The organism is Mesorhizobium sp. M0037 (genome assembly GCF_040323635.1).
Taxonomy (GTDB): Bacteria; Pseudomonadota; Alphaproteobacteria; order Rhizobiales; family Rhizobiaceae; genus Mesorhizobium.
In genome coordinates, this window is the sequence record NZ_JAMYVB010000002.1 from 1 (window position 1) to 458,093 (window position 458,093).

The 458,093-nt window shown below is 62.1% G+C and carries 426 protein-coding genes, 2 tRNA genes and 3 pseudogenes (1 of these 431 running past the window's edge); 246 read left to right on the forward strand and 185 right to left on the reverse strand.

The genetic code is table 11. The features are described from left to right. Positions 1-245: 245 nt before the first annotated feature. Positions 246-1,220, reverse strand: a complete 975-nt coding sequence (locus tag NKJ78_RS04325; RefSeq protein ID WP_023739723.1) for a D-alanyl-D-alanine carboxypeptidase family protein — start codon at positions 1,218-1,220, stop codon at positions 246-248. Positions 1,221-1,457: 237 nt separating this feature from the next. Here NKJ78_RS04325 and NKJ78_RS04330 point away from each other — a divergent pair, with 237 nt between their 5' ends. The 4 genes from NKJ78_RS04330 (at position 1,458) to NKJ78_RS04345 (ending at position 5,942) form a co-directional block, all read left to right on the forward strand. Then, positions 1,458-3,269 carry a methyl-accepting chemotaxis protein gene (locus NKJ78_RS04330; protein ID WP_023739722.1) on the forward strand — a complete coding sequence of 604 codons (1,812 nt, stop codon included), beginning with the start codon at positions 1,458-1,460 and terminating at the stop codon, positions 3,267-3,269. A gap of 234 nt (positions 3,270-3,503) precedes the next feature. Further along, the gene (locus tag NKJ78_RS04335) at positions 3,504-4,595 is read left to right on the forward strand and encodes a hypothetical protein (RefSeq protein ID WP_023739721.1); all 1,092 of its coding nucleotides are present in this window, start codon (positions 3,504-3,506) and stop codon (positions 4,593-4,595) included. Between the two features lie 269 nt (positions 4,596-4,864). Further along, the gene (locus NKJ78_RS04340; RefSeq protein WP_023671222.1) at positions 4,865-5,485 is read left to right on the forward strand and encodes a nucleoside triphosphate hydrolase; all 621 of its coding nucleotides are present in this window, start codon (positions 4,865-4,867) and stop codon (positions 5,483-5,485) included. 85 nt (positions 5,486-5,570) lie between these two features. After that, positions 5,571-5,942, forward strand: coding sequence for a hypothetical protein (locus NKJ78_RS04345; RefSeq protein ID WP_023683605.1), 372 nt, complete (start codon positions 5,571-5,573; stop codon positions 5,940-5,942). Between the two features lie 25 nt (positions 5,943-5,967). Here the strand turns inward: NKJ78_RS04345 and NKJ78_RS04350 are convergent, their stop codons facing one another. From NKJ78_RS04350 to NKJ78_RS04360, 3 genes are all read right to left on the reverse strand, one after another. Further along, positions 5,968-6,672: a glutathione S-transferase family protein gene (locus NKJ78_RS04350; protein WP_023671224.1), complete on the reverse strand. Its 705-nt coding sequence runs from the start codon at positions 6,670-6,672 to the stop codon at positions 5,968-5,970. A 152-nt stretch (positions 6,673-6,824) separates the two neighbouring features. Next, entirely contained in the window at positions 6,825-8,033 is a 1,209-nt protein-coding gene (locus tag NKJ78_RS04355; RefSeq protein ID WP_023671225.1) for a beta-ketoacyl-[acyl-carrier-protein] synthase family protein, read from the reverse strand. Positions 8,034-8,038: 5 nt separating this feature from the next. Beyond that, complete coding sequence (locus NKJ78_RS04360) at positions 8,039-8,293, reverse strand: acyl carrier protein (RefSeq protein WP_023671226.1); 255 nt, start codon at positions 8,291-8,293, stop codon at positions 8,039-8,041. A 235-nt stretch (positions 8,294-8,528) separates the two neighbouring features. On the opposite strand from NKJ78_RS04360, the gene NKJ78_RS04365 reads away from it, so the two are divergent. Genes NKJ78_RS04365 through NKJ78_RS04385 form a run of 5 tightly spaced genes read left to right on the forward strand, consistent with a single transcriptional unit; the run spans position 8,529 to position 10,885 of the window. Beyond that, entirely contained in the window at positions 8,529-9,350 is an 822-nt protein-coding gene (locus NKJ78_RS04365; RefSeq protein ID WP_352460764.1) for an urease accessory protein UreD, read from the forward strand. Positions 9,351-9,380: 30 nt separating this feature from the next. After that, positions 9,381-9,683, forward strand: a complete 303-nt coding sequence (locus NKJ78_RS04370; RefSeq protein WP_023671228.1) for an urease subunit gamma — start codon at positions 9,381-9,383, stop codon at positions 9,681-9,683. A 10-nt stretch (positions 9,684-9,693) separates the two neighbouring features. Continuing rightward, the gene (locus tag NKJ78_RS04375) at positions 9,694-9,948 is read left to right on the forward strand and encodes a DUF1272 domain-containing protein (RefSeq protein WP_023671229.1); all 255 of its coding nucleotides are present in this window, start codon (positions 9,694-9,696) and stop codon (positions 9,946-9,948) included. A 29-nt stretch (positions 9,949-9,977) separates the two neighbouring features. After that, a complete protein-coding gene (locus NKJ78_RS04380; RefSeq protein WP_023689154.1) occupies positions 9,978-10,571 on the forward strand; it encodes a HupE/UreJ family protein in 594 nt (197 codons plus the stop codon). An 8-nt stretch (positions 10,572-10,579) separates the two neighbouring features. After that, complete coding sequence (locus tag NKJ78_RS04385) at positions 10,580-10,885, forward strand: urease subunit beta (RefSeq protein WP_023729012.1); 306 nt, start codon at positions 10,580-10,582, stop codon at positions 10,883-10,885. 26 nt (positions 10,886-10,911) lie between these two features. Here the strand turns inward: NKJ78_RS04385 and NKJ78_RS04390 are convergent, their stop codons facing one another. Beyond that, positions 10,912-11,400: a hypothetical protein gene (locus NKJ78_RS04390; RefSeq protein WP_352460765.1), complete on the reverse strand. Its 489-nt coding sequence runs from the start codon at positions 11,398-11,400 to the stop codon at positions 10,912-10,914. A 123-nt stretch (positions 11,401-11,523) separates the two neighbouring features. Further along, positions 11,524-11,886, reverse strand: a complete 363-nt coding sequence (locus NKJ78_RS04395) for a hypothetical protein (protein ID WP_023671233.1) — start codon at positions 11,884-11,886, stop codon at positions 11,524-11,526. A gap of 180 nt (positions 11,887-12,066) precedes the next feature. On the opposite strand from NKJ78_RS04395, the gene ureC reads away from it, so the two are divergent. The 8 genes from ureC (at position 12,067) to NKJ78_RS04435 (ending at position 18,308) form a co-directional block, all read left to right on the forward strand. After that, positions 12,067-13,779: an urease subunit alpha gene (gene ureC, locus NKJ78_RS04400; RefSeq protein ID WP_031195771.1), complete on the forward strand. Its 1,713-nt coding sequence runs from the start codon at positions 12,067-12,069 to the stop codon at positions 13,777-13,779. Between the two features lie 92 nt (positions 13,780-13,871). Then, positions 13,872-14,465 (forward strand): hypothetical protein, encoded by a 594-nt coding sequence (locus NKJ78_RS04405; RefSeq protein ID WP_352460766.1) that lies wholly within the window; start codon positions 13,872-13,874, stop codon positions 14,463-14,465. 42 nt (positions 14,466-14,507) lie between these two features. Further along, on the forward strand, positions 14,508-15,113 hold the full coding sequence (locus NKJ78_RS04410; protein ID WP_352460767.1) for a glutathione S-transferase family protein: 606 nt from the start codon (positions 14,508-14,510) through the stop codon (positions 15,111-15,113). Continuing rightward, positions 15,110-15,712 carry an urease accessory protein UreE gene (gene ureE / locus NKJ78_RS04415; protein ID WP_352460768.1) on the forward strand — a complete coding sequence of 201 codons (603 nt, stop codon included), beginning with the start codon at positions 15,110-15,112 and terminating at the stop codon, positions 15,710-15,712. Before NKJ78_RS04410 ends, ureE begins: the two co-directional genes overlap by 4 nt. Further along, entirely contained in the window at positions 15,705-16,391 is a 687-nt protein-coding gene (locus NKJ78_RS04420) for an urease accessory protein UreF (protein WP_352460769.1), read from the forward strand. Before ureE ends, NKJ78_RS04420 begins: the two co-directional genes overlap by 8 nt. Then, positions 16,388-16,828 (forward strand): DUF3995 domain-containing protein, encoded by a 441-nt coding sequence (locus NKJ78_RS04425; protein WP_352460770.1) that lies wholly within the window; start codon positions 16,388-16,390, stop codon positions 16,826-16,828. The genes NKJ78_RS04420 and NKJ78_RS04425 overlap by 4 nt, the downstream gene beginning before the upstream one ends. 13 nt (positions 16,829-16,841) lie before the next feature. Next, the gene (gene ureG / locus NKJ78_RS04430; RefSeq protein WP_023671240.1) at positions 16,842-17,474 is read left to right on the forward strand and encodes an urease accessory protein UreG; all 633 of its coding nucleotides are present in this window, start codon (positions 16,842-16,844) and stop codon (positions 17,472-17,474) included. Positions 17,475-17,540: 66 nt separating this feature from the next. After that, positions 17,541-18,308: a class II aldolase and adducin N-terminal domain-containing protein gene (locus NKJ78_RS04435; protein WP_352460771.1), complete on the forward strand. Its 768-nt coding sequence runs from the start codon at positions 17,541-17,543 to the stop codon at positions 18,306-18,308. Between the two features lie 360 nt (positions 18,309-18,668). Here the strand turns inward: NKJ78_RS04435 and NKJ78_RS04440 are convergent, their stop codons facing one another. Continuing rightward, a complete protein-coding gene (locus NKJ78_RS04440) occupies positions 18,669-19,301 on the reverse strand; it encodes an HAD family hydrolase (RefSeq protein WP_023671242.1) in 633 nt (210 codons plus the stop codon). A 220-nt stretch (positions 19,302-19,521) separates the two neighbouring features. On the opposite strand from NKJ78_RS04440, the gene NKJ78_RS04445 reads away from it, so the two are divergent. Further along, the gene (locus NKJ78_RS04445) at positions 19,522-20,481 is read left to right on the forward strand and encodes a sugar-binding transcriptional regulator (protein ID WP_023671243.1); all 960 of its coding nucleotides are present in this window, start codon (positions 19,522-19,524) and stop codon (positions 20,479-20,481) included. Positions 20,482-20,516: 35 nt separating this feature from the next. On the opposite strand, the gene NKJ78_RS04450 is transcribed toward NKJ78_RS04445, so the two are convergent. Then, positions 20,517-20,702 (reverse strand): hypothetical protein, encoded by a 186-nt coding sequence (locus tag NKJ78_RS04450; RefSeq protein ID WP_023700462.1) that lies wholly within the window; start codon positions 20,700-20,702, stop codon positions 20,517-20,519. Between the two features lie 110 nt (positions 20,703-20,812). Here NKJ78_RS04450 and NKJ78_RS04455 point away from each other — a divergent pair, with 110 nt between their 5' ends. The 10 genes from NKJ78_RS04455 to NKJ78_RS04500 all read left to right on the forward strand — a co-directional run bounded on the left by NKJ78_RS04455 (position 20,813) and on the right by NKJ78_RS04500 (position 31,296). Further along, on the forward strand, positions 20,813-21,721 hold the full coding sequence (locus NKJ78_RS04455; RefSeq protein ID WP_023671245.1) for a LysR substrate-binding domain-containing protein: 909 nt from the start codon (positions 20,813-20,815) through the stop codon (positions 21,719-21,721). 172 nt (positions 21,722-21,893) lie between these two features. Then, a complete protein-coding gene (locus NKJ78_RS04460) occupies positions 21,894-22,175 on the forward strand; it encodes a hypothetical protein (RefSeq protein ID WP_023683593.1) in 282 nt (93 codons plus the stop codon). Positions 22,176-22,417: 242 nt separating this feature from the next. Next, complete coding sequence (locus NKJ78_RS04465) at positions 22,418-23,728, forward strand: ABC transporter substrate-binding protein (RefSeq protein WP_023746514.1); 1,311 nt, start codon at positions 22,418-22,420, stop codon at positions 23,726-23,728. Between the two features lie 122 nt (positions 23,729-23,850). After that, positions 23,851-24,723: a carbohydrate ABC transporter permease gene (locus NKJ78_RS04470; RefSeq protein ID WP_023711367.1), complete on the forward strand. Its 873-nt coding sequence runs from the start codon at positions 23,851-23,853 to the stop codon at positions 24,721-24,723. A gap of 11 nt (positions 24,724-24,734) precedes the next feature. Next, positions 24,735-25,559 carry a carbohydrate ABC transporter permease gene (locus tag NKJ78_RS04475; RefSeq protein WP_023671250.1) on the forward strand — a complete coding sequence of 275 codons (825 nt, stop codon included), beginning with the start codon at positions 24,735-24,737 and terminating at the stop codon, positions 25,557-25,559. A 50-nt stretch (positions 25,560-25,609) separates the two neighbouring features. Then, positions 25,610-26,614 carry an ABC transporter ATP-binding protein gene (locus tag NKJ78_RS04480; protein ID WP_023689168.1) on the forward strand — a complete coding sequence of 335 codons (1,005 nt, stop codon included), beginning with the start codon at positions 25,610-25,612 and terminating at the stop codon, positions 26,612-26,614. After that, complete coding sequence (locus NKJ78_RS04485; RefSeq protein WP_023729778.1) at positions 26,611-27,381, forward strand: L-iditol 2-dehydrogenase; 771 nt, start codon at positions 26,611-26,613, stop codon at positions 27,379-27,381. The genes NKJ78_RS04480 and NKJ78_RS04485 overlap by 4 nt, the downstream gene beginning before the upstream one ends. A gap of 45 nt (positions 27,382-27,426) precedes the next feature. Continuing rightward, positions 27,427-28,905 (forward strand): mannitol dehydrogenase family protein, encoded by a 1,479-nt coding sequence (locus NKJ78_RS04490; protein ID WP_352460772.1) that lies wholly within the window; start codon positions 27,427-27,429, stop codon positions 28,903-28,905. A gap of 11 nt (positions 28,906-28,916) precedes the next feature. After that, on the forward strand, positions 28,917-29,576 hold the full coding sequence (locus tag NKJ78_RS04495) for an HAD family hydrolase (RefSeq protein ID WP_023689170.1): 660 nt from the start codon (positions 28,917-28,919) through the stop codon (positions 29,574-29,576). Between the two features lie 133 nt (positions 29,577-29,709). Next, positions 29,710-31,296 carry an FGGY-family carbohydrate kinase gene (locus NKJ78_RS04500; protein ID WP_352460773.1) on the forward strand — a complete coding sequence of 529 codons (1,587 nt, stop codon included), beginning with the start codon at positions 29,710-29,712 and terminating at the stop codon, positions 31,294-31,296. A gap of 54 nt (positions 31,297-31,350) precedes the next feature. On the opposite strand, the gene NKJ78_RS04505 is transcribed toward NKJ78_RS04500, so the two are convergent. The 7 genes from NKJ78_RS04505 to NKJ78_RS04535 form a co-directional block, all read right to left on the reverse strand. Further along, a complete protein-coding gene (locus tag NKJ78_RS04505) occupies positions 31,351-32,445 on the reverse strand; it encodes an ABC transporter ATP-binding protein (RefSeq protein WP_352460774.1) in 1,095 nt (364 codons plus the stop codon). A 2-nt stretch (positions 32,446-32,447) separates the two neighbouring features. Next, positions 32,448-33,494, reverse strand: coding sequence for an NAD(P)-dependent alcohol dehydrogenase (locus tag NKJ78_RS04510; RefSeq protein ID WP_352460775.1), 1,047 nt, complete (start codon positions 33,492-33,494; stop codon positions 32,448-32,450). A gap of 15 nt (positions 33,495-33,509) precedes the next feature. After that, the gene (locus tag NKJ78_RS04515; protein WP_023671259.1) at positions 33,510-34,322 is read right to left on the reverse strand and encodes a carbohydrate ABC transporter permease; all 813 of its coding nucleotides are present in this window, start codon (positions 34,320-34,322) and stop codon (positions 33,510-33,512) included. Between the two features lie 11 nt (positions 34,323-34,333). Next, a complete protein-coding gene (locus tag NKJ78_RS04520) occupies positions 34,334-35,200 on the reverse strand; it encodes a carbohydrate ABC transporter permease (RefSeq protein WP_352460776.1) in 867 nt (288 codons plus the stop codon). Positions 35,201-35,296: 96 nt separating this feature from the next. Beyond that, positions 35,297-36,568, reverse strand: a complete 1,272-nt coding sequence (locus NKJ78_RS04525; RefSeq protein ID WP_352562376.1) for an ABC transporter substrate-binding protein — start codon at positions 36,566-36,568, stop codon at positions 35,297-35,299. Positions 36,569-36,797: 229 nt separating this feature from the next. Beyond that, on the reverse strand, positions 36,798-37,715 hold the full coding sequence (locus NKJ78_RS04530) for an AraC family transcriptional regulator (protein ID WP_023671262.1): 918 nt from the start codon (positions 37,713-37,715) through the stop codon (positions 36,798-36,800). A 94-nt stretch (positions 37,716-37,809) separates the two neighbouring features. Then, a complete protein-coding gene (locus NKJ78_RS04535) occupies positions 37,810-38,619 on the reverse strand; it encodes a helix-turn-helix transcriptional regulator (protein ID WP_352460777.1) in 810 nt (269 codons plus the stop codon). Between the two features lie 113 nt (positions 38,620-38,732). Here NKJ78_RS04535 and NKJ78_RS04540 point away from each other — a divergent pair, with 113 nt between their 5' ends. The 8 genes from NKJ78_RS04540 (at position 38,733) to NKJ78_RS04575 (ending at position 49,779) form a co-directional block, all read left to right on the forward strand. Continuing rightward, positions 38,733-39,869, forward strand: coding sequence for an ABC transporter ATP-binding protein (locus NKJ78_RS04540; RefSeq protein WP_352562377.1), 1,137 nt, complete (start codon positions 38,733-38,735; stop codon positions 39,867-39,869). Next, positions 39,850-41,013 carry an ABC transporter substrate-binding protein gene (locus NKJ78_RS04545; protein WP_352460778.1) on the forward strand — a complete coding sequence of 388 codons (1,164 nt, stop codon included), beginning with the start codon at positions 39,850-39,852 and terminating at the stop codon, positions 41,011-41,013. Before NKJ78_RS04540 ends, NKJ78_RS04545 begins: the two co-directional genes overlap by 20 nt. A 34-nt stretch (positions 41,014-41,047) precedes the next feature. After that, positions 41,048-41,938: an ABC transporter permease gene (locus NKJ78_RS04550; RefSeq protein ID WP_196813865.1), complete on the forward strand. Its 891-nt coding sequence runs from the start codon at positions 41,048-41,050 to the stop codon at positions 41,936-41,938. Next, positions 41,938-42,750, forward strand: coding sequence for an ABC transporter permease (locus NKJ78_RS04555; protein ID WP_023671267.1), 813 nt, complete (start codon positions 41,938-41,940; stop codon positions 42,748-42,750). Before NKJ78_RS04550 ends, NKJ78_RS04555 begins: the two co-directional genes overlap by 1 nt. Positions 42,751-42,778: 28 nt before the next feature. Then, positions 42,779-43,540, forward strand: a complete 762-nt coding sequence (locus tag NKJ78_RS04560; protein WP_352562378.1) for an SDR family NAD(P)-dependent oxidoreductase — start codon at positions 42,779-42,781, stop codon at positions 43,538-43,540. Positions 43,541-43,727: 187 nt separating this feature from the next. After that, positions 43,728-45,131 (forward strand): MATE family efflux transporter, encoded by a 1,404-nt coding sequence (locus tag NKJ78_RS04565; protein ID WP_352460780.1) that lies wholly within the window; start codon positions 43,728-43,730, stop codon positions 45,129-45,131. A gap of 535 nt (positions 45,132-45,666) precedes the next feature. Then, positions 45,667-49,044, forward strand: coding sequence for an Eco57I restriction-modification methylase domain-containing protein (locus tag NKJ78_RS04570; protein ID WP_352562379.1), 3,378 nt, complete (start codon positions 45,667-45,669; stop codon positions 49,042-49,044). Positions 49,045-49,050: 6 nt separating this feature from the next. Beyond that, on the forward strand, positions 49,051-49,779 hold the full coding sequence (locus tag NKJ78_RS04575) for a hypothetical protein (protein ID WP_050589744.1): 729 nt from the start codon (positions 49,051-49,053) through the stop codon (positions 49,777-49,779). Positions 49,780-49,959: 180 nt separating this feature from the next. On the opposite strand, the gene NKJ78_RS04580 is transcribed toward NKJ78_RS04575, so the two are convergent. From NKJ78_RS04580 to speB, 8 genes are all read right to left on the reverse strand, one after another. Beyond that, the gene (locus NKJ78_RS04580) at positions 49,960-50,763 is read right to left on the reverse strand and encodes an ABC transporter permease (RefSeq protein WP_023671272.1); all 804 of its coding nucleotides are present in this window, start codon (positions 50,761-50,763) and stop codon (positions 49,960-49,962) included. Next, positions 50,760-51,614, reverse strand: a complete 855-nt coding sequence (locus NKJ78_RS04585; protein ID WP_023671273.1) for an ABC transporter permease — start codon at positions 51,612-51,614, stop codon at positions 50,760-50,762. The genes NKJ78_RS04580 and NKJ78_RS04585 overlap by 4 nt, the downstream gene beginning before the upstream one ends. Continuing rightward, positions 51,611-52,648: an ABC transporter ATP-binding protein gene (locus tag NKJ78_RS04590; RefSeq protein WP_023671274.1), complete on the reverse strand. Its 1,038-nt coding sequence runs from the start codon at positions 52,646-52,648 to the stop codon at positions 51,611-51,613. Before NKJ78_RS04590 ends, NKJ78_RS04585 begins: the two co-directional genes overlap by 4 nt. 184 nt (positions 52,649-52,832) lie before the next feature. Then, positions 52,833-53,921 carry an ABC transporter substrate-binding protein gene (locus tag NKJ78_RS04595; protein ID WP_023671275.1) on the reverse strand — a complete coding sequence of 363 codons (1,089 nt, stop codon included), beginning with the start codon at positions 53,919-53,921 and terminating at the stop codon, positions 52,833-52,835. A gap of 68 nt (positions 53,922-53,989) precedes the next feature. Continuing rightward, a complete protein-coding gene (locus NKJ78_RS04600) occupies positions 53,990-54,637 on the reverse strand; it encodes an amino acid ABC transporter permease (protein ID WP_023711356.1) in 648 nt (215 codons plus the stop codon). Further along, positions 54,634-55,290, reverse strand: coding sequence for an amino acid ABC transporter permease (locus NKJ78_RS04605; RefSeq protein ID WP_023683571.1), 657 nt, complete (start codon positions 55,288-55,290; stop codon positions 54,634-54,636). Before NKJ78_RS04605 ends, NKJ78_RS04600 begins: the two co-directional genes overlap by 4 nt. 6 nt (positions 55,291-55,296) lie before the next feature. Then, a complete protein-coding gene (locus NKJ78_RS04610; protein WP_352460783.1) occupies positions 55,297-56,091 on the reverse strand; it encodes a transporter substrate-binding domain-containing protein in 795 nt (264 codons plus the stop codon). Between the two features lie 83 nt (positions 56,092-56,174). Further along, positions 56,175-57,236, reverse strand: a complete 1,062-nt coding sequence (speB, locus tag NKJ78_RS04615) for an agmatinase (RefSeq protein WP_023714542.1) — start codon at positions 57,234-57,236, stop codon at positions 56,175-56,177. Positions 57,237-57,448: 212 nt separating this feature from the next. On the opposite strand from speB, the gene gcvA reads away from it, so the two are divergent. The 8 genes from gcvA (at position 57,449) to NKJ78_RS04655 (ending at position 66,453) form a co-directional block, all read left to right on the forward strand. Continuing rightward, the gene (gcvA, locus tag NKJ78_RS04620) at positions 57,449-58,417 is read left to right on the forward strand and encodes a transcriptional regulator GcvA (protein ID WP_023671280.1); all 969 of its coding nucleotides are present in this window, start codon (positions 57,449-57,451) and stop codon (positions 58,415-58,417) included. Positions 58,418-58,586: 169 nt separating this feature from the next. Further along, entirely contained in the window at positions 58,587-59,891 is a 1,305-nt protein-coding gene (gene pncB, locus NKJ78_RS04625) for a nicotinate phosphoribosyltransferase (protein WP_023683568.1), read from the forward strand. A 191-nt stretch (positions 59,892-60,082) separates the two neighbouring features. Continuing rightward, positions 60,083-61,525 (forward strand): hypothetical protein, encoded by a 1,443-nt coding sequence (locus tag NKJ78_RS04630; protein WP_352460785.1) that lies wholly within the window; start codon positions 60,083-60,085, stop codon positions 61,523-61,525. Positions 61,526-61,677: 152 nt separating this feature from the next. Beyond that, positions 61,678-62,982 (forward strand): ABC transporter substrate-binding protein, encoded by a 1,305-nt coding sequence (locus tag NKJ78_RS04635; protein ID WP_023683566.1) that lies wholly within the window; start codon positions 61,678-61,680, stop codon positions 62,980-62,982. Positions 62,983-63,141: 159 nt separating this feature from the next. Further along, positions 63,142-64,023: a branched-chain amino acid ABC transporter permease gene (locus NKJ78_RS04640; RefSeq protein WP_023671284.1), complete on the forward strand. Its 882-nt coding sequence runs from the start codon at positions 63,142-63,144 to the stop codon at positions 64,021-64,023. Beyond that, positions 64,020-64,982 (forward strand): branched-chain amino acid ABC transporter permease, encoded by a 963-nt coding sequence (locus NKJ78_RS04645; RefSeq protein WP_023689192.1) that lies wholly within the window; start codon positions 64,020-64,022, stop codon positions 64,980-64,982. The genes NKJ78_RS04640 and NKJ78_RS04645 overlap by 4 nt, the downstream gene beginning before the upstream one ends. Further along, positions 64,979-65,704 carry an ABC transporter ATP-binding protein gene (locus NKJ78_RS04650; protein WP_023739692.1) on the forward strand — a complete coding sequence of 242 codons (726 nt, stop codon included), beginning with the start codon at positions 64,979-64,981 and terminating at the stop codon, positions 65,702-65,704. Before NKJ78_RS04645 ends, NKJ78_RS04650 begins: the two co-directional genes overlap by 4 nt. Continuing rightward, complete coding sequence (locus NKJ78_RS04655) at positions 65,701-66,453, forward strand: ABC transporter ATP-binding protein (protein ID WP_023739691.1); 753 nt, start codon at positions 65,701-65,703, stop codon at positions 66,451-66,453. The genes NKJ78_RS04650 and NKJ78_RS04655 overlap by 4 nt, the downstream gene beginning before the upstream one ends. On the opposite strand, the gene NKJ78_RS04660 is transcribed toward NKJ78_RS04655, so the two are convergent. Continuing rightward, positions 66,454-67,821 (reverse strand): sodium:proton antiporter, encoded by a 1,368-nt coding sequence (locus tag NKJ78_RS04660; RefSeq protein ID WP_352460363.1) that lies wholly within the window; start codon positions 67,819-67,821, stop codon positions 66,454-66,456. Positions 67,822-67,906: 85 nt separating this feature from the next. After that, on the reverse strand, positions 67,907-68,521 hold the full coding sequence (gene pncA, locus NKJ78_RS04665) for a bifunctional nicotinamidase/pyrazinamidase (RefSeq protein WP_023714546.1): 615 nt from the start codon (positions 68,519-68,521) through the stop codon (positions 67,907-67,909). Between the two features lie 281 nt (positions 68,522-68,802). Between pncA and NKJ78_RS04670 the strand changes: the two genes are divergently transcribed. The 6 genes from NKJ78_RS04670 to NKJ78_RS04695 are packed head-to-tail and all read left to right on the forward strand — an operon-like array spanning position 68,803 to position 76,080. Beyond that, positions 68,803-69,666, forward strand: coding sequence for an FAD binding domain-containing protein (locus tag NKJ78_RS04670; RefSeq protein ID WP_352460362.1), 864 nt, complete (start codon positions 68,803-68,805; stop codon positions 69,664-69,666). 11 nt (positions 69,667-69,677) lie between these two features. Next, on the forward strand, positions 69,678-72,623 hold the full coding sequence (locus NKJ78_RS04675) for a molybdopterin-dependent oxidoreductase (protein WP_352562380.1): 2,946 nt from the start codon (positions 69,678-69,680) through the stop codon (positions 72,621-72,623). Further along, positions 72,620-74,161: a 6-hydroxynicotinate reductase gene (locus NKJ78_RS04680; RefSeq protein WP_352460360.1), complete on the forward strand. Its 1,542-nt coding sequence runs from the start codon at positions 72,620-72,622 to the stop codon at positions 74,159-74,161. Before NKJ78_RS04675 ends, NKJ78_RS04680 begins: the two co-directional genes overlap by 4 nt. Beyond that, positions 74,161-75,045, forward strand: a complete 885-nt coding sequence (locus NKJ78_RS04685; RefSeq protein WP_023714548.1) for a UPF0280 family protein — start codon at positions 74,161-74,163, stop codon at positions 75,043-75,045. Before NKJ78_RS04680 ends, NKJ78_RS04685 begins: the two co-directional genes overlap by 1 nt. Next, complete coding sequence (locus NKJ78_RS04690; protein WP_286440592.1) at positions 75,038-75,622, forward strand: amino acid synthesis family protein; 585 nt, start codon at positions 75,038-75,040, stop codon at positions 75,620-75,622. The genes NKJ78_RS04685 and NKJ78_RS04690 overlap by 8 nt, the downstream gene beginning before the upstream one ends. Further along, positions 75,619-76,080 (forward strand): MarR family winged helix-turn-helix transcriptional regulator, encoded by a 462-nt coding sequence (locus NKJ78_RS04695; protein ID WP_023671294.1) that lies wholly within the window; start codon positions 75,619-75,621, stop codon positions 76,078-76,080. The genes NKJ78_RS04690 and NKJ78_RS04695 overlap by 4 nt, the downstream gene beginning before the upstream one ends. A gap of 1 nt (position 76,081) precedes the next feature. On the opposite strand, the gene NKJ78_RS04700 is transcribed toward NKJ78_RS04695, so the two are convergent. Both NKJ78_RS04700 and NKJ78_RS04705 read right to left on the reverse strand, forming a co-directional pair. Further along, positions 76,082-77,197, reverse strand: a complete 1,116-nt coding sequence (locus NKJ78_RS04700; protein ID WP_352460359.1) for an aminomethyl transferase family protein — start codon at positions 77,195-77,197, stop codon at positions 76,082-76,084. 70 nt (positions 77,198-77,267) lie between these two features. Then, the gene (locus NKJ78_RS04705) at positions 77,268-78,038 is read right to left on the reverse strand and encodes an ABC transporter substrate-binding protein (RefSeq protein WP_352460358.1); all 771 of its coding nucleotides are present in this window, start codon (positions 78,036-78,038) and stop codon (positions 77,268-77,270) included. A gap of 254 nt (positions 78,039-78,292) precedes the next feature. On the opposite strand from NKJ78_RS04705, the gene NKJ78_RS04710 reads away from it, so the two are divergent. Then, on the forward strand, positions 78,293-79,183 hold the full coding sequence (locus tag NKJ78_RS04710; RefSeq protein WP_023736891.1) for an SGNH/GDSL hydrolase family protein: 891 nt from the start codon (positions 78,293-78,295) through the stop codon (positions 79,181-79,183). Positions 79,184-79,205: 22 nt separating this feature from the next. Here the strand turns inward: NKJ78_RS04710 and NKJ78_RS04715 are convergent, their stop codons facing one another. Continuing rightward, on the reverse strand, positions 79,206-80,888 hold the full coding sequence (locus tag NKJ78_RS04715; RefSeq protein ID WP_352562381.1) for a hydantoinase B/oxoprolinase family protein: 1,683 nt from the start codon (positions 80,886-80,888) through the stop codon (positions 79,206-79,208). A 1-nt stretch (position 80,889) separates the two neighbouring features. After that, the gene (locus tag NKJ78_RS04720) at positions 80,890-82,974 is read right to left on the reverse strand and encodes a hydantoinase/oxoprolinase family protein (RefSeq protein WP_352460357.1); all 2,085 of its coding nucleotides are present in this window, start codon (positions 82,972-82,974) and stop codon (positions 80,890-80,892) included. A gap of 220 nt (positions 82,975-83,194) precedes the next feature. On the opposite strand from NKJ78_RS04720, the gene NKJ78_RS04725 reads away from it, so the two are divergent. The 5 genes from NKJ78_RS04725 (at position 83,195) to NKJ78_RS04745 (ending at position 89,905) form a co-directional block, all read left to right on the forward strand. After that, complete coding sequence (locus NKJ78_RS04725) at positions 83,195-84,022, forward strand: ferredoxin--NADP reductase (RefSeq protein ID WP_023700427.1); 828 nt, start codon at positions 83,195-83,197, stop codon at positions 84,020-84,022. A gap of 218 nt (positions 84,023-84,240) precedes the next feature. After that, positions 84,241-85,290: a deoxyribose-phosphate aldolase gene (gene deoC, locus NKJ78_RS04730; protein WP_023703681.1), complete on the forward strand. Its 1,050-nt coding sequence runs from the start codon at positions 84,241-84,243 to the stop codon at positions 85,288-85,290. Between the two features lie 226 nt (positions 85,291-85,516). Beyond that, on the forward strand, positions 85,517-87,889 hold the full coding sequence (locus NKJ78_RS04735) for an aldehyde dehydrogenase family protein (RefSeq protein WP_023806230.1): 2,373 nt from the start codon (positions 85,517-85,519) through the stop codon (positions 87,887-87,889). A gap of 292 nt (positions 87,890-88,181) precedes the next feature. Beyond that, positions 88,182-88,913, forward strand: a complete 732-nt coding sequence (locus NKJ78_RS04740) for an SDR family oxidoreductase (RefSeq protein ID WP_023695912.1) — start codon at positions 88,182-88,184, stop codon at positions 88,911-88,913. A 146-nt stretch (positions 88,914-89,059) separates the two neighbouring features. Continuing rightward, positions 89,060-89,905, forward strand: a complete 846-nt coding sequence (locus tag NKJ78_RS04745; protein ID WP_023752475.1) for a fumarylacetoacetate hydrolase family protein — start codon at positions 89,060-89,062, stop codon at positions 89,903-89,905. Between the two features lie 81 nt (positions 89,906-89,986). Here NKJ78_RS04745 and NKJ78_RS04750 read toward each other — a convergent pair whose 3' ends face one another. Continuing rightward, positions 89,987-91,006: an LLM class flavin-dependent oxidoreductase gene (locus NKJ78_RS04750; RefSeq protein WP_023745836.1), complete on the reverse strand. Its 1,020-nt coding sequence runs from the start codon at positions 91,004-91,006 to the stop codon at positions 89,987-89,989. Positions 91,007-91,088: 82 nt separating this feature from the next. Beyond that, entirely contained in the window at positions 91,089-91,286 is a 198-nt protein-coding gene (locus NKJ78_RS04755) for a hypothetical protein (RefSeq protein ID WP_155923261.1), read from the reverse strand. A 60-nt stretch (positions 91,287-91,346) separates the two neighbouring features. Between NKJ78_RS04755 and msuE (NKJ78_RS04760) the strand changes: the two genes are divergently transcribed. Genes msuE (NKJ78_RS04760) through NKJ78_RS04780 form a run of 5 tightly spaced genes read left to right on the forward strand, consistent with a single transcriptional unit; the run spans position 91,347 to position 96,040 of the window. Next, complete coding sequence (gene msuE / locus NKJ78_RS04760; RefSeq protein ID WP_023683545.1) at positions 91,347-91,904, forward strand: FMN reductase; 558 nt, start codon at positions 91,347-91,349, stop codon at positions 91,902-91,904. 58 nt (positions 91,905-91,962) lie between these two features. Further along, on the forward strand, positions 91,963-93,339 hold the full coding sequence (locus tag NKJ78_RS04765; protein WP_023683544.1) for an LLM class flavin-dependent oxidoreductase: 1,377 nt from the start codon (positions 91,963-91,965) through the stop codon (positions 93,337-93,339). A gap of 24 nt (positions 93,340-93,363) precedes the next feature. Next, the gene (locus tag NKJ78_RS04770) at positions 93,364-94,212 is read left to right on the forward strand and encodes an ABC transporter permease (protein WP_023683543.1); all 849 of its coding nucleotides are present in this window, start codon (positions 93,364-93,366) and stop codon (positions 94,210-94,212) included. Positions 94,213-94,252: 40 nt separating this feature from the next. Next, positions 94,253-95,251, forward strand: coding sequence for an ABC transporter substrate-binding protein (locus tag NKJ78_RS04775; protein WP_352460356.1), 999 nt, complete (start codon positions 94,253-94,255; stop codon positions 95,249-95,251). 24 nt (positions 95,252-95,275) lie between these two features. Beyond that, a complete protein-coding gene (locus NKJ78_RS04780) occupies positions 95,276-96,040 on the forward strand; it encodes an ABC transporter ATP-binding protein (RefSeq protein ID WP_023671311.1) in 765 nt (254 codons plus the stop codon). A 49-nt stretch (positions 96,041-96,089) separates the two neighbouring features. Here the strand turns inward: NKJ78_RS04780 and NKJ78_RS04785 are convergent, their stop codons facing one another. The 3 genes from NKJ78_RS04785 to NKJ78_RS04795 all read right to left on the reverse strand — a co-directional run bounded on the left by NKJ78_RS04785 (position 96,090) and on the right by NKJ78_RS04795 (position 97,223). Further along, a complete protein-coding gene (locus tag NKJ78_RS04785; protein ID WP_023693130.1) occupies positions 96,090-96,479 on the reverse strand; it encodes a hypothetical protein in 390 nt (129 codons plus the stop codon). A 102-nt stretch (positions 96,480-96,581) separates the two neighbouring features. After that, a tRNA-Ala gene (locus NKJ78_RS04790) sits at positions 96,582-96,657 on the reverse strand. Between the two features lie 173 nt (positions 96,658-96,830). Then, positions 96,831-97,223, reverse strand: a complete 393-nt coding sequence (locus NKJ78_RS04795) for a TIGR02300 family protein (RefSeq protein WP_023683538.1) — start codon at positions 97,221-97,223, stop codon at positions 96,831-96,833. A gap of 206 nt (positions 97,224-97,429) precedes the next feature. On the opposite strand from NKJ78_RS04795, the gene aroA reads away from it, so the two are divergent. The 4 genes from aroA (at position 97,430) to NKJ78_RS04815 (ending at position 102,640) form a co-directional block, all read left to right on the forward strand. Further along, the gene (gene aroA / locus NKJ78_RS04800; RefSeq protein WP_023703673.1) at positions 97,430-98,788 is read left to right on the forward strand and encodes a 3-phosphoshikimate 1-carboxyvinyltransferase; all 1,359 of its coding nucleotides are present in this window, start codon (positions 97,430-97,432) and stop codon (positions 98,786-98,788) included. Positions 98,789-99,028: 240 nt separating this feature from the next. Further along, entirely contained in the window at positions 99,029-99,673 is a 645-nt protein-coding gene (cmk, locus tag NKJ78_RS04805; RefSeq protein ID WP_352460355.1) for a (d)CMP kinase, read from the forward strand. A gap of 205 nt (positions 99,674-99,878) precedes the next feature. Next, positions 99,879-101,576: a 30S ribosomal protein S1 gene (gene rpsA / locus NKJ78_RS04810; protein ID WP_023703671.1), complete on the forward strand. Its 1,698-nt coding sequence runs from the start codon at positions 99,879-99,881 to the stop codon at positions 101,574-101,576. A 242-nt stretch (positions 101,577-101,818) separates the two neighbouring features. Next, a complete protein-coding gene (locus NKJ78_RS04815) occupies positions 101,819-102,640 on the forward strand; it encodes an MOSC domain-containing protein (protein WP_023822063.1) in 822 nt (273 codons plus the stop codon). A 135-nt stretch (positions 102,641-102,775) separates the two neighbouring features. Here the strand turns inward: NKJ78_RS04815 and NKJ78_RS04820 are convergent, their stop codons facing one another. The 4 genes from NKJ78_RS04820 to NKJ78_RS04835 all read right to left on the reverse strand — a co-directional run bounded on the left by NKJ78_RS04820 (position 102,776) and on the right by NKJ78_RS04835 (position 106,759). Next, positions 102,776-103,483 (reverse strand): SDR family NAD(P)-dependent oxidoreductase, encoded by a 708-nt coding sequence (locus NKJ78_RS04820; RefSeq protein WP_023693135.1) that lies wholly within the window; start codon positions 103,481-103,483, stop codon positions 102,776-102,778. Between the two features lie 188 nt (positions 103,484-103,671). Next, a complete protein-coding gene (locus NKJ78_RS04825) occupies positions 103,672-105,252 on the reverse strand; it encodes a 5-guanidino-2-oxopentanoate decarboxylase (RefSeq protein ID WP_352460354.1) in 1,581 nt (526 codons plus the stop codon). After that, positions 105,249-105,917, reverse strand: coding sequence for a TetR family transcriptional regulator C-terminal domain-containing protein (locus tag NKJ78_RS04830; protein WP_023823892.1), 669 nt, complete (start codon positions 105,915-105,917; stop codon positions 105,249-105,251). The genes NKJ78_RS04825 and NKJ78_RS04830 overlap by 4 nt, the downstream gene beginning before the upstream one ends. Continuing rightward, entirely contained in the window at positions 105,887-106,759 is an 873-nt protein-coding gene (locus NKJ78_RS04835) for a dimethylarginine dimethylaminohydrolase family protein (RefSeq protein WP_023823891.1), read from the reverse strand. Before NKJ78_RS04835 ends, NKJ78_RS04830 begins: the two co-directional genes overlap by 31 nt. Here NKJ78_RS04835 and NKJ78_RS04840 point away from each other — a divergent pair. The 8 genes from NKJ78_RS04840 (at position 106,686) to NKJ78_RS04875 (ending at position 113,285) form a co-directional block, all read left to right on the forward strand. Next, entirely contained in the window at positions 106,686-106,841 is a 156-nt protein-coding gene (locus NKJ78_RS04840; RefSeq protein WP_196813600.1) for a hypothetical protein, read from the forward strand. The two genes, NKJ78_RS04835 and NKJ78_RS04840, sit on opposite strands and share 74 nt — an antisense overlap. Positions 106,842-106,985: 144 nt before the next feature. After that, positions 106,986-107,801 (forward strand): ABC transporter ATP-binding protein, encoded by an 816-nt coding sequence (locus tag NKJ78_RS04845; RefSeq protein WP_023693139.1) that lies wholly within the window; start codon positions 106,986-106,988, stop codon positions 107,799-107,801. A 54-nt stretch (positions 107,802-107,855) separates the two neighbouring features. After that, entirely contained in the window at positions 107,856-108,656 is an 801-nt protein-coding gene (locus NKJ78_RS04850) for a transporter substrate-binding domain-containing protein (RefSeq protein WP_023671323.1), read from the forward strand. 139 nt (positions 108,657-108,795) lie between these two features. Beyond that, the gene (locus NKJ78_RS04855; protein ID WP_196813869.1) at positions 108,796-109,509 is read left to right on the forward strand and encodes an ABC transporter permease; all 714 of its coding nucleotides are present in this window, start codon (positions 108,796-108,798) and stop codon (positions 109,507-109,509) included. Then, complete coding sequence (locus NKJ78_RS04860) at positions 109,509-110,318, forward strand: ABC transporter permease (protein WP_023714559.1); 810 nt, start codon at positions 109,509-109,511, stop codon at positions 110,316-110,318. The genes NKJ78_RS04855 and NKJ78_RS04860 overlap by 1 nt, the downstream gene beginning before the upstream one ends. Before the next feature lie 111 nt (positions 110,319-110,429). Next, on the forward strand, positions 110,430-111,431 hold the full coding sequence (locus tag NKJ78_RS04865; RefSeq protein ID WP_352460353.1) for an Ldh family oxidoreductase: 1,002 nt from the start codon (positions 110,430-110,432) through the stop codon (positions 111,429-111,431). 316 nt (positions 111,432-111,747) lie between these two features. Then, entirely contained in the window at positions 111,748-112,200 is a 453-nt protein-coding gene (locus NKJ78_RS04870) for a DoxX family protein (protein WP_023755780.1), read from the forward strand. Between the two features lie 104 nt (positions 112,201-112,304). Next, positions 112,305-113,285 carry a complex I NDUFA9 subunit family protein gene (locus NKJ78_RS04875; protein ID WP_023732640.1) on the forward strand — a complete coding sequence of 327 codons (981 nt, stop codon included), beginning with the start codon at positions 112,305-112,307 and terminating at the stop codon, positions 113,283-113,285. Between the two features lie 15 nt (positions 113,286-113,300). Here the strand turns inward: NKJ78_RS04875 and NKJ78_RS04880 are convergent, their stop codons facing one another. Continuing rightward, complete coding sequence (locus NKJ78_RS04880) at positions 113,301-114,671, reverse strand: cytochrome P450 (protein ID WP_023736883.1); 1,371 nt, start codon at positions 114,669-114,671, stop codon at positions 113,301-113,303. A gap of 216 nt (positions 114,672-114,887) precedes the next feature. Between NKJ78_RS04880 and NKJ78_RS04885 the strand changes: the two genes are divergently transcribed. From NKJ78_RS04885 to gyrB, 3 genes are all read left to right on the forward strand, one after another. Further along, positions 114,888-115,457: an NADPH-dependent FMN reductase gene (locus NKJ78_RS04885; protein ID WP_023745825.1), complete on the forward strand. Its 570-nt coding sequence runs from the start codon at positions 114,888-114,890 to the stop codon at positions 115,455-115,457. Between the two features lie 76 nt (positions 115,458-115,533). Then, on the forward strand, positions 115,534-118,164 hold the full coding sequence (locus NKJ78_RS04890; protein ID WP_352460352.1) for a caspase family protein: 2,631 nt from the start codon (positions 115,534-115,536) through the stop codon (positions 118,162-118,164). Between the two features lie 145 nt (positions 118,165-118,309). Further along, a complete protein-coding gene (gene gyrB / locus NKJ78_RS04895; protein WP_352460351.1) occupies positions 118,310-120,781 on the forward strand; it encodes a DNA topoisomerase (ATP-hydrolyzing) subunit B in 2,472 nt (823 codons plus the stop codon). Positions 120,782-120,915: 134 nt separating this feature from the next. Here gyrB and NKJ78_RS04900 read toward each other — a convergent pair whose 3' ends face one another. Both NKJ78_RS04900 and NKJ78_RS04905 read right to left on the reverse strand, forming a co-directional pair. Further along, positions 120,916-122,010, reverse strand: a complete 1,095-nt coding sequence (locus NKJ78_RS04900; protein WP_352460350.1) for a hypothetical protein — start codon at positions 122,008-122,010, stop codon at positions 120,916-120,918. Between the two features lie 189 nt (positions 122,011-122,199). Continuing rightward, positions 122,200-122,361, reverse strand: a complete 162-nt coding sequence (locus tag NKJ78_RS04905) for a hypothetical protein (RefSeq protein WP_352460349.1) — start codon at positions 122,359-122,361, stop codon at positions 122,200-122,202. A 331-nt stretch (positions 122,362-122,692) separates the two neighbouring features. On the opposite strand from NKJ78_RS04905, the gene NKJ78_RS04910 reads away from it, so the two are divergent. Further along, positions 122,693-123,610 carry a hypothetical protein gene (locus NKJ78_RS04910; RefSeq protein ID WP_023739661.1) on the forward strand — a complete coding sequence of 306 codons (918 nt, stop codon included), beginning with the start codon at positions 122,693-122,695 and terminating at the stop codon, positions 123,608-123,610. Between the two features lie 92 nt (positions 123,611-123,702). On the opposite strand, the gene NKJ78_RS04915 is transcribed toward NKJ78_RS04910, so the two are convergent. The 10 genes from NKJ78_RS04915 to NKJ78_RS04960 all read right to left on the reverse strand — a co-directional run bounded on the left by NKJ78_RS04915 (position 123,703) and on the right by NKJ78_RS04960 (position 135,718). After that, on the reverse strand, positions 123,703-125,100 hold the full coding sequence (locus tag NKJ78_RS04915) for an NAD(P)(+) transhydrogenase (Re/Si-specific) subunit beta (protein WP_023671337.1): 1,398 nt from the start codon (positions 125,098-125,100) through the stop codon (positions 123,703-123,705). Between the two features lie 6 nt (positions 125,101-125,106). Further along, complete coding sequence (locus NKJ78_RS04920) at positions 125,107-125,532, reverse strand: proton-translocating transhydrogenase family protein (protein ID WP_032885960.1); 426 nt, start codon at positions 125,530-125,532, stop codon at positions 125,107-125,109. Then, positions 125,532-126,809 carry a Re/Si-specific NAD(P)(+) transhydrogenase subunit alpha gene (locus tag NKJ78_RS04925; RefSeq protein WP_023739660.1) on the reverse strand — a complete coding sequence of 426 codons (1,278 nt, stop codon included), beginning with the start codon at positions 126,807-126,809 and terminating at the stop codon, positions 125,532-125,534. Before NKJ78_RS04925 ends, NKJ78_RS04920 begins: the two co-directional genes overlap by 1 nt. Positions 126,810-126,910: 101 nt before the next feature. Then, positions 126,911-127,135: an aa3-type cytochrome c oxidase subunit IV gene (locus NKJ78_RS04930; RefSeq protein WP_023671340.1), complete on the reverse strand. Its 225-nt coding sequence runs from the start codon at positions 127,133-127,135 to the stop codon at positions 126,911-126,913. A gap of 165 nt (positions 127,136-127,300) precedes the next feature. Then, entirely contained in the window at positions 127,301-127,450 is a 150-nt protein-coding gene (locus tag NKJ78_RS04935; protein WP_023671341.1) for a DUF3096 domain-containing protein, read from the reverse strand. 99 nt (positions 127,451-127,549) lie between these two features. Further along, on the reverse strand, positions 127,550-128,320 hold the full coding sequence (locus NKJ78_RS04940; RefSeq protein WP_023683521.1) for an N-acyl amino acid synthase FeeM domain-containing protein: 771 nt from the start codon (positions 128,318-128,320) through the stop codon (positions 127,550-127,552). Positions 128,321-128,487: 167 nt separating this feature from the next. Beyond that, complete coding sequence (locus tag NKJ78_RS04945) at positions 128,488-130,803, reverse strand: putative bifunctional diguanylate cyclase/phosphodiesterase (RefSeq protein WP_023739659.1); 2,316 nt, start codon at positions 130,801-130,803, stop codon at positions 128,488-128,490. Positions 130,804-130,894: 91 nt separating this feature from the next. Then, the gene (locus NKJ78_RS04950; protein ID WP_023739658.1) at positions 130,895-134,365 is read right to left on the reverse strand and encodes an indolepyruvate ferredoxin oxidoreductase family protein; all 3,471 of its coding nucleotides are present in this window, start codon (positions 134,363-134,365) and stop codon (positions 130,895-130,897) included. Between the two features lie 221 nt (positions 134,366-134,586). Next, positions 134,587-135,117, reverse strand: coding sequence for a hypothetical protein (locus tag NKJ78_RS04955; RefSeq protein WP_023729725.1), 531 nt, complete (start codon positions 135,115-135,117; stop codon positions 134,587-134,589). Beyond that, positions 135,110-135,718, reverse strand: a complete 609-nt coding sequence (locus tag NKJ78_RS04960; protein WP_023739657.1) for a CGNR zinc finger domain-containing protein — start codon at positions 135,716-135,718, stop codon at positions 135,110-135,112. The genes NKJ78_RS04955 and NKJ78_RS04960 overlap by 8 nt, the downstream gene beginning before the upstream one ends. 89 nt (positions 135,719-135,807) lie before the next feature. Here NKJ78_RS04960 and NKJ78_RS04965 point away from each other — a divergent pair, with 89 nt between their 5' ends. The 4 genes from NKJ78_RS04965 to NKJ78_RS04980 all read left to right on the forward strand — a co-directional run bounded on the left by NKJ78_RS04965 (position 135,808) and on the right by NKJ78_RS04980 (position 140,353). Next, positions 135,808-136,713 carry a branched-chain amino acid ABC transporter permease gene (locus tag NKJ78_RS04965; RefSeq protein WP_023671347.1) on the forward strand — a complete coding sequence of 302 codons (906 nt, stop codon included), beginning with the start codon at positions 135,808-135,810 and terminating at the stop codon, positions 136,711-136,713. A gap of 197 nt (positions 136,714-136,910) precedes the next feature. Next, the gene (locus NKJ78_RS04970; RefSeq protein WP_023683517.1) at positions 136,911-137,516 is read left to right on the forward strand and encodes a TRAP transporter small permease subunit; all 606 of its coding nucleotides are present in this window, start codon (positions 136,911-136,913) and stop codon (positions 137,514-137,516) included. Then, a complete protein-coding gene (locus tag NKJ78_RS04975; RefSeq protein ID WP_352460348.1) occupies positions 137,513-139,291 on the forward strand; it encodes a TRAP transporter large permease in 1,779 nt (592 codons plus the stop codon). The genes NKJ78_RS04970 and NKJ78_RS04975 overlap by 4 nt, the downstream gene beginning before the upstream one ends. Positions 139,292-139,324: 33 nt before the next feature. Continuing rightward, positions 139,325-140,353: a zinc-dependent alcohol dehydrogenase family protein gene (locus tag NKJ78_RS04980; protein WP_023739655.1), complete on the forward strand. Its 1,029-nt coding sequence runs from the start codon at positions 139,325-139,327 to the stop codon at positions 140,351-140,353. 251 nt (positions 140,354-140,604) lie between these two features. On the opposite strand, the gene NKJ78_RS04985 is transcribed toward NKJ78_RS04980, so the two are convergent. After that, complete coding sequence (locus NKJ78_RS04985; protein WP_023725935.1) at positions 140,605-141,714, reverse strand: TRAP transporter substrate-binding protein; 1,110 nt, start codon at positions 141,712-141,714, stop codon at positions 140,605-140,607. 295 nt (positions 141,715-142,009) lie between these two features. On the opposite strand from NKJ78_RS04985, the gene NKJ78_RS04990 reads away from it, so the two are divergent. Then, on the forward strand, positions 142,010-142,783 hold the full coding sequence (locus NKJ78_RS04990; RefSeq protein ID WP_023739654.1) for a gamma-glutamyl-gamma-aminobutyrate hydrolase family protein: 774 nt from the start codon (positions 142,010-142,012) through the stop codon (positions 142,781-142,783). Between the two features lie 10 nt (positions 142,784-142,793). Here the strand turns inward: NKJ78_RS04990 and NKJ78_RS04995 are convergent, their stop codons facing one another. The 5 genes from NKJ78_RS04995 to NKJ78_RS05015 form a co-directional block, all read right to left on the reverse strand. Beyond that, complete coding sequence (locus tag NKJ78_RS04995) at positions 142,794-143,204, reverse strand: hypothetical protein (protein ID WP_352562382.1); 411 nt, start codon at positions 143,202-143,204, stop codon at positions 142,794-142,796. 82 nt (positions 143,205-143,286) lie between these two features. Beyond that, positions 143,287-144,267 (reverse strand): 2-hydroxyacid dehydrogenase, encoded by a 981-nt coding sequence (locus tag NKJ78_RS05000; RefSeq protein WP_023739652.1) that lies wholly within the window; start codon positions 144,265-144,267, stop codon positions 143,287-143,289. Next, complete coding sequence (locus NKJ78_RS05005; protein WP_023671355.1) at positions 144,264-145,286, reverse strand: LacI family DNA-binding transcriptional regulator; 1,023 nt, start codon at positions 145,284-145,286, stop codon at positions 144,264-144,266. The genes NKJ78_RS05000 and NKJ78_RS05005 overlap by 4 nt, the downstream gene beginning before the upstream one ends. A 64-nt stretch (positions 145,287-145,350) precedes the next feature. Beyond that, positions 145,351-146,235 (reverse strand): DMT family transporter, encoded by an 885-nt coding sequence (locus tag NKJ78_RS05010; protein WP_032923956.1) that lies wholly within the window; start codon positions 146,233-146,235, stop codon positions 145,351-145,353. Between the two features lie 193 nt (positions 146,236-146,428). Next, positions 146,429-147,370, reverse strand: a complete 942-nt coding sequence (locus NKJ78_RS05015) for a LysR family transcriptional regulator (RefSeq protein ID WP_352562383.1) — start codon at positions 147,368-147,370, stop codon at positions 146,429-146,431. Positions 147,371-147,498: 128 nt separating this feature from the next. Between NKJ78_RS05015 and NKJ78_RS05020 the strand changes: the two genes are divergently transcribed. After that, positions 147,499-148,287: an alpha/beta fold hydrolase gene (locus NKJ78_RS05020; RefSeq protein ID WP_023739649.1), complete on the forward strand. Its 789-nt coding sequence runs from the start codon at positions 147,499-147,501 to the stop codon at positions 148,285-148,287. Here the strand turns inward: NKJ78_RS05020 and NKJ78_RS05025 are convergent. Continuing rightward, positions 148,284-148,691, reverse strand: coding sequence for a DUF2000 family protein (locus NKJ78_RS05025; protein ID WP_023711334.1), 408 nt, complete (start codon positions 148,689-148,691; stop codon positions 148,284-148,286). The genes NKJ78_RS05020 and NKJ78_RS05025 overlap by 4 nt on opposite strands. Positions 148,692-148,737: 46 nt before the next feature. On the opposite strand from NKJ78_RS05025, the gene NKJ78_RS05030 reads away from it, so the two are divergent. Beyond that, positions 148,738-149,601: an AraC family transcriptional regulator gene (locus tag NKJ78_RS05030; RefSeq protein WP_352562384.1), complete on the forward strand. Its 864-nt coding sequence runs from the start codon at positions 148,738-148,740 to the stop codon at positions 149,599-149,601. Positions 149,602-149,611: 10 nt separating this feature from the next. On the opposite strand, the gene NKJ78_RS05035 is transcribed toward NKJ78_RS05030, so the two are convergent. Then, the gene (locus NKJ78_RS05035; RefSeq protein ID WP_023671361.1) at positions 149,612-150,082 is read right to left on the reverse strand and encodes a MarR family winged helix-turn-helix transcriptional regulator; all 471 of its coding nucleotides are present in this window, start codon (positions 150,080-150,082) and stop codon (positions 149,612-149,614) included. Between the two features lie 421 nt (positions 150,083-150,503). On the opposite strand from NKJ78_RS05035, the gene NKJ78_RS05040 reads away from it, so the two are divergent. Both NKJ78_RS05040 and NKJ78_RS05045 read left to right on the forward strand, forming a co-directional pair. After that, complete coding sequence (locus tag NKJ78_RS05040; RefSeq protein ID WP_352460346.1) at positions 150,504-151,559, forward strand: CobW family GTP-binding protein; 1,056 nt, start codon at positions 150,504-150,506, stop codon at positions 151,557-151,559. 126 nt (positions 151,560-151,685) lie between these two features. Further along, the gene (locus tag NKJ78_RS05045) at positions 151,686-152,660 is read left to right on the forward strand and encodes a WD40 repeat domain-containing protein (RefSeq protein ID WP_352460345.1); all 975 of its coding nucleotides are present in this window, start codon (positions 151,686-151,688) and stop codon (positions 152,658-152,660) included. 1 nt (position 152,661) lies between these two features. Here NKJ78_RS05045 and NKJ78_RS05050 read toward each other — a convergent pair whose 3' ends face one another. Continuing rightward, the gene (locus NKJ78_RS05050) at positions 152,662-153,114 is read right to left on the reverse strand and encodes a hypothetical protein (protein WP_352460344.1); all 453 of its coding nucleotides are present in this window, start codon (positions 153,112-153,114) and stop codon (positions 152,662-152,664) included. Between the two features lie 155 nt (positions 153,115-153,269). Here NKJ78_RS05050 and NKJ78_RS05055 point away from each other — a divergent pair, with 155 nt between their 5' ends. The 4 genes from NKJ78_RS05055 (at position 153,270) to NKJ78_RS05070 (ending at position 158,899) form a co-directional block, all read left to right on the forward strand. Further along, positions 153,270-154,652, forward strand: a complete 1,383-nt coding sequence (locus NKJ78_RS05055; RefSeq protein ID WP_352460343.1) for an aspartate aminotransferase family protein — start codon at positions 153,270-153,272, stop codon at positions 154,650-154,652. A 35-nt stretch (positions 154,653-154,687) separates the two neighbouring features. Continuing rightward, positions 154,688-156,073, forward strand: coding sequence for a glutamine synthetase family protein (locus NKJ78_RS05060; RefSeq protein ID WP_352460342.1), 1,386 nt, complete (start codon positions 154,688-154,690; stop codon positions 156,071-156,073). 118 nt (positions 156,074-156,191) lie between these two features. Next, complete coding sequence (locus NKJ78_RS05065) at positions 156,192-157,427, forward strand: putative DNA modification/repair radical SAM protein (RefSeq protein ID WP_352460341.1); 1,236 nt, start codon at positions 156,192-156,194, stop codon at positions 157,425-157,427. A 2-nt stretch (positions 157,428-157,429) separates the two neighbouring features. Next, entirely contained in the window at positions 157,430-158,899 is a 1,470-nt protein-coding gene (locus NKJ78_RS05070) for a UdgX family uracil-DNA binding protein (RefSeq protein WP_352460340.1), read from the forward strand. Positions 158,900-159,049: 150 nt separating this feature from the next. On the opposite strand, the gene NKJ78_RS05075 is transcribed toward NKJ78_RS05070, so the two are convergent. The 4 genes from NKJ78_RS05075 to NKJ78_RS05090 form a co-directional block, all read right to left on the reverse strand. Continuing rightward, positions 159,050-160,330, reverse strand: a complete 1,281-nt coding sequence (locus NKJ78_RS05075; RefSeq protein ID WP_352562385.1) for a glycerate kinase type-2 family protein — start codon at positions 160,328-160,330, stop codon at positions 159,050-159,052. 175 nt (positions 160,331-160,505) lie between these two features. Continuing rightward, positions 160,506-161,012, reverse strand: a complete 507-nt coding sequence (locus NKJ78_RS05080) for a heme-degrading domain-containing protein (protein WP_352562386.1) — start codon at positions 161,010-161,012, stop codon at positions 160,506-160,508. A 310-nt stretch (positions 161,013-161,322) separates the two neighbouring features. Continuing rightward, on the reverse strand, positions 161,323-162,639 hold the full coding sequence (gene guaD, locus NKJ78_RS05085) for a guanine deaminase (protein ID WP_352460337.1): 1,317 nt from the start codon (positions 162,637-162,639) through the stop codon (positions 161,323-161,325). 2 nt (positions 162,640-162,641) lie between these two features. Next, positions 162,642-163,859 (reverse strand): urate hydroxylase PuuD, encoded by a 1,218-nt coding sequence (locus NKJ78_RS05090; RefSeq protein ID WP_023695954.1) that lies wholly within the window; start codon positions 163,857-163,859, stop codon positions 162,642-162,644. A gap of 135 nt (positions 163,860-163,994) precedes the next feature. On the opposite strand from NKJ78_RS05090, the gene NKJ78_RS05095 reads away from it, so the two are divergent. The 3 genes from NKJ78_RS05095 to NKJ78_RS05105 all read left to right on the forward strand — a co-directional run bounded on the left by NKJ78_RS05095 (position 163,995) and on the right by NKJ78_RS05105 (position 167,220). Further along, positions 163,995-164,915: a LysR family transcriptional regulator gene (locus NKJ78_RS05095; RefSeq protein WP_023671373.1), complete on the forward strand. Its 921-nt coding sequence runs from the start codon at positions 163,995-163,997 to the stop codon at positions 164,913-164,915. A gap of 107 nt (positions 164,916-165,022) precedes the next feature. After that, complete coding sequence (locus NKJ78_RS05100; protein WP_023739645.1) at positions 165,023-165,964, forward strand: LLM class flavin-dependent oxidoreductase; 942 nt, start codon at positions 165,023-165,025, stop codon at positions 165,962-165,964. Continuing rightward, complete coding sequence (locus NKJ78_RS05105) at positions 165,961-167,220, forward strand: LLM class flavin-dependent oxidoreductase (protein WP_023823874.1); 1,260 nt, start codon at positions 165,961-165,963, stop codon at positions 167,218-167,220. The genes NKJ78_RS05100 and NKJ78_RS05105 overlap by 4 nt, the downstream gene beginning before the upstream one ends. On the opposite strand, the gene xdhC is transcribed toward NKJ78_RS05105, so the two are convergent. The 4 genes from xdhC to NKJ78_RS05125 form a co-directional block, all read right to left on the reverse strand. After that, entirely contained in the window at positions 167,217-167,852 is a 636-nt protein-coding gene (gene xdhC / locus NKJ78_RS05110) for a xanthine dehydrogenase accessory protein XdhC (protein ID WP_352460336.1), read from the reverse strand. The genes NKJ78_RS05105 and xdhC overlap by 4 nt on opposite strands. Positions 167,853-168,160: 308 nt before the next feature. Then, positions 168,161-168,811 carry a dihydrofolate reductase family protein gene (locus NKJ78_RS05115; protein ID WP_352562401.1) on the reverse strand — a complete coding sequence of 217 codons (651 nt, stop codon included), beginning with the start codon at positions 168,809-168,811 and terminating at the stop codon, positions 168,161-168,163. A 117-nt stretch (positions 168,812-168,928) separates the two neighbouring features. Further along, positions 168,929-169,786, reverse strand: coding sequence for a protein-L-isoaspartate O-methyltransferase family protein (locus NKJ78_RS05120; protein ID WP_023815021.1), 858 nt, complete (start codon positions 169,784-169,786; stop codon positions 168,929-168,931). A 53-nt stretch (positions 169,787-169,839) separates the two neighbouring features. Beyond that, the gene (locus NKJ78_RS05125; RefSeq protein WP_023672432.1) at positions 169,840-171,198 is read right to left on the reverse strand and encodes an Nramp family divalent metal transporter; all 1,359 of its coding nucleotides are present in this window, start codon (positions 171,196-171,198) and stop codon (positions 169,840-169,842) included. A gap of 257 nt (positions 171,199-171,455) precedes the next feature. Here NKJ78_RS05125 and mntR point away from each other — a divergent pair, with 257 nt between their 5' ends. Further along, positions 171,456-171,911 carry a manganese-binding transcriptional regulator MntR gene (mntR, locus tag NKJ78_RS05130; protein WP_023672433.1) on the forward strand — a complete coding sequence of 152 codons (456 nt, stop codon included), beginning with the start codon at positions 171,456-171,458 and terminating at the stop codon, positions 171,909-171,911. Between the two features lie 91 nt (positions 171,912-172,002). Continuing rightward, positions 172,003-172,191, forward strand: a complete 189-nt coding sequence (locus NKJ78_RS05135) for a hypothetical protein (RefSeq protein WP_352459465.1) — start codon at positions 172,003-172,005, stop codon at positions 172,189-172,191. Between the two features lie 18 nt (positions 172,192-172,209). Here NKJ78_RS05135 and NKJ78_RS05140 read toward each other — a convergent pair whose 3' ends face one another. Beyond that, on the reverse strand, positions 172,210-174,276 hold the full coding sequence (locus NKJ78_RS05140; RefSeq protein ID WP_352459466.1) for a hypothetical protein: 2,067 nt from the start codon (positions 174,274-174,276) through the stop codon (positions 172,210-172,212). A gap of 186 nt (positions 174,277-174,462) precedes the next feature. On the opposite strand from NKJ78_RS05140, the gene ypfJ reads away from it, so the two are divergent. The 3 genes from ypfJ to NKJ78_RS05155 all read left to right on the forward strand — a co-directional run bounded on the left by ypfJ (position 174,463) and on the right by NKJ78_RS05155 (position 177,757). Next, positions 174,463-175,398: a KPN_02809 family neutral zinc metallopeptidase gene (gene ypfJ, locus NKJ78_RS05145; RefSeq protein ID WP_352459467.1), complete on the forward strand. Its 936-nt coding sequence runs from the start codon at positions 174,463-174,465 to the stop codon at positions 175,396-175,398. Positions 175,399-175,574: 176 nt separating this feature from the next. Beyond that, positions 175,575-176,840 (forward strand): TCR/Tet family MFS transporter, encoded by a 1,266-nt coding sequence (locus tag NKJ78_RS05150; RefSeq protein ID WP_023683790.1) that lies wholly within the window; start codon positions 175,575-175,577, stop codon positions 176,838-176,840. Continuing rightward, positions 176,837-177,757 carry an aldo/keto reductase gene (locus NKJ78_RS05155; RefSeq protein WP_352459468.1) on the forward strand — a complete coding sequence of 307 codons (921 nt, stop codon included), beginning with the start codon at positions 176,837-176,839 and terminating at the stop codon, positions 177,755-177,757. The genes NKJ78_RS05150 and NKJ78_RS05155 overlap by 4 nt, the downstream gene beginning before the upstream one ends. 261 nt (positions 177,758-178,018) lie before the next feature. Here NKJ78_RS05155 and carA read toward each other — a convergent pair whose 3' ends face one another. Then, a complete protein-coding gene (gene carA / locus NKJ78_RS05160) occupies positions 178,019-179,236 on the reverse strand; it encodes a glutamine-hydrolyzing carbamoyl-phosphate synthase small subunit (RefSeq protein ID WP_081731488.1) in 1,218 nt (405 codons plus the stop codon). A gap of 260 nt (positions 179,237-179,496) precedes the next feature. Here carA and NKJ78_RS05165 point away from each other — a divergent pair, with 260 nt between their 5' ends. Further along, entirely contained in the window at positions 179,497-179,946 is a 450-nt protein-coding gene (locus tag NKJ78_RS05165; protein ID WP_352459469.1) for a GatB/YqeY domain-containing protein, read from the forward strand. 110 nt (positions 179,947-180,056) lie between these two features. Beyond that, on the forward strand, positions 180,057-180,614 hold the full coding sequence (locus NKJ78_RS05170) for a GNAT family N-acetyltransferase (protein ID WP_352446384.1): 558 nt from the start codon (positions 180,057-180,059) through the stop codon (positions 180,612-180,614). 7 nt (positions 180,615-180,621) lie between these two features. Here NKJ78_RS05170 and NKJ78_RS05175 read toward each other — a convergent pair whose 3' ends face one another. Both NKJ78_RS05175 and NKJ78_RS05180 read right to left on the reverse strand, forming a co-directional pair. After that, the gene (locus NKJ78_RS05175) at positions 180,622-181,803 is read right to left on the reverse strand and encodes an MFS transporter (RefSeq protein WP_023754529.1); all 1,182 of its coding nucleotides are present in this window, start codon (positions 181,801-181,803) and stop codon (positions 180,622-180,624) included. Between the two features lie 95 nt (positions 181,804-181,898). Continuing rightward, positions 181,899-183,563 (reverse strand): Na/Pi cotransporter family protein, encoded by a 1,665-nt coding sequence (locus tag NKJ78_RS05180; RefSeq protein ID WP_352459470.1) that lies wholly within the window; start codon positions 183,561-183,563, stop codon positions 181,899-181,901. A 387-nt stretch (positions 183,564-183,950) separates the two neighbouring features. Between NKJ78_RS05180 and NKJ78_RS05185 the strand changes: the two genes are divergently transcribed. From NKJ78_RS05185 to NKJ78_RS05205, 5 genes are all read left to right on the forward strand, one after another. Beyond that, on the forward strand, positions 183,951-184,319 hold the full coding sequence (locus NKJ78_RS05185) for an RcnB family protein (protein ID WP_023731620.1): 369 nt from the start codon (positions 183,951-183,953) through the stop codon (positions 184,317-184,319). Positions 184,320-184,490: 171 nt separating this feature from the next. Beyond that, positions 184,491-186,431: a DNA primase gene (gene dnaG, locus NKJ78_RS05190; protein WP_023683795.1), complete on the forward strand. Its 1,941-nt coding sequence runs from the start codon at positions 184,491-184,493 to the stop codon at positions 186,429-186,431. A gap of 412 nt (positions 186,432-186,843) precedes the next feature. After that, positions 186,844-188,868: an RNA polymerase sigma factor RpoD gene (gene rpoD, locus NKJ78_RS05195; RefSeq protein ID WP_023672446.1), complete on the forward strand. Its 2,025-nt coding sequence runs from the start codon at positions 186,844-186,846 to the stop codon at positions 188,866-188,868. Between the two features lie 190 nt (positions 188,869-189,058). After that, positions 189,059-189,352 (forward strand): GYD domain-containing protein, encoded by a 294-nt coding sequence (locus NKJ78_RS05200; protein WP_023672447.1) that lies wholly within the window; start codon positions 189,059-189,061, stop codon positions 189,350-189,352. A 69-nt stretch (positions 189,353-189,421) separates the two neighbouring features. Further along, positions 189,422-189,802, forward strand: coding sequence for a thiol-disulfide oxidoreductase DCC family protein (locus NKJ78_RS05205; RefSeq protein WP_023683796.1), 381 nt, complete (start codon positions 189,422-189,424; stop codon positions 189,800-189,802). Between the two features lie 45 nt (positions 189,803-189,847). On the opposite strand, the gene NKJ78_RS05210 is transcribed toward NKJ78_RS05205, so the two are convergent. Further along, the gene (locus NKJ78_RS05210; RefSeq protein WP_023683797.1) at positions 189,848-190,105 is read right to left on the reverse strand and encodes a DUF2798 domain-containing protein; all 258 of its coding nucleotides are present in this window, start codon (positions 190,103-190,105) and stop codon (positions 189,848-189,850) included. Between the two features lie 272 nt (positions 190,106-190,377). Here NKJ78_RS05210 and NKJ78_RS05215 point away from each other — a divergent pair, with 272 nt between their 5' ends. Both NKJ78_RS05215 and NKJ78_RS05220 read left to right on the forward strand, forming a co-directional pair. Further along, complete coding sequence (locus tag NKJ78_RS05215) at positions 190,378-191,055, forward strand: PadR family transcriptional regulator (protein WP_023689755.1); 678 nt, start codon at positions 190,378-190,380, stop codon at positions 191,053-191,055. Positions 191,056-191,156: 101 nt separating this feature from the next. Further along, complete coding sequence (locus tag NKJ78_RS05220; protein WP_352459473.1) at positions 191,157-191,453, forward strand: HlyU family transcriptional regulator; 297 nt, start codon at positions 191,157-191,159, stop codon at positions 191,451-191,453. A gap of 71 nt (positions 191,454-191,524) precedes the next feature. Here NKJ78_RS05220 and NKJ78_RS05225 read toward each other — a convergent pair whose 3' ends face one another. The 3 genes from NKJ78_RS05225 to NKJ78_RS05235 all read right to left on the reverse strand — a co-directional run bounded on the left by NKJ78_RS05225 (position 191,525) and on the right by NKJ78_RS05235 (position 195,165). Beyond that, the gene (locus NKJ78_RS05225; protein WP_352459474.1) at positions 191,525-192,559 is read right to left on the reverse strand and encodes a hypothetical protein; all 1,035 of its coding nucleotides are present in this window, start codon (positions 192,557-192,559) and stop codon (positions 191,525-191,527) included. Beyond that, on the reverse strand, positions 192,549-194,255 hold the full coding sequence (locus NKJ78_RS05230; RefSeq protein WP_352459475.1) for an Hsp70 family protein: 1,707 nt from the start codon (positions 194,253-194,255) through the stop codon (positions 192,549-192,551). The genes NKJ78_RS05225 and NKJ78_RS05230 overlap by 11 nt, the downstream gene beginning before the upstream one ends. Positions 194,256-194,529: 274 nt before the next feature. Further along, positions 194,530-195,165: an FMN-dependent NADH-azoreductase gene (locus tag NKJ78_RS05235; protein WP_023740183.1), complete on the reverse strand. Its 636-nt coding sequence runs from the start codon at positions 195,163-195,165 to the stop codon at positions 194,530-194,532. 109 nt (positions 195,166-195,274) lie between these two features. On the opposite strand from NKJ78_RS05235, the gene NKJ78_RS05240 reads away from it, so the two are divergent. Next, positions 195,275-196,231 (forward strand): LysR family transcriptional regulator, encoded by a 957-nt coding sequence (locus tag NKJ78_RS05240; RefSeq protein ID WP_023683802.1) that lies wholly within the window; start codon positions 195,275-195,277, stop codon positions 196,229-196,231. On the opposite strand, the gene NKJ78_RS05245 is transcribed toward NKJ78_RS05240, so the two are convergent. Next, positions 196,164-196,790 carry a TetR/AcrR family transcriptional regulator gene (locus NKJ78_RS05245; protein WP_023740182.1) on the reverse strand — a complete coding sequence of 209 codons (627 nt, stop codon included), beginning with the start codon at positions 196,788-196,790 and terminating at the stop codon, positions 196,164-196,166. The genes NKJ78_RS05240 and NKJ78_RS05245 overlap by 68 nt on opposite strands. Positions 196,791-196,856: 66 nt before the next feature. Between NKJ78_RS05245 and NKJ78_RS05250 the strand changes: the two genes are divergently transcribed. Beyond that, a complete protein-coding gene (locus NKJ78_RS05250; protein ID WP_023705831.1) occupies positions 196,857-197,282 on the forward strand; it encodes a VOC family protein in 426 nt (141 codons plus the stop codon). A gap of 94 nt (positions 197,283-197,376) precedes the next feature. Continuing rightward, positions 197,377-198,288 carry an arginase family protein gene (locus tag NKJ78_RS05255; RefSeq protein ID WP_352459476.1) on the forward strand — a complete coding sequence of 304 codons (912 nt, stop codon included), beginning with the start codon at positions 197,377-197,379 and terminating at the stop codon, positions 198,286-198,288. A gap of 4 nt (positions 198,289-198,292) precedes the next feature. Here the strand turns inward: NKJ78_RS05255 and NKJ78_RS05260 are convergent, their stop codons facing one another. Beyond that, the gene (locus tag NKJ78_RS05260; RefSeq protein ID WP_023705829.1) at positions 198,293-199,243 is read right to left on the reverse strand and encodes a S1C family serine protease; all 951 of its coding nucleotides are present in this window, start codon (positions 199,241-199,243) and stop codon (positions 198,293-198,295) included. A gap of 169 nt (positions 199,244-199,412) precedes the next feature. On the opposite strand from NKJ78_RS05260, the gene NKJ78_RS05265 reads away from it, so the two are divergent. From NKJ78_RS05265 to NKJ78_RS05275, 3 genes are all read left to right on the forward strand, one after another. Continuing rightward, positions 199,413-200,285 (forward strand): S1C family serine protease, encoded by an 873-nt coding sequence (locus NKJ78_RS05265; RefSeq protein WP_023740180.1) that lies wholly within the window; start codon positions 199,413-199,415, stop codon positions 200,283-200,285. Positions 200,286-200,293: 8 nt separating this feature from the next. Beyond that, positions 200,294-201,001 (forward strand): helix-turn-helix transcriptional regulator, encoded by a 708-nt coding sequence (locus NKJ78_RS05270; protein WP_155924148.1) that lies wholly within the window; start codon positions 200,294-200,296, stop codon positions 200,999-201,001. Between the two features lie 119 nt (positions 201,002-201,120). Next, positions 201,121-201,987 carry an SDR family oxidoreductase gene (locus NKJ78_RS05275; protein ID WP_023740179.1) on the forward strand — a complete coding sequence of 289 codons (867 nt, stop codon included), beginning with the start codon at positions 201,121-201,123 and terminating at the stop codon, positions 201,985-201,987. Between the two features lie 130 nt (positions 201,988-202,117). On the opposite strand, the gene NKJ78_RS05280 is transcribed toward NKJ78_RS05275, so the two are convergent. Continuing rightward, a complete protein-coding gene (locus NKJ78_RS05280) occupies positions 202,118-202,633 on the reverse strand; it encodes a TIGR00645 family protein (RefSeq protein WP_023672463.1) in 516 nt (171 codons plus the stop codon). A gap of 326 nt (positions 202,634-202,959) precedes the next feature. Beyond that, positions 202,960-205,140, reverse strand: coding sequence for an OmpA family protein (locus NKJ78_RS05285; protein ID WP_023740177.1), 2,181 nt, complete (start codon positions 205,138-205,140; stop codon positions 202,960-202,962). A gap of 202 nt (positions 205,141-205,342) precedes the next feature. Here NKJ78_RS05285 and NKJ78_RS05290 point away from each other — a divergent pair, with 202 nt between their 5' ends. Then, positions 205,343-205,789, forward strand: a complete 447-nt coding sequence (locus NKJ78_RS05290) for a YcgN family cysteine cluster protein (protein WP_023672465.1) — start codon at positions 205,343-205,345, stop codon at positions 205,787-205,789. Positions 205,790-206,009: 220 nt separating this feature from the next. Beyond that, complete coding sequence (locus NKJ78_RS05295) at positions 206,010-206,354, forward strand: hypothetical protein (RefSeq protein WP_023713887.1); 345 nt, start codon at positions 206,010-206,012, stop codon at positions 206,352-206,354. A gap of 258 nt (positions 206,355-206,612) precedes the next feature. Here the strand turns inward: NKJ78_RS05295 and NKJ78_RS05300 are convergent, their stop codons facing one another. Next, positions 206,613-207,323 (reverse strand): SIMPL domain-containing protein, encoded by a 711-nt coding sequence (locus NKJ78_RS05300; RefSeq protein WP_023705824.1) that lies wholly within the window; start codon positions 207,321-207,323, stop codon positions 206,613-206,615. 134 nt (positions 207,324-207,457) lie between these two features. Between NKJ78_RS05300 and NKJ78_RS05305 the strand changes: the two genes are divergently transcribed. Beyond that, positions 207,458-207,533: transfer RNA gene (locus NKJ78_RS05305), tRNA-Ile, on the forward strand. Positions 207,534-207,598: 65 nt separating this feature from the next. On the opposite strand, the pseudogene NKJ78_RS05310 reads toward NKJ78_RS05305, so the two are convergent. After that, positions 207,599-207,954: pseudogene (locus NKJ78_RS05310) on the reverse strand (tyrosine-type recombinase/integrase); the annotation flags it as partial. 1,346 nt (positions 207,955-209,300) lie between these two features. Between NKJ78_RS05310 and NKJ78_RS05315 the strand changes: the two are divergent. The 22 genes and pseudogenes from NKJ78_RS05315 to NKJ78_RS05420 all read left to right on the forward strand — a co-directional run bounded on the left by NKJ78_RS05315 (position 209,301) and on the right by NKJ78_RS05420 (position 231,479). Then, complete coding sequence (locus NKJ78_RS05315; RefSeq protein WP_023672469.1) at positions 209,301-209,918, forward strand: cupin domain-containing protein; 618 nt, start codon at positions 209,301-209,303, stop codon at positions 209,916-209,918. Positions 209,919-210,059: 141 nt separating this feature from the next. After that, entirely contained in the window at positions 210,060-211,001 is a 942-nt protein-coding gene (locus NKJ78_RS05320) for an ABC transporter substrate-binding protein (protein ID WP_023739627.1), read from the forward strand. A 95-nt stretch (positions 211,002-211,096) separates the two neighbouring features. Continuing rightward, entirely contained in the window at positions 211,097-211,897 is an 801-nt protein-coding gene (locus NKJ78_RS05325; RefSeq protein WP_502896817.1) for an ATP-binding cassette domain-containing protein, read from the forward strand. Further along, positions 211,894-212,904 (forward strand): ABC transporter permease, encoded by a 1,011-nt coding sequence (locus NKJ78_RS05330; RefSeq protein ID WP_352459478.1) that lies wholly within the window; start codon positions 211,894-211,896, stop codon positions 212,902-212,904. Before NKJ78_RS05325 ends, NKJ78_RS05330 begins: the two co-directional genes overlap by 4 nt. Before the next feature lies 1 nt (position 212,905). Further along, complete coding sequence (locus NKJ78_RS05335) at positions 212,906-214,015, forward strand: phosphotriesterase family protein (RefSeq protein ID WP_352459479.1); 1,110 nt, start codon at positions 212,906-212,908, stop codon at positions 214,013-214,015. Between the two features lie 9 nt (positions 214,016-214,024). Beyond that, entirely contained in the window at positions 214,025-214,795 is a 771-nt protein-coding gene (locus tag NKJ78_RS05340) for a glutamine amidotransferase (RefSeq protein WP_352459480.1), read from the forward strand. Between the two features lie 2 nt (positions 214,796-214,797). After that, positions 214,798-215,709, forward strand: a complete 912-nt coding sequence (locus NKJ78_RS05345) for a ribokinase (RefSeq protein WP_352459481.1) — start codon at positions 214,798-214,800, stop codon at positions 215,707-215,709. Then, positions 215,706-216,554: a BtpA/SgcQ family protein gene (locus NKJ78_RS05350; RefSeq protein WP_352459482.1), complete on the forward strand. Its 849-nt coding sequence runs from the start codon at positions 215,706-215,708 to the stop codon at positions 216,552-216,554. Before NKJ78_RS05345 ends, NKJ78_RS05350 begins: the two co-directional genes overlap by 4 nt. Continuing rightward, positions 216,551-217,788 (forward strand): annotated as a pseudogene (locus NKJ78_RS05355) (Zn-dependent hydrolase). The gene NKJ78_RS05350 and the pseudogene NKJ78_RS05355 overlap by 4 nt, the downstream one beginning before the upstream one ends. Positions 217,789-218,011: 223 nt before the next feature. Beyond that, the gene (locus tag NKJ78_RS05360; protein ID WP_352459483.1) at positions 218,012-218,374 is read left to right on the forward strand and encodes a hypothetical protein; all 363 of its coding nucleotides are present in this window, start codon (positions 218,012-218,014) and stop codon (positions 218,372-218,374) included. A gap of 207 nt (positions 218,375-218,581) precedes the next feature. Further along, entirely contained in the window at positions 218,582-219,151 is a 570-nt protein-coding gene (gene msuE / locus NKJ78_RS05365) for an FMN reductase (protein ID WP_352459484.1), read from the forward strand. Positions 219,152-219,175: 24 nt separating this feature from the next. After that, positions 219,176-220,276: a dimethylsulfone monooxygenase SfnG gene (gene sfnG, locus NKJ78_RS05370; RefSeq protein WP_023701791.1), complete on the forward strand. Its 1,101-nt coding sequence runs from the start codon at positions 219,176-219,178 to the stop codon at positions 220,274-220,276. Between the two features lie 51 nt (positions 220,277-220,327). Next, positions 220,328-221,230 (forward strand): ABC transporter ATP-binding protein, encoded by a 903-nt coding sequence (locus NKJ78_RS05375; RefSeq protein WP_352459485.1) that lies wholly within the window; start codon positions 220,328-220,330, stop codon positions 221,228-221,230. Continuing rightward, entirely contained in the window at positions 221,230-222,126 is an 897-nt protein-coding gene (locus tag NKJ78_RS05380) for a branched-chain amino acid ABC transporter permease (protein WP_023727744.1), read from the forward strand. The genes NKJ78_RS05375 and NKJ78_RS05380 overlap by 1 nt, the downstream gene beginning before the upstream one ends. Positions 222,127-222,129: 3 nt before the next feature. Beyond that, positions 222,130-223,179: a branched-chain amino acid ABC transporter permease gene (locus NKJ78_RS05385; RefSeq protein ID WP_352459486.1), complete on the forward strand. Its 1,050-nt coding sequence runs from the start codon at positions 222,130-222,132 to the stop codon at positions 223,177-223,179. A 50-nt stretch (positions 223,180-223,229) separates the two neighbouring features. Further along, complete coding sequence (locus tag NKJ78_RS05390; RefSeq protein WP_023739616.1) at positions 223,230-224,561, forward strand: ABC transporter substrate-binding protein; 1,332 nt, start codon at positions 223,230-223,232, stop codon at positions 224,559-224,561. Between the two features lie 65 nt (positions 224,562-224,626). Then, positions 224,627-225,418, forward strand: coding sequence for an ABC transporter ATP-binding protein (locus NKJ78_RS05395; RefSeq protein ID WP_023739615.1), 792 nt, complete (start codon positions 224,627-224,629; stop codon positions 225,416-225,418). Continuing rightward, positions 225,415-226,662, forward strand: coding sequence for an SfnB family sulfur acquisition oxidoreductase (locus NKJ78_RS05400; RefSeq protein WP_023739614.1), 1,248 nt, complete (start codon positions 225,415-225,417; stop codon positions 226,660-226,662). Before NKJ78_RS05395 ends, NKJ78_RS05400 begins: the two co-directional genes overlap by 4 nt. Positions 226,663-226,695: 33 nt before the next feature. After that, positions 226,696-227,871, forward strand: a complete 1,176-nt coding sequence (gene ssuD, locus NKJ78_RS05405) for an FMNH2-dependent alkanesulfonate monooxygenase (RefSeq protein WP_023686773.1) — start codon at positions 226,696-226,698, stop codon at positions 227,869-227,871. After that, positions 227,868-229,298: an FAD/NAD(P)-binding protein gene (locus NKJ78_RS05410; RefSeq protein ID WP_023739613.1), complete on the forward strand. Its 1,431-nt coding sequence runs from the start codon at positions 227,868-227,870 to the stop codon at positions 229,296-229,298. The genes ssuD and NKJ78_RS05410 overlap by 4 nt, the downstream gene beginning before the upstream one ends. Before the next feature lie 27 nt (positions 229,299-229,325). After that, the gene (locus tag NKJ78_RS05415; protein ID WP_050593150.1) at positions 229,326-229,832 is read left to right on the forward strand and encodes a flavin reductase family protein; all 507 of its coding nucleotides are present in this window, start codon (positions 229,326-229,328) and stop codon (positions 229,830-229,832) included. A 1,461-nt stretch (positions 229,833-231,293) separates the two neighbouring features. Further along, positions 231,294-231,479 (forward strand): hypothetical protein, encoded by a 186-nt coding sequence (locus NKJ78_RS05420; RefSeq protein ID WP_023681021.1) that lies wholly within the window; start codon positions 231,294-231,296, stop codon positions 231,477-231,479. Positions 231,480-231,651: 172 nt separating this feature from the next. On the opposite strand, the gene NKJ78_RS05425 is transcribed toward NKJ78_RS05420, so the two are convergent. Next, positions 231,652-231,855 (reverse strand): hypothetical protein, encoded by a 204-nt coding sequence (locus tag NKJ78_RS05425; RefSeq protein ID WP_155921622.1) that lies wholly within the window; start codon positions 231,853-231,855, stop codon positions 231,652-231,654. 371 nt (positions 231,856-232,226) lie between these two features. After that, entirely contained in the window at positions 232,227-232,598 is a 372-nt protein-coding gene (locus tag NKJ78_RS05430; protein WP_023670881.1) for a response regulator, read from the reverse strand. A 508-nt stretch (positions 232,599-233,106) separates the two neighbouring features. On the opposite strand from NKJ78_RS05430, the gene NKJ78_RS05435 reads away from it, so the two are divergent. Then, positions 233,107-233,799 (forward strand): N5-glutamine methyltransferase family protein, encoded by a 693-nt coding sequence (locus NKJ78_RS05435; protein ID WP_023681023.1) that lies wholly within the window; start codon positions 233,107-233,109, stop codon positions 233,797-233,799. 54 nt (positions 233,800-233,853) lie between these two features. On the opposite strand, the gene NKJ78_RS05440 is transcribed toward NKJ78_RS05435, so the two are convergent. From NKJ78_RS05440 to NKJ78_RS05460, 5 genes are read right to left on the reverse strand one after another with little or no spacing between them, the layout of a single operon-like run. Continuing rightward, positions 233,854-234,120, reverse strand: a complete 267-nt coding sequence (locus NKJ78_RS05440; RefSeq protein WP_023670883.1) for an acyl carrier protein — start codon at positions 234,118-234,120, stop codon at positions 233,854-233,856. Between the two features lie 52 nt (positions 234,121-234,172). Continuing rightward, the gene (locus tag NKJ78_RS05445; RefSeq protein ID WP_031253256.1) at positions 234,173-235,729 is read right to left on the reverse strand and encodes a class I adenylate-forming enzyme family protein; all 1,557 of its coding nucleotides are present in this window, start codon (positions 235,727-235,729) and stop codon (positions 234,173-234,175) included. Beyond that, complete coding sequence (asnB, locus tag NKJ78_RS05450; protein ID WP_023739610.1) at positions 235,719-237,746, reverse strand: asparagine synthase (glutamine-hydrolyzing); 2,028 nt, start codon at positions 237,744-237,746, stop codon at positions 235,719-235,721. Before asnB (NKJ78_RS05450) ends, NKJ78_RS05445 begins: the two co-directional genes overlap by 11 nt. A 6-nt stretch (positions 237,747-237,752) precedes the next feature. Beyond that, positions 237,753-238,733, reverse strand: coding sequence for an NAD(+) synthase (gene nadE / locus NKJ78_RS05455; protein WP_280790896.1), 981 nt, complete (start codon positions 238,731-238,733; stop codon positions 237,753-237,755). Next, the gene (locus NKJ78_RS05460) at positions 238,730-241,480 is read right to left on the reverse strand and encodes a non-ribosomal peptide synthetase (RefSeq protein WP_023739608.1); all 2,751 of its coding nucleotides are present in this window, start codon (positions 241,478-241,480) and stop codon (positions 238,730-238,732) included. Before NKJ78_RS05460 ends, nadE begins: the two co-directional genes overlap by 4 nt. A 340-nt stretch (positions 241,481-241,820) precedes the next feature. Here NKJ78_RS05460 and NKJ78_RS05465 point away from each other — a divergent pair, with 340 nt between their 5' ends. Beyond that, positions 241,821-242,546, forward strand: a complete 726-nt coding sequence (locus tag NKJ78_RS05465) for an AAA family ATPase (RefSeq protein ID WP_023739607.1) — start codon at positions 241,821-241,823, stop codon at positions 242,544-242,546. An 80-nt stretch (positions 242,547-242,626) separates the two neighbouring features. On the opposite strand, the gene NKJ78_RS05470 is transcribed toward NKJ78_RS05465, so the two are convergent. Beyond that, a complete protein-coding gene (locus NKJ78_RS05470) occupies positions 242,627-242,839 on the reverse strand; it encodes a DUF768 domain-containing protein (protein ID WP_023733260.1) in 213 nt (70 codons plus the stop codon). Positions 242,840-242,927: 88 nt separating this feature from the next. Next, positions 242,928-244,406 (reverse strand): M10 family metallopeptidase C-terminal domain-containing protein, encoded by a 1,479-nt coding sequence (locus NKJ78_RS05475; protein WP_023739606.1) that lies wholly within the window; start codon positions 244,404-244,406, stop codon positions 242,928-242,930. A gap of 1,000 nt (positions 244,407-245,406) precedes the next feature. Between NKJ78_RS05475 and NKJ78_RS05480 the strand changes: the two genes are divergently transcribed. From NKJ78_RS05480 to NKJ78_RS05505, 6 genes are all read left to right on the forward strand, one after another. Further along, complete coding sequence (locus tag NKJ78_RS05480) at positions 245,407-246,633, forward strand: glycosyltransferase family 4 protein (RefSeq protein ID WP_023689774.1); 1,227 nt, start codon at positions 245,407-245,409, stop codon at positions 246,631-246,633. After that, entirely contained in the window at positions 246,630-247,889 is a 1,260-nt protein-coding gene (locus tag NKJ78_RS05485; protein ID WP_023681031.1) for an O-antigen ligase family protein, read from the forward strand. The genes NKJ78_RS05480 and NKJ78_RS05485 overlap by 4 nt, the downstream gene beginning before the upstream one ends. Position 247,890: 1 nt before the next feature. Continuing rightward, complete coding sequence (gene asnB / locus NKJ78_RS05490) at positions 247,891-249,888, forward strand: asparagine synthase (glutamine-hydrolyzing) (protein WP_352459487.1); 1,998 nt, start codon at positions 247,891-247,893, stop codon at positions 249,886-249,888. Between the two features lies 1 nt (position 249,889). Continuing rightward, positions 249,890-252,091 (forward strand): GumC family protein, encoded by a 2,202-nt coding sequence (locus NKJ78_RS05495; RefSeq protein WP_352459488.1) that lies wholly within the window; start codon positions 249,890-249,892, stop codon positions 252,089-252,091. Between the two features lie 69 nt (positions 252,092-252,160). Further along, complete coding sequence (locus NKJ78_RS05500) at positions 252,161-254,329, forward strand: polysaccharide biosynthesis C-terminal domain-containing protein (RefSeq protein WP_031194976.1); 2,169 nt, start codon at positions 252,161-252,163, stop codon at positions 254,327-254,329. Positions 254,330-254,544: 215 nt separating this feature from the next. After that, complete coding sequence (locus tag NKJ78_RS05505; protein ID WP_023739601.1) at positions 254,545-255,750, forward strand: acyltransferase family protein; 1,206 nt, start codon at positions 254,545-254,547, stop codon at positions 255,748-255,750. 49 nt (positions 255,751-255,799) lie between these two features. Here NKJ78_RS05505 and NKJ78_RS05510 read toward each other — a convergent pair whose 3' ends face one another. Both NKJ78_RS05510 and NKJ78_RS05515 read right to left on the reverse strand, forming a co-directional pair. After that, positions 255,800-256,936, reverse strand: a complete 1,137-nt coding sequence (locus NKJ78_RS05510) for an NAD-dependent epimerase/dehydratase family protein (protein WP_352459490.1) — start codon at positions 256,934-256,936, stop codon at positions 255,800-255,802. A gap of 159 nt (positions 256,937-257,095) precedes the next feature. Next, positions 257,096-257,773, reverse strand: a complete 678-nt coding sequence (locus NKJ78_RS05515; protein WP_023689781.1) for a helix-turn-helix transcriptional regulator — start codon at positions 257,771-257,773, stop codon at positions 257,096-257,098. A 254-nt stretch (positions 257,774-258,027) separates the two neighbouring features. On the opposite strand from NKJ78_RS05515, the gene NKJ78_RS05520 reads away from it, so the two are divergent. Beyond that, on the forward strand, positions 258,028-259,746 hold the full coding sequence (locus NKJ78_RS05520; RefSeq protein ID WP_023689782.1) for a sensor histidine kinase: 1,719 nt from the start codon (positions 258,028-258,030) through the stop codon (positions 259,744-259,746). Positions 259,747-259,842: 96 nt separating this feature from the next. Here NKJ78_RS05520 and NKJ78_RS05525 read toward each other — a convergent pair whose 3' ends face one another. Then, positions 259,843-260,520 carry a LuxR C-terminal-related transcriptional regulator gene (locus NKJ78_RS05525; protein WP_023681040.1) on the reverse strand — a complete coding sequence of 226 codons (678 nt, stop codon included), beginning with the start codon at positions 260,518-260,520 and terminating at the stop codon, positions 259,843-259,845. 633 nt (positions 260,521-261,153) lie between these two features. Between NKJ78_RS05525 and NKJ78_RS05530 the strand changes: the two genes are divergently transcribed. The 9 genes from NKJ78_RS05530 (at position 261,154) to NKJ78_RS05570 (ending at position 271,720) form a co-directional block, all read left to right on the forward strand. Continuing rightward, a complete protein-coding gene (locus NKJ78_RS05530) occupies positions 261,154-261,882 on the forward strand; it encodes a nucleotidyltransferase family protein (RefSeq protein ID WP_023681041.1) in 729 nt (242 codons plus the stop codon). A gap of 49 nt (positions 261,883-261,931) precedes the next feature. Beyond that, positions 261,932-263,083: a DegT/DnrJ/EryC1/StrS family aminotransferase gene (locus NKJ78_RS05535; protein WP_352459491.1), complete on the forward strand. Its 1,152-nt coding sequence runs from the start codon at positions 261,932-261,934 to the stop codon at positions 263,081-263,083. Continuing rightward, positions 263,080-263,754 carry a sugar transferase gene (locus tag NKJ78_RS05540; protein WP_023681043.1) on the forward strand — a complete coding sequence of 225 codons (675 nt, stop codon included), beginning with the start codon at positions 263,080-263,082 and terminating at the stop codon, positions 263,752-263,754. Before NKJ78_RS05535 ends, NKJ78_RS05540 begins: the two co-directional genes overlap by 4 nt. A gap of 44 nt (positions 263,755-263,798) precedes the next feature. Next, positions 263,799-264,803 (forward strand): SDR family NAD(P)-dependent oxidoreductase, encoded by a 1,005-nt coding sequence (locus NKJ78_RS05545; RefSeq protein ID WP_352562387.1) that lies wholly within the window; start codon positions 263,799-263,801, stop codon positions 264,801-264,803. Beyond that, positions 264,800-266,077 carry a hypothetical protein gene (locus tag NKJ78_RS05550; RefSeq protein WP_352459493.1) on the forward strand — a complete coding sequence of 426 codons (1,278 nt, stop codon included), beginning with the start codon at positions 264,800-264,802 and terminating at the stop codon, positions 266,075-266,077. Before NKJ78_RS05545 ends, NKJ78_RS05550 begins: the two co-directional genes overlap by 4 nt. After that, positions 266,064-267,323 (forward strand): polysaccharide biosynthesis/export family protein, encoded by a 1,260-nt coding sequence (locus NKJ78_RS05555; RefSeq protein WP_352459494.1) that lies wholly within the window; start codon positions 266,064-266,066, stop codon positions 267,321-267,323. Before NKJ78_RS05550 ends, NKJ78_RS05555 begins: the two co-directional genes overlap by 14 nt. Before the next feature lie 72 nt (positions 267,324-267,395). After that, complete coding sequence (locus tag NKJ78_RS05560) at positions 267,396-268,310, forward strand: class I SAM-dependent methyltransferase (RefSeq protein ID WP_023749118.1); 915 nt, start codon at positions 267,396-267,398, stop codon at positions 268,308-268,310. Positions 268,311-268,643: 333 nt separating this feature from the next. After that, positions 268,644-270,356 (forward strand): type I secretion system permease/ATPase, encoded by a 1,713-nt coding sequence (locus tag NKJ78_RS05565; protein ID WP_023739595.1) that lies wholly within the window; start codon positions 268,644-268,646, stop codon positions 270,354-270,356. A gap of 26 nt (positions 270,357-270,382) precedes the next feature. Then, on the forward strand, positions 270,383-271,720 hold the full coding sequence (locus NKJ78_RS05570) for an HlyD family type I secretion periplasmic adaptor subunit (protein ID WP_031253261.1): 1,338 nt from the start codon (positions 270,383-270,385) through the stop codon (positions 271,718-271,720). A gap of 171 nt (positions 271,721-271,891) precedes the next feature. On the opposite strand, the gene NKJ78_RS05575 is transcribed toward NKJ78_RS05570, so the two are convergent. After that, the gene (locus tag NKJ78_RS05575) at positions 271,892-273,322 is read right to left on the reverse strand and encodes a coiled-coil domain-containing protein (RefSeq protein WP_023697139.1); all 1,431 of its coding nucleotides are present in this window, start codon (positions 273,320-273,322) and stop codon (positions 271,892-271,894) included. A gap of 782 nt (positions 273,323-274,104) precedes the next feature. On the opposite strand from NKJ78_RS05575, the gene NKJ78_RS05580 reads away from it, so the two are divergent. Then, positions 274,105-274,332, forward strand: a complete 228-nt coding sequence (locus NKJ78_RS05580; protein ID WP_084014362.1) for an aminotransferase class I/II-fold pyridoxal phosphate-dependent enzyme — start codon at positions 274,105-274,107, stop codon at positions 274,330-274,332. Between the two features lie 1,075 nt (positions 274,333-275,407). On the opposite strand, the gene NKJ78_RS05585 is transcribed toward NKJ78_RS05580, so the two are convergent. Continuing rightward, positions 275,408-275,920 (reverse strand): response regulator, encoded by a 513-nt coding sequence (locus NKJ78_RS05585; protein WP_352459495.1) that lies wholly within the window; start codon positions 275,918-275,920, stop codon positions 275,408-275,410. Positions 275,921-276,016: 96 nt separating this feature from the next. Here NKJ78_RS05585 and NKJ78_RS05590 point away from each other — a divergent pair, with 96 nt between their 5' ends. From NKJ78_RS05590 to NKJ78_RS05630, 9 genes are all read left to right on the forward strand, one after another. Then, complete coding sequence (locus tag NKJ78_RS05590; RefSeq protein ID WP_050596043.1) at positions 276,017-276,397, forward strand: ATP-dependent DNA ligase; 381 nt, start codon at positions 276,017-276,019, stop codon at positions 276,395-276,397. A 68-nt stretch (positions 276,398-276,465) separates the two neighbouring features. Then, positions 276,466-276,615 carry a hypothetical protein gene (locus NKJ78_RS05595; RefSeq protein ID WP_245260474.1) on the forward strand — a complete coding sequence of 50 codons (150 nt, stop codon included), beginning with the start codon at positions 276,466-276,468 and terminating at the stop codon, positions 276,613-276,615. 1,503 nt (positions 276,616-278,118) lie between these two features. Continuing rightward, positions 278,119-278,262, forward strand: coding sequence for a hypothetical protein (locus NKJ78_RS05600; protein WP_156942341.1), 144 nt, complete (start codon positions 278,119-278,121; stop codon positions 278,260-278,262). 1,531 nt (positions 278,263-279,793) lie between these two features. Next, positions 279,794-280,510, forward strand: a complete 717-nt coding sequence (locus NKJ78_RS05605; RefSeq protein WP_023739588.1) for a pentapeptide repeat-containing protein — start codon at positions 279,794-279,796, stop codon at positions 280,508-280,510. Between the two features lie 144 nt (positions 280,511-280,654). After that, positions 280,655-280,810: a hypothetical protein gene (locus NKJ78_RS05610; protein ID WP_023739587.1), complete on the forward strand. Its 156-nt coding sequence runs from the start codon at positions 280,655-280,657 to the stop codon at positions 280,808-280,810. A 202-nt stretch (positions 280,811-281,012) separates the two neighbouring features. Beyond that, on the forward strand, positions 281,013-282,200 hold the full coding sequence (locus tag NKJ78_RS05615; RefSeq protein ID WP_352536736.1) for a magnesium transporter: 1,188 nt from the start codon (positions 281,013-281,015) through the stop codon (positions 282,198-282,200). A 458-nt stretch (positions 282,201-282,658) separates the two neighbouring features. After that, entirely contained in the window at positions 282,659-283,951 is a 1,293-nt protein-coding gene (locus tag NKJ78_RS05620) for a tetratricopeptide repeat protein (RefSeq protein WP_352562388.1), read from the forward strand. Positions 283,952-283,962: 11 nt separating this feature from the next. Next, on the forward strand, positions 283,963-284,772 hold the full coding sequence (locus tag NKJ78_RS05625; RefSeq protein WP_023667958.1) for a FecR family protein: 810 nt from the start codon (positions 283,963-283,965) through the stop codon (positions 284,770-284,772). A gap of 15 nt (positions 284,773-284,787) precedes the next feature. Next, a complete protein-coding gene (locus NKJ78_RS05630; RefSeq protein WP_352459497.1) occupies positions 284,788-286,833 on the forward strand; it encodes a CHASE2 domain-containing protein in 2,046 nt (681 codons plus the stop codon). Between the two features lie 88 nt (positions 286,834-286,921). Here NKJ78_RS05630 and NKJ78_RS05635 read toward each other — a convergent pair whose 3' ends face one another. The 4 genes from NKJ78_RS05635 to NKJ78_RS05650 form a co-directional block, all read right to left on the reverse strand. Next, complete coding sequence (locus tag NKJ78_RS05635) at positions 286,922-287,896, reverse strand: L,D-transpeptidase family protein (RefSeq protein ID WP_352459498.1); 975 nt, start codon at positions 287,894-287,896, stop codon at positions 286,922-286,924. 314 nt (positions 287,897-288,210) lie between these two features. Continuing rightward, positions 288,211-288,465: a hypothetical protein gene (locus NKJ78_RS05640; protein WP_352459499.1), complete on the reverse strand. Its 255-nt coding sequence runs from the start codon at positions 288,463-288,465 to the stop codon at positions 288,211-288,213. Between the two features lie 224 nt (positions 288,466-288,689). After that, positions 288,690-288,893: a hypothetical protein gene (locus NKJ78_RS05645; RefSeq protein ID WP_023667962.1), complete on the reverse strand. Its 204-nt coding sequence runs from the start codon at positions 288,891-288,893 to the stop codon at positions 288,690-288,692. Positions 288,894-289,182: 289 nt separating this feature from the next. Then, entirely contained in the window at positions 289,183-290,094 is a 912-nt protein-coding gene (locus tag NKJ78_RS05650) for a LysR family transcriptional regulator (protein ID WP_352459500.1), read from the reverse strand. A 176-nt stretch (positions 290,095-290,270) separates the two neighbouring features. On the opposite strand from NKJ78_RS05650, the gene NKJ78_RS05655 reads away from it, so the two are divergent. The 5 genes from NKJ78_RS05655 to NKJ78_RS05675 all read left to right on the forward strand — a co-directional run bounded on the left by NKJ78_RS05655 (position 290,271) and on the right by NKJ78_RS05675 (position 296,203). Beyond that, entirely contained in the window at positions 290,271-291,473 is a 1,203-nt protein-coding gene (locus tag NKJ78_RS05655) for an MFS transporter (protein ID WP_352459501.1), read from the forward strand. 297 nt (positions 291,474-291,770) lie between these two features. Next, a complete protein-coding gene (locus tag NKJ78_RS05660; RefSeq protein WP_352459502.1) occupies positions 291,771-292,598 on the forward strand; it encodes a transporter substrate-binding domain-containing protein in 828 nt (275 codons plus the stop codon). A gap of 144 nt (positions 292,599-292,742) precedes the next feature. Further along, positions 292,743-294,023, forward strand: a complete 1,281-nt coding sequence (locus NKJ78_RS05665) for an NAD(P)/FAD-dependent oxidoreductase (protein ID WP_352459503.1) — start codon at positions 292,743-292,745, stop codon at positions 294,021-294,023. 19 nt (positions 294,024-294,042) lie between these two features. Next, positions 294,043-295,014, forward strand: coding sequence for an amino acid ABC transporter permease (locus NKJ78_RS05670; protein ID WP_352459504.1), 972 nt, complete (start codon positions 294,043-294,045; stop codon positions 295,012-295,014). Positions 295,015-295,639: 625 nt separating this feature from the next. Continuing rightward, positions 295,640-296,203 carry a sigma-70 family RNA polymerase sigma factor gene (locus NKJ78_RS05675; protein ID WP_023667968.1) on the forward strand — a complete coding sequence of 188 codons (564 nt, stop codon included), beginning with the start codon at positions 295,640-295,642 and terminating at the stop codon, positions 296,201-296,203. Here NKJ78_RS05675 and NKJ78_RS05680 read toward each other — a convergent pair whose 3' ends face one another. The 11 genes from NKJ78_RS05680 to NKJ78_RS05730 form a co-directional block, all read right to left on the reverse strand. Further along, the gene (locus NKJ78_RS05680) at positions 296,204-296,380 is read right to left on the reverse strand and encodes a hypothetical protein (RefSeq protein ID WP_023739583.1); all 177 of its coding nucleotides are present in this window, start codon (positions 296,378-296,380) and stop codon (positions 296,204-296,206) included. 142 nt (positions 296,381-296,522) lie between these two features. Then, positions 296,523-296,741, reverse strand: a complete 219-nt coding sequence (locus tag NKJ78_RS05685; RefSeq protein WP_023739582.1) for a hypothetical protein — start codon at positions 296,739-296,741, stop codon at positions 296,523-296,525. A gap of 73 nt (positions 296,742-296,814) precedes the next feature. Continuing rightward, positions 296,815-297,777 (reverse strand): class I SAM-dependent methyltransferase, encoded by a 963-nt coding sequence (locus NKJ78_RS05690; RefSeq protein ID WP_245264377.1) that lies wholly within the window; start codon positions 297,775-297,777, stop codon positions 296,815-296,817. Next, the gene (locus NKJ78_RS05695; protein ID WP_245260473.1) at positions 297,722-298,702 is read right to left on the reverse strand and encodes a GNAT family N-acetyltransferase; all 981 of its coding nucleotides are present in this window, start codon (positions 298,700-298,702) and stop codon (positions 297,722-297,724) included. The genes NKJ78_RS05690 and NKJ78_RS05695 overlap by 56 nt, the downstream gene beginning before the upstream one ends. Positions 298,703-298,710: 8 nt before the next feature. Further along, positions 298,711-299,868 carry a glycosyltransferase gene (locus NKJ78_RS05700; RefSeq protein ID WP_352562389.1) on the reverse strand — a complete coding sequence of 386 codons (1,158 nt, stop codon included), beginning with the start codon at positions 299,866-299,868 and terminating at the stop codon, positions 298,711-298,713. Positions 299,869-299,875: 7 nt separating this feature from the next. Next, positions 299,876-300,808 (reverse strand): glycoside hydrolase 5 family protein, encoded by a 933-nt coding sequence (locus NKJ78_RS05705; RefSeq protein ID WP_023739578.1) that lies wholly within the window; start codon positions 300,806-300,808, stop codon positions 299,876-299,878. Then, a complete protein-coding gene (locus tag NKJ78_RS05710) occupies positions 300,801-301,562 on the reverse strand; it encodes a TIGR04290 family methyltransferase (protein WP_023733222.1) in 762 nt (253 codons plus the stop codon). The genes NKJ78_RS05705 and NKJ78_RS05710 overlap by 8 nt, the downstream gene beginning before the upstream one ends. Positions 301,563-301,565: 3 nt before the next feature. Continuing rightward, entirely contained in the window at positions 301,566-302,369 is an 804-nt protein-coding gene (locus NKJ78_RS05715; RefSeq protein WP_023739577.1) for a sugar phosphate nucleotidyltransferase, read from the reverse strand. Beyond that, positions 302,369-303,469 (reverse strand): CgeB family protein, encoded by a 1,101-nt coding sequence (locus NKJ78_RS05720; protein WP_023699986.1) that lies wholly within the window; start codon positions 303,467-303,469, stop codon positions 302,369-302,371. The genes NKJ78_RS05715 and NKJ78_RS05720 overlap by 1 nt, the downstream gene beginning before the upstream one ends. A 14-nt stretch (positions 303,470-303,483) precedes the next feature. Next, positions 303,484-304,080 (reverse strand): histidine phosphatase family protein, encoded by a 597-nt coding sequence (locus tag NKJ78_RS05725; protein WP_023667978.1) that lies wholly within the window; start codon positions 304,078-304,080, stop codon positions 303,484-303,486. Then, positions 304,077-305,180 (reverse strand): inositol-3-phosphate synthase, encoded by a 1,104-nt coding sequence (locus NKJ78_RS05730; protein ID WP_023739576.1) that lies wholly within the window; start codon positions 305,178-305,180, stop codon positions 304,077-304,079. The genes NKJ78_RS05725 and NKJ78_RS05730 overlap by 4 nt, the downstream gene beginning before the upstream one ends. Positions 305,181-305,194: 14 nt before the next feature. On the opposite strand from NKJ78_RS05730, the gene NKJ78_RS05735 reads away from it, so the two are divergent. Then, positions 305,195-307,078, forward strand: coding sequence for a hypothetical protein (locus tag NKJ78_RS05735; RefSeq protein ID WP_245260472.1), 1,884 nt, complete (start codon positions 305,195-305,197; stop codon positions 307,076-307,078). 8 nt (positions 307,079-307,086) lie between these two features. On the opposite strand, the gene NKJ78_RS05740 is transcribed toward NKJ78_RS05735, so the two are convergent. The 9 genes from NKJ78_RS05740 to NKJ78_RS05780 all read right to left on the reverse strand — a co-directional run bounded on the left by NKJ78_RS05740 (position 307,087) and on the right by NKJ78_RS05780 (position 316,305). Beyond that, complete coding sequence (locus NKJ78_RS05740; protein WP_023667982.1) at positions 307,087-307,272, reverse strand: hypothetical protein; 186 nt, start codon at positions 307,270-307,272, stop codon at positions 307,087-307,089. A 94-nt stretch (positions 307,273-307,366) separates the two neighbouring features. After that, positions 307,367-308,407 (reverse strand): UDP-glucuronic acid decarboxylase family protein, encoded by a 1,041-nt coding sequence (locus NKJ78_RS05745; RefSeq protein WP_023681096.1) that lies wholly within the window; start codon positions 308,405-308,407, stop codon positions 307,367-307,369. A 23-nt stretch (positions 308,408-308,430) separates the two neighbouring features. Further along, entirely contained in the window at positions 308,431-309,534 is a 1,104-nt protein-coding gene (locus NKJ78_RS05750) for a CgeB family protein (RefSeq protein WP_023725529.1), read from the reverse strand. Beyond that, entirely contained in the window at positions 309,531-310,625 is a 1,095-nt protein-coding gene (locus NKJ78_RS05755; protein WP_023667985.1) for a CgeB family protein, read from the reverse strand. Before NKJ78_RS05755 ends, NKJ78_RS05750 begins: the two co-directional genes overlap by 4 nt. After that, positions 310,622-311,752, reverse strand: a complete 1,131-nt coding sequence (locus NKJ78_RS05760) for a CgeB family protein (RefSeq protein ID WP_023739574.1) — start codon at positions 311,750-311,752, stop codon at positions 310,622-310,624. Before NKJ78_RS05760 ends, NKJ78_RS05755 begins: the two co-directional genes overlap by 4 nt. A gap of 2 nt (positions 311,753-311,754) precedes the next feature. Then, positions 311,755-312,855, reverse strand: coding sequence for a glycosyltransferase family 4 protein (locus NKJ78_RS05765; RefSeq protein ID WP_023681099.1), 1,101 nt, complete (start codon positions 312,853-312,855; stop codon positions 311,755-311,757). Continuing rightward, positions 312,840-314,132, reverse strand: coding sequence for a TIGR04295 family B12-binding domain-containing radical SAM protein (locus NKJ78_RS05770; protein WP_023739573.1), 1,293 nt, complete (start codon positions 314,130-314,132; stop codon positions 312,840-312,842). The genes NKJ78_RS05765 and NKJ78_RS05770 overlap by 16 nt, the downstream gene beginning before the upstream one ends. Continuing rightward, a complete protein-coding gene (locus NKJ78_RS05775) occupies positions 314,129-315,202 on the reverse strand; it encodes a GDP-mannose 4,6-dehydratase (RefSeq protein WP_352459508.1) in 1,074 nt (357 codons plus the stop codon). Before NKJ78_RS05775 ends, NKJ78_RS05770 begins: the two co-directional genes overlap by 4 nt. Next, positions 315,199-316,305, reverse strand: a complete 1,107-nt coding sequence (locus NKJ78_RS05780; protein ID WP_023681102.1) for an NAD-dependent epimerase/dehydratase family protein — start codon at positions 316,303-316,305, stop codon at positions 315,199-315,201. The genes NKJ78_RS05775 and NKJ78_RS05780 overlap by 4 nt, the downstream gene beginning before the upstream one ends. A gap of 217 nt (positions 316,306-316,522) precedes the next feature. Here NKJ78_RS05780 and NKJ78_RS05785 point away from each other — a divergent pair, with 217 nt between their 5' ends. Next, entirely contained in the window at positions 316,523-316,798 is a 276-nt protein-coding gene (locus NKJ78_RS05785; protein WP_023667991.1) for a hypothetical protein, read from the forward strand. A gap of 212 nt (positions 316,799-317,010) precedes the next feature. Here NKJ78_RS05785 and NKJ78_RS05790 read toward each other — a convergent pair whose 3' ends face one another. The 4 genes from NKJ78_RS05790 to NKJ78_RS05805 all read right to left on the reverse strand — a co-directional run bounded on the left by NKJ78_RS05790 (position 317,011) and on the right by NKJ78_RS05805 (position 320,338). Further along, on the reverse strand, positions 317,011-317,337 hold the full coding sequence (locus NKJ78_RS05790) for a low affinity iron permease family protein (RefSeq protein WP_023739572.1): 327 nt from the start codon (positions 317,335-317,337) through the stop codon (positions 317,011-317,013). 110 nt (positions 317,338-317,447) lie between these two features. Continuing rightward, entirely contained in the window at positions 317,448-317,930 is a 483-nt protein-coding gene (locus NKJ78_RS05795) for a DUF2269 family protein (protein WP_023681104.1), read from the reverse strand. Further along, the gene (locus NKJ78_RS05800; RefSeq protein WP_023739571.1) at positions 317,930-319,216 is read right to left on the reverse strand and encodes an SDR family oxidoreductase; all 1,287 of its coding nucleotides are present in this window, start codon (positions 319,214-319,216) and stop codon (positions 317,930-317,932) included. The genes NKJ78_RS05795 and NKJ78_RS05800 overlap by 1 nt, the downstream gene beginning before the upstream one ends. Positions 319,217-319,381: 165 nt before the next feature. Beyond that, complete coding sequence (locus tag NKJ78_RS05805) at positions 319,382-320,338, reverse strand: NAD(P)/FAD-dependent oxidoreductase (protein ID WP_031253265.1); 957 nt, start codon at positions 320,336-320,338, stop codon at positions 319,382-319,384. 188 nt (positions 320,339-320,526) lie between these two features. On the opposite strand from NKJ78_RS05805, the gene NKJ78_RS05810 reads away from it, so the two are divergent. The 8 genes from NKJ78_RS05810 to NKJ78_RS05845 all read left to right on the forward strand — a co-directional run bounded on the left by NKJ78_RS05810 (position 320,527) and on the right by NKJ78_RS05845 (position 327,156). Continuing rightward, positions 320,527-320,868, forward strand: a complete 342-nt coding sequence (locus NKJ78_RS05810; protein WP_023667997.1) for a DUF768 domain-containing protein — start codon at positions 320,527-320,529, stop codon at positions 320,866-320,868. 157 nt (positions 320,869-321,025) lie between these two features. Then, positions 321,026-322,060, forward strand: a complete 1,035-nt coding sequence (locus NKJ78_RS05815) for an ABC transporter substrate-binding protein (protein WP_031253266.1) — start codon at positions 321,026-321,028, stop codon at positions 322,058-322,060. Further along, entirely contained in the window at positions 321,954-322,838 is an 885-nt protein-coding gene (locus NKJ78_RS05820; protein ID WP_352562390.1) for an ABC transporter permease, read from the forward strand. Before NKJ78_RS05815 ends, NKJ78_RS05820 begins: the two co-directional genes overlap by 107 nt. Continuing rightward, positions 322,838-323,509 carry an ABC transporter ATP-binding protein gene (locus NKJ78_RS05825; RefSeq protein WP_023714661.1) on the forward strand — a complete coding sequence of 224 codons (672 nt, stop codon included), beginning with the start codon at positions 322,838-322,840 and terminating at the stop codon, positions 323,507-323,509. The genes NKJ78_RS05820 and NKJ78_RS05825 overlap by 1 nt, the downstream gene beginning before the upstream one ends. Further along, a complete protein-coding gene (locus NKJ78_RS05830; protein ID WP_352459509.1) occupies positions 323,506-324,681 on the forward strand; it encodes a lanthanide ABC transporter ABC transporter substrate-binding protein PedA1 in 1,176 nt (391 codons plus the stop codon). Before NKJ78_RS05825 ends, NKJ78_RS05830 begins: the two co-directional genes overlap by 4 nt. Continuing rightward, positions 324,669-325,631, forward strand: a complete 963-nt coding sequence (locus tag NKJ78_RS05835; RefSeq protein ID WP_352459510.1) for a PQQ-dependent catabolism-associated beta-propeller protein — start codon at positions 324,669-324,671, stop codon at positions 325,629-325,631. The genes NKJ78_RS05830 and NKJ78_RS05835 overlap by 13 nt, the downstream gene beginning before the upstream one ends. Beyond that, entirely contained in the window at positions 325,628-326,353 is a 726-nt protein-coding gene (locus NKJ78_RS05840; RefSeq protein WP_023681111.1) for a lanthanide ABC transporter ATP-binding protein PedB/LutE, read from the forward strand. Before NKJ78_RS05835 ends, NKJ78_RS05840 begins: the two co-directional genes overlap by 4 nt. Beyond that, complete coding sequence (locus tag NKJ78_RS05845) at positions 326,350-327,156, forward strand: lanthanide ABC transporter permease protein PedC (RefSeq protein ID WP_352459511.1); 807 nt, start codon at positions 326,350-326,352, stop codon at positions 327,154-327,156. Before NKJ78_RS05840 ends, NKJ78_RS05845 begins: the two co-directional genes overlap by 4 nt. Before the next feature lies 1 nt (position 327,157). Here NKJ78_RS05845 and NKJ78_RS05850 read toward each other — a convergent pair whose 3' ends face one another. From NKJ78_RS05850 to NKJ78_RS05910, 13 genes are all read right to left on the reverse strand, one after another. After that, positions 327,158-327,574 carry a c-type cytochrome gene (locus NKJ78_RS05850; RefSeq protein WP_023681113.1) on the reverse strand — a complete coding sequence of 139 codons (417 nt, stop codon included), beginning with the start codon at positions 327,572-327,574 and terminating at the stop codon, positions 327,158-327,160. Next, positions 327,555-328,433, reverse strand: a complete 879-nt coding sequence (locus NKJ78_RS05855; protein ID WP_352459512.1) for a cytochrome c oxidase assembly protein — start codon at positions 328,431-328,433, stop codon at positions 327,555-327,557. The genes NKJ78_RS05850 and NKJ78_RS05855 overlap by 20 nt, the downstream gene beginning before the upstream one ends. Further along, a complete protein-coding gene (locus NKJ78_RS05860; RefSeq protein ID WP_023681115.1) occupies positions 328,430-328,771 on the reverse strand; it encodes a hypothetical protein in 342 nt (113 codons plus the stop codon). The genes NKJ78_RS05855 and NKJ78_RS05860 overlap by 4 nt, the downstream gene beginning before the upstream one ends. Beyond that, on the reverse strand, positions 328,771-329,376 hold the full coding sequence (locus NKJ78_RS05865; RefSeq protein WP_023681116.1) for a cytochrome c oxidase subunit 3: 606 nt from the start codon (positions 329,374-329,376) through the stop codon (positions 328,771-328,773). Before NKJ78_RS05865 ends, NKJ78_RS05860 begins: the two co-directional genes overlap by 1 nt. Continuing rightward, on the reverse strand, positions 329,373-331,343 hold the full coding sequence (gene ctaD / locus NKJ78_RS05870; RefSeq protein ID WP_352459513.1) for a cytochrome c oxidase subunit I: 1,971 nt from the start codon (positions 331,341-331,343) through the stop codon (positions 329,373-329,375). Before ctaD ends, NKJ78_RS05865 begins: the two co-directional genes overlap by 4 nt. Further along, positions 331,340-332,353, reverse strand: a complete 1,014-nt coding sequence (coxB, locus tag NKJ78_RS05875; RefSeq protein ID WP_352459514.1) for a cytochrome c oxidase subunit II — start codon at positions 332,351-332,353, stop codon at positions 331,340-331,342. Before coxB ends, ctaD begins: the two co-directional genes overlap by 4 nt. Beyond that, the gene (locus tag NKJ78_RS05880; protein ID WP_023668011.1) at positions 332,350-332,883 is read right to left on the reverse strand and encodes a c-type cytochrome; all 534 of its coding nucleotides are present in this window, start codon (positions 332,881-332,883) and stop codon (positions 332,350-332,352) included. Before NKJ78_RS05880 ends, coxB begins: the two co-directional genes overlap by 4 nt. Further along, on the reverse strand, positions 332,880-333,671 hold the full coding sequence (locus NKJ78_RS05885; RefSeq protein WP_023815901.1) for a substrate-binding domain-containing protein: 792 nt from the start codon (positions 333,669-333,671) through the stop codon (positions 332,880-332,882). Before NKJ78_RS05885 ends, NKJ78_RS05880 begins: the two co-directional genes overlap by 4 nt. Positions 333,672-333,729: 58 nt before the next feature. Next, positions 333,730-335,607: a methanol/ethanol family PQQ-dependent dehydrogenase gene (locus tag NKJ78_RS05890; RefSeq protein ID WP_023691428.1), complete on the reverse strand. Its 1,878-nt coding sequence runs from the start codon at positions 335,605-335,607 to the stop codon at positions 333,730-333,732. Next, positions 335,604-336,386 carry a heme-binding protein gene (locus NKJ78_RS05895; protein ID WP_023712209.1) on the reverse strand — a complete coding sequence of 261 codons (783 nt, stop codon included), beginning with the start codon at positions 336,384-336,386 and terminating at the stop codon, positions 335,604-335,606. Before NKJ78_RS05895 ends, NKJ78_RS05890 begins: the two co-directional genes overlap by 4 nt. A 273-nt stretch (positions 336,387-336,659) precedes the next feature. Beyond that, a complete protein-coding gene (locus NKJ78_RS05900) occupies positions 336,660-337,709 on the reverse strand; it encodes a chemotaxis protein CheB (RefSeq protein ID WP_023700011.1) in 1,050 nt (349 codons plus the stop codon). A gap of 141 nt (positions 337,710-337,850) precedes the next feature. Then, positions 337,851-338,819: a manganese catalase family protein gene (locus NKJ78_RS05905; RefSeq protein WP_352459515.1), complete on the reverse strand. Its 969-nt coding sequence runs from the start codon at positions 338,817-338,819 to the stop codon at positions 337,851-337,853. Between the two features lie 366 nt (positions 338,820-339,185). Then, positions 339,186-342,338: a GAF domain-containing protein gene (locus NKJ78_RS05910; protein WP_352459516.1), complete on the reverse strand. Its 3,153-nt coding sequence runs from the start codon at positions 342,336-342,338 to the stop codon at positions 339,186-339,188. 215 nt (positions 342,339-342,553) lie between these two features. On the opposite strand from NKJ78_RS05910, the gene NKJ78_RS05915 reads away from it, so the two are divergent. The 4 genes from NKJ78_RS05915 (at position 342,554) to NKJ78_RS05930 (ending at position 345,181) form a co-directional block, all read left to right on the forward strand. Further along, positions 342,554-342,808, forward strand: a complete 255-nt coding sequence (locus NKJ78_RS05915) for a hypothetical protein (RefSeq protein WP_023668018.1) — start codon at positions 342,554-342,556, stop codon at positions 342,806-342,808. A gap of 128 nt (positions 342,809-342,936) precedes the next feature. Continuing rightward, positions 342,937-343,995, forward strand: coding sequence for an alpha/beta fold hydrolase (locus NKJ78_RS05920; RefSeq protein WP_352459517.1), 1,059 nt, complete (start codon positions 342,937-342,939; stop codon positions 343,993-343,995). Positions 343,996-344,015: 20 nt separating this feature from the next. Beyond that, positions 344,016-344,546, forward strand: a complete 531-nt coding sequence (locus NKJ78_RS05925; RefSeq protein ID WP_023829142.1) for a DUF1003 domain-containing protein — start codon at positions 344,016-344,018, stop codon at positions 344,544-344,546. A gap of 242 nt (positions 344,547-344,788) precedes the next feature. Beyond that, a complete protein-coding gene (locus tag NKJ78_RS05930; RefSeq protein WP_352459518.1) occupies positions 344,789-345,181 on the forward strand; it encodes a response regulator in 393 nt (130 codons plus the stop codon). A gap of 168 nt (positions 345,182-345,349) precedes the next feature. Here the strand turns inward: NKJ78_RS05930 and NKJ78_RS05935 are convergent, their stop codons facing one another. The 3 genes from NKJ78_RS05935 to NKJ78_RS05945 all read right to left on the reverse strand — a co-directional run bounded on the left by NKJ78_RS05935 (position 345,350) and on the right by NKJ78_RS05945 (position 346,825). Continuing rightward, positions 345,350-345,526: a hypothetical protein gene (locus tag NKJ78_RS05935; RefSeq protein ID WP_023725512.1), complete on the reverse strand. Its 177-nt coding sequence runs from the start codon at positions 345,524-345,526 to the stop codon at positions 345,350-345,352. A 203-nt stretch (positions 345,527-345,729) separates the two neighbouring features. Beyond that, positions 345,730-345,966: a DUF6894 family protein gene (locus tag NKJ78_RS05940; RefSeq protein WP_023725511.1), complete on the reverse strand. Its 237-nt coding sequence runs from the start codon at positions 345,964-345,966 to the stop codon at positions 345,730-345,732. A gap of 19 nt (positions 345,967-345,985) precedes the next feature. Next, positions 345,986-346,825 carry a Crp/Fnr family transcriptional regulator gene (locus tag NKJ78_RS05945; protein ID WP_352459519.1) on the reverse strand — a complete coding sequence of 280 codons (840 nt, stop codon included), beginning with the start codon at positions 346,823-346,825 and terminating at the stop codon, positions 345,986-345,988. A 310-nt stretch (positions 346,826-347,135) separates the two neighbouring features. Between NKJ78_RS05945 and NKJ78_RS05950 the strand changes: the two genes are divergently transcribed. Beyond that, entirely contained in the window at positions 347,136-350,465 is a 3,330-nt protein-coding gene (locus NKJ78_RS05950; RefSeq protein WP_352459520.1) for a DEAD/DEAH box helicase, read from the forward strand. Positions 350,466-350,596: 131 nt separating this feature from the next. On the opposite strand, the gene NKJ78_RS05955 is transcribed toward NKJ78_RS05950, so the two are convergent. After that, entirely contained in the window at positions 350,597-351,439 is an 843-nt protein-coding gene (locus NKJ78_RS05955; protein ID WP_023752166.1) for an SDR family oxidoreductase, read from the reverse strand. 100 nt (positions 351,440-351,539) lie between these two features. Next, positions 351,540-351,923: a DUF1330 domain-containing protein gene (locus NKJ78_RS05960; RefSeq protein WP_023748057.1), complete on the reverse strand. Its 384-nt coding sequence runs from the start codon at positions 351,921-351,923 to the stop codon at positions 351,540-351,542. Positions 351,924-352,074: 151 nt separating this feature from the next. On the opposite strand from NKJ78_RS05960, the gene NKJ78_RS05965 reads away from it, so the two are divergent. Next, positions 352,075-352,965: a LysR family transcriptional regulator gene (locus NKJ78_RS05965; protein ID WP_023752165.1), complete on the forward strand. Its 891-nt coding sequence runs from the start codon at positions 352,075-352,077 to the stop codon at positions 352,963-352,965. Between the two features lie 217 nt (positions 352,966-353,182). Here the strand turns inward: NKJ78_RS05965 and cyoD are convergent, their stop codons facing one another. From cyoD to NKJ78_RS05990, 5 genes are all read right to left on the reverse strand, one after another. After that, a complete protein-coding gene (gene cyoD / locus NKJ78_RS05970) occupies positions 353,183-353,593 on the reverse strand; it encodes a cytochrome o ubiquinol oxidase subunit IV (protein WP_023687822.1) in 411 nt (136 codons plus the stop codon). Next, complete coding sequence (locus NKJ78_RS05975; protein ID WP_023681134.1) at positions 353,590-354,276, reverse strand: cytochrome (ubi)quinol oxidase subunit III; 687 nt, start codon at positions 354,274-354,276, stop codon at positions 353,590-353,592. The genes cyoD and NKJ78_RS05975 overlap by 4 nt, the downstream gene beginning before the upstream one ends. After that, positions 354,273-356,273: a cytochrome o ubiquinol oxidase subunit I gene (cyoB, locus tag NKJ78_RS05980; RefSeq protein WP_352459582.1), complete on the reverse strand. Its 2,001-nt coding sequence runs from the start codon at positions 356,271-356,273 to the stop codon at positions 354,273-354,275. The genes NKJ78_RS05975 and cyoB overlap by 4 nt, the downstream gene beginning before the upstream one ends. 2 nt (positions 356,274-356,275) lie before the next feature. After that, positions 356,276-357,241 (reverse strand): ubiquinol oxidase subunit II, encoded by a 966-nt coding sequence (gene cyoA, locus NKJ78_RS05985; RefSeq protein ID WP_084627195.1) that lies wholly within the window; start codon positions 357,239-357,241, stop codon positions 356,276-356,278. Between the two features lie 197 nt (positions 357,242-357,438). Continuing rightward, a complete protein-coding gene (locus NKJ78_RS05990) occupies positions 357,439-358,329 on the reverse strand; it encodes an MBL fold metallo-hydrolase (RefSeq protein ID WP_023668030.1) in 891 nt (296 codons plus the stop codon). A gap of 299 nt (positions 358,330-358,628) precedes the next feature. On the opposite strand from NKJ78_RS05990, the gene NKJ78_RS05995 reads away from it, so the two are divergent. Next, entirely contained in the window at positions 358,629-359,786 is a 1,158-nt protein-coding gene (locus NKJ78_RS05995; protein ID WP_023691420.1) for a hypothetical protein, read from the forward strand. A gap of 69 nt (positions 359,787-359,855) precedes the next feature. Here NKJ78_RS05995 and NKJ78_RS06000 read toward each other — a convergent pair whose 3' ends face one another. Genes NKJ78_RS06000 through NKJ78_RS06010 form a run of 3 tightly spaced genes read right to left on the reverse strand, consistent with a single transcriptional unit; the run spans position 359,856 to position 362,742 of the window. Then, positions 359,856-360,377 (reverse strand): ferritin-like domain-containing protein, encoded by a 522-nt coding sequence (locus tag NKJ78_RS06000; RefSeq protein ID WP_023687824.1) that lies wholly within the window; start codon positions 360,375-360,377, stop codon positions 359,856-359,858. A gap of 47 nt (positions 360,378-360,424) precedes the next feature. Further along, positions 360,425-361,567, reverse strand: a complete 1,143-nt coding sequence (gene glf / locus NKJ78_RS06005; protein WP_352459521.1) for a UDP-galactopyranose mutase — start codon at positions 361,565-361,567, stop codon at positions 360,425-360,427. 2 nt (positions 361,568-361,569) lie between these two features. Next, complete coding sequence (locus NKJ78_RS06010) at positions 361,570-362,742, reverse strand: glycosyltransferase family protein (protein WP_023748062.1); 1,173 nt, start codon at positions 362,740-362,742, stop codon at positions 361,570-361,572. A 353-nt stretch (positions 362,743-363,095) separates the two neighbouring features. Here NKJ78_RS06010 and NKJ78_RS06015 point away from each other — a divergent pair, with 353 nt between their 5' ends. Further along, the gene (locus NKJ78_RS06015; protein ID WP_023700021.1) at positions 363,096-364,013 is read left to right on the forward strand and encodes a glycoside hydrolase family protein; all 918 of its coding nucleotides are present in this window, start codon (positions 363,096-363,098) and stop codon (positions 364,011-364,013) included. A gap of 173 nt (positions 364,014-364,186) precedes the next feature. Here the strand turns inward: NKJ78_RS06015 and NKJ78_RS06020 are convergent, their stop codons facing one another. Next, on the reverse strand, positions 364,187-364,366 hold the full coding sequence (locus NKJ78_RS06020) for a hypothetical protein (protein WP_023748063.1): 180 nt from the start codon (positions 364,364-364,366) through the stop codon (positions 364,187-364,189). 137 nt (positions 364,367-364,503) lie between these two features. Here NKJ78_RS06020 and NKJ78_RS06025 point away from each other — a divergent pair, with 137 nt between their 5' ends. Then, complete coding sequence (locus tag NKJ78_RS06025; RefSeq protein WP_023729504.1) at positions 364,504-365,013, forward strand: pyridoxamine 5'-phosphate oxidase family protein; 510 nt, start codon at positions 364,504-364,506, stop codon at positions 365,011-365,013. Positions 365,014-365,053: 40 nt separating this feature from the next. After that, the gene (locus NKJ78_RS06030) at positions 365,054-365,653 is read left to right on the forward strand and encodes a cupin domain-containing protein (RefSeq protein ID WP_352459523.1); all 600 of its coding nucleotides are present in this window, start codon (positions 365,054-365,056) and stop codon (positions 365,651-365,653) included. Between the two features lies 1 nt (position 365,654). Here NKJ78_RS06030 and NKJ78_RS06035 read toward each other — a convergent pair whose 3' ends face one another. The 5 genes from NKJ78_RS06035 to NKJ78_RS06055 form a co-directional block, all read right to left on the reverse strand. Beyond that, positions 365,655-365,951 carry a SemiSWEET family sugar transporter gene (locus NKJ78_RS06035; protein ID WP_023681146.1) on the reverse strand — a complete coding sequence of 99 codons (297 nt, stop codon included), beginning with the start codon at positions 365,949-365,951 and terminating at the stop codon, positions 365,655-365,657. Positions 365,952-365,966: 15 nt separating this feature from the next. Next, positions 365,967-366,536: a hypothetical protein gene (locus tag NKJ78_RS06040; RefSeq protein WP_352459524.1), complete on the reverse strand. Its 570-nt coding sequence runs from the start codon at positions 366,534-366,536 to the stop codon at positions 365,967-365,969. A gap of 117 nt (positions 366,537-366,653) precedes the next feature. Next, positions 366,654-367,430, reverse strand: coding sequence for an exodeoxyribonuclease III (xth, locus tag NKJ78_RS06045; RefSeq protein WP_352562391.1), 777 nt, complete (start codon positions 367,428-367,430; stop codon positions 366,654-366,656). A 68-nt stretch (positions 367,431-367,498) separates the two neighbouring features. Next, positions 367,499-367,711 (reverse strand): hypothetical protein, encoded by a 213-nt coding sequence (locus NKJ78_RS06050; protein WP_245259911.1) that lies wholly within the window; start codon positions 367,709-367,711, stop codon positions 367,499-367,501. Between the two features lie 215 nt (positions 367,712-367,926). Next, positions 367,927-368,454, reverse strand: coding sequence for a YciE/YciF ferroxidase family protein (locus tag NKJ78_RS06055; protein ID WP_352459528.1), 528 nt, complete (start codon positions 368,452-368,454; stop codon positions 367,927-367,929). Between the two features lie 422 nt (positions 368,455-368,876). Between NKJ78_RS06055 and NKJ78_RS06060 the strand changes: the two genes are divergently transcribed. After that, positions 368,877-370,277, forward strand: coding sequence for a phospholipase D family protein (locus NKJ78_RS06060; RefSeq protein WP_352459529.1), 1,401 nt, complete (start codon positions 368,877-368,879; stop codon positions 370,275-370,277). Positions 370,278-370,368: 91 nt separating this feature from the next. On the opposite strand, the gene NKJ78_RS06065 is transcribed toward NKJ78_RS06060, so the two are convergent. Further along, entirely contained in the window at positions 370,369-370,665 is a 297-nt protein-coding gene (locus NKJ78_RS06065; protein WP_023668045.1) for a hypothetical protein, read from the reverse strand. Between the two features lie 73 nt (positions 370,666-370,738). After that, positions 370,739-371,905, reverse strand: coding sequence for a YihY/virulence factor BrkB family protein (locus NKJ78_RS06070; RefSeq protein ID WP_502900854.1), 1,167 nt, complete (start codon positions 371,903-371,905; stop codon positions 370,739-370,741). Between the two features lie 19 nt (positions 371,906-371,924). Here NKJ78_RS06070 and NKJ78_RS06075 point away from each other — a divergent pair, with 19 nt between their 5' ends. The 3 genes from NKJ78_RS06075 to ligD all read left to right on the forward strand — a co-directional run bounded on the left by NKJ78_RS06075 (position 371,925) and on the right by ligD (position 375,244). Further along, on the forward strand, positions 371,925-372,149 hold the full coding sequence (locus NKJ78_RS06075) for a hypothetical protein (RefSeq protein ID WP_155921617.1): 225 nt from the start codon (positions 371,925-371,927) through the stop codon (positions 372,147-372,149). Next, positions 372,146-372,439: a hypothetical protein gene (locus tag NKJ78_RS06080; protein ID WP_023687836.1), complete on the forward strand. Its 294-nt coding sequence runs from the start codon at positions 372,146-372,148 to the stop codon at positions 372,437-372,439. The genes NKJ78_RS06075 and NKJ78_RS06080 overlap by 4 nt, the downstream gene beginning before the upstream one ends. A 162-nt stretch (positions 372,440-372,601) precedes the next feature. Then, positions 372,602-375,244: a DNA ligase D gene (ligD, locus tag NKJ78_RS06085; protein ID WP_352562392.1), complete on the forward strand. Its 2,643-nt coding sequence runs from the start codon at positions 372,602-372,604 to the stop codon at positions 375,242-375,244. A gap of 55 nt (positions 375,245-375,299) precedes the next feature. On the opposite strand, the gene NKJ78_RS06090 is transcribed toward ligD, so the two are convergent. Continuing rightward, positions 375,300-375,770 carry a GFA family protein gene (locus NKJ78_RS06090; RefSeq protein ID WP_050588111.1) on the reverse strand — a complete coding sequence of 157 codons (471 nt, stop codon included), beginning with the start codon at positions 375,768-375,770 and terminating at the stop codon, positions 375,300-375,302. Between the two features lie 192 nt (positions 375,771-375,962). On the opposite strand from NKJ78_RS06090, the gene NKJ78_RS06095 reads away from it, so the two are divergent. The 4 genes from NKJ78_RS06095 (at position 375,963) to NKJ78_RS06110 (ending at position 378,973) form a co-directional block, all read left to right on the forward strand. Then, a complete protein-coding gene (locus NKJ78_RS06095) occupies positions 375,963-376,187 on the forward strand; it encodes a hypothetical protein (RefSeq protein WP_023681156.1) in 225 nt (74 codons plus the stop codon). Positions 376,188-376,473: 286 nt separating this feature from the next. Further along, positions 376,474-377,961, forward strand: a complete 1,488-nt coding sequence (locus tag NKJ78_RS06100) for an alpha,alpha-trehalose-phosphate synthase (UDP-forming) (RefSeq protein WP_245271883.1) — start codon at positions 376,474-376,476, stop codon at positions 377,959-377,961. Positions 377,962-378,205: 244 nt separating this feature from the next. Next, positions 378,206-378,370 carry a hypothetical protein gene (locus NKJ78_RS06105; RefSeq protein ID WP_023681158.1) on the forward strand — a complete coding sequence of 55 codons (165 nt, stop codon included), beginning with the start codon at positions 378,206-378,208 and terminating at the stop codon, positions 378,368-378,370. A 339-nt stretch (positions 378,371-378,709) separates the two neighbouring features. Next, entirely contained in the window at positions 378,710-378,973 is a 264-nt protein-coding gene (locus NKJ78_RS06110) for a hypothetical protein (protein WP_352562393.1), read from the forward strand. A 225-nt stretch (positions 378,974-379,198) separates the two neighbouring features. Here NKJ78_RS06110 and NKJ78_RS06115 read toward each other — a convergent pair whose 3' ends face one another. Together NKJ78_RS06115 and NKJ78_RS06120 are read right to left on the reverse strand one after the other, a co-directional pair. Continuing rightward, positions 379,199-379,489, reverse strand: coding sequence for a hypothetical protein (locus NKJ78_RS06115; protein WP_031197822.1), 291 nt, complete (start codon positions 379,487-379,489; stop codon positions 379,199-379,201). 2 nt (positions 379,490-379,491) lie between these two features. Beyond that, the gene (locus NKJ78_RS06120) at positions 379,492-380,046 is read right to left on the reverse strand and encodes a response regulator (RefSeq protein ID WP_050588792.1); all 555 of its coding nucleotides are present in this window, start codon (positions 380,044-380,046) and stop codon (positions 379,492-379,494) included. A 158-nt stretch (positions 380,047-380,204) separates the two neighbouring features. On the opposite strand from NKJ78_RS06120, the gene NKJ78_RS06125 reads away from it, so the two are divergent. Together NKJ78_RS06125 and NKJ78_RS06130 are read left to right on the forward strand one after the other, a co-directional pair. Continuing rightward, the gene (locus tag NKJ78_RS06125; RefSeq protein ID WP_023687842.1) at positions 380,205-383,312 is read left to right on the forward strand and encodes a CheR family methyltransferase; all 3,108 of its coding nucleotides are present in this window, start codon (positions 380,205-380,207) and stop codon (positions 383,310-383,312) included. Further along, complete coding sequence (locus NKJ78_RS06130) at positions 383,309-383,725, forward strand: response regulator (protein ID WP_023696326.1); 417 nt, start codon at positions 383,309-383,311, stop codon at positions 383,723-383,725. The genes NKJ78_RS06125 and NKJ78_RS06130 overlap by 4 nt, the downstream gene beginning before the upstream one ends. 191 nt (positions 383,726-383,916) lie before the next feature. Here the strand turns inward: NKJ78_RS06130 and NKJ78_RS06135 are convergent, their stop codons facing one another. The 3 genes and pseudogenes from NKJ78_RS06135 to NKJ78_RS06145 all read right to left on the reverse strand — a co-directional run bounded on the left by NKJ78_RS06135 (position 383,917) and on the right by NKJ78_RS06145 (position 386,057). Then, positions 383,917-384,162, reverse strand: a complete 246-nt coding sequence (locus tag NKJ78_RS06135) for a hypothetical protein (protein ID WP_023687844.1) — start codon at positions 384,160-384,162, stop codon at positions 383,917-383,919. A 90-nt stretch (positions 384,163-384,252) separates the two neighbouring features. Next, a pseudogene (locus NKJ78_RS06140) lies at positions 384,253-384,655 on the reverse strand (SDR family NAD(P)-dependent oxidoreductase); the annotation flags it as partial. A gap of 604 nt (positions 384,656-385,259) precedes the next feature. Beyond that, a complete protein-coding gene (locus NKJ78_RS06145) occupies positions 385,260-386,057 on the reverse strand; it encodes an SDR family NAD(P)-dependent oxidoreductase (protein ID WP_502896816.1) in 798 nt (265 codons plus the stop codon). A gap of 513 nt (positions 386,058-386,570) precedes the next feature. On the opposite strand from NKJ78_RS06145, the gene NKJ78_RS06150 reads away from it, so the two are divergent. The 4 genes from NKJ78_RS06150 to NKJ78_RS06165 are packed head-to-tail and all read left to right on the forward strand — an operon-like array spanning position 386,571 to position 388,943. Beyond that, complete coding sequence (locus tag NKJ78_RS06150; RefSeq protein ID WP_352459532.1) at positions 386,571-387,032, forward strand: hypothetical protein; 462 nt, start codon at positions 386,571-386,573, stop codon at positions 387,030-387,032. Next, positions 387,029-388,249: an NRAMP family divalent metal transporter gene (locus tag NKJ78_RS06155; RefSeq protein WP_352459533.1), complete on the forward strand. Its 1,221-nt coding sequence runs from the start codon at positions 387,029-387,031 to the stop codon at positions 388,247-388,249. The genes NKJ78_RS06150 and NKJ78_RS06155 overlap by 4 nt, the downstream gene beginning before the upstream one ends. Next, a complete protein-coding gene (locus NKJ78_RS06160) occupies positions 388,246-388,608 on the forward strand; it encodes a hypothetical protein (RefSeq protein WP_352562394.1) in 363 nt (120 codons plus the stop codon). Before NKJ78_RS06155 ends, NKJ78_RS06160 begins: the two co-directional genes overlap by 4 nt. Before the next feature lie 2 nt (positions 388,609-388,610). Continuing rightward, positions 388,611-388,943 (forward strand): hypothetical protein, encoded by a 333-nt coding sequence (locus tag NKJ78_RS06165; protein ID WP_023681169.1) that lies wholly within the window; start codon positions 388,611-388,613, stop codon positions 388,941-388,943. A gap of 79 nt (positions 388,944-389,022) precedes the next feature. Here NKJ78_RS06165 and NKJ78_RS06170 read toward each other — a convergent pair whose 3' ends face one another. Continuing rightward, a complete protein-coding gene (locus NKJ78_RS06170) occupies positions 389,023-389,598 on the reverse strand; it encodes a GNAT family N-acetyltransferase (RefSeq protein ID WP_352459534.1) in 576 nt (191 codons plus the stop codon). 202 nt (positions 389,599-389,800) lie between these two features. Between NKJ78_RS06170 and NKJ78_RS06175 the strand changes: the two genes are divergently transcribed. The 5 genes from NKJ78_RS06175 to NKJ78_RS06195 all read left to right on the forward strand — a co-directional run bounded on the left by NKJ78_RS06175 (position 389,801) and on the right by NKJ78_RS06195 (position 393,637). After that, positions 389,801-390,121 carry a hypothetical protein gene (locus tag NKJ78_RS06175; RefSeq protein WP_031193045.1) on the forward strand — a complete coding sequence of 107 codons (321 nt, stop codon included), beginning with the start codon at positions 389,801-389,803 and terminating at the stop codon, positions 390,119-390,121. Positions 390,122-390,794: 673 nt separating this feature from the next. Further along, positions 390,795-391,163 (forward strand): DUF427 domain-containing protein, encoded by a 369-nt coding sequence (locus tag NKJ78_RS06180; RefSeq protein WP_502903270.1) that lies wholly within the window; start codon positions 390,795-390,797, stop codon positions 391,161-391,163. A gap of 40 nt (positions 391,164-391,203) precedes the next feature. After that, entirely contained in the window at positions 391,204-391,623 is a 420-nt protein-coding gene (locus tag NKJ78_RS06185) for an HD domain-containing protein (protein ID WP_352459536.1), read from the forward strand. A gap of 332 nt (positions 391,624-391,955) precedes the next feature. Then, complete coding sequence (locus tag NKJ78_RS06190; RefSeq protein WP_023668075.1) at positions 391,956-392,462, forward strand: YciE/YciF ferroxidase family protein; 507 nt, start codon at positions 391,956-391,958, stop codon at positions 392,460-392,462. A 128-nt stretch (positions 392,463-392,590) separates the two neighbouring features. Next, a complete protein-coding gene (locus NKJ78_RS06195) occupies positions 392,591-393,637 on the forward strand; it encodes an ATP-dependent DNA ligase (RefSeq protein ID WP_023714624.1) in 1,047 nt (348 codons plus the stop codon). Positions 393,638-394,280: 643 nt separating this feature from the next. Here NKJ78_RS06195 and ku read toward each other — a convergent pair. Next, positions 394,281-395,402, reverse strand: a complete 1,122-nt coding sequence (gene ku, locus NKJ78_RS06200; protein WP_352562395.1) for a non-homologous end joining protein Ku — start codon at positions 395,400-395,402, stop codon at positions 394,281-394,283. Between ku and NKJ78_RS06205 the strand changes: the two genes are divergently transcribed. The 6 genes from NKJ78_RS06205 to NKJ78_RS06230 all read left to right on the forward strand — a co-directional run bounded on the left by NKJ78_RS06205 (position 395,401) and on the right by NKJ78_RS06230 (position 405,400). Next, positions 395,401-395,805: a DUF6894 family protein gene (locus NKJ78_RS06205; RefSeq protein WP_023733183.1), complete on the forward strand. Its 405-nt coding sequence runs from the start codon at positions 395,401-395,403 to the stop codon at positions 395,803-395,805. The two genes, ku and NKJ78_RS06205, sit on opposite strands and share 2 nt — an antisense overlap. Before the next feature lie 23 nt (positions 395,806-395,828). Next, complete coding sequence (locus NKJ78_RS06210; protein ID WP_352459537.1) at positions 395,829-396,449, forward strand: cysteine hydrolase family protein; 621 nt, start codon at positions 395,829-395,831, stop codon at positions 396,447-396,449. A 296-nt stretch (positions 396,450-396,745) separates the two neighbouring features. Beyond that, positions 396,746-397,021: a hypothetical protein gene (locus NKJ78_RS06215; RefSeq protein WP_023725485.1), complete on the forward strand. Its 276-nt coding sequence runs from the start codon at positions 396,746-396,748 to the stop codon at positions 397,019-397,021. Then, positions 397,022-397,222, forward strand: a complete 201-nt coding sequence (locus tag NKJ78_RS06220) for a response regulator (protein ID WP_050593148.1) — start codon at positions 397,022-397,024, stop codon at positions 397,220-397,222. It abuts the gene before it with no gap. A gap of 380 nt (positions 397,223-397,602) precedes the next feature. Beyond that, on the forward strand, positions 397,603-403,314 hold the full coding sequence (locus NKJ78_RS06225) for a HAMP domain-containing protein (RefSeq protein ID WP_352562402.1): 5,712 nt from the start codon (positions 397,603-397,605) through the stop codon (positions 403,312-403,314). Between the two features lie 49 nt (positions 403,315-403,363). Continuing rightward, the gene (locus NKJ78_RS06230) at positions 403,364-405,400 is read left to right on the forward strand and encodes a PAS domain-containing hybrid sensor histidine kinase/response regulator (protein WP_245260461.1); all 2,037 of its coding nucleotides are present in this window, start codon (positions 403,364-403,366) and stop codon (positions 405,398-405,400) included. A gap of 84 nt (positions 405,401-405,484) precedes the next feature. On the opposite strand, the gene NKJ78_RS06235 is transcribed toward NKJ78_RS06230, so the two are convergent. The 7 genes from NKJ78_RS06235 to NKJ78_RS06265 all read right to left on the reverse strand — a co-directional run bounded on the left by NKJ78_RS06235 (position 405,485) and on the right by NKJ78_RS06265 (position 411,116). Further along, positions 405,485-405,913, reverse strand: a complete 429-nt coding sequence (locus NKJ78_RS06235) for a GFA family protein (RefSeq protein WP_084014358.1) — start codon at positions 405,911-405,913, stop codon at positions 405,485-405,487. Continuing rightward, positions 405,906-406,082 carry a PCC domain-containing protein gene (locus tag NKJ78_RS06240; RefSeq protein WP_023739530.1) on the reverse strand — a complete coding sequence of 59 codons (177 nt, stop codon included), beginning with the start codon at positions 406,080-406,082 and terminating at the stop codon, positions 405,906-405,908. The genes NKJ78_RS06235 and NKJ78_RS06240 overlap by 8 nt, the downstream gene beginning before the upstream one ends. 26 nt (positions 406,083-406,108) lie before the next feature. Next, entirely contained in the window at positions 406,109-406,426 is a 318-nt protein-coding gene (locus NKJ78_RS06245) for a hypothetical protein (protein WP_023687854.1), read from the reverse strand. 269 nt (positions 406,427-406,695) lie between these two features. Further along, positions 406,696-407,667, reverse strand: a complete 972-nt coding sequence (locus tag NKJ78_RS06250; RefSeq protein WP_023687856.1) for an SDR family oxidoreductase — start codon at positions 407,665-407,667, stop codon at positions 406,696-406,698. A gap of 183 nt (positions 407,668-407,850) precedes the next feature. Beyond that, positions 407,851-408,492, reverse strand: a complete 642-nt coding sequence (locus NKJ78_RS06255) for a hypothetical protein (RefSeq protein WP_023702102.1) — start codon at positions 408,490-408,492, stop codon at positions 407,851-407,853. A 455-nt stretch (positions 408,493-408,947) separates the two neighbouring features. Beyond that, positions 408,948-409,928 (reverse strand): cell division protein FtsZ, encoded by a 981-nt coding sequence (gene ftsZ / locus NKJ78_RS06260; RefSeq protein WP_031193049.1) that lies wholly within the window; start codon positions 409,926-409,928, stop codon positions 408,948-408,950. 318 nt (positions 409,929-410,246) lie between these two features. Then, positions 410,247-411,116 (reverse strand): LysR family transcriptional regulator, encoded by an 870-nt coding sequence (locus tag NKJ78_RS06265; RefSeq protein ID WP_023748088.1) that lies wholly within the window; start codon positions 411,114-411,116, stop codon positions 410,247-410,249. Between the two features lie 235 nt (positions 411,117-411,351). On the opposite strand from NKJ78_RS06265, the gene NKJ78_RS06270 reads away from it, so the two are divergent. Together NKJ78_RS06270 and NKJ78_RS06275 are read left to right on the forward strand one after the other, a co-directional pair. After that, on the forward strand, positions 411,352-411,507 hold the full coding sequence (locus NKJ78_RS06270; RefSeq protein WP_023739527.1) for a YjiS-like domain-containing protein: 156 nt from the start codon (positions 411,352-411,354) through the stop codon (positions 411,505-411,507). Positions 411,508-411,647: 140 nt separating this feature from the next. Beyond that, on the forward strand, positions 411,648-412,718 hold the full coding sequence (locus NKJ78_RS06275) for a DUF930 domain-containing protein (protein WP_023739526.1): 1,071 nt from the start codon (positions 411,648-411,650) through the stop codon (positions 412,716-412,718). 87 nt (positions 412,719-412,805) lie between these two features. Here the strand turns inward: NKJ78_RS06275 and NKJ78_RS06280 are convergent, their stop codons facing one another. The 6 genes from NKJ78_RS06280 to NKJ78_RS06305 form a co-directional block, all read right to left on the reverse strand. After that, the gene (locus tag NKJ78_RS06280; RefSeq protein ID WP_023739525.1) at positions 412,806-413,549 is read right to left on the reverse strand and encodes a ribonuclease activity regulator RraA; all 744 of its coding nucleotides are present in this window, start codon (positions 413,547-413,549) and stop codon (positions 412,806-412,808) included. Positions 413,550-413,572: 23 nt separating this feature from the next. Next, positions 413,573-414,736 (reverse strand): mandelate racemase/muconate lactonizing enzyme family protein, encoded by a 1,164-nt coding sequence (locus NKJ78_RS06285; protein ID WP_352562396.1) that lies wholly within the window; start codon positions 414,734-414,736, stop codon positions 413,573-413,575. Between the two features lie 31 nt (positions 414,737-414,767). Then, a complete protein-coding gene (locus NKJ78_RS06290; RefSeq protein WP_023739523.1) occupies positions 414,768-415,865 on the reverse strand; it encodes an ABC transporter ATP-binding protein in 1,098 nt (365 codons plus the stop codon). A gap of 124 nt (positions 415,866-415,989) precedes the next feature. Continuing rightward, positions 415,990-416,880 carry a carbohydrate ABC transporter permease gene (locus NKJ78_RS06295; RefSeq protein ID WP_352459540.1) on the reverse strand — a complete coding sequence of 297 codons (891 nt, stop codon included), beginning with the start codon at positions 416,878-416,880 and terminating at the stop codon, positions 415,990-415,992. Further along, positions 416,877-417,836: a carbohydrate ABC transporter permease gene (locus NKJ78_RS06300; RefSeq protein WP_023830842.1), complete on the reverse strand. Its 960-nt coding sequence runs from the start codon at positions 417,834-417,836 to the stop codon at positions 416,877-416,879. Before NKJ78_RS06300 ends, NKJ78_RS06295 begins: the two co-directional genes overlap by 4 nt. A gap of 81 nt (positions 417,837-417,917) precedes the next feature. Beyond that, entirely contained in the window at positions 417,918-419,396 is a 1,479-nt protein-coding gene (locus NKJ78_RS06305) for an ABC transporter substrate-binding protein (RefSeq protein ID WP_023696294.1), read from the reverse strand. Between the two features lie 205 nt (positions 419,397-419,601). Here NKJ78_RS06305 and NKJ78_RS06310 point away from each other — a divergent pair, with 205 nt between their 5' ends. From NKJ78_RS06310 to NKJ78_RS06330, 5 genes are read left to right on the forward strand one after another with little or no spacing between them, the layout of a single operon-like run. Continuing rightward, complete coding sequence (locus tag NKJ78_RS06310; RefSeq protein WP_352459541.1) at positions 419,602-420,312, forward strand: GntR family transcriptional regulator; 711 nt, start codon at positions 419,602-419,604, stop codon at positions 420,310-420,312. A gap of 54 nt (positions 420,313-420,366) precedes the next feature. Next, a complete protein-coding gene (locus tag NKJ78_RS06315) occupies positions 420,367-421,533 on the forward strand; it encodes a mandelate racemase/muconate lactonizing enzyme family protein (RefSeq protein WP_352459542.1) in 1,167 nt (388 codons plus the stop codon). A 55-nt stretch (positions 421,534-421,588) separates the two neighbouring features. Next, on the forward strand, positions 421,589-422,947 hold the full coding sequence (locus NKJ78_RS06320; RefSeq protein WP_023830840.1) for a mandelate racemase/muconate lactonizing enzyme family protein: 1,359 nt from the start codon (positions 421,589-421,591) through the stop codon (positions 422,945-422,947). A gap of 45 nt (positions 422,948-422,992) precedes the next feature. Then, positions 422,993-423,319, forward strand: coding sequence for an NIPSNAP family protein (locus tag NKJ78_RS06325; RefSeq protein WP_352459544.1), 327 nt, complete (start codon positions 422,993-422,995; stop codon positions 423,317-423,319). A gap of 8 nt (positions 423,320-423,327) precedes the next feature. Then, positions 423,328-424,530 carry a mandelate racemase/muconate lactonizing enzyme family protein gene (locus NKJ78_RS06330; RefSeq protein WP_352459545.1) on the forward strand — a complete coding sequence of 401 codons (1,203 nt, stop codon included), beginning with the start codon at positions 423,328-423,330 and terminating at the stop codon, positions 424,528-424,530. A 74-nt stretch (positions 424,531-424,604) separates the two neighbouring features. On the opposite strand, the gene NKJ78_RS06335 is transcribed toward NKJ78_RS06330, so the two are convergent. Beyond that, on the reverse strand, positions 424,605-425,243 hold the full coding sequence (locus NKJ78_RS06335) for a MarR family winged helix-turn-helix transcriptional regulator (RefSeq protein WP_023739519.1): 639 nt from the start codon (positions 425,241-425,243) through the stop codon (positions 424,605-424,607). Between the two features lie 117 nt (positions 425,244-425,360). Here NKJ78_RS06335 and NKJ78_RS06340 point away from each other — a divergent pair, with 117 nt between their 5' ends. Beyond that, positions 425,361-426,890, forward strand: a complete 1,530-nt coding sequence (locus NKJ78_RS06340; protein WP_031253278.1) for an MDR family MFS transporter — start codon at positions 425,361-425,363, stop codon at positions 426,888-426,890. Between the two features lie 69 nt (positions 426,891-426,959). Continuing rightward, positions 426,960-427,796: an amidohydrolase family protein gene (locus NKJ78_RS06345; protein WP_352562397.1), complete on the forward strand. Its 837-nt coding sequence runs from the start codon at positions 426,960-426,962 to the stop codon at positions 427,794-427,796. 49 nt (positions 427,797-427,845) lie between these two features. On the opposite strand, the gene NKJ78_RS06350 is transcribed toward NKJ78_RS06345, so the two are convergent. Further along, positions 427,846-428,631 carry an SDR family NAD(P)-dependent oxidoreductase gene (locus tag NKJ78_RS06350; protein WP_023739517.1) on the reverse strand — a complete coding sequence of 262 codons (786 nt, stop codon included), beginning with the start codon at positions 428,629-428,631 and terminating at the stop codon, positions 427,846-427,848. 83 nt (positions 428,632-428,714) lie between these two features. Here NKJ78_RS06350 and uxuA point away from each other — a divergent pair, with 83 nt between their 5' ends. The 5 genes from uxuA to NKJ78_RS06375 all read left to right on the forward strand — a co-directional run bounded on the left by uxuA (position 428,715) and on the right by NKJ78_RS06375 (position 436,055). Then, entirely contained in the window at positions 428,715-429,899 is a 1,185-nt protein-coding gene (gene uxuA / locus NKJ78_RS06355; RefSeq protein WP_023739516.1) for a mannonate dehydratase, read from the forward strand. Positions 429,900-430,102: 203 nt separating this feature from the next. Further along, positions 430,103-431,392: a D-arabinono-1,4-lactone oxidase gene (locus NKJ78_RS06360; RefSeq protein WP_023739515.1), complete on the forward strand. Its 1,290-nt coding sequence runs from the start codon at positions 430,103-430,105 to the stop codon at positions 431,390-431,392. Continuing rightward, on the forward strand, positions 431,389-432,561 hold the full coding sequence (locus NKJ78_RS06365) for an alanine racemase (RefSeq protein ID WP_031253280.1): 1,173 nt from the start codon (positions 431,389-431,391) through the stop codon (positions 432,559-432,561). The genes NKJ78_RS06360 and NKJ78_RS06365 overlap by 4 nt, the downstream gene beginning before the upstream one ends. 79 nt (positions 432,562-432,640) lie before the next feature. Then, entirely contained in the window at positions 432,641-434,353 is a 1,713-nt protein-coding gene (locus NKJ78_RS06370) for an aldehyde dehydrogenase family protein (RefSeq protein WP_023739513.1), read from the forward strand. Positions 434,354-434,402: 49 nt separating this feature from the next. Continuing rightward, positions 434,403-436,055 (forward strand): FAD-binding dehydrogenase, encoded by a 1,653-nt coding sequence (locus NKJ78_RS06375; RefSeq protein ID WP_023739512.1) that lies wholly within the window; start codon positions 434,403-434,405, stop codon positions 436,053-436,055. A 237-nt stretch (positions 436,056-436,292) separates the two neighbouring features. Here NKJ78_RS06375 and dgoD read toward each other — a convergent pair whose 3' ends face one another. Both dgoD and NKJ78_RS06385 read right to left on the reverse strand, forming a co-directional pair. Continuing rightward, the gene (dgoD, locus tag NKJ78_RS06380) at positions 436,293-437,441 is read right to left on the reverse strand and encodes a galactonate dehydratase (protein WP_023739511.1); all 1,149 of its coding nucleotides are present in this window, start codon (positions 437,439-437,441) and stop codon (positions 436,293-436,295) included. Positions 437,442-437,448: 7 nt separating this feature from the next. After that, positions 437,449-438,138 (reverse strand): FadR/GntR family transcriptional regulator, encoded by a 690-nt coding sequence (locus NKJ78_RS06385; protein WP_245260479.1) that lies wholly within the window; start codon positions 438,136-438,138, stop codon positions 437,449-437,451. 245 nt (positions 438,139-438,383) lie between these two features. On the opposite strand from NKJ78_RS06385, the gene NKJ78_RS06390 reads away from it, so the two are divergent. The 4 genes from NKJ78_RS06390 to NKJ78_RS06405 all read left to right on the forward strand — a co-directional run bounded on the left by NKJ78_RS06390 (position 438,384) and on the right by NKJ78_RS06405 (position 442,722). Beyond that, on the forward strand, positions 438,384-439,373 hold the full coding sequence (locus tag NKJ78_RS06390) for an arabinose ABC transporter substrate-binding protein (RefSeq protein WP_023739509.1): 990 nt from the start codon (positions 438,384-438,386) through the stop codon (positions 439,371-439,373). 70 nt (positions 439,374-439,443) lie between these two features. Beyond that, complete coding sequence (gene araG, locus NKJ78_RS06395) at positions 439,444-440,955, forward strand: L-arabinose ABC transporter ATP-binding protein AraG (protein WP_023712137.1); 1,512 nt, start codon at positions 439,444-439,446, stop codon at positions 440,953-440,955. Between the two features lie 11 nt (positions 440,956-440,966). Further along, positions 440,967-441,917: an L-arabinose ABC transporter permease AraH gene (gene araH, locus NKJ78_RS06400; RefSeq protein ID WP_023729461.1), complete on the forward strand. Its 951-nt coding sequence runs from the start codon at positions 440,967-440,969 to the stop codon at positions 441,915-441,917. A 25-nt stretch (positions 441,918-441,942) separates the two neighbouring features. Continuing rightward, positions 441,943-442,722 carry an SDR family oxidoreductase gene (locus NKJ78_RS06405; RefSeq protein ID WP_023739508.1) on the forward strand — a complete coding sequence of 260 codons (780 nt, stop codon included), beginning with the start codon at positions 441,943-441,945 and terminating at the stop codon, positions 442,720-442,722. A 62-nt stretch (positions 442,723-442,784) separates the two neighbouring features. Here NKJ78_RS06405 and NKJ78_RS06410 read toward each other — a convergent pair whose 3' ends face one another. Next, on the reverse strand, positions 442,785-443,732 hold the full coding sequence (locus tag NKJ78_RS06410) for a GlxA family transcriptional regulator (protein WP_023739507.1): 948 nt from the start codon (positions 443,730-443,732) through the stop codon (positions 442,785-442,787). A gap of 86 nt (positions 443,733-443,818) precedes the next feature. On the opposite strand from NKJ78_RS06410, the gene NKJ78_RS06415 reads away from it, so the two are divergent. From NKJ78_RS06415 to NKJ78_RS06445, 7 genes are all read left to right on the forward strand, one after another. Then, positions 443,819-444,526 carry a DJ-1/PfpI family protein gene (locus NKJ78_RS06415; protein WP_352562398.1) on the forward strand — a complete coding sequence of 236 codons (708 nt, stop codon included), beginning with the start codon at positions 443,819-443,821 and terminating at the stop codon, positions 444,524-444,526. 121 nt (positions 444,527-444,647) lie between these two features. Continuing rightward, positions 444,648-445,382 carry a FadR/GntR family transcriptional regulator gene (locus NKJ78_RS06420; RefSeq protein ID WP_023668124.1) on the forward strand — a complete coding sequence of 245 codons (735 nt, stop codon included), beginning with the start codon at positions 444,648-444,650 and terminating at the stop codon, positions 445,380-445,382. Further along, a complete protein-coding gene (locus tag NKJ78_RS06425) occupies positions 445,379-446,575 on the forward strand; it encodes a PLP-dependent transferase (RefSeq protein WP_023712132.1) in 1,197 nt (398 codons plus the stop codon). Before NKJ78_RS06420 ends, NKJ78_RS06425 begins: the two co-directional genes overlap by 4 nt. 26 nt (positions 446,576-446,601) lie before the next feature. Next, positions 446,602-447,879 carry an ABC transporter substrate-binding protein gene (locus tag NKJ78_RS06430; RefSeq protein WP_023685297.1) on the forward strand — a complete coding sequence of 426 codons (1,278 nt, stop codon included), beginning with the start codon at positions 446,602-446,604 and terminating at the stop codon, positions 447,877-447,879. 231 nt (positions 447,880-448,110) lie between these two features. Continuing rightward, on the forward strand, positions 448,111-449,034 hold the full coding sequence (locus NKJ78_RS06435) for a carbohydrate ABC transporter permease (RefSeq protein ID WP_023685296.1): 924 nt from the start codon (positions 448,111-448,113) through the stop codon (positions 449,032-449,034). After that, a complete protein-coding gene (locus NKJ78_RS06440) occupies positions 449,034-449,882 on the forward strand; it encodes a carbohydrate ABC transporter permease (RefSeq protein WP_023668128.1) in 849 nt (282 codons plus the stop codon). The genes NKJ78_RS06435 and NKJ78_RS06440 overlap by 1 nt, the downstream gene beginning before the upstream one ends. Before the next feature lie 3 nt (positions 449,883-449,885). Further along, a complete protein-coding gene (locus NKJ78_RS06445; protein ID WP_023739504.1) occupies positions 449,886-450,953 on the forward strand; it encodes an ABC transporter ATP-binding protein in 1,068 nt (355 codons plus the stop codon). 2 nt (positions 450,954-450,955) lie between these two features. Here the strand turns inward: NKJ78_RS06445 and NKJ78_RS06450 are convergent, their stop codons facing one another. Next, on the reverse strand, positions 450,956-451,798 hold the full coding sequence (locus tag NKJ78_RS06450) for an AraC family ligand binding domain-containing protein (protein ID WP_084014369.1): 843 nt from the start codon (positions 451,796-451,798) through the stop codon (positions 450,956-450,958). Between the two features lie 246 nt (positions 451,799-452,044). Between NKJ78_RS06450 and NKJ78_RS06455 the strand changes: the two genes are divergently transcribed. From NKJ78_RS06455 to NKJ78_RS06475, 5 genes are all read left to right on the forward strand, one after another. Then, on the forward strand, positions 452,045-453,511 hold the full coding sequence (locus NKJ78_RS06455) for an alpha-glucosidase/alpha-galactosidase (RefSeq protein ID WP_023739501.1): 1,467 nt from the start codon (positions 452,045-452,047) through the stop codon (positions 453,509-453,511). Positions 453,512-453,675: 164 nt separating this feature from the next. Further along, positions 453,676-455,769, forward strand: coding sequence for an ABC transporter substrate-binding protein (locus tag NKJ78_RS06460; protein WP_352459547.1), 2,094 nt, complete (start codon positions 453,676-453,678; stop codon positions 455,767-455,769). A gap of 97 nt (positions 455,770-455,866) precedes the next feature. Then, positions 455,867-456,874, forward strand: coding sequence for an ABC transporter permease (locus NKJ78_RS06465; protein ID WP_023696253.1), 1,008 nt, complete (start codon positions 455,867-455,869; stop codon positions 456,872-456,874). After that, a complete protein-coding gene (locus tag NKJ78_RS06470; protein ID WP_352459548.1) occupies positions 456,875-458,011 on the forward strand; it encodes an ABC transporter permease in 1,137 nt (378 codons plus the stop codon). Between the two features lie 10 nt (positions 458,012-458,021). Continuing rightward, a protein-coding gene (locus NKJ78_RS06475) for an ABC transporter ATP-binding protein (RefSeq protein WP_023741777.1) crosses the window boundary here: on the forward strand, positions 458,022-458,093 show its 5' end (the start). Its footprint extends 1,596 nt past the window's final position; the window shows 72 of its 1,668 coding nt (coding positions 1-72); it begins with the start codon at positions 458,022-458,024; the stop codon falls past the right edge of the window.

A 458,093-nucleotide genomic window follows, 5' to 3' on the forward strand; every position in this document is an offset into this window, starting at 1 on the left:
GAACTGACCGCTCGGCTTTGTCGTCATCGCAAAATCCCCGTTTCAAAAACAGGGAATCACATCCACCCAATTTTGCAACAGTCCCTCAAGGGGGGAGATCAGATGTTGCCATGGCTTCGCCAAACACGAAAAAGAGGCGAGACGCCGAAGCTGCTAATCTCCCCACTTGAGGGGGAGATGGCCGGCAGGCCAGAGGGGGTGCTGTCCCGCCGGCGTTTCAGAGTTCCTCCACCCAACGACGGGTTCTATTGCGGCGGTAAACCAGGCAACTGCGACCCCTGCGCCGGCAAACCAGGCGGCGGCAGGCCGGGAAGCGGCGACGCTGCCGGCTGGTCTCCCGCAAACATCAGCCGCGTCTTCGTATCGGCCAGCATCGGCGAAAGACTGCGCTGGATCAGCGCTTCGACATGGTCGTTGCGCTGGCGTGCGCTGTCGGCGCCCATCACCACGACGATCAGATGCCGGCCGTCGGCATTGTAGGACGTGACGATATTGTAGCCGGATGCCCTGATATAGCCGGTCTTGATGCCGTCGACGCCGCGCACCCGGCCGAGCATGTCGTTGTGGCCGCGCACCAGCCGGCCGCGGAACATGAAGTCGCTTTCGGAGAAATAGTGGAACTGCTGCGGGAAGCGGGCGCGCAGCGCCATGCCGAGCGTCGCCATGTCGCGCGCCGATGTGTGCTGGCCATCGTCGGGCAGGCCCGATGCGTTGCGGAAGACGGTGCTGCTCATGCCGATCTGGCGCGCCTTCGAGGTCATCATGGCGGCGAACTGGTTCTCCGAGCCGCCGAGATATTCGCCCACCGCCACCGCCACGTCATTGGCCGACTTGACCACGATCGCCCGGATCGCCGAATCGACATCGATGCTCTCGCCGCGCTTGAAGCGCAATTTGGTCGGCGGCTGCCGGGCGGCATTCTCCGAGACCGGGATCTGCGTTTCCTTCGAGACGCGGCCGGACTCCAGCGCCTCGAACAGCAGGTAGAGCGTCATCATCTTGGTCAGCGACGCCGGATAGCGTTGCGCCCTCGAACTGACTTCGAACAGCGTCTTGCCACTGCCGGCATCGACGACGATGGCCGCATATTTCTCCTGCGGCGCCGGCACCGCGAGCACGCTGTCGGGCGGTGCGGTGGTGCTGCAGCCGGCCACGAAGACAAGCAGCAGCAGGGCTGCGAGAAATTTTTGGACGAGGGAGGGTAGATGGAAGTTTGGCAAGGCAAGTCCGGCGTTGCTGAGAGGGCCGGAACCTAGCCTAACCCATTGTGTTCGTCCATTTGGTTAACGGCGGAGCTGCCAATCTCCCCCCTTGCGGGGGAGATTAGCTGTGACTTCGGTCTTCGCTACTCACCAACTCCGTAATCCCCCGCCCCGAAATCGCCTGCTTCCTGTCCTGTTTTGCCTGCGGGGTCGCGCTGCTGCTATAGAGGCGGCAATTGCTTGGGGGACTTGACAATGACCGGTGACATCGGCGCGGCTGCGCCATCTCTTATGAGGACTTCGCTCAGCCGCACCGGCAAATGGGCCGGCAGCGTCGCTTTCATCGGCGGCGCTGCTTCCGACATCCTCAATCCGCTGGCGCCGTTCGCCGCCTATATCGCGCTGGTCGCTTCGGTTGCCGCCGCCGTCATCGCCATTGCCATCGTTCTGCGGCTGGTGCTGGCCGCCAAGGCGCTGCCGGCGCTGATCTTTGCCACCAGCGCTGCCGCCGTCGCCGGCGGCGTCTATGGCCTGCAGCAGCAGACCAATTCGGAGAACGGTGTGATCGCCGGCCTGGTGCCGGCCATCGCCCAGTTGCAGCAGCAGATGGGCATCGTCTCGGCCAGGGTGGCCAGGATCGAGCAAACGGTAACCGAGACGAAGCTGGCGGTCGACCAGGTCAAGCAATCAACCGACGCGGTGGCGAAGAAGACCGAGGAAATTGCGTCGACCCAGCAGCAGCAGGCTGAGCAGGGCGCGCAGACGCAAAAGTCGGTAGAGGCCGTCAAGCAGACGACCGAAACGCTTGCTGCCGGCCAGCAGAAACAGGCCGAGCAGGCCGACAAGCTTCAGGCGACCACCGAGCAGATCGCCGCCTCGATCGACACCATCGCCAAGGGCTTTGCCGCATTGGCCGCGCAGGGCGGGGCGATCGCCGAGCCGAAGCGGCCGGATGAATTCTACCACAATGCCCGCGTCTACGAGCTGTCCGGCGACATGCTGAATGCGCGGCGCTCCTATCTCGCTTTCGCCGGTTTCGACGTCGACGCCGTCGATCCCTACACACGCTTCGCCACCCTGCTGCGCGTGCAGGACGGCAAGGCCGGCGCCCGCGAAGTGTTCGGCGCCCTGGCCGACAAGGCCAAGGCGCTGTCGATCAAGCTGGTCCATATCCTGCAGTTCGACGATGCCCAACGTCTCGACAAGCTCAACGCCTTCATCGCGGCCAATCCGGATTTCGCACCGGCCTATTACCTGCTCGCGCAGGAGTTTTCCGAGGATCGCCTCGGCGTCCAGTCGCTGTCCGACAAGCGCAGCGAGGCCGAGGCGCTGACCAGGTTCGTCTCCTATGAAAAGGAAGGCAGGCTGCTCAAATATTTCATCGACCAGACGCAGCTCGCCGACTGGCTCGATCGCAGCCGCAGCCGGTTGACCGCGCTTGGCGACGTGCTCGACCCAGCGCGCTTTGCCCCGACGCTGACGCCGATGCGCTCCAATGCCGGCTGGACGATCTCCATCTCGCTGCCCGAGGCCGCGACCGGCATTTCCTGGCGCATGGGTGTGTCAGGTCCGTTCACCGACACCGGGCTGATGGCGATGAACGACCAGCGCACCGGCAAGCCGATGCCCAATCCGAGCTTCGAATTGCCCGACAGCACCACGGCCACCACCATCGGGGTCAAGTATCTCGATCTCAGGGGCCGCGAGACCGGGCCGTTCGACATAAGTTTCGATCCGGACGCGGCGCTGCAACAGGGCAACAAACAGATCCTCGACCAGTTCTGGACGTCGTGGATCGCCTTCGACGCCAGCGGCAATCACGGCCTGGTCTATTTCTCCCAGATGCTGTCATTCCGCTGCGGCATCAAGGAGGTGCGCTACAGCCTGAACGGCACGGCGCTCGACAGGGAGATCAAGCTGCCGCCTTGCGACAAGAAGGACCCGTACGCCATTCCTTATGACTACCAGCCTTACTTCAAGGTCGCCGACAACGTGACGTCGATGGCGGTGCAGGTCACCTACACCGACGGCACCAAGTCGCCGGTGCGCGAGTATAAGCGGCAGTAGGCGCCCACCCTCCCCCATGTGGGGAGGGTCGATCCGCGTAGCGGATCGGGGTGGGGGTCCTCGTAGGGCGCTACCCCCACCCCGTCGATCGATCTCCGCTTCGCTCCGATCGCTCGCCGACCCTCCCCACAAGGGGGAGGAAAAATCGCCCTGATGCAAAATGCCGGTCGCTGTGCTTGCGCATCCCTCGCGGAGCGGGTTTGTTCGCTGCCATCAGAATCAGCAGGTGCGCGGATGGATACGGTCACGATCAAGGCAAAGGGCATTTCGGTCACGCTCGATCTCACTGTCGGCCATATCGCCGACATAACGGTCGACAGCGATGGCCGCCAGCTGAAGCCGCTGCACCGCGCGCCCTGGATCGATGCTGGCGAGACGCTGCCGCCGGACCTGCCTGAAGGCACGGTGCGGCTGTCGGGCGATTTCCTATGCGCACCGTTTTCGGCCAGCGACATCGAGGCCGCACCGCTGCATGGCTGGCCGGCCAACAGCCCCTGGGATGTCACCGTCAGCGAAGCGACATCCGACGGCTGGCGGGCCGTCTTCCGGTTGCGCCGCACGGTGATGGGCGCGACGGTCGACAAGATCTTCACGCTCCGCAACAGTCATCCCTTTCTCTATCAGGAGCATGTCTTTTCCGGCGGTTCCGGAGCGGTCTCCGCCGCCCACCATCCGATGGCGGCGATGCGCGATGGCGGCCGGCTGGCCTTTTCGCCGAAGCGCTTTGCCGGGACACTGGACGCACCGCTGGAGCCCGATCCGGCCCGCGGCCGCTTCAAGCTTTCCTATCCCGCCCGCTCGACCGATCTGACGCGCTTTCCAGCCACTGGCGGCGGCACGCTCGATCTCACCGACTACCGCATGGAGGATGAGCGCGAGGATTTCATCACCCTGGTCGAAGCCGATCATGACGGTCCGGGCTGGACGGCGCTGGCGCGCCGGGCCGAACAGGATCTGGTGCTGGTGCTGAAGAACCCGGCGGAGCTTCCGGTCACCATGCTGTGGTTCAGCAATGGCGGCCGCGACTACGCGCCGTGGAGCAGCCGCCATCGCGGCGTGCTCGGCATCGAGGACGGCCGCGCCGCCATCGGCCATGCCGCATCGATCGACGACAATTGGCTGAAGCGCGAAGGGGTCGCGACCGCTTTTACCCTCGGCGGCGAAGTCTCCTTCCGCCATGTCATCGGCACGCTGCCGCTGGCGAGCGGCGAGCCGCCGCGCGCTATCGGGACAGCCTCAGGTCACATGCATCTCACCGGAGCCGATGGTTCGACCCGCGATGTCAGGTTCGACAGCGATTTCCTGCGGATCGGCCAGCCCTGCTGATTTTCGAACGCTGGCCCTGCCCCTCACCTGCCTGCCGGCATCCTCGACACACGGCACATGGAGCTTGTCCGCCGCACCGCCGCGCCAACCAATCTGCTTGGCCCTGCGGCGGACGCATAGGGGGAGAAGTGTTACCCATCTATCGGCTGCACACCGGCAGGGCGACGAGGGGCAGCGCTGACGTGGCGGATGTCGTGAGATTGCCCAAATCGCGGTTTGAAATTTCCTCAAACTGCCGACAAGATGCAAAGCATAACTGGAAGCGCCCAATGTCCGAAATCGCCCATCTCGCCGCCACCATCTTCAAGCGCGCTGGCAAGGCGAAACGCTTCATCGTCGCCATTGCCGGCCCGCCCGGCGCCGGCAAGTCGACGCTCTCGGCCGGCCTGCATGATCTGTTGCCGGAGGGCGCGGCTGAAGTCGTGCCGATGGACGGCTTCCACTATGATGACATCGTGCTCGACCAGCGCGGCCTGCGGTCAAGAAAGGGCGCGCCGGAGACTTTCGACTTCGCCGGCTTCGAGACGCTGTTGAAGCGCATCCGTTCGGGCGAGCCAGACATCGCCATTCCGGTGTTCGACCGCAGCATGGAATTGTCGCGCGCCGCCGCCTCCATCGTTGCCGCCGAGACCAAGTTCATCCTGGTCGAAGGCAATTACCTCCTGCTGGACGAGGAGCCGTGGTCGCGGCTGGCGCCGCTGTTCGACTTCACCATCTTTGTCGATGTGCCGCGTGCCGAACTCGAGCGCCGCCTTCTGGTGCGCTGGCACGAGCATGGCCGCTCCGACGAAGACGCCCGCGCTTGGATCGCTTCCAACGACATGCCCAACATCGATCGCGTGCTCGGCCGTCGCAGGTCCGCCGACCTGGTTGTTGGCGATCCCGCATAGTTCGCTGGACTTCGGAACGGGAACCTTAAGACTTTCAGGTCGTTATCTCTCATCGGCAATCGTGCCGCCGTGAGGGAACCGTCAGATGGCAACCAAGGCAAAAACACCCGCCAAGAGCAAGACCGCTCAACCCAAAGCCAGGCAGGCAAAGGCCACGCAGGCGAAGGCAGGCGCCGGCCCGGCGATCGCCGAGCGGTCCAAGGACGCAAAGCCGGCTTTCGGCAAAGCGGCGCCAAAGAAGGTAGAACCGGTGGCGACGGCAAAGGTGACGGCGAAAACCGCCAAACCCAAGAAGCCGGCAAGCAGCGGCTCGGTGGCCGGCGGCGCGATGCGCACCGTCAAGGCGACCGCCAATGTCGCCGCTGGTGCGGTGGCGGCGACAGCCAGGGGCGCTGCGTCGCTCGCTGCGTCCGTCATCGGCAAGGGCGGCTCGAAAAGCAAGGCCAAGGCGAAATAGACCCGGCTGCTTCGGCTGGCCGAGGTCAATTCCTGGCGGGAATGGTCAGGCCGCGCTGCACCGCGGGCCGCGCCAGCCCGCGCTCCAGCCATGCCGCGACGGTGGGGAAGTCGTCGAAGCCGACGAGTTCGCGCGCCTCGTAGAAGCCGATCAGATTGCGCACCCAGCCCAGCATCGAAATGTCGGCGATGGTATAGTCGTCGTCCATGATCCAGGTTCGACCCTTCAGCCGCGTCTCCAGCACCCCGATCAGCCGCCGCGATTCATTGCGGTAGCGATCCAGCGGCCGCTTGTCGGCGATCTCGCGTCCGGCGAATTTGTTGAAAAACCCGACCTGTCCGAAAATCGGCCCGATCGCCGCCATCTGGAAGAACACCCATTGGATGGTCTCGTAGCGCCGCGCCGGATCGGCAGGGATCAGCTTGCCGGTCTTGTCGGTGAGGTAGAGCAGGATGGCGCCGGATTCGAACAGGCCGAATGGCCTGCCGCCCGGCCCGTCGGGGTCGATGATCGCGGGTATCTTGCCGTTCGGGTTCAGCGACAGGAATTCCGGCGTCCAGCTCTGGTCCTTGCCGATATCCACCAGATGCGCCTCGTAGGGGAGGCCGAGTTCTTCCAGCGCGATCGAGACTTTCACCCCATTCGGCGTCGTCGCGGAATAGAGCTGCAGGCGGTCGGGGTGGCTGGCCGGCCAGCGCTTGGTGATCGGAAAGGCGGACAGGTCGGTCATCGAAAGCTCCGGTCGGGAATTTGGCGCGGTATCGCGCCGTCTGGCGAGTTGCGAAGGATTATCCTCGGCTTCTTTGCCGATCAACCGGTCGAAGGTGCACACACCGTCTTCGCAGTCATTCAGGGCCAGTCGCTCAGGCCAGTCGCTTGCCGTCAGACCGCCTTGAACGCCACCACGGCATTGGTGCCGCCGAAGGCAAAACCGTTGCTGATCGCCGCGCGCACCTTGCGCTCGCGCGCCACATTCGGCGTGATGTCGAGATCGCAGTCGGGGTCGGCCTGCCGGAAATTGGCCGTCGGCGGCACGATGCCTTCGCGGATCGCCATCACGCAGGCGATCATTTCCAGGCCGCCCGAGGCGCCGAGGCAATGGGCATGCATCGACTTGGTCGACGACACCGACAGCTTATAGGCATGGTCGCCGAAGACGCGCTTGATTGCCGCCGTCTCGATCTGGTCGTTGGCCTTGGTGCCGGTGCCGTGGGCGTTGAGATAGTCGACGTCCTCGGGATTGAGCCCGGCGTCCGCCAGGCAGGCGCGCATCGCCGCCGTCGGTCCCTCGACAGTCGGCGCGACGATATCGGAAGCGTCGGCGGAAAGGCCGGCTCCGGCAAATTCGGCCAGAATGGTCGCGCCGCGCGCCATGGCGTGTTCATACGTTTCCAGCACCGCCATTCCAGCACCTTCGCCGAGCGACAGGCCTTGGCGATCGGCCGAGAACGGCCGGCAGGTATCGGGCGCCAGCACCCGCAGGGCCTCCCAGCCCTTCAGGATGCCCCAAAGCAGCGGCGCGTCGGTGCCGCCGGCGACCATGACATCGGCGCGGCCGAGCCGGATCTGGTCGACCGCCGAGGCAAAGGCGTGATTGGACGAGGAGCAGGCCGAAGTGACGCCGAACACCGGCCCGCGCAGGCCGAGATTCATGCTGACATGGCCGGATGCCGCACTCGGCATCACTTTCGGCACGGTGAAGATGCCGGCCCGGTTCTTGCCGTCGACCAGGATGGCGCGATAGTTCTCCTCGATCGCCTCCCAGCCGCAGACGCCGACGCCGACAACCGCGCCCATCCGGTAGGTGGTTGCTTCAGTCGATGTCAGGCCGGCATGCTGCATGGCTTCGCGCGCGGCAATCGTCGCCAAAAGGCTGAAGCGGTCCATCGACACGGTCTGCTTGTGGCTGATGCCATGGTCGGGCAGCGTCTTGATTTCGCAGCCGACCTTGACCTTCAAATCATGCAAACCGGGATTGCTGATTTGACCGATGGCCGATCGGCCGGCCCGCATTTCGTTCCAGATTGCAGGCGCATTGGCGCCGAGCCCGCATATGCCGCCGATGCCGGTAATGACGACGCGCTTTTGCATTCAGCTCAGGCTTTTTTCGCAATCAGCGCGCGAACAGCCTCAACCATATCGCCGACATTCTTGAGATTGCTCCAGGCATCGACCGTGTTCATCTCGATCTCGATGCCGTACTGCTCCTCGAGATCGAAGATGATCTCGGTCAGTTCCAGGGAATGGATGCCAAGCGCGGTCAATTCCGTATTGGTGGTGATCTCTTCGCCACCGGGCTCCGCATGTGCCCTGATCTTGGCGATGATTTCCGTTGCCAGCTCGTCAGCCATTCGATTCCTTCCCCAATTTTATAACGTCGCGGTGCCGATTGGTTGGCGCCCCTGTTGCCTGGACTGAAATCGCCGTCGCCTTCAAAAACCCGCCAGGCGCAGCATGACCGTTCCAAAGAGGCTCCCTCTATAGAAACGGAAACGCTGTCAAGCAACAAGCTATATCAACAAGCACCATATCGACAAAGCGCCGGGAGTGCTTAACGTTAGCGCCGTGGATACGTTGCAGCATGTCTTGATCCCAGCTCTTCCGGCCCAGCGCGCGGCCGGGGCGGCCCGGCTTGCGTGCGGCGTCAGGGATGGACGCACCCGGCTTTTGCGCCTCTATCAGGACGGCTCGGCCAAAATCCGCATGCCGGCCGTTGCGGCCGATCCGCTCGAAGCCGTGCTCATCAACACCGCCGGCGGTCTGACCGGCGGCGATCGGCTCGGCTGGGAAATCGATGTCGGGCCAGGTGCCTCCGCCTCGATAACCACCCAGGCCTGCGAAAAGATCTATCGTGCCGCTAGCGACCGCGCCGAAGTTCGGGTGAAGCTCAGCGTCGGCGCGGGCGGGCGTATCGCCTGGCTGCCCCAGGAAACCATCGTCTTCGACCGCTCGGCCTTTGCCCGCACGCTCGAGGTCGAGCTTGCCGCAGGCGCCGAGGCATTGCTGCTTGAAGCCACCATATTCGGCCGCCTCGCCATGGGCGAAGAGGCCGCGCACGGCCATTTCCACGACCGTTGGCGTGTCCGCCAGGATGGTGCGCTCGTTCATGCCGAGGATTTCCGCATCGGGCCGGCTATCGCGGCGGCACTTGGCCGCCCGGCGGTCGCCGGCGGCGCCATTGCCGCTGCGACGCTGCTGATGGTCTCGCCGCAGGCCGAAGCCTTGCTCGATCCGGCCCGCGACATCGTCGGCGCCGACGGCGATGCCAGCGCCTGGAACGTCAAAAAATCTGGCAAGCTTCTTGCGAGGCTGTTTGCCGAGGACGGCTATCAGCTGCGCAAGCGGCTGGTTCCGCTCGTCGAACTGCTCAACGGGCGGGCGGGTCTGCCCAAATTATGGTCACTCTGAGCCAAATACAGGCCAAATCCAGGAAAGCGCATGAACCTGACGCCGCGTGAAAAGGACAAGCTGCTCATCGCCATGGCGGCGATCGTGGCGCGCAAGCGGCTGGAACGCGGCGTCAAGCTCAATCACCCCGAAGCGATCGCGCTGATCACCGATTTCGTCGTCGAGGGCGCCCGCGACGGCCGCCCGGTCGCCGAACTGATGGAGGCCGGCGCCCATGTCATCACCCGCGCGCAGGTGATGGAAGGCATCGCCGAGATGATCCACGACGTGCAGGTCGAGGCGACCTTTCCCGACGGCACCAAGCTGGTGACCGTTCACGAACCGATCAGGTGAGGAGAAAACGATGCTGGAGCTGCGACCGAATTGCGAATGCTGCGACAAGGACCTGCCGCCGGAAGCGGCGGACGCGCTGATCTGCACCTTTGAATGCACCTTCTGCGCTGACTGCGCTGAACATGTGCTGGGCGGCGTCTGCCCGAACTGCGGCGGCAATTTTTCCGCACGCCCGATCCGCCCAGTGGAGAAACTGGTGAAATATCCGGCCTCGACCCAACGCGTGCTCAAGGCCGAGGGCTGCGGCCCGCGCAAGGCTGCGTGATTGTTTTCGTGACTTCGAAGGGAAGACCGATGATCTCTGCTTCAACCAAACGCACCACGCTTGCAGCGATCCTGCTGCTGGCGGCGGCGATGCCCGCCTATGCCCATGTCGGCATCGGCACGACCTCGTCCTTCGCGGCGGGCTTCGCGCATCCGCTGTCCGGCCTCGACCATATGACCGTCATGGTAGCCGTCGGCCTGTGGGCGGCGCTCAAGGGCGGCAAGGCAATCTGGGCCTGGCCGCTGGCCTTTGTCGGCGTCATGCTGGTCGGCGGCGCGCTCGGCATGCTCCACGTGCCGGTGCCTTTCGTCGAACCGGGCATCCTTGCCTCCGTCGTCGCGCTTGGCTTGCTGGTGGCGTTGGCGGTCGATCTGCCGGTCTCGGCCGGAGTCGCCATCATCGGCCTGTTCGCGCTGTTCCATGGCCATGCCCACGGCACCGAAGTGCCGGAAAATGCCGGTGGACTTGACTATATGGCCGGCTTTGCCGTTGCCACCGCACTTCTCCACGCCATGGGCATCGCTGCCGGCCTTGGCCTCGGCATGCGCTTTCGCGGGCTTGCCCGCGCCGCTGGCGCCGCTTGTGCTGCAGTCGCCGTCGGCCTGGTCTTCGGCGTTTTGTGAGGCTAACGATGATTCCCGGCGAAATCATCACGGCAAGCGGCGACATCGAGCTCAACAAGGGGCTGCCGACGGTGACGCTGAAGGTGGCCAACAGCGGCGACCGGCCGATCCAGGTCGGCAGCCACTACCATTTCTTCGAGACCAATGAGGGGTTGAAATTCGATCGCGACAAAGCGCGCGGCAGGCGTCTGGACATTGCCGCCGGCACCGCGATGCGCTTCGAACCGGGACAAGAGCGGGACGTCACGCTGGTGCCGTTCGGAGGAAAACGCGAGGTCTACGGTTTTCAGCAGAAGATCATGGGCAGGCTGTGAGATCGACGGGGTCGGGCGCCCTGAGGTCAGTTCGACGGCCTGGCCGCCGCGTAGATGACGATTCTTGCCGAGCCGTCGAATTCCACCGCAAGGACGTCTTCCGTAAGCACGCGCCGCGAATCGATGGCGTTGAACAGCAAGGCGTTGGCGTCGATCTCCTTGCGCAGTTCCGCAATGTCGTCCTGATGCTGTTCGACCTTGCTCTCGACCGCCGGCGGCGGGCCGCCTTCGCTGCGCGCCGCGTCGGTGAGGAAGACGATATCCACAGTTTCGAGCTTGGACGTCTTGCGCACGGCGCCGATGTTCTCACGCGTCCGCTCGATCGCGGTGATGATCTTGTTGGTCTGTGGTTCCGTCCGCGCCTCCTCCTGCCGGACATCGGAGCCGACGATCCTGTTGACGGTGTCGGCGGCGTCAGCGCTTTCAAGACCTTGCGCGGCTTGCGGGCCGAAAGCTGCGAGAAATGTGCAGGCAGCAAGGCTCTGGAGCCATCTGGTGTCGGCAAAGACAGGCATTGCTCGCTCCTGGTGGACTTTTCTGTGCAACGCCGTTCGGCGCCAAAGGAACGAAACGCCTCCTGTCGGGCGAAGGTTCCCTGTGGGCTGGCGGGCCGGGTGCCGGCCCGCCAAGTGCTTCTTTCAGCTTGCCTTCTTGGTGACAAGGGTCAGCGCGCCATCGGTGGTCATGCTGGCGGCGACCACCTGTGCCGAGGTGAGCCCCTTGGCTTCGAGCGCCGACTTGATCTGCGGCGTCGCGTCGATCGAAGAGCGCAGTTTCTGCAGCCCGGCATCGCCACGCTGGGCGATCACCTGATTGACCTGCGTCTGGGTGGCCTTGGGCAATTCGCTGATATCGACGATGTTGACCTTCTGGATCGCCGGCGCCGCCGGCTGAGCGCTGGGCGCCGCCGGCTTCGGTTGCGGCGTGGGCTGTTGCTGGGCGCCGGCTACGGTTGCGGAGGCCAGCGTGGCGGCGGCTGCAAGAACGATGATTTTGCGCATGTATTTTCCTTTCATCGATTTGGCCAAGGGTTTGGCAAACGGGCGGTTTGGGGTGGCACGTCCACCTCAACGGCCAAATGGGATCAGAAGGTGTCGCCAAGCGGGTCATTGCATGACCATTGGATGGCGACGATGTGGAGTTCGGCTGCGGCCGGACTCTCGTTTGGGGAGCATTGACTGATGGCTAGAATTACCCGCGCCGCCTACGCGCAGATGTATGGCCCGACGGTCGGCGACAGAGTGCGCCTGGCCGACACCGAACTGTTTATCGAGGTCGAAAAGGACCTCACCGTCCATGGCGAGGAGGTGAAATTCGGCGGCGGCAAGGTCATCCGCGACGGCATGGGCCAGAGCCAGGTGTCGCGCGCCGGCGGCGCGGTCGACACGGTCATCACCAACGCGCTGGTGGTCGATGCCACTGCCGGCATCTTCAAGGCCGATATAGGTCTCAGGGACGGCCGCATCGCGGCGATCGGCAAGGCCGGCAATCCCGACACGCAGGACGGTGTCACCATCATCATCGGCCCCGGTACCGAGATCATCGCCGGCGAGGGCAAGATCCTGACCGCCGGCGGCTTCGACGCGCACATCCACTTCATCTGCCCGCAGCAGATCGACGAAGCGCTGATGTCGGGCATCACCACCATGCTCGGCGGCGGCACCGGCCCGGCGCATGGCACGCTGGCCACCACCTGCACGCCGGGACCCTGGCACATGGCGCGCATGATCCAGTCCTTCGACGCTTTCCCGATGAACATCGGCCTGTCCGGCAAGGGCAATGCCTCGCTGCCGGCAGCGCTGGAGGAAATGGTGCTGGGCGGCGCCTGCTCGCTGAAGCTGCACGAGGACTGGGGCACGACGCCGGCGGCCATCGACTGCTGCCTGTCGGTTGCCGACGATTACGACGTGCAGGTGATGATCCACACCGACACGCTGAACGAATCCGGCTTCGTCGAGAACACCGTCGCCGCCATCAAGGGCCGCACCATCCACGCCTTCCACACCGAGGGTGCCGGCGGCGGCCATGCGCCTGACATCATCAAGGTTTGCGGCCTGCCCAACGTCATCCCGTCCTCGACCAACCCGACCCGGCCCTACACCGTCAACACGCTGGCCGAGCATCTCGACATGCTGATGGTCTGCCATCATCTGTCGCCGTCGATACCCGAAGACATCGCCTTTGCCGAAAGCCGCATCCGCAAGGAAACCATCGCGGCGGAAGACATTCTGCATGACATCGGCGCCTTCTCGATCATCTCGTCGGACTCGCAGGCAATGGGCCGCGTCGGCGAGGTGGCGATCCGCACCTGGCAGACCGCCGACAAGATGAAGCGCCAGCGCGGGTCATTGCCGCAGGAGACCGGCAACAACGACAATTTCCGCGTCCGCCGCTACATCGCCAAATACACCATCAACCCGGCAATCGCGCATGGCCTTTCCAGGGACATCGGTTCGATCGCGGTCGGCAAGCGCGCCGATCTGGTGCTGTGGAACCCAGCCTTCTTCGGCGTCAAGCCCGACATGGTGCTGATCGGCGGCATGATAGCCGCAGCCCCGATGGGCGACCCAAACGCCTCTATCCCGACACCGCAGCCGATGCACTACCGCCCGATGTTCGGCGCCTATGGCAAGGCCAGGACCAACTCGTCGGTGACCTTCGTTTCGAAGGCGGCGCTGGAGTCCGGCCTGCATGGCAGGCTCGGCGTCGACAAGCAGTTCGTCGCGGTCGAAAATACCCGCGGCGGCATCGGCAAGCACTCGATGATCCTCAACGACGCCACGCCGCATATCGAGGTCGATCCCGAAACCTATGAGGTTCGCGCCGATGGCGAACTCTTGACTTGCGAGCCGGCAACCGTGCTGCCGATGGCGCAGCGGTATTTCCTGTTTTGAGGCGAGGGGCGATTTGATCGACCCGGCAAATTCCGTTGCGAGCCGGTCGGTGCCGCCGCAATATGCGGCTCAAAGAAACCGCGTAGCAGGTCATGGCCACCGAAATAGCCTCCGCCCACGACATCTTCCCGCATATCCGCATCGTCATGGGCATGGTGATCGGACTTGGCGTCGCTCGCCTGCTGTCGGGGGTGGCGCGAATCGTCCAGCATCCCGGCCAGTACAGGCTCTATCCCGTGCACCTCGGCTGGGTCGCCTCCATGCTGTTGCTGCTGGTGCATTTCTGGTGGTGGGAGTTCGGCCTCTACACCATAGAGGTCTGGACTTTCGGCAAGTACCTGTTCCTGATCTTCTACGCCATCACGCTGTTCCTGCTGTGCGCGCTGCTGTTTCCGGATTCGATGCTCGACTACACCAGCTACGAGGATTTCTTCTATTCACGCCGTGGCTGGTTCTTCGGCCTGCTGGCGACGACCTATCTGCTCGACGTCGTCGACACGCTGCTGAAGGGTCCCGAGCATTTCGCCCGCTACGGCAATGAATATCTGTTCCGAACGCCGGGTTTCGTGGTGTTGTGCATCGCCGCCATACTGGTGCGTGACCGCCGCTTCCACATCGCCTTCGTCGCCGGCACGCTGATCTATCAGATATCGTTCATCCTGCGGCTCTTCGACACCATCGTCTGAACAGTGGCTATGGTTTAGGGTCGCAGGAAAGAGGGTTCAACCATGTACAAGGCCATCGGATCGCGTGGATCCCGCGTCAGCCGCGTTCTGTGGATGCTCGAGGAACTCGGGCAGCCCTATGAATTCGTCGAGGTCAAATTGCGTTCGCCCGAAGCCTATGCGCTCAACCCGTCGGGCAAGGTGCCGATCCTGATCGATGGCGAACTGACGGTGACCGATTCGGCGGCAATCTGCGTCTATCTCGCCGACAAGCACGCCGACAAAGGCATGGGCGCCAATCCAGGTGTGGCCGGACGCGCCGAGATGGATTCCTGGATGCATTTTGCCCAGAGCGAATTCGAAGCGCCGCTGTGGAACAAGCTGCGCCACCGCTTCCTGTTGCCGAAGGACGTGCGGGTCGATGTCGGCCCCGCCGCCGCCTACGATTTCGCCTCGGAGGCCAAGGCGCTCGACGGCCGGCTGGGGGATCGGGAGTTTGCGCTGGGCGACCGGTTTTCCGCCGTCGACGTGCTGTTGGGCGACATGGGCGGCTGGGCCCGCACCGGAAAATTTCCGATCGAATCCGAGCGCGTCAACGCGTATTTCGACCGCGTCCTGGCGCGGCCTGCCCGTGCGAGAGCCCAGGCTAACGGTGGAGCCATGCGATGAAACTCAACCTGAACACCGACTTCACCAAGTTCCCGCGCGCCGTCTCGGTGGTGCCTGCCGGCACTGCCGGAACCACGGCCCCATCCGGCCGTGCCGTCCTGCCCCATGACGAGCGTCATTTGCGCCGCCGCGCCATCGAGCTTGCCGACGGCAGCAAGGTGCTGATCGACCTGCCGAAACCTGTGACCTTGAACGATGGCGACCGGCTGGTGTTGGAGGATGGCGCACATATCGAGATCACTGCCGCACCCGAAGAGGTCTACGACATCCGCGCCCGCCACGCCGTGCATCTGACCGAACTCGCCTGGCATATCGGCAACCGGCATCTGGCGGCTGCGATCGAGCCCGGCCGCATCCTGATCCTGCGCGACCATGTCATCAAGGCTATGCTGGAAGGGCTGGGCGCCACGGTGCGCGAAGTCTCCGAACCGTTCAAGCCGGTGCGCGGCGCCTATTCCGCCCAAGGTGCGCATGGTCACGATCATGGCCATGCGCATGCGCACGCCGAAGCGCATTCCCATGATGGACGTTCCCACGCACACAGCGAGTCGCATTCGCACAGCCATTCCCATGACGGGCATCATCACGATCATGACTGACCAGCCATCCGGCATCGCTTTGCTGCGGCTCATGGCGTGGCTGTCGCCGGCCTTTCCGGTCGGCGGCTTTGCCTACAGCCATGGTCTCGAACGCGCCGGGCAAGACGGGCTGGTTGCCGATACCGCCAGCCTCGCCGGCTGGCTGGAGACGCTGGTCGAGATGGGCTCGGGCTGGAACGACGCCGTGCTCTTCACGGAAGCCTGGCGTCGCGCCCGCCACGGCGGCGACCTCCATGAAGGCGACCTCCATGAAATTGCCGATCTCGCCGAAGCGCTGGCCGGCTCGCGTGAGCGCCACACCGAAACCATGCTGCAAGGCGCCGCCTTCCTGAAAGCGGCAGCGGCGTGGGCGAATCCGGTGTTGGGCCGCCTGCCGGCCGAATGCGCCTACTGTGTCGCCGTCGGCGCCGTTGCCGGCGGCAACGGCATCGCGCTTCAGGACGCGATGTCGGCCTTCCTGCAGGCCTTCTTCTCCAACCTCGTCCAGGCGGCGATCCGACTCGGAATCGTCGGCCAGACGGACGCTATGGCCTTGCTCGCCGGCTTCGAGCCGTTGGCGCTGTCGACGGCCGCGCGCGCCGCCGGCTCGACATTGGACGATCTCGGCGGCTGCGCCTTCATCTCCGACATCATGGCGATGAAGCACGAGACGCAGTATTCCAGGCTGTTCCGCTCATGATCGTCCTCGCCTTCGCCCTCTCGGCCGTCCTGCTGCTGATCACCGCGCTGCATGTCTATTGGGGCCTTGGCGGCATCTGGCCGGGCAGGGACGGCGTCTCCTGCGCCCACGCCGTCGTCGGCTTTCGCGGCGTCGACGAGATGCCGACGCCTTTTGCCTGTTTCGCCGTTGCCGCGTGCCTGTGCCTCGCGACCCTGTGGCCGCTGGCGCTGACCGGAGTCTTCGCCTCCCCCTTTCCAAGGGAAGGCCTTGCCGCCACGGCGCTGCTCATAGGGCTGGTCTTCCTCGGCCGCGGCGTTGCCGGCTTCACGCCGCGGTGGCGCCGTCTGGCGCCGGAGCAGCCTTTTGCGCGGCTCGATGTCAGCTTCTATTCGCCGCTCTGCCTGTTGATCGGGCTCAGCTTCGCCATCCTCGCCATCACGGAGTTTTCGGCATGACGGAGTTTTCGCTATGACTCAGGCAAACGGTCCCCTGCGTATCGGCATCGGCGGTCCCGTCGGCTCCGGCAAGACGACGCTCACCGAAAAGCTCTGCAAGGCGCTGCGCGACGATTTCTCCATCGCCGTCGTCACCAACGACATCTACACCAAGGAAGACGCCATGATGCTGGCCCGCCTGCAGGCGCTGCCCGAGGACCGCATCGTCGGCGTGGAGACCGGCGGCTGCCCGCACACCGCCATCCGTGAGGACGCCTCGATCAATTTGCAGGCGATCGCCGGACTGAACAGGAAATTCCCCGATCTCGACATCGTCTTCATCGAATCCGGCGGCGACAATCTTGCCGCCACCTTCTCGCCGGACCTTGCCGACCTGACCCTCTATGTCATCTCGGTTTGCCAGGGCGAGGAAATCCCCAGGAAGGGCGGGCCGGCGATCACCCGTTCCGATTTCCTGGTCATCAACAAGAGCGATCTGGCGCCCTATGTGAACGTCAACCTCGATGTCATGGAGAGCGACGCCGCCCGAATGCGGGGCAAGCGCCCGTTCGGCTTCACCGACCTGTCGCGCGGCAAGGGACTGCAGGAAGTCATCGACTTCATCGTCGAACATGGCGGGCTGCAGTCGGCTCGCTCGGCGGCCTGACCCAGTACTTACCGGTTGCTGGTCGGCATTGGGCGCGGCATTCTCGGGGAAATGGAGGATTTTTTGATGAGCATCGCCCGTTTGCAGAAAGAGCCGCTGACCAACCTGCCCTACTATGAGGAGCGCGTCGATCTGGCTGCCGCCTTCCGCTGGACGGCGCGGCTCAACATGCATGAAGCCGTGGCCAACCACTTCTCGCTGTCGGTCAACGAGGACGGCAGCAAATTCCTGATGAACCCCAACCAGGTGCATTTCTCGCGCATCAAGGCGAGCGACCTTTTGCTGATCGACGCCAACGATCCCGAGACATTGTCCGGCCCGAATGCGCCCGACCCGACCGCCTGGGGTCTGCACGGCGCCATTCACCGCAACGTGCCGCATGCGCGCTGCGCCATGCATGTGCATTCCATTCATGCCACCGTGCTTGCATCGCTGGCCGACTCGACTCTGCCGCCGATCGACCAGAACTCGGCCATGTTCTTCAACCGCCACGTCGTCGACGCCCATTATGGCGGGCTGGCCTTCGAGGAAGAGGGCGAGCGCTGCTCGCAACTGCTCACCGACCCGAAGGTCAAAGTGATGGTGATGGGCAATCACGGCGTCATGGTCATCGGCGACACCGTTGCCGACGCCTTCAACCGCATGTTCTATTTCGAGCGTGCCGCCGAGAACTACATCAAGGCGCTGTGGACCGGCCGTCCGCTGCGCACGCTGCCCGACGCCATTGCCGAAAAGGCCGCCAGCGAAATGGACGACTATCCCGGCCAGGCGGAGCGTCACCTTGCCGAGCTGAAGGCGATCCTCGACGAGGAGGAGCCGGTGTACCGGAGCTAAGCGACCATCCGTGCTTCTCTCGTTTACGCTACGCACTCACCTTCTGTGATTTGTTATGACTGATCGGCGTAAGGTTGATTGCCAGGTGGTTCCCCCAATCCGTCGCTGCTTCGCAGCGCCACCTTTCCCCCTCCGGAGGGAAGGAAGGGAGCCTTTCTGGACGAGCGTTTGACGGCAAAAAGCTTGGCGCCTTTCCTCTACCCCGTCGATCGGGGGGTCCGAAGGACGGGCGAGACCCGTGGCTCGCCCCGGCAGGGTGGCTCGGCGAAGCCGAGACGGGGGTCGACCAGCGCAACATTAGACAATGCATGGCCAAGCTGAAGGGAGGATGAGGGGCAGCGCCGACGTTCATAGGCTCACTCAGAGTCCCAACTGAGCCCGCAACTCTTCCGCACTGTTGATCACGACAGCGCCCTTCGGTCCTGCCATCGGCGCTTCCGGCCAGAAGATCGTCCGCATCCCCGCGGCCAGGCCTGATGTGGCGCCGGTAACGCTGTCGTCGACGGCCACCGCGTCTGAAGGATCGACGCCGGCCAGCCACGCGGCGCGCAGGAACGGTTCGGGATGCGGCTTGCCTTCGCGCACGTCGTTTCGGCTGATCGTGCGCATGCCGGGATAGATCAGGCCGACGGCGCTCAGATTTGCATCGACGATCACCCGGTCGGAATTGGACACCACCGCCTGCTGCACGCCGAGCGCGCGCAACTCGTTGAACACTTCGATCGCGCCGGGGCGCGGCTTCAGCGTCTCGGCCATCGGCATGTAGTGATCGTATTTGCGCACGATCCAGTCGTCGAAGGGCAGGTCGAGGCCGAACTCGCTGCGCAGCATCTCGTAGACCGGTGCGGCGGCGACGCCCAGCACCCGCTCATGCAGGTCGGCCGGCGGCGTGATACCGACGCTGCGCAGCGCCGCCACCAAGGCCGCCTCGTGCAGCGGCTCGCTGTCGACCAGCGTGCCGTCCATATCCCAGAAAACCGCTTTCGGCGTCATGCGAGGCTCCTTTGCCGATCCCCTTAAAGCGTTTGTATCAGGAGATAAACCGCCGAGCCCGTCCGCTGGCGATTTTCGCTGGGTTGGTTGCCGCGCGGCGGCCGGATCGAAGCAGCAAGCAATTGTCCTCCCGATTGAACAATTGCGCGCCGACACATTCCCTGCAAGACTATGACGCTTCGCCTAAGGGCGGGCAAAGGGGCAGGGCTGGAGGCACATTTTGAATTCGCGGCAAGACGGCGGCAGCAGCAGGCTGGACGAGGCAGCGCGCGCCGGCTGGCTTTATTATGTTGCCGGCAACACCCAGGACCAGATCGCCGCCACGCTCGGCATTTCCCGGCAGACGGCGCAGCGGCTGGTGTCGCTGGCGGTGTCGGAGGGGCTGATCAAGGTTCGCGTCGATCACCCGATCGCCAATTGCCTTGATCTCGCAGCTAGACTGAAGTCACGCTTCGCGCTCGACCTCGTCGAAGTGGTGCCGAGCGATCCAACCTCATCCTCGACCACGATCGGCATTGCCGAGGCGGCCGCGGCCGAGATCGAGCGGCGGCTGCGGTCACCGACGCCCATCGTCTTGGCCATCGGCACCGGCCGCACGCTGAAGGCGGCGATCGAGCAATTGCCGCCGATGGAATGCTCGCAGCACAAGGTTGTGTCCTTGACCGGCAACATCTCGCCCGACGGTTCGGCCGCCTTCTACAACGTCATCTTCACCATGGCCGACCGGGTCAAGGCGCGCTCGTTCCCGATGCCGCTGCCGGTCATCGCCTCGTCGCCGGAAGAGCGCGAGATGCTGCTTGCCCAGCCGATGATCCAACCGACGCTGGCGCTGGCCGCGGAAGCCGACGTGACCTTTGTCGGCATCGGCGATCTCGGCCCGAAGGCGCCGCTCTACGAGGACGGTTTTATCTCGGAAAGCGAGCTGAAGGCGTTGCAAAAGGCTGGCGGCGTCGCCGAGATCGTCGGCTGGGTGTTCGATCGGGAAGGCCGCATGATCGAGGGCATCACCAACGACCGGGTATCGTCGGCAGCCTTGCCGTCACGCGAAAAGTCGCTGGTCATTGCGCTCGCCATGGGCGAGCGCAAATTGCCGGGCATCCTGGCCGCTGTGAACCGCCGGCTGGTCAATGGCCTCATCACCGACGAGCGGACCGCCACGGCCTTGCTCGACGGTTCCTGATAGATTAAGCGGCCCATCGATAAAATCCAACACGTTTATTTGCAGCGCCCGGACGGGTCGTTGCCGTCGAGAAAACCCATGTCGCGCTGCAGATGCGGCGACAACTCCCGGACGTCGACGTAGCCGCGCCGGCGGTGCACAAGCAGGGAAAATTCATGCACCAGCAGGGAAAACCAGCTCTGCGCCGGGGTGGAATGGAGTTTTTGCTGTGCCGTGGTCATGATCTTCAGCCTCCGCTATGCTTGAACTTGATTGATCGTTGACACCAGATATCGGCCTGATTGGCTCTTGCCGCCAATCAAACGTCGATCACGACCCATAAGGAGGGCTTATGCCCGATCTCAAGGCACCACAGCTCGCCCAGTTGCCGCCGCTGCAGGCCATCAGGGTGTTCGAAGCCGTCGCGCGGCATCTCTCCTTCACCAAGGCCGCGCAGGAACTCGGCATGACGCAGGCCGCCGCCAGCTATCAGATCAAGCTTCTGGAAGAGCGCATCGGTTCGCCGCTGTTCCTGCGCCAGCCGCGCCAGATCGTGCTGACCGAACCCGGCCAGCGCCTGGCGCCCGCCGTCAGCGAGGCGTTCAGCCTGCTCTCAAGCGCCTATTCCGCCGCGCGTGGGGGCGCCGATGGTGTGCTGTGCGTCTCGACGCTGCTGACCTTTGCCTCGAACTGGCTGGCGCAGCACCTCGGCTCCTTCCAGGTCGCGCATCCGTCGCTGGCGGTGCGCGTCGATACCTCGAACAGGGTGATCGATTTTGCCCGCGAGGACATGGACATCGCTATCCGCTCCGGCAGCGGCAAGTGGCCTGGAGTGGAGACCCATCTTTTGTTCAAGGCCGATTTCACCCCGGTGCTGAGCCCGGCACTCGCTGCCACCATAGGTGGCGTCCACGAACCCGCCGACCTGTTCAAGCTGCCCATTCTCGATCCCGGCGACATCTGGTGGCGGGAATGGTTCGCTCTTGCCGGCGTCCCGGCGGACGAACTTGCCAGGCGCACCGGCACCAGCATGGGCGCGCAGGCCTATGAGGCGAACGCGGCCATCGCCGGCCATGGTGTGGCGATCCTGACCACCGCATTGTTCAAGACCGAGCTCGCCGCCGGCCGCCTGATCCAGCCCTTCGACCTAGTCGGCGACGACGGCCACGCCTATTGGCTGGTCTACCCGACGGCGCGTCGCAACGTGCCGAAGATAAAAGCCTTCCGGGACTGGATCCTGGCCGAGATCGCCTGCGCCTGAGGGCGAGCGATTCGCGGATTGATTTCCGAGATGCAAAGCGAGCCATGGATCCGCGACGAATGCTCGCTTTCGCGGACAAACAGCTGCGATCGGGCCACCCGGTTAACCAAGCCTGACAAAAACGCTGTCGATATCACTCGCCCGGCATAGGCTTGTGCTTGTGACGACCCAATTGAGCAGGATCAATCGTCTGCAGATTGAAACAGGGTCGATCAGCCGGCTGATGAAAGTCTATCGCGTCGAAGAAATCGAAAACAACACCGTGCGCACGACGCAGGTGATCGAAGCATTTACGCCGTTTCAAGCTGCCGTGAAGGCAATCGGCCGGGAAGTTAGGCTGCGCAAGGACGAGCCCAGCTGGATCCAGGTGACGGAAGTGCTGACCAGAGCCAAGCAAACACGCGACGGCAGGGTTTTCGAATATTCCGTGGGAAGCTACCCGTCCCACGGCTGATGGACTCGGCCCTATCGCTCCCCTGGCGCGACGATTGGGTTGCGATGGGTCGGCATCAACGCGCTCTCACATCCCCTGCAAACAGCTTCCCAAATCGGTTCAATATCCTCTACGCGCGCAACGCCGCGCTCCGCCTTGCGTGCTGCGCTGCAGCATCGAATCTGGCTTGACATAATTTATGCCAAGTGAGTAATTGCCCATTACCAAGGCAAATGCTCATCTTGGTTCATGGGAGGAATTTGATGAAACTGCGCACGCTCACCCTGGGCTTGTTGTCGGCCAGCGCTTTCGCTTTTGCCGCACACGCCGAATCCATCACCATCGCCACGGTCAACAATGGCGACATGGTCCGCATGCAAAAGCTGACGGACGACTTCACCAAGGCGAACCCCGACATCCAGCTGAACTGGGTCACGCTCGAAGAGAACGTGCTGCGCGAGCGCGTCACCACCGACATCGCAACCAAGGGCGGCCAGTATGACGTGATGACGATCGGCACCTACGAGGTTCCGATCTGGGCCAAGCAGAGCTGGCTGTTGCCGCTCGACAAGCTCGGCGACGACTATGACGCCAAGGACATCATCCCGGCCATCGCCGGCGGCCTCTCGGTCGACGGCAAGCTCTATGCCGCGCCCTTCTACGGCGAAAGCTCCTTCGTCATGTACCGCAAGGACCTGATCGAGAAGGCCGGGCTGACCATGCCCGATGCCCCGACGTGGGACTTCATCAAGCAGGCGGCCGACAAGATGACCGACCGCGCCAATGGCGTGAACGGCGTATGCCTGCGCGGCAAGGCCGGCTGGGGCGAGAACACGGCGTTCCTGACGGCCATGTCCAACTCGTTTGGCGCCCGCTGGTTCGACGAGAACTGGAAGCCGCAGTTCGACCAACCGGAATGGAAGAACACACTGCAGTTCTATGTCGACCTGATGAAGGCCGACGGTCCGGAAGGCGCTTCGTCCAACGGCTTCAACGAGAATCTGGCTCTGTTCCAGCAAGGCAAGTGCGGCATGTGGATCGACGCCACCGTGGCGGCGTCCTTCGTCTCGGATCCGAAGGCCTCGAAGGTGGCCGACAAGGTCGGTTATGCTTTGGCGCCGGACAATGGCCTCGGCAAGCGCGCCAACTGGCTCTGGGCATGGTCGCTGGCGATCCCCGCAGGCACGCAGAAGGCGGAATCCGCCCAGAAGTTCGTCTCATGGGCGACCAGCAAGCACTATGCCGAACTGGTCGCTTCCAAGGAAGGCTGGGCCAACGTTCCTCCGGGAACGCGTTCCTCGCTCTACGCCAATCCCGAGTACCAGAAGGCGGCCCCGTTCGCCAAGATGACGCTGGACTCGATCAATGCCGCCGATCCGGCGCATCCGACGGTCAAGCCGGTGCCCTATGTCGGTGTGCAGTTCGTCGCCATTCCTGAGTTCCAGGGCCTCGGCACAACCGTTGGCCAGCTGTTCTCGGCGGCGCTCGCCGGCCAGACCAGCGTAGACGACGCGCTCAAGCAGGCGCAGGACGCCGCCACGGCGACCATGACCGAAGGCGGCTATATCAAGTAAGGCTCCTCCCGGTGCCGAACGCCGGTCGCCTCCTGACCGGCGATGGCCGCCCGAGTCCCAGTTCGGGCGGCCGCTTTTTCCCCGCTGTGAAAATTCAGTCCGACTAGTGAAGGGTGACCGTCATGGCTACTCAGCAGACCCGTTCGCTTGCCCGCTTCATGATGGCGCCGTCCGTCGTGTTGCTGTTCGTCTGGATGATCGTGCCGCTGGTCATCACCTTCTGGTTCTCCTTCCAGCAATACAATCCGCTGAACCCGATCCGCGACGGCTTCGTCTGGTTCTCGAACTACTCGCTGTTCTATTCCAACCCGGCATTCCTGCAATCGATCCTGAACACGCTCGTCCTGGTCGGCAGCGTGCTGCTGATCACCGTGATCGGCGGCATCATGCTGGCGCTGTTGATCGATCAGCCGATGTGGGGACAGGGGATCGTGCGCATCCTCGTCATCTCTCCGTTCTTCGTCATGCCGCCGGTGGCTGCACTTGTCTGGAAGAACATGATCATGCACCCGCAATACGGCGTCTTTGCCGACATTGCGCGCTTCTTCGGCGCCCAGCCAATCGACTGGTTCGGGCAGCATCCGATGCTGGCCATCATCATCATCGTCGCCTGGCAATGGCTGCCCTTCGCAACGCTGATCCTTTTGACCGCCCTGCAGTCGCTCGACGGCGAGCAGAAGGAAGCCGCCGAGATGGACGGCGCCGGCTTCGTCAGCCGCTTCATCTATCTGACGCTGCCGCACATGTCGCGCGCCATCACCGTCGTCATCCTGATCCAGACCATCTTCCTGCTGTCGGTCTATGCCGAAATCCTGGTCACCACCAATGGCGGACCCGGCTATGCCTCCACCAACCTGCCCTTCCTCGTCTACCAGAAGGCATTGCTGGAGTTCAAAATCGGCCAGGCATCGGCCGGCGGTGTCATCGCCGTCATTCTCGCCAACATCGTCGCCTTCTTCGCCATGCGCGCGGTCGGCAAGAACCTGGACAAGTAAGGGAGGATACGATGGCACGTGCAGTCACCACCCAACACAAGGTCATTGCGACAGGCGCCGCCTGGATCGTCGCGCTGCTGATCTTCTTCCCGATCCTCTACACGATCATCACCTCGTTCAAGTCGGAGCAGGAGGCCATCCAGGGCTTCGCGCTGATCCCGTCGGGGACGTTCGAGAGCTATACCGAGGTCCAGGCGCAGAGCGGCTACTTCAAGTTCTTCTTCAACTCGGTGCTGCTCTCGGTCGGCTCGACCATCCTGGCCCTGATCGTCGCGGTTCCGGCCGCCTGGTCGATGGCCTTCTCGCCGGGCAAGTGGACCAAGGACATCCTGATGTGGATGCTCTCGACCAAGATGATGCCGGCCGTTGCCGTGCTGTTCCCGATCTACCTCATCTTCCGCGATGCCGGACTGCTCGACAGCCGCATCGGCCTGATGATCATGCTGATGCTGATCAACCTGCCGATCGTGATCTGGATGCTCTACACCTACTTCCGCGAAATCCCCGGCGAGATCCTGGAAGCGGCACGCATGGACGGCGCCACCCTGTGGGGCGAGATCGTCTATGTGCTGACCCCCATGGCCGTGCCGGGCATCGCCTCGACCATGCTGCTCAACATCATCCTGGCGTGGAACGAAGCGTTCTGGACCATCCGCCTGACCACCACCGAGGCGGCGCCGCTGACGGCCTTCATCAGTTCGTTCTCAAGCCCGCAAGGCCTGTTCTGGGCCAAGCTTTCGGCGGCATCGACGCTGGCCATCGCGCCCATCCTGATCATGGGCTGGTTCAGCCAGAAGCAGCTGGTGCGCGGGCTGACCTTCGGTGCGGTAAAATAACGGACGTTGCCTGAAGCAATCCGGCCAAATAACCCCTCGGGGAGGAAACCATGGGAAACATCACGCTCAAGAACGTCTCCAAGCATTTCGGATCGACGGTCATCATTCCAGGCCTCGACCTGGTCATCGAGAATGGCGAGTTCGTCGTCTTCGTCGGGCCGTCGGGTTGCGGCAAGTCCACGTTGCTGCGCCTCATCGCCGGGCTCGAGGACACCAGCGGGGGCACCATCAACATCGATGGCCGTGACGTCACCGGCGAGGCGCCGGCCAAGCGCAAGCTGGCCATGGTATTCCAGTCCTATGCGCTCTATCCGCATATGACGGTGGCCAAGAACATCGGCTTCCCGCTGAAGATGGCGGGCGAGGATGTGGCGACGATCGACAAGAAGGTGAAGGACGCAGCCCGGGTCCTCAACCTCACCAACTATCTCGAACGCCGGCCCGGCCAGCTCTCTGGCGGCCAGCGGCAACGCGTCGCCATCGGCCGCGCCATCGTGCGCCAGCCCTCGGCATTCCTGTTCGACGAGCCGCTGTCCAATCTCGACGCCGCACTGCGCGGCACCATGCGGCTCGAAATCAGCGAGCTGCACCATCAGCTCAAGACGACGATGGTCTACGTCACCCACGACCAGATCGAAGCCATGACCATGGCCGACAAGATCGTCGTGCTCAACGCCGGCAACATCGAACAGGTCGGCTCGCCGATGGAACTCTACAAGTCGCCGAAGAACCTGTTCGTGGCGGGCTTCATCGGTTCGCCGAAAATGAACCTGATCGAAGGTGCGCCGGCGGCCAAATACAACGCCAAGACCATCGGCATTCGTCCTGAGCATATGGGGATATCGACCACAGCGGGCGACTGGAAAGCCCTTGTCGGCGTCGCCGAGCATCTGGGCTCCGACACCTTCCTGCATGTCCAGGCCGACGGCGTCGGTCCGCTGACGGTACGCGCCGATGGCGAACTGGCCGTACGCCACGGCGACACCATCTATTTGACGCCGGACAAGGTCCGCATGCATCGCTTCGGCCCCGACGGAAAGGCGCTGACGCAGTGAGACTGAAAGGCAAATCGGCGCTGATCACCGGATCCGCGCGCGGCATCGGCAGGGCTTTTGCCGAAGCCTATACGCGCGAGGGTGCCACGGTGGCCATTGCCGACATCAATCTGGCGGCTGCCGAAAAGACGGCCGCCGAGATTGGCGCCAACGCCTATCCGGTCAGGCTCGACGTCAGCGACCTTGCTTCGATCCAGGCGGCGGTCAAGGCGGTCGAAACAAAGACCGGCGGCCTCGACATACTGATTAACAATGCTGCCTTGTTCGACCTGGCGCCGATCGTCGAGATCACCGAAGCGAGCTATGACAAATTGTTCTCCGTCAACGTCGCCGGCACTTTGTTCATGCTGCAGGCAGCGGCGCGTTCGATGATCGCAAGGGGCAAGGGCGGCAAGATCATCAACATTGCCAGCCAGGCAGGACGGCGCGGCGAGCCGCTGGTCGCCGTCTATTGCGCCACCAAGGCCGCGGTGATTTCGCTGACCCAGTCCGCCGGGCTCGACCTGATCAAGCACCGCATCAACGTCAATGGCATCGCGCCCGGCGTCGTCGACAGCGATATGTGGGATGAGGTCGATGCGCTGTTTGCCAAATATGAGAACCGGCCGAAGGGCGAGAAGAAGCGGCTGGTCGGCGAGGGCGTGCCCTATGGCCGCATGGGCAAGCCGGAGGACCTGACCGGCATGGCGGTCTTCCTGGCCAGCGACGACGCCGAATACATCGTCGCCCAGACCTACAATGTCGATGGCGGCCAATGGATGAGTTGATGGGCCGGGATCACGAAGCCGCAGCCCGGCCAAAAGGGTAGAAAAATGACCGTGAAACTCTCCTCCTCGATCCTCTCGGAACTCCCCGCCAAGGTCGCCGGTCCCAGATATGATCGCTCCAGGCTCAAACCCGGTATCGTCCATTTCGGCGTCGGCAATTTCCATCGCTCGCATCAGGCGGTCTACCTCGACGATCTCTTCAATGCAGGCATCGGCCATGACTGGGCGCTGGTCGGCGCCGGGGTCTTCGAGGGCGAAAAAATCGGCCGTTCCAAGCTGCAGGAGCAGGACTGGCTGACCACCGTGGTCGAGCAGGATTCCGACCATATGAGCGCCCGCGTCACCGGCGTCATGATCGACTTCCTGACGCCCGGCGATGCCGATGCCATCATCGACCAGCTCGCCGATCCGGCGATCAAGATCGTCTCGCTGACCATCACGGAAGGCGGTTATTTCATCGATCCGGCCTCCGGCAAGTTCAACCCGACCCACCCCGACATCGTCGCCGACGCACAGGCAGGCACGACGCCGAAGACGGTGTTCGGCCTCATCCTTGCGGGCCTGATGCGCCGCCGGGCCGACGGCATCGTGCCGTTCACCGTCATGTCCTGCGACAACATCCCTCATAATGGCCATGTCACCTCGGATGGCGTCATTGGGCTGGCCCGGCTGATCGACGAGGATCTGGCGAACTGGGTCAGCGACAATGTCGCCTTTCCCAACGGCATGGTCGACCGCATCACCCCCGCCACCTCCGACCGCGAGCGCGGTATTCTCGCCTCGGAGTTCGGCCTTGAGGACAACTGGCCGGTGTTCTGCGAGCCGTTCAAGCAATGGGTGCTGGAAGACCGTTTCACCGACGGCCGCCCACCGCTGGAAAAGGTCGGTGTGCAATTCGTGAGGGATGTCGCGCCCTATGAGCTGATGAAGATCCGCATCCTCAATGGCGGTCATGCCACGATCGCTTATCCCGCAGGGTTGATGGACATCCATTTCGTCCATGAGGCGATGCAGGAGCCGCTGGTGCGCGGCTTCCTCGCCAAGCTCGAGCATGACGAGATCATCCCGACGGTGCCGCCGGTGCCGGACACCGTGCTGGAGGATTATTACCAGCTCATCGAGCACCGCTTTTCCAACCCGAAGATCGGCGACACCATCCGTCGGCTTTGCCTCGACGGTTCCAACCGGCAGCCGAAATTCATCATCCCGACCATTGCCGACCGGCTGAAGGCCGGCAAAGGCGTCGCGGGTCTGGCGCTCGAGTCCGCGCTGTGGTGCCGCTACTGTTTCGGCACCACAGACAGCGGCGCGGTCATCGAGGCCAACGACCCGAGCTGGGACCGGCTGCAGGCAAGCGCGAAGGCGGCGAAGGACAAGCCCGGTGCCTGGCTTGCGATGGAGGATATCTATGGCGGTGTCGGCCGCTCGGCGCCGTTCGCCGAGGCCTTTGCCCATGCGCTCAAGGTCTTGTGGGCGAATGGCACGCGCGCGACGCTGACGCGCTATATCTCCGGCAAGCTCTGACGCCAGCCGCAATGACGCCCGAACTGGTCATCTTCGACTGTGACGGCGTGCTGGTCGACAGCGAGGCGCTGTCGGTTTCGGCTCTGCTCGGCATGATCTCTGCCGCCGGGGGCTCGGTCAGCGAGGATGCCGCCTACGAGCATTTCCTCGGCAAGAGCATGAAGAGCGTGCGCGAGATACTTCTTCGCGATTTCACCATCGACATCACCGACGTGCATCTTACCGACATGCGCGTCGAACTGATGCGCAAATTCCGCGAGGAGCTGAAGCCAATTCCCGGCATCAGCGACATCCTGCCGAGGCTGGGCGTGCCCTGCTGCGTCGCGTCCTCCGGCACGCTCGACCGCATTCGCTACGCGCTCGACGTCACCGGTCTGCTCGGCCTGCTCGAGCCGCATCTGTTCAGCGCCGCCATGGTCGCGCGCGGCAAGCCGGCGCCGGATCTTTTTCTCCATGCCGCCGCCGCCATGGGCGCGCATCCCGGTAATTGCATCGTAATCGAGGACAGCCCGGCTGGCATCGCCGCGGCGCGTGCCGCCGGCATGCGCGTCTTTGCTTTCACCGGCGGTTCGCACGCCGGCAACCCGGCCTTGAAAGCGCGGCTTGCGTCGAGTGAACCGGACTTTATATTCGCGGACATGCTGCAATTGCCCGATCTGATTGCAGGCTAGAGCATGATGCCGAAAAGTGTGAAGCGGTTTTCGGACGACATCATGCTCTACTTCTTTGATTTAGAGACGGATTCAGATTCAGGTCGAACAGACCTGAAATCATACGGCTCTAGGGAGCGAGAGTAAAAGCATCTTGACGAAGAGCTTCGTTTGCGCGGTCGATGTCGGCACCGGGAGCGCCCGCGCGGGCATTCTCGATACGTCAGGCACCTTGCTCGGCCGCGCCGAGCATCCGATCGTCATGAACCAGCCGAAGGCCGATCACGCCGAGCACAATTCGCAGGATATCTGGTCGGCGGTCTGCATCGCGGTACGTGCCGCGCGCGAAAAGGCCGGTGTGTCAGCCGACGATATTGTCGGCATGTCGTTCGACGCCACCTGCTCGCTGGTGGTGCTGGACAGGAATGCCGGCCAGCTCAGCGTCTCGGTGACGGGCGAACGGCGCTGGGACACCATCGTCTGGCTCGACCATCGCGCCATCGCCGAGGCAGATGAATGCACCGATAGCGGCCACGCCGTACTCGACTATATCGGTGGCGTCATGTCGCCGGAAATGGCGACGCCGAAGCTGATGTGGCTGAAGCGCAATCTGCCGGGAACTTGGCATGAAGCCGGCTACCTGTTCGACCTCACCGATTTCCTGACCTGGAAGGCGACCGGTTCGCTGGCGCGCTCGCAATGCACGCTGACCGCCAAATGGACCTATCTGGCGCATGAGGAAACCGGCTGGCGCCGTGACTTCTTCGACAGGGTCGGGCTTGGCGATCTGTTCGAACACGGCAGCCTGCCGGAGAAGGCAAGTGCTGTCGGCGCAGACATCGGCACGCTCACGCCTGAAGCGGCGGCGGAGTTGGGCTTGAGCGAAAACTGTCGGGTCGGCGCCGGCGTCATCGATGCCTATGCCGGCGCGCTTGGCGTGCTCGGCGGCTTTGCTGGCGACGAGCAGAATATCGGCCGCCATCTGGCATTGATCGCCGGCACCTCGTCCTGCGTCATGGCCATGTCGCCCGATCCGCAGCCTTTCGCCGGCGTCTGGGGTCCATACTATGGCGCCGCACTGCCAAAGCTCTGGCTGTCGGAAGGCGGCCAGTCGGCTACCGGGGCTTTGCTCGACCACATCATCCGCTGGCATGGCGCCGGCGGCGAGCCGGATGCGGCCATGCATGCCAAGATCGCCAGGCGCGTCGCTGAACTGCGCAGCACCGAAGGCGACAAGCTGGCGGCGAGGTTGCATGTGCTGCCGGATTTCCACGGCAACCGCTCGCCCCTTGCCGACCCGCATGCCGTCGGCGTGGTCAGCGGGCTGACGCTGGATTCCTCCTTCGACAGTCTGTGCAAGCTGTATTGGCGCACCGCCGTTGGCATCGCGCTCGGCGTGCGCCATGTGCTGGAGGCGCTGAACGAGAACGGCTATCTCATCGACACGCTGCATGTCACCGGCGGCCACACCAAGAACCCGTTGCTGATGGAGCTTTATGCCGACGCGACCGGCTGCGCGGTGATCGAGCCGCTGGCCGACGAAGCCGTTCTGCTCGGCACCGGCATGGTCGCCGCCACCGCGGCCGATCTGTTCCCGGACCTGAATGCCGCTTGCGTCGCCATGCAGCAAGGCGGCAGGGCGCGCACCTCGAACCCGGCCGCGTCAGGCCGCTTCGACCGCGACTACAAGATTTTCCTCGAAATGCACCGCCAGCGGCAGGAGCTCGACGCCATCAGCTAGAGCAATTCCAGGAAAAATGTGAAACGGTTTTCCGTCCGGAATTGCGTACCAAATCTAGGCCTCCTCTCGCCGGCGCAAGGATGCGCCGGTCGCCGCGTCGAACAGATGCACGCTCTCCTCCTCGAATGTGTAGCGCACAGGCGCGCGTAACGCCGGGCATTCGCGGGCCGATACCAATGCGCCGACCTCCTTGCCGCCGCAGGCGAACGTCACCAGCGCGTCATTGCCATGGAACTCGATGAGGTCGGCGGTGCCTTGCAGAAGATTGATGCTCTGAGCGCCGGCGGTCTTCAGGTCCGGCGGTCGGATTCCAAGCACGGCGCGCTGGACGCCGCGTAGATCGAAGCCCGAGCCTTCTATGGAGAAGCTCGAGCCGCCGCCTGTCAGCGTCCAGCGTTCGTCCTTCCGCCCGACGGCCACGTCGATGAAATTCATGTTCGGCGTACCGATGAAGCCGGCGACGAACAGATTGCCCGGCTGGCGATAGATCTCGGCCGGCGAGCCGATCTGTTCGATGACGCCATCCCTGAGCAGCACGATCCGGTCGGCCAGCGTCATCGCTTCCAACTGATCGTGGGTGACATAGACGGTGGTGGTCCTCAGCGACTGATGCAGCCGGGCGATCTCGACCCGCATGTGGTTGCGCAGCTTGGCATCTAGATTGGACAGCGGCTCGTCGAACAGGAACACTTTCGGCGTCTTGATCATGGCGCGCGCAATCGCCACGCGCTGCTGCTGGCCGCCGGAAAGTTCGGTCGGCTTGCGGGCGAGGTAAGGTTCGAGGCCGAGCGTCGTTGCCACCGCCTCGACCCGCTTCCGGATCTCGGCCGGGGGCACTTTCTGTCGCTTGAGCCCAAAGGCGATGTTGTCGAAGATCGTCATATGCGGGTAGAGCGCATAGTTCTGGAAAACCATGGCAATGCCGCGCTCGCCGGGCTCGAGATCGTTGACCACTTTGCCGCCGATCGACACTTCCCCGCCGCTGATATCCTCCAGTCCGGCCAGCATCCTGAGCAAGGTCGACTTGCCGCAGCCGGACGGGCCGAGGAATACGACGAATTCGTGCTCCTCGATCGAGAGATTGAGGTCGCGGATGACGGTGGTGGCGCCGTAAGCCTTGTCGACATGGGAGCAAACGATCGCGGACATGGTCAGCCCTTCTCGCCGGTAAGAAGGATTTGCAGCTTGACGTCTTGCGGCTTGCCTTGCGCCGCCCGCTCGAAGGCCTCGATGCTGTCCGAGAAATCATAAGTGCCGGTGATCAGCGGCTTGAGGTCGACCTTCCCCGAGGCGATCAGCTGCAGCGCGCGGTCGAAGATGTTGGCGTAACGGAACACCGTCTCGATGCGCACTTCCTTTGAGATCGCCGCCGGAACGTTGAGGCTGACCGGTTCGACAGGCAGTCCGACCAGCACCACCGCGCCGCCCGGCCGCACGACATCGAACAGGTCGGCGAATGCCTTCGGGCTGCCGCTCGCCTCGAACACGATATCCGCGCCCCAATTGTCGGTCGCGGCGGAGACTGCGTCGACCAGCGATTGCTCACCTATATTGACCGGCACGATGCCGCGATATTGCGCGGCAATCTTGAGCTTGGGTGCGGAAAAATCGGAGATCAGCACCTTCGAGCAGCCGCCGGCCAGCGCCGCCAGCGCGATCATGATGCCGATCGGGCCGCAGCCGACGACGACGGCGACGTCGCCAGGCACGATGCGGGCGCGGCTCGCCGCCTGCATGCCGATGGCAAAGGGTTCGACCATCGCGCCTTCGGCGAAGGTGACATTGTCCGGCAGTCTGTAGGTGAAGGCGGCCGGGTGCACGGCATAGGGCGCCAGCACGCCATGCACAGGCGGCGTCGCCCAGAAGGAGACGTCAGGGTCGACATTGTAGATGCCGAGCCTCGTCGCGCGCGACGACAGGTTCGGCACGCCCGGCTCCATGCAGACGCGGTCGCCGACCTTCAGCGTGCCGACATTGGCGCCGATCTCGACGATCGTTCCCGCGGCTTCGTGGCCGAGCACCATCGGGGCCCGCACGACATAGCTGCCGATGGCGCCATGGGTGTAATAGTGCACGTCGCTGCCGCAGACGCCGACCGTGTGGATGGCTATCTTGACATCGCCCGGTCCGACCTCGAGCGGCAGCGCGATCTCGCGCAGCGACAGTTCGCCTTTTTTCTCAAGCACCAGTGCCCGCATAGGTAAGTCCTCGCATCAAGTCTTTTTTTGCCGGAAAACGGAATTCAGGAAGCCGCTGAGCACGCCGAGGAACAGCAGCGGCGGCAGCGACAACAGCACGACCGAGGCGTTGAGGATTCCCCACGGCACGTTCATGCCTTGCTGTGAAAGTTCGGAAGCGACGATCGGCAATGTCTTGGCGTTGGAACTGGACAGCATCAGCGCGATCAGGAATTCGTTCCACACCAGCACGAAGCTGAAGGCGACGGCGCCGATCAGAGAGCGCGCCGCTACCGGCAGCGCAATGCGCCAGAACACCGAGTAAGCGCCGTAGCCGTCGACGAAAGCGGCTTCCTCGATTTCCTTCGGCACGGCCTGGAAGGCGGGAATGGCGAGCCACATGATCACCGAGATGGTGAGCAGCGAATAGGTGACGATCAGCGCCGGCAAGGTGTCGTAGAGCCCGATCTGCAGCCAGATCACCATCAGCGGAATGGCGACTGCCACCGGGGGCAGGAAGCGCAGCGACAACACGAAGAACTGGATGTCGCCAGCGAAGCGATTGGGATAGCGCGCCACCGCATAGGCTGCCGGAAGGCCGAGCATGACGCCGATCAGCACGGCGACGCCGCAGGAAATGACCGAGTTATAGAGACCGGTCATTACGCTGTCGCGGCCGATGATGTAGCTGATATTGTCGAAGGTCGGGGTAAACACCAGGCGCGGCACGCGGGTGATGATGTCGACATTGTTCTTCAGCGAATTGACCGCCGTCCATGCGAGCGGAAACACCGCCATGAAGCCGGCGAAGGCCAGGATGATCTTGCCGATGAGGCGGCCCGGTCTCATGCGATACGGCCTCATGCCTGCACCCGCTTCCACAGCATGGTGAAGGTGATGACAGTCGCGATCATCATCAGCACCGCCATGGCCGAGGCATAGGACACCTTGCCGGACTCGATGAAGCCTTGCGAGAAGGCGTACATGTCGAGTGTCTCGGTCGCCACGCCCGGCCCGCCGCGCGTCATCACATAAATCAGGTCGAAGGAGCGCAGCGATTCGATCATCTTGACGAACATCAGGCTGATCAGCGGCGCCTTCAGCATAGGCAAGGTCACATAGGCATGGATCTGCCAGCGTTTGGCGTGGTCGAGCCGCGCCGCTTCGATCGGCTGCGGCGGCAAGGTCTCCAGAAGCTTCAGCACGATGACCGCGAAGAACAGTCCCCACTGCCAGACATCGACCGAGGCGACGGCAAACAGGGCCGTCGACGGCTTCGACAGCGGGTCGAAGATCAGCCCGCCGGTGATCAGCCTGTAGGGATAGGTGGCGATGCCGTAGAGCGGATGATAGGCAAACTTCCACACGAAGGCCGCCGAGACACGCGGCAACAGCACCGGGATGATGAACAGCAGGCAGTAGATGTTGCGCAGCCGCGGCGACGCTACTTCGAACATCAGCACGCCGAGCCCGATCGCCACCATCATCGTCGCCACCACGGTGACGATTTCCCACTTCACCGAAACCCAGACCGCGTTGAGGAAACGCCGGTCGGCGAACAGGTCGATGAAGTTCGACAGCCAGACCCAGGAATAGTCCGACGAGCTCAGCTCGCGGTTCTGCAGCGCAATGACGACGGCGTAGAGCGTCGGCACCATCGACAGCACCAGAAGAATGGCGAGCGTCGGAACCAGAAACGTCACGGGCAGGGAAGAGCGTCGGCGCATTGCCTATCCTCGGGCTGTGCCTTTTTGGAGAGACCCGCGGCGCACAGTCCCGGCATCCAGTCGAATGCCGTGGACCGCGCGCCGCGGGCGGGAGGATTACTTCTTCTTCACCAGCTCGTTGGCGTAGGCCTCGAGTTCGTCGAGGCCGCCCTTGACGTCGGTGCGCGTGCCGGTGACCAGCTCTTCCAGGATGATGCCCCAGCGGTCGCCGAGATCCGGCCAGAGCGGATCCTGCCAGAAGTTCACCGCCGTCACCTTGCCGGTATCGGCAAGCGCCTGGCCGAGATCGGCGCCGTAAATGTCGGCGAACTCCTTGCTGGACAGCACGCTGGTGCGGTTGAGCTCGCCGAATTGGTGCGCGTCGAGCCGGCGCTTCTCGTTCTCCTTCGACGTCGCCCAGGCGATGAACAGGCCGGCGCATTGCTTCGCGGCGTCATCGGCATTGGCCTTGGCGGCGATGGCGAGGCCGTGGCCGTAGCCGCCGCCGGTCAGTGGCGAGGGCGGCGGCAGGAAGCCGATCTTGCCGACCACTTGCGAGGTCTTCGGGTCGACCGCCATGCCCGACAGCGGCGTCGATTCGACCAAGATGGCAACCTGGCCCGACAGGAAGGCGCCGGTCGATTCATCCCAGCTGCCGGTCTGCGTGCCGGGCGCTGAATCCTTGAACAGTTTAAGATAGGTCTCGGTCGCTTTGACCGCGGCCTCGGAGTTGAAAGCCGGCTTGTCACCGTCGAACCATTTTCCGCCATAGGCCTTGAAGAACGGCATCCAGCGCCAGACATTGGCGCCCGAGCCGCGCGCGCCGCGCAGCGCGATGCCGTACATGCCCTTGTCGGGATCGGTCAGCTTCGGCACGTCGGCGATCAACTCGTCCAGCGTCTTCGGCGGCTGGATGCCGGCGGCTTCCAGAATGTCCTTGCGGTAGACCATCAGGTCGCCGCCGCCGGTCAGCGGCGCGAACCACACCTTGCCGTCATAGGTGGCGACCTTCTGCCGGCCCGGGTCGAAATCGGCGTAGTCGTAGTCAGCCGGGTAATAGTCGGTGAGCGGCACGATCCATTTCGACGAGGCGAACAGCGCGACATTGGCTTCGTCGACATAGTAGACGTTGTAGTTGCCGACCGTGGACGCATCGGCGCGCGACTTTGCCCGGCGGTCGTTCTCGTTGAGATAGTCGATCTGGAAGCTGGCGCCGGCCAGTTTCTGGAACTCGTCCTTGGACGCCTCCAGCAGCGTCAGCCCGTCACGCGGTTGCGCCAGCACCTTGACCGGCGCCGAGCAGACCGGCGCCGCCAGCGCCATGGTCGAGAGGGTCGTGGTAAGCATGAAAGCTGCGCTTATGCTCGCAGCGAGCCGAATTGGTTTCATTGATTTTCTCCTCCAGGAACAGTCGCAGGAAGCGGAAGTCTTCGGTTGCGCGATCCTCGCCATCGCCCGAGCGACAAGCCACCCATCGCCAAAATGAGGAGTTGCTAAAGGCCGCGCTAGAAGCCCCGTTGCAGCAGACCTGTACTTTTATGCATTGTGCGCTGCAAAATCCGGCCCGACTGCACGGCCTCTGTCACATGAGTACCGATGGAGTGAGGAAGGCCGGTTTTCAGGCGCGCATCGTCATCCGCTGCTTCGACAGCTTGCGGTAGGATGAGGGCGTCATCCGGTGCTTGCGCAGGAAGGCGCGGTTGAAGTTGGAGATGTTCATGTAGCCGACCTGGAAGCAGATGTCGGTGATCGGAATATCGGTGTCCGCCAGCAGCTTGCAGGCTTGCCAGAGCCGGAGCTTGGCGATGTGGTCGCTGAAACTGTTGCCGGTGTTTTTCTGGAAGAAGCGCGAAAACGTGCTTTCGCTCATCCCCGCCAGCTCCGCCGCCTCCGGCAGCTTCAGGTCCTCGGCGAAGTGCTGGAAGAGATAGGTCAGCGTGCGCTGGATGATGTCCAGCGAGGTTGCGTCGAGCGCGGGTGAGAAATCCGGCGAGGACAAAAGCTCGTATTCGTCTGTCCTGGCCAGCAGATCGACCAGTTCGAGGAAGAGGCAAAACCGGGCGAGCCCGTGCACGGTGCCCATCCGTTCCATCAGCGCAGCGCCGTCGAGCGCGGCGCGGCCATGGAAGACGATGCCGCGCAGCGATCGCTCCAGGAACGGTTCTAGTTCGCGCAGCTCCGGCAGGAGTCCCGCCGAGCCGCGCAGCCGCTGCGGATCGAATTGCAGCACGATGTCGCGTCCTTCGATCAGCTCGCCGGGTTGCACCGATGTCACCCAGTCATGCGGCAGCCCGCCGCCGACGATGCTCAGGTAGCCCGGCCCGAATTCGCCAATGTGATCGCCGACCAGCGCGACCCCGGAAGACTTCCTCAGGAGATGGATCTCGTATTCCGGATGAAAATTCCAGACATTGCGCTCCCAGGGATAGTCGTCGAGCCGCCACAGGAAACTGTCGCTCGCCTCGGTGACGATGTGCTCGAAAGCCGGCACCGTGCGAGGGATCGCGGCCGTGTTCTTTCTGCGCCTGAATGCCATCGTCTGCTCTCCGGGGCGTATGAGGAAGCGACTGGTTTCGGGTAATCCGTAGCAGTCTGTTGCCCGCAAGTGAACGATGTCTGCCTCAGCGATTTCAACGCCGGCTCTCGATGATCTCAATGAAGCGGGCGAACAGCCCGGCCTGGGATTTGACGCCGAGTTTGCGATGGATGTTGCGGCGATGAACCTTCACCGTTCCCGGCACGATGCGCATGGCTCTCGCGATCGACTCGGTGGAATGCCCCTGCAGCACCAGATCGACGACATGCTTTTCGCGCGGGGTCAGCGACAGGCTTTCCCAAATGTGGGCGCGGTCGAACTCGTTGACGGCGGCGATCGTCTCGCCCTGCTCCGCTTCGTCCTGCTCCTCGGCCGCAAGTGCGGGCCAGCGCAACCGGGCGAAGTTGATGACCGCCGGCGCCATGTCGCGCAGCAGCCTGGCATCGGCGGTGCCGAAGGGACCCGAGGCGTGCAATCGCATCAGCGACAGCACCAGCGCATCCTTGCCGGGCAGCGGCACGAAGAAGCCGACCTCCTCGGCCAGCCTTGTCTGGCTATAATAGGTGCGAAAATACTCGCTGGCATAGAAGCGGTCGGGCGCCAGCTCGCGCATGCGCCAGAACCCCTCCTTGCGCTCCACCGCCGCGTGATGAAATGGGTCGAGCAGATAAGGTCCTTCCTGATAGAGCGTGACGAAGACATGGCTCTCGGCCGGCGAGAAGGTTTCGAACAGCAGCGGCGGTCGCGATGCGCCGCGATAGCCGAAGATCACGCAGTGGTCGAAGCTGACATGCTGGCTCAGCCAATCGACCATTGCCTGGCCGAACATTTCGCCGCTGGTCTCTCGCGTTGCCGCGACAAGGGCTGCGAGCCGGCTGTATTCGTCGCTGCGGGACGCACTCAACCTATACCCCCTCAAACGAGAAAATAGATCAGATATACCACCTGCGAGGTATATACTAGCCGCCATTGGCTCTGGTAGCGTCCTGAAATAGCCCTGTTGCTGGAGCCAGCACTTTGACCGCAGTGCCCGACATCGAGTTTCGCGGCGTCACCAAGCGCTATGGCGCCGTGACCGCTGTCAGCGGCATCGATCTGGCTGTGCCGCCCTCCGCCTTTGTCGCCCTTCTCGGACCGTCCGGCTGCGGCAAGACCACATGCCTGCGCATGATCGGCGGCTTCGAGCAGCCGAGCGAAGGCCAGGTGTTTATCCGTGGCCGGGACATGGCCGGAACGCCGCCCTATCGTCGGCCGGTCAACATGGTGTTCCAGCAATACGCGCTGTTTCCGCATCTCGATGTCGAAGCCAATGTGTCCTACGGGCTGCGCCAGGCACGGCCGCGCCTGTCGTCGCAGGAAATCGGCCGGCGCGCCGGCGAGGCGCTCGAAATGGTGCGGCTCGCCGGCTATGGCCGCCGCAAGATCCACGAACTCTCCGGCGGCCAGCAGCAGCGCGTCGCGCTGGCGCGCGCACTGGTCAACAAGCCGGCCGTGCTGTTGCTCGACGAGCCGCTGGCGGCCCTCGACAAGAAACTGCGCACCGACATGCAGATCGAGTTGCAGAACCTGCAGCGCGAGATCGGCATCACCTTCGTGCTGGTCACCCACGACCAGGAGGAAGCGCTGTCGATGAGCGACTTCGCCTGCGTCATGAACGGCGGCCGCATCGTACAGCTCGGGCAACCAAGCGAGATCTATGACGAGCCGGCCGACCTGTTCGTCGCCGACTTCGTCGGCAAGACCAATCTGTTGAGCGGCAAGGTTGCCGGGCATACAGGCGATCTGGTCAATGTGGCGCTGGCGGACGGAACCGTCATTGCCGCGCGCAAACGAACCGCCTTGCAGCAGGGCGAGACCGTTTCTGTCAGCCTGCGCCCTGAATCGCTAAGCCTCGGCGCCACGGAAGGCAGCCCGTTCAAAGGCATCGTGCGCAACCGGATCTTCTTGGGCTCGACGGCGGAATACGCCATCGAGGTGCAGGGCATCGGAACGCTGCTGGCCAAGGCCGACCATGTGATCGGCCATGGCAACCTCTTCAAGCCGGGTGAACCCGTCGCCATCGGCTTTGCCTCCGGGACGCCGCTGGCGTTTCCGGAGACCAAGAACAACGGGACCAACCAGAGGGTAGCAAAAAATGTCGAAATCATATCGTGACGGACTGCCGATTAGCCCTGAGAACTTCGTCGACCAGCTGATGCGCCTGAAGCGCGGCTCGATCGGCCGCCGCGACTTCCTCGGCCTCACCGGCCTTGGCATCGCAACCGCGGTGATGGCGCGCGAGCTCGGCATCATGCCGACGCCGGCCTTTGCCGCCGAAAACCTTGGCGACCGCATGTCGATCGCCACCTGGCCGAACTACCACGACCCGCAGACCTTCGAGAATTTCAAGAAGGACACCGGCGTCGCCGTCGAGGTCAACGTCTTCGGCTCCAATGAGGAGATGCTTGCCAAGCTGCAGGCCGGCGCCTCGGGCTGGAGCCTGTTCGTGCCGACCAACTACACGATCTCGACCTACAAGAAACTCGGCATCATCGATCCGCTCGACATGGCCAAGCTGCCGAATTTCGACAGCTCCCAGGAGGACCCGCGCTTCACCTCGGAAGGCACGATCGACGGCACGACCTACGCGGTGCCGAAGAACTGGGGCACCACGGGCTTTGCCGTCAACACCAAGAAGCTGGCCAAGCCGATGACCAGCTGGAAGGAATTCTGGGACGTCGCCATGGCTGAGGGCGATGGCCGCACCATGGTGCACGACTACCAGTTGACCACCATCGGCAACGCGCTGAAATATTACGGCTATTCCTTCAACTCGCTGAAGCAGGACGAACTCGCCAAGGCCGAGGAGCTGCTGCTCAAGGTCAAGCCGCATCTGTTCGCGGTCTCGTCCGACTACCAGCCGGGCATGCGGGCGGGCGACGCCTGGATGACCATGTGCTGGACGAATGATGGCGCACAGCTGCATCGCGATATCCCGGAGATCGCCTATGTGCTGGGCAAGGAGGGCGGCGAAATCTGGACCGATTTCTACGCCATCCCGAAGGACGCGCCGAACAAGCCGGCCGGCTATGCCTTGCTCAACTATCTGATGACCCCCGACGTCGCGGTGAAGGAGCATCTCGCCAATGGCGCGCCGTCGACCGACGCACGCGTCAACAAGCTGCTGCCCAAGGAAGTGCTCGACAATCCGATCCTCTATCCGGCGGCCGACCTGTTGACACCGCTGGAATTCGGTGCGGCGGCGACGCTGACCGATCCCGGCCGCGCCGAGCTGATGGCGCGCTTCAAGTCGGCTTGAGGCCGGCCTGACGCAAACGGAAACCGGTGGGCCTATGTCCGCCGGCATCGGGGCGGTTTCCATGCACGGCAACAGATTTCGGTATAACATCCTGACAGCGCTGCTGCTCGCTCCGGCTACAGCGTGGCTGGTGGTGTTTCTGGTGTTGCCGTTCGTCGCCATTGCCGTGTTCAGCGTCGGCGAGCGGGCGCCGGAGGGCGGCTACCAGGCCGCCTTCACGCTGGCGCAATATGCCAACCTCCCGGCGCGGGCGACTGCCTTCTGGAACACGATGATGCTGGCGCCGGTGGGCGCGCTTGCCTGCCTGCTCGTCGCCTACCCCGTCGCCTACTACCTTGCCCTGAAGGCGCCGCAACGCTGGCGGCTGATCCTGCTTGCGCTCGTCGTCATTCCGTTCTGGACCAGCCTTTTGATGCGTACCTATGCCTGGATGTACATTCTGGGCGGACGCGGCATTCCCGCGCTGCTGGCCTTTGTCGGCATCGAGGATGTCAGGCTGATCAACACGCCGGGCGCCGTGCTGCTCGGCATCGTCTATGGCTATTTGCCCCTCATGATCCTGCCGATCTATGTCAGTCTCGAGCGGCTCGACCGAAGGCTGCTGGAGGCCTCCGCCGATCTCGGCGCGACGCCGCTCTCGACCTTTCTGGGTGTCACCCTGAAGCTGTCGCTGCCGGGCGTGATGACAGGTTTCTCGCTGGTCATGATCCTGCTGCTTGGCGAATACCTGATCCCGACCCTGCTTGGCGGCGGCAAGGTGTTCTTCATCGGCAACGCGCTGGTCGACCTGTTCCTGCAGTCGCGCAACTGGCCGTTCGGATCGGCCATCGCCATCACGCTGGTGGCGGTTTCGGTGGTGGTGCTGATCGCGGCAAACCGCATTTCGACACGGGTGTCGGGCGCCCGCAGGGTGGATCTGATCTGATGCGCGCCTTCGTCACAGCCGTCTTCGCCTTCCTCTATCTGCCGATCGCGTTGGTCGTGCTGTTTTCCTTCAACGCCGGCCGCCATGCCAGCGAGTTCACCGGCTTTTCGGTGCAGTGGTACGGCACGGCGCTGTCGAACCCGTTCCTGGTCGAGGCGTTGAAGAACAGCCTGTTCATCGCCACCACCAGCGCCCTTCTGGCGGCGGTGTGCGGCACGGCAGCCGCACTCGGCCTGGCGCGGGTCGGGCTCAGAACCCGCGCCGTCTTCGACGCGCTGATGGGTGCCGCGATCGTCGTTCCCGGCGTCGTCATCGGCATCTCGACGCTCGTCGCGCTGGTCCAGCTGTTTGGCGTGCTCAACCCGTTCCTCGCCTCGATCTGGCCAAACGACCAGCCGCCGCGCCTGTCGCTCGGCTATGGATCGATCATCGCCGCCCACGGCCTGTTTTCGATGGCGTTGGTGACGATGATCGTCGGCACGCGTCTCGCCAGCCTCGACCGCAACCTGGTCGAGGCCTCGAGCGATCTCTACGCCACGCCGCTGACGACGTTTCGCTCGATCGTGCTGCCGCAGATCATGCCGGCGGTGATCGCCGGCTTCCTGCTCGCCTTCACCTTCTCCTTCGACGATTTCATCGTCGCCTTCTTCGTCGCCGGCGCGCAGACGACGCTGCCGATCTATGTCTTCGCCTCGATCCGGCGCGGCGTGACGCCGGAAATCAACGCCATCGCCACCATCGTGCTCGTCGCCTCGGTTCTTCTGGTGGTGCTTGCCCAATGGCAGCTGCGCCAGCGCCAGCCGTCAAACTGAACAAGCCATCCAGCTGAAAGACAAATTCATGCTCCTCAAAGACCGCATCGCCGTGGTGACGGGCGCCGGTTCCGGCATCGGCCGCGCCGGCGCCATGATCATGGCCAGGGAAGGCGCGCTGGTGGTCATCGCCGACCGGGATAAGACCAGCGGCGAGGCGACAGCGGCGAGTATCCGCGCGGCTGGCGGGCAGGCCGAGGCCATTGTCACCGACGTCTCTGACGACGCCGCGGTAGGGCAGCTCATCACAGGCACTCTCGGCAAAAATGGCCGCATCGACATTCTGCACAATCACGCCGGCATCCAGGTCGGCGGCGCGCTGACCGAGGTCGAAGTCGATGGTATGGATGCGTCCTGGCGCATCAATGTACGGGCGCAGTTCCTGGCCGCGCGGCTGGTCATGCCGGCAATGGTCGCGCAAGGCGGCGGCGTCATCCTCAACACGGCCTCGAATTCCGGCGTGTTCTACGATCGCGAAATGATCGCCTATGCCACCTCCAAACATGCGGTTGTGGCGATGACCAGGCAGATGTCGCTCGACTATGCCCGGCACAATGTGCGCGTCAACGCGCTCTGCCCCGGTTGGGTCGACACGCCCTTCAACGAGCCGTTCATCGCCCAGATGGGCGGACGCGAGGCGATCGAGACCTATGTCCGCACCAAGATTCCGATGGGCCGCTGGGCGAGCGCCGAAGAGATCGCCGAAGCGATCCTGTTCCTCGTCTCCGACCGCTCATCCTTCATGACCGGCCAGGCACTGGTGATCGACGGCGGCGAAAGCATCGGCTGATCCAAAGGCAGCCGGATAAGAGGGTTCCCGCCTCTGGCTCAATCGCCGGCTGCCCGTCCTCCCTTGCCTTCATGTCGCATTTCGTCCAATAGAACGACGCAAACGCTGCGAAACCGAAGGTTTTGCCGTTTGGAAGTGCGGCTTCCGGCCTCGTTGCCGACGCGCCGCAATCGGAAAGAGCAGGACAATGTCTGCGATCGAAGCCGGCGCTCGTGCGCCGGAAAATCTTTGGCGTCAGGAAATCAGGGCGACGCTGGCGCTGGCCTGGCCGATGGTGCTCACCAATCTCGGCCAGACCGCGATGACCGCCACCGACGTCATGATGATGGGGCGTCTGGGCGCGGACACGCTGGCCAGCGGCGCGCTCGGCGCCAACCTCTATTTCATGCCGCTGATCTTCGGCCTCGGCCTGATGCTGGCGACCTCGCCGATGATCGCCACCGAGCTTGGCCGCCGCCGCTATTCGGTGCGCGATTTGCGCCGCACCGTGCGGCAAGGGCTGTGGCTGGCGATCCTGATCTCGATCCCGATCTGGATCGTGCTGTGGCATGGCGAGGCCATTCTGCTGGCCATGGGCCAGGAGCCGGCATTGGCACATCAGGCCGGCATCTATCTGCGCTGGCTGGAATGGGCGGTGCTGCCTTTCTACGGCTATATCGTGCTGCGTTCCTTCATCTCGGCGCTGGAGCGGCCGGGCTGGGCGCTGATCATCGTCTTCGTCGCCGTCGCCTGCAACGCCTTCTTCAACTGGGTGTTCATGTTTGGCAATCTCGGCGTCACCTCGATGGGCATCGCCGGTTCGGGGCTGGCGACCACGCTGTCGAGCACGCTGATGTTTTGCGGCCTGGCAGCCGTGGTGATGCTGGAGAAGAAGTTCCGCCGCTACCGCCTGTTCGGCCGCTTCTGGCGCTCCGACTGGCCGCGCTTCAAGGGTCTGCTGCGGCTCGGCATGCCGATCGCCGGCATCCTCGCCTTCGAGGTGACGATCTTCAATGCAGCAGCCCTGCTGATGGGCCTGATCGATGCGGATTCGCTCGCCGCGCACGCTATCGCAATCCAGATCGCCTCGATCTCCTTCATGGTGCCGCTCGGTCTCAACCAGGCCGTCACCGTGCGCGTCGGGCTGGCCCACGGCGCCGGCAATCCGGCAGGCGTTTCGCGCGCCGGCTGGACCGCCTTCGTCATCGGCGTCTCGTCCATGGCGCTGATGGCGCTGGTGATGGTGCTGTGGCCGCATCTGTTGATCAGCGCCTTCATCGATATGACCGATCCGGCGAACGCCAGGGTGATCGCGCTGGCCGTGTCGTTCCTGGCCTTTGCCGCGCTGTTTCAGATCTTCGACGGCGCGCAGGCCGTTGCCGCCGGCATGCTGCGCGGCCTGCACGACACCAAGCTGCCGATGATCTATGCCGCCATCGGCTATTGGGGCATCGGCCTGCCGCTCGGCGTGCTGCTCGCCTTCCATTTCGGCCTGCACGGCGTCGGCATTTGGATCGGCCTGGCGTCGGGCCTGGCGGTGGTGGCGGTGCTGCTGCTCGCACGCTGGCTGCGGCGGGACCGACTGGCGCCGCCACTGGTGTTCGGGCATTGAAACGGACAGCCGGTGGTTGCCGGCGTGATGTCCTTCCACTGTGGTTCGTCCGACGGCGCCTTCTGATCGGCCTGCGAAACCCGTCCGCCAAGCGCCCGAATCGGTCATCCTGATCTCGCCTTTAGGCCGTCTCCGCATCTTTGGCTGTGGCTGAGCCCTGAACGATCCGCGTCTTGCGCTGTTTACCAGCCGCAAAGTTCCGAACAGCATAGGCGCGGCTCAGGAACGGGATTCCCTTCGTTGCCGTAGTCGTGCATAGTGGTGCAGCATATCAGCATATCTTCCAAAGTGAGGTTTCCGTCAGCTTAGATGCGAAGACCATAGCCATTGAGATCTCACGCAGTGGCACAAGCCGGGGCTCTCGTGGAATAAGCCCTCGTTCGCCTCTTGGATGCGACGGAAACGAAACAATTTGCGCTCCCGCGCGTGCTGCGGACCGGACATGATGCAGACCGCTGAGCACGCCGCCCATATTCCTGAATGGGGCCCCGTCTGATGGAACACCGAGCCATGCAGATCGCGATGGGGGCACGCTGTGGATAGCAAAGGCCGTGCGCTCCTTGATCAGATATACAGTAGCTTTTCGGACCGGTCGGATGACCTCCTTGATGCGGTGTCAGAACCCGGTGCGCTTCGCGAACACGACAGCTCCGTTGAGCGCTGGACTGACCTCGGCGAATGGCTGGGCCTCGCTGAGAGACTTGGAGCCGAAAAGGTGCTCTTCGTTCGCGGCGATCCGGTCGCGGTGTTCACTGACGCCCGCAAGGCGCCGGATGAAGCAGCTCTGGGTGAGCTTTATCGACGTGCTTGGTGCATGTCAGAGCCGCGTTGCCTGTTCGTGGCGCTTCCGGACGAGCTTCGCATCTACGATCTCGATTTGCCGCCCAGGCGCGGAAGTCCCCCAAAAGACCCGTGGCGGGTGCTGTCCTCGGCTGCCGACGTGCTTAGCCTTACGCAAGAAATCGACGGATACGGTCCCGATCTGCAGGGGCTGATGGAAGTGGGCGGTTCTGCACCTGCGCGTGCTGACCGCCGGCTCATCGAGGACCTGAGGCATGTGCGTGCGCAGTTGGAGTCGACGGGCCTGTCTATGGCTGAGGCCCACGCGCTCATCGGTCGATCCATCCTCGTGCGGTATTTGGAGGATCGCGGAGTACTGACGCGAGGTTATTTTGAGCGGGTGGCTGGCAGACACGTTGCCTGGCAGCGTGCGCTCAACGCCGAGGGTGTCATACCCGTGCTTGGCCCACCGGGAAAGCAGCGTCTGTATGACAGGGTGCTCCGCGATGCCGGCTTCACGCACGCTTTGTTCGAGAGCTTGGCTCAAGATTTCAACGGTGACCTGTTTGCGCTTGGAGAGGCACGGGAGAAAAGGTTCGATCATGCCGCGTTGCAGCTGCTACGGGCATTTCTTCTTGGAGAAATACAAGCCGGGCAGCAGCCCCTCTTTTTCTGGGCCTATGATTTCGAAGTAGTTCCACTCGCACTTATCAGCAGCATCTACGAGCAATTCTATCACGACTCCCTCAGTCAAAAGACGAGCGACAAGGCCGCCTCGGGGCAAGGTGAAAGCAGCCGAGACTTTCATTCTAAGTCGAAGACATCCCTCATCGTCGAACACATTGAGGAGGTGCTTGAAGAGGATGCGCCTGAGGGAGACGAGCTTAAGCACGGCGCCGGTACTCACTATACGCCCGCAAACCTTGTTCATGATGCGCTGCGCCGCACCCTGACGCCAGCGTGTCTGGCGCTCAAACCGACGATCCTTGATCCGGCCTGCGGATCGGGCATCTTCCTCGTGGAGGCCTTTCGGCGGATCGTTCGCTACGAAGCACAGGAGCGAAAGCGAAAGCTGTCGCCCGACGAGTTACGCTATATTCTGCGGCATCGCATCTTCGGGGTGGAGATAAATGCGGAGGCCGCACGCGTAGCAGCCTTTAGCCTATATCTAGCGCTGCTGGACCAACAGGAGCCGCCCGACATCGCCTCGGGCGGTCCGCTGCCCCATCTCCTGCACAGTGGCATGCGCGGCGAGAGCCACTATGGCATTTTGCTGGTCTCGGACGCGTTTGCCCTTACCGTTGACGAGCAGCAGCTCCTTACCGAGCGTGTAAAGGCCAACAAGGCTTATAAAGGCCGTGCGGATGACAGGCGCTTACTCGCCAGCGGCGGAACACTAGATCTCTCTCTCGCCAGCTTCGACGTGGTGGTTGGGAATCCTCCCTGGCAAGAGGCGCCCTCCGAGAAGTCAATTCCCCGCCTTTGGGCCGCCGCATTCAAATTCCCCGCTGGCGAGGGATCGTATTCCCAGTTGTTCATTCATCGCGCCCTCACGATGCTTCGGGAAGGCGGGACCCTTGGCCTGCTCATCGGCATGAAGATATTCTGGAACGACCGGGATACCAGCAGAGGGTTTCGCCAGTCTCTCCTTGAGCGCGCGACGCTCAGGCAGGTTGTGAACATGGCGCATGTGCGGCGCGTATTTTTCGCCAAGGCTGTTGCGCCCTTCGCATTTCTTTTGGCCGAGAACCGGTCGCCGTCCCCTGATGAGAGGGTGGTGCTCTGGAATGCGAGGCGGGCGGGGCCCGTCGAGCGATTGCGGTCCATCGCCGCCGTTCCGCTCGACCGGCGGGTCGTGGCGCAACGCGACCTGGCAGACGGAGATCATCTTTGGAAAGTCTTCTGGTGGGGCGGGCATCACGATGCCGCGTTGGTGTCCAGACTTATGCTCGAGCGGTCGCTTGGGGAGGTCGTCAAGGGTACGGAGCCGAAGTCTCGCTACGGCTGGCAGCGTGGCAGCACCGCGCCGACGGGGAGGCTCGCGGTCCTGTTTGAGCTTAATAACAGAAAGGTTCAGCGCTTTGGTCCTTTAGACGACAGCTGGTTTCTCCCGCCGCCGACTGGAATCAAGCGGGATCCCGATCAGCGAATCTATGACGGGCAGCGTCTGGTTATCACCCATGGCGTCAGAGAACCGATCGGCCCTGTTGCCCGGCTCGAAAGCCAGGGATTCTCGTTCCGCCACAGCTTTTATTGCATTCCGCTACCGCATCTGTCTGAAACCGAGGCGAAACTGGCCCTCGGTGTGCTGTGGTCGTCGCTTGGTCGATATCTTCTGTTCATGACTGCTGGAAGCTGGGGCGGATGGCATGACAAGGTGACGGCGCGCGACCTGCTGCGCGTTCCTGTTCGGCTCAGGCCCTCCTGGGGCATGTCCAGATCGGAACACAACAACGCGGCAGCACGCATCGTGCGGGCGGTAGATCAGCTGCGCGAACTTCCACCGGTAACCCGTTCGACATCTGGCCTATTCGACATTCTTCCCCACAAAGAATCCGAAGAGCCGTGGGTATGCCAGCTCGACAACGCCATTTTCGACTTGTTTGAGTTATCTGAGGCAGAGCGGGACTTAGTGGAAGACTTCTGGGCCGAGAGCCACGACCTGTACTGGAAGGGGGCGGAAGCGAAATCGACAAACCGTCTGTCATTCCCCGAAGTCGCACATGGAACCCTCGCGGATCTCCCGGAGGCCCCGATACGCGAAGGATTGCAGCCTTATCTCCGTGCGTTTTTGGATACCTGGAACGCCCAACTGCCAAAGAGTTCCGAGCTGCATTGGCAGGCGATTGCCTCGCCGGCGCGAGACGCAATCGCGGTCGTGTTTGCCCTAACCGGTCCGCAGAGCGAAAAGAAGCAGGACGCCGACTTTTGGCGATCCGTCGTCGCGCGTTGCGCAAAGGCTCTTGACCAACCGCTCTCGCCGGCTTTCTACACGAAGCGCGCCATCAGGACAGTATCGGCAGACAGTTTTATCATCATCAAACAAAATGCACGACGACTATGGACCGCGAGCACTGCGCGTGAGGACGCAGAAGCGTTATTCTTTCAGCTGGCTTCGCGTGCCAATGGGTGACCGCGAATGACCGGGTTGGCCGCTATTGCGATCAATTTGTGGCCCTCGTTCGTCGAGAAGGTCGAGGATGTTGTTCGTGCGGGCCTTGAGAGTCTCGCGGCTGCGGCGGACGACAGCGGCTTCGGCACCTCGTGCGAAAACGATCTCAACCGTGATCTGTTTTTCCGAATGCATCGCATTGCCGCTGAAAGGCAGAAGGCGCTATTCAATATGCTTCCGCGCCCGACACTGAGCCACGAACATACATGGACACTCGCGCCAATGGCTGAGGCCAATAATCAACCGAGCCCGGACGACCCAGAAAGAACGCCGCGTGAGAATAAGCGCCCAGACTTTCAGTGGAGCTTTCAGGACGATCAGGCAGAGGATCTTGGTCGCGCGACACGGGCATACGTCGTCGAGTGCAAGCGCCTAGGTCAGGCGATCGGAACATGGGCATTGAACGCGAACTATGTCGCCCATGGGGTCAACCGATTTGTCGATCAATCTCACCTCTATGGAAAGGACGACATCGGAGGTGCCATGATCGGTTATGTTCAGTCGATGGATGTCCATCCGATCTGGAGTGAAGTGACGCAACAACTCGCTCAAGCAGGCCTCACGGCACTCCCTAAACCCGGTCCATTTTCCGGATCCTCAGTACTGCATTTTGCGTCACATGATCTGACCCGGTTAGGTGCGGTATCACCCTTTGAACTTCATCACTTTTGGGTCGACCTCCGGTCATCAACTTGAGATGGAGCTGCTCGAGGATTTTTCCGCGCTAGTTTCCTTTGGCTCATTCAAAGATTGCGGTGACACTGCACTTCGCCACCCGAGCGGGCAGGCCGACCACTGAACAGTTCGAAGGTGTGACGTTGTTGATGGCGTTGGAGCCCTGACCAATTCTCTAGAGGTGCTATCGCATGAATGCAATCAGCTCCCGTCCGACGACATCGCGCCGAGCAGCCTGCGTATATCGCCGAACCTGGCGATCGAGCCGAACACCAGTGCCGCCACCGCGACGAAGAACACCGACACCGAAGCCATGGTCGGTGTGTAGCCGTAGCGCAGCGCGTTGAAGATCTTGATGGGCAGCGTCTCGGTGGTGAAGCCGATCGTCATGTAGGCGACGATGTATTCGTTGAGCGACAAGACGAAGGCGAAGGCGTAGCCCGAGACGAGGTAGGGCAGGATCAGCGGCAGCACCACGGTCTTCAGCACCGTGCGGTCGTCGGCGCCCATGGTGGCGGCGGCCTCTACCAGCGAGCGGTCGATCGAGGCAAAGCCCAGCGACAGCGTCACCAGCGGCAGCGTCACGAAGAAGATGGCGTGGCTGATTATGGCGGTGAAGAACTGGCCGAACAGCCCGACCGTCGCCCAGAAGGAGAGGAAGCCGAGCGCGGTGATGACCGGCGGCAGGATGAAGGGGGCAAGCCCCAGCACCTGGAAGATGTTCGCCCATGGCGCGATGCGCCGCCACAGGAACCAGGCCAGGGGCAGCGCGACCGCCACGGCAATGGCCGCCGAGCAGACGGCCAGCGTCACCGAATGGATCAGCGCCAGCCGCCATTCCGGATCGGTGAAGATCTGGGCGTACCAGGCGAGCGAGAAGCCGACCGGGGGGAAGCTGAGCTCCTGCCGCGAATTCACCGACACGCCGGCGACGACGATCAGCGGCGCCGCCAGGAACAGCGCGACGATGGTGAAATAGACACGGCGCAGCAAGGTCGCGGTCATAGGGCGTTCTCCCTTCGTCCGACGAGCAGTGTCAATCCGACCAGCGCCAGCGAGATCAGCACCAGGAACACCGCCATTGCGGCCGCGAACGGCATGTTGGACTGGTAGATCGCCTGGTCGGTGATCAGCACCGACAGCGTCCAGTGCTGCGGCCGTCCCAGAATCTGCGGCAGCAGGTAGGAGCCGAGGGCGAACACGAAGACCATGATCAGCGTCGCCACGATGGTGTTTCTGAGCGCCGGCGCGACGACGTTGAAGAAGGCGCGGATCGGCGAGGCGCCGAGCGTGCGCGCGGCCTCGAGCAATGTCGGATCGAGGCGCACGAGGGCGGGGTACAGCACCAGGATCGTATAGGGCAGCGCCTGGTAGACCATGCCGGTCAGCACGGCGCCAAAAGTCGGCAGCAACGCCACCGGCTTGTCCATCAGCCCGATCGCCACGAACAGATTGGTGATGCCGGCGGTGCGCGAAAACAGCGTCGACCAGGCAAAGCCGATGATGACCTCCGACAGCGATAGCACCGATAACAGGCCGACCAGCCACAGCGTCTGCACGCGGCGCGGCCGGCGGGTCAAAAGGTAGGTGAAGGGAAAGGCGATGGCCACGCAGCAGACGGCGACCAGCACGGCCAGCAGCAGCGAAAAGCCGAGCACGCCGCCGAAGAACACCGACAGGAAGCGGGCGTAATTGTCGAACACGAAATCCGGCGTGTAGAAACCGGACGGGTTGCGCTTGAAGAAGCTGACCGCGATCATCGTCGAGAAGGGCACGACGAAGAAGACGACCAGCATCAGCGCCGGAAAGAACAGCGGCGTGTAGTCGGCTATCGACTTCGGGGCTTCGCGTCTCATGCGCCGAGCACCACGCAGCTTGCCGGCGGCAATGTTACGCCGACCTTGGCGCCGACCGGCACGTCATGCCGCTCGCGCGGCGTCGTCACCGCAATGATGCTGGTGCCGCCGACGTCGACGAAGGTCTCGATGGTGCCGCCGAGATCGCGCACGAAACTCACCTCGCCGGTGATGGCCGAGCCGCCGGGGCTGCCGAGATGCACATCCTCCGGGCGAACCGAAACAGACGCTTTGGTCTGACCCGCCGGCATGGCAAGGCCCGGAATGGCTGTGCCCAGAATGGTGGTGCGCCCGGTGCTGTCGATCTCGGCCGGCAGCAGATTGGTGATGCCGATGAAGTCGGCGACGAAGGCGTCGGCCGGCTTGCGGTAGATCTCGATGGGCGGCGCCGCCTGCAGGATCCTACCGTGGCCCATGACGACGACCAGGTCGGCCATGGTCATGGCTTCGCGCTGGTCGTGGGTGACGACGATGGTGGTGATGCCCAACCGCTGCTGCAGCTGCCGCAGTTCCACCTGCATGGCCTCGCGCAGTTTGGCGTCGAGCGCCGACAGCGGCTCGTCGAGCAGGAACAGCTTTGGTGACAGCGCCAGTGCCCGGGCGATCGCCACGCGCTGGCGCTGGCCGCCCGACAGTTTGGCCACCGGGCGGTCGGCAAAGCCGGTCAGATGGATCAGGCCCAGCAACTCGTCGACGCGTTTCTTCTGCTCCTCCTTCGAGGCGCCGCGAATGCGCAGCGCATAGGCGATGTTGTCGCCGACAGAGAGATGCGGAAACAGCGCCAGCGACTGGAACACCATGCCGAGATTGCGCTTGTGCGTCGGCAGCGGGGTGATGTCCTCGCCGTCGAGCACGATGGCGCCGCTGGTCGGCTCCTCCAGCCCGGCGATCATGCGCAGCAGCGTGGTCTTGCCGCAGCCCGACGGGCCGAGCAGGCACACGAACGTGCCGTGCGGCACGTTGAGCTGCACATTGTCGACGGCGGCGAAGTTGCCGAATTTTTTGGTGACGGCGTTGATGTCTAGTCCGGACATGCTCATCCCTCTCAGGCTGTGCGCTGGAGCAATTCCAGGAAAAGTGTGTAACGGTTTTCCGTCCGGAATTGCTTACAAACAAGAAAGTTGGAGTAGGTCGCCGTTTCCATGAAACGGTGAACTGCTCTAACGGGCCGCCGGAAGAGGTCCGGCGGCCGATCAGTTTTTAAGCGGATCGAACGGCTCAGCCGACGATGAGCTCGGTCCACTTCTGGTTGATCCAGTCGGCCTTCGACGTATAGAGGTCGTAGCGCGGAATGATCGGATCGATATCCGACGACACCGCGGCGAACTCTTCCGGCTTGAGATCAAGCACCTCCTTCTTCAGCGTCGGCGTGGTGCCGACCTTGCGCGACATCAGGCCCTGCATTGACGGCTGGCTCATATAGTCGATGAATGCATGTGCCTCGTCGACCTTGGTCGAGGCGCGCGACAGCACCCAATTGCCGGAGTCCTGGATGCCGCCTTCCTTCGGGAAGGTCGAGCGGACATGGAAGCCGTCGGCGACCGCGAGGCCGGTGACGTCGTGATAATACTGGCCCATCGGGATCTCGCCCGACTTCAGCGCCTGCTCGAACTGCGCCTCGTCGCGATACCACAGCCGGACATTCGGCTTGAGCTCGGCGAGCTTTTCGAACGCCTTGTTCAGTCCGTCCTCGGTGTCGAGCGCATTGGTGCCGCCCATGAAGGTCTTGGCCGTCACTTCGAGCAGGAACGAGTTCGAGGCAAGCGCCAGCAGGCCGAGCTTGTCCTCATTGGCCTTGTCCCACAGCGTCTCCCATGAGGTCGGCGCATCCTTGTAGACATCGGTGTTGGAGACCAGCGTGATCCACCAGGCGACGGCGCCGATGCCGGCGACCCGGCCATCCGGATATTTGTTGACGAAGCGCGGCAAGAGGTCGTTGTAGTGCTTGAACTTCGACGTATCGAGCGGCGTCCACAATTCGGTCGACTGGCCCTTCAGCGTCGAGGTCTGCGACATCATCGAAAGGTCGGCCGGCGCCTGGCCGGCCTTGGACGCTTGTTCGAGCTGCACCAGCCAGGCTTCGCCGGTCGGCTCGGCGACCGATTCCACTGCAATGCCGGTGGCCTTGGTGAAATCGGGGAAGACGTGCTCGTCGAAGGATTTCTTGAAATAGCCGCCATAGACGCCGACCTTCAGCGACTTGTCCTGCGCGCGCAGGATCGACGGCATGGCGAGCACGCCGGCTGTAGCGAGGCCCGCACCAAGCACGCCGCGCCGTGTCAGGGATTTTCCAATCAGTCTGTTCATCTGGTTTCTCCTCAGTTGATGCCGTTCTATTCCGGCAGGTTCCCTTCACGCACTGTCGCCGCCTGGCGTCAGTGGGCCGCCGCTCGTTGTTCGAGCGTACGGGCGTATTGCGTCAGTGGAAAGCACATGACGAAGAAGATCAGCGCCACCAGCCCGTAGACCTTGAACGGTTCGAAGGTGGCGTTGTTGATGGCGTTGGAGGTTCTGACCAGCTCCTCGAAGCCGATGATCGAGGTCAGCGCCGTCGACTTGATCAACTGCACCAGGAAGCCGACGATCGGCGCCCTTGTGATCGAGAACGCCTGCGGCAGGATGATCAGCCTGAGCTCCTGCAGGCGGTGCAGGCCAAGGCTGGCGCCGGCATCCCACTGTCCCAGCGGCAGCGCATCGACGCCGCTGCGCCAGATCTCGGCCAGATAGGCGCTGGCGAAGAAGGTCAGGCCGAGCACCGCTGCCGTCCATGGCTCGATGCGCAGGCCGAGCATCGGCAGGCCGAAGAACATCAGGAACAGCTGCATCAACAGCGGCGTTCCCTGGAACAGGGCGATGTAGCCGGAAGCGACCCGCTGGCTCCATTTATTCTCTGCGATCCTGAAGAACAGCACGATCAGCCCGACCAGCGCCCCGCCGACGAAGGCGGCCAGTGACAACAGCACCGTCCAGCGGGCGGCGAGCAGCAGATTGCGAACGATGTCCCAGAGGGTGAATTCGATCATGTGACACCTGCCCCCAACACGCGGCGCCCGCCTGTGACCAGCAGCCGGCGCAAGGCCATGGACAGGACGAGGTAGACCAGGGTCACGACGAAATAGGTTTCGAAGGACCGGAAGGTGCGGGCTTGCAGCATGTCGGCCTCATAGGTCAGCTCGCGCACGGCGATCTGCGACACCACGGCCGATTCCAGCATCATGATGACGATCTGGCTGGTCAGCGCCGGATAGATCACCTTGAGCGCCTGCGGCAGCACGATCTTGACAAACACCTGGCGTGGCCGAAGCCCGAGTGCCAAGGCGGCTTCCGTCTGTCCGCCGGGCACGGCATCGAGACCGGCGCCGACGATTTCAATGGTGTAGGCCGCCATGTTGAGCGTCATTGCCAACATGGCTGCCAGGATCGGATCGAGCCTTATGCCGAGGCTGGGCAGTCCGAAGAAGATGAAGAACAGCTGCACCAGGAACGGCGTGTTGCGCATCACCTCGACATACACCGCGATGGCGCGCTTCACGAATACCGGGCCGTTGCGCCGGCCGGCAGCGCCCAGGATGCTGAGCAGCGTGCCCACGAGCGTGGTCACGACGATCAACAGGATCGTCGTGGCCGCGCCGCGCGCGATGTCGCCCACAGCACCTGGGAGCCAGGCAAAAGCCACGAGAACTCAATCCTTGAGGTTGTCGGGATTGAGCGGCGTCTTCAGCCAGACCTTCGAGCTCTCGTCGAGCTTGCCGTTGGCCAGCATCTTGGCAACCGCATCATTGACCGCCGTCTTCAGCCGGTCCTCTTTCTTGTTGAGGCCGATATGCGAAGGCGAGGTCAGAAGCTGGAACTTCTGCTCCGGCTTCAGCGCGTCCTGCTTGGCCAGCACCTGGGCGCCGACATCATTGCCGACCACCATCAGCTGGGTCTGGCCGGAGATGAAGGCCTGGATGACGGAATTGTAGTTGTCGAAGCGCTTGATGTCGGCCGATGACGGCGCCGCTTCGGTCAACGACGTATCCTCGAGCGTGCCGCGATTGACGGCGATCGACTTGTCGGCGAGATCTTCCTTGCCTTTGATCGAAAGCGCTGCCGGACCGATGACGGCGATGTAGTAGGGCGCATAGGCGGCGGCGAAATCGATCACCTCCTCGCGCTCCTTGGAATAGCCGACGCTCATCAGGATATCGACGCGCTTGTCGGTGAGATACGGGATGCGGTTCTGGCCGGTGACGCTGACCAGATTGAGCTTCACCTTGAGTGAATCGGCGATCGCCTGCGCGACGTCGACGTCGTAACCCTTGATGCTCATATCGGCGCTGGCCGAGGAGAAGGGCGGAAAGTCGGAGAAGATGCCGACATTGATGGCGCCGGCCTTGGTGATGTCGTCGACGGCGTCGGCATTGGCCGGGGAGGCGAAGCCGAGGCCGGCGAGCATCAGCGCGGCGGCGATGGTTGATTTCATTTGGATTGTCATTGGTATTCCCCTTCTGGAAGCTTGTTTGTTTTGGAAACGGCCGCCGGCTCCAGCGCGGCGGCCGCCTTTGCATGTGAAATCCGTCAGGCCCCCTTGCCGGTGATCGCCGGGCTGAACACCATCAGGCTCAGGATCTCGAACAGGACCTGGGCGCCGACATGGGCGGTGTTGGTGGTCGCGTCATATTGCGGCGCCACCTCGACGACATCGCCGCCGACAATGTTGAGACCTTTCAAGCCGCGCAGCAGTTCGAGCACCTCGCGCGTCGTCAGGCCGCCTATTTCCGGCGTGCCGGTACCCGGCGCGAAGGCCGGATCGACACTGTCGACGTCGAAGGAAATGTAGGTCGGGCCGTCGCCGACTATTCTGCGCGCCTTCTCGATGATGGCCGGGATGCCGAGACCCGTCACCTCTTCGGCATGCACGACCGTCATGCCGGATTCATAGGTGAACTCCCACAGATACTCCGCCGAGCCGCGGATGCCGATCTGGATAGTGCGGGTCGGGTCGAGCACGCCGTCCAGCACCGCGTTGCGGAACGGTCCGCCATGATGGAACTTGGTCATGTCGAACAGCCCGCTTGTGTCGCAATGGGCGTCGATATGGATCATGCCGACCGGCGCCTTTTTGCCGACCGCCTTCAGGATCGGATGGCTGATCGAGTGGTCGCCGCCGACCGAAAGCGGCAGCACGCCGGCATCGACGATCTGGTTGGTGCGGCGCTCGATGTCTTCGTGGCTGACCTCCAGCCGGTAGCGGCTGCGGAACGGCGTATCGCCGATGTCGGCGACGCGCAGCTCATGCGTCGGCGCGCATTCCAGCACATGATTGTAAGGGCCGATGCGCTCGATGGCGCGCAGCGCCCTTGGCCCGAAGCGCGAGCCGGGCCGGTTGGTGACGCCGAGATCCATCGGCACGCCGATGATCGCCACCTGCAAATCGCCGAAATCCGGATTGTCGGCAGCGATTTCACGGTAGGGCGCGGCGAGGAAGGTGGGGATGCCGGCATAGGGCGCCAGCCTTGTGCCGCTCTTGGAGAAGATCTTGTCCGCGACCTTGCGGAACTTCGGGTCGAACATCTCGCCGCCATGGCTCTCGCCATACTTGCGGCGCAAGGCTTCCAGCTTGCCTCTGTCATAACCCATGTCGGTCTCCTCCTGCGGGCTGATGCATGCGGCCGTGGCGACATCTGCGAACTGACCATCATCCGGCCGGGTCGCTGTCCCGCTGGCTGCCTGTAGATTTCACGTCATTGATGCTGTTGACCTGCCAAAGTGTCCGGCAGCCGCATTGAAAAATCAATTGATATTGTTACGGTGCTGATTGTGAGAAAATCTCACAGAGTATCCGGTTGCTCATGGCCAAGCGTCTGCCCCCCTTGAATCCCTTGCGCGCCTTCGAGGCGACGGCGCGGCATGCCTCGCTGACCAAGGCGGCGAGTGAGCTCAACGTCACCCACGGCGCAATCAGCCACCAGATCAAGGCGCTCGAGCAATCACTCGGCGTAAAACTGTTCGAACGCACCGGACAGCGGGTAAAGCTCACCCCGCACGGCGCCGAATTGCTGCCGGCGGTCTCGACCGCCTTCGACGGCATCGCCGCCGCCACCCAGCGCATGACCAGGCCAGCGAGCGCCGGTACGCTGTCGGTCTCCTGCGTGCCGGCGCTGCTGCTTCTGTGGATGACGCCGCGGCTCGGCAGCTTCATGGCGCAATATCCTGATATCAGGTTGACGCTGATCCCGTCCAACGACCCCAAGGACATCCGCGCCCCACAGGTCGATGTCTGCGTGCTCTATGGCGACGGCAGCTGGACCGATTGCTGGATGCGCAAATGGTCGGGCCTCGAACTGTTCCCGGTGGTCAGCCCGACGCTGATCAACAACCGGCCGCTCCGCATCTGCCGGGATCTTGCTGGCCATGTCATCCTGCATGGCGATGATGGCCGCGAATGGCACACCTGGCTGGCCGCCGCCGATGGGCTCGACCTCGAACGTGGCCGCCGCCACCATCTCGGCGACGCCCGTACGGCGATCGAAGCCGCGGTGCACGGACATGGCGTGGCGCTCGGCGATTCCGTCACCGCCAGCATGCTGCTCGCCAGGGGCCTGCTGGTGGCGCCGTTCAGCCTGTCGGTGCCGGCGGTCGATGATTTCTACGTCGTCTGCCGCAACGAGATGCGTTCGGCGCCTATCGTGCAATTGTTCGTCGACTGGCTGTTTGCCGAAAAGGAACAGGCCGACAGCCGGGCCGACGCGCCGGTGGCCGGCCGCATCGGCAGCCGCAGGAAGCGTCCGGCGCTGCGGGTGGTGGGCGCCAAGAGTTGAGGCTGGACCTGAGCGGCTGCTTTTTGTCGGGCCAGCCCGGAAAGCGGGAGGCGCTTTCAAAAATTCAATGCTAATAAGCTCTTGCCCGGCAATTCCAGGAAAACTGTGCGGCGGTTTCCCGTCCGGAATTGCGTAGGAAAGACGTGAGCAGCGAAGGCGACGGCAGGACATGGCAAGAACTGATATAGCGCGGCGCGTCTACAACCACACCTGGAAGCTGGACCCGATCGTCCGCAGCCTGCTCGACACCGATTTCTACAAGCTTCTGATGCTGCAGATGATCTGGGGCATGTACCCCAAGGTCGACGCCACCTTTTCACTGATCAACCGCACTACCTCGGTGCGGCTTGCCGACGACATCGACGAAGGCGAATTGCGCGACCAGCTCGACCATGCCCGCACGCTGCGCTTCTCCAAGAAGGAGATGATCTGGCTTGGCGGTAACAATTTCTATGGCCGCAAGCAGATCTTCGAGCCGGAATTCCTCGCCTGGCTGGAAGGTTTTCGGCTGCCCGACTACGAGCTCTCCAAGCGCGACGGTCAGTACGAGCTCTCCTTCAGCGGTCCCTGGATGTACACCACCCTGTGGGAAATCCCGGCGCTGGCGATCATCAATGAGCTTCGTTCCCGCGCCGCCATGCGCGCCTTCGGTCCCTTCGCGCTTGACGTGCTCTATGCACGCGCCAAGGGGAAGATGTGGGCCAAGACCGAACGCTTGAAGGCGCTGCCCGGCATCCGCATCTCCGATTTCGGCACCCGCCGCCGCCATTCCTTCCTGTGGCAGCGCTGGTGCGTCGAGGCGCTCAAGGAAGGCATTGGCGAAGCCTTCACCGGCACCTCGAACGTGCTGCTGGCGATGGACAACGACCTCGAAGCGCTCGGCACCAACGCGCATGAATTGCCGATGGTTTTTGCCGCCCTCGCCAAGTCGGAAAAGGAATTGAAGGAATCACCCTACAAGGTGCTGCAGGACTGGCAGCGCTATTACGGCGGCAACCTGCTGATCGTGCTGCCCGACGCTTTCGGCACCGCATCCTTCCTGCGCGACGCCCCGGACTGGGTCGCCGACTGGACCGGCTTCCGCCCCGACAGCGCGCCGCCGATCGAAGGCGGCGAAAAAATCATCGACTGGTGGCGCGAGAAGGGCAAGGACCCCAGGCAGAAGCTGCTGATCTTCTCCGACGGTCTCGAGGTCGAAACCATCGAGGAGACCTACAGGCACTTCAAGGGCAAGGTGCGCATGTCCTTCGGCTGGGGCACCAACCTCACCAACGATTTCGAAGGCTGCGCGCCGACCGAAACCAACAGCCTGGATGCGATATCGCTGGTCTGCAAGGTGACGGAGGCCAATGGCCGGCCGGCGGTGAAGCTGTCGGACAATCCGGCGAAAGCGACGGGCGACAAGAAGGAGATCGAGCGCTATCTCCGGATTTTTGGGGCGAAGGATCGCGTGGAGCAGCTGGTCAAGGTTTGAGGGTCGGCGGGTGCCCTGCTGGACGAAATGGAAATCGCGATAGCGTGAGTTCCCGCCCACCCCCCTCTGTCCTGCCGGACATCTCCCCCGCAAGGGGGGAGATTACCCCGTCATCTCCGCCTTCGCTAATCTCCGACGTTGCAAAGGAAGCGCCGGCAGGGCAACTGCCAATCTCCCCCCTTGAGGGGGAGATGTCCGGCAGGACAGAGGGGGGCGTCGTAGAGCGCGGCTGTCACCGGCCAACCCTTATCACCACCACCCTCACACTCCTCCCCACCCCCGCCCTCGCGCACGCCTCCGACCGCGGTCACGTCCTCCTCCTGCCGACCGGCTACTACATCGCCGGCGGCGCGCTTGCCATCGCGGTAAGCTTCCTCGTTCTCGCCCTGCTGCCACCCGCAACCCTCCACCGCTTCTGGCGCCGCCGCCTGCCGCTCTTCCCATTCGCCGACACCCCTCGCACAATCATCAGCCTCATCTCCTTTGCCGGCTTCGCAACGCTCAACGCCGCCGGCCTGTTCGGCAGCCGCGATCCGCTCTCCAATCCGCTGCCGCTAACCATCTGGACGCTGCTCTGGGTCGGCCTTGCCATCGCGCAAGGCCTGTTCGGCGATCTCTGGTCATGGCTGAACCCATGGTATGGCCCGTGGCGGATCGTAAGCCGCCTGTCCGAGCTTCGTGGCGGTGAGGGACAGGAATCGCGTTTGCCTTCATGGCTCGGCTGCTGGCCAGCCGTTATCCTGTTCTTCGCCTTCGCCTGGTTCGAGCTGATCGACCCGGCGCCCGACGACCCGGCGCGGCTGGCCTATGCCGCCGGCCTCTACTGGTTGCTTACCTTCATCGCCATGCTCGCCTTCGGCTACCGCGATTGGAGCCGGCGCGGCGAATTCCTGACGGTGTTCTTCGCCATGGTGGCGCGCTTCGCCCTTGTCGAGCGCGATGAACACGGGCGGCTCGCTCTCTGCTGGCCGGGCTCAAAACTGCTCGGCGCGGCACCCCTGCCGGCAAGCGGCATCGCTTTCCTGCTGCTCAGCCTGTCATCGGTGTCCTTCGACGGCCTGTCGAAAACCTTCTTCTGGCTCGGCCTGTTCGGCATCAACCCGCTGGAATATCCCGGCCGCACCGCGCTCATCGGGATTAGCAGCTTCGGCCTCGTGCTGACCTTCGTCCTGCTGGCGGCGGCATTCCTGCTGGCCGTCATACTCGGCCAGCGCCTTGCCGGCAGCCGACATTCCCACGGCGAGGCCGCCGGGCTGCTGGTCTGGTCGATCGTACCGATCGCGCTCGCCTATCATGTCGCGCACTATGTGACGGCGCTGCTGGTCGACGGCCAGTATGCGATCGCCGCTCTGTCCGACCCGTTCGCGCTGGGATGGGACCTGTTCGGCGCCGCCGACATGCAGATCGAGGCCGGCATCGTCGCCGGGGCCGACTCCGCCTGGTGGCTGTGGAACCTGCAGGCCGGCATCATCATCGCCGGGCACATGCTGGCGGTGCTCGTTGCCCATGGACTGGCCTGGCGACTGCACCAGGTGCCATCGCGCGCCGCCCTCAGCCAGTTGCCGCTCACCATGCTGATGATTGCCTACACGATCTTCGGCCTGTGGTTGCTTGCCACGCCGACGGCCGGATGAGACAAGCTGATCCACATGCCTTTGCGGAAAGCCCGCTTGCAAGCTCTGTGCTTTGGTGATTTAGTTTGTACACATGCAATTTCTGCCCCTCCTGCAAGGGAGTGGCCTTGCCTCGTTACAGACAGTCAAAACTCAAAAACAGGGGAACTGCCGTGACTGACAAGAATGGGTTTTTCGATCTCTCCAAATCCACCCTTAGCCGCCGCACCGCGCTGAAAGGTCTCGCCGCCGGCGCCGGGTTGACGCTCGCGCCCGGCTTCGTCCGCTACAGCCAGGCGCAGAGTTCAGCGCCAATCAAGATCGGCTTCCAGTCGCACCGCACCGGCATCGGCGCCGCCTATGGCCGCTGGTATGAAAAGACCAGTGCCGCGGCGGTCAAGGCGATCAACGACGCCGGCGGCATCAACGGCCGGCCTGTCGAACTGGTGATCGAGGATGACGGCACCGATCCCGGCCGTGGCGCCGAGGTGGTCGGCAAGTTCGCCACCCAGCACAAGACCGACATCGTCTTCGGCACGCTGTTCTCGCATGTGGTGATCGGCTCGGCGCCGGCCGCCGGCGAAAACAAGATCCCGTATTTCGTCGTCAGCGAAGGCCACCACGTCGCTTCGACCAAGCTCAACCGCTATGTCTTCCAGCCTGGCATCACCGATGTGAAGAGCCAGATCCAGTCGATGGCGCCGTGGATCGCGGCCAATGCCGGCAAGAAGGTGACGCAGATCTTCCCGGATTTCGCCTTCGGCTACGACCATCGCGACTACCTGCCGCCGGCGCTGAAGGCGCAAGGCGCCGAGGTCATCGCCCAGATCGCCATCCCGCCGACAGAGTCGTCTTTCACGAAATACTTCCCGCAGATACCCGCCGAGACCGAAGTCATCTACCACGTGATGGTCGGCCCGGCCGTGCTCACCTTCGTCAAGGAACTCGGCGAGTTCTACGGCTCCAACCGGCCGCAACTGTTCGGCTTCATCGATTCGCTCGAAGCCACCGACATCAACAGCCCCGGCCTCGAATTTTTGGACGGCAGCCATTTCTGGGAAGGTTCGCCGCGCTATGCGCAGGCCAATGACTCGGCCGCGCAGAAAGCCTACCGCGCCGCCGTTGGCATCGACGAAAATGGCGCTGCCGTCGGCGACCCCAAGGACGTCTCCACCGCCGCCCACATGTTCGGCTGCTGGGAGACGCTCTATGTCGTCAAGAAGGCGATGGAAGACGCCGGCTACAAGGGCCTGGAAGACCGCGCCAAGCTGGTCGAGGCGACCGAGGCGCTGACCGAATTCGCCGAAGGGCCGGAGCATCCGCAGGGGCCGAAGACCTTCAACGGCAAGATCCACCAGTGTTTTGGCATCCAGAACATCTCCAAGGTCGAAGGTGGCAAGCTGAATGTCGTCCACAAGACCAAGATCGAGGACGGGCTTTACGAGGCCGAAGGGGATTATACGACGCAGGCGCTGTGAGGCGCCTTACCCTCCCCCTTGTGGGGAGGGTCGGCACGCAAGCTTCGCACTTTTGCGAAGCTTGCGAGACGGGGTGGGGGTCGCGACGGCCCGTGCCCAACCCCCACCCGACCGCTGCGCGGTCACCCTCCCCACAAGGGGAGGGTAAGGGCGCCCTGAATGCATTTCGGACCCCACCTCCTCCTCGCCGCCCTCGAAGGCCTTGTCACCTCTGCCGTGTTGGCGCTGACGGCGCTTGGGCTGTCGCTGGTGTTCGGCGTCATGCGCGTCGTCAACGTCGCCCATGGCGAGTTCTTCATGCTGGGCGCGGTGCTGGCCTGGGCGATCTCGACGGCGATACCCGGCCATCCCACGCTCGGCTTCCTGGCGGCGCTGGTGATTGCGCCGCTGATCGTCGGCGCCATTGCGCTGGTAGCCGAGCGGCTTGTGCTGCGCCGGCTCAATTACAATCCGGAAGCCACCATCGTCGCCACGATCGGCATGCTCTACATCATCCAGCAGCTGGCGTTGAGCTTCTATGGCCCGGAAGCGCGCCCGGTGGAGCCGCCCTTCAGCTACCGCATCCTTTTGCCCTGGTTCGGCTATTCCGGCTACAAGCTGTCGATCATTGCCGCTTCGGCCCTTCTGCTCATCGCCACCTGGCTGGTGCTGACGCGCACCAAGATCGGCCTCATCATGCGCGCCACCCAATATGACAGCGAGACGGCGCAGGCCTTCGGCATTCCGGTCGACCGCGTCTATGCCGGCGTCTTCGGGCTCGGCGCCATGCTGGCGGCCATCGCCGCCGTGCTGATCGTGCCGATCAGTCAGGCGCATTATCTGATGGGACAGGACCCGCTGCTGTTGTCCTTCATCGTCGTCATCATCGGCGGCCTCGGCTCGCTGCGCGGCACCGTCGTCGCCGCCGTGCTGATCGGCCTGTCCGACGGCATCATCTCGGTGTTCTTTTCGCCGACTTTGGCCAAGATCATCGCCACGCTGCTGGTGGCCATGGTGCTGGTATTCCGGCCGCAGGGCCTGTTCGGGCAGGCGTCGCGATGAGCGAAGCTTCGCCGGCAAAAGCCTATGCATTGCATCTCGGCGTCATCGCGCTACTGTTTGCGCTGAGCTTCGTCCTGCCCGACTACCATCATGGCCTGCTAGCCCGCATCATGGTGCTGGCGGTGTTCGCCATGGGCTACAACATGCTGTTCGGCTATGTCGGCCTGCTCAGCCTCGGCCACGCCATGTTCTTCGCCGCCGGGCTCTATGGCGCTGGTCTCGCGGTCATCCATCTCGGCTGGAGCGTGCCTTTGGCTTTCCTCGCCGGTATCGCCTGCGGCGCGCTGCTGGCACTGGTGATCGGCCTGCTGGCGCTGCGCACCACCGGCGTCGCCTTCATGATCGTCACCATGATGTTCGCGCAGGTGTTTTACCTCGTCATCCTCTATTTCGCCGCCTGGACCGGCGGCGACCAGGGTCTGGTCGTGCCGCAGCCGGCGCGGGTTCTGGCCTTCGGCGCGACATCGCTCGACCTAACCAACCCGACCGTGCGCTACATGAGCGCGCTGGCGCTGTTCTCGGTCGTGCTGCTGATCACCCTCGCCATCGTCCGCTCCCGCTATGGCCGCGTGCTGGTCGCGGTGCGCGAGAACGAGGAGCGCACGAAAATGCTGGGCTACGACACCTTCTCCAACAAGCTCATTGCGGTCGTCGTCTCCGGCACCATCTGCGCCGCCTCGGGTGCGGCCTATGCGCTGCTGTTCGGCTATGTCGGCTCGAGCTTTGCCTCGGTGCAGTATTCCATCCTGCCGCTGCTCTGGGTGCTGCTCGGCGGCGCCGCCACGACGCTGGGTGCGCTGCTTGGCACTGTGTTCATGTACTATGTCATCGACACCGCCAGCGGTTACACCTCCGCCTATCTCCTGATCGTCGGTATTGCGCTCATCCTTCTGGTGCTGTTTTTCCCCAAAGGCATTCTGGGCACCATCCGCCAGCGCTGGCTCGGGTGGCTGCCATGATGCCGTTGCTGACCACCAAAGGCCTGGCGCGCAGTTTCGGCGGCCTGCGCGCCGTCGACGGTGTCGATTTTCAGCTGATGCCGGGCGAGATCCGCGCCGTCATCGGCCCCAATGGCGCCGGCAAAACCACCTTCGTCAGCCTGGTCAGCGGCCGCATTCAGCCATCATCCGGCATGATCGTCTTCGACGGCGCCGACATCACCAGCCAGCCGGCCTATCTCAGGGTGCGCCGGGGCATCGCCTACACCTTCCAGATCACCAGCGTCTTCGCCAACCTCTCTGCCTACGATAATGTCGCGTTGCCGGTGCAGCGCACGCTGACCGATGGCCGCTCGAAAGGTGCGGTGCGCACCGGCGTCATGGCCGCGCTGGAACGCACCGGACTTGCCGGCCGCGCCCATATGCCGGCCGGCCAGCTTTCCTACGGCCATCAGCGCCTGCTGGAAGTGGCAATGGGCCTGGCGCTGAAGCCGCGGCTTTTGATCCTCGACGAGCCGACGCAAGGGCTGGCCGACAGCGAGATCGACAATTTCATCGAACTGGTGCGCGAGATCGCCAAGAGCGCCACCGTGCTCCTGATCGAGCACAACATGCCTGTCGTCATGCAACTGGCCGACCGCATCACGGTCTTCAACGCCGGCAGGATCCTGGCCGAAGGCACGCCCGAACAGGTCCGCGCCAACACACAGGTGCAGGAAGCCTATCTGGGAACGGCGGCATGAGCGAAGCCCCCAAGACTGAGGCCCACGAGACTGAGGCCCACGAGACTGAAGCGCTGACCATCTCCAGGCTCGACTGCTTCTATGGCGAGGTTCAGGTGCTTTACGAGCTTGATCTCGTGCTCAACAAGGGCGAGGTGCTGTGCCTGTTCGGTCGCAACGGCGCCGGCAAGACGACGGCGCTGAAAGCAATGATGGGGCTGGTTCGGTCGAGCGCCGGTTCGATCCGGCTCGCCGGCAAGGAGTTGACCGGCCTGCCGGCGCATGAGGTGCCCAAGGCCGGCGTCGCCTATGTGCCGCAAGGCAGGCGGCTGTTCGCCGAGATGACGGTGGCGGAAAACATCGAGATCGGTCTGATGGCGCGCGGCAAGGGCAGAGCGACGCGCGAGAGCGTGCTCGACCTCTTCCCGTTGCTGCGCCAGCGGCTGCGGCAGCGCTCCGGCACTTTGTCCGGTGGCGAACAGCAGATGTTGGCCATGGCCCGCGCGCTTTGTCTGGAGCCGCAGGTGCTGTTGCTAGACGAGCCGACGGAGGGGCTGATGCCGTCGATGATCGCCAAAATCCGCGAGACGGTGGTGAAGCTGCGTGAGCTAGGTGTCTCCACCATTCTGGTCGAACAGCGCGTCGACGCCGTGCTGTCCGTCGCCGACCGCGTCTGCTTCATCGAGAACGGCCGCAACCGCGAGACCGTCGATGTCGAGCAATTGCGCGCCGACCCATCGGCAGTCAGGCGCTATGTCGGCGTCGGCTGATCAGCCGAAAAACAGGAACCCGGCGGTCAAAAAGATCGGGATCAGCACCAGCCCTGACCATGCCATGTAGCCGAAGAAGCCCGGCATCTTCACACCGCGGTGTCGGGCGATGGCGTAGACCATGAAGTTGGGCGCATTGCCGATATAGGTGTTGGCGCCCATGAACACCGCGCCGGCCGAGATCGCGGCCAGCGTCGAGGCCGCCTCCGTCATCAGGTGCCGCGCGTCGCCGCCTGCGAGTTCGAAAAACACCAGATAGGTCGGCGCATTGTCGAGGAAGGACGACAGCCCGCCGGTCAGCCAGAAATAGGCGAGATCATTGGGCTGCCCGGTGGGTGACGTCACCAGCGCGACCAGCGGCGCCAGCGCGCCGTCATGGCCGGCGCGAAGGATGGCAATGACCGGCACGATGCAGATGAAGATGCCGGCAAACAGTTTTGCCACCTCCGCGATCGGGCCCCAGGTGAAACCGTTCGCCTCGCGATGGCTCTTGAGGGAAACGACAAGCGACAGTCCGGCGAGCCCCAGGATAATGGCGTCGCGCGCCAGGTTCTGCAGTTCGAGGCTCACGCCCAGCACTGAAAAGCTCACGCCCGGCTTCCACGCTGCCGACAGCAGGATGGCGGCGATGACGCCAGCCAGCAGCGGCAGATTGGCCAAGCCGCGAAGGCGCACCTTTGTATCCGGCGTCGGATCCTTGATCTTCGGCGCGCCGCCTTCACGGCGATGCAGCATGATGTCGATGGCCAGGAAGACAAGCAGCACCAGGCCGCCGGTAAACAGCGTCTCGCGCCAGAGGTTCGCCGGCGTCCAGAAGAAGTCGACGCCGCGCAGGAAGCCGACGAACAATGGCGGGTCGCCCAAGGGCGTCAGCGAGCCGCCGATGTTGGACACCAGGAAGATGAAGAAGATGACGACATGGGCGTTGAACTGCCGGTTGTCGTTGGCGCGCAGCATCGGCCGGATCAGGATCATCGAGGCGCCGGTGGTGCCGATCACCGAGGCCAGCATTGCCCCGACGAGCAGCAGCCCGGCATTGACCAGCGGCGTGCCATGGATGTTGCCGGCCACAAGGATGCCGCCCGAAATGGTGTAGAGCGCGAACAGCAGGATAATGAACGACATGTATTCGGTGAGCAGCGTGTGCAGCACGGCTTCGCCGGCTACCGGAACGCCGAATGCAACCATCAGGGGGATGATCGCCAGCGCTGCCCAGCCGGCGGCGATCTTGCCGTAATGATGCTCCCAGACATGGTGGAACAGCAGCGGTCCGGTGGCGATCGACAGCAGCAGGCCGGCGAAAGGCAGCGCCCACCACAGCGACATGGCAGCATCGGGCAGGCCGCGGGCCTCGGCCGCGAAGGCCATTTGCGGAGACACAGCGGAAGCGAGTACACCTGCCGCGAAAGCCTTCCCCAACTGTGCGCAGCCCCCTCGATGCCTCACGATCCAGTCACTCCGAGATCGGGTCTTCGAGCCTCACCCCGGCATCGCGCATCCGCTTCAGCATCGCCTCGACCGAACCGTTGAGATCGATGCCGCGGCAGGCGTCGAGGCGAACCGTCGTCTTGAAGCCTTGCTTGACCGCGTCGAGGGCCGAGAAGGCGACGCAGAAGTCGGTCGCCAGGCCAACCAGGGTCACGGTGCCGATGCCGCGCTCCTTGAGGTAGCCGGCGAGCCCGGTAGGCGTCTTGTGGTCGTTCTCGAAGAAGGCGGAGTAGCTGTCGATATCGGGGCGGAACCCCTTGCGGATCACCAACTCGGCCTTGGTCCAGGCGAGCCCCGAGTGAAAATCCGAGCCGAGGCTGCCCTGGATGCAATGGTCGGGCCACAGAGTCTGCGGCCCATAGGGCATCTCGATTGCGCTGAAGGGCTGCGCCCCCGGATGGCTGGAGGCAAAGCTCGAATGTCCGGCCGGGTGCCAGTCCTGCGTCAGCACGACATGCTCGGCATGCCGAATCAGATCGTTGACCAGCGGCACGATCTCGTCGCCGCCGGCAACCGCCAGTGCGCCGCCGGGGCAGAAGTCGTTTTGCAGGTCGATGACAACAAGCGCTTCGTCGGCCATGGCGCCTCTCCTCTTCTACGTCTCGAACGGGGGATCGAGTGAAATACGCCGCTGATGCGACCGGATGCTGAAACTTGACCGGATGGCCGCCTGCGTCAACCTCTGCAAGCGTAAGAAATGCTTGGCGGCCGGGTTCCCTTAAACTCCGGCTTTGACAATTTCCGCCAGCTTGATATCATTTGCATACGAATGAATTTGGCCTGATCAGACACTGGCGGGTTCGGGAAGTCCCCACCTTTGAAGGCCCCAATGGGAAGGCCGATTTTTTTGGAAGGCAAAGCGTGATCCGTTACGCGAAACCCGCCACGCTCGACGAGGCGCTCGTTCTGCTGGGCGAGGGCGCCTGGCGCGTGCTTGCCGGCGGCACCGATTTCTATCCGGCGCAGGGCGCCAAACCGTTCCGCGAGAATGTTCTCGATATTAACGGCCTGCACTCGCTGCGCGGCATTGCCGAGACCGAAACCCATTGGGTTTTGGGCGCCCGCACCACCTGGACCGACCTTGTCCGCCATCCATTGCCGGCGGCTTTCGATGCGCTGAAGCAGGCCGCGCGCGAAGTGGGCTCCCTGCAGATCCAGAATGTCGCCTCGATCGCCGGCAATCTCTGCAATGCTTCGCCTGCCGCCGATGGCGTTCCGGGACTGCTGGTGCTGGACGCCGAGGTCGAGCTGCGCTCTGCAGCCGCGACGCGTCATCTGCCGCTGCAGGAGTTCATTCTCGGCAACCGCCGCACCGCGCTGCTACCGGGCGAGCTGGTCACCGCCATCCGGGTGCCGAAGCCCAGGGCCGCCGGCACGTCGGCCTTCGTCAAGCTCGGTGCGCGGCGCTACCTCGTCATCTCCATCGCCATGGTGGCGGCGCGCCTCGTTGCCGAGGCTGGCATCGTCATGGAAGCCGCTGTCGCGGTCGGGTCCTGCTCGGCCGTGGCCAAGCGGCTCGCCGCTGTCGAAGCCGTGCTGGTGGGCAAGCCTGTCCGCCCGGCACTCGCCGATGCGCTCCTGTCCGCGCCGATGGCCGAGCTCTCGCCGATTGCCGACGTGCGCGGCAGCGCCGAATACCGGCTCGACGCAGCGCGCGAGCTTGTCGCCCGCGCCGTGCTGGGGGCTTGCGGGCTGACGAACGACAACAGCATGGTGGCGGCATGAGCCACTCCGAGATGATTGAAGCCCTGCCTGATCTCGTGCCGGGTTTCGGCCCCGAGCGCGTAGACATCGTCTTCGCGGTCAATGGCGGCGCCGTCTCGGTCAATGTGCCGCCGTTGCGCCGGCTGTCGCAGGTGTTGCGCGATGAATTGCAGCTGACCGGCACCAAAGTCGGCTGCGATGCCGGCGATTGCGGCGCCTGCACGGTGCTGGTCGACGGCGACGCCGTCTGCGCCTGCCTGATGCCGGCGGCCTCCGCAGCCGGGACGTCCGTAACGACCGTCGAAGGCCTCGCCGATGGCCTTCTCTCGGCGCTGCAGGCGTCCTTCCTGGCACATGGCGCCGCGCAATGCGGCATCTGCACGCCGGCGCTGCTGGTCGCGGCAACGGCGCTGCTGGATGGCACACCGAATCCGACCGAGACCGAGGTGCAGGATGCGCTGGGTGGCATCCTGTGCCGTTGCACCGGCTACAGAAAGATCATTGCGGCAGTGATGGATGCGGGACGGTTCGAGACGTCGACCGACGGCGCTGCCCCTCATCCGCCTGCCGGCACCTTCACCCCGTATAGTGACGGGGAGAAGGGAAGTGCTCCAGCGCCGACGCTCCCCTCTCCCCGTTCTTCACGGGGAGAGGGTAAGGGTGAGGGGCAGCGCCAACGTCATTCGTTGGAATTCAACTTTGAACGTAGAATGCCAACCACAGGGAATGCTGTAGGCGCCTCCCCGGTCCGGCTCGACGGCGTGCCAAAAGTCACCGGCGCTGAAAAATTCGGCGCCGATGCCTTTCCCGCCGATGCGCTGGCCGTGCTGGTGGTCCGCTCGCCGCATTATCATGCCGGCTTCGCCTTCGGCGACCTGGAGGGCTGGGTGAAGTCGCATCCCGGCATCGTCGGCGTCTTCACCGCCGCCGACATTCCGGGAAAAAACTGTTTCGGCGTCATCGGTCCGTTTGCCGACCAGCCGGCGCTGGCCGAAGGCTTTGCGCGGCTGCGCGGCGAGGCAGTGGCGCTGGTCGCCGGCGAGCGCGAGGCCATGCTCGATCTCGACCTCCAGGATTTCCCGGTCCGCTGGACCGAGCTGCCGCATTTTCTGCAGCCCGGCGACGCGCAGGCAGAAGGGGCGGCGCTCATCCACGCGAACCGCCCGGCCAATTTGTTGACCAAGGGCTTTGTCGAGCGCGGCGACCCCGAGGCGGCGCTTGGCGAGGCTGCCTTCACAGTGTCCGGTGCCATCGACACCTCCTATGTCGAGCACGCCTATATCGAGCCGGAAGCCGGCCATGCCTACATGGACGGCGACACGCTGGTCGTCGTCGCCTGCACCCAGGCCCCCTACATGGATCGCGACGAAACGGCGAAGGTGCTCGGTCTTGCCGTCGACAAGGTGCGCATCGTGCCGACCGCGACCGGCGGCGGCTTCGGCTCGAAACTGGACGTTTCACTGCAGCCGCTCATCGGCCTTGTGGCGCTGAAGACCGGCCGGCCGGCAGCACTGGCCTACACCCGCAACGAATCCATGATGTCGACCACCAAGCGACATCCCGCCGAGATGAAGGCGACCATCGGCGTAGATGCCGAGGGCCATGTCACCGGCATGGTCTTCACAGGCGATTTCAACACCGGCGCCTATGCCAGCTGGGGCCCGACCGTCGCCAACCGCGTGCCGGTGCATGCCTCCGGTCCCTATGCGACGCCGAACTACCGCGCCGAAGGCCGCGCCATCCACACCCACGGGCCGATTTCCGGCGCCTTCCGTGGCTTCGGCGTGCCGCAGGCGACGATCATGCAGGAGACGCTCTATGATGAGCTCGCCGGCAAGCTGGGCATGGACCGGCTCGATTTTCGGCTGAAGAACTGCCTTCGGAACGGATCCGAAACGGTTACCGGACAGCGACTGGAGTCGGGCGTCGGCATATTCGAGTGCCTCGACTCCTTGCGACCGCATTGGGTTCGCGCGAAGGCCGACGCAGATAAATTCAATACCGCCAATACGAGCAAACAACGCGGCGTTGGCGTCGCGTCCTGCTGGTATGGCTGCGGCAACACCTCGCTGCCCAATCCGTCGACCATCCGGGTCGGTATCTCGCCAGAGGGGGAGGTCATCCTGCATCAGGGCGCCGTCGATATCGGCCAGGGCTCCAACACCGTCATTGCCCAGATCTGCGCCGACGCACTCGGCCTGCCGCTGGAAAAATTCAAGCTGAAGAGCGCCGACACCGCGATCAGCCCCGACGCCGGCAAAACATCGGCCTCGCGCCAGACTTTTGTCACCGGCAAGGCGGCCGAGAAGGCCGGCCGCGCCTTGCGCGAAAAGATCCTGCGCTTTGCCAATGTCTCGGACAACGCGGCCCTGCAATTGGACGGCCCGGCGATCGTCATTCGTGAGGGCGAAGCCACTCGGCGTATCGATCTCGCCGCGCTCGATGTCGATGCGGACAGTTTCGTCTTTCGCGCCGAGGAGACCTACGATCCGCCGACGCTGCCGCTCGATGCCAAGGGCCTGGGCAAGCCTTACGCCGTCTATGGCTATGGCGCGCAGATCGCCGAACTCGAGGTCGACCTCAAGCTCGGCACGGTGAAGCTCTTGAAAATCACCGCCGCGCACGATGTCGGCAAGGCGATCAATCCGCTGCTGGTCGAAGGCCAGATCGAGGGCGGCATCGCGCAAGGCATCGGCATGGCGCTGATGGAGGAATACATCCCCGGCCGCACCGAGAATTTGCACGACTATCTCATCCCGACCATCGGCGACGTGCCTGAGATCGAGCACATTCTGATCGAGGTTCCCGATCCGGAGGGACCGTTCGGCGCCAAGGGCCTGGGCGAGCATGTGCTGATCCCGACCGCACCCGCCATCCTCAACGCCATACGCCACGCCACCGGCGTTCTCATCACCAAAGTTCCGGCGACGCCGGCGCGCATCCGCGCTGCTATCCGCGACAAGGAGGCGCGCCGATGAGCGAGCTTGCCGAACGCTTTGAAACCCACGATCCCGGCCAAAAGCTGGTGGCGGAAAAGATCCGCTGCGATGCCTGTCCGGTCATGTGCTACATCGCCGATGGCCGCACCGGCGCCTGCGACCGCTACGGCAATGTCGGTGGCCGCATCGTGCGTATGGACCCGCTGACCATCCTAGACCATGCGGCAGAGAGCGGCGCCGCGGTCGTGCCCTTCACCGCCGAGGGCGAGCAATGGGACGGCGAACTGGTCAACACCGGCCGACGCTTCGTCACTGCGATCGGCGCCGGCACCACCTATCCCGACTACAAGCCGGCCCCCTTCATCGTCAGCCAGGAGGTCGAGGGCGTCGACCTCGTCACCGTGGTCACCGAGGGCATTTTTTCGTACTGCGGCGTCAAGGTGAAGATCGATACCGACCGCCATCTCGGTCCCGAAACGGCAATCGTGCGCGCGCAAGGCGAGCCGATCGGCCACGTCACGACAGGCGAATATGGCTCGCAGATGCTGTCGCTCGGCGGCGTGCATCATCTGACCGGCGGCTCCAAGGCCGAGGGGCGCGCAACCTGCGACGCGATGCTCAGTCTGTGCAATCGCAAGCCGGTCGAACTGACCATCGATGGCGGCGCCACCATCACCGTCGAAGCCGGCAAACCACCTGTCATCGACGGCAAGCAGGAACACCGCATGCGGGTCGGCTGCGGCTCGGCCACCATCGGCATGTTCGCCACGCAATGGCGCGGCCTTGTCGACGAGGTGGTGGTGGTCGACGACCATATCACCGGCGTCGTCTCCGAGCATCAGGCCGGCAAGGTGCTGGGCTGGCAGGATACCGGCATCAAGATCATCGGCCGCCGTTCGACGCCGGGCCGCTATTTCAAGGTTTCCGAGCCCGGCCTCGGCTGGGGCGGCACCTCGATTTCCGACCCGCTGTCGATCCTCGGCGAATGGAACGCCAAGAAGGGCGCCCGCCCCGGCCTGTCGCTGCTGATGGTGTCGACCACCGGCGAGCAGTTCGCCTATTACGAGCTCGACGACGAGTTGAAGCCGGTGGAAAAACCGTTCCCCGAGCGGCTGCAGAAATCGGTCGGCCTGATCGAGGACAATTGCGAGCCGGCGCTCTGCACCGTGCTGTTCATCGGCGGCGCCGGCGGTTCGCTGCGCGCCGGCGTCACCGAAAACCCGGTCAATCTCACCCGCTCGGTGCAGGGCTTGAATACCTATGTTACCGTTGGCGGCGCGCCGGTCTATGTCTGGCCGGGCGGCGGCATCACGCTGATGGTCGACGTCATGCGCGTGCCGGAAGGCGCCTTCGGCTATGTGCCGACGCCGGCGCTGGTGGCGCCGATCGAATTCACGCTACGCCGCGACGACTATGTCCGGCTGGGCGGCTACGAGGCCGAGATACGCAGCGTCGAGGATATCGTTGCCAAAGGCGGCGAATATCTCAACCCGCGCCGCGGCTCAGGCGCCGAGGCCCACAATCCATGGCCGCCGCTGGCGCAGTTGCGCCGCGTCGGCTCGAACGGGGCCTCTTGATGCAAGGCCCGCAAGTCCACTGGCTGCAGGACGGCAAGCGGCTGCACCTCAACCACGGGCCGATCGACCTGATCGTCGAGGCCTTTGGTGAGGCGGCTGAGTGTCGTGCCGCCTACGATCAGGCGATCGAGCGCTTCCAGACGATCCTGATCGAGTTGGTCGAGGAGCTTCCCGAATTGCGGCTGCCGGCATTTTTCCTGGCGCCGCGCACTTTCGCCGGCCCGACCGCGCGGCGCATGGAAGCAGCCGTCATGCCGTTGGCGGAATGCTTCATCACGCCGATGGCCGCCGTCGCGGGATCGGTAGCCGACGAAATGCTCTCGGCATTGCTTGCCGGTCGCAAGCTCGACCGGGCCTATGTCAACAATGGCGGCGACAGCGCCCTCCATATCGGCAAGGGCCAGTCGATGAACCTGGCGATCGCCGGCACCGGCAACGGCATGGCCGACCGCCTCACCATTCGCTCGGCGGACGGCGTGCGCGGCGTCGCCACCAGCGGCTGGCGCGGCCGTTCGTTCTCGCTTGGCATCGCCGACGCCGTCACTGTGCTGGCGCGCACCGGCGCCGAGGCCGATGCGGCGGCGACACTCATTGCCAACGCCGTCGACCTGCCCGGCAATCCCGCCATCAAGCGCATTGCCGCGCAGGAACTGGCGCCCGACAGCGATCTCGGCGCACGGCTGGTGACACAAGCCGTCGGCATGCTCGCGCGTGACGATGTGGAGCGGGCGCTGGACAATGGCCTTGCCGTCGCCGAAGATTTTCGCCGGCGCGGCCTGATTGCCGCATCGGCGCTGTTTCTAGGTGGGGAAGCGCGCATCAGTGGTTCCATGGCGCTTGCCGCGCCCAACAAAAATCCAGGGAAGGAAGTTGCCCATGCCTGAGTTTCCGATCCGCAAGATTGCGGTTCTGACCGAAGAGATCTTTCATGATGGCGGCCCGGCCGCAGCTGTGCCGCGCCGCCGCGCGGCGGCCGTGGCGCTGGTCAAGAACCCGTTCGCCGGCCGCTACGTCGAAGAACTGCAGAGCGCCATGGACGATCTGAAGCCGCTTGGCCTGCTGCTCACCGACAAGCTCATTGCCGCATTGGGCGGCGACATCAAGCAGATCGACGCCTACGGCAAGGGCACCATTGTCGGCTCGTCGGGGGAGCTGGAGCACGGCGCGCTGTGGCACGTTCCTGGCGGCTACGCCATGCGCGAGCGGCTGGGCGACGCCAAGGCGATCGTGCCGTCGGCAACCAAGGTCGGCGCCTTCGGCTCGCGGCTTGACGTGCCGCTCGGCCATACCAACGCCGCCTATGTCCGCAGCCATTTCGACGCCATGGAGGTCGGCCTCAGCGACGGGCCGCGTGCCGACGAAATCCTGTTTTGCCTCGCCATGAGCTGCGGCCCGCGCGTGCATGACCGCATGGGCGGCCTGGCTGCAGGCGACATCAAGGTCTGGGATGGCTTGCGATGAGCGGCGGGGACAATCTGCTGAAACTGGTCGAGGCCGAAGAGCCCGACGAACATGATTACCGCCTGCAGGAGCAGGTCGGCTTCATCCTGCGCAAGGCGCATCAGCGCCATGTCTCGATCTTTGCCGCCCAGATCAGCGACCTGACGCCGCCGCAATTCGCTGCACTCGCCAAGCTGCACGATGTCGGCGAGACCTCGCAGAACCAGTTGGGAACGCTGATCGCCATGGATGCGGCGACCGTCAAGGGCGTGATCGACCGGCTGAAGGCGCGTGGCCTGGTCGACCTGACCAAGCATGAGGTCGACAAAAGGCGCCTGCTGGTCAACCTCACGCCAGAGGGACGCGAGGCGATCGAACGGCTGATCCCGTTGGCCCGCGCCATCACCCAGGAAACGCTGGCGCCGCTGACGGCCAAGGAAGCGGCCACGTTTATGCGGCTGCTAGCGAAGTTAGCCTGACTTAGGCCCGCAGCCGAGCGCCTTCAGGATCGAAGAATGGCATCGGCGCCACCACCGCGCGGGTCGGCTTGCCGTCGATGTCGATGCTGAGTTCGGTCCCGATGGCGGTGAACGGCAGCCGCAAATGCGCCGTCGCCAGAACTTTGCCTAAGGAATAGCCGTGATCGCTGTAGGTGACGACGCCGGCATCCTCGCCGTCGGCGAAAACCCTGGCATCCGTCGCGGCCGGCTTGTCACCGTCGAGAATCAGCCCGGTCCAGCGTTCGTCGAGCCCCTTGTCGCGAATTTTGAGCAATGCCTCGCGGCCGATGAACTCGCCCTTGTCGAACTTGATCCAGCGATCGAGCCCGACATGGAAGGGCGTACGGCTCTCGTCCATGTCGATGCCATGCGCCGGATAGGCCTTTTCCAGCCCGAGCGTGAACATGGCCAGCACGCCGTATGGCTTCAAGCCGAAATCGCCGCCGGTCCGCACCAGCGCGTCCCAGACGGAAGTCGCCTCGTCCGCCGGCACGAACAGTTCGAAGCCGAGCTCGCCGGTCACCCCGGTGCGTGAGATCAGGACTTTGGTCTCGCCGACGCGCCCTGAAGTGAACGCCCAGCGTTTCAACTCATCGAGATCGGCATCCGAAACCAGTGCTTTCAGCAGCTCGCGTGAACGCGGCCCCTGTATCGTCGGAAAGGCGACGGCCGCCGTGATGTCGGTGACATAGGCCTTTCGCGCTTCAGCATGATGTTGCAGCCAGGGCAGCATCTTCAGCCGGTTGACCGAGCCGGTCACCAGCATGAAATGCTCAGGCGCCAGCCGGAACACGGTGAGGTCGTCCATGATGCCGCCATCGTCGCGGCAGACGGTGGAATAGCGCACCTGGCCGGGGCTCATCGCGGCCGCATCGTTGACGATGATGTGGTTGACCAGCGCCTCGGCTTCCGCCCCCTTGATGTCCATCTTGCCCATGGTGCTGAGATCCTGCACGCCGACATTCTTGCGCGTGTTCAGATGCTCGTCGGCGATGCCGGAATAAGTTTTGGCCGAGACGAAGTCGCCGCCGACCCGGCCCATCGTGGCGCCGAGGCCAACGATGCTGGTGTAGAAAGGGGAGCGCCGCTCAACCAAGAAACTTCTCCGTCATCTCATGAAAACGGCAGCGCCTGATGGCGCTGCCGAGGTAGGAGCGGTGAAGGGGTTAACTTCCGTAGACGTCGAACGAGAAGTATTTGTCGTTGATTTCCTTGTACTTGCCGTTGGCACGCAGGGCGTCGATGGCGGCATTGAACTTGTCGGTCAGTTCCTTGTTGCCCTTTTGCAGGGCGATGCCGACGCCGGGTCCATGAATGGCCGGATCGGCGGTCAGCGTGCCGAGCAATTTGCAGCAGGCGCCGTCGGGCTTCTTCAGCCATTCGGTCAGGATGATCGAGCCGTCCATCATCGCGTCGAGCCGGCCATTGGCCATGTCGGTGTGGGCGTCGTCGCCGGTCGGATAGGCCTTGACGGTCGAGCCCGAGTAATTCTTCTCGGCGAAATTCTGGTGGATGGTTGCGCTCTGCACGCCCAGCACCTTGCCCTTCAGATCGTCCGGCGATGTGCCGGCGATGGTCGAATCCTTCGGCACGGCGATGGCCGGCGGCGTCTGGTAATATTTGTGGGTGAACTCGACCTTCTCGGCCCGTTCCGGCGTGATGGTGATGTTGATGATGGCGTCGAACTTGCCGGCCTGCAGCGCCGGAATGGAACCATCGAAATCCTGTACGGAGAATTCGCACTCGGCCTTCATCTCGGCACACAGCGCCTTGCCGAGGTCGATGTCGAAGCCGCCCAGCGTGCCGTCCGAATTGGCATAGTTGAAGGGCGGATAGGCGCCCTCGGTCCCGATCCTGAGTTTCTCGGCGGAGGCAGCACCGGTCCCAAGCAGCAGGGCGGCGGAAGCGGCAAGCACGAAACGACCGAAAAGACGCATGTTCCTGATCTCCGTTGACTAAGCAATTCCAGGGAAGGTGTTGGCGGTTTCCCGTCCGGAATTGCGCGAAAACAAGGATAGAAGTCTATGGTCTTTTGCAGACTCCACGGAGACGGAAACGACATGCTCTGCGGCGATCACGGCGCGGCAAGCCGTCCTTCCCCAGGAATCTTACTGTGATCTAAATTACAGACCGATCATGGACATCGGCGCATGCTCAGCCGGACATAGGCGGTCATGGGAGGGACCTGGGGATGGACCAGCAGGAATTCGTGCAGGAAGCCGCGCAACGGCGCATCGACGACGACATCGCCAAGCGCATCAGGGTTCACCAAGCCAACATCGAGCGGCTCGAAACCGCAAGGGAAAGCGCCGGCAATCTCGAGGCGGCCGTCGCCAACCGGCCGCTGGTGATGCTGGCGCAGGGCGATTCCTGGTTCGACTATCCGCTCACCGGTAACGGCTTTCCGTTCGTCGACACCGACGTGATCGCGCAGCTGCGACGCATCGGCTCGATGCCGCCGACCATCCTCAACCTTGCCCATCATGGCGATGCGGCGACCGACGAGATGTCGCTGCCCAAGCAGCAGCGCATGATCGCCGCCCTGCGCAACAAGGCCAACTGGCTGGACGGCAAGCCCGATGCCATCCTGTTCTCTGCCGGTGGCAACGACATTGCCGGCGACCAGTTCTGCATCTTCCTCGACTTCAATGACGGCCACGCCCCCGGGCTGAACAAGAACCGCTTCACCAAGGCGCTCGGCATGGTCGAGGCCTGCTATCTCGATTTGTTCGCGCTGCGCGACCGCGTCGCGCCAGGCGTGCCGATCTTTGGCCATTGCTATGATTTTCCGATCCCGAACGGAGCGCATCCGTCCTGTGTCGGCCCGTGGCTGAAACCGTCGCTCGATTTCTGCAACTGGACGGTCGCCAAGGGCACGGTCATCGTTCACGACGCGCTGGCGGCGTTCCGCGATGTGGTGAAGCGCCTGGCTGACGATCCCAACAACAATTTCCATCTGGTCGACACGCAGGGAACGTTGAAGGTGGCCGACTGGGCCAACGAACTGCATCCCGATCCCGCCGGCTTCAAGAAGATCGCGCAGAAATTCGCCGATGCGCTGAAGGCCAAGCTGCAGAGCTGACGCGGCTCGGGCCTGTCGGCTGTCAGGTTCCGAACAGCTCTTTGGCTTGTTCATCGGTGTAGTAACCAAGCCTGATGTCTTCGGCGACCAGTTTCGGGTCGCGCTCACGCGGATCGCCATAGCCGCCACCGCCCGGTGTGCCGACGCGCACGCGGTCGCCGGCCTTGAGCGCGATGTCCTGCTCCTTGGATAGATGCGGCGGCACATGTGCCTCGCCGTCGCGGAACACGGTCACCGTGTTCACCGCGCCGTCCTTGCCGCCGAGCGCGCATTGCGGGCCGAAACGGCCATGGTCCATGACGAAGGACGCGCGCGCTTCGCCTCGCAAGATCTCGACCTCATAGGCGAGGCCGAAGCCGCCGCGCTGCTTGCCGGCGCCGCCCGAGCCTTCGCGCAAGGCATAGTGGCGGTAGAGCACAGGAAACGCCTGCTCCATGATCTCGACCGGCGGTGATTTGGAAATGCCGATGGTCGAGCAGCCATTGGTCAGGCCGTCATGGCCGGAATTGCCGCCATAGCCGCCGCCGGAGATCTGATACATCACATAGTCGCGGCCGCGCGCCGGATCGTTGCCGCCCAGCGCGAAATTGCCGCTGGAGCCGGCGGGCGCGGCCGTTACCTTTTCCGGCAGCGCCTGCACCATCGCCGCGAACACCGCCTCGGCGATGCGCTGCGAGACTTCAGCCGCACAGCCGGAGACGGGACGCGGGTATTTGGCGTCGAGGAACGTGCCTTCCGGCCGCTTGACGATCAGGGGCTCGAAAGCGCCGGCGCTGATCGGCACATCAGGGAAAATATGGCGCATGGCGAGATAGACCGACGACAATGTCGTCGCCAGCACGCTGTTCATCGGCCCCGCGCATGGTTTTGACGAGCCGGTAAAATCGAAGGTCAGCGTGTCGCCCTGCTTCTCGACCGCGAGCGCGATGGTCAGCGGTTCGTTGACCACACCGTCCGAGTCGACAAAGGCCTTCGAACTGTATGTGCCGTCGGGAATGGCGGAGATGTTGGCGCGCATCTGCTCGGCGGCGCGGCGACGCAGTTCGGCGATCGCCCCGACGACAGTTTCGTCGCCGTAACGATCGAGGATTCCATTGAGCCGGTCCTGACCGATCAGCAGTGCTGCGGCCTGCGCTCTTATATCGCCGATGCGCTGGTCGGCGACGCGGATGTTGGAGCAGATGATGGCGTAGATTTCGGTGTCGAGCACGCCCTTCTTGAACAGCTTGACCGGCGGCAGCCGCAGGCCTTCCTGCTCGACGGCTGTGGCGGAGGCGGAGAAGCCGCCCGGCACCGAGCCACCGATATCGGGCCAGTGGCCGGTATTCGATAGCCAGCAAAATATCTTGCCGTCGCGGTAGGCCGGCATGGCGAAGCGCACGTCCATGAGATGTGTGCCGCCGAGATAAGGATCGTTGACGATATAGATGTCGCCCGGCTCAGGCGGCAGGCAGCGGCCGTTGGCGATCATCTCGATCACAGTCCTGGTCGAATACTGCATGACGCCGACGAACACCGGCAGGCCCTGGCTGCCTTGTGCGATCAACGAGCCGTCGACGGCGGAGTAGATGCCGTCGGAGCGGTCATTTGCTTCGGCGATGACAGGCGAGAAGGCAGCGCGGGAGAAAGTAAGATCCATCTCGTCGCAGACCTGCTGCAAGGCTGCCTGCAGGACCGAAAGCGTGATGGCGTCGAGCTTTTGCATCTCAGGCCTCGCCGATATCGATGATGATGTTGCCGTCGGCGTCCGATCTTGCGCGGTCGCCGGGTTCGAGCACGGTGGTGGCGTCCATCTGTTCGAGGATCGCCGGCCCTTCGATGACGGCATCGGGCGGCAACTTTTCGCGTGCGTATATCGGCGTATCGTGCCAGCGCCCTGCGTACCAGACAGGCCTTGTTTCGCGCAGCGCCTCGTCTAGCGTCTTTGTACGTCCGGCCGGGTCGATCAGCCGTGACAGGTCGATCGCCGGCCGCACGCCCGTCACCGACGTGTTGAGGTTGACCAGATTGGCGCGGATCTCCGGCAACTCGACCTTGAAGCGGGCGAAATAGGCTTTTTCGAACAGCGCCTGCAACTCTTGCCTTGTCACCGATGAAGACGGCAGCGCCACGTTGATGATGTGGGTTTGGCCGACGAACTGCATGTCGGCGGAATGCGTGACGCGGATCGTTTCCGGCTTCACCGCTTCCTTGCCGATCAGTTCCTCGCCTTCCCCGCGGTGACGTTCCAGCACCTCGCGAAGCCTGGCTTCATCGAGCACGGCGACCGGCTGGTTGATGGTGTTGACGAAGTCATGGCGCAGATCGGCCACGACGCAGCCGAGCGCATTGGTGATGCCCGGACGCGCCGGCACCAGCACACGGGGCAGGCCGAGTTCGCGCGCCAGGGCGGAGGCATGCAGCGGCCCGGCGCCACCGAAGGCGAACAGCGCGAAATCGCGCGGATCATGGCCGCGCGACACCGAGACCATGCGGATGGCGCCGGCCATTTTCATGTTGCCGAGCCGCAGGATTGCACCCGCCGCCTCGACGCCGGAGAGGCCGGTGGCCTTGCCTATTCTGTTCTCGAAAATGCCGGTGACCCGCTCGACGGTGACCGGATTTTCGACCGCCAGCAGTTTTTTCGGCGCCAGCCGTCCCAGCACCAGATTGGCGTCGGTGATGGTCGGCTCCAGGCCGCCGCGGCCGTAGCAGATCGGACCGGGATTGGCGCCGGCACTTTCCGGGCCGATCTGGATCAGGCCGGCCGCATCAACGCGCGCGATCGAGCCGCCGCCGGCGCCGACCGTATGCACCGCCACCATCGGCACATGGATCGGCATCGCATATTCGATCTCGATCTCGTTCGAGACGGCGGGCTCCGCATTGCGGATCAGCGCCACATCGGTCGAGGTGCCGCCCATGTCGTAGGTGACGAGGTTTTCAAAGCCGGCACGCTTGCCCGTATAGGCGGCGGCGATGACACCCGAGGCTGGTCCGGACATCACGGTCTTGGCCGATTCCCTGGTGACGAAACGGGCCGAGATCATGCCGCCATTGCCGTTCATGATCAGGAAGTCGCGGGCGTAACCTTTGGCGGCCAATTCCTTGCGCAGCCGCTCGACATAGCGCTCGAGGATCGGCTGCACCGAGGCGTTGACCGCGGCGGTCACGCCGCGCTCGAATTCGCGGGCTTCCGACAGCAGCGCATGGCCAGTCGTGATGTAGCCGTTCGGCCAAAGCTCGGCGGCGATTTCGGCCGCGCGCCGCTCATGCGAAGGGTTGGCGTAGGAATGCAGGAAATGGATGACCAGGGACTCGCAGCCGGCCCCGATCAGCGTCTTCACGGCGTCGCGCATCTCGGCCTCGTCGAGCGGCGTGCGCACCGCGCCCGACGCCTCGACGCGCTCCGACACTTCGAGCCGGAGATCGCGCGGGATGATCGGAACGAAGCTTCCGGTCATGCCGTAGGGCTGCGGCCGTGTGCGGCGGCCAAGCTCGATCACGTCGCGAAAACCGCGCGTGGTGATCATGCCGGTTTTCGCCAGCCTGCGTTCCAGCACCGCATTGGTGGTGGTGGTCGTGCCATGCACGATGAGGTCGATGCCGTCTATGGCAAAGCCTGTGGCGCCCAGCGCTGAAACCACGCCGAACGCCTGGTTGTCGACCGTCGTCGGCGTCTTGGCGATATGCACCTTTCCGCCGTCATTTCCGTCGATCAAAATGAGGTCGGTGAAGGTTCCGCCAACATCGATGCCGGCAACGACGTGACCCAGGGAATCCGGTTGTTGCACCGAAAAATTCTCTTTCATTGTCGAAATCCGAAATGGCGGAACTACGAATATGCCGCAGTTTGGAAAGCTGTTTTAGCGTGGTATCTTGACACAAATATCGTTTGTATACTAATAAATTTGGGACACAAGAGCTCACTGCTTTGGAGTGTGTGAACGGCTCGCCGGGACCTGAATGGTCTGGGCGCGCAGGAAACGGTTTGGCGCCCGCACAGGCGTGGGCAAGACAGAGTTGGATTTGATGAACACCACATCCGCACTCAACACAGCCGGCGCCCGTCCGCTGCAGTTTCCGATTCCGGCCAATGTCTATGCCGAAACCGTCGTCTCGGTGAAGCATTACACCGACCGCCTGTTCTCGTTCCGCATCACCCGTCCGCAGTCGTTGCGCTTCCGCTCCGGCGAGTTCGTCATGATCGGTCTGCCCAATGCCGAAAAGCCGGTGTACCGCGCCTATTCGGTCGCCAGCCCGGCCTGGGACGAGGAGCTGGAATTCTTCTCGATCAAGGTGCCGGATGGTCCGCTGACCTCCGAACTGCAGAAGATCCAGGTCGGCGACACCGTCATCATGCGCCAGAAGTCGACCGGCACGCTGGTTGTCGACGCGCTGACCCCGGCAAAGCGCCTGTTCATGATCTCGACCGGCACCGGCATTGCGCCCTTCGCCAGCCTTCTGCGCGACCCCGATACCTACGAAAAATTCGATCAGGTCATCCTGACCCACACCTGCCGCGACAATGCCGAACTGACCTATGGCCAGGAACTGGTGGCCGCGCTCGAGAACGATCCCCTGATCGGCGAACTGACCGGCGGCCGCGTCACCCTCTACAATTCGACGACCCGCGAAGAATCGGCGCGCATGGGCCGCATCACGGCGCTGATCGGCTCGGGCAAGTTCTACGCCGACCTCGGCATCGAGAAGCTCAATCCGGAGACGGACCGCATCATGATCTGCGGCTCGATGCATATGCTGAAGGACGTCAAGGAAATGGCCGAAGGCCTCGGCTTCCATGAGGGCTCGCTCAGCCATCCCTCGACCTTCGTCGTCGAGCGCGCTTTCGTCGGCTGACATCAGCAGGCGCCTCGGCGCCTGCTTCTCGATTGGAATTTTGACCATGCGGTCAAAATTCAGCTGCTTTCGCCGCCTTTTTCCGCTATGACCGCTTGAAGGACTCGTGAAGCGATGCTTCACGGGCTATCTTCGGTGTGCGTCGCCTAAAGCCGCCGTGCGGTCCGGGAGCAACGACACGCACCACGACGTAAAATCGTCGAGCGAAAGGGCAGGAGATGAGCAGCACAATCCGCGAAGCCGATCTCGGCGCGTCCAAGGTCACGCCGCTGCCGGCGCGTGCCGCAGCCAACACGCCCGTTCCGCAATCGCATGGCATCGCCCGCAACACCGGCATGCGGCTCGATCTCGGCTTCATGGAATCGGTGCGCTCGGTCAATCGCTCGGCGCTGGAGCGCCGCGTCGCCAGCCTGACCAAGCGTCGTTCGATCAAGGCCGACAACCAGGCGGCATGGCTGCTGCGCGCCGTCTCCTGCATGGATTTGACGACGCTGAATTCCAACGACACCGAAGAGCGCGTGCGCCGCCTGTGCGCCAAGGCGATCAACCCGTTCCGCCGCGACATCGTCGAGGGGCTTGGCATCGAGGGCGAAAAAATCCGCCCGGCGGCGGTCTGCGTCTATCATCCATTCGTCGCGACGGCTGTTGATGCCGTGCGCGGCACCGGCATCCATGTCGCCGCCGTCTCCACCGCTTTCCCGCACGGCCTTGCGCCGCTGTCGACCCGCCTGCAGGAGATCGAGGCATCGGTGCGCGACGGCGCGGACGAGATCGACGTCGTCATCCCGCGCGGCCTGGTCTTCGGCGCCAAGTGGCAGGAGCTCTACAACGAGATCGTCTCGATGCGCGAAGCCTGCGGCGATGCGCATCTCAAGGTCATTCTCGGCACCGGCGACCTCGCCACGCTGCGAAATGTCATGCTAGCCTCGATGGTGGCGATGATGGCCGGCGCCGATTTCATCAAGACCTCGACCGGCAAGGAAAGCGTCAACGCCACGCTGCCCGTCGGCCTTGCCATGGTGCGCGCCATCCGAGCCTATTTCGAGGAGACCGGCTTTCTCATCGGCTTCAAGCCGGCCGGCGGCATCTCTACCGCCAAGGCCTCGCTCGACTGGCTGGTGCTGATGAAGGAGGAGCTCGGCCGGCCCTGGCTGGAGCCAGACCTGTTCCGCTTCGGCGCCTCGAGCCTCCTCACCGATATCGAGCGCCAGCTCGAGCATCATCTGACCGGGCATTATTCGGCCAATCACCGCCACGCAATGGCGTGAGGCGGATGAAGGCCTTGAACGTCGTGTTCCTTCGCGCCTCCCTCTGTCCTGCCGGACATCTCCCCCACTTGGGGGGAGATTGGCTAACGTCGGCGATTTCGCCAATTGTCGACGTTTCAGAGCCGACAGGCGCGAAGGCTAATCTCCCTCCTTGTGGGGGAGATGTCCGGCAGGACAGAGGGGGGCGCCACAGAGCGCCTGCCAAGACGATTATCTGGAGCGCGTCATGAACATTCTCGAACGCTATCACGCCATGGAATACGGCCCGGCGCCGGAAGCCCGCACCGAGGCCGATGCCTGGCTTGCCGGACGCGATTTCGGCAAGGCGCTGTTCATCGACGGCGGCTGGAAGGCAGCAGGCGGCGGCAAGACCTTCGAGACCAGCGAACCCTCATCCGGCAAGCTGCTGGCCAAGATCTCCGATGCCGGCGCCGCCGATATCGACGCAGCCGTCGCCGCAGCCACCAGGGCGTTGCCGAAATGGTCGGCATCCTCGGGCTACCAGCGCGCAAAAGTGCTTTACGCCATTGGCCGCGCGATGCAGCGTCATCAGCGCCTGTTCGCAGTGCTTGAGTCAATCGACAACGGCAAGCCGATCCGCGAAAGCCGCGACATCGACGTGCCGCTGGCCATCCGCCATTTCATCCATCATGCCGGCTGGGCGCAGGCGCTGGACAAGGATTTCCCAGGCCACAAGGGTGTCGGCGTCGTCGGCCAGATCATCCCATGGAATTTCCCGCTGCTGATGCTGGCCTGGAAGATTGCGCCGGCGCTCGCCGCCGGCTGCACGGTGGTGCTGAAGCCGGCCGAGTTCACGCCGCTCACCGCCATCCTGTTTGCCGAGATCTGCGAGCGTGCCGGCGTGCCCAAGGGCGTCGTCAACATCGTCCAGGGCGGGCCGGAAGCGGGCGTCGCCATCGTCAACCATCCCGGCATCCAGAAGATCGCCTTCACCGGCTCTTCGGAGGTCGGCAAGATCATCAGGAAAGCCACGGCTGGATCGGGCAAGAAGCTGTCATTGGAGCTTGGCGGCAAATCGGCCTTCATCGTCTTCGAGGACGCCGATCTCGACAGCGCCGTCGAAGGACTGGTCGACGGCATCTGGTTCAACCAGGGCCAGGTCTGCTGCGCAGGCTCGCGGCTTCTGGTGCAGGAAGGCATTGCCGACGCGTTGATCGCAAAGGTCAAGGTCAGGATGAGCCGGCTTCGCGTCGGCAGCCCGCTCGACAAGAACACCGATATCGGACCGCTGGTCGACGCCACACAGCTCGACCGCGTCAAGGGCCTGGTCGCAGAAGGCGCCAGACAGGGCGCCGTCTGCTGGCAGCCCGACGCGGTGCTGCCGTCTTCCGGCTACTACCACCTGCCGACGCTCGCCACCGGTGTTTCGCCGGCAAATATATTGGCGCAGGAAGAGGTGTTCGGCCCGGTTCTGGCCACCATGACCTTCCGCAACACCGAGGAAGCGGTCGAACTCGCCAACAACACGCGCTATGGGCTGGCCGCCTCGGTGTGGAGCGAAAACATCAACCTCACGCTGCATGTCGCGCCGCAGCTGAAGGCCGGCGTCGTCTGGGTCAACGGCACCAACATGTTCGACGCCGCCTGCGGCTTCGGCGGCTATCGCGAAAGCGGCTTTGGCCGCGAGGGCGGGCGCGAGGGCATGTTCGAGTATCTCTCGGCAAAGCTGCCGCTCGGCCCGGTGATCAAGCCGACGGCGGCTTCGGCGCAGCCGGTCGAGCAATCGGATGGCGGCGCCATCGATCGTACCGCAAAGCTGTTCATCGGCGGCAAGCAGGTGCGGCCCGACGGCAATTATTCGCTGGCGATAGCCACTGCCAAGGGCAAGCTCGCCGGCGAAGTCGGTCTCGGCAGCCGCAAGGACATCCGCGACGCCGTTGCCGCCGCCCGCGCCTGCAAGGCCTGGCCGGAGGCGACCGCCTACAATCGCTCCCAGGTGCTATATTATCTCGCCGAAAATCTGTCCGGCCGTGCCGGCGAGTTTACCGCACGCTTGACCGAACTGACCGGCGCCAACGCCAAGGCCGCGCGGGAGGAAGTGGAACAATCGATCGAGCGCCTGTTCCTCTATGCCGGCCTTGCCGACAAGTATGAGGGCAGGGTGCATCAGCCACCGGCCCGCGCCGTCACGCTCGCTTTGCACGAGCCGGTCGGCGTCGTCGGCATCGTCGCCCCGGACAGCGCGCCGCTGCTCGGCTTGATCTCCCTGATCGCACCTGCGCTTGCCATGGGCAACACGGTGGTGGCCGTGCCGTCGGAAAAATACCCGCTGCTCGCCACCGATCTCTACCAGGTGATCGAATATTCCGACGTTCCGGCAGGCGCCATCAACATCGTCACCGGCCGCACGGCGGAGCTTGCCGGCGTGCTGGCCAAGCATGACGATGTCGACGGGCTCTGGCTGTTTGCCGATGCCGACACTTGCGCCAAAGCGGAGGCCGATTCCATCGGCAATCTCAAGCGCGTCTGGACCGGCAACGGCCGCAGCCTCGACTGGGCGTCCGACGAGGCCGCCGGCGATGCCCTGCTGCGCCGCGCCGTCGAAGTGAAGAACGTCTGGGTGCCATACGGCGACTAATGCCGCCGAAGCGCGCTGTGCTTGAGTGAACCATGGCAGCGTGACTCGTTGTCCGGTTGTCATACATGTTGTTGCATCAGAGCAAGCGATGTGCATTACATCAGCCGTCGCGAAGGTGATCGCGTTCGGGCTTGACGCTTGGACATGTGTTCTTTAACCAGAAAAAACATTTGTTATTTAAGGACTGATGGATTGTGCAGGCCGCATAGTCGCGCCTGTCTGGCACAGGACGCCCCAGTCAGCCGGCAGTAAATCGGGCCGAGCAGTGGCCAAAGAGGGCGAGGAGAAACGCATGGCGGATCTAGCAGGCAAGGTCGTTGTCGTCACCGCGGCGGCACAAGGCATCGGCAGAGCGAGCGCATTGGCCTTCGCCAAGGCAGGTGCCATCGTGCACGCCACCGACATCAACGAGGCGCTGCTGGCCGAACTCGCCAAGACCTCCGGCATCAAGACCCGCAAGCTCGACGTTCTCAACGACGATGCGGTGGCATCCGGCTTCGCCGAAATCGGCCGCGTCGACGTGCTGTTCAACTGCGCCGGCTTCGTCCATTCCGGGTCCATCCTCGAGATGAAGGATGCCGATCTCGACTTCGCCTTCAACCTCAATGTCCGCGCCATGATCCGCACCATTCGGGCGGTACTGCCCGGCATGCTGGAGCGCGGCGATGGCTCGATCATCAACATGTCGTCCGTCGCCGGCGCCGGCAAGGGCGTGCCCAACCGCTTTGCCTATGGCGTCTCCAAGGCGGCCGTGATCGGTCTCACCAAGGCGGTTGCCGCGGACTATGTCGCCAAGGGCATTCGCTGCAACGCCATCTGCCCCGGCACCGTCGAGAGTCCGTCGCTGCAGGACCGCATGCATGCGCAGGGCGATTACGAGGCGGCCCGCGCAGCCTTCATTGCCCGCCAGCCGATGGGCCGTCTCGGCACGCCCGAGGAAATCGCCGACCTTGCCGTCTACCTCGCCGGCGCCACGTACACCTCGGGGCAGGCCTATAATATCGACGGCGGCTGGTCGATCTGAGCATAGTCTCGATACGCAGGTTCCGGGTCGACCAGTCCTAAAGTCCGGCTTGCCCCAGGTCGCATCCGTTAGCCAGAGTCGGCCAGTCCTCGTCGCTTTGGCAGAGTGAGTTGAAAACGGCCTTGGGCCGCAATTTGGAGAGCAAGATGAAACTGCTGCGCTATGGCGAGATAGGGAGCGAACGCCCCGGCCTGCTCGATGCGGATGGAACGATCCGCGATCTTTCGGGTCATGTCGCCGACATTGCCGGCAAGGCGCTCGATCCGGCGTCGCTCGATGCGCTATCGAAGCTCGACCCGAAGTCGCTGCCGGCCGTACCCGGAAGCCCGAGGCTTGGCGCCTGCGTTGCCGGCACAGGAAAATTCATCTGCATCGGCCTGAATTATTCCGATCATGCCGCCGAAACCGGCGCCACCGTGCCGCCGGAGCCGATCATCTTCATGAAGGCGAGTTCGGCCATTGTCGGCCCCGACGATGATGTGCTGATCCCGCGCGGCTCGGAAAAGACCGACTGGGAGGTTGAACTCGCCGTGGTCATCGGCAGAAAAGCCAAATATGTCAGCGAGGCCGATGCGCTGGATTATGTCGCCGGCTATGCCGTTGCCCATGACGTGTCCGAGCGAGCCTTCCAGGCCGAGCGCCAGGGCCAGTGGACCAAGGGCAAGAGCTGCGACACGTTCGGTCCGACCGGGCCGTGGCTTGTCACCAAGGACGAGGTTGCCGATCCGCAGAACCTCAAAATGTGGCTGACGGTCAACGGCAAGACGATGCAGAACGGCTCGACCAGGACCATGGTCTACGGCGTCGCCTATCTCGTTTCCTATCTCAGCCAGTTCATGTCGCTGCATCCTGGCGACATCATCTCCACCGGCACCCCGCCCGGCGTCGGTCTCGGCATGAAGCCGCCGGTGTTCCTGAAGCCCGGCGATGTGGTGGAACTGGGCATCGAGGGGCTCGGCCAGCAGAAGCAGACCTTCAAGGCGGATGCCTAGCCGCCTCTGCCCTTAGAGCGTTTCACCGTTTGCCGGCGAAACGGTCTATCTCTTTGTTTGCCGGGCGGCTGGCGCCTCTTGTCAGCGCCAGCCCAGAGCCGGCGCGACGTGCTTCAGGATCGCCTCGATGACGTGGGCGTTGTACTCGACGCCAAGCTGGTTGGGGACGGTCAGAAGCAGCGTGTCGGCCTCGGCGATCGCTTCGTCCTCTTTCAGCTGATCGATCAGCACATCGGGCTCGGCGGCATAGGAGCGGCCGAAGACGGCAAGCTTCTCAGGCTCGATATAGCCGAAATGATCTTCGCTGCTGCCGCCGCCGAAATAGGCGCGGTCGCGGTCGTTCACCAGCGCAAAGATGCTGCGGCTGACCGACACGCGCGGCTCGCGTGTGTGGTCGGCCGCCTTCCACGCCGCGCGATAGGCGCGGATCTGTTCGGCCTGCTGGATGTGGAGCGGCTGGCCGCCCTCATCGAACTTCAGCGTCGAACTTTGCAGGTTCATGCCGAGCTTGCCCGCCCATTCGGCGGTCGCGTTGGTAGCGGCGCCCCACCAGATCCGGTCGCGCAGGCCGGCCGAGAACGGCTCGAGCCGCAGCATTCCCGGAGGATTGGGGAACATCGGCCGCGGATTGGGTTGCGCGAAACCTTCGCCGCGCAGCACGTCCAGAAACACCTCGGCATGGTTGCGCGCCATGTCGGCATCGCTTTTGCCGTCCTGCGGCACGTAGCCGAAGTAGCGCCAGCCGTCGATCACCTGCTCCGGCGAACCGCGGCTGATGCCAAGCTGCAGCCGGCCACCGGCGATCAGGTCGGCAGCACCCGCATCCTCGGCCATATACAGCGGATTCTCATAGCGCATGTCGATGACGGCGGTGCCGATCTCGATGCGGCTGGTGCGGGCGCCGACCGCGGCCAGAAGCGGAAACGGCGAAGCGAGCTGGCGGGCAAAATGATGGACGCGGAAATAGGCGCCGTCCGCGCCCAGCTCCTCGGCGGCGACGGCCAGGTCGATCGACTGCAGCAGCGCGTCGGACGCCGAGCGCGTCTGCGATTGCGACGAGGGCGACCAATGGCCGAAGGAAAGAAAGCCGATCTTCTTCATGCGCGCATCCTGTTCTTTGATTCCAGTTGCCTACTTCGTCGCCCACGCGATCGGGTTCAATCGACACTCACACAACGCAGTGTCAATGCCGCCGGCCCTTGACGGTTTCGCAACGATACCCATCGGTGCGCAAAGGACCAAGGCCATGGTCCCCGGCGATGCCTTGCGCGACCGCGTCAGCATCTGCCGCGGCGCTTTTGGGGCCAAATGAACCAACCAAAGGCGATGTACCGCAAACTCCATTCGCTTCAGAGCCCGGTTTTGAAATCTTCTCGCTCATTTAATTCTACAAAATCGGTAGGCTTAATGCGGATAGTGCGTCTGCGAGAAGGAGCCTCGGATGTCAAAAAAGCTGGTGGTGGGGTTGTCCGGCAACCTGACCCGTCCGTCCAAGACGAAGGCATTCGTCAGCCACATCGCCGGTGAGGTGGCGAGCCGGGCCGGCTCGGCTTTGAGCGTTTTCGACATCGAGGATCTCGGCCCGTCCTTTGCGCCTGCAAGACAGCTTGGCGATCTCGATCCGGCGGCGCGCGGTATTATCGAGCAGCTGCTCGGCGCCGACGTGCTGGTGGTCGGCTCCCCGACCTTCAAGGGCAGCTACACCGGGCTGTTCAAGCACTTCTTCGACCTGCTCGACCCGTCGTCGCTGCGCGGCAAGCCGATCATCCTGGCGGCAACAGGCGGCGGCGAGCGTCATTCGCTAGTCGTCGAACACCAGTTGCGGCCGTTGTTCGGCTTCTTCGAGGCGCAGACCCTGCCGACCGCGATCTACGCCTCGGACAAGGACTTTGCAGATGGCGTGCTGGTGTCAGAGGCAGTCAAGGCGCGAGCCCGGCAGGCGGTCGCCGAGGCATGCCGGGTGGCCGGCGTGCCCTACAGCGTCGTCCTTGCCGCCTGAAAACCAACGATCCGCGACGCAACATTCCATCCCGCATAGACCAGAAGGACGCCTGCAAATGACTCGAGCCAGCAAGTCCGATAGCAGGCCGCGGCAGATCAAGCTCGGCGCTTTCCTGCCCGGCGGCGGGCAGCATATCGCCGCCTGGCGTCATCCCGATGCGCCGGCCGACGGGGCCACCAATTTCGAGTTCCACAAGCAACTGGCGCTGACCGCCGAGCGCGGCCTGTTCGACGCCTATTTCCTGGCCGACAACCTGACCGTCGGCCTCGGCGCCCGCGAGGGCGGCAATGCCAAGATCGCCGGTTTCGAGCCGGTGACGCTGTTTGCGGCGCTGGCGCCGCTGACGACGCATCTCGGCTTCATCGCAACGGCGTCCACCACTTATGAGGAGCCTTACACGCTGGCGCGCAAATTCGCTTCGCTCGACCTGTTGTCGAACGGCCGCGCCGGCTGGAACGTGGTGACCTCGGCCGGCGACGAAACGGCACGCAATTTCAACCGCGACGTCCAGCCCAGCCATGCCGAGCGCTATGCCAGGGCGCATGAGCATGTCGAGACGGTCAAGGCGCTGTGGGACAGCTGGGAGGATGACGCCTTCATCCGCGACAAGCAGTCGGGCCGTTTCTACGACAAGGACAGATTGCACGACATCGACCACAAGGGCGAGCATTTCAGCGTCAAGGGTCCGCTCAACGTGCCGCGCCCGGTGCAGGGGCATCCGGTTGTCGTACAAGCCGGGCAGTCGGAAGACGGACGCGGGCTTGCCGCGCACTCGGCCGAGGTCATCTTCACCGCCCATCAGAAGCTCGAGACGGCGCAGGAATTCTACCGCGACATCAAGGCGCGCGTGGCTGAAGTCGGCCGCGATCCCGACCAGGTGCTGATCATGCCGGGCGTCGCGCCCTTTGTCGGCCGCACCGAGGACGAGGCCCGCGCCAAATACCAACAGCTCAACGACCTTATCCTGCCCGAGGACGGTGTTGCGCTCCTCAACGGGCTGGCCGGCCAGACGCTCGACATCAGGGGCTATCCGCTCGACGGCCCGTTGCCGCCGAGCAAGGAAACCGAAGGCATGAAAAGCCGCCAGGCGCTGATCCGGCAGATTGCCGACGAGCACAATTTCAGCATCCGCCAGCTTTACCAATGGGTAGCGACGGCGCGCGGCCACTACACCATCGTCGGCAGCGTCACGCAGGTCGCCGATCAGCTGGAGGAATGGTTCACCAGCGAGGCGGCCGACGGCTTCAACATCCTGCCGCCCTGGCTGCCCGGCGCGCTCGACGATTTCGTCGACCTGGTCATTCCCGAGCTGCAGCGGCGCGGCCTGTTCCGCACGGCTTACGAAGGCCGCACGCTGCGCGAGAATCTCGGCCTCAGGCGCCCGGAAAATCCATGGACCGTCGCCCGCTCGACCGTCCTTGCCGCCGAATGACCTTGGCATCGAAGGGGTGAAGCAATGACGTTGCAGCACATCGATCGGCAAATCACGGTTCGCCGCAGTGGTGGCGAAACCGGGCTCGGCACCGACTTCCTGCGCCTCGGCGGCCGGGCTGCTGTTCGCTTCCTGAAGCGCTACGGCGTGCTTGCCGGCTTCCTGGCGCTCTGGCAGGTGGCGAGCAGCGTCGGATGGGTCAACGCGGCGGTGCTGCCGCCGATCGACATGATCGTCGAAGCGCTCTGGAAGGGGCTTGCCGGCGGCAGCCTGCTCGGCGACATCGCCATCAGCCTGCAGCGCGCCGGCATCGCCTTTGCCGCAGCCGTCGCCGTCGCCATTCCGCTTGGCCTGTTCATGGGCCAGGTGCGCCCGGTCGAAACCGCGCTCGATCCGATCCTGCAGGTGTTCCGGCAGACCTCTGCACTGGCGCTCTATCCGGTGTTCATCCTGCTCTTGGGACTTGGCGAGACCTCGAAGATCTTCGTCATCTTCTGGGCGACGCTGTTTCCGCTGCTGCTCAACACCACCAGCGGCGTCAAGGAAGTCGATCCCAAGCTGCTTGAAATGGCGCGCGTCTATGGTGCGAGCCGGCTCACCGTGTTTCGCCGCGTCGTACTGCCGGGCGCCGTGCCGTCGATCTTCGTCGGCTTGCGGCTGAGCGCCACCACGGCGCTGCTGCTGCTGATCGCGTCCGAGATGATCGGTGCCAACAAGGGCATCGGCTTCCAGGTGATGAACGCGCAGTACAATTTCCAGATCCCGCTGATGTTTGCGGCAATCGTCATCCTCGCCGGGCTTGGCCTGATCGCCAACCAGGCATTGGTCACCCTGCAGCGGCGGCTCTGTCGCTGGAGCAATCCTGTCAACTGAGCAGTCCGCCCCTCACCGTTTACCTCACAAGGACCCGATCATGAAAATCACCCGCCGTTCGCTGCTTGCCGGCGCGCCGCTTGCCGCCGGCCTCATCGCCGCCGGCCTGCCGCGCCTGGCCTTTGCGCAAGCCGCAGCCGTCAAGTTCCGCTACCTCGCCAGCCGTGGCAGCATCTCCCCGCATGAGCTGGCCGACGAGCTCGGCTACTTCAAAGGGCTCGGCGTCGAGCTGGAGAATGTCGGCTATTCCTCGGGTGGACCGGAATCGCTGTTTGCGCTGTCTTCCGGCAGCGTCGACATCGGCTCGGCCGCCACCGCGGCGGTGATCAACTCGATCTCGGGCGGCAACGACTTCGTCGCGGCGTATCCGAGCAACGGTATCAACAAGGATGTGAAGAGCGTCTTCTACGTGCTGGAAGACAGCCCGATCAAATCGATCGCCGACATTGCCGGCAAGACCATCTCGGTCAACACGCTCGGCGCTCATCTCGACTATACGGTGCGTGAGGCCCTGCACAGCGTCGGCCTGCCGCCGACCGCCGCCAACCTCATTGTCGTGCCCGGCCCGCAGCTTGAGCAGACGCTGCGCTCGCGCCAGGTCGACATTGCCGGCCTCGGCTACTGGCAGGCGACCTTTGCCGGCGCGCTGGTCGCCAATGGCGGCGTGCGCGGCGTGTTCGACGACACGCAGGTGCTCGGCGAACTCGCCGGCGGCTTCGTCGTACTCAGGCGCGACTTCATTGCCGCCAACCCGGATGCGGCGCGCAACTTCGTCGAACAGTCGGCGCGCGCCTCGGACTGGTCGCGCCAGAACCCGGACGAAGCCCGCAAGGTGCTGGCCACTATCCTCGACAAGCGCGGTGAAAACGGCGATCTCGCCCGCTACTGGACCGGCTTTGGTCTGCGCGAAGGTGCGCAGGCGACCGATCGCGACATCGACTTCTGGGTCGCCGTGCTGGAGCGCGACGGCCGTCTGGCCCAGGGCAAGCTGAAAGCCGCCGACATCCTGTACCGGCCCGGCGAAACCAAGATCAACTGAGCTTTGAAATAGCTGAGAGACAAGATGGCCGGTTCCAACCGTGGCGGAGAGGTCTCGATCCGCGACCTCTCCAAATCCTTCAGCCTCGGCGGGCGCCAGCTTGCCGTGCTGCGGACGCTCAACCTCGACATTCGTTCGGGGGAATGCCTGGTCATTGTCGGCGCCAGCGGCTCCGGCAAGACCACGCTGCTGCGTATTCTGGCCGGGCTGGAGGCGGCCGACAGCGGCGGTGTCGCGATCGACGGCCAGCCGGTGCATGGCGTCGGCGCCGAGCGTGCCGTGATCTTCCAGGAGCCGCGGCTGCTGCCGTGGCTGAGCGTGCTCGGCAATGTCGCGTTCGGCCTCGAAGTGCGCGGTGTTCCCAAGAGGCAGGCCGAGGAACGCGCCCGCTTCTACGTCGCCCTGGTCGGCCTTGCCGAATTCGCCGATGCTTTTCCGAGCCAGCTTTCCGGCGGCATGGCGCAGCGCGTCGGCATCGCCCGGGCGCTCACTGTGCAGCCCGAGATCCTCCTGCTCGACGAGCCGCTGGGGGCGCTGGACGCCATGACCAAGATCGGCATGCAGGAGGAACTGGCGCGCATCTGGAGCGAGGAGAACGTCACCATGGTGATGGTCACCCACGATCTGGAGGAGGCGATCTATCTGGCTGACCGGGTGCTGATCCTGCCCAAGGAGAAAGGCGGCGCGGCGCGGTTGATCGACATCGACCTGCCACGCCCGCGCGAGCGCAGCGAGAGCCGCTTCGTGCGCTATCGCGAAGAACTGCTGCGCGAATTCGGCCTGCATTGATCAAGGGAAGGAGCCAGCCGTGGCTTCCCCGGAAGATTAGCTCTCGCGATTACTGCTTGGTGAACGTGCCCGTATAGGTGCGGTCGGCAAGCCCATAGGTGACGGCCAGCGTTCCGTCCGCCTGAATGACCGCGCTGACGTCCGCGCCATTGGGAAGGCGCCGCAGTTTCAACGTGTTGCCGAAAATCTTGCCTTCGCCGTCGGCCACGCCCGGTTTGTTGTCGCCGACATCGCCCCAGGCATAGGTGGCGGTGACATTGCCGCCGCGCGTAATCGTCAGCACAGCGAGCTTGCCATCATACATCCCGTCCAACTGTCCGCCCCATATGCCGGAAAACGCGACATACTTGGCCGGGACTCCTTCGCCGGGCGGCATGACCCGCACAGATGGATCGAGGACCGCCGCACCATCCGGAGCAGAGATCGCGGCAGGCGCCATGGGCTGAGGTGCGGGCGCTGGCGGCGGCGATGATGGTTCAGGCGCCGACTGGCAGGCGACAAGCATGAATGCCGCGAAACCGAGCGTCGGAAAGAGACTGTTTGGTGGAGCCAATCGGGATCGAACCGACGACCTCTTGAATGCCATTCAAGCGCTCTCCCAACTGAGCTATGGCCCCACTCCGGCAGTCAGCCGTCGCCGTTGCCGGCGAGAGGTCCGGCGCGGGTTTCAGGACCGCGCCGTTTAGTGCAGGCGGCTTCTAACCCCGCCTTCCCTGAAGATCAAGCCTTCGAGGCCCGCTTTTTCATCATAGCCCGTGAACGCCGCTAAATGCATGCGTTCGAAGCGTTCCTAGACTTCGTCGTCGTCGTCGCCGACGCCGATCATGTCGGCGACGTCGTCGTCTTCTTCCTCTTCGTCGGCAAGGAAAGTATCGTCCTCATCGTCGCCTAGATCGACATCGTCCTCGTCGTCGCCCAGGTCGGGAAGCTCGTCGCCGGCCTTGACGTCTTCGTCGGCCTCTTCAAGCGAGACGACTTCAACGCCTTCTTCTTCCTCGGCGTCCACTTCCTTCTCGGCCACTTCCTCTTCCTCTTCGAGGGCGGCGATCTTGCCGTCCTCGAAATAGGAACGCGGATACGTCTTGCCCGTATAGGGCGAGACGATAGGGTCCTTGTTCAGGTCGTAGAATTTTCGGCCCGTTTCAGGGTCGACACGCTTTGTGCCAAGTTCGTTTTTTGCCACGTCAAGCCTCGTCAGTAAAAGAGTGGTCCCCTTAACCACAGTTTACCGCGCTGTCAAAGCGAAAAGCCGGCGTCACAAAACCAAGCACTGAAAGGCCTCGCGCCAAGCGACGACCATGGGGATGACCATTCGTGCCCGCCGTGATACGAGACCGCCGCAACAAATGAAAAGCGCCGGTGCGCCGGCATTCCGTCCAGGGAAATTCCATGTCTCACGCCGCCGCTGCCAAGCCGGCCACCGCCCGCAAATCATCCGCCCTTTCCGGCACCGCTCGCGTGCCGGGCGACAAGTCGATTTCGCACCGTTCCATGATGTTCGGCGGCCTTGCCTCCGGCGAAACCCGCGTCACCGGCCTGCTCGAAGGCGAGGATGTGATGCGCACGGCGGCCGCCATGAAGGCGATGGGCGCGCATATCGAGAAGCGCGGCGCCGAGTGGGTGATCCGCGGCACCGGCAATGGCGCGCTGCTGCAGCCGGAAGGCCCGCTCGATTTCGGCAATGCCGGCACCGGCTCCCGCCTCACAATGGGCCTCGTCGGCACTTACGACATGGAAACGACCTTCATCGGCGACGCATCGCTGTCGGGACGGCCGATGGGCCGCGTGCTCGAACCCTTGCGCCAGATGGGCGTGCAGGTGCTGAAGGCGACGCCGGGCGACCGCATGCCGATCACGCTGCATGGGCCGAAACACGCCGCACCCATTACCTACCGCGTGCCGATGGCCTCGGCGCAGGTGAAGTCGGCCGTGCTGCTGGCAGGCCTCAACACGCCCGGCATCACCACCGTGATCGAACCGGTGATGACGCGCGATCATACCGAAAAGATGCTTAGGGGATTTGGCGCCAATCTCTCGGTCGAGACCGACGAGCGCGGCGTGCGCCACATCTTCATCGAGGGCCAGGGCAAATTGACGGGGCAGACCATCGCCGTGCCCGGCGATCCCTCCTCGGCCGGCTTCCCGCTGGTCGCGGCACTGATCGTGCCGGGTTCGGACATCGTCATCGAGAACGTGCTGATGAACCCCACCCGCACCGGCCTGCTTCTAACGTTGCAGGAAATGGGCGGCCAGATCGACATCTTGAACCCGCGCAATGCCGGCGGCGAGGATGTTGCCGATCTGCGCGTGCGCTACTCCGAGCTCAAGGGCGTCACCGTGCCGCCCGAGCGGGCCCCGTCGATGATCGACGAATATCCGGTGCTGGCGGTTGCCGCGAGCTTCGCCGAGGGCGAGACGTTGATGCAGGGGCTGGAAGAGCTGCGGGTGAAGGAATCCGACCGACTGGCAGCGGTTGCCAATGGGCTGAAGCTCAACGGCGTCGACTGCACCGAAGGCGAAGCTTCGCTCGCGGTGCGCGGAAAGCCCGGCGGCAAGGGGCTGGGCGGCCATCCCAATGGCCAGGACACGACGGTGCAGACGCATCTCGACCATCGTATCGCCATGAGCTTCCTGGTGATGGGGCTGGCAACGGAAAAGCCGGTAACCATCGACGACGCCGCCATGATCGCGACGAGTTTCCCGGAGTTCATGGGTCTGATGACGGGGCTCGGTGCGGAGATCGGGTAGGTTGATGCCAAGCGCAAAGCAAGCAGAGATGTCGGCGGGACAGCGCCCCCCTCTGTCCTGCCGGACATCTCCCCCTCAAGGGGGGAGATCGGCCGTCACAGCGGCTTTCGCCAGTTTTCGAAATTGCAGGAAAGAGTGGGGCGCAGAAGCTTCTGATCTCCCCCCTGGAGGGGGAGATGTCCGGCAGGACAGAGGGGGGCGCGAAGGATCGCGGCGTCTGTCTTTCGTGTTGGCCCGCCAATGACCTTCACCATAGCCATCGACGGACCCGCCGGCGCCGGCAAAGGCACGCTGGCCCGACGTCTGGCCGACCACTACCGCCTCAACCTGCTCGACACCGGCCTTACCTACCGCGCCGTCGCCTATGCGTTGATCCGGCACGCGCTGCCGCTCGACAATGTCTCGGCGGCCGAAACCGCTGCCCGCCAGGTCAATCTAGCCAAGCTCGACCGGGCGGTCTTGTCGGCGCATGCTGTCGGCGAAGCGGCTTCGAAGGTAGCGGTTTACCCTACCGTTCGGCGCATCCTGGTCGAAAAGCAGCGCGATTTCGCCAAAACGCCGCCGGGCGCGGTGCTCGACGGGCGCGACATCGGCACGGTCGTGTGCCCTGACGCCGACGTAAAACTCTATGTGACGGCGAGTGCGCAGGTGCGGGCGCAGCGCCGGCTGGCGGAAATCGAGAGCATCGGCGGCACTGCCAATTTCGCCGAAATCCTTGCCGATATCATGCGCCGCGACGAGCGCGACATGGGCAGGGCCGACTCGCCGCTGAAGCCCGCCGCCGACGCGCACTTGCTTGATACCTCCGAAATGGCTATAGAGGCCGCGTTTCTGGCGGCCAAAGCGATCATCGACGACGCCTTGGCCAAGAGAGATAAAGCCTGATCCAGGGTTTTCCCGCTGCCACCGATTGCCGGAAGCGAAGAAAATACCCATATCGGGCACGAACCAGCCTGCCAGCATTCTTCATGCGCCGGAATTGCCGCTTAGGCGGCCCAGGGCTTTTGTAGCCCGGAACGCCGGCAGGCCAACGCAACGCTAACCCACGGCGCCCGTCCCGCAAGAGATGCGGGGCACTCCAGGAGAAAATATGTCAGCTGCAAATCCCACTCGCGACGATTTCGCGAGCCTGCTCGAAGAATCATTTACCGCCGGCCACTCCGGCGAAGGTCAGGTCGTCAAGGGCACGATCCTGGCGATCGAAAAAGACATGGCCATCATCGATGTCGGCCTCAAGGTCGAAGGCCGCGTGCCGCTGAAGGAATTCGGCGTCAAGGGCAAGGACTCGACGCTCAAGGTCGGCGACACGGTCGAGGTCATGGTCGAGCGCATCGAAAACGCGCTGGGCGAAGCCGTCCTGTCGCGCGACAAGGCCCGCCGCGAAGAGAGCTGGGTCAAGCTCGAAGAGAAGTTCACCAAGGGTGAGCGCGTCGAAGGCGTCATCTTCAACCAGGTCAAGGGCGGCTTCACTGTCGACCTCGACGGCGCCGTGGCCTTCCTGCCGCGCAGCCAGGTCGATATCCGCCCGATCCGCGATGTCTCTCCGCTGATGCACAACCCGCAGCCCTTCGAGATCCTCAAGATGGATCGCCGCCGCGGCAACATCGTGGTGTCGCGCCGCACCGTGCTCGAGGAAAGCCGCGCCGAACAGCGTTCGGAAATCGTGCAGAACCTCGAAGAAGGCCAGGTTGTCGAAGGCGTCGTCAAGAACATCACCGATTACGGTGCGTTCGTCGACCTCGGCGGCATCGATGGCCTGCTGCATGTCACCGACATGGCATGGCGCCGCGTCAACCACCCGACCGAGATCCTCAACATCGGTCAGACGGTCAAGGTGCAGATCATCCGCATCAACCAGGAAACCCACCGCATCTCGCTCGGCATGAAGCAGCTCGAGAGCGATCCGTGGTCCGAGATCGGCACCAAGTTCCCGATCGGCAAGAAGATCAAGGGTACCGTCACCAACATCACCGACTACGGCGCGTTCGTCGAGCTGGAGCCGGGCATCGAAGGCCTCATCCACGTTTCGGAAATGTCGTGGACCAAGAAGAACGTGCACCCCGGCAAGATCCTGTCGACGACACAGGAAGTCGACGTTGTCGTGCTCGAGGTCGATCCGGCCAAGCGCCGCATCTCGCTCGGCCTCAAGCAGACGCTGGAAAACCCGTGGCAGGCTTTTGCCGCGAGCCATCCGGTCGGCAGCCAGGTCGAGGGCGAGGTCAAGAACAAGACCGAGTTCGGCCTGTTCATCGGCCTCGAAGGCGACGTGGACGGCATGGTGCACCTTTCCGACCTCGACTGGACCCGTCCGGGCGAGCAGGTCATCGAAGAGTACAATCGCGGCGACATGGTCAAGGCGCAGGTGCTCGACGTCGACATCGACAAGGAGCGCATCTCGCTCGGCATCAAGCAGCTGGCCAAGGACACGGTCGGCGAAGCCGCGACTTCAGGCGAACTGCGCAAGAACGCTGTCGTCACCTGCGAAGTCACCGGCATCAAGGATGGCGGTCTGGAAGTGCGGCTGGTCGACAGCGGCATCGAGACCTTCATCAAGCGCAACGACCTCAGCCGGGACCGTGACGAGCAGCGCCCCGAGCGCTTCTCGGTCGGCCAGAAGCTGGACGCCCGCGTCATCGCCTTCGACAAGAAGACCCGCAAGCTGCAGGTCTCGATCAAGGCGCTGGAAATCGCCGAAGAGAAGGAAGCCGTCGCACAGTACGGCTCTACCGACTCCGGCGCTTCGCTGGGCGACATCCTTGGCGCCGCGCTGAAGAAGCAGGGCAGCTAAGCCGCTTCGCGCGCAGCGCGTAAGCCGCTTCGCGCAAGCTAGGCCTCGGCTGCGCCTCGCGCGCAGCCTGAACAAGAAAACCCGCGGGCCGCAAGGCTCGCGGGTTTTTCATGCTCGGCTGCGCGATTGGCACAAGACTAAGACCGTGCAACCCCTTCAATTCCGCACGCGCGGTTGTAGGCTCGGCCGTCGTTGCAGACGTAAACACGGAAGGCCCTTCGGGCAACAGAGAAGCATGCGGGATGAAGGTCGCCGAACTCTATCGCTATCCGGTCAAGAGCCTGCGCGGCCATGCCGTGCCGAGCGCCGACATCGAGACAATGGGCATGGAAGGCGACCGCCGCTGGATGGTCGTCGACAAGGATGGGCAGTTCCTCACCATTCGCCAGATACCTGATATGACGACGATCGACGTCGAGCATCGCGAAACGGGCATCCTGTTGAAACATGACAGGCATGGCTCGCACTTCGTCGAGGCTCCGGCTCCCAGCACCGCGCTCCGGCAAGTCAAGATCTGGAAGGATATGGCTGCCGCGCGGCCGGGCGATCCGGCCGCCGGCGCCTATCTCTCGGCTATTCTTGGCCGGCCCGTCGATCTCGTCTATTTCGACGATCCGCAAAACCGGCCGGTCGATGCGGAATTCGGCCAGCCCGGCGATTTCGTCGGCTTTGCCGACGGTTTTCCGCTGCTGATCGCCACGACAGGCTCGCTGAACCATCTGAACAGCCATCTTGCCAGGCCCATCGAGATGGCGCGGTTCCGGCCAAACATCGTCGTCGACGCAGACGGCGCATGGCTCGAAGACAGCTGGAAGACGATCCGCATCGGCGCTGTCGAGTTGCGCATCGCAAAGCCTTGCTCGCGGTGCGTCATCACGACCCGAGATCCGTTGAGCGGCGAGCAGCCGGACCCGCGCGAGCCGTTGCAGACGCTTGGCAAAATCCACCGCTCCGCCAAGGGCGGCATCATCTTCGGCCAGAATGCGATTCCCAACAACGCCGGCGCGATCGCCATCGGCGACGCAGTCGAGGTCGTGGAAGCGGGCGTCTCGAACCTGACGTAGTCGCAGGCCTTCTAATGCCGTGGAGGCGTCGGCGGTCGCCATGATTGAATGGCTAACCTCCGCTGTAAATCAGGCGAGGTCGGCAAAGGCCGCCATCGGAAGCCAAACCAAATGAGTCGCCTGCGCGGCGGAACTTCAGGCGCGGCCGTAAAGTGGCGCCAGCGTTCCGCTCATTGCCAGATTGGCCGGTGATGCCAGATAGGCGATTGCCTCGGCGGCGGCTTCGAGGCTGACCCATTTGCCGAAATCGGAATCCGGCATGTCGGCGCGGTTGGCCGGCGTATCGAGCGTCGAGGGCGCTACCGCGTTGACCAGTATGCCTTTATGCTTCAGCTCTTCCGCCATCGCCACGGTCATCGCCGCCACTGCCGCTTTGCTGGCGGTATAGGCGACCATGCCGGCGCCTCTGCGCGGGTCGAGCCCGGCGCGTGCCGTGACATTGACGATGCGGCCCGCTGTGTTCGAGCCCAGCATGGAGCGTACTGCCGCGCGGCAGCACAGAAAGGCGGTGCGGGCGTTGGTGTCCATCATTTCGGCAAAGGATGCGGATTCGATTTTCTCGACGGGGGCCATGGCAAAGCCGCCGGCCAGATGGATGGAGGCCCACAATTCGGGAACGCTGTCATAGAAGGCATCGACCTTGGCAGGATCGGCGAGATCGACATTATGCGCCAGCCGGACGCGATCATGGGCCGCGAAGGGGAAATGCGTGGGGGCCGACGCGTGGGCATTGGGCACATGGCAGATCGCGCCGTCCGCCAGCAATTTGCCGACGACCGCGGCACCCAGCGCCCCGGTGCCACCGGTCACCACGATATGCTTGCCCTGAACTGTTTCCGTCATCCTGGACGCTCCTGTCGTTTCTTATGATTATGTCGCTTGTCGTGCCGCGCCGACGCAGAGCGTCGCGCCTTTTGCACGATCACTCAACCGACATCTCGACATGGCAGTTGTTGCGTCTTTGCATCGCTCGAAGCCGCCGACCGCCCCTTCCGACCCCCGCGCATGGACATCCGGCGCGCGGCCAGGCGTCAGTCGATGGTGATTTCGATGACGTGCGGCAGTCTGGTTGCGCGTGCGCGCTTGAGCGCATCGGCGAGACCGGCAGTACCGGCAAGCCGCTCGGCTGATATACCATAGGCCTCGGCCAGCTTGCAGAAATCCGGCGGCGCCGGGGACACGCCGACCGGCTCGACGCCGACATCGAGCATCGACGTTTCGATCTCGCGATAGCCTCTGTTGTTCCAGACGACGAAGATGACCGGTGCGGGTGCATCGAGCGCCGCGCCTAGCTCCGACAAGGTGAACTGGAAGCCGCCGTCGCCGGTCAGGCAAACCACCGGCACGCCGGGCATGGCGAGCGCTGCGCCGATCGCCGCCGGCGGCCCGTAGCCGAGCGCGCCGAAACCGGTGGCGGCGTTGAACCAGCCGCCTGGCCGGTCATGGTCGTAATAGAGATTGGCGGCGTAGATCGGCTGGGTGGAATCGCCGACGATGATGGCGCCCGGCAGTGCGTCGCGGATGGTTTCCACCGCACGCACCTGCGCGGCATAGGCCGGGCTGAGCTCGGCAAAGGCCGCCTTTCTCGACGCGGCTGCGCGGCTCTCGCCGTCCTTCGCTGCGGCATGATCAGGGTGGAGCGCGCCTAGCAGTGCACCAAGCGCCTCCGCGCAATCGGCCTGGATGCCGACGCTCACCGGGCGGCGGGCGAGCTGGTCGGCGCCGATATCGATGCGGATCAGATTGGCGGGCAGCACGAAGCCGCCGTCGCTGTAACCGTCATAGTCGGTCGGGCCGAATTCGGTGCCGGCGGCGATGACCAGATCGGCGTCTGCCATCAGCGCACGCACCGCCTTCAGGCTGGGGCTGGCCGGCACGCAAAGCGGATGCGCGTGCAGCAGACCGCGCGCATTGGCGGTCTGGACGACAGGTGCGCCGAGCCGCTCGGCCAGGCGCTGCAGTGGCTGTTCGGCGCGCTTGGCGCCGCCACCGGCAAGGATCAGCGGTCGGCGCGCGGCTGCGATCAGTTTGGCTGCCTCGGCAATGGCTGCGCCATCCGGCGCCGGCGGCGCTGCATTGGTGAGCGAAGCAGCGATGCCGTCGGCCGGTTTGACCATGACGTCGGTCGGGATCTCGATATGGACGGGGCCCGGCCGCGACGACGAAAACAGCGCGAAGGCCCGCGCCAAAGCGCCAGGCAATTCGCTGGCCTCGGTGACACGCTGCGAAAACAGCGCCACCTTCTCCATCATGCCGCGCTGGTCCGGCAGTTCGTGCAGGAAGCCCAGCCCCTTTCCCAGCGTCGGCATCGCGTTGACGCCCGAAATCACCAGCATCGGCACCGAATCGGCGCGCGCCTGGCCCATTGCGGTGATGGTGTTGGTCAGCCCCGGTCCGGTGATGACAAAGGCAACGCCCGGCCGGCCGCTGGCACGGGCATAGCCGTCGGCCATGAAGCCGGCGCCCTGTTCGTGACGCGGCGTGACATGGCGTATCTTTGAACGCGCCAGCCCGCGGTAAAGCTCGACAGTGTGGACGCCAGGAATGCCGAAAACGGTGTCGACGCCATGCGCTTCGAGCAGCGTGATCAGCGCTTCGCCGATGGTGGTCATAGCTTCTCTCCCTTTTGCGGCGCGAGGCCGAGCTCGGCCTCTATGGCTTTGACGCCGATCGCCGCCAATTCGCCAGGCGAGAACATCTCTGCGGCCAGACAGCCTTCGATCCAGAGCCCGTCGATGATCGCGTTGATGGCAATGGCATGGCGGCGCAGTTCATTTGCGTTTGGCCTGCGCTGCTCGGCGCCGAGCACTTCGGCAACGACTGCTTCCACCTCGTTGCGAAAGCCAAGATAGCCTTCGCGGTGGGCGCGAGCCAGGCTCGGATCCGCGCCGGCGCGGCCGATGAAGGTTGCCCACAGCGAAAACACGCGTGCATCGATGATCGGCGCGTTGAGGTTGGCGGTAACGAAGGCCGCAAGGCGCTGGCGCGGCGAGGCGTCTTCCATGAGCAATGCCGCCTTCGCCCGCTCGGTCATGCGGCCCATCAGCGCCGCGTACGTTTCCTGCAGCAAGTCTTCCTTGCCGGGGAAATAGTGCCGGATCAGCCCGGCGGTGACACCGGCGCGCAGTGCGATGGTGCGCAGGCTGGCGCCCTCCAGCCCATGTTCGGCCACGCTGTCCAGGGTCGCGTCAATCAAATCCTGCCGCCGCCGCTCCTCGCCCTCGCGGCGGAACTTGCGGCGCTCATTCATTGCCGCAGGATGGGCCGCGTCAGGCATGTCGGCCCACCTTCGCAGGCGATGCAGAGGGCATCCGCCTCGAAGATTTGAACCGTGCAGCCGGCGGCTTCCATCGCGGCCCTGGTCTTGGGAAAGCCGGCGACGGCAATGACCTTGTGCGGGCTGGTCGGCAGCACGTTCAGGCTGAGGCCGTTGGACGCGGCAAACTCTTCGGCGTCGCCTTCCACCAGCCGGATGCCGCGCGCCTTCAGCAACTGATAGAACGGCGCCGGCAAAAGCGGTGAATAGACCAGGGCCAGGTCGTCGGCCAGCGGGCTGATCACCGACATCAGATGCAGGCACGCCTCCTCGCCCTGCCACAGCGGCAGATCGAAACCGTAGACGGAAATGCCGAGCGGCGTCAGCAGATTGGAAACCTGCTGTATGCCTTCCTGGTTGGAGCGCACCCCGCGCCCGATCACCAGCGTGCTGGCATCCAGCCATACGCAATCGCCGCCTTCTACCTGGCCGGGAGCCTGGACGCGGCCGAGGATGGGAATACCCAGGCGTGTGTAGGTTTCCTCATGCAGCGATGGCTCCCGGGCGCGCAATGGCTTGCCCATGGACAGGATCAGCGCGCCGCGGTCGGTCATCAGCGACGGGTCGTGGGTGAATACGGAATCCGACAGCCCGTCGGCCTTGTCATCGATCCATTCGATTTCGGCGCCGGACGCCGCCACCAGCTCAGCGAGAGCCGCGTGCTGCGCCGCCGCTTTCGCCGGGTCGAAACCCGGGCCATAGTGCCAGGTAGCCCGGTCGGCACCGCGCATGGCATTGGCCGCCGACCGCATCAGCACGCGCCGCAACGGCGCCGCCATGGATTGTGATCCGAAAGCGCTCATCAGTGCCCTTTTCAATGCCGTGTTCAAGGTGAAAAAAATGGAAAAAATTTCATCGGAGGCTATTTATACACTTGCACAATAAGGCCGCAAGTGCCGTAATGAGCGGGATTGACGGGCTCGCGCTGTTGGGTCCATGCTGAAGTCTGGAGTGGGCATTACAGCGTATGTTGATTAGCCGGATAGACGTTCGACGATCTGCCGTGGACCCTGTGGCAGAGGTTCCCCGGTGAGCGCGGCGGGAACCGCCGCAGTCCAATCCGGCAAGGCGCAGGACGGCGCCGCCGAAGCCATCCATGTCGAGAACCTGCACAAGAAATTCGGCCAGCTGCATGTGCTGAAAGGCGTTTCGCTGTCGGCGCGCGACGGCGAAGTGATCGCCATTATCGGCGGCTCGGGTTCCGGCAAGTCGACGCTGCTGCGCTGCATCAACTGCCTGGAAAACCCGACCAGCGGCATCATCCGCGTCAATGGCGAGGAGATCAAACTCAAGGCCGACAGCCACGGCCACACCGTGCCCGCCGACCGCCGGCAGATCGAACGCATCCGCGCCAAGCTCGGCATGGTGTTCCAGAACTTCAACCTGTGGAGCCACATGACGCTGATCGAGAACGTCATCGAGGTTCCGGTGCATGTTCTGGGCGTAAGGCGCGACGTGGCGATCAGGGAAGCCGAAAAGCTTTTGGCGCGCGTCGGCCTCGCCGAAAAGCGCGACGTCTATCCGGCCTATCTCTCCGGCGGTCAGCAGCAGCGCGCGGCGATCGCCCGCGCCCTGGCCATCAACCCGCGCGTCATGCTGTTCGACGAGCCGACCTCGGCGCTCGACCCGGAGCTGGTTGGCGAGGTGCTGAAGGTGATCGGCGACCTGGCGCGCGAGGGCCGCACCATGGTGCTGGTCACGCATGAAATGAAATTCGCCCGCGAGGTCGCGACCCATGTCGTCTACCTCTGCAACGGGCTGGTCGAGGAAGAGGGGCCGCCGGAGCAGATATTCGGCGCACCGAAATCCGAAAGGCTGAAGCAGTTCATCCGCAACATCGGCTAGGACAAGCCGGGACGGAAGAAAACCGGGAACCAACAACAAACTGGGAGTCGTGACATGAAGACTGTTCTGAAAACATTCGCCGCAGCGCTGCTGCTCGGCGTCGCCGCCATGGGCGTGGCCAAGGCCGATCCGGTCAAGATCGGCGTCGCCGCCGAGCCCTATCCGCCCTTCACCTCGCCGGACGCTTCCGGCAAATGGGTTGGCTGGGAAATCGAGTTCATCGACGCCGTCTGCGCCGAGGAGAAGCTCGACTGCGTCATCACGCCTGTCGCCTGGGACGGCATCATCCCGGCGCTGACGACCAAGAAGATCGACGTCATCGCCAGTTCGATGTCGATCACTGCCGAACGCGAGAAGACCATCGACTTCTCGGATAAGTACTACAACACGCCGACCGCCATCATCGGGCCGAAGGACCAGAAATTCGGCGCCACGCCGGACGATCTCAAGGGCAAAGTGCTCGGCGTGCAGGTGTCGACCACCCATTCGGCCTATGCCAAGAAGCATTTCGGGCCCACGGCCGCCGAGATCAAGGAATACCAGACGCAGGACGAAGCCAACAACGATCTGGCCGCAGGCCGCCTCGACGCCGTCCAGGCGGATTCGATCGCGCTCGACGCATTCCTGAAGTCGGACCAGGGCAAGGCCTGCTGCGATCTGAAGGGCATGGTGGCTCCGGACGATGAAGTGCTCGGACCGGGCGTGGGCGCCGGCGTGCGCAAGGAAGACACCGACCTTAAGGCCAAGATCAACGCCGGCATCAAGGCGATCCGCTCGAACGGCAAATATGACGAGATATCGAAGAAATACTTCGATTTCGACATTTACGGTGGTGGCGGCGCGCAGTCGAACTGACGATCCTCGCATGAGCTAGGGGGCATGGCGTCAGCGCCATGCCTCCCTGCCCCCGCCGGCGCTGCCGTCGGCGGTGGTTGAAGCCAGCAATCCGGGGGCGACGCTGATCGACGCACTTCTTTCGGCCTCGGCGGCCGGCATCATAGAACTTCTCTCGCCCAATCCGCCGGGCTGGGGCGGCACGCTGTTGCTTGGGCTGCTCCATTCGATCGAGATCGCGCTCGGCGCCACGGTCCTCGGTCTTCTGATCGGCACCGGTGGCGCCTTTGGCAAGCTTTACGGCGGTCCTGTCGTGCGCGACCTGCTGGCGGTTTACACCACCATCGTGCGCGCCGTGCCCGAACTGGTGCTGATCCTGCTGCTCTATTATGCCGGGACGGACCTGATCAACCAGGCGCTGACCGCTATGGGCTACCAGCGCGTCGACATCAGCGGCCTTGCCGCGGGCATCGCCGTGCTCGGCTTTGTCCAGGGTGCCTATTCGACCGAAGTGATCCGCGGCGCCATCCTAGCCATACCGCAGGGCCAGATCGAAGCCGCCCGCGCCTATGGCATGTCACCCGGGCTCATGCTGCGGCGCATCACCTTGCCGGCGATGCTGCCCTTCGCCATACCCGGGCTCGCCAATCTGTGGCTGATCGCCACCAAGGATACGGCCCTTCTGGCAGTCGTCGGCTTTTACGAACTGGCGCTGGCGACGCGGCAGGCGGCGGGCGTCACCAAAGCCTATTTCACCTTCTTTTTCGCCGCGGGCGTGCTCTATCTCATCTTGTCGCTGGTCTCCAACCTGCTCATCGGCCGCCTCGAGGCCTGGTCGCGGCGCGGTATGCCGTCGCTCAAGGATGCGCGCTGATGGCCGGAGAAGCGACCATCATCAATGTTGCCGCGCGGACGTCGCTGTGGCTGCAGCCGCATCGCATCGTGCTGATCCTGGTCGCGATCGCGCTGGTTTTCGGCGCAGCCTTCTTCATGCGCTGGGACTGGCTGCCGCAATATTATGAAATGGGGCTTCTCGGCATTTGGCGGTCGCTGTGGATCCTGGCCGTCACCTGCTTTCTCGGCTTCCTGCTGGCCGTGCCGCTCGGGCTCGCGCAGGCCGCCGGCTCTTTCTGGTTTTCCGCGCCCGCCAGGACATTCTGCACCGTCATCAGGGGCACGCCGCTGCTGATCCAGCTATGGCTGCTCTATTACGGGCTGGGCTCGCTGTTTCCGCAATTTCCCTGGATCCGCGAATCCTGGATGTGGCCGTATCTGAGGCAAGCCTGGCCTTATGGCGTGCTGGCACTGACCTTGTCCTTCGCCGGCTATGAGGGCGAGGTGATGCGCGGCGCCTTTGCCGGCGTGCCGAAGGGGCAGTTAGAGGCGGCCCGCGCTTTCGGCATGAGCCGCTGGAAGATTTTCCGCCGCATCTGGCTGCCGCAGGCCATCTACCGGGCGCTGCCGACGCTGACCGGCGAAACCGTGCTGCAGCTGAAGTCGACGCCGCTGGTGGCGACGATCAGCGTCATCGACATCTTCGCAGTCTCGTCCAAGGTCCGGCAGGACACCTACCTCACCTACGAACCCTTGCTGCTTTTGGCGCTGATCTACATGATCATCACCGGCATACTGGTGTTTGCATTCAGCAAGATCGAGGCGCGCATACCGAACAAGGTGGGCTAGGAATAGTGAGCAGGCAGTAGTGAGTAGTCAGCATATGACCGGGAAACCGCTTGCTTTCGCTACACCTTACTGACTACTCCCTAATCACTCACCACCAATCGGGTCCGCACCATGCAACTCTCTCTCGACCAGGCAACAGGGCTGTGCCGGATGGCGGCGCTCGGCGCCGGCGCCAATGAGGAGGCGGCGCGGTCGCTCACCGCCTCGATCATTGCCGCCGAGGCGGAAGGGCTTTCGACCGTTGGGCTGACCCATTTCATCGATTACCTCGAAGCGCTGGGAGCCGGCCGCATCGACGGCAATGCCGATCCGGTGATCACCAGGCCGGCGCTCGCCGTCTATCTCTCCGATGCGCGTGGCGGCCTCGCCCATACCGGCTTCGACCGCACCATCGACGACCTCGCCAAGGCGGCAAAGCTGTTCGGCGTCGCCATCTTCTCGCAGAAGAACGCCTATACGTGCGGCGCGCTCGGCTATTTCACCGGGCGTCTGGCGCAACTGGGATTGGTCTCCTTCGCCGCCACCAACGGACCGGCGGTGCTGGCGGGCTCGGGCTCGGTCAAGCCGGTCTATTGCACCAACCCGATGTCGTTTGCGGCACCCGCCGCCGATGGCGCGCCGCTGGTCATCGACCAGTCGTCGAGCGCCACCGCCTTCGTCAACATCCGCAAGGCGGCCGAGGACGGCAAGAAGATCCCCGAAGGCTGGGCGCTGGACGCCAGCGGCAACCCGACCACCGATCCGGCCGCGGCCATGAAGGGCGCCATGCTGGCCTTCGGCGGCCAGCGCGGCGCCAACATCGCGCTGATGGTTGAAGTGCTGGCGGCTGGCCTGTCGGGCGCCAACTGGTCGCTCGACGCGCCCTGGTTCTCCGGCGGAACGGACAGCCCGGGAACCGGCCTGTTCGTGCTCGCCGTCGAGCCAAAACTGCTCGACCCGGATTTCGAGCAGCGCATGAAGAACCAGCTCGACCGGCTGCGCCGGCGCTTTGGCGTGCACGTGCCGGGCCGGGCGCGGGCCGAAGCGGCCGAGAAGGCGCAGGCGCGCGGCATCAATGCCCCCAAAGCCGTGGTGCAGCGCATTTCCGAGTTCGCCGAGCGCTATTCGGGCTGAAGCGGTCCTGCGACAACGCGACCTGGCTGAACCTTTCTACCGATCGCAACGACCAATAGCTGCCGGGTCGGGTTTGCCCGGTCGGTGTCTTCTGTCGGATACGTCCAGGGCCCGGGCGGGCGTATGCCGTCTCAGCTTATCCGCCCCGTTGCGCTCTGTCTCGACCGTTGCGTCACCCGGAAAACCCCGCTTCGGCGGGGTTTTCTGCGTTCGTGCTCTGTGTGCTAAAACATGATGGGGAAGTTAACTTTTGTTAACTTGACTTGCCGGAACCATCGGGCGTTTGCAAGGGATCGTCACAACAACAGGAGCTACGATGTCCGCAACCACCGACGCTTCCCGGGGCAAACTTATCGTTCCGGTGTTTGGCCGCCTGTATTCGTCACTGTATGATGGCGCCGAAACCCTTCTGCGCGTCGTCGCCGGCGGGTTTCTCACCATTCACGGCTCGCAGAAGATCACCAACCCTTTCGGCACCGCCGAGATGGTCGAAGGCCTCGGCTTCTATCCCGGCGCGTTCTGGTCGCTGCTTTTGTCCTGCACCGAATTCTTCGGCGGCATTCTGATCGCCATCGGCCTGTTGACTCGGCCCGCAGCCTTTGCCGGTATGATCGTGCTGCTGGTCACCGTCTGGTTCCACTGGATCACTGTCGGCCAGGGCTTTTCCGGCGCTGAAAAGTCGCTTCTATGGGCGGCGATCCTGCTGTTCTTCGTTATCCGCGGCGGCAACCGCCAGTCGGTCGACGCGCGCCTCGGCAAGGCGTTCTGAAGGGTCCATAAGAGGGTGGCAGCGACGACGCGTCACCCTTTGCCTTTGGCCCAAAACGGACTATGAAACGGCTTCAGCCAAGCTTTCGAGCGCCGGAGCCAGCCATGACCGAAATCCTGCAGATCCCCAAGCTCGTGGTCGTCTTCGGCGGCTCCGGCTTCGTCGGCCGCCACATCGTGCGGGCGCTGGCCAAGCGCGGCTACCGCATCAGGGTGGGGGTGCGCCGGCCCGATCTAGCGGGACATCTGCAGCCGCTCGGCAATGTCGGCCAGATCCAGCCGGTGCAGGCCAATGTGCGCGTGCGCTGGTCTGTCGACCGCGCCGTGCAGGGCGCCGACCATGTCATCAATCTGGTCGCCATCCCGCATGAAAGCGGCCGGCAGAAATTCAACACCGTGCACGAATTCGGCGCCCGCGCCGTCGCCGAAGCCGCACGCTCGGTCGGCGCAGGGCTCACCCACATCTCGGCGCTGGGCGCCGACCTCAACGCCGAATCCGACTATGCCCGCACCAAGGCGCTCGGCGAAAAGGCCGTCCTGGAGACGATCCCGGACGCCGTCATCTTCCGTCCGTCGATCAATTTCGGACCCGAGGACAGTTTCTTCAACCGCTTCGCCGACATGGCGCGCTATTCGCCGGTGCTGCCGCTAATCGGCGGCGGCCAGACCAAGTTCCAGCCGGTCTATGTCGGCGATGTCGCCGAAGCGGTGGCGCGTTCGGTCGAGGGCAAGATCAAGGGCGGCCAGATCTATGAACTCGGCGGGCCGCAAGTGCTCACCTTCAAGCAGTGCATGGAAGAGCTGCTCACCGTCATCGAGCGCAAGCGGCTCCTGGTCCCGGTGCCGTGGTGGATGGCCAATCTGCAGGCCTCGATCCTCGGCCTGCTGCCCAACCCGTTGCTGACCAAGGACCAGGTGCTGCTGCTGCGCCAGCCCAACATCGTGTCGGAGGAGGCCAACAAGGCCAACCGGAACCTTGCCGGCCTCGACATCCAGCCGCAGTCTATCGGCACAATCCTGCCCAGCTATCTCTGGCGCTTCCGCGCCGCAGGCCAATTCCAGCGCAAGCCCGCCGGCATCGCGTAACAAGGCGTTGCGCCGTTAAACGCGCCGCGTCACCTGCATCGGCAGGCCGCCTTGCGGCTGTGTCGTCAGTTTCTGCACCGGCCACGGCTTGGTCTCGGCGGTCACATCGAAGCGGAAGCGCGACAGCATGATGGCCAGCGCAATGATCGCCTCCTGCATGGCGAAGCTGGCGCCGATGCAGATGCGCGGACCGGCGCCGAACGGCAGATACTGGAAGCGGTCGATCTTCTCGCGGTTTCCCGGATGGAAGCGTTCGGGCATGAAGGCGTCGGGCATGTCCCACAGTTTTCTGTGGCGGTGGACGACCCAAGGCATCACCAGTACGGCCGCGCGCTTGGGGAGCACCAGATCGTTCCAGGTCTCCGTCTCGATCGGCTCGCGGTTGATCGACGGCGCCGGCGGATAAAGCCGCAGCGCCTCCTCGAAGGCGGCGCGGGTGAACGGCATTGCGTCGAGCCATTTCGTTGGGTCGGGTTCGCGCGCCAGCACGGCCTCGATCTCGCGCTCGACCTTTTCACGCTCCCACGGCGCTTCGGCGAGGCAGTAGATCGTCCAGCCTAGTGCCCGCGCGGTGGTCTCGTGGCCGGCGCCGATGAAGGTGATGATGTTGTCCTCGACTTCCGCCCGCGTCAGCCCGTCGGGGCCTTCGGCGCGCAGCAGAAGCGTCAGGAAATCCTGCGGCGCGGTGTCGGGGTCGCGCTTCAGCCGCTCCTCGCGCATCTTGACCGTATCGGTGACGATCTTGCGGAAATAGGCCATGGTCTTGCGGCCGCGGATGCGGGTCAGCCGCGGCAGCCATTCGGGCGCGCGCAACAGGTCGAGCGGATCGACACGGCCCATGGTTTCGAACAGGCGGTCGATCTCCTGCGCGAAACTGCCGGGCTCGCCCGCAATCTCGCCCGAAAACAGCGTCTCGGCCAGGATATCGTAGGTGAGCAGCGTCATGTCATGGGCGACATCGGTCATGCCGCCTTCGTCATAGCGGGCGACGAACTGCATCGTGCGGCGCAGCATCGGCTCGGCGAAGCCGAAGATATGCCGCGGCGTGAACACCGGCGCCATCGCCTTGCGCGAGCGCTTCCACACCTCGCCTTCGGCGGTCAACAGCCCGTCGCGCAAGATCGGTCGCAGGATCATCTGGCGCACCGTCGCCATCTTGTAGTTCTTGGCGTTGTCGATCAGCACGTGGCGGATAAGGCCGGGATCGTTGGCGACGATCAGATGCCCGCCGACGCCATTCGCCGAAATCCAGGGCTCGTTGTAGGTGTGCTCGCCCCACAGTTCGAGCGGATTGCGGTAGACGATCCGCATCATCTCCAGCGTCGAAGGCGGCGTCGTGCGCGGCTTGGGCGCTGGCGGCACGAAGGGGACGGGCTGCGTGTCCATGAGGTGCTCCGCTGATAGCTCAGATGTAGTGGCTGGCAATCCGGGCGTCCATGTGACCGAACGGCAAACTGAAACGCTGCAGCGCCCGGTGTGCCCGACAGACGGTGTGTTCATCGGATCGTGACCGCCGGTGAAACGGTTGCGGCTTGTCCGGTTGGACACTCTGCCATAGGTGACAGTTGCCAACAGCTACTGCCAATCGCCAGGAGAGTCCGCTTGAAGCACAAGCTGAACATCATAATCGGCAGCACGCGGCCGGGCCGCGCCGGGCCGGTCTTCGCCCACTGGCTGGAGGATTTTGCCCGCGAGCACGGCAAATTCGAACCGGTGCTGACCGACATTGCCACGTTCCATCTGCCGGTTCTGGACGAGCCGCATCACCCCAGGCTCGGCAATTACCAGAACGACCACACCAAAGCCTGGTCGAAGGTCATTGATGCCGCCGACGCCTTCGTGTTCGTTGCGCCGGAGTACAATTATTTCGTGGCGCCTGCGATCGTCAACGCCATCGACTACCTTGCGCGCGAATGGAAATACAAACCTGCCGCCATCTTCAGCTATGGCGGGGTTTCCGGAGGCCTGCGCGCCGCGCAGGCGCTGAAGCCACTGCTGACCGCGGTGGGCGTCATGCCCATCTCGGAAGGCGTCGCGCTGCCGATGTATCAGAAACTGCTGGAGAGCGACGGCTCCTTCCAGGCTAGTGAGCAGGTAGAGGGTGGGACCAAGACCATGCTGGACGAGCTCTCGCGCTGGAGCGGGGCGCTGAAGCCGATGCGGGCTACGTAACGCAGCCGGCCCCGGCTTGCTCATGCCATAAAGAGGTGGAATGGTCGGCAGGTGACTGAGCCGGGGGCGGTTCGATTTGCGCCTGTTGTTTGCCTTGCTGTTGATGCTTGCGACCACCGCCACAGCGGTGGCGGAGCGGCGCGTGGCGTTGGTCATTGCCGAGGACGACTACCGGCTGGTGCGGCCGCTGGCCAATCCTGTCAATGACGGCGAGGTGATGGAAGTGGCGCTGAAGAAGCTCGGCTTCGAGGTCGTGGTCGAGACCAATCGTGATCTCAGGCGCATGCGCCGGGCTCTCGACGATTTTCGCGAGGACGCCATGGGCGCCGACGTGGCGCTGGTGTATTTCTCCGGCCATGGCGTCGAAATCTCCGGCGACAACCGTCTTCTGCCGGTCGATGCCGATGCCTCCTCGCTCGACCAGCTGGAGAAGACCAGCCTGCCGCTGGAGGAAGTGCGCGATGCGGTTGCCGCCACGGCGAAGGTCGGGCTGATCGTGCTCGACGCCTGCCGCAGCGATCCGTTCACAGGCGGCAACGGCGACGGGCGTGGCGCCACATCGCTGATCAAGGACCTTGTGGACAAGATCAAGCCGGGCCTCGGACGCGTCGGCAAGGCGGAAAACATCCTGTTCGCCTTTTCGGCGGCGCCCGGCGAGGCGGCTGCCGACGGTACCGGTGCGAATTCGCCCTTTACAGCGGCGCTGATCAAATACCTCGGCACCGACGGGCTCGAAATCCGCTCGGTGCTGACGCTGGTGCAGCAGGAGGTCTACGACCTTTCGCGCGGAAAACAGCTGCCCTACGTCGAAAGCGGGCTGCCGAAGCTGTTCTTCGCCTCGGCGGCCAAGGAACAACTGCCGGAGCGCGAGCGGCTGTTGCTTGCCATGGCCGATGTGACGCCGGAAATGCGCGGCGCGGTCGAACGGGTCGCCAGCGATGCCGACATGCCGCTGGCGCCGCTCTATGGCGCGCTGATCAGTTCCGACACCAGCCATCTCTCCGGCGAAAGCCTGGACGCCAAGCTGCGCGAGGCGGCCGACGCCTTCGTCAAGGTGCGCGGCGAGATGAAGACGCTGGCCGCCGACGACCCGCAGGTGACCGAACTGCGCCGCCAGGCCGAGGAACAGTTGGCGCTCGGCGCTTTCGATGGCGCACGCGTGATCCTCGCCAAGGCCGCCGACGTCGACAATGTCTCGCGCCAGGCGTTGAAGGCCAATTTCGTCAGCCGCACCCTGTCCGAAGCCGCGACGCGATTTCTCTCGGGCGGCGCGGCGCGTGCCACCCTGGACTATGCCACCGCCATCAAGGACTATGAAACGGTGCTGTCGCTCTACGGCGAGGCCGGGCAGACCTCTCTCAGCCTGGAACAGGCCGACCGCCAAAGCCGCACGCTGGAAGAGCTCGGCATCCTCTACACGACGGTTGGCAACACCGACGCCGCCGGCCGCGCCTTTGCGGCGCTGGTCGCCAATCTTGAGCAGCGAGCGCGTCAAGAAACCGATCCGAGCGTCAAGCGCGACCTCGCCATCGGCCATATCAAGTTCGCCAACATCAAGATGGCGCAAGGCGATCTGCCGGCCTCCCTGCAAAACTATGAGGCGGCCAGGGACATGTTGCAGGGCCTGACCACAGACGTGCCGGACAAGAAGGACTGGCTCGGCGATCTCGCCATGGCCCATGATAAGATCGGCAATGTGCTGGCCACGCAAGGCGACGTGGGTGCGGCAGCCCAGGCCTACCAGCAAAGCCTGTCCATCAAGCAGCAATTGGCCGATGCCGAGCCGAACAGCGTCTATCTGCTGCGCGACCTGACCATTACCTACGACGAAATCGGCGGTCTTGCCCGCACCGCCGGCCAGCTGGATGGCGCCCAGACTGCATTCGAAGAGAGCCTGAGAATTCGGCTGGCGCTGGCGCAGAACAACCCCGACGACCCCAGGCATCAGCGCGCCGTCTCCGTCAGCTACACCAGGGTCGGCGACGTCCTGCGCGAGCGTGGCGACGCTGCGGGCGCGCTCGACGCCTACAACAAGAGCCAAATAATCGCCGAAGCGCTGGTGCGCCGCGACTCAAACGACACCGATTTGAAGCGCGACCTGTCGGTCGGTTACGCCAAGATCGGCAATGCTTACGGCGACCAGAAGGACTGGCCACTCGCGTTGGAGGCCTACCAGCAGGCGCTGGCCACGGCGCGAGACCTTGCCGCCAGCGACCCAGGCAACACCGATTGGCAGCGCGACCTGTCGGTCTGTCTGGAAAAAATTGCCGGCGTGTTTGATGCCCAGGGCGATATCGCCGGTGCTTTGCAGAACTACCAGGACAGTCTCGTCATTGCCGACCGGTTGGCAAATCTCGACCCGGGCAATTCCGACTGGCAGCGCGACCTGTCGATCACGTTCGAGGAAATAGGCCTGCTGGAGACCAAGCAGCGCCACTATGAGGGCTCGAAGAAGGCCTTCGAAGCCAGCCTGGCCATCCGCCAGCGGTTGGCCCTGTCCGATCCGGACAATGCGATCTGGCAATTCGATCTGGTACAGGCCTACATCAACTATGCCTATGTGGCGAAGAATCCGAAGGCTGTGTTGTCGCAGGCGCTAGACCTGACGCTGGAGCTTGACCGCACAGGCAAACTGGCGCCGAGGGACAAACCCACGATCAAATATCTGCGCCGTCTTCTGGCCAAATTGAAAGCCGCGAAAAAATAGCCGGCTGCCAGCTCGGGATTCAGCCCTGAAATGCCCGCAAACCTTGGAAAAACCGCCTTTTGCGCCTATATCTAGGACATCAAAGCGGCGTGATTCGAAGCCATTTTTTCGCGCTGAGCATGCGGCATCAATCAGACAGGTTTTCATGAGCGATCAAAGCGACAACGCCAACGGCGCTGAGGCCGAATACGGCGCCGATTCCATCAAGGTTTTGAAGGGGTTGGATGCTGTCCGCAAGCGGCCGGGCATGTATATCGGCGACACCGACGACGGCTCGGGCCTGCATCACATGGTCTATGAGGTGGTCGACAACGCCATCGACGAGGCGCTGGCCGGCCATGCCGACCTGGTCACGGTGACGCTCAATCCCGACGGTTCGGTCACCGTTATCGACAATGGCCGCGGGATTCCGACCGATATTCACACTGGCGAAGGCGTTTCGGCGGCCGAAGTGATCATGACGCAGCTGCATGCCGGCGGCAAATTCGACCAGAATTCCTACAAGGTGTCTGGCGGCCTGCACGGCGTCGGCGTCTCGGTGGTCAACGCGTTGTCGGCCTGGCTGAAGCTGAAAATCCGCCGCAACGGCCAGATTTTCGAGATGAGCTTCACGCATGGCAATGCCGATGCGCCGCTCAAGGCGACCGGCAGCTATGAGCAGAACAAGCAGCCCGGCACCTATGAAGGCCGCAGCGGTTCCGAAATCACCTTCTTTCCGTCGGCCGAAACCTTCACCATGGTCGAGTTCGACTTCGGCACGCTGGAGCACCGGCTGCGCGAGCTCGCCTTCCTGAATTCCGGCGTGCGCATCATTTTGACCGATGCCCGCCATGCCGATCTCGTGCGCCACGAACTGCACTATGATGGCGGCCTGGAAGAGTTCGTCAAATATCTAGACCGGGTCAAGAAGCCGCTGATCGACAAGCCGATCGCCATCAAGGCCGAGCGCGACGGCATCACCGTCGAAGTGGCGATGTGGTGGAACGACAGCTACCACGAGAACGTGCTGGCCTTCACCAACAACATCCCGCAGCGCGATGGCGGCACCCATCTGGCCGGCTTCCGTGGCGCGCTGACGCGCCAGATCACCGGCTATGGCGAATCGTCGGGCCTGACCAAGAAGGAAAAGGTGGCGCTGATCGGCGACGACTGCCGCGAAGGCCTGACGGCGGTGCTGTCGGTCAAGGTTCCCGATCCGAAATTCTCCTCGCAGACCAAGGACAAGCTGGTCTCGTCAGAGGTGCGGCCCGTGGTCGAAGGCCTGGTCAACGAGGCGCTTGGCACCTGGCTGGAAGAACACCCCAGCGAGGGCAAGGTGGTTATCGACAAGGTGATCCAGGCGGCTGCGGCGCGCGAAGCCGCGCGCAAGGCCCGCGACATCACCCGCAAAAGCTCGCTCGGCGTCACCTCTCTGCCCGGCAAGCTTGCCGACTGCCAGGAACGCGACCCGGCGAAATCCGAAATCTTCATCGTCGAGGGTGACTCGGCCGGCGGCTCCGCCAAGGGCGGCCGTTCGCGCCAGAACCAGGCGATCCTGCCGCTGCGCGGCAAGATCCTCAATGTCGAGCGCGCCCGCTTCGACCGCATGCTCGGCTCCGAGATGATCGGCACGCTGATCACCGCGCTCGGCACCTCGATCGGCAAGGACGAGTTCAACGCCGACAAATTGCGCTACCACAAGATCATCCTGATGACCGACGCCGACGTCGACGGCGCCCATATCAGGACCTTGCTGCTCACCTTCTTCTTCCGCCAGATGCCGGAGCTGATCGAGCGCGGCCATCTCTACATCGCCCAGCCGCCGCTTTACAAAGTGACGCGCGGAAAAAGCTCGCAATACATCAAGGACGAGAGCGCCTTCGAGGAGTTCCTGATCGGCTCCGGGCTGGAAGAGGCGTCGCTGACGCTTGCCTCCGGCGAGGCGCGGGCCGGACAGGATCTGCGCGGCTCGATCGATGATGCACTGGCCGTGCGCCAGCTCATCAACGGGCTGCACACGCGCTACAACAGGGGCGTGGTCGAACAGGCGGCGATCGCCGGCGCGCTCAACGCCGATGTGCTAAACGACCTCGGCCGCGCCAACGCCATGGCCGAACGCGTCGCCCAGCGCCTCGACATCATTGCCGAGGACACCGAGCGCGGCTGGAGCGGCCGGCTGTCGACCTCCAATGAAGGCGTCGGCGGCTATGTGTTCGAACGCACGGTGCGCAGCGTCAAGGAATTCGCGCAGCTCGATGCCGGGCTGATAAATTCGGCCGACGCACGCCAGCTCGACCGCTATGCCCCGCGCCTCATGGAAGTCTATGGCGAGCCGCCGGTGCTGCGCCGCAAGGATGTCTCCGAAACCATTTCGGGGCCGCTGGCGCTGCTCAACGCGGTGTTTGCGACCGGCCGCAAGGGCCTGACCATGCAGCGCTACAAGGGCCTCGGCGAGATGAATGCCGAGCAGCTCTGGGAAACCACGCTCGACCCGAATGTGCGTTCGCTGCTGCAGGTCAAGGTCAATGACGCCACCGATGCGGATTCGCTGTTTTCGCGGCTGATGGGCGACGAGGTCGAACCGCGGCGCGAATTCATCCAGGACAATGCGCTGTCGGTGGCCAATCTGGACATTTGATGGCTGGGGGCCCATCGCTTCGTCATCCTAGGGTCTTCGCGACGGAGCTTCGCTCCTGCTTCGCCCTAGGATGACGTGGGTGAGGCCTCAGCCAATCTCCAGCGTTTGCGATGAACCGTTCTCAACGCCGCCACTCAACTCGGTTCCAGCTTTCGCCCGAGGTCCACCGCGTCGCGCAGCACTTGCAGATGCGAGCGCGGCGCGGTGCCCGCCGGCGGGGCGATTTCGACGCCGTTTGCCGTCGATGACCAATAAAGCGTGTGGGTGAAGATACGTCCAAGTGAGCTGCGAAGCTCGACCTGGATGTTCTCCACACCGGGGCCGAAATTTTCCGTCATCGGACCGGAAATCGGATCGCCTGTCGCCCAGCCATTGCCGCGGTCGTAGACGTTCGTCCAGCGCGTTGCCGCAAACACCGCGCCATGATGCACCGCGCGCTGCGCCTTGCCTGCTTGGCTGTGTCCTTCCTGGTAAAGCACGGTGCCGCCGGCGCGCCCGTCATCGGCAATCGGCGGGCAGGCCGAGAACAGGCGCTCGGCAAGGCCACGCCTGAATTCCGCGAGATTGTAGGTCACCAGGAATTCGCTGTGGGAGAGCGGACTGCCAAGCGTGACGAAATCGCTGATCTTCCAGGGCAGCGGGTGGTCGGCGTCCTTGGTCCGAAGCTGCTGGTAGAGCGCCCATTGGCCGCGCCGGAACCCGGCGAGGTCTTCAAGATTCTTTGGCCACGCTGATCCATCAGAGCCGAGCGTTGCCTTGTCGATGGCCTCGACCGCCGCCAGTTTGGCCTTGTCGCGGACCGCTTCCAGCCTTCGCGGCCGGAACTCGGCCCACAGGATCTGCAGCAAATCATAGGCGATGATCGATCCCAGGCTGTGCGAGCCCAGCACGATGCGGTCGTAAGCATCGTCCTTCATCAGCGTCTTGAGCAACGTCAGGCCTCTGTCGCGGATCAGCGCACGCTTCTCGATCGTCGCCGCCTCGGCTCGCACATAAGCGGCGACGTCACCGAAATAGGGCAGGGCGAACTGATCCACCGCCCAGATGACAAAAGAAGCGAGGGTGGTGATCATCAGGCCGGTCGTCAAGGTAACGGCCTGTTGCCAGACCGATGTTGCCAGCACGAGTGCTGCGCCCAGAATGACGATAACGATCAGAAGTGTGGCGACGTAAAGCTTGCGGGCGTCGAGCGGAATGTCGGCGGGCTTGCGCCACAACAGGTTCGTCACCCAGGCGGCCAGCCGGCCGCGCGTCGTGCCTTGCGTGATGTCGGCCCAATAAAGCTCGTAGAAATCGGTACGGCGGCCATCGACGTCGTAGGGCGTGGTGATGCGGCGCAGCTCGTGTGACTTGGTCCGGCTGTCGGGCGTGATCCAGCTCTGGTTGATCGTGGCGCCGGAAACGGCCGGATCGGGAATCTAGGGGTAGGGTGGAGCACGAGTGGGATCGCTGCTCCAGACCGCCTGGACGAATCCCCTCAGCGTACCCATCGGCCGCTGCTCGCCCATGCCGTGCACGATCACCACCGCCTGGCCGGGCTGCGCCTTTCTGTAAGCCAGCGATGCGACAGTCTTGGGCATCAGCGTCTCCGTTGACGACATCCGACGGCGGGATCGCTCATGCTACCCCCGGCTCACCGAGCCAACAATACACGGCAGCCCATGTGGAACTCCGTGAACCAATCCACAGTTTCGCAGTCGTGCCTCGGGCCGCGCGGAAAATAGTTCCGTTCCCGGCAAGCAAATCATTTCATTGCCCTTCGGAACGGAAATCGCTCAGGAACATTGTGACGACATCGATCAATTTCTCGCAGGGAGGCTCTCTATGGGACGCGGTATTTTGCTCTGGTTGCTCGGTATTCCGATCCCGATCATCATTCTCATCATGCTGTTCGTACGGTAGGAGGCGTCGATGCAGTCCACCGTATCGGCTGTCGACGTATCCGCCTCAACAGAATCCTCCGCCCCGGCCGTCAGCTGGGGTCCGATCATCGCCGGCGCCTTCGCGGCCTCGACGCTGACCTTCATCCTCATGCTGCTCGGTTCGGGGCTGGGGCTGACCATGGTCTCGCCGTGGTCCGGCGCCAGTGCCTCGCTGACCACCTTCGCGGTGTCCGGCGCGATCTGGCTCATCATCGTGCAATGGCTGTCCTCCGGGGTCGGTGGCTATCTTGCCGGACGCCTGCGCACCAAATGGGTCGGCATCCACACCGACGAGGTCTATTTCCGTGACACCGCGCACGGCCTCCTCGCCTGGGCGCTGGCGACATTGCTGGTCGTCGGCATTCTCGGGTCGGCGCTGTCGGCAGTGCTTGGTTCAGGCGTGCAGGCGGCTTCTACTGTTGCCTCGGGCGCCGCCATGGGTGCTTCGGCCGGCGCGTCCGCCAATGCCGGCAGCGCACCGGCCGACAATGCGACATCCTATCTTGTGGATACGCTGTTCCGTCCGGCTGATGCCGCCAGGCTCGCGGCGGCCAATCCGGACAGCGATGCCGCGGCGGTCGGACAGGCCTCGCGCATCCTCATCGCCAGTGCGGCGGCAGGCGAAATTTCGGCTGACGACAAGACCTATCTGTCGCAGCTGGTCGCCGCCCGCACCGGTGTCTCCGAGGCTGACGCCAAGGCACGTGTCGACGCCCTGGTGGCCAGGGTCGAGGACGCCAAGGTCAAGGCCAAGAAGGCCGCCGACGCCGCCCGGAAAGGCAGCGCCACCTTCGCCCTGCTTGGCGCCCTGTCGCTGGTTATCGGCGCCTTCATCGCCAGCGCTGCGGCAGCACTGGGCGGCAGGCAGCGCGACGACGAGGAAGCGGTTTTCCTGACCAGCCGCTGAACCGGTCTTCAACATAAAAAGCCCGGTCGAACCGGGCTTTTTTTGTTTCCGATGATGGACCGACAACCTTCCAGTGGAAAGTTGCGGCGGGATCAGTGATCCATGGCCTTGACGATTTCCTCGGTCATCTTCTTGGCGTCGCCGAGCAGCATCATGGTGCCGTCCTTGTAGAACAGCGTGTTGTCGATGCCGGCGTAGCCCGAGCCGAGCGAGCGCTTGACGAACAGGCAGGTGCGGGCCTTGTCGACGTCGAGGATCGGCATACCGTAGATCGGCGACGACTTGTCGTCGCGGGCGGACGGATTGGTGACGTCATTGGCGCCGATGACATAGGCGACATCGGCCTGCGCGAACTCGGAGTTGATGTCTTCCAGTTCGAACACTTCGTCATAGGGAACATTGGCTTCGGCGAGCAGCACGTTCATGTGGCCGGGCATGCGGCCGGCCACGGGGTGGATGGCGTATTTGACATCCACGCCATTGGCCTTGAGCTTGTCGGCCATTTCGCGCAGCGCGTGCTGGGCCTGGGCGACCGCCATGCCATAGCCCGGCACGATGATGACCTTCTGTGCGTTCATCATCAGATAGGCAGCGTCGTCGGCCGAGCCCTGCTTGACCGTGCGTTCGATGCCGTCATCGGCAACCGCCGCGGTCTCGCCGCCGAAGCCGCCGAGGATGACCGAGATGAACGACCGGTTCATGCCCTTGCACATGATGTAGGACAGGATGGCGCCGGACGAGCCGACCAGAGCGCCGGTGATGATCAACGCCAGATTGCCAAGCGTGAAGCCGAGTGCCGCGGCGGCCCAGCCGGAATAAGAATTCAGCATCGAGACGACGACCGGCATGTCAGCGCCGCCGATCGGGATGATCAAGAGGACGCCGAGCGCCAGCGACGCCGCGACGATCAGCCAGAACACCAGCTTGGCCTCGGTGGTGACCAGAAGCACGATCAGCACGATCAGCGCGATGCCGAGGACCGCGTTGATGATGTGACGGCCGCCGATCATGATCGGCTTGCCCGACATGCGGCCATCGAGCTTGAGGAAGGCGATGACGGAGCCGGTGAAAGTGATGGCGCCGATGGCAACGCCAAGGCTCATCTCGATCAGCGCCTGGGCGTGGATGTCGCCATTCGTGCCGATGCCGAAACTTTCCGGCGCGTAGATGGCGGCTGCCGCGACCATGACGGCGGCAAGGCCGACCAGCGAGTGGAAGGCGGCGACCAGCTGCGGCATCGACGTCATGGCGATGCGGCGCGCTGTAACGGCGCCGACGCCGCCGCCGATGGCCAGACCAAGCACGATCAGGCCGAAGCGCCCGGCGGACGGAGTCGCCAGCGCCAGCGTGGTGGCAATGGCAATGCCCATGCCGATCATGCCGTAGAGATTGCCTTGGCGGCTGGTGGTCGGATGCGACAGGCCGCGCAGCGCCATGATGAACAGGACGCCAGAGACCAGGTAGAGGAAGGACGCGAAGTTGGCGTTCATGGCTCTCTACCGGTCCTTCTTCTTGTACATGGCCAGCATGCGCTGGGTGACCAGGAAGCCGCCAAAGATGTTGACCGAGACCAGCATCAGCGCGACGAAGCCGAAGCCGGTGGCAATGCCGGAGGCCGAGATGCCGACGGCCAGCAGCGCGCCGACGACGATGACCGAGGAGATGGCGTTGGTGACCGCCATCAGCGGCGTGTGCAGCGCCGGCGTCACCGACCAGACGACGTAGTATCCGACGAAGATCGCAAGTACGAAGATGGCGAAGCGGAAGACGAAGGGATCGATGGCGCCGCCGGACAGTGCGTGCGCGGCATCGCCCGCCGCATCGGCGCCACCGGGCGCGTTGGCCAGGTTCTGCACAGCCAGCCGGACGGCGGCACTTGCCTGGTCGAGCTGATCGAGGGCTTTCTGCAAGGTCTGATCCATCACGCGATCCCCTTCGGCTTGGCGGCGGACTTGCCGGCAGTGGCTTTGTCGGACGCCTTTTTCGGTGCAGCCTTCTTCGGCGTGGCATCAGCCACCATGGTCTCCGCCGGAATGGCCGCCGGTTCGACATGGGGCTGTTCCGCCGCCTTGGCGAAGGCCGGATGCACCACGCGGCCAGCGTCGGTCAGCATCGTCGCCTTGACCAGATCGTCTTCGCGATTGATGGCGAGCGTCTTGCTGGTCTTGTCGACCAGCGTCTCGAGGAAGGCGAACAGGTTCCTGGCGTAGAGCAGCGAGGCCGATGCGGCGACGCGGCCGGGCACGTTGAGGTGGCCGACGATTTTCACGCCATTGGCCGTGGTCACCACCTGGCCTGCAACTGCGCCTTCGACATTGCCGCCGCGCTCGACGGCGAGGTCGACGATCACCGAGCCCGGCTTCATCGAGGCGACCATCGCCGCCGACACCAGCTTCGGCGCCGGACGGCCGGGGATCAGCGCCGTGGTGATGACGATGTCCTGCTTGGCGATGTGCTCAGCGGTGAGCGCTGCCTGCTTGGCCTGATACTCCTTCGACATTTCCTTGGCGTAGCCGCCGGCGGTCTCGGCCGCCTTGAACTCCTCGTCCTCGACGGCGAGGAACTTTGCGCCGAGCGACGCCACCTGTTCCTTGGCGGCGGGACGAACGTCGGTGGCGGTGACGACGGCGCCGAGACGGCGCGCCGTGGCGATCGCCTGCAGGCCGGCAACGCCGACGCCCATAATGAAGATCTTCGCTGCCGGCACGGTGCCGGCCGCCGTCATCATCATCGGCAGCGCGCGGTCATACTCCGATGCGCCGTCGATCACGGCCTGGTAGCCGGCGAGATTGGCCTGCGACGACAGCACGTCCATCGACTGGGCGCGGGTGATGCGCGGCATGAATTCCATCGAGAAGGCGGTGACCCCAGCCTCGGCAAGCGCCGCGACCGCGGCATCATTGCCGTAGGGATCCATGATGGCGATGACCGCCGCACCCGATTTGTAGCCCTTCAGCTCGGCGTTGGTCGGCCGGCGCACCTTCAGCACCACATCCGCCCGGCTCGCATCCGAAGCCTTGCCGATCGCGGCGCCCGCCTTGGCGAACTCCTCATCGGGAATGCGCGACCTGGTGCCGGCGCCCGTCTCGACGGTGACGTCGAAGCCCAGCGCCGCCAGCCGCTTCACGGTATCGGGCGAGGCCGCGACACGAGGCTCGCTGGCATCGAGCTCGCGAGGGATGAAAACCGTCTGTCCCACCGCATGATCCTTTCGGCTGGAACCTGTTTGCGCAAGAGTGCGGCTTTGCGAAAGAGTGCGGCCGGATGTCCGGCTACGCCCTTGGCAAGGGTCTGAAGAGACTATCGGAGAATGAAGGCGCCGAGGGCGAGGATCAGCACGAACAGGATGGTCGCGGAGAAGAAGCCGCCTGCGAAGAAGCCGAAAGCCATGGCCAGGAGCAGGGCGCCGCAGAACAGCGAGCCGTATTTGGCCAGCGCCAGAAAGCCATGATAGGTGCGGTCATGTTCGGCATAGTCCATCTTCGCGCCCAGTTCGACAGGACCGGTCGGCGTGTGATCAGCCATAGGAATACCCCTTCGAAGACATCTTTGAGGCACATAGCGAAAAGCCAGGCCAAGAGCAATGGCGCTATTGCCGCACGACCAGCGACAACAGCCTCAAAGAATGTTGAAAGCCGGCGGTATGGGCTCTTGTCGCCGGCCTGGCGTCGAACGTTAAGGGTTTGCGCTTCAACCGGCCAGATGCGGAAACAGCCCGAGCAGCCCAATGACGATCAGATAGAGCGCGACGATGTAGTTGAGCAGCCGCGGCATCACCAGGATCAGCACGCCGGCAATCAGCGAGATCAGCGGGGTAAGCGCGAGCTCGGGAATATGCATGTCGGTTCCTTTCTATGGCCGCGTCGGCGTCATCCAGAACGCGGAAGCGGCGGGAAAGCTCCAGAGCTCGCGTGCCAAATTGCGCAGGCTTCAGTGGTGTCAGGCGGCTTCGCGGAAAAACTTGGCGGTGGGCAGGATGGTTAGCGGTGCGAGTTCGCCGCTCTTGGGGCGTTGGAAGAGCATGCGCTGCTCGAACGCCGTGGAGTTGAAGAACGGGAAGCGATCCAGCGTCGCCTGCATGTTTTCGGAGCACTTCGACTGGAACAGATGCACGGGAACGGTGAGACCGGGATAGATGCGGGGGGGCACCGCCTGCTCGGAACGGAAGATGCGATGATAGAAGCCGGCATGCTCTTCCTTGACCGCCGTCAGGCAATATGTCGGTTTGAAGTGGCTGCAAGCTACGACCGCAAGCCTGAGCGTCACGTAGGGCAGCACGCGCAGGCTGGTCGACCACTCGATATCGGCAGCGAAACGGCTTGGATCGACGAACGTCTCGCCAACTGCCAGCCGCCGCGCCAGCGTGTCGCCGAACACGGCCGTGCTGGGGGAAACAGGGTATTTCGCGCAGGCGTAGTGGATTCTGATGGTGCTGACCAGAACACCATCGAAGAACACGCCAAATCGGTAGGAATTGCGCAGATCGTCGAAGTCGTCCTTTACCATACGCGAGGCATCGGGCTTCACCATGCCAGCATGAAGGTAGGATTTGTAGCGAAGTCGATAGATGGCTTCCAAATCCTCGGCACCGTCGCAAAGGCGATACTCGACGTGCTCCAGGACGTCCATGATATGACGAGAAAACACCGAAGGAGACTGAGCGGTGGCCCTAGAAGCCACCAGAGGCATACCTGCTAGCTGAGTTTCCATTGTTACCCTCGTGCCGTCGCAACTAAACCATACCGGACGACCGAATGAACAAGAAGATGAAACTCTAATCGTCTGTGTTTACCGAATATTAACGTTAACAATAGGTTAACGTTTTGGCAATTCACAGCTTTTTTGACGGCTTCCAAGCGCGATTTAAAGGTTGGGCTTCATGTGGTCGCGAGTTTGGCGACGGGCCGCAATTCCGCGGCGAAGGGCCAGGTCACACTGGACATCGTTTCGATGCCGGACGCGCTGAGAGCTGCGCCGAAGAGGAAGCCCTGGACGAGGTCGGGTTTCACCGAATGCACCAGGATCTTCAGCTGTTCGAACGTTTCCACACCTTCGATGGTGACGGTCAGCCCGAGCACGCGGGTCAGGTCCACGATGCCCTTCAACAAGTCGAGCGAACGCTTGTTCTGGGTCACGTCCATCAGGAACGAACGGTCGATCTTGATCTTGTCGAGCGGCAGCTTGTGGAGGTAGCTCAGGCTTGAATAGCCGGTGCCGAAATCGTCGAGCGCGATGCGCACGCCAAGCTGCTTCAGTTCCTCGATATACTGGCGCGTCAGCGATTTGTCGTCGAGCAGCGCGGTTTCGGTGACTTCGATCTCGAGGCGGCCGGCGGCGAGCCCCGAAGTGGCAAGCGCGTCGCGAACCTTCTGGACGACGTCGCGGCTGCGGAAATCCTTGGCCGAAAGGTTGACCGAGACGCTGGTCTGTGCGGGCCATTTGGCGCATTCGGCGCAGGCAGCCGCCAGCACGAAGGTGCTGATCTCGGAAATGATGCCCATTTCTTCGGCCAGCGGAATGAAGACGCTGGGCGAAACCGGCCCGAGGTCGGGATGATCCCAGCGGCACAGCGCCTCGCAGCTGGCGATGCGCATGGTGTTCATCGCCACGATGGGCTGATAGACCACCCGCAGCGCCTTGCCTTCGACCGCCGTGCGCAGGTCGGCCTTCATCATCTGGCGGTTGCGGAACGCCGCATCCATCGCCGCCTCGAACAGTCGCCAGTTGTTCTTGCCGAGTTCCTTGGCCTTGTAGAGCGCCAGATCCGCCTTGACGATCATGGCGTCGACATCGGTGTCCTCGACCCTGGACAGCACGGTGCCCGCGCTTGCCTGGATGCGCAGGCTGTGACCAGCGACATCGACTTCGCCCTGCAGATCGGCAAAGATCTGGTCGAGCAGGCCGGTCAGATGGCTTTCATCCTCGACGCGGTCGAAGAAGATCATGAACTCGTCGCCGCCGAAGCGGCTGACATTGACGCCTTGCCCGGCGACGGCCGCCAGTCGCTCGGCAACGGCATAGATCAGCCCATCGCCGACCGGATGGCCAAGTGTGTCGTTGACGCTCTTGAAATCGTCGAGATCGAGCACCGCCAGGGCGCACAGCCGGTCGCGGCTGCCCGACGCCATGGCCTCGCCGACGAGCTCATGGAAATAGGCGCGGTTCGGCAGGCCGGTGAGGCTGTCATAGCGCGCCATGAAGCGGATCTTTTCTTCGGACTCGACGCGGGCGGTGACGTCCTCGAAGGTGATGACGCCGAGGTCCTGATTGCCCTCGCGGGCCGAGAACTCGTAGTGCTGGCCATTGGAGAAGGAGACCAGCACCTTGCGGTCACGGCCTTCGCGCAACGCGCGCGTCAGCTGCGCTTCGACATAGCGGCAGTCTTTCGGCGCCAGCATGCCGCCCGCAACGCCGCGCAGGAGCAGCGAATGGATCGACCGCCCGAGCAGCTGGTCGGGCGAGCGCAGCGACATCAGATGCGCTGCTTCGGCATTGCCGACCACGACCTTGCCGTCGGGTCCGAGCATAACCAGGCCATGCGACATGGTGTTGAGTGCGCGGTTGAAGCGCTGCGCGATTTGCCTCGCCTGCTTATGCCCGACCACGGCCGAGAACAGCACGTTGCGCACATGGTCGGCACTGCCCTTGATGATGAACATGAACGGGATGATGAGCAGCCCAAGCACGACACTGGGGATGTCAAACCTGAGGATCAGGGCTGCTGCGATCGGCCCGACGAAGGTTACCGCGAAGATCGTGACCATGCGGGGCGAGCCGTAGTTTCGGCCTACGACCGTGACCAGAGAGCCAAGCGTTATGGCGAGCGCTGCGATCTCGGCATACGCATCCGAGTAGACATAGATCGAAATGAAGCAGAACAGGCCCAGCATCAGCCCCTGGATGCTGCCGTTCAGGATATATTCGCGCTCCCATCGTGTCGCATCCAAGGCATCGTGGATGGAACCACCCAGGCGATGGAACCGCCGCAAGCTGAAATACCGCCAAACGCCGATGCCAAGCAGTGCTCCGGCAAGAACCAGGAAGACAGGCTGGCCGTTGCGCCAATAGACCATAAGGCTGGCGGTTGCGTGGCAAAGCGCGCCAATGACCAGCATATGCGCGTTGTCGAACAACGAGCGCACAAACTGGATATAAACATCCACAGGGATGTTATCGGTCTTTGTTCTGCCCATTACTGGCGCCCAACTGAACCACAGCCTTGGCATAGTCCCATTAAAAAACCTTTAGCTCGCGCTGAAGGGCCTGTTTTTCCGGCCCTTTTGGCTACTCAGCGGCTTGTAATGCGCTTGGCTGCACCGGCAACTTGAATCGTTCAAGAAGGCGATTTCGTTCATCCGCCGCCTTTTCGGCGCTGGCTTGCCTGACATGGCCGTAGCCGCGAATGAGCGCCGGCACCGAGACAAGGGCGATGGCGGCCTCGATCCTGCCTGGCGCAAGTGCTTTGGCGACAAGCTCCAGATCGGCCTCATAGCGGGCCAGAAGCTGCCGCTCCATGCGCCGCTCGGCGCTGTAGCCGAACACGTCGAAGGCCGTGCCGCGCAGGCTTTTCAGCGCCGCCAGCAGGCGAAAACCCTTCATCATCCACGGGCCGAAGCTCGATTTCCTCGGCTTGCCGTCATTGCCGCGCCTGCCCACGAGCGGCGGCGCCAGATGAAACTCGAGCTTTTCGTAGCTCTGGAACTGTTTTGACAGCTCCATAGCGAAGGAGCCGTCGGTGTAGAGCCGCGCCACCTCATATTCGTCCTTGATCGCCATCAGCTTGAACAGGTTTCTGGCGGCGGCCTCGGTCACCGCGGTCGAGCCAGGTAAGGCCTTGGCCTCGGCAGCACGCAAAACCGCCAGCTTCTCGGCGTAGCGCTTGCCATAGGCAGCGTTCTGATAGGCAGAGAGGAAAGCGACGCGGCGGGCGATGATATCGTCCAGCGTCTCGGCGATCTCAGTGGCCTTGCTCGGTTGCGCGATGAGGCCGCGCACAAACTCCGGCTGATGCGCGGCGCGCCGGCCCCAGCGGAAGGCGGCGATGTTCATCGCCACCGCCTCGCCATTCAATTCAATCGCTCTTTCAACGGCTTGCGCGGACAGCGGCAGCCCGCCATGCTGGAAAGCGAAGCCGAGCATGAACATGTTGGCGCCGAGCGAATTCCCGAACAATTGGGTGGCGGTGCGCGTGGCGTCGAAGAAATGCGTCTTGTCGTCGCCAGCGGCAGCGCGGATCGCCTTCTTCAGGCGCTCGATGGGCAGCGAGAAATCGGCCGAGCGGGCGAATTCGCCAGGCATGATCTCGGCAGTGTTGGCGAGGAAGATGGTATGGCCTGCGCGCACTGCGGCCAGTACCTTCTTGGCGCCGGAGACGACAAGGTCGCAGCCGAGTACCAGGTCGGCCTTGCCGGCCGAAACGCGGATCGCGTGGATGTCGTCCGGCGTGCGGGCGATGCGGACATGGGTGAACACCGAACCGCCCTTCTGGGCGAGGCCGGCCATGTCAATCATGCCGCAGCCCTTGTCCTCGAGATGGGCGGCCATGCCGAGCACAGCACCTATGGTGACGACGCCGGTGCCGCCGACGCCGTCGATGATCGCCGCCCAACCCTCGCTACCGAGCGGGAATTCGGCTGGCACCGGCACGCCGTCAAGCGGGTCGGAGCGCCCGGCAATGCCTTCGGCCTTCCTGATCTTGGCGCCGTGCACGGTGACGAAGGACGGGCAGAAGCCGTTGACGCAGGAGAAGTCCTTGTTGCAGCTCGACTGGTCTATTCTGCGCTTGCGGCCGAACTCGGTTTCGACCGGCTGGATCGAGACGCAGTTCGATTGCACCCCGCAATCGCCGCAGCCCTCGCAGACCAGTTCGTTGATGAAGACCCGCTTGTCGGGATCCGGGAAGGTGCCACGCTTGCGGCGGCGGCGCTTTTCGGCGGCGCAGGTCTGGTCGTAGAGCAGCACCGAGACGCCCTTGACGTCGCGCAGCTCGCGCTGGACGAGGTCGAGGTCGTCGCGGTGGTGGATGGTGGCGCCGGAGGGGAATTCGGCCTTCCCCGCATATTTGTCCGGCTCGTCGGTGACGATGGCGATGCGCTCGACGCCTTCGGCGCGCACCTGCCTGGCGATCATGTCGACAGTCAGGCCGCCCTCATGCGGCTGGCCGCCGGTCATGGCGACGGCGTCGTTGTAGAGGATCTTGTAGGTGATGTTGGCATCGGTCGACAGCGCGAAGCGGATCGCCAGCGTGCCGGAGTGATTGTAGGTCCCGTCGCCGAGATTCTGGAAAATGTGGCCGCGCTTGGAGAATGGCGCTTGGCCGACCCATTGTGCGCCCTCGCCGCCCATGGCGGTGAAGCCGACCGTGTTGCGGTCCATCCACAGCGCCATGAAATGGCAGCCGATACCGGCGGCGGCGATCGAGCCGTCCGGCACCTTGGTCGAGGAATTGTGCGGGCAGCCGGAGCAGAAGAACGGCGTGCGCGAACCGATATCGCTGGTGTCGGCAAGCATCGCCTGGAACTGGCGCAGCTTTGCCACCTTGGCAGTGATCTCTTCCGAAGGGCCGATTGTGCGCAGGATGCGCTCGCCCAGCGCAATGGCGATCTCGTTGGGGTCGAGCGCGCCCTTGGCCGGGAACAGCCAGTCGCCGCGCTCGTCCTTCTTGCCGACGATCATCGGCTGGGTGGCGGTGCCGTAGAGGTTTTCGCGCAGCTGCACCTCGATCAGCGAGCGCTTCTCCTCGACGACGACGATGGTGTCGAGGCCGCGGGCGAATTCGGCGATATGCTGCAGGTCGAGCGGCCATGGGCAACCGACCTTGAACAGGCGGATGCCGATGCGGCCGGCGGCGGCCTCGTCGATGCCGATATCTTCCAGCGCCTGGCGGACATCGAGATAGCTCTTGCCGAGCGTGATGATACCGAGCTTCGGCGCCCGGCCACCCGAATAGACGATGCGGTTCAGGCGGTTGGCATGGATGAAGGCGGACGCAGCGGCGCGCTTGTATTCATGCAGCCGCTCCTCCTGGCCGAGCATGTCGATCTCATCGCGGATGTTGAGGCCGCCGGGCGGCATATCGAACTCCGGCACGACGATGTTCAGGCGCTCGAGCGCGGCATCGACGGAGGCTGTCGATTCGATGTTGTCCTTGACGCATTTGATCGCCGCCCAGGTGCCGGCGAAGCGCGACATGGCAAAGCCGTAGAGCCCGTAGTCGATGATCTCCTGGACGCCGGCCGGATTGAGGATCGGCACCATGGTGTCGACGAACAGGAATTCGGTGGCGTGCGCATTGGTCGATGATTCGGCCATATGGTCGTCGCCCATCAGCGCAAGCACGCCGCCATGCTTCGACGATCCCGCGAGGTTGGCGTGGCGGAAAACGTCGCCGGAGCGGTCGACGCCCGGTCCCTTGCCGTACCAGACCGAAAACACCCCGTCATGCTTGCCTTCGCCCATTAATTCCGTCTGCTGAGAGCCCCAGCAGGCGGTGGCGGCAAGCTCCTCGTTGAGGCCGGGCTGGAAAACGATGTCGGCCTGCGCCAGCTGCTTTTTCGCCCGCCACAGCTGCATATCGAGGCCGCCGAGCGGCGAGCCGCGATAACCGGACACGAAGCCGGCCGTGTTGAGGCCGGCCCGGCGGTCGCGCTCGCGCTGCATCAAAAGCATGCGGATGACCGCCTGTGCGCCGGACAGGAAGATGCGCTCCTTACCAAGATCGAACTTGTCGTCGAGCGCGACGTCGTGCAGCGTCATCAGGCATTTCCTCTGCGGAGGCAGCACCGGGGGCGCGCAGCCAACGTAGGAGTGAGATGGCGCAGTCTTTCTCCGCTTGCAAGGCAGGTCAAACGAAATCGAAAGTGCCAGGCAAAGCGCAACGAACGATCCGCTGCCGTCGCGTATCCGGCACGAAATCGGTCCGCGGCGGTTGTCCGGCGACCAAAAATTTCCACGCAGTCGCGCCGGGCTAAGACGCGTCAGCCTTTCGAGCAATCCGGCTTCGGCTCACCCGGCAGCTTGCCGTCGGGATGGCCGGCAAGATCGGGATTGGCCGTATAGAGCTGGTCGACCACCAGCGGCCGGTCGGGAAGGATCGACTGGTCCTCGCTCGACATCAGCGTCGTGTCGATCTTCTGCAGGAACGTGCCGTCAGGACCCCTGATGCTGATCGAAATCGCATAGGGCTTGTCCTTGACGATACAGGTCAGCGCCGGGCTCTCCAGGCTGACCTTGTCGAGCTTCGGCCACACCTTCTGCTCGACTACCAGGGGAGGGCCGCCGGCCGGATTCTGGAAACTGGCGACCGCAACCTGGCCTTCGCCCATCGGCTGCAGGGGCCGCAGCGTCACGACATAGGTCGCCCGGGCGAGACGGTAATTGAAGACGACGACCTTGCCGGAAACCTCGAACAGCTTGCCGTCGCCGCCGGTGTCGCGGCAGGCGCCAAGCGCAACGGCTGCAATGAGCGCTGCACCGACAAGGATCGAACGAAAAACAACCCTAGGCATTGTTGACCTCATGTGCCGCCGTGCGGCGGCGATAGTGACGGCTTGCTTTCTGGCGGTTGCCGCACACAGCCATATCGCACCAAAGGCGGCTGGAATTGCGGCTCCTGTCGAGAAACAGCCAGCTGCAATTGGGACAGATCCTGAGCCTGGCGACCGTGTCGTCGCGCAGCAGCGACAAGGCCGAAACCGCCAGCGCCGCCTCGAACGCGATCGGCGTCGATGGGTCGCCGAACGGTCTACCCGGTGCGCCGATTTCGGCCAGGCTCCGATCTAGGCCGTTGGCGCAGGCCTTGAGAAAAGCGGCGAGATCGCCGGCGGCAAGCGCACCTTTCGACACCGCGCCGCGAAACAGGCGGTCGGTCGTCTCGCGGATCGCCAGCACCACCGGGGCGATGCTGTCCGGCGAGGTCGCCTCCAGCGGTCTGCCGCCAAGCTCGGCACCGCGAAAGCCGCTTGCGGCATCGGCGAAGCGCGCGATCTCGGCCGGATCGTCAAAACGGTCGAAGGTCTTTTCCGGATCGTTGCGCAACACCACGGTGTTGGCCGTATCGAGCGCAAGAATGCCGCCGGTGAAGCGATGTGGGGTCCAAGATACTGTCATATCGGAAATCTAACCCATAAAACGCATTTGACAAGTTAGATTCTACGATGCAAACCTTGGCGCGGGCTCCGGCGCCCGGAAAGCTGTCTATGCTCTATTTCTTCCAGCAGGTGCTGAACGGGCTGCATTCCGGCGCGCTCTATGCGCTGCTTGCCTTCGGCTACGTGCTGACCAACGGCATCCTGCACCGGACCAATCTCGCCTATGGCGCGCTGTTCGCCTTTTGCGGCCAGACGATGATCCTGACCGTGGCCTTCGGCTATCAGGTATTGTGGCTGACCTTGCTGGCGGCAGTGGTGCTCGGCGTCGTCACGGCTTTCTTTTATGCCGCGCTGATCGGCCACGTGCTGTCGCGCAGCGTCTTCGAACCGCTGGCCGACCGCACGCCCAATGCCATTGTGGTGACGACGCTCGGCATCCTGCTGGTGCTGTCGGAAGCAAGCCGTATCGCCGCCGACACGCATGATTGGTGGCTGCCGCCGATGCTGGCGCAACCCATTGTCTTCGCTCAGGATGCCGGCTTCCAGGCGACGCTGACGCTGATCCAGCTCATCGATTGCGCGGTGGTTCTGGCGGCAATCATGCTCGCTGCATGGGCGTTTGCCCGCTCAGGCTTCGGTCGCCGTTGGCGCGCCGTCTCCGACGATCCCAAAGCGGCTGCCATGTGCGGCGTGGACGTGCGCGCAGTGTTCCGGCATGCGGTGCTGTTCGGCGGTTTCTGCGCCGCGCTGGCCGGAATCATGGCCGCCCTTTACTACGGCAATGTCAGCTTCGGCTCAGGCCTCGTCTACGGGCTGAAAATCCTGTTCGTGACGGCGGTGGGCGGCTATCTCTCGCCGCCTCGGGCCGCGCTCGGTGCGGCCGCCTTCGGCATGGCCGAATCGCTATGGGCCGGCTATTTCCCGATCGAATGGCGCGATGGCTGGATGTATCTGTTCCTGGTCGCGGCACTTGTGCTGATCGGTCCTGGCCGCGACCAGCAGAAGATCGCCTGATCGCCGCATCCGCTGTCAGACTTTGGTTGCATGACGCAGCAGCCGGTCGGCACTTATCCCCTGCCTCCCGTCACGACGGCGTTGATCGCGCCCATGCCATGTTGACCCGCCGAACCACGCACGGCATACCGTTGGGCCACAGCGGCGCGACGGAAAATAGGGGAGCCGGCGCGCCTTCGACCTCAGGGAGGAAATGCATGGCAGGGCTGCTCGCTCTATCCAGAACGATCGACCGTATGAACGAGTTCATCGGCCGGTGGATATCGTGGCTGATCCTGCTGGCAATCCTGGTCAGCGCCGCCAATGCCATCATCCGCAAGGTCTTCGACGTCTCGTCGAATGCCTGGCTGGAACTGCAGTGGTACCTGTTCGGCGCCGCCTTCATGCTGGCCGCCGCCTACACGCTGAAACAGAACGACCATATCCGCATCGACATCGTCTACGGCATGTGGTCGCGCCGCGTGCAGCACTGGATCGACCTGCTCGGCCATGTCTTCTTCCTGATGCCGTTTGTGACGCTGATGGTGATCTATTTTGTACCCTACGTGTCGCTGTCGTTCCGCAGCGGCGAAATGTCGAACAATTCCGGCGGCCTGATCATCTGGCCGGCCAAGGCGATCCTGCTCGTCGGCTTCTTTCTGCTGGCGCTGCAGGGCATCTCCGAGATCATCAAGAAGATCGCCATCATGCGCGGCGACATGGACGATCCCAATCCGTTCATCTCGGTGCACGAACAGGCCGAGCTCGAGGCGAAAGCCCTTGCCGAAGAAGCCAAGGCGCTCGCCCAGGAGGCGCGCCCATGATCGAGTTCATCGCCCAGAACATGGCGCCGATCATGTTCGCCTCGCTGATCATCTTCCTGCTGATCGGCTACCCCGTCGCTTTCTCGCTCGCCGCCAACGGCCTGATGTTCTTCTTCATCGGCGTCGTGCTGTCGCCCTATTCGGGCGGCTCGATCAACCTGGCGTGGCCGCTGCTGCATGCGCTGCCCGACAATTTCTACGGCAGCCGGGTGATGTCGAACGACACGCTCTTGGCAATCCCGTTCTTCACCTTCATGGGCATCGTGCTGGAACGATCGGGCATGGCCGAGGACCTGCTCGACACGATCGGCCAGCTGTTCGGCCCGGTTCGCGGCGGCCTTGCCTATGCAGTGATCTTCGTCGGTGCGCTGCTTGCCGCGACCACGGGCGTGGTCGCGGCTTCGGTCATCGCCATGGGCCTGATCTCGCTGCCGATCATGCTGCGCTACGGCTATGACCGACGACTGGCGTCGGGCGTCATCGCGGCATCCGGCACACTCGCCCAGATCATCCCGCCGTCGCTGGTGCTGATCGTTCTGGCCGACCAGCTCGGCCGTTCGGTCGGCGACATGTATGCCGGCGCGCTGATCCCCGGCCTGGTGCTGACCGGCCTTTACACGCTCTACATCCTGATCATGTCGATCGTCCGGCCGAACTCGATGCCGGCGTTGCCGCTGGCGGCCCGCACGCTTGGCCACGGCGTGCTGTCGCTGCTCGCGGCACTGCTGGTGGCAGTCGCGGCTTCCTATGCGGCCTATCGCTACCTTGCGCCGGCGCATGGCGACAATGCCGATATCCTTGGCGCCAGCATCGGGGTGATCCTGATCTATATCGTGGCGATCGCCGACAAGGGCCTGAACATCAACATGATGTCCAGGTTGGCGCAGCAGGTGATCATCGTTTTGATCCCGCCTCTGGCGCTGATCTTCCTGGTGCTGGGCACCATCTTCCTCGGCATCGCCACCCCGACAGAGGGCGGCGCCATGGGCGCGGTTGGCGCCCTGGCGATGGCGGCAATGAAGGGGCGGTTGTCGCTGGATGTCATCAAACAGGCGCTCGCGTCGACCACCAGGCTTTCCTCCTTCGTGCTGTTCATCCTGATCGGCGCGCGGGTGTTCTCGCTGACCTTCTACGGCGTCAACGGCCACGTCTGGGTCGAGCATTTGTTGACGTCGCTGCCGGGCGGCGAAGTCGGCTTCCTGATCGGCGTCAACATCCTGGTCTTCGTGCTCGCCTTCTTCCTCGACTTCTTCGAGCTCGCCTTCATCATCGTACCGCTCTTGGCGCCGGCTGCCGACAAGCTCGGCATCGACCTGATCTGGTTCGGCGTGCTGCTCGGCGTCAACATGCAGACAAGCTTCATGCACCCGCCTTTCGGCTTTGCGCTGTTCTACCTGCGCTCTGTCGCCGCGCGCGTGCCCTATCTCGATCGCCTCACCGGCAAGCAGATCGCGCCGGTGACCACCGGCCAGATCTATTGGGGCGCCGTGCCCTTCGTCTGCATCCAGGTGATCATGATCGGGCTGACCATCGCCTTCCCGCAAATGGTCATGCGCTACAAGGGTGCGGCCGTCGATCCGGGAACGATCGAGATCAACTTGCCTGATATGCCAAGCCTTGCGCCTCTCGGCACACCACCACCAGCCAACGGTGGCCCATCACCCGCGGCGCCACCGTCGAACGATCTCTCGCAGCCGCCGAATTTCGGCGAGGCGCCGCCCGCCAAGCCGGCGGCGCCGGCGACCGACCTGTCGCAGCCGCCGAACTTCAACTGATGTGTGAACACTGAGAACCTGAGTGAGGATGTCATGAGAGCCGTGCGCCTGGAAGCCGTGGGCAGCATTGCGCTACGGGAGGTCGACAAGCCTGTTGCGGGACCGCAGGACGTTCTGGTGCGCGTCGAAGCCTGCGGCGTTTGCGGCACCGACCGTCACCTCCTCCACGGCGAATTCCCTTCGAGCCCGCCGGTGACGCTTGGTCACGAATTCTGCGGCATCGTCGAGGCTGTCGGCGATGCGGTTTCCGGCATCGCCATCGGTGACCGTGTTACCGGCGATCCCAACATCTTCTGCGGACGCTGCAGTCATTGTCGGGCCGGCCGGGTCAATTTGTGCAGCAATCTCAGGGCCATCGGCATCCATCGCGACGGCGGCTTCGCCGACTATGTCGTGATGCCGCAGAGCCAGGCCTTTCTTCTGCCTGCGAACCTCGAGCCAACGCATGGCGCCTTCTGCGAGCCGCTGGCCTGCTGCCTGCACGCTGTCGACCTCGCCGGAATCAGACCCGGCGCTGCCGTGGTGGTGCTTGGTGGCGGCGTCATCGGCCTGCTTACCGTGCAATTGGCGAGGCTCGCAGGAGCGGCGACCATCATCCTGTCGACGCGGCAGGCCTCCCGCCGTGCGCTCGCCGAAGAGCTCGGTGCAACGGCGACGGTCGACCCAAACGCGGTCGACCCGATCGAGGCGATCGCCGGCCCAACCGGCCTTGTGCCCGGCGGGGCCGACGTGGTGCTCGAATGCGCCGGTGTCCCCGATACCGTCGAACAATCGATGCGGCTGGCGAAGTCCGGCGGCACGGTGGTGATCGTCGGCGTGATGCCGCAAGGCGTGAAAGTGCCCTTCGAACCGTTCGACATCCTGTTTCGCGAACTGAAGGTTCTCGGCTCGTTCATCAACCCCTTCACCCACAGGCGGGCGGCGGACCTTGTCGCGTCCGGGGCAATCGAGATCGACAAGCTCATCTCCAGACAGGTCGGCCTGGACGGAGCCCCCTCGGTTATCTCCAACCCGGCCGCCCCCGGCGAGGTCAAGGTGTTGGTGGTGCCGGGCAGGGAATGAAGGGCAGCCTCAATCCTGCGACGTTGGCGATTGGCGAAACGACGATGACCGCGTCCCTCTCCCCGTCACTATACGGGGAGAGGATGCCGGCAGGCAGGTGAGGGGCAGCGTCAACGCTTGGAAAGATAAGCTATAATTTCGGGGCGGCTACCAAGCCCAAGGCGATCAATCGCCGAAGTTTGCGCCGCCCCTCATCCACCTGCCGGGACCTTCTCCCCGTATAGTGACGGGGAGAAGGGACAGATCCCAGCCTACAGTTTGCCGTTGCGCTGCTGGACCATCATGAAGGTATCGTAATTGTACTCGGCCACCTGGGCCCACAGATAGTGCTCCTTGCGGAAGCCCTTGATCGAGTCCCAGATCTTCTTAAACGGCGCGTTGGTGGCTTCCATTTCGGTGTAGACCTCATTGGCCTTCTCGAAACAGGCGGCCATGATGTCCTGGCTGAACGGGCGCAATTTCGCGCCGCCGGCCACCAGCCGCTTCACCGCTGCAGGATTGAGATAGTCGTATTTCTGCAGCATGTTGGCGTCTGCCGCGTGCGCGGCCGTGTGCACCAGCGACTTGTAGGCCGGCGAAAGCTCTTCGTACTTCGCCTTGTTGAACAGGAGATGGACGGTCGGACCGCCTTCCCACCAGCCGGGATAGTAGTAGTAGGGCGCGACCTTGTAGAAGCCGAGCTTCTCGTCATCATAGGGGCCGACCCATTCGGCGGCGTCGATGGTGCCCTTTTCCAGCGCCGGATAGATGTCGCCACCGGCGATCTGCTGCGGCACGACACCGAGCTTCGAGACCACTTTGCCGGCAAAGCCGCCTATGCGCATCTTGAGGCCGGAGAGGTCGGCGACGGTGTTGATCTCCTTGCGGAACCAGCCGCCCATCTGCACGCCGGTGTTGCCGCCCGGCAGGCCGAACAGGCCTTGCGTGGCAAGAAACTCGTTGAACAGGTCGATTCCGCCGCCATGATAGTGCCAGGCATTCATGCCGCGCGCGTTGAGCGAGAACGGCACTGCCGCACCCAGCGCCCATGTCGGGTCCTTGCCCCAGTAATAGTATGACACCGTGTGGCAGGCCTCGACGGTGCCGGCCGTGGTGGCGTCGGCCGCCTGCAGGCCGGGCACGAGTTCGCCGGAGGCGAAGACCTGGACCTGGAAATTGCCGTCCGTCGCCTCAGACAGCATCTTGGAGAAGACTTCCGCGCCGCCATAGATCGTATCGAGTGACTTGGGGAAGGATGACGCCAACCGCCACGTCACTTTCGGATTGGACTGGGCGATTGCCGGTGCGGCTAGCGTCGCGGCAGCCGCCGCAGCGCCCACGCCGGTGACCCCGGCCTTGCGGATGAATGAACGACGATCCATGCAGAACCTCCCTTTTGGACCAACAAACCGACATCAGGGACATCTCCTCGCGCCCGGTATCGATTTGCCGAAACAATACACGGGCAAGGGGTCGAGTCCAGCATGGCAGCGGGATTTGACGGCGGCGCTGGCGACAAATCCGCGGGCCGGCCAGCCAGCCTGCAACTATAGTCTAACGTTCGCCGCGTGGCCCATGCGAGATGGCGAAACTTGCCATGGAAAAGCGCCTTCGGATCGCCTATTTTGCAGGCACAATAGATTATTCGCTTCGCTCCAAATGGAATCCGGACCCAAAATGCACCAGCCGCTCGTCGCCATATCGACCGACGTCCGTCAGTTCGACAACTACACCTGGCATGCCGTCCCGCAGCAATATATCGAGGCAGCACTTTCCGGCGCCGGCGTGTTCCCGCTTTTGGTGCCGTCCTTCGGCGACCGGCTCGATTTCGACGAGCTGTTGTCTTCGGTCGACGGTGTCATGGTCACCGGCTCCAAGTCCAACGTGCATCCATCACTCTATGGCGGCGACGCCAGCGAAGCCAACGGCCCCTATGACCCGGCGCGCGATTCCACCACGCTGCCGCTGATCCGCAAGGCGATCGAGCGCGGCGTGCCGCTGCTTGCCATCTGCCGCGGCATCCAGGAGTTGAACGTGGCGCTGGGCGGCACGCTTGGCACCGAGATCCAGGAGCGCGAAGGTTCGCTGGACCATCGCGCGCCCGTGAGCGACAACCAGGACGAACGTTTCGCCATTCACCAGACCATTTCGATCAAGCCGGGCGGCTGCCTGGCCGGTGTATTCGGCGCCAGCGACATCAAGGTCAACTCGCTGCACCGCCAAGGCATCGACCGGCTCGGCTCGAAGCTGCAGGTCGAGGCGGTTGCCGGCGACGGCACGGTGGAGGCGGTTTCGGTGAAGGACGCCCGCGCCTTCGCCGTCGGCGTGCAATGGCACCCCGAATACTGGGTCAAGTCGGACGGCAACTCGGCCAAGATCTTCCGCGCCTTCGGCGATGCGGTGCGGCTGCATGCGGCGGCGAAGGCCGGTGCACGGGCGGCGGCGGAATAAATCCCGACGATCAATTGCCGGCGGATTGAACCCGTTCGCCGGTTGTCGCCAGCGACAGCAGCGGCGTGGCCGGAGCGTAGGATTCGTAGCCGTCGCCATCCGCAACCGAGAAGGTGACGATCGGGTCGGTGCCGTCGGCGCTGAACGCGATCGTGCCGTCCACGCCCTCTCGCCAGAATTTTGCCCGCTCGATGCCGGGCAGCAGCCCGCGGCAATTCGGCGCCACGGTCAACAGCGACAGGCCATCGTCAATCGCGGCGCCGCGGCTAACCGCGCAGTCGCCTTCGTCGCCATTGGCGACCAGCCTGAAGGTGGTTGCCGGCCTTGCTTCATTGGCCGAACTTTCACTGCTGCCGCCGTGAAACAGCTGAAAGCCGGCGAAAAGTGCCGCTGCCGCAATCGATGCCGGAAGTTTCGTCATCTTGCACTCCGCGCCCCCCGGCGCAGATGCAGAATGATTCCAAAGCGTTAAGTCAACGTTAACGAGTGTGGCAGAGAGCCGCTCAGCTTCGTGGCTTGACTTGCGCCGTCTCAGGCACCGGGGTCAGTGGCCGGCGCTCGCTGAACCAGGATACCAGATTGTCGACGCACAGATCCGCCATGGCGCGGCGCGTATGGTGCGAGGCCGAGCCGACATGGGGCAAAAGCGAGGTTGGCGACTCCAGCAAAGACTTGGGCACATTCGGTTCATCGGCGAAAACATCGAGCCCGGCCGCGGCGATGGTGCCGTTGGCAAGCGCTGCGGCGAGGTCTGCCTCGTCGACCGTGCTGCCACGGCCGATGTTGACGAAAACGCCGTTGGCGCCAAGCGCCGCCAGGATTTCGGCATTGACCGCCTTCTCCGTGGAAGCGCCGCCCGGCACTACGGAAATCAGCGTATCGACCGCTTCGGCAAGGCCCTTCAGCGTCGGGTGGTATTCATAAGCCAGACCTTCGACCTTGCGCCTGTTGTGGTAGGCCACCGGCAGCCCGAACGCTTCCAGCCGGCGCGCAATGGCAAGGCCGATGCGGCCCATGCCGTAAATGCCGACATGCCGACCGCGCAAGGTCAGCCGGCTCAGGGGATAGTTGCCCTTCTTCACCCAACTGCCGTCGCGCAGCCATTTCTCGGCCTTGTAAAGTTCACGCACGGTGTTGAGCAAAAGGCCGATCGTGGTGTCGGCGACCTCCTCGGTCAAAACATCGGGGGTGTTGGTGACCATGATGTTTTTCTTGGCCGCATGGCCGGCATCGACCGAATCATAGCCGACGCCGAAGGAGGCGATGAGTTCGAGGTTGGGCAATGCATCCATCAATGCCGCATTGACGCCGGCGAAGGACGCAATGGCGCGCACGTCATGGCGCATCTCGTCGGTGACCAGGGCGGGATCGGCGCGCTCTATCTTGACCCGCTTGAAGGTGCGGTCGATGCGCTCGACCGCATGGTCGTTGAAATGTCCTGGCACCAGAACGGCGACGGTCTGCAACGCATCAGTCTTGGTCATGCACGCTCCACCGGCTTGCCGGTCGACTGGCGCACATGCAGTTCCGGCTTGATCAGTTCCTGTGACGGCCGTACCGCCTGTCCGTTCAGCTTGTCGAGCAGCGCGCTGGCGGCACGGCGGCCGACCTCTCGCTGGCCATTCCAGACTGTGGTGAGCGCCGGTGTCGCGATTGCCGCCTCCTCGAGATCGTCATAGCCGGTCACCGAGATGTCGGCGCCCGGCACCAGGCCGGCGCGGGCAATGCCGTTCATCAGGCCGATGGCGACCAGATCATTCCAGCAGCAAGCGGCGGTTGGCTTGTCTTTAAGCGCCAGAAACTGTCCAGCCGCCTCGAATCCGCCCTGCTTGGTGCGCGGCCCGGCGATGCGCCAGGACGGCCTGACCTCAAGCCCGGCGGCCTCCATGGCGTTGAGATAGCCCTGGTAGCGGTCGCGCCCGGTCGAGGTCTGGTCGGTGCCGCCGATCATGGCGATGCGCTTGTGCCCGAGCGAGATCAGATGATTGGTGGCAAGTGCCGTGCCATAGGCATCGTCGCCGCGAAACACCGGCACGTCGGCGCCTTCCACGCTGCGTGCGATCAGCACCGCCGGCAGGCCGTTTTCCTCGGCCATGACGATGTCGGAAGCCGGCGTGCCGATGGCCGGGGACATGATGACGCCGTCGGCGCCGAGCTGCAGCAGCGTATCGATGAAGGTGCGTTGCTTTTCCAGCTGGTCGTAGTGATTGGACAGGATGAAGGTCTGCCGGCTGCGGTCGAGTTCGCTCTCGATCGAGCGCAGGATCTCGGCGAAGAACGGGTTCATGATGTCATGCACGACGACGCCGACAATGCCCGAGCGCGAGGTGCGCAATGAGGCGGCGCGACGGTTGTAGATATAGCCGATGGCCCGCGCGTGCTCCTTGATACGGTCACGCGTGGCGCCTGCGACCAGCGGGCTGTCGCGCAAGGCGAGAGAGACCGTGGCCGTGGACACGCCAAGCGCATCCGCGATCGTCGAAAGCTTGATCTTTTGTGCCAGCCCTTCGCTCCCCGAGTTTTTAAATTTTTTAAATGCGGCGTTATGCCATCGGATTCGGAGCAAATCAAAGTTTTTTCGCCAGCGCCTCCGCCTCGGCATCGACGGTCGTGCGATTGTGCAGCCGCAAACGGTGCTCGCGATGGATGATGTAAAGGCCGCTGGCGACGATGATGGCTGCACCTACCAGCGTCCAGCGGTCGGGGAACTGGTGGAAGATGATCCAGCCGGACAGGATCATCCAGACCATCTGCGAATAGGGGTACGGCGCCAGCGCCGTGGTGGTTGCCAGGCGATAGGCCTGCACCAGAAGCCAGTGGCCGCCGGCGCCGAACACGCCCAGCATCACCAGGATGACCCAATGCCAGCCATCCTGCGGCAGCTGATGCGAGAACGGCAGCATCGGCAAAAGGAGCACGGCCGGCGCCAGCGCCGAAAAAAGGATCAGGCTTTCCGAGCTTTCGCTGGCCGACATGCGGCGCGTCATGATGACGTAAAAACAGTTCGACAGCATGGAGCCGAGCGCGAAGAGGTGGCCGACACCGAACACGCCGACGCCAGGCCTTGTGATGACCAGCACGCCGACAAAACCCGTTAGGATCGCCAGCCAGCGCCGCCAGCCCGCCCATTCGCCGAGCAGCGGACCGGCAAGTGCGGTGATCACCATCGGGCCGAAGAAGTAGATCGAGGTGGTCTCGGCCAGTTGAAGCGTTTTGAGCGCCATGACGTTGCACATCGTCGAGCCGAACAACAGACCGCCGCGCAGGATGTGGGCCGGCAAATTGTTGGCGCGGAAGCGCGACGGCTCGCGCCAGCCGCGCAGGAAGACGCCGACAAGCAGGACATGGACGGTGAAGCGGGCCCAGGCGACGATCAGCGCCGAGACGCCGGCCAGGACCAGATATTTGCTCGATGTGTCGAGAAAGGTGAAAAAGACATAGGTGGAAAGCATGAACAGCATCGCCGCGGGCGGCGTTGCGCTTTCGTCTGATTTTGCGGGAACGTTCAATGTCAGGCCGGGCAGGGAGGAGCAACGCTTAACCTTTGCGGCAATCGCCTGCGCCCGGCAAGCCAAAAGCGACTGGCACAACAGGCGTCTGAGACAGGTTCAGCGCAGGCCAATCCGATGCCCAATCCGATGCCAGCTAAGGCGCCTTGCGTTCCGCTGCGACGTTCTGACATCCCGGTGCTTTGCCGTCGGATGCCATTTGCGCCTGGAGATGAAGCCACAACGCCTGGGCGACGGGTCCATGCGGTCGGTCGCGCCGGCGCACCGCCGCCAAGGTCTCCGTCCGGCCGGGCAGATGTGCACCAGCGATCGAGATCAGCCTCCTATCCCGCAGTTCATCCTCGATCAGCCATCCCGGCAGATGGCCCCAGGCCAATCCGTGAAGGATCAGTTCCTTCTTCATCAGATGATCCGGCGCCGAGCACTGATGCGCACCGTCGACGAGGAAATAGCTCTCCGGCGACGGCCGCCGCGCCGTGTCGCGGATCACGCACTGGGTGAAGGGCCGCATCTGCTCCGGCGCAATCTCCCGGCCAGGCGCGAAGGGCAGGAACCCAGGCGCCACCACCGGCACGAGGGTCACCGCGCAGAGATCGATCCGCTCGAGATGCGGATCGGAAGGATCCGCGCGATGGAAGACGAGGTCAGCCTCGCCTTCCATCAACCGTTCGAGCGGACCGCCGATCGCCTCATACTCCAGACGCAGGCGTGTCCTGGTGCATTCGGCAAAGAAGCCGCTGAGCATAGGCAGGATTTGCGGTCGCGGGCACAGATCACCCATGACGACACGCAGGACCGTCTCCTCGCCGCTCGCCAACTGGCCCGCATAGGTTCGCAGATGGTCGAGCTCGCGCAATGTCAGCTGCGCTCGCGCGTGAAACTCGCGGCCCGCCTCCGTCAGCCCCACCCGATATCCGCTGCGGTCGAGAAGTGTGAGCCCGAGCAACTGCTCGAGGCGTGCGACAGCGGCGAAGACGGATGGATGCGATCGTTTCAAGGCAAGGGCGGCCGCCTGGAAGCTGCCCTCGCTTGCCACGGCGTCAAAGCACCGTAGGTCGTGGAGTTTCAGACCATTCATTATCGTCAAAACCTACTGAGATTGTCCAATCATAGTAATTTTCCTGGATAATTACGAGGCCTAGGGTGGCTCATTCAAAGGGCGGCGGGAGCATCGAACTCCTTTCGCCAGGGTGAGATGAGGACCAGATGACTGACACGCTTTATTTTACGACGGGCGACGGCTGCCGGATCGCCTATCAGCTGGCGGGGGCCGGCCCTGTGCTTGTGCTCTCGAATTCCATTGCGACGAACCTGCATATGTGGGACCGGCAGCTTGCGGAATTTGCCGGATCTTTCCGGGTGCTGCGCTATGATCTGCGCGGCCACGGCAGTTCCGATGCTCCGGCCGGAGCCTATTCGCTCGATCGGCTGGGCCGCGACGTCCTTGAGCTGCTGGATGCGCTTCAGATCGCCCGCGTGCATTTCTGCGGGCTGTCGCTGGGCGGCTTCGTAGGGCAGTGGCTGGGTATCCATGCCCCGAACCGCATCGAGCGTCTCATCCTTTCCAACACCTCGCCGCATCTCGGGCCGGCGTCTTACTTTGATGAGCAGATCGGTACTGTCCTTGCAGCGAGCAACATGTCGGCCACCGCGGACATGTTCATGCACAACTGGTTTCCCGCCTCGATGCTTGCCGGCCCAAACGAAACCGTCGACGCGTTCCGCGCGATGGTCCTGGCGACGCCGCCCCAAGGTCTCGCGGGATGCTTCGCCGCCGTACGCGATTGCGATCTGCGCCGGACTGTCTCCCTCATTACCGCGCCCACCCTGGTGATCGGTGGAGAAGACGACAAGGTAACGCTTGCAAGCCACAGCGAGGCGATCGCAGCCAGCATCCCCGGCGCCACGCTTACACTGCTTCCGGGCGTCCATATGCTGAACGTCGAGCGGCCGACTGAATTCATGAGCGCCGTTACACGCTTCCTGCTGAATTAGGCGTGCATGCGGGCGCCCTTGGTGATCTTGTCGACGAGTTTCTTGTCGGTACGCAACGCGATGCCGACGATCTTGGCGTCCTCAGGCCCGAACTCGGCGAAGACGGCACGGTTGGCCGCATCGAAGCCGGTGGCAAACATCTCCTCGACATAGGCTGACCCCGTCACGCCCCGCTCCAGCGCCTTCCGGTGGATGGAGTTGAGCGTCGGCCCATCGGCCGAAAGCACGATGACCGGCTGGATCGACAGAGGATTGTAAAGGTTGCCGGCGCGGTCGCGGTAGGGTTCGCCGATAATGCCGGGGAATTGCGCGACGATGCCGCTGGTCAGGAAGGCGGCGACGTTGAGCTTTTGCCAGACGGCGAGATCGTCCCGCAGCACGATTGCAAATTTCGTATCGAACACCAAAATGAGGACTCCGGAGCACGCCCATGAAGGGCAGGGATAGGTGATGACGCACGATCTAGAAGGTGAGGCGACGCTGGGTCTTGAACGTTCGTGCGCGGATGAAGACCGGATCGTGTCGGCGCCTGTTACCGCTGGCATCGAGCGCATCGAGGCGCATTTCCATGGCAACGCCTTCGACCTGCACCGTCATGATACGCTTGCCGTCGGCGTGACGCTTTCCGGTGTGCAGCGCTTCCACTACAGGGGCACTGTCAACCACAGCCTGCCCGGCCAGGTTATCGTGCTGCATCCCGACGAAGTGCACGATGGCGGCGCCGGGACCGAGGATGGTCTGCGCTACCGGATCCTCTATCTGGAACCGTCTCTGCTGCTCGACTGCCTCGGCGGCGCGCCGCTGCCTTTCGTCAGGGATGCTGTGGTCAGCGATCCTGCCTTGCGCGGCACGCTGCTTTCGGCCTTGGCGCCGCTCGATGAGGAACTGGACGAGCTGTTCGTCGCCGATTTCGTTGCGGAGCTGGCGCAGCATCTGGGGCGTCATGCGGGACAGAAAGCAAAGCCGATGGGGAAGTCGGCCTCGCGTGCGGCAGCGCTGGCGCGCGGCTATCTCGAGGAGAATGCCGAGCGGTCCGTTCGTTCCGATGAGCTGGAAGCCGTCACCGGGCTCGACCGCTATGCGCTGTCACGCCATTTTCGCGCGACCTATTCCACCAGCCCGCATCGGTTCCTGCTGATGCGCCGGCTGCAAAAGGCAAGACGGATGATCGAGGTGGGCGAGCCGCTGGCCGAGATTGCCGTTGGCGCCGGCTTCAGCGACCAGAGCCATTTCAACAGGCATTTCAAGAAAGCATTCGGCCTGACGCCCGGCCGCTGGTCGACCCTGGTGCGCGGGCCTTCGGTAGCCGCCTAGGTCAGGAAGATCAATCGTCGATGTCGCCATCGTCGTCGACAAGCACCAGCTCCTCGTTCGACAAATTGGCCTCGATGCGGGCGAGCAGCTTGAACAGCGTCTTCTGTTCTTTCTTGTCGAGGCCCTTCAACGCCTGCTTCTCGGTCTTCTTCACCGACTTCTCGATGGCGTGGATGATCTCGCGGCCGGTGTCGGTGAGAAAGATATGCGCCTGGCGTGCATCCGCGGAAGAGGCGCGCTTTTCCAAAAAGCCCTGGGCCTGCAGCCGGTTGATGGTCTTGGTGATGGTCGGCGGGCGAACGCCGAGGCGGCCGGCGAGATTGCCGGGCGTCTGGCCGTCCTCGCGGTCGAGCGTCAGCATGATCTGGTCCTGGCCGGCATAGAAGCCGTGCGCCAGAAGCCGCGCCGCCAGCGCGGTCCTTGCCAGCCTTGCCGCCGAATGCAGCCGGCTCATCGTTGCAGTCTTGTCCGCCTTGGCCATGGTGATCCCTCTTCGGCCGTACCGGTGCATGCAGCATAGACGCAGCCGGCCGGTTGGCAATCGACGATCCAAAAGATTCCGGCTTTCGAAACAGCTTTGCCGGCAAGCATTTGTGGTGCTACAAATGGTGATGCCAGATGTTTATTTCAGTTAGATGACAAACGAGTTTCCGCCAAGGCGATTGCAACGGTTTGACGCGGCGCGGCTCAGCACAGGTCAACGAAGAGGCGTTTCCGGCGACACGTTGATGGTCGGCATCCCTCGCACTCGGCCTCTCGGGTCTACCCATCCGCTTCGTCAATCCTGGGTCAAACACCCAGGCGGTTTGCCTCGTGCAAAAGGCCGGCACACATCCTATATCAGGCCAACAATCCATTCTTGCGGCCCGCAATTCCGTGGCCCAGCCATTTCGAGGCAAGATATGAGCGAAGCACAGACGCAAATCCCCGTGACCGTTCTCACCGGCTATCTCGGCGCCGGCAAGACGACGCTGCTCAACCGCATCCTGTCGGAAAACCATGGCAAGCGTTATGCCGTCATCGTCAATGAATTCGGCGAGATCGGCATCGACAATGATTTGATCGTGGAATCCGACGAGGAAATCTACGAAATGAACAATGGCTGCGTCTGCTGCACGGTGCGCGGCGACCTGATCCGCGTCGTCGAAGGCCTGATGCGCCGTCCCGGCCGCTTCGACGCCATCGTCGTCGAGACCACCGGCCTCGCCGATCCTGTGCCGGTGGCGCAGACCTTCTTCATGGACGACGACGTGCGCTCCAAGACCAAACTCGACGCTGTCGTGGCCCTGGTCGACGCCAAGCACCTGCCGCTCAGGCTCAAGGATTCCAGGGAGGCCGAGGACCAGATCGCGTTTGCCGATGTTGTCGTGCTCAACAAGACCGACCTGGTGACGCCCGAAGAGCTGGCCAAGGTCGAAGCGACCATCCGCGCCATCAACCCGGCGGCCAGGATCCACCGCACCACGCGCGCCGGCGTGGCGCTGTCCGAAGTGCTCGACCGCGGCGCCTTCGACCTGTCGCGCGCATTGGAAAACGACCCGCATTTCCTCGAGGCGCACGATCATGATCACGACCATCATGACCATGACGGGCACGATCACCACGACCATGATCACGACCATCATCATCACGATCACGCGCATCCCTCCGACATCCATGACGTGACCGTGCAGTCGGTGTCGCTGCGCGGCGGCGAGATGGACCCGAAGAAATTCTTCCCGTGGATCGAGAAGATCACCCAGATGGAAGGTCCCAACATCCTGCGGCTGAAAGGCATCATCGCGCTCAAGGGCGACGACGAGCGCTATGTCATCCAGGGCGTGCACATGATCATCGAAGGCGACCACCAGCGCGCCTGGAAAGACGGCGAAAAGCATGAGAGCCGGCTGGTGTTCATCGGCCGCGAGCTTGACGCTGAACGGCTGAAGAAGAGCTTTGACGCCTGCCAGGCGGCTTGATTTCCGGACTCTATGGCGCTAGCGCTGCCCGCTCTTCCTTCTCCCACAAGGGGAGAAGGTTGACGCCAGGCCTGGCCGCCTCAGTGGCTTCCCGGGAGTGGTGACAGCTTCATTGGAGTGGTCCTGATGCCCACAGTTGCTCCCCTCGACCTGGAAGGTCACTGCCTTGCCGCCGTCTTCCTCGACAACGTGCCGCATTTTGCGCTGGCCGATGGGACAGTTCATAGGCTCGACAACGGCCACAAGACAATTCAGGCCAATGACGGCCTGCTCTCCACGTTCCATGACGCCGCCAACGACCGCCTGATCACCGGCGGCGAGGACGGCAAGATTTTTGCTGTCACCGCAGGTGGCACCGTTGGCGAATTGGCGAGCGCCGGCAAGAAGTGGATCACCAGCGTCGCCGCCGGGCCGCAAGGCGCTATCGCCTATGCCACAGGCAAGACTGCGTTCGTGCGCTTTGCCGACGGCAAGACCAAAGAGTTTGCCCATCCACGTTCGGTCGAGGGGCTGGCCTTCTCCCCCAAGGGCATGCGCTTCGGCGTCGCCCGCTACAATGGCGCGACGCTGCATTTCCCGGCCGCCGAGGGCAGACCGGTGGAGCTGGAATGGGCCGGCGCCCATACCGGCGTGACCTTCTCGCGGGATGGCGCCTTCCTCGTCACCACCATGCAGGAAAACGCGCTGCATGGCTGGAAGCTCGCCGACGGCAAGCACATGCGCATGACCGGCTATCCCGGCAAGGTCAAAAGCCTGTCGTGGAGCGTGAAGGGCAAATGGCTGGCGAGTTCCGGCGCGCCGGCGGCGATCGTCTGGCCGTTTTCGGGCAAGGACGGCCCGATGGGCAAGGCGCCGCTGGAGCTCGGCACGCGCGGCAACGCCATGGTGACATCGGTTGCCTGCCATCCGAGCCAGGATGTCGTCGCCGTCGGCTATGATGACGGCATGGTCATGGCGGTGCGCTTTACCGATGCCAAAGAGGTGCTGTTGCGCCGCCCGGGCAAGGGCGCCATCACCGCGATGATGTGGGATAAGGAAGAGCGCCGGGTCGCCTTCGGCAGTGCCGCCGGCGACTGCGGCGTCATCGATATCTCGGCGTGACCTATTCGGCTCCGCACGACACCTTGCCGGTCAATTCTTTCGGCTTGCCGTCCTGTTCCGTGTCGGCGGCGTTGTCGTAGACGGCAAGCGTGTACCGGCCGTCATAGACGCCCTCGTCACTGGTCTTGGTCAGGATCGTCAGTTCGACAGAGTTGAATTTATCTCCGAGCTGATGCTCGTGGTAGACGTTCAGCCGCAACTCCTTGTCGTCCAGCCAGTACTGGGTGAGGTCGGAATCCTCGAAGACGGTCTTGCGCAGACTGTCGCCTTCCGGCCGGCCAAGTATCTCGAGATCGCCGCGAAAATTGAAGGTCGGGCCGCCCATACCTCTGGTGACCCCGGCGCCGACCTCGAATTGCACCGCTTTGTCATCGACGGAACACCAGACGCCGCCCGATGCGGAAGCCGCAGCGGCCGACAAGAGTAGCGCAAAAGCGCAGATGATCGTCCGCATTTTTCTCCCCAAACCACAGACCCGATCGCATTGGCGCCCGACTGCGCCGGAAGGTCAAGTCTGCCGAACTTGCTGCTGACCCAATGCAGCGCACCAACACGGCCAATTGCGGTTGCCGTCGCCAATTGGGTAGTGTGCCGGCCGAGAGGGATTTCATGCACAGCACGAACAGTTCAAAGGCGTCCATTGGCGGTATCAGCCGTGACCGCATCGCTGCATTGCGGACAAGCGAGGCGAACACCTTCCGCAAGGCGCGGCCGAAATCGCAGGCCAAGGTCGGTAACGGCCTGCCAGGCTTCTTCGGCGGTGTGCCGATGCACTGGATGAACGACTGGCCGACGCCATTCCCGATCCTGGTCGAAAGCGCCAAGGGCGCCGCCATCACGGATATCGACGGCAACAGGCTGGACGATTTCTGCCTCGGTGACACCGGCTCGATGTTCGGCCATTCGCCGCCGCCGGTGGCGCGCGCCATCCGCCGCCAGGCCGGGCGCGGCCTGACCTATATGCTGCCTTCGGAAGATGCGCTGGCCATCGGGCCGCTGCTCACACAGCGTTTCGGTCTGCCGTTCTGGCAGATCGCCACCACCGCCACCGACGCCAACCGCTTCGCGCTGCGCGTCGCCCGCGCCGTCACCGGCCGCGAAAAGATACTGGTCTTCAACGGCTGCTATCACGGCTCGGTCGACGAGACGATGGTCCGGATGGTCGACGGCAAGCCCGTGAATCGGCCGGGGCTGGCGGGTGAGTTTCGCGACCTGACCAAGACGGCGAAGGTCATTGAATTCAACGATGTCGCCGCGCTGCAAGCAGCGCTCAAGGACAAGGATGTCGCCTGCGTCATTGCTGAGCCGGTGCTGACCAATTCCTGCATGGTGCTGCCCGATCCGGGTTTTCACGACGCCTTGCGCAAACTGACGCGCGCGGCCGGAACGCTGCTTCTGATAGACGAGACGCACACGATTTCGACTGGACCCGGCGGCTACACCAGGAAATTCGGACTACAGCCCGACCTGTTCGTGCTGGGCAAGCCGATCGCCGGCGGCGTGCCGGCAAGCGTGTGGGGCATGAGCGACGAGGTCGCCTCGCGCTATGCCGACTACAATCGAACCAAGGAGCCGGGCTATTCCGGCATGGGCACGACGCTGTCGGCGAACCCGCTGCAGTTCGCAGCCATGCGCGCAACGCTCGAAGAGGTGATGAGGCAGGAGAATTATGCCCGGATGGATCGCCTCGCCCTGCGGCTCGATGCCGGGCTGACCGGCGTGATCGATCGCTACAATCTGCCCTGGCATGTCGCCCGCGTCGGCGCCCGCGTCGAGTTCATCTGCGCCCCTGGCCCGCTCAGGAACGGCGCCGAAGCCGAGACTGCCCATGCGCCGGAGCTTGAGGCGGCTATCCATGTCGCGCTGGTCAACCAGGGCGTGCTGATCGCGCCCTTTCACAACATGATGCTGATCTCACCGGCCACCACCGGCGCCCAGGTCAACCGGCTGATCACCGCCTTCGCCACGGTTGCGGCAAGGCTGACGGCATGAGACAAGCTGCCAAGCCAAACTCGAGTACACTAATCATGACTTCACCTTCGGGCTCGACGCCCGCCGAGGCGCAAGCCTTTCTCGACGCCCATCCCGAAATCGAAGCCTTCGATATCGTCTTGACCGACGCCAACGGGGTCGGCCGCGGCAAGATCGTGCGCCGGCATGAGCTGAAAAGCATCTTCGAGGGCGGCCGCCACATGCCGATCTCGATCCTCGGCCTCGACATCACCGGCGAGGATGTGCACGAAACCGGGCTGATCTGGACGACTGGAGACGGCGATCTCAGGGCATGGCCGATCCCCGGCACGCTGGTGCCGCTTTACGGCACGAACCCGCCGCGCGGCCAGTTGCTGATGGCGATGTACCATCTCGAGGGACAGCCTATGTCGTCGGACCCACGGCTGGCGCTGGCCAGGCAGGTCGACATCTTGGCGGCCAAGGGCCTCTATCCCGCCGGCGCCTTCGAACTCGAATTTTTCCTGCTTGCCAATGAGCGTGATGCCGATGGCAAGGTAAAGCCGGCGGACGCCGTGCTCGACGGCCGCCGCTCGGCCAAGACGGAAGTCTATTCCGTCGACCATCTGCACGGCATGGAGCCGCTGTTTTCCGACATCTATGCCGCGGCCAAGGCGCAAGGCATTCCGGCCGAAACGGTGATTTCCGAATACGCGCCCGGCCAGTACGAGCTGACGCTGAACTATCGCAAGGATGTCATGCGGGCGGCCGACGACCTCGTCATGTTGAAGCGGCTGGTGCGGGCGCAGGCGCGCCGCCATGGTGTCACCGCCTGCTTCATGGCCAAGCCGATCGAAAAATACGCCGGCTCCGGCATGCATTTCCATGTTTCGTTGCAGGACAAGAACGGCCGCAACGTTTTTGCCGAGGCTGGCGGCGAAACCTGGTCGCTGCCGCTGCTGCAGGGGCTCGGCGGGCTGATCCAGACCATGGCCGAATCGATGCTGGTGTTTGCGCCGCACGCCAATTCCTGGCGGCGCTTCGTCTCGCAGTCCTATGCGCCGGTGGCGCCGACCTGGGGCGTCAACAACCGTTCGGTGGCGCTGCGCATCCCGGCGGGCGACGCCAAGAACCGGCGCATCGAGCACCGGCCGTCGGGTGTCGACGCCAATCCCTACCTGATCGCGGCAACGGTGCTGGCCGGCATCATCAAGGGTCTGGATGAAGGCCTCGACCCCGGCCCCGAAACCACTGGGAATGGCTATGAAGCCGCCATCACGCGCACGACCATGCCGGTCGACTGGCGCGCTGCGATCGAGGCGGCGCGGGCATCGAGCTTCCTGAAAGAGGCGCTTGGCGAGGATCTGCATCGCACCTTCGTGGCGATCAAGCAGTCGGAGTATCTGCGCGTCGCCCGCACCGTCAGCGAGCTAGATTACCACCTCTACCTCCACGAGGTCTGAGAGACCGCCTGGAACTCGGCAGTCGTCCTGCTAGCCCGACGATCAGGCGGCGATTACTTTTTCGCCGCCTGCATCAAATGAGGTGGCGCTGCAGCCTTCAAGAACATATCATGAACGGATGAGCGCACCCACCGTCCGTGAAAAGCTGGCAATCCTGTCTGACGCCGCCAAATACGATGCTTCTTGCGCCTCGTCTGGGTCGGCGAAGAAGGATTCGCGCCAATCCGGCGGTATCGGCTCCACCGAAGGCATGGGCATCTGCCATTCCTACGCGCCGGACGGCCGCTGCATTTCGCTTTTGAAAATCCTGCTGACTAATTTCTGTATCTATGACTGCAGCTACTGCATCAACCGCTCGTCCTCCAATGTGCGGCGCGCCCGCTTCAGCATCGACGAGGTGGTGAAGCTGACCATGGATTTCTACCGGCGCAATTACATCGAGGGCCTCTTCCTGTCCTCAGGAGTCATCCGCTCCCCGGACGAGACCATGGCCGAGATGGTGGAGGTGGCGCGGCGGCTGCGGCTGGACGAAAAATTCTCCGGCTATATTCATCTGAAGACCATTCCGGAAAGCTCGGCCGAACTGGTCGAGCAGGCCGGACTTTATGCCGACCGGCTGTCGATTAATGTCGAGCTGCCGACCGACGAAGGCGTGAAGAAACTGGCGCCGGAGAAGAAGCCGGAAACGATCCGCCTTTCCATGGCGAACCTGCGCCGGAAGATGGAGGAAAAGGCCGAGCCGACGTTGCGGACCAAGAAGCGCGAACGCTTTGCGCCCGGAGGTCAGTCGACGCAGATGATCGTCGGCGCCGACAAGACATCCGACGACGGTATCTTGCACTCCAGTGCGCGGCTCTATGGCAGCTACCATCTGCGGCGCGTCTATTACTCCGCCTTCAGCCCGATCCCGGATTCGTCATCGTCGCTGCCCCTGCTGATACCGCCGCTGATGCGCGAGCACCGGCTCTATCAGGCCGACTGGCTGATGCGCTTCTACGGCTTTTCGCAGCCGGAAATCCTCGCCGGCAGCAGCGACGGCATGCTCGATCTCGCCATTGACCCCAAGCTCGCCTGGGCTTTGCGCAATCGGGCGAGGTTTCCCGTCGACATCAACCGCGCCGATCGGGAAGCGCTGCTGCGGGTTCCGGGTCTGGGCACCAAGGTGGTGGCGAAGATCCTTGAAACCCGCCGCCACCGACGCATGCGGCTGGAAGATGTCGGACAGATCTGCCATTCGATCGCCAAGCTGAGGCCCTTCATCATCGCCGAAGGCTGGTCGCCGGGCGGACTCACCGACAAGACAGGCCTGCGCGACACGATCGTAAAGTCCTGCGAACAACTGTCGCTGTTTTGACCATGCAGCCGGCCCAGCTCGACCTTGCCCGATACACTGTCCGGCTAGCGAGCCAGACCGATTTCGCCGGTTGGCGCGATGCGGCACGGCGTCTGGCGCTGAATGAGGTCCGGCCTGAGGATATTAGTTGGGGTGTCGGGTCCGACGCCAATGATCCTCGAGATGCCTTGCCGGCGGTGCCAGAGGGCGCGCAGCTTACCGTCCCGCGCGAGTTCATCGCCCATGCCGAAACCGCCTTCTGCCACTCCGACCCCGGCCGGTTTGCCTTTCTCTACTGGATGCTTTGGCGCCTGCGCACCGAGCCGAAACTGCTGGCGATCGCATCCGATCCCGGCACCAGGCGGCTCGAAGCCATGGAAAAGGCGGTGCGGCGCGACAGCCATAAGATGCATGCCTTCGTACGCTTCCGGAAGATCGGCGACGGCGAGAACGAGCGCTACGTCGCCTGGTTCGAGCCGGAGCATTTCATTGTCGAGCGCAACGCGGATTTCTTCGTCCGGCGGTTCACCGGCATGCGCTGGACCATCCTGACGCCCTATGCCTCCGCCGACTGGAACGGCGAAAGGCTGGCGATCGGGCCGGGTGCGGCCAAGGGCGATGCACCCGATCAGGACGACACCGAGGCGTTGTGGCTGACCTATTTCGAAAACATCTCCAACCCGGCGCGGCTCAAGGTGAAGGCGATGCAGAAGGAGATGCCGAAGAAATATTGGCGGAACCTTCCCGAGGCTTCGCTCATTCCAGATCTGATCGCAGGAGCGGACGAGGCCGCCAGGGATATGATTGCCAGACTGCCGACAACGCCGGCGCCGCACCACGCCAAGCTGCAGGCAAGACATTGGCCGAAGCCCGAGCCGGCCGAGGCGCCGGATGAAGACGATGCCAAGACGATTTCCGATTTGCGCGAGGCTGCAAAGGGTTGTCGTCGCTGCCCGCTCTGGCGCGACGCGACACAGACCGTGTTCGGCGAGGGGCCGGATGACGCCAAAGTGGTCTTCGTCGGCGAACAACCTGGCGATCAGGAAGATCTCGCCGGCAAACCTTTTGTCGGGCCAGCGGGCAAAGTGTTCGATGCAATTCTCGATGACGCAGGCGTCGACCGGCAAAAAGTCTACGTCACCAACGCCGTCAAGCACTTCAAGTTCGAGCCGCGCGGCAAGCGCCGCATCCACTCGAAGCCAAATACCGGCGAAGTCCAGGCCTGCCGCTGGTGGATCGGCCGGGAGCTTGAGCTGATCAAGCCGGACCTCGCCGTGGCGCTTGGGGCAACGGCGGCGTTGTCGCTGCTGGGCAAGGCCATTGCCGTGACGAAAATGCGCGGCCAGGTGATCGAGCGCGAGGACGGTTTGCGCGTGTTCATCACCATCCATCCGTCCTTTATCCTGCGCATTCACGAGCCGACGGACAAGGAGGCTGAGCGCGAGCGGTTCCTAAAGGATATGAAAGAGGTGAAGCGGCTGATGGGGTCGTGAGATGAGCGAAAGCCTCAGCGACATCGTCATCCGCGGGCGGAACAAGGAGCTTCGCTCCTGCTTCGCCCAGGGATGACGAAGCTGAGTGGCTTCAGCCAATCACCTACGGTCGTGAATCCAACGTTGGAAACTTCGGCCGCCACGGCCGGATTAACTGATCAGGATTGCCCTCAGATCGTTCACATTCGTACCCGTCGGCCCCGGCACGAACAGATCGCCGGTCGCGTTGAACGCCGTCCAGGCATTGTTGCCGGCCAGCATCGCCTTGGCGTCGACGCCGGCGGCACGCATGCGCGAGACGGTCGAGCCATCGGCAAAGGCGCCGGCATTGTCTTCCGAGCCATCGATGCCGTCGGTATCGGCGGCCAGTGCATGAATACCTTCCGCGCCGCTGATGCCGATGGCAAAGGCGAGCAGGAATTCGGAGTTGCGGCCGCCCTTGCCCCTTTTTCCGTCAACAGGGGCCCGCAAGGTCACGGTCGTCTCGCCGCCGGACAGGATCAGCACCCGCTTTTTGAACGGCCGGTTGCGCGTCGCCACTTCCCGCGCAATGGCTGCATGCACGCCACCGACCTCGCGCGCCTCGCCCTCGATGGAATCGGAGAGGATGACGGCTTCGATGCCCTGCCGTTTTGCCTCAGCGGCTGCCGCTTCCAGCGACACGCCAGCCGAGGCGATCAGGTGCACTTCATTGCGTGAAAAGCGCTGGTCATCCAGATCTGGCCCATCGGCCTCTGGCGAGTTGATGTGCGCCATGACGGCGTCGGGCAGTTTCATGCCGTAGGCCGCTATCGAGGCCAGCGCATCGGCCCGGTTGCCGGAGTCGGGCACGGTCGGGCCGGAGGCCACCAGCGCCGGGTTGTCGCCGGGAATGTCAGAGACAACCAGTGATACCAGTTTGGCCGGCCAGGCGGCAGCTGCCAGCCGGCCGCCCTTGATGGTCGAGAGATGCTTGCGGATTGTGTTCATCGCCGCGATCGGCGCGCCGGAGGCAAGCAGCGCCTCGTTGACGGCGATTTCGTCGGCGAGCGTCAGGCCGGCGGCAGGCGACGGCAGCAGCGCCGATCCTCCGCCCGATATCAGCGCCACTACCAGGTCGTCCGCAGTCAGCCCTTGCACCTTTTCGAGCAGGCGCCGCGACGCCTCAAGACCGGCAGCGTCCGGCACCGGATGTGCCGCCTCGATGATTTCGATGCGCTCGCATTTGGCGCCATAGCCGTAGCGGGTGACGACCAGCCCTTCGATTGGGCCATCCCACACCTTCTCGAACGCGGCGGCCATCTGCGCCGAGCCCTTGCCGGCGCCGATGACGATGGTGCGGCCCTTCGGCTTGGCCGGAAGGTGATCCCTGATCGTTCGTTCCGGATCGGCAGCGGCAACAGCGGCATTGAAGATCGAGATGAGAAAGGATTTTGGGTCGAGCACGGTCATAATTGGCCGCCATCCGCGGTTTGCGAGCTTCCGAAAAGCCGGCGCCGCCCCTCACCCTTACCCTCTCCCCGTATAGAGACGGGGAGAGGGGTTCGCCGGCGTTGGGGTGCTTCTCTTCTCCCCGTCACTATACGGGGAGAAGGTGCCGGCAGGCGGATGAGGGGCAGCGCTAGCGTCACGATTTATCTTCCGGCGGCAGCGCCAATTGTGTCCGATCGAGGCCGAGATGATCGCACAGTGCATCGACGACGACGCCATGATCCTGGCGTTCCGGCAGGCCGGAGACGGCGATGACGCCGATGACGCCGACGCCCTTTACAGTCAGCGGAAACCCGCCGCCGGCTAGTACGTAATCAGCAATATCCAGCCCCTCGCCGACCTTGAAGGTGCGGTCCGGTCGCTGCTGTTCCAGCACCAGACGATAAGTGCTTTTGAGGTAGCGCTTGACCACATTGATCTTGCGTCGTGCCCAGTCGGGGTTGGAGGCGTTTGAACCGGGCATCGCGGCATAAAACAGCGGCCGATCCCACAGCCTGATATCGACAATGATGGGCAGCTTTTCGGCCAGCGCCCGCTCGCGGATCGCCGCGCCGACCTTGAAGGCGACGGCCTCGTCGAAGGCCGGGAAGACCAGCGTCTCTTCCTGTTTCTGGATCAGAGCGATGTCGTCCGTGGCGGCCATTTTTGTTCTCCGAAATCGTCACAAATCGTGTGTACGACAAGCTCCGCCCGGTCAAGGTCTCGTCGCGGTGGTGGTCTTGCCCCGCCAGGGTCGCCCCCCACTCCTTCGAGCTTCTCTCGACACCTCTCCCCCGATCGACGGGGTAGAGGAAGGGCGCCAAGCTGTCCGAACCGGCGCCCGTCCTCCGAAGCAAAGGCTCCCTTCCTCACCCTCGGAGGGGGATAGGTGGCGCCGCGAAGCGGCGACGGAGTGGGGGAACCACTTGGCAACCAGGCGCAATCATCATCTTGTCCCGCGCGGATGATGGGTCCTAACCCGCGATTATATCACTCTTGGCAGGCCGCCCCGCGACATAGACCTCGCGCACCGCGCGGTCGTCGCCCAGCGTCTGCAGCAGGAACAGCTCCTCCGCCAGCGTCTCCACAGTCTCCATCCTCAGCCGCATCGCCGGTGTGGCGCGGGCGTCGAGCACGGTGATATCCGCGTCGGTGCCTTCATCCAGCGTGCCGACCTTCTCCGCCACAGACAGCGCCTCGGCATTGCCACGCGTTAATTGCCAGAAGGACTGGAACGGGTTCAGCTTTTCGCCAGTCAGCGCGATCACCTTGTAGCCCTCGTCCATGGTGCGCAGCATCGAATAGTTGGTGCCGCCGCCGACATCGCTGGCCGCGGCGATGCGCAGCGGCTTGTCGCGGCGCCGAAAGCGCTGGTAATCGAACAGGCCGGAGCCGAGGAACAGGTTCGAGGTCGGGCAGAACACCGCCACCGAGCCGCTGTCCGACAGCGCATCGGCCTCGCGTTCCGAGAGATGGATGCAGTGGCCGAACAGGCTCTTTGGCCCCAGCAGGCCATACTGCTCGTAGACATCGGTGTAGTCGCGCGCCTGCGGATAGAGTTTTTGCGTGAAGGCGATTTCGGCGTGGTTTTCCGACAGATGCGTCTGCATATGCAGATCGGGATGCTCGCGGCAGAGCGCGCCCGACATCTCCAGCTGTTCGGGCGAAGAGGTGATGGCGAAGCGCGGCGTGATCGCATAAAGCTGGCGGCCCTTGCCGTGCCATTCCGCAATCAGCGCCTTGGTGTCGTCATAGCCCGATTGCGGTGTGTCGAGCACGCCTGCCGGCGCGTTGCGGTCCATCATCACCTTGCCGGCAATGTTGAGCATGCCGCGCGCGTGCGATTCGGCAAAGAACGCCTCGGCCGAGGCCTTGTGCACCGAGCAATACGCGGCGACCGTCGTTGTGCCGTGGCGCACCATTTCATCCAAAAACAGCCGCGCGATGCGGCGGCCGTGCTGGGCATTTGCGAATTTGGTCTCTTCGGGAAAGGTGTAGGTGTTCAGCCAGTCGAGCAGTTCGGCGCCATAGGAGGCGATGACCTGCATCTGCGGAAAATGCGCGTGCGCGTCGATGAAGCCTGGCAGCAACAGATGCGGCCGATGATCGATCTTTTTCGCACCGTCGCCAGCCTGCCTTTCCACATCAGCGTAGGCGCCGGCGGCAACGATTCGGCCATCGCGGATCAGCAGGCCGCCATCCTCCTCATAGCGCCAGGCGGCATGGTCGGTGATGGCTTCGGGCAAGCGCAAAAAGCTCAGCGTGCGGCCGCGCAGAAGTGTCGAAGTCATGCTTATTTCCCTGCGCCTTCGAACCAGGCGACCAGCAGCGCCCGTTCCTTGTCGCTGATCTGGGTGACGTTGGCGGGCGGCATGGCGTGGCTGCGCCCGGCCTGCAAATAGATTTCACGCGCATGCTCGGCAATGCCGGCGTCGGTGTCGAGCATCACGCCCTTCGGCGCATGGTAGATGCCTTCATAGACCGGCTCGGCCGTATGGCACATCGAGCAGCGGCCAAGCACGGTGTCGCGCACCGCCGGGAAATGCGACGAGGCGATATAGACTTCGGCCGCGGCGGATGCCTTGGGCTCGCCGGTCAGTATTTTCGGCGCTGTCGACAGCCACATGATGATGACGAATAGCACCGCAGCCGCCATCCAGGTCCAGTGGGGGTTGCCGGCACGCTTATGCACGGTGTTGAAATAGTGCCGGATCAAGACGCCGATGATGAACACCAGCGAGGCGATGACCCAGTTGAACTCCGTCGCAAACGCCAGCGGATAGTGGTTCGACAGCATCAGGAACAGCACGGGCAGCGTCAGGTAATTGTTGTGCAGCGAGCGCTGCTTGGCGATCTTGCCGTATTTCGGGTCGGGCTTGCGGCCGGCAATCAGGTCGGCGACGACGATCTTCTGGTTTGGAATGATCACCATGAAGACATTGGCCGACATGATCGTGGCGGTGATGGCGCCGAGATGCAGGAAAGCGGCGCGGCCGGTGAACAGATGCGTCAGACCCCAGGCGATGAACACCAGCACGCCATAGAGCACCAGCATCAGTCCGGTGTCACTTTTGCCGAGCGGCGAGCGGCAGAGCAGATCGTAGACTACCCAGCCGACGCCGATGGTGGCCATCGACAAAAGGATGCCGACCGGCACCGACATCGGCAGCACATTGGGGTCGATCAGGAACAAATCGGCGCCGGCATAGTAGACCACGCACAGCATGGCGAAGCCGGACAGCCAGGTGGCGTAGGATTCCCACTTGAACCAGGTCAGGTGTTCCGGCATTTCGGCCGGCGCCACCAGATATTTCTGGACGTGGTAGAAGCCGCCGCCATGCACCTGCCATTCCTCGCCGAATGCGCCGGCCGGCATGCCGGGGCGCTGGCGCAGCCCAAGGTCGAGCGCGACGAAATAGAAGGACGAGCCGATCCAGGCGATGCCGGTGACGACGTGCAGCCAGCGCACGGCGAAACTCAGCCAGTCCCAGAAAATCGCGAAATCCATCATGTGAAATCGTCCCTGCCGATCGGCTGACTTTACGGTGTCGGGCGCAAACGAAAAGAGGCGAGGTGTACGATGACTTTCAAAAAAAAATGGAAAATACTAGGCTGACCACGTACGCTGCCACATAAAGAGCCACGAATGGCCTATCTCGACAACATCGCCGTCTTCGTCCGCGTCGTCGAGCTTGGTAATCTCTCGGCGGCAGGCCGCGACATGCGCATTTCGCCGGCGGTCGCCTCCAACCGCATCAAGGAGCTGGAAAAACACCTCGGCGTGCGGCTGTTCAACCGCACTACACGGCAATTGATGCCGACGGAGCATGGCACGGTGTTCTACTCCGGCGCCAAGCAGGTGCTGGAGGCTATCACCGAGGCGGAAGCCGCGGTTTCGGCGCTTTCCGGCCAACCGCGCGGCACCATCAAGGTGACCGCACCGCTCGGCCTCGGACGGCGGCTGGTGGCGTCGGGCATTCCGGATTTCCACGACAAATACCCCGATATCGAGGTGCGGCTGAGGCTCTCCGACCACAATATCGACATCATGAAGGAAGGCATCGACGTCGCCTTCAAGCTCGGCATCATCGAGGATTCCAGCCTGCGGATGCGCGGCATCATGGAATGTGAACGCGTGCTGGTGGCGGCACCGAAATATCTCGAAGCGCGCGGCGAGCCGGTGGAGCCACAGGAGCTGATCGGCAAGAAGCACGACTGCCTGATGCTGCGCTATTCCGGGGCGCGCGAATATGTCTGGACGCTGCAGACGCCGTCCGGCCCGCAGAAATTCGAGGTGCACGGCCCCTACGACACCGACGATGGCGATGTGCTGACCGGCTGGGCGCTGTCGGGCCGCGGCATCATCAACAAGCCGCGCTTCGAGGTCGAACCCTTCATCCGCGACCGGCGGCTGCAGGTCATCCTGGCCAGCACGCCGCCAACGCCGGTGCAGTTCGCCGCCGTCTATCCGCACAAGAAGCTGCAGGATCCAAAGGTGCGGCTGTTGCTCGACTTCATGGCCGAGCGTTGCCAGCGGCTGATCAAGGATTTGCTGGCCGGCAAGTGAGGGGCTGTTGGCCCAGTCGCCAGGGTTGTCTTACAAGCAGGTGACCTTAGGTTCGAATACGCCGCCCTATGATCGATGGTCCCATGCCGACTGACCAGCAAGCCACAATGCATCTTGCCGTTTCGCTCAACATTACTTCCGGGCAGCCGCTCGGGTTTAGCGACCTGGCCGGCTTTGCCAAGCAAGCGGAAGCGGCGGGGCTGGACATGATTGTCCTCGATGATTCCGCGCCGAACAGCGCCGGGTCGAGTTCTTTCGAAGCGACGACCTTGCTGGCGGCGCTGGCGACGGTGACAAGTCGGATCGGCCTTGTCGCTGCAGCCTCGACGGTGGCTCACCAGCCGTACAATCTGGCGCGCCGTTTTGCTTCGCTCGACATCATCAGCCATGGCCGCGCCGGCTGGCACGCGACCATGGCGCAGGCGCCACGGGAAGCCGCCAATTTCAGCCGGCCGGATGGATTTTCCGACGATGTGTTCCGCCGCCGCACGCAGGAATACATCGGCATCGTTCAGCGCCTGTGGCAGGGCTGGGATGCCGACGCGCTGCTGTTCGACAAGATCGGCGGCCGCTTCCACGATCCCGAAAAAATGCACCTGCTCGACCACAAGGGCGAATTTTTCTCCGTGCGCGGGCCGCTGAACGTCGCGCGCTCGCCGCAGGATACGCCGGTGCTGGTGCTGTCCGGCCTGTCCGAGGCCGACCTGGATATCGCCGCCCGCACTGCCGATGTCGTCCTGCTGGACAGACCCACAAAGGACCCCAAGGCGCGCCATGACGATCTCAAGCGCCGCGTTGTGGCCTGCGGACGCGATCCGGGTGCGGTCAAGCTGCTGCTGAACGTTGGCGCAGATGTCGCTGCCAACGCGCTCGAAACATGGTTCAGCTCGCAAAGCTGCGACGGGTTCAACATCGCAATACCGCCTGCGGCGATTGACGGTTTCATCGGCCGCGTGCTGCCGGAATTGCAGCGCCGCGGCCTCGTCCGCCCGGATTATCCCGGCACCACCTTGCGCTCGCATCTCAGACTTGCCGGAGGAGCGCAATGACCCGCCAGATGAAGCTTGGCGCCTTCCTGTGGGCGACGGGCCACCACATCGCCGCCTGGCGTCACCCCAAGGCGCATGTCACGGCAGGCATCGACATCGATCATTACATCCGGCTGGCGCGCACGGCGGAAGCGGCGAAGTTCGACATGGTGTTCTGCGAGGACGCCGCCGGCCTGCGCGAAGCCAATGTCGGCATCGCCAGCCAGACCTCACGCTCGATCGGCTTCGAGCCGATCAGCCTGCTGTCCGCGCTCGCCGTCCAGACCAGCCGCATCGGCCTCGTTTCGACGGCCTCGACCAGCTACAACGAGCCCTACGGTCTGGCGCGCACCTTTCTCTCGATCGATCATCTGAGTGGTGGCCGGGCTGGCTGGAACCTGGTGACGTCGGCCAGCCCCATCGAAGCCGCCAATTTCGGCGCGACGGGCCTGAAACCGCATGCCGACCGCTACGAGCGGGCGCGCGAATTCGCAGAAGTGGTATCAGGACTTTGGCAAGGCAGCGGCTTTCACGGTCACAACGGCCAGAGCTTTTCGGTGCGCGACTCGCTCGACCTGCCGCGCTCGCCGCAGGGCGCGCCGGTGATGGTGCAGGCCGGCGCCTCGGATGTCGGCCGCGACCTTGCCGCCCGCACCGCCGACGTCGTGTTCACGGCGGCGCAGACCCTCGAGGAAGCCAAGGCCTTTTACGACGACCTCAAGGGCCGTATGGCGGGCTATGGGCGGGAACCCGACGACATCAAGATCATGCCCGGCGTCTCCCCGGTGGTGGCAGACACCGAGGCCGAAGCGCGGGAGAAACAGGAGGAATTGCAGGCGCTGATCCCCGACGATGTCGGCGTGGCGCTACTGTCCAGCTATCTCAGCATCTCCGATCTCGGGAGCTATCCGATCGACGGACCGATGCCCGAACTGCCGGAGACCGAGGGCATGAAAAGCCGCCAGGCGCTGGTCATCCAACAATCGCGCCGCGACGGCCTGTCGATCCGCCAGCTTGCGCGCCATTTCGCCGGCGCACGTGGCCATTGGCGTATCGTCGGCACGCCGGCGCGGATCGCTGACGAATTGCAGGCGCGGTTCGAGGGCGGCGGCGCGGACGGCTTCAACGTCATGCCGTCATACTTCCCCGGCGAGCTCGATGCCTTTGCCACGCTGGTGGTGCCGGAACTGCAGCGGCGCGGACTGTTCCGTCGGGAATACGAAGGCAGCACCTTGCGAGATCATCTTGGCCTGAAGCGGTCGGATAAAAAAGATTAGCCGGCTACCTCTTGGCCTTGCCGCGCCTGCTGGCTTACCGCCGGTGCTGCGCCGTGCGCGACCAGCGCCGTCATGATCTCGGCCGCGGCCAGCGCAGCTATGACCGGTGGGCGCTTGTCCTTGACCGCATCGCCGCCGATCGGCGAGACGAGGCGGGCGAACTCAGCCTCCGTGCCCTCAGCCGATTTCAGGAACCAGTTCCTGAACGTCGCTCTCTTGGTTTTCGAGCCGATCATGCCGACATAGGCCGCGTCGTCGCGCTTCAGCGCTTCGGCGACGATGAGGAAATCCAGCGCATGGTCGTGGGTGAGGATGGCGAAGGCGGTGCCCGCGGGGGCGTTTCGCACCTCGGCCTCGGGCATCGGCGTCAGCCGCGTCTCGACGGTTTCCGGCATGCCTTCCAGCGCTTCGGCCCGCGTCTCGATGACGACACCACGCACGGGAAGAAGTGCAACAGTCGAGGCCAGCGCCCGGCCGACATGGCCGCCGCCGAAGATATAGACATGCGGCAGGTGGGCTTCCTCGGCTTCTGCGGCCGCGATCAGCTCGGCAGTAAGCGCGGCATCGACGACACGGATCAAGACTTCGACGCGCCCGCCGCAGCACTGGCCGATCTCGGGGCCTAGCGGCACGTCAAGCGTGGCGCAGACTTCGTCGAAGCCGATGCGGGCTTCTTTACCCTCCCCCTTGTGGGGAGGGTCGGTGAGCGGACGCCGTGTGGCGGCGTCAGCGAAACGGGGTGGCTTGGCACGATCGTCCGCACCCCCCCCCCCCGGGGGGGGGGGGGGGGCCCCCCCCCCCCCGCCCCGGGGTGGGGGTCGCCCTTTAACTCGGTGCGGGAAGATTCTTGCGCCTTGGTGGTTCCCCCACTCCGTCGCTGCTTCGCAGCGCCACCTCTCCCCCCTCCGGAGGGAGAGGAAAGGTGCCAAGCCTGTCCCTGTCACTTCCAGTTCTTACGCCGCTCGAGCTCGGCCTCTGACGGCTTCTGCGTAGCGAACGACCCGACCTTGACCTCACCCCCGCGTTCGTAGGTCGCCATGATGACGCCTGTGGTAGTGGCCTGCGACTTGACCAGCTTGAAAGCGGCGGGCATCGCACCACCATCGAACAGCCGCTTGCCCTTGCCCAGCAGGAGCGGGAAGATCATCAACCGGATCTCGTCGATCAGCCCGTTGGCGAGCAAAGTCTGGATCAGCTCGCTCGAACCCTGGATGAGCAGGTCAGGCCCATCTTCCTTCTTGAGGCGGCGCAACGCCGCGACGATATCTTCTCCAAGCCATTGCGTATTTTCCCAGGTGAGCGAATCCGGCCGATGCGTCGCCACATATTTAGTCGCAGGGTTGAAGGCATCTCCGATGGCATCTTTCTGATACGGCCAGTAAGCGGCGAAGATGTCGTAGGTTCTGCGGCCGAGCAGCAGGGCGAAGGGTTTGGAGAACAATTCCTCCATGGCCACCCCCGCCACCTCGTCGAAGTAGTGGAACGTCCAGCCGCCGAATTCGAAGCCGCGAACCGGGTCTTCTTCCGGGCCGCCTGGCGCCTGCATGACGCCGTCGAGGCTGACGAAGGTGGAAGCGATGATCTTTCGCATTGGATTTTCCTTTTCCAGGATCCGCGCCGTCAGGGCCGGATTTCGATCTAAGGACGGACAGGCCGGCGGCCGCCCGACAGGCGTTGGCAAAAAAACGCTGCCGGCCGACAAGGGTACCTACCGCCGTCGCCCGCCGCCAAGCGCCTGCGACGAAAACCAGACGTCGCCGATGATGGCGGTGGCGGTCCGGTCCGGCGCCCTGTCTGACGTCAGCCAGATCGAACGGCTGCGCGCCGCCTTCTGGAGGTCGGGGATTTTGGCCGCCGAACCGGCCGCCGAGGCGCCGACGCAGGGGATGAACCACGAGCGCATGAAGGGGTCGCAGGCAAAGCCCTTGTCGTTGCGGGTTACCATCACGGCCAGGCCGACGCCCTGGGACGGACGCCAGGGAAAGATCATGCGGCCGCCCGCTTTCAGCGCCCGAAGCCAAGGAGCCGGCGGTGCGACGACACCGGCATTGACATAGATGATGTCGGACGGCGCCAGATCGCCGGTGACGGCATCGCCGTGGACGACGCTTACATTGCCGTAGGTCTCGAGATTCTTTGTCGCTCTGGCAGCAAGATCGGCCTCCATTTCGAAGGCGGTCACCGGGCCGGGCGCAACCAGCCGGGCCAGCAAGGCGGTGTAGTAGCCGGTGCCGGCGCCGATATGGGTGACGGCCTCGTCCGGTCTGGGAGCGATCCTGCCTATCCACATGGCGTGCAGGGAGGGTTCGCCATTGTTGATGCCCTTGTCGGCATCGAGCGCCACCAGCACGTCCTGATAGATGTGAACAGGATCGGCGCTCGGCGTCATGATCTTGCCGTTGCCGGTGGTGAGCGCCCTGCCGGCGACGACCGCCCAGGGTCCGGGACCGAGAAAGGCCTCGCGCGGCACGGTGGCAAACGCCTCTTCGAGGCGCGGGTCGGCCGAGCCGGCATTGGCCGCCATCAGTTGCGCGTAAAATTTCCTGGCGTCTTCGACACTTGTCATGATGGCGATCAAGATAGCGCAAGCGGCCGGTTTGTCGCGGTCGGGAATGAAACTCAGCCGACGCCGAAGACGGTGTCGTAGAGCAGCTTGAAGTTGAGCACCAGGATGACCGCCGCGACGACCCAGGCGAGGACCGCCACGCCGCGGGGAATGGCAAGGTTGCCCATCTTCTTCTTGTCGGAGACGAACTGCACCAGCGGGATGACTGCGAAGGGCAGCTGCATCGACAGTACCACCTGGCTGAAGACCAGCAACTGGCCGGTGCCCTTTTCGCCATAGAGCGCGGTGACGACCACCACCGGGACGATGGCGATGCCGCGCGTCAGCAGCCGGCGCGCCCATTGCGGAATGCGCAGGCGCAAAAAGCCTTCCATGACGATCTGGCCGGCAAGCGTTGCCGTAACCGTCGAGTTGAGGCCGGAGGCCAGCAGCGCCACCGCAAACAGGATGGAGGCGATGCCGAGGCCGAGCAGTGGCGACAAGAGCTCGAAGGCTTGGCCGATCTCGGCGACATCCTGATGGCCGGTGCCATGGAAGGCCACCGCCGAGACGATCAGGATCGAGGCGTTGACGAACAGCGCCAGGACGAGCGCGATGGTCGAGTCCGTCGTCGCCCATTTAATGGCGTCGCGCTTGCCTTTTTCGGTCCGTTCATAGGCGCGTGTCTGTACGATCGAGGAGTGCAGGTAGAGATTGTGCGGCATCACCGTGGCGCCGATGATGCCGATGGCGATGTAGAGCATCGCCGGATTGGTGACGATCTCCGTCGAGGGCACGAACATCGAATGCAGGATCGAGCCGACCGGAGGGGCAGCGGCAAAGATCTGGATGGCGAAACAGCCGAAGATGATGATCAAAAGCGCGATGACGAAGGCTTCGAGATAGCGGAAACCCTTGTTCATCAAGAGCAGCACGATGAAGGCGTCGAGCGCCGTCAGCAACGCGCCGCCGATCAGCGGAATGCCGAACAGAAGCTGCAGCGCGATCGCCGTGCCGATCACCTCGGCGAGGTCGCAGGCGATGATGGCGAGTTCGCAGGCGATCCACAGCACGAAACTGACGGGACGCGGATAATAGGCGCGGCAGGCCTGGGCGAGGTCGCGGCCGGTGGCGATGCCAAGCCGGGCGGCAAGCGCCTGCAGCAGGATCGCCATCAGGTTGGACAGCATGATGATGAACAATAGCGTGTAGCCGAACTGGGCGCCGCCGGCGAGGTCGGTGGCCCAGTTGCCCGGATCCATATAGCCGACCGAGACCATGTAGCCCGGTCCCATGAAGGCGAACAGGCGACGGAACCAGACGCCGGACTGTGGCACCGCGATCGTGGAGTTCACCTCGCGCAGGCTGGGAGGATTGTCCTCCGGCCTGTCAAATCGCCAGGATGATCCCAAGGTAGCGTCAGCTTCGGACATGGAGGGTTTTCCACTGGGTGGATCGGTTGACGTCATCCTATCTATGCCAGGGCTCAACATTATGCAATAGGCTATATTTCATTGTATGTGCTTCCTGTTGCGCCGACCGGCAGGCCGGCAGGGGATCGCAAACGCCGGTTGCGCCTGCCATGGAATGGAAATAAACGGCTGGAACAGTTAAGCCCGTGCTATGAATGGCAAAGGGCGATTGCTTTGCCCAAAGCCGATTCTTGTCAAAAGATAGGAAGGAGCGCGTGTTGGCGCTGAAGCACAGACCGGTTGGACGCGAGGAGCCGCTGCCGGACGCCGAGATTCATTCGAAAGGGTTCCGGCAGCAGCGCGAAGCGCGCCGCGGCGCGCTGGTCGAGGATTATGTCGAGCTGATCGCCGACCTGATCGAGGACGGCAATGAGGCGCGTCAGGTCGATATTGCTGCGCGGCTGGGTGTCGCCCAGCCGACGGTGGCCAAGATGCTGACCAGGCTGTGCGCCGACGGGCTCGTTTCCAGAAAACCCTATCGCGGTGTGTTCCTGACCGACGCCGGGCGCAAGGTGGCGGAAGAGAGCCGCATCCGCCACCAGACGGTAGAAGCGTTTTTGCGTTCGCTCGGTGTCAGCGCCGAGACGGCGCGCATCGATGCCGAGGGCATCGAGCATCATGTCAGCGCCGAGACGCTGGAAGCCTTTCGCAAGGCGATGATCGCGCCGCGCTGAGGGGTGCCGGGGCCGCACCACTGGAACCTCCGCACGTCAGGCTCGTTGCTCCTGACGTTGCGCGTGATTGTTGCGCGCCAAGGAGGAAAACATGGGCGTCGAACAGGCACCGACCGCGAAGGGCAAGCAGGCGGCCGAGGGTTTGAGGCAGGCAGCGACAAAGGACGAACGCAAGACCGAGGTCGAAACCGGCCATGCGCTGAAAAAGGGCGCCGCGCGTTTCGAGGAACGCTCCAAAAGCTCGGATGGCAGGAGCGCCGGCACCAAGCAGAAGATCTGAACCGGTTGAGACTACGGTTTATTCCTCCGTGTCCTGCGCCCAGCTGCTCGGATGGCCGTCGACGCGGAACTGGAAGATGAAATAGGGCGGAATGCAGGAGCCCTTGCCAGGCTTGGCTGCGGCCAGATCGTCGTAGCCGGCGGTGCAGATATAGTCCTCGCGGCAGGGATGCGCCTTGTCGCAGGCGCGCAGGCCGGCGGTCTTGGTGAATTCCTTGGTGCAGAATTTGTGGTCCTTGCCCGACGCGATGCAGTCGTTGAAACCGGTCTTGGCGAGGCGGCCGCAAGTCGCCTCGTCGGGAAGCTTGTCGCAGCTTGCCTTGCGCAGCATGCCCCCGGGAAAGCCACCGGTCTTCTGCTCGGGGTTGTCGTAGCGTTGGCGCGCCGCGCCATAGCCGGCGAGCTTGATTACCGGTTTCTTGTCGCGCGCCGGATCGATGGCGCAGGCTTTTGCGGTGGCCGGCGACAGGCGGCAATATTTGTCGCTGCCCCAGCTCGACATCTTGATCTCGCCGAACTCGACGGGGTCGCCGACTGCGGTGGCCGCCTCGCTGACGCAGGTGCCGAAGCCCGGATGGATGTCGCTTTCGTGGACGCCGGCGCAGCGCAGGCTTTCCCCGCAGTTCCAGTCCTTGAAGCTCGTATCCTCGCCACTGTAGCAGATCGACCCCCAGCCATTGTACAGATCGGTGCCTTTCAGCGCTTCGGCGAGTTTGGCGTCCGGACGGGCGGCGAAGCCGCGTGAGAAATCCGGATGGCCGCCGGCGGCGAAGTCCTCGACGATGGCGCGGCGGCGCGGCAGGTCGGCGAAGAACACCGCCGAGCCGGGGACGAAGACGGCGTTGCGGCGCGGCTCGCTGGCCGGATCGGCGCCGGTGTAATGGAAGCCGGCAATGCCGTGCGTCTGGTGGCAGCCGGTGCAGGTCATTTCGTTGAGACGCAGATTGAAGCCGGCCACCGATTTCACGCTGCGCAGCTCGTTGCCCTTGGCGACATAGTCCTGCAGTGCCTTTTCGATGTCGGCATCGTCGAGCAGCCCATAGGCGATATTGTTTTGCGACCTGGCCATGCCGCCGGGTGCGACCGAGACGGCGCTGGTCGCCAGGAACTTGTCGTCGATGACCAGCCGGCCGCGATCGAGGTCGTAGAGGTTGCGGTCGGTCAGCAGCCATTTGGCGAAGGCCGGCCGGTCGGCCAGAACCACTTTCCGGTCGATCTGGTTCTCCATCTTCGATTCCTGGAAGGTGGACGTCGTTGGGTCCCATTTGAAAATCTTGAGGAGATATTCGGCGTGGCCACCGAAGTCGCGGCGGCTCGAGGCCGACAGCCGGAGAACCTGCATGTTCAGCTCAAGTCGCATGATCTGCGACGAATTCAGCATGGCGTTGGAGAGCGGCCCTTCGTCGGAGCGCAGCCAGGCTGCCAGTTGCTCGGGCGCAAGGTTCTTCTGGCCGGCGGCGAGCCAGCGCTTGGCGATTTCGGCACAGGAAACGGCGGTGGCGCTTGGACGGTCTCTCGAAGCGCGGGCGTGAGCCTCACCGGGCCTGGCGTTGAAGACCAGGCTCATGGTCAGCGGCAGCCGCGACGAGATGCGTTGCGCTGTCTTTCCCTTCGTGGGCTTCTCCGCCACCGAATAATGGAAGCGGTAGATCAGCCTGATCTCGCCGCATTCGGTGTGGCCGAGATAGCCGCGGTCCATGCGGTTGACGACGCCGGTCAGGTCGAGCGTCGAGCCGTCATCGTCGATGTATTTCGGGTTGAATTTCTGGCTGGTGTCCTTCGACTTGGCCATGGCCGCGACGTAAGGATCGGGGCTATTGGCAGGCTCGTCGGCGATCTCCTGCTTTACGGCGTTGCGGACAGGGGTCAGCGCGCGCACCGAAAACAGGCCCCGATTGTCGACCTCGCGCGTGAGACCCAGCGCCGGGCCGAGCAGGCGGCTGATCGAGAGGCCGCCACGCTCAAGCGCCTGCAATGTCTCGGGATCGGTTACGGCGACGCTGGAATCGAGCGTCACGGCGCGCGCCGGCGACGGGCCGAGGCATAGCACCACCGCCAGCAGCAGAAATCGACCGATTGTCCGCAAGTCCCCGACACCCCCGTTCGAACCGGATGCTACAGCGCGCATGCCGCCTCGACCAGAGTGCGAACGCGATGCCGCTGCTACGAAAAATACTGTGACTTGGCGCAACCATTGCGATAATTGTCTGTTGGGTCGGACTGGGCCACGACATCGGCCAAGCCAGCCGAAATTTGCATACGGGGAGTTGCCATGCTCTGGAAGGGCCGCCGTCAGAGTGACAATGTCGAGGACGAGCGCAGCGACAGCGGCGGCGGTGGTGGTTTCGGCGGCGGCAGCCCTGGCCAGTTCCGCATCCCGATCGGCGGCCGCACCGGCGGCGGCGGCAGCATATTGCTGGTCGTCCTCGTGGTGCTGGCCGGATGGTATTTCGGCTTCGACCCGTCGCAGATCCTGGGCAGCGGCGACGGCGGCGGCGTGCTGCCGGGTGGCGGTGGCCAGATTACCGACAACAGCGGCGGCCAGGACGTCGGCGCCGGCACGCCTGCTTCCGACGAGATGAAGCAGTTCGTGGCGACCGTGCTGGCCGAGACCGAAGAGACCTGGACCGGCATCTTCCAGTCGCAGGGCCTGAAATACGAGGACCCGAAGCTTGTGCTGTTCAGCGGCCAGATCCGCTCGGCCTGCGGCTCCGCCTCGACGGCAGCCGGACCGTTCTATTGTCCCGGCGACCACAAGGTCTACCTCGACACCACCTTCTTCCAGCAGCTCGACCAGCAGTTCGGCGCCTCGGGGGATTTCGCCCAAGCCTATGTGATCGCTCATGAAGTCGGTCACCATGTGCAGAACCTCACCGGCATCCTGCCCAAGTTCAACCAGATGCGGCAGTCGATGGGTGAGGCGGAAGCCAACCAGATGTCGGTGCGCATCGAGCTGCAGGCCGACTGCTTCGCCGGCGTTTGGGCGCATTTCACCGCGCAGAAGGGCATTCTGGAACAGGGCGACATCGAAGAGGCGCTCAACGCCGCCAAGCAGATCGGCGACGATACGCTGCAGAAGAAGATGCAGGGCTATGTCGTGCCGGAAAGCTTCAACCACGGGACGTCGCAGCAGCGGCAGACCTGGCTGGCGCGCGGCTACAAGAGCGGCAAGCTGTCGGACTGCAACACGCTGACCGGTCCGGTTTGAGGCGCTCGCAAGTTCCAGCCGACCGCGGTCCAAAGCGCATCCGTCGGCGGGCCGATTCACCACCGGCAACAGATGTCAGGAGGAGAACGCCTGAGGCGTTCTCCTATTGTTCCAAAGTGGCGCCTCGCCTATAACGGGCGCCCGCCCAAGGGCGGTCTCAGGGAGCAGACGCCATCATGATCGACCCCAAAACCGCCAGGCGGGGCCTTGCGCTCGTCTTCACCACGCTGCTGCTCGACATTATCGGCTTCGGCATGATCATGCCGGTGTTGCCGGCCTTTCTCAGGGAGCTTTCCGGCGTCGGCATCAGCGAAGCGGCGATCGAAGGCGGCTGGCTGTTCTTCGTCTATGCGGCGATGCAGTTCTTCTTCGCGCCAATCATGGGTGGATTGAGCGACCGCTTCGGGCGGCGGCCGATCCTGCTTGCCTCGGTGCTTACATTCTCGATCGACAATCTGATCTGCGCCATCGCCTGGTCCTATCCGATGCTGTTCATCGGCCGCGTGCTGGCCGGCATTTCGGGCGCCAGCTATTCGACGACGTCGGCCTTCATTGCCGACATCTCGAACGATGACAACCGGGCGAAGAATTTCGGTCTGCTCGGCATCGCCTTCGGCGTCGGCTTCGTCATTGGGCCGGTGCTGGGCGGGCTGCTCGGCACGTTCGGGCCGCGAGTGCCGTTTTACTTTGCCGCCGGGCTTGCCTTCGTGAACTTCCTCATCGCCATGTTCTTCCTGCCTGAAACGCTCGATGAAAAGCACCGCCGCCGCTTCGAGTGGAAACGCGCCAACCCGGTCGGCACGCTGCTGCAGATGCGCCAATATCAGGGCATCGGCTGGATCGGGCTCGCCTTCTTCCTGATGACGCTCGGCCACATGATGTATCCTGCGGTGTGGTCGTTCGTGTCCAATTATCGTTATGGCTGGAGCGAGCAGCAGATCGGCTTCTCGCTCGGCGCCTTCGGCCTGTGTGGGGCGATCGTCATGGCGACGGTGCTGCCACGCGTGATCCCCAAACTTGGCGAATGGAGGACGGCGGTCATCGGCCTGACTTTTACGGCGGCCAGCGCCTTCGGCTACGCCTTCGCCTCGCAAGGCTGGATGATCTATGCGGTGATCGTCGTCGGCTGCCTCGAAGCACTGGCCGATCCGCCGCTGAGAAGCCTTGCCGCCGCCAAGGTGCCGCCATCGGCGCAAGGCGAATTGCAGGGTGCGATGACATCGATCTTCTCGATCACCTCGATCATCACGCCGCTGCTCTACACCGCGATCTTTTCCTGGTTCACCGGACCGAATGCGCCCGTAGTGTTCGGCGGCGCCCCCTATCTGGTTGGCGCGTGCTTCCTGACGCTTGCGGTCATTGTCTTTGTGACGAAAGTTGCGAGGCCGACGGCGGTGAGAAGCGTTGCCACCGGCGCTGCGGAAGATGGAGCCCAGATATGAGCCATGACAGCCGCATAGAGCTGACCAAGGACGGTTTGTCGCTGTCGCGGCTGGTGTTCGGCGCCTGGCGCCTGCTCGACAGCGCCGCGCGCCCGGACGCCGACCAGATCGCGCGGCTGATCGGCACTGCGGTCGATCTCGGCCTGACCAGCTTCGACCATGCCGATATTTACGGGCATTACCAGGTGGAAGCTGCCTTTGGCGCCGGCTTGTCGCGCTGGAAGGGCAAGCGCGACAGCATCGAGCTGATCTCGAAATGCGACATCATTCTGGCATCGGCCAACCGGCCTCAGAACCGGCTGAAGCATTACGACACCAGTGCGGCCCACATTGCCGCCTCGGTCGACCGTTCGCTCGCCAATCTCGGCACCGACTATCTCGACCTGTTGCTGCTGCACCGGCCGGATCCGCTGATGGATGCCGACGAGACGGCGGCGGCCCTTGCCGGGCTGGTCAAGTCGGGCAAGGTGAGAGCGGTCGGGGTCTCCAATTTCACGCCGTCGCAGTTCGACGTTCTGGCTTCGCGGCTGCCGTTTGCCTTGGCCACCAACCAGATCGAGATGTCGGTGCTGAAGACCAATGCGCTGATGGATGGCAGCCTCGATCACGCGCAACGCCTCGGCTATGCGCCGATGATCTGGTCGCCGCTCGGCGGCGGCTTGCTGTTCACCGGCAAGGAAAGGCGCGAGGCGCGGGTCAGGGCGGCAATCGCGGCGGTGGCTGCCGAGATCGGCGCCGGCGATCTCGCCGCCGTCGCCATCGCCTGGCTGCTGCGTCATCCGGCGCGGCTGGCGCCGGTGCTGGGCACGATGAAGCCCGAGCGGCTGGCCGCCATGGTCAAGGCGCTGGAGATCGACCTCGACCGCCAGCAATGGTTCGCCATACTGGAGGCCAGCGAAGGCCGGCCGGTGGCGTAAGGTTACCCAGGCGCGAACTTCGAACCCGCCATAGGTGTGTGCTTCGTCCGTTAATGCGGCGCAAGCGAAGCGATGAGGAGGGCTTGGGCTCAGGGGATGCCGTCGGCGCTCTCGAAGCCTTCGTCGCTTCGCGCCGTCACAAACAGACCGGTTGACCGGTTTATTCCATTGACCCAAGACAAGGGCAATCGCGCCGCGTTTGTAACTCCGGCTATTCGGAGCATCACGATCTGGGCAACGGCTAGGCGAAGACCTGTAAAATCAAACCCGTTCGGCCAGCAGTTCCTCGCCGCGCTTTTCGCGGATCAGATTGACGAAACGGCGGAACAGATAGTGCGAGTCCTGCGGACCGGGCGAGGCCTCGGGGTGATGCTGGACCGAGAACACCGGACGGCCCGTGAGCGCAATACCGCAGTTGGAGCCATCGAACAGCGAGACATGGGTTTCCTCGACGCCCTCGGGCAACGAGTCGGCATCGACGGCAAAGCCGTGGTTCATCGAGACGATCTCGACCTTGCCGGTGGTATGATCCTTGACCGGGTGGTTGGCGCCGTGATGGCCCTGGTGCATCTTGGCGGTCTTGCCGCCGAGCGCCAGGGCCAGCATCTGGTGGCCGAGGCAGATGCCGAATACCGGGATGTCGGTCTTGAGCAGGTCCTGGATGACCGGCACGGCGTAGTCGCCGGTGGCTTCCGGGTCGCCGGGGCCGTTGGAGAGGAAGATGCCGTCGGGCTGCATGGCCAGGATCTCTTCCGAGCCGGTGCCGGCCGGAACCACTGTGACCTTGGCGCCGAGGCCGGAAAGCAGGCGAAGGATGTTACGCTTGACGCCGTAGTCGATGGCGACGACGTGCATCGACGGCTCGGCCTGTTCGCCAAAGCCTTCGTTCCATACCCAGGGCGTTTCACGCCAGACCGAGGACTGGCCCGAGGTGACTTCCTTGGCGAGGTCAAGCCCGATCAGGCCCGACCAGGCGGCGGCCCGCCGCTTCAAATCGTCGAGGTCGAAGATGCCGTCGGGCGCGTGCGCAATGACGGCATTGGGCATGCCCTTTTCGCGGATCAGCGCGGTCAGCGCCCGGGTGTCGATGCCCGACAGCGCGACGATGCCGCGCTTCTTCAGCCACTGGTCCAGCCCGGTGCCGGCGCGGTAGTTGGACGGGTTGGTGACATCGGCCTTGAACACCGCGCCAACGGCGCCGGCACGGGCGACCGGGTTCAAGTCCTCGATGTCCTCGTCATTGGTGCCGATGTTGCCGATATGCGGGAAGGTGAAGGTGACGATCTGGCCGGCATAGGATGGGTCGGTGAGAATTTCCTGGTAGCCGGTGAGCGCGGTGTTGAAGCAGACTTCGGCAACGGCGGAACCGGTGGCGCCGAGGCCGCGACCCTCGATGACGGTGCCGTCGGCCAGCACCAGGACGGCGGTCGGCTTTTCGGTTGCCCAAGGCGGGGTCAGTTCGGGGGTCATCTCGGCCATGGCGACGCTCCTGTCACGCTGCGCGCTTCGATGGCGGGCCATCTGCGCAGCAAACGGCGCGGCCGATCTCTCGAGCCTGCGCGCATCAATTCTTTGTCTTGTGCAAGGCCGAGTACATAGGGGAAGGCGCCAGAGCGGTCAATGATGCCCGTGCCAAAAACGGCGAGCATTTGTTTCGCCGAACGATATCAGGGCTTTGGCGCGTTTGCTTTGCGGATGGGCCGCGGTTATTGTCCGCGCCGTTCGAAGGAGAAAGCATCATGCGCGCAAAAATCGCCGAATCCCTGAAAAGCGCGATGAAGGCGCAGGACAAGCACCGGCTGCCGACGCTCAGGCTGATCCAGGCCGCCATCCACGACCGCGACATCGCCAATCGCGGCTCGACCAGGGACCCCGCCAGCGACGAGGAGATCCTGCAGATCCTGGCCAAGATGGTGAAGCAGCGCGAGGAATCGGCCAAGGCGTTCGAGGACGGCAAGCGCCCGGATCTGGCCGCACAGGAGCGTGGCGAGATGGAGATCATCCGCGGCTTCCTGCCGACGCAGCTGGATGACGCCGCCGTAACAGCTGCGGCGCGCGAGGCGATCGCTGCGACCGGTGCCGCCAGCCAGAAGGACATGGGCAAGGTGATCGCTGTGCTGAAGCAGAAATATGCCGGCCAGATGGATTTCGGCAAGGCCAGCGGCATCGTCAAAGGCCTGCTGCAGTAGGAGCCGACACCACTTCAATGGCGAAGGAGAGCAGGGGCATTACCTCTGGGCAAGAAACGGTCCGCACCGGCTTAAGCGAGCCAAGCCTTGACCTGCCGGAGAGACCCACCATGATCGAAATCGTCAAACCCACGCTCGAACATCTGCCCTCCTACAAGGCGGCGCTCGAGCGCGGCTGGTCGCCGGACAATGTCCGGCTGATGGAAGCGACGCGCGAGCAACTTGCGGCGATCGACGAGGATCCCGCGGCGTTCCTTGCCAGCCTCGACGATCCCGAGGCCAAAGGAGGCCCGATTACCTTGCCGGACGGCACGACCGTGCCGCGGCTGCCGGGCTTCCGGCGCTGGATCTGGGACGGCGAGGCCGCCGGCTCGATCGGCTTTCGCTGGCAGCCCGGTACGGCCGCACTGCCGTCGCATGTGCTCGGCCATATCGGCTATGCCGTGGCGCCGTGGAAGCGCGGACGAGGCTATGCGACCGAGGCGCTGCGGCTGATGCTGGACGAGGCGAGGGCTGTTGGTTTGCCATATGTCGAGCTCACCACTGACCTCGACAATCCGGCCTCGCAGAAGGTGGTGCTGGCCAATGGTGGCCGTGTGGTCGGTCCGTTCATCAAGGACGCCGCGTATGGCGGCGCCGAGAGTTTGTTGTTCCGGATCGATTTGTAGTCCGACGCTATTCGGCCGGTGCCGGCAGCGGCGGCGCTGCCCGGCTGCGCCCCTCCCAGATGTAGGAGGCAAGTGCCACCACCACCGCCACCAGCATGGCGGCAGCGCCCACAACCGGCAGGCTGCGATAGCCGTAGCCGGCATTGAGCATGGCAGCGCCCAGCGACGCGGCGAGCGCGATGCCGACATTGAAGCCGGAGGGGATGAGCGAGGAGGCGAGGTTGGAGGCGTCCGCCGTCCAGGCCAGGATGCGGGTCTGGATCGGCGTGCCGATGGCGAAGTTGAGGCCACCCCAGACGACGATGGCGATGACCATCGGCACGGGGTAGGGGCTGACGGCATAGATCACGCCCAACATCACCGCGTGCAGCGCAAGCATGGTGATCAGCGACGGCATCAGCTTCCAGTCGGAAAGCTTGCCGCCGAGAAAGACGCCGACGGTGGCGCCGACGCCGTTGAGCAGCAGCACCCAGGGGATCAGGCTCTCGTCGAGATGGGTCACCTCAAGCAGTGTCGGGGTGATGTAGGTGAACAGGCCGAACTGGCCGATCATCAACGTCAGCATCAGGATCAGCGAGGTCCAGACTTGCTGGCGCGCCAGCACGCGAACCTCGCTGCCAAGGCTGGTGGATGGGCTCGATGCGCCCGTTTTGCGCGGCAGGAGGGCGGCCATGGCGGCAAACGCCACCACGCCCAGCGCGCACATCACCCAGAAGGTGGCGCGCCAGCCCCAGAGATTGCCGATTGCGGTGCCGGCCGGCACGCCGATGACATTGGATACTGTGAGGCCGGAGAGGATCACAGCCACGGCCATGCCGCGCTTGTCCTCGGGCACGAGGCCGACCGCCACCACCATGGCGACGCCGAAATAGGCGCCGTGTGCGACGGCGACCGCAATGCGCAAGAGCAGCATCGAGGTAAAATCGGGCGCCAGCGCGCAAGCGGCCTGGCCGATGGTGAAGGCGACGGTCAGGCAAAGCAGCAGCGTCTTGCGGGAAATGCCCTTGGTGGCGAGCGCCAGCAATGGGCCGCCAACCGCGATGCCGCCGGCATAGCCGGAGACGAGGTAGCCGGAGGTCGGGATCGAAACGCCAAGGCCGTCGGCCACTTGCGGCAGCACGCCGGCAATGACGAATTCGGTGGTGCCGAAAGCGAAGGCGGCGATGAACAGGGCAATGAGCGGAAGCATGGCGCGGAAGCGATCCTTGAACGAGTTGGCCTCAAATCATGGATGGCGCTTGCCGGCAATGCAGAAATTTTTGCGGCCGGTTTAGGTTTTCTTGATCAGCTCGCCTTCAACCTGGAGCCGCCGAGCAACCCGCGCTCTTCCAGCACCGGGTAAGCCATCGACGCGAGCAGCGAGTTGATCTGCTTCAGGTCGCGGATGGTATCGAGATGAATGGAGCTGGTCTCGACGCTCTTGGCGGTGCCGTCGCGCAGGCGCACGAAATGGCTGGCGCTGGTTTCCTTTTCGCGGTCGCGCAGCCGGTCCTTTTCCAGCACCAACTGGCGGGCAGTCTCAGGGTCGCGCGACACCAGCACGTTGAAGGCAAGCCTGGCATTGGCCAGCACCGAGGTGTGGAAGGCGAGCAGCTCGCTCCAGCCCTCGGTCGTGAACTCCAGCCCGCGCCCGAACTTCTTCTTCACATGCACCAGCATGTTGCGCACGATGATGTCGCCGACCTGCTCGAGCTTGACGCAGGCGCCTATCAGCTCCTGGCAGCGCAGCGCCTCGTCCTCTGTGAGCGAGTTCCTGGTCAATTTGGCCAGATAGAGCTTGATCGCCGCGTGCTTCCTGTCGACGCGGTCGTCAAGGGCGGCCAGCGCCTTGATCTTGTCGCCGTCGGCGCTTTCATACAGCTCGATGATGCGCTTGAGCATGATCTCGACCGTCTCGCAGACGCGCACCACCTCGCGGGTGGCGTTGGCCAGCGCCTGGCTCGGAACGTCGAGCGCGCCGTCGTTGAGGGCGGAGAGTTCGACCACATCGAGCTCTGTAGCAGGCGCCGGCTTGGTGCCCATTGCCACGATCTTCTCAGAGGCACGATAGATCAGGCTGGCAAGCGGCAGGCCGGCGAGCAGGATCAGCACATTGAACAGGATGTGGGCGTTGACGATCTGGTCGGGCACGGTGGCGCCGAGGAAGGCGACCGGTGGCTTCAGCGTCATGAACAGGATCAGCATCATCAGCGAGCCCATGCCGCGCATCAACAGATTGCCGATCGGCACGACGCGCACGCCAGGTTCGGCACTTCGGGTGAGCAGCGGCGCGATGATCGACGAGCCGAGATTGACGCCGAGCACCAGCACGATGCCGAGTTCGGGCGGGATGAAGCCGCGGCCGGCCAGCGTGACCATCAAGAGAACCGCGGCGATCGAGGAATGGAACAACCAGGTAACGAGCGCGGCGAGCAGATAGGCGGTGACGTAGTCGCTGGAGAAATATTCGATGATGAGCGGCATCAGCGTGCTCTGCCGCAGCGGCTCCGAGGCCTGGCCGATCATCTCCAGCGACAGTACCAGAAGGCCGATGCCGACCAGGATGCGGCCGAACTGGCGCCAGTCGCGCCGCTCGGTGGCCATGAACATGACCGTGCCGGCGACGAGGCAGATCGGCACCAGCAGGGTCAGATCGAAGGTCAAGAGCTTGACCACCAGCGCCGAGCCGATCTCGGCGCCGCGCACCGCCAATTGGCCCGACATGCCCGAGACGATGCCGGCGCCGGCGAAGGAGCCGACGAGAAGCGTGACGGCGGTCGAGCTCTGCAGCGCGATGGACAGGCCGCAGCCGGCCAGCACCGCCATGATCGGATTGCGCATGGTGGAGCGCAGCCGGTGACGCAGCACGTCGCCATAGGCGCGCTCGACGCCTGTCTTGACCATGCGGGTGGCAAACAGCATCAGCGCCACCGCGCCCGCCAGATGCAGCAGGACGACGGAGCCGCTCATTTCGAAACCCGCACGCAGACAGGGACCGCGACGCGGAGGGCGCGCAGTGCAGGGAGGAAAACGGGGCTGCGAATCATGGTCATGACAGTCCTGAACAATATCCGGAATATTTTAGCCGGATAATAAAATCTTGTCGATTTCAAGAGCCGTCGCGGCGCGACAGGGCGTGTCGGAAAATGGACGGATGCGCAAATGGTTGCATGGCGGATCCCTGGCGATGGGAGCGGATCGTCCGATTTGCCGGACTCCCGGCAATCGCCTTTGCGATGATGTTCAAATATCCAGGATAAGCACAGGATTTCATTACGTAAATGTAATGCTAGTGTTCAGTTTCGGTTCATCCTTCGGGGGCTATTCCCTAGGCATCGACAACCAAGGAGCCCCGCTATGAAACGTGTTGTTCTTCCCGCCCTCGCTTTCTCGATGCTGGCCGCCACTTCGCTTACCGGCCAGGCCGCACCGGTGAACGCACCGGTCGCACCGCAGTCGAATTACACGCGGGTCGACTGGCAGAGGCCCGGCAAGCATGTCGATGTCAGGAAGCGCGTCGTGAAGAAGACGGTGGTCGTCAAGCGCAGCCATTGGCGCAATGGCCAGAAATATTCCAGCTGGAAGCGGCACCAGCCGATCCGCGATTATGGCCGCTATGGCCTGCATCGCCCCGGCCGCGGCCAGGAATGGATCCGCGTCGGCAACGACTATGTTCTGGTCGGCGTCCTGTCCGGCATCATCTTCGGCGCCGTTGCCGCGCAGTAAGCCCGGCCTCGCCGGCGCAATGCCGAGACTTGAAAGGAGGCGGCCCGAAACGGCCGCCTTTCTTTTGGCTGTAGAAACCGGGCTTTTTGGCTGTGGAAACCGGGTATGGTCCGCAATAGGGGTCGTCGGATTCCGCGCGCATGATTATATGAGGGACAAACGAGTTCCCCAATGCGCTTTCCGCCCGCCTTTCTCGATGAGATACGCGACCGTGTGCCGATTTCATCGGTCATCGGCCAGCGCGTCGCATGGGACAGGAAGAAGACCAACGCCTCGCGCGGCGACTATTGGGCCTGTTGTCCGTTCCATGGCGAAAAGAGCCCCTCCTTCCACTGCGAGGACAAGAAGGGCCGCTATCACTGTTTCGGCTGTTCGGTGTCGGGCGATCATTTCAAGTTCCTGACCGAGCTCGACGGATTAAGCTTTCCCGAAGCGGTCGAGAAGATCGCCGACATGGCCGGCGTGCCGATGCCGGTGCGCGACGAGCGGGAAGAACAGCGTGAGAAGGAACGCGCCAGCCTGACCGATGTCATGGAGATGGCGACTGCCTTCTTCCAGGAGCGGCTGCAAGGACCGGAGGGTGCAAAAGCCCGCGCCTATCTCAGGGATCGCGGGCTGACGCCGGCGACGCAGCAATCGTTCCGGCTGGGCTTTGCGCCCGACAGCCGCAATGCGCTGAAGGAACATCTTGCCGCCAAGGGCGTGCCCAAGGCCGACATCGAGGCCTGCGGGCTGGTGCGTCATGGCGACGACATCCCGGTCTCCTATGACTGGTTCCGCGATCGCATCATGTTCCCGATCCCGGATTCGCGCGGCAAGATCATCGCCTTTGGCGGCCGCGCACTGGCACCCGATGCGCTGGCCAAATACATGAATTCGCCCGACACGGAGCTCTTCCACAAGGGCAACGTGCTCTACAATTTCGCCCGCGCCCGCAAAGCGCTGGCGAAAGGCGGCACGGTGATTGCCGTCGAAGGCTATATGGACGTGATTGCGCTGGCGCAGGCCGGCTTCGAGAATGCCGTGGCGCCGCTCGGCACCGCGCTCACCGAAAACCAACTCGAACTTCTGTGGCGCATGGCGCCTGAGCCGATGCTGTGCTTCGACGGCGACCAGGCCGGGCTGAAGGCGGCGTGGCGCGCCGCGGATCTCGCGCTGCCGTCGGTGCAGGCCGGGCGGTCGGTGCGCTTTGCGCTGTTGCCGGAGGGCAAGGATCCCGACGATCTGGTCAAGGCAGAAGGGCCGGACGCGTTTCGTGCCGTGCTGGCGGAAGCGCGGCCTCTCGCTGATTTGTTGTGGATGCGTGAGACATCCGGTGGCGTCTTCGACACGCCGGAGCGGCGGGCGGGGCTGACAAAGACGCTACGCGAACTGACCAGCCGCATCCGCGATGAGAGCCAGCGCTACCACTACCAGCAGTGGATGCGCGAGCGGGAGCTGACCTTCTTCAGCGCCCAGCGCGAAGTGCGGCAAGGTCGCCAGGACTGGAAACCGGGGCAGGGCAAAACGCCCGCACCCGGCGGACAGTTCGCCAAAGGCAGCGGGGCAGGCGCGCGCGCCGCGATCACCGAAAGCCTCGGCCGCTCCGCCATGGTCAAACGCGGTGGCGAGATGATGTCGGTGCGCGAGGCGACGATCATCGTAGCCCTCGTCAACCATCCGGCGCTGATCGACGAGAACTTCGCCCATGTCGAGTTCCTCGATCTCGCCAACACCGATCTGCAGCGGCTGCACGCCGCCATCCTCGATGCGATGGCGCACGACATGGCCAATGACCGTAGCGCGGTGATCGCCACCATCGAACGTGCCGGCTGCAGCGATATCTGGGGGCGCGCCGTGGCGCTCATCCAACGGGCCAGGCAATGGCCCGCGCTGGAAACCGCAGCGCTTGACGATGCCCGCGACGCCTTCAACCAGGCGCTGCACTTGCAGCGCAGCGCGCGCACCTTACATAAGGAGCTGAAACAGGCGGAAGCAGCGCTCGCCAGCGATCCCACTGACGAAAACTACCGGCACCTCATCGAGATTCAGGCGCAATTCCGTGATGTACAAGCAACGGAAGCGCTGATCGAAGGCTTCGGTGTGTCCTCGGGCAGGGGTGGGCGCGTGTAGGTCGAAACCTGCGCAAGAATGGATGATGTACGTGCTGCGCGTCGAATCGACGCCTCTAAGTCGGGTAATTGATTCGCTTTTTTGATGCGAATCATGCGAGAGGCGCTTGACCTTCTGGCAGAATGACGGAATCAGGACGATTCGAAACCTTAACCCGTGCCGGCGTCGATGGAAATGCACTGACGCGAGGTGCTGATCACTGGACAGGCTGTCAGCCTGCCACAGATATCAGGGTTAATCTGGACTTAATGCATATCGCCCAAAAGTGAAAACCGGTTTTGGGGGCACGATATGAACAAACAAAAGAGTTGATTCGGTTACCGGCCCGGTTAAGCGCCACCAGCGCATGTAGTTTGACCGGTGCGGCAGCTACGCGGCTTCGATGCTCGGCCGCTAGGAGAAGATAAAGACTATGGCGACAAAGGAAAAGGAAGAGGTCGAGACCGAACGTGAAGGCGCCACCGATGGGCCTCTGCTCGACCTTTCCGATGATGCTGTCAAGAAGATGATCAAGGCCGCCAAGAAGCGCGGCTATGTGACTCTCGACGAACTGAACGCGGTGCTGCCGTCGGAAGAGACCGATCCGGATCGCATCGAAGACATCAATGCGATGCTGTCCGACATGGGCATCAACGTGGTCGAGGACGACGATCAGAGCGAGGAGCCCGAGGCCGCCGACAGCAATGCCGACGCCGAGGAAGACGCCAACGAACTGGCCGAGCAGACCGGCACCGCCGTCGCCGCTACGACCACCAAGAAAGAGCCGACCGACCGCACCGATGACCCGGTGCGCATGTATCTGCGCGAGATGGGCTCGGTCGAGCTCCTGTCGCGCGAGGGCGAAATCGCGATCGCCAAGCGCATCGAGGCCGGCCGCGAGACGATGATCGCGGGTCTCTGCGAAAGCCCGCTGACCTTCCAGGCCATTATCATCTGGCGTGACGAGCTCAACGAATCCAAGATCCTGCTGCGCGAGATCATCGACCTCGAAGCCACCTATGCGGGCCCCGAAGCCAAGCAGGCGCCGGTGGTCGAGCGCATCGAGGAGGCGCCCAAGGCCGAGGACAAGCCGAGGCGTGGACGCGACGAGGAAGACGACATCACCAATGTCGGCGCCGACACGCGCGGCTTGGTCGATGACGACGAGGAAGACGAGGACGAGGCGAGCCTGTCGCTGGCGGCGATGGAAGCGGAATTGCGCCCGCAGGTGATGGAGACGCTCGACGTCATCGCCGACACCTACAAGAAGCTGCGCAAGCTGCAGGACCAGCAGGTCGAAAACCGTCTGGCCGCGACCGGCACGCTGTCGCCCAGCCAGGACCGCCGCCTGAAGGAGCTGAAGGACCAGCTGATCAAGGCGGTGAAGTCGCTGTCGCTCAATACGGCGCGCATCGAGGCGCTGGTCGAGCAGCTTTACGACATCAACAAGCGCCTGGTGCAGAACGAAGGCAAGCTGCTGCGCCTGGCCGAAAGCTATGGCGTGCGCCGCGAGGAGTTCCTCAAGGAATATCAGGGCTCCGAGCTCGACCCGAACTGGACGCGCTCGATCGGCAACCTGACCTCGCGCGGCTGGAAGGAATTCACCAAGAACGAGAAGGACGCGATCAAGGATCTGCGTTCGGAAATCCAGAACCTCGCCACCGAGACGGCGATCTCGATCCTGGAATTCCGCAAGATCGTCAACCAGGTGCAGAAGGGCGAGCGCGAAGCCGCTATCGCCAAGAAGGAAATGGTCGAGGCCAACCTGCGCCTCGTCATTTCCATCGCTAAGAAATACACCAATCGCGGCCTGCAGTTCCTCGACCTGATCCAGGAAGGCAATATCGGCTTGATGAAGGCGGTCGACAAATTCGAATACCGCCGCGGCTACAAGTTCTCGACCTATGCGACATGGTGGATCCGGCAGGCGATCACGCGTTCGATTGCCGACCAGGCGCGCACCATCCGCATCCCGGTGCACATGATCGAAACGATCAACAAGATCGTGCGCACGTCGCGCCAGATGCTGCATGAAATCGGCCGCGAGCCGACGCCGGAGGAACTGGCAGAAAAGCTCGCAATGCCGCTCGAAAAAGTGCGCAAGGTGTTGAAGATCGCCAAGGAGCCGATCTCGCTCGAAACCCCTGTGGGTGACGAAGAGGATTCGCATCTGGGCGATTTCATCGAGGACAAGATGGCGATCCTGCCGATCGATGCGGCGATCCAAGCCAATCTGCGCGAGACCACCACGCGGGTGCTCGCCTCGCTGACGCCGCGCGAGGAGCGGGTGCTGCGCATGCGCTTCGGCATCGGCATGAACACCGACCACACGCTGGAAGAAGTCGGCCAGCAGTTCTCGGTGACGCGCGAGCGTATCCGCCAGATCGAAGCCAAGGCGCTGCGCAAGCTCAAGCACCCGAGCCGGAGCCGCAAGCTGAGGAGCTTCCTCGACAGCTGATACCGGCAACAGACCAGCATTCGAAAAGGGCGCCGATGGCGCCCTTTTTGTTGCCGGGTGAAGGCTCTTGTCGCCCATCTCCGTCGGGAGGATACTTGCCTGGTCGGATGCATGTTCTGGGCGAAAAACCGGATGTCCGCCCCGGCTGATGTCCTCAGCCGTGCTCCGTGGCGCCGGAGGGAGGTGTGTGATGACAACCTACATCCTGCTGATGAACTGGACGGAACAGGGCGCCAGAAATATCCGAGAGTCGCCGAAGCGGCTCGATGCCGCCAAGAAGCAACTGGCCGACATGGGCGGCTCGTTCAAGGCGTTTTACCTGACTATGGGCGAATATGACATGGTGGCGATTATCGAGGCGCCCGACGATGCTGTGCTTGCTCGTTTCGCCCTGATGCTGGCAACGGGTGGCAGCGTCAAGACGCGAACGCTCAAGGCTTTCCCGGAATTTGCCTATCGCGAGATCGTCACTTCGCTTGGATAGCGCTGGGCGCGGGTCCGTGCGGCTCGGCGTCATATTGCGGGGCCGTGCCGTCAAGGCGATAGTCGCGCCATGTCCAAGCCTGCGCTGACCGTCTGGTACAACACACGCTGCCCGGTTTGCGATGGCGGGATCACCCGGCAGAAACGGCGGCTGATCGAGGCGATCAAGGCCGGGCGGATCGAATTCCGCGACATCAACCTCGAACCGGCGGCGCTCTCTGGCTACAGCGCCTCGCTGGAGGACATACGCCGCCGGCTGCATGCCACCGATGCCGAAGGCAGGCTGCTGGTCGGCGCCGATGTCGCGGTTGCCGTCTGGCGGGCGACGCCGGGCGAGGGCTGGCTGGCGACGCTCTTCGGCAATCCGGTCGCGCTGCCGCTGACGCGGTTCGCGTACAATCGCTTCGCCGATCTTCTCTATGCCTGGAACCGGCGCAAGGGCCGCTGGTAGCGAGGCAAGGCCCGAAGATATCTGCGGGCCTTACCGTCATGGGCGTTACCGGGACGCCGGCTCGCAAAGCCAGCCGACAATGCGGCGCACCGCCGGCAGCACCATGAGCAACGTTGGGAACGCTACCAGCCAGGACAGGCCCCAGGCAGTGAGCCAGACAGCCGGCAAATCAGGTTGCAGTCCAAGGCTTTTCAGCGTCGATATGAACGAGACGATGAAGGTCATCAGCAGCGACAGCACCAGCGGGCTGACGATCGCGGCATAGCGCGCCGGCAGCTTGCCGCGCTTACGGTTCGTGGTCATTTTTGGATTTTCCTGAAACATCCGGTCCGTCGCATTTGGCATCCATTGCGCCGGGTTTCCGGCGGAACTGCCCGGAAAGACCGGGGTGGATGCGTTGCTTGACGTCAGACGCTTACGGAGAGGTTTTGGCCCTCACGCGCTTTCTAGCTGCCGGCGGCGGCGAAATCAACCTTCTGGCGCCGCCTTTAGATACATCGTAAGATATATCTTGACTCGTCGGCGGGGCAAGCCTAATTAAGATGTATCGTAAGATATAACTCAAGGAGCAATTCATGCACAGACATCATCCCTTTGGCGAGCGCGCCGAGCGCGCATTCCTGCACATGGCAGGCAAATTTGGTGGCAGAGGGGGCAGCGGCTTTGGTCCGTTCGGCCACGGCGGACGTGGCGGTGGACGCGGCGGCCCGGGCGACATGTTTCGCGCCGGGCGCATGCTGGCCGACGGCGATCTCAAGCTGATCACGCTGTCGCTGCTGGCCGAGGCGCCGCGCCACGGCTACGACATCATCAAGGCGCTGGAAGAGCGCACCAGCGGCATCTACAGCCCGAGCCCGGGCGTCGTCTATCCGACGCTGACCTTCCTGGAAGAGGCCGGCTATGCGGCTTCAGCCGCCGACGGCAACAAGAAGGTGTTTTCGATCACCGAGGCGGGCCAGGCGCATCTCGCCGAGAACCGCGAGATGATCGACGGCGTGCTGGAGCATCTCGAGCGCTTCGGCCGCAAGATGGCGAAAGCGCGGGACTGGTTCGGCTGGAACGACGACGGCGAGGAAGGCGGACGGCGTGGTGGACGGGGTCGCTCGGATGCCCGCGAGGAGTTCCGCGCCGTGCGCCACCGGCTGCGTGCCGCGCTCGGCGATCTCGTCGACGCGCCGGCTGAAAAGCAGGCCGAGGCGATTGCAGTCCTGGAAGCCGCCGCTGAAGCCCTGGAAGCGCTATCGCGCGGTTGACCCCTGGCGAGAACCCTTGCCCGTTCGACTGAGGAACGGTACTGAAAATCATCCTGCACCGCGAGACGTGGTGCAGGATGATTGCCGTTGGAGGAAGCCCCATGTCTTTTCTGAAACGTCTTTTCGGTGGTGGCGGCGGTGAGGCGGGCGAGCCCAAGAGCGCAGCACCGGCAAAGCAGGTTGAGCACAAGGGATTTTTGATCAGCGCCACGCCCTACAAGGCGGAGGGGGGCCAATACCAGACCTGCGGCGTGGTTTCGAAGGAAGTCGACGGCGTCGTGAAGGAACACAAATTCATCCGCGCCGATCGCTTTGCCGGACTGGACGACGCCGTCGACATTTCGATCAAGAAGGGCATGCAGCTGGTCGACGAGCAAGGCGAGAGGATCTTTGGGTAGGGCCTGCGGTGGCCAACATTTGCACCGGTTGCTTATCTTTTCCCCCGATTTCCGCTCGATAATTTTTCGGCCTATGGCTCCGGCATCCCACTCATCTTTTTGAAACATTCGTCAAACGACAGATTACGACAGAGGTCGCGAAGAACGCCTGCGGGCACTTGTTGTGTGGCATCGGGCCGTGAGAATGTTTTCGCGCGCTCATTTGAGCCAGAAAGCGCGGCAGCAAGTTTAACAAGCACAAAGATGATCATAACCCACACCCACCCGGAAATAGGTGATTGACGCGCCGAACCGGTGGCTTGGCTCGATGGTGCGATCGTTTCGGGCTCAGGGTCCTGTTGCGGCGCGGACGCCATACGATATTGGGGTGCCGTCTCAGGATCGATTAGCGCGTGCAACCAGTCAAGCTGTTGACGCTCCCAATAGTTTGATCCGCGATTGCGTGTCCAGCCAAAGCGTTCGTCAAGCAAGTCAAGCAAGCGCTGCATCATCCAAGGCTTGGCCGACGGACGCTGCCGCTCGCCGAAGCCTGATTGTTCGCAAACATAGGTCCGCATGCGGGTTTCAAACTCTTGAATGTCATCAATCGTCTGTAGGAGCTCGCCATCCAGAATTGCCAGCCAGCTGTCTATTCTCTGCCATTTTCTTGGTTCGGTGATAAGCGACTCGACAGCTTTCATGGCGCGAAGGGCAGGCGCTTCGATGGCAATTGAAGCCGTGCGGGCTGGAGCCGCTTCTTTCGGTGCATCTGGTTCGATATTTTCGATAAGGAGCGTCTCGATATCATCTTCCATGGCCCGCAAAGCGCGTGCTTCGAGGATAGCGGGAAGCGGACTCTCGTTGGACAGTGGCACGTTCTTCAACGCGGGCGTGTCGGTGTCTTCGGCAATTTGTGTCTCGTCAGGGGAAGTAATTTTCTTGAAATACTCCCGCCGGTTGACCTGATCGCGCGCCTGCTCGAATGCGTGACGCAATGCAATGAAGCTGTCGCGATCCTCATCGACGTTGATTAGTTTGAGCTTTGTAGCGTAGGCGCGCTTGATCTCGCGTTCGGTGACGTCTTCCCGGTCGGATATTCCGAGCATGGAAAACGCATCAATGAACATCGTACTTCTCTAACGCTTCGAGTTTTCCCGTGATTTGGGATCGCACTGCGGCGATTTCCTTGGGATGTTGCCGGGCAAGGATTGCCTCGAATTCCCCAAGCCATGCCGACAACATCTTGCGTTGCGGCCCCAAGGCATTTTCAAAAGCTTTCGTGATGCGCGCGACGAGCGCCGCGTTAACCGCTTCTTCGCGTGGATGGATTTTGATCCGTTCAAGTTCTGCCAGGCGTTGCAGAATGTCTTTTTGCGAAAGAGCGCCCGGATTGCCTTCTATGACAAGTCGATGAGCCTTGCCATTGGTGACGACCGTTGCGATGACTTCAAGCACTCCGGACGTATCGTAGGTAAAGCGAACATCGACCGCTTCATTTGCGTTGCGGTTGACGGGAACAGGAACGCTCAATGTACCTATCTTCACATTGTCGCGTACCAGCGGCGCCTCGCCCTGAAAGACATTGAGTTCCACTTTCTGCTGACCAGGAACTACAGTATTGAAACGCTCAACCCGGCTCGCTGGAATAACCGTGTTGCGCTCGATGATTGGAGCAAAATATCCGGGCAGGGTTTGGCTATTCGGTCCGACTTGATGATTTGTCTCGATACCCAAGGTGAAGGGTGAAACATCGGTCATGACGATGTCGTCGAGCGCCTGATGCCGGGAAGCAAGCCCGGCCTGTACCGCCGCGCCCAAGGCCACGACATGGTCAGGGTCGAGATCATGTTCCGGAAAACGCTTGAAAAGCTTGGTTATTGTAGACTTGATGATTGGCATTCTCGTTGCACCGCCAACGAGAATGATCCGGTCGATCTGGTCGTTGCTTAGGTTTGCGTCGCGCATCGCGCGCTGTAAAGGGGCCTTCATCCGGTTGACTAACTGCGTCGTTGCCTCCTCAAAACGATCTGCAGAGACGGAAAGATGCTTCTGTTCGCTGTCCAGGACATATCGGATATCGGCGTCTTTGCTGGTTGAAAGCTTGTGCTTTGCTTCGTCAGCCAGCGCACGCAGCCGTGACAGATCTCCCTTTCCCAAATCTTCACGGCCAAGATCCTTGCCCAACAACGCCACAAGGATATCCGTGAAGTCTTCTCCGCCCAGAAATGCGTCCCCGGCCGACGCTCGCACCTCCATGACGCCAGAAAACATCTCCAGAATTGAAACGTCGAATGTGCCGCCGCCAAGATCCACGACAAGAAAGGTGCTTTCATCGTCCTTGCGATGCAGGCCATAAGCCAAGGCCGCCGCGGTCGGTTCATTGATCAGCCGGCTTACCTTAAGACCCGCGAGTTGTGCGGCAGCGATCGTTGCCTTGCGTTGCACATCGTTGAAGTAGGCCGGCACGGAAATAACCGCATCGTCAATAGGGTGCTGGAAATGCGCCTCGGCGTCCGCTTTCAAGGAGCGCAGAATGAACGCGGACAACTCTTCCGGTCGAAATGCCTTGCGGCCGAGACGAACCATGTGATCCGTGCCCATATAACGCTTGAATCGTGCCGTGCTTATATCGGGATTGGACACGAGCCTGTCCTTGGCTGCCTGGCCGACCAGCAAGTCACCATTGTCGCTAAGCCCCACGGCAGAAGGCGTCAGAAAAGCGCCGATAGCATTGGGGATCAATATGGGGCCTTCTTCGGTAAAATGAGCTACCAACGAATTGGTCGTGCCAAGGTCAATGCCGAGAATTGGGAACTCAGACAAACAAGTCTCCATGAGCGGTTTCGAGGTGGCTTGTCATTAAGACGTATGTGACTTGCGCATACTGTACTTGGCATAAAACTCAAAATGGAACTTATCTGAATGATAAAACCCATGTGAAGAAAATTCACCCGACAACGCGTACACGGTTACGTGGCGATCTCGCGGCGCGTTTCACTACATGCGCTACTCCGTTCCGGTCGACATTCGTGCAACAACAAAAGAGGCAGGCGCCGGAGCGCCTGCCTTTTTTAATGCAGGTGGGAAGGGCCTGCGCTTACGCCGCTGCAGCAACCTGCTGGCTCGCAGCCACCACGGCATCGACCTTGGCCGTCGCATTGGCGAGCGCGGCGGTCACGGCGTCGGGACCCATGCCGACGCCTTCGATCCGGATGACGTCGACGTCGGTCATGCCGAGAAAGCCGAGCACGCCGCGCAGATAGGGGATGGCGTGATCGAACTGCACGGCCGCACCTTCGGAATAGATGCCGCCCGAGGCGAGTACGATATAGACCTTCTTGCCGGTGACGAGGCCCTTGGGACCACCCTCGCCATAAGAGAAGCTCTTGCCGGAGCGGGAGATGTGATCGACCCAGGACTTCAGGGTCGAGGAGATGTTGAAGTTGATGAAGCCGGTGGCCAGGATCACGGTGTCGGCTGCGAACAGTTCGTCAAGCACGATGTCGGAGACGCCGACGACTTCGGCTTGGCGCGGCGTGCGGGCTTCAACGGGGGTGTAGATGCCGGTCGCATAATCGGTGTCGATATGCGGCAGCGGGTTGGCCACGAGGTCGCGTACGACGAGCGTATTCGACGGGTCGGCGGCGACGAGCTTTTCAGCGAATTCGGTAGCGATACGGGTCGAGTGCGAGGCAGCGCCGCGCGGGCTCGAGGTTACAAGCAGGATAGACATAGCGGTTCTCTCCAGTGGGAATTGATTTCTCCCGCCTGATATGGGCCTACCGACCCATTCAAAAAACTGGTATATTTTCTATACGATCCATCCATAAAGTAGGTATGCCGTGCAGCCCAATCCGACGCTCGACCAATTGCAGATCCTGGTTGCGGTCGCCGACACCGGCAGCTTCTCAGCCGCCGGCCGCAAGCTTAACCGCGCGCAGTCCGTCATCAGCTACGGCATCGCCAATCTTGAAGCGCAGCTTGGCCTGAAACTGTTCGAGCGCGAGGGCACGCGCGAGCCGCAGCTGACCGAAATCGGCCGGGCGATGCTGGAGGACGCCCGGCGCATGGTCGGCGTGCTGCAGCGCATCCGTTCGCGTGCCGACGGTCACCATCAGGGGCTGGAGGCTGAAGTTGCGCTATCGGTTGACGCGGCGCTGCCCTCGCCGGTGCTGGTGCGGGTGCTGAAGGCGTTCGAGGCGCAGTTCCCGACCGTGATGATGCGACTGCATATCGGCACGCTCGGTCTGATCCCCGACCATGTCGTCAGCGGACAGTCGGATCTTGGCATCGGTGGCTTGCTGGGCGAGGTCGACGTGCATCTCGTGCGCATCGGCTTCATGTCGATCGTGCTGGCTGCCGCCCCCACCCACCCTCTGGCACTGCTGCCGAAACCGGTGGCGCTCGAGGATGCGCGAGAGCACACCCAGCTGGTTGTCAGTGACCAGTCGGAACGCACCAAGGGACGCGACTTCGGCGTCTTTGCCTATCGTACATGGCGGCTGACAGATGTGCGTATCAAGCATACGTTGATGCGCGAGGGGCTGGGCTGGGGCGGGTTGCCGCGCTGGCTGATCGCGGACGATTTGGCCAGCGGCAGGCTGGTCGAACTCGACCTTGAACCTTTTAGCGAGGTGCGCTCATCGCTCTATGCCATGCACCGCGCCGACCGTAGCCCGAAACCGGCGGCGGCCTGGCTGATCGACCAGTTCAAACGCCAGCTCGGCTGCTTCAACGAGTTCGACCCGGACGACCTGCCTGAAGATGAGCCGGAGACAGCCCATCGATCAGAGCCATGAGCACGGCGCGATAGTCTTCGGCCGAGGCGCCGGCCTCGACGGCAAGTGCTGCGCGGTCGAAGGCAGCGGCGAGCAAAGCGGTCAGCGCATCGGCCGGCAGTCTGGTCATCGACTGTTCGCGCATTGCCGCAACCAGGCCTTCGCGCAGCGACCGGTTGCCGTGGCGATTGTCGATCGCATCCATGGCGGCGCGGCCAAGCACGGCCGGCCCGTCGAGCAGCAAAAGCCGCGTGCGGCCGGGCGCGCGCATGGCGGCGAGATAGGCGTCCGAGCCGGCAATCAGCGCATTGCGGGCAAACAAAGAAGGCGGCGAGGCGCGCTCGATCTCTTGCGCCACCGCCGCCGCCTCCTGCTCGACCACGGCGGCAAACAGCGCCTGCTTGTCGGCAAAGTGGTGATAGAGCGCGCCGCGGGTGACGCCGGCGGCCGCAACGATCTCCGGCGTGCCGGTCTCGGCATAGGACTTTTCGATGAACAGTTTGCGCGCCGCAGCGATCAGGTCGGCGCGCGTCGCTTCGGTGCGGTCGCGGTTGGAGCGGCGCGGGGTTTCTCGTTGCATACATGCAGCCTGTATGTTATTTCGAATTACATGCAAACTGTATGTTGGCTGACGGGAGAAAGAAAGATGAAGACGACGAGCTATTATCCGGTGCTGATGACGGGCGACGTAGCCGGCACAAAAGCCTTCTATATCAATCACTTCCGCTTCAAGCCGCTGTTTGCGAGCGACTGGTATGTGCATCTGCAGTCTGCCGAGGATCGCCGGGTCAATCTCGGTATCGTCCAGGGCGACCACGAGACGATCCCCGAGGGGGGGCGCGGCCGCACATCGGGGCTGCTGATCAATTTCGAGGTGAGGGATCCTGATGCTGTCTATGAACGGATCGTTGCGGCCGGCCTGCCGATCCTGTGCCCGCTGCGCGACGAACCCTTCGGCCAGCGCCATTTCATCACCAGGGATCCCAATGGCGTGCTGATCGACGTCATCAAGCCGATCCCGCTCAGCCCGGAATTTCAGGCGCAATTCGCGGCGGGCGCGGCGGGCGCCTGAACAATGGCAGCAAATGTCGGCAGCGGCTCCGGCCGCTGTGGCCGGATCCGCACCATGCGGTCTATGTTGGTGACGTTGAAGCTGGGCCTGCCGCATGCGTGACATCTGCCTTGTTCGGGCGCCATCCAATCTCGGCCTTCGGCCCTTGGAGCCGGGCCATGTGCCCGGCACCTGGCGTGCGCCGCAGGCGCTGAGCCAAGCTGGTTTGATCGAGTCGCTGGCGCCGGGGCGGGTGGTCGATCTCGACAGACCCGCCTACAGTACCGAACCGCAACCGGGCACTAGGCTGCGTAATGGTCCGGCGATCCGCCGCTTCAACCTCGATCTTGCCGAGATCGTCACCCGTGCGCTTGGGCAAGGCGAGTTCCCGCTGATCATCGGCGGCGACTGCTCGATCCTGCTTGGCGCACTGGTCGCCGCGCGGCGCTCGGGCGCAGTCGCCCTGGTCCATGTCGATGGCCACAGCGATTTCCGCCATCCCGGCAACTACGATGTCAATGCCTCACTCGGCTCGGTTGCCGGCATGGATCTGGCACTTGCCACCGGACGCGGCGAGGCTTTGCTGGCGCAATGGCCAGGTGTTGTCGGTCCGCTCGTCGCCGACGAGGCGGTGGTTCAGATCGGCGAACGCGAGAGCCGCGATGCCGATTTTGCCTGGCCCGACATCAATGCGACCGCCGTGACGCGCATCGACGTCTTTGCCGCGCAGGAACTCGGCGCGGCTGGAGTGTTGCAAAAGACAAGAGCGACGCTGGCGCGCGCCGGCTGTCCCTACTGGCTGCATCTCGATGTCGATGTGCTCGACCAGACGGTGATGCCGGCGGTGGATTCGCCCGGCAGCCCCGGCATCGACCCCGATGAACTCGTTGCCATTCTGTCGGCGCTGGCAGCGGACCAGCGCTGCACCGGCTTGGACATGACGATCTACGATCCCGACCTCGACCCGACCGGTGACCTTGCGCGACTGCTGGTGTCGCTGCTCGGGCGGGTGCTCAAGCCTCGATAAAGGCTCAGCTCGCCCTTGCTACCGGCGTCACCGTCACCTGGCTGACGCCGGTGCGGCGCACCACTGTGCATAGCGTCTCGCGGCCGATGCGTTCGGCGTCGAGCATGCGCACGAGGTCGTCGACGCCGGTGACCGGGCGACCGTCTATCGCCGCGATGATGTCGCCTTCCCTGAGGCCGGCCTTCGCCGCGGGTCCGTCTTTCTCGACGCTGCGCAGCCGCACCGCAGTACTGGTGGTCACCTGCGACAGGAGCGCTGCGCGGCGCGGCAAACTGGTGGTGTCGGCCGAGATGCCGATGAAGGCGCGCCGCACGCGGCCGAAGCGGATGATCTCCGAAATGACGAAGTTGGCGGTGTTGGAAGCGACCGCGAAGGCGATGCCTTGCGCGCCGTGGATCATGGCGGTGTTGACGCCGATGACTTCGCCTGCCGACGACACCAGCGGTCCGCCGGAATTGCCGGGATTGAGCGCGGCATCGGTCTGGACGACATCGTCGATCAGCCGCCCGGTCGAGGCGCGCATCGAACGGCCAAGTGCGGAGACCACGCCTGACGTTACGGTCCATTCGAAGCCGAGCGGATTGCCGATGGCAATGGCGATCTGGCCGCGCCGCAGCCGCTTGGAATCGCCGAGCGGCGCGACTTCGGTGAAGCTGCCATCGGCGCGCACCAGCGCGATGTCGGTGTCGGGGTCGCGGCCTAGCACGCGGCCTTCGCTGGAGGCGCCGTCGGGCATAGAGACGCGCACCGTTTTGGCATCGCCAACGACATGGAAATTGGTAACCACCAGCCCGTCCGGGGTGATGACGAAGCCGGAGCCATGGCCACCTTGGCCACCGACGCGCTCGATGCGGCAGACGGCTGGGCCGATGCGGTCGACGGCGTCGGCGACTGTCGTCGAATAGGCGTCGAGCAGTGTGTCGTCGGTCTCGAATTTGTGGGCGGCGAGGGCCATTGGCAGGGCTCCGTGTTTTCAGGCGCGATGATGACTATATGTGCGGAGCGGCTCGAACTGCCGCGACCTGACCAGATGGCCAGTCAAACCAGTAACTAGCCGTCAGACGAGTACCTCCGGGCGCACTGCCGAGCGATATCTGGGGCATGAGAAAACCCAGGAGATCATCATGAGTGACTTCAACCTTAATGCATTTTCCGAGGCCATCGCCGATCTCGCCGCCAAGGCTGCGCCGGCAACGGCAAGTTTCACCACCCATCACCATCGCACCGCCAGCGCCTTCCACTGGCGTGACGGCTATTTCGTCACCGCCGAGGAAGCTGTCGAGGCCGGTGAGGAGATCGAATTGACATTGGCTTCGGGCGAAGTGGTGAAGGCCGAACTGGTCGGTCGCGATCCGTCGACCGGCGTAGCGCTTCTGAAGCCGGCCGGCGCGGTCGCGGCGCCTGCGCTCGCCAAGGCTGACGCGGTACGGCCGGGCAACGTCGCCATCGCTGTCGGCAGCAGTCAGGGCTCGGCGCTGGCTGTCTCGGGCTCGGTCGGCGAGGTCGGCCCCGCCTGGCGCTCGATGCGCGGCGGCAGCATCGATCGGCGCATCAATCTCGCCGTCAATGCCGGCGGCCGTTTCGAGGGCGGGCCGGTGCTTGACGCCAAGGGCGCGCTGATCGGCATGCTGCTGTTCGGGCCGCGTGGTCGTGCGCTGGTCATGCCTTATGAGACGGTCGAGCGGGCCGTGGCGACGCTGCGTGAAAAGGGCCATGTCGCGCGCGGCTATCTCGGCGCCGGCCTGCACCCGATCCGTGACGGCGCGGCGCGCGGCGCCATGGTCATGAGCCTCGACGACAATGGTCCGGCCAAGGCCGCCGGCCTTGCGCTGGGCGACATCATCGTGGCGTGGAATGGCGAGGCCGTGCACGGCCCGCGCGAACTGATCCGAAAGCTCGGGCCGGATAGCGCGGGTGCCGCGGTGACGCTCGGCGTGGTGCGCGGCGGCGAGCAGCGCGATGTCGCGCTGACCGTCGGTGAAAAGCCGCTGAGCTGAGAGGGCCGATGGAAAGCGACACGCTGACAAGGCCGGAGGCGGGTGGGCCGGAGGTGGGTGGGCCGGAGGTGGCGGGCGGCGGACGCCAGCTCGTGGTGCTGATCGCGCTGCACGATGCCGCGCGTGCCGAGCGCCTGTCGGCTTCGCTTGCCATGGCGGACGATCTGCTTCCGGTCGTGGCCGGCAGCGGGATTGCCGACGTCGCTGTCGTCGATGACGCTGTTGCGAACAGTGCGGCCTGGCTCGATCGGGCCGATGGTGGCAACAGCGCAATCCCACGGGTGCTGCTATCCGCGAGCGCTGGCCGGCCAGAAAACCGGGTGCTTGCCGTGCTGCCTTTGGCGTCGGATGCGAATCTGATCGCGGCTGCCGTCAGACTAGCGGCGGCCGGCTACCGGGTGTCCAGGGATGGGCGTTCGACGCCCGCTCGCCACGACGATTTCGATGGCGCCGCCAACGGCGGAAGCCATAGCGGGCTGTTCGGCGAGGAGCTGTTGGACGATGGCGCTACCGCCCGTCCGGCGCTGTCGCCGCGCGAGGCCGAAGTGCTGGCGCTGCTGGCCGAAGGCGCGCCCAACAAGGTGATCGCGCGGCGGCTGAACATCTCCGTGCATACGGCAAAGTTCCACGTCGCCGCGATCCTGATCAAGCTGGGTGCTGCGAACCGCACGGATGCCATCGCGATCGCGATGCGGCAGGGCCTGGTGCTGGTCTAACCCCCTTTTCCGTTTGAGCCTACGTTGCGTAACCCGTTGCAGGCTGCCGAGGCCTTGCGCAGTGCATTGCCGCCGCGCAATGGTTCGCGTCAGTGATGTAGCAAGGGAGGTGCCAAGACATGTCGCTCAAGGGAAAGACGCTGTTCATCTCCGGCGGGTCGCGCGGCATCGGTCTTTCGATCGCGCTGCGAGCTGCGCGCGACGGCGCCAATGTGACGATCGCGGCCAAGACCGCCGAGCCGCATCCGAAGCTGCCGGGCACGATCTACTCGGCAGCTGAGGAGATCGAGCAGGCCGGCGGCAAGGCGCTGCCTGTTTTGTGCGACATCCGCGAGGAGGCGCAGGTGGCTGAGGCGGTTGCCAAGACCGTCGAAAAGTTCGGCGGCATCGATATCTGCGTCAACAATGCCAGCGCCATCCAGCTCACCGGCACGCTGGAGACGGACATGAAGCGCTACGATCTGATGCACCAGATCAACACGCGCGGCACCTTCCTGGTGTCGAAAATGTGCATTCCGCACCTGAAGTTGGCAAGCAATCCTCACATCTTGAATCTGGCGCCGCCGCTCGACATGAAGGCCAAATGGTTCAAGAACCATGTCGCCTACACCATGGCCAAGTTCGGCATGTCGATGTGCACGCTGGGGATGAGCGCCGAGTTTGCCAAGGACGGCATCGCGGTCAATTCGCTGTGGCCGATCTCGACCATCGACACGGCTGCGGTGCGCAATCTGCTCGGCGGCGCGACGGTGGCGGCGATGAGCCGCTTACCCGACATCATGGCCGATGCCGCACACGCCATCTTCCTGCGGCCATCGCGCGAGACATCAGGCAATTTCTACATCGATGAAGAGGTGCTGCGGGCCGAGGGCGTGACCGATTTCGCGGTCTATGCGCCGGGCGCGACCGGGCCGCTGGCCGGCGACTTTTTCGTGCCGGACGCGGTATTTGCCAATTCGCCGACGAACGTCAAAAGCATCTACTGACGGAAATCACGGGCCGACGGCGCTGCTTCCTCATCCACCTGCCGGCGTTTTTCGAAAAACCAAGCAATTGGCTTTTCGCCCGCTGTGCGGACCAGCCTCACCTCCCCATGAACGGGGAGAAAGGGGCTCATCACTCCTCGCCCTTCTTGCCTTTGCTCAGTCCCATCAGCCGGTCGATATAGGCCAGCATCAGCGCCGAGACGACGAAAGCGAGGTGGATGATGGTCAGCCACATCAGCTGGTCGATCGTATAGGAAGACGAATTCAGGAACACCTGCAACAGGTGGATCGAGGAAATAGCGACGATGGTCGAGGCGACCTTGACCTTCAGCGAACCGACATCGATCGTACCCAGCCAGTGCACACCGCCATCCTGGTCGTCGAAGCGGCTGACGAAATTCTCGTAGCCGGAGATGATCACCATCACCACCAGCGAGGCGACAAGTGCGGCGTCGATGAGGCCGAGCATCTTCAGGATGGTGTCGGTGTCGTCGAGTGTGAAGGCGACCATGACGAACTCGTAGAGTTTTTTGCCGAAGGACAGCGCATAGACGGCGAGCGCTAGGGCCAGCCCGATGTAGAAAACCACCAGCAGCCAGCGTGAGGCGAGGATGATCGATTCGATGGCGAGTTCGAGACGTTTCATGCAGCGGTTCCGGTCAGCTTTCTGAGGTCGACTGGGGTATTTCGATCAGCTTGCCGCAGTTTGCAAGGCAAATTGCGACGCAAAAAAACCCCGCCGGGAGGGCCGGCGGGGTTCAATGCATCCCGCTGGAGTCGGGACGGGGCAGGGAACGCCCAGGCTTGAATCTGGGGAGGGCGGCCGCTCTATTCAATGAGCCGGTTCTAATACCAGTACAATTCTTGCTGAACCGGGATTGCTGTCCGCAGCTCGACCCATCCCGATCTGCCGGGATGGGTCCTTGTTGTCGATCTGATTCCAGAAAGCTGCTCAAGCCATTGGAAAGCAGATCAATTGTTACTCGCCACCGGTGCCACCAGCGAGGTGATGCGACGGATGCCGACACGGCGGTTCTCGCGGTTGGGCGCCGTGGTGTTGACCTTCAGGTATTCCTCGCCATAGCCCTGAGTGGTCAGGTTTTCCGGCGGGATCCCGAAGGCATTGGTCAGCGCTTCGGCGACAGACTCAGCGCGCCGGTCGGACAGAGCAAGGTTTGCTTCCGGCGTGCCAACCGCATCGGTGTGGCCTTCGATCAGGAAGGTTTCGGCCGGGTTCTTCTTCAACAGTTTCTCCATGGCCGTGGCGACGCCTTCCAGTTTCTGCACTTCGGTGTCGGATATCGAGGCCGAGCCGAACTCGAAGTTCAATGTATCGAGGTCGACGCGACGGGCAATGTCGCGCACGCGCGCCGAACGCTTCACTTCGTCGATGGAATAGAGGCGCTGGACCTTCTCCACCGGCGGTTGTTCGAGGAACTCGTAATAATCGTCCGGGCTTTCGACATCTTCCGAATCGAGGATGTACTCGCGGCGCGGGATGGTGAGCCGCATCGGCGGCAGGTCGTCACCGGGATCGCGCCAGTCATTGTCGTCGTCATAGCTGCGCTCGTCGACATAGCTCAGCACATATTCGTGCCCATCCGGCGTGATGCGCGATCGCCTGATGACGTCGCCATTGCGGTTGCGGATGGTGACGATCTGGATGCCATTGTCGCGCTCGACGATTTCCCGAGAGCGATCGCCCGACAGTTCCTCATAGTAAACATTCCTGGCGCCGCGGTGCATGCGCGGAGCGTCATTGCTTTCCACGATCGTCTGGTTGTTGAACTGCAGGATGACGCGGTCGCCGAGTTCCTTGACGACGTCGACGCCTTTCGGACGCCGGCGGTCGCGGACGTTCTCATCGGGTGCACGCTCGACGCGTTTGCCTTTTTCCTCCGTCACCGGGGCGATCTTTTCTGGCTGAATTGCCTGCTGAGCTGACTTGTCGTCGATGGGCGGCGGTCCCTGGTCGACCGGAGCCGGCTTCGGGGCTTGCGCCTCGGTGCCGCCCTGAGCGGGCTGCTCGCCCGTCTGGCCGCCAGCATTCTGGCCGTTCCCATTTTGGCTGTTGCCGCCCTGGTCCTTGCGGTGCTTGCGCCTGGCATCCTTCTGGCTGTCCAGGATGGGTGCTTCGTCGGGGTTGGCCGTGGCTTCGCCTTGCGCCGGCGTCTCACGTTGCGCGGGCTGCTCGGCATTGGCCGGTTGCTCCGCAGGCTGTGGTTCACCGGTCGCAGGCTGCTGTTCGCCCGTCACCGGCTGTTCGCCGACAGTTTTTTTGCCGTGCTTTTTCGCCTGATCCTTCGGCTGTTCACCTTCGGCGGGAGCCGCTTGCTGATCGGCCGGGGGCTGAATCGGCTCGGCCTGCGGCGCGGGCTCTTCGGCAGGCGCAACTTTGACGTCTGGCGCTTTGTCGGCAGGCGCGGCCTCAATCTGCTGATCCTGCTTTCGCTTTTTCTTGCCCGACTTGTTGTCGTTTGCCGGCGCCACCTGTTCGGTGGGCGCTGCCTGCTCGGCAGGCTGCTGGGCCGGCTGTTCAGCGGGCGCCGCTTCGATCTGCTGTTGGTCGCGCTTCTTCTTGCGTGGCTTTAGCGGCTGTTCTTCATTTGCCGGAGCTACCTGTTCGGCCGGTTGTTCAGCCGGTGCTGCCTCGATCTGCTGCTGGTCACGCTTCTTCTTGCGTGGCTTGAGCGGCTGCTCATCGGTCGCCGGCGCTGCCTGGGCGCCGCCCTCATCCGCAGGCGCCGCCTCGATCTGCTGCTGTTGATTGCGCTTCTTTTTGCGCGGCTGCTGTTCCTCGGCGGCAGGTGCGGCCTGTTCGGCCGGGGCCTGCTCGGTCTGCTGCTGATCCCGCTTCTTCCTGCGCGGCTGTTGTTCCTCGGCGGCAGGGGCGGGTTGCTCTGCAGCCGGTGCAGGCTGCTCGGCGGCCGGCGCTGCCTGTTCGGCCTGCTGGCGTTTCTTTTTGCGCGGCAGTTCCTGGTCGGTCTGCTGACCATCTGCAGCAGGGTCGTCCTGGACCAGGATCAGTGGCGCGGCCGTGTGCTGCAAGGGGCCGAAAACGGCGTTGCCCTGCAACGGGGATGCGCCCAACGGCGCGGATGCCATAAGCAGGCCAAGTGCCGTACCTGCCAGTACCCGTGGTTGGCGTTTCATCTTAAATTCTCCTTGTGGGGTCCCATCCCTGCCCAAACTGTCCTTGACCGGATTGGTTCCGGTTTGCGGGCATTACCCGCACCCAAGGACGATTGACCGGCGTTTTGAAGGCAACTTCATGTTTTTCCTATGGTGCGGCCGGAACTTGAAGTCACACAACAGCTTGACCTTGCCGCATGCGGAGGCCACATCTCGACCCATAATGGAAACGCCGTTCTGGAAGACCAAGACGCTGGAAGCGATGACGCCCACCGAGTGGGAATCGCTGTGCGACGGCTGCGGAAAATGCTGCCTGTCTAAACTCGAGGACGAGGACACCGGCGAGATCTACTGGACATCAGTCGGCTGCCGGCTGTTCGATGGGCAAAGCTGCCGCTGTTCGGACTATGCCAACCGGCTGGCGCGCGTGCCGGACTGTGTCGGGCTGACGCCGCAGAATGTGCGCACCATCACGTGGCTGCCGAAAACCTGTGCCTACCGGCTGGTTGCCGAGGGGCACGACCTCTATTGGTGGCACAGGCTGGTGTCGGGAAGTGCCGAGACCGTTCATGATGCCGGCATCTCCATGCGCGGCCGCGTCCGCGCCAGTGAGACCGATCTGGCCGAGCCGGACGACTATTTCGACTATATGCTCGATGACGAGCCCTGAGCATTCTGGAACGGACGCTGCCATAGGGCGTTCTGCGCCATTGGACGTTTTTGACGGTCAGGATCGTTTGCAGCGGTGGAAGGGGCGGTTGCTTTCAACCTGTCGGGCAGATTAACCGAAAATGAACGGCCGGTTCGCGAAGAGTTCAGATTGCAAGGAGCATTCTCCCCCCATCGGTTCGACCAAGACGGGCGCAAGCCCTCAACAAGGAGAGAAGACAATGTTCAACTCATTCAAGACGGCAGCCCTTTCGGGTCTCGTAGCTCTCGGCACGCTTGCCGCAGTGCCCGCCCAGGCGGACTCGATCTATCTCGGCTTCGGCAACAACCATGACCGCCGCGTCGGCGTCTACACCGGCGACGATGAGGACGGCTTTCGCCGTGACCGCAATTGGCGCCGCTGCTCGCCGGATCGCGCCCTCGACAAGGCCGAGCGCATGGGCCTGCACCGCGTCCGCATCGTCGATGTCAATCGCCGCGTGGTGAAGGTCGCCGGCCGTCAGTATGGCGATCGCGTTGTGATCGTGTTCGCCAATGAGCGCGGCTGCCCGGTTATTTATCGCTAAGAGAACCAGACTGATCTTCTGCGAAGATCAGTCTGGGATACGACCTTCTGCGAAGGTCGATCCGGAGGCATGTTCCTCCGCGAGGATCAGCCTGGAGTAGCGGCATGACCCTTCTAGGGTCAGCCAGGAGCCCCTTTCCCTCCGCGGAAGGGTGCGGCTCGAAAAAACCCCGGAGGCCAGTCCTCCGGGGTTTTTCATGTCGGCGATAGCGGTTCCGGCCGACGGGTTCAGCAGAACCGCGCCCGGCCCGGCGGCCTGCTACTTAAGCTCGAATGTCACTGTTACCTGCACGGCGTAGGCATTCTCGCCGGCCTGCACGGGAACCGCGGCGCCTGCCGCATCGAAGGCCTTGGCATTGATCGGCATCGGCGCCGGCGCAACGTTCTGGTCGGTGATTTCCAGCACCCGGCCGATGCTGACGCCGGCGGCTTCGGCCAGCGTCTTGGCCTTGGCCATGGCATCGGCGACCGCCTTCTTGCGGGCTTCGGTGACGGCAGCCTTCGGATCCTCGTTGGAGAACGAAATGCCGCCGCCCTGGTTGACGCCGAGCGACACAGCCTTGTCGAGGACCTCACCTGTTTTGTCGATGTCGCGAATGCGCACCGAGAGTGTGTTGGTCACCTGGTAAGCGACAAGCTCGGCTTCCTGGCTGCCGTCGGGCTTGTTGGTGTAATTGTAACGCGGGTTGATCTGGATGCCGGCGGTCTGCAGGTCGCGATCCTTGATCCCTGCCGACTTCATTGCCGCGATCACGGCGGCCATGGCGTCGTTGTTGGCGTCGAGTGCCGCGCGTGCGGTCTTGGCCTCGCGCATGACGCTGAGCGTCAGCAGCGCCAGGTCGGGCGCCACGGTCGACTGGCCTTCACCCGACACGATGATGCGGGGCGGGGGCAGCGAATCGGCAGCGCTTGCCATCGCCGGAAAAGCGATCGCGGCGGCAAGTGCGAGCGGCAAAATATGTCTGGTCATGAAAATCTCCTCGATGTGCGATCCAGTCGCGCCTGTCGACTAGGGCGCGAATATGGGCTGATTTGGGCGATCTCGGCCAGCCCGTCCGGAAAGCCTTGTGCCGCGCAAGGAAAAACACTAATCCAGCGCGCGTGGGGCCTGTAGCTCAATGGTTAGAGCCGGCGGCTCATAACCGCTTGGTTGGGGGTTCGAGTCCCTCCGGGCCCACCATTGTTATGGAGTGATTCGCCACGAGGTTCGCCGACAGGTTCGCCAAGCATCGGCTTGCGCGTGACCAGCCGCACGACTCGATCCATCCCCGGGACCGCCAGCCGCACCTGCGATGCCTCGCACGAATAGAGCTCCGCATGATCGATATCGTCGTGACCGAGACGTCCATCATCTGCCTGGTGAAGGCCTCGGCCTTCGCCAGATAAACACCGAGCGATTTCCTCAAACCATGCAGGGTAAGGCCGTTCGGAAGACCGGCAAGCTTGCACCAATGCGCCATCATTCCAGTCAAGGACTTGGCGGAGAAGGGCTCCCCATAGGCGTTGACCAAGACGGTCTCCCCGCGCCTGTCAGCCGCATCCAGGATCTCGGACAGCATCGGCGTGATTGGCACGAAAAGCCGTTTGCCGCCGGTTCCCCTTGTTCTTGGCCTGGACGATATCAAACCCCGTCGAAGTGCGCTCGATCTTGGAACCCCGGATCAGGATCGGCCGAATCGAACAGCTCAACGACGACTTTGAATTCATCGGCGTGACGCTGTCTCAAAAGGCCGATCGGATCGCACTGCGAGAAATGCGCCGGCACCTCAGCGTCAAGAACGGCGTGATCTGCATGAGCAAGGACTGGGACAGCCCCTCATGTGGGCGCACTACGCAGGCAGCCATAAGGGTATAGTCCTCGGCTTCGACGTGCCTGAAAAGGCACTCTATGATGTCGACTATGTGAAAAAGCGTCCGACGCTCACTGACATGGGCCTCAACATTCTGGATGAAATCACCCCCGAAGACATCAAACGTCTAATCCGGACAAAGGCCGATGGGTGGCCTATGAGCAAGAATATCGCGCCTACGTCGCGCTCAAAGACGGTGTCGAGGTCAATTGTGAGATGCACTATTTCATGCCCTTCTCGGAGAACATAAGCTGCGCGCGGTGATCGTGGGCTCACGCTACAAAGGCAGGCGGACCGAAATGGTGGCGGCCGTCAACGATCCGAGCGTCGACGTCTACATGGCGCGCGGATCGCTCGAGGAATTCAGGTGGTGCGACAGAACCAAGAGAGCATGTGGCCCTGACCATTACGGGTTGGGCGGCGTAGCTTTGGTGTCGCTGCTAAGGGCGGCGATGGTGTTGTTCAGCCGACGCAGCCTTCTATCCTATCGTTTCCTAGTACCTGCTCGTGCGGATCGCATGGAGGTCAAACACCATATACTCGGCCGGTTGGCAAAAGTGATGCGCCACGTCGTAGTCGCGCGCAAGTGCATCGACCATCTTGGGCGTTGGCTCGATCGCGAAGGTCCTTGGTACGGCAGAAGCGAGGTCATAATCGGGCCGATCAAAAACACGCGCGCATGGCGCACGCAGTCGGCGTCGAGATCGAGGTCGGCGAGCGCGGCCTCGCCGGTTTCCGACTGCATGAGACATTGCAGGTCGTAGTAATGGCCCGCTGCCCTGACGGCCGCAGTTCGCTGCGTCGGTCCCCAGCGGCGCGGTCAGTGAGCGATCACCACTTTGTCCCGGAAGGTTGGGGTCGCCTCGATCATGGTGTGCGGTACTGCGAGATCAACGCCTGCGTTGTCCTAACTTCTGCGGCATGCATCGGGCAGTTACTCGCAAATGCGCCGAACGCGTCGTAGCGTTTAGTGGGGGATGATGGTTTTGAAAAGGCCCACCGACGATTGGATGCATCGTCCGTTTTTCACAGGATGGACAACGCCTGGGATCGGTTTTACGAGTCAGCCCAACCAGCGGAGATGTTCGCGTCCCCAAATGAACAAGATGGACACCCAAAACAGCAAGGGCGGCGACGAGCGCTCGACCGCCACCAGCCTTCTGCGGCTCGGCATACGGTTGAAACTCTCCCGGCAGACGCGTGGGCTGACCTTGAAGGCGCTAGCTGCCGCCGCGAACTGCTCTGAAAGCCTGCTTTCCAAGGTCGAGAACGGCAAGGTCTCGCCCTCGCTTCCCATGCTGCACCGGCTTGTCGAGGTGCTTGGCACCAACATTGGCTGGATGTTCGAGGAATCCGATGGTGAGGAAGGCATCGTCTTTCGGGCTGGATCGCGGCCGTTGATCGCGCTCGATCCGCTTCGGCGCGGCGAAGGCATTTCGCTCGAGCGCGTCATTCCGTATTCGCCCGGCCATCTCCTGCAGTGCAACATCCATCACATCGAGGCGGGAGGTGAGAGCGCCGGCCCGATCCAGCACGCTGGCGAGGAAGTCGGCTACCTCCTGGAAGGTGCGATCGAATTGATGGTCGGCGAAAAGACGTTTCGCCTGTCGGCCGGCGATTCCTTCGTCTTCAATTCCGAACTGCCGCACTGGTACCGCAATGTCGGCGACGAACGCGCCAGCATTTTCTGGGTGAACACGCCGGCAACATTCTGATCGGGCGAGCCCCTCATTTCTCTTCGTTGATGCCAATTCAAGTCACTTGACAAGAAATCAAGCATCTTGAAATATGCTCTGCGCTCAGGCGCCACGTGAGCCCGATCAAGGGCCTTTTCGAGAAAACCAAGGGGAACCGGAATGCGTCTTACCAAGATCCTTTCAGGCTGCGCCGCAGCCATCGCCATGACCCTCGCCCTCGGCTCTGCTTCCGCCATGGCCGAGACCTATGCGCTGGTGACCATCAACCAGCAGGCCCTGTTCTTCAACCAGATCAATGACGGCGCAACGGCTGCCGCAAAGGCTGCCGGCGTGGACCTCGTCATCTTCAACGCCAACAATGTACCAAGCGCGCAGAACGACGCCATCGAGAACTACATCACCCAGAAGGTCGACGGCATCATTCTCGTCGCCATCGATGTCAACGGTGTGAAGCCGGCCATCACCGCGGCCAAAGCCGCCGGCATTCCGGTCATCGCCATTGACGCGCAGATCCCAAATGGCGACAACGTCGCCTTCGTCGGCGTTGACAACACGAAGGCAGGCGAGGATATCGGCAAGTTCTACGCCGAATACGTGAAGACTAAGCTGAGCGGCACCGCCAAGATCGGCGTCGTTGGCGCGCTCAATTCGTTTATCCAGAACCAGCGCCTCGACGGCTTCAAGAAGGCTGTCACCGACAGCGGCCAGAAGGTCACCTTCCTCGACACGGTCGACGGCCAGAACGTCCAGGACGTCGCCCTGTCCGCCTCCGAAAACCTGATGACCGCCAATCCTGACATGACGACGCTTTACGCGACCGGCGAGCCGGCTCTGCTCGGCGCGGTTTCCGCCGTCTCCAGCCAGGTCCGTACGGGCGACGTCAAGGTGTTCGGCTGGGACCTGACCAAGTCGGCGGTGCAGGGTCTCGAAGAGGGCTGGGTGGTCGCTGTCGTCCAGCAGGATCCGGCCGGTGAAGGCAAGGCTGCCATCGAAGCTTTCGTCAAGCTCAAGAAGGGCGAGAAGATCGACCCGATCATCAACGTTCCGATCACCATCGTGACCAAGGAAAATGTCGGCCAGTTCAAGGACATGTTCAAGTAGTATCCTCCCCGGACCGCTGGGCTGCGCATTGACCCGAGGGTTGCCTGCGCGGCCCGGCGACCGATTGAACATGTCGCGCCCAGAGAATTGGAACCATGATGAGCGATGGCGAGACCTACCGCGTCAGGATGACCGGTATTTCCAAACGGTACGGCCCTATCCAGACGCTGGACGATGTCTCGCTGAACCTGAAGCCTGGCGAAGTGCTCGGTCTGGTCGGCGACAATGGCGCCGGCAAATCCACCTTGAGCAAGGTGCTGTCCGGTGCGGTCATTCCTGATGCCGGCACCATCGAGATCGATGGCAAGGCGGCGTCTTTCTCGTCGCCGGCCGATGCCCGCGCCGCGCGGGTGGAGATGGTCTACCAGGACCTTTCGCTCTGCGACACGGTGGATGTGGCGGGCAATCTCTTCCTCGGCCGCGAGCCGCGTCGCCGCGTTCTCGGCGTCCCCTTTCTCGACAACAAGCGCATGCATGGCGAGACGCGCCAGATGCTCGACCGGCTCGGCATCGTCATCACCGACACCAGGCTCAAGGTCGAAAACCTCTCCGGTGGCCAGCGCCAGTCGATCGCCATCGGCCGCGCCGCTTCCTTCGATCCGTCGGTGCTGATCATGGACGAGCCGACGGCCGCCCTTGCGGTGGCGGAAGTGGAGGCGGTTCTGGAACTCATCCGCGCCGTCAGCGCCCGGGGCGTCAGCGTCATCCTCATCACCCATCGGCTGCAGGATCTGTTCCTGGTCTGCGATCGTATCCAGGTCATGTACGAAGGCCGCAATGTCGCCGAGCGCAAGATCGGCGAGACCAGCATCGAGGAGGTCGTCAACCTGATCGTCGGCCGCAAATTCACCGCGCGCTCGGCCCGCGCAAGCCGCGATGAGGGGGTCCAACCATGAACGTTACCTCCGCCGGTGTTGGCGCCTCGCCCAAACGCGCTCACAACAGCACGTGGAAGGATGTGGCGTTAGCCAATGGCAGCGTCGTCTCGATTGCGCTGTTCTTCATCGTCGTCTGCGCGGTCTTCTCGCTGATCACCGGTTCCTTCCTGACGACGCCCAATCTGCTCAACATCGCGCGCCAGTCGGCGCCGCTGCTGATCGTTGCGGCCGCGATGACCTTCGTCATCACCACCGGCGGCATCGACCTCTCGGTCGGCTCCGTGCTGGCGCTGACGGCAACGCTGTCGGCGGTTTTCCTGCAGGCCGACCTGCCATGGCCGCTGGTCGTCATCGCCATGCTGGCGCTTGGTGCTGCGATCGGCGCCTTGCACGGCTTCTTCATCGCCTACGAGCGGATACCGCCCTTCATCGTCACCCTTGCCGGGCTCTCCGTCATCCGCGGCGTGGCGTTGCTGATCACCGGCGGCTATTCGATCCCGGTCGAACCGACCAGCTTCTTCGTCAACATCGGCAGGGCCTGGTTTCTCGGCGTGCCGGTACCGGCGCTGCTCGCCCTTGTCGTGCTGATCATTGCCTATCTCGCCTTCAACCAGACGCCGTTCGGCCGCTATGTCACCGGCATCGGCGCCAATACAGAGGCCGTGCGCCGAGCCGGTGTCGATACGCGCTTCATGACGCTCTTCGTCTACATCCTGTCGGGCATGGCGGCGGCGGTGGCCGGCATCATCCTCGCCGCCCGGCTCGGTTCCGGCTCGTCGAATGCCGGCCAGGGTTTCGAGCTCGATGTCATCGCCGCCGTGGTGCTTGGCGGCACCAGTCTGTTCGGCGGGCGCGGTACGATCATCGGCACTGTGCTCGGCGCGTTGACCGTCGCGGTCATCGGCAACGGCTTGATCCTGGCGCACATGTCCCCATTCCTGACGCCGATCGTTACCGGCACAATCATCCTCGTTGCCATCTGGCTGAATTTCCGCCTGTTCAAGGGCGCAACGCGGAGCCGCTGACATGGATCATCTGTTCGACGACAAGCCAAGGGAACGGGCGCCGATCGGTGTTCGCTCCGGCACGGTGATGACCGTCACCGGCCCGGTTGCGATCGCCGATATGGGCGTGACGCTGATGCACGAGCATATCCTGCTCGATGGCGCGACATCGTGGAAATGCCCTTGCCATCCCGACGAGAAGAAGATCGCCGAGCAGCCGGTCAGCATGGAGATCATCGGCGAGTTGCGGATGAACCCCTACATGAACCGCGACAACGTCTCGCTCGACGACAGCGACCTGGCGCTGTCGGAACTGGCGAAGTACCGGGCGCTCGGCGGCCATACCGTGGTCGATGCAACCAATATCGGCATTGGCCGCGATCCGGCGAAGCTGGCGCGCATTGCCCGCGCGTCGGGACTGCGCATCGTCATGGGCACTGGCTTCTATCTGCAACACACCCACCCCGACTGGCTGAAAGCGATGGACGTCGACGATGTCACCGAATTCCTCGTCAATGATGTCGGCGGCGGGTCGGCGCAGCCCGAAATCATTGCCGGCATCATCGGCGAGGTTGGCGTCAGCAAGGATTTTACCGACGAGGAGCGCAAGTCGCTGCGGGCCTCCGCCCGTGCGGCCAAGATGACCGGCGTGCCGCTGACGATCCATCTGCCCGGCTGGGAGCGGCTGGCGCATGATGTGCTTGACGTGGTCGAGACAGAAGGCGCCGATCTCCGGCATACGGTGCTTTGCCACATGAACCCCAGCCACAACGATCTTGCCTACCAGCAAAGCCTCGCCGCGCGTGGCGCCTTCCTGGAATACGACATGATCGGCATGGATTTCTATTATGCCGACCAGGACGCGCAATCGCCGTCCGACGAGCAGAATGCGCAGGCGATCCGCTCGCTGATCGACATGGGACTGCTCGACAGGATTCTGCTGTCGCAGGACGTCTTTCTCAAGATCATGCTGACCCGCTTCGGCGGTTTCGGCTACGGCTTCATCCTCAAGCATTTCGTGCCGAGACTGAAGCGCCATGGTGTCGGGCAGTCGGCAATCGACACGATGCTCATCGACAATCCAAAGACTGTGTTCGCCGAGGGCCTCAGCCGCGGCTCCAAAACAAGATAGGGAGACTACATGTCCAGGAGGAAGGTTCTTCTCGCAGGCGAGTCCTGGGTCTCGACCGCGACCCACATCAAAGGCTTCGATCAGTTTCCCACCGTGACCTATCACACCGGTGCCGATGAGTTGCTGGCCGCGCTGAAGGACAGCCTATTCGACGTCACCTTCATGCCGGCGCATGAGGCACAGCGGAATTTCCCGCAGACCATGGAAGCGCTTTCGGCCTATGACGCGGTCGTGCTCTCCGATCTTGGAGCCAACACGCTGCTGCTTCACCCCGATACCTGGATCCACTCCAAACCGACGCCGAACCGGCTGCGCCTGTTGCGCGACTATGTCGGCAATGGCGGCGGCCTGTTGATGTTCGGCGGGTATTACAGCTTCCAAGGCATCAATGGTGGCGCGCGCTATCACAAGACGCCGGTTGAGGACGTTTTGCCGGTCATCTGCCTGCCGGTGGACGACCGTGTCGAGGTTCCAGAAGGCTATGCGCCGGTCGTCGTCGGCCCGCAGACCCATCCGATCCTCAAGGGCCTCGGCAAGGATTGGCCAATCCTGCTTGGCTTCAACGAGGTCACGGTCAAGGACGGCGCGGAAGTTCTCGCCACCGTCTCTTCCGACTACCGTTCGCTGCCGCTGCTGGTGACCGGCAAATATGGCCAGGGCCGCACCGTCGCCTGGACGTCGGATGTCGGCCCGCACTGGCTGCCGCCGGGCTTCATCGCCTGGAATGGCTACAAGACGTTGTTCGAACAGATGCTAGGCTGGGCAACGGCCAGGGATTAGCCATGCGCGTCCATGTCGTCGGTAATGTTTGCGTCGATACAACCTTTCAGTTGGACCGGTTTCCGGCGGCAGGCGAGACGCTGAACGCATCGGAACATGCTGACGGACTTGGCGGCAAGGGTGCGAACCAGGCGGTGGCCGCGGCGCGCACCGGAGCCGATGTTCGCTTCCGTGCCGCGATCGGCAACGATCCCGCCGGAGCCTGGATCGCAGAGCAGTTGAGCCGCGATCTCGATGCCAGCCATCTGGCGGTACTGCCACTGCCCAGCGATCGGTCAACGATCATGGTCGATGCGCGGGGCGAGAACCTGATCGTCACCGGAGCCAGTTGCGCCGCCGCGTACAATCCTATGGCCGACAGCGGTTTTACCCGAGCGATCGAACGCGGCGATATCGTGGTATTTCAGGGCAATCTGGCTCCGGATATGACGGCCACTTGCCTGAAGGTGGCGCGCGGCGCGGGAGCGATGACGATCTTCAATCCGAGCCCGCTTGCGGCCGACCACACACCGGGCTTGAGCGACGTCAGCGTCGTCATCGCCAACGCGGGCGAAGCGGCGCAACTGACCGGGGCTGGCGACCCTGCCATGGCGGCCCGCGACTTGATCCGTCAGGGCGCCGGCGCTGCCATCGTGACGCTTGGCGCACTCGGCTGCCTTGTCGCCGATGGCGAAGGACGGATCGACCGGATCGCGGCGCCCAGCGTGGCCGTGCTAGACACCAGCGGCGCGGGCGACGTCTTTTGCGGTTGCCTCGCTGGTTGCCTTGCGGCCGGCATGGAGCTCCCCGCGGCAGCGCGGATTGCGGTCCGCGCCGCAGCCATCTCGGTCGGGCGCGCCGGCACGCTCGGTTCCTGCCCCGACAGACGGGAAATGAAAGTGCTTATGGAAACGACGGAAGCGAAAACCGCATGACAAATTCCCCTAACTCCAAACCCATTGGCCAGGTCGCGGATGATGTGCTGCAGTCGATCTTCGGCAGGAGCAAGGTGGTGATCGGCGTTGTTCACCTTGCACCCTTGCCGGGTGCGCCGCGCTACGATGGCGAGGCGGTCGAGGCCATATATCAACGCGGCCTCGACGATGCGAAAGCCTATTTGCATGGCGGTTGCGACGGCGTGATCGTCGAAAACCACGGCGACGTGCCTTTTGCTAAGCCGGATGACATTGGGCCGGAGACTTCAGCCTATATGTCCGTCGTCTCCGACCGCATCCGCCGCGAATTCGGCCGGCCGATCGGCATCAATGTGCTTGCCAATGCCTGCATTCCCGCGCTGTCGATCGCCAGTGCCTCCGGTGCAGCCTTCGTGCGCGTCAACCAATGGGCCAACGCCTATGTCGCCAATGAGGGCCTTATCGAAGGCGAAGCGGCGCGCGCCATGCGTTTCCGCGCTAGGCTTCGGGCCAACTGCATCCGCATCTTCGCCGACGCGCATGTCAAGCATGGCGCCCACGCGATCGTCGGCGACCGGCCGATCGAGGAGCAGGTCAAGGACCTCGTGTTCTTCGATGCCGACGCGGTGATCGCCACCGGCCAGCGCACTGGCCACGCCGCCGACCTCAGCTACATCAGGATGATCAAGGACGCCGCCGGACTGCCGACGCTTGTCGGCAGCGGGGTGACACCCGACAACGCCAACGATATCTTGGACATCGTCGACGGAGTCATTGTCGCCAGCTCGCTGAAACATGACGGAGTGTGGTGGAATCAGGTCGATCCGCAACGGGTGAAGGCCTTCATCCGCGGCCTCAGGCGGTGACTTCAGTGCCGGAGATCAACGGCGAGCGGCTGCTGGGCCGGCTCGATGCCTTCGCCCGGATCGGCGCGACGCCAGCCGGTGGCGTAAACCGACAGGCGTTCAGCATTGAGGATCGCGGCGCCCGGCGCCTGTTGGCGGAATTGGCGCTCGAGCGCGGCTTCGCGGTTTTCCAGGACGCCATGGCAAACCTTTTCATCCGCCGGAGGGCACGGATGCCACCCTGCCGCCGCTGCTTATCGGCAGCCACCTCGACAGCCAGCCGACCGGCGGGCGCTTCGATGGAGCGCTCGGCACGCTTTCCGCCTTCGAGGCGCTCGAAGCGCTGGAGGACGCGAGGGCTGAGACTCGGATGCCGATCGAGGTCGTCGCCTGGGCCAATGAAGAGGGCAGCCGGTTTACGCCGGGTGTCATGGGCTCCATGGCCTTCACCGGAGCCGACATTTCCGCATGGCGGTCCATAGTCGGTAGCGACGGTGCGTCCCTCGCAGAGGAGCTCGGGGCAACGATCTTCGCCTTGCCAGAGGCAACCCTTCGCCTCCTCGGCATGCCGATATCCGGCTACATCGAGCTGCATATCGAACAGGGACCATCGCTGGAAAAGGAGCGGCTGCCGATCGGTATCGTCACAGCCGTGCAGGGCACGCGCTGGCTGGAGGTCTGCATTGAGGGCGCCGCCGGTCACGCCGGTACAACCGGCCTCGCCTACCGTAGGGATCCGATGGTCGCGGCCGTTGCCGCGATTCACAGGCTCCAGACGACGATCATGCCGTTCGACAGCAGTGCAAGGCTGACGGTGGGCCGGGTGACCGCCCAGCCGGGATCGATCAACGCCATACCGCAGTCTGTGGTCTTCGCCGTCGATATCAGGCATCCGCGGGTAGAGCGGCTCGATGCCATCGAAGCAGAACTGCGCCAGGTGTGCGCGGCGGAGGCAGAAGCTCAGCATTGCACGGTAACGATCAGTCGGTCGTTCGACATGCCGGGGGCGGCATTCTCTGCCGATATGGTCAAAACCGTCGAGGAGGCCGCCAATACCCTAAAGCTGCCGCACAAACAGATGATCTCGGGTGCATTCCATGACGCGCTGTTCCTCGCCCGGGTGGCGCCTGCCGTGATGATCTTTGTGCCGTGCCGTGACGGGCTGAGCCACAACGAGGCGGAATATGTGGAGCCTGCCTACGCGGTTGCCGGCGCGCGGGTTCTGCTTCAAGCGGCCACCGTCGCCGCCTCTTAGGCAGCGACGGTGGCACAGGCGTGCCGGCGTGAAGAGGCAACCTGTGGGACTTCCTGGTGCACGTCCGTGATTTCGTGACGTCGGGGGGCTGCAACGGGAGGTCAAGGCGGCCGGGCTGCGGCGGATTGATCGCGGACGTATGATCGGCCCACATTCAACACCTGACCCAGCAGAAAAGCCCACCAGATCCCTGGGCCGTCATTGACGCCGTGGGTGATAGGCGGTGACGATCTCGTCGACTTACCAGATGGGCGATCTGCTAGGCTACCGCCTCGGCCACCGGCAGGAAATCCCCACGCCCGCCATAGAGCTTGCCCGTGTCGATCGCGAGCAACTGGCGCCGTCCAGCCGTCCAGGGCTGCTGGACGTTGTCGCACTCGAGGCGTCCACAAGGATGCGTGTGTCCCAACTGTCGCTGCGGTTAATCCTAAAGCCAATGTCGCGCACCATGGAAAGAGACAATCCCGATTGGACACCCCAGAAACTGGTGATGTCGCCGGCAAGGAAGCCGCTTCGTAGTATTGCGCGACGGCGACGCCAGGCATCGTGGCAACGAACCTTATTGCCCAAGGCATCGGCGCTTTAAAAAATGTCGATGGATGAATGCCAGCCGTTCTGATCCTTCTCGGCCATCGCCAGGTGGACGTTGCTACCGCACATTAGCAGAACCGGATTTTTCTCGCCAAAGGCGAAAAATCGAAACGTCGTTCCTTATCTCTATAGATTTTGTCGAATATCGTCTGCCCCGGTTTGGAATGACCGATGCGCATGCAGGGTCTGGGAGATTGACGAGTTGGTAAGGCTATCGGTTCTCGGAATATCCGGCGGCGTAAGCACGCCATCGCGCACAACCGCGGTGGTGAACGCGCTGGTCAAGGACGTGGCGTTGCGCGTCCCGGCAGACACCGGCCTGATCGAAATCACCGAGGCGGCGCCTTCGCTTTTCGTCGGGCTGTCGCGTGGCGCCCTCGGCGCGTCCGGCGAAGCAATCATCCAGCGCGTCGAGAAGGCCGATCTGCTCGTGGTCGGAACGCCTGTCTATCGGGCTTCCTACACCGGCGCCCTCAAGCACCTGTTCGACCTCGTCGACTATCGCGCGCTCGCCGGCAAGACCGTGCTTCTCGCGGCGACAGGCGGAAGTCCATACCATGGCCTGGTTCTCGAACATCAGTTGCGGCCATTATTCGGCTTTTTCGGCGCCGTCACCGTACCGACCGGCGTCTATGGGGCGCCCGACGATTTCATCGGCGCCGAAATCGTCGGCGAGGCGATACGCGAACGCATTTCACGGGCCGCATCCGAAGCGGTTTCACTGCTCAATTCCAACCATGCAAATGCCGCCGCCGCAGCGCGCGTCGGCTGAGCCAACCAAACAGGGAACAACGACATGACGTCTCATTCCGACGGCCTGAAATTCGCCTACTGGGTTCCGAACGTCTCCGGCGGCCTGGTCATCTCCAACATCGAGCAGCGGACCGGTTGGGACATCGACTACAACCGCAAGCTCGCCCAGATCGCAGAGGCCAACGGCTTCGACTACGCACTGAGCCAGATCCGCTTCACCGCCGGCTACGGCGCCGACAACCAGCACGAATCCGTGTCGTTCAGCCACGCGCTGCTGGCCGCCACCACAACGCTGAAAGTGATTGCCGCCGTCTTGCCCGGTCCATGGAACCCGGCGCTGGCGGCCAAGCAGATCGCCACCATCAACCACCTGACCAATGGCCGCGTGGCCGTCAATGTCGTCAGCGGCTGGTTCCGTGGCGAGTTCGCCGCCATCGGCGAGCTGTGGCTCGACCATGACGAGCGCTACCGCCGCTCGGAGGAGTTCATCCGCGCGTTGCGCGGCATCTGGACCGAGGACAATTTTACGCTGAAGGGCGACTTCTATCGCTTCACCAACTACTCGATGAAGCCGAAGCCGATCGATCCGCAGCCCGAGATCTTCCAGGGCGGCTCGTCGCGCGCCGCGCGTGACATGGCTTCGCGGGTGTCCGACTGGTATTTCACCAACGGCAACACGCCCGAAGAGATCAGGAAGCAGGTCGACGATATCAAGGCCAAGGCGAAGGCGAATGGCCACAAGGTGAAGATCGGCGTTAACGCCTTTGCCATTGCTCGCGAAACCGAGGCGGAAGCACGCGCCGTGCTGGACGAGATCGTCGCCAAGGCCAATCCCGAAGCGGTGCAGGGCTTTGCCGACCAGGTCAAGAATGCCGGCAAGGCCTCGCCGGAAGGCGAGGGCAACTGGGCGAAGTCGTCCCTCGAGGATCTCGTGCAGTACAATGACGGCTTCCGCAGCAATCTCATCGGCACGCCGGAACAGATCGCCGAACGCATCCTCAAGCTGAAGGATGCCGGCGCCGATCTGATCCTGCTCGGCTTCCTGCATTTCCAGGAAGAGGTCGAGTTCTTCGGTAAGCGCATCATCCCGCTGGTGCGCGAACTGGAAGCGGCGCGTGACAGGGAGCTTGTCGCCGCCGAATAGGCCAGGGCGCGGCCTGCGGGCCGCGCACTCCTTCAAAATCAGGAACGTGTCATGATTGGTGCTTCGCTGGGAGCCGCCGCATACGAGCGTGCGCCCGAAATCCCCGGCATTCTTGCTGGCGCTGGTCCACTCACGGACACGCGCCCGGCGCGCCTGTCGGCAAAGGTCGATGCGATCCTGACTCTGAGCGGGATTGGCATTTCGTTCGGCGGTGTCACGGCGCTGAGCGATGTCGATCTCGAGGTCAAGAGCGGCGAAATCCGCGCCGTGATCGGCCCCAACGGCGCAGGCAAATCCTCGCTGATCAACATCATCAGCGGCCTCTATCACGCCGACCACGGCAAGATCGCGATCGCCGGCCAGTCATTCTCCCGTGTGCCCGCGAACCGTCTGGCACGTCTGGGCGTCGCGCGCACCTTCCAGAACCTGGCGCTCTTTCCCGGGCTTTCCGTGCACGACAACATCGCGTCGGGCGGCGTCCACACCAGGCGCGCCAGTTTCGTCGAACATATTGCCGGCCTGCCACGCGCCAGGCGCGAAGATGCTGCGATTGCCGAAAAGGTCGACCAGACAATCGCCTTCCTGCATCTGGAAACGGTCGCCGATCGGCTGGTCGCGACGCTGCCCTACGGCTTGCAGAAGCGGGTCGAACTGGCGCGAGCGCTGGTTGCCGAGCCGAAGATCCTGCTGCTCGACGAACCGATGGCGGGCATGACGGCGACCGAGAAAGCCGAGATGGCCGGGTTCGTGCGCGCCGCGCGCGACCGGCATGGCGTCACCATCATTCTAATCGAGCACGACATCGGGGTCGTCATGGGCCTATCCGACCGCGTCGCCGTGCTCGATTACGGCCGCAAGATCGCCGACGGCACGCCGGCCGAAGTGCGCGCCGATCCGGACGTGATCCGGGCCTATCTCGGCACCGCCGGGGGCGAGGATGGCGAGGGCATCTGATGAGCTACTATGATTTTCTCTTCGTTGTCGAAGTGCTGGTCGGCGGCCTGTTGTCGGGAGTCATGTATTCGCTCGTCGCCATCGGCTTCGTGCTGATCTACAAGACGTCGGGTGTGCTGAACTTCGCGCAAGGGTCGATGGTGCTGTTTGCGGCACTCACCTTTGTCAGCCTGGTCGAACGCGGCATCCCGTTTGCGCTTGCGCTGCTCATCACCTTCGCAGTCATGGTCGCGCTGGGTTTCACCATCGAGCGAACCGTGCTCAGGCCGCTGGTCAACCGATCGCCGATGACGCTGTTCATGGCCACGCTTGGCCTGTCTTACATCATCGAGGGTGCAGCCCAGCTGATCTGGGGAACGCAGGTGCACGGGCTCGATCTCGGCATCGACGACACGCCTTTCGAGGTCGGTGGCATCCTCATCTCGTCGTTCGATCTGCTCGCGGCCGGCATTGCCGCGGCGATGGTGGCCGGCTTGAGCGCATTCTTCTACTGGACGCGGATCGGGCTGGCTTTTCGCGCCGTCGCCGACGATCAGTTCGCGGCACTTGCCGTCGGGCTGCGGCTGCCGCGGATCTGGGGAACGGTGTGGACGGCTGCAGGCTTCGTGGCGCTGGTCGCGGGACTGCTGTGGGGCGCACGCCTCGGCGTCCAGTTCTCGCTTTCGCTGATCGTGTTGAAGGCGCTGCCGGTGCTGGTGCTTGGCGGCTTCGATTCCATCCTTGGCGCCATCGTCGGCGGCCTCGTCATTGGCGCCAGCGAAAAGCTCGCTGAGGTCTATCTCGGACCCTTCGTCGGCGGCGGCATCGAAGGCTGGTTCGCCTATGCGCTGGCGCTGGTTGTCCTACTGGTGCGCCCCTCCGGCCTGTTTGGCCAGAAAACCGTCGAAAGGGTCTGACCGATGGCCGTGCAAGCGCTCGACGCCGCCAGGCTTCCAATCGACTGGCAGAAGTTCGCCCGGAAATTCGCTTTGCCGGCCGTGCTGATCGTCGTCGCCTACGGCCTGATCCCGGCCTATGCCTCGAGCTATCTGGTTGAGGCGATCCTGCTGCCGTTCCTGGCGCTCAGCCTGGCGGCAGTCGGCCTCAACCTCTTGACCGGCTATTGCGGCCAGCTTTCGCTTGGCTCCTCCGCTTTCATGGCGGTAGGCGCCTTCGCCGCATACAATTTCAACCTGCGGGTGGAAGGACTGCCGCTGGCGGCGACCATGATCCTGGCGGGAATTTCGGCCGCCGGCATCGGCGTCATCTTCGGATTGCCGAGCCTGCGCCTGCGCGGCTTCTATCTCGCTGTCTCGACGCTGGCCGCCCAGTTTTTCGTGCAGTGGGCGCTGACCAAGTTCGGCTGGTTCTCCAACGACAATCCGTCCGGGGTGATTTCTGCACCGCACCTTGCCGTAGCCGGGTTTTCGCTCGACGGCGCCACCGGCCGCTATTTGCTTTCCGTCACCACCGTCATCGTGCTGACGGCGCTGGTCTGGCGGCTGGTCAACAGCGCCACCGGCCGCAACTTCATCGCGGTGCGCGACAACGAAACCGCCGCGCGAGTGATAGGCGTCCCGGTGCTTACGACCAAGCTGCTGGCGTTCGCCATTTCATCCTTCATCATCGGCGTCGCCGGCGTGCTGTGGGCCTTCACCTATCTGCGCACGGTCGAGCCGGCCGGCTTCAATCTAGACCGCTCGTTTCAGATCCTGTTCATTATCATCATCGGCGGGCTGGCTTCGATACGCGGTGCGTTTCTGGGCGCCGCATTCATCGTCGTCTTCCCGCTCGTTCTGTCTCGGCTCGGCGCCTTCGTGTTCGGCCGCCTGTTCGATTCTGGTGTGCTCGACATGAGCCAGCGCATCGTGCTTGGCGCGCTCATCATCATTTTCCTCATCGCGGAACCGAACGGGCTGTCGGCCCTCTTCGACCGCCTGAAACGACGGATCGGCTCAAGGTCCAGCTGAGCGCCGCTCGACATTCTCTCACGGACCCAAAACCTCAGGAGACGCAACTCATGACCTTCTTCAGTCACCTCAAGAAAGCGGCGATCGCCACCGCTTTCGTGCTCGGCGCGACAGCCGTCCATGCCGACGAACAATATTTCCCGCTGCAGAGCTACCGCGTCGGCCCCTATGCCGCGGGCGGCACCGGCTTCTTCGGCGGCTTCATCGACTATCTCAACCTGATCAACATCCGCGACGGCGGCGTCAATGGCGTCAAGCTGACCTGGAGCGAGGGCGAAACCCAGTATGAGGTCGAGAAGGGCGTCGAGGTCTACGAACGGTTGAAGAGCAATCCCGGCATCGCCGCCTGGAACCCGCTCTCGGTCGGCATCGCCTACGCCATGATCGACCGCATCACCGACGACAAGGTGCCGCTTATCACCATCAATCACGGCCGCACCGACACCACCGACGGCCGGGTATTCCCTTACGTCTTCCCGCTGCTGCTCAACCCCTACAGCGAAACATCGGGCATCGTGAACTACATCGCCTCCAAGGAAGGCGGCCTCGACAAGCTCAAGGGCAAGAAGATCGTCGTGCTCTATCACGGCTCGCCCTACGGCAAGGAGACGATCCCGATCTATGAGCTGCTATCGCAGAAATACGGTTTCGAACTGTCGCAGATCGAGGTTCCGCACCCCGGCAACGAGCAGCAGGCACAGTGGCTGACGATCCGTCGCGATCGTCCCGACTATGTCGTGCTGCGCGGCTGGGGCGTGATGAACCCGGTTGCGCTGAAGACCGCGCAGAAGACCGGCTTCCCGGCCGATCACATCGTCGGCAACGTCTGGTCCAACTCTGAAGAGGACGTCGTCCCCGCCGGCGACGCCGCCAAGGGCTACACCGCCATCACCACCCAGGCGTCTGGCGCCGACTACCCGGTCGTCAAGGAGATCGTCAAGACGGTCTACGACGCCGGCAAGGGCAATCTCGAGGACAAGAGCCGCATCGGCTCGGTCTACCACAATCTCGGCATCGTCAACGGCATCCTCAATGTCGAAGCCATCCGCATCGCGCAGGCCAAATTCGGCAATCGCACGCTGACCGGCGATGAGGTCCGTTGGGGCTTCGAACACCTCAAGCTCGACCCGGCGCGCGTCGAGGCGCTCGGTGCCAAGGACCTGTTCCACTCGATCAACGTCTCTTGGGACAATCACGAAGGTGACGGCTACGTGACCTTCCAGCAGTGGGACGGCAAGAAGTGGAACGTCGTGTCCGACTGGATCGCGCCGGACTGGAATCTGCTGCGCCCGATCATCGAGAAGTCGTCCGAGGCCTATGCCAAGGAAAAGGGCCTCAAGATCCGCACGGCCGAAGACGCCGATGCGGTGGTCAGCAACTGAGTTTGAAGAGCTCACGGCCGGCCCGCGGGCCGGCCGTGCCATCCATCTTCGCAGCGGAGTTATCGATGTCCAGCCCGGAAAATCCGATCCTGTCGGTCAGCCGCGTCGAGGCCGTCTACAATGGCGCCATCGCCGCTTTGCATGGCGTTGACCTCTCGGTCGGCAAGGGCGAGATCGTTGCGCTGCTCGGCTCAAATGGCGCCGGCAAGACGACGTTGTTGCGAGCCGCATCCAATCTTCTGCCGGCAGAGCGCGGCGCCGTTACCGCCGGCCGGATCATTTTCGATGGCGAGGATGTTTCAAGGGCAAGCCCCTCGCACCTTGTCCGCAAGGGCCTGGTCCAGGTTCTCGAGGGCCGGCACTGTTTCCGCTCGCTGACGGTCGAGGAGAACCTTCTGACCGGTGCGCTCGGGCGCTCGTCCTCGCGCCTTGGCGTGAAGGCCGACCTTGAGCGTGTCTACGCGCTGTTTCCGAGGCTTCTCGAGAAACGGCGCACGCGGTCCGGCCTCACCTCCGGCGGCGAGCAGCAGATGACGGCGATCGGTCGCGGGCTGATGTCGCGGCCGAAACTCTTCGTGCTCGACGAGCCCTCGATGGGGCTCGCGCCGCTGATCGTCGACGAGATTTTCAGCGCTTTGAAGCGGCTCAATCGGGACGAGGGTCTTTCGATCCTTGTCGCCGAGCAGAATTCGGCGGTGGCGCTGAAATATGCCGACCGCGCCACCGTGCTCGAAAACGGTAAAAGCGTGCTGGAAGGGTCGGCTGCCGACCTGCGCCAGCGCGACGACATCAAGATCTACTATCTCGGCGGCGCGCCGCTTCCATCGCAACACTTTCCCCAGGAGACTGCAGCATGACCATCCAATCCAAGCAGCCGTCCGACGCGCGCGTCGCCGTGCCTCCGGTCGAGCGCCCGTCGGCCAAGGCGCATATCATCAAGACCGATGCCGAGGCGATCGCCATCGCCGAAAAACTTGCCACTGAATTCACCAGGGAAGCGTCGAAGCGGGATCGCGAGCGCATCTGGCCGAAGGAAGAGCTGGATGCGTTTTCGCAGAGCGGCCTGTGGTCGATCAATGTGCCGAAGGCCCATGGCGGGCCGGAGGTTTCCTATGTGACGCTCTCGAAGGTGATCACCATCATCTCGGCGGCTGATCCCTCGCTTGGCCAGATTCCGCAGAACCATCTCGGCGTGGTCGCCGCCATCCGCACGGTTTCGGACGAGGCGCAGAAAAAGCTGCTCTTCGCCGAGGCACTGTCCGGCACGCGCTTTGGCAACGCGTTTTCCGAGTTCGGCTCCAGGCGTGCCGCCGACTTCGAGACCAAGTTTGTCGATGCCGGTGACCATGTCGTGGTCAACGGCCAGAAATTCTATTCAAGCGGCGCCCTGCTCGCCCATCTGGTGCCGATTGTGGCGCTCGATGACGAGGGGCGCGCCTGGTATGCCATCGCCGATCGCGGCGCGCCCGGACTGACCGTCATCGATGACTGGTCGAGCTTCGGCCAGAAGACGACGCTCTCCGGCACGGTCCTGCTCGACAATGTGAAGGTGGCGAAGACGCATCTCGTCCCCGGCTACAAGGGGTACGACAAACCGACAGCCGACGGACCCATCTTCCAGATCATCCAGGCGGCGGTCGATCTCGGCATCGCCAAGGCGGCGATCGACGAGACGGTCAGCTTCGTGCGCACCAGATCGCGCGCGTGGATCGACAGCGGCGTCGATCATGCCTGGCAGGATCCCTATACGATCCAGGCGATCGGCGACCTCCGCCTGCGCGCCAATGCGGCCGAGGCTATTCTGGAAAAGGCCGGCCTTGCGGTCGACCGCGCCGTGGCCGATCCTAACGAGAAGACGGTCGCGGAAGCGCAGATCGCGGTCGCCGAATCCAAGATCCTCACCACCGAGATTGCCATCAACGCCACCAACAAACTGTTCGAACTCGCCGGCACGCGATCCACGCTGGCCGAGCACAATCTCGACCGCCACTGGCGCAATGCGCGCACCCACACCCTGCACGATCCCGTCCGCTGGAAATACGCGATCCTCGGCAACTATTACCTGAACGAGGTCAACCCGCCCCTCCACGCCTGGAGCTGAGCGGGAACGCCGTAAAGTCACAAAGGACTATTCATGAGCACTGCCACCCCCGACAGGATCAAGGTCCTGTGGTTCTTGCCCACCCATGGCGACAGCCGCTATCTCGGAACCTCCGAGGGCGGCAGGGCGGTCGACCTGCCCTATCTCACCCAGGTCGCCAAGGCGGCCGACGCCATCGGCTATTATGGCGCGCTGCTGCCGACCGGGCGCAGTTGCGAAGACAGCTGGGTGGTGGCGTCGGCGTTGGCGCCGCTAACGCAACGACTTCGCTTTCTCGTTGCGGTCCGTCCAGGGCTGCAGTCGCCGACGCTCGCCGCGCGCATGACCTCGACGCTCGACCGCATTTCGGGCGGGCGCTTGCTGATCAACGTGGTCACGGGCGGCGATCCGGTCGAGAACAAGGGCGATGGCATATTCCTCAGCCATGACGAGCGTTATGAGGTGACGCGGGAATTTCTCGACATCTACAAGGCCGTGCTCAGCGGCGAAACCGTAGCCTTCGAAGGCAAGCATTTCCACATCGAAGATGGCAGGTTGCTGTTCCCGCCGGTGCAGACGCCGCACCCGCCGCTCTATTTCGGCGGCTCGTCGGACGCGGCCAATGCGGTCGCCGCCGAGCAGATCGACAAATACCTCACCTGGGGCGAGCCGCCGGCGGACGTCGCCGCCAAGGTCGAGCATGTGCGCGGCCTTGCCGAAAAGGCCGGCCGCGAAGTGAGCTTTGGCATCCGATTGCATGTCATCGTTCGCGAGACCAATGACGAGGCCTGGGCCGATGCCGATCGGCTGATCAGCCGCCTCGACGACAAGACGATCGCCGAGGCACAGAAGGTTTTCGCCCGCATGGATTCGGTTGGCCAGTCGCGCATGAGCCGGTTGCATGGCGGCAGCCGCGACAAGCTCGAAATCAGCCCGAACCTTTGGGCCGGCGTTGGCCTCGTGCGCGGCGGCGCCGGCACCGCCTTGGTCGGTGACGCGGCGACCGTGGCAGAACGGATCGACGAATACCGAAGGATTGGCATCGATACCTTCATCCTGTCCGGCTATCCGCATCTGGAGGAAGCCTATCGCTTCGGCGAACTGGTGCTGCCGCTGCTACCGCTCGATCACGAAATCTCGACCCGGCCGACGACGGTGAACATGGGACCGTTCGGCGAAACGGTGGCCGGAGATCATCGACCATCGGCGCTGCGCGCGAGCCAGTCTTGAGCGCTTCCCGCAGGGCTGGGAAACTGACGGTCGCCATCATTGGCGGCGGCTTTTCCGGCGCCGCAACCGCGTTTCACCTGGCGCGGCTGCTGCCCGCCGATGCAGCCAATATCGTGGTCGTCGAACCGCGCGAGGCGCTCGGCTATGGTCTGGCCTATTCGACGGCCGATCCCTCGCACCGCATCAACGTGCGGGCGTCCAGGATGACGCTGATCTCAGGTGAGGAGGGCCATTTTTCCGACTGGCTGGAGCAGACCGGCGCTATTCTGGACGATACGCAGGCCATCGCCGCCAGCGGCGCGATTTACCCGCAGCGTCGGGTCTTCGGCCGCTATGTCGAATCCCATCTGCAGCCCTTCCTGCAAAGCAAGGCGATCCGCCATGTCAGGGCCGAAGTTGCTTGGGTCGAGCGCAGTGGCGAGGGCTACCGGCTTGTCCTGTCCGATGGCGCAACGCTTTCCGCCGATGCTGTGGTGATCGCGGCGACGCATCCATTGCCGGCCCTCCCGGCGCCGCTGCGCAGCGTGGCCTCAGTCGCCGGATTGGTGGCCAATCCCTACGATCTCGAACGGCTGCAGGCGATCGCGCGCGACGACCATGTTCTCATCGTCGGCACCGGTCTGACCTCGGCCGACGTCATTGCAACGCTCGACCGCAAGGGCCATCGCGGCCGCATCACGGCACTGTCGCGCCATGGCTATCGCTCGCATGTGCAGGCCGCCATGCAGGGCGACCCGATAGGCGACTTCACCAGCTTGCCTTTACGCAGCGCCACGGTGCTGCTCGGGCACATCCGGGCCACGATCGCGGCAGCGACGCGACAGGGCGAAGACTGGTATCCGGTCCTCGACGCTGTCCGGCGTCAGGGGCAGTTGATCTGGCAGGCCTTGCCGCTCGCAGAGCAGCGCCGCGTGCTGCGCCATCTTCGCGCGCTCTGGGACGTGCATCGCTTCCGCATCGCGCCACAGGTAGCGGCCGTGCTGGATCGCCGCCTTGTCGAGGGGACGCTTGTTTATCGCGCCGCATCGATTGTCGAGGCCGATGAGGCCGACGGGCGTCTCCGCGTCACGCAGCGGTCAAGGCGCCGACACGACCTCATCGTCGAGACGTTCGACAGCGTGATCGTGACCACCGGGCCGGCGCATGCCGACATTCTTCGCACCAACACGGCGATCGCCACCCTTGGACATCTGGGCCTGGTCCGTCTCGACCCAACCGGCCTTGGTCTCGACATCGACAGCCACGGCCGCGCGGTCGGTGCGTCAGGTCACCCGGCCGACAATATTTTCATCAGCGGACCGCTGGCGCGCGGCAGCGTCGGCGAGCTGATGGGCATCCCTGAAGTCACCGCCCATGCCGAGAGCATCGCCACCGGAATTCACCAATGGTTGGGATACAAGACGGCGTTGCGTCGCAGGGCGTCGTGAAACTGCAAACACGATGAGGCTATCCAGATGACACTAACCGAACGCATTCTGCCGGATGAAACCCGGATCTCCCTAAAATTTGCGATGCGACACCTGGCCGGAGCCGTGTCCGTGGTCACCGCAGGCATCGGCGACGAGCGGACGGGCGCAACAATTACCACAGCCCATTCCTTGTCGGTCGAACCGGAGGTGATGGTCGTCAGCATCAACCTGAGCTCGTCGACATGGGCAGCCATCAGCCGGCATCGGCACTTCTGCGTGAATGTGCTGCGCGCCGACCAGATCGCGATTGCCGACCGTTTTGCTGGTCGAGGCGGCCTCAAGGGGCAGGCTCGCTACGAGGGTGCACGCTGGTCCACCCTTGCAAGCGGCGCATTGGCGCTCGAAGGTGCGCTTGCCGCGGTCGATTGCACCGTCGAGGATACCATAGTTCGCCACAGCCATGCGCTAATCCTCGGCAGCGTCCGGCATGTGGTGAGCGGAGAGCCCGGTCCGGCACTGATCTATCATCACGGCGCCTATGGATCGTCGTGAGCGGGTTGGTACGTGTCGTTTTCTGACAGCCATGAAATTCTTGGTCTCATTCAAGGCGGCGAAAGGAACGAAATACGAATTCTCCATAGCCCTTCGCCGAGACGCGCCGCACACACCCAAAATGCGAAAACGCGACCGAGATGGCGCGGGAGCACTATGTGCGATTGTTTGGATGTGAGCCAATACGGGCTTTGCGCGTTGTTGTTGAACTTGCGGAAGCCCTTTTCCAGCAAGAGGCTTGAGAGGAACAATTCTTCCGTGGCGCGTAGCGGCCAGGCACTGCCGTTGGGCAGCCGATTGCGATTGCTACGGCAACGAAGAAGTCATGCCCGCGCGCATGCGGTGCTTGCCGTTGAAGGCCACGACCGATCTGCCACTGGCGCCCGGCGCCGTCGGTCGCTGCGGTCCAGAGTTGCCGACCAGTAAGGACAAGGCAAAATCTGGTGTTCTCGCGAAAAATGGCGACAAGGCGCGGGTCGCAGGACATCACGCCGAAGCCGAAGAAACGCTAGATTCGCGCCGGCAGCCCTAACTAGCGCTGGCGAGACTGGCATGTCCCGCAGCGGCTTCTTGCGCTTCGGCGGCACATAGGCATCGCTCCGATCTTCTGCTCGAGTGGCTTAAACTAGGATTTGCAGTCGCCGTGTTTCTACGTTGTGGTTTCGGCGACATCTGTCGTTCGCAACATCAGTAAGTAAACCAGCTAAACGAAATCAATGAGAAAGATCAGGAAATTGCCCGGTCATTCAATCAGGAATCGTTCGCGTTGTCCTTTGCAGAAGGCCAGCGGATACGCCTATGGCTAGCGAAGGTCGTGCGCCTGTAGGGCGCTGTGGGGCGGCATTGTAGGCATCCAAGCATGAGCGGAACCTAATTTGCAGCCGCAAATTAATGTCCAATGAATGAACTCCCAAACCGGAAAAAACTCGTGCCTGACCCTCAACCTCGGCGGGGCTCCAACAAAGGTGTGTTGCTAGCGGCTGCAGCGCTGCTGTTTGCCTTTCTCGCTCTTATTCTGTTTGGGTTTTTTCAGTAAGTGCGCGCGGCGCCGGCGTCCCAGAGAGGGCAGAGCACCTGCCGACGTGATCTTCGATCCGCTCGCGTCCCAGCGGCGGGCCGATCATACAAGCCGGCTCGGTTCGTCGCTCCTGACGGGTTGATCGGTCCCACAGAGCAGGTTGATCATCGGCAATTTCTTGGCAGCGCCGGTATTCAACTCACGCCCAACGCGATTGAAAACTGAAGCTGGCCGTCCATCGTGACTGACGCAGCACGAGCCGAACAGGCGAGGCAAGCGCAAGCCTTGAGGCCCAACCTCGGACAGACGAATCACGCTCGTGCAGTCTGGAGACGCAACGAGTTATTCATTCGGGCGCCTTCGCATCACCAGCGGAACGAAAGAGTTAATTGACGATTTACTAGGGAAGGATTGCAGGACGGAAAACATTGAGGATTGCTGCCATGACAATGTTGTTCGAACCACTCGACTCTGAAGGTTACAAGCGCAGTGTGGTCTACCATGCCGCACGCTTGTCCATGCTCCACAACCGAATGCTGAAGCGTTTCGACAAGGTCGATAAAGCGGCTGAAAAGGTTGAAGCCGAGGTGGAGCTGTTTGATGAAGCTGTTCGCACTCTCTACGAATGAGCGGCATGTTGACCGCCGACGTTCCTCCTAGCGCGTATACGGGCGCGGGTTTCACCGTTGCCCACCAGGCGATGTCGCGCCGCGGATTTGGGCTTGATAAGCACGATCTAATGTATACGATTCACCCAGCCGGCCTGGCTCCCCCGCCATCGGGCCGGTCAGGCCCGACGGTTCAACGCACCACCCCAAACGACTGTCGGGCCGCCAGGACGCTCACTGCGCAGCCGGGTTCATGCTTTGCCTTTTTTTCTCGAAAAGCGCGAGCTTGGTCATATAACCAATTCTGATTTTTGCATGGCATTGGGTGCAGTTGAAGTTGGATATCACCTTCAACCACGATCCCTTTTTTATGATGACATGAGAACAGTTTGGACATTCCAGTTCCAGGTACTCGTCCCCCATATCGTTTGAAATCGGCACTACGACACTCCCCAACAGTTGCCCGTGAAACTTGCGCTTCGAGATCGGCCGGCACCTCCGTGCTCAAACCCGAACGTGGGTCCTTGGCAGATGTTCCGCAATCCGACCTCTGGCGACCGGGATCGGACCTAAGTCCAAATCGCCGCCAACAGGCCGAGAAGTGGAACCCCGGCGGATGCTTTTTGAACGCTGAATTTCCGTCCTCGACGGTCGTAGTCCGCCGTCCTCCTGGCCAAAGCTCCAATGTTGCCTTGTGTGAAACTGACCTCGCCCGGCCTATCAGGTCGCCAGGGCGCAACTCCGGTAATAATTCGGTCGGAGCGAATGTCAGCGCGAAGCTGTGCGCAGGGACGCCAACTCGCTGACAGCAGCAAGGATGACAGCATCGGTTGCCGGCTTCGGCAGGAATCTGCAGTCGCGGAAAGCCGCGGGAACGTCGGCGGGGCCAAATCCCGACAAGAAAGCAAAGGGGATGCCTCGCGCCTGCAATATCCTCGCCACCGGCAGACCCGTTTCACCGTTCAGCTGGATGTCTAGCAACGCCACGTCAATCTTGTCCGATTCGACAAGACGCAGAGCGGCAGATACCGACGGCACAGGTCCGACCACCTGATAACCGGCGCGACGCAGCCGCGCGGCAGTGTCCTGCGCGACTAGCCATTGATCCTCAACAATCAGAACACTCACGCTTTCGCTCACGGCCCCTCTCTGCGATTGACCGGAAATGAGATGTCGATCCGAGACCTTCGGACAGTTGTTTCGACATGTCCGCAAACCTATAGGTAACCTCTCCATGCAGCAAGGTGAGGCTGATGCTGGAGCGCAGGCGCTTCCACCGACCACTTGCTGAATTACCGGAGCCGAAGATTAGCGCGTCAATGGAGCTGCGGTCCGCCTCCGCTCCATCGAGAGTTGGATAGGCGCTTACCCCTCTCCACGATCCGCAAAATCTAAAAGCCTCCGTACCACGCCATTGGCTCTTCAAGCATGAGTAGCACCTCTCTCTCTCTCTCTCTCTCTCTCTCTCTCTCCATCTTGGGCGACCTGAGATTGCGGTCGGTCAATGAGCGTCAGAAGTGCGATGCACCGAGTTTGTACCTGCAGTTTTTCGAAGGAAAGGCTTGAGAATTCATGATTTCGGAGCAGGTTTGGCTGGCGCATGAGCGCCGCAGATCTATACTGGGGAGATCAAGCGATGGGGTCGGCCATGAGCAAAGAGTTCAGTGTAGCTGATGCCTATGGCGCCGGCCGCGCCATCTTCATGGGACTTGAACTGCTGGTTTCGCCCGGTGCGCTCGTCCCCAGACCTGAGACCGAGTTGCTCGGCAAGACCGCGCTTGGTGTGTTGCATCAGATGAACCTGCCGGCTCCGCGCATAGTTGATATGTGCTGCGGCACTGGGAATCTGGCGTGCGCGATCGCCTACCATGTGCCCAGCGCCCTTGTCTGGGCAAGCGATCTCACCGATGAATGCGTCGAAACGGCACGCCGCAACACCTCACATCACGGCATGGCTGAGCGTCTTTCGGTGCTTCAGGGCGACTTGTTCGACTCTCTCATCGGCCTTGGGTTAGACGGAACTATCGACGTAATCGTCTGCAATCCGCCTTACATTTCTGAAAAGCGGCTCGAGGGCGACCGCGCCCATCTGATCGAGCTTGAGCCGCGCGAGGCGTTCGCAGCCGGCCCTTACGGCCTGAGCATTCATATGCGCGTACTGAAAGACGCACCGCGATACCTGCGGCGTGGCGGCATCCTGCTCTTCGAGGTCGGGCTTGGCCAAGACCGACAGGTAGCGGGTCTGCTGGAACGCAGCAAGGCATTCGAGAACATCCGTTCGGTCTCGAACGAAGCAGGCGAGGGCCGGGTGGTTCTGGGGCAAGTCAAGACGCAGGCATGAATCCTGCGACAGTCAGACCAAATACGGGGCTGCTCTGGGCGTTACGCTCACCCATCAGTTCATTTTGCGGATGATGTATTGCTCGATCCCCTGGATGGAATCGAGGTTTTCAGGCAGAAGTTCGCTGTCCTCGACGGTAATGCCAAAGGTCTCCTCGATGAACCCGATAATCTCAAGCACACCCGTCGAGTCGACAATGCCTTGATCGAGCAAGGATGCGTCATCCAGCAATGCCTTGACGTCGCTGACGTAGAAATTTGAAACCAAGAAACTACGAATCTGCTCGCTGTAGATTCCGGTGCGTTCCTTGATGGTCAACATGAATTCGTCCTCCCTAACGACACCATTAACGCGACTTGGTTCTGGCCCCGCATCATGACAGCGCCGTTTTCTTGAGTTTTCCCGTGTCCGTCATCGGCAGGTTCGCCACAACGACGATGGATTTCGGGACCATGAAGTTTTCCAGACGCTTCTGGCACTCCTTCTGCAGTTCCCTTTCGCCAATGGCTCTTCCATGCTCCATCACCACAAAGGCTTTCACCGCTTGCCCGAGGAGCTCGTCGGGAACACCGATGACGGCCGCTTCCCGGACTCCTGGAATGTCCATGAGTACGTTTTCCACTTCCCTTGGCGCCACCTTCTCGCCTCGCGACTTTATGATCTCATCCCCACGGCCAACGAAGTAGAGGTAACCCTCCGTATCCATCCGGCAGTAGTCGCCGGTGTATAGGACTTGCTCGCCTGGCAGCGGGCCGGGTTTGAGTTTCCTGGCCGTTGCCTCGGGCTTGCCCCAATACCCCTTCATCACCGTTGCGCCGCGAATGACGAGTTGGCCGACAACGCCGGGGCCTATCCGCCTGTCATGCTCGTCAACGATCCACATCTCCGTATTCGGGATTGCGATCCCTACGCTCAATGGCTTTCGCTCGAGGTCCTCTGGCGGCAAATAGGTGCAACGTTTGCATTCGGTGAGACCGTACATCGAATAGATGCGTGCACCCGAAAACAGCTCGCGAAGCATGAAAATATGCTTGAGGGGTAGGGCTGCCGCAGTGTTTGTGACGTAGCGGATGCTCGAGAAATCCTGGTCTTTGAGGGACCTGAGTTCGGAGAGTGCGGCAAAGATTGTGGGCACGCCAGGAAAGCCCGTAACCCCCTCCTGCCTGATCAACCCGAGGATCCGTGCCGGGAAAGCGAACGAGCGTTCGAGCACCAGCCGGGCGCCGGTACGAAAAGCCATGATCATCTGGTACAGTCCATAATCGAAGGCGAGGGGTAGGACATTGAGGATCACCTCGTCCTCGGCAATTGCCAGGTAGGAAGCGACAGACGCGCACGCGGCCATCATGTTTCTGTGCGTCAGCATCACGCCCTTGGGTTCGCCCGTCGACCCAGACGTGTAGATGATGGCTGCCAGATCAACATCGATGCACTGCCGTGCCGGCGGCGTATCCGCGCCATTGGCGAGGGCGGCGTCCCAGCGCACGGCAAACGGCAGCTGGGCGAGTTCGACGTCGTCGATCGGTCCCGATACGATCACTCGCAGAAGTGACGGGCAGCCGCGCGCCGGCTCGCGGAAGATCGCGTGCAGATGGCCGTCCGTGATGAGCGCCGTCGGCCGGCAGTCGTTGAGCAGATAATCGAGCTTGTCGCTCTTGGTGAGCGGGTTGACGATGCACACCACCGCATTCGCCTTTAGCACCGCCCAGAAGCTAACCACCGTCTCGACGGTGTTGTCGGCGAAGATCATCACGCGATCACCGCGAACGACGCCGGATGCGGCAAGGTCCCGGGCGATCGCGTTGGCTCGCGTTTCGAGTTCGAGGTAGGTGACACGCTGCCTGTTGCACACCAGCGCCACCTTACTTCCGTGTCGGACGGCTGAATGGGCGAGGTAGTCATGCAGCAATGGTACGGCATCATGCAACATGCAGGCGCTCTTCCCGATGTTCGCAGTCGACGTCGACGCTGAGTGTGCATTCGAGCGTTGCACTGGGACAACCCGCGACGAACTGCTGATGAAGAAGTTGGGTCGACAACACGCCGACCAGCGCCATGTTGTCGGCATTGGACAGGTCGCCATCGCCAGTTCTGGCCTGGCATTTGGCAAGCAGGTGCGTGACCGCCTTTGGATCGAAGACATTCGCCTCGCGCAGGGCCGCCTGCGAAACCGCCTCGCGTGCGTAATCCGGAGCGTCTGCGCCGACGAAGCAAAGCGCGTTGGGCGCACGGAAGGGCTGCTTCTTGCGGGCTATGATCTCGGAGGGCAGGATGGGTGCCGCCATGCGCTTCAGCACGTGCTTCTCGTCGAGGCCGCGGAGTTTGAAGGAGGGTGGCAGCGAATTCGCGAGCCTCACAAGTTCATCGTCCAGGAACGGGAAGCGCCCCTCGACGGAGTGAGCCATCAGCATCCTGTCGCCTTGCGAGGAGAGCAGATAGCCCGACATCAGTGTTTGCACCTCGAGATACTGGTCCTGCGCAAGAGGGCTCCAACGGGCAAACTGCGCGGGCAGACGGGCGAGCAACTCGGACACGGCGTCGCGGCCCTGCGTTCGAGCCCGCATATCGGCCGTAAACAAGCGCTTGATGGCACTGGTGGTTCGCCAGCGTGTTTCATGAGCAAAGCCCGGCGCGTCGTAAGCGTGAATATTTCGCCCGAAGAACTGACGCGCCATCGCCTGCTGTTGCACCGGCGAGCGGGTGAGATAGGGGTAAAGGCGTTCCAGGAGCCGAGAGCGTCGTGCCGAAGTCGGGTGGCGCCCCCAGAAGCGGCGGACCTTGCCTTCGCGGAACAGGTCGTAGCCGGCGAACATTTCGTCAGCGCCTTCGCCGGTCAGCACGACCTTGATGCCACGCTCGCGCACCAGGTGCGAGAGCAGGAAGAGTGGCGCCGGGGCAGTCCTCAGGATCGGGCGTTCGGTGTGTTGGATTACCTCCGGAAAGATTCCGGCTATATCTCTGCGCGAAACGACCACTTCATGGTGCTCACTGCCGATCGTCTTGGCAACCATTCGCTGGAAGCGGGTCTCGTCATATTCGGCGTCGGCAAAACGTAAGGAGAAGGTTTGGAAGCGCTCGCCCGCGAAGCGCCTTGCGAGCGCAGCCACAAGCGAACTGTCCAGCCCTCCGGAGAGGTAGCACCCGACAGGCACGTCGGCGCGCACCATTCTGAGCGCCGTCGCGGCCTCAAGAGCGCTAGACACGCGGTCCACCGCGTCGTTGGAGGACCCGGGGAACTCGCCCTGCTGCGATCCGAAATTGTCGGGATAGGAAGGCTGCCAAAAAATCCGCTCACGAACGGTGCCATCCTGATAGATGCGGACACGACCCGGCTCGAGTTCGTTGATTCCGTGGAAAACTCCTTGCGGCGGAACGACCGTCCAGAGCGTGAACGTCTGATCGATGCCGGCGGGATCAAAGGCGCGAGGTATGGTTCGATCGGCTGCGAAAATGGCTTTCACTTCGCTGGCGAAATAAAGCCGGTGCGCATGCTCGCTGAAATACAGCGGGCAAATGCCGAAGCGGTCGCGCGACAATACGAGACGATTGGCCACTGAATCCCAGATCGCAATTGCCCATTGGCCGTTCATCCGCTCGAAGGCCGTTTCTCCCCACTCACGATAGGCGTGCAGCGCGACCTCCGTGTCGCTGCGGGTTCGGAAGCGGTGGCCGAGCGCCGTGAGTTTTTCACGCAATTCGACGTAGTTGAAGATCTCGCCGTTGAACACGATCCACGTCGTATCGCCTGTATCGGCCATCGGCTGCTGGCCACTGGAGAGATCGACGATGGACAGGCGCACATGCGCCAGCCCCGCGCGTCTGTCCCGGTAGAGACCGCGCCCGTCGGGACCGCGATGCGCCAGCGCGCCCATCATCTGCATCAGCGCCTGCCGCGAAGGAGAAGCCGCTGTGGCATTCAGCGCCACGATTCCAGCGATGCCGCACATGCTCGGTCAATCTCCGCCTTCGGCGGACAGCAAAGGCCGCGCGTGGAGATAGTGGGCCGCCCTTCGTTTCGCTTCGATGTCCTTGAACACTTTCTGAAGCTGGGGCTCGGTGAGGCCAGCAACCGCCGCGAGCTCATTGCTGGCGACCCCGTGGTTCAGGCCGTAGAGGCATAGATCCATCAGGTGATAGGGCAGCGCGAAATAGAATTCTTCCTGGCTTTGGGCCATGGAAAAAGTGTCGGTGGTCGGTGGCCGCCGCCGGATTTCATCATCCACCTCGAGATATTCCGCGAGTTGATAAACCTGGGTTTTGTAAAGGTGAACGATCGGCATCACGTCGGCGGCTCCGTCGCCCTGCTTGACAAAAAAGCCCTGGTCGTACTCGAGGCGATTTGGAGTGCCGACAACCGCGTATTTGAGGCGATCGGCGTGATAGTATTCCGTCATTTTGCGCAGGCGCTGCTTGTAGTTTGTCGCAGCAACGATCTGCAGATAGGCAGCTGGCGGCAGACGCACGGTATCTACTTTACCCTGCGGATCCTGGACCGTGAGGCGGGTTATATTGAGCCCGCTGCTCTCCAGAACCGACGCGATCACCAGCTTGCATTTCCACCCTTCCCCATAGTCGGGAACGACGGTCTGGATCGCATCGATCTGCCGGCGGTAGGCGCCGATGGCCTCCAGTGCCGGTGCTATGTCCTCAAGGACGCTTTCAATGCCAAGCTGTGCCGCGACGCGGCGGCCAAGTCTCAGGGAGTCGCCGGAAGAATCCCGCTCCGGCATGAACAGTCCCAGGACCTTGTCTTTCCCGAACGCGCGCATGCACAAGGTCGCGACGACGGAGCTGTCGATACCGCCGGAAAGACCGACAACCACGCCGCGACGATGCAGGGTGCCGAGAACCTGAGTGCGCAAGGTGTCAACGATGCGATCGACCTCCGCGCGGGCATCGAGCGTCAGCATGTCCTTGCTGAATTCCGGAATTATGTCGATGACAAGTCCTCCCTTTTGCGAGATTCGGCGGGGGAATAGGTCTGCACGATGGCCATCTCGATAAGCGGACGGTTGGTGGCAAGGTTTGGTTCGACGACAAGGTCGATGTGGCTGCCCTTGATCGAAATGACGTCCAGGTGTGCCAAGACGCTGTCCCAGCCCAAGGCCCGCGGCATTCCCACCCTGCGACATCGGAACAAGGTACCGGAGAGGGGCAGAGCCGGTTTCGGTGCCTCAAGCCACTGGAAGAATGACTTCGCCCTTAAAACCTCCTGCAGTTCCAGTTTGGTCCTGAAGATCGTCGGGTTGAACTCTCCATTGGCAAATCTGTCCAGTATCCTGGCCAGACGCGCTTCGCCGCCCACCGCGACGGTGATCTTCGCAAGGGCTCTGCAAGCCATCCGGTGCGCGGATATGCGATTGGTGCGAATACGATAGAACGTACGGGTAACTGTCTCCCAATGGTTGCTCGGCTCGTCCAGAAGGCTCGTGTCGAGGATGCCCAGGAACCGCACCGTTCGCCCGGCCTTCATGAGCCGTGCGGCAACCTCGAATGCAACCGCGCCACCCAGAGAATGGCCGAGAAGTCGCACGGGGCCCGCAGGTTGGATGCGGCTTATCTGCTCGAGTGCGGCGCCAGCCATGGCGCTGAGGGTGTTGTGTCCGTCCAGTATCGCCGCAAGGCTCGGATATCGGATCGGGTTTACACGGGCGACTTTTCCCATGGCGGCTGCGAACGCAGCCAGGCTCGGACCATAGCCAACGGACCCTGGAAACAGGAAAAGAACCGGGGGGTGGTGCTTCTTTTCGCGCCCTTCGCCCGACCGTGCAGAGACGACCGCCTCAACCATCTCGTCCAAGCTCATGCCGACGGTGAATGCCTCGAGGCCTAGCTCTTGCCCGATGGCGTTTTCGATCGCCATCACGCAGTGCAGCAGTTGCAGCGAATCTCCTCCAGCATCATCCCAGTTTCCCGCGGCAGTGCCTGTGTTGAGAACCTGCGTCCACGCGTGCTGCACTATTTGACGCGTGTCCTTTGCTCCTCCGGCTGGCGGAGCATCGAGAGTGGACGACCGGGCGGCTTGCGCCCTCCTTCCGTGCGAACGATCTATCTCGGCCAGTGTTGCCAAATCGACCTTACCTCCCGACAGGCGTGGGATTGCGTCAACGGTGTGCAATCGCAAGGGACGCAATGGTGCCGGCAAGGTCATCCTGAGGAGCTGGCGAAGGTCGTCCGCAAAAGCGCCGCCTGCGAAGCGCTGGGGAACCACGAAGGCGATGAGTTCCTGCGCGGCCGTTACCATCACTACGGCATCCGCCACCGAAGGCGCGCAACGCAAGACCCGTTCGAGTTCGGCGGGCTCGATGCGTCGACCATTGATCTTGATCTGGCGCCCTTTGCGGCCGACGATCCTCAAGATGCCATCATCGTCGAGCCGAACGAGGTCCCCGGTCGAAAAAAGCCGAGCCTCGGGATCGTCGGGGTCCGGCTGCGCGGGAACGACCACACCGTTCTCCCAATGACCAAGCAGGACATAGCGGCTTTTGATCAGAAGCTCTCCACTTTCGCCTGGCCCTACATTGCGCTCCGCTTCGTCGACGATAGCGAATGCCATACCAGGGAGCAGCCTGCCGACGGGAACCGACGCGTCTTGCTCGGGCCAGTCAGGCGGCAAGAACCATTGCGAACCGATGGTTTCAGTCGATGAGTAGCCGATCTGGATCAGGCACTGGTCCGAAACGGCTTTGCGCAGCAAAGCGATGTCCGTCCATGACACTTTCTCCCCACCGATCCGGGCCACTCTGAGCGGCCAGGAAGCGTCGGCGGGCGCCTCAGCCAGGAGGGCTCGAAGCAGTGCCGGCACAAGATAGGCGATCGTCACACCTTCGGACTGCAATCGAGCGCGCGTAGCGCGCAGGCCGACAGCCTCCACCTCGAGAAGATGCAAAGTGGCGCCCGTCAGCAGCGCCGCAAAGATCTCCCGGCAACCGGCGATCGTGGCTGGCCCGGTCAGCGGCAGGAAAACGTCATCCGCGCTGATATGGCACGCATCGACATATTGCCGGACCCGCCATAGCAGGCTTCGTTGGCTGTTGACAATTCCCTTGGGGCGCCCGGTGCTACCTGAAGTGTAAAGCACCAATGCAGGCGCATCGACCGAAACGATAGGGTGCTTATGCTGCTGTTCCGGGTGTTGATCGTTGGGCGCCACGGCGGCGGCAATATCGATCCAGACGATCTCCTGGGCCAATTCGACCGAGCGAACATTTTCGGCGCCTATAATCGCGCCGAGCCGCGCGGCACTGACTATATCGAAAATGCGAGAGGCGGGATCTCTTATGTTGAGCGGAACCGAAGGCCGTCCCGCCGTCATGGTCGCCAACATCGCCACAGGATACCAAGCGGAGTTTGCTTGCAGGATGCCGATGGCCTGCCCTTCGGGGACGACGGCACCGATATGAGTTGCCAGCGTCTCGACCGCCCGGAAAAGCTCAGAAAAAGTCAGGCGGTTGGCGCCGTCGCTGATTGCGAGCTTGTCAGGATACCGCCTGGCGACATCTCCAAGGTGATCGAAGATTGGAATGTCCGCAAATTTGGCACCCATCTGTCGGTAACGGCGCCAGACTGGCCCCCCTTGGTCAAGATCATATTCGGGAACGACTGACCACCTTCGGGTGGGTCGCAGATCCACCTGTAGGTTTTGATTTGCCACTTCCGAATGCAAACACACTGAGGACATTCAGGGCCCCGCCAAGCTGACGGTCGAACATCGCTCGCCGCGGAGATCTTTTCATCAATCATTCGGATGATGCCTCGATCTTGCCTAGCCAGCGCTTCCCGAGCGTCCTTCAGATGTTTTGCCATTTGTGTCCAGCACCGGTCGTTTTTCCTTGCAAGCTCCGTGGAGCGCAAGACGGCTTGCCCAGGCGAACGGATGCGATCGGCATCTCCGCTAGAATCCGGGCTCGGTGCCCAGATTCACTGACTGGAACAATCATTCAAATGAACGTTGGTGTGATCTGAAATCCGGCTAAGCTTGATCGGTAGGGGAATGACTGCTCGTTCGGAGACGAGAGCATATGATCATCGAGTTGTTTGGGCCGCCTGGCGCGGGTAAAACCACGCTGCTTCGCGGCCTCTGCCAAGGGCTGGCGAGACACGGCATCAATGTGAAGACAGTAAATGGGTATCGCCTGATTGAACCTGGATCGGTTCAGGATGACGCTCCGGAAATCCGCCACGGCATAGGGCGAATTGGCAAGAAGATTGCCACATCCGGTCCTATCTTGCTGTCGACCTTGCCGAAGGACAGTGTCGCGGCCCGGCTTCTGGCATCAATCCCTCTTCGAAGCCGCGTGTGGTCATGGCGAATGAAGGTCGACATCGCCCAACTGTGCCAGTCCTGGCGCCAAGCGCGGGAGTCGCCCGGTTGCTTCATCTTCGAAGAGGGCATGATTCAGGCTTTGTGTGCGCTGGGTGTGCTGGCTAGAACTCCAAGCCTGGAGGCGGTCCGCAAGTGCCTGGCGTTCCTGCCGCGGCCGGATCTCGTTGTGCAACTCGACGCGCCGCAGGAAACGCTACGCCGCCGTCTTGTGGATAGGCATGCGCAGCAACCGCTCCTCGAGGTTATGCTGTTCGAACTTGGCGTGGACAAAGGATTAAGGCAGGCCGAAATCTCAAGAGAGGTCGGCGAGTGCCTGCGCCAGGACCGATGGCCGTTGATACAGGTCAATGGTGCTGAACCTCACGACGTGGACGGGGTCGTCGCGCGCGTTCTGGGCGAGCATGTTGGTCATGCTGTCTAGGCTGGCCCATAACCTATGATCCATGACACATTTTATGCATTTCGCGCCAAGCCGGGCAGCATCTGCCGCCAAGCGCGCAATCATGTCGAATCGTGCTGATCGAGCACTTCGAGCATGGTCGTCAACATGCTTCCGACTTCCTCAGAGATTTCCTCGGGGCGGATTCCCGCTCTGATGGCATCCGCCGTTGCTTGGTCCGCAAGTTTCGCCGCAAGAGCCGGATCGGCCTTGGTGTAGAGCGGGATCTTATCCTCTATCCATTTCTGCAGGAATTCGATGCCGCGCGCGCTCATACCAACTACAAGCTCGGCGGGGCTTGTTGGTTCCGTCAGCCATATTCAAGAACGTCAGACCATCTTACTCAGGCTGACGTTCCCGCGGTCACGTCACGATGAACGAGGACGCCGTCAGAGCCAAGTGTGGCGATAGAGTGGCAAATTGGATCTGATGTGCGCCGCCCGAGCCGTCGCTGTCAAAGGAAAGCGCGCCGGTCGTGCTGTTATAGACGATGTGATCGCCGCTGTCGTGCGCGGCCCTGCCGGCGTAGAACGCCGAAGAGGGGAGGGCGCCGGTATGCAGGCCGGCAAACACAGTGTGGTCGAGTTGGATCTTGTCGTGGCCCACTTTGAAATCGGTGACCTTGTCGATATTGCCGCCCTTGAGAGCCGAATCGAAGACAAAGACGTCGTTGCCGCCATGTCCCGTCAGAACGTCTCTCCCGCCACCGCCGTTGATAGTGTTGCTCCCGGAATTGCCATCAATGGTTTGGGCGAATTCGTTTCCCGTGAGCTTGATGGCGGCAGTTCCCAATTTGCTGGTGGTCGCAAGATGCTCGACCTGCGAACCGGCCGACAGCGCGTAGCTGACCGATGCCAGCACGCTATCGTTGCCGCTGTGCCGCAGTTCCACCACCTTGTCGCCGGCGTTGTTGACATAGTAGGTGTCGTTGTAGCCGCGGCCCATCATCGTGTCCGCGCCAGCGGTGCCGCGAAGCACATCCGCGCTACCCGTGCCGTAGAAAATGTGATCGCCGGTGCTGGTCGGAGGGACACTTGTGGGCGGAGGCACTGTGCTGGTAGGCGGCGGCGTCGGTTCGCTGGCCGAAGGACCGCTTGCGGTGCTCTGGTTGTGTTGAAGGAACAGAGCCTGCAGCGTCGGCGAGCTCTCAAGCGCCGTGTCGCCCTGTTGAGAACCCCAAGCATAGGCATAGTCGAAGGCGGGCGAAGGCGCTACCTTGGCCCAGTGGTCCAACATAGTCTTTTCCTGAGCAACGCTGGGCAGGACATAGCGACCGCCCGTGTCGGTCGTCCAGTCGCCGCCGCCGAAGGTCTGATACACGGGAACGACCTGACTGAGCGGGATGCCCGAGGCGACGGCCGCCGCCACAGTCCTGTCGATCATGTTGTAGTCAATCGTGCTTGTTCCGGTCCGTACCGGGTAGGGATCCAAGCCGTAATAGTCGATATGCGTGTTGGCAGGATTGAATGTGTTTGAAAAGTCGGGGTTAGCGGAAGACCCCATGTTCATCATGGTTATGAAGGTCTTGGCGCCGGGCAGGTGGCTGTGGATCCAGTCCGACTCCGCCTTCAGATCAGCGGCGGTGGCATAAGTTCCCCATTTGCCGGTCGGGTCCGGCTCATCGACGAGGAAGAAGCCAAACACTTTCGGATTGCCGATGAAGGGCGTGACCTTCTGGATAAAGGAGGAGGTTGCACCATCGGCTTCATTGAGCCACACTAGGCCTTTCTGGCCGGCCGGCAAGGCGTTGAGCTGGTCCAAGGAAGATACATCAACAAGATTGAATCCGGCTTTCGCGACCTCGGAGGCCGACCCGCCCGAGGCGTAATGGAGTGTTGTCATTGACATACCCTTCGTCCGATTCGGTAGGCGCCCCACACCTGCCTAGGGAAAGGATCCATTAGCGACAAATCAAATACCGGCGCCCCTTGATAGAATCTTTGATCAGCGTCCGAAAAACACAACAGCCTCGATGCTACGCTTGCCTCAGAGGTATGTAGATGATCCAAGTATGGGTGCTCAAGCCTGCAACGAAAGCATTGCAGCGAAGTCTGCCGGAGCGCCTTGTGCGTTTGCAGTGGCGGCAATCGGCCAATGAACGTTCGGTTGAGCCACCGCCAAATGCGCGCTTCCGCAGGATTTCTTCGAGCTCAGACCGCAAAGGAATAGCGTCCTGGCGAAGCCCTCCCATTGCAGCCGCTCAATGCTCCTCGTGAAAAGCCTCGGCGCCAAAATGAGCAAGGCAGTACTCCAAAAGGTCATGCGAGACGCGCGCCGCTGGCAATTGCGGAGAGGCACTGAACTGGATCCCACCGGGTTCAACGGAAAGGCGGGCGTGCCGGTCCGAATGACGGCGAGCATGGCAACGCGGTCGCCCATCCGTGGGAAGAGGCGGCTGGTGGTCCGACCATATCCAGAGACCGGGTGAAAGCCTGTTCCAGACGAAGCGGTCGGGAGAACTGGCGGTGCGAGTCATCACACCATCTGGGGTGCGATGTTGATCCGGCGTGAGAAGGCGGGCGGAAGTTGCTTTGAACGCGGCGCGCGGACCTTTCGAACACAGCCCTTTTTTATATCCGGCCCGCCGTGTCGTACGCGAAGGTGCCGTCCTTGCACCGTCAGACCGGATGAATCCAACTCACTGACCGAGGTGACAGCGATTGTGGCTGCATTGCCGCATCGTTGATCAGCTTGCTTCATGCAAACAGACGAGGACAGCACGAAAGCCTGCTCCTAGCGTGGGACTGGCTGTTGTGTGTTCAGGGGCGATGAAACCGGCCATGGAAACCGCGGATAGGGTCAGCTGTTTTATGCGATTGGTATCGCATCCAGGAGCGACAGGATGAGTCCGCATCTGGTTTGCGTTGGAGGCGAGGATCATAGACTAAGAATCCCGTTTCTTTTGGCGCTTCGCGAAAGGGGTTTTCAAGTCACTGCCGTTTCGAGTGATCTCGGAGCCGCCTTCTCACCCCATGGCATTGCCCATCGCCGATTTGGGTTCGACCGCTTTGGCAGCGGCGGTGCAGAATGGGGTGCTGTCAGCGCGATCCGTGAACTGATGTCCGAACTGCGTCCGGACATCATTCAAAGTTTCGACACCAAGCCCAATATCCTAACTCCACTGGCGGTGCGCGGGCACGTTCCCGTCGTTCGCACCATCAACGGGCTTGGTTGGACATTCTCGTCGCGGGAGCCGCGTGCCCTGGCATTGCGTCCTTTCTTTTGCGGCCTTCAGGGGGTGGCGTCTCGTTGGACAGCCATGACCGTCTTCCAGAATAGTGATGATCAGGCCTTCTTCGAGCGCTACCGGCTGGTGACTCGCGGCAAAGGGCGACTGATCCGGAGTTCTGGCATCGACCCCGATGCATTCTCGATGGCAAGGTATCGTGGTCCTTCGGCTGCCACGATGCGCGAGGAACTTGGCCTTCAATCGGCCCAGGTCATAATATTTGTCGGCCGGCTCACGCGGCAGAAGGGGATTCCAACCCTCATCGAGGCGGTTCCTCGCGTTATCCGCGAGAGGCCCAACGCGCGTTTCGTACTTGTCGGCCCGCAAGACTCCGAAGGTCCGTTTGCCGTCAGCAGAGCCGATATCGAGCGCCATGTTCCCCACGTTGTCGCATTGGGGCCAAGGCGCGACATTCCAGCCCTCCTTGGGATGGCGGATCTGTTTGCGTTTCCGACGCAATATCGCGAGGGAATTCCGCGTGTCCTGCTGGAGGCGGGATTGTCCGGATTACCGATCGTCGCCTCCAACATGCCGGGCTGCAACGATGTGGTTGAGGATGGCTGGAACGGCTATCTCGTGGCGCCGCGCGATGCGGATGGCTTGGCCTCCCGGATAGTCGATATTCTTTCCGACCCCGCCCGTGGCAAGACCATGGGGAGCCGTTCCGTCGGATTCGTGCGGGAGCGGTTCTCGTTGTCGTGGGTCATCGACCAGTATTGCGACCTGTACAAGACAATCCTGGGTGGCAGATATCGCAGCAGGCTTGTTCAAGCTGCGCAGGCGAATCCGAGGGAAGAGGCGGTGCCGAGCCCCCATCGACTGGGCGAGGCGCGGCAATGATGCGTGATGCGCTTCTGGCCTTCGGCGTCGCGATGTCCTACGCGGCGCAACTCAGCATCCCAGGGCTGCCCTTCGGCTACAGCGAACTATGCCTCACGCTCTGGATAATGCTGTCGATGACGCGAATCCTTGCTGGCGGCCAACTGGAGGTTACGCCGGCCCTGGCCAAGCTTGGGCTTTTCTGGCTGATCCTGGCGCTTGCCATGGGCGTGGGTTACATCATCGGTTTTCTGACAACCACGTTGTTCCTGGATCCGTTGTTGCACGACACGCTGGCCTATGTGCTGTTGGCGTGCGTCACCTGTCTGGCCGCTGCGGAGCCCAACGCGTCTTTCCGTTTGCGTCGTATCGCCTGGTGGATGGTTGCTATCGCGAATGCGGGCTTCATCATCCAGGTAGGGCTTGGCTTCGGCTGGCTCCATCAGGCTGGGGTCGAGCCCTGGTACTGGGACCGCTTCTGCGGATGGTCCGACAATCCGAACCAGCTTGCGCTCTACTGCGCCCTACTCGGTCCACTGGCCTTGCATCTTGCCACAACCACCAGCAATAAATGGGGAAGATGCCTTGCCCTATGCAGCCTCATATTCACCGTTTACGTCGGAAGGCTGACAAAAAGCGATACCTACCTTTATACCACGGTCCTGGCTTGTCTGATCCTTCTCGGGCTGCGGGTCCGGGCCTGGCTGACGAGCGACGGCAATAAGGCGAGCCTTTCAAGGCAGCTTGCCGTCCTGATGGCCGTTGGCTTCCTGCCGCTGGCCCTGTCTATAGCGCCCTATGCCCTCAGCGAGGCCTCCAGCGCCGAAGACTTCGCCAAGAGCCTGACCAAAGACAAGGGCGGGGAAGCGACTGCCCAAACCGCGGCGCTTCGCCTCTACCTCTGGAATGCAGCCTTGGAGAAGGGGGCACGATCGGGATCGCTTGGACTGGGTCCGGGCCCGCACCTAGATAGTCCGCCCGTGGTCAATCAACAGTTTTTGCCGCGGCCCTTCGAGGCGCACAGCACCATCCTGGATCTCTACACTCAGGGCGGCCTGATTTCGGTTCTAGCCCTGATGTGGATCTTCGGCTCGGCTGCGTTGTCCGCCTGGCGGGCGAAGCTGGACGCTCTGGTGGCGCTCGTGGCATCGATCGCCGTTTTCAGTGCTCCGCATTTGGTCATCCGCCATCCGATCGTGTGGTTCTGTCTGACCCTCTGCCTTGCCGCTGGGACGCCGGAAGCGATCCCCGCGATTGTTCGCCAGAGGAGATGCTAGAATGTGTGGGATCGCCGGAATTTTGTTGGCGCCCGATGCAGCCAACGCAAGTGCGCTCAGGGCCATCGGACCGATGGCGACGGCGCTTCGTCATCGCGGACCTGACGGTGAGGCCTTCTGGGTGAGCCGTGAAGGGGGGGTAGCCTTCGGCCACCGGCGACTGGCCATCGTCGACCTGTCCGAAGCGGGTCGCCAGCCAATGCTCTCCGCGAGCGGTCGGTATGTCATCACCTTCAATGGCGAGATATACAATTTTCGCGATCTGCGCCGTGAACTGGAAGGGGCGGGCCATCATTTCCGCGGCGCCAGTGACACGGAGGTCATGCTGTGCGCGATCGAAAGCTGGGGCCTTGATGCAGCACTCGCGCGCTTCGCTGGCATGTTTGCTTTTGGGCTGTGGGACCTGAAGAACCGAACGCTTCAGCTTGCCCGCGACCGAATGGGCAAGAAGCCACTCTATGTCGCCTTGACACGTGACGCGCTTGTCTTCGCCTCGGAGCTGAAGGCGATCACTTGCTTCCCAGGCTTCACCCCGGAACTCGATGTCGATGCGGCGACGACGATGGTTTCCAACGGCTGGGTGCCGGATGACCGTTGCATTTGGCAGGGCGTGTTCAAGTTGCCGCCTGGTTCAGTCCTGTCGGTCACTGCGGCGCAATTCGCCAACGCCCGAGGCACCGGTTCGCTTGCGCATCGCATTCACCCTTGGTGGTCGCTGGCCGATGTCGCCGGCAAGGGACAGCGCGATCCGATAGCCGCCAGCGACGAGGACCTCGCGACCGAGCTCGACAGCCTGCTCCGACTGGCCGTCAAGGAACGAATGGTTGCAGATGTGCCGCTGGGCGCCTTTCTGTCGGGCGGGATCGACAGCTCGACTGTCGTCGCCCTGATGCAGGCACAGTCCCGAAACCCCGTTCGGACGTTCACCATAGCGTTCGGGGAAGGTGGGTTTGATGAAGCTCCCCATGCGGCCGCGGTTGCTCGGCATCTGGGCACCGATCATACGGAACTTCATCTCTCGCCGGCCGCCGCGCTTGAGGTCGTTCCGGAGCTGCCCCGGATTTGGGACGAGCCGTTTGCCGATGAATCGCAGATACCTACGCTGCTGGTGTCGCGCCTCGCGCGGCAACACGTAACCGTGGCGCTTTCAGGCGATGGTGGCGACGAGTGCTTCGCAGGCTATTCTCGACACTTCCTGGCAACCCGCCTCACAAAGCAGCATGAGCTGCCATTGTCATTTCGCCGGCTGTTGGCATCGGGGGCTGGGTTGCTGGCCCAGGCCTCTCAGAAAGATATCTTCGGCAATCTGCCGCTTTCGGCGAATATGCGGCATGGCTTGCGCGGTGACCGCCTGGCTCGCCTTGCCCGCCTGCTCGCGGCGCGAGATGAGGACGAACTCCTTCTGCAACTGACAAAATCTTCAGCCAACGACCTTGTTCATCGCAAGCCGTCGACAGCAGCTACCGACACGACAAAGCTCGACGGCCTGCTCTCGCGTCTCCTATTCGCCGACATGACAGGCTATCTGCCGGGCGACATTTTGGTGAAGCTCGATCGAGCCACCATGGCCAACAGCCTCGAGGGGCGATGCCCGATCCTGGACCATCGCGTCGTTGAATTCGCCTGGCGCTTGCCAGCCCGTGCCAAAGTCCGAAACGGGAAGGGCAAATGGTTGCTTCGCCGACTGCTTGATCGTTATGTACCACGCCGACTGGTCGACCGGCCCAAGCAAGGTTTCGACGTTCCGGTCGGGACTTGGTTGAAAGGGCCCTTGCGCGGCTGGGCAACCGATATCATTGCCACGATCGGCCGCTCCGGGGACGGGGTCATCGACCGTGAGAAGGTCGACGCATGCTGGCGCAATCATCTGCATGGAAGCCAAGATAATTTCCGCGAGCTGTGGCCGGTGCTCATGTTTCAGGCGTGGCGCAACGAAGCCATGCGGCCATCGACGGTCGCCACGCACCCTTCTTACCATATCGAACTGACAGGGGATTGAGATGGAAGGTTCCATAGCCAACCGCGCCCGGCGTCCGCGCGCCAAGCAGATGGAAGCTGGGACACTTGAAACCAATCTGCGCTTGATGCGGCCGCCACGCGAGCCAACGCAATCGTCACCCTTCCACCAGCTCGTCATCATCCTGACGACGCGAAAATGGTTCTTGCTTGCCATGGCCCTTCTGGGCGGCATCCTGGCCGGACTGGCAGGCTTCACCCGCCCGGTGCTGTTCGAGGCAACGACGCAGGTCATTATCGACGCCCCGAGCAGCAGTGCTTCGGGTGGCGTGGCATCCGCCCAGGACTCGCTGGAATCGAACATCGATGATCATCTGACGATGCTCTCCTCGCAAGGCCACCTGCGTCGGGTCCTGGCAGCACTGCGCAAAGCCCAACCAGTCGACGGTAACGGAAAGAGCGTCGTCAATGCCGTCCCGCCCGCGGCTGGCTCGTTCCTCATCGACCTCCTGAACAGGGCCTGGAGACAGGATAAGACAGTGGCGGAAAATCCGGACGCAGCGGACGCGCCCGAGCTGAAGGCGCTACGCAAGGGAATGAGGGTCGGACAAGAGCTGCGATCGCGCGTCATCACCATCGGCTTCACCGATCCAAGTCCGGCGCGTGCGGCACTTGTCGCGAACACGTTTGCCCAGGTCTACATTCAAGATCTGGTACAAAAAAGCCGGGCATCGGATCAGGTTCATCTGGATTCGATAGTCGCCAGCCTTCCGCAAGTACAAAGGGATCTTGTCGAAGCGACAGATCGGCTGGAGACATACCGGCTCACGCATGGCGCCGTCGATCAGACTGCGGCCAACAACGCAGCCAGTGAGACAGCGGAACTCGGCCGGCAGATATTCCTATCGAAAGCCAGTCTTTCCGCGTCGGAAGCGCGCCTTCGCCGTATTGAGGACCTGCGCAAGGCGGGCGCCCCGGTCACGGCCATCGCTGAAGAAATCGGGTCGCCCGTGTTGACGGACCTGGTGGCACGCCAGTCGGGTGCCGCCGCCGACGGCGATCTGCGCAACGCGATCGCCCGCGAAATGGAGCAAAGCGTTGCCCGAATCGCTGCCGAGGCAAATGTCTACCGGTCTCAGGCTACGGCTCTTGAAAGTCGCAAGGCGATGCTCGACGCGGCCGTGGCCGACACGGCGAGCCAACTTTCGGGGCTGCGTTCCCTTGAACCTAGGGTAGCCATCGTGACGCAGCATTACAACGAACTCCTGAGCCGGCAGCAGGACTTGACACGTCGCATCGCCGCTCCTTCGCCAGGCGTAGCGGTCCTTTCGACCGCCTGGCCGCCGTCGGCCCCCACGACATTGTCGCCAATTTTCCTGATTCCTCCCGGCATGGTCGTCTTTGGTCTCATGGGGGCGGTCATTGTCCTGGTCCGCAACGGTTTCAACCAAACCTTGCGCAGTGAAGCCGAAGCCGAGGCCGAGCTTGGGGTCCCGTGCGTAGGACTGCTTCCCAGGGTTGCGGGACTTAACGCCAGAAAGCTGCGGCATCTGGTTCTGAGCCAGCAGAACTTGCCGTTCAGCCGCGCCGTGACTTCGCTGCTCGTCACTGCGGCGCCAACTCAGGGAAAGGGACAGCCGCCGCATATCATTCTCGTGACATCCAGCATCCAGGACGATGCCAAGACCGAGTTGGCATGGAGCCTGGCGCTGGCGGCAACGCGGCTGGGAGGAAGAGTGCTTTTCCTCGATCTCGATCGCAAGGATGTACGGCTCACGAACGGGTTTCGTGGTGAATTCAGCACCGACAAGGCCCGGAACTCCTTCGGCGACTATGTGAATGAACGTTGCGTGCTGAAGGATGCAATTACGAGGATGCCGGAAATCGGTATCGACCTCATGGCCGCTCCGGCACCTTCCGATGATCTCCTGACGCTTCTGTCCACCGTCGACAAATGCCAGTTCACCGAGGAGCTGCGTTCGGCCTACGACGTGGTCATCATGAACGGTCCCCTGGGCCTCGGGGGGCCTGAAACCAGGCTGCTTAAGCGCTGGGCCGATTCGGTGCTTTTTGCCGTTCGCTGGGCAAGGACGAGGCGCAGCATTGCCCGTGGTGCTCTGGATGCAATAGGGGCCGGCGGATCCGCCCCCGTTCCAGTAGGGAGTGTGCTCACCCGGGTGAACCTGAAGAGGCTAGCCGGCTCCAGGCTCGGAGACAACGCCGATCTTCTGTTGGAGAGGGTTTGAAGATGCGTGTGCGATCTTCAACAGAAGCTCCAGGGAGCGATCGAGCCCCTAAATCGAGCCAGCTACACGATGATCATTGAATTTTTCGGACCTCCAGGATCCGGCAAAACAACCTTCGCACATGCGCTTGCGCAGCAGCTGCGCGGGAAAGGCTATCACGCCAAGGTCGCTCTCAGCTACAAGCCAAGCACCAGGGCCGCCAAATATGATCTCGGAATCTTTCTGTTCATATCACGGATCGTATCGGCGATGTTTTCAACAGCCAGAATACTGCTTTTTTCGGCAGGGCGAGCCGATGATATTTCCAATTCCTTTGCAATAGTGAGGATGATACCGCCAAAAAACCGAATATGGCGCGCGCGAATCTGGCGATACATCCTGCACCTTTCGCGTTGCTGGAAGTCTGCGGAGCAATCGCCCGAAATTATAATTTTCGATCAAGGATATGTTCAAGCGATTGGTTCGCTTGCGATGTTCAATGGGAGCACCAACCCCAGAGCGCTGGAAAAGGCGCTCAGCCTCGCACCGGCGGCCGATCTCACCGTCAGGCTCTTGGTGCCAGCTGCGGTCGTGGAAAGTCGCCTTCGTCGGCGGATGGAGCTTGAGCCGCCGGCGGAACGGATTTTCGAGGCCGACTTGAGCGTTAACATGCGCTCATTCGCCGTTTTTGAAGCGATGCATGACCTCCTGACAACATCTGGCCGGGAAATCATCTCCGTCGAAAACACCGATGGTCCATCGACCTTTAAAAGTATTTGTCGGATTGAGAGACAAATACTTTCTGCATTGTCGCGCTTCGATAGGTCGGTCGGCGAAAAGCAAATTGAGTTGCCGGCTCATCGCGCAGATGTAACTGGTTCAGCAACCGCACCGCCGCGCAACAAGGACATGGGCTCGCGGCTGGCTTGGGCAAGCATATTCGCCTTGTTGATCTATATTGGTGGCGCTGGTTTGACCAGTCTTGCACAGTTGGCAATTGCACGCCTTATCGGACCTCACAACTACGGTATCTATTCCTACGTTCAGGCTTGGACGTCAGTGCTCGCCTATCTGGCAACGCTTGGCTTTAATGTATCATTGTTGCGTTTCCTCCCGGCCTATAGGGCCAGTGGCAGGCTTGATCTAGCCCGCGGGGTGATAAGATTTGCGCTGCAGAGATCGCTGATAGCGGCAACCTTGTTCGGGATGATCGGCGCTGCGTCCGTCCTGTTCCTTTCAGATCCAACGGAAAGAGGGCTTGAGACAAGCATCGTGCTCGGCATGATGGCTGTGCCCTTGGTTACGGCCTATGCTCTCGGAGCCACGCTTGTGCGTGCTTTCGGCGGCGTTGTCTCGGCGTTGTTGCCGGAGCGCATCATGCGAGACGGACTCCTGCTCGTGTTGGTAGCGCTCCTGGCATTGTCGGGATTTCGAACAGTGGATGCGCCCTCGGTGACGATGGCGGTGCTTGTGAGTTCCGCTTTCACAGCGGCGCTGGTGTTCATCATCGCGAGGAGGTTTGAACCACCCGGCCTGGGACACGCCAAGCCAAGTTATGCCTCGAGGGAATGGTGGCTTGCCGTCCCCCCGCTCATGCTCATCACCGGGCTCGATGTTTTCGTCAGTCGGGCAGGAGTCCTGGTTTTGGGCTGGACAAGCCATATTGCTGAAGCGGGTATTTTCGCGCTGGCCTTGAATGTCGCGATGCTCGTGGGCCTGTCCCGTATCGCCGTGGCAACCATGTTTTCGCCAACAGCAGCCGATCTCTACGTCAGAGGCGATCGCAGAGGCCTACAACAGCTGTTCGCGCGCGCAACCCTGCTTTCTGCTGGCGGTGCCATCCTGGTGGCCGTCCCAATGATGGTGATAGTCGAGCCGTTCTTGAGCTATTTCGGTGAGGGTTATAGCGCGGGAGCGCCGATCGCACGGGTTCTGATTTTGGGATATGTCTTTGTCGCGCTGTGCGGGCCCCAACAGAATCTCCTGACCATGACTGGAAATGAATGGGCTGCGGCAACGACGATGGTAGCGGGTGCTGTGGCCAATATAATTGCCTGTGCAGCCGGAGTTGCGGTGTACGGCCTGCTTGGCGCTGCGGTGGGTGTGGCACTTGCACTGAGCATCTGGAGCATTGCCATGGCCGTCTATATCCGCAAGCGACTGAAAATCATGCCAGGCTTGGTTTTTGCCTTGCTGTCGATCAGGCCGAGCGCGGTCGATGCCCGTCAATGGCATTGGTTCTTGAGGGCGAGCAAATGAGAGCACTGTTTTGGCTACGGTGATTGCCGTCGTTCGGGCAGGAAGTCACGAAGCCCGGATCGCACAAAGGCCATAGGGCTGCACAGACGCTTCGGCGTATCTCTGTTCCGGACACCCGCGCGGGCAGCCGATACTTCGCGGGCTGTGTCCGTCATTTGAAGGATGCATCAGTTTCGGAGGCGCCCCAGGGTGTGCTCACAATCTGCGGAGCATCCATGGAACAAGCCCGAATGGCGAGCGCCTCGGCGCCTGCAGTGCGCCGTCGCTCGGAGAGATCGACGCCTGTCGAGCGCAGCCAACGCGAAACCCTCACCCAAGTTCAGGTCCTGCGCGCCCTCGCGGCTAGTTCGGTCGCGCTGCGACACGCCCAGCATGATGCGGCCACCCTGGAATTACAGGCCGGCCGCACCTTTCAGAGCTGGAATCCGATACCATGGAGCGCTGGAGTCGATATTTTCTTCGTGATTTCCGGCCTTATCATGGTGCATACGTCGCGACAGCTGTTCGCAAAGCCCGGGGGCGCGCGTCTCTTCATTTCCCGCCGGATCGCGCGAATTGTCCCGCTATATTGGGCGCTCACCTCGCTCTACATTGCGGTAGCGGTGGCCGCCCCAAATCTTCTCAACCAGAGCTACGTCGATTTCAGGTTTGTAGTCGAATCCTACTTATTCGTTCCGGCCAGTCGCCCTGACGGCGTCGTTCAGCCGGTCTACGAGTTGGGTTGGACGCTCAATTATGAGATGCTGTTTTACGTGCTGTTCACGGCGACGATCGTGCTGCCCATGCGGTGGGCAGTTACGGTCCTGCTCACGATCCTGGTTGGGATGGTGCTCTTGGGCGCTCTTGCGGCTCCTTTGCCAGAGCCCTGGGGTTTCTGGACCAATCCGATCATCCTCGAATTCGCTTTCGGCGCGATGATCGGGGTCATGTGCGCCTCGGGCCTGCGGCCTTCCGGCCCAATCAGGGCCTGTGTCGCCGCAACGGGACTGGGTGCCCTGATGCTTGCGGCGGCGTTTCCCGATATCTCGGCCGGCCTTGGTCGCCCTGTCGTGTATGGCATTCCGGCGTCTCTAATTGTTTGGAGTGCTGCCCTGGCAGAGCCGGGTAAACTGAGGCATGACAGCCTGGCGGCGAGGTGGGCCGCTGGCGTTGGCGATGCGTCATACGCTCTTTACCTCATGCATCCATTCGTGATCCGCGCCATGCGCATAATTTTCTGGCGTACAGGCTTGATCTTTGTGCTCGGCCCGTGGGCTTTCATCGGTTCGGCCTTGGCGATAACCCTGGGCGTGGCATTTATCACCCACCGTCTGTTCGAGAAGCCGCTCACCCGCTATGCGCGGCGCCTTTTGGGGGTCGGGCACAGCACAGGGCGGCAGCTTGGGCCCCTTCCAGTGCCGGCCTATCCCAAGACAGATTGATGGCGAGCCGCGACCCTGCCACACCAAGGAAATGCCGCTGTTGTGCTCACTATGCCGTTACCGTAAGGCCGGCTGGTCGCACCTGTCCGACGGGGCATGCATGGAATTCCCGATACCATTCCACGAAACGTTGCACGCCGTCCTCCAGTGTTGTCGCCGGTGCGAAGCCAACGGCGCGGCGGAGGTCCCTGACATCGGCGCGGGTTTCCAGGACGTCACCTGGTGGTAAAGGTACGTTGACGCGAAGGGCGCGGCGACCAAGGGCCGTCTCGATGAGCGCGATCAGATGGTTGATTTCTTCAGGCCGATCATTGCCGATATTGTAGAGCCGATACGGCGCCGAGCTGGTGGCAGGATCGGCAGCGCGACCGTCCCAACCGGGATCCTGACACGGTGGTTTGGCGAGCACGCGAACAACCCCCTCTACGATGTCGTCGATATAGGTGAAATCCCGCCATACGCGCCCGGCATTGGCGATTTCGATCGTTCGGCCCTCGGCGATGGCATGGGTGAAAGTATAGACAGCCATGTCGGGCCTGCCCCAGGGACCATAGACGGTGAAGAAGCGCAGTCCGGTTGCGGGCAAGCCGAACAGATGGCTGTAGGAATGCGCCATGCACTCGTTGGCGGCCTTGGTGGCGGCGTAGAAGCTCACCGGATGATTGGCACCATGATGCTCGGAAAAGGGTATGCGTCGATTGGCACCATATACGGAGCTCGACGAGGCATAAACGAGATGGCTGACGCCGGCGTGTCGGCAGCCCTCCAGAACGTTGAGAAACGCGACTATGTTTGACTCCACATAGGCATGCGGGTCCACGAGCGAATGACGTACCCCGGCCTGGGCGGCCAGATGCACGAAGTGCGATGGCTGGAATTCGCAGAACAGCGCTTTCACCAGCGACCGGTCCGCCAGGTCGAAGCGCATCGGCGTGAACCTCGGCTCGGCGCAGAGCCGTGTAAATCGCGCCTCCTTCAGCTTCAGGTCGTAGTAAGGCGTGAAGTTGTCGACGCCGATGACCTCGGCGCCGAGCCGCAAAAGGCGTGACGCAACATGAAATCCGATGAACCCAGCGGCGCCCGTGACGATGATCGGCCCCGTGTGCGTAAGGTTCGACGCAGCACCATCCTGCAGCGCGTGAACGATATCCGCCAGCTTGTTGACCTTCGAATCTGCCTCGGCCATGGCAAGTCACTCCCGTTTCCAGGTTCCGCGTTCCGCGCTATCTCGGCAGCGCCTGAACGATCGGAAATGGCGCCGCCGGCCTTGTGATCTACGCGACAGCGCGCTCAATGCGGGCCGCCGCTGTCTGAATCAAAGCGGATGCAGACAGCAGTCGATTTCTCATGGCAAAACCGAAATGCGCCCCAAAAGAGCCACTAGTTCCGCCTGACGCCTCGTGTCGGTCTTGGCGAACAGCGAGGCGAGCTGAGAGCGGATAGTCGTGCGACTGAGATGCCAGCTGCGGGCGATCTCCAGGGGCGCGTCGCCATGGGCCAGGCGTAGCGCCAACTGCGTTTCCGCGCTGGTCAAACCGAACATCCTTTGCAACGTGCGAGGGTTGGCCGCCGATTTGTTATCCCGGTCCAGCAATGCGACGACGGTTGTCCCGTCCGGTGTAACGACCCCCGTCTCGTTCATGGTCACCGGCCTGTCGCCTCTGCTGTGGATCACTACCCATGAGAGTGAGCCCGGCTGGAGGTGGACCGGAACATTCGCGACCAGCCGCCTCAACCCGGCAGCAAGCTCGACGGCTGTATCAGTTGCTTCGCCCTGGCGTGCGAGGGTGTCCCGAGCGGCAGCGTTCCATTCTATTACTTTCTTGTCTCGGTCCAGGACGAGATAGCCGCAACCCATACGATCAAGCATGCCGGTGATGGATTCCAGGCTGCGTCGTCGAGATCCGCCGACCCTTGCGTCCGGTCGGTCCACAAGGCTTATCGGCCTTTCGTGGCGGGTATCGTTCAATACAATGTATTGCCTGCCTGCAAGCGCATCGTTTCGCGTTTCAATCAGTGTCATCGCTTCCACCCAACCCATTGCTACTGACGCAAATCAAATCTGATGAAGTTGCTGCTTCAACTTGAATTTCCACATACTGCGAGAAATCTGCGAATGGTTTTTCCGCAGCGTCTCTTGGATATATCTTTCTGAAGAGCGCTCCTGACACCATGATTTTATTCGCCGGCAAAGTCATGGCAATCGGGCATTGGGATTAGGTGCCACCCCTTCGGCCTAGTCTCGACGGACTAGACCGAAAGTTGTAGTCTTTGCGCATGGGTTCGGACCTGCGCTGGCTCAAATCGAATGTGTCGAGCACTACGTGGGCTCATCTAGCTTCGCTTTTGGTGTTTGCAGCATCGATAGCATTCGAGGCGATAAGTACGGTATATGGCGGCCAGCCGTTGCCGCTTGTTGCGTTTATCCCCATAACCGTTGTCATCGTGTATCTTGAGGGCCGTTTTGTTGCCATCGCAGCAACGCTTCTGATGGCGGTCGCCGGCTTGTGGATGCGACACCTGCTGGACGGTCACCTCACTGGTCGAGACTGGACCGGGGCCGTCTTCCTTCTGGGTTCGGGTAGCCTGATCGCAACCGTGTTCCACCGCCTGCGACAAGATCTGCACGGCGCGCTCAGGGTGGCAGAAGCGAGGCTCGCTGCCATCGATGCTGCCGCCTTGGGCTTTGCTAATACCAATCGCCATGGCGAACTGCTGCAGTCGAACAGACGGCTTTTGGAGATGACTGGCTACGCGCACAAGGAACTTGCCCAACTGGAGCTGGAGGAACTCATTTTCCCCGACGATCGAGGTACTGTGCGGAAACTTTTGCAAGATTTGGGCAATGGGACCGCGTCGGCGACGGATATCCGCGTTTTGCGCAAGGATGGCACGGCATTCTGGGCTCACCTGGCCCTGTCTTCGTCGCGGCCGGACGAGGCGCCAAATGAGAGCGTATTCGTGGTGGTTGACGATATTTCCGAGCGACAAGCGGCACGCGAGGCCCTTCGGGCTCAGAAGGAATGGCTCGATCTCGCCGTATCTGCCGGGCGCCTGGGCACATGGCAAATAGACATTGAGGATGGGACAGTCGCCGGCTCCGGCAAGTTCTGGGACATCCTTGGTCTGCCTCCGGCCCCAGTCCGCCGCTTGGAAGAACTCTCGGCCGTAATCCATCCCGTCGACTGGCCGAAGCTGTCCGCCTCGGCAAAGCCTTCATCGGCATTGAACTTTGACGTCGAGATTCGCGTCCGGCAAGTGGATGGTCACACACGCTGGATTGCATTGCGTGGACGGCAGGAAGAGCACGGCGACCGCAAAATGCGCATCGGGGTGGCGGCGGATCTGACCGAACGTCGACAAACAACTTTGCTTCGCGCCGCCGTAAAGAGACGCGAGCGCATAATGCGCGAAGAGCGCCATCGGTTCAGCAATGTGTTTCCAGTGATCAGAGCTCTGGTCAACATGATCGATACTCCCGACAATGATGTTGCCAAATACAAGGAGATGTTGATCGATTGGATTCGAACACTGGAGGCGACCCATCGCATCCTTTCTCGTCATGCCAACCTGTCAGGGATGCTCCATGAACTCGTGGACCGGGAATTGCAGCCCTTCAAGGAGACACGCGACATTACGATCAGTGGACCTTCCCTCACTGTGCCAAGCGGCGCCGCCGAGGGCTTGGCGATGATCCTTCACGAGTTGACGACAAACTCGGTGAAACATGGTGCGCTGGGTGACCCGAATGGCAAGGTCGAAGTTAAGTGGCGATTTGCATCCGAGGACGAAGGCGACGACCTCGTGTTCGATTGGGTGGAATCGGGCCGACGGAAGAGTTCAAAAGTCGTACGCCGCGGGTTCGGGTCACTGATAATCGGTGTGGACAGCACGCCGCTTGTCGGGCATTCCCCGAATATGGAAATAACCGAAGATGGCCTTCGATATTCGCTGCGTGTATCGCGCAAAGAAATTGAGGAATTTGGACTGCAATAGAGCCCCTCCAAGTCGAAGCCGACCAATTAACCGATGGTGTGGGCCCTTTGCTGCGATTTCCTGCAAGCAAACTCGGGCCGGTTCGAGGGGCATGCGTCAACTCGCCTGTCTCGTAAGCCAGCTTTGGAGCAACACAGCTGCTTCGGTACGGTTTCTAACCCCAAGCTCACGCAGCACGGCTGCGGCATGGATTTTCGTTGTCGCCTCGGCAATGTCCAGATTGCGGGCAATCTCCTTATTCGAGTACCCCTCTGCCATCAGCTTGAGGACGTCCTTCTGTCTAGACGTCAGCCTAGCGACGTCGCCCGAGCCCTCGTGCCGGCGGCTGGCATTTTGAACCGGAGGTGGGGGGGCATGCGATCTCTGGTCGGCAGACGTTCGAGATAGGAGAGATGGCACATAGATCCGGCCAGCGAGGATTTCGTTTACAGCCAGCACGACTTCTTCGTCGCTCTGCGATTTGACGATATACCCGTGAAGTCCGATCGAAAGCGCGGTCAGTATCTCCGAGCGGGAATCATCCCCGGAAACGATCGCAAAGCGAGTGTCAGGATAGGCAGCCATAAAGTCGCTGAGCACTTCCTGATGGAACAGCCCAGGCATGTTCAGATCGAGGATCGCAAGATCGATGGACGCCTGCTCCTCTAAAAGATTGACCGCGGCATCGAAACACGAAGCTTCGAATATTTCGGCGCTTGGAATTCCAGCCATGAGTGCCAGCCGGAGACCACGCCGATATAAGCCGTGATCGTCGGCAATGACGATCCGAGCCATGCAACTACCCCAACGCGTTACTCGGTTCCCGACGAGAAAACCCGCTGGAACCTCCCATTCGCCTATGATCGACAATCCGTGGTGGTCCTAAAATGGCGGCCATCCACTGGTCAACGCATCACAGTGATGTCCGCAGCGTCCCATCCACGCACATCCAGAACGTCTAATATAATACTAAATTGCGAAGCTCATCCATAGATTTTTAACCCTGGCGTGCGGTGCCTGTCCGCAAAACGATGCCGGTTTCCCATCTCTGGGTCCAAGCCAGCTGTTCAGGACCATCGTAATCATGTGGCATCTGTTATGTCGCCACCCGCTGTCGCCGGACCTGTAGGCCGGTCCGGCCCTGGCGGATCGCAGCTTTCTTGAAAGCAACTGCTTTCGTTTTATCGGCGTCATGATCAGTGCCCAATCGCGCTTCTGTAGGCTGTTGATCTCGTGGCCATCTAATACCTTGAACGTTTTGAATCCCTACCATTCGAATGCACGACGACAGCCGCCCCGGCTGTCACATACCTTTTCGCATATGATGTTCGGATTGCCGCCGAGGTTTGGCCGGATTTGAGGGGGTGCCCTGGCCGGACAATGGAACACCGATCCCGAACAAAGCCAACTGCAGATCAGGAGGATCGAATGAAAGCGGTGATTCAATGTGGTGGGATGGGTACGCGCCTTCGACCGTTTACATCGGTCCTGCCGAAACCATTAATGCCGATAGGGGCCCGGCCTGTTCTTGAGTTGCTTTTGAAGTGGCTGCGGCGCAACGGCATTGAAGAGGTATATATTACGACAGGGTATCTAGGACATTTGATCCGTAGCGTCTGCGGCGACGGATCGCAATGGAACTTGAAGATCAAATATACCCAGGAAATGGAGCCACTCGGCACCGTCGGACCTCTCTCTCTGATTAGGGATGAACTGAACGAAACATTTGTCGTTCTGAACGGCGATGTCCTCACAGATCTAAGCCTGAGCCGGTTTGTAGCCGCGCACCGCTTGCATAGGGATCCCGTTACGATTGCCACGGCGTGCCGTCATATCAAGATGGACTTCGGGGTCATCGACGAGATCGACAATACCGTCCAGCTCTTCCGGGAAAAGCCGACGCTTTCCCATCTCGTCAGCATGGGGATTTACTGCATGAACCCAGATGTCCTGCGGTTCATTCCGTCCGGGATCCCATTTGGGTTCGATGACCTGATGCTGCAGATGATGCAGGGCGGCACGACCGTGCATGTTTACAAGCATGACGGTCTTTGGCTCGACATCGGTCGTGTCGATGACTTCCAGAATGCACAGGCAATTGCCTGGGAAGATCAGTCGTCCTCAATCGAGGTCGCGGCTGCCGCCGCAGCCGCATGAAAGTCTGATGCAGAGGTCTAGCCACTAACAAGGCTTTCAGGAGGTCAAAATGCTCTTGGTGAGCGCCCCGATCCTAGGCGTGCCAGAGAAGGCAGCCCTGTCGCAGGTGATTGATAGCGGCTGGCTTACGATGGGGGACAGGGTACGAGAGTTCGAACAGGCCTTTGCCGGCATGCATGGCGCGCGAGATTGCGTTGCGGTTGGTTCCTGCACCGCAGCGCTCCATCTTCTCCTCCATGCTTTGGACATCGGCCCTGGCGACGAAGTACTGGTTCCTTCGCTGACGTTCGTGGCGACGGCGAATGCGGTGCTGTATGTAGGGGCGACGCCGGTCTTCGTCGATATCGAGTCCGTCGACGTGCCGTTGATCTCGGTTGCGGAAGCCGAAGCGCGGTGCACGACGCGCACGAAAGCGGTCATTCTCGTTCACTTCGCCGGGTATCTCCCCGATCGGGAACAATGGCAGCGGTTCGCCCGGCTTCGCGGGCTGCATATCATCGAGGACGCTGCGCACGCGCCCGGGCTTAGGGAAGTCGGGACATTCGGCGCCGCGGCCGCGTTCAGCTTCTATGGCAACAAGAACATGACAACGGCCGAAGGGGGCGCCGTGATCGCACGTGACCCCGATCTGCTCGACAGGGTTCGCCTGGCCCGCGGGCACGGAATGACCACGGGGACGCATCAGCGGCTGAACAGTCGTACGCCGCAATATGATGTCACGATGCTCGGGTTCAACTACCGAATGGACGAGATGCGAGCGGCAATAGGGCTGGTTCAGTTGCAGAACCTGCAAGAGTGGAACGAAATCAGGCGTATCATAGCTGTCTTGTACCGACGCCTGATCGCGGACCGTTGCCCAGCCATTGTCATTCCATTTAGCGAACCCCGGACGTCGGCTTACCACATCATGCCGATCGTCCTGCCGCGCTACGCGAGCCGGCAGGATGTCATCGACGAGCTGCGGACACAGGGCATACAGACCACCATCCACTACCCGCCGGTGCACCAAATGACGTTCTACCGCGAGCGCTTTCCCGGCGTGAGTTTGCCCCGAACAGAGGATTTCGCTGAGCGAGAGCTCACAATTCCGCTGCACCCCCAGATCACTTCCGCCGCCGCCGAATCAGTCGTGGCTGCCCTGGCAGCCGCGCTCAAAACAGGCGCGCTCAAAGCAGGCGCCCAAAGAGGAACTGCTGCATGAATGCGTTAGACCCTGCCTTTCACCGGATGTTCGTTCCAAATCCTGATCACGGCTTTGCGAGACGCGCAATCGATCTTGCGGTGGCGGGCATCGCTACCGTCGCATTGGCGCCATTGATGCTGCTGATCGCCGGAGCGCTTCTGCTCGAGGGCGGTGGCTCGATCTTGTTCGCTCAGACCCGCATCGGGGCCGGCGGCCGAACCTTCCGCATGTACAAATTTCGCAAATTCGGTGTGAACTGCGGCTCTCAAGGCCTTGCGCTGACGGTCGTGGGCGATACACGCATGACCACCGTTGGCCGCTTTCTCGCAGCGACGAAGCTGGACGAACTACCGCAGCTGTGGAATGTCCTCAAAGGCGAAATGGCGATCGTCGGCCCACGGCCCGAGAGCCTGGCTTTCGCCGATTGTTTCCGGGGCGAGCTTAGGGCCGTGCTGCAATACAAGCCAGGCCTGCTGGGACCAGCCCAGGTCGTTTTTCGGCACGAAGCGCATTACTTCCCCCAATCCGTAGATCCGATCGTGTTCTACCGGGAGGTCATGTTCCCCGCCAAGGCAACACTGGACCTCTCATATTATCCGCGACGCACCATCGTCTCCGACCTCGCGTGGATGGTGCGGGGAGTGCTGGCAGTGGTCGGTTGGGTTCCGGTACCGCCGATCGACGTTTGAATATCCAAGGGAAGCGTTCCAAACAGCCAAGGGAATGCGCAGTGATGAGCTACAATGGAAAGAAAGTCCTGGTGACCGGCGCGGACGGATTCATCGGTTCGCATGTCACGGAGGCGCTTGTTCGCAACGGGGCAGATGTCACAGCCCTTGCCCTTTACAATTCCTTCGACAGCCATGGATGGCTAGACGATCTGCCGGACACCATCCGCAGCCAGTTGAGGCTCGTCCGTGGTGACGTCCGCGACAGTGCGTTCCTTAACCGGATCATGCGCGGCCAAGTCGCGGTTTTTCATCTGGCGGCGCTTATTGCGATTCCATATTCCTACGCCGCTGCCCAGTCCTATGTGGAAACCAACATCCTAGGCACGGTGAACGTCCTCGAAGCGGCGCGCCTATGGGAGACGGAGCGGGTGATCCATACCTCCACGAGCGAGGTCTACGGAACTGCCCAAACCATGCCGATCGGCGAAACACACCCCCTGCAGGGACAGTCACCATATTCGGCATCCAAAATCGGCGCCGACATGATGGCGGAGTCTTACGCCAGGTCGTTCGATGTCCCTGTGGTCATCATGCGACCCTTCAACACGTATGGCCCGCGCCAGAGTGAACGCGCCATCGTGCCGACCATTATCCGGCAGGTCCTCGACCCGAAATGTCCTGCAATCATGGTCGGCGATACCAGTCCGATCCGCGACCTGACCTATGTCGAAGATACCGCGACAGCGTTCCTGACCGCAGGTCTCGCCCAACTCGAGTTCGGCCACGCCTACAACGCTGGCAGCCAACGCGCCGCGACCGTCTCGGACGTATTGGCCATTGTTCTTGAGTTGACCGACTGCAAAAAGCCGGTCCGTCGTGATGAAAGGCGCCTGAGGCCGCAAAATTCCGAAGTTCGCGCCTTGCTCGCCGACTCCTCGCGCTTTGAACGCGAGACTGGATGGCGGACACAGACCAGCCTGCGCGATGGGCTGGAGCGAACAATCACGTGGTGGCGCGAGCGCCTTAGTGAAGGCCGGGTACGGCGCGAAGTGGGTTACATGACATGACCCTGGGCGGCCGTCATGCGTTGGCGCTGTTGCTGGCTGCCGGTGCCATATCTCCCAACATCTACGTGGCCGGTGGCCGTCAAAGCAAGGCAGCGGAGGCGGCGGCCACTGCGGTCCTGAACAACCTGCCGGGCCATGTGCGCGAAACAAGGGATCCTTGGTCTGGCATGGTTTTCGCACGGATCACCAGACCGGGCGTTCTCGGCCGGGCGGGTGTATGCGGGAAGAAGTACTGCACCCACCGTTACTCAAGCGCACAGGCTTGGAATGCCGACCAGAGCCTGCTCCTGATCGCGAATGGCTGCGGTGGCCTGTGCTTTCTCGACGGACAAACCTACTTGCCTTTGTTCCACCGCAACCGCGCGACCGAATGCGAATGGCATCCCACCGATCCCGAGTTGATGATCTGCGTCGGGGGCCGGCAGATTGCGACATGGGCCCCACGTACCGATCATGAGGACGTCGTGTTTGCCTCCGGAGCGTACTCCAACCTCAAATTTGGACCCAACAAAGGCAATCCGAGCCGCGACGGCAGCCGGATTGCGGTGCGTGCAACGAACAATGACGGCCGAGCGGTGGTCTTTGCCTACGATCTAAAGCTACGGCAGAAATTCCCGGATATCGATCTTGCCGAATTCCCGGGAACAACCGGCTCCTGCTCAATCTCACCACTCGGAATCAACATAGTGTGTTCCCAGCAATTACCGGACGGAATCGAAGCGAGTTTCGTCTTCTCCATAGACGGCATATTGCGCCAGAAGTGGATGGAGCACCATCGACCAGGCCATGGCGACATGACGGTCGATTCCGACGGAAGCGAAATCTATGTCGGGATCAGCAAATCGGATCCTGACAAATATCAGGTGATCAAGCGCCGCTTGGCTGATGGCAAGGCTACCTCGCTGATGAAATATGGCGAGGCCATGCATGCGTCACTCAGGTCGCTCGGCAGGCCCGGCTGGGTGTTTCTGAGTTATGGCGGCACGCCAGCCGAACTATCGCAGCACCCGGATTGGGCGCCTTACGCTCAGCAAGTCATTGCGCTGCGTCTAGACGGCAGTGGAGAGGTCCGCCGTGTCGCAGACACGCACAACGCGCCCTTCGACTACTGGAGCGAGACGCATGCCTCTCCGTCTCCAGACGGCACCCAGGTGGTCTGGTCCAGCAACTGGGGCGTGCCCGGTGGCCCGGTATACGATTTCGTTACTCGTGTTGAATGGCCTTTGAAGCAGGTGTTTGACCGGAAGGAGATTGTCGCAAATGACCTTCAGTAGACGATACGTTCTTGGCGCAGTCGTGATGATGTCGCTAACCTCGATGGCTTGCGCAGGCGAGGTCGAGCCCTATCAACTCTCACCTGGCGATACGGTCGAGATAGGAATAGCGCCGATCCCTGATCGGACGCAGCGCGCCATAGTCCAGATGGATGGCAATATCGCCCTTCCGGAGGCGGGGATGATCATGGTCGCAGGCCTGACGGCGTCCCAACTGCAAAGGCGCATGCAAGAGGTCTTGCCAAGCAAGATTTTTCACGTGCGTCTGACTGATGGGCGGGAGCAGACAGTTACTGTCGAGCCCGACGATGTCACAGCGATCATAGCGGACTATCGCCCGATCTATGTAACGGGCGATGTGCTCACCCCGGGACAACAGGCCTACCGTCCGCTCATGACTGTACGGCAGGCGCTGGCCGTTTCCGGCGGCTTCAGTCTTTTGCGATCACGGGCAGGCCAGGCCGGGCCTGATCCGGTCGATCTCAAGCGCGATTACGAAATGCTCTGGGGAGATTACACGAAAGAATACCTTCACGCTGCCCGCATTCGCGCCGAGCTTCAGGGCCAGGCGGATTTCGACAAGAAGACACCACAGGGATCACCTCTTTCGCCGAGCGTTGTAGCCGCGATGGCACAGGCTGAAGCAGAGGCGCTGAAGGTTGCGCTGAGTGATTTCCGGCAAGAGCAGGATTTTCTGGAGAAGGGCCGGACGGACGCTGCCGAGCAAATTGGCGTTTTGCAGAAACGCGAACGAGTCGAGGGCGAGAGCGTGAAGGCGGATGAGCAAGATTTGGCGCGAGTGACGAAGGCATTCGATGCAGGCAATCTGACCAACACCCGGCTCGCGGATGTCAGGCGCGCGTTGCTTTTATCTTCAAGCGGCGCGCTTCAAACCTCGGTCGAACTGATGAGGGCGCGGCGCCAGCAGGAGGACTTTGTCAGACAGCACGAACGCAACGACAATCAAAGGAGGATTGGCCTGCTGACGGATCTGAAGGACACCAACGCCCGGCTGGCGGATGTCACCGCCAGGCTCCATGCCGCCAGCGAGAAGCTGCAGCCGACCGGAGCATCCACACAGCCATTGCCGATTGCCGGCGAAACGGTACGGGCCCAGGTGACCATCGTACGCAAGATCGGCAATGAATGGCGCAAGCTGTTGGTTGACGAAGATGCGATTGTGCTGCCGGGGGATACTGTCGAAGCCAGATTCAGCAGTGAACTGCAAAGTGTGGCAGTCCAATAGGGCGTCAGCCGCAGTCCGTGCGGAGCTTACTGTTCTATCGGGGGGGCGAACCCAACTGAACGGAGATCCAAGGTGAGGCGCATTTTCAACCAGGGAGCGACCCTGACACCCTCAACGAACGCGGATCAGGTGACGCAGTCGTCAAGTTATGCTTTCCATATGCCGTCAGCGCGAATTGTGCGGTCCAGGTCGCGCGCCGGTGAGTCCGGAAATTGGCAGGAATTTACGTCTAGCAAGGAGAGCAATGCGCAGGGCGGCTTCGTGTCGGACGGCTACAGGACCAGCCATTGCGCGCCCGGCTACGGCCTACATTACAACAAAACGCACAGTTCCGGCTATTATGGCGCGCTTTGGGAGAACATCGAAAAGCCCCTGATCCTCGACGTTCTTCGCCCCTTGAGCGGAGCGAGCCGAAACTGCCTCGATTTCGCATGCGGAACAGGTCGCATCGCCGAGGTAGCCGCCGGCCTCTTCAGCGAGGTGGTTGGCGCCGACGTTTCCAGAACTATGCTCGACAGCGCTCAAGTACCGCCCAATGTGAGTTTGCGTCACGTCGACGTGACAAGGGAGCAGTTGGGTATGACGTTCGATGTGGTAACCGCATTTCGTTTTTTCCTGAACGCAGAGGATGAACTGAGATGGCATGCACTGAAAGCGATCAATGAGCACCTTAAAGATGGCGGGCGGCTTGTGTGCAACGTTCACATGAATGCGACGTCGCCCGTCGGCCTGGCGTGCCGGCTGCTCAATCGAGTGTCTCGACGCACAATTCGCCACACGCTGAGCGCAGCGAGGTTCAAGGCCCTCCTGACTGCCTCGGGATTCACCGTCGAGCAGACGATACCGTATGGTTACCTGCCTCGGCCGGGAAACCTGTTGCCAGGGTTCTGTGAAATGATGATGCAGCCTGTCGAGAAGGCCTGCAGAAGGCTTCGCGTTCCTGGCCAGCTGGCGCAACACTTCCTGGTTGTTGCGAGGAAGCGCTAAATCCCGAGAAAGCCCCGAAAACGGCAGGCAGCGGTTTTCTTGGGGTGGCTCGCCCGGCATGAAGCCCGTCTAAATACGGTGGAACGGCAGTTTTCCCCCGATTTAATATGTGGGTTCCGGGTTTCTCGGGTCAGCGCCACGATTTTGCTACATTTTGACTAAAGTCCAATCATGTTAGTGGGGCGTAATATTAGAAGGCTAAGGGGATACGCTCCTGAACAGCAAGAGATTGTCCGTGCCCAGTGGGGCCAGTGAGCTTGCGCAACGATCTCTCACGGGAGGTCGAAACCCATGAACCCTGGTGGAAGGAGTTCGTCGGATCTGCGAGGCGCAATGCTTGGGACCGTGCCTGGCCTGGTAGGCGTCGGCGTCTTCTCGGCAGTCATAAACCTTCTCGCCCTGACCGGCTCGGTCTATATGCTGCAAATTTACGATCGCGTTCTACCTTCGCAGAGCGTTCCGACGCTTGTCGGGTTCACGATCGGAATGCTGGGTCTTTACGCTGTCTACGGGCTGCTGGATTTCGTGCGGCTGCGCCTGCTGGTTCGAGTGGGCAATCGTGTCCATAGGAATTTGAAGCAGAGGGTGTTCGGCCTCTCACTGTCCTTGCCGCTCATTGGCGGGCAGGATGCGAACCGGATACAGCCCCTCCGTGATCTCGATCAGTTACGCGGCTTCCTTTCCGGAATGGGGCCGACTGTCATCTTCGACGCTCCGTGGATTCCATTTTACCTGCTGATCATCTATTTCCTGCATCCTGCGCTCGGTCTGTTGTCCACAAGCGGTGCGATCATTGTCGTGCTGCTCACGGTCATGGCGGAAGTTCTTGGCCGCACATCGGTGACACGCGCGTCCGAGACGCTGGTGTCGCAACGCAATCTCGCCGAATCCGGACGCCGCAACGCGGAGGTCGTGCGCGCGATGGGCCTTTCCGCAAGGCTTGCCCACCGCTGGGGCGAGATCAATAACGCATATCTGAGGCACCAAGAGAAGCTTTCCGACGTCGTCGGCGCCACCGGGGCACTCTCTAGGGCACTGCGTTTGGCCTTGCAGTCCTGCGTTCTTGGACTGGGTGCCTACCTGGTGATAGGAGGCGAAGCCTCGCCAGGCGTGATCATCGCATCCTCCATCTTGCTGGGCCGCTCATTGGCTCCTGTTGACGCCGCTATCGCGAACTGGCGAGGCTTCGCCGCGTTCCGGCAAAGCTATTCGCAACTGGCAACGGCCCTGGCCGCTTTTCCTGACCGGGACGAACATATGGAACTTCCGCGCCCCCAAGCGGAGCTTGCGGTCGAGGACCTGACTATAGCGCCACCGGGCCAGCAAAAACCGACGGTAGCCAATGTCAGCTTCCGCCTGGCTGCAGGGACGGGAATGGCCGTTGTCGGCCCGAGCGGTTCTGGCAAAAGCACGCTTGTGCGCGCGCTGGTGGGCGTCTGGCAGCCACTTCGCGGCACGGTGAGGCTGGACGACGCCTCGCTTGACCAATGGGACCAAGAACAGCTTGGCGCGCATATTGGCTACCTGCCCCAGGACGTCGAACTGTTTGATGGAACGGTTGCCGATAACATTTCGCGATTTGGCGGGAAGGGCGACGCCAAGGGCGTGCTTGCAGCTGCCAAGGCAGCGGGCGTCGACAAAATGATCCTGCGATTGCCGAACGGTTTTCAAACACGCATGGGCGAGGGAGGAACAGCCTTGTCGGCTGGACAGCGGCAACTCGTAGGGCTTGCCAGGGCACTTTACGGCGATCCGTTTCTCGTCGTTCTGGACGAGCCGAATTCAAATCTGGACGTCGATGGCGATACCGCCTTGGCCGGCGCGATCCTGGCAGTGCGCAGACGTGGAGGCATCGTCATCGTAGTTGCGCACCGTCCTTCTGCCCTTACCAACATCGACAGGGTACTCGTAATGTCCAATGGGATGCTTCACGCCTTCGGCTCACGCGAGGAGGTCCTGGCCAACGTCATCCGCCCCTTTGCTGCGCCGGTTGAACGCCCGGCAGCGGCCGTCGCGATGCACAAAGGGGTGAGCGGTCACGCATGAGGGATATTTTTTTGTCTGAGGCGACGATGGCTCCATCGGCCCCGATCGGCAATGGGAGCCGGCGCAAAGCGATTTCGGGCACGCGCGATGGAATCGGGGCCAACCTGATCCTGGGTGCGGCGGTCACGGTTATGTTGCTTGCCGGCGGCGGGCTCTGGCTCGGTCTGACCAAGATTGCTGGCGCGGTAATTGCGCCGGCGACCGTGGTGGTCGAGAGCAACATAAAGAAGGTGCAGCATCTGACGGGCGGCACGATAGGTGGCATCTTCGCGCAAGACGGGGATCATGTACGGGCCGGCGATGTGATGGCACGGTTGGACGACACACTGACACGGGCCAATCTGCAGATAATTAGCAAGGATCTTGATCGGGCAACGGTTCGGCTTGTGCGGCTGGAGGCAGAGCGGCAAGGCCTGTCGGAGATGCAGCTTCCGTTCAGCCTTCAAGCGCGAATGGGCGAGCCGGAGCTGGCTGCGCTGGTGAACGGCGAGCGCACGCTGTTCGACAGCCGCGCTACGGCCCTCAACGGGCAGAAGGCACAATTGCAAAGCCGCTCAAAGCAACTCGAACGCCAAGTTGAGGGCCTCAAGGCGCAACAGACCGCGGAAGAACAATCCGTGGTCCTGCTGGATGGCGATCTTGTCGATGTACAGGCGCTTTTTACAAAGAAACTGGTGTCCAAAGAGCGACTTAGCAACATCAGACTGGATGCCACCCGGGCGCACGGAGAATCAGGGCGCCTCGCGGCGGCAGTTGCCGAGGCGCAGGCCCGGATCAGCGAGACCGAATTGCAGATTCTTCAGCTCGATGAACAAAGGCGTAGTGACGTAACGAGCGAACTTCGTGAAACGGAAGCCAAGCAAACCGAACTCAGCGAGCGCAAGGTTGTGGCACAGGACGAACTGGCCAAAACCACCATCCGCGCTCCGCAATCGGGAACGGTACAGGAATCTTCCATTCACACGATCGGCGGCGTGATTGCCGCGGGCGAAGTTCTGATGATGATCGTCCCTGACACCGGCAACCTTGTGGTCGACGCGCTGATTGCGCCGTCGCGCATAGATGACGTTCGTCCAGGTCAGCGGGTCTCGATCCGGTTTCCGGCTTTCGACGCCGGCACCACGCCTGCCTGCCAAGGGTCTGTCAAGCGCATCTCGGCGGACCTGATAAAAGATCAACAGCGCCAGCTTTCTTATTTCTCGGCGCGCATCAATGTCGAAGACAAGTCCACCTGTCTGACCGATGCCAAAGTCCTCAAACCCGGTATGCCAGCGGAGGTTCACATAAGTACGGACGAACACAGCGTCTGGTCTTATCTGCTGAAGCCGCTTACCGACCAGATGTCGAGGGCTTTCCGGCAGTGACATGGCGGCTGTCAGCGGTCGATCGCAGGCACACTGCAGGCGTGCATGCTGACATATTGGGGTAGGCGACGTGAGGCCGACAGGGGTGACGCCGGCGGCCGACGCGCGAGGCTCGTCTGGGACATTGTCATCGACAGGAGTGACTGCCTCGGGAGGAGAGGTTCTTTGCTCCTACAACGCAGCGAGGGCCCTGCGGCGGCCACGGCGCGCGGCATGCACCGTTCGGTCTGCAGTCACCGCTACATTTGCCACGTCAGATGTATGCGGCAAGGCGTTCGCGCTTCCATGCGACCTCTTGTAGGGCAGCAATTCCCTGACCCGAGCATTGACCGAGGCAATTTCGACCCGCAAGTCCTCGCATTCCTGCCGTCTCACATCGAGTTCGATCTGATCGGACGCCTGCTGCATGGACAGTTGCGCAAAATCTGCGGCGATCTTGGAAAGGTTCACCTTGTTGGTTTCGGCCTCCTCGGTGAGTGCGGCCAACCTTTCGTCGGTCACCTGTTTTTCCGCCAGGGCGTCGCTCCATTGTAGCTGGAGCCTGGCGATCTCGGCCGCGGCCTCGGTGTTTGCGATTGAGGCGAGTTCGAAGCGCGATTGGAGGCTTTGAACTTCTGAGCGCAATCCTCGGTTCTCAGCCTGGCAGCGTTTAAGCTCGCCATCCATGTCCGCCTGCATAATCCTGGCTGCTTCGGTCACCTCCCATAACTTCGCCTGCGCAACCTCGAGTGAGGTGTGCAATTTGATTGCCTCTTTTTCGCTCTTGCCGAGCGCACTCAGCATTTCGGAATTTCGCGCAGCTTCGTTGGCATGGATCGTCGAGAAGGCATCCAGCCTATGCCGTGCCTCTTCCTCCCGCTTCATGGCCTTTTCCAGGTCAATAGACAGGCTCACATTCTTTTCACGCAGCTGTTTGTTCTCTCGGGAGCGCCTGTCGGCCTCGACATTTGCGGCGGCAAGCATGTTCGTGAGGTCGCCAAATTCCGCTTCGTTCTTTGTGGTGGTGTTCGCCGCTTCGACCAGCTCCAGCCTTGCCGCGGCCAACGCGCCACGGAGCACTTCACACTCCTGAACAAGGCTTGCCTGGCGCTGCTGCAATGTCTCGATGGTGCCTTGACGCTCACAGTACCGTCTGTTCAGGTCATTGAGTGTTTCCGACAAGTTCCTTTGATCTGCGATCAGATTTTGGTTCGCCAGCTCCAGTTCGTTCGCACGGAGAATGTCCGCGTGAAGGATGTGAAAAAACTCGAACGTCAGTTGACATGTGCCTGTAATTTCGGAGATTTTTGCGTTGATCTCCTCGAAATGGAGCTTGGCATCGTGGAACAAGCCGTTGAACGAGCTCACTGCAGCAATTCGGCTCTGCGTGTGTGAGGTCAGCCGATGCGCTGGTATCGGCGAGCTATCATCGTCGTCGCCGGCACCGCCCTCACTCCGTACGCTGTCATCCTGTTCGTTGTTGTCGCCTGCCATGTTTGGCACGTCGGCGACATCCTCCAAATCGAGGCACTGGTCGACAGCGTTAGCCAAGTCAGCTTCGAGATCGTCGAACGACCTCTCCACATTGTCCTCGGCGCGTCTGATCAAATCCCTGAACTTCATGACTTCATCCCCTGCAGCCGCATGCCCGGAACCATTGAGGCACGAGGACTGAGATGCTTTTGTATCGAGAGCTCAACTCAGCGTCTTCGTTCAATCAAACGATGCCAGGGCGCCGGCGTCGCGAGGAGCCGAGAGCTGCGATTGGAAGGCCCTACATCGGTCTAGGTGCCTGCTGACTTATTCTTGAGGACTGCGCGACTCCCCTTCTTGCCATCGTCTTGGCGTCAATGGTGTGTTGCCTGGGCCCATTAACGCTCAGGTGCAGAAGCCCCGACGAACGGCCCGGCACAGCCTCTTGTGGGGCGCATCAGGCGGCCGGGCCTAACCGGCGGTTGAGTGTTTTGGTTTGCCGGCTGACTCACCATGCGACCTTGGCGAGGCAAGCGCATCATTCGAACGAATTGGGGACCGGCCGCCTGGCCGCCCAATCACACTAAGCTTCCGTTGCCGGACCTGGCGACGAGGTGCTTTGCCTTGAGCCTTGGTATCTACATACGAAGCGGCAATACGCGCCGGTGGAGCAGTGGTCCGACCCGCCAAACTATCGCTGCAAAATGCGCGGCGGAAGGCATCCGAGGATATTCTCAGTGCAAAGGTAGGAGATCGAACGCGGGCGATCTTGCTGAATTCCCCAAACAATCCCGGCGGATATGAGTTCGGCAGGGACGATCTGGAACAATTGCCACATTTGCCGAGCGGCACAATCTATGGATCATCAGCGATGAGGTTTACCGCAGCACAGTGTTCGACGGCGAGTTCCCTCAATAGCATCCATTCCCGGAATGAGAGAGCGGACGATAATTGTGAACAGCCTGTCGAAGTCTCATGCAATGACCGGCTGGAGGCTAGGGTGGACGCTTGGGCCGGTCTCGGCATCAGGTCATTTACAAAATCTTGCGCAATGCATGCTCTTCGGATCGCCGACCTTTATTCAAGATGCCGCAGCGGTGACTCTCGATGAGGCGGTGACGCAGAGATGCGTTTCTTTTCGGACGCCCTTCTGCCGTTGATGTTGACCATTGCTGTGCGGATGTTCGCCGGGATATGCGTGAACCTTATCGTCCGCTGCGGCGCTCAATTTGCTTGGGGTTCTTGGAACCGTTCCGAACTTTCTCCTTGCGCCTCCGATCGAGTTGCGCGTGCTCATGCGGGGCGCTGAGGTGTCTCGATCCGCAGTGGCGCGGCCATTATGCGACGAAGCCTATTAGCTTAGTTGAAATTTGTCCCCAGCGGACGGGAACGACGCTTGGCCATGTTAGTTGATGTGAATGGAGCAGCTAAGAAAAGATCTGGCATTGCTTACGCGACCCGGCTTCTGGATAGCTTTCGGCATTTTGTTGCTGCTTTACGGGATTCAGGTCTTTTTTCTAATTCGGGCATGCCAATGCCTTTAGCCTGGAACATCGATCCCCCTAGCTGGAACGCGGTCTGTCCATCTCCCGGCGGCTGCGCCGATAGCGTTGATCAACGATATATTCATTTATAAGCCTGCTATTCCCGGGGATGCCGAGGTTGGCAGCGCCTGCATCGTTGAATACGCACGTGGCGCTCCCCTCAAGGTAGGTGGTTACCATTCTCGCGCTGCCGGTGAGCATTGGAGCCCGCACTGTGTTGGACGTGCGCTCATGCGTCGGGAAATTTCTTATAGACAGGGGAGGGTCTGTCAGGCTGGAAAATCACAAGCTGCCCCGCGAATGAGGAAGCAAAAAAGGTGCAAGACCAGATCGATTTCTTCCAGGCAACTCGGTCCTCGCATCATCGCCGATCAGCGGCCGTACCGTCGAGAACCAAAATGCGCACGATCTCAGCCGGTCGGCTTCGACCAAAACATGCGGACTACCGGACGGGGACAGTCGGTGCCGCGTCCCATCCTGTGGCCGGCGCTATGCTGACGCTCCTACGGTATCCCGTTCACCGCCCGCGCATGAGGGCGAATTTCCTCCGTCCTGCGCGCGACAACCGTCCACTGTTGCGGCCGCACGCAGGACTGCGGCTTATACGCCGTTCTTCCTTTGAGCGGCGTCCAGTTCGCAGGGCTAAATCACCATTGGTATGCAGACGAGCCTCTCGGCGTCTGGACAGAGATCAATTGCGCTTTGCACCAGGGTTCCTGGATCGTAAGCTCAAAACACGCTGCAGTCGCCTGATATGGTCCACTACGCTGGCCGGCTCATACGGCTTCGCAAGGTGCGGGCCTTCCTGACAAAGGTCGCCCGCCGCGATCGCAGTTCGTTCTACTGCGGCAGAAAGCACTATTTTGACCTCGGGCTTGTTCTCGCGAACCCACTTCGACAGTTGGAACCCGTCCATGTTGCCCGGCAGGTCAACGTCACACAAGACGGTGTCCACACCGAACTCCGCATAGTTCAACGCTTGTTGCGCCTCACGTGCGAAATGGGCCTCAATCACCCTGTAGCCACAGTGGCGGAGATAGTCCGCGATGACGCATCGGGCGATGACGTCGCCGTCAACCACGAGGATCGTTTGGCTCTGTTGGTTCGGGGCTTCCATAGACGGAGAACGGTCAGCAACCGGCAGGGTTCCACGCATCATGACCTGCGCGGGATGCCGACCGAAGATCGCGGCGAGATCCTGCACGAAATGATCCCTGCCGGCGGGCGCATTCAATTCAGAGGAGCGATGCCGCACTGGTGACGCCGTTTGCCACCTGGTCGACGAGACGGGCTAGAAGGCATGGTCTCGAAGCTCAAGGGGCAGTCCATATCGCAGCGGCAAACGAGCGCTTGGCGCAAGATCAAGTGCTTTGAGGAAAAGGAAATGCAAATCATCGGTGCACAGCGCGAGCGCGGCAAAGCTACCCAGGTGATCATGGCTGAAAAGGGCCTCTACAAAGGCGGCGCACTCGTCAACTTCAATGCCGCTGAGCGGCAAGCGCTTTGGGATCGTGTCCAGGGCAAGGTTGGCGGCCCGGTCCCGAAGGGACATAAAAAGGAAAAGGCCGAGTGGCTGAAGCCCGGACTGGTTGGCTGGGTCGAGACCCTCAAAGGCGAAGAGAAGCTGCGGCACGCAAGGCTGCTGGATTTCCGGGAGAAGAACGGAAATGGCCGTAGCTAAAAAGGACCAGGAGCGCGTCACCTATGCATGGATGTACGGTGCGCAGTCGCGCAAGGATGGCAAGGAGCGTGAGGTGCCATTACTGGCAGGAATATGCGGAAGCATGGCTGCAGGGCTTTGACGGTGTGGCGATGGACGGTTTTGGCAAGACCAAAACCGTCAACGACGAGATGGAGGCCGAGGTCGACGAAGCCGCCGTCGAGCGGCCCGACGAATAGCCATTTTGCCATGTGCCGTATGTTCGTTTTTGATTGAAGAAAGGGTTTCGGCGGGCCTATAAAGATTGCGTTTACCATTGCCTTTTTTGGGAGGATGCGATGGTTGCAACGCCCATAGATATCGCTCAAGCGGCCACTGCGACTACGGCTACCTTGCTGAAGTGGCAGAAGTCCATGGAGGAACGCGCCACGTTTCGCCAGAAATGGATCAATCGCGCAGGGCGATTCAAGCCTCACGCGATTTGCTGAAGCGCCTTCGCCAACGTCATCGCGACGACATGGCGGAAAGTTCGGAAAATGCCGACCCGTCTACTGCGCCGATATCGCAACGCGCCGGCAGCTAGCGGGAGGCGACCAGAGCCGATGTGATGGGGAAAGTTTCACTGGCCGTTCCTTGGGGGGCAGGCAAGTTAAACTTTGTCAACGAGCGGCCTTTTTCGCGCTCGCGGAAGCGCCACGTGGCTTTCGACCAGGCGCACGTGCTCGGCCTCGACAGTCACCAATGGCCGGAGGCTGACGGTTACCTTGTTCCCGTCGATGCGTGTATAGGGCCGATCAATTCCATATGCTGGCCAATCACAGCCTTCGAAGCCGAATCGACAACAGAATGCGGGAAGTCGTAGGAGGGGATCGTGACGCTTATGCGATCGGGCGTCACCCGGCCGCGCACAATCGCCGTGACTGCGACCTCGTCGCCAACTTTGATACTTCCCCGAGCCATGCCCAAGACTTTGGAGCAGCCGGCACCGGCGTCAAGATGAGGGGGAGCTAATAAAACCCCTCCGCGCCGCGATTGTGACGCGAGGCGATCCGATCGCTGCCAGCGACTTAGCAGACCAATTGACGACGGCGGCCGAGAAGCCTGGCATCCCTGCCGACCAAATCAACGGCGAAATCGAAAGCGTCTTCGAACTGCTCTTAGAGGTGATGCGGCGCGAGAGTTGCGCGAGGACAACCAGCCCGGAGGCTTCTCCGGGGTTGTGCCGGTCCTGTCCCGTTCCAGCGGATGAACTGCGCCTTCTGGCCGGTGACCGTCTCAATCGACTTCAACAGGGGTCCATGGGCCTCAGGTAGAGCTTGGCAGTGCTCCCTGTGGTACGCCAGGAGCGGCCCGGCGATGCTCTTGTGCAGCGCTTCGGCTGCCGCCAGGAAGCGCTCGATTTCAGCCCGGGAAAGCTGTTCGGAAGGTTTGTTCTGGCCATTGGCGCTCTCCATTGAGGGCGTCGCCGCGACGAGGACCATAATCCTACATGCCAGGCCGTCTGACAAGCGCCTCGCCGGCCTTACCTGAAGGAAGACGCAGGGCCACGGCGCCAAGCGGAGCCATCAGGAGCAACCCGCAAAGATGAGCAACGGCAGGCCCGGCGACCTCCTTTGGCACATGGGACAAACAAGAAGGGCGCCGAGCCTTACCGGCGCTGCTTTGTGAGGGTGACGACGCCGGATGATGAGAGTATGCGATAATGCTAATGTCTGCGAACCATGCGAATGAAGGAAAGCCGCGTGGCAGTGCCAATCAACGACATTGAGACCAAGGTCGGCGGGTGCGATCAGGTTCGGACCATGATGACGGGCTGGTGGGCCTGCACATGGTGGTGGCTACCGCGCTACCGCCTTGCTTTGCGCCAGCCGGCGGCCCATGCCTAGCCTCGCTGCACAACCAGCGCTCGCTGTACTGAAACTGATCGTCGTCTGGCAGTAATGCTCCTGCCCTGGAACGTGATAAATCGCTCGTCGGTACTGGTGGAAATGTTGCCCTTGATATCGCAGCTCCCCGCGCCGGCCGTGCGGGTGCCACTCAGCCAGCCAGCTGGGATGAGCCCGACGAGCTTGTCGAGAGCTTGGGTTCACTTTGAAAACCGGTCAGGGAACCATCACCAGCGCCGGCAGATATTGCCGTCGCCACATCCACCGCCCCTTTGCGTTCTTGCGCCAGCGGTCGGCCTGATCCGCACCTTGATGACGCTGGACTTTGCCCACGCCCTCTCCCCCGAGTGCAGAATGCTTCCAAAGCGGTAGCGAGTCCAGACCGAAACATTAGCGCCGACTAACGGTTATTTCGGCAGTGTTCCGAACCGTGATTGGTAGAGCGTTGGTGGCGCCCTCCTAAAATATGTGGTCGGACGTGCTTTAGAAAGCTTCGCCCCAGAAGGGGCGTGCTTGACGATTTCGGCGAACAGAAAAAGTCGCCGGCTCCGCCCGACCAGGCCGGGAGGCGGTCTTCATGGACAAGCCTAAGGCCATGCGCGAAATGATCTTGCGCGAATGCAATGACGCGGCAATGAGCAAGCCCTACGCCGAGTTCTGCGCCGACGTGAATTCCCTCCGCGGAATGCAGTAGGTCATTCACGGCGCCGCGCAGTTTGACGACGATGGTGGGCAAATTGCCCTCATCACAATGACTGTCAGCTTCCGCAGGCAACAGCGTAGCCAGCGGTGACCGACGCCGGCCCAGAGACTCCCCAGGCCGCTCCTCGCCAGCCTACAGGCGAGCAGGCCGGCATCGGTCAGTAAGGTCCCGTAGGTGTGCAATATATCGTTCACGCCACGAATTGCGGACGTTCGAAACCGGTGATTGGCCATTTCGTGTGACCAAATTCCGCGACTGTTTACTTGCGATCACAAGGCCCCGCAACCTGGAGGTTCCGAAGCGCCATACTGGAGTACCATTGGCGTGGTCACGCGATTTGAACCCGACAACGGTGCTTGAACCAGACCAGGTTAAACATCCGTTATCGTTTTGCGCCAGAAGCGGCCAGTCAGCTTCCGGCCAAATGCGGCAGCGCTCATATTACCATGGTCAAATACAGCTCGCATGAAACTAGTTGTCTTCTTGGTCCTTTGGTTCGCCAGACCATACGAGAGAATACGAGAGAAACGGCTTGGCGAACTATGAAATCCAACGGATCTACGCTCCCCGTCATTTCCTTCGCGAGCGTCAGACGCTCCTCCAGGCGCTGCTCACGCTCCGTTCGTGCACTTGAGGCGCTCATGCGCGTCTGCGAAAAGGCACTCTGCCGTCAAAGCCTTTCCCCACTCTCGATAATTTCCGCAAGCTGCCGCTGGCTATCGGCGGTTCGTTGATGCGCAAACTGTGACGGCGGTCGTTACCGTGGCTCGAGTGTCAGCAGATGTGGTAAGGCTGATTGTCGACGAGTAGCAGAGGGGTCCAGCAACAATGACTTTGAGACGAACCAGAGCTTACGGCGGATCCGGCTTGGTTCTGGCGGTTTGCACTGTATTGGCTTGGCAAAACGCCTCCGCCGCTCAAGATTGCTACGCAGCCGCGACGCCTGGCGTCAATTGGCAGGAGTGTGACAAAAAGCTTCTCATCCTAGAAGGACAGGACCTGAGCGGGGCAAACCTGTTCGGTGTTGATTTCACTTCGACCGACCTCAGGAACAGCAATCTCCTTGCGGCAAATTTTGAGAAGGCAACGCTTGTGCGCGCTTCCCTGGCCGGCTCGACCGCCAAAGGCGCCCGGTTCGACAAAATCGAGGCTTACAGGACCGACTTCAGCCATATGGACGCGCAGGGCGCTGTGTTTGCGGGCGCGGAAGTGCAGCGCTCGAATTTCCAGGACGCCAATCTGGTCAATGTTGATTTCACAAAGGCGGAATTGGGGCGTGCACAGTTCCATGACGCCGATGTCAGCGGCAGCCACTTTTCGTTTGCCAATCTCGCGCGGGCGGACTTCCGAGGAGCGAAGTTCACCGCACCGATAGACTTTGACGGCGCTTTTTTCTTTCTGACCCGTATCGAGGGCCTCGATCTGTCCAATTCGGCGGGTCTGTCCCAGTGGCAGCTCAACATGGCTTGCGGAGACGCCCGGACCGAGTTGCCTTCTGGCATGACGAGGCCAGAAGATTGGCCCTGTCAATTCCAGCAGGAATAGCCTGCCCGTCCGCTTCCGGCCCAAAGGCTGCCGGGCGGCAATGCGCCTCAATGCAGTCCTCGGCCGCGGGTCAAAGCACGACACTGCGGGACATTTCCGGCAATCTCATTTACCGGCGAACGACAACGACCAAATGGAGGACGGATGCCCAAGGTCAAAGGTGATACCGCTCTGGACAAGGAGCGCGCCAAAACAGAGAAGCTCCTCAAAAAGGTTGGATATACAGCCTTGAAGGAGGCCGGTGTGTTATCCAAGCGACCCGACCTCCCAGATCTAAAGATTGAAAAGCGAGGGAAATAGCGCGGACACTCGCGTGCTGACCTGACCGAAGGCACGCCCAAAATGTAGACGTCTGCTTTGCCTTCTCAAGCTAGGAGGGTGCAGGCGGCGCTTGCGAGAACCACAAGGCGGACTGCTGGGCCGGAAGAAGCTGTCGTATTTCCGCCCCGGTGCGATCCGACACTTCACAACTTTTTCACTTTCAATTGGGGGGCCATATCATATGAACGAAGAGACCGGCGTTCAGAAGTTGGTGCGCACGCTGCGTGCTCGAGCACCTGATGACGCAGCTGAATTGCTCGCTAGAGAGTCTCCCGAGTTCATCCGCGACACACTAAAACTGTTGCCTGACGGGCACGCCCGTAAGGTGGCCGAGCATTTGCCACTGCATATGCGGCCCATCAGCTCTCATGATGGTGACATGGGTTTCGCGATCCCCGAGTCGCTCGTCGAGGTGATGGACCCGATCCCCGCCAGCGTTCCTGTCGGGACGACGGTTGCTGCCGCGGTGGAAGCCGTCAGAGGCGCCCAAGTGCCGACCGAGCTCACTTATCTCTACGTCACGGACGAGGGTAATAAACTGGTTGGCCTGGCGGTCCTGCGGGATCTGATGCTGAGCGAACCGGACGCGGTTGTCGATCACATCATGCTGCCCAGGCCGTTCGCTCTTGATGTCGGTCTCTCTTTGAGTAACGCATGCAAGGCGGCGGTACGGCGTCACTATCCTGTCTATCCGGTGGTGGATGCGGAGAACCGGCTGCTCGGGCAGGTTCGCGGCTGGCGCTTGTTCGAGCAGCAAATCATCGAGATTTCCGCCCAGTCTGGCCAGATGGTCGGCCTCCAGAAGGAGGAGCGCTCTTTTACGCCGCTGTTTTCAGCCTTCCTGAAGCGCCATCCGTGGCTGCAGTTGAATCTCCTGACGGCCTTCATGGCCGCATTCGTGGTCAGTTCGTTCACAGGCACGATCGAGAAGATCGTCGCCCTGGCGGCGTTCCTCCCGGTCTTGGCCGGGCAGAGCGGAAACACCGGCTGCCAGGCACTGGCTATGACGCTGCGTGGCCTTGCCCTGGGGGATGTGGACAAACGACCGAAGCTGCACTTGGTGATGAGAGAGGGCGCGCTCGCGGCCGCCAACGGCGCGCTCGTCGGCGTTGTTGCGGCTGCGGCGATGTGGTTCTATGCCTCGAGGCAACCGGCGTCGGCGGCGCAGGCGCCGATGCTGGCACTTGTGATCCTGCTTGCCATGTCCGGATCGTGCCTCATGTCCGGCATCTCCGGCGTGCTGATCCCGTTGGGCCTGCGCCGGGTAGGCGCCGATCCGGCGGTCGCCTCGGCGATCTTCCTCACCACCGTGACCGATATTGTAGGCATGGGCCTGATGCTGGGGCTGGCAACCATGCTCGTGCTCTAGCAAGCTGCGTGCGGTGACGCGTCCCTGGGAGTTGGGGCAATGAGCTGACCTCGCGTTCAAAGAAATTGCAAGACCCGGGCCGAATCGCACACGCGTCGTGAGAAGCACCTTCCGGCAGCTCTCCGGCCCCTTGCGAAACGCGACGGAAGGCCTTTGGAGAACCGTGGGTGACCTTGAAGCCTGGTGACCAGATACGCAGAATCGCCCACCCAATATTAATCTTGTCGGCTGTGCGATCCACTACTGATGAGATTTGAGTTTGTTAAGCCTTGGGCCAAATACTTTAATCACGTGCAGCAATGTCGAGAAGAGTTTTTGACAATCAGCGCAGCCGAAATAGGAATAAACCCGATATCTTGTTGCGCAGCTGCAACAGCTGCTGAGGACTCGCATAAGTCCGGCGACCGTTCAGTCGCCTTTTTCTTGCAGTCCTGCTAAATCTCTCGCACTAGTCGGGTTTGGGGTGGGTTCTCGGCATGCAATCTTCGTTTCGAACGATCTTCGGCGTCGCCGCAGCGCTGCTTTGTGCCGGCGTGTTGCCGGCCGGCGCACAAGGTCTTTTTGGGGCCTATGACGATGCGTTTGCGGCCCGCATCGCCAGTCCGGCCGACAACGGAACGCTCGCCCAATTCGTCACGGTTGCGGTCAATGCTGGGCAATACGATCAGGCGATCTCCTCGATCGAGCAGTATCTGATCCAATACCCGCGCGATGCGCGCGCCCGGCTTGCGGCCAGCCGGTTATATTATCATGTCGGGTCCTATGAATTGGCCCGGCGGCAGGTGCAGTACGGCATCGAAGTCGGAGGTCTGACCGCAAGTGAGCAACAGGAAGCTGTTCGCCTGCTCGCCCGCATCGAGCGCGCGTTGCGTGGCGTCACCTGGGAACTCGCCCTGACCGGCGGCGTATTCAGCGCATTCACCGATTTTGAGCCAGGCGGGGCGCAGGACGACGACAGCTTCGTCTCGCCTTACGGGCAGGCGGAAGGTTTTGTGCGGTGGGACCTCGGCACGCCAAGTGCCGACGCGCTCGTTCTTTCGGGGTCGTTGACCGCGACTGAGCGTCTTTTCACGGAAGACCTGTCGGTTCCGGGTGGCGAGAAGACTTTTATCCACGGCAACGCAGCGATAACCTGGGACAAGGGACTGCCCAACAGCGGGATCGATTCGCTGCGCCTGCTGCTTTCCGCGTTCACCGTTACGGATCGTTTCGACAGCGACATTTACGAAACCGGTATCGGCCTCAGTGGACGTTTCGTCGTTCGCCCGACGGTCGAGACGACGCTCTTCGCCGGTGGCGGCTACATCGATCTAAGCGCCTCGCAAGGCATTTTCGCGGATAGCAGGGTCTTCTATGAGGCAGGCGGCAGCTACCGCTTCCGCAATGGCCAGGCGCTCGGCTTGCGCTTTGTCGGCTCGAATGACTTCGCTTCCGGATCGGGCGAAATCAGCCGCAGCTATACGGGCGAGGTCCGCTATGGCGGCCTGTTGATGAACGTACCGGATCTTTTCGCCTGGTCGCACCAGATCGCCTTATCGGCCGGCCACAGCGACACTCCCGATCTGTCCGTCGGCATCGGCACAAATATCAAGAGCGACTTCTGGCGCATTGCCTCGGAAAGCGATTTTCAGCTGACGGAAGCGCAGAAGATCAGCGTTGATCTCGCCTATCGTAAAACCAACTTCGCCCTCGCCAACCGCGACCGAAAATCGTTCGAAATGCTCATGAGCTATACGTTGACGCTCAATTGAAAGAGGCCGCGATGAGGTATCATCAGATCGTCATTTTTATCGCCTGCCTCGCCTTCGCGGCACCATCCGCCGCTGAGACGGTCGGGTCGATGACGGCCTATCAGACCATCATCGTCCGCAATAACGGCGGGACGATGAACGTTGGCGCCGGCGTCGAACTCGGCGACCAGTTGCGCAGCAATCCCACCGGTCTCGGAATGCTGGTGTTCCGGGATGAATCGAGCGCCAAGATTGGTCCAAACACCAGCCTGACGATCGATGAGTTCGTCTACAATCCGGGCTCCGGGTCGGGAAAGATCGACATCGGGATGAACAGCGGCCTGGCCCGTTTTTATGGCGGCCAGGTTTCGAAAGGGGGCGTCATGCAGGTTGCGACGCCGCACATGGTGCTCGGAGCGAGAGGCGGCATCATCGAAGTGCTGGTGGCAGCCGGCCAGACCGTCGGCATATTGCGCGCCGGCCGCATGACCTGCACGATCAATGGCAAACGGCTGGTCATCACGAACCCGGGCTACGCCTGCACGTCGGACGATGGCAAGCTTCTGGCCGGCTACGGCGGCATCGACGCCTTCCCGATCTTGGACAGTATCGACCGGATAGCGGGAACCGGCCTGCCGGGCGCACCGGGTCCTGGGTTGGACGTAAGCGCAATTTGTGCGTCGGCTCTAGGCTCCTCGCTCAAAGTCTGCGGGTCCAGGGACGGCGCACTGCCAGGAGTGGTCATGGAATTCCCTGACAGCCCAACGCCACCTGCGGGCAGCGGGGGGCGGCGGGGCGAGTGTGAGGGTGAGGGTTGCTGCTACTACTACAACTGCGATTAGGCTTGGCTGCACGAGATGAGCCACTCGGTCGGTAGGCGCTGGGCTGATTGGCGGCAAGCCGGCAGGCGCAAAATATCCGGCCTTTTGGTCGTGCTCCTGCTGCTCGCTTGCCATTTGGCTTTTGACGGGCCGTTGTCGCGCCTGCGTGAGCGGACGTACGACTTTTATCAGTTTCTCGCCCCACGCCAGGCGACGAGCAATCCTGTCGTGATCGTCTCGATAGACGACGACAGCCTCAAGGCACATGGGCGATGGCCCTGGAACCGTGGCCTCTTGGCCGATCTGGTCGATGGCATCACGCAATCCGGCGCGGCGGTGGTCGGGCTTGCGCTGGTACTCCCCGAGGCTGACACCTCGCCTGAGGGCATGGCCGGAGACAAGCGCCTGGCAGCGGCGCTGTCCAAAAATCGAACGGCGCTTGCCGTCAGCCTGGGCAATGAAGCGACGGTTTCAGAAGCAGAACCCAAAGCCGGCTGGTCGATCGTCGGGCAAGTACCCGATACACTTCCCGGCTTCACCGGTCTTACCGGGTCGCTTGCCGAATTCTCGAACGCCGCCGCAGGCCTAGGCGTGATTCGCACCTTGCCCGATCCCGACGGCGTACTGCGCCATGTGCCGCTGCTCTGGCTTCGCAACACCCCTCAACGCGCGCAGCTGTGGCCGTCTTTCGCACTCGAGCTCCTGCGCCTTTACGCTGGACAGGACGGTTACACAGCCCGGATGAATGCAGCCGGGTTCGACGCACTCAGGATGGAAGGCGCCATTGTGCCGCTCGAGCCGGAGGGGAGCATCCGCCTCTGGGAAACCGCCACCGACACGCCTCGCCTGTCTGCCAGCACTATCCTTTCGGGCCATGGCGATCCGCGGCTGCGGGACGCCATCGCCATTGTCGACCTGTCGGCTGTGGGCCTGACGCAGTACCTGCCCACGCCGACGAGTCCAGCGCGACCAGGAGCGGAGATCCACGCCGATGCGATCGGCCAGATGCTTGCCGGGCGCTTCCTGGCAGAGCCAGCGCACGCGCGTATGCTCGAGCGGCTCTGGTTTCTCCTCAGCGCCGTCGTTTTCATCGGGGTTTCCGGAGTGCTCGCCGGGCGTGTCGTGCTTGGCGCCCTCTCCCTGGCGCTGCTGGCCGTCACGCCGTTCGTGTTCGGCGCTCTCGAGTACAGCCTGCAGGGTGCACTCTATGACCCGCTGCAGCCGGCGCTTGCAACCATCATGGTTGCGGGCTTCGAAGGCTATGTCCTCTACAGGCGCAGCGAGCAGCGCCGGTCCACCCTGACGCGACAGTTCTCCCAATATCTGTCGCCCTCCGTGGTGCAGCGCCTCGCAAGCTCGGACACCGAGGCAATCCTGTCCGGCGAGAAGCGCGAGATCACCATTTTGATCAGCGACATACGTGGCTTCACGACCATGAGCGAACAGCTCGACACCCAAGAGATCGCCAAGGTGGTCAACCATTTCCTCGGCATTGCGACCGATGAGATCCTCAAGCGCGACGGCACCATCGACAAGTTCATGGGCGATGCGGTGCTGGCCTTCTGGAACGCACCGCTAGATCAACCCGATCATCGTGAGCGTGCGCTCGACGCGGGCCTGGCCCTTATAGAGCGGGTGAGGCGCGAAGACGCCGCCTTCACCGCGGATGGCCATCGCTCCATCGAAATCGGCGTCGCCATCGAGACCGGCATCTGCTCGGTAGGCAATTTCGGCTCCGAACGGCGCTTCGATTACACCGCGATCGGCTCCCCCGTGAACCGCGCGGCACGGCTCGAATCGACGACCAAGAAGCTGGGCATCCCCCTGGTGCTTGGACCCGGCTTTGCGGCAGGAGCATCGATGCCGGTCGTCCAGGCGGGCGCCTTTGAGCTCCAGGGTTTCAAGGGCGAGGTGCCGGTTTTCACCGTTCCGGAGATGCAAGCTGCTCAACAAGGTATGAGCCGCGAAGTAGAGAGCCAACGTGGTGAGCAATCTGGCGCCCCCGCCATGGTGGTTGGTTCGCCGCCATCCGTGCAAATGGCGCCGCTTGACCTGACACCCCGAACCCGGAGCATCCGCTGATCGGATCCAGCGGATCGCAAGATGCGATTGTCACGGGCACAGACGGACATCTCGTTTCGGCGACCATCGAGGGATGCGACGGCTTGCGTCACTCGTCCTTGAAAGTCACCTTCATATGTTTGTGCACCATTGAGGCGAGGTCCTCGGCATCCCAGTTCGTTAGCCTGATGCAGCCGTGAGAGAAGGTCTTCCCGATCTTGCCGGGTTCGGGCGTGCCGTGAATGCCGTAGCTTTCGATGGAGAGGTCGATCCAGATTGATCCCACGGGATTGTTAGGGCCGGCAGCAATGGTGAAGGGCCGCTTGGTTTTGACTCCCTTGAATGCAAAATCGGGATCGTAGTGATAGGTCGGGTTGTGCACCATCCTTTGGATCTCTGCCTGCCCACTTGGTGCCGGCTTCTCGTCGCTCCCGATCGAGGCAGGGTAGACGGCAAGCGCTTTATTGGAGGGGTCGAGCACGCGCACCTGATGAGCGCCTTTGTCGACTTCGACGCCGGCAATGGTGGCGGGAGGTTCACCCCGGCCAACATCTGGTACCAGCAGCGTGGTTCCAGCTTTCCTGAATCCGGTGCCTGGGTTTAGCCTCCTGAGCAATGGTTCGCTCACATGGAAGCGCTCCGCCAGCTTCTCGATCGAGTCGTGATAGCCAAGCCTTCTCAGGCGAGCCATCTTCTCCATGCGCCCCGGAATGCGTTTGGTGAAGGGGCCGCGTACATCTTTGCGGTTCAGTTCATAGGTGACCAGAGCTGGGCTGGTGGAGGTTGCCATCAGCTTGTCCCAAGTCGCCTGGGTGAGCTTGCCATCTGGCGCCAGTCCGTTCGACGCCTGGAAGGCCTTGACCGCCTTGGCGAAGTTCTCTCCAAGGCGGCCGTCGATGAGCCCCGGTGAGAAGCGCGCACGATCCAAAAAAATTTGCGCCTTCAGCACGGCAGGATCGAGCCCTTTCGGGTCGCCGGCGGAGAATTGCGCCTGATTTACCGCGGCTAGATCCAGCTTGGCCGCCTCCGTCCCGCCGCATGCGAAGGCGAATGCAATGGCGAGGAGGAGAAGGAGCCTGATCATCGATGTCACTCCTTGCGTTAAATCGCACCTGATATGCTTCTATGACGCGCTGTGGCAGATCTGGTTCCATTCGCCGGTAGGAGGATCATAGGCAACCAGCCTTACGCTGCCGACCGGTCCGAGACGTTCGATGCCCATGCCTTGCCCCTCACGAGAGGCGTTGCTGGCCGCGCAGATCGGCAGTGTAAAAATGGTCTGGCCATGTTGACGTGAGCTTCTACCTTCCAACTGCCCACTACCTGGACCGGCAGTCAAATGGTCTCAGGGCAGCAAGTGAGGAGATGCGCTGGGAACCGGCTTGTCGGGCGGGTATTCTATTGATCTTCGGTATCGATAGATCCATGTTCCGTCGTCACTGTGATCGCGTTGTCGCCCGCGATTGCTCTAGCGTATTCGAAGCGCTCCAACTTCTGTTCTGCCGATAGGCCTTTGAACATCGCGGTGGCCGAGTTCGTGATTTTGAAGTCGCCGCAACTCGGACAGCGAAACTCCCGGATGTCGCCAAATGTCTCCGAATTAACGAGCGCCTGCTCATCTGTAATCGGGCAAATTGCGGCCATCCAAGCCATCGTGGTCCTCCGTCCTAAGGCCGTCCTCGATTACCCAAAAGGCATCGTCGAGTGCAAAATCCATTTCTGCCGACGCTCACCCCACCTGGAGTACTCCACCGAGTAGATTGCGCTCTCCACTCTCCAACCCGGAATGTGGATTAAAGCCAGTTCCTCGGCGAGCGATTTGCTGGTGAGCGGTAGGCGCTCTCGCTCTGGAGCCTCTCCCAAACGATCGGAGATGTTCATGTAGCGTCGGGCAGGACCGAAGGGCCGGAACGTGGCGTTTTCATCTCTTCGGCAATCACCAGCAGCGCCTCCAGAGCGACGGCGATCCCCGACATCACCGTACTTATGTCTGCGCTGCCGCCGAGCGTCGAAAGTTCGGCCGCTCGCGTTTGCATGCTTTGGCTCAGCTCTTGTAACTTCAGGCGCAGCTCGTCATCCATGTATGTTCTCCAAGCTTGACGCTGGAGGAACGCGCCTGCTTACAACCCGTTCCGCCGGTGGCCGCAGAGAACCAGAGACACCGCAGATGCTACAACTCGCGCTGTGGCGGCGCTTAGGATGGGCGGTGGATTGAGCCTCAGCGACTGACCGTCGGCAAATAGCGGATGCTTCAGTCTCGAAAAGGTGCTGGACGGCTCGATATGCACCGGCCCTTGGCCCTGGGTGCTGGTCCCATGCACAGTAAGGCCGTGCAAGTGCGCGCGGCCTCTGGGCTCAACATTCCAGTCGTCATGGTCCAAAGTTGTCCCAAGGTGGGTTCTCACCAAAGTGGGCGGCGAGAAGCGTCACGAAGCTTTGAACTTTGGCGGAAAGATGCCTTCTTGACGGGTACATCGCGTAGATCGACCGGCTTACCGGCTTGAACTGGGGCATCACTGTCTCCAGCTGGCCCGAACGGATGGCTTCTCCAACAAGGAAAGTGGGGCAAAGTACTATGCCTGCTCCACCCAGCGCCGCATCGCGCAGGAGCTGCCCGTTCGTTGCCGTCATCCGTGCAGTGATTTTTACCGCCACTTCCCCCTTTGGTCCGTCGAACCGCCATTTTCCGCGGCTGGCGCGCAACGCGTAGTCCAGACAATCATGGTCGTGGAGATCCGACGGCTTTGTGGGACGCCCGCGTCCGTCCAGATAATCGCGCGAAGCGCAGACCACCTCGCGTGAGGGCGCGATTCGGCGAGCAACCAGATTGGAAACCGTGAGTGGAGCGATGCGTACCGCGACATCCAGGCCCTCTTCCACGATGTCAACCACACGGTCGTCCAACACCAACTCAACCGACACCTCCGGGTAGACCGCGAGATATTCTGCAACGACTCTCCCAAGGTGCATCGCGCCGAAGGAGATCGGCGCGCTGACACGCAGTGAGCCGGTCGGACGTGTCTTGCTCTCGGCCGCGCTCGTACGAACTTCCTCGACATCCTCGATTATGCGCAGACTGCGCTCGTAGACGGAGGCGCCGAGCTCTGTCAGGCTGATGCGCCGGGTCGTCCGGTTGAGAAGGCGTGCGCCAAGCCACTCTTCCAGCATTTGGACATGCTTGCTCACGGCCGCTGGCGATAGTCGCATCCGCTTGGCCGCTCCAGCGAAACTGCCTTCACCGACGACGTTGGCAAACACGGTCATGCTGGTCAGCCGGTCCAACTGCAATCACCTCTTTCATTCACGTTTCGTGAATTCACCATCCATATCTCCCTCGATTATCAATCCGCAGTGGACAGATTATCTGAAACCAGGCCGGGATCAATTGTCCGATCCGTCTCTCTAACGTTTGCCCGAAACGTTGGCGTCGAGTGCCTTCTCGCGAGCTGGAGGTGATCATGTCTCTGACCAAAGCAGCCCTTCGGGAGAAACAGGGAGCCACTTTTCGCATGTGGCTCTCCGTGCTCACTGTATCGATGGGTATTTTTTCGATGATCACTGCGGAGCAACTCCCTGTGGGGCTGATTCCGGCAATTTCTTCCGAGTTGAATGTCTCTATTGGGAGTGGCGGTCTCACGGTGACGATACCCGGCGTAATTGCGGCGTTCGCTTCTATCGGTTTGCCGTTGGCAGTGGGGAGGCTCGACCGGCGTATTCTGATGGCGGGCCTGCTCGCGGTAATGGCTGCGGCGAGCGTGATTTCAGCGCTCGCAACGAACTTTCCCGTTCTGCTCGCGTCCAGGCTGCTCGTCGGGATCACCATCGGTGGCTTTTGGGCGATAGCCGGGAGCATCGCAGTACGCCTTGTTCCTGGACCGTCCGTGCCGCGCGCCATGACTATTGTCTTCGGCGGTGTAAGTGCCGCTGCGGTGCTGGGCGTGCCGGCCGGCACGATCATCGGTGATCTAGTCGGCTGGCGCGGCGCGTGCGGGTCTCTCGCCGGCCTGAGCTTTGCCATACTGCTCGCCGCCCTGCTTGTGCTTCCGAAGCTGGAGGCGGCGCAGCCTGTGGAGGTGAAAGCCCTGCGTGCGCAATTGCGCAATCCCGCCCTCCTGGCGGGCGTGGTTGCGACCGCACTGCTGGTGGCTGCCCACTACGGTGCCTACACTTTCGTGAGCCCGGTGTTGCTGGAGGTCTCGGGCGTCACTGCAGGGAGCATAGGTTGGTTACTGTTGGGGTATGGCATTCTCGGAATAATTGGCAACGCCGTCGCAGGCGTCTGGGCCGCCAAATCCGTCGGTCGCACATTGGCCTGCGTCGTCATTGGGCTCGGCGCCACGCTGGCTCTCTTCCCGTTGCTCGGGGTCACGCCGCTCACAGGAACCATCCTGCTGCTGGTGTGGGGCTTCGCGTATGGCGCGGCGCCCATTACGCTGCAGACGTGGGTGCTGAGCGCAGCACCAGAAAGCGCGGAGACCGCGACGGCCATCTACTGCTTCACTTTCAATCTTGCCATCTCCGTGGGTACCCTAGCGACCAGTCAGATCGTCGACACGATGGGCGTGAACAGGGTCCTCTGGGTCGACTCCGCCATCATCCTGCTGGTGCTGCTGCCGGTGTGCCGCGCACCCATGCTTAACCGGAACATCGGAAACTCGTAGACAGCAAGCCATCCTGTGCCGCCCCGTCTGGCAATGATGTGATAGGTTGAAGTAGATCTTCGTTTCCTCTGTCTTGAAAGTCACGCGCGTCACATCAAACGCGGGTTCCGCCGCACCGTACGGGTGCCGATGCTTTGCGCCCCGGAGGACAACTGGCTACTTGAAAAAGGACTTGATCCCCTCGTCGATATGTGTGCTGATATGAGATCGATCTCATGCCGCGCTCTCAATTGCTATTTCTCTACGGGAGCGCGCTCTGGGAAGCATGTCTGAATAACGATGAAGAGGGAGGTTCAAGTGAGGAAATTGATCGCGTGGCTGGCCTTGGCCACTACCACGCTCGCGTTCGCGTCTGCGGCGTCGGCGGGTGAAACCATCGACCGGGTTACCTCGAAGAAGGCAATGGTGGTCGCCACAAACAGCGGTTGGCCGCCGCAGAGTTTCCTCGACGACAGCAATCAGTTGGTCGGCTTCGACATCGACGTCTCGAAAGAGATCGCAAGGCGCCTCGGTGTCGAGGTCAGTTTCGACACGCCGGACTGGGCGACGATGACGGGCGGCCATTGGCAGGGACGCTACGATCTGGGTGTCGGCTCGGTGACGCCGACCAAAGCGCGGGCCAAGGTGATCGATTTCGAAGGCATCTATTATTATAGCCCCTACGTTTACGTGGTTCACAAGGACAGCCCGGCCAAATCGGTCGCCGACCTGAACGGCAAGATCATCGGCGTCGAGACCGCCACCACGTCGGAGGATTTCATCCGTAGACAACTCGAGATCGATGCTCCCGGCCTGCCGCCCATCGAATACAAGCTGGAGTCCGGTGAGATCAGGACTTTCGCTGACTCAATGCTGCCGTTCGACGATTTGAGGCTCGGCGACGGCGTGCGCCTCAACGCGGTCATCGCACCAGAACAGACGGCTCAGAACGCGATAAAGAACGGCTACCCGTTGCGTGTCCTGGAAGGCGGCTATGCCTTCCGTGAGCCACTGGTGGTGATCGCGGAAAAAGGTGATGCCGAGTGGAATGCCAAGATCGGCGGCATTCTCGACGAGATGAAGAAGGACGGTACCCTCGCGAAACTGACCACCAAGTGGTACGGCAAGGATTACAGCTCTGACTGAGAGGCATCGTGGATAAAGCTTGAGCGGGGTGCATTCAATTGAACATCCCGCTCCATCTGTTTTGTTTCAGCCGCATTTCCACGACACCGGGCGGCTCCGCCTGCCTGCAAAATGCTCTAGTGCCGCCACCTCATCATATTGATCATGACATGTCCTGACACCTATTACCGACGCACGCTTGCCGACAACACCATCAGACCGCCGCTGAGCGGCGTTTCCGAGTGCGAGACAGTCGTTGTCGGCGGCGGACTGGCCGGCCTGACGACGGCGTTGCAGCTGGCTCGCGCCGGCCAGCAGGTCGTCGTGCTTGAGGCGCAGCGGATAGGATTCGGCGCTTCCGGTCGCAATGGCGGCTTCGTCAATCCCGGTTTCGCCACCGGCACCGACAACATCGCCGCGATGGCCGGCGTCGACGCGGCACAAAAACTGCACCGCCTGTCCATCGAAGGCGTCGACTTCGTGCGGCAGACGATCCGCGATCTCGACATCAAGGCGGCAGAGCCGCGCTCCGGTATATTGAGCGTGCTTCGCCACGATGGTGGCGCCGCGCTCAAGGCATATGCCGAGCAACTGGCGCGGGATTTCGACTATCGGCTCGACTATCTCGATCGCGACCAGGTGCGAGCGGTGCTGCATTCGGATCGCTACCACCAAGGCCTGCGCGATCCCAGCGCCTTCCACATGCATCCGCTTAACTATCTGCGCGCCGTTGCTGGCGAGATCGAGCGGCTGGGCGGCAGGATATACGAGAGAACGGCTGCCGTTGAAGCCAACCTTGACGGCGCCGAAAAGATCTTGCGTACCGACAGCGGCGAAGTGCGCGCCCGCCAGGCCGTAGTTGCCACCGGCGGATATACGGGGCCACTGGTCAGTCGGCTGCAGCGGGCATTCCTGCCGATCGCCACTTACGTTATGGTGAGCGAGGAGGCGCCTGACCTCATCGCCAAGGCGATTACGACGACCGACGCCGTCGGCGATAACCGTCGCGCAGGCGATTATTACCGTGTTGTCGAAGACGGCATGCGGCTGCTCTGGGGAGGGCGCATCACCACCCGGGCAGCCTCATCGGGCGTGTTGGCGAGGCAATTGCGCCGTGAGATGGTCACCACTTATCCGCAGCTCGAACACCTCAAGACCGAACTCGCCTGGTCCGGGCTCATGTCTTATGCCCGGCACATGATGCCCCAAATAGGCCCGTTGCAGCCGGGCGTCTGGTACCTCACGGCTTTTGGTGGCCATGGCATCAACACCACGGCGATCGCCGGCAAGTTGATCGCCGAAGCCATACTGGGACAATCGGACCGCTACCGGCTGTTCGCACCATTTGGCCTTGCCTGGGCGGGCGGCCCGGCTGGACTTGCGGTTGCGCAACTCACCTACTGGAAGCTGCAGGCGCAGGATTGGTGGCGCGAGCGGGCCCGCTGACCGCAGGGAGATCGAGGACGTGATCGGCCGACTATTGCTCAACCACCCGGACGCGGCGCGCCGCGTTGGCGTATTCTTCGTGCTCGCCGCCATCGCCGCCGGCCTGTATGGGCTCGGCATCAAAGCCAGTTGGCTCGGCAAGCTCGTTCCGGGGTCGGTCGAGTGGCTCGCCGCCAACCCAGACGTCGGGCGGGCGGTCTCGGCGGTGCTGATCGCATTGATCTTGGTGGCGAACTGGAACGCGCTGCGGCATCTCAGCCGCAAACAGCAGATTGTGGCAGTCTGGATAGAGCTGTTCGTGTTGCTAATGTTGTTTTTCTATTCCTTCGACTTGTCCTTCGCGTTCATCGCCAAGAAGATCGGCTTCCTCGTCTCGAAGGGTGTGGTGACGACCCTCTACATTTCGGCCATTTCGATCGCCATTGCCACCCTCATCGCCTTCGTTGGCGCCATCGCCAAACTTTCCCGCAACGGCGTGGTCTATGGCTTGGCGACCTTCTATACCTCTCTGTTTCGTGGCTTGCCGTTGCTGATGCAGATCTACATCATCTATCTCGGCCTGCCGCAGATTGGCTACGTGATCGGCGCCGTGCCGGCCGGTATCATGGCGCTGTCGCTTTGCTACGGCGCGTACATGACCGAGATCTTCCGCGCCGGCATCGAAAGCATCTCGCGCGGCCAGACCGAGGGTGCTACGGCACTCGGCCTTAGCGCTAACCAGACGATGTTCCTGGTCATCCTGCCGCAGGCGATGCGGGTCATCGTGCCGCCGACCGGCAACCAGTTCATTGCGATGCTGAAGGATTCTTCGCTGGTCTCGGTGGTCGGGGTCTGGGAGATCATGTATCTCGCACGCACGCAGGGCCAGACCGAGTTCCGCCACATCGAGATGCTCATCACCGCCTCGATGATCTATTGGCTGCTCTCGATGGGGCTCGAGTTCCTGCAGTCGCGGATCGAAGACCGGTTCGGGCGCTCACTCAAGCGCTGATCGTCATCCGTGATTTTCGCCAAAGCGAGTTGCACAGCACCGCAACAGCCAGCTTCGGAGAGCAGCTGCAGATTGTACGCCACAGCACGCCGTTCGGCGACGCCGTCAAGGGTGAATCAACCCGGTATTTCATCGGCTTAGCCTGATCGGAGGGCAGAATAGAGCAAGTGCTGGACGAGCATGTTCGTTGGCCGACTGCCCGGCAACTTCGACCGATTGCTGGATTTCACCCGCGCCAACAAATCGATAAAGTCAACGACTTTAACATGTCCTCCGGGCCAACCATTATCGCTATGTATCGATGGTAGCCGAGTTCGCCACGTGGTTCGCCAATAGGTTTGTCAGGCAGTGGTTTGCGCGTTACCAGCCGCACGACTCGGTCCATGCCCTGCACAGCCAAACGCACCGGCGAGGTTCCCGGGAATGAAGCTCGGCATGGTGTTTCGTTCCTTTGAAGTGGGCGTGTTTGGGGGAAGACCGTAGTCGGCGTGTTCGCGCCCGGTGGAATTTTCGAAGAGTTGTTTCCAACGGCGGGAACGAACCAAACTTCCATGCATTTAGCTCTGGCTTCGTTCATTCACTCTTTCTTCTGGGAGCTGGACCATTGTCATCCGGAGGCTATCTCTTGGCCGACCAACAAACCAATGACGTTTCCATCGTTGATCTGATACCTGCCCTGCGGGCTTTCGCGCGCACCTTCTGCCGCGTCCCAGACGATGCCGACGATCTGGTGCAGGAAACGTTGACCAAAGGGCTCGCCAACATCGACAAGTTCGAACCCGGTACACGCATGAAGTCGTGGCTCTTCACCATCATGCGCAACACCTACTACACGCGGATCAAGATCGCTGCACGGGAAGCGCCAGGCCTTCTCGACTGCGCGTCTTCGAGACCGATTTCGGAAGCTACCCAGGAATGGACCGTTCAGAGCAAGGAAGTTCACGGCGCCATCCAAAAGCTGCCCGAACATCAGCGCGAGGTGCTGATGCTGATCGGCGTTTTAGGAGTGGGCTACGAGGAAACCGCCGAAATCTGCGGCTGCGCGGTAGGGACGGTCAAGAGCCGGCTGAACCGTGCCCGCGCCAACATCCTTGAGCTACTCGGGGAGAGCTCGTTGCAGACATTGATAGAAAGGCGAAATCAGCTGTCGGATGGTCAGCTCGATATAGAGGTCGACAGCCGCAGATAATCAGCTCTTCACGTCTCGCCGATGCTTCTCGACGAGAGCATTTTGCAATTCGATCGCCAGCTTGGATAGGCGGTCTGGTATCTTTTCCAGCTCTATGGCGGCCAGCAGGGAAGCAATCTCCCGATCCACAGCCATCTCGACAAGCAGATCCGTGGTATCGTCGCTCGAATGAGACATCACGTTCTCTTGATAGCATCCCTAGATCCAAGTCTGGTGGATGAGCGCTCGGCACTACAAGGCGTTGTGGCCGCCGAGAGGCTCACCGGCGGCCCTTGCACAGTTTTTCCTCCGTGCCGCGGCAAGACGCGGCGCGGTGGCGTCAGTCCTTCAGCAACCGGTTTGCGGCGTGATCCTGAAATTGATCGGACTTGATCCGATTGCCGTCCAGCCCGCGCTCTCGGCCATGTTGCTTCGTGTCGCGGTTGGACAAAACCGCGTTTTCCTCGATCTTGTCCTTTTCCAAGGTGGTCATTGCGCCGGCGCCGGCACCTTTGCCTTGGCTGCCTTGGCCGAAATGCTTTTTGCCGCCGGATGCCATGATCTCCTCCTTCGAATCCAGGACACCGATCGGTGCCGACGCCCGAACCGGCATCGCGCTGTAATGTTCCGTCTCACCCAGCAAGCAAGAAGGCGTCGCCATCCCATGATCGAAACGGCTTCTCGCCGTAGATGACGACCCGCAATTGGTGAGCTTGCGCAAGACGGCCGATGTCGGCCCGGTCCAAAGAAAGCGATCCGCGATAAGAATAGTTCAGCAATGCGAGCCGGCCCGGCCGTTTGAGAACGCGCGCAATTTCATCGAAAAGCCGCTCAGCCATGCCGGCTAAAACCAGGTAGGGAAAGCTGTCGACCGCCAACACGCAATCGAAACTGTCGTCGTCGAAGTCGGCCAGATCGAGACCGGAGGTTTGGCGCAGTTCGACATTGCCGAGCGCTGCGCATTGCTCGGAGGCGATAGAGATCATCCGCGATGATATGTCGATGCCGACCATCCGCTTGAAGGAATTGGACAGCGCGCGCTCGAAACGTCCGATGCCGCAACCGATGTCGAGAATGTCTCGTTGAATTCCGGTGAATTCTCGCGCCTCGAGCCATTCAACGATTTCGTCGGTCATGGCTGTCAGCCGCTCGTCATCGCCAAGGGATCCTAACTGGACACTTGCCGCGGTCGAAATTGCTGCCGCGGCATCAAAACTCGAGGCCAGCCTCCTGACCACGGCGATATCCGTCTCGCCGTTACCGCGTTCATGCCGAACGGCGCCGCCTGTCGCTCGCAAAGTGGCAAGGACGCCCGGTTTGTGGCGCAGCAGTCCAGCGACCTTTCGCAGTCTTTCAGCATCGCCGGTATTCGCCGGACGGACTTTCAGCACGACCTCCGCCAATTCCGCCGCTTCAATTGTGGGCGGCAGGTGAAGCGCCAGCCTGACGAGAACAGCTTCGGCGCAGGCACCATCGGCCACACAACCTTCGACCGCCCGTCTGACCGATGTCCGGCGCTGCGCGTGCACACTCATGACATCAACTCCGCGTCCAGATCCTCCGCATCGTCCACCTGTCGACGGCGCCCCAGCCATATTTGTAGGCTTCCTGGCCGCGCAGGAAGTCGAACTCGCGCGCATCCTCGCGGATCGACTCCGCGATCGCGTGGCCGATCAGAATCGCACCTGGGCTCTCCTCGGCATAAGCAGGATCGAGGCCGCCGAGATAGGCATAGGCGCGGCCGCGGTGGTGAAATCCGTAATAGGCGGCGACAGTCGTGCCTTCGATCGCGAGCAACCAGCAGCGGACCAGACCGTGAGCATCGAGCAAGGGAAGTGAAAGCCCATGGAAGTGCTGCACGGCGGGGTCGGCCAATACACCACCTCCATGTCCAACCCAGCGTGCATGGTGCAGGCGGATCAATTGGTTCAGGAAGTTCTGGTGATCACCCCTAGCTGACGCCAACGCGAGCCGGCCGCGTCTGGACGCAGCTTGGCGCGCCCGGCGCAACTGGCGCCTGCGCCGAGCGGGAACGCAGCCGGCCAACGTTTCGTCGCCGGCAACAGCAAGCACGGGGCAGGCTGCATGAATTACCGGCCTCTCGACCGTTAAACCGGGATGCGCGATCGTAAGACCGGCACTGTTTTGCGGCAGATCAGACAAGATCCATTGTGACCACCCGACCGAGCAGATCGTTTCGGCAATTGTGGACACGACCGCCGCCTCGATATCCCGGACAGCCAGGATGTCCAGATAATCGCTGAGCGAAATACCGACCGGAAGCAGCTTCGAACCGGCCGTTCCATGCTCGAGATAGAGTGGCGCCAGCCCGACCAGATCGCCGCCACGCCAGACCGCGACTGTCGCCAGTTCACCGGGTGCGAATGCGCGCCACCATGGCACCAGCCAGGCGGGGGATTGGAACGGCGTCGCAGAGGAACTCTGCTCCCACAGTTTCCACCAGTGCGGTGTCAAGGCATCGAATTTTACGAGGTCATCGATGATTTCGCTGCGCAACACTGCTTTTCTCACGGTGCCGCAGCGAAGCGCCTGCGATCGGTGCCAAGTTGTGCCAGGGCCTGATAGGCAGCCATATACGACGAGATCATCCGTTCCAGCGAAAACCGCCGCCGCGCTTCAACCCGGCACGCCTCGGCGTCCAGGCTGGGCGCCGCAAGAATGGCTTGGGCCATCTCGTCGACTGTATTGACGAGAAAGCCCGTCCTGCCGTGCTCGATGACATCCGCAAGCGCACCATTCGGGAATGCGACCACCGGGGTACCGCAGGCGAGGGCCTCCATAGCGACAAGCGAGCTTGTCTCGGCGGCCAGGCTTGGAATGACAAGACAGCGGGCTGCGTTGAGAAAACGCCTCTTGGTGTTAAAACCGAGCGGGCCCAGGAAGCGGCGGCGAGCATCAAGACGGGATTGGATCTCGTCGCGAAAGTAGCGCGTATGTGTTTCGTAGGGATAGACCTTGCCGCCGATGACCAGGGGCACGCCCGCCAGTTTGGCCGCGTCCAGGGCCAGGTGAATGCCCTTTTCCGGGCAGACCCGGCTGAGAACCAGGGCAAAGTCTCGCTTCAGCTGCACCAGGTTCAATGCTTCGATGTCAACGCCGTTGGGAATCGGCGCCACCAGTCTGGCCCCTGGTGGCGCCGTTTGCTGCTGGGTGGGCGAGACCGCATGGAGCCACAGGTCGTCGCGCGTCGGTCGCAGAGCCTCGGCCGGATACCAGTCCAAGGGTAGGTGCAGGCTCACCAGGGTCGGACCATCGTCGGGCAGATAGGCATGAAAATCGATGCCGTGCAGATGAACCACATCGATCGGCCATCGGGCGCGGGCAGCGGCGATCGCTTTGCGATGAGCCTGCTGCGCGCGGCTCTTCGCCGCCTCGTCGAGCACGCCGCTTTCAGCCGGTATTTCCACAAGGGTACCGCTCGCGCTGGAGCCGCGGCAGCCAATGACGATAGAGCGGTGGCCGGCGCGAACCAGCTCCCGATCGAGCATCGACAGAACCTGTTCGGCACCGCCGACAGCATCGGGTCCGACGGGTGCGAGAGGGTAGGCGACATTGAGGACAGTGAGCGCCGCGGCTGGTTGCGCCTCGGTCCCGTATGCCGCACCACCTGTCGATGATGCCGCTAATTCGTCCAATGTGTCAGGCGTCTGATGCATTGGCAGCATGACACTTTCACGCTGCCGAGGCCCGCCGCGTCGGGAGCGAAGCGGACGTCATGCCGGGCGCATAGCGGCGGATCATGGTTGCGCAGAATTCCGCGAACTCCTCCGGCACCAGAGGTGGGCTGGTGTGGTGGGGCATCATTCCGCGATGCTGCGGTGTAAAGCAAAAGGTGACCGTCACGTCGAAATCGGCGAGTGCCTCCATCTGCCGGTCAAACCAGTCCAGCGCGTTCGGCCGGAAGCTGTCTGCCCAGGAAAGCCCCGTGCGCATATTGGTGACGCCCAGCCGCTTCATCCAGGCGACGGCATCGTCCAGCCGGGGGTCCTCGAAATGAAACCACTGCACCAGCCCCATTGCGGGCGTATAGCGCAGGAACTCCTCCAGCGCAGGTTTTGGCGTACCGTCCTGGCGCAGCAGCCCCATGTGGAAATGTCGGTAGTAAGAAGAGCCCTCCGCCTCGCGATGCCGCGTCGTTGCTTCCCATTCGCGCGGAAGGTCGTAGAGGCTGTACCACTGGATGCGTGGTGCGTTGCCAATCAGCAACTCAGCGGTGCGCTTGAGCCCCCAAACCTGGATTTCTTCCGCGCCGAAGGTTGATACGCCGACTTCGCTGACCCAGATGGGTAGGTTGGTGACGGTCGCGATCTCGCCGATCTTCTGTGGCCATTCGTGGATCTGCCACAGGTTCCAGTCGAGCGGAAAGCCGTGCACGGCGACGGCATCGACATGGTCCAGCACGCCGAATTCCTTCATGCGGGTGATAAAGCCCGGATCTATCGGCGAGATGCCACCGAGTACTTTCGTCAAAGACGGGTTCTCTGACGCGATTGCGTCAGCCGACAAGATCGCCATCCTGGCAAAGCGGCTCCAATCGGGATCGAGCTCTGGGTCCCAATGCGATTTGTTGTTGGGCTCGTTCCAGATCATGGCGGCTTCAATCATGGAGCTGTCCTTTCGAGGGGTAGATGGCGCCGCCGCCGGCCGGGTCCCCGGCTGCGCGGCAGAAATAGACCTCCTGCTCGGGGTGCAGAACGATCTCGAAACCGGCGCTGCGCAGCATCGCTTCGGTGCAGGCGCGGTTTGGAATCCACCAGTTGGTGGGATCGTCGGCATAGCGGTGCTCGATAAAATGCAGCTTGGGAAACTGCGGCTGGTCGAACAGGTCATGCGTCCAGAAATGATAGTTTTCTTCCAACTCGGGCAGATCCGCGCTGCCGCGCTGCATGGACTGGAAGATCATCAGGTCACGGGCGACATGTTCGCGGATCAGGTCGAGCGCGAGCAAGGGGTGGCGCAAATGGTAAAGCACCCCCATGAACAGCACGACATCGAACGTCTCGCGCAGCGAGCCGACGTCGTAGACCGAAAGCTTCTGGAATTCGATCTCGCAATCGGCAACCTCGGCGGCAAAGCGAGCCTGCGCCAGGTAGGCGTCATCGAAATCGATGCCGAGGACACGGTCAGCACCTCGCCGTTTCATCTCGATGGAGTAAAATCCTGCATTGCAGCCGATATCGAGTACGGCCTTGCCCCTCAGATCAGCGGGAATGGCATTGGCAAATTTGCGCCATTTGATCAGCGGGTAGTTGCCCAGAAAATGGTTGGGAGCGGTTTCGACGCCGGCAAGTTCCATGTTGTGGAACCATGGGCCGAGCGCATCGATGCGGCGGCGGATTTCGGCATGGGAATGCAGCATGGCTCAGGCTCCTTCGCCAGGAACGACGGGTACATGCGACTGCGCGCCGGGCATGATCATGGTAGGCCGGCGCTGCGCGGATGAGGCGTCGTTTTCAAGCAACCGCAGAGCTGTTCGATAGCCGTTGAAAGTGCCGACATCGACATAGTCCGACCCAGCCCTGACACCAAAAGCTGTACCGCCGGCCGCGATATAGGCGTTGACCAAAGTGCCGATATATTCGTCACTGCGCTCGCGCTCACGCCAGAGTGCCGCAAGCTGATGCAGGATATGGCCCGGCATCTTGAACGCACCCCAAACCCAGTTCGTGGCGGCATCCTGTCGCTTGACCTGGATTTCGATCACGCGCTCTTGGACGTCGATGACGACGGCGTCGAAGAATTCCGGCTGATCCACCGGGAAAAGCAGAAATGAGAGCTGATCGTCGGGCAAATGGCGGAAACCGTCCTCGGGAAACCAGATCGTATCGGGAAGGCCGACCAGGACGACCTCGTCGGGCGCGACGAGGGGCGCCGCCCGGAAGATCGCATCGCACAGACCGACGGGGTTCGGCTGCACCACGAAGAGAGCCGCCGCGTCACCGTAGCCGGCGGCGTAGTATTCAAGGATGTCGGATTTGCCCGATCCGATGATGAAGCAAATCTTGTCGACGCCGGCCTGCACCATGCGCCGTACCAGATACTCGCTCACGGCGCATGGACGCTCGGTCTGTCCATCGATCCGGCTACCGACCGGCAGCAGCTCTTTCGAGAAGCCGAGCGGCTGAATGCGGCTGCCGCGCCCGGCAGCGGGTACGATGCCCAACATCAGACCGCTTCCCTCATCGGTTCGCCGGGAGATCTTTGAAAGGCCTCGTTCAGGATGCGATCCAGTTCCGCCGCGCGCCGTGCGGAAGTGTGTTCGCCCAAGACCCGGTCGCGGGCACGCCTTCGAATGCCGTCGAGCTCGCGCTCCGGCAATCGCAATGCGGCGACCACATCATCGGTGTCATGCGCCAACAAGATTTCGCGGCCGGGTTCGAAAAATTCGGCCAGGCCCGGCCATGCATCGGTGACGATGGCAGCCCCACACGCGGCCGCTTCGAAGAGCCGTCCCGACGGGCACCAGCCCTTTTGCGCCATCGCCTCCCGGGTGACGTTCAGTGTCAGGCGAGATGATGAGAAGAAAGCCGGATGGTCGGCTGGCGGAAGATGCCTGACAAAGAAGATGTTGTCGCTCCATGGGAATTCCTGCGGATATTGCGCGCCGCCAATGATGAAACGGTGGTCGGGCAGGCGCGCGGCCGGGCGGACCAGCAGCTTTTCGACGCCGGCCTGGCGATCCGCCGCGTAAGTTCCGAGATAGGACAGATCACCGGCGAATTCGGCCCGCTTCTCTGCCGGCCGGTGTTGGTCGGGATCGACATGCCCATAGAGAGGCACCACGTGACGCGCGCCTAAAACCGACTTAAGCGCCTCGATCGCAGAGCCGCCGGTGTAACTCAAAACGAGGTCGAAATCGGCAAGACCCTCAGGTCCGAAATAGGGCGGACGCTCGCCTTGCTCGATGCGGGCAAGCGTGACCGGAGTGTCGAGATCGTAGAAGACACGCAATCCGCGACCTGTCTGCTGCGCCAGCCGCGAGGCCTCCACGGCGTCGGCACAGTAGGAGGTAACGACGACGACATCCGCTTGCTTCATTGCCCGCTCGGCAACGCGACGGATGTCTTCCCAGTCCGGATAAATGACGACGTTGCCGCCATCGAGCCGATCGAGATCACGCGTCCCGGCATAGTAGGGGGTATCGCGTTCGAAGAAGGTGATGGACCATCCCAGCCGACCCAGGGCGCGGATCAGTCCGCGCCAGAGCGTGGCATGGCCGTTGCCCCATGATGATGTAACGGTGAGACCGAAAATGACCATCTGCATCCGGAAAGTCCTCGTCAGGCAGCTTCGTTCATTCGCAGGAGCTTGGAGCCCCAGTCACCCGACACGATCGTCGTGATCGAGGCTGGATCGATGTCGAAGCGGAAGCAGTCGCCGACCGGCAAGCCAAGCACCTTGCAGACGGCGGCTTTGATCACGTCGGCGTGGCTGACCAGGGCGACACACTGATTCGGATGCCGCTCGCGTACTGCGTTCATCAGTGCGACGATCCGCTCCTGGACATCCAGCATGGTCTCGCCGCTCGGTGTCCTGGCCTCCTGCCGCTGGTCGTTCCACGCCCGCCAGCCGGCGTCGCCGTTCAACTCGTCGAAGGTCTTTCCCGACCAATCGCCGAAATCGATCTCGTCGAGTTCGGCGCAGATCGCGATTTCACCGACGCCGCAGGCAAGCGCGATCGGCACGGCCGTCTCTTGCGTACGCTCACGCGGGCTGCACAAGATGGCTTCAATCGGCTCCCGGGCCATGCGGCCACCAAGATGCGCGGCCTGCGCCTTCCCAGCCTCGCCAAGGCAAACGCCGTCCATTCGTCCTGCAAGATAGGAGCCGACATTGTCGTGCGCTGCATGACGGATCAAAAAGAACGTTGTCGTCATTCCGCGGCATCCAGCAAAGGCTCGTCCTTGCCGGCGATGAAAGCGAGCGTGCGCTGCCGCGCTTCGGCGTCGGTGAACTGTTCGGGAGGCGACTTCATGAAATAGCTGCAGGGGCCGGTCAGTGCTCCCGCTATGCCGCGATCGAGCGCAAGCTTGGCGCAGCGTATCGCATCGATCACCACGCCGGCTGAATTTGGAGAATCCCAGACTTCCAGCTTGAGCTCGGCGTTGAGCGGCACGCCGCCGAAGGTCGTCCCTTCCACTCGGATATAGGCCCATTTGCGATCAGTCAGCCACGGTACGTGGTCGCTGGGTCCGACATGAATATTGCCCGGCTCCAGGGGAACATCGAACTGGCTGGCCACGGACTGGGTCTTGGAAATTTTCTTTGATTCCAGCCGCTCGCGTTCCAGCATGTTGAGGAAGTCGGTGTTGCCGCCGAAATTCAGCTGATAAGTGCGATCGATGCGCACGCCGCGCTCGCGGAAGAGATTGGCCAGCAGGCGGTGAACGATGGTCGCCCCGACCTGGCTCTTGATATCATCGCCGACCAGCGGCAGCCCTCGCTGCTCGAAGCGCCGGCGCCATTCCGGACGTGAGGCGATGAAAACGGGTATGCAGTTGACGAAGGCGCAGCCGGCCTCAAGCGCGCATTCGGCGTAGAAGCGCGTCGCCTCCTCGGAGCCCACCGGCAGGTAAGAGACCAGCACGTCGGCGCCGCTGTTGCGCAGGATTTCGCTGACGTCGGCAACCGGCTCCGGCGCCTCCTCGATTTCGTCGCGCAAGTATTTTCCGATGCCGTCAAGTGTCGGTCCGCGCTCGACGCGAACGCCGTTTGCCGCCGCATCGGCAAAGCGGAACGTGTTGTTCGGGGCGGCGTAGATTGCTTCAGCGACGTCGAGGCCAACCTTGCTCCTGGCGACGTCGAATGCGCAGACAATCTCGATGTCCTCGACATGGTAACCGCCGAGGTCGGCATGCATCAGCCCTGGGATTGGTTCGTTGCTTTTTGCGTGACGATAATAGGAGAGGCCCTGCACCAGGGAGGATGCGCAATTGCCGACCCCGACGATACCGACACGAACCTTTTTCGATCCCACGAAACTGCCGCCCTATGCTGTTCAAAGGTAAGTTCCTGCCGCCGAACCACCAGCGTGCCGGAATGTTCCTTGGCCTGCCGAAAAATTGCGCAAGACACTGGATCGAAGCAGCGCTCGCTGCGTTGGCGCAAGGCAAAGCATTGGAAAACCGATCGATGATCGTTTACGGCGACCAGAAGCGGAGGCAGAGCGCAGAACGGCTTCGCGATGCTGCGAGCGAAATTGCTCAAAGTCTGGACCGCATGGCTCATGGCGTCCGACGCCATGCCGCGTTGGTCGGCCTATTCATCAGCGTATCGGAACTGGTTCGCGCGCTTGCCGATGTCGATTTCGAGAACAGGGGCATCGACATCTTTTCGCCGCGGCAACAGCAAGGCGCCAGATTGCTGGTTGGTCTTGCGGCAGAGGTGGCGAAGTCGTGGCGAAGCGGTTTCGCCGTGGGCGGTGGCATCGAGCCGGGACTTCTCCAACTGCTGGACGGGTTGGATTGCGAGGCTGAGGTTCTGACCGGTTCTGCCGAGGGTTACGCGCATTACGCGCTTTATCCCGAAAGCTATTTGGGAGCGGCGCAGGAGTCAGGTCTCGATGCGAACACATGCGTGATCGGCATCCGCAGCATCGGCCTGGGGCTTGCCGCCATAGTGGCTGCCGCGATTGGCGCGCCGGCGCCGTTCAGCGTTCGTCCGGTCGGCCATCCTTTCCGCAGGCACATCAATGCCGATTCGCGCTCGATCGCTTCCTGGAAGAACAATCCATCGGCACGCTTCGCCGTTGTAGACGAAGGTCCCGGTCTGTCCGGCAGTTCGATGCACGCCGTCGTCGCGTGGCTGCGGGAACTGGGTATTGGTATGGACCGCATTCACCTGTTTCCCAGCCATCCTGGCAACCCGGGCATCGAAGCGTCACGGGAGGCTAGGGAGACATGGTCGCGCTGTCCGAAACATGTGGCGACGGCGCTCGAATGCACCTTCCCCGAAAGCTCGAACATTCCCACGCTTAGCGAATGGGTGGCCGAGGCGGTCGGCAGCCCCGAATTACGCCTGACCGAACTGTCTGGTGGCGAATGGAGGAGCGTCCACTACGTCGACGAAAAGCATTGGCCGCCGAGCCCGCGCGGCATCGAGCGGCGTAAATTCCTGGCGTCCGCGGGGTGTGGTCGCTGGCTCGTCAAATTCGCCGGCCTCGGCGAAACCGGACGGCGTAAGAGACGAGCCGCGGAAATGTTGGGGAAAGCCGGGTTCGGATCGCAAGTGGTCGGGCTTTGCCACGGCTTTCTGGTCGAACGGTGGATTGACGGCACCACGATGGACCAGGCGCCGCTGCCCAGAGGAAGGCTGGTCGCGGAGTTGACGCGCTATCTAGCCTGGCGGGCGCTCAATCTCCGAACCTGCGAACCGGGTGCATCATTGCTCGCACTCGCGGAAATGGCTGTTTCCAATACATCTGAAGCCCTGGGCGAGAACCGAGCGGCGACGTTGCGCCATTGGCTCTCGAAAAAAACCCCTGCGCATGTTCTGCAGCGGGTGGAAATCGACGGAAAGCTTCACGCGTGGGAGTTTCTCGTTTGTGCCGATGGCACGGTGGTCAAGACAGATGCCGTCGACCATTGCCGGGCACACGATTTGATTGGCTGCCAGCCGATAGAGTGGGACATTGCCGGCGCCTGTGTCGAATATGGACTGTCCGACAGCGATGTGACGACATTGGTCGAGGGGATGGGGCTCGATATTGACAATGGCCACATCGATTTTTTCGAACCCTGCTATTTGGCGTTCCAAATCGGGCTCTGGAGCACGGCTGCGCAATCCGAAAATGGCCAGGAAAAAGCAAGGCTGGCCGCGACGGCAGACCGATACAGGGCGGGGCTGATACGATTCCTGGACGAATCTCAGGTGTAACGTTTCGATCAATCCAGCCTTCGCAGCATGTCTGCTTCCTGCTCAAGAATAGCGGCCACTTCCTCGCGCTGCAGATGCGTCATCATCAAGCTGACGCAGCACTCGAGATAGGTGATCGAGGAGCGCCGCAAATAGGCAGCCGCCTCGCGTTCGGCAATCTTGTCGACATCCTTCGCGGGTCGCTTGGGTTGCATGAGGATGATCCTCCGTATCGGGTCCCTCCCGCCAAACTACAAGGTTGGATGGATGTTCCGCACGATCTCCGGGCAGGTCCGGCCGCGGCCCACGTCATGCAGGAAGGTTCTGCAGCCCGCCTGCGGGTCTCCTTTTGGCAAGGCCTGTCATCTGATCGCCGATGCCGGTGCCTTCGAGCGCCGCGAAATAATCGATCGTCAGCTTGAGCCCTTCGTTGAGCGGCACTCTCGGCGACCAGCCGAGCAGCGTTTTCGCACGCGAAATATCAGGCTGCCTGCGCCGAGGATCGTCTTGCGGCAGGGGCAGAAATTTCAGATCCGACTTGGTGCCGGTCATCGCCTTCACCAATGCCGCCAGTCGCACGATGGTGAATTCTCCGGGATTGCCCAGATTGACCGGCTTGCCCGGATTGGGGTCGATGTTCATCAGGCGCATCAATCCATCAATCAAGTCGGAGACATAGCAGAAGGATCGCGTTTGCTGGCCGTCGCCGAATATCGTCAGCGGACGCTTCTCGAGCGCCTGCATGATCAAATTCGAGACGATGCGACCGTCGGCCGGATCCATTCTCGGACCGTAGGTGTTGAAGATGCGCGCGACGCGGACGTCGGCCTTGCCGGCCCTTAGATAGTCGAAGCAAAGCGTTTCGGCGGTGCGCTTGCCCTCGTCGTAGCAGGCGCGTGGGCCGGTGCAGTTCACATGACCGACGTAGTCCTCCCTTTGCGGGTGTTGTTCCGGATCGCCATACACTTCGCTCGTCGAGGCCTGCAGCAGTCGCGCGTCATTGCGGACAGCGAGTTCGAGCAGGTTGAGGGTTCCGATCACGCAGGTACGCGTGGTGTGTATCGGGTCGGCCTGATAACGCGGCGGTGAGGCGGCGCAGGCCAGGTTGAAGATGTGATCCACGGGCTCGCCGAGATCCAGTGGCCGGCAGATGTCCTGCTCGATCAACCGGAAACCCGGCCGGTCCATGATCGAGATGATGTTTTCCATGCGCCCGGTCAGAAAATTGTCGACGCAGATCACGCGCCAGCCGTTGCGGAGCAATACTTCGCAAAGATGCGAACCGAGGAAACCCGCGCCGCCGGCAACAAGCACCGTCTTTGCCCTGTGCGCCTTTCTTGTCTGTCGCATCGCTGTTTTCTCCTGTCTGCCGTTCATGCTGCACTTCCAATGTCGAGATCGAGGGCCGTCGCCCTTGGTTGGGTCAGCGCCGCCACGAATTCGCGAGCCCTGGCCCCACCGGTGTGGGAAGCGAGGACGAGTTTGCGAGCCCGGCCGGCCATGGCCAGGCGTGCGCGCTCGGACTCGCCAACGAGGATATCGATGACTTCGTCCGTCTCCGCGGCGGTGTGGATCGCCGATGCGGGAAAGAAGCTGTCGAGCCCTGGCCAGTGGTCGCTGACGATGGGCGTGCCGCAAGCCGCCGCTTCGAACAGGCGCACGCTGGGCGACCATCCTGCGGTGATCATGGAACTGCGTGTGACATTCAGCGTGTAGCGCTGACGGCTATAGAACGCGGCGTGATCGGCTGGCGGCAAATGTTCGATGCGTTCGACATTGTCCGGCCAGATGATGTCGGATGGATATTGGGAGCCGGCCACGACGAAACGGAGGTTCGGCATATGCCGTGCGGGCTCGAGCAGCAGAGCGTTCAGCGTTGTCTGCCGGTCCATGCTGTAGGTGCCGAGATAGCCGAGATCCCAGCGGATCGGATCTCCTGTCGGGTGATGCCGTTCTGGATCGACCGAACAATAGAGAGGTTCGGCATGGCGTGCGCCGAAGTCTTGCGCCAGATGGTTGAGCGTTGGTCCGCCAGTGAAGGAGAAATAGACATCGAAGTACGGAATTTGCCGCGAACTCAGATAATCGCAATCGTCGGCTGAAAGCTTGGCCAGGGTCACCGGGGTGTCGATGTCGTAAAAGCAGAGCTGCCCCTTGCAAAGCGAGGCGACGATGTCGATGACCTGGCGTCCTTCTGGAACAAAGGATCCGATGACGATGATGTCGGCCTGCTCCAGGCACTGTGCGTAGTCGCGTTGCAGCTCCGCAGTGGTTTCGTAGTAGCGCAAGGCGCAGAACTCCGGATCGCGCAGATCGCGGTGATTGGCGTACCACGGCACGTTGCGCTCCAGAAAAGTCACCCGGTGACCGAGTCCGTGCAAGCCTTTCAAAAGACCCCGGAAAGTCGTGGCGTGGCCGTTTCCCCAGGATGAGGACAGCGACAGGCCGAGAAAGACGATGTCCAGTTTCTTGGTCATTCCGCTGCCTCCACGGCCCCGTGCTCGAAATGACGTTTGAAGACGGCATCCGCCACATCCGCCCGAAGCGCGTAGGTATGGTCCGCCAGCACGCGGTGAAGTGCGGCTTGGCCGATTGCCTTGGCCCGCCCGGGGGTCAGCGAGCGCATTATTTCGGCGACATCGCCGCCGTCACGCGCGACCAGGATCTCCTCGCCTGGTTTCAGGAACAGTTCCACGCCCAGCCATGCATCCGTGATGAGACAGGCGCCCGCGCCGGCCGCCTCGAACACTCGCGTGGCCGGTGAAAAACCGTTGGCGGCCATGCTGTCGCGGCTGATGTTCAACACGGCTTTTGGGGTGACATTGAAGGCGTTGTGATCGCGGGTGCCGACATGGCCGAGCCAGCCTACATTGGTGGGGAGCGGCTTGTCGCCCCAACCCGAGCCTCCGAGCAGGAAACGCTGTTTCGGCAGCTGGCTGGCGGGATCGAGGAAAAACGATTCGACACGCGCTTCACGGTCCGGCAGCCGGTTTCCGAGGAACGCCAGGTCGCAGGCAAAACGCGCTTTGCTGGCGACCGGATGGTGCGTTTCGGGATCGAGCGCATTGTAGATGGGCACGCACTCCTTGGCGCCCATGGCACGATAGGCCCAGACAACGGGATCGCCGCCACCATAGGTCAGCACGAGGTCGATCTCCTGCAGTGCACGATGGAGCGGGTGGTCCGGCTCGTCGCGCAACTGGGCAAGCGTGGCTGGCGCATCCACGTCCCAGAATACGACAAGCGCGTCGCTGCGGGCGTGGTCGAGAACGGCGCGAAGCAGCGCCTCGTCTTCGAAACCGACGCCACTCGCCTTGACGACGATGTCGGCGCCGGCGGCACGTGCCGCGACCTGCATCAGCGCATGCTGGGTCGCCTCATAAACGACGACAGTGCACCAGTCGGGAGCTTCGATGTCGCGGTTCTTCTGCCGGTCGTAGACATCGGGTTCGTAGAACGTGATCTCGTAACCCAATTGCGAAAGTGCCTTGAGCAAACCGCGATAGTACGTCGCGGCACCGTTCCAGTAGGACGACAAAAGGCTCGATCCATAGAATGCGATCTTCATGCGACGGCTTCCTTTGCGGCTGTCGGGACGGCGGTGTGTCGGTTCGCGCATTGCGTGAGCACGCCGAGCAACTCGTCGACGCGGTGGCGGCAGGTGTGCCGCGAGCGGATGGTCTCGAGACCCGAGGTCACCAGGGAGGCCGCAAAGTCCTCGTCGGACAACACCGTCCGAAGCTGTTGCCGCATTTGCGAGCCATTCTCGGCAAACAGGAAGTCGACACCGGGCCTGAAAAGCTGCTCGACATCGGACCATGGCGCTGAAATCAGCGGAATGCCGCAGGCGAGTGCCTCGAACATGCGGATCGTCGGGATTCCGGGCAACCTCTCGCGATAGGGGCGCCGTGGGATGTGAACGGTGACACGATGCGCGGCGAAGGCCTTCGGCACGTCGGCATTGGCGATCCACCCCTCATAGCGCAGTCCTGCGGTGGCCAGATCCGCAAGTGCGGTCTTGGGGTAGCGTACGCCGTGAACAGCGGCATCAAGGCGGAGATCGTGCACCGGCTCGATCAGAAACTCCTTGAGTTCGGCGGTCCGCTCATCATCGCCCCAGTTGCCGATCCAGACCAGATCGGAGGTGGGGTGGATCTCCGGGTGCGGCTTGAACAGGCGATCGTCCGCCGCTTCATGCCAAGTGAAGACGCGCTTGCCCCAGCCGGCGCGCAGATAGCTCTCGCGCAAGGTTTCGCCAAAGGCGAGAACGCCGTCATAGTGCTCCAGCCGGAGCGCCGAGAGTGCCTCGGTCGCAGACACGGCCCGGTGGTGGGTGTCGTGAAAAAGAAGGATGAAGTTGCCGCCGGCGGCCCGGGCACGGCCAATACGTGCGACAAGCTCCGGATCCGTCCACTCATGAACGATCACAACGTCGGCCTCGGCAATCCAGGCTTCGTGATCAAATCCGGCATCGTAGGTCACCGGCATCAGTTCGGGAAAATCCTTGCGGAAGCGTTCGATGGCGAACGACCCCTTCTCAGCCAGCAGATTCGACCGGCTCCAGCCATTCGCCGGCTCCAGCGCAATCGCCTGATGCCGGCGCTGGACCAGCTCTCGCATGACGCCGCGCAGGAAATGGGCATTGCCATGGTTCCAGTCGGAAACGACCGAGTGGGTGTAGAACACAAAGCGCATGATCAGCGCTCCGCCATCGCTAAGGCCGCTTTGTCGTACACGCCGCGCATAGCCGCTGTCTGCTTTGTCAGCCTAAACCTGCGGCTGCGTCGGATGGCTGCCTGGCCAAGCTCTCGCCGGAGCTCGGCATCGCTGGAGAGACGGTTGAGGCAGGCAGCGAGATCGTGCGGATCGCGCGCGTCAAAGAATATCGCGGCCCCGTCCCATAGTTCGCGATAGGTGGCGATATCGGAAAGCACCAGGGGCGTAGCCGACATGGCGGCTTCCAGCGCGGCCAGGCCGAATGGCTCGTAGAGCGATGGCGATACGAAAATACCCGCGCGAGCCATCAACGAACGCACCTCATCGGACGGCACTGCTCCCAGAGGAACAGCATGGCTGAAGCTGACATGCTCGCCGTTTGGGCCGTTCGTCGAACCGGCGGCAAACAGAGGCCATCGCGTCAGGGACGCCGCCTGATCGACCACCGCCGCATTTTTGCCCTCGTCCCACCAGCGGGCAGCGGCGAAGACGAGCGGTTGATGCTTTTCGGCCTTCGGCAGAGGACGGGCACCATTTGTGACCACACTCAAGCGCGCGATCGGGCCGTAGCAGGTCTCTAGCATGTCGGCATGGCTGCGGCTCGGCGCGATGACCGCGTCGGCCCGATCCATGCCGCGTCTGTTGCGCTCCTTCTGCCAGGCCCATGCCCCATCCGCCGCCTGTCCTCTGACCGCATGGAACCAAGTCGTCACGCAGGAATGGGAGACCACCACGACCGGGCATGGCGCGTCGAATCCCGCCGCCTGCGAAGGCGCGTTGAAATGGACAAGGTCGATGGCGTGGTCGCGCATGGGCGCATGCAACTCCCGAGGCAGCGCGTCGAGATCACCGCCGTTCCGGGTCATCCAATCCGGCGGCGTGTTGAGCCAGATCAGCTTCGCGAAAGCCTCCGCCTCGTCGGCCTGCTGCCTGGACGGTGGCGGACCGAGACCGGCAAGCACTACGCTATCGCCGCCATTGACAAGTTCCCTGGCCAGGTCGAGCGCATAGCGCCACACGCCGCCCACGGCGTCGACCGTCATCAGGATGCGCCGCGAGCGCGGCGTCAGTGTCCGCAACATGTCGCCTCCAGTTCCGCCAGCGGACGCGGGCGCCTTTCCTGGATGTCGCTGAACTTCTGGAATGATGCGAGATAGTGATCATGGGCGCGCTCCCAGGCGAGGTCGTCGGGTTCGCCCCAAAGCTCGCGATAGCTTGGCGAACTCGGATATGGATAAAGCGGTACGGGTTCATTGGCCCACACGCCGTTGTCGATCAGGTGCGTTCGCCAGTAGTCCACAAGGGCAGGGTCATCCTCGACGACGCCGATCAGATTGGCCTGTACGAACGGAACGTGACGCCTGGCATTGACGAGCAGCGCGGCAAGTTCCTCGGTACCCAGCCGGCAGCGTTTCGCCAGCATCGCACGACCTTCCACGGTCAGGCTTTCGAGGCCGGCCTCGATGGAGACGCAGCCGGCCGCACCGAGCAGTTCCAGCAGATCGGGTTTCCAAAGGTCGATGCGGGTCTGCACACCGAACTTCACGTCGCGATCGATCAACGCTTCCAGCAGCGCTTTCTGCGGCAGGAAGATTTCATCGATGAAATAAATGTAGCCGACGCCCTGGGCAATCAGCCCATCGATTTCCGCTATGACCGCCTCGTGGTTTCGGCGGCGATAGGCATCGCGGAAATCGATCTTGGCGCAGAAGCTGCAATTGTAGGGGCAGCCGCGCGATGCTTCGACCTCCGCGCCGAACCCAACCTGCTTGTCATCGAACCTGTGATGGTGGTGCGAATGGGCTGTGATCCAGTCTGATGGCCATTGGAGTGGCGGATGATCGACAAACGAACTGGCGTGGACGCCGCCGGTCAAAACCACCTTGGCGTCGCGCAGGTAAGCGGTCGAGGGCACCGCGCTCCAGTCGTCGCGCCGGGCAAGTTCCGCGACGATTTCCTCGCATTCGCCGCGCACAACAATGTCGACGCCAAGCTTGCGCAAGGTTGGCGCGGGCGTAGCCGAGCCATGCGGCCCGACCGCGACTGTGCGTCCACCGCGCCCGGCGAGACGGTTGAGGAAATCGGCCGGCACGCGCAACTCGGGTGGTGCGCAGCGCCAGAACAGATAAGTCGGGGCGGTACTGACGACCGTTATTGCCGGCCCGAAATCAGCCACACGCTCGGAGAGGTCCGAGTTGTCGAGCTCCTGCAATTGCCCATCCAGCATCAACACCTCATGGCCGGCTGTTTCGAGCAGGGATTTCGAATAGCCGAGTTCCAGAGGGAGATGTGGTTGGCGGCAGCCGAAATAAATGCTGTCGTCGTAGGTCCAGAACGGGTTTACCAGGGCGATTTTCATGCGACGTACCTCACGACTTCGGGGCGAGGCTGGAGCCGGTGTTGTTGCAGCCAGTCTGCGAGATCGCGAATGCCTTCGCGCCATGAAACACGAGCTTTCCAGCCAAGCATCGCTTTGATCTTGCGGGTGTCGGCGACGAAGAAGGGCTGATCGCCGGTGCGTTCGCCATCATGGCGGATCGAAAGCTCACGGCCGGTCAAGCTACGGATCTCGCTCAACAGCATGCGCAGGCTGATCGCATTATCGGGGCCGCCGCCAAGATTGAATGCCTGGCCTTTGGTCGTCTCGATACGATCGAGCGTGGCCCTGTAGGCGGCGACCGCATCGGAGACATGCAGTATGTCGCGCACTTGTCTGCCGTCGCCGTAAATGGTGATTGGACGTCCCGTCAGCGCACTCAGCAGGAAGTGCGCGACCCAGCCTTGATCCTCGGTTCCGAACTGGCGCGGCCCGTAAATGCAGCTCATCCGCAGCACCGCCGTCGGCATGCCGTAGGATTTGGCATAGTCGAGCACATATTGGTCCGCCGCGCCTTTGGAGCAGCCATAGGGCGTGCAGAAATCCAGGCCGTGGGTCTCGTCGATGCCATTCGCTTGGATGATGCCGTCGCAAGGCAGGTAACGATCGCCGTCCTCGCGAACCGCGACGTCTGGCAGGCTGCCATAGACCTTGTTGGTGCTGGCGAAGACCACCGGAACAAACTCACTGCTCAGCCGCGCCGCCTCGAGGACATTGAACGTTCCTCGAAGGTTGATGTCGAAATCCTCGTCCGGTTGGACCAGGCTCGTTGTGACGGCGGTTTGCGCGGCCAGGTGGAAGATCGCCTTGGAACTCTTCAGAACGGGCGCAAGCGCGTTGGCGTCGCGCACGTCAATCATTTCGACCATGAGGCGGCTTCCGTGTTTCTGCGCCAGCCATTCAAGGTTCTGTTCGACGCCGGGGCGGCTGAGATTGTCGATCACCAGCACCGGCTCGCCATCCGACAACAGGCTGTCGGCCAGGTTCGATCCTATGAAGCCGCTGCCGCCGACAATGGCGACGGGCGCGTCGCGTCGATTGCGCGTATTCATGACACCAGCCCACGTTCTTCAAGCTCGCGTTTCATGTCGGCGCCGCGGTCGATGGCGGACGAGTTGCGCACCCAGGAAACGAAATCGGCGAGCGAATTCTCCAGTTGTTGCCTCGGCTCGAAACCGAGCAGCTCACGGGCCTTGGAAATATCGGCGAAGCAGTTGCGGATATCCCCGGAGCGCGCCTTGCCGAGCAACTCTGGCGAGCGGTCCGGCGTTCCCATGGCCTCGGCAAGTACCCGCGCGACGTCGCTGATAGCATAGGCTCGGCCGCTGCCGATGTTGATGACGTGACCCCTTGCCTGGCGTTGCTGCAGCGCAAGACGAAAGGCGCGGGCGACGTCATCCACATGGACGAAATCGCGCTTCTGTTCGCCATCCTCGAAGATCATTGGCCGTTGGCCGTTGGCGAGACGCGAAGCAAAATTGGCCAACACGCCGGTATAGGGGTTCGACAACGCCTGGCCGGCGCCGAAGACGTTGAACAGGCGCAGCGCGACCGCATCGATGCCATAGGCTTCGCCGAAGATCAGCACGGCGCGTTCCTGGGCGTATTTCGTCAGCGCATAGATAGAGGCGAGGTCGACCGGCTTTTCCTCGTCCGTCGGCAGGGGAGAGAGGGGCTCGCCTTCCGGCGACAGCGGATTCCACTGCCCGTTTTTGATGTCGCTCGCCTTGCGCCGGGCATTGTCGATGCGCCGGCCGTCCGATGTAGCATAGAGGCCCTCGCCATAGACACTCATCGATGAGGCGACGACAATGCGCTCGACCGGATGTTTGATCAGCGCCTCGAGCAGCGTCGCGGTGCCGAGATCGTTGGTGCCGACATAGCGCGCGATCTCGTACATCGACTGTCCGACGCCGACTTCCGCCGCCAGATGAATGACCGCGTCAACGCCTTCCAGCGCCTTGGCGACCGCCTCCCGGTCCCGAATGTCGCCCTTGATCAGCTCGGCCCCGGCGGGAAGGGCGACTGTTTCGCCTGCGTGCACCTGCTCCAGCAGCACATCCAAAATGCGAACCGAATAATCCTGCTCGATGAGTTCCTGGGCGACATGCCGGCCAATGAAGCCGCAGCCCCCTGTAACCAATATCCGTTTCACGACCACTCCTCAGACAGGTAATCTTGGCGACCCGAACTTTTCGGCAAAAGGTTTGTTCCCTTGGCTTCAACAAAGTTCCTTTGGCCGGCTTCGTTCGGAAGCAGCCACATCGCGCTCGCCGCGCCGTGCCGGAACATTGCCGCCCTTGTGCTGTTAGGACGCCGGCAGCCCCGACGATGCCCGATGTTGGCAACGCCGATGATCAAAGGAGATTTCAATGTCCCAGTCGCAAACGACCACCAATCACGACGAAATCCGCAAATGGGCCGAGGAGCGGGATGGACGGCCGGCAGTGGTTCGCACCAAAGGGGCGGGCGGCATCCTGCGGATCGACTTCGGCAAACCCGAGGAAGCATTCGAGCCGGTGGAATGGGACGAGTTCTTCCGCATATTCGACGAGAACGATCTGGCCTTTCTTTACCAGTCCAAGACTGGTGACGGACAAACCAGCCGTTTCAACAAATTCGTCGAGCGCAACCAGAAAGGCGAATGACACATTTCGAGCCGGCCGATTTGCCCGACCTGGTTCTCGGGCCAATTTCTGGATGCGGTGGAACAATAGAGGCTCCGATCCTTCGGTCGCTGAACCACATCCGCAGCAAGGATCGAAGGCCTGGGCCTGAGCGCAGGAGGCGGCGGGGCTGGATAGGCGCCAAAAGCTGGAAACCCTCTACTCGCCCTGCCGTGAAACCAAAACGCCGCTCATCAGTCGTCCTGCTGCCTGCGGTGGCGGTGTTTTTCGATTTCCTCGGGCTCTTCACCGTCGATCCGCGTGATGTTCGAGGCATTGTGGTCTGATCGCAGGATCTCATCCAGTTTGGCGTGAATGGCCTGAGTGTCGCGGTGCTCGGCTCGCTGGATGAACAGCGTCATGGCCCACGTAAACAAGGTAGCCGCTCCATGCCAGTCCAGGGTCTGTCGCTCGAAGATCATCCAAAGGATTGCGTAGACCAACAGGATCAGGAATGCCGCGGGGCGGGAGGTTAATGTGCCGATTGAAGTAAGCACGCCGGTGACGGGATGATTGGCCATGCGAAGGAACTCGCGGCAGTGACCGTGGTTCCCGACCGCAGTGCATCGCGCCGGCACGAGCCAGCTAGGCGCGACGGATGAATTCACGGCGCAGTGCTTACCGATCGCAGCTACAACGATGACCACTCGATTGCCGGGCGCGCAATCATCAGCCAGAAAATGGCGAGCACGGCGCCGAAAGCTGGGAAGCCGAAGACAAACCAGCGTCTGAACAGCTGATGGTAGCGCTCGGGAGGAGGTTGGTTGGAGAGTGCGGCCTGTGTGGCTAGATTTCGCATCTCGATCTGCATCCACACGACAGGCAGCCAGAACAGGCCCGTTAAGATGTAGAGCAGGATCGAGAGAACGATCCATCCTTCGGACAGCGAATACCCCGCAACCCTAGCGAGGCCCAGTCCGGTCAGAGGTTGTGCGACAACGGCCGTAGCCGTGAACAGGAAATCAGCCAGCACGACAATGCGGGCGACGGCTGCGATCGTCGCGGCATTCCCGGTCCGGTGTGCCAAAAGCATGAAAAAAGCAATGCCGGCACCAGTTCCGAGCAGCACAGCAGCGCCGATCACGTGCAGGTATTTAAGCACGAAGTACATCATCAGCGTTCCTCCAGAATGGCCAGCGCTGCAAAATGCAGAACGAGGATCGGGAGGATTTTGATCAGCGGCCCGAGTGGCTCAAGCCAAAGATCCGGCCGCAGAATGCTCCCAGCGGTCGCATAGAAAAGCGATACCGCGATTGCGCCGAAAAGACCAAGCCGGCTGGTTGGGCGCCAGGCGATAAGCGCCCCGACGGCGATGTCAGCCAGCGCGCCGGCGACTACCGCCGGTTCGGCCAAGGGGCCGGCAGCAGTGCCAATCAGCAAGTCAACTCCGCTGCGCCAGCCGGCGGTGAGGGAAATGATGCCGGTCATGATCCAGAAGAGCGGCAAGACGACAAAGAGCGCCGGCTTGACGAAGTAAAGACCGGCGAACCATCGCTCCTGCACGGTCGCAGGATTTAAACGCAGTGCAGATGTAAGACTTGATGGTTGAATGCCGGTCGCCGTCATCCACGGCTGGGGATCGCCGACAGCGCCACGGGCAATCTCTTTTGCTGCATTGCTGCGCATCGGCGGGCGCCAGCCCAGCTGAGCCGCGGCATCCCCGAACCTGTACAAGATAGCTGCGGCCCAATTCGGCAAGATGAACTCCCGAGCACTGCTCCATCCGAACCAGCGGCGATAGCGACCCACGACCTCGCTCATCGAAAGTGCCTCGGGCCCAGCCAGGTCCAGCGTGAGGTGCGATGGGCTGCCGGGTTGGAGGAAGAACAGGACGGTGGAGATGACGTCATCGAGTTGGACGACTTGGAGACGGCCCGTGTCGGGCATCAACGGCAAGAGCGGCAAAGCCGCGAGGCCGCGAAACAGTGCACTTGCGCCGAAGGCCGGCCTTCCCAGCACTACGGAGGGGCGCAGGATGACCCAGCTAAGGCTACGTGCCATCAGTGCTTCATCGCCAGCGAGCTTGCTGGCGGAAAAGGCGGACGGCTGCTGGCGATCGACCCCGATGGCAGAAAAGTGGATCACCTTGTTCACACCTGCTTGCTCACACGCGGTGAAGAGAGCCGAGGCGCCGGTAGAATGGACATGCCGGGTGTTTTCCCGGGCACTATCCTGCAGGACGCCGGCACAGTTTACGACGGCGTCCACACCGGCGAGATAGGGGGTCCAGTCCTGAGGTCGCAAGGCCCGCGCCATATCCAGGGAAACGGTTTGGATCTCCGGGTGGACGCCAGTGTCTGCGTGGTGAAGCACGCGGACCACTTCATGACTCTCGCCGGTCAGGCGCGCGCAAAGCGCGGCTCCAATCAGACCTGACGCGCCGGTGACGAGAATTTTCATTCCTTCCTCCAGCCGTTCGCCAGCGCGTGCCCGTCCATCAACCCAGCGGCTGCGCCTGGGAGAACTCTAGCAAAGCCGAAGCCGGTAGTCTCACGCCGGGTGGAACGGGTTCCGGGCATCAACGCAGCCAAAGGTGAGCCGGTACGGTGCGTTCGCATCTGCAGGTCAACTTCGCCGGAAGTTCGTCGCCGGCTCGGCGCAATCGCGGAGGTCGTTATGAATGTGAGTTGCAGCCTTGGCGGCGTCTCCGAACGCAACAGCAATTTGATTGAGCCCCTCGGCCACGTCGCCAATGGCATAGAGTCCTGGCGTTGAAGTCTCAAGGTGTCGGTTGACCAGGACATAGCCTTCTGCGTCACAGTTAGCCCCCAGAGCAACCGCGAGTTCGGAGCGTACGTCGCTACCCATCGAAGGGTACACCACATCGATGTTGCGCATCGGGGCGCCCTCGGCCATGACGACATCGAACCCGGTTCGTCGAGGGATCAGGTCATCGACAGCGTCCCAGATTTCAACTCCGCCTGCCAAGGCGGCGCCGCGGGCAGCTTCGGAAACATCATCCTGGTTATTGGCGAGCAAGGCGACCTGACTGCCATATCCCTTCAGGAACAGAGCCTCCCTGACGGCGAGATGCTCCGGACCAACAACGCCGATGCGGCTACCCCGGGCCTCATATGCATCGCAAACCGGGCACAGTCTGACAATGCCGGTTGCGATCGCCTCCTCCAGTCTTTCAATGGGAGGTGCCTTGTCCACAATGCCCGTTGCCAGAATCACGCGCCTTGCTTGGACAATCCCGCAGGTGGTCGTCAGGACAAAAAAACCCTCGCGTTTTTCGGCGTGGCCTACGCAACCATGGACAAGGCTCGCGCCGTATAGCTGTGCCTGGGCTCGTAGGCGGCCGAGCAGTTCTTCCCCGCTGATGCCGTGGGGGAAGCCGGGACAGTTGCGGGATTTTGGGATGAGCTTGGCACGCGCATGCCCCGCGTCGAGCGAGATCACCGAACGCAGAAACCTGGCTAAATACATGGCTGCAGCGAGCCCCGCGGGGCCGCCGCCGACGATGGCAACGTCAAAAACTTGTTCGCCCGAAAAACTTGGTTCGCCCGAAAAGCTTGGCATAGGGCCTAACTTCAACTCAACAAGCTTGTTCCACAGGGTCGAAATGGACGCAATCAGGATGCACACTGCGCGATAAGAGTGAACTCCAATCGAGTCGTGAAGAGAAAGGCCACTGCCTCATCAAGCCTGCAAAAACCTCGTGGCTCCCAACGCTGTGAGTACAGCGCCACTGGGAAAGTGAACGCATCATGGAACTTCGGCTCATCGTCGCGCTTAGTTTGGCGAAAGGGTGGTCTGAGATGAGCGCGACCAGAGAGTTTTTTCAAAACTGGCTACAGGAGAATGTCGGCACACTTCCTGGTCGAGAGGAAGTCAGCGTCGCGGTGCTCGCTCAGCAATTCGAGCAAGATGCCGAGGTGGCTGGTTATGGGCGTGAAGTAAGGGAGGACGAACTCGGAAACATCGAAGATGCTATCGTGCAAGCGATCGAGAACGCCGGGTCCGGGGTGCAGAGCCCGAGCTCCGAAAAGAGCGATCCGGCACCTGTAATGGACGCGTTGGAGGTCGATGATGCCAAGAGCGGACCGTAGCCCCTGACACCTTCTTCTGTTCGCCTGAACAAGCCCCCCGGGCTGCTATACGAGCTGAAAAACGGACCTTAGGTGCTTTCCCGTTAGTTCCATGCACCATTGAGGAACATTCCTGCCGCTACGGCGTTAGGAAAGTTCCTTCACACCCGGTGCGCCCGTGCTGACTGCTACCCTTCCAGGCGAATGGCTGACCCGGCATGATCAGGGTCACATCTCGCGGCGGGCCGCTCTTGCGGGTATTTGTTGCTGGCTATTGGGTGCTTCCGCAGAAGCCGCGCCACAGCCATCGCCGCTCGTGCGATTTGGCGTGCTGGGATTTGGCACCGCCGCCTGGGAAGTTGACGTCATGCGGCGACATGCGTTGGACACTGTTCACGGCGTATCAATCGAGGCTCAGCGGCTTGCCGGTACCGAAGCCGGTAAGACCGCATTGCTGGCGGGCAGCGTCGACGTCATCGTTTCGGACTGGGTGTGGGTCATGCGCCAGCGCAGCGAAGGCGCTGATCTGGTCTTCTATCCCTATTCTCGTGCCGTCGGCGCGCTGGAACTGCCGCAAGGCTCGCCCATTCGAACTCTTGCGGACCTCAAGGGCAAAAGGCTGGGGATCGCAGGTGGTCCGCTGGACAAAAGCTGGATCCTATTGCGCGCGCTCGGCCTCCGTCAGGTGAAGCGCGATCTTGCTGAAGAGGTGGAGCCAGTGTTCGGCGCGCCGCCTTTGTTGGAGCAGGAATTTCTGGCGGGGCGACTGGATGCACTGCTGACGTTCTGGAATTTCGCCGCCCGTCTCGAGTCAGAGGGGGCAAGGCCTCTGCTCAGTGTCGCGCAAATCCTGCAGGGGCTTGGCGTATCCGTGGACTTGCCGATGCTCGGCTACGTCTTCCATGAAAGCTGGGCGCGGGCCAACCCGATAGCCCTCGCGCGATTCACGAGCGCGACCGCGGCAGCGAAGTCGCTGCTCGAGTCTTCGGACGACGAATGGCGGGTGCTCGCGCCCCTATTGGGCACGGACGATCCTCACCTACAGGCGGCGTTACGCGCCGCCTATCGAGCCGGAATCCCTCGTCGGTTCGGCAAAGACGAACGTGATGGCGCGGCCCGGTTGTTTGCAATCCTGGCCGAATTGGGCGGCGAGGATCTGGTCGGCAAGGCGACGAGCCTCGATCCTGGTGTCTTCCGGGCCATACCGGCTTGAGCTCGCGCCAATGACCGATGTCCCAGCGTTCCCCATCACAATGCAGCGTTGTCAATCCACTGCGGCATTGCTGACCATGGTGCTCGTCTGGCAGATTGCATCATCAATCGCCGCCGATCGGCTGTTTCCTGGTCCGGTCCAGGTTGTTTCGGTTCTCCTGCACGAAGCGGTTCGGGGCGAGCTGCCATACCATTTGGGCATCTCGCTTGCGCGCGTCGTGGCAAGCCTCGGGTCGGCAATCGTCATCGGCGCGGCCCTTGGCTACGCGGCAGGCCGCTCGCACAGAGCCGACATATGGATGAGGCCTTGGATCGTGTTACTCCTCAACATGCCGGCGCTGATCACGGTCATTCTAATTTATATCTGGCTTGGTCTTGCCGAGACTGCGCTTGTCCTTGCGGTCGCGCTCAACAAGATCCCCAATGTCGTGGTGACTATTCGTGAAGGCGCCAGCCGGCTTAACAAGGACTTTGCCGAAATGGCTGAGCTCTATCGCTTCGGGCGTGCTGCAAAGCTGCAGCATGTCGTGCTGCCGCAATTGGCGCCGTTCTTTCTCGTCACCCTGCGCAGCGGGCTGGCATTGACGTGGAAGATCGTGTTGCTCGCCGAACTGCTCGGCCGCTCCAACGGCGTCGGGTTCCAGCTACAGGTCTATTTTCAGAACTTCGACGTCACCCACATCCTTGCCTATGCGATCAGCTTCGGCGTTGTGATGCTTGCCATAGAGTATGGACTGCTTGTGCCGTTGGAACGTCGTCTGTTCGCCTGGCGACGCTGATGCTGAGGATCAGGATCGAGGACAAGACTTTCCCCGGTGATGACGGACAGCGCCGGACGATCTTTCGCGCGCTGTCGCTTGATATAGCCGACGGACAGGTCTGCGTCCTGACCGGCCCTTCCGGTGTCGGCAAGTCGACGCTGCTGTCGATCGTTTCGGGCGTCGACCGCGAATTTCGCGGCAGCGTGAGCGGACGACCGCTTCCGATAGGCATGCTGTTCCAGACACCGAGGCTGCTGCCCTGGCTCACCGCCTTGCGCAATGTAGAGATGGCCATCCCGGATCGCGCGCCCGATGCGGCCCGGTGGCTTGCCGCTGTCGGCCTGAAAGGCAATGAGAAGAGCTATCCGCAGCGACTCTCGGGCGGCATGGCGCGGCGCGTAGCGCTTGCCCGGGCGCTCGCCGTGGAGCCTGCGCTCCTGCTCCTCGACGAGCCATTCGCTTCACTCGACGAGGCGACCGCGCAAGACATGCGCCGCCTGCTGCAGGATTGTTTCGCCAGTCGGCGGACTACCACGCTGCTGGTTACGCATGATCTCGCATATGCCTCGTCGCTGGGTGATCGGGTTATTGTTCTGGAGGGATCGCCGGCCCGCATCGTGCGCGATGTCGCAATCTCTCGTGGCGATGAAGCGGGATCGTCGCGCTTTGGGCTGGGGGCGACACAATGAGACTGTTGCTGGGCCTTCTCTTTCTTTTGCTGATCACCGGCCCTGGCGCCACCGAGCAACAGACGATGGTGATCGGGTATATCGGCCAGGAGCGCAAACCGGCTCTGCCCCTTGGACCCCTTGATGAAACCGTCACCGACGACGGCCTGCAAGGCGCACGGCTCGGCATTGCCGACGACGAAAGCACCGGCCGGTTTCTTGGGCAGAAATTTCGGCTGGAGGAAAGGTTATTGAAACCAACCGAAACGCCGGACGACGCGGTAAGACAATTCGCCGATGCCGGCATCGCCTTTGTCGTCGCCGATCTCGACGCCAGTCAGCTTCTACAGGCCAGTGCCGCGCCCGGTGCCGAGCAGATGACGTTGCTCAACAGCCGGGCGCCGGACGACGTGCTTCGCCAGCAGGACTGCCGTGGGAACGTCCTGCACACGATCCCGAGCCGCGCCATGCTCGCCGACGGGCTGGCGCAATATCTCGCCTGGAAGCGCTGGCAGCGTTGGTTCCTGCTTGTGGGGCCGCATTCGCAGGATCAGGCGATGGCTGCGGCCTTTCGACGGGCGGCGGCTCGCTTCGGAGCCGAGATCACGATCGACCAGCCGTGGACATTCAGGCCCGCCAACGGACGTGCCGATACAGGGCATGTCACGCTGCAGACCGAAATACCGGCGGTCACGCAGGTCAGCGACTATGATGTGCTCGTGGTCGCCGACGAGGCGGATGAATTCGGCGCCTATCTGGAGGGCCGCACTGCGCTGCCGAGAATCGTCGCCGGCACGCAAGGGCTTGTCGCCACAGGCTGGAGCGCTGTCAGCGAGGAATGGGGCGCCACGCAACTGCAGGACCGTTTCCACAGGCAGGCAGGGCGCTGGATGTTGCCCAGCGACTACGCGGCCTGGCTCGCTGTGCGCAGTATCGGCGAAGCGGCGACGCGCCTGCACAGTCTCGATCCCGCGGCAATCGGCAGATATATACGCGGCGACGCGTTTCTTCTCGCTGGCTTCAAGGGGCAGGGGCTTAGTTTCCGTCCCTGGGACGGACAGATGCGCCAGCCCATTTTGATCGCCGGGCCTCGCCTCTTGATTTCCAGCTCACCGCAACCGGGCTTCCTGCATCAGCGCACGCCGCTCGACACGCTGGGCATCGACCTGGAGGAGAGCACATGCAAGTTCTGATGACGCTGTTGTTGGCGGCGTTCGCTCTTGCTGCTCCCGCCGCCGCCGAGACCATCTACGTTTCCAATGAGCAGGATAATACCGTCGCGGTCGTCGACGGCGTGACAATGACTTTGCTGGCGACGATCGATGTCGGCCGCCGTCCGCGCGGGCTGGCACTGTCGATCGACAACAAGATGCTGTTCGTCGCGGAAGGCGACGACAACCGCATCGACGTGGTCGACGTCGCGAAGCGGCGGGTCGTCGGGGAATTGCCTTCGGGAGCCGATCCGGAATTCTTCGCAGTCCATCCCGATGGCAAGCGGCTGTTCGTCGCCAACGAGAATGACAATCTGGTGTCGGTGGTGGACATCACCGCGGCCAAGGTCATCGGCACCGTGGATGTCGGCGTCGAACCGGAAGGAATGGCGGCCAGCGCCGACGGCCGCTATGTCGCCTGCACTTCGGAGACCACCAGCATGGTGCATCTGATCGACGCAGGCACGCTTGAACTCGTCGACAATCTGCTGGTCGATACCCGGCCGCGCGCGGCTTTATTCTCGCCGGACGGTAAGCAATTCTGGGTGTCCTCGGAGATCCGGGGCACCGTCACCGTCTTCGACACGGCAACGCGCGCGCAGACTGGCAAAGTCGAGTTCGAGGTGCCGGGTATACGACGCGAGGGTGTGCAGGCGGTCGGCATGGCGACGTCCCGCGATGGCACGACCGTCTATGTGGCGCTCGGCCCCGCCAACAGGATTGCGGAAGTCGATGTGAAAACGCTGGCGGTCCGTCGGCTCTACCTTGTTGGTCAACGACCCTGGCACGTTGCGCTCTCCGGCGACGAGAAGCGCCTGGTCAGCGCAAACGGGAATTCCGGCGATATTTCGTTTATCGATCTGGAAAACCAGGAGGTGGTGAAATCGCTGCCGGTAGGGCGGGGGCCGTGGGGCGTCGTGATCGGGCCATGAACGCCTTGTCGGTCGAGAATCTGGGCCATAGTTTCGGAAACCGGCGGGTTCTCGACGGCGTTTCTTTCTCTGTGGCCCAAGGCAAGATGTGCATCTTGCTAGGCCGCAATGGCGCCGGCAAGACGACGTTGTTCTCGCTGATCACCGGGCTTTATCACGCCCGCTCCGGCTCGGTGCATGTCTTCGACCAGGCGATGGATGTCAACTCGTCCGCCGCGTTGACGCAGATGGGGGTCGTCTTCCAGTTGCCGACCCTCGATCTCGATCTGACGGCCGGCGAGAACCTGCGTTACCACGCGGCCTTGCATGGGCTTAGCCAGGCCTTGAGCAAGGAGCGCTCCATCCACGAACTCGGCCGGCTGGACGTGCTGGACAGGATCGACGATCCTGCCCGAGCGCTTTCCGGGGGGCAGCGTCGCCGTGTCGAGATAGCACGCGCTCTGATGCATAGCCCACGCCTTTTGCTGCTGGATGAGCCGACCACCGGGCTCGACGTGCCTGGCCGCCGCGCGCTCGAGCGGCACGTGCGGGAGCTTTGCCGCGAGCGCGGCATTGCCGTCCTGTGGGCAACACATTTTCTGGAAGAACTAACGGCGGATGACGATGTGGTGGTGCTGCATCGAGGCACAATGCGGTGGGCCGGCCGCGCCGATCGCCTGGCTACCGATCTCGGTGTAGCGAGCACGGGCGAGGCCTTCGCGTCGCTGACGGAGTCCGAATGAAAACGTCTCACGCCGTGCGCGCGCTCAACGGCATCCTGCGCAGGGAGATGCTGCGCACGTTGCGGCAACGCGGCCGGCTGCTCTCGGCGATGGTACGGCCGCTGGTCTGGCTGGCAATCTTTGCCGCTGGCTTCCGCTCCGTTCTCGGTCTGTCGATCACGCCACCCTACCAGACCTATGTTCTCTATGACGTATATGTGGTGCCCGGGCTAGCGGCCATGATGCTGCTCTTCCATGCCATGGCGAGTTCGCTGGCCATGGTCTACGATCGCGAGATGGGCAGCATGCGCCTGTTGCTGACCGCACCATTGCCGCGCTGGTACCTGCTTGCGGCGCGCCTGCTGGCCAGCGTGATCGTTGGCGTGCCGCTGGTCTACTTGTTTCTGTTGGTCGCGCGTTTCTGGGATGTGCGGCCGCCCGTTCTTGGCTACGTCGCGGTATTTCCGGCGCTCGTGCTGGCGGGCCTCATGCTTGGCGCGTTCGGCCTGCTTGTCTCCTCGATTTCGACACAGATGGAGAACTTTGCCGGTGTCATGAATTTCGTCATCTTTCCGGTGTTCTTTGCCTCGACGGCGCTCTATCCGCTGTGGCGGCTTGCCGAGGCGGGACCGGTGCTGGCTACAATCGCCGCCTGGAACCCGTTCAGCTCGGCGGTCGAGCTTATACGCTTCGCGCTCTATCTGCGGTTCGATCCTGTCGCGGCGTTTGTGGTCCTTGGCTGCCTCGTCGCCTTCTTCCTCGCGGCGGTCATCGGCTACGATCCCGGCCGCGGCTTGTGGTCCCGGCGCGGCGGCGAGGGATGAATTACCTCAACGCGTAGAGATAAGCGGCGATGTCCCGCGCCTGTTGCTCGGTGATCCTCGTCGACGGCATGGCCGTGTGCGGATTGACTTCCCTCGCCGAGCGTATCCAGCGGATCATGTTCTCCGGATTGTTTGCCAGCAGGCCACCGATAAAGACCCTGTCGGCAAGGCCACCGTCCAGGCGGGGTCCGACCTGGCCTTGCGCACCCGGCACGCCGGGTATCGTATGGCAGCCGGAGCAGCCATTCGCCGTCATGATTGGAATGGCGCGGGCGCCTACGCCGCCGGTCGCCGCATCCGACTCGTGCCGGACGCGCTCGCGCCGGTCGGACCACAAGGTCGCCGCTGCGACAGCCGCAGCCAGCAGCAGGATTGCGGCAAGGGCGCCCCCGATCAGCCTACCCAGGTCGGAGCGCATGTGTTGCCTCCCTGGTTGCGCTGCTGCTTATCCAGAGGCCGGCGAGCAGCAACGCGGCGCCGCCATAAATCAAGCCTGCCGGAACCCACATTACCAATCCGGCGAGCTGCTGGTCCTCGATCGCGGTCAGGCCCCACAATGCCGCGCCGGCGCCATTCTCCGGATACCAGAGTTTGGGCGAGATCAGCAGCAGGACACCGAGCAGGCCGGTATGAAGCGAGGTGAAGAAAAGATGCATGACGGAGTTGCCATAGGTCTGCTGTCGACCGGGGCGCGGTAGGAGCGCCCACCAGAACAGCAAGGCTGTGCCGAGGAAGCTCGCATGCTGGGCATAATGGAGAAAGCCCTGCTGGAGCGCTGCCTGGAACAACGCCGGAATGTGCCAGATCCAGATGGCGACGCCGTGAATGATCGTCGCGTTGAGGGGGCGGATCACCAGGGCCCAAACCGATTGCAGCGTCTTTGCGCGCGTGAGCTTGCCCGTTCCGCGGCGAAGTGAGGCCGGCAAGGACCAGAGCAGGACTGCGCCTGGGCACGCGGCGACAAGGAGAGGCGCCGCCACCGCCATCAGCAGTTCATGCTCGATCATATGGGCGGCAAACACCCGCTCGCCGAGCGCATGGATGGGGCTGACCAGTGCTGCCGTCAGCACGCCCCAACCGGCGGCGAACAACAACGCCTGCCGCATCCGCTCGGGACGGCCTCGGCTGCTGCGGCGCCACAACCGAGTCGCTCCGATGGCATAAAGGAAGGCAATCGCGGCCAGCGGAAACGTGATGGGAAATGCGAGCGTCCATCCGGCCTCGGGCGCGCCGGCGCCGTAGCAGATCGAGGTCGAGAAGAACGCGTCGAAGCTCATCGCAGGCACTCGTCGAGAATGAGAGCCGCGCTGCCTTGCATGATGATGACGAGGGCAAACAGCAATGCCGCAAGCATGCCGAGATCGGCGACGAACTGCTCGGTGCTGCGCGTGCGCTCAGGCTTGAAGGCGGCGCCGCCCTGCCGCTTCGCCCGCCATGACAAGGCACCGCCGAGCAGCGAAAGCACGGCGAGCACCAGTGCCACGGGAAGCACCACCGGCACCTGGCGGTTGCACTGCCATGGTACGAGTGCGTAGTTCAGCTGCGTCGAGATTGCCCAAGCCATCGGCCCCGACAGAAGACCACCCCAGGACGTTCCCATTTTCAACGCACGCATCAGCCTAGCCTCGGCATCCAGTAGATGAGCAGATAGATCGGGATCCAGGTCAGCACCACGAAATCCCAATAGAAGACATTATCGCCGACATCGCCGAAGCGCCGGCCGCTATAGCCATGGCGTGTGAACATCAGCACCGTCAAAACGATAGTGTCGCCGACATCCGTGATCAGGTGTGTGGTGTGCAGCCCGAGCAGCACCCAGAGCATCGAGCCATAGGCGTTCGTGTCCCAGTAGATGTTCAGCGCCGGGAATTCGAACCAGCGCACGACAAGCGGGGCCAGACCGAGCAGCGACATCACCACCAGCCCGATCCGGACCGGTACGATCGCGCATTGCTTGGCATGGCCGTGGAGGATGTGATTCGGCACCACGCTGATGATAAACAGGATGGTGACGATCGTTCCGGGCCAATGGTTGGGGTGCGGGGCGCTTAGACGCCAGTTGGGCCACAAAGTGGCGAGATAGAGATATGCGCCGGCGGCCAACGCAAAGCCCATGCCTTCCAGCGCCATGAAGCCGAGCGTTCCCCACCAGGTCGGGCTGCGCGGACCATGTCCAAAGGTCGGGAGGTCCGAAAGATCCAAGCTGGGACGCTCACTCATCCCTCATCCTCCGGGTCGTCCTTGGGCCAGAACCAGCCGATCAAGGTGATGGCGATCGGCGCGGCGCCCCAGACGATCGCCCAGGGCGTGAAGATCGAATAGACAAACGTACCGCCGACAGCGATTGCCGCCAGCAGCGGCCAGATCGACGGTGTCGCCGATTTCTCGCGAATGTCGGGATGGGCTTCCGCCACGGTTGAGATCAACAGCTCACGGACATCGACGCGGAGTCCGGTCGCCACAGGCGGCGCCTCCCGTTCGGCCCAGAGCGGCTCGACATGTGTGACAATCGGTATCCGCGCGAAATTATAGCTTGGCGGCGGCGAAGACGTCGCCCATTCGAGCGTACCGGCATCCCAGGGATTGTTTCCGGCCAGTTCGCCCTTCAACGCGCCGTGTACAAGATTGAACGTGAACAGTACGAAGCTGAGGAAAAAGAGCACCGCGCCGGCGCTGATGAACAGGTTGATGTTGCCCCAGCCAAGCTCGGCCGGATAGGTGTAGACCCTTCGTGGCATGCCCCAGAGCCCGACGAGATGCATTGGAAAAAAAGCCGCGTTGAAGCCGATGAAAGCCAGCCAGAAATGCCAGCGCCCGAGACGCTCGCTCATCATGCGGCCGCTGATCTTGGGGAACCAGAAATAGGCCGCGCCCAGCAGCGGGAAGACCGAACCGCCGATCAGCACGTAATGGAAATGGGCGACGACGAAATAGGTGTCGTGCACCTGGAGGTCCAGCGGCACCGAAGCGAGCATGACGCCGGTGAGGCCGCCGATGACGAAGATGAAAAAGAAGCCGAACACGAACAGCAGCGGCGTGCGGATCACCGGCCTGCCGTCCCAGAAGGTCGCCAGCCAGCAGAAGATCTGAACGCCATTGGGGATGGCGATCAGCATGCTCGACGCGGTGAAGAAGCTGGCGCCGAGCTTGGGTAGTCCCGTCGCGAACATGTGATGGACCCAGAGGCCGAACGAAAGGAAGCCGACGGCGATCAGCGACAAGACCAGCCCGAGATGCCCGAACACGGGACGCCGGGCGAAGACCGGAATGATCGCGGAGACCATGCCCGTCGCCGGCAGGAAGATGATGTAGACCTCGGGATGGCCAAAGAACCAGAACAGATGCTGGAAGAGCAGTGCGTCGCCGCCCTCGGCCGGGTTGAAGATATGTGTGCCGACCAGCCGGTCGAGGATCAGGAAGGTCGAGGTGATCATCACCGCGGGCATGGCGAAGACGACGACGAAGGAGGTAACCAGCATTGCCCAGACGTAGAGCGGAATCCTGTCCAGCGACATGCCGGGGGCTCGCTGCTTGAACACGGTGACGATGGTTGCCACCGCGACGGCCAGGGAGGATACTTCTGTATAAGTGATCATCTGGGCCCAGACGTCGGCCCGCTTGCCCGGCGCGAATTCGGGGCCTGACAGCGGCACATAAGCAAACCAGCCGACGTCGGGCGCCATGTTGAGCGCGAAAGACACCCAGGCGAATATGCCGCCCGAAACATAGATCCAGTAGCTGAACGCATTCAGGCGGGGAAAGGCGATGTTGCGGCTGCCGACCATCAGCGGGACGAGATAGATGCCTGTCGCCTGCACGATGGGCACGGCGAACAGGAACATCATGGTCACACCATGCATCGTGAACAGCTGGTTGTAGAGGTCCGGGCCGATCAGACCGCGCTGCGGCCCTGAGAGCTGGATGCGCATGGCGACAGCGTTGAGCCCGCCCAGGCACAGAAACACGAAGGCGGTGATCAGATAGCGCCGTGCGACGACCTTGTGGTCGACGCTCGACAGCGCGCCGATGATGCCGGGAGGCGTGCGCCATGTCCGCGCCAGCCAGCGATCCAGGCTGGCATCGTCCATGCCGGTGTCGCGCGGTCCGTCATGCTCGGGTGCGACGTCGCCTGTGGCGGGCGTTTCGCGCGGCAGGTCGCGTTCGCTTGTGAGGTCCGCGCTGCTCATTTAAGCGCCTCGAGATAGGCGACCATGGCGTTGAGTTCGTCGCCGCTGAGCTCCACCACCGGCATGTGGGATCCGGGCTTGATGCCCTGTGGGTCGGCTATCCAGGCGGCGAGATTGCCGCGGCTCATCGTCAATGTCCCGGCGGCAAGCGTCTGCCGGCTGGCTATATGGGTGAGGTCGGGGGCGACCGTTCCTCCGGCAGGCGTGCCGCCTATTCTGTGACACACCACGCAAGGGCGCTTCAGAAACAGATCCTGGCCGGCCTTGGCCTCGTCCCCCGTCGGAGTAGCTGCCGGCTGCAACTGGTCGTTCCACCAGGCGTCGAACTTCGCACGCGGCTCGGCGATGATGAAGGTACCCATGTTTGCGTGCTGCGCCCCGCAGAACTCGGCGCATTGACCTCGGTAAACACCAGGCTTGTCGGCCTTGAGGTCGAGCACGTTCATGTGGCCGGGAATGAGGTCGAGCTTGCCCGAAAGGCTCGGAATCCAGAAGGAATGGATGACGTCGGTCGAGGTCAGAAGAAGCCGCACCGGTTCCCCGGCGGGAATATGAATCTCGTTCGCCGTGGTCAGGATGCGGCTTGGCGTGGCATCCTCATAGCGCACCTCCCACCACCATTGATGGCCGGTGACCCGAATGGTCAGCGCGGCATCCGAGCCGATCGCGACGAGCGTCCTGTTGGCGAAGAAGCTCAGCAAGGTCAGTCCGATCAGGACAATGGCGGTCAACCCGACGGCGGTCATCACCGCGCGCAGCTTCCGGTCGTCGGCGCCGGCCTCGATCGCGAGCGGCTCCGCCTGCGCGCGCGACCGCATCATCAAGGGCACGACGAGGGCGATCATCACCAGCACCCACACCACGGCGCAGAGCGCGGTGAAGAACCAGATCAGCCATGCCAGTTCGCTCGCCGCGGGACCTTTCGGGTCGAGGGCGGATTGCCAGCCCGCGCATCCCTGGAGCAACAGAGCGCCGGCGGTGGCGAACGCCATCGAGACGAGACGTTTCACGGCGACTTCCCCAGCGTGGCCGCGTCGGGCATGCGGTTTTCCGACGGATGCGCCATCATGTCGTCATTGCGTTGCGGCGCGGCGGAAGACGGCGCGTTGCCGCTCAGCGAGCGCACGAAAGCCGCAAGCTCCCAGATCTGGTCGTCGGGAATCTTGTCGCGGAAGCTCGGCATGCCGTTTGGCCGACCGTCGCGGATCGTGGCATGGATGCTTTCGATCGAGCTGCCATAGAGCCACTTCTGGTCCATCAGGGCCGGCCCCATGCCGCCGCCGCCATTGGCGTGGCATCCCGAACAGTTGAACCAGCCGAAAAGCCGTTTCCCTTCGCTCATATGGAAGGCGTTGGCCTCGAAGCTCGCCGCCTTGTTATCGCTGGCGGGGGGGCGCTGTCCGCCGGGCTCCAGCGTGGTCACAGGCGTCGGCTGCTCGCCCGATCCGAGCGCCGATTGCGGGCGCGTGTCACGTTCCTCGCGCTGGCAGGCAGCGAGCGCCAGGACTGGAAACAGGAGCATGGCCACAACGGCTCTCATCGCACCGGGCTCCCCGAGGCATCGAGGCGCGGCACGCCATACTGTGACAGCAAGGCATCTATCTCGACCTTGTGCCTGGACAGGGCGCCATTGACATCGCCGCGCAGCGCATCGTCTTCGCGGCGGACGCCCATCGAGATGTCATAGATCATCGGCAGTTGCGGTCCATCGATGCGGGGCGCAACCGGCGTGATGCGGAGCGGCACCTTCTGCCTTGCGGCGAAGTAGCCGGCGAGGGGGCCCCAGACCACGGCAAGGTCGATCTCGCCACTCGCCACCGCTTCGACGATGCGCGCCGGCGGGTTGGGGGCGGAATAATCGCCATAGACCGGATAGCCAACGAGGTGCCCGACGATACCGCGGCGGCCAAGCGCCTGGACCGGAGGCGAATTGGCGCCATCGTCGCCGATGAGCTGAACACCGATCCGCATGTCGCGCAGCCGCGGATCATTGAACGATGCTACGTCGGGGCCGTCCCTGCGGGTGACGAAGACATAGGACGATCGGTAGTAGGGCGTGGTGGTGCGCAGCATTTCGAGGTTGCTCGGCGTGCCCGGCACGAGATCGCACAGGCCCGCCTTCAGCGTGTTGCGGATGAAGCCGCGGCGCTGCGCCCACCAGGTATAGGTCAGCTTCGCGCCGAGATCGGACGCAACGATTTCGGCGATCCTGTTCTCGAAGCCCTGACCGGCCGCGTTGGAGAACGGCATGTTGTTCGGATCGGCGCAGACCCTCAACTCACGTGCGTCGGCTGTGGCCGTCAAGAACACGAAGGCGATGGCGGCCATGCCGATCGCCAGTCGTTGACACGCCTTTCGCGCCGGACCTACGGTCAAGTACAATTCATCAAGGCAGCCGGAACACATAAAGCGTGCCTCCCGAGGTTGTCGCGTTCTTCAGATCCTTCATGGCATTGACGAAACCGAGCGCGGCGGTGGCGTCACGCGGATCAAGATCGCCCGATACAATTGCGCCGGCCCAGCCGCCGACGCCTGAGAGGATGGCGACATATTGGTGCCCGTCGGGACCGCGATAGGTGATAGGCTGGCCGATGATCCCGGACGAGGTCTTGAACTGCCAAAGCAGGTCTCCGGTCTTGGCGCTGACCGCCTTGAACCAGCCTTCCATCGTGCCATAGAAGACAACGTCGCCGGCGGTCACCACCGCGCCGCTCCATACCGGGAAATTCTCCTTGAGGCTCCAGGCGGGTTTCTCCGCGGCGATGTCCCAGGCGGTGAAGGCGCCGCGATTACCGCCGGGCCCTGGTATCATGCGGACGTTCATGCCCACATAGGGCGTGCCGGCGATGTAGTTCACCTCGACGCCTTCTTCATCCATGCACAGATTGTTGTGCGGGATGTAGAGCAGGCCGGTCTTCGGCGAGAACGCGGAAGGCTGCCAGTCCTTGAGGCCAGACGCCGTCGGACAGATATCGCGAACGACCTTGCCGGTGCCGGTCTTCTTGTCCGGATTTACGATCAGTCGACCGGTTTTCAGGTCCACACCTTTGCTGGAGTTTACGGGACCAAAGGGTTTTGCCGACAGCACCTCGCCGGTTGTCCGGTCGAGGATGTAGAGATAGCCGTTGCGCTCCGGCCGGATCAGCACCTTGCGCGGCTTGCCCTGCCAGGTCATGTCGAGCAGGATCTGCTCGTTGATGCCGTCATAGTCGTGGAGGTCGTGCGGGCTCCACTGATAGAACCATTTCGCCGCGCCGGTGTCTGGATCGCGCGCGAAAATGCCAGACGTCCACTTGTTGTCGCCCGGCCGCAAATCCGGATTCCATGGTCCGGGATTGCCGGTGCCGTGGAAAATCAGGTTCAGATCGGGATCATAGGAAATCCAGCCCCACATGTTGCCGCCGCCGATCTTCCAGGCTTCCGGCGGCCACGTCGTGACGCCAAGATCCTTGCCTTTGTCCATGTCGTAGTGCGGCTTGAAGTCCGATCCGATCAGCACGTCCTTGTCCGGCCCGGTGCTATAGGCGATCCAGACGACATGACCGTCGCCGGCGTCGAGCGCCTTTACCCAGCCGCGAACGCCCATCTCGCCTCCGGAATTGCCGACCAGCACTTTGCCCTTCACCACAAGCGGCGCCATGGTGATGGTCTCGCCGATGTTGATGTTGCCGACATGAGTGTTCCAGATCGGCTTGCCCGTGTTCGCATCAAGGGCAATCGTGTGGCCGTCCAGCGTATTGAAAAAAATGCGCCCGTCGGCGAATGCCACCCCGCGGTTGACGACGTCGCAGCAGGCCACTCCCTGTGCCGCCGGCTCGGGATTGGGTTCGTACTTCCACTTCATCGGGGCGCCGGGCTTGGAGAGATCGAGCGCATAGACGAAGTTGGGAAAGGGCGTCACGATATACATGGTGTTGCCGACGACCAGCGGCGCTGCTTCCTGGCCCTTGTTCACGCCTGTCGAGAACGTGAACGCGACCTGCAGGTTCTTGACGTTGCCTTCATTGATCTCGGAGAGTTCGCTGAAGCGCGTCGACGCGTAGTTCTTGGCCGGCATCGTCCATTGGCCGTCATCGGGTGGCGAGGCTGCGGCTGGCGGTACGATCGCTGGTGTTTTAGGAGGCTCGGACGCAGCGCCCAGAAGCAGCACGCAGGCGAGCAGCGTCACCAGAAGGATAGCGCCAAAGGAATTCCCGGCTGCCAATTTGCGGGTACGTCGTTCTACGTCAACGCGCGTTAATGCCAACTGCGGCATAGCTTTCATTTATTGATCGAGCCTCCCACGCCGGCGCCGAGTTCGGCCGCGATGTCGGCCTCCGTTCCGGCACAAAGCGGATGGCCCCAGCCCGAAGCGCTTTTGCCGCCGGGGTCCAGATCGTAGACAATGGCATCCTTGCGATTTGGATTGACGCCTGCCGGGACCTTGTCGAAGCCGAGCGCCGCGCGGATACGCCAGGCGACATTGTGATCGGCGCATGAGGAATCGCCTGAAACGCCGAGGCCGCCGACAATGCTCTTGCCGTCGTAGAGGGCAAGCCCGCCGCCAAACACCACGACGCCTCCGATCGGCTTGCCGACGAGCGGGTCGCCGGCGCTTCCGAACGTTTTGGGATCGCCCGTATAGGCCGCGGCCTGGTTGACGGGATTGGTCTCCTGCAGGCCAAATAGCGGTCCGCCGGGCTGCACCCCCGCATAGAGATTGGCCGTCGAGAGGGCCATCTGAGCCAGGCTGAGACCGTTGGCCGTGTTGGCTTTCTCCGCTGCTATGAGCCGACTTCCCGGCCATTGCGAGTCGGGGGTGGGGCCGCTGAACGCAATCGCGCAGACAGTGCCGTCACGGGCAACGATGGCTGCCCATTCGTTGGTTTCAAAGCCGCCATTGGCTGGTCCGCCGCTTGCCTTCACGTTGGCTTTGAGGGCTGCAAGCAGCTTATCGTGATCGGCCGGACAGGGTTCCTGCGCCATGGCCTCGTGCCCGTGGAACAGGCCACCCATCAGCAACAGCAGGCCAAAAAGAGGTACGAAAAGCTGCGAGCGATACATTGTTCTGGCATTCGTTTACAAAACAAGGACCACCCAGGCAGACCGCAGAATGCGAGGATACGTCCAATGGGTCAGTGCCTAACTCGCGTAATGCTTCTATGTTCCTGCTTTGCATAAAATTCGTGCAGTTGGATTTGGGTGCAGGTGTTCAATCAAAGCATGGGACCTGGATACCCGTGGCCACAGGCCAAGCGGTGAGGCAACGCGGCTGATCCAGGAAAATGCGATCGGGATGGCGCAGACGCACCCGCCCTGACAAACGCTGTTGCCTTGTCACGGCGTTCGACGATGGATGATCTCTTCAATAAGTTTCGCGTCGGCTTCGTATTCCGCGGCCCGCGCAGCCATTTGGCTGGCCAGGCTGTGTCTTTCCCGCGCGGCTTCGCGTTTTGCCGTACGTTTCGCCAACTCAGCCCGCTGCTGGTGCGCTCTTAAAAGGCTCCAAAGAGCCTGTTCCGCATCGTCAGCCTGGGCCTGCATCAAAACGTCCGCTCCGAACGCATGTCCGGTGTGGCAGCGGTAACGGGTAATCGGCCCGTCTTCGATCTCCCATAGGGGGCCATGACATTCGGGGCAGACAAATGTCGAGGGGGCGCCAAGCTGGCCTTCGGTCAATTCCATTGTGCTGTGCTCCTGAGCTGCAATCGCTGCCTCAAGGCGGATTCCGGACGGGATTTCTGGTGTCGGCCCTGCGATTTCGGAAGCAAGCCTGTGCAACAGGCCAGCCATTTCGGACAGAGGGACGCAATGGTCGATTTCCACATTCTGCAAGGCGCTCAGCGGCATATCGGGTACTGCGGCGTCGCCGGGGTCCTGGACTACGCTGACGCCTCCGCACATCTTGATTGCGTGCAGGCCGGCGGTGCCGTCGGAGAGGCTGCCTGTGAGCACGACGCCGATCACGCTGCCGCCAAAGCTGCAGGCCGCCGATCGAAACAGGGGGTCGATGGCGGGGCGCGCCAGGTTCTCGCGCGGCCCGCGCCGCAGCAGCATATGATCGTCATGTAACAGAAGGTGAGCTCCGGGCGGTGCAACGAAGATGTGCCCGTTTTTAACCTTCATGCCGTTGGAGGCATTTGCAACGGGCATGTTGGCAGCGCGACCGAGAATGTCGCCGAGGTAACTCGTGGGACCAACGTGCTGTACGACGAGGAGAGCCGCCGGGATGTCCGGCGAAAGATCGCGGACAAGTCTCTTCAGCGCGTCGACGCCGCCGGCCGATGCTCCGATTGTCACGATGCACCGGTTCTTGCAACCGTCGGGACGGACCTTGTCCGGCTGGCCCGCACGCTCCGAATCTGATCGTGGTGCGGCGGTGGCCATGGTTGCTTCACCCACATTCAGCACAGATGTCGATGCGAGCGCTCCGGCCAGTCCGTTGCTGGTCGGGCGCCCTGCCTTCGTCGGTGTTAGCTTCCGGCCGCATCGCGGAACATAGATGCCCGCAATGATGTCGGCTCTGTACTAACGCCTACGTGCGCGTTTGAGAGCAGCCTCTGCCACGGCCGGGGCCTCCTGAATGCTTGCCGCGCCGCCGAAATCGGCGTTCTTGGTACGGCCAGCTCCCGGGCCTGCTCCTAGATCAGCGCCTGTTGTCGGATCGGAAGCCGGATCGGAAAGCGTACGGTCGGCCATCCTGGCCACCACCTTCATGTCTTTGGCCCCCAGCTTGACAGTTGCCAGGCCGTCTCCGCCGTCGACGGGCATCACCTCTTCAAGGTCATCGATCCGATCCCACTCTTCGCCGGAATTCCATGGGCCAGCGACATCGCCGTCGCCTTGAGAGGTGTTGACATACATGCTGGCGTACTTCTCTACGCCTGGGAGCTTGCCGGAAGGGAAATTGTTTTCGATCGCGTAGAGTGCTTTCTCAAACGACTTCTGGTGCGCGATCTCGCGGGTCATCAGGAAGCCGAGCGCGTCCTTGATTCCCGGGTCGTCGGTGATGTTGATGAGGCGTTCGTAAACGATCTTGGCGCGAGCTTCGGCGGCGATATTCGATCGCAAATCCACCGTAGGTTCACCGCGCGAATCGACATAGGCCGCGGTCCAGGGAACGCCGGCTGAGTCGCACAGCGCGGGAGCGCCGCCGAACAGAATTGATTCCTTGGCTGTTGTGCCGCTGGCGCCGATCATCAGGTAAAGGTCCGCTTCCTTCATTTGGCCCTCGGCCAGCTGTGCCTTAAGCCCCTTGTTGAGCATGGTGACGATTGATCCCACCACTTCGAGATGGCTGAGTTCTTCGGTCGCAATATCGAGCAACATGTCGCGACGGCCAAGATCGTCCTCGCCAAGCCCTTGCGTGAAATAGCGCATGGCCGCTGCAAGCTCGCCATCGGCGCCGCCGAACTGTTCCATGATCATGCAGGCCAGGCGAGGATTCGGCTCCGAGACGCGAACGGTGTATTGCAGGCGCTTGTTGTGCATGAACATGGACATCTCTCCGGTTAGATCATCCGAACATCCCGGCAAGTTGATTGTTCCATCCGGCCATCGGCCAGCGAGCATTTTTACGGCAGCTTCAGTGTTGAGCATCGCAGGGAGCCAGAGGCGGCATTTATTTCTCCGACCGGTGACCGGCGGCAACGAGATTTCGATCGTGCTGCGCCATCACGGCAATGAGCAAGGCCGCGGATGGGCAAGAGGTAGACAAAATCTGGAGGGATACTGGCTCGGAAAAGTGAAGCCGGGCCATATTAATACGATGTCGGTGTCGACACCTTCGGCCCTTTTCGCTGCACACCCACGCGGCAAACGGCGCGTTCGGTCACGGGGCGAGCGTCGCGGGCTGTTGCCCGTTCACTTTCGATCCAGCACCTTCCGGACTTTCTCTGCCAATTCGTCGATCGTGTAGGGCTTGGTCAAAAGTTCGGTTCCGAAATCGAGCGTGCCGTTGTGGACAATCGCATTTCGTGTGTAGCCGGTGGTGTAGAGCACTTTTAGCGACGGGTGCATTGTCTTGACCTGATCCACCAGCTCCCGGCCCGACATCTCCGGCATCACCACGTCGGTGAACAGAAGCGACGGCACTTGCCCGCTTTCGACGGCCACCAGCGCTTCGCGTGGACCTTGCATTTCCAGCACGGAGTAGCCCAGTTCCCGCAGCGCTTCCGCGGCCATCAGCCGGACGCGATCTTCATCCTCGACAACCATGATGATCTCGTCTGCACAGCCGGGGTGCTCGCCTGCCACGACGTCGATTTGGCTGTCGAGCACGCCATGGTGCGAGCGCGGCAAATATATTTTCAAGGTGGTTCCGATGCCCTGCTCGGAATAGATCTTCACACTGCCGCCGGACTGGCGAACAAACCCATAGACTTGGCTGAGTCCCAGCCCGGTGCCTTTGCCGACCCCCTTGGTGGTGAAGAACGGATCGAAGGCTCTTGCGACAACATCAGCAGTCATGCCCGTTCCCGTATCGGTGACCGCTATCATCACATACTGGCCGGAGGGGATCGCGTTCTGCCTGGCATAGCGATCGTCGACGTGGGCGTTTGATGTCTCGATCGTCAGCTTGCCGCCAGCAGGCATGGCATCCCTTGCGTTGACGCAGAGGTTGAGCAGCGCGCTTTCCAATTGCCCTGCGTCGGCCTCGACATGCCATAGGCCCGCAGCGAGCACGGTCTCGATCTGGATGGTCTCGCCAAGCGTCCGGTTCAGCAATTCGCTCATACCGGAGACGAGGCGATTTGGATTCAGCCGCTTCGGCGCCAGTGGTTGCTGGCGGGAAAAGGCGAGCAGTCGTCTGGTAAGTTCTGCGGCACGTTGTGCTCCATCGATCGCGCCGGTTACGAATTGGTGGACGTTGGTATCGCCGTTTCTGAGCTTGCGCTGCACAAGGTTCAGGCCGCCGATGATGACGGCCAGCATATTGTTGAAGTCGTGCGCGATGCCACCGGTGAGCTGTCCGACAGCTTCCATCTTCTGGGCTTGGCGCAGGTGCTCTTCTGCTCTGGCGCGTTCCGCAACTTCATCTTTGACACGCTGTTCGAGCGTGCCGTTGAGTGTCTGCAGCGCCTTGAACAGCCGGGAGTTGTCGATGGCCGTCGCGGCATGGCCGGCAAGCCCCAGCAAGGCCGCTTCTTGCTGTTCGGCGAACACGCCGGTCTCTGAATGACCAAGGAAGAGGCCGCCCAGGACCTCGCCCGAACGCGAGACGACCGGCACGGCGAGATAGGAACGCACCGGCAGATGGCCCTCCGGCATTCCCTTGCGGGGCCAGTTCTTTCCGTAACGGGGATCCGTGAGGATATCATCGGAACGCACCACGCTTGTTCCGCGGAAAGTGGGCTCGAACACCGCGGTGTTGCGCGGCATAGGAAAGTTTTCGAAAGCAGAACGAGGTGCCCCCGACAGGGCGTAGAGCACATAGCTGTCGCCCTTGTCGTCGATCACATTGTAGAAGAAAGCTCCGAATTGTGCGCCCGACAGCACCACGCCGGCATCGGTTACCGTCTGGACAATTCGCTCCACGTCAAGCTCGGCCGCCACGGCTGCCGCAGTGGCGTTCATCAACTGAAGCTGATGCTCCACCCGCTTTCGCGCGGTGACATCGACCACGGTGCCGATGAAGCGGATCGCACGGCCGGACTGGAAAAGCGCTTCCCCCGTTGCGGCAATCCAGCGCTCCTTGCCATCCCGAAGGCCGATCGTCCGGTATTCGATGTCGTAGCGGGAGGGGGGGCCCGGCGCAAGCGACTGGCGTACGGCCTCGTCGGCCCGTGCGCGATCTTCCGGGTGGAGGCCCGCCAGGAAGGCGCTTTCATATGTCACCTCCGCGTCCGGCGGCAAACCAAAAAGGGCTTTGCACCGGTCGTCCCAACGCAGCACTCCGCTGATGGGATCGTAATCCCAGGTGCCAATAGCGGCCGCGTCGGTGGCAAGCCTCAGCCTCTCCTCGCTGGCCCGTGCCGCCTGTTCCGAGCGAACGCGCTCGATGTGAGCCCAGGACCGCTCCGTCACCTCGGTCAGCAAGGACAGTTCGCGTTGCGACCAGACGCGGCGCTGCTTGTCGTGGATGGCCATCAGGGCAGTCAGTCGGCCTTGTTTGACCAAAGGCATACAGATGGTTGCCGTTATCCCGATATCCTGAAAGGTCTTCGCTTCCTCGGGAGCAATTTCCTCAAGGTTGTTGTTGATGATAAGCGGCTTGTTGGCGCTGAGGTTGGTGACAGCCAGGCGACCGAAATCGGCAAGACTGTAATATCCCCTGATGCTGGGCGAGCCAGGTGCGCTCCAATCGCCGCGGATGGTGAAATGGTCTTGGTCCTGCTCCATGTCGGCATAGGCGCAAATCGAGACGCCAAGATGTTCGCCGAGGAGCCGAGTGGTGATCTGCATGACAGCATCGGCGTCGGCCGCGAGGGCTATCTCCCTGCCGAGGCGGTCGAGAAAAGCAAGGCGTTCGGCGTTCTCACGCAGGGCCAGTTCGGCGCGAAGGCGTTCTATCGCCGTACGCGTCCGGTCCGCGACTGCCGAAATGAGGGCTACTTCCTCCGTCGCCCAGCGTCTGGGCGCGGAGTGGTTCAGGTATAACAGCGCCACCAGCCCGCCATGCTCGGTAACGGGCATGTTGATGACGGATTGGGCGCTGATGGCTTTGAGTGCCTCCGCATGGCTGCTGGTTCGCGGATCTGTCTCGGCGTTTTCAAAGACAACGGTTTCGCCTCGCTTCAAATCCTCGATATACGAGCCGTAGTTCCTGAAATTCAGCGTCCCAGCCAGGCTTTTGATGCCTGGCGCGTTCCAGTCCCTGTCAATGGTGATCGTTTCTTTCTCTAGATCGATCGTGCCGTATCCGGCTCGGCTGATGCCAAAATGGTTCCCCAGCAGTTCCGCGGCTGCGTAGGCCAGTTCTGCGGGATCCGTAATCTCGCGAATACGGTCGCCCAGCGCTGCCAAAAGCTCGAAGCGCTGCAGTTCAGATCGCGGATTGCTTGAAGTGGCCCCCATTTCGCCCCCGTTTTGCCCGGACTTAAATGCAGTCTGCGGCCAAGAGTTCCCCGCAGGACGGCAGTTTCTTTGGCGGGCCGGTCAGCACGCCGCACCGGTCATAGGTTAATGACAGCTTGGCGCGCTGTGGCGGATAAAGGGGAAACCAGCGGGCACTTGACGAGCTCCCGCTGGCTGGGTGCCCGAACCGCACTTCACTCGTTTGGAGACGTTTGATGCTTGACCGACCCATTCTTACGAATACGGACGCTCTCTATCCAGACGACCTGAAAACGCTTCGGTCGGTCTTCGACGCGCTGTGTCAGGAATTTGAGATTTCGTCGGACACTACCGCGGCAGAATCCATCGCGAGAGAGCTGGTCAGACTTTTCCAGACCGGGATGACGGAAGCGGCCATGCTGATGATTGCCGTGCGCGCACGTTGGCAGGGTGATTGGAAAATGGGAGGCAGCAGCGCTGCCCAGGCTTAACGGTCCCAACTCAATGGAGAAGGCCTACTTTAGCGGCTTGAGCCGGTTGTACAGCGTTGTCTTGTCTGGCGGAACAAGCTTTCGCCCCGAGAGTTGGGGTCGGCAGATGGTTTCCAACAGGCACGTGCATGGCGTTCGACAGAGATGGACCGAAACTCGCGACCGGGTTGCTCGCGGCCTCGTTGGCGGCGCTGGCGGCATACAACGCCATCCGCGCCAAACGTGCGATTGCCGGCCGGGCGTGCGGACGTGTGATGGAGATCTATGGTGTGCGCCTGCATTTTATCGAAGCCGGAACCGGCATGCCGCTGCTTCTCCTGCATGGCAATGGATCCATGGCGGAGGACTTCAAGTCGAGCGGCATCTTCGATGAGGCGGCAAAGACCTACCGGGTGCTTGCATTTGATCGTCCCGGTTTTGGGCGAAGCTCACGGCCGCGCGGCCGGCGTTGGTCCGCTCGCGACCAAGCCGACCTTATACATGCCGCGGCCTGCGGGCTGGGTATAGAGAAATACCTCGTGCTTGGACATTCCTGGGGAGCTTGGATTGCCCTCGAACTGGCGCGCAGGCATTCTCAATCGGTCGTCGGCATCGTGCTGGTCTCGGGCTATTACTATCCGCCACCGCGGCTGGATCTTGCACTGGCCGCACTCCCTGCACTGCCTGTGATCGGCACCGCGTTTCGTCACACCTTGCTGCCGCCGCTTGTAAGGCTTGCTTGGCATTGGGCAATGGAGAAGATCTTTAAACCCGCCATCGTCGCCGGCGAGTTCGCCGCACTCGCCAAAGATGTCGCCAGCCGCCCTTCCCAACTGCGGGCGGTTTCTCTGGAGACAGCATCGATGCTGGCCGCGTCCCTGTTGGGAAAGGCCAACTATAGGGACATTGCCGTGCCCACCGGCATCATGGCGGGATCCGGGGATCGGTTGTTCGACGCGCAACGCGATGCACGACGCTTGCACGCGGAAGTCGGTGGGTCTCTCCTTGAGGTGGTTCCGGGCGCCGGCCATATGGTTCATCAGAGCGCCCCGCAGGCAGTGGTCGGCATGGTGCACACTATTGCAGGACGGCACGCCTTGTTCCAAGCGGGCCGTCGGCAGCGACCCAAGTCTCGTGCCGTCGAGTTCAAGGCAGATCCGGCCTCGCGGGAGCCACCGGCGATAAGCGACGCCGCTTGCACGGAATGATCTCCAAACGGGGCTTTCAAATGAGCGACCAACGTCCAGCCGACATGCAGTCGGTGCTCCACCAGAACATACAGGCCCTGGTCGAGCACAGGCGGCAGCAAGAAGAGCACCAAGGCGTTCAAGCGTGGGTCGCCGGCGCTGTTTCGCGCTTCGCGGGAAGCATGACTTTCGTCTATCTGCACCTTGCAATTCTTGTCGTCTGGGTCCTCGCAAACCTTGGCGAGATACCAGCCGTCCCAGCCTGGGACCCGACTTTCGTGATCCTGGCCATGGTCGCCTCGGTTGAGGCAATCTTCCTGTCTACCTTTGTGCTGATCAATCAGAACAGAATGGCCGCCCACAGCGAGCGCCGAGCCGAACTGGATTTGCAGATCAGCCTTCTAAACGAACATGAAACCACGCGGCTGATCGAGATGGTGGCTGCCTTGACGGCGCGTCTGAATATCTCGACCCCGGCCGACAAAGAGCTGCCGGAACTCGCCGAGAATGTCGATCCCCAAAAGGTGATGACGCAGATCCAGCAAGCTTCTGAAGATCAGGAGAACGCTTGATCAAAGCGACCTCGTCGGCAACGGTTAAGCGTCGGCTACAACTTGTAATTCAGCCTCATTGTCCAAGGCTGTCGAAGCAGCTAAGCCGGTGTCGGCCTTTCCAGGGTGGCTTCCCGACGTCACAAGTCCGCCGCGCAATCGAGGCAGCGTAGAGCTTCGATAACCAACAGGCTGCTGCGCGTCAGATGGAACCAAGTTGACGCCGAACTCGTATTAGCGGTGGCGGCTTGGGGAGATTCCGGATGAGCGAAGGTGCTGTTCTGATCGTCGAAGATGAGACAATGATCCTGCTCGACCTCGAGTCAGCTTTGGAGGAGGCCGGCTTCCAGGTCGTCGGCACTCGGAGTGCCGCCGAGGCGCTGGCGGCTTTCGACCCCGATCCGACCAAGTTCAAGGCCGTGCTCACGGACATCCGCCTGGGAGCAGGACAGTCGGGGTGGGAGGTCGCTCGGTACTTGCGAAGGTCCAACTCGACCATCCCGGTTGTCTATATCAGTGGCGACAGCGCGGTACACTGGGGAGCGGAAGGCGTGCCCAACAGCATAATGATCACCAAGCCCTTTTTTCTGCCGCAGATCATAACTGCCGTTTCTCAACTTTTAAACGCGCAGCAAGGTGCAGAAACTCACCTCTAGGAATCGGACCGCGGCTCCACGAAAACCACGGAACATTCAATCGGCGCCGTCCGGCGTAAAGCGTTCGCGTCTGCTTGGGCCGGCGGCCTCAACCAGATGTCGACCTCAGCTCCTTCCCCTCGCCACCGGCTCGCATCCACTCGGGAGCCCTCCCGAAAGCAGGGGCGCTCATTGGTTGAGCTTTCGGTCGAGTTCGTCAAGCAATGACCGATGCTCGCTGGGCATGTCCGTATCTGTCGGCAGATCCAGCAACTGGCGAAGCTGGCGACGATTGGCGTCCGATGAAATCCACTGCCGTATGAGGCGGGCTATGACCTTTTGTTGTGCCTTGCCGATTTCTTCCATGTTAGAACCCGAGCTTGTCCGTTGGACGAACTCGGCGGCTCTTTGATGGTTCCCCGTCCTGTACACAAATCGAGGCGAATCGAGGCACAATCTATGGGTTAATGTATGTCGCTCAAAAGTGGCCCTGGTTTTGAGACAACGACATGCCAGTGGATGTTTGCAGTCTCAATCCGCGCGCCTAACGCTGAGCGCAGAGTGCAAATTTAAGCGATCGATTTTACCCGAAGCGAGAGGCTCAGCCGCAAAATCTTGGCGCCGTTTTCATCACGCACTTCGATAAACAATTGCTGCCCGTCGACGCTCTTCAGTGACTCTCTCGTGAGGTCGACAAGGCCCTCGAATCCCGCGCGGCGGACCTCTTCGAGGCCAGCGCATTCGACACCTATTTCGTCCTCGAAGATGAGATCGCCATCGCCGCTGTCGAAGAAAAATCGTGCCATCGGAGAGCTTCCGTCACTGCTAATCTGCGGGGTTCCTTTGGTGCAGGTAGGTCGTGTCGAAATCTCCTGCGTGAGTGAGGCCGGCCCAGTCCAGTGCGTGAACTTTTGATCCCGAGGTGGCAATGAGGCCTCTGCGTCGTAGTTCCTGGAGCATCCGGTTGACGTGGACCGTGGACAAACCCAGTGCATCGCCAAGTGCCGCCTGGGTAATGGGAATATCCGCCACGTGATCCTCAATGCGCCCCATGGAGCGCAAGCGAAAAATCAGTTCGCAAAGGATGTGAGCCATGCGGGTGTATGCCTCGCGTCTTCCCACATTGATGACCCACTCCCTATAAATCGCGGCATCTATCAACGTCGACCGCCAAAAAGCGGTGGCGATGCGAGGGTGCTGGTCGCAAACGGCACGCAGAGTGTCATGCCGCATGAAACCTACTCGGGCCGGCGTAAGGGTCGAGAAGTTACAATCCATGACCGACAGATGCAGCCCATGCAGATCAGGAATGTCGCCAGCGACGAAGAATGATGTGATTTGTCGCTTTCCTTCGCCCGTATGTTTGGTGGAACCGACCAAGCCATCAAGAACGATAAACGAGTAAACAGGACAGTCGCCCTCACGCACCAGATCGTGGTTGGCCGAATATTCCTTCTCCTGGATCGGAATGCCTTTCAGAACGCCGATGTCGGCCTCTCGAAGATCCGAGATGGTCTGAAGCTTGCGAATGAGTACATCCGAGGATGAGGTGGGGAACAAATTGACTACCTGGCTGATGTTGGTGATCGAACTATTATCCGCGCCAAAAGTTCCGATTGGCATGGGGACATATGCGCGGCGGCAGAAGGCGCCGCCGTGCGGCATGGTCCCGTGCCTGGGGCGTTTTGCCAGCGTCGAGGGTGGTTGAAGATCCCGGAATGATCCAAGCACCAGTTTTTTAGGACAGCCATAGGTGAGCCAGGCTGCAATGCATTAACCTATGACATAGGCTCGGTTAGAAATTGTCCCGCTGGGCAGCCAGCCCCAGGAGTTCGCCGATCACGGCGCAGCTTCGACCCAGTCGCTCGCCCCAATTTCAAGGGCTGCACCCGCAGCCAGTCCTGGAACTCTTTGATGCGCCACCAGGAACGGGGTGGCTCCGCTGACGTTGTCTCAGTGGCAAGGTGAGATTTCAGTGAACAGGCATATTTCGCGGACGGATGTCGAACAAATCGATCACACGGATGACAGGGGGTTTGCGATAGAGCACGGCGGACCGCCATCCTCAGCAATCGCGGTAGCGCTGGCCCGTGGGCTGGAGACCAGTCGGGATAAGCACATCGTCCATATAGCTCCCTCGGAACGCAGTGCCGAGGAGATCGCCGGCGCCTTGCGTCAGTTCCTGCCTGACGCGGATATCATCTTGCTGCCGTCCTGGGATTGCCTGCCCTACGACAGGGTGTGGCCCACACGTGCCAATATGGGGCGAAGGCTTCGTGCGTTGCGTGAGATCGCAACGAAGCCGGATCGCCCGCGCATCGCTGTAATGTCGCTCGAAGCCATTCTGCAGCGGGTGCCGCCTGCTCCCGTCATCGCTGGCGGTTTCACAATTCTGGAGGTAGGCCAAAAGCTCGACCGTGACGATTTCAGAACCAGGTCCGAAGCCATTGGCTATGTCGTCGACGAGAGGGTCGACGAACCGGGTGAGATAGCCTTTCGGGGCGATCTCATCGATATTTTCCCTGCTGGCGCGGATGGCCCCGTTCGCATCATCGTTGGTCCCGATGCCTGCATCGGCCAGCTCAAGACCTACGACCCGCTCAGTCAGCTCAGCGATCAGGTTCGAGACTCGGTTACTGTCGGACCGGCATCCGAGCTGATCTTTAAAGCTGGTGAGCATCCTGAGCTGACAGCGATGCGCGCGACGTCGATGGAAGAGCGCCTGGTCGCATCGTATGGCGCTATGCCATCCGTCTTCGATGCGGCTTCCAGCGCCTCGATCTCCTTCCTTGAAGGGACCGACGGGCAGCCGCTCGGCAGAATTCTGGATCTGGTCGAGGATGCACGTCGTGCCAGGCAGGAGGCAGCCGGAACGAAAAAACCTTTGCCGGGACGATTTTACCTATCCCGTGAAGAGTGGGACGCTGCTCTGCTTAACCGCTGCTGCGTGAGACTTGCCGTTTCTGCCGTGGGAGTTCCCAAATTCTTCCGCCAGGCCCGACCCGGGCATGATTTCGCGGAATTCGTCACAAGGCAGACGAGCGCCGGAGTCAGAGTAGTGTTCACCGGCGATGCCTCTGAATTGCAGCGAGCAGATCGCCTGCTCGATAGGAGACTAGGCCGGCGGGCAGAGGAAGCGGCCGACTTGCCGCAAATCCTTTCGGCCGCAAGGGGCTCTCTTCTCAAGGCTGAATTCGTCCTCGACGAAGGGTTTGTCGACGCGCAATCCAATATCGCGGTGGTGGCCGCATCCGACCTGTTTGGTCCCGCGTTGAAGGCGAACGGGAGCGCGACCACGGGCATACTCGAACCCGAGTTGCGCATTGGCGATGTCGTCGTCCATGAAGACCATGGCCTGGGCGTGCTCGCCGCGGTCGAACAGGTCGAGTTGGCTGGCCAGCAACAGGATGTCGTCAGACTGGAATATCACGGCGGGGCTTCCTTGCTGGTTCCGGTCGACGACTTTGGACGAATATGGCGCTACGGCTCGGAACCGGAGGCAGTGTCGCTTGATCGCCTCAACGGCGAGGGCTGGCCGAAGCGACGCGAAGCTGCGTTGCGCGAGATCGACAGGCTGGCCAAGCGCCTCTTGAGCCTTGCCAAAATCAGGTCCAGCGAGCCTGCCGAGATCTTGAAGCCCTCCCGCACGGACTTGGCTCGTTTTGCGGCGAAATTTCCCTATACGGAGACGCCCGACCAAGCGGCCGCCATCCGCGCTGTGCTCGATGACCTTTCGTCCGGAAGAACAATGAACCGGCTCGTCTGCGGCGATGTCGGCTTCGGCAAGACAGAGGTCGCCCTGCGTGCTTGCGCCGCCGCCGCTCTCTGCGGGAAACAGGTTGCTATCATAGCACCGACAACGGTGTTGGCACGACAGCACTATGAGACGTTCAGCCGCCGCTTCGCAGGAAACGGCCTGCAGGTCGCCCACCTTTCTAGGATGGTCGGGGCAGCGGAGGCGAGAGCGGCAAAAGAGGGTCTGCGGAGCGGCCAGGTTGCGGTCGTTGTGGGTACTCAGGCCCTGGCGTCCAAGAGCGTCACCTTCGCCAATCTTGGACTGCTGGTGATCGACGAGGAGCACCGGTTCGGGGTCAAGTTGAAGCGGGCCCTGCGGACCATGACGCCTCGCCTCCATACGCTGAGCATGAGCGCCACACCGATACCCCGGACGCTGCAATCGACGTTGTCGGGCATCCAGGACGTCAGCGTTCTAAACTCTCCGCCCGCCAAAAGACGTCCCGTTCGCACGATCTTGGCAGCGTTCGATCCAGCATCGGTGCGCGCGGCCCTTCTGCGTGAATTTCACCGGGGTGGACAGAGCTTCTTCGTGGTCCCGCGGATCGAGGATATTGCCCCGGCCTGTGACCAACTGAACAGACTGGTGCCGGAACTCCGGGTCAAGACGGCGCATGGTGAAATGAAGGGGAGACAGCTGGACGAAGTCATGGTCGGATTCGCCGACGGTGATGGCGACATTTTGTTGAGCACCGACATCATCGAGAGCGGCCTCGATGTGCCGCGGGCCAACGCCATCATCGTTTGGCGCCCCGACCGGTTCGGTCTGGCGCAGTTGCACCAGCTGCGGGGCCGGGTCGGAAGGGGGGCGGTGCAGGCTGTTGCGTTTCTTCTGACCCAGCCTGGCGTTGAACTGGCCGACAGCACCAGGGCCCGGCTTTCGACGATGCTTGCGCTCGATCGGCTCGGCTCCGGCCTGGCAATCAGTCAAAGGGACCTCGACCTGCGTGGCGCCGGAGATCTTTTCGGAGAAGACCAGGCCGGGCATATGAAGCTGATCGGAGTGGGCTTGTACGAGCACTTGCTGGAGCGGGCGGTCTCGGCGGCTGGCGGAGGGGCCGACTTCGACAAGCAACTTGCCGAGATCAACGGTTCGGGAAAGGGCGCTTTTCCCAAGAGCTATGTCGACGAGCCTACGGTGCGTGTTGGCCTCTATGCGCGGCTCTCCCGCATCCGTTCGGAGCCGGACCTCGATACATTCAGCGAAGAGCTCGAGGACCGCTTTGGAGACATGCCTGGCGAAGTAGCCCTTTTGCTGGAATTTACCAGGTTGCGAATAGCAGCATCGGAACTGGGCATCGGCAAAGTCGATTTGGGTCCCGAGGCCATCGCGATCACCCTTCGGAACAAGCCGTCGGCGTCCCAATGGCGGAACAGCAAGGCGTTGGGCCTGGAGTACCGGAACGGCCGCCTGATTTTCAGGCCGATCCCGCCCGGCGTCTCTGGCGTCGACGCCGTTCGCTTAGCGCTTGATGCCATACGTGCAGCTCAGCCAAAGCACGAGATCTGACTAGCCTTTTCTCTCCATCCGGCGGCGGCACGACAATGGGAGTGCCGCAGCCACGAGTCTTCACCTCGGAATTGCAGTGCCAGTGGTGTTCAGCCACCAGTACCGCAAGTCCGGATGTTCCGCAGGGGTCGTTAGTTGCGGCCGTTCTCGTCCATGGCGAGGGAACTCGAGAGCTCGCGATAGGCACCGATCTGCTGCTGCAGAATGGCAATCTTCTGCTCTGCCGTCGCAATGGCGTCAGTACCGGCAAGGAAACGCTGGGGGAGCACGTCCCCAGACGTGAGCGTGATCAGGGCGCGCGCGAGCTTGGCCGGATCACCCCCCTGCTTGCCGTTCTGAGAACGCCAGAAGGCGATCTGCGCCGTCCGCCGCTCATGGTAGTCCTCGACGGAGGGGGCGGCATAGTTGGTCGACTCTTCCGTGAGAAGCTCGGTGCGGAAGAAGCCCGGGTTCACGATCATCGTCTCGATGCCGAACGGCACGACTTCGGTCTGCAGCGCCTCCATCCAGCCGTCGAGGCCGAACTTCGAGGCTGAATAGGCCGTGCAGAACTCGAAACCCATTAGCCCGGCCGTCGAGGAGATCGAAATGACCCTGCCGGACCGCTGCTTGCGCATCGCTGGCAGAAAGGCCCGCGTCACATTCATGGGTCCGACGAGGCTGGTGCTGAGCTGCAGTTGCATCTGTTCGGCGGTCAACTCTTCGAAGTACCCGGCAAAGAAACTCGCCGCATTGTTGACCAGCACGTCGATGCGGCCAAACCGGTCAAACGTGGCCTGGGCAGCGGCTTCGGCGTCGGCCGCGCTCGTCACGTCCAGCTTGACGATAAGGAGGTTCTCGGCGTTTCCCACGGCCCTTGCGACTTTTTCCGTGTTGCGGCCGGTTGCCACCACCTTGTGGCCCGCCGCCAATGCGGCCTTGGCGATATCCAGACCGAGGCCCCGGCCTGCGCCGGTGATGAACCAAACACTCATATTGGGCTCCTGTTCTCTAGGCCGCAGCACGGCCCCGGATTTGGACGCGATGGCCAGCAGGGACTGATCCCCATGTTGATCCATCCGCCGGCGGACTGCGTCACTGCGGAAGGCCGGCGCCTTCGGTGATGATGCGAAATCCTTCGGTCGACCTGGTAAAAAACTGCCGGGCCGCTGTGTATTCCGGCGAGTTGTAGTAGCGCTTGGCGTCAGCAAGGCTCGGGAACTCGGCGATGGCGATCACCGATCTCGAGCTTCCTTCGATGGCAGTGACATTGGGATTGTAGACGATCACGCGGCCGCCATACTTGGTGACGAGCGGCGACGCCGCTTCGATGTACTGCTGAAACACCGCCTGATCCTTGATGTCATAGCTGCCGATCATGTAGGCGCGGGGAGCGACGCCCGTCGCTTGCTGAGCAAAGGCGGCCGGGCTCACGATCATGGTGAGGGCGGCGAGCGCGCCCACGATTACCTTCTTCATATTGTTCTCCTTCAGTGGGCCAGTGGGACGGTAGGCATTGCGCGGAGAGTTGCTCCGGTTGACCGTCTGGCCTTGAGTCAGGAAGTTAGCTCCTTTAGCGACATGCCATTAGGTGGTATAATCTGCATGGGCTTAGAAGTAGGATTGATGAATGCGTCGCGATAGTCTGGATGACTTCCTGACCTTCATCGCCGTCGCCCGCGAGCGCAGTTTCACCAAGGCGGCCGCCATGCTCGGCGTGTCGCAGTCTGCCCTGAGCTATTCGATCCGGACGATGGAAGAGCGCCTCGGCGTTCGGCTGCTGACCCGCACGACCCGCAGCGTCTCGCTAACCGAAGCGGGGGATCGCCTGTTTCGAAGCATCGCTCCCAAGTTAGATGAGATCGCAAGCGAGATTGCCGCCCTCAGCGCCCTGCGCGACAAGCCGGCCGGTACAGTCCGGATCACCACCGTGGAGCATGCCGGCGAGACCATCATCTGGCCCGCCATGGTCGGGCTCATGCGCGACTATCCCGACATCAGGGTCGAGATTATCCACGACTACGGCTTGGCTGACATTGCGGCCGATCGCTTCGATGCGGGTGTACGGCTCGGCGAACAGGTGGATAAGGACATGATCTCGGCGCGCATTGGGCCAGACTTCCGCATGGCGGTTGTGGTAGCGCCTTCATACTTTGTAAGCCGCTCCCGTCCGGTCACGCCTGAAGATCTTGCCGATCATGCATGCATACCCCTGCGACTGCCCACAGGCGGCTTTGCACCGTGGGAGTTTCGCAAGGAGGGGCGGGAATTGAAGGTGCGCGTTCACGGACACGCCGCCTTCAACACCCTCGCGATGATCTGCCAGGCCAGCCTTGAAGGGTTCGGGCTCGCCTATCTGCCCGAGGATCTAGTGACCTACCTACTCGAACAGGGTCGCCTAGTGCGCGTTCTTGAGGACTGGTGCCCCCTTCGGCCGGGATATCACCTGTATTATCCAAGCCGGCGCCAACACTCGCCGGCTTTCGCACTCGCGCTGGAAAGGCTGCGCTACCGCGACTGAGTGCGATTGAAATAAGGATCGCCAGACCTCGACGACCATGGCGCCTATCAAAGCCGCCCAGTACAGGAAGTCCGGAGCGCCCGTTTCCCACCGATCCCAGTCTCCCCAATTTATGAGTTCACTGCCTAGTATCATCTCAGCGTTGCCGCCGCAGCTTGGCTCGGGCCATCGGTGCGAATGGTGCACTGTGGGCGGCCGTGCGTTCGCAGGGCAGCGTTCAAGGCATGGTTCCGGTTTGATGGGGTGTCATGGCAGCCATGTTTTCATTCAGGTGGGCCATGATCCAGATAGAGCCCAGAACCACCAGCGCGACGATCAGCACGCCGAAGGCCAGGGCCAGGATGTTGTTGGTGTTGTCCGGCCCGGTGGTCAGGTGCAGAAAGAAGACAAGATGCACGCCCATCTGCGCAACAGCGAGCACCACCAGGGCCGAGATGACCGCGGGCTGGTAAATCAGATCGGTTCGCGCCGCCAGGAATGACGCGATCGTGAGCAGGATGGCCAGCCCGAAGCCGAGCACATAGCCCGAGAGGCCCCCAGCCGTTTCGTGCTCGCTTATGTGTTCCTCGCCCGGCGCTGAATCGCGGCGGTCCTGCAACTCGCCGGTCTTGCTCTCGAACTCGGTCATGACGATGCTCCCAGCAGATAGACCAGGGTGAAGATGGCAACCCAGATGATGTCGAGGGCGTGCCAGAAGAGCCCGAAGCAGTGGAGCCGCCGCAAGATGTCGGGCCGAAAGCCCTTGACCCACAGCTGCGCCATCATCGTTCCCAGCCAGAGCAGGCCGAGACCGACATGGGCACCGTGGCAGCCAACGAGCGCAAAGAAGGCAGAAAGAAATGCGCTGCGCGAGGGGCCTGCCTGCTCGCCGATCATTGCCGCGAACTCCTGTAGTTCCAGGAACAGGAACGCTGCCCCGAGCAACCCCGTGACGAGAAGCCAGAACTGCGTGGCAGCCATTGATCTGCGACGGGTGGCGAGTGTTGCCACGCCGCCGGTGAAGCTCGAAGTGAGCAGAAGGCCCGTCTGGACCGCAACCCGTGTCGGTTCGAACAGATCCTTGCCTGTCGGTCCGCCGGCGGTTGCCTTGGCGAGCACGGCGTAGGCGGCGAAAAATGCCGAGAACATGATGATGTCGGACAGGAGAAAGATCCAGAAGCCGTAGGTCACCGTGACGAACTTTGAGGCCGGGCCGCCTTCTCCGTGGCCCGTCGCAGAGCGCACCGCATGCCGACCGGTGTGATTAAGCCGATACGGGTCCCGTGCCTGGGTGCCGGCGCTGATGTCGCCGGAGAATGCGTGATCGCTCATGCCGGGCGCTCCCACCCGCGCAGCCGGGCAAACTGGGCTGCCTTGTGGTCATGGTCGATGCGGGCGACCTCGTCGACAGGGATCTCGTAGTCTCCATGATCGCGCCAGGCGAATACGACGAAGGTTGCGTATGCGCCGATGAAACCGACGATCGCCAGCCACCATATATGCCAGATCAGCGCGAAGCCGATCAGTGTGCTGAAGAAGGCGGTGACGAAGCCAGTCGGGCTGTTGCGAGGCATCTCGATCGGCTCATATGCCTTTTCCTCGTCCGAGCTCTGTTCGATCCCTCGTTGCTTGATGCTCCAGTAGGGCTCTTCGTCTTCCACGTGAGGCAGCCGTGCATAATTGAAGACAGGAGGAGGGGAAGATGTCGACCACTCCAGCGAACGCCCGTCCCACGGGTCGCCGGTTTCGTCGCGAAACTTGTCGCGATGCCGGATCGAAACGAAAAGCTGTGTGATCTGCAGCGCCGCGCCGGCGATCATCACCACCACGCCGAGAGCGGCCACCACCAGCCACGGCGCCCAAAGGTCCATATCGATATGTTGCAGGCGCCGCGTCATGCCGAGCAGACCGACGATATAGAGCGGTACGAAGACCAGCATGTAGCCGGCCAAGGTGACCCAAAATGCCGCTTTTCCCCAGCCTTCGTGCAAACGGAAACCGAACGCCTTGGGGAACCAGTAGGTGAAGCCGGCGAATGCTCCAAACAACACGCCCGAGATGATGACGTTATGGAAATGCGCGACGAGGAAAAGCGAATTGTGTAGCACGAAGTCGGCCGGCGGGACGGCAAGCAGGACGCCAGTCATGCCGCCGACGGTGAAGGTGGTCACGAAAGCCAGTGCCCAAAGCATCGGCGTGTCGAAACGAACGCGCCCGCCATACATGGTGAAGAGCCAGTTGTAGATTTTCACACCGGTTCCCACGGCAATGACCGACGTGGCGATGCCGAAGGCGGCATTAACGTCCGCTCCGGCACCCATGGTGAAGAAGTGATGCAGCCAGACCATGAACGAGACGATGCAGATGAACATCGTGGCCGCGACCATCGAACGGTATCCGAACAGCGGCTTCGATGAAAAAGTCGAGAAAATCTCGGAAAAGATTCCGAAGGCGGGAAGCACCAGGATGTATACTTCGGGATGGCCCCACGCCCAGATCAGGTTGACGAACATCATCTGATTTCCACCAGCTTCGTTGGTGAAGAAGTGGAAGCCGAGATACCGGTCCAGCGTCAGCATTGCGAGCGTGGCGGTAAGGATCGGGAAGGCTGCGACAATGAGCAGGTTGGACGCGAGCGAGGTCCAGCAGAACATCGGCATTCGCAGATAGCCCATTCCCGGCGCCCGCATCTTGAGGATGGTCGTCACCAGGTTGACGCCGGTGAGCAGCGTGCCGACGCCGGAGATCTGGATCGCCCACAGATAATAATCGACACCGACGCCCGGCGAGTAGGCGGTTTCCGACAAAGGGGCATAGGGCAGCCAGCCGGTGCGCGCGAACTCGCCGACCACAAGCGAGATGTTGACCAGCAGGGCTCCGGAAGCCGTCAGCCAGAAGCTGACGGAATTGAGCGTCGGAAAAGCGACATCGCGTACGCCAAGCTGCAGCGGCACGACGAAATTCATCAGGCCGATCATGAACGGCATCGCGGCGAAGAAGATCATGATCGTGCCGTGCGCGGAAAAGATCTGGTCGTAATGCTCCGGCGGGAGGTAGCCCGGCCCGTGAATCGCCAGCACCTGTTGTGTGCGCATCATGATAGCATCGATAAAACCACGAAGAAGCATGAGCATCGCCAGCACAATGTACATCACGCCGATGCGCTTGTGGTCGACCGAGCTTATCCACTCGCTCCACAGATATGGCCAGTAGCCCTTCACCGTTATCCAGCCAAGCACGGCGGCTGCTGCCAGAAAGACGCCAAGGGCTGCGCCGAGGGGGATAGGTTGATCGAAAGGAACGGCCGACCAGTCGAGCTTGCCCAGCATCGTCATTCTGCGCCTTGTGGATGATGGGTCATCGTTGCCGCCGCCGCGGGTAATGCCCTTGGGCTCACCTGTGGCTCGCCGCTGGCTGCGCTCTCAGCAGGCCCCGGACCCGGTGGGAGCGTCTGCTGAACGACCGCTTCGAACAGCCCAGGCTGGACATGACCGAAGGAAGCCGGCGCCACATTTGTGCTTTGCCGGGCGAGTTCGCGATAGGCGTTGGCGTTGAGCACGCCGCCCCCGCCACGCAGCGATGACGCCCAGCGGGTGAAGGCATCGGCTGAAACCGCGCTCACACTGAAATTCATATCCGAGAAGCCGTCGCCGCTGAAGTGCGCCGACTGGCCGAAAAAGCTGCCCTCGCGGTCGGCCTGCAGATGCAATTCGGTCTGCATGCCGTTCATGACGTAGACCATGCTGCCAAGCTGGGGCACGAAGAACGTGTTCATCACGCTGGCCGAGGTCAACTTGAAACGCACTGGAACACCGGCGGGGATAACCAGTTGATTGACAGCGCCCACGCCCTGCTCGGGATAGAGGAACAGCCATTTCCAGTCGAGCGCCACCACCTGAATGTCGAGCGGCGGCTGGCTAGAAGGGATCGGTTTGCGCGGATCGAGCTGATACGATCCGTAGTAGATCAGACCGCCAATGAACAGGATGGTGAGCGTCGGGATCGACCAGACGATCAACTCCACGCGTCCCGAATAGGTGAACTCCGGGTTATAGCGGGCGTTGCTGTTCGAGGCGCGGAACTTCCAGGCGAATGCCAGAAGTGCAACAAGCGTGGGAACAACGATCACCAGCATCACCGCCAGCGAGTTCAAAAGGATCGTGCGATTGCCGACGCCAATTGGTCCTTGGGGATCGAGCACTCCCCCCGCGCAACCGGGCAAGAATGCGCCTCCGAGGATCCAGAGCAGTTGGCGTGTCAACTTAGGGCTGGATGGCAACAACACCGGCTCTGCAATCTCTCTTTGCGGGAACGCGTGCTAGGGGCATGCGTTCATCGGGTTTCCATCTGAGCCTCCCCATGGCGCGGAACCTCGCGGCACTTCGCAGGGTGTCGCCCCCTGAGCGAGTGCCCCAACTGTCGCCGGCCGGGTTTGTTCCGCTGGACCGAGTTACTCTGTCCGATGGTCCCGCGTTGGCCAATCCGACCATAATTTCAGAACGATGGCGGCTCGATTGGCCTAGCTATCGGCGACGCTGGCTCGCGCACGAATTTCAATTTCGGCGGGACGGCGAATACCCTGAATCGCTCAGCCAGGTTATCGAGAGCCTGCCGCATGCCCACTCCCGCAGCAGCCGCACCGTGTCCACTGATGACCATCTGGGGACCCAAGGCAGCCAGATGCTTCACGGACCTTTCCGCTGCATCCCAGTCTGGCGTGAAATAGCGCGGCGGACCGTGCATCTCGAGATCCTGAATGGCGACTTCATAGACCGACTCCTGACCGGTGGTGATGAAAGCGTCTCCTACAATGAGCGAGCGGTCTTGCTCGCGCCAGAGCGAGATATGCCCAGGGGCATGTCCGGGTGTGTGCAGCCATTGCCATCCGGGCATTCCGGGGATCGATCCATCGGCGGGCAAGGGTTGCAAACGGCTGCCAAGATCGATTGGCCCGCGTGGAAAAAGCGGTGAAAGCAGCGCCATCAGTCCACCCCCAACCCAGGGATCCGGTGGCGGATAGGATGTGGTTCCGTCCAAATAGGGGTGCTCGAGTGGATGGGCGAAGACAGGCACGTCCCAGCCATTTGCGAGTTCTAGAACCGTTCCCACATGGTCGAAATGGCCATGGGTCAGGATGATTGCAGCCGGCCGTGCGTTAACGCCGAACCGCTTTTCCGCGACCGCTAGAATGCTGCTGCGAGACGTCGGCAACCCGGTATCGATCAGCACCCAGTTCCGATCTCCGCTGCCCGGTGCGCCGAAGAACACGACATTGACGATTGCTAGCCGCAAGTAACCCAGGTCCGGTGCGATGCTCCAAGCGCCGTCGCCACGATCCTCGCGCCTGGCGTGGTCGATCTCGGAAAGTCGAATCTGAACGGTCATGTGATCCCATGCCTCTGTTGTTGCCGAGCAGCCGCTCGAGTGGATGACGGCGGCTGTACATCGCCCCGAACTTGGGACGGGCCTCCTTGTTCCTCATTTGCACGCGGCGCCCGGACAGTTCACCACCGGAACAAAGGCTCTACCAATGGGTTCGGCACTACCCGGCCACGCAAGGACGAGCTGGACTGAGCAACGAACATGGGGCGCGCCCGACTGAATTCGGTATTTCGCCAACGCGGTTCCCGGTCCGGACAAGGCGGCCGAGTTCGAAGCCGATTGCCCAAAGGAGACTTCGAAAAATGAGCGAAGTGGGACGCCAGACGGAGGCCTCGGTTCCGGAAGCTTCGCGCTTCGCCAGTTTTTTCATGGCAGGCTTTGAATGCTCCTCGCACCGGCGCAAGGACGGCGTTCGCCTCGATCTTATTCGTGCGACCTCGCATAATTTGCATGCCCTGGGCGACTACCGCGGCTGCGCCGAACTCGGCCTTCGCACCATCCGCGACGGCCTGCGTTGGCATTTGATCGAAACCGCTCCCGGAACCTATGACTGGTCAAGTTGGGCGCCAATGGTCGAGGCAGCCCGATCGGCAGGTGTTCAGGTAATCTGGGACATCTTTCACTACGGATCTCCGGACCATGTCGATCAGGGCTCGCTGCATTTCATCGACGCCTATGCCTCGTTCGCGGCGGAAGCCGTCAAGGTACACCGTTCGATCACCGGAACATCGCCTCTGTTGTGTCCCATCAACGAAATCTCCTTTTTCGCATGGGCTGTCGAGGTCGGCTATTTCCCGCGCGTGGGGCCGAACAAACGTGGATGGTTCAAGCGGCACCTCGTCAAGGCCGCCATCGCGGGTGTTCGTGCAATGCGGGAGATCGATCCCGCCTGCAGATTTGTCTGGGCCGAGCCGCTTATCCATATCGCCCCTCGTGACCGGACCCGCAGCGAACGGCGCCGGGCCGAAAACGCCCGACAGGGACAGTTCGAAGCTTACGACATGTTGCTGGGCCGCGTCGAACCTGAGTTGGGCGGGAGCGAAGATGTTGTCGATGTCGTGGGCTTGAATTTTTACCCGCACAATCAATGGTACGTAAACGGGCCGACGATTCCGATGGGACACCACGAGTACCGCGCCCTGTCGGAAATGTTGCTAGAAGTTGCTCACCGGTACGGCAAGCCGATGTTCATTGCGGAGACCGGCTCCGAGGGATCCGGCGGGCCGGCTTGGCTCCACTATGTCTGCGACGAGGTGCGTTCCGCAATCAGTCTCGGAGCGCCGATCGAGGGTATTTGCCTGTACCCGATAACGGCCTACCCGGGCTGGGACAATTCGCGACATGCCGAGGTTGGTTTGTTTTCCGTCATCCAGGCTGATGGCAGGCGACACCTGCGCAAACCCACAGCAGATGAACTGGCCCGTCAGCAAGCTCTTCTCGTGGCGGACACGACGCCTTGAAGGGGCCTCAAACGGGGGAGGGGCGGGCGGGCGTCTGTTTCGAAACGCCGCCCGCGCCGGTGCGGTGCATCAGCTTTTTGCAGTCGCCCCGGCCTCGCGCAACCTGGCATACCGCATGGTAACGTCGCTCAGATTTTCCTTGAGCCAGTTGGCCATGGCTTCCTCTTCGTTCAGGTTCTGCTTGAGGGCCCTTTCAGCATCCTGGAAGCCCCCGGCGTCGGCCAGTACCAGCAGCGAATTGTAGGCAGCAATCTCGTAGTTCTCGAATGCGAAATTCGCCAGGCTGTTCTTGATGATCTCGTCGCCGGCCATCGAATGTCCAATGGCGGCCACGCTGCCAACCATCGACAAGGCGGTGTCCTTGAGGGTGGAGTGCTCCTCGCCAAGGCCCTCCAGGACGGACTCGAGTCTCGTGATCTGGCCTTCGGTTTCCTGAATGTGCCGGCGCAAGCGATCGGCCACCTCCGGATAGTTCTCTATACGCTCGACCTGAGGCTTCATGATCGACAGCGCTTGATTTTCCATGGCGTGCGCGTTGCGCAAGCCGACGATAAATATCTCACGGCTTTCCGAGTTGAAGTTTGTATCCATCGAGTTTCTCCTTCTGATACCCGCCCGATCTTCCGTCTTGAAAGAAACTATCTTCTCGGCTCGGCCAACAACGGCTCGTCCGTGCGCGCCCAGGCCGGGAGGCTTTTTTGGATGCGCGAGAAAGTGGCCAGAGCCTGTCCGACTACCTGGTCCATGTTGTAATAGCGGTAAGTTGCAAGCCGACCGACAAACCAGACGTCTGGGCAGCTTGCCGCGAGCGCTTCATAGCGCTTGTAGAGCATTTCGTTTTCGGGCCGGGGCACGGGATAGTACGGGTCCCCGATGTCCGTGGGGTATTCGTAGGTCAGGCTGGTCCGCGAACTCTGCTGGCCGGTCAGATGTTTGTACTCGGTAATGCGCGTGTAATCTTCCGTCTGGGGATAATTGACCACGGCAACCGGCTGAAATTGCTCGCAATCCAGTGTAACGTGCTCGAAACGAAGCGAACGGTACGGAAGGTGCCCGAGCTGCCAGCCGAAATATTCATCGATCGGGCCGGTATAAACCATGCGCCTGAACGGTATCTTCTCACGAATTTCACGGAAGTCGGTCTGCAGCATGATCTTGATGTTCGGATGATCGAGCATGCGTTCGAACATCCGCGTGTACCCGCCGGCCGGCATTTTCTGGAAGCTGTCGCTGAAATAGCGATCGTCACGGTTGGTCCTGGTCGGCACTCGTGCCGTCACGGATTTGCTCAGCTGACTGGGATCGACGCCCCATTGCTTTCTTGTGTAGCCGCGGAAGAATTTTTCATAGAGCTCGCGCCCCACGGTGCTGACGACAACGTCCTCAGCCGTTCGGACATCCTCCACCGTTTCGCGTCTCGACGCGAAGAAATCCTCCAGCTGTGCCGAGGTCAGGTCCAGCCCGTAAAGCCGGTTGATGGTGTCGAGATTGATCGGGATGGGAACCAGTTGCCCGTCCACGGCCGCCAACACCCTGTGCTCGTACGGCCGCCATTGCGTGAACTGCGAAAGGTGGTCCACGATCGTTTGGCTGTTGGTGTGGAAGATGTGCGGGCCGTAGCGATGGATGAGGATGCCGGCTTCATTGTAGCAGTCGTAGGCGTTGCCTCCCACATGGCTGCGGCGATCGATCAGCAAAACGCTTTCCTGACGCTGCGACGCTATCCGTTCGGCAAGCACACTGCCGGCGAAACCCGCGCCGACGATCAGCCAATCGAACATGGCTATGCACTCCTGCGAAGGGGCACGACCTTCTTGCGTTGGTAGGCGCGCTCAATGTGAGCTGCCATGGCATTCCATGTCCGTTCCCAGGACATGTCCGCAAGATAGGCATCGACCTGCTGCAGGAGCATCTGACGCGGTCGCGAAAGAACGGAGCGCAGCTTGATTTCCAGATCGTCACAGTCGGCGATTTCCACCAGCCCGGCAGCACCGTAACTGCGCACCACGTCGACGATTGCCGTCGAGATCACCGGCAGACCCGCAGCGAGAAATTCCGGCGTCTTGGTCGGGCTGATGAAACGCGTGGCCTCGTTGAGGGCAAACGGCATCCATCCGGCGTCCCAATGGCGCAGATAGTCGGGCAGATCGCAGTAGGCTTTCGGGCCAAGCCAATGCAGGTTTTCGGCTTGCGGCAGGCTTGCAGGGTCGATCTTGACAACCGGACCGAGCATGACGAAATGCACGTCCGGCATTGTCTTTGCCGCTAGCGCCACGAGATCGACGTCCAGCCGCTCGTCGATGACGCCGAAATATCCAACCCTCGGGGAAGGAATGCCCGCCTGGTCGGCTGGGTCCCTTCCTGGCCGTCTTGCGATGTGAAAGTGCCTCACATCGATGCTGCTCGGAAATGGAAAGATGGCAGGATGCAGGTGACGCTTGGTCTCGAACAAGCTTAGACCACCGGTGAAAACGAGATCCGCGCGGCGCAGAAGCGCCTTTTCCATCTGGCCAAGCTCGGGAGGCGCATTCCTGAACGCAGAGAGTTCGTCCATGCAGTCATAGACGCATATGTCTGGGTCGAGGAATTCCGTAAAGCGAAGAGCCATTGGGGTGTAGTACCAGGCGATCAGCCGGCTATGCGGCATAGAAGCGATGGTCTGCTGCACAAATCTCCGCTGGACGGCATCTGCTTTCGCGGCCGACGTGCCAAGCGGCAGCACTGGTGTGACAATCAGAATGTTTTCCGATGCCACGCTCGTCCGCATCAGCGGCTGCGCCAATTCTTCGAAAACGGGTTCTTCAAAGTAGACCACTCTCTGCTGAGCGGATGCGAGAGTGAGGAGATGCTGCGGACGCTGGTGAACAAAATTCCATCGTAAGTGGGAGAAGCAAACCAGTATATTTTCGCGACGAACATATTGACTGCCGGTTACCCCGCCAAAGGCCGCTTCCATTGACATACTCCCTCTGTGACACTATTTATGTTACGATTAACATTTGTTAATCGCGAATGGAGAGAACTACTTAGTTCCAGCTCCTAACTTTCGATCAGGTGAGTTGTTCCAACCGAAATGAAGAAGGCCCGGTCGCCCGCTTGGTCCACGCACGAAGCGGGATCTGGTTGCGGAGGCGAGGGCGGCTGTCGGAACCCGGCCGCCACTGAAAGCGTGGTTGAACGACGAATGCTGGTGGACAGCGGCATTGCCGTATTTGCGTTGAACTCGTTGGCTATAGAATGTGCCTAACATCAATGATTCGCCTGTATCTCTGCGCGTCTCCGACTGCCGAGGCGAATTCCGGGGCTGACATGAACATCAACTTTGAAACCAACGTTTTTCCACTGTTTCATCCGCAAAGCGTGGATGATCTCAAGGACCCGTGTCCTGTCTTTGATGGCCGTGTCTGGCACGTCTTCGGGTCAAGCGGCACGGTCACCACTGAGACGTGGAGAATCTTGCATGCCACGGCGCCCGATCTTTATGGGCCGTGGGCCGAGCATGAGCCGATCGAACTTCCAATCAACGGTACTGGTGTTGCGGCTCCCGGTGTGACCCACGAGTGCGGCGTCTTCCACATGTTCATCCAGACGGAATTCATGAAGTCGGGTGGCCGTTGCGAGCATGCGGTTTCCAACGACGGGTTCCATTGGGTAGTCCTCAGTCCGGCCATTCTGGCCATCCCGGACACGGAAGAGGACGGCATTTACGATCCGCATCCAGCAGTCATTGGAGGTGGGCGCTACCTGGTTTATTCGGCTATGCCAAAATTCACCAGGGTGCCTCAGCCCGACATCTATCTGGCACGTAGCCAGTCCGACTCGTGGTTCGGTCCGTGGAAGCGGATCGGCAAAATCCTCGACCACAACGATGTTCCCCACCATAACACCAGAGATGATCCCGACTACGAATGGGGCATTGAGGGCGCGCAACTGATCGAGCTGCCGGACGGCCGGGTGCTTCTCAACGCCACTTGCTTTCTTCCGAATGGCCTTCGGGGAAACCGGCAACGGGTGTTTTTTGCCATCGCCGACGAGGTCAGCGGGCCTTACGTTTCGATCGGCCCGGTGTTGGAGCCAGGTCAACCGGGCGAGAACGGCCACTCGACAGTGATGATCGATGGCAGTCAGCTTTCACTGTTCTACCAGAGCCGGGTTGCCACAACCGATCACCGATGGCGCTATGGTTTAGCCAGATGCGACGTCGCTCTCTTTTCAAAGGTCGCGTGATTTCCAGGCTGCCATTAGCGCCTTCAGGCGGATGCGCGTCCAACTCCTGAGGGTTGAAGGTGATCCGCGTCGGTGACGGTAGCAAAGTGTCATCGCGAAATGATTTCAGCCCGTTCGTCAATTGTCTCCGCGCATCGATGACACCGCCAGATGCCCGACTAATGGGCTCATAGCTATTTCTTCGGTCCCTTGACAGGGAATGTCGCGTCGCCGTCTTTTTTGCCGGAGATCACCCGCGGATCGGCGCTGGCGACGCCATCGCTTCCCCCGCCCTTGTGGTCCTTTTCCGACTGACCCTTTGCGTCCTGCTCGGGTGTCCGTTTTGATGTTCGAAGCGTCTTGTCCGCCATCATGGCCTCGCGTTTGCCATCCAAACTTCCGGCAATTTCGAAAGTTCCACCGCTTTAGCAAGCCGAAGGACCCAGTGAGTTGGAACGTCGTGGCGGGACGTGAGTTGTAAGCGAGGATATTTACCCGCAGGAGAACGCTTATGGCTAACCGCCGAGAGCAGCAGACGGACCTCACGCCCGCCGAGGCGACAGACCGCATCTGGGAACTCGCCGAGGACATCGACGTCTGCATGTTTGTGACCTGGGACGGCGAGTACAATCGAGCCCGTCCGCTATCTGCGCGTGTGGTCCGTGAAGAAAACGCCATATATTTCCTCGTCAATGACGACAGCGCCAAGAGCAAGCAACTGTCGACCTATCCAAAGGTCACATTGGCCTGGAGTGACAACAGCCACTACAAATACGTCACGATGTCAGGCCCGGCCACAGTGACAAATGACAGGGAAAAGATCGCCGAGCTCTGGGAGAAAACTGACTCAGCCTGGTGGGATAATGCCGATGATCCCGAGATTCGTCTGATAACGGTCAAACCCGACGAAGGCGAATTGTGGGACAGCCCGGGGCTAATCATGGCTACCGCAACGATGGTGTTTGCGGCCGTTACCGGCGCCAAGCCGAATGTGGGCGACAACGCAAAGGTCGAGCTCTGAGCGAGCGGCTAAACTAACCTCTGCTTTAGAGGCAGCGTCGATGAGCATTTTGGAAACCAGCAAGAAGGTGCTCGAGAACGTCACCGGTTTCGCAAGACCGCGCATGGAAATCGTCGCCGGATTGGTGAGGCAGCGAAAGTCGAATGAGTTCTGGTTCAAGGATGATGGACTTGTGCCCAATCATCCAGCATGGCCGCTCGTCGTTTATCGCGGCGCCGTCGAATTGCCCGAAGGACTTGATCCAGCAGCCGTCATGGAGGTGCTTTTCGATGCAAACGGATGGGGCGATAGCTGGCGAAACGGCATCTATGATTACGTTCACTATCATTCGCAAATACACGAGGTTCTGGGAATTGCGCGCGGAAATGCTGAAGTCCGGTTTGGCGGCAAGAAAGGACGAACGCTGTCGCTGAAGGCCGGTGACGTCGCGGTCCTCCCGGCAGGCACCGGGCACCAATGCGTCTCGGCATCCGATGATTTTTTGGTTGTCGGCGCGTATCCTCCGTTTGGGAGTTATGACGAATGTAGGAGCAAGGATCAGCATAGCGATGCGCTCGCAACCATCCCCAGCGTGGGGCGTCCGCGCAAGGATCCTGCATATGGTAGCCAAGGTCCGCTGCTGAAAAGTTGGAAGCGCTAATTTAGTCGTCGGGGTCGAAAGCCTTGGCAACTGCGTCTTTCTCAGCCTGCGGCAGGACTGTCATTGTGAGAATGAAGGCTGACAGCAGGAGACAGACGCCATTCGTGATTATGATCGGCCACTCTGCCTTCATGATGCCGAAGGCCAGCCACAAGGCGAAGCCCAACACAGTGATGGCATACGTCGGCGCGGAGATGCCGCTTGTCTCCCGTGTCCTGATGATTTTCCAGGCTTGCGGGGTGAAACTGCTCATCGAGCAGACGGTCGCGAGATAGCCGATGAGCGTGACTGTCTGCATGGAAGCGGCCCTGACCTACGTCGCAGATACGCGCTTGAGATCAGATACGCGGACCACGCCGTGCTGGCTGACAAAGGTCAGGGTGGAGGCCGTGCTCTGGCTCTGCGAAACACCGGATATGCGATGGTCGCCTGTGTCATAAATCTCCGTCTTTCCATGATCGTCGATGACCAGGCGGCTTCGCTCAGGAAACGCTGCGTAGCGCATATTGTTTTGAGAACCAGCGGCAGACGGGCTCCCAAGCTCCTCAGGCCACCATGAGCCGGCGTGGGCCATACCTGCAGAACGATAGCTCACATTCGTGTCGTCGCGTTGTGGCTTGGCGGGATGTTCGCGCAAGTAGGCCGAGAGCTCCGCCGCGATAGTGTCGAGCTTCGCTTTGAGGCTGTCATCGAACATGTCGCCGACCATCGTCATGCCGGAGGACCATTGTGACATTCCTCCGAAGTCGACGTGGCTGAACTGGGCCATGGTTCCACCACCACGCCGCAACGCCTCAAGGACAGCCATGACAGCGCCATCAGTGACGCCATGCTGGCGTGCAAGGCGCGCAATCAGTTCAGCTTCCTTTTGAGTGTTTGTCATCATTGCGTCCTTGAATCGCTTGGCGCCGGCAGTCCTCATTGTTGACGATAGACATGCGCGGCCAAATGTAATCACGAAGGAGCGCCACTAGGTCTTCAGGCTCCTTGCCGAGGAAGCTCAATCAAGTTCTATCCAGGCTGGCGCATGATCGCTCGGCTTGTCCCATGCACGCGTTTCGGCATCTACTCCGGCATTCTTCAGGCGATCCAATAGGGATGAACTCAGCAAGAGATGGTCCATCCGGAGCCCGGAACTCCGATCGTACCCGCCGCGGTAGGAGAAGTTCCAATAGGTGTAAATTCCTTTTTCTGGATGAATGCGACGAACCGCATCGAACCAGCCCTGAGCAAGCATTTCGGCGTACGCGCTCCGGCTCTCGGGGAAGTAAACGGCATCGCCAACCCAGCGCCCCGGCACCGCCGCGTCGATCGGGCCTGGAACGACGTTATAGTCGCCGCACAGGATGGTCGGTGAGCTATCGCCGAGCAGCACCTGGCCATAGGTGATCAAACGTCGGAACCAGCGAAGTTTGTAGTCGAACTTCGGCCCCGGCGCTGGATTGCCATTGGGCAAATACAGACAGCCGACAACAAGCCCATTCACATCTGCCTCGATGTAGCGGCTGTGCGAATCGTCGGGACCGCCCGGCAGACCTCGACGACGTTCCAGCGGCTCAATCCCGCGAGCGAGGATTGCCACGCCATTGTAGGACTTCTGTCCGTGCCAGATTGCGCCATAGCCGGCGTTTCTAATCGCGTCGACGGGAAATTTTTCGTCAGAGGTCTTCAGTTCTTGAAGGCAGACGATGTCATAGCCGGTTTCGCCAAGCCACTTGAGAAGCACTGGCAGTCGGCCGTTGACGCCATTGACGTTGAAGGTTGCGATGCGGGTCATCTCGACGATTTAACGTCTTTGCGCCGCTTCGATGCGACATAGAGTCGGTAGCCAAATCTTGCCTTTTGTCATCGTCCATCTGCATTTTTGCTCGAAGCATTGGTGCTTTGACCGGAAGCCGCGGATGTCTTTGCATCTTTGGAATGGGCAGCAATCGCCGGACCCGCGCCGGTAGCTTTCCGCATATCGCCGCTCCCCTTGCCGTCAGTCGATTTCTTGCTCAACAGTCCTGAGAAATATTTTCCAAAGAAGCCCATCCGACTCTCCATCTTGGCGCTCATTCGGCGACTTTGCGGGCCCTGAACTCATCTCTGCGCTCTTCTCGCAGCTGCCGAGGATCGCTGCGCAAACCGCCAAGCGCGCGGCGCCTGACCAGCGCGGCCGAACACTCAAGCAGGAAACATTCCAGTCCTTTGTAGATATGCGTGATCATGTCCTTCATCTCCCGGGACCGCCTCGGCACATGGGTCGCCGAGGCGGTTGGGTAGGCGATCAATCAAGCCGCTTTCCGTTCTGCCGCTCGTTCGTTGACGCCGGCTTCACCGAGGGCAGTCAACGCCTCGTCAGTGGCCTTCTCCTCCTCAAGTGTCGCATTGAGGAGCGCAACCACGTCATCCTTGCCGAGCGTCGTAGCCCAGGCAATCAGGGTTCCATACCTGGCGATCTCGTAGTGCTCCACGGCTTGCGCGGCACCGACGAGCCCTGCATCGAGCGAAGTCGAACCCTTGTACTCCTGAAGGATTTCAGATCCTTCCTCCAGAATGCCGTCGATCGCCGGGCAGGTTTTGCCGCGCGCGGCCGCGCCGAGGATCTCGAAGACCTCCTCCAGACGTTCGACCTGCCCCTCGGTTTCAGCGAGGTGCTTCTCGAATGCTGCCGAAACTTGCTCTTCGGATGCGCCTTTGACCATCTTCGGCAAGGCTTTCAGAATTTTCTTCTCGGCATAGTAGATGTCTTTGAGGCCATCGAGGAAAAGGTCCTCCAGGTCCTTGTTGTTGCCATTGGCTTTCTTGGCAGTGGGCATTGTGCCGTCTCCTCTGTTGAAAATTGCCCGTCGCGAGCATTTTCTTAACTCGGAAACCCGAACCCGGTTCCGGCATAATGGAGATATCTAAATTTAAAGGGTCGTGCGCTTCAGTGAGAACAATAACCACGTCATTCTCGTCGAAGAGCCGCGGCGGGGCGCACGCCATCGGGCTCTCGCCAACAGTTCACGGTGTGAGGGGCTGGGACTACAGGAGAAGCAAGTTCCGCGGCGGCAGCAGAGCAGTCGGGGCAACGCCTCTCAAGCCTCCTGACCGCTCTGCAGCCGCTTGATTGCTGGGCCCCGCTTGCATCCAGGAATTGGGTGATTGGACGCTGCGTATGCAACCAGAATACCTCAGAATGGTTCTAGCTATGATTTGAGCGGGATGGCGCGAGCGCCGTCCAAAGGTGGCAATTTTCATGGACGTATCGGTTTCGCGAACCGCAGACGACAACATCAAAACCGGCAAGAGCGGCTTGCTGCTTGTCTCGGACAATTATGACGCTTTCGCTGTGCGCGTGCTGGCGGCAAGGAGCGCTGAGCGCAGCCTCGACCTGATGTATTACCTTTGGCATGATGACCACACCGGCCGCTTGCTGCTTCGCGAGGTTTTTCGAGCTGCTGAGCGCGGTGTCCGGGTGCGCATGCTCCTTGACGACGTCAATCCGCGTAAAAATGATGCGGCATATCTGGCGCTGAACAACCATCCAAACATCGAATTGAAGTTGTTCAATCCGAGCGGTATCAGGCGCGGCCGGATCATGCGTGGTGTGGAAGTGCTGTTGCGGCTCTTTGCATTGACGCGACGGATGCACAACAAGGCTTGGATCGTCGACGACAAATTTGCCATTGTCGGCGGTCGGAATGTTGGCGATGCCTATTTCGATGCGGCAGAAACCAATTTCCGGGACCTCGATCTGCTGCTCCTGGGGCCTGCGGTACGGCAAACCGCGGCGATATTCGATGCCTTCTGGGCTTGCAATGAAGCCAAGCCAATCAAAACCCTGGGATCAGTGGCTGAGCATGAGCATGCCAAATGGCTTGAAGGAAGCGATACCGGCCCCGATCCCAAATTCCTGAACGGCATCGGCAACCGGGGCTCGATCACAGAGTTTATTGCGGCCAGCAACGACGTTCATTGGGTGGATGGCGTGCGGGTCATTTCCGATCCGCCGGAGAAGGTTCGTGGTTGGAGACGTCGCAGCTGGCTTATGAAAGAGCTGCGTCCGATCATCCAATCCACGCGCGGGTGTCTGGAAATTGTGTCGCCCTATTTCATCCCCGGCAAAAGGGGCACAGCGATCTTGCTGGACCTTGTCGGCGCCGGTGTTGACGTTTCGGTTCTGACCAATTCCCTGGCCGCCACGGACGTCGCCGCAGTCCATGGCGCTTACGCAAACTATCGCAAGCGGCTGCTGAGGAATGGCGTCAATATTTTCGAGCTTCAGCCGTTCAACCGGCGCTCCGCAATCTCGGTGTTTGGCTCGAAGGGCGCCAGTCTGCATACGAAAGCTTTCACCGTCGACGACAATATCGGCTTCGTCGGTTCCTTCAATTTCGATCCACGGTCAGTGTCCTTGAACTCGGAAATGGGCGTGCTGTTTGAGGATCCGAAATTGGTCGCCGAGCTGCGGCATCGATTCCAATCGGAAATATCTCCGGAAACAAGCTATCGGCTCGAACTGAAGCACAATGTTCTGCATTGGCATGGATGCGGCGAAGGCAAGATTCAGGACTATACGCATGAACCAGAAGCCGGATTTTTTCGCCGTATCCTGGCGGTCTTCGTCCGTCACCTCCCGATCGAATCTCAGCTCTAGCATCTGATGATGGCCGAGGACCTCGCGATCTCAGCGAATTGCCCTGCCGGGGATCGCGTGAGCGAAACGTGAAACCCTGATCTACCACGGGTCAGCCAGACCGCATCACACCCGGTTCTTCGACAACCGCGTCGCCAATCCCATGCTGTCCGGCGTCCGGATCACTCGGCAACACGTCGGAAAAATTGACTGTGGCGACCAGGTATCCGGCTTCATCGTAGACCTTGATAGTCGATCCCGATTGCTTGGTTCCTGACCCAGGATCCGCCGCCACCGCTACGCGCGCCATCTCTATTGCTCTCGGACTGGCCATCTCCGCACTCGCTAGCTCTTCCTCGAGAGCGGTAGTCTGGCCGGATACTGTCGTCTCAAAGCGGAATTTTGGCATGGGCAACCTCCTGTTCCTATGCAATTCCGGTGTCCGGGTTGCGTTCCAAAGAAACAGAATTGGTGGGAAGCAGCTAAGATCGCCGCGATGGCCAGACCCGTGTCGCCACGAAGGTCAGCAAACCCGTGATCACAATCCAGGCCTGCACCTCGCGTTGGATAGTTGGCCCAGGGTTCGATGTCTGTCGCGACGGGCTCTCTGCCTCCACTATCGGTTGAAGGTCGGACCGACTGCCGAGACGGACGGAATAGGCCCGCGTGAACTCGGCGCCGAGCAGGAATATCTCAGACGAATAGTAAACCCAAAGCAGCACGACCAGCAGTGCACCCGCCGCGCCATAGGAGGATGCGATCGCGCTGGTTCCGATATACCAGCCAATCAGCGACTTGCCGATGGTGAAGAGCAAAGCGGTCACTGCCGCGCCAATTGCGACATCGCGCCAAGCGAGCGACCGGTCCGGCAGGATCTTGAAGATCGCGGCAAACAGAGCGGAAATCAGCACGAACGATACAATGCCGTTTATCGACGCGAGAATGATCGTGCCGAACGGCAGATGGGCGTTGATGACAGCGCCAAGCGCGGAAATGGCGGCACTCGCCGCCAACGACACAAGCAGTAGAAATCCCAACGCTGCAACCAGACCCAGGCTGGCCGCCCGCGCCCGCACCAATCGCGACACAGACATGGGTGGTGGGTCAATCTTCCAGATTGTGTTGAGCGAAAGCTGCATTTCGCCAAACACCCCGGAGGCTGTCACGAAGAGGGTGACGATGCCCACCAAGGTGGCAAGAGTGCCGGCGGTTCTGTGAGAAGCGCTTTCGATGGTGCTGCGCAGAAGGTCGCCGGTTTGCGATCCCATCACGCCTGCGATTTCGGCCGACAGAGCGAGTTGAGCTGCTTCATGCCCAAAGACAAGTCCAGCAATCGCAACAACGATCAACAAGATCGGGGCCAGGGACGTAACGGCATAGAACGCCATCGCCGCACCGTGGCTGAGGGCATTGTCGTTGATGAATCCGAGGATGCTCTCCTTGCCAAGAACCCAGGCTTCACGTGCCACCCGCATGGGGAATTCCTTTTGCCTCAACGAGCAACCTAGTGCTGTCGGCAACGAAAGCGAGACCTGCCGCCAGTGCGCGAGGCGCGATTGCCGAGACACGCCCGCTTGTCTCTGCACGAACGGCCAGAAATGTTCCATGCGGCGCCGGAACTCGCCGGGCTCGTAATGGTTATCGGTCATCCGATTGGAGTGATCAAAAATGCCTGATAATGAAAACCGTCGCGAGACCGGCGCAACGAAGTACCCGGCTAGAACAGGTCCTGATCCTTCGGATGCGTTCTCTCAGGATGCGGCCGGCAACAAGAAACCCAAGAGTGGGGTCGGTCTGACGCGGCCAGTCAATGAGGTGGATGACAAGACGCACCAATCCGATGGCCAGAACGCCCCGGCGAGGCCGGGCGGCGGAAACACGGTCAAGCCATGAACGTTGCCAATCTTCAGCTTGAAGGGTTGATGATGGCGGTCGCGTCAATCAACAACCTGCTCGTTCACAAAGGTCTGCTGTCAATTGACGAGATCGATACCGCCCTGCGAAAGGCAGAGGCGTCCATGACAGGTGACGAGCGGACCTACGAAGACATGTCACCGGCCAACCGTGACGCGATCTGCTTCCCGATCCGGCTTCTGCAGATCGCAAACAACGCGCAAGGCGAACTGGACATCCCACCATTTTCAGAGCTTGCAAAAATGGTTGGGCAAACCAAGGAACCTTAACGTCAGCGGTGACGACACCTGTAGTCTCCGTGAAGGCCTCATTTGACGCCGATGCCACTCTGAAGCGGAAAAGCAGCATCGGCGTCGTCTCGGCTATGAACCGAACCAAATCTCACCCACTGCGTTGAGTCCCGGCGTTGCGTCATTAGTCGGGGCACTTCCATGAAAACGGGCGAGCTTTCAACCTACCGGGCCAAAAGGGATTTCGCGAAGACGAAAGAGCCCAGCGGCGAAAGCTCGATTGCGGGTTCGAACCGACTCCGGTTCGTCATCCAAAAACACGCGGCCACGCGGCTGCACTATGATCTTCGCCTCGAGCTTGGCGGGGTCTTCAAATCATGGGCTGTGACCAAAGGTCCATCACTGGATCCTCACGACAAACGACTTGCCGTGGAGGTTGAGGACCACCCGCTGGAGTACGGCGACTTCGAAGGCACAATTCCCAAAGGACAATATGGTGGCGGCACGGTGCAGTTGTGGGATCGCGGATATTGGGAACCGGGAGGCGCCATGTCTCCCGAAAAGGCGTTGGAAAAAGGCGACCTGAAATTCACGCTGCAGGGCAAGCGCCTGCATGGAAGCTTCGTCCTCGTGCGCATGAAGCATGACCGCAATGGCAGGAAGCGGACCAACTGGCTGCTGATCAAACACCGCGACAAATACGCGACAGAGGGCAATGGCGATGCGGTGCTGGCTCAGGACCGATCCGTCGCCTCCGGTCGGAGCATGGAAAGGATTGCAGCGGGAAAGGGGGCAGGTCCGAAGCCGTTCATGATGAAAGGTTCATCGTCGGCCGATGCGGATGCCGTTTGGGACAGCAAGCGCGGCCATGCCGACAAGCGCGCCGCCAAGTCGGCAAAGCCTGCTCCGCGGCCGAAGCGAGCCGCTGGTGCCTCAGCGGCGAAGATGCCCGACTTCATCCCACCACAGCTTTGCGCAACGCTTTCCCGGCCGCCGGCCGGGACGAACTGGGTTCACGAAATCAAGTTTGACGGTTATCGCGTCCAGTTGCGCGTGGAAGACAAGGACATCGAGCTTAGGACCCGCAAGGGTCTTGACTGGACGGAGAAATTTGGCGCCATCGCAAAGGAGGCCTCCAGTCTTCCCAACGTCATCATCGACGGCGAGATCGTAGCGCTTGACGAGAACGGCGCGCCCGATTTTGCCGCACTGCAGGCAGCGCTGTCGGAGCGCCGGACGAAAGACCTGATCTACTTTGCTTTTGACCTGCTCTTCGCAAATGGCGTCGATCTGCGAAAGATGCCTCTCTCACAACGGAAGGAACGTCTGAGCGAGATGCTCGGCGAAGTCGATCGCGGCGCGCAAAATCTCATCCGCTATGTCGAGCACTTCAGCAATGGCGGCGACGCGGTGCTGCGTTCTGCCTGTCGCCTTTCGCTTGAGGGGATTGTCTCCAAGAGGGCCGATGCAACCTATGTTTCGGGGAGGACCGACACCTGGGCCAAATCGAAATGCCGCGCCGGGCATGAGGTGGTCATCGGCGGCTGGTCGACGACCAACGGCAAAATCCGGTCATTGCTCGTCGGCGTCAATCGCGGTGAACATTTCGCCTATATCGGCCGTGTGGGGACCGGATTCAGCGAGGCAAAGGTCAAGCAGCTGATGCCCAGGCTGCAGGAGATGAAAGCCGCGACGTCGCCGTTTACCGGCGACGGCGCACCGAAAAGGAATTCAACCGTCTTCTGGACGAAGCCGGAATTGGTCGCGGAAATCGAGTTCGCCGGCTGGACCGGGGGTGGCAATATCCGGCAGGCCGCCTTCAAAGGCCTGCGTGAAGACAAGCCCGCAAAAGACGTCGAGGCCGAGCGTCCAGCCGATCCTCAAGAGACGCCGATTGCCGACCCTGCCAAGGTGACTGGCAAGACAGGAAAAAGCCCGGTTGTCATGGGCGTCATCATTTCCAAGCCGGACAAGCCGCTTTGGCCGAATGCCGGCGACGGTCAGCCCGTCGACAAGCTCGATCTTGCAGAATATTTCGAGACCGTTGGCCCCTGGATGATCAGACATATCAAAGGTCGTCCCTGTTCACTCGTGCGCGCGCCGGATGGCTACGCTGGCGAGCAGTTTTTCCAGCGCCACGCAATGCCAGGCACATCCAATCTGCTGGAACTGGTGAAAGTCTTCGGCGATCACAAACCGTATCTGCAAATCGACCGCGTCGAGGGTCTGGCCGCGATCGCCCAGATAGGCGGCCTTGAGCTTCACCCCTGGAATTGCCAGCCGGGTCATCCCGAAATACCTGGCCGACTTGTCTTCGACCTTGACCCTGGTCCGGAAGTCCCTTTTGCGAAGGTGGTCGCGGCTGCCAAGGAAATGCGCGATCGTCTCGAAGATCTGGGCTTGGTGAGCTTCTGCAAAACCACGGGCGGCAAAGGCTTGCATGTCGTGACGCCATTGGCGGCCCGCCGCAGCAAGACGACATGGGCCGAGGCCAAGGCCTTCGCAAAGGCCGTCTGCATCCAGATGGCGGCAGACAGCCCGGATCTCTACCTCGTCAACATGGCCAAGAAGCTGCGGACATCCCGGATTTTTCTCGACTATCTCAGGAATGATCGCATGGCGACAGCCGTCGCCCCTCTCTCCCCTCGCGCCAGGGAAGGCGCGACTGTATCCATGCCGCTGACCTGGAGTCAGGTGAAGGCGGATCTCGATCCGAAAAAATACACCGTTCGCACGGTTCCGGGCCACCTGAAAAAGACCGTCGCCTGGGCCGACTACGACGATGGCGAACGGTCGATCAGCATCGCCATCAAACGGATCGGTTCAGCAAAGCTCGCCGCATGACGACGTCGGTTCGCGCTGGCTTGCAGGTACGACGCCCGAGATCCAGCCTCCTGCCTCACCGGTCTCTGGGATTGCCCAGGGTGGGGTCGCGCGCTCGGGTGTAGCCCTCGACGCGAGGCAAACCGTCATCCATCCTGATAAACGGCAGTCGCATTTCCCAATAGGCTTGAGCTTGGGGATGGAACTTCTCGGGCGCGTCCATGAATCCGATCGAGATGTAGAACTCATTTGGCAAGCCTTCATCGGTGTACCCAATCGAGGTGCCACATTCCGAACAGAAGGAGCGCACGACCCCCCTGGTTTTCGAAAATGTTTTTGGTTTGGAGCCGAGCCAATCGACCTGATCTGGACGATAGCCAATCCAGATCGTCAGTGGGCTGCCGATCGCTCGTCGGCAGTCATCGTCATGGTCGAAACAAATCCAAAAGGGATCGCCACTGAATTCAGCTGTGATGGCTCCGCAAAAGCAATGCCCTCGATCAATCCGGGCCGGTTTTCTGATCGTCGTTCGGGGTTTGTCGTCCATGGTAATCTTCCGGCCAGCGTGGTGGCGTAACGCCGCGGACGGCAAGCAGTTCCTTTGGACGTCACAGAGCCGCAGATGCGCGCAACCGGCGGGCTGCTGGTCAATATCATTTGAGGCAGATCAGGCCTTGATTTGTTGGGAACATTTTTTCAGGTCCGCACTTTGTTCGCCGTCTGACCAAAGGAGGCGACCTTGAAAACACGACGCGTCGACAGGGAAAAGATCGAGAGGGCGGATCGAGAAGCCAAGTTGCTGTTGGAAGCGGAGCGGCATGCCAGGGAAGCCAAGACGGCGCGGCTTAGAGAACAGCGACAGTTGTTGGAGGCATCGATAGCGCAGACCCCGCCCGCGCCCGTAGCCGCAAAGCAGCCGCCCCGCCAACGAAAGCCGACGCGCAAGGTAATCGAGGTGGACTGACGGTTTGGTCACTTGGGGCTTTTGCCAAGGTGGGGAGTTGATATGACAGGGCAGGGGATCCGGCAGCATGAATACCAAAGCGGTAAGTCCGGCCGTCGCCAAAGCGGCTGCTCGGCGTGCTGGATCGGGGTCTCATCACCGGTGTGTCCGACGACGATCCTGCGAGAGCCGCTGAAAAAGGCGCCCGAGCGGGCCGAGAACCAGCGAATCCGGCTGGACACTTACGTCGGGAACAATCGCACGCGCGGACCGTTCCCCAAGCGATCTTCACGCTCAGGATTTGCTCTTGTTGCAGCGACCGGATGAAATTCTCAACGAGGCTTCGCAAACGGTTGGTGACCCTCTTGAGCGCGACGCAGTAGGTGGGGAGCCAACTGGCGATCGCGCCATCCCGCGTCGTCTGGTTGTCGTCTCGAACAGGCTGGGGAACATTCGCGATCTGTCGCAAGCCGGCGGACTTGCTGTAGGCATCGGGGATGCGTTGGCCGAGCGTGGAGGCCTGTGGCTGGGAGCAAGCGCCGAGTATCAGGACTACGCCGCGAGCGACGAACCGCTAATCCGCTTGGAACGCGTGGGAAAGATCGAGACGGCTGCGCTTACCCTGCCGTATGAGGAGTATTCGCTCTATTACAATGGCTATGCCAACAGCACGCTGTGGCCGCTTTTTCATTACCGACTCGACCTGGTGAACCACCGGGCAGAGTTTCTACACGCCTACCGGCAGATCAATGCGCGGTTCGCGAAGGCGCTCGCAGGACTGCTGTCGGGCAACGACGACCTGGTGTGGGTTCACGACTACCACCTTATCCCCTTGGCCGCCCAGTTGCGGCGGCTGGGAGTCCGGAATCGGATCGGTTTCTTTCTTCACATACCCTTCCCGCCGCCTGACCTGTTTGTAGCCACGCCCGACCATGAAGAACTCATCGATGATCTGCTTCAGTATGACGTCGTGGGATTCCAGACCGAAACGGACGTGGGGAATTTCCGGCGCTCAGTGCAGGCGGCCAACTCCATTACTTTTGATATCAATGGTTCGGCTGAGATGAACGGCCGCACGTTGTTATCGAGGTGTTTTCCGATAGGCATCGACGTCGATTCAATCGCACGCATGGCCAATGAGGCGGCGGAGGATGTGCAGATTGATTCCATGCGCCGCCAGATTCTGGGCCTCAAGCAAATCATCGGCGTCGATCGGCTGGACTACTCCAAGGGTCTCCCCGGCCGCATGCAGGCTTTCGCGCGTCTTTTGGAAAGGCATCCGGAACACGAGCGGGCGGCAACATATTTGCAGATTGCGTCGCCGACGCGCGAGGAGGTCAGCGCCTATGCCGACATCCGGGCCCAGCTTGAGGCAACCGCCGGCGCGGTCAACGGAAGATACGCGGATTTGGCTTGGACCCCGATCCGCTACATCCACCGTGCCGTATCACGCTCTCGGCTTGCTGGCCTGTTGCGCGCTAGCCAGGTCGGATTGGTCACGCCCCTGCGTGACGGAATGAACCTCGTCGCCAAGGAATACATAGCCGCGCAGGACGAAGCCGATCCCGGAGTGCTGGTATTGTCGCGTTTTGCGGGTGCGGCCGAAGAACTTGCCGAATCCTTGATCGTGAACCCGTATGCGGTCGACGAGGTTGCTGACGCGATCGCAAAAGCGCTCGCGATGCCGCTTGAGGAAAGAATTGCAAGGCATAGTGCACTGCTCAAGCGCATCACGCGCAATGACGCAGCAGAATGGCGGCGGTCATTTCTCGCCACGCTCGCGGGCGAGAACTAGCGCCTGGCATCGATGCCTGAATCCGTCCGTGTGTCACGCGTCCCACGCGGCCATAGCCCGGCCATAACCCGGCTGGCCGGAGCAGTTCGAAAGGCCTTGAAGCTGATCATGTATCTTGTCGTCCGCATCAAAACTTTTCGCTCATTGACGGAAGCGCGATAGCCCGCCTCAATCGGTGGACTATCGAAGGCTCCAGGGAACACACCGCCGGTCCGGTCGTTTGGGCTCTGATAGGAGATCTGCGATGACAAAGAACCCCACGCGAAAGGACAGAGATCTCTCTGAACAAGAGGCAATCAAGTTGGCCGAAGCCACCGACGTGTCACCCGGGCAGGCCAAAGAGCTTGCAGCCGAGCACGGCAAAGACGGCGCCAAGAAGGAAGCAAGAAATTACAAGGCGGAGGGCTGACTATGGCGGCCAGTGGATCCGCAAACGACAGAGACGCACGAGCCACCCTCTACGCACAAGGCGTAATGGAAGCCGAGCGCAAGGCGCGGGAAGAGAAAACGGCGCGATTGCGCAAAGCCCGTTTGGCGCACGAGGCGATCAATCCGCCTGCACCCGAGCGGAAACCGGCAGTGCCGAAAGCCCCAAAGCGGGCCGCCAAACCAGGCAGCCGAAAAGCTGGAGAAGATTAGCTTCAGCTTCTTCGGCTGTGCCGGCGGCACGCGTCGGGGAAGAGCAGACCGTGCGGTCGATCTGCACGATAAATTTGTACCTCGTCGAATGACACAAAGGAGTCCAGTGATGACGGAGCATGTGTCCCGGAAGGAAGAACAGCGTGGCACCCGAAATGTACTCGGGTGGGGCGTCGTCATTGCGGCTGTGATCTTCGTCGCCCTGCTAGCCTTCTTTGTGTTCATACCCCTTTCAGGCGGATCGTGGCAGACATCGCCAGTAAAGCGCACCCCGGAACAGAACCAAGGCGGTAATGCCCCCGCTGAGACATCACCCTCGCCCGGCGTTAAAAAGAACCCGCAAGAAAATACCGAGATGCCAGGGCAGCAGTGATCGACCTTGGGCTGCGACCCAAGTTGGCCCTGATCTTCCTGGTCGTCTCATCGGCGTCATGATGGGATCAGGGCCTTCTGGGCGCAGGAACCGCTGAGCTATTGAGACTGGGGTTTCGCCCACATCGAGCGCAGAAAGATTACCGCAGCAGCATCGGTCTGGCGAACGAGGCGATGACGCCATCGTGGAACTCGAGGCAAATCAAGATGCCTAGCTGCAGGCCGTTCAGTTGGGATTTTTCAGCTGCTTTGACAACAGCAGTTGCTGCTGCAGCTCAAGGGCGAGCTTCAACAGCCGTTCAGGTGTTTCCTCTTCCGCGATTTCGTCGAGCAGCGCTGCGAGTGCGTCGCCTTCAACAGGATCGCGGAATGAGTCAGGTTTGGTTTGCGGAGGTTTGGCCACGAGGATTTCTAGCAGGAATGCGGCCGTATTTGCAAGACGAAGCGAAGCGCTCTTGGGGAGGGGTACCGTAGCGGGGGCGGTCGACAGGGCGGCCTGCGGCAAACTATCGGACAATCTTAATTCATGATGCCAGACCTGTCGTTGCGGAGCACCTCCTCCATGAGTGTATTGAGCCATTCGCTCAAGGGAAGGTCATGCCGCGTCGACAACCGCTCCTCCAGCGCCGCCTTCAATGTGCGTTCCACGAGGCGATCGGCCGCCTGTGGGTCGCCCAGCAGCAGCCGCGCGGACAGCCTCAGTTTTGGAAGAGCGCGGAAGACATTGTCTTCACCAAGCGCTGTTGATTGCGCGGCGAGGATCCCGGCAACCGTCCTGAACCCGGCCGGCTTGGAGAGGTTTTGGGTGTACCGGAACCGCTCCGGCAGGGTGATCTGATCGTTTCCGGAGAAGAATACGAACGGGATGCCTCTGTCCGTCAGCTCATCGGCGAGGGGAAAAACAGTCTCACCGTTAAGATCGATGTCCAGCACCGCCCCGTCCGCTGAATCGATATATCGTCGAGCCCGGCTGACTGACGACACCGGCCCCAAAACGGTCGCCCCACAATCGCTGAAATAAGAGGCAAGTTCGCTTGCCAGCAAGAATTCGTCCTCGACGAGCAGAATTCGCATGCCTAATAACATAGCAGCCCTCCGGGCTTTAAACGGCGGTCGCGTCCATCGGTTCCGTGGCTATCGGCGGTGCGGGATGGGAATTCGACCAGGAACGGTTTACACATTGGATCGAAATCAGCGCTGCCGCGTTGCATTTCACTGAAGCAGGACAATTGATGCAAAAGCTGCCGAGGTTCCCCATAGTCGGTATTGGCGCCTCTGCGGGCGGCATTGCCGCCATGGAGGGATTTTTTCGCGGGATGCCGTCTTCGAGCGGGATGGCGTTCGTGATCGTCACGCATCTCAGCCCGGAACGGGAAAGTCTGCTGCACGAAGTGATTGCGCTTTACACCGGAATTCCGGTTCGTGTCGCTGAAGATGCAATGGATATCCATCCTGACACCGTCTATGTGATGCCGCACAACGCGATCCTCACCATCGAAAATTCCAGCCTAAAGCTGCGCCAACCGAATTCGGTGTCCAGGGAGCGCAAGCCCATCGATATCTTTTTCAGCGCGCTGGCCGAGGATCAGGGCGAATACGCCGTCGGCGTCGTCCTGTCGGGCGGCGATTCCGACGGTACGTTGGGCATCAAGGCAATCAAGGAGCATGGCGGCCTGACGCTGGCGCAACTCTCCGACGAGTCGGGTCCGAGCAATCCCGACATGCCGCGCAGCGCGATCAGTTCCGGTCTGATCGATATCGCCATCCCGGCCGATGAGATGGGTGCGAAACTCATGGAATTTGCCCACAGCTTTGAACTGCTCGACGAGCTTGAAGCTGACGATGGCAAGGCCAGTGCTTTGAAACTCCGCAAGGGCCAGGAAGAAATCTACGCGATCCTGCGCAGCCATTCGGGACATGATTTCTCGGGCTACAAGGCCAAGACGTTCTTGCGCCGCGTCAGGCGACGCATGCAAATAACACAGAACACCGCGATCGATGCCTATATAGAGTTGCTTCGTTCAAATGCGGAGGAAGTGCGGTCGCTGTTTCGCGACCTGCTGATCAACGTGACAAATTTCTTCCGCGATACGGACGCTTTCAAGACCCTGGAAGAAACCGTCATCCCCAAACTTTTCGAAGGCAAGGACGCCAACGATACGATCCGCGTCTGGGTGCCCGGCTGCGCAACCGGCGAGGAAGTCTTCTCGATCGGAATGCTGATGCGCGAGCATATGGATACACTTTCGGCTGTGCCGCGCATCCAGATTTTCGCCACGGACATCGATGACGCGGCGTTGGGCATCGCACGTTCGGCGCGCTATCCGGAGTCATTGCTTGCGGGCGTTTCGCCTGAACGTCGCGAACGCTTCTTCAGCAATGACGGCACAAGTTTCATCTTGAGCAAGAGCGTACGTGATCTCTGCATCTTCTCGGCGCACAGCGTCATCCGCGATCCACCCTTCTCGCGCATGGACATGGTGTCGTGCCGGAACCTGCTGATCTATTTCGGCCCCGATGTGCAAAAGCAGGTTATTCCGACCTTCCACTATTCGCTGAAGCCCGGCGGCTATCTGTTCCTTGGCACCTCCGAGAGCATAAGCCAGCATGCCGATCTGTTTGCACCGGTCGACAAGAAACAACGGATATTCAAGGCACGAGAACATACGGCGCCGCCGCGGCTGCCGATCTTGTTGAATGCTGCGCCTGCAAGCAACTTTTCCAGCGCCAATGACACTCATGCCCGCCGCGGCTTGTCTTATTCCCTAAGGCAAACCGTTGAAGCCCATGTTCTCGAACGCTACGCTCCGGCCCATGTCGTCATCAATGGTGATGGAGATGTCGTCTATTACTCGGTCAGAACCGGCAAATATCTCGAGCCGCCGCAAGGGGTGCCGAGCAGACAATTGCTCACAATGGCACGCAGCGGCCTGCGTCTGGAACTGCGCGGCGCTTTGCGGGAAGCGGCCGAAGGCCGGCGCACGGTTGTGCGCGAAGCGATAGCCATTGAAGAAGATGAAGATCGGGTCCAGTTCGTCACATTGACGATCGAGCCCTTGGTTGATCGCGGCAGCGGCGAGCCGCTGTTTCTCGTCCTGTTCGAACCGGTGGGCCAGCCGCAGCCGCGGCTGGAGGCTCTAAAGGTTCGTCAGCCATCCGGGATTGCTGATTTCGAGCGCGAACTCCGCGATACGCGCGAGCGCCTGCAATCGACGATCGAAGAATATGAGACCGCATTGGAGGAGTTGAAATCTTCCAATGAGGAACTCGTCTCGGTCAACGAAGAAGCCCAGTCCTCCAATGAGGAGCTTGAGGCCTCCAAGGAAGAAATGCAGTCCCTCAATGAGGAATTGAACACCATCAATGCCGAACTGGTTTCCAAGATCGAGGATCTCGATCGGGCCAACAGCGATCTGAAGAACCTGTTCGAGAGCACACAGATCGCGACTGTTTTTCTCGATACCAAGCTGGTTATCCGCAGCTTCACGCCGGCGGCGTCTTCGTTCTTCAATTTGCTGCCGACCGACATCGGAAGACCGCTTACCGATCTTGCCAGCCGGCTCGATTATCCGCACCTGCGCGACCATATCGCGCAGGTTTTCAGGGCCGGCGAGATGATCGAGCACCAGCTACCGCGCGATAGCGACGGCATCCACTATCTCGTGCGGCTGATCCCCTACCGCGACAGCGTGCGGAAAATCCAAGGTGTGGTGGTGACCTTTGTCGATGTGACGACCATGGCTGAAGCCGAAGCCCACCAGCGGGTATTGATCTCGGAACTCAATCATCGGGTCAAGAACATGCTGGCCGTTACGGTCAGCATTGCCAGTCAGACCCTGAAAAATGCTCCCTCTTCGGAGGCTTTCGCCGAAGCGCTCATCGGTCGCCTGCGCGCCATGGCGCGGGCCTACGGAGTGCTCTCGCGCGAAAGCTGGAAAGAGGTCTCGGTAGAGGAAATCGTGCGGCAGGAAGTCGAGCCGTTCGGGCTGGAACGCATCAACACCACAGGCGAGGACATTCGGCTCAAGCCTCAGCAGGGCCTGTCGCTTGGCATGGTGATCCATGAACTTGCCACGAATGCTGGAAAATATGGCGCCTTGTCCGTGCCAAACGGCGTGGTGTCCGTGACTTGGTCGGCGTCGGATCACGGTTTTCAGCTCGAATGGTTAGAAAGCGGCGGTCCCGCTGTCACTCCACCTGAGAAGACGGGATTTGGTCTTTCGCTGGTAAAAGGCGAAATTGAGTATCGGCTTGGCGGAAATTTTGAAACATCTTTCGGTTCCGATGGTTTGAGCTTGCGGATTGAGTTTCCGTTTGATCATCGGGAGAGCGAAACGTGACTGCATCTCGTATCCTTATCGTCGAAGATGAATGGCTGGTCGCGGAGGAGCACCGCGCAATTCTGGAAGAGGCCGGCTTCGCCATCGCCGGGCCAGTGCCGTCCGTTGCTCGCGCGAAAAAGCTGATCGAGAGTGAAGTCATATCTGCCGCGGTCCTGGACATTGGTCTCGGCGGCGAGACCAGCGCTGCCCTTGTCCCTCTTCTAGCGCAACGCGGAATTCCGTTTGTTTTCGTCAGTGGGTACACGGCATCCGACATCCCGCAAGATTTGCGTCATCACAAGATGCTGTCAAAACCCGTGTGGGCTGCTGCGCTGGTCGAGGCCGTGCGAAATATGCTCGGTGTTCAACCGACGTCTTTGGCAAGACACCAGGACAGCGGAACGGTGCCAACCCAACGAGAAGCCCGGTAACGCACTTCTCGTGGGACAAAGACACTGGTTTTTCACCAGATATGCGACGACATTCGGGTCCAGGCCCGAGACGGCGTCGCCGGCAGGTGCCTGCGATCCGGCCGGCACGATTGACATGCTCCCGGTCTGGCGTATTCCAGCGCTGGGCGAAACTTGGCGACCGCGCGACGATTGGTCAGGCGATGAGCCTATCAAACAACGGGCAGTTCGCCCTCGGTTTGCCTCGCGTCGAATAGGACGCCAAGGCCGTAAGTGACGGCGCCAGCGGCAATCATCTCTGCCAACGCTGCGCTCGACACCGGGCAATGCGGCATGACTGCCTTGATCGCGAGTTCGGCATTCGCGATCGACACGAAATCGTGCCGTCGCTTACGGGTCTCCAGATATTGTTCGATCAACATCTGCAGTCGCCTTCTTTCTATTTCATCGCCAGCCATTGGTTCCTCCTGTAGACAGTCTGAAAGCCCACCACGCCTAAGGAGCGGTGGGCTTGGCGGCCCTTTTTGAGGACCGTGGACTCTAGTGAGGCGGGCAGCGTTGCTGACCAGGATGTCGAGACCGCCGAGGGGCGTTGCTGCTTCATCGGCCAGCTTTCTGCAAAAGGCCTCATTGCGGATATCGCCGGCAAGCCTTTTGACCTGCCGCTTTTATTAGGTCCACCAGTTCGTCGGCGTCTTCCTGTTCTTCGGGGAGGTAGCCGAAAGCAACGTCCGCACGCTCGCGCGCGAATGCAATCGCCGCCGCACGACCAATACCGGAATCGCCGCCGGTTATCAGCGCTTTGCGGCCGGCAAGCCTGCCTGATCCTTTGTAGGTCGTTTCGCCGTGGTCCGGGCGCGGCACCATCTTGCTGGCCAAACCCGGCCACTTCTGTTCCTGTGGCTTGAAAGACGGCTGGTGATATTGCGTCACCGGATTCTGTTTGAGCATCGGGCTCGCAGGGCCTGCTTTAGCAGGCACTGTTCCCGTATCGGCTGACGCCGTGGAAGCATAAGCGGCGAGAATTCCTCCCGCCATGCTTCCGACGACAAGTCTGCGCGCTGCGTCTGGTACATAGTCATGCTGGTCGTGGTTCATCATGGGCTCGCTTTGACGGCAGGTGACCGTTACGGAAGTGGCACCTAACCGGCCGTCGACGCGAATGTTCCCTTGTGATTGCAGTGAGTGTCGGTCGCCTTGCCCGTCTTAGCTGTGAGGCCGCGTCACGACTTTGATACAGCCATCCTGCTTGTCGCGGAACGTCTTGTAGGGATCCGGCCCTGCTTTCAGATCGGCCCGGGGGTAATCACAAGGAGGGATCGATTGCGCCGTTCTGGACCATGGCCAATAAAGGTTCCAGGTGGCGTTGCGTATGCGTCTGGCCCATCCGGAAAGCCGGTCCCTCATTCATCGCCGCCAAACGGGATGTGATCGACCAGGCCAACACAGACGCCGGGAACCGAGATGGTGCCGCCTTGCGGCAGCGATAGATTGCCTCGCGCAGCACATGCGGTCTCTGCGAATGCCAGCCCGTTTGATGACGCGAAATATCAGCTCAGTCGCTGGACGCCGACCCAGGCTCGGCCATCCTACGGTGCTGTTCGGCCAAGGTGCCTGCCGGCGTGACATGCGCGGCGGCGACCTGCAGCTTGTTTTTCCAACCGCTGACGACCTGTTCATCACCGGCCATCATCGCCTCGTAACCCGTCTTGGCGACATCGGCCGGATTGTCCTTTTTATCGGAGCCGACCTTGGTATCCATCATTTCAGCGCGCTCGAAGAATCGCGTCTGCGTGGGGCCGGGCATCAGCACGGTGACCGTCACGCCGCTATCTTTCAGCTCATGGCGGAGCGCGATCGAGAAGGAATCGATGAACGCCTTCGTGCCGTTGTAGACGGCCTGGAATGTGCCGGGCATGAAGCCGGCGATCGATCCGGTGAACAGGATGCGCCCGCGGCCTCGCCGGGCCATCTTGGCGCCGAGTTCATGCGCCAGATAGACCGTTCCAGTGACATTGGTGTCGATGATCCGGCGGACTTTTCGCCAGTCCTGGTCGACGAAGCCGTTGCCGAGCCCGCGTCCCGCATTGAGAAACAACAGGTCGATATCGCGATCGCCGATCTGGGAGATCAACCGATCGGCGCCCTCGACGGTCGCCAGATCGGCCTCAATGGCTTCGACCGTTACATTGCGGGTCTCAAGTGCCTCTGCCGCCTGCCGGATAGCCGGCTCGTCGGCGGCGATGATCAGGTCGTAACCGTCTTTAGCGCACAGCTTTGCGAGTTCCCTTCCGATGCCACTCGAGGCGCCGGTCACCACAGCGAGTTTGGCGTCCGTCATCATATCCTCCATCTTCGTGCCATCGGAACCACGAGTGGGCACAATTGTTCCGCGGCGTTTGGGCTGGATTGGTCGTGCGCTGTCATGACGGTCAGGCGACGGTCGTCATCGCGGTCGTTGCGCGCATTCATGGATGGGCCGTCGCGACAAAAACCGTTCTACGCCATGAGAACTCGCCATCGCCTACCTTCAAAAAGGCCCCAAACGCATGGATTGAGTACTCAGAACGGATCAGTTGAAGTTGGAACAAGTGGCCCGGTTGGAAGTTCGAACCGTGCAGCGTTGTTGCCCTCCCATGTTGATGCTGCGCGATCGGGTCATCCCCTCAGCCCGATCTGCCCGCGCTTCTCCGCGCCAAAGAGAAGCGCGGGCCCCCCCTTTTAACGGCTGTCCGGGATGGAGCGTTTTGTTACGTTGGACTAGCCGACCTCACAGGCTCGTCGTCGGTTTCGTTTGACGAGCTCTCCGAGCGCTCTAGATCATTGATGCCGGACGCAGTTGGTTCGGGCCGGGGAGGAAATCCGCGTGGCGCATCCAACGCGCGCTGTACCCCATAACGACCGTCATTTTCCGGTTGGCTGCCTGTGCTTGCTTCTGATGCTAGCCGGGTTGGCCGGATGCTCGTCTTCCAATCAGGTGGCGCAGCAATCACGAACAGCGGCCTCCGCGGCACAGACCGTATCGATGGTGCTGGATGCCTGGGTGGAGGGAGCGGCACCGTCCGCCTATGCCACGGCCGCACTGCACTCGGTCGGAAAAACGCTGGCCGAGGTCGAGGCGCAAATTCGATCGGCCGAGACCGCTGAACCAGCCGGGCGAGCAGGACTGACGGCAGCAGTCAACAGTTTGTCGGTGGCGGTGGCGCATGCCGAGGCGGGATTGCGGGTGAACAATCGCACTGAGGTGAAAAGCGCACAACAGGATCTTCGGGCGGCCATGCGCTCGCTCGCCGCCGCTTACACCAGCGCTTTCGGACCAAAACCGTGAAGAAGCTTCTGGAAATATCGCTTGGCGTCGTCACCAGTGTCGGAGGTTTCCTCGAAGTCGGGTCGATGGCTACGGCGGCGCAGGCGGGTGCCGCCTTCCGATTCCAGCTGATCTGGGCCATAGTTCTCGGCACCATATGCATCATCTTTTTGGTTGAAATGGCCGGTCGGTTCGCCGCGATGAGCCATCACACGATCTCAGAGGGCATTCGTGAAAGGTTTGGGTTCAACGTCTTCCTATGGCCGTTGCTCGTCGTCCTTCTCGTCAATTTCATGGTGCTGTCCGCTGAGATCGGCGGTGTGGCCATCGCACTCGAACTTGCCACCGGCATAGGCTTCCAGTGGTGGGCACTGCCGGTGGCGTTGCTGGCATGGCTGCTGCTGTGGAAAGGCACGTTTGGCTTTATCGAGAAAGGCATGTCGGTCCTCGGCCTCGTGACGCTGTGCTTCGTGGTTGGTGCGGTGATGTTAAAGCCCGACTGGACAGCGGTCGCTGGCAGCGCCGTGCCTTCGCTGCCGGCTCACGATGCCATCAATTACTGGTTCATGGCGGCCAGCATTCTCGGCGCGTCGATATCGCCTTATCTTTTCATGTTCTATTCCTCGGGAGCTATTGAGGACAAATGGGATGAAAGCCACCTGGGGGCCAATCGTGCCATCGCCGGGCTGGGCATGACCTTCGGTGGGGCCATTTCGATCGGCGTGTTGATCGTCGCTGCTCTCGTTCTCGCGACGCGCGGCATCGACCAGGTGGACGACTATCACCAACTGCCGTTGATGCTGATCCCTATATTCGGCTTCTGGGGGTTCGTTCTATTCGTTGCCTCGCTCGCCATTGCCTGTTTCGGCGCCGCACTCGAAGTCGGGTTGCAACAGGCATATCTGGTGGCACAGGGCTTTGGCTGGACCTGGGGCGAGGATCGCAAGCCGCGCGATGATCCGGGCTTCAGTGCCGTCTATACGGCATCATTGTTTTTGGCCGCCATTCCGATCATGCTTGGCCTCGACCCACTGAGGCTGACCATCTTTTCCATGGCGGTAACGGCGGCGAGCCTTCCGCTGACGGTAGTTCCATTTCTCTTCCTGCTGAATGACGAACGCTATGTCGGCGAACATCGCAACGGCATCATTTCGAATGCCGCCGTTGTCTTCATTATCGCGCTTGCCTTCGTGCTCGCCGTGGTGACGATTCCGCTGCAGATATTCGGAGGCACATGATGGAATTGATGCGTGATCTCCTGGACAAGCAGGTGTTCGACCGCCGGCGGGTCAAGATCGGCAAGGTCGACGGAGTGGTGGCCGAGTTGCGGCGGGGCAAACCACCAAGGATTGTCGCGATAGAACTCGGCTCCATCACTTTGGCGCGCCGCCTTGGCGCGCGGCCCGGGGAATGGATGGCGCAACTGACGACGAGGGTGGGTGGCAAACGCCACGCCGTGCCACACAGGATTGCGTGGAAAAAGGTGCAGGACAACGGGCTCGACATCGAATGTGACATCGAGGTGGGCGAGACGTCGATTTTCGCCTGGCAGGACTGGTTGCGCGATCATGTCATCGGGCGCATCCCAGGAGCGTGATGATGAGGACAGTCAACCTCGAACATCTTGCCGGGCGACGCGTGCTCTCGCAGCGTGGAAAGAGCATCGGTCACATCGAAGAGATTCTCGCCGAACAGCGTGGCGACGAGCTCGTCGTTACTGAATTCCACGTTGGCATCTACGCCGCGTTCGAGCGTCTGTCGGCTTCGACCATCGGCATCGCGATGCTCGACCTGTTTCGGCTGCGCCGTCGCGACGGCCTGTACCGCATTCCCTGGGATAAACTCGATATCTCCGATCCGGCGCGACCGCGGCTGCTATGCCCGATGACCGAGCTTCCCGGATGGAAAGGGCAAAAGGACCTTCGGGAGTAGATGGCTACGGCTGGGAGGGCTAAGGCGCCGGCGTTTTGCCGGCGAACAGCCGTTCGTGCAGATGGCGCCTCCGCAAAGATTACTGCAGGTTCTTGCGAAGGAAGATGCGGGCATGTCCTGGAATAACGAATTCGACTTTGCCGAATTCCTCAAACCCATGAAGCCGGTAAAATTGAGGCGCCTGGAAACTGCTCGTCTCGACGACGGCTCTCTTACATCCACGCCTAACGGCTTCCTCCTCAATCGCCATAAGAAGCTGTGATCCATAGGATCGGCCACGCAATTTTTCAGGCAAGAAGAACATGTCGAGAAACAGGAGCCCCAGTTCCGTTCTGCCCCAAATTCCACCCCAGATCTTTCCCGAGGGGTCGGTAAGTTCCGCGCCGATCACTGCCCGGTCATCGATTCCGGTTTGTTCGATGTTGTGTCGATAGAGCGCAGCGGCCGCCTGCGTTCGTGCATCCCCGTTGTGAGCCAGAGCGATTGTAAATCCTTCGGATCGAGCCGGCATGCGTTCTGCTCCTGCGTCGGAATGGTCTTGAGATTCAAGCATCAGATTAACATCAAGGCGGCCGGTTCGCTCGCAGCTCTGATCGCCGCTTCTGTTGTAACCCGTCTTGCCCACATTCCGCATCGCGATCCGCGTCGGATGCATGCAGCCGCGCCCAACATATCGCTTTGGTGTTGAACAAAGCCCATCCTGCCCTTGTCAGGTCTCATCACAATTCGTGCGCCGTCAAGAGTGTCCACCTCGACGAAGGCTGCTGCGGATCACAATCCATTACGCCGGGAACAATGAGAAAAACCTGTCGTTGGGAAAGCGATCGCAATTCGGCGATTCAAACACGGAGACTCCAATGTTGAAGAAAATTCTAGCCGCGTCGGTGCTAACTATTGCCTTGGCCGGTTCCGCCTTGGCGCAGACAAATGGAACGGGTGCTGGCGGCACGGCTGGCACGGGTAATGGAACTGGTACTGGAACTGTTGGCAGCGGCGGCGCCGCTGGCAATGGCACTGGCAGCGGGAATGCGGCCGTGCCAACCGATCCGAATTCCACAAACTCGACTACAAAATCGAACGGCATGACCGACCGTTGCAAGGACGCCGCAGGCAATGACATCGATAACAACACTGCAAGTGGCACAACGACCTCGACCGTGCAAAATTGCAACAAGTAGCCGATGGACCTAGCGGCTTCGGCCGCCCGAAGGCCCGCCATCAAGACAATGGCGGGCCTCCGAGTACGTGCCTCGCATGGCTGGATACATAGGAGCACATGTGTCCAAAGAGACCCGGCGGGCCAAACTCGATCGCTTAGCAGCCTCGATTCCGAAGCACGAATTCGAATTCCTAATGAAGATTGCAAAGGTAAGCCGTCATGACCTACTTGGCCTGATCGCTAAACACGATGGCGGCAGGGGCAAGGTCTATAGGGACCTTGCGGCCCACTTGGCAGCAACTCAGGCCGCCCCGGAGCCCGTACGTGAGGCGGCAGCTGACGACGGCCAAACAGCTGGAGCATCTCCTGCCAGGAACTCGCCCGCCGGCAAGTAGCGGCGAAGATCATTTCGGTGCCAGCCCTGACGCTCCACGGAAGCGACCACCGTGTCGTCTTCCAAAGTCTTCGAATGGGTTGGACGAGCATTTCACCGCGCCTTACCGACGAGTACTGCTGGATACGGCAACCGGTAGGCGCTTTAAATCCGGCTGCAATTCAGGTTCATCGGACATGCCGGAACCTGAAGCGCCGCCGCGCATTTCGTCTCCAGGCATGACCGATCTTGCGGTAATCGCCAGGGAGAAATCCAAATGCAAACTTCAGGCGCAACTTCACAGCAAAACCTTGGCCGATTGGCCATAGAACCGTTTTCCGGCACGGTGACGGTGCGGTTTTCCGACGCCATCGTCGCAGCTACGGAGCGGGCGAAGGTCCTGCGTGAAGACGGGCACGAGCCCGTTTTCTATATCCCCTTCAAGGACATCTATTTCGATCTTTTCGAAAAGACCGACACCACCACCCGGTGCCCGCTTAAAGGCACCGCAAGCTACTGGCGTGTCCACGCCGTCGGCAGTTCTTCCGACGATTTCATGTGGGCCTACGAAACGCCCGATGCGGCCGCTCTGGCTATTGCAGGTCACGGCGCTTTCGATCCGGAAAAGGCCCGTATCGATGTCGACCCTGCCGAGGACAAGCGACACACGCCACATATCGTCGAATAGGTTTCATCAGGCAGAGACAATCACGGTAAGGACAGGCGCGATGAGCATTTTCTACCAGGCGGCAAAGATTGCGGAGGAGGTTCACGCGTCGCAGCGCGATAAGACCGGGCGGCCCTATATCGAGCATTGCCGCCGTGTCGTCGACGCTGTCGAGACAATCGATCAGAAGACTGTTGCCTACCTTCATGATGTTCTGGAGAAAGGCGAAGGCTGGACCCGCGCCAAGCTCGAAGAAGCAGGCTTCGGACCGACAATTGCCGCGGCGGTCGATGCCATGTCGCGCAGTCCGGATGAGGAGTATTTCGCCTTTGTCCGGCGGGCTGCGTCGAACCCAGTGGCGCTCCCCGTAAAACGCGCCGATCTGGAGGACAACATCTGGCAGTCGAGGCAGGTCGGAGCGTCGGCGGCCAAATATGAAGAGGGCCTTCGCATACTTGACAAAGAGTTCTCCCGACAATAGTGCGCGCCCGACGCTGGCATTGCATCTGCCGAGGCAGCCATCGCATGCGAGAGCTTGCGGCGCACAGCACGTTTCGGCTCTCCTGGCCGTCAGTTTTTCCGCGCCGGCGTGCGCCTGAAGGTCGTCGTCTGGACCATGGAACGTGTGATCGGGTCAAAGCTCCTCCGGAGATGGATCGCAGCGTCTCGAAAAGGAGTAACGGCCCGGCTCGGAATCAGGAACTCCTCCGGCACCGGTGCGTTGACCAGCAAGCCGGGACGAGTTCCCGGCCTCCGCGGGTGGCGGGCAAGCCGCCGCCGGACCCGAACTTCTGCACAATGAAAGGTAAGGCCATGGGCTTCTTTTCGAAGGACATCAAGACACTCGACGATCTCTTCGTGCACACGCTGCGCGACATCTATTACGCCGAAAAGCAGATCGAGAAAGCGCTGCCGAAGATGATCGGCAAGGCAACCGATCCGCAATTGAAGGCCGGATTCGAAAAACACCTCGAGCAGACCAAAGGCCATATCGAGCGCGTCGAACAGGTGTTCGAATTGCATGGCGTCAAGGCCAAGGAGGTCAACTGCCCGGCGATAGACGGCATTCTGGAGGAAGCCGACGATGTGAGCGGCGACGTCGACGACAAGGAGGTCCTAGACGCGGCACTGATAGCCTCGGCGCAGGCGGTCGAACATTATGAGATGACCAGATATGGCACGCTCATCGCCTGGGCCAAGCAGCTTGGCCGCAGTGACTGCGCCAACGTATTGGCCAAGAACCTGAAGGAAGAGCAGGCGACCGATCGCAAGCTCACCGAAATGGCGGAAAGCAAGATCAACATGCAGGCTGCCGAGTAGACCGTCCTAGGTCATGATGAGATTTGGTTGAAATCTCATCATGATCTAACCCTGTTGAAGCATGATCTTTCCAAAACCGGCACCAGTGCTGCGTTGAGTCGATCTCCATCGTTGTCCACGGAACTTTCATGACGGGCGAATCTGCCATCTCTCGCGATCTGCCGACGAGTGTAAAATCGTCTTTCGGCGTGGCGTTGAGCACGGCGCCGATGGAAGCAAAGGCTGCCGACACGTTGCCGGCCGATGCTGGCCGATGGCAATACGAACCCAAATGGGACGGGTTCCGCTGCCTGGCCTTTAAAGCCGGCGCGGCCGTGGAGTTGCGTGCAAAATCCGGCAAGCCGTTAGGGCGGTATTTCCCGGAAGTCGTCGCGATGTTGCATGAACTGAAAACAAAAGAGTTCGTGGTCGATGGTGAGATCGTCATCGAAATTGCAGGCGCTCTTTCTTTCGACGCCTTGCAGATGCGGCTGCATCCGGCGGAAAGCAGGATCCGGAAACTGTCCGTCGCGACGCCGGCAAAGCTGATCCTCTTTGACATGTTGGCGACCTCCGAGGGCGCCTTGATGCAGCAGCCGCTCTCGGTTCGGCGCGCTGCACTCGAACTGTTCGTAAAGTCGGCCGGGCGAAAGGATCTCGAACTGTCTCGGGCAACGCGTGATTTGGCGGCGGCAGGCAGATGGCTTGGCCAATCCGGACAAGGTTCGACCGACGGGGTCGTTGCCAAGCTTCTCGATGACGAATATCGACCCGGCGAGCGCGCCATGGTCAAAGTCAAGCGCCTGCGCACGGCCGATTGTGTCGTCGGAGGGTTCCGCTACCTGGCGAATTCGCGTGAAGTCGGCTCCCTGTTGCTTGGCCTGTACAATGACCAGGGGCAACTCGACCATGTCGGGTTCACTTCGACGATCGCCCGGGAGGACAGGGCCAAGCTTACGCGACAACTTGAAGCTTTGCGATCGGCTCCTGGCTTCACGGGAAAAGCGCCGGGCGGTCCCAGTCGGTGGAGCACGGAAAGAAGCGGACAATGGGAGCCATTGCGGCCCGAACTGGTGGCGGAGGTGCGGTTCGATCATGTCACCGGCGATCGTTTCCGTCATGGCACCAAATTTCTGCGATGGCGTCCTGACAAAAGCCCGAAGCAATGCACGTTCGAACAGATACTTGGAAAATGAGGCTTGGCGAGGCGTCGATAGGTCCACACCATCGAGACCAAATCCGTCAAGCATTCGGCGCAGCCAAATCCAGTCGCATTTCACTGGCGATCTTGAACCCGGCGGCGAGATAAACGCCTTTGCAGGAGGATGCCGGACCAAACCGTTGTTCAGTCTGTCACCACGCCTCGCTTTGGCGGCTCACGGTTCTCGTCCGGATTAGGAACTGGCACTTCGTCGGGAAGAAGATCCGGCTCAGGCTCGCGTATGTCCGGGGTCCACGTCGGCGCATCCACTGGCGGCTCTTCGGTTGGCTCTGGTTTGGGGGGCACATCTATTCTCCGGGTTTCGCTTGGGCGTGGGGTTCTGCCCGCCACAGGTCGCGCGTCGCCGAGTCTGGAGGCGAAAGGGTCTTTTCACACCCCATGTATTTTTACCGATGGCCAGCGGTCCTGGGGCCTGATCAGAGTCCTGCGTTCCGGCTCCTTTGAGCGCAATGTTGGCATCCGCTGCCTCTGGCGCTTTGAGGACTGCCCCGTCGACGTTCTTGATCTCGGCCATAAGGCATCGTCCTTGGTGGCCACGGGCAACCGCGAGAATTGTTCCGAGCGATTTAGGGGCGGCTGGGGCCGCTGTGCGGACCTTCTGGCTGGGCAGTTATCAACTATGCTGTCTTGCGTTTCGGTGAGGCTCTCTTTGTGGATTTCGCCAGCCCCTCCTGTTTGAGGCTCTTCTTCAGCACCTCAGCGAGGTTGATGACGTTCTCCTGTGGCCTGGGTGCGGGCTTCGGCGGCTTCTTGCCTTTGCGCTTGGCATCGATCATGGCGATCAGCGCGTCTTCATAGGTGTCTTCAAATTTCGAGGGATCGAAGGTCGTCACTTTTTTGTCAATAAGCATGCCGGCGATTTCGAGCAGATCGGAGTCGTATTTCTGCTTGGCCAATCCATCGAACACACTGCTTTCCGAAACCATTTCGTTGTGGTTGCGAAGCTCAGTCATCACCATGCCCTTGCCATAGGGCTGAATCAGCACTTCGCGGCCGCGCTGGTAGAGCACCACGCAGGATCGAGCGGCCACGCCCTTGTTCTTCATGGCATCGCGGATCACTCCGTATGCTTCGATTGCGGCGCCGTCGGCCGGGATCAGATAGTAGGGCTTCTCGAGATAGCGCGTATCGATATCGTCAATCGATACGAATTCGCCGACTTCGAGCGTGTGCTTCGACGTCAGCTTCAACGCCTTTATGTCGTCAGGTTCGATCTGGAGAAATTCGTCCTTTTCGATCTCGAAACCCTTCACCTGATCCGCTGCATCCACCAGCTTTCCGGTCTCCTCGTCGGCGTAGACGCTCCTGACCGGCAGACCGTCCTTGCGGTTCAAAATCTTGAAATGGATCTTGGATGCTTCGCTGGTTGCGCCGACAATCTTCACGCCGCAAGTAACCGAACCAACCTTCAAGAAGCCCTTCCAGGCAGCACGTGGCGCGGCCATTTTGCGCTTATCCCGTTTCCAGCTAGGGCAACGCGTTTCCGTTCGAATTGTTCCTGCGGCGGGGGCTCGGTGCACCGTGAATGTCCGGTGGGGAAGTCCTGTCAGTCTCGACAGCCGGGCCGGCGCCTGCATCCGCAGGAACCGAAAGCGCACCATGAACATTGTCAGACACAGGCAGGAGAGTGTCATGCAAGTCGTTCGGACCGAAGTGGTGAATGCCAGGGCGCCAGACGGGCAGTCGGTTCGCCGGGTGATATTTTGCGGCGAGGGCGGCGACTGCGTTACGGTGGACATGGCAAACGTCGGGATACAAGCTGAAGATGACGTGCTTGCCCGCGCAAAGGCAATCCTGGTCCAGACAGCGACCTTTGATCTCGCAGCCAATGAATATGACGCGAGCAGCAACGGCAATTTCGACCAGGTCGAGATAACCTCTGCAAGCGACGGCGCCGGCGACGTATATGTCTTTGAGTATCGCGATGGCGAAACCAGCCGACGCATACCGCCGTCGAGGATGGCGAGCCTTGAGGCGGCCCGGTCCGAAGCTATCCGCTGCGCAATCGATCTTCTCGCCGACCTGCAGCCTGGCACGGACGCTCTGTCCGGCTGGCTTGTGAGGGTATCCAACGAAAACGGTGAATTGCTTTACACTGTTGATGTGGCTGAGGCCGATGCAGCGCGGCAGGCAGGCCAGTAACCCAAACCCGACGGAATCCACCAGTGGCCGCCCAAGGATTGATTCACGGACCAATAGGCGACGATGGCCTGCATCTGTGCGTCGACATGCAGCGCCTGTTTGCGCCGGGTGGACCTTGGCCCGTGCCGTGGGCTGAAAAGGTGGTCCCGGCGATCGAAGAACTCGTCGCTAGACATGCCAGCCGTACCCTGTTCACGCGCTTCATTCCTGCCGCCCGCCCGGGCGAGGCGCCGGGAATGTGGGCAAACTACTATCGTCGGTGGGCGGAGGTAACCCTTTCCAACATCGATCCGCGCCTGATCGAGCTGATGCCTCAACTTGCACGATTTGTACCGCCGGCGACGGTGGTCGACAAACATGTCTATTCGCCCTGGACCGAGGGGCGGCTCGACGCGCTGCTGAGTGGCTCCGGCGTGCGTGCGCTCGTGATCACCGGTGGCGAAACCGACGTTTGCGTTCTCGCGACCGTGCTTGGCGCCATCGATCGTGGCTTTCGCGTCATTCTCGTCACCGATGCCATCTGCAGCTCTGCCGACCAGACCCATGACGCACTGATGGAAGTCTACCATTCCCGCTTCAGTGAGCAGATTGAGGCGGCCAGCATGACGGAGGTGTTGGAGTGTTGGCCACAACTCACTCGCTGATCTGGGGGGCTTCGAGTGAAAGGGCCGACAATCGTCATTCTGGTCGGGCGGACTGTTTCAGTTGGCGGACGGCACTACAGTGAACCGGAAAACGTATATGAACGGCACGATTGCCTGATCTGGTCGCTCGCGTGAATCAGTGTCTGGAAGCGTACAAAGCCTTGCAGAGCTATCGACAGCGCGGCCAACCGTCATAGAATGAACAGGATACAGCGCCGAAGACTCGATGCCGGCATCTAGCAATCTTTGCGAGACATCCGGCGCCTCTGCCGTCGGCCTTCCGCAGGGAGGATGATGTGCTGAAAACCGAAGTCATTGACCTTGAAACCTATAGCGCAGTCTACGCGGTGATCTCTGGCTATCGCGCTGACGACATTATCTCGACGGCGTTTGCGGTCGATGAAATCCGCGCAAGGTTTCCTGAGTGTCGCTGCGACGACGAGGAATTGGTCGGGCTTATGGTCCATGCCATGTCCGGTAAGAAAATTGCCGTGAGCTTCGACCACCGGGTGGAACCGGTCAGGCGGCGTGCTGCGCTGCCGATCGCTTCGGAGAGCAAAGGACTGCGATAATTGGACCACCATAGGTCCGTTGCGATTTTGGAAGACGAGGCGTTTATCGCGCTCGAACTTGAAGACATGTTGCGCGACGCGGGGTTCGACATCGCTGGGGTCTTTTCGTCCTGCGTCGACGCGCTGGAATGGTTCAGGGGCAGTTCTCCCGACATTGTTGTCATGGATATCGGCCTGGCGGATGGGATTGCGTACGAATAGCTACGTTGCTTGACGCCCGAAACATCCCCTTTGTCGTCCATTCGGCAAGCTACGCCAATTCGGGTTTTCACGATCCGATTTTCCTTCAAGGGACATGGGTCGCAAAGCCTGCCTCGCCTTCCGAGTTGCGCAACGCAATTCATGCCTCTCTGGCAATGGCAAACGGCGATGACGTGTCGTGGTCGGCTAAAGCCCGATAAATCCACAACCGCATCATGAATCCGGCGTTCAAACCAAGGCGCAATCGTCGGCCTGGAATTCACGGCACGATGGAACAAAATGGAAAATGCCGCGTTTGGGGTCTTGCGGCGCGATCCACATTGGCCGCGGGGGCAATTTTATCCGTATAAATCCATAGGGCTGGGAGTGGCGCTGTGACCGTGCAGGCATCCAAGAAGCAATTGGACCGTCGAAGCATTCTGAATTCTCTGAAAGCCTTCCGGCGCGGCGATTTCTCCGTCCGCATCGACAATGTTTATGAAGGCCTCGATTCCGAGATAGCTGAGACTTTCAATGAGATCGCTGACCTCAACGACCAAGTGACGCGCGAGTTCGAGCGCTTGAGCCGGGTCGTCGGCAAGGAAGGGCGGATAGGCGAGCGCGGCCGGGTTCGCAATGCCACCGGCAGTTGGGAATCCAGTGTCCGTTCAGTCAATGATCTCATAGAAGACATGGTTCAGCCAACGGCTGAGGTTGCGCGCGTTATCGGCGCCGTCGCCAAGGGCGACCTGTCGCAGACCATGATGGTCGAAATTGACGGCCGACCGCTGCGTGGCGAATTCCTGCGCATCGGCAAGATCGTCAACACCATGGTCGGCCAGTTGGCCTCCTTCGCCTCTGAGGTGACGCGCGTGGCGCGCGAGGTCGGTACGGAAGGCAAGCTCGGCGGCCAGGCCCGGGTCAAGGGTGTCGCCGGCACGTGGAAAGATCTGACCGACAACGTCAACGCGATGGCCACGAACCTGACCGGGCAAGTGCGCAACATCGCGGAGGTTACGACCGCAGTCGCGTCGGGCGACCTGTCGAAGAAGATCACAGTCGATGTCAAGGGCGAAATCCTCGAACTGAAGAACACCATCAACACGATGGTGGACCAGCTTAATTCCTTCGCTTCGGAAGTGACGCGCGTGGCGCGCGAGGTCGGCACTGAAGGCAAGCTTGGCGGCCAGGCGCGCGTTGAGGGTGTTGGTGGCACGTGGAAGGATCTGACCGACAATGTGAATTCCATGGCCGAGAACCTGACTGGCCAGGTGCGCAACATCGCCGAAGTGACGACCGCGGTGGCTTTGGGCGACCTGTCGAAGAAGATTACGGTCGACGTGAAGGGCGAGATTCTCGAGCTGAAATCCACGATAAACACGATGGTGGACCAGCTGAATTCATTCGCGGGCGAGGTCACGCGCGTGGCACGCGAGGTTGGCACCGAAGGCAAGCTTGGCGGCCAGGCGCAGGTGCGCGGCGTCGCCGGCACCTGGAAGGACCTCACCGACAACGTCAACTCGATGGCCGAGAACCTGACCGGTCAGGTGCGCAATATCGCCGAGGTGACGACGGCGGTCGCGTCGGGCGATCTGTCGAAGAAGATCACGGTCGCCGTGCAAGGCGAAATCCTGGAACTCAAGGACACCATCAACACGATGGTCGACCAGCTGAACTCCTTTGCCTCGGAAGTGACGCGCGTGGCGCGCGAGGTCGGCACCGAAGGCAAGCTGGGCGGCCAGGCCGAGGTGAGGGGCGTCGGTGGCACATGGAAGGATTTGACGGACAACGTCAATCTCATGGCCGCCAACCTGACTGGCCAGGTTCGAAACATCGCAGAAGTCACCACCGCCGTGGCGCGCGGCGACCTGTCGAAGAAGATCACCGTCGACGTCAAAGGCGAGATCCTGGAGCTCAAGGACACCGTCAACACGATGGTCGACCAACTGAACTCCTTCGCCTCTGAGGTCACGCGTGTGGCCCGCGAAGTGGGATCGGAAGGCAAGCTTGGTGGCCAGGCGCATGTCGAAGGCGTCGGTGGCACCTGGAAGGATCTGACCGACAACGTCAACGCCATGGCCGGCAATTTGACGGTGCAGTTGCGTGACGTGTCGAAGGTGGCAACGGCCATCGCGACCGGCGACTTGACCCAGAAGATCACCGTCGACGCGCTGGGCGAGATCTTGCAGATCAAGGACGTCATCAACACGATGGTCGACCAGCTCAATTCCTTCGCTTCGGAAGTGACACGTGTGGCGCGCGAGGTCGGCTCCGATGGCAAGCTCGGCGGCCAGGCCCAGGTGCGCGGCATCGGCGGCACGTGGAAGGACCTGACCGAAAACGTCAACGCCATGGCGGCCAACCTGACCGGCCAGGTGCGCAACATCGCCGAGGTGACCACCGCCGTGGCGCTCGGGGACCTTTCGAAGAAGATCACCGTCGATGTCCGCGGCGAGATCCTGGAGCTGAAGGACACCATCAACACAATGGTGGACCAGCTCAATTCCTTCGCTTCGGAAGTCACGCGCGTGGCACGCGAGGTCGGCACGGAAGGCAAGTTGGGAGGCCAGGCGCAGGTGCGCGGCGTTGCCGGCACGTGGAAGGATCTCACAGACAATGTGAACTCGATGGCCGAGAATCTGACCGGCCAGGTGCGCAACATCGCCGAAGTCACGACCGCCGTGGCGCGCGGCGACCTGTCGAAGAAGATCACCGTTGATGTGAAGGGCGAAATCCTGGAGCTCAAGTCGACCATCAACACCATGGTGGACCAGTTGAACTCCTTCGCCGGCGAGGTCACCCGAGTCGCGCGTGAGGTTGGCACCGAGGGCAAGCTTGGTGGCCAGGCGCGCGTCGAAGGTGTTGCCGGTACCTGGAAGGACCTGACCGACAACGTCAACCTGATGGCGACGAACTTGACCAATCAGGTGCGCGGCATCGCCGATGTCGTGACGGCGGTCGCGCAAGGCAATCTCAGGCGCAAACTGACGGTCGACGCGAAGGGAGAGATCGCCCTGCTGGCCGACACCATCAACGGCATGATCGAGACGCTTGCCACCTTTGCCGACCAGGTGACCAACGTCGCCCGTGAGGTGGGCATCGAGGGTAAGCTCGGTGGTCAGGCGCGTGTGCCAGGTGCCGCCGGCCTCTGGCGCGACCTCACCGACAATGTCAATCAACTCGCTGCCAATCTGACCACCCAGGTGCGTGCCATCGCCGAGGTTTCGACGGCGGTGACGAAGGGCGATCTTACCCGTTCGATCAGCGTCGAAGCCTCCGGCGAGGTCGCCGCGCTAAAAGACAACATCAACGAGATGATCCGCAATCTGAAGGATCAGACGCTGAAGAATGCCGAGCAGGACTGGTTGAAGACCAATCTCGCCCGGTTTTCGCGCATGCTGCAAGGCGAGCGCGACCTTGCCACCGTCTCGCGGCTCATCATGTCCGAACTCGCTCCTCTGGTGAACGCCCAGTATGGGGTGTTCTACGTCACCAATCGCCACGAGGAGGAATCCTATCTTGAGCTGGCGGCTTCCTATGGCGCCGAGAGCAAAGCTGCCATCAAGCAGCGGCTTGATCTGCGAGAGGGCCTGGTTGGGCAAAGTGCCGCCGACAAGCGCGCCATCATGCTGGACAATGTGCCGCCAGAATTCCTTCGGGTCACATCTGGTCTTGGCAGCGCCTCGCCAGCCAATGTCATCATCCTGCCTGCTCTGTTCGAGGATGAAGTCAAAGCCGTCATCGAGCTCGCCTCGTTCGGCGAGTTTCGTGACACACACCAGTCGTTCCTCAACCAGCTCATGGAATCCGTCGGCATCGTTCTCAACACCATCGCTGCGACGATGCGCACGGAGGGCCTGCTCAAGCAGTCGCAACTGCTGACGTCGGAATTGCAAGCGCGTCAAACCGAGCTGACAAAAAAGCAGGAAGAGCTGCATGCGACGAACGAGGAGCTGCAGGAAAAGGCGCAGCTGCTCGAGAACGAAAAGAAGCAGGTCGAAAACAAGAATCTCGAAATCGAGATGGCGCGACGCGCGCTGGAGGAGAAAGCCGAGCAACTTGCGCTCACGTCGAAATACAAATCCGAATTCCTGGCCAATATGAGCCACGAACTGCGCACGCCGCTCAATTCGCTGCTCATTTTGTCAAACCTGCTGGCGACCAACCAGCACGGCAACCTCAACGAAAAACAGGTAGAGTTCGCCCGCACCATCAATTCGGCAGGAACCGATCTTCTCAGCCTCATCAACGATATCCTCGATCTGTCGAAGATCGAGTCGGGCACTGTTTCCATCGACATCAACGATATGCCGGTGACGCATCTTCGCCAGCATATGGAACGAACTTTTCGTCAGCTGGCAGCCGACAAGGGACTTGGCTTCACCATCAAGGTCGATCCGGCGCTTCCCGACACGGTCCGCACAGATGAGAAACGCTTGCAGCAGATTGTCCTCAACCTGCTTTCCAACGCATTCAAATTCACCTCGGAAGGCGAGGTCAGCCTGAACTTCCGGGTTGAAAAGGCCGGCCGCCGCAATGGCGCGACGCAGCCGGTGAAGGCTCTCGCGATCGCCGTCACCGACACCGGCATTGGCATTCCAGAAGACAAACAGAAGCTGATTTTCGAGGCCTTCCAGCAGGCCGACGGCACCACCAGCCGCAAGTATGGCGGCACCGGCCTTGGGCTCTCGATCAGCCGCGAGATCGCTCGCTTGCTTGGCGGCGAATTGCGGGTCGAAAGCACGCCGGGCAAGGGGTCGACATTTACCCTCATCATCCCGTTCGACGGCCCCCGCGTGACGACAGTACAGTCGACCTTGGCTCCGGCGGCGGAGGCGGTTGCTGCGACAGCTCTGCTCAGCAGTCCGCCCTCGGCAGAGCTGATCGACGACCGCGATTCAATCCTACCCACCGATCGGATCGTGTTGATCGTCGAAGACGATCCGACCTTTGGCGGGTTGCTGCTTGGCCTCGCCCGGTCGGCCGGGCTGAAAGGCGTTCTGTCGACTGCAGGTTCCGGCACGCTGGCATTGGCCCGCAAGCTCGTTCCCGACGCAATCACACTTGATCTCGGACTTTCGGATATCGATGGCTGGGTGCTTTTCGATCTGCTGCGGCATGACCAGAAGACGAGGGGAATTCCCATCCATGTCATCTCGGGTGCCGAAGACATCGACAGTCTCGCACGCAAGGGGGCGTCCAGCATTTCCACCAAGCCCGTTTCCTCGGACGAGCTGATGAAGGTGTTTCAGGATATCCACTCGAAGAAGCTCCGCGTTCAGCGCCGCGTTTTGGTCGTGGACCCTGACCCGGAGCGGCGTCTGGCGCTGGTCGAGGCAATCCGCGACGGCGTAACGTCGGTCACCGCGATCGGTCGTGTTGCGGCCAATGCAGAAGACGTTGGCCTCGCCTCCTATGATGCCGTCGTGCTCGGCTTTGGACGCTCCGCCAAGGACAACGCAAAGGCGCTAGACGAGATCACCGGCCAATTCGGCGAAGCCTTGCCGCAGCTCCTGTTCTTTACGCCTCACCCGGACGCGCTTGAACAGGTACTGGCATTGAACCCGGCCTTGGCGGAAGCACCGCGGGCGGAGAACTTCGCTCAATTGGCGCTGCATATTTCGGCAACGCTGCCGGGAGAAGGTCGCCAAGAGGCCTGGGCAGGAACTGAACACAACGACAAGTCCGATCTCGCCGGGGCGAAAGTTCTCATCGTCGACGACGACATTCGCAACATCTATTCGCTCACCAGTGTTCTGGAGACCTATGACATACAGGTTCTGCATGCCGAGCGGGGCCGTGATGGCATCGCGCTTCTTGAACAGGCGCCCGATGTCGACGTGGCATTGATCGATATCATGATGCCGGAGATGGACGGCTACGAGACGATGCGGCGCATTCGCGGCACACCGGCGATTGCTCATATCCCGCTGATTTCCGTCACCGCAAAGGCGATGAAGGGGGATCGGCAAAAATGTCTGGATGCCGGGGCTTCCGACTACATCGCCAAACCCGTCGACCTGGATCTCCTGCTGGCGCTGCTTCGTGTCTGGATCGGGCGTGCCCGATCCCGTGTCGAGAGCCCGGAAAAAATTCTCCTGGCAGCGAACTGACGGCCCTTCGATGCAAAAGCTGGCAAGAAACAGGGTTAGGAAACTTGAGGTGGCAGCTCTTGCCGAAGGGCCGGCAAGAGCCCGCATCCTGGCGGTGGACGACGATGAGCGCAATCTGCTGGCGATCAGCGAAGTGCTCGCGACTATCGGAGAGGTCATCTGCGCCCAATCGGGCGAAGAGGCTCTGCGCTTTCTGCTGAAAGAGGAGTTCGCCGTCATTCTCCTGGATGTCCTCATGCCAGGGTTGGACGGGTATGAAACGGCCGCACTTATCCGCCAGCGCGAGCAATCCAAGCGCACCCCAATCATCTTCTTGACCGCCATCAACAAGGAGGATGCGCATATGCTGCGCGGCTATGATGCCGGCGCGGTCGACTATGTGTTCAAGCCATTCGATCCGATCATGCTGCGTTCGAAAGTCGCGGTTTTCGTCGAACTCCACGAGAAGACGCTCGAGATCCAGCGCAAGGCGGAGGTCGAGCAGGGACTATTGGCGCAGGCGTTGCAGGCGCACAAGGACAAGCTTCAGGCCGAACGCGCGCTGCGCAGCGCCGAGCAACGGCAGGATGCCATCCTGAATTCGTTGCCGGTCTGCTTTCATGCTCGGGCAGCCGAGCCACCCTTCGCGGCGCGCTTTGTTACCGAGGGCGTCGAGCGCTTGACCGGCTTTGCGCCTGAATACCTGACATCGGATCCAGAGTTCGGTCTCAGCCGCGTTCATCCGGACGACCTGCCGCGATTGAGGGAAGCGCTGCTGGCGGCAAAAACCACCGGCTCCTATACGTGCGAGTTCCGCTGGCAATGCGCCAATGGCGAGTATCGCATCTTTCTCGACCAGGGCGTGATGTCGGACGGCTCAGATGGCCGTGAACCGGAAATTATCGGCACATTGCTTGACATCACCGAGCGGCGCGGTCTTGAGGATCAGCTGCTTCAATCCCAGCGCATCGACGCTATCGGCAAGCTAACCGGCGGCCTGGCGCATGATTTCAACAACCTGCTCGCCGCAATTCTCAGTGGGTTAGGGCTGCTTGAACGCCGAGCCACGTTGGATGATCAGGCGCAACAGGTACTCGACCTGACGCGGCGTTCTGCAAAACAAGGCGCTGACCTTGTGGCGCGAATGCTGGCATTCTCGCGGCGCCAGACCCTGAAGCCGGAAGCGGTGCGCCTTGCTGCGCTGGGCGACACGATGAATGGATTGGTGGCGCCCGTACTGGGGGGGTTGATCCGTTTCGACTGGCAGATCGATGACACGATCTGGCCGGTGCATGTCGATGCAGGCCAACTTGAATTGGCCCTGATGAATCTGGTTTTCAACGCGCGTGACGCCATGCCCTCTGGCGGGACAATAACCGTGCATGCGCAGAATCGATCGATCGGGACGCAAACAGAGGATATTCCGCCGGGCGACTATGTCTTGATCGCCGTGAAGGACACCGGATCCGGCATACCCCCCGATCTTGTCGCCAAGGTCGTCGAACCGTTCTTCACCACCAAGCCGGTCGGTAAGGGAACGGGCCTCGGCCTCAGCACGGTTTACGGCTTCATGAAGCAGTCAGGTGGGACACTTCGCATAGAAAGCGTCGTCAACCGCGGAACTACCATGCAACTCTGGCTGCCACGTTCGACCGAACAGCCGGTCGATCCTGTGGTGGAACCCGGCATTGAACGAGCGTTCGCCGATGCCGGAATGGAGCACCCATCAATCCTCCTGATCGACGACAGCCATGTTTTGCGGCAATTGACCGCCGAGTCCCTTCGCCAGCGTGGTTTCGAGGTGACCTGCGCGGGAGGAGGGGCGGAGGCGCTGGCCATGATGGAGCGCACTCCCGACGAGTTCGACGTCATTATCACCGATTTCGCCATGCCACTCGTATCCGGCGTCGACGTGATCCGCTTCGCGCGCAATTTGCGCTCGGACTGGCCAGCGGTCATGATCACGGGCTATGCCGATGCCCGGGAGATTGCCGATCGGCCGGCCGACGTGCCCTTGCTCGGCAAGCCCTTCCGGGACGAGGATCTGTTCGAAGCGATTTTCCTCGCGATAGAGAATGCGGCCCCCCAAAAGATCAAAACCGGCTAGCGCTTAGGGGTTGTCAACGGTCTGGCCACGTCGCAAAGGGCCGCATTCCTGATCGGCAATCTTGGTCATTCGCAACAGTCGGCGCTACCAGCGTTCCTCGGTGTCGCGGTCCGGTAGGTCTATTCCGCAGCACACCCAACCAAGGCGCTGCGCTGAACCATAGTTGTACCGAGGCTCCAGATTAGCCGGATCATCGAAGGTACCGACGTGCAGCGCGATCTCGGTTGGCGACGCGTCGTAGCAAAGGCTGAGCGGCGACCCGCATTCTGGGCAGAAGCCTCTTTGCGCGATCGGCGAAGACCTTCGATATGTTGGCGTTCCGGAATTCCAGGTCAGGCTTTGGCAGGGCATCCAGGCAAGAACTGCAAACGCGCTGCCGGTCGCTCGTCTGCACATATCGCAGTGGCAGTAGTGAACCCTCGGTTCGATCCCGGCGCTGAATCGGATCCTGCCACAGAGACATCCGCCCTTGATGGCCAAGGAGCCGGGTAGGCGCTTGCCAACCTCACGCATTAAGATCGATCAAGGCGGCGCCGAACGCTCCGATCGCAGTCAAAGAGGCACTGCCGAGGTTTTGGTCGGTTGCGAAGGCTGTCAGCTCGCCGACGCCTTCGTCGCCGAGGTCGAGCACGACGACGAAAATTCTTTGCCCGCTGACCTGATTAGCGAGCTTGGGTTTCATGGCGTTCCGAACCTGTTGCGGGGCAGTTAATGGGCATGGTGCTCGGCATTCCGCTTGCGGGTTGCCGCTGCCTTCTTTGCCGATTCCGATCGGCTTGCGGCTGACCGTGAAGCCGATGCCTTGCCGCCGCTTTTCCCACCCTTGTGGGCCGCGGGGTGTCCGGTGTGTTTACCACGACCCGAGCCGCCTTCTTTCTTGCCGCCGCCATCGTCCTTGTTGACGGTCGCCCATGCCCGGCGCTCGGATTCCTTCTCGGAAACACCGCGCTTCTCATAGCCTGCGGCAATGTGGTCGGCCTTGCGTTCCTGTTTGTCGCTGTATTTCGATTTGTCGCCTCGTGGCATGGTCGTTCTCCTGGCTCAATGATGTTTGAACGGGATGCCGGCGGGAGAGTTCCAAGCGGAAATTCAGAAAACTGAAAACGCGGGCGAGGATTTCGACCAACGCGGAGCGCTATTGCTCCGGAGCCGTGGCGGGTGCCGTGTAGCGGCGGCGCACGGCACCGATCACGCGTTTCTTGAAGCGACCGAGCACGGCAAGCGTCTCCCTGGAGACGACGTCGTCGCGTGCCGTCTACTCGGTAGCCCAATGCAATGAAATACGTTCCGCGACCTCAGTAGCCACCGACCACCGGCAGGATCTCTCCCGTGATGTAACTCGAGCAATGCGACGAGGCGAGGAACACGTAAGCCGGGGCAAGTTCTTCCGGTTGCGCTGGCCGTTTCATCGGCGTATCCGCGCCGAATTTCGAGACGTCGTCGGCTTCCTTGTCCGAAGGGTTGAGCGGCGTCCACACCGGACCTGGCGCGACCGCGTTTACCCGGATGCCCTTGCCGATCAGATTGCCCGAAAGCGCTCGCGTGAAGGCATGAATGCCGCCCTTGGTCATCGAATAGTCAACCAGTTGCTTGGAACCGTCGATGCCGGTCACCGAACCGGTATTGATGATCGCGGAGCCCGGCTCCATGTGCGGCACGCTCTCCTGCGCCATATGAAAATAGCCGTAAAGATTGGTCTTCAGCGTCGTGTCGAAATGTTCCTCGGTCAGGTCGTTGAAGTCACTGGAATGGATTTGGAAAGCGGCGTTGTTGACCAGCACGTCGATCCTGCCGAATTTTTCGACCGTCAGCGCCACGGCGTTGCGGCAATGCTCGCGTTCACTGACATCGGCTTTTATCAGTATGCAACGCCGGCCTTCCTTTTCGACGGCGTTTTTGGTCGCTTCGGCGTCCCTGTCTTCACTCAAGTATACGATCGCAATGTCGGCGCCCTCGCGGGCGAACAAGACTGCCACCGAACGGCCGATGCCGGAATCACCACCCGTGATAAGCGCTACCTTGTCGTCGAGTTTTTTCGATCCGAGGTAGTAAGGCGCATCGTAGAGCGGAGCGGGCTCGATCGCCCATTCATGCCCCGGTTTGGGTTGATGCTGCTCGGGAAAAGGCGGCTCGGGATATTTGCGGGCGCCGGCTTGCATCGCTTGTTGCATTTTGCCATTGCTCTTCGTCTCGTCTTTGGCGTCGATACCACGCTGGATATGGCGTTGCTTGGCGGCTTCAGCTGAAGTCTGCGACTTAGTCTGCATGGCTTTCTCCTGTGCTCGGAGAACGAACAACGCATGCCGGGCAAAAAAGTTTGCGCAAATATCTCGATCCCGAAAGGGCTCGCCATTGCGAACAGCCCGCGAGGAGCGTGGAGCATTGGTCGTCAATGAGACTGGAATTGCCATGCCGGTGGCGTTCAGACAAACACCACATTCATTACCCGCTCAAAGCACGCTCTTCTCAGAACCATAGGGTTTGGCAATGCGGACCATGCCTTTCGTCCGGAGGCGCTGGTATAAATAGAAAATCGTCATCAAGCCGATTGCTGTTCCAGCGCCAAGACACAGCGCGAGCAATAGTTCTGCACCGACACGAAACGCAAGCAGAGTAACGCCCGCCGCAGCGACGATGGCATTTATGAATGCGATCATAGTCGCTGCAGTGGTCAGGTACGCCAGGAGAGGCCCAGTACGAAGAGAAGGTTCGGCGTCATTTTCGGGCCAGCGCCCGAATTCCTTGGAAAACTGGAAGGCAGCCTCGTCGCCCAAAGTTCGATAGTAGGCTCTGATCCGGGCAATGCCGATATGGGCCTGCATGTTCTCAGCGGCGATGTCGACCAACCTCAAGACGGTAAAGGCACCCAGTAAAAAGACCGATGGCAGCACAACCGCGACAAACGGCAGGAAGAACTCGGAGGACTGCGTAACAAAGCCCGTTGCCACCAGAGCGCTCGACAGAGACATAATGTAGATGGTCGTTCGCGACGCCATTTCACTTATAGACGTGCTGATCGCTGTCTGCTGCACGAAATGCTCTGTCGTCAGGGCCGCGAGAAACGAAGCATCGGGTGTCGGCGTGTCAGCCATGGAGTATGCTCCTGTCGGGTAGACCTGAGTTTTTCTTCGATATAGTGCTTGCGAGGCTGGCCGCCACTGGATGCTCCCGACGTCTGACCCATGCCGGTTTTATTGTGCCATATCCAGCGAGCCCGCATCACCGATCAAAAAGGGCCGATCATGTGGTCAGCAGATGCTGGCCATATCGCAGGCGAAATGTCTGCCGTGTTCAATCTGTATGGCCTCCTGTTGGGGATCCGGGTCGATGCGCATTCGCGGCGCGGTTGCAGTTGGGAGCGGTTCTGCGGCGGCGCTGATGCGAGTTCGCGCATTCGTGGCAGCGGCCTCGAAACGAATTCGGTCCCTAGGCCGGCAACGCGAATTCACCCGCAAGTTCAATGGTGCGGGCTTGCGGGCCGACTTTTCGGTGGCGAAGCCCATGACCACGGTCCACCAGACTCATAAATCAGCAGCCCGGATCCTGCCTACTGCGGTATCGCCAGGCCCTGCCGCAATCCTGTCGCCACGACTGAGACCCTGAATTTTCCGGCGAGTGCCCGGTCGAATATGGCGCCGACGATGATGTCGGCGTCGGCGTCGACCTCCTCGCGGATACGGGTGGCGGCCTCATCGACTTCGAACAGCGTCATGTCCATGCCGCCCGAGATCGAGACCAGGACGCCCTTGGCGCCGATCATCGAGGCTTCGTCGAGAAGCGGGTTTGCTATCGCCGCTTCGGCGGCTTTCCTGGCGCGGTCCTCGCCCGTGGCTTCCCCGGTACCCATCATCGCGCGGCCCATGTCGCGCATCACCGACTTCACATCGGCGAAGTCGAGATTGATCAGCCCCTCCTTGACGATGAGATCGGTTATGCAGCCGACGCCGGAATAAAGGACGCGATCAGCCATGGCGAAGGCGTCCGCGAAAGTCGTCTTTGCGTCGGCGATCCTGAAGAGGTTCTGGTTCGGAATAACGATCACGGTATCGGCGCATTCGCGAAGCTGCTCGATGCCCTCTTCGGCGGCTTGCATGCGGCGCTTCCCTTCGAAGGTGAACGGCTTGGTGACGACGGCCACGGTCAGGATGCCGGCTGCCCGTGCAGCGTTCGCTATGACGGGCGCGGCACCGGTTCCAGTTCCGCCTCCCATGCCGGCGGTCACGAAGCACATATGGGTTCCCGCAAGGTGGTCCCTGATCTCGTCGATCGATTCCTCGGCTGCCGCGCGGCCGACCGCCGGCAGGGACCCGGCGCCCAAGCCTTCCGTGACATGGGCGCCCAGCTGGATCAGCCGCGATGCTTTCGACATGGTCAGTGCCTGGGCATCGGTATTGGCGACGATGAACTCCGCACCCTGCAAATTTTCGGCAATCATGTTGTTGACCGCGTTGCCGCCGCCACCGCCGACACCGATAACGGTTATCTTCGGCCGCATTTCCGAGATGACGGGCCTTGCCGCGGTGCTCATCGTCTTGTCTCCTTGGAATTGATCGATAAAAAAGTTCCCGGAACGCGCCGCTTGAACACGCCAGGTGCAAGAATCAGGTTCTATCGCCTTGGCACAGGGAATCAGAGGGTGAACTTTGCGGCAAGACAAGATGTGGGACTTGTACCATATACCCCTGAACGAGCCGACCTTTTGGACGAGTCTCCAGCCAATTTCCGGAATTGGCCCGGCTTCTGGCCAGCGAAAATCCACAATCCGGGATCCAACCCCTTCAAGCTTCACGCGCCCGCCTTACGCGCCAGAACCTTGAGAATCTGGCGGCCGATCGACGCCTGACGCTTAGCGGATCGGCATCTTGCCGCGAAACAACGGCTGATGGGCCCGCATCAGAGCGGCAATCCGGTCGGCAATCTTTCGTACTGGCGGGGAGTGGCGTTCCTCATGATGGGTGACGATCCACTGGTCGGTTTCGAGTTCGGGGATAGGCTGAGCGACGCGAACCAGCCGCGGATCGCTGTCGCCGACGAAACACGGAAACACGGAAAGGCCGGCGCCCGCGGCCACAAGTTCTCGCACCGAATGGGTGTTGTTGCCTCGCACGCCGATGCGGTCGCCGTGATGGGCTTGCAGCCAACGCGCCGAGGCGACGTTTGCTCCTTCGCCGGTGACGCCGACGAACAAGCCGGCAGCGATGCCGTTGATCAGGTGGCGTCCGGAATAAATGGCATACGCGACCTTGCCGCTCTGGCGGCCGGCCAGCCACTGTTCGGTTGGACGCTCGCTGCGGATGCCGATATCGGCGGCGCGGCGACCGATGTCGACCCGGTCGGTGGTGGTGACGAGTTCCACCCTGATGCCGTCATCGACCGTCCAGATTTCGCCGATATGGGCCGAAACGAAGGCCGAGGTCCAAGGCCCGGCCGAGACGCGGACAATGCGGTCGGGGAGGTTTCCCTCGCGCCAGCGGGTCAGCGACTGCATTGCTGCTTCGACGTCTTCGGCGCGCCGCAGCAGTTCTTCACCGACCGGGGTTAGCCGGTAGCCGGTCTGCTGACGTACGAACAGCGCTTCACCGATCTGCTTTTCGAGCGCGGTGACGCGTCGTCCGAGTGTGGCTGCGCTGAGGCGCGTGGTTGCCGTAGCCGCGCTCAGGCCACCCAGCCGCGCAACGTCGAGAAACAACCTCAGATCGTCCCAGCCAATATCCATTTTGCAGAAATGAAAAACTCCTTGCGACCGTGGCTGTAGCGCGAAGCGGCCATCACGCGCAAGTATATAGGCACTGGAAGCGCTTGATAATTCTGCCCTGGCGGGAAAATGACAGGCACCTCGGTTGGCCAGGCAGTCAGCGCAATCCGTTCGATCGTGCATACGCTTTGCGCGATTGTTTTGCGTTTTCGACCAATCCAAGAGCGTGGGTATCCCGCTCGCCAAGGAGACGATCATGTTGCATGAACTTCGACACCGTTTCGCCTGCTGGCTTGCCTATCGCCAGACGATCGCGAGCTTGAGGCGGCTTCCAGACAGCATATTGGCGGATGCGGGCCTTTCTCGCGAAGAGATCCGCGAGCGTGCCCGCGACGCCAGCCTGCGTCGCTGAGATTGGAGGCGACCATGCAGAATGGAGCCGGCGGCGAGTAGCAATCAGGCGTCGTCTCCTCACTGCTGAGCTGCGGCTAAATTGTGCCAATGCAGTGGCCATGCTTGATGCGGCCGCAGTTTCGCTCCACATCGAAAGGGATGAAGACCGAGACATCCGAGCGGCGGCGGACTTTGCTGTGGGCCTTGCCCGCCTCGCTGGTCCTGCACGCGCTTATCACTGCGTTCCTGGTCTACGGCCTGCCCGTTCCTGCCCAGCAGCCGCAGGAGGAGCAACCTATCAATGTCGCACTCGTGCCGCCGCCCGAACCACCAAAGCCGAAACCCGAAGCCAAAAGTCAGCCTGAAAAGAAGGTCGAAAAGTCGGTACCGGACAACCTGCCGTCAGAGAAAGTCCTGAAGCCTGCATTCCAGTTCGGTGACAAAGACACCGGCCCCAGGAAATCGCTGGATGGGAGAAGCGCTCAGGACCAAGCGTCGTCCACCGCCAAGGACAGCGAGCCCAAGCCGGCTGCCACGCCAACCGATGCGGAGAGCAGATCTGAACCGACGCCCGACGCTGCAAAGCCGGCGGAGCCAGCCAGCATCGATGAGAAGCCGGAAGCTGACAAACAGGAGGCGGGAGCTCCTGACGCCGACAGGCACGAATCGGCCGCTGCAACACCTTCGGCTGATGATGGCGGTGAGATCGAGCTTCCTGCGTCGGCTCAGGCGCCTGAGGCCAGACCCGACACTGCACCGAAACCCAGCCCGGCGAAGGCCGCGAAGCCGCCGCGCGCAAAGGCCGCAGAGCCAAACCCCACGGCCAACTCACTAGCGTATGCGGGGCTTCCGGGTGTTCGCAAGCTTTTTTCAAAAGGCGCTACCGGCGATCCCTTCGCAACGAACTCGATGGCCGACGTGCCACGGGGGCAACGCGTAGCCGACCTTTGCTCCAATCTTCTGGGTCAGCAACTGAACGACGCCGCTTATCGCCCCGTATTGCTCCCAAGCATTCCACTAGAGGTCGGCAATCTTCTGGACGCCCCGGATACCGCTTTTCGTACCGCGACGACTTGGTATCATGTGCGCTTTCACTGTGGGATCGACACCAATGCGACGCATGTGACGTCCTTCGCCTTCCGTATCGGAGCCGCCGCTTCACCCGAGGAAAGCGTTTTTCTGGATCGGGAGGCCCGTCGGCAGGGTTTTCGAGTGGGACCAGGCATGTAGCCGAAGGCAAGGGTCTCAAAACCCACGTATTGCGGGCAACAATCACCTCTTGAACGGCTGCATGCCGAATGCCGTTGCTGCCGGGCCTCAGCCCTTCACTGGATTGGCTTTGCGCCACTCCTCATATTCGCCGCGAGCATCGTCGTGCAGCGGATAGTAGCGCTGCAGCGGGGCGCCCTGCATGAGCTTCTCGCGCGAGAACTCCTCCCAATCGTGATGTTTTTTCGATTCTTCAATTACCTTTGCCGCCATTGCGACGGGAAGCACAACCGCCCCGTCGTCGTCTGCGATGATAATGTCGCCCGGGATCACCGTGACACCACCACAGGCTATCGGAACGTTGACGGCGTTCGGATAGATGCTGGTTTGCACATGGTAGTTGGGCGTCCAGCCGCGCAGCCATAAAGGCAGATCGAGCTTTTCGACATTCGGCCGGTCGCGCATACATCCGTCGATGACGATGCCCGCGCCGCCTCTGCCCTTGAAATATGTCGACATCATATCGCCGAAGACGCCCGAGCTCATGTCGCCGCGCGCGTCGACGACCACCACATCGCCTTCCTGCGCGTGATAGAGCACGTGCCGGTGCAGTTGCGTTTCCGGGTCGGCGTATTCTCCCTCGCTGAAGAGGTCCGGCCGCTGCGGCAGGAACTGCAGCGTCAGCGCCGGCCCGACGATCGACTTCCCACGGTTCTGCGCCACCGGACCGACCATGTGGGGATTGCGGAAACCCATATGGCCAAGCGTGCCGGCAACCGTCGCGGCGCCGATTTCCCTCAGGGCGTCAATGAGGTCTTTGGGCGGCCGCGTGATGTCAGGGGTATGCGTCATTGTGGACTCCGGTTCAATTGGGACTACCAGTTCGTAACAGACCCGTCGCGGCGCCTGAGGTGAGGCGCTTCCCAGAAACGAAAAGCCTCCGCCCGGACCGCCGCTTCGTTGACCTCGACGCCGAGCCCCGGCAGGTCGCTGACCGGATAGTCGGGACCGTCGAGCCGTGGCTGCACGGGGAAGAAGTCGGAATTGTCGAAGCCCAGCTTCGTCTCGGGTTCCCTGGTCTCGAGCCACGCGAAGTTGGGTACAGCGGCGGCGAGATGCAGGGTCGCGGCCGTGCACACCGGACCAAGCGGATTGTGCGGCATCAGGTCGACATAATGCGCCTCGCTCCAGCCAGCGACCTTCATCGCCTCGGTGAGCCCGCCGACATTGCAGACATCGAGCCGGTTGAACTGATGGATGCCGCGCTCGATGTAGGGCAGGAACTGCCACTTGCTGGCAAATTCCTCGCCGATGGCAAAGGGAATGTCGGTCATCCTGCGCAGGGATTCGTAGGCTTCAGGTGTCTCGTCGCGGATCGGCTCCTCGAGAAAATCAAGCACGCCGCGGCCGAGCTTGTTGCAGAAGCTCGCCGCCTCTGCCACCGACAGCCGATGATGATAGTCGATGCCGAGGACGACGTCGTCGCCCAGCGCCTCGCGCGCCTTGTTCAGCATGCTCGCGGTAGCGCCGATCGACTCGCGGGGTTCGAAGATGTCCCTGCTGCTTTGCCCTACGGGGAAGAAGCGGATCGCCTGCCACCCCCGTGCGCGCAGCTCCCGGGCTCGTTCGATGGCGACGTCGCCCTCGGCCTCGTCTCCGGTCGAGGCGAAGGTGGGGATGCGGTCGCGCTGCTTGCCGCCCAGCAGTTCGTAGACAGGCACCCCCAGCGCCTTGCCCTTGATGTCGTGCAGGGCGATGTCGATGGCGGAAATCGCCGCCTGCAGAACGCGCCCGCCTTCGAAGTACTGGCTGCGATATGCCTCCTGCCAGATCCGCCCGATCTGCATCGGGTCACGGCCGATGAGAAACTCGCGAAAATGCTCGACCGCGCCGGCAACGGCCTTTTCGCGCCCGCTCAAGCCGCTCTCGCCCCAGCCGAAGACGCCCTGGTCGGTCTCGATCTTGACGAGCATCTGATTACGCGTTCCAACCCATACAGGATAGGGTTTGATCGCGGTGATCTTAAGCTTTTCAGTCATCCCCAACGTTCCCAATGAACCCCGTCTTGTCTCAGCCGGCCTTGAGGGCCAGTTCAGTTTCGCCATCGAACAGATGCAGCCGCTCCTGGTCGAACTCGAGCCAGATCTGCTCGTCAGGTGCGACGGCGATGTTGGGGGACACGCTGATGTTGACGATGGCGCCTGACAGCAACGCCTGCACGAAGGTGACGTCTCCGGTCGGCTCCACTGTATAGGCCCTGGCCGGGACGCTGCCTGGCACCGCGCTCTTGTGGAGCCTGATGGTCGAGTGACGTGCGCCGAGCACGACTTTCCTCGACGTTGCCTTCGCAACCTTCCGGGCGTTGAGCGGCGAGAGCTCAAGGCTCCAGCCCTCCGCGCCGGTCAACGCAGTGTTGCCGTTTGCTGTCGATGCCTCCAGTGGAACAAGGCTCATCGCCGGGCTGCCGATGAAGCTGGCGACGAACATGTTCACCGGATGGGCAAAGACCTGCGCCGGAGAATCGTATTGCAACAGGTAGCCGCCGTTCATCACCGCCATCTTGTCGGCCATGGTCACGGCTTCGAGCTGGTCGTGCGTGACATAGATGATGGTCGCCTTGAGGTCCTGGTGGAAGCGCTTGATCTCCGAGCGCATCTGGACCCGCAGTTTGGCGTCGAGGTTGGAGAGCGGCTCGTCCATGAGGAAAACGGCAGGGTCGCGGACGAGGGCGCGCCCCAAGGCGACACGTTGCTGCTGCCCGCCTGAAAGTTCGCGCGGCTTGCGCTCGAGCAGGTGCGTCATGTCGAGCACGCGCGCCGCTTCCTTGACCTTCCTGTCGATCTCGTCCCTGGGCAGCTTGCGCATCTGCAGCGGGAACGCCAGGTTCTTGTAGACCGATTTCTGCGGGTAGAGCGCGTAGTTCTGGAACACCATCGCGATGTCCCGGTCCTTGGGGTCGAGGTCGTTCACCACGCGGTCGCCGATGACGATGTCGCCCGATGTGACCGGGATCAATCCCGCGACAAGATTGAGCGTGGTTGTCTTGCCGCAGCCCGAAGGGCCGACGAGCGCAACGAACTCGCCGTCATTGACCGTCAGCGAAACGTCGTTGACAGCTTTGAAGCCGCCATAGGTCTTGACGAGATCTCTCAGGACCACGTGGGCCATCGGCAACTCCCTACGGCATGATGCCGAAAAGTGTGAAGCGGTTTTCGGACGACATCATGCTCTATCTCTTTGATTTAGAGGCGCATTCAGATTTCAGGTCGAACAGACCTGAAATCATCCGGCTCTAGTGTTTGACCGCACCTTCTGTAAGGGCGCGTACGAAGTATCGTTGCAGGAGGAGGAACAGCACCACGACGGGCACGCTCATCATGAAGCTGGCCGCCATCAGGCCCGGAAAGTCCGTCGTATTCTCCGAGAAGAAACGCTGTATGCCGACCGGCAGGGTCAACTGCTCGTTCTTGGAAAGGAAGGTGTAGGCATAGATGTACTCGTTCCAGGCGCCAATGAAGGAATAGATCGCGGTGGCGATGATACCGGGCGTCGACAGAGGCATCACGATCAGGATGAAGGCCTGGAACCGGGTCGCCCCATCGATCCGCGCCGCCTGCTCGAGCTGCACCGGAAGGTTGTCGTAAAAGCCCTTGAGCAGCCAGATCGCCAGCGGCAGGCCGAAGGTGAGATAGGTGAGAATGAGCGAGCCATGCGTGTTCACCAGCCCGATCGCGCGCATCAGGATGAAGAGCGGCACGAGAAAGATCACCGCCGGGAACATGTTGCGCAAAAGCACGGTGAAGAACAGGAAGTTTCGACCGGGGAAACGAAAGCGCGAAAAGGCGTAGGCCGCAGGAACGGCCACGATCACCGAAAGGATTGTGGTGACCGTCGACACGTAGAGGCTGTTCCAGAAAAAACGCAGGAAGTCCTGACCGACGCTGTTTTGCGGATCGAGCAGCTTCTGGTAGCTGGCCAGGGTAGGCTCTTCCGGCCACCATTGCGGCGGGAACTGCATCGCCGCGAAGCCGGACTTGATCGAGGTGATCAGCATCCAGATCATCGGCAACGCGGTGTAAAGCAGCATGAACACGAGGAAGATGCGCCCGGCCCAACGCCATCCGTCGATGCGCATGCGGCGCCGGGCCGGACGTTGAGGGACTGTCTCGACGATCGTGCTCATGCGCTCCCCTCTTTGCGCTCGTTGCCGGCCAGCGCACGGACGTAGAAGTAGCCCAGCACCATCAGCATGAGGAACAGGAGTACCGAATAGGCCGATGCGACACCCCATCGCTGCCGGCCGAAGGCGAGCTCATAAATGTGGGTGATCCAGATGTGCGAAGCGTTCGACGGCCCACCACCGGTCATGATCCACGGGATGATGAAGGAATTGAAATTGGCCACTGCGAGCAGCAGGATCGTCACCGTCGAGACGTTGCGCAGATGCGGGAAGGTGACGTGCCAGAAACGCTGCCATGCATTGGCCCCGTCGACTTCCGCGGCGCGCAGCAACTGGTCGGGGACCGTCTGCAAGCCGGCCATCATCATGATCATGGCAAACGGAAACTCGCGCCAGATGTTGACGACGATCAAGGAGGGCAGCACCGTGCTGACGTTGTCGATGAAGTTCGGCGGCCGGTCTGCCAATCCGAGGCCGACCACCACCGCGCCGATGATGCCGAAGTCCGAATGGTAAATCCACTTCCAGATATAGGAGGCGGCAACCGCGCTGATGACCCAGGGAATGATCAGGATAGCGCGCAGGACACCCCGGCCGATAAACTCGCGGTGGAGGGCCAGCGCGGCGGCAAATCCCAAGGCAAAGGCAACGAAGGTAGATGCGATCGTCCAGATCAGGGTGTTCAAGGTGACTTTCCAGAACACCTGACTGGTGACGATGGCCGTGTAGTTGTCCAATCCGATAAAGGTCTTGTCGCGGAGCTGCAGGCCAGGCGGCGTCTTAAAGAACGACAGCTCGACCGTGTAGTAGATCGGATAGGCGATGACGATGAGCATCACGGCGATCGCTGGAAGCACGTAAGCGTAGTCGGCGCGATGCTCCCAGATATTCCGCAGCACGCCGGAGCTACCTGGTTGCAATCTTCGGCGAGCCTCGGCCTTGCCGGTCACGATCGTCACGATGGCGTGCCCTTGTTGTTCGGAGCAAACCGGCTGCACGCACTATCGGCACAGCCGGTCGGATCGCAGGTCAGGCCCGGACTAGAGTCCGTCCATCAGGTTCTTCACCTTCTCGGCCGCGTCGTCCGCTGCCTGGTCGACGGTCATCGCTCCGGTCAGGGCGTTCTGCAGCATGTCCGGGACGATGATATTCATGATCTCGGGCGATTGCGGCAGCGCCGGGAACGGAATGCCGTATGGCAACATCGAGGTGGTGACATCGAGGAACTTGATGTTGTCCAGACGTTCCTTCATCCATTTGGTCTTGAAGCCGTTCAGGTTGCCCGGGTTCGAGCCGGCATACGCCATCTTCAACGACCATTCAGGGCTCGTCCACATGCAGATGATGGCCTTTGCGGCCGGCTCGTCCACCTTGCCGCCCTCGACATATTCGGGCTTCAGGATGTGAATGTTCGAGCCGCCAAACACGACGGCCCGCTTGCCGTCGGGGCCGGTCGGAATCAGGCCATAGCGCATGTTGTCGATGACAGTCTGCGCCTTGTCCTTGTCGGCGCCCGTTGCCTTCTTCTGCAGGTCGAGCATGACGTTATAGTCGGACGGGTGCGAGACCATCATGCCGAGTTGGCCGGCGACGAACAGGGGCTGGTTATCGGCCTGCTGGTTGGTGAGGGCCGAAACCGGAACCGACTTGTCGCGAACATACATGTCGTAGGAGGCTTGCAACGCCGCCTTGCTCTGCGGGCTATTGAGCTCGACCTCCTTATAGGTCGGGTTCGCGGAGGCTTCGTCGAAGACACCGCCGCCATAGGCCCATAGCTGCGGCATGAAGCGGTACGGCGTGTTGCCGGCGTTCTTTCGCGCCACGAGGCCGTAGCCGGCAATGCCGAGCTTGTCATGGATCTGCTTGGAATATTTGACGACGTCGTCCCAGGTAGCCGGAGCCTTGTCCGGATCGAGGCCCGCACGCTTGAAAATGTCGGCGTTCCAGATGAACGCCATCGTCTCATTGTTGGTGGGAATGCCGTAGGTCACGCCATCCCAGGTTACCGCCTTCATGGCGCCGGGCCAGAAATCCTCTGTGGGATAGCCCACATCTTCCGGCTTGAGCGGCTGCAGATAACCCTTCGAGGCGAACTCGGTTCCGCCCAGGATTTGCAGGCGGACCGCCATCGGCGCGGCATTGCCCAGCAGCGCCGTGCGGAACTTGTCGAGAAGGTCGTTGTAGGTGAGGGCCTGATCCTCGAGCTGGATGTTCGGATAGGTCTTGCGGAAGGTCTCGAAGAAATCCTTGTAGTACTGGCGCAGGAGATCGGGGTCGCCCTCGAACACACCCTGATACCAGAACGTCAGTCGCCCCTTGTAGTCGAGCGGGGTGACCTTGCCGCAATCGGCGGCCGTGTCGAAATCCTGTGTGCCGGCGATGGAGCGCACATATTCCGGCGACCACTTGCTCAAATCGACCGGCGGCGCACCCAGCGCCGATCCCGACATGAGCGACGCCATCAAAGCAGTGGCGACAGTGCCGCGCAGGACGGCACCGCCGAGTGTAATCCTCGTCATAGTATCCTCCCAGATTCTCCCATGCCGCTGTGCGCCAAGGGGCTCGTCCGACCGTGCGGGATGTGTCCTTCTGCTCAATGTATCCCTTCGATCATCTGGTACGTTTTCAGATCGTGGATTGCCTGTCAACGCACCCGATCGTACATTGTTTGCAAAACGCGTGTATGATATCGAGCATGTGATGTACTAATCGGGGGATCCGGCTTTGGCCGAAACAAGTGATTTCAAAGCAGAGCCACCCGTGGGGATTGATCCCATCGCGGCGTCCAGCGAGGGCGCCTCGCTTTATGAGCTGATCCGGGAAGACATCATCGAGGGACGGCTCGCCGCCAACGAACGACTTGTGGTTACCGATCTCGCCCGGCGTCACGGCACCTCGACCAACCCCGTACGCGAGGCGCTGCAGCTGTTGCGAGGGGAGGGCTTCGTCACCTTTGTCGCCAACCGTGGCGCCCGCGTCCGACCCATAGACCAGGATTTCGTCCGGGATATCTACGAGATCGGAGTCCTGATCGAGCCGGCCCTGACGCGATGGTTCGTGAACATGGCGACCGGCGAGGACATCGCCGAACTCGAACGCATCCAGGCTCTGATCGAAGAGAACAACTTCACCGACACATTGCGGCACAGTGAATTGGATACCGCCTTCCACACCGTTATGTACCAGCGCCACTACAACCGCCATGCCGCCGAGCTTTGGTGGAAGCATCGCGAAGTGCTGCGAGCCGTGAGCCGGCGTTTCAATTTCACGCTCGCGCGGCGGGCCGCCATCATGCGTGAACACCGCGAGCTCATCGCGCATATCAAAGCGGGAAATGCCGGCGAGGCGGCCGAACTCATTGCCCGCCATGTCGAGGGTTCCGGCCGGCACGTTCTCGAACAGATGCGTGCGCGCAATGCCGCTCGAGCCGGATAGAATTTCCAGCCCAGAACATCATTGGTCCGGCCATCAGGCAGAGGTAGTTGAGAAATGAAAATCACGAGCGTTCGGCCGTGGCTGATCAAGTCCGATGCTTCCTATTGGGGAGAGTTCCTGTTCGTCGAGGTGACGACCGACGAAGGGGTGAGTGGCTGGGGGGAAATCACCACCACCACAAGGCTCGCCAACCGCGCCCTGTGCACGATCTTGCGGCAGATCGGTGTTGCCGTCACAGGTGAGGATCCGGCGCGCATCGAGCATCTCTGGCACAAGATTTTTCGCAGCTTCACCTATATGGGCAGCCGCGGCGCCGCAGTCGAATGCGTGAGCGCTATCGACATAGCGCTCTGGGACATTCGCGGCAAAAATCTCGGCAAACCGATCTACGAGTTGCTGGGCGGACCGGTGCGCGACGAAATCGCGCTCTATACCCATCCCAACCAGGCCAAGTTTACCAGCAAGGAGGCTGTGGTCCGCGAAATTCGAGACATTGTCGAATCCGGACACACCGGGCTGAAGTTCGATCCTTTCCCCCATCAGGGTCGCACCGCCGATGGCTTGGCGCGCGAACAGCGGGACGGCTACCTCGATGGCAGCATGACCCGCAAGGACGAGCGCGAGGCCGCCGAACTCACGGCCCTGATCCGCGAAACGGCGGGGCCCGATGTCGACATTCTGATCGATGCGCATGGCCGCTTCGATGTGCCCACCGCCATTCGCCTCTGCCGGAGCCTCGAGGAAGCCGGCCAGATCGACTGGTTCGAGGAGCCTTGTCCGCCCGAGAGCCTCAACGCCCTCAAGCAGGTGCGTGAGAAGGTCAGCGCCGCTATCTCGTGGGGCGAGCGCGGCCACACCAAGTGGGATTTCGTGCCGGTGCTCGAGAACAGGCTTGCGGACTACATCATGCCGGACGTTACCTGGACCGGCGGCATTACCGAACTGAAGAAGATTTCCGCCCTGTGCGAAGCCTACTATATCCCGGTCTCGCCCCATGACGCCGCGGGGCCGATCAACGTGGTTGCGGGAGCGCAGGTGATGATGACGGTTCCCAACTTCTACAAGCTCGAAACGTCGGAGTGGAACCTCGATAAATACAATCACCTCATCGACGAGCCACTCGATGTTTCGAACGGCAGCCTCAAGCTGACGTCGAAGCCGGGTCTGGGCGTCGAGATGAACCGAGACTACCTGCAGGCCCACGAGATAGAGCTTGGCTAGCAACGCTTATGCAGGCCGGGGGTGCGGGGCGCCACCATCAGAACGAGGATAAGCCATGGCAAAGACGGGTAGCGCCGGCGAGGCGCTCAATCGGGTAAATACGAAGTCCAGGCCGAGCGACCTGCGCATCACCGATCTGCGCGTCGCCGAGATCGTCGGCGCGCCGTTCACCTCGGCGCTGGTCAAGATCTACACCAACCAGGGCATTGTCGGCCTGGGCGAAGTGCGCGACGGCGCCAGCGCGACCTATGCGCTGATGCTGAAGAGCCGGTTGCTGGGCGAGAACCCTTGCGACGTCGACCGGCTGTTCCGGCGCATCAAGCAATTTGGCGGCCATGGACGGCAAGGTGGCGGCGTCTCGGCAGTCGAGATCGCGCTTTGGGACCTCGCCGGCAAGGCGTACGGCGTGCCGATCTACCAGATGCTGGGAGGACGGTTTCGCGACAAGGTGCGTGTCTATTGCGACACCGACGCGGACAAGCCCAGCGGCACGGAGACCGGCAAGCGGCTGAAGGCGCGGATGGATCTCGGCTTCACCTTCCTCAAGATGGACCTCGGCCTGACGCAGATTTCCCACATCCCGGGCGCGGTCGTCGCGCCGGCCGGCGTGCTCGACGGTTTCCGCACGCATGCCGGCCGCGGCCCGGCACGCACGCTGGACGAACGTCGGGCGCGCAACGCCGCCTATGACGCGCAGAATGTGCCGCATCCCTTTACCGGCCTCCACTTCACCGAAAAGGGCATCGACCTGCTCGATCAATATATCCACGAGGTCCGCGAGGTGATCGGCTACGAGATCCCGCTCGCCATCGACCATGTCGGCCACATCTCGCTGCAAGACGGCATCCGTCTCGCTCGGCGGATCGAGAAATATGCACCGGCCTGGCTCGAGGATGTGATCCCCTGGCAGTACACCGAGCAATATCGCCAGTTGCAGCAGGCAACGTCGGTGCCGATCTGCACGGGTGAGGACATCTACCTCAAGGAAGGCTTCGAGCCGCTGCTCAACGCCGGCATCTCGGTCATCCACCCGGACTTGCTGACCACCGGCGGCATCCTCGAGACCAAGAAGATCGGCGACGCGGCGCAGGAGCATGGCGTCGCCATGGCCATACACATGGCGGAAAGCCCGATCGCGGCAATGGCCGCCGCGCATGTCGCGGTAGCGACGGAAAACTTCATGGCGCTCGAATATCACAGCGTCGAAGTCGACTGGTGGGACGACATCGTCACCGGCCTGCCCAAGCCGCTGGTCAAGGACGGCTTCATCACCGTGCCCGACAAGCCTGGTCTGGGCATCGACGACATCGTCGACGAAGTGATCAGCCAGCACCTGCAGCCCGGCGTCACCGGCATCTGGCGGCCGACCGATCACTGGGACGACGAATACTCCTGGGACCGCACCTGGAGCTGACGCTACACCTCTCCCCGAAGGGAGAAGTAAACAGAAGGATGGACCATGATCTACGAACTTCGCATTTACGACTGCGTGCCGGGCCAACTGCCGGCGCTGCTCAAGCGTTTCAACGACCATACCTTGGCGCTGTGGGATAGACATGGCATCCGCCAGGCCGGGTTCTTCACCACGGTGGTCGGCGAAAACAGCAATCGACTGACCTATTTCGTCGCCTGGGAATCCCTTGCCGAGCGCGAAGTGAGATGGAAGGCCTTCACCACCGATCCGGCATGGCTCGAGGCCCGCGACGAGTCCGAGCGCGATGGCCCGATCCTGGCCAATATTTCCAGCCAGTTTCTCGCGCCAACCGCCTTCTCGTCGGTGAAATAGAGGACATCATGAAGATCACCGATCTCAGGTGCGCCGTCATCGGCAGGCACCCCATCGTGCGCATCGTCACCGACGAAGGCCTCCATGGCCTCGGCGAGGTCGAGTACACCAAGCCTTATCTGAAACCCTGGGTGCTGCATTTCCGCGACGCGCTGATCGGCGAGGACCCGACCGATGTCGAACGCGTGATGTTGAAAATCCGCCAGCGCGGCTCGTTCAAGCCCTACGGCGCCGCCGTCAGCGCTATCGAGCATGCGCTGTGGGACATCGCCGGCAAGGCGGCAGGCGTTCCGGTCTACAAGCTGCTCGGCGGCAAGGTGCGCGACAAGGTGCGGGTCTATAACGGTTCCATCCGCAAGAAGCGCACCGGCGACAGGCCGGAGGATTACGCGGCCGACGTCAAATGGATGATGGAGCGGCCGGAAGGTTTCTTCATGGTCAAGCAAGGCATCAGCTTTCATTCCAACATGAAGACCAGCGTCCCCGACTTCCACTACGGCGTGCGTCAGCCGCCGACCTATCACGGCGCGATGGACCAGGGGCAGATCAGCGAGCGCGGCATGGCGCATATGGTCGAATGCGTCATCGCCATGAAGGATGTGCTCGGCGATAAGGTCTCGCTGGCGCTGGATTGCGGCCCCGGCTGGTTCCTGCCCGACGCCATCCGCTTCGCGCGGGCCGTCGAAAAATACAATCTGATGTGGCTGGAGGATATGCTGACCGGCGACTACGTGCCGTGGGTCAATCCGCAGGCCTACCGCGAACTCACCACATCGACGTCCACCCCGATCCATACGGGCGAACAGATTTATTTGCGCCATAATTTCAAGGAACTGATCGAAACACAGGCGGTGCGCGTCATCGGCCCGGACCCCGCCGACATCGGCGGTATCGCCGAGCTCAAATGGGTGGCCGAGCACGCCTACATGCACTCGATCATGATGGCGCCGCACGGCACGGCGAACGGTCTGCTGGGCCTCGGCGCGCTGATCAATGTCTGCGCCACGCTGCCGGCCAACTACATCGCCTTCGAATATCCCAGCGCCTCCGACCCGTGGTGGGAGGACATCGTCATCGGCCTGCCCAAGGGGCAGATCGTCAGGGACAGTATGGTGGACCTGCTCGAAGCGCCGGGACTCGGCCTCGACATCGACGCCAAGGCAGCGAAGAAGTACCTCGCGGAAGAGGACGCCGGTTTCTTCGACCGATAACGATCCGACGCGGCTCGAGCGTCAAGGGCTATCGAACGGCTCGCACACATGGGTGAGCGTCCACGCCGTGCCGCCTATTTCGTTTCGGGCAGCATCTCGTCCATCAACTGCTTGACGGCCTCGGCGGATCTTTTCATCCCGGCTTCGTCCATGGCCCAACCGGCGAAGCGTTCCAGCAAGGTGGCGAACCTTACTAGGTCCTGCTCATCCCACTGTGCCAGAGATCCGGCGAAAATCCGCCATTTGGTCTGGCGCACCGCCGCCACGAGGCGCTCACCCTTGGCGGTGAGTTTGAGGCAGATGCGGCGGGCATCGCGTTGCGATGCGACACGGCAGGCATAGCCGCGTTCGACGAGGTCGGCCGCGATGCGGCTGGCGCGCGACGGATCGATCTCGAGGCGCTCGGCGATGACGCCAACCGTCACCTCATCCTGCTGGGTAGCGCTGAAAACCGGATTGTTCGCGATGGCGCTGATCGCATCGAGATGGCTCACTTCCAGCGAAGGGTCTACGCGCGCCAGGATCATGCGGCCGAAGTCGCGGCGCTGGATCGAGCGGCGCACCTTGCTCATTACCGCATCGATGGCGGCCACGGCCTCGGCCGCCGGTTCGGACAGGCCGCTGCCGCGCGCCAGATCGGCGAGATCCCGGTCGCCGCGCGTCTGGAACAGGGCTGGAAATCGGTCCGGACTGCCGGATGCGTTGCTGCTCATCCCATAGCGCGTTAGCAAGAATATATGCTGATGTCAATTATATGCTACGCGCACATATCTGGTTGACACCTCTTGGTTGTGGGGACATAAATCGCGCCCCAAGCTACGGAGACACCGATGACTGTCGAGCAGACGCTGCCGGATGCGCCGCCCGTGGAGGCCCAAGTCAGGCCCGACCTTACGACCTTGATCGTCTATTTCGGCGCGCTGATCGCCATGTTCATGGCAACCATCGACATGCAGATCGTCGTCACCGCCTTGCCCACCATTGCCGGCGAACTCGGCAATCTGCATTTGTTCGGCTGGGTCGGTGCCGCCTACCTGCTCTCGACCGCCGCGGTCTCGCCATTCTACGGCAAGCTTGGCGACATGTATGGCCGCAAGAATGTCGTGCTGACGGCGATCGGCCTGTTCCTGCTGGGCTCGCTGGTCTGCGGCATGGCATGGTCGATGGAGAGCTTGATCGCCGCGCGCGTGCTGCAGGGTATCGGCGGGGGTGGGTTGATGGTTTCGGCCTTCGCCATGATCGGCGAACTGTTTTCGCCGCGCGACCGCGCCAAATATCAGGGCTACAGTTCGGCGGTGTTCGCGCTGTCGTCGGTGCTCGGCCCGCTGGCCGGCGGCTACATCACCAGCCTGTTCGGCTGGCGTTGGGTGTTCCTGGTCAATTTGCCGATAGGGATCATCGTGCTGGCGGTGCTGGCCTTCGCCATGCGCAGCCGGTTCAACGAAAAGCGGCACCGCATCGACTATCTCGGCGGCGTGCTGCTCGCCACCGGCACGACGGCGATCGTTTATTGGGGCTACCACGTGCTCGACCCCAGCGGACCGGACCTCATCACCTTCGCGCTGCCGCTGCTGGCACTAGTCGCCATCACCTTGTTCGTCATGGTCGAGCGGCGGGCCGAAGAGCCGATCGTACCTCTGCGGCTGTTCGGCAATTCGACGGTCAGCATCGTCTCGGGCGTGTCGCTGGTCGCTGGAACGGTGACGCTGGGCATGTTCTTCTATTTTGCCCTCTACATGCAGACGCTGACGGGCCTGAGCCCGGCCGAGGTAGGCTTCCTGTTCCTGCCGGCGTCGCTCACGTCCATGGTCATTTCGATCGTCGCCGGGCGGGTGATCGCGGCAACCGGACGCTACAAATGGATGCCGGTGGTCGCCATGGCTATTGGCGGGTTTCTGATGCTGGGCTTCGTCCTCACCAACCAGCATACGCCGATCTGGGTATTGGCGACGATGATGGCAGTGTTCGGCATCAGCATGGGCCTGCAGTTCCAGGTGCTGATCGTGGCGATCCAGGCGGCAGCACCGCTGCAGGATATCGGCGCGGTGACGTCGCTGATCACCCAGGCGCGGACGCTCGGAGCATCGCTGGGTCTGGCGCTGAACGGCGCGGTGATGATCTGGGCGCTGAACCGGCAGACAGCCGAGCTTCCTGCAGACGCCGCCGCCCTGCTGCCGGGTGGCCTGAACGGGTTGACGCCGCACCTCGCGTCGAGCCTGCCGGGCGCGATCCGCGAAGTGGTGCTCGACCATTACTCCAGTGGTTTCAACGTGATGTTCATCTGGGTGGCGGCGCTCTATTTCGTCGCCATGGGGCTGACGCTGCTGCTCGAGGACAAAGAGATCCCGAAGCGGGCCTGAGCAAAAGCTTGTGTCATGCGCTGGGTTTAGGCATTTGGCGATGATCTGAAATCACCGAGGAGGACAGCCATGATCATCGACACTCATCTGCACCTGATCGACCTGTCGGCGCTGCGCTATCCCTGGCTCAGCCGCGAGCCGGCGCTCAACCGCGATTTCCCGCACGCAGAATATGCGATCCAGGCCCGCCGCGCCGGTATCGAGGCCGCGCTGCATATGGAGGTCGACGTCGATGAAGCCGACATCCAGGCCGAGACCAGCCATGTGAAGGCGCAGTCGCTGGAGAAGGGCAGTCTGTTGCGCGGGGCGATCGCCTCCTGCCGCCCGGAGGAGGCCGGCTTCGCCGCCTATCTCGGGCGCCAGCAAGCCGACCCTTTCGTCAAGGGGTTCCGCCGCGTGCTGCATGTCATGCCGGACGAGCTTTCGGACAGCGCGCTGTTTCGCGAAAACATCAAGCGGCTTGCCGGCACCGGCCTGACCTTCGACCTCGTCGTCCTGCCGCATCAGATTCCAAGGGCGGTTGCGCTCGCCGATCTGGCGCCGGATGTGCAGTTCGTGCTCGACCATTGCGGCGTGCCCGACATCAAGGCCAGTGCGGAACATCCGTGGCGCGAGCATATGACCGAGATCGCGCGGCGTCCCAATGTCATCGGCAAGATCTCCGGTGTCGTCGCCTATGCCGATGCCGGCTCATGGACCGTCGAGACCTTGCGCCCCTATGTCGAGCACACGATCGGCATTTTCGGCTGGGACCGCGTCGTGTGGGGCAGCGACTGGCCGGTGTGCACGCTTGGCGGTGGCCTTGCCACCTGGGTGGCGGCGACACACGCGCTGATCGCGGGCGCCAGCCCTGAGGAGAGGACGAAATTGCTGTCGAGCAATGCCAAGCGGATGTGGAAGCTGTAGCGCGGTCGGACACCGATTGCCTGCAAGCGCGCAGAACGCCATCATAGCGCTACTTCACGCCAATACCTGCCGTCAGGCCGCCATCGATCCTGTAGTCCGCGCCGGTGCAGAAACCGGCCTTCGACGAGCACAGGAAGGCGATGAGTTCCGCCACTTCCTCCGGTTCGCCGATACGGCCGAGCGGATGCGCCGCGCCGAAGCGCTTGTAGGCCTCTTCGACATCGGCATCGCTGCCGCCGTCACCGCGCGCAGCCTTCTCCAGGATCGGCGTGCGGATCGAGCCCGGGCTGACCGAATTCACCCGAACGCCTGATGCCGCGTAGTCGAGCGCCAGCGAGCGCGTCAGCGTGTGGATGGCCCCTTTGGTCGTGGCATAGGCGGCGACGTTCTGCTGGCAGGCAAAGCCCTGCACCGAGGCGACGTTGACGATGGCGCCGCCTCCGCGCTTGATCATTTCGGGGATGCCGAAATGCGCGGTCAGGTAGATCGAGCCGACATTGACCGTCATCGTTCGGTTCCAGGTTTCCCAGTCGGTCGTCGTCGCGGTGCCATAGGGATGGACGGCGGCGGAGTTGACGATGACATCAAGGCCGCCGAACCTTGCGACGCCAGCCGCCACCGCGTCGCGCACCTGGTCGGAGATGGACACATCGGTTTCGATGACCAGCACCGCAGCTCCAGCGCTTTCCAGTTGCGCCTTCATCGCCGCATTGGCGGCGCGGTCGATGCCGCAGGCGATGATTGCGGCGCCACCGGCCGCAAGGCGTCTGGCGGTTGCCAGGCCAATGCCGGTCGTCCCCGTCACCAGGGCGACCTTGCCGTCGAAATCCATCATTTCCAAAAACTCCTCCATTTTCTATCGACTCCCATCGGGGTCCAACAATAAGTTGCCAACCTCTCGCAGAAGGAAAGCCGAAAATGGAACAATGCTGGCGCTGGTATGGGCCCGATGATCCGGTGACGCTCGATCATGTCAAGCAGGCGGGCGCCACCGGCGTGGTCTCGGCGCTCCACCATATCTATGACGGCCGGGCGTGGCCTGAGGCCGAAGTGCTGGAGCGCAAGCGCATTATCCAGGAAGCAGGACTGACCTGGTCGGTCGTCGAAAGCATTCCGGTCCACAATTCCTTCAAGATCGGCGCGCCGGAACGCGAGCGCTATGCCGGCTATTACCGCGATTCGATCCGCGCGCTGGCCAAGGCCGGCATCGCCACGATCTGCTACAATTTCATGCCGGTGGTGGACTGGACCCGCACCGATCTAGCCTACCGTCTGCCGACGACAGGCTACGCCCTGCGTTTTGATGCGATCGATTTCGCCGCTTACGATCTGTTCGTGCTGAAGCGCAGAAACGGCGTGGCATGCTATACGCCGGCGCGTATTGCGCAGGCGGAAGCGCGGCTGAAGGAATTGCCGCCCGAGAAGATCGACCAGATCGAGCGCAATCTGATCGCCGGCCTGCCGGCTACAGAGCGCAAGTATGACCGCGACAGTTTTCGCGAGGCGCTTGCGGACTATGACGGGATCGGGTCGAAGGAGTTGCGCGACAACCTCGCGTGGTTCCTGCGCGAGATCATTCCGGTGGCGGAAGAGGAGGGGGTGCGCATGTGTATCCACCCCGACGATCCGCCGTTTTCGCTCTACGGCCTGCCGCGCGTCGTTTCGACCGCCGAGGATGCGCGTTTCATTCTCAATGCCGTCGACAGCCAGGCCAATGGGCTGACGTTCTGCACCGGGTCCTACGGCACGCGCGCCGACAACGACATCGTCGCCATGGTCAAGGAATTCGCCGACCGCATCCACTTCGCCCATCTGCGCAATATCACCATCGAGGATGACGGCTCGTTCTACGAGGCCGAGCATCTCGAAGGCGGCACCGACATGGCGCATGTCATCCTGGCGCTGATGCAGGAGGAGGCGCGCCGCCGCAAGGAGGGCCGCGCCGACTGGCAAATCCCGATGCGGCCGGACCATGGCCACCTGCTCGCCGACGATATCGGCAAGACAAGGATCAATCCCGGCTACTCGCTGATCGGCCGCCTGAAGGGCCTGGCCGAATTGCGCGGCATCATGCGGGCCGTGGAAACGTTTGGGCTGGCTTGAAGGGGCAACGAACTGCGTTCAATGCCGACGCCGGCTCAGCGTGCGTCGCTATAGATCCATGTGGCCGGCGCGGACGCAAGACACCTCCGATTGCCAGCTTGACAGAAAGCTGACAATGTATCATATCCGGAAAAGCTGACTATGTATCATATTATCTAGCGCTAGGAGAAAGACCGGCAAAGCCGGCGCCCCAGGGAGGGATCGTGGGAGAGGCTATCAGCCAGTGGAGCAATTGGTCGGGCTATGTCACGGCCACGCCGCAGGCTTTTGCCGAACCGCAGAGTCTCGATGAGCTGAGTGGTGCCATTCGCAACGCGCCGGGACCAGTTCGATTCGCTGGCACGGGCCATTCCTTCACGCCTCTGGTTAAGAATGACGGGACGATCCTGTCGCTTGATCGCTTCGAGGGCCTGAGGTCGCACGATCCCGAAAGGCTGACAGCACGGGTCGGCGCCGGCACCAAGATCGGCGCGCTGGCAAAGCTGTTGCACGGCGTCGGCCAGGCGCTGCCGAACATGGGCGACATCGACAAGCAGGCGTTCGGCGGGGCGCTGGGCACCGCCACCCACGGCTCGGGCATCACGCTCGGCGCTTACCATACCCAGCTCGAGGCGATGCAGATCGTCGACGGGCGTGGCGCCGTGAAAGAGTTCGACCGTGCCAAGAGCCCCGACATGATCGAAGCCATGGGCGCTTCGCTCGGCGCTTTCGGCGCCGTCACCGAAGTGACGATCCGCAACGTGGCGAGCTACCGGATGCGGCACCGCCGCTGGACGGCGCCGATCGCCGATGTGCTTGCGCAATTCGAAAGCACCATGACGGCGCATCGTTCGGCCGAGTTCTACTACGTGCCGTTTTCGGGCCAGGCGCTGCTGATTGCCAGCGACATCACCGAGGCGCCGGCGACGGTGCGTCCGCCGACGGAAGACGACGATGCGGTGACGACGCTGAGAAAACTGCGCGACTATCTCAGCTGGCTCCCTTGGCTGCGCCGCCGTCTCATCGGCTCGGCCTTCGCCAAGGTGCCGGCCGAGGATTATATCGAGGAGTGGCTGAAGGTCTTCACCTCCGAGCGCAACGTCAAGTTCAACGAGATGGAATACCACCTGCCGTTCGAGGAAGGGGCGGCCACACTCAGCGAAATCATTGCGCTGCTCGAGACGCGGTTTCCAGAGGTCTATTTTCCGATGGAGGTGCGCGTCGTCGCGCCCGACAATGTCTGGCTCAGCCCCTTCTACAAGCGCCCAACCTGTTCCATCGCCATCCATCACGGCGTCGAGCGCGATCCGATGGCGTTCTTCAACGCCGCCGAGCCGATCTTCAGGAAGCGCGGCGGCCGCCCGCATTGGGGCAAGATGCACAGCCTGACATCAAGGGAATTGAGCGCGCTCTATCCGCGCTGGAACGATGCGATGGCGGTCCGCCGCGAGATGGACCCGGACAACCGCTTCGTGTCGCCCTATATTGCCAGGCTGCTCGGCGTCGCGGCATGAGCCTGACCGACACCTATTTCGCGGAAATGTCGGGCGCGCTCAGGGCAGCCGGGATCTTTCAGCCTTGCCTGGTGCTCGATCTCGACCGGCTCGATCACAACATCGCTGCGATCAAGGCGAAGTTCGCCACGGGCCTCGATCTGCGCCTCGTCGACAAGTCGCTGCCATGCCTGCCGCTGATCGACTATATCCGTGCGGCGTTTGCGACCGACAGGCTGATGACCTTTCATCTGCCGATCAGCGCCGAGATGCTGAAAGCGTTTCCCGATGTCGATCTCCTGTTAGGCAAGCCGATGCCGGTTGCCGGCGCCAGGCACGCGCTGACGAAGGGCGTTCTCGCCGGGCTCGGCGAAGCTACGTCGCGCATCGTCTGGCTGATCGATACCGAGGAGCGGCTGGCCGCCTATGGCTCGCTTGCCGCCGAGCTCGACCGCGAGCTGCGCGTCTGCTTCGAGGTCGATGTCGGCCTTCATCGCGGCGGTATCAGCGATCCCGACTCACTGGCCCGGGCAGTTTCCGCGTTGGCGAATTACCCGCGGCTGAAATGCGAAGGCGTCATGGCCTACGAGGCGCATATCGGCCATATCCCCAAACTGCTGGGAGGACCGGCCAAGGCGCGCGTCAAGGCGATCAGCCTGTTTCGCCAGTATGTCGCTTGCCTTGCCGCCGACCAGCGCAAGATCCTCAATCTTGGCGGCAGCAGCACCGCATTGCTCTATGACAGCTGGGTCGGCGCCAATGAATTGTCCATCGGATCGGCTTTTATGCTGCCGACCGATTTCGATGTGCCGAGCCTCAGCCAATTGCGGCCTGCGGCATTCATCGCGACGCCGATCCTGAAAGTGGTCGATGTCCAGGCGCCGGGCCTCGACCAGCGCTCCTGGCTGCTGCAGAAGCTCGGGCTGTTGCCGCGGCGCGGCTGTTTTCTCTATGGCGGAAAATGGATGGCGAAGCCCGTCCATCCCGTGGGGATGAAGACCGACAAGACGTTCGGCTTTTCGACCAATCAGCAATTCATGGCGCTGCCCGACAACGTCAATGTCGGGCCTGACGACTACGCCTTCCTGCGTCCGACGCAGAGCGAATTCGTGCTACAGCAGTTCGGTTCGATCCAGGTCTATTCCGGCGGGAAATTCGTCGAGCAATGGGCCGCACTGCCGTTTTCGTAGAGCAATTCCAGGAAAAGTGTGAAGCGGTTTTCCCACAGGAATTGCGTCAAACAAAGAGATCGAAGTGGAGGAGGATAGGATGGTTGCCAAGGCAGTCAAAACCCAGCCCGTGCAGCCTGAATGGGCAGCCGAACTCGACCTCGCGCTCACCGATCTCGACGCCAGGAAGGACGACTGGGCGCAGACCTCGAATGGCGAGCGGATCGCCTTGCTGCGGCAGGTCAAGGATCACATCCGCGAGGTCGCCGAGGCGTGGGTCAAAACCGCGACGCGCAAGAAGGGCATCCCGACCGGCTCGCCGCTGGAAGGTGAGGAATGGCTGGCTGGCCCGGCGGCGCTGATGGATGGCTGCAACCAGTTCATCCACACGCTGAGCCTGATGGACGGCAAGAAGTTCCTTGACAGTCTGCCGGTTCGCACCTTGCCCAACGGACAGGTGGCTGTGACGGTGGTTCCGAATTCGCTCTGGGACAAGGTGCTGTTCACCGGGCTGAAGGCCGAGATCTGGATGCAGCCCGGCGTGACCAAGGCGAACCTCGCCGCAAACACCGCCTCGGCCTATGACGCGCCGCGCACCAGCCGCAAGGGCAAGATCGGCCTCGTGCTCGGCGCCGGCAATGTCGCCTCGATCGCGCCGCTCGACTGCCTGCACAAGCTTTTGGTCGAGCACCAGGTGGTTCTGCTCAAGATGAACCCGGTCAACGACTATCTGATCGATTTCCTGCGGCCGGCGCTGCGGCCGCTGATCGAATTCGGTGCGCTGCGCATCGTGCGCGGCGGCGCCGATGTCGGTGCGTATCTGTGCAACCACGATCTCGTTGACGACATCCACATCACCGGTGCCGCGGCCTCGCATGACGCGATCGTCTGGGGGCCTGGCGAGGAGGGCCGCAAGAACAAGGCGGCGGGCAAGCCGCGCAACAGCCGGCGTATCACCTCTGAGCTTGGCGGCGTGGCGCCGACCATCGTGGTGCCCGGCCCATGGTCGAATGCCGACATCGCCTACCATGCCGAACTGATCGCCACACAGAAGCTCAACAATTCCGGTTTCAACTGTATCGCCTGCCAAATGCTCGTGTTGCCCGAAGGCTGGGACAAATCCGACGCGCTTCTGGCGGCCCTCGAAAAGGTGATGCAGAAAGCCCCGTCGCGCCCGGCCTATTATCCCGGCGCGACCGAGCGCCTCGCCGCCTTCGAGGCGCATGCCGACAGCGTACAGAAATTCGAGCGGCCCGGCGGGCCGGCCTGCGTGGTGGTGCCATTCCGGCCGGGCACAGATACCTATCTCGAAAATGCCGAGGTGTTCGCGCCGGCGCTCAGCGTCATGCGGCTGCCGGCGGGCAATGCGGAATCCTATCTGCGCGCCGCTGTCGCCTACGCCAATGAAAAGCTGCACGGCACGCTTGCCGCCAACATCCTCATCCATCCCAGGACGATCGCCGAGATCGGCCGGCAGCGCTTCGAGGAAATCATTGCCGAACTGCGCTATGGCGGCATCGGCATCAATTCCTGGAGCGGCGTTCTGTTCGCGCTGCTGCGCCCGACCTGGGGTGCTTTCCCTGGCCACACGCTCGACGACGTGCAGAGCGGCATCGGCGTCGTCCACAACACCTATTTGTTCGACAGACCGGAACGCAGCGTGCTCGAAGCGCCGTTCCGCATCATGCCGAAGCCGGCCTGGTTCCTGACCCACAAAAGGGCACACATGGTCGGCCGCCTGATCACCGAGTTCAACTACCAGCCGAGCCTCCTGAAGCTGCCGCGCATCATCTGGAACGCGCTGCGCGGCTAGCAACGAGCATCCGATCTCGAAAACAAAAGCCGGCACAGGAGCTACGACAATGGCTGACGCGGACGCAATCATCGTTGGCGGCGGGCTGGCCGGCCTGGCCGCAGCCGCGGAACTCGGCGATGCCGGCAAGCGCGTGATCATCGTCGAGCAAGAGGGTGGCGGTTTTCTCGGCGGCCAGGCATTCTGGTCGCTCGGCGGCCTGTTTTTGGTCAACACGCCCGAGCAGCGCCGCCTGCGCATCAAGGACAGCCGCGACCTCGCCTGGCAGGATTGGCTGGGTTCTGCCCAGTTCGACCGGCCCGAGGACCATTGGCCAAGGAAAGTGGCGGAAGCCTATGTCGATTTCGCCGCCGGCGAGATGCGGCCGTGGCTCTACGCCATGGGCATGCGCTGGTGGCCGGTGGTCGGCTGGGCCGAGCGCGGCGGCGCGCTGGCCAATGGCCACGGCAATTCAGTGCCGCGCTTCCACCTGACATGGGGCACTGGGCCGGGCGTGGTCGCGCCGTTCGAAAGGCGCGTGCGCGAGCACGTCGCCAAAGGGCTGATCACTTTGAAATTCCGTCATCAGGTCAGCCGGCTGATCAAGACCAACGGCGCGGTCACCGGCGTCGCGGGCGAAATCCTGGAGGCATCCGATGTCGAGCGCGGCAAGCAGTCGAGCCGCACGGCCGTCGGCGATTTCGACCTTTCGGCCGGTGTCGTGATCGTCACCTCCGGCGGCATCGGCGGCAATCATGAGTTGGTTCGCAAGGTCTGGCCGGTCGGGCGGCTGGGGCCAGCGCCGAAGCGTATGGTTGCCGGCGTGCCGCACCATGTCGACGGCCGCATGGTGGCGATCACCCAGGACGCCGGCGGGGCCGTCATCAACGCCGACCGCATGTGGCACTATGTCGAGGGGATCAAGAACTGGGATCCGATCTGGCCGAACCACGGCATTCGCATCCTGTCGGCGCCGTCGCCGCTATGGTTCGATGCGCTCGGACAACGCATGGAGGCGCCGTTCTTCCCGAGTTTCGATTCGCTCGGCACCTTGAAGCGCATCCTGTCGACCGGCCACGATTATTCCTGGTTCGTGCTGAGCAAGACGATCGTCTCGAAGGAGTTCGTGCTGTCGGGCTCGGAGCAAAACCTAGACTTTACGGCCAAGGATTGGCGGGCCGTGCTGAAGAACCGGCGCGGCGGCAAGGCGCCGCCATCGGTGGCGGCGTTCCTGGAAAAGGGCGAGGACTTCGTCGTCCGCGACAACCTGGCCGACCTGGTCGCCGGGATGAACGCGCTGTCAGGCGACAATCTGCTCGACTACGACGGGCTCAACGCCCAGATCGTGGCGCGCGATCGAGAGGTCGACCATGCCTATACCAAGGATGCGCAGGTCACAGCCATCCGCGGCGCCCGCAACTACATCGGCGACAAGATCTTCCGGGTGACCAAGCCGCACAAGATACTCGATCCCAGGCACGGGCCGCTGATCGCGGTGCGCCTCAACATCCTGACGCGCAAAACGCTTGGCGGCCTGCACACCAATCTCAATTCGCAGGTTCTCGATGGCAATGGCGCGCCCATTGCCGGGCTCTATGCGGCAGGCGAGGTGGCCGGCGGCGGTGGCGGCGGCTATCACGGCTACAATGCGCTGGAAGGGACATTTCTCGGCAGCTGCATCTTCTCCGGCAGGAACGCAGGCCGGCACGCCGCGGGCAGGTGACGCGGCTGGCGGGCCAAGAAAAGGTCGATGAGAACAGGACATCCGCCATGTCCCAGGATAGCGACCGCTTTCGATCGCTTGCCGCAACCGAGGCGGTCAGCAGTTGCGGCTTGCCGGCGCCGACGTTTCCCATGCGCTGGTGCTCGGCGCCGCGGCCCATCAGAGGCCTGCGTTACGCTGGCGCCACCGCGAAATTGAGCTCGAGGTCCTGAAGGCCTGGCAGCAAGATCGGCCGGACTACCACTCGGCAAACGAGCCGTCCTTGTGACGCCAGACCGGGTTGCGCCAGCGGTGGCCTTCCTTGGCGCGTTCCTTGACGTAGTCCTCGTCGATTTCGACGCCGAGGCCGGGACCATCGGGGATTGCGACATAGCCATCCTCGTAGCGAAAGACGTCCTTGTTGGCGGCATAATCGAGCAAATCGTTTGCAGCGTTGTAGTGAATGCCGAGGCTCTGTTCCTGGATGAAGCAGTTGTAGCTGACGGCATCGAGCTGCAGGCAGGCGGCGAGCGCGATCGGGCCGAGCGGGCAGTGCGGCGCGACCGCAATATCATAAGCCTCGGCCATCGCCGCGATCTTGCGGCATTCGGTGATGCCACCGGCATGCGAGAGGTCGGGTTGGATGATGTCGACGGCGCCTTGCTCGAACACCGACTTGAAATCCCAGCGGCTGTAAAGACGCTCGCCGAGCGCGATCGGCGTCGAGCCCAGCGCTGCGATCTCCTTCAGCGCCTCGCGGTTTTCGCTGAGCACCGGCTCCTCGATGAACATTAGCCGGTAGGGTTCCAGCTCCTTGACCAGCATGCGCGCCATCGGCCGATGCACGCGGCCGTGAAAATCGACCGCGATGCCGATACCAGGACCAACGGCCTCGCGCACCATGGCGACGCGTTCGACAGCCGCATCTATTCTGCCATGGCTGTCGACGATCTGCAGTTCCTCGGTGCCATTCATCTTCAGCGCCTGGAAACCGCGCGAAACGACCTCCCTGGCGCCAGCAGCCACTTCCGCCGGCCGGTCGCCGCCGATCCAGGAATAGACCTTGATGCTGTCGCGCAACTTGCCGCCGAGCAGTTCGTGCACAGGCACGCCGAGCGCCTTGCCCTTGATGTCCCACAGCGCCTGGTCGATGCCGGCAATGGCGCTCATCAGGATCGGCCCGCCGCGGTAGAAGCCGCCGCGATGCATCACCGTCCAATGGTCCTCGATCAGGCGCGGGTCCTTGCCGATGAGATAATCGCCGAGTTCCTTGACCGCTGCCTCGACCGTCAGCGCGCGGCCTTCGACGACAGGCTCGCCCCAGCCGGTGACGCCGGCATCGGTCTCGATCTTCAGGAACAGCCAGCGCGGCGGGACGATGTAGGTGGTGAGCGAGATGATTTTCATGCTGGTCTCAGTTGTTCTTGAGTTTCTTGGCGCTGACCAGGTCGCGCGCCGCAAGGTCGAGGATCCGGCCTGCCGCTGCACGCGCCGCCGCGGCATCGCGCATGCGCAGCGCCTCGACCACCTCGCGATGCGCCGCGACCGCTTCCATGCGCCGGCTGAGCGAAATGGTCGCCGTTGCTTCGAGCGAGAATTTCAGCCCGGTGTCGATCAGATTGCCGATCTGGCGAAAGATCGGGTTGTGGCTCGCGGCATAGACGATCTGGTGAAAGGTGATGTCCGAGCGCGAGAAGGCGGCGAGATCCTCGCCGGCATTGGCCATGCCGCGCCAGGCGGCTTCGAGATCGGCGATCTCCTGCAGCGTCGCACGAGTCGCCGCAAGTTCGGCGACCAGCGGCTCGATGGCGCGGCGCGTTTCGAGGATGGCGTCGAACAATTTGTCGTCCAGCGCATGCGGCGCGTGCCAGGCCAGCACCTGCGGGTCGATGATGTTCCAGTTGTCCTGTTCACATACAACCGTGCCGATGCGCGGCCGCGACAGCACCAGCCCCTTGGCGGCCAGCACCTTCAGCGCCTCGCGGATGACGGTGCGGCTGACGCCATATTCGACGCCGAGTTCGTTTTCGGTCGGCAGGGACGAGCCGGCGGGATAGCGTCCGGAAAAGATGTCTGCGGCAAGCGCCTTGGTCACATCGGGCATGACGCGCGGGCGGCGGGTGTCGCCTGATGCCTTCTTCGAAGTTTCGGTCACCTCAGCCCTCCTCCAAGGCGGCGAAACCACTGATCTCGCGTCCCCGGCCTTACCGGATGCGGAGGATTTGCGCCAGCGATCGCTTGTCAGAGCATGTAGCTCAATTATCATACCAGATCAATTGACGAGTATGATAAAAAGAATTAGAGACTCTGCATCCGGGCTGAGCGCCCGGCCATCGCTGGGAGGTAATCATGCGACTTCTGAAGACCGCGCTCGTCGCGGGCGCGCTTGCCGTGCTGTCCGTCACGACCATCGCTGCATATGCTCAGGACACCAAGATCGGTTTCATCGTCAAACAGCCGGAAGAGCCGTGGTTCCAGGACGAATGGAAGTTCGCCGACCAGGCCGCCAAGGAGAAGGGTTTTACCCTGGTCAAGATCGGCGCCGAGGACGGTGAGAAGCTGATGTCGGCGATCGACAATCTGGGCGCGCAGGGCGCGCAAGGCTTCATCGTCTGCACGCCTGATGTGAAGCTCGGCCCCGGCATCGTCGCCAAGGCCGCCGCCAACAATCTGAAGCTGATGACGGTTGATGACCGTCTGGTCGGCGCAGACGGCAAGGCGCTGGAAGACGTGCCGCATATGGGCATTTCGGCGACCAAGATCGGCGAGGCCGTCGGCCAGGCGATCGTCGACGAAATGAAGGGACGCGGCTGGAAAGCCGACGAGGTGGGCGCCATCCGCGTCTCCTACGACCAACTGCCGACCGCCGTCGACCGGGTCGAAGGCGCCATTTCGGTGCTGAAGGCCAACGGCTTCAAGGCCGAGAACATTTTTGACGCGCCGCAGGCCAAGACCGATACCGAGGCTGCGCTTAATGCGGCGACGGTCGTGCTCAACGCCCATGCCGACATCAAGAAGTGGGTCTCCTTCGGCCTCAACGACGAAGCCGTTCTCGGCGCCGTGCGCGCTTCCGAAAGCGTCGGCATCCCGGCCGAAAACGTGATCGGCGTCGGCATTGGCGGCGCGGATTCGGCGATCAACGAGTTCAAGAAGCCGACCGCCACCGGCTTCGTCGGCACGGTGATCATCTCGCCGAAGCGTCACGGCTACGAGACTGCGCTCAACATGTATGACTGGGTCGCCAACAACAAGGAACCCGAGAAGCTCATCCTGACCGCCGGTGCGCTGGCCAAGCGCGACGACTACCAGACGGTCCGCAAGGATCTCGGCATCGAATAGTCCTCCCTGTACAAACAGGCGGCGGCTCACAGTCGCCGCCTGTTTGGCATGGCAAAAGGATAGGCGCCCCATGTCCTTTCTCGACTTCTCGGAAATCACCAAGACCTATCCGGGCGTCAAGGCGCTGTCGGACGTCTCGTTCGGCGTCGACAAGGGCGCCGTGCACGGCCTGATGGGCGAGAACGGCGCCGGCAAATCCACGCTGATCAAGATCCTGTCCGGCGACCAGCATGCCGATGACGGCGAGATCCTCATCGACGGCAAGATGCAAGCCTATGCAACGACGCGAGATGCCTTCGACAATGGCGTCATCGTCATCCACCAGGAACTGCAGCTGGTTCCCGAGCTCACTGTTGCCGAAAACCTCAGCCTCGGCCGCTTCCCCGCCAACGCCGGCATCATCGCCCGTGCCAGGATGCTGGACGATGTTGGCGCCAAGCTGAAATCAGCCGGCATCGACATCGATATCAGCCGCAAGGTCAAGACGCTGTCGATCGGCGAGCGCCAGATGGTCGAGATCGCCAAGGCGATCATGCTCGACGCGCGCGTCATCGCTCTGGACGAGCCGACCTCGTCATTGTCGTCGCGCGAAAGCGAAATCCTGTTTGCCCTGATCGACCGCCTGCGCGGCGAGGGCAAGGTCATCATCTATGTCTCGCACCGGCTGGACGAAGTGTTCCGCCTCTGCGACAGCCTGACCGTGCTGCGCGACGGCAAGCTCGCGGCGCACCATGCGTCGCTGAAAAACGTCACACGCGACCAGGTCGTCGCCGAAATGGTCGGCCGCGAAATCTCCGATATCTGGGGGTTTCGCCCACGCCCGGCCGGCGATGTCCGGCTGAAGGTCGACGCTGTTTGCGGAGTAAAACTGACGACGCCCGCCAGCTTCGAGGCGAGGGCGGGCGAGATCGTCGGCTTCTTCGGCCTGATCGGCGCGGGGCGCTCGGAACTGATGCGGCTGGTGTTCGGCGCCGACCCGCGCTCAGGTGGCACCATTACCGTTGATGGCAAGGTCGTGCATGCCACCGATCCGCATGACGCGATCCGCGCCGGGATCGTTTTGTGCTCGGAAGACCGCAAGCATGACGGCATCATCCAGGGCCGCTCGATCGAGGAGAACATCAACATCTCGTCGCGGCGTCATCACACACGCTTCGGAATCTTGAACCGCGCTAGCGAGATCGCCACCGCCGAGACCTTCATCAAGAAGCTCAAGGTGCGCACGCCGTCGCGCAAGCAGGACATCATCAACCTCTCCGGTGGCAACCAGCAGAAGGTCATTCTCGGCCGCTGGCTGTCGGAGCAGGGCGTGCGCGTGCTTATCGTCGACGAGCCGACACGCGGTATCGATGTCGGCGCCAAAGCGGAAATCTACGAACTGCTCTACCAGCTTGCCGAAGACGGCATGGCGATCGTCGTCGTCTCGTCCGAACTGCCGGAAGTGATGGGCATTTGCGACCGCATCCTGGTGATGTGCGGCGGGCGCATCAGCGCCGAACTCGCGCGCGACCAGTTCGCCGAAAAAGCGATCCTGGCCGCCGCTCTTCCCGATCAGAAAACCCCCGACGCGATCGCATCCTGAGGATCTTTGCCATGACCGATCAGTTGAAGAAGATCCTGCTCGGCGAACAGGGCCTCGTCGTGATCTTCATCGTCGCCTTCGCGCTGGTGTCGCTGCTGGTGCCGAATTTTCTGACCGACCGCAACATGCTCGGCCTGCTGCAATCGGTGGTCACCGTCGGCATCGTCGCCTGCACGATGATGTTCTGCCTCGCCGCGCGCGACTTCGACCTCTCGGTCGGTTCGATCGTTGCTTTCGCCGGCATGGTCGCGGTGATGGCGTCGAACTATACCGGATCGATCATCCTCGGGCTTCTTGCGGCAATCGCCTGCGGCGCCTTCGTCGGCTTCATCAACGGCGTCGTCATCGCCAAGTTCCGCATCAACGCGCTGATCACGACGCTTGCTACCATGCAGATCGTGCGCGGCCTTGCGCTGATCGCATCCGATGGCCGCGCCGTCGGCATCAACAGCCCGGATTTCTACCAACTGGCGCTGTCGAAGCTGTTCGGCATTCCGACGCCGGTCTGGGTCCTGGCCGTGCTGTTCTGCATCTTCGGTTTTGTCCTCAATCGTACCGTGTTCGGCAAGAACACGCTGGCCATCGGCGGTAACCCGGAGGCTTCGCGCCTGGCCGGCGTCAATGTCGACTGGACGCGCATCTGGATCTTTGCGCTGCAAGGCGTGGTTTGCGGCATCGCCGGCATCCTTTTGGCCTCGCGCATCACGTCGGGCCAGCCCAATGCGGCGGTGGGGCTTGAACTCTCGGTCATCTCGGCCTGCGTGCTCGGCGGCGTCTCGCTTGCCGGCGGCCGCGCCACCATGTCGGGCGTCATCGTCGGCGTGCTGATCATGGGCATCGCCGAAAACGCCATGAACCTGCTCAACATCGCAGCCTTCTACCAATACATTGTGCGCGGCGTGATCCTGCTGCTTGCCGTTTTGCTCGACAATCTGCGTTCGTCGGCACTGGGCCGGCGCTGATCCGTCTTCCAGTGGAGTGACAGCCATGGCTGAGCGCCTGTCCGGCAAACGCATCTTCCTCACCGGCGCCGCGCAAGGCATCGGGCTTGCCATCGCCGAGGCCTGCCTGGCCGAAGGGGCAAAACTGTTCCTGGTCGATCGCGACGGCGCGCTGCTGGACAAAACGGTCGCCGGCCTTGCCGCACCGCAGGGCCATGTCGGACATACCGCAGCCGACATCAGCGACGGGGCCGCGATTGCCGCTGCCGTCAGCCGGGCGACCGACGCGATCGGGCCGATCAACGCGCTGATCAACAATGCCGGGATGAATGTGTTCTCGACGCCGCTCGAGGCGACCGAGGAGGAGTGGAATCGCAATTTCGATGTCAACGTCAAAGGCGCCTGGAACTGCGCCAAGGCGGTGCTGCCGGCAATGATCGCAAATGGCGGTGGCGCGATCCTCAACATCGCCTCGACGCACAGCTTCACCATCATCCCTCATACCTTCCCCTATCCCGTGGCCAAGCACGCGCTGCTTGGGCTGACCAAGTCGCTGGCGCTGGAATATGCCGGGCAGGGCGTGCGCGTGAACGCGCTGGCGCCCGGTTATGTCGAGACGCAGAAGGCGACCGACTATTGGAACAGTTTTGCCGATCCGGTTGCGGCGCGCGCCAAGACGCTGGCGCTGCATCCCGGCGGCCGCATCGCCTCGGCGCGCGAGATCGCGCTGGCCGCTGTGTTCATGATTTCTGAGGAGTGCCCGTTCATGAACGCGGCGACCCTCGTCGTCGATGGCGGGCTCAGCCAGCTACAGCATCCCGCCTGAACGCTGGAGAGGCTCTATTTCTACCGCATCGACCGCCGGCCTAATGGAGCAAGCAGTCGCGATCAGAAACGCTCGCGATAGGCGCGCGGATTGGTGCCCAGCACGCGCAGAAAGCCGCGCCGCATGGTTTCTTCCGAGCCGAAACCGCAGCGGCGGGCCGTCTGGTTGACGGGCTGGCCCCGCTCCAGCATCCGCCGCGCCGCCTCGATCCGGATCTCCTCGATCGCGCGGGCAGGTGTCCGGCCGGTGGCCTCGCGATAGCGCCGCGAGAAGCTGCGCGAGCTCATATTGGCGTGGTCGGCCAACTGCGTGAGCGACAGGTCACCGGCCAGATTTTCGAGGATCCAGCCATGCAGCCGGTCGAAGCGCCCGTCGCCTTGCTGCAGCTTGAGGGTCTGGCTGAATTGCGCCTGGCCACCGGGACGTTTCAGGAAGACCACCAACTCGCGCGCCACGCCGAGCGCCGTGTGCCGGCCAAGGTCGGCCTCGACGAGGGAGAGGGCGAGATCGATCCCCGCCGTTACGCCGGCGGATGTCCAGACATTGCCGTCGCGGATGAAGATCGGATCGGGTTCGAGCCGGACCGCGGGAAAGCGCCGGGCGAACTCCGCGCAGCGTCCCCAATGGGTCACCGCGCGGCGGCCGTCGAGCAGGCCAGCCGTCGCCAGCAGCATGGCGCCGCTGCAGACGGAAGCGGTTCGGGTGGCATCGCGCGAGCGACCGGCGATCCACTGGACCAGCACGGGATCGTCGCAGGCCGCGTTGACGCCCCATCCTCCGGGGACAAGCAGCGTGTCGATCTTACCTCCGTGGGTTGGCAGCACTGCTGCCTCCAGCACGAGACCGGCCGATGTCCGGATGCGCGGTGAGGCGGCGACGACCACGACCTCGTAAGGAGCCGGTTCGCCGGCCTGCCTTTTGAAATCATTGGCGCTGGCAAAGACCTGCAGCGGTCCGCTGACGTCGAGGAGCTGGATGTCGGGATAGGCAAGTACTTCGATACGGCGCATTGGTTTGGCCCGAAGCGAGGGATGAATGGCAATCGTGCCAAACCATGATGCCGTAGATTGCCGGAAGTCAACCCACGGAGATTTCCATGCCCCTTCGTTTCGGCATCCTCGTATTCCCCGACGTCCAACAACTCGACCTCACCGGCCCATACGAAGTCCTGGCATCGGCCAAGGATGCCGAGGTGGAACTGATCTGGAAGGATCGCAACCCGGTGACGTCATCGACGCGCCTCTCGCTGACGCCAACCGCGACCTTTGACGATTGCCGGCCCCTCGACGTGCTGTGCATTCCTGGCGGGGGCGGGGTCAACGCGCTGCTGGACGACCAGACAGTCCTCGATTTCGTGTGGGAGCGCGCGGGGCAGGTGCGCTACATCACCTCCGTTTGCAGCGGTGCCCTGGTGCTTGGGGCGGCCGGACTGCTGAGGGGCAAGCGCGCGACCACGCACTGGTATGCGCATGATTTCCTTGAGGAGTTCGGAGCGATCCCGGTCGACGAGCGTATCGTCGAAGACGGCAAGCTCATCACCGCCGGCGGCGTCACTTCGGGGATCGACTTCGGCCTGGCGCTGGTTGCGAGGCTGCTTGGACAGGAGGAGGCCGAGATCGTGCAGCTCTCGCTCGAATACGCCCCGGCTCCTCCCTTTCGGTCCGGCACGCCCGCCGAGGCGTCGCCTGCGGTGCTGGCGCAGGCAAAAAAGCGCCTCTCTGGTTCGAGGCGGGTTCGCGAGGCAATCTTCGCTCGCTGGCGCGAGGCTCGCGCCGCCGCTGCGCCGGCGCGCATCCACGGCTGAAGCAGCAAGGCCGAAGGTGCATCCCCTGGCCCTTCGGCCTTGCTGCGTTTCCACTGTTGACAGGTCCCTTCGTCTGTGCAGAAATTGGTTGGACCATTGAACCACTTCGGTAATAGCCCCGGTGACCGAATTCAGCCTTCCGCCGATCCAGACGACGGCCCGCGACGACGCGGTGCTGAAGGCGTTGGCCGGCTTCGTCATGCGCGAGAAGCTGGAACCCGGTGAGAGGCTGCCGACCGAACGCATCCTCGCTGAGCGTCTGAAGGTCAGCCGCAACACGGTGCGCGAGGCGCTGACGCGCTGGGAAGGGCTTGGCCTGGTCGAGCGCCGGCAGGGCTCGGGCACCTATCTCAAGGCCGCCGTCTCGCTCGACATGCTGCACATGCCGCTGACGCTTGCCGGCGGCAATGATTTCACCGGTCTGATGCGCACGCTGGAAATCCGCCGCGCGCTGGAAGCGGAAGCCGCCGCCCTTTGCGCCATTCGTGCCGACAAGGACGACCTCGCCGAGATCGAGCGCAAGCTCGACATCATGGAGGAAGAGTTTCTCAGCCGCGCCGGCATGTCGTCGGAAGAGGACTGGGAATTCCATCAGGCGATCTACCGCGCCTGCGGCAATCCGCTGTTCGAGCAGATTATCGCCGCCATGCACGAACTGTTCCACCGCTTCTGGGAACATCCGCTCGGCGTGCGCGATTTCGGCCACGCAAGCTTTCCCTACCACCGCACCATGTTCGACTGCATCGCCGCGCACGATCCGGAAGGCGCCCGGGCCGAAGCGCTGAAGCTGATCGCCACGGTCGAGGACGATTTGAAGCGCGGCGCCGCCAACCTCAAACTTTCGGTCCGCACATGAACGAGCACAGCTTCGACCCAGGCATTTCCGGCAGCGACTATCTCGCCGAGGCGGCGACGCTTCTGGCGCATGACGACCCGTTCCCCGGCAATGCGGTGGTGCCGCCGATCTACCAGACCTCGCTGTTCACCTTCGCCAGCTATGCCGACATGGCCGACACCTTTGCCGGGCGCAGGAAACAGCCGATCTATTCGCGCGGCGACAATCCGACGGTGATGGAATTCGAGTCGCGCGTCGCAGCGCTTGAAGGTGCTGAAGCCGCACGTGGTTTTTCGAGCGGCATGGCTGCGATCAGCGCGACGTTGCTGGCTTTCGTCGGCGCAGGCGAACGCATCCTTGCGGTGCGCAATTGCTATGGCGACGCCTACCGACTGTTCGAGCGGCTGTTTCCGCGCCTGCATATCAAGGTGGACTATGTCGACGGCTCCGATCCGGATGCGGTGGCCGCGGCACTTCCCGGTGCGAAACTGCTCTACCTGGAAAGCCCGACCTCGATGATGTTCGAGCTGCAGGATCTCGAACATCTGACGCGGCTGGCGAAAGAGCAGGGCATCGTCACCACAATCGACAATTCCTGGGCGACGCCGGTGTTCCAGAAGCCGATCCTGCACGGCGTCGATCTGGTGCTGCACTCGGCCTCGAAATATCTCGGCGGCCACAGCGATACCGTCGCCGGTGTGGTGGCGGGCTCGGCCGCCCATATCAAGCACATCAACGACCAGACCTACTCGCAGCTTGGCGCAAAGCTGTCGCCCTTCGAGGGCTGGCTGCTGTTGCGCGGCCTGCGCACGCTGCCGCTGAGACTGCCGCATCACATGAAGAGCGGGCTCATCATCGCCGAGCGCTTGAAGGCGCATGACAAGGTCGAGCGGGTCAATCATCCCGCCTATTCCAACCATCCCGGCAAGAAGACGCTTGCCGGCTATGCCGGGCTGTTCTCCTTCGAGGTGACGGAGGATGTCGACATTCCCGCTTTCGTCGATGCGCTGAAATTTTTCCGCATCGGCGTCAGCTGGGGCGGTCATGAAAGCCTGGTCGTGCCGGCAAAGGCCTCGCTCGAGCAGACACCGGGTCTCAATTCGATGGCGCGCTTCGGCGTCAGCCCCCGAACCATCCGCTTCAATGTCGGATTGGAAAGCGTCGAAGACCTCTGGGCCGACATCGGCCAGGCCTTCGACAAAGCAAAAAAATGACTGGGTTCAAAATGGGAGTTCTGAACATGAAACGACTGAGCATCATGCTTGCCACCGCTGCCGGCCTGGCGATGTCCGCTAGCGGCGCGCTGGCCGACACCACCCTCAAGCTGGTCGAGGTCATCACCAGCCCGCAGCGCACCGAATTCCTGAAGAAGCAGATCGCCGAGTTCGAGGCCGCCAATGCCGGCGTCAAGGTCGAGGTGGTCTCGCTGCCCTGGGGCCAGGCGTTCGAGAAATTCCTCACCATGGTGCAGGCCGGCGATACGCCCGACATCGTCGAGATGCCGGAGCGCTGGATGGGCCTCTACGCCACCAACGGCCAGCTCGAGGATCTCGGTCCCTACATGGCCAAATGGGATGATGCCAAAACGCTCGGCGACCGCGCCAAGCAGTTCGGCTCGACCGTCAACAACACCCAGTTCATGATCCCGTACGGCTACTATGTGAATGCGCTGTTCTGGAACAAGAAGCTGTTCAAGGAGGCCGGTCTCGACGGCCCGCCGGCGACACTCGACGACTTCATCGCCGACTCCAAGAAGATCTCCGCCATTCCAGGCAAGTACGGCTATTGCCTGCGTGGTGGGCCGGGCGCCTTCAACGGCATGCACATGTTCATGAACATCGCCGCTGGCAAGGGCGGCTACTTCAACGAGGACGGCACCTCGACCATCAACGAGGAGGGCTCGGTCAAGGGCCTGCAGATGCTGGCCGACATGTACAAGGACGGGCTGGCGCCCAAGGATGCGGTGAGCTGGGGCTTTAACGAGACCGTCACCGGCTTCTATTCCGGCACCTGCGCCATGCTCAACCAGGATCCGGATGCGCTGATCGGCATTGCCGACAAGATGAGTGCCGACGATTTTGCCGTGGCGCCGCTGCCTGTGGGGCCAAGCGGCAAATCCTATCCGACGCTGGGCTATGCCGGCTGGGCGATGTTCGCCAATTCGCAGCACAAGGACGATGCCTGGAAGCTGATGGCGACGCTGTTGTCGCCCAAGGACAATCTCGAATGGGCCAAGGAAGTCGGCGTCGTGCCGATCCACAATGGCGCCGACCAGGATGCCCACTTCAAGACCGAGCAGTTCAAAGGCTGGTTCACCGAACTCAGCGACACTTCCAAATATGAAATGGTGACGCCGCCGACACATCTGGAGAACCTCGGCAATTTCGTCGACCAGGTGGCGATCAAGAATTTCCAGGAAGTGCTGCTCGGCCAGAAGTCGGCCAAGGACGTTGCTGATCAATGGGCCGCGTTCCTGACCAAGGAACAGCAGGACTGGCTGGCCAAGAACAAGAAGTAGTTCTTCCACCTTCTCCCCGTTTACGGGGAGAAGGTGGCCCGAATGCATGTCGCCCAAAAGTGCGTAGCGGTTTTGGGACAACGACATGCACAGACAGGCCCGGATGAGGGGCAGCGCGAGCACCCCAAGGCTGGCGCCGCCCCTCATCTGCCTGCCGGCATCTTCTCCCCGTGAACGGGGAGAAGGGTGCTGTTGCTGCTGTCGGCACCCACCCATGATTGTTGAGCGCTAATGACTTATGCCGTGTCCGAAATACGATCCGCCGGCCGGCCGCGAAAGAAGCGGCTGACGCATGCAGCAATCGAGCCCTGGCTTTATCTCAGCCCGGCGATCGTTCTGCTGGTCGTGGTGCTGCTGGTGCCGCTGATCATCGGCATTAGCTATTCGTTCCGGAAGTTCTCCGCCTTCAAATCCGAATATGTCGGTCTAGGCCAGTATCAGGCGATGCTGACCGACCAGGTGCTGGGGCAGGCGCTGGTCAACACGCTGTGGTGGACCGTCGCCAGCCTGTTCTTCCAGTTCTTCCTCGGCCTGGGTCTGGCGTTGCTGCTCGACAAACCGTTTGTCGGGCGCAAGTTCGTGCAGGCGGTGGTGTTCCTGCCCTGGGCGGTGCCATCTTTCCTGTCGGGCCTGACCTGGGCGTGGCTGTTCAATCCGATCATCGGACCACTGCCGCATTGGCTCTTCACGCTCGGGCTGAAGGCCGAGCCGACCAATGTGCTGTCCGATCCGGCGACCGCCATGTGGGGGCCGATCATCGCCAACATCTGGTTCGGCATTCCGTTCTTCGCCATCACGCTGCTGGCGGCGCTGAAGTCGATCCCGTCGGAACTGCATGAGGCGGCCGCAATCGACGGCGCTTCGCCTTGGCAGCGCTTCACCAAGGTGACGCTGCCGTTCCTGGCGCCGACCATCGTCATCACCGTCATGCTGCGTACGATCTGGATCGCGACCTTCGCCGATCTGATCTTCGTCATGACCGAGGGCGGGCCGGCCGGCTCGACCAGCACGGTGCCGGTCTACATCTATGTCAGCGCCTTCAAGTCGCTGGACAAGGGCTATGCCTCCGCGGTGGCGGTGCTGCTACTGGTACTGCTCATCGCCTATGCGATCGCGCTGATCGCCATCCGCCGCTTGCTGGTGAGGCACGTCTGATGATTGCCGGACGCTCCACCTCCTCGCGCATCTTCAGCGGCATCGGCCTCTACGCGGCGATTGCCGCCTATATGATCTTTGCGCTGTTTCCGATCTTCTGGACGCTGAAGATTTCGGTAACGCCGGAGCGGCTGCTCTATTCCGAGGGCATCACGCTGTGGCCGTCGCAGACCACCTTCCGCAACTTCATCACTGTCCTGGAAGCCTCTGACTTCCCCCGCTATTTCCTCAACAGCGTTATCGTCTCAGTGTCGACGGCGGCCCTGGTGACAGTCATCGCCACGCTCGCCGGCTACGCCATGTCGCGCTTCACCTTTCGCGGCAAGGCAACGCTGGCGATCATGCTTTTGCTGACGCAAACCTTCCCGCTGGTGATGGTCATTCCGCCGATTTACCGCGTCATGGGCGAGCTTGGCCTGACCAACAGTCTGGTTGGTCTGATCATCATCTACACCGCCTTCAACACCGCCTTCGCCACCTTTCTGATGCAGTCCTTCTTCGACGGCATTCCGAAGGATCTGGAGGAAGCGGCGATGATCGACGGCTGCACGCGGGCGCAGGCGATGCGCAAGGTGATCGTGCCGCTGACCTTGCCCGGCATGGGCGCCACGCTCGGCTTCGTCTTCACCGCCGCCTGGAGCGAATTGCTGTTCGCGCTGATGCTCATTTCCAGCGACGACCAGAAGACGTTTGCCGTCGGCCTGCTCACCTATATCGGCAAGTTCGCCGTCGACTGGGGGCAGATGATGGCGGCGTCGATCCTGGCGCTGATCCCGGTCTGCATCTTCTTCGCCTTCCTGCAACGCTATCTCGTCACCGGCCTTACCGCCGGCGCGGTCAAAGGATAATCGATGGCTTCCGTCACGCTGCAAAACGTCGAGAAGGACTACGGTTCGCTGCGCATCCTGCACGGCGTCGACCTCGAGATCGCCGATGGCGAGTTCGTCGTGCTGGTCGGCCCGTCCGGCTGTGGCAAGTCGACCCTTTTGCGCATGATTGCCGGGCTGGAGGAGGTGTCGGGCGGCGAGATCCATATCGGCGATCGGCTGGTCAACGATGTCGCGCCGAAGGACCGCGATATTGCCATGGTGTTCCAGTCCTACGCGCTCTATCCGCACATGGATGTGTCGTCGAATATGGGCTTCAGCCTGCTGTTGAAGAAGGCGGAGAAGACGAGGATCGACGGCAGGGTAGGGGCGGCAGCAAAGCGGCTCGGCCTCGACAATTTTCTCGGCCGTCTGCCCAGGCAACTGTCCGGCGGCCAACGCCAGCGCGTCGCCATGGGCCGGGCCATCGTGCGTGATCCCAAAGTGTTCCTGTTCGACGAACCGCTCAGCAATCTCGACGCCAAATTGCGCGTGCATATGCGCGCCGAGATCAAGGCGCTGCACCAGCAGCTCAAGACCACATCGGTCTATGTCACCCACGACCAGATCGAAGCCATGACTATGGCCGACCGCATCGTCGTCATGCATGACGGTTACGTCCAGCAGGTCGGCCATCCGCTCGAACTCTACGATCGGCCGATCAACACCTTCGTCGCCGGCTTCATCGGCTCGCCCGGCATGAACTTTTTTCCGGCGACAGTGGCCAAGGGCGGCAAGGTGGACGCGGTGCTGGCCGACGGCCAGAAGCTGAGATTGCCTGATGGCTTGCCATTGAAGGATGGCGATGTGCTCACCGTCGGGCTACGGCCGGAGCACATCCAGCTTGCCGACGATGGTCCGCTCAGGGCAGAGGTCGAGGTGGTCGAGCCGCTCGGCCTGTCGACGCAGTTCTATGTCCGGCTCGCCAACCAGCTGGTTTGTGTCTTCGTCATGGGACGCAGCACTATCCGGCCTGGCGATAAGGTGCGGCTGTCTGCCGATCCGGCGGCGCTGCATCTGTTCGATCCCGCAAGCGGCAACCGCATCGGGTAATCCTATCGAAGGCTGCCCAGGCTGGCATACATGCCGGTGGTGCGGAACTGCGTCGGGTTGATGCCGTAGAGCCGGCGGAAGACTTTCGAGAAATAGTTGGCGTCCTCGAAGCCGCACAGGATGGCGACCTCCTTGACCGGCAGGAAATCGGCTTTGGTTAGCAGCTTCGCCGCCCGCTGCAGCCGCTGCTGCAGCACGAACTCGGCCGGCGGAACGCCTTCGCTCTCGGCGAAGCAGCGCGAGAAATGGGCGCGGCTGAGGCCGCTGATCTGGACGAGCTCGGCCACGGGCAAGGGCTTATCGAGATTGGCGTTGATATGATCGATGACCGGCTGCATGACGCTCTGTTTCTCAGTGAAGGCGTGCGAGCCGAAGACATCGTCGTAAAGCGCCATCGCCGCCTCATAGGCGATTGCCGAAGCAGCGCCCGGCGAAGCGCCGGCCTTGATCAGGCGCAGGCTGCAATCGGCGAGATGATCGATCGTCTCCGGCTGCAGCCGAAACACCGGGCCGGAGACGCTGAGTATGGATTTGTGGACGCGCAGCGCCTCCTCGCCATTCATCGAGATCCAGAAATATTCCCAGCGGTCGCCCTTCTCCAGCCAGTAGCGATGGTTGTGTGGCACCAGCACCAGCAGCGTGTCGTTGGCCTGCAGGCGGTAGTTGCGGTTCTCGTAGCGCAGCTGGCCGGTGCCGCTGATCGTGTGCTGCAGCACGGTGAACGGTGTCTGGCCGCGCTTGCGCCCATCCCAGTCATAGGTCACGCCCTCGCGTACTTCATAGCCGGTGCTGGTTGGCATGGCATGCAGGCGCTGGCGGCCGCGCGGCAGCGAGATGGTTCGCATCAACTGTCCGTTGGCGATCAGATCATGCAGCACAAAATTACCCTCGAAAGCATAATCGTTCTCTGGCCGCGCCTTGGAATAACGGCATAATCCAAATCCTGAGAACGCGAAAGACCCGCGGTCGAGGAGCGGGCGGGGAGGAGAACGAGCCGGAATTCCGGCTCGAATGGCATGCGCGCCGAGGCGAGCCGCCATTCCCTTTCCTGTTGCTCCTTACCCGGCATTCGAATGCATCGAGGTGAGGTAATGAGTTTCAAAATCGCTATTATCGGCGCCGGCAGCGTCGGCTTCACCAAGAAGCTGTTCACCGATATTTTGTGCGTCCCGGAATTCAGCGACATCGAATTCGCGCTGACCGATCTCAGCGAACACAATCTGCAAATGATCAAGGCGATCCTCGACCGCATCGTCGAGGCCAACAAGCTGCCGACCAGGGTGACGGCGACGACCGACCGCCGCAAGGCGCTGGAAGGCGCGCGCTACGTCATCAGCTGCGTGCGGGTGGGCGGGCTCGAAGCCTATGCCGACGATATCCGCATTCCCTTGAAATACGGCATCGACCAGTGCGTCGGTGACACGATTTGCGCCGGGGGCATCCTCTACGGCCAGCGCAACATCCCGGTCATCCTCGACTTCTGCAAGGATATATTGGAGGTCGCCGAGCCAGGCGCCAAATTCCTCAACTATGCCAACCCGATGGCGATGAACACCTGGGCGGCGATCGAATATGGCAAGGTCGATACGGTCGGCCTCTGCCACGGTGTCCAGCACGGCGCCGAACAGATCGCCGAAGTGCTCGGCGCCAAGTCGCACAGCGAACTCGATTATGTCTGCTCCGGTATCAACCACCAGACCTGGTTCATCGATTTGCGGCTCAACGGCCGCAAGATCGGCAAGGACGAACTGGTGGCTGCCTTCGAGGCGCATCCGGTCTATTCGCAGCAGGAAAAGCTGCGCATCGACGTGCTGAAGCGCTTCGGCGTCTACTCCACCGAAAGCAACGGTCATCTCTCCGAATATCTGCCCTGGTATCGCAAGCGGCCGGACGAAATCACCCGCTGGATCGACATGTCCGATTGGATCCATGGCGAGACCGGCGGCTATCTTCGCTACTCAACGGAAACCCGCAACTGGTTCGAGACGGAATATCCGCAATTCCTCGAAGCGGCGTCGAAGCCGCTCGACGTATCGAAGCGCTCGAACGAACATGCCAGCCATATTCTCGAAGCGCTGGAGACGAACCGCGTCTATCGCGGCCACTTCAACGTCAAGAACACCGGCATCATCACCAATCTGCCGCAGGACGCGATCATCGAATCGCCCGGCTTCGTCGATCGCTTCGGCATCAACATGGCGTCAGGCATCACGCTGCCGGAAGCCTGCGCGGCCACCTGCATGGCTTCGATCAACGTCCAGCGCATGTCGGTGCATGCGGCTGTTACGGGCGACATTGACCTGCTCAAGCTCGCGGTGCTGCACGATCCGCTGGTGGGTGCGGTGTCGACGCCGGAAGAGGTCTGGCAGATGGTCGACGAGATGGTCGTCGCCCAGGCGCGTTGGCTGCCGCAATACGCCGATGCCGCGCCGGCCGCCATGGAGCGGCTTTCGAAATCGATGGTGAAAACCCGCGACTGGGCGGGTGCGGCGCGGCGCAAAGTGCGCTCGATCGAGGAACTGCGCGCCGAAAAAACGGCCCTGAAACAGGCCGGCTGAGAATGCTGGCAGGCGGACAGCGGGAGGCCGGTTCGCCAATCAGCCATCATGAATAGATGCGGGCAGCAGCAGACGTCGAAACATCTGGGAGGAACACAATGAGGAACTTTCGTGGAATTGGCATTCTCGCCGGTCGAAGAATTGGAATTCTCGCCGGGCGAAGAATGGGGATTCTCGCCGGGCGAAGAATTGGCATTCTCGCCGGGCTGGCGCTGAGCGTCTCGGCATCGGCGCTTGGCAGTGCATACGCGTCCGAGCCGACCACGCCGCCGGCGCCGGCGGCGTTTCCCGCCGAGGGCAAGATCAAATACGTCGCCCGCGATTCCATCCTGGAGTTCAAGGCGCTGCCCGAATATCACGAGCCCGACTGGGTCACCGAGAAATACGTCAAGACGGGCAAGCTGCCGCCGGTCAAGGATCGCCTGCCGAAGGAGCCGCTGGTGTTCAAGACCGGCAACATGCCGGACGGCATCGGCGTTTATGGCGACACCATGCGCCACGTCATTGGCGGCCGGCCGGAAGGCTGGAATTATGGCGCCGGCCAGACCCAAGGATGGGGCGGCATCGACATCGGCCTTTCGGAATGCCTGACGCGCACCGCGCCTTTGTTCCAGGTCGAGGCCAAGGACACCGAGCCGCTGCCCAACCTCGCCAGGAGCTGGGACTGGTCGAAGGATGGCCACACGCTGACCATGCACCTGGTCGAAGGCGCCAAATGGTCTGACGGCGTTGCCTTCAATGCCGACGATGTCATGTTCTACTGGGACGATGAGGTCGTCGACCCCAATGTCTCGCCGTTGAACGGCGCCACAGCGGAAACCTTCGGTGTCGGCACGACGCTGAAGAAGGTCGACGACTACACCGTCGAGTGGACCTTCAAGGACGCTTTCCCCAAACAGTATCTCTACGCCATGGCCTACGGCACCTTCTGCCCCGGCCCAGCGCATATCCTCAAGCCGCAGCATCCGAAGTACTCGAAGAATACCTACGAGCAGTTCAAGAACGCGTTCCCGCCGGAATATATGAACATTCCGGTGATGGGCGCCTGGGTGCCGGTGGAGTATAGGCCCGACGACATCATCGTCTTGCGCCGCAATCCCTACTACTGGAAGGTCGACGAGAAGGGCAACCAGCTGCCCTATCTCAACGAACTGCACTACAAGCTGTCGACCTGGGCCGACCGCGACGTGCAGGCGGTGGCAGGGGCCGCCGACTTCTCCAACCTCGAGCAGCCGGAGAATTTCGTCGCTTCGCTGAAGCGAGCGGCGGACAAGGACGCGCCGGCCCGGCTCGCCTTTGGCCCGCGCCTGATCGGCTACAATCTGCGCATGAACTTTTCAGCCAATGGCTGGGGCAATCCCGACGAACGCGGCCAGGCGATCCGCGAGCTCAACCGCAATGAGGACTTCCGCAAGGGCATCACCATGGCGCTCGACCGCAAGGCGCTCGGCGACTCGCTGGTCAAGGGGCCGTTCACCGCCATCTACCCCGGTGGCTTTTCCTCGGGCACCAGCTTCTATGACCGCAACTCGACCGTCTACTATCCCTTCGACATCGAGGGCGCCAAGGCGGAACTGGCCAAGGCTGGTCTCAAGGATACGGATGGCGACGGCTTCGTGAACTTCCCGGCCGGGACCGCCGGCGGCAAGAATGTCGAGATCGTGATGCTGGTCAACAATGACTACGGCACCGACAAGAGCCTCGCCGAAGGCGTCGTCGGCCAGATGGAAAAGCTTGGCATCAGGGTCGTGCTCAACGGCCTCAACGGCACCCAGCGTGATGCCTCGCAATATTCCGGCCGCTTCGACTGGCTGATCAGGCGCAACGAGCAGGAGCTGACTTCCGTCGTGCAGAATACCGTGCAACTCGCGCCCGTCGGACCCAAGACCAGCTGGGATCACCGCGCGCCCGAAAGCGGCGTGGTCGACCTGATGCCGTTCGAAAAGGAGCTTGTCGACATCGTCAACAAGTTCGTCTCCTCGTCAGACAATGACGAGCGCGCCAGCCTGATGAAGACGTTCCAGAAGATCTCGACGGAGCATGTCTACAATATCGGACTGACCGAATATCCCGGCGCCCTGATCATCAACAAGCGCTTCTCCAACATCCCGCAGGGAACGCCGATCTTCATGTTCAACTGGGCCGAGGATTCGATCGTGCGCGAACGCGTCTTCGTCGCCGCCGACAAGCAGCAGAAATACGAACTCTTTCCCGACCAGCTTCCCGGCAAGCCCGGCGACAAGGGTCCGACGAACTGAGTTTCCTCCCCTGGCTGACGCCCGGCCGCGCTGCGGGGGGCCGGGACGGAGTAAGGTCAGCGGCAACAGATTAGATCCAAGGAGGAGAAACGGTCCGATGCTGCGATTCCTGGCCATGCGCATAGCATCGGCGGTCCCGGTCATGGTCATCCTGAGCCTGGTCACCTTTGCCATCATCCAGGCGCCGCCGGGCGACTATGCCGACTATATCCGCTCGCAGCTCATCAACCAGGGCGGGGCGTCTTTTGCCGAAGCCGACGCGCAGGCGCAAGCCTATCGGGTCGAGCACGGCCTCGATAAACCGCTGCCCGTCCAGTACCTGAACTGGGTCGCCGGCATCATCACCCGCGGCGATTTCGGCTACAGCCTCTATTACAACAAGCCGGTCGCCGCCGTGGTCGGCGAGCGGCTGCCGCGCACGCTGCTGCTGGCACTGGTCTGCCATCTGCTGGCGTCGGTGCTCGGCATCACCTTCGGCATCTGGGCGGCGACCAGGCAATACACATGGATCGACTCGGCGCTGTCGGCCATCTCCTTCCTCGGCATGACGGTGCCGCGCTTCCTGATGGCGCTGATCATCGTCTATCTCCTGGTCTTCCAGTTCAACGTGTCGGAGATCGGCAGCTTCTTCTCGCCGCAATATGGCGGCGCGCCGTGGTCGTGGGCGAAATTCGCCGACCTCGTCAAGCATGTCTGGCCGGTGGTGGCGATCGCCACCTTCGGCGGGCTCGCCTACAATATGCGCGTCATGCGCGGCAATCTGCTCGATACGCTGAACGCGCAATATGTCGAGACGGCCAAGGCCAAGGGCCTGACCGGCAGCGCCGTCGTCATGCGCCATGCCGTGCCCAACGCACTGCACCCGCTCATCATGTATCAGGGCGTGGTGCTGCCCTACATGCTGACCGGCGAGATCGAGACGGCGATCATCTTTGCGCTGCCGACGGTCGGGCCGGCCATTGTCGGCTCGATGGCGGTCGGCGACGTTTATGTCACGGCGACCTTCATGATGGTGCTGTCGGCAACGCTGATCGTCGGCAACATCATCGCCGACATGCTGCTCGCGCTGCTCGATCCGCGCGTACGCCAGTTCAGGGAGAGCTAGATGCTGGCGCGTGACCCATCCCCGCCGCCGCCCCCGGCTGAAGCAACCGCGATTGCGACCCCACGCGGCAATGAGAGCTATATGGCGCTGGTCTGGCGCCGGCTGAGGCGCTCCTGGACCGGCATGGCCGGGCTGATCCTGGTCGTGCTTCTGGTGCTGATGGCGCTATTCGCCGATTTCTTCGCGCCGATGGACCCCAAGGTGACCGATGTCGCTTTCGCCCCGCCGCAAGTGATGAGTTTTCACGACAGAGACGGGAATTTCGTGCTCCAGCCGCGGGTCTATGCGCTGGCGGATTCTGCTGACCTCGACCCGGTCACCTTCCAGCCGGTCGTCGGGCCGGATTACGAGCATCCGCGCCTGCTCGGCTTCTTCGTCAAGGGCGCCGACTACCGGCTGCTTGGACTGATCCCCGCCAACCGGCATTTCTTTGCTTCGGCCGACGGCCAGCCGGTGCATTTTCTCGGCACCGACAAATTCGGCCGGGATGTGTTGTCGCGCGCCATCCAGGGCTCGCGCGTCTCGCTGATGATCGCGCTGACGGTGGTGTTCATCATCACCGGCATCGGCACCACGGTCGGCATGGTCTCGGGCTATTTCGGCGGCCGCTTCGACGTCTGGATGCAGCGCTTCGTCGAGTTGGTGCTCGCCTTCCCGCAATTGCCGCTCTATCTTGCGCTGACGACGCTGATCCCGGTGACCGCGCCGACCAACGTTTTCCTCGCCTTCGTCATCATCGTCATGTCGGCGCTGGGCTGGGCGCAGATGTCGCGCGAGGTGCGCGGCAAGACGCTGGCGCTGGCGCGGATCGACTATGTGCGCGCTGCCATGGCGGTTGGCGCCACCGACATGCGTATCATCATGCAGCACATTTTTCCCAATGTGATGAGCCACGTCATCGTCGCCGTGACGATCGCCATCCCGACGGTGGTGCTGCTCGAAGCCTTTCTCGGCTTCCTCGGCTTCGCCGTGAAACCGCCGCTGATCTCATGGGGGCTGATGCTGCAGGACACGGCTACCTATTCGGTCATCGGCACCTATCCGTGGATCCTGTCGCCGGTCGGCTTCGTGCTGATCACCGTCTTTGCCTTCAACGCGCTGGGCGACGGCCTGCGCGATGCCGTCGATCCCTATTGAGGTGGCCGGGATGACCGTAGCGCTCGCAGCCACCTTCGCACCAGCCGTCCGGCTCGACCATGCCGGCCGCCACGACCAACCC

Coding starts and splice junctions, on each gene's coding strand:
- NKJ78_RS04330 (WP_023739722.1), top strand. CDS start 1,458: ATGACCGGTGACATCGGCGCGGCTGCGCCATCTCTTATGAGGACTTCG.
- NKJ78_RS04335 (WP_023739721.1), top strand. CDS start 3,504: ATGGATACGGTCACGATCAAGGCAAAGGGCATTTCGGTCACGCTCGAT.
- NKJ78_RS04340 (WP_023671222.1), top strand. CDS start 4,865: ATGTCCGAAATCGCCCATCTCGCCGCCACCATCTTCAAGCGCGCTGGC.
- NKJ78_RS04345 (WP_023683605.1), top strand. CDS start 5,571: ATGGCAACCAAGGCAAAAACACCCGCCAAGAGCAAGACCGCTCAACCC.
- NKJ78_RS04350 (WP_023671224.1), bottom strand. CDS start 6,672: ATGACCGACCTGTCCGCCTTTCCGATCACCAAGCGCTGGCCGGCCAGC.
- NKJ78_RS04355 (WP_023671225.1), bottom strand. CDS start 8,033: ATGCAAAAGCGCGTCGTCATTACCGGCATCGGCGGCATATGCGGGCTC.
- NKJ78_RS04360 (WP_023671226.1), bottom strand. CDS start 8,293: ATGGCTGACGAGCTGGCAACGGAAATCATCGCCAAGATCAGGGCACAT.
- NKJ78_RS04370 (WP_023671228.1), top strand. CDS start 9,381: ATGAACCTGACGCCGCGTGAAAAGGACAAGCTGCTCATCGCCATGGCG.
- NKJ78_RS04375 (WP_023671229.1), top strand. CDS start 9,694: ATGCTGGAGCTGCGACCGAATTGCGAATGCTGCGACAAGGACCTGCCG.
- NKJ78_RS04380 (WP_023689154.1), top strand. CDS start 9,978: ATGATCTCTGCTTCAACCAAACGCACCACGCTTGCAGCGATCCTGCTG.
- NKJ78_RS04385 (WP_023729012.1), top strand. CDS start 10,580: ATGATTCCCGGCGAAATCATCACGGCAAGCGGCGACATCGAGCTCAAC.
- NKJ78_RS04390 (WP_352460765.1), bottom strand. CDS start 11,400: ATGCCTGTCTTTGCCGACACCAGATGGCTCCAGAGCCTTGCTGCCTGC.
- NKJ78_RS04395 (WP_023671233.1), bottom strand. CDS start 11,886: ATGCGCAAAATCATCGTTCTTGCAGCCGCCGCCACGCTGGCCTCCGCA.
- ureC (WP_031195771.1), top strand. CDS start 12,067: ATGGCTAGAATTACCCGCGCCGCCTACGCGCAGATGTATGGCCCGACG.
- NKJ78_RS04405 (WP_352460766.1), top strand. CDS start 13,872: ATGGCCACCGAAATAGCCTCCGCCCACGACATCTTCCCGCATATCCGC.
- NKJ78_RS04410 (WP_352460767.1), top strand. CDS start 14,508: ATGTACAAGGCCATCGGATCGCGTGGATCCCGCGTCAGCCGCGTTCTG.
- ureE (WP_352460768.1), top strand. CDS start 15,110: ATGAAACTCAACCTGAACACCGACTTCACCAAGTTCCCGCGCGCCGTC.
- NKJ78_RS04420 (WP_352460769.1), top strand. CDS start 15,705: ATGACTGACCAGCCATCCGGCATCGCTTTGCTGCGGCTCATGGCGTGG.
- NKJ78_RS04425 (WP_352460770.1), top strand. CDS start 16,388: ATGATCGTCCTCGCCTTCGCCCTCTCGGCCGTCCTGCTGCTGATCACC.
- ureG (WP_023671240.1), top strand. CDS start 16,842: ATGACTCAGGCAAACGGTCCCCTGCGTATCGGCATCGGCGGTCCCGTC.
- NKJ78_RS04435 (WP_352460771.1), top strand. CDS start 17,541: ATGAGCATCGCCCGTTTGCAGAAAGAGCCGCTGACCAACCTGCCCTAC.
- NKJ78_RS04440 (WP_023671242.1), bottom strand. CDS start 19,301: ATGACGCCGAAAGCGGTTTTCTGGGATATGGACGGCACGCTGGTCGAC.
- NKJ78_RS04450 (WP_023700462.1), bottom strand. CDS start 20,702: ATGACCACGGCACAGCAAAAACTCCATTCCACCCCGGCGCAGAGCTGG.
- NKJ78_RS04455 (WP_023671245.1), top strand. CDS start 20,813: ATGCCCGATCTCAAGGCACCACAGCTCGCCCAGTTGCCGCCGCTGCAG.
- NKJ78_RS04465 (WP_023746514.1), top strand. CDS start 22,418: ATGAAACTGCGCACGCTCACCCTGGGCTTGTTGTCGGCCAGCGCTTTC.
- NKJ78_RS04470 (WP_023711367.1), top strand. CDS start 23,851: ATGGCTACTCAGCAGACCCGTTCGCTTGCCCGCTTCATGATGGCGCCG.
- NKJ78_RS04475 (WP_023671250.1), top strand. CDS start 24,735: ATGGCACGTGCAGTCACCACCCAACACAAGGTCATTGCGACAGGCGCC.
- NKJ78_RS04480 (WP_023689168.1), top strand. CDS start 25,610: ATGGGAAACATCACGCTCAAGAACGTCTCCAAGCATTTCGGATCGACG.
- NKJ78_RS04490 (WP_352460772.1), top strand. CDS start 27,427: ATGACCGTGAAACTCTCCTCCTCGATCCTCTCGGAACTCCCCGCCAAG.
- NKJ78_RS04495 (WP_023689170.1), top strand. CDS start 28,917: ATGACGCCCGAACTGGTCATCTTCGACTGTGACGGCGTGCTGGTCGAC.
- NKJ78_RS04505 (WP_352460774.1), bottom strand. CDS start 32,445: ATGTCCGCGATCGTTTGCTCCCATGTCGACAAGGCTTACGGCGCCACC.
- NKJ78_RS04510 (WP_352460775.1), bottom strand. CDS start 33,494: ATGCGGGCACTGGTGCTTGAGAAAAAAGGCGAACTGTCGCTGCGCGAG.
- NKJ78_RS04515 (WP_023671259.1), bottom strand. CDS start 34,322: ATGAGACCGGGCCGCCTCATCGGCAAGATCATCCTGGCCTTCGCCGGC.
- NKJ78_RS04520 (WP_352460776.1), bottom strand. CDS start 35,200: ATGCGCCGACGCTCTTCCCTGCCCGTGACGTTTCTGGTTCCGACGCTC.
- NKJ78_RS04525 (WP_352562376.1), bottom strand. CDS start 36,568: ATGAAACCAATTCGGCTCGCTGCGAGCATAAGCGCAGCTTTCATGCTT.
- NKJ78_RS04530 (WP_023671262.1), bottom strand. CDS start 37,715: ATGGCATTCAGGCGCAGAAAGAACACGGCCGCGATCCCTCGCACGGTG.
- NKJ78_RS04545 (WP_352460778.1), top strand. CDS start 39,850: ATGTCGAAATCATATCGTGACGGACTGCCGATTAGCCCTGAGAACTTC.
- NKJ78_RS04550 (WP_196813865.1), top strand. CDS start 41,048: ATGTCCGCCGGCATCGGGGCGGTTTCCATGCACGGCAACAGATTTCGG.
- NKJ78_RS04555 (WP_023671267.1), top strand. CDS start 41,938: ATGCGCGCCTTCGTCACAGCCGTCTTCGCCTTCCTCTATCTGCCGATC.
- NKJ78_RS04560 (WP_352562378.1), top strand. CDS start 42,779: ATGCTCCTCAAAGACCGCATCGCCGTGGTGACGGGCGCCGGTTCCGGC.
- NKJ78_RS04565 (WP_352460780.1), top strand. CDS start 43,728: ATGTCTGCGATCGAAGCCGGCGCTCGTGCGCCGGAAAATCTTTGGCGT.
- NKJ78_RS04575 (WP_050589744.1), top strand. CDS start 49,051: ATGACCGGGTTGGCCGCTATTGCGATCAATTTGTGGCCCTCGTTCGTC.
- NKJ78_RS04580 (WP_023671272.1), bottom strand. CDS start 50,763: ATGACCGCGACCTTGCTGCGCCGTGTCTATTTCACCATCGTCGCGCTG.
- NKJ78_RS04585 (WP_023671273.1), bottom strand. CDS start 51,614: ATGAGACGCGAAGCCCCGAAGTCGATAGCCGACTACACGCCGCTGTTC.
- NKJ78_RS04590 (WP_023671274.1), bottom strand. CDS start 52,648: ATGTCCGGACTAGACATCAACGCCGTCACCAAAAAATTCGGCAACTTC.
- NKJ78_RS04595 (WP_023671275.1), bottom strand. CDS start 53,921: ATGAACAGACTGATTGGAAAATCCCTGACACGGCGCGGCGTGCTTGGT.
- NKJ78_RS04600 (WP_023711356.1), bottom strand. CDS start 54,637: ATGATCGAATTCACCCTCTGGGACATCGTTCGCAATCTGCTGCTCGCC.
- NKJ78_RS04610 (WP_352460783.1), bottom strand. CDS start 56,091: ATGACAATCCAAATGAAATCAACCATCGCCGCCGCGCTGATGCTCGCC.
- speB (WP_023714542.1), bottom strand. CDS start 57,236: ATGGGTTATGACAGAGGCAAGCTGGAAGCCTTGCGCCGCAAGTATGGC.
- gcvA (WP_023671280.1), top strand. CDS start 57,449: ATGGCCAAGCGTCTGCCCCCCTTGAATCCCTTGCGCGCCTTCGAGGCG.
- pncB (WP_023683568.1), top strand. CDS start 58,587: ATGGCAAGAACTGATATAGCGCGGCGCGTCTACAACCACACCTGGAAG.
- NKJ78_RS04630 (WP_352460785.1), top strand. CDS start 60,083: ATGTCCGGCAGGACAGAGGGGGGCGTCGTAGAGCGCGGCTGTCACCGG.
- NKJ78_RS04640 (WP_023671284.1), top strand. CDS start 63,142: ATGCATTTCGGACCCCACCTCCTCCTCGCCGCCCTCGAAGGCCTTGTC.
- NKJ78_RS04645 (WP_023689192.1), top strand. CDS start 64,020: ATGAGCGAAGCTTCGCCGGCAAAAGCCTATGCATTGCATCTCGGCGTC.
- NKJ78_RS04650 (WP_023739692.1), top strand. CDS start 64,979: ATGATGCCGTTGCTGACCACCAAAGGCCTGGCGCGCAGTTTCGGCGGC.
- NKJ78_RS04655 (WP_023739691.1), top strand. CDS start 65,701: ATGAGCGAAGCCCCCAAGACTGAGGCCCACGAGACTGAGGCCCACGAG.
- NKJ78_RS04660 (WP_352460363.1), bottom strand. CDS start 67,821: ATGGCCTTCGCGGCCGAGGCCCGCGGCCTGCCCGATGCTGCCATGTCG.
- pncA (WP_023714546.1), bottom strand. CDS start 68,521: ATGGCCGACGAAGCGCTTGTTGTCATCGACCTGCAAAACGACTTCTGC.
- NKJ78_RS04675 (WP_352562380.1), top strand. CDS start 69,678: ATGATTGAAGCCCTGCCTGATCTCGTGCCGGGTTTCGGCCCCGAGCGC.
- NKJ78_RS04680 (WP_352460360.1), top strand. CDS start 72,620: ATGAGCGAGCTTGCCGAACGCTTTGAAACCCACGATCCCGGCCAAAAG.
- NKJ78_RS04685 (WP_023714548.1), top strand. CDS start 74,161: ATGCAAGGCCCGCAAGTCCACTGGCTGCAGGACGGCAAGCGGCTGCAC.
- NKJ78_RS04690 (WP_286440592.1), top strand. CDS start 75,038: ATGCCTGAGTTTCCGATCCGCAAGATTGCGGTTCTGACCGAAGAGATC.
- NKJ78_RS04695 (WP_023671294.1), top strand. CDS start 75,619: ATGAGCGGCGGGGACAATCTGCTGAAACTGGTCGAGGCCGAAGAGCCC.
- NKJ78_RS04705 (WP_352460358.1), bottom strand. CDS start 78,038: ATGCGTCTTTTCGGTCGTTTCGTGCTTGCCGCTTCCGCCGCCCTGCTG.
- NKJ78_RS04710 (WP_023736891.1), top strand. CDS start 78,293: ATGGACCAGCAGGAATTCGTGCAGGAAGCCGCGCAACGGCGCATCGAC.
- NKJ78_RS04715 (WP_352562381.1), bottom strand. CDS start 80,888: ATGCAAAAGCTCGACGCCATCACGCTTTCGGTCCTGCAGGCAGCCTTG.
- NKJ78_RS04720 (WP_352460357.1), bottom strand. CDS start 82,974: ATGAAAGAGAATTTTTCGGTGCAACAACCGGATTCCCTGGGTCACGTC.
- NKJ78_RS04725 (WP_023700427.1), top strand. CDS start 83,195: ATGAACACCACATCCGCACTCAACACAGCCGGCGCCCGTCCGCTGCAG.
- deoC (WP_023703681.1), top strand. CDS start 84,241: ATGAGCAGCACAATCCGCGAAGCCGATCTCGGCGCGTCCAAGGTCACG.
- NKJ78_RS04735 (WP_023806230.1), top strand. CDS start 85,517: ATGAACATTCTCGAACGCTATCACGCCATGGAATACGGCCCGGCGCCG.
- NKJ78_RS04740 (WP_023695912.1), top strand. CDS start 88,182: ATGGCGGATCTAGCAGGCAAGGTCGTTGTCGTCACCGCGGCGGCACAA.
- NKJ78_RS04745 (WP_023752475.1), top strand. CDS start 89,060: ATGAAACTGCTGCGCTATGGCGAGATAGGGAGCGAACGCCCCGGCCTG.
- NKJ78_RS04750 (WP_023745836.1), bottom strand. CDS start 91,006: ATGAAGAAGATCGGCTTTCTTTCCTTCGGCCATTGGTCGCCCTCGTCG.
- NKJ78_RS04755 (WP_155923261.1), bottom strand. CDS start 91,286: ATGAGCGAGAAGATTTCAAAACCGGGCTCTGAAGCGAATGGAGTTTGC.
- msuE (WP_023683545.1), top strand. CDS start 91,347: ATGTCAAAAAAGCTGGTGGTGGGGTTGTCCGGCAACCTGACCCGTCCG.
- NKJ78_RS04765 (WP_023683544.1), top strand. CDS start 91,963: ATGACTCGAGCCAGCAAGTCCGATAGCAGGCCGCGGCAGATCAAGCTC.
- NKJ78_RS04770 (WP_023683543.1), top strand. CDS start 93,364: ATGACGTTGCAGCACATCGATCGGCAAATCACGGTTCGCCGCAGTGGT.
- NKJ78_RS04775 (WP_352460356.1), top strand. CDS start 94,253: ATGAAAATCACCCGCCGTTCGCTGCTTGCCGGCGCGCCGCTTGCCGCC.
- NKJ78_RS04780 (WP_023671311.1), top strand. CDS start 95,276: ATGGCCGGTTCCAACCGTGGCGGAGAGGTCTCGATCCGCGACCTCTCC.
- NKJ78_RS04785 (WP_023693130.1), bottom strand. CDS start 96,479: ATGGCGCCTGCCGCGATCTCTGCTCCGGATGGTGCGGCGGTCCTCGAT.
- aroA (WP_023703673.1), top strand. CDS start 97,430: ATGTCTCACGCCGCCGCTGCCAAGCCGGCCACCGCCCGCAAATCATCC.
- cmk (WP_352460355.1), top strand. CDS start 99,029: ATGACCTTCACCATAGCCATCGACGGACCCGCCGGCGCCGGCAAAGGC.
- rpsA (WP_023703671.1), top strand. CDS start 99,879: ATGTCAGCTGCAAATCCCACTCGCGACGATTTCGCGAGCCTGCTCGAA.
- NKJ78_RS04815 (WP_023822063.1), top strand. CDS start 101,819: ATGAAGGTCGCCGAACTCTATCGCTATCCGGTCAAGAGCCTGCGCGGC.
- NKJ78_RS04820 (WP_023693135.1), bottom strand. CDS start 103,483: ATGACGGAAACAGTTCAGGGCAAGCATATCGTGGTGACCGGTGGCACC.
- NKJ78_RS04825 (WP_352460354.1), bottom strand. CDS start 105,252: ATGACCACCATCGGCGAAGCGCTGATCACGCTGCTCGAAGCGCATGGC.
- NKJ78_RS04830 (WP_023823892.1), bottom strand. CDS start 105,917: ATGCCTGACGCGGCCCATCCTGCGGCAATGAATGAGCGCCGCAAGTTC.
- NKJ78_RS04840 (WP_196813600.1), top strand. CDS start 106,686: ATGGCATTGGCCGCCGACCGCATCAGCACGCGCCGCAACGGCGCCGCC.
- NKJ78_RS04835 (WP_023823891.1), bottom strand. CDS start 106,759: ATGAGCGCTTTCGGATCACAATCCATGGCGGCGCCGTTGCGGCGCGTG.
- NKJ78_RS04850 (WP_023671323.1), top strand. CDS start 107,856: ATGAAGACTGTTCTGAAAACATTCGCCGCAGCGCTGCTGCTCGGCGTC.
- NKJ78_RS04860 (WP_023714559.1), top strand. CDS start 109,509: ATGGCCGGAGAAGCGACCATCATCAATGTTGCCGCGCGGACGTCGCTG.
- NKJ78_RS04865 (WP_352460353.1), top strand. CDS start 110,430: ATGCAACTCTCTCTCGACCAGGCAACAGGGCTGTGCCGGATGGCGGCG.
- NKJ78_RS04870 (WP_023755780.1), top strand. CDS start 111,748: ATGTCCGCAACCACCGACGCTTCCCGGGGCAAACTTATCGTTCCGGTG.
- NKJ78_RS04875 (WP_023732640.1), top strand. CDS start 112,305: ATGACCGAAATCCTGCAGATCCCCAAGCTCGTGGTCGTCTTCGGCGGC.
- NKJ78_RS04880 (WP_023736883.1), bottom strand. CDS start 114,671: ATGGACACGCAGCCCGTCCCCTTCGTGCCGCCAGCGCCCAAGCCGCGC.
- gyrB (WP_352460351.1), top strand. CDS start 118,310: ATGAGCGATCAAAGCGACAACGCCAACGGCGCTGAGGCCGAATACGGC.
- NKJ78_RS04905 (WP_352460349.1), bottom strand. CDS start 122,361: ATGCCCAAGACTGTCGCATCGCTGGCTTACAGAAAGGCGCAGCCCGGC.
- NKJ78_RS04910 (WP_023739661.1), top strand. CDS start 122,693: ATGCAGTCCACCGTATCGGCTGTCGACGTATCCGCCTCAACAGAATCC.
- NKJ78_RS04915 (WP_023671337.1), bottom strand. CDS start 125,100: ATGAACGCCAACTTCGCGTCCTTCCTCTACCTGGTCTCTGGCGTCCTG.
- NKJ78_RS04920 (WP_032885960.1), bottom strand. CDS start 125,532: ATGGATCAGACCTTGCAGAAAGCCCTCGATCAGCTCGACCAGGCAAGT.
- NKJ78_RS04930 (WP_023671340.1), bottom strand. CDS start 127,135: ATGGCTGATCACACGCCGACCGGTCCTGTCGAACTGGGCGCGAAGATG.
- NKJ78_RS04935 (WP_023671341.1), bottom strand. CDS start 127,450: ATGCATATTCCCGAGCTCGCGCTTACCCCGCTGATCTCGCTGATTGCC.
- NKJ78_RS04940 (WP_023683521.1), bottom strand. CDS start 128,320: ATGGAAACTCAGCTAGCAGGTATGCCTCTGGTGGCTTCTAGGGCCACC.
- NKJ78_RS04945 (WP_023739659.1), bottom strand. CDS start 130,803: ATGGGCAGAACAAAGACCGATAACATCCCTGTGGATGTTTATATCCAG.
- NKJ78_RS04950 (WP_023739658.1), bottom strand. CDS start 134,365: ATGACGCTGCACGACGTCGCGCTCGACGACAAGTTCGATCTTGGTAAG.
- NKJ78_RS04955 (WP_023729725.1), bottom strand. CDS start 135,117: ATGCCTAGGGTTGTTTTTCGTTCGATCCTTGTCGGTGCAGCGCTCATT.
- NKJ78_RS04960 (WP_023739657.1), bottom strand. CDS start 135,718: ATGACAGTATCTTGGACCCCACATCGCTTCACCGGCGGCATTCTTGCG.
- NKJ78_RS04965 (WP_023671347.1), top strand. CDS start 135,808: ATGCTCTATTTCTTCCAGCAGGTGCTGAACGGGCTGCATTCCGGCGCG.
- NKJ78_RS04970 (WP_023683517.1), top strand. CDS start 136,911: ATGGCAGGGCTGCTCGCTCTATCCAGAACGATCGACCGTATGAACGAG.
- NKJ78_RS04975 (WP_352460348.1), top strand. CDS start 137,513: ATGATCGAGTTCATCGCCCAGAACATGGCGCCGATCATGTTCGCCTCG.
- NKJ78_RS04980 (WP_023739655.1), top strand. CDS start 139,325: ATGAGAGCCGTGCGCCTGGAAGCCGTGGGCAGCATTGCGCTACGGGAG.
- NKJ78_RS04985 (WP_023725935.1), bottom strand. CDS start 141,714: ATGGATCGTCGTTCATTCATCCGCAAGGCCGGGGTCACCGGCGTGGGC.
- NKJ78_RS04990 (WP_023739654.1), top strand. CDS start 142,010: ATGCACCAGCCGCTCGTCGCCATATCGACCGACGTCCGTCAGTTCGAC.
- NKJ78_RS04995 (WP_352562382.1), bottom strand. CDS start 143,204: ATGACGAAACTTCCGGCATCGATTGCGGCAGCGGCACTTTTCGCCGGC.
- NKJ78_RS05000 (WP_023739652.1), bottom strand. CDS start 144,267: ATGACCAAGACTGATGCGTTGCAGACCGTCGCCGTTCTGGTGCCAGGA.
- NKJ78_RS05010 (WP_032923956.1), bottom strand. CDS start 146,235: ATGCTTTCCACCTATGTCTTTTTCACCTTTCTCGACACATCGAGCAAA.
- NKJ78_RS05015 (WP_352562383.1), bottom strand. CDS start 147,370: ATGAATGGTCTGAAACTCCACGACCTACGGTGCTTTGACGCCGTGGCA.
- NKJ78_RS05020 (WP_023739649.1), top strand. CDS start 147,499: ATGACTGACACGCTTTATTTTACGACGGGCGACGGCTGCCGGATCGCC.
- NKJ78_RS05030 (WP_352562384.1), top strand. CDS start 148,738: ATGACGCACGATCTAGAAGGTGAGGCGACGCTGGGTCTTGAACGTTCG.
- NKJ78_RS05035 (WP_023671361.1), bottom strand. CDS start 150,082: ATGGCCAAGGCGGACAAGACTGCAACGATGAGCCGGCTGCATTCGGCG.
- NKJ78_RS05040 (WP_352460346.1), top strand. CDS start 150,504: ATGAGCGAAGCACAGACGCAAATCCCCGTGACCGTTCTCACCGGCTAT.
- NKJ78_RS05045 (WP_352460345.1), top strand. CDS start 151,686: ATGCCCACAGTTGCTCCCCTCGACCTGGAAGGTCACTGCCTTGCCGCC.
- NKJ78_RS05050 (WP_352460344.1), bottom strand. CDS start 153,114: ATGCGGACGATCATCTGCGCTTTTGCGCTACTCTTGTCGGCCGCTGCG.
- NKJ78_RS05055 (WP_352460343.1), top strand. CDS start 153,270: ATGCACAGCACGAACAGTTCAAAGGCGTCCATTGGCGGTATCAGCCGT.
- NKJ78_RS05060 (WP_352460342.1), top strand. CDS start 154,688: ATGACTTCACCTTCGGGCTCGACGCCCGCCGAGGCGCAAGCCTTTCTC.
- NKJ78_RS05065 (WP_352460341.1), top strand. CDS start 156,192: ATGAGCGCACCCACCGTCCGTGAAAAGCTGGCAATCCTGTCTGACGCC.
- NKJ78_RS05070 (WP_352460340.1), top strand. CDS start 157,430: ATGCAGCCGGCCCAGCTCGACCTTGCCCGATACACTGTCCGGCTAGCG.
- NKJ78_RS05075 (WP_352562385.1), bottom strand. CDS start 160,330: ATGACCGTGCTCGACCCAAAATCCTTTCTCATCTCGATCTTCAATGCC.
- NKJ78_RS05080 (WP_352562386.1), bottom strand. CDS start 161,012: ATGGCCGCCACGGACGACATCGCTCTGATCCAGAAACAGGAAGAGACG.
- guaD (WP_352460337.1), bottom strand. CDS start 162,639: ATGACTTCGACACTTCTGCGCGGCCGCACGCTGAGCTTTTTGCGCTTG.
- NKJ78_RS05090 (WP_023695954.1), bottom strand. CDS start 163,859: ATGATGGATTTCGCGATTTTCTGGGACTGGCTGAGTTTCGCCGTGCGC.
- NKJ78_RS05095 (WP_023671373.1), top strand. CDS start 163,995: ATGGCCTATCTCGACAACATCGCCGTCTTCGTCCGCGTCGTCGAGCTT.
- NKJ78_RS05100 (WP_023739645.1), top strand. CDS start 165,023: ATGCATCTTGCCGTTTCGCTCAACATTACTTCCGGGCAGCCGCTCGGG.
- NKJ78_RS05105 (WP_023823874.1), top strand. CDS start 165,961: ATGACCCGCCAGATGAAGCTTGGCGCCTTCCTGTGGGCGACGGGCCAC.
- NKJ78_RS05115 (WP_352562401.1), bottom strand. CDS start 168,811: ATGCGAAAGATCATCGCTTCCACCTTCGTCAGCCTCGACGGCGTCATG.
- NKJ78_RS05120 (WP_023815021.1), bottom strand. CDS start 169,786: ATGACAAGTGTCGAAGACGCCAGGAAATTTTACGCGCAACTGATGGCG.
- NKJ78_RS05125 (WP_023672432.1), bottom strand. CDS start 171,198: ATGTCCGAAGCTGACGCTACCTTGGGATCATCCTGGCGATTTGACAGG.
- NKJ78_RS05135 (WP_352459465.1), top strand. CDS start 172,003: ATGGGCGTCGAACAGGCACCGACCGCGAAGGGCAAGCAGGCGGCCGAG.
- ypfJ (WP_352459467.1), top strand. CDS start 174,463: ATGCTCTGGAAGGGCCGCCGTCAGAGTGACAATGTCGAGGACGAGCGC.
- NKJ78_RS05150 (WP_023683790.1), top strand. CDS start 175,575: ATGATCGACCCCAAAACCGCCAGGCGGGGCCTTGCGCTCGTCTTCACC.
- NKJ78_RS05155 (WP_352459468.1), top strand. CDS start 176,837: ATGAGCCATGACAGCCGCATAGAGCTGACCAAGGACGGTTTGTCGCTG.
- carA (WP_081731488.1), bottom strand. CDS start 179,236: ATGGCCGAGATGACCCCCGAACTGACCCCGCCTTGGGCAACCGAAAAG.
- NKJ78_RS05165 (WP_352459469.1), top strand. CDS start 179,497: ATGCGCGCAAAAATCGCCGAATCCCTGAAAAGCGCGATGAAGGCGCAG.
- NKJ78_RS05170 (WP_352446384.1), top strand. CDS start 180,057: ATGATCGAAATCGTCAAACCCACGCTCGAACATCTGCCCTCCTACAAG.
- NKJ78_RS05175 (WP_023754529.1), bottom strand. CDS start 181,803: ATGCTTCCGCTCATTGCCCTGTTCATCGCCGCCTTCGCTTTCGGCACC.
- NKJ78_RS05180 (WP_352459470.1), bottom strand. CDS start 183,563: ATGAGCGGCTCCGTCGTCCTGCTGCATCTGGCGGGCGCGGTGGCGCTG.
- NKJ78_RS05185 (WP_023731620.1), top strand. CDS start 183,951: ATGAAACGTGTTGTTCTTCCCGCCCTCGCTTTCTCGATGCTGGCCGCC.
- dnaG (WP_023683795.1), top strand. CDS start 184,491: ATGCGCTTTCCGCCCGCCTTTCTCGATGAGATACGCGACCGTGTGCCG.
- rpoD (WP_023672446.1), top strand. CDS start 186,844: ATGGCGACAAAGGAAAAGGAAGAGGTCGAGACCGAACGTGAAGGCGCC.
- NKJ78_RS05200 (WP_023672447.1), top strand. CDS start 189,059: ATGACAACCTACATCCTGCTGATGAACTGGACGGAACAGGGCGCCAGA.
- NKJ78_RS05205 (WP_023683796.1), top strand. CDS start 189,422: ATGTCCAAGCCTGCGCTGACCGTCTGGTACAACACACGCTGCCCGGTT.
- NKJ78_RS05210 (WP_023683797.1), bottom strand. CDS start 190,105: ATGACCACGAACCGTAAGCGCGGCAAGCTGCCGGCGCGCTATGCCGCG.
- NKJ78_RS05215 (WP_023689755.1), top strand. CDS start 190,378: ATGCACAGACATCATCCCTTTGGCGAGCGCGCCGAGCGCGCATTCCTG.
- NKJ78_RS05220 (WP_352459473.1), top strand. CDS start 191,157: ATGTCTTTTCTGAAACGTCTTTTCGGTGGTGGCGGCGGTGAGGCGGGC.
- NKJ78_RS05225 (WP_352459474.1), bottom strand. CDS start 192,559: ATGTTCATTGATGCGTTTTCCATGCTCGGAATATCCGACCGGGAAGAC.
- NKJ78_RS05235 (WP_023740183.1), bottom strand. CDS start 195,165: ATGTCTATCCTGCTTGTAACCTCGAGCCCGCGCGGCGCTGCCTCGCAC.
- NKJ78_RS05245 (WP_023740182.1), bottom strand. CDS start 196,790: ATGCAACGAGAAACCCCGCGCCGCTCCAACCGCGACCGCACCGAAGCG.
- NKJ78_RS05250 (WP_023705831.1), top strand. CDS start 196,857: ATGAAGACGACGAGCTATTATCCGGTGCTGATGACGGGCGACGTAGCC.
- NKJ78_RS05255 (WP_352459476.1), top strand. CDS start 197,377: ATGCGTGACATCTGCCTTGTTCGGGCGCCATCCAATCTCGGCCTTCGG.
- NKJ78_RS05260 (WP_023705829.1), bottom strand. CDS start 199,243: ATGGCCCTCGCCGCCCACAAATTCGAGACCGACGACACACTGCTCGAC.
- NKJ78_RS05265 (WP_023740180.1), top strand. CDS start 199,413: ATGAGTGACTTCAACCTTAATGCATTTTCCGAGGCCATCGCCGATCTC.
- NKJ78_RS05270 (WP_155924148.1), top strand. CDS start 200,294: ATGGAAAGCGACACGCTGACAAGGCCGGAGGCGGGTGGGCCGGAGGTG.
- NKJ78_RS05275 (WP_023740179.1), top strand. CDS start 201,121: ATGTCGCTCAAGGGAAAGACGCTGTTCATCTCCGGCGGGTCGCGCGGC.
- NKJ78_RS05280 (WP_023672463.1), bottom strand. CDS start 202,633: ATGAAACGTCTCGAACTCGCCATCGAATCGATCATCCTCGCCTCACGC.
- NKJ78_RS05285 (WP_023740177.1), bottom strand. CDS start 205,140: ATGAAACGCCAACCACGGGTACTGGCAGGTACGGCACTTGGCCTGCTT.
- NKJ78_RS05290 (WP_023672465.1), top strand. CDS start 205,343: ATGGAAACGCCGTTCTGGAAGACCAAGACGCTGGAAGCGATGACGCCC.
- NKJ78_RS05295 (WP_023713887.1), top strand. CDS start 206,010: ATGTTCAACTCATTCAAGACGGCAGCCCTTTCGGGTCTCGTAGCTCTC.
- NKJ78_RS05300 (WP_023705824.1), bottom strand. CDS start 207,323: ATGACCAGACATATTTTGCCGCTCGCACTTGCCGCCGCGATCGCTTTT.
- NKJ78_RS05315 (WP_023672469.1), top strand. CDS start 209,301: ATGAACAAGATGGACACCCAAAACAGCAAGGGCGGCGACGAGCGCTCG.
- NKJ78_RS05320 (WP_023739627.1), top strand. CDS start 210,060: ATGCGTCTTACCAAGATCCTTTCAGGCTGCGCCGCAGCCATCGCCATG.
- NKJ78_RS05325 (WP_502896817.1), top strand. CDS start 211,097: ATGATGAGCGATGGCGAGACCTACCGCGTCAGGATGACCGGTATTTCC.
- NKJ78_RS05330 (WP_352459478.1), top strand. CDS start 211,894: ATGAACGTTACCTCCGCCGGTGTTGGCGCCTCGCCCAAACGCGCTCAC.
- NKJ78_RS05335 (WP_352459479.1), top strand. CDS start 212,906: ATGGATCATCTGTTCGACGACAAGCCAAGGGAACGGGCGCCGATCGGT.
- NKJ78_RS05340 (WP_352459480.1), top strand. CDS start 214,025: ATGTCCAGGAGGAAGGTTCTTCTCGCAGGCGAGTCCTGGGTCTCGACC.
- NKJ78_RS05345 (WP_352459481.1), top strand. CDS start 214,798: ATGCGCGTCCATGTCGTCGGTAATGTTTGCGTCGATACAACCTTTCAG.
- NKJ78_RS05350 (WP_352459482.1), top strand. CDS start 215,706: ATGACAAATTCCCCTAACTCCAAACCCATTGGCCAGGTCGCGGATGAT.
- sfnG (WP_023701791.1), top strand. CDS start 219,176: ATGACGTCTCATTCCGACGGCCTGAAATTCGCCTACTGGGTTCCGAAC.
- NKJ78_RS05375 (WP_352459485.1), top strand. CDS start 220,328: ATGATTGGTGCTTCGCTGGGAGCCGCCGCATACGAGCGTGCGCCCGAA.
- NKJ78_RS05380 (WP_023727744.1), top strand. CDS start 221,230: ATGAGCTACTATGATTTTCTCTTCGTTGTCGAAGTGCTGGTCGGCGGC.
- NKJ78_RS05385 (WP_352459486.1), top strand. CDS start 222,130: ATGGCCGTGCAAGCGCTCGACGCCGCCAGGCTTCCAATCGACTGGCAG.
- NKJ78_RS05390 (WP_023739616.1), top strand. CDS start 223,230: ATGACCTTCTTCAGTCACCTCAAGAAAGCGGCGATCGCCACCGCTTTC.
- NKJ78_RS05395 (WP_023739615.1), top strand. CDS start 224,627: ATGTCCAGCCCGGAAAATCCGATCCTGTCGGTCAGCCGCGTCGAGGCC.
- NKJ78_RS05400 (WP_023739614.1), top strand. CDS start 225,415: ATGACCATCCAATCCAAGCAGCCGTCCGACGCGCGCGTCGCCGTGCCT.
- ssuD (WP_023686773.1), top strand. CDS start 226,696: ATGAGCACTGCCACCCCCGACAGGATCAAGGTCCTGTGGTTCTTGCCC.
- NKJ78_RS05415 (WP_050593150.1), top strand. CDS start 229,326: ATGACACTAACCGAACGCATTCTGCCGGATGAAACCCGGATCTCCCTA.
- NKJ78_RS05420 (WP_023681021.1), top strand. CDS start 231,294: ATGACAATGTTGTTCGAACCACTCGACTCTGAAGGTTACAAGCGCAGT.
- NKJ78_RS05425 (WP_155921622.1), bottom strand. CDS start 231,855: ATGTCCAAACTGTTCTCATGTCATCATAAAAAAGGGATCGTGGTTGAA.
- NKJ78_RS05435 (WP_023681023.1), top strand. CDS start 233,107: ATGAGCAAAGAGTTCAGTGTAGCTGATGCCTATGGCGCCGGCCGCGCC.
- NKJ78_RS05440 (WP_023670883.1), bottom strand. CDS start 234,120: ATGTTGACCATCAAGGAACGCACCGGAATCTACAGCGAGCAGATTCGT.
- NKJ78_RS05445 (WP_031253256.1), bottom strand. CDS start 235,729: ATGTTGCATGATGCCGTACCATTGCTGCATGACTACCTCGCCCATTCA.
- asnB (WP_023739610.1), bottom strand. CDS start 237,746: ATGTGCGGCATCGCTGGAATCGTGGCGCTGAATGCCACAGCGGCTTCT.
- NKJ78_RS05460 (WP_023739608.1), bottom strand. CDS start 241,480: ATGTCCTCAGTGTGTTTGCATTCGGAAGTGGCAAATCAAAACCTACAG.
- NKJ78_RS05465 (WP_023739607.1), top strand. CDS start 241,821: ATGATCATCGAGTTGTTTGGGCCGCCTGGCGCGGGTAAAACCACGCTG.
- NKJ78_RS05470 (WP_023733260.1), bottom strand. CDS start 242,839: ATGAGCGCGCGCGGCATCGAATTCCTGCAGAAATGGATAGAGGATAAG.
- NKJ78_RS05475 (WP_023739606.1), bottom strand. CDS start 244,406: ATGACAACACTCCATTACGCCTCGGGCGGGTCGGCCTCCGAGGTCGCG.
- NKJ78_RS05480 (WP_023689774.1), top strand. CDS start 245,407: ATGAGTCCGCATCTGGTTTGCGTTGGAGGCGAGGATCATAGACTAAGA.
- NKJ78_RS05485 (WP_023681031.1), top strand. CDS start 246,630: ATGATGCGTGATGCGCTTCTGGCCTTCGGCGTCGCGATGTCCTACGCG.
- asnB (WP_352459487.1), top strand. CDS start 247,891: ATGTGTGGGATCGCCGGAATTTTGTTGGCGCCCGATGCAGCCAACGCA.
- NKJ78_RS05495 (WP_352459488.1), top strand. CDS start 249,890: ATGGAAGGTTCCATAGCCAACCGCGCCCGGCGTCCGCGCGCCAAGCAG.
- NKJ78_RS05500 (WP_031194976.1), top strand. CDS start 252,161: ATGATCATTGAATTTTTCGGACCTCCAGGATCCGGCAAAACAACCTTC.
- NKJ78_RS05505 (WP_023739601.1), top strand. CDS start 254,545: ATGGAACAAGCCCGAATGGCGAGCGCCTCGGCGCCTGCAGTGCGCCGT.
- NKJ78_RS05510 (WP_352459490.1), bottom strand. CDS start 256,936: ATGGCCGAGGCAGATTCGAAGGTCAACAAGCTGGCGGATATCGTTCAC.
- NKJ78_RS05515 (WP_023689781.1), bottom strand. CDS start 257,773: ATGACACTGATTGAAACGCGAAACGATGCGCTTGCAGGCAGGCAATAC.
- NKJ78_RS05520 (WP_023689782.1), top strand. CDS start 258,028: ATGGGTTCGGACCTGCGCTGGCTCAAATCGAATGTGTCGAGCACTACG.
- NKJ78_RS05525 (WP_023681040.1), bottom strand. CDS start 260,520: ATGGCTCGGATCGTCATTGCCGACGATCACGGCTTATATCGGCGTGGT.
- NKJ78_RS05530 (WP_023681041.1), top strand. CDS start 261,154: ATGAAAGCGGTGATTCAATGTGGTGGGATGGGTACGCGCCTTCGACCG.
- NKJ78_RS05535 (WP_352459491.1), top strand. CDS start 261,932: ATGCTCTTGGTGAGCGCCCCGATCCTAGGCGTGCCAGAGAAGGCAGCC.
- NKJ78_RS05540 (WP_023681043.1), top strand. CDS start 263,080: ATGAATGCGTTAGACCCTGCCTTTCACCGGATGTTCGTTCCAAATCCT.
- NKJ78_RS05545 (WP_352562387.1), top strand. CDS start 263,799: ATGAGCTACAATGGAAAGAAAGTCCTGGTGACCGGCGCGGACGGATTC.
- NKJ78_RS05550 (WP_352459493.1), top strand. CDS start 264,800: ATGACCCTGGGCGGCCGTCATGCGTTGGCGCTGTTGCTGGCTGCCGGT.
- NKJ78_RS05555 (WP_352459494.1), top strand. CDS start 266,064: ATGACCTTCAGTAGACGATACGTTCTTGGCGCAGTCGTGATGATGTCG.
- NKJ78_RS05565 (WP_023739595.1), top strand. CDS start 268,644: ATGCTTGGGACCGTGCCTGGCCTGGTAGGCGTCGGCGTCTTCTCGGCA.
- NKJ78_RS05570 (WP_031253261.1), top strand. CDS start 270,383: ATGGCTCCATCGGCCCCGATCGGCAATGGGAGCCGGCGCAAAGCGATT.
- NKJ78_RS05575 (WP_023697139.1), bottom strand. CDS start 273,322: ATGAAGTTCAGGGATTTGATCAGACGCGCCGAGGACAATGTGGAGAGG.
- NKJ78_RS05580 (WP_084014362.1), top strand. CDS start 274,105: ATGAGAGAGCGGACGATAATTGTGAACAGCCTGTCGAAGTCTCATGCA.
- NKJ78_RS05590 (WP_050596043.1), top strand. CDS start 276,017: ATGGTCTCGAAGCTCAAGGGGCAGTCCATATCGCAGCGGCAAACGAGC.
- NKJ78_RS05605 (WP_023739588.1), top strand. CDS start 279,794: ATGACTTTGAGACGAACCAGAGCTTACGGCGGATCCGGCTTGGTTCTG.
- NKJ78_RS05610 (WP_023739587.1), top strand. CDS start 280,655: ATGCCCAAGGTCAAAGGTGATACCGCTCTGGACAAGGAGCGCGCCAAA.
- NKJ78_RS05615 (WP_352536736.1), top strand. CDS start 281,013: ATGAACGAAGAGACCGGCGTTCAGAAGTTGGTGCGCACGCTGCGTGCT.
- NKJ78_RS05625 (WP_023667958.1), top strand. CDS start 283,963: ATGAGGTATCATCAGATCGTCATTTTTATCGCCTGCCTCGCCTTCGCG.
- NKJ78_RS05630 (WP_352459497.1), top strand. CDS start 284,788: ATGAGCCACTCGGTCGGTAGGCGCTGGGCTGATTGGCGGCAAGCCGGC.
- NKJ78_RS05635 (WP_352459498.1), bottom strand. CDS start 287,896: ATGATCAGGCTCCTTCTCCTCCTCGCCATTGCATTCGCCTTCGCATGC.
- NKJ78_RS05640 (WP_352459499.1), bottom strand. CDS start 288,465: ATGGCTTGGATGGCCGCAATTTGCCCGATTACAGATGAGCAGGCGCTC.
- NKJ78_RS05645 (WP_023667962.1), bottom strand. CDS start 288,893: ATGGATGACGAGCTGCGCCTGAAGTTACAAGAGCTGAGCCAAAGCATG.
- NKJ78_RS05655 (WP_352459501.1), top strand. CDS start 290,271: ATGTCTCTGACCAAAGCAGCCCTTCGGGAGAAACAGGGAGCCACTTTT.
- NKJ78_RS05665 (WP_352459503.1), top strand. CDS start 292,743: ATGACATGTCCTGACACCTATTACCGACGCACGCTTGCCGACAACACC.
- NKJ78_RS05680 (WP_023739583.1), bottom strand. CDS start 296,380: ATGTCTCATTCGAGCGACGATACCACGGATCTGCTTGTCGAGATGGCT.
- NKJ78_RS05685 (WP_023739582.1), bottom strand. CDS start 296,741: ATGGCATCCGGCGGCAAAAAGCATTTCGGCCAAGGCAGCCAAGGCAAA.
- NKJ78_RS05690 (WP_245264377.1), bottom strand. CDS start 297,777: ATGGCTGGGGCGCCGTCGACAGGTGGACGATGCGGAGGATCTGGACGC.
- NKJ78_RS05700 (WP_352562389.1), bottom strand. CDS start 299,868: ATGCTGCCAATGCATCAGACGCCTGACACATTGGACGAATTAGCGGCA.
- NKJ78_RS05705 (WP_023739578.1), bottom strand. CDS start 300,808: ATGATTGAAGCCGCCATGATCTGGAACGAGCCCAACAACAAATCGCAT.
- NKJ78_RS05710 (WP_023733222.1), bottom strand. CDS start 301,562: ATGCTGCATTCCCATGCCGAAATCCGCCGCCGCATCGATGCGCTCGGC.
- NKJ78_RS05715 (WP_023739577.1), bottom strand. CDS start 302,369: ATGTTGGGCATCGTACCCGCTGCCGGGCGCGGCAGCCGCATTCAGCCG.
- NKJ78_RS05720 (WP_023699986.1), bottom strand. CDS start 303,469: ATGCAGATGGTCATTTTCGGTCTCACCGTTACATCATCATGGGGCAAC.
- NKJ78_RS05725 (WP_023667978.1), bottom strand. CDS start 304,080: ATGACGACAACGTTCTTTTTGATCCGTCATGCAGCGCACGACAATGTC.
- NKJ78_RS05735 (WP_245260472.1), top strand. CDS start 305,195: ATGCTGTTCAAAGGTAAGTTCCTGCCGCCGAACCACCAGCGTGCCGGA.
- NKJ78_RS05740 (WP_023667982.1), bottom strand. CDS start 307,272: ATGCAACCCAAGCGACCCGCGAAGGATGTCGACAAGATTGCCGAACGC.
- NKJ78_RS05745 (WP_023681096.1), bottom strand. CDS start 308,407: ATGCGACAGACAAGAAAGGCGCACAGGGCAAAGACGGTGCTTGTTGCC.
- NKJ78_RS05750 (WP_023725529.1), bottom strand. CDS start 309,534: ATGACCAAGAAACTGGACATCGTCTTTCTCGGCCTGTCGCTGTCCTCA.
- NKJ78_RS05755 (WP_023667985.1), bottom strand. CDS start 310,625: ATGAAGATCGCATTCTATGGATCGAGCCTTTTGTCGTCCTACTGGAAC.
- NKJ78_RS05760 (WP_023739574.1), bottom strand. CDS start 311,752: ATGCGCTTTGTGTTCTACACCCACTCGGTCGTTTCCGACTGGAACCAT.
- NKJ78_RS05765 (WP_023681099.1), bottom strand. CDS start 312,855: ATGTTGCGGACACTGACGCCGCGCTCGCGGCGCATCCTGATGACGGTC.
- NKJ78_RS05770 (WP_023739573.1), bottom strand. CDS start 314,132: ATGAAAATCGCCCTGGTAAACCCGTTCTGGACCTACGACGACAGCATT.
- NKJ78_RS05775 (WP_352459508.1), bottom strand. CDS start 315,202: ATGAATACGCGCAATCGACGCGACGCGCCCGTCGCCATTGTCGGCGGC.
- NKJ78_RS05785 (WP_023667991.1), top strand. CDS start 316,523: ATGTCCCAGTCGCAAACGACCACCAATCACGACGAAATCCGCAAATGG.
- NKJ78_RS05790 (WP_023739572.1), bottom strand. CDS start 317,337: ATGGCCAATCATCCCGTCACCGGCGTGCTTACTTCAATCGGCACATTA.
- NKJ78_RS05795 (WP_023681104.1), bottom strand. CDS start 317,930: ATGATGTACTTCGTGCTTAAATACCTGCACGTGATCGGCGCTGCTGTG.
- NKJ78_RS05800 (WP_023739571.1), bottom strand. CDS start 319,216: ATGAAAATTCTCGTCACCGGCGCGTCAGGTCTGATTGGAGCCGCGCTT.
- NKJ78_RS05805 (WP_031253265.1), bottom strand. CDS start 320,338: ATGCCAAGCTTTTCGGGCGAACCAAGTTTTTCGGGCGAACAAGTTTTT.
- NKJ78_RS05810 (WP_023667997.1), top strand. CDS start 320,527: ATGGAACTTCGGCTCATCGTCGCGCTTAGTTTGGCGAAAGGGTGGTCT.
- NKJ78_RS05820 (WP_352562390.1), top strand. CDS start 321,954: ATGGCGCGGCCCGGTTGTTTGCAATCCTGGCCGAATTGGGCGGCGAGG.
- NKJ78_RS05825 (WP_023714661.1), top strand. CDS start 322,838: ATGCTGAGGATCAGGATCGAGGACAAGACTTTCCCCGGTGATGACGGA.
- NKJ78_RS05830 (WP_352459509.1), top strand. CDS start 323,506: ATGAGACTGTTGCTGGGCCTTCTCTTTCTTTTGCTGATCACCGGCCCT.
- NKJ78_RS05835 (WP_352459510.1), top strand. CDS start 324,669: ATGCAAGTTCTGATGACGCTGTTGTTGGCGGCGTTCGCTCTTGCTGCT.
- NKJ78_RS05840 (WP_023681111.1), top strand. CDS start 325,628: ATGAACGCCTTGTCGGTCGAGAATCTGGGCCATAGTTTCGGAAACCGG.
- NKJ78_RS05845 (WP_352459511.1), top strand. CDS start 326,350: ATGAAAACGTCTCACGCCGTGCGCGCGCTCAACGGCATCCTGCGCAGG.
- NKJ78_RS05850 (WP_023681113.1), bottom strand. CDS start 327,574: ATGCGCTCCGACCTGGGTAGGCTGATCGGGGGCGCCCTTGCCGCAATC.
- NKJ78_RS05855 (WP_352459512.1), bottom strand. CDS start 328,433: ATGAGCTTCGACGCGTTCTTCTCGACCTCGATCTGCTACGGCGCCGGC.
- NKJ78_RS05860 (WP_023681115.1), bottom strand. CDS start 328,771: ATGCGTGCGTTGAAAATGGGAACGTCCTGGGGTGGTCTTCTGTCGGGG.
- NKJ78_RS05865 (WP_023681116.1), bottom strand. CDS start 329,376: ATGAGTGAGCGTCCCAGCTTGGATCTTTCGGACCTCCCGACCTTTGGA.
- ctaD (WP_352459513.1), bottom strand. CDS start 331,343: ATGAGCAGCGCGGACCTCACAAGCGAACGCGACCTGCCGCGCGAAACG.
- NKJ78_RS05880 (WP_023668011.1), bottom strand. CDS start 332,883: ATGAGAGCCGTTGTGGCCATGCTCCTGTTTCCAGTCCTGGCGCTCGCT.
- NKJ78_RS05885 (WP_023815901.1), bottom strand. CDS start 333,671: ATGGCCGCCATCGCCTTCGTGTTCTTGACGGCCACAGCCGACGCACGT.
- NKJ78_RS05890 (WP_023691428.1), bottom strand. CDS start 335,607: ATGAAAGCTATGCCGCAGTTGGCATTAACGCGCGTTGACGTAGAACGA.
- NKJ78_RS05895 (WP_023712209.1), bottom strand. CDS start 336,386: ATGTATCGCTCGCAGCTTTTCGTACCTCTTTTTGGCCTGCTGTTGCTG.
- NKJ78_RS05900 (WP_023700011.1), bottom strand. CDS start 337,709: ATGGCCACCGCCGCACCACGATCAGATTCGGAGCGTGCGGGCCAGCCG.
- NKJ78_RS05905 (WP_352459515.1), bottom strand. CDS start 338,819: ATGTTCATGCACAACAAGCGCCTGCAATACACCGTTCGCGTCTCGGAG.
- NKJ78_RS05910 (WP_352459516.1), bottom strand. CDS start 342,338: ATGGGGGCCACTTCAAGCAATCCGCGATCTGAACTGCAGCGCTTCGAG.
- NKJ78_RS05915 (WP_023668018.1), top strand. CDS start 342,554: ATGCTTGACCGACCCATTCTTACGAATACGGACGCTCTCTATCCAGAC.
- NKJ78_RS05920 (WP_352459517.1), top strand. CDS start 342,937: ATGGCGTTCGACAGAGATGGACCGAAACTCGCGACCGGGTTGCTCGCG.
- NKJ78_RS05925 (WP_023829142.1), top strand. CDS start 344,016: ATGAGCGACCAACGTCCAGCCGACATGCAGTCGGTGCTCCACCAGAAC.
- NKJ78_RS05930 (WP_352459518.1), top strand. CDS start 344,789: ATGAGCGAAGGTGCTGTTCTGATCGTCGAAGATGAGACAATGATCCTG.
- NKJ78_RS05935 (WP_023725512.1), bottom strand. CDS start 345,526: ATGGAAGAAATCGGCAAGGCACAACAAAAGGTCATAGCCCGCCTCATA.
- NKJ78_RS05940 (WP_023725511.1), bottom strand. CDS start 345,966: ATGGCACGATTTTTCTTCGACAGCGGCGATGGCGATCTCATCTTCGAG.
- NKJ78_RS05945 (WP_352459519.1), bottom strand. CDS start 346,825: ATGCCGCACGGCGGCGCCTTCTGCCGCCGCGCATATGTCCCCATGCCA.
- NKJ78_RS05955 (WP_023752166.1), bottom strand. CDS start 351,439: ATGAGTGTTTGGTTCATCACCGGCGCAGGCCGGGGCCTCGGTCTGGAT.
- NKJ78_RS05960 (WP_023748057.1), bottom strand. CDS start 351,923: ATGAAGAAGGTAATCGTGGGCGCGCTCGCCGCCCTCACCATGATCGTG.
- NKJ78_RS05965 (WP_023752165.1), top strand. CDS start 352,075: ATGCGTCGCGATAGTCTGGATGACTTCCTGACCTTCATCGCCGTCGCC.
- cyoD (WP_023687822.1), bottom strand. CDS start 353,593: ATGACCGAGTTCGAGAGCAAGACCGGCGAGTTGCAGGACCGCCGCGAT.
- NKJ78_RS05975 (WP_023681134.1), bottom strand. CDS start 354,276: ATGAGCGATCACGCATTCTCCGGCGACATCAGCGCCGGCACCCAGGCA.
- cyoB (WP_352459582.1), bottom strand. CDS start 356,273: ATGCTGGGCAAGCTCGACTGGTCGGCCGTTCCTTTCGATCAACCTATC.
- NKJ78_RS05990 (WP_023668030.1), bottom strand. CDS start 358,329: ATGACCGTTCAGATTCGACTTTCCGAGATCGACCACGCCAGGCGCGAG.
- NKJ78_RS05995 (WP_023691420.1), top strand. CDS start 358,629: ATGAGCGAAGTGGGACGCCAGACGGAGGCCTCGGTTCCGGAAGCTTCG.
- NKJ78_RS06000 (WP_023687824.1), bottom strand. CDS start 360,377: ATGGATACAAACTTCAACTCGGAAAGCCGTGAGATATTTATCGTCGGC.
- glf (WP_352459521.1), bottom strand. CDS start 361,567: ATGTTCGATTGGCTGATCGTCGGCGCGGGTTTCGCCGGCAGTGTGCTT.
- NKJ78_RS06010 (WP_023748062.1), bottom strand. CDS start 362,742: ATGGAAGCGGCCTTTGGCGGGGTAACCGGCAGTCAATATGTTCGTCGC.
- NKJ78_RS06015 (WP_023700021.1), top strand. CDS start 363,096: ATGAACATCAACTTTGAAACCAACGTTTTTCCACTGTTTCATCCGCAA.
- NKJ78_RS06020 (WP_023748063.1), bottom strand. CDS start 364,366: ATGATGGCGGACAAGACGCTTCGAACATCAAAACGGACACCCGAGCAG.
- NKJ78_RS06025 (WP_023729504.1), top strand. CDS start 364,504: ATGGCTAACCGCCGAGAGCAGCAGACGGACCTCACGCCCGCCGAGGCG.
- NKJ78_RS06030 (WP_352459523.1), top strand. CDS start 365,054: ATGAGCATTTTGGAAACCAGCAAGAAGGTGCTCGAGAACGTCACCGGT.
- NKJ78_RS06035 (WP_023681146.1), bottom strand. CDS start 365,951: ATGCAGACAGTCACGCTCATCGGCTATCTCGCGACCGTCTGCTCGATG.
- NKJ78_RS06040 (WP_352459524.1), bottom strand. CDS start 366,536: ATGACAAACACTCAAAAGGAAGCTGAACTGATTGCGCGCCTTGCACGC.
- xth (WP_352562391.1), bottom strand. CDS start 367,430: ATGACCCGCATCGCAACCTTCAACGTCAATGGCGTCAACGGCCGACTG.
- NKJ78_RS06050 (WP_245259911.1), bottom strand. CDS start 367,711: ATGAGCGCCAAGATGGAGAGTCGGATGGGCTTCTTTGGAAAATATTTC.
- NKJ78_RS06055 (WP_352459528.1), bottom strand. CDS start 368,454: ATGCCCACTGCCAAGAAAGCCAATGGCAACAACAAGGACCTGGAGGAC.
- NKJ78_RS06060 (WP_352459529.1), top strand. CDS start 368,877: ATGGACGTATCGGTTTCGCGAACCGCAGACGACAACATCAAAACCGGC.
- NKJ78_RS06065 (WP_023668045.1), bottom strand. CDS start 370,665: ATGCCAAAATTCCGCTTTGAGACGACAGTATCCGGCCAGACTACCGCT.
- NKJ78_RS06070 (WP_502900854.1), bottom strand. CDS start 371,905: ATGACCGATAACCATTACGAGCCCGGCGAGTTCCGGCGCCGCATGGAA.
- NKJ78_RS06075 (WP_155921617.1), top strand. CDS start 371,925: ATGCCTGATAATGAAAACCGTCGCGAGACCGGCGCAACGAAGTACCCG.
- NKJ78_RS06080 (WP_023687836.1), top strand. CDS start 372,146: ATGAACGTTGCCAATCTTCAGCTTGAAGGGTTGATGATGGCGGTCGCG.
- ligD (WP_352562392.1), top strand. CDS start 372,602: ATGAAAACGGGCGAGCTTTCAACCTACCGGGCCAAAAGGGATTTCGCG.
- NKJ78_RS06090 (WP_050588111.1), bottom strand. CDS start 375,770: ATGGACGACAAACCCCGAACGACGATCAGAAAACCGGCCCGGATTGAT.
- NKJ78_RS06105 (WP_023681158.1), top strand. CDS start 378,206: ATGACAAAGAACCCCACGCGAAAGGACAGAGATCTCTCTGAACAAGAG.
- NKJ78_RS06110 (WP_352562393.1), top strand. CDS start 378,710: ATGACGGAGCATGTGTCCCGGAAGGAAGAACAGCGTGGCACCCGAAAT.
- NKJ78_RS06120 (WP_050588792.1), bottom strand. CDS start 380,046: ATGCGAATTCTGCTCGTCGAGGACGAATTCTTGCTGGCAAGCGAACTT.
- NKJ78_RS06125 (WP_023687842.1), top strand. CDS start 380,205: ATGCAAAAGCTGCCGAGGTTCCCCATAGTCGGTATTGGCGCCTCTGCG.
- NKJ78_RS06135 (WP_023687844.1), bottom strand. CDS start 384,162: ATGGCTGGCGATGAAATAGAAAGAAGGCGACTGCAGATGTTGATCGAA.
- NKJ78_RS06145 (WP_502896816.1), bottom strand. CDS start 386,057: ATGGAGGATATGATGACGGACGCCAAACTCGCTGTGGTGACCGGCGCC.
- NKJ78_RS06160 (WP_352562394.1), top strand. CDS start 388,246: ATGATGGAATTGATGCGTGATCTCCTGGACAAGCAGGTGTTCGACCGC.
- NKJ78_RS06165 (WP_023681169.1), top strand. CDS start 388,611: ATGAGGACAGTCAACCTCGAACATCTTGCCGGGCGACGCGTGCTCTCG.
- NKJ78_RS06170 (WP_352459534.1), bottom strand. CDS start 389,598: ATGCATCCGACGCGGATCGCGATGCGGAATGTGGGCAAGACGGGTTAC.
- NKJ78_RS06175 (WP_031193045.1), top strand. CDS start 389,801: ATGTTGAAGAAAATTCTAGCCGCGTCGGTGCTAACTATTGCCTTGGCC.
- NKJ78_RS06185 (WP_352459536.1), top strand. CDS start 391,204: ATGAGCATTTTCTACCAGGCGGCAAAGATTGCGGAGGAGGTTCACGCG.
- NKJ78_RS06190 (WP_023668075.1), top strand. CDS start 391,956: ATGGGCTTCTTTTCGAAGGACATCAAGACACTCGACGATCTCTTCGTG.
- NKJ78_RS06195 (WP_023714624.1), top strand. CDS start 392,591: ATGACGGGCGAATCTGCCATCTCTCGCGATCTGCCGACGAGTGTAAAA.
- NKJ78_RS06205 (WP_023733183.1), top strand. CDS start 395,401: ATGGCAAACGTCGGGATACAAGCTGAAGATGACGTGCTTGCCCGCGCA.
- ku (WP_352562395.1), bottom strand. CDS start 395,402: ATGTCCACCGTAACGCAGTCGCCGCCCTCGCCGCAAAATATCACCCGG.
- NKJ78_RS06235 (WP_084014358.1), bottom strand. CDS start 405,913: ATGCGTGAGGTTGGCAAGCGCCTACCCGGCTCCTTGGCCATCAAGGGC.
- NKJ78_RS06240 (WP_023739530.1), bottom strand. CDS start 406,082: ATGAAACCCAAGCTCGCTAATCAGGTCAGCGGGCAAAGAATTTTCGTC.
- NKJ78_RS06245 (WP_023687854.1), bottom strand. CDS start 406,426: ATGCCACGAGGCGACAAATCGAAATACAGCGACAAACAGGAACGCAAG.
- NKJ78_RS06250 (WP_023687856.1), bottom strand. CDS start 407,667: ATGCAGACTAAGTCGCAGACTTCAGCTGAAGCCGCCAAGCAACGCCAT.
- NKJ78_RS06255 (WP_023702102.1), bottom strand. CDS start 408,492: ATGGCTGACACGCCGACACCCGATGCTTCGTTTCTCGCGGCCCTGACG.
- ftsZ (WP_031193049.1), bottom strand. CDS start 409,928: ATGAGCACCGCGGCAAGGCCCGTCATCTCGGAAATGCGGCCGAAGATA.
- NKJ78_RS06265 (WP_023748088.1), bottom strand. CDS start 411,116: ATGGATATTGGCTGGGACGATCTGAGGTTGTTTCTCGACGTTGCGCGG.
- NKJ78_RS06270 (WP_023739527.1), top strand. CDS start 411,352: ATGTTGCATGAACTTCGACACCGTTTCGCCTGCTGGCTTGCCTATCGC.
- NKJ78_RS06275 (WP_023739526.1), top strand. CDS start 411,648: ATGAAGACCGAGACATCCGAGCGGCGGCGGACTTTGCTGTGGGCCTTG.
- NKJ78_RS06280 (WP_023739525.1), bottom strand. CDS start 413,549: ATGACGCATACCCCTGACATCACGCGGCCGCCCAAAGACCTCATTGAC.
- NKJ78_RS06285 (WP_352562396.1), bottom strand. CDS start 414,736: ATGACTGAAAAGCTTAAGATCACCGCGATCAAACCCTATCCTGTATGG.
- NKJ78_RS06290 (WP_023739523.1), bottom strand. CDS start 415,865: ATGGCCCACGTGGTCCTGAGAGATCTCGTCAAGACCTATGGCGGCTTC.
- NKJ78_RS06295 (WP_352459540.1), bottom strand. CDS start 416,880: ATGAGCACGATCGTCGAGACAGTCCCTCAACGTCCGGCCCGGCGCCGC.
- NKJ78_RS06305 (WP_023696294.1), bottom strand. CDS start 419,396: ATGACGAGGATTACACTCGGCGGTGCCGTCCTGCGCGGCACTGTCGCC.
- NKJ78_RS06315 (WP_352459542.1), top strand. CDS start 420,367: ATGAAAATCACGAGCGTTCGGCCGTGGCTGATCAAGTCCGATGCTTCC.
- NKJ78_RS06320 (WP_023830840.1), top strand. CDS start 421,589: ATGGCAAAGACGGGTAGCGCCGGCGAGGCGCTCAATCGGGTAAATACG.
- NKJ78_RS06325 (WP_352459544.1), top strand. CDS start 422,993: ATGATCTACGAACTTCGCATTTACGACTGCGTGCCGGGCCAACTGCCG.
- NKJ78_RS06330 (WP_352459545.1), top strand. CDS start 423,328: ATGAAGATCACCGATCTCAGGTGCGCCGTCATCGGCAGGCACCCCATC.
- NKJ78_RS06335 (WP_023739519.1), bottom strand. CDS start 425,243: ATGAGCAGCAACGCATCCGGCAGTCCGGACCGATTTCCAGCCCTGTTC.
- NKJ78_RS06340 (WP_031253278.1), top strand. CDS start 425,361: ATGACTGTCGAGCAGACGCTGCCGGATGCGCCGCCCGTGGAGGCCCAA.
- NKJ78_RS06345 (WP_352562397.1), top strand. CDS start 426,960: ATGATCATCGACACTCATCTGCACCTGATCGACCTGTCGGCGCTGCGC.
- NKJ78_RS06350 (WP_023739517.1), bottom strand. CDS start 428,631: ATGATGGATTTCGACGGCAAGGTCGCCCTGGTGACGGGGACGACCGGC.
- uxuA (WP_023739516.1), top strand. CDS start 428,715: ATGGAACAATGCTGGCGCTGGTATGGGCCCGATGATCCGGTGACGCTC.
- NKJ78_RS06365 (WP_031253280.1), top strand. CDS start 431,389: ATGAGCCTGACCGACACCTATTTCGCGGAAATGTCGGGCGCGCTCAGG.
- NKJ78_RS06370 (WP_023739513.1), top strand. CDS start 432,641: ATGGTTGCCAAGGCAGTCAAAACCCAGCCCGTGCAGCCTGAATGGGCA.
- NKJ78_RS06375 (WP_023739512.1), top strand. CDS start 434,403: ATGGCTGACGCGGACGCAATCATCGTTGGCGGCGGGCTGGCCGGCCTG.
- dgoD (WP_023739511.1), bottom strand. CDS start 437,441: ATGAAAATCATCTCGCTCACCACCTACATCGTCCCGCCGCGCTGGCTG.
- NKJ78_RS06385 (WP_245260479.1), bottom strand. CDS start 438,138: ATGCCCGATGTGACCAAGGCGCTTGCCGCAGACATCTTTTCCGGACGC.
- NKJ78_RS06390 (WP_023739509.1), top strand. CDS start 438,384: ATGCGACTTCTGAAGACCGCGCTCGTCGCGGGCGCGCTTGCCGTGCTG.
- araG (WP_023712137.1), top strand. CDS start 439,444: ATGTCCTTTCTCGACTTCTCGGAAATCACCAAGACCTATCCGGGCGTC.
- araH (WP_023729461.1), top strand. CDS start 440,967: ATGACCGATCAGTTGAAGAAGATCCTGCTCGGCGAACAGGGCCTCGTC.
- NKJ78_RS06405 (WP_023739508.1), top strand. CDS start 441,943: ATGGCTGAGCGCCTGTCCGGCAAACGCATCTTCCTCACCGGCGCCGCG.
- NKJ78_RS06410 (WP_023739507.1), bottom strand. CDS start 443,732: ATGCGCCGTATCGAAGTACTTGCCTATCCCGACATCCAGCTCCTCGAC.
- NKJ78_RS06415 (WP_352562398.1), top strand. CDS start 443,819: ATGCCCCTTCGTTTCGGCATCCTCGTATTCCCCGACGTCCAACAACTC.
- NKJ78_RS06425 (WP_023712132.1), top strand. CDS start 445,379: ATGAACGAGCACAGCTTCGACCCAGGCATTTCCGGCAGCGACTATCTC.
- NKJ78_RS06430 (WP_023685297.1), top strand. CDS start 446,602: ATGAAACGACTGAGCATCATGCTTGCCACCGCTGCCGGCCTGGCGATG.
- NKJ78_RS06435 (WP_023685296.1), top strand. CDS start 448,111: ATGACTTATGCCGTGTCCGAAATACGATCCGCCGGCCGGCCGCGAAAG.
- NKJ78_RS06440 (WP_023668128.1), top strand. CDS start 449,034: ATGATTGCCGGACGCTCCACCTCCTCGCGCATCTTCAGCGGCATCGGC.
- NKJ78_RS06445 (WP_023739504.1), top strand. CDS start 449,886: ATGGCTTCCGTCACGCTGCAAAACGTCGAGAAGGACTACGGTTCGCTG.
- NKJ78_RS06450 (WP_084014369.1), bottom strand. CDS start 451,798: ATGCGAACCATCTCGCTGCCGCGCGGCCGCCAGCGCCTGCATGCCATG.
- NKJ78_RS06455 (WP_023739501.1), top strand. CDS start 452,045: ATGAGTTTCAAAATCGCTATTATCGGCGCCGGCAGCGTCGGCTTCACC.
- NKJ78_RS06460 (WP_352459547.1), top strand. CDS start 453,676: ATGGGGATTCTCGCCGGGCGAAGAATTGGCATTCTCGCCGGGCTGGCG.
- NKJ78_RS06465 (WP_023696253.1), top strand. CDS start 455,867: ATGCTGCGATTCCTGGCCATGCGCATAGCATCGGCGGTCCCGGTCATG.
- NKJ78_RS06470 (WP_352459548.1), top strand. CDS start 456,875: ATGCTGGCGCGTGACCCATCCCCGCCGCCGCCCCCGGCTGAAGCAACC.